The sequence below is a fragment of the Streptomyces sp. QH1-20 genome (assembly GCF_041283565.1).
Lineage (GTDB): Bacteria > Actinomycetota > Actinomycetes > Streptomycetales > Streptomycetaceae > Streptomyces > Streptomyces syringius.
Genome location: NZ_CP166299.1, coordinates 2,744,243 through 3,205,615, shown reverse-complemented (window position 1 = coordinate 3,205,615; position 461,373 = coordinate 2,744,243). Strand labels below are relative to the sequence as shown.

Annotated in this window: 393 protein-coding genes, 11 tRNA genes, 1 other RNA gene and 1 riboswitch (2 of these 406 only partly in view); of the genes, 234 read left to right on the top strand and 171 right to left on the bottom strand. The window is 71.4% G+C overall.

What is annotated here, in order from left to right:
- From mtrB to AB8O64_RS14360, 5 genes are all read left to right on the top strand, one after another.
- A protein-coding gene (gene mtrB, locus AB8O64_RS14380; RefSeq protein ID WP_370419534.1) for an MtrAB system histidine kinase MtrB crosses the window boundary here: on the top strand, positions 1–1,149 show its 3' portion. It extends 837 nt beyond the left edge of the window; only the last 1,149 of its 1,986 coding nucleotides appear in the window; the start codon falls outside the window, past its left edge; it ends in the stop codon at positions 1,147–1,149.
- A gap of 20 nt (positions 1,150–1,169) precedes the next feature.
- Complete coding sequence (locus tag AB8O64_RS14375) at positions 1,170–2,996, top strand: LpqB family beta-propeller domain-containing protein (protein WP_370419533.1); 1,827 nt, start codon at positions 1,170–1,172, stop codon at positions 2,994–2,996.
- A gap of 120 nt (positions 2,997–3,116) precedes the next feature.
- Entirely contained in the window at positions 3,117–3,920 is an 804-nt protein-coding gene (locus tag AB8O64_RS14370; protein WP_370419532.1) for a ComF family protein, read from the top strand.
- Between the two features lie 248 nt (positions 3,921–4,168).
- Positions 4,169–4,852 (top strand): ribosome hibernation-promoting factor, HPF/YfiA family, encoded by a 684-nt coding sequence (hpf, locus tag AB8O64_RS14365; protein WP_370419531.1) that lies wholly within the window; start codon positions 4,169–4,171, stop codon positions 4,850–4,852.
- Positions 4,853–5,080: 228 nt separating this feature from the next.
- Positions 5,081–5,824 carry a response regulator transcription factor gene (locus tag AB8O64_RS14360; RefSeq protein WP_130878134.1) on the top strand — a complete coding sequence of 248 codons (744 nt, stop codon included), beginning with the start codon at positions 5,081–5,083 and terminating at the stop codon, positions 5,822–5,824.
- Positions 5,825–5,869: 45 nt separating this feature from the next.
- Here the strand turns inward: AB8O64_RS14360 and AB8O64_RS14355 are convergent, their stop codons facing one another.
- Positions 5,870–7,075: a winged helix-turn-helix domain-containing protein gene (locus tag AB8O64_RS14355; RefSeq protein ID WP_370419530.1), complete on the bottom strand. Its 1,206-nt coding sequence runs from the start codon at positions 7,073–7,075 to the stop codon at positions 5,870–5,872.
- Between the two features lie 44 nt (positions 7,076–7,119).
- Positions 7,120–7,713: a GNAT family N-acetyltransferase gene (locus AB8O64_RS14350; protein WP_370419529.1), complete on the bottom strand. Its 594-nt coding sequence runs from the start codon at positions 7,711–7,713 to the stop codon at positions 7,120–7,122.
- Positions 7,714–8,050: 337 nt separating this feature from the next.
- On the opposite strand from AB8O64_RS14350, the gene secA reads away from it, so the two are divergent.
- The gene (gene secA / locus AB8O64_RS14345; protein WP_370419528.1) at positions 8,051–10,876 is read left to right on the top strand and encodes a preprotein translocase subunit SecA; all 2,826 of its coding nucleotides are present in this window, start codon (positions 8,051–8,053) and stop codon (positions 10,874–10,876) included.
- 66 nt (positions 10,877–10,942) lie between these two features.
- Here secA and AB8O64_RS14340 read toward each other — a convergent pair whose 3' ends face one another.
- Positions 10,943–11,458 (bottom strand): Rv3235 family protein, encoded by a 516-nt coding sequence (locus AB8O64_RS14340; protein WP_370419527.1) that lies wholly within the window; start codon positions 11,456–11,458, stop codon positions 10,943–10,945.
- A gap of 291 nt (positions 11,459–11,749) precedes the next feature.
- Between AB8O64_RS14340 and AB8O64_RS14335 the strand changes: the two genes are divergently transcribed.
- The 4 genes from AB8O64_RS14335 to AB8O64_RS14320 all read left to right on the top strand — a co-directional run bounded on the left by AB8O64_RS14335 (position 11,750) and on the right by AB8O64_RS14320 (position 19,603).
- Positions 11,750–12,253, top strand: coding sequence for a hypothetical protein (locus tag AB8O64_RS14335; protein WP_356454445.1), 504 nt, complete (start codon positions 11,750–11,752; stop codon positions 12,251–12,253).
- A gap of 57 nt (positions 12,254–12,310) precedes the next feature.
- Positions 12,311–12,973, top strand: a complete 663-nt coding sequence (locus AB8O64_RS14330) for an HAD family hydrolase (RefSeq protein ID WP_370419526.1) — start codon at positions 12,311–12,313, stop codon at positions 12,971–12,973.
- A gap of 384 nt (positions 12,974–13,357) precedes the next feature.
- Positions 13,358–18,367, top strand: coding sequence for an NAD-glutamate dehydrogenase (locus tag AB8O64_RS14325; protein WP_370419525.1), 5,010 nt, complete (start codon positions 13,358–13,360; stop codon positions 18,365–18,367).
- 78 nt (positions 18,368–18,445) lie between these two features.
- Positions 18,446–19,603, top strand: a complete 1,158-nt coding sequence (locus AB8O64_RS14320; protein WP_370419524.1) for a hypothetical protein — start codon at positions 18,446–18,448, stop codon at positions 19,601–19,603.
- Here the strand turns inward: AB8O64_RS14320 and AB8O64_RS14315 are convergent.
- Positions 19,531–20,037, bottom strand: a complete 507-nt coding sequence (locus tag AB8O64_RS14315; protein ID WP_370423869.1) for a GtrA family protein — start codon at positions 20,035–20,037, stop codon at positions 19,531–19,533. The two genes, AB8O64_RS14320 and AB8O64_RS14315, sit on opposite strands and share 73 nt — an antisense overlap.
- A gap of 325 nt (positions 20,038–20,362) precedes the next feature.
- On the opposite strand from AB8O64_RS14315, the gene AB8O64_RS14310 reads away from it, so the two are divergent.
- The 6 genes from AB8O64_RS14310 (at position 20,363) to AB8O64_RS14285 (ending at position 29,175) form a co-directional block, all read left to right on the top strand.
- Positions 20,363–21,442 carry a sugar phosphate nucleotidyltransferase gene (locus AB8O64_RS14310; protein WP_370419523.1) on the top strand — a complete coding sequence of 360 codons (1,080 nt, stop codon included), beginning with the start codon at positions 20,363–20,365 and terminating at the stop codon, positions 21,440–21,442.
- An 84-nt stretch (positions 21,443–21,526) separates the two neighbouring features.
- A complete protein-coding gene (locus tag AB8O64_RS14305) occupies positions 21,527–22,348 on the top strand; it encodes a polyprenol monophosphomannose synthase (protein WP_356454454.1) in 822 nt (273 codons plus the stop codon).
- A 4-nt stretch (positions 22,349–22,352) separates the two neighbouring features.
- Entirely contained in the window at positions 22,353–23,957 is a 1,605-nt protein-coding gene (locus tag AB8O64_RS14300; protein ID WP_370419522.1) for a hypothetical protein, read from the top strand.
- Positions 23,954–25,201 (top strand): glycosyltransferase family 87 protein, encoded by a 1,248-nt coding sequence (locus AB8O64_RS14295; RefSeq protein ID WP_370419521.1) that lies wholly within the window; start codon positions 23,954–23,956, stop codon positions 25,199–25,201. The genes AB8O64_RS14300 and AB8O64_RS14295 overlap by 4 nt, the downstream gene beginning before the upstream one ends.
- Before the next feature lie 3 nt (positions 25,202–25,204).
- Complete coding sequence (locus tag AB8O64_RS14290) at positions 25,205–28,027, top strand: CDP-glycerol glycerophosphotransferase family protein (protein WP_370419520.1); 2,823 nt, start codon at positions 25,205–25,207, stop codon at positions 28,025–28,027.
- Complete coding sequence (locus AB8O64_RS14285) at positions 28,024–29,175, top strand: glycosyltransferase (protein ID WP_370419519.1); 1,152 nt, start codon at positions 28,024–28,026, stop codon at positions 29,173–29,175. Before AB8O64_RS14290 ends, AB8O64_RS14285 begins: the two co-directional genes overlap by 4 nt.
- Before the next feature lie 89 nt (positions 29,176–29,264).
- Here the strand turns inward: AB8O64_RS14285 and AB8O64_RS14280 are convergent, their stop codons facing one another.
- Positions 29,265–31,157 carry a glycosyltransferase family 2 protein gene (locus AB8O64_RS14280; RefSeq protein ID WP_370419518.1) on the bottom strand — a complete coding sequence of 631 codons (1,893 nt, stop codon included), beginning with the start codon at positions 31,155–31,157 and terminating at the stop codon, positions 29,265–29,267.
- Between the two features lie 125 nt (positions 31,158–31,282).
- Between AB8O64_RS14280 and AB8O64_RS14275 the strand changes: the two genes are divergently transcribed.
- Positions 31,283–32,941, top strand: a complete 1,659-nt coding sequence (locus AB8O64_RS14275; protein ID WP_370419517.1) for a glycosyltransferase family 39 protein — start codon at positions 31,283–31,285, stop codon at positions 32,939–32,941.
- A gap of 49 nt (positions 32,942–32,990) precedes the next feature.
- Here AB8O64_RS14275 and AB8O64_RS14270 read toward each other — a convergent pair whose 3' ends face one another.
- From AB8O64_RS14270 to AB8O64_RS14255, 4 genes are all read right to left on the bottom strand, one after another.
- Positions 32,991–33,872 carry a carbohydrate ABC transporter permease gene (locus AB8O64_RS14270; protein ID WP_370419516.1) on the bottom strand — a complete coding sequence of 294 codons (882 nt, stop codon included), beginning with the start codon at positions 33,870–33,872 and terminating at the stop codon, positions 32,991–32,993.
- Positions 33,869–35,233 (bottom strand): carbohydrate ABC transporter permease, encoded by a 1,365-nt coding sequence (locus AB8O64_RS14265; RefSeq protein ID WP_370419515.1) that lies wholly within the window; start codon positions 35,231–35,233, stop codon positions 33,869–33,871. Before AB8O64_RS14265 ends, AB8O64_RS14270 begins: the two co-directional genes overlap by 4 nt.
- Before the next feature lie 13 nt (positions 35,234–35,246).
- The gene (locus AB8O64_RS14260) at positions 35,247–36,662 is read right to left on the bottom strand and encodes an ABC transporter substrate-binding protein (RefSeq protein WP_370419514.1); all 1,416 of its coding nucleotides are present in this window, start codon (positions 36,660–36,662) and stop codon (positions 35,247–35,249) included.
- A gap of 204 nt (positions 36,663–36,866) precedes the next feature.
- The gene (locus tag AB8O64_RS14255; RefSeq protein ID WP_370423868.1) at positions 36,867–40,469 is read right to left on the bottom strand and encodes an FtsK/SpoIIIE domain-containing protein; all 3,603 of its coding nucleotides are present in this window, start codon (positions 40,467–40,469) and stop codon (positions 36,867–36,869) included.
- Between the two features lie 491 nt (positions 40,470–40,960).
- Between AB8O64_RS14255 and AB8O64_RS14250 the strand changes: the two genes are divergently transcribed.
- The 4 genes from AB8O64_RS14250 (at position 40,961) to AB8O64_RS14235 (ending at position 46,764) form a co-directional block, all read left to right on the top strand.
- Positions 40,961–42,772: a serine/threonine-protein kinase gene (locus tag AB8O64_RS14250; protein ID WP_370419513.1), complete on the top strand. Its 1,812-nt coding sequence runs from the start codon at positions 40,961–40,963 to the stop codon at positions 42,770–42,772.
- A 215-nt stretch (positions 42,773–42,987) separates the two neighbouring features.
- Positions 42,988–44,307: a serine/threonine-protein kinase gene (locus AB8O64_RS14245; RefSeq protein ID WP_370419512.1), complete on the top strand. Its 1,320-nt coding sequence runs from the start codon at positions 42,988–42,990 to the stop codon at positions 44,305–44,307.
- A 180-nt stretch (positions 44,308–44,487) separates the two neighbouring features.
- Positions 44,488–45,594 carry a peptide chain release factor 2 gene (gene prfB / locus AB8O64_RS14240; protein WP_130878116.1) on the top strand — a complete coding sequence of 369 codons (1,107 nt, stop codon included), beginning with the start codon at positions 44,488–44,490 and terminating at the stop codon, positions 45,592–45,594.
- 222 nt (positions 45,595–45,816) lie between these two features.
- On the top strand, positions 45,817–46,764 hold the full coding sequence (locus tag AB8O64_RS14235) for an LPXTG cell wall anchor domain-containing protein (protein WP_370419511.1): 948 nt from the start codon (positions 45,817–45,819) through the stop codon (positions 46,762–46,764).
- A 162-nt stretch (positions 46,765–46,926) separates the two neighbouring features.
- On the opposite strand, the gene AB8O64_RS14230 is transcribed toward AB8O64_RS14235, so the two are convergent.
- Positions 46,927–47,121, bottom strand: coding sequence for a hypothetical protein (locus tag AB8O64_RS14230; protein WP_130878114.1), 195 nt, complete (start codon positions 47,119–47,121; stop codon positions 46,927–46,929).
- A gap of 276 nt (positions 47,122–47,397) precedes the next feature.
- On the opposite strand from AB8O64_RS14230, the gene ftsE reads away from it, so the two are divergent.
- From ftsE to ssrA, 5 genes are all read left to right on the top strand, one after another.
- Entirely contained in the window at positions 47,398–48,087 is a 690-nt protein-coding gene (ftsE, locus tag AB8O64_RS14225; RefSeq protein WP_130878113.1) for a cell division ATP-binding protein FtsE, read from the top strand.
- 9 nt (positions 48,088–48,096) lie between these two features.
- On the top strand, positions 48,097–49,008 hold the full coding sequence (gene ftsX / locus AB8O64_RS14220) for a permease-like cell division protein FtsX (protein ID WP_130878112.1): 912 nt from the start codon (positions 48,097–48,099) through the stop codon (positions 49,006–49,008).
- Positions 49,009–49,099: 91 nt separating this feature from the next.
- Positions 49,100–50,338 (top strand): S41 family peptidase, encoded by a 1,239-nt coding sequence (locus AB8O64_RS14215; protein WP_370419510.1) that lies wholly within the window; start codon positions 49,100–49,102, stop codon positions 50,336–50,338.
- 18 nt (positions 50,339–50,356) lie between these two features.
- Entirely contained in the window at positions 50,357–50,863 is a 507-nt protein-coding gene (gene smpB, locus AB8O64_RS14210) for an SsrA-binding protein SmpB (RefSeq protein ID WP_356454482.1), read from the top strand.
- Positions 50,864–50,975: 112 nt separating this feature from the next.
- Positions 50,976–51,345: a transfer-messenger RNA gene (ssrA, locus tag AB8O64_RS14205) on the top strand.
- Positions 51,346–51,402: 57 nt separating this feature from the next.
- Here the strand turns inward: ssrA and AB8O64_RS14200 are convergent.
- The 3 genes from AB8O64_RS14200 to AB8O64_RS14190 all read right to left on the bottom strand — a co-directional run bounded on the left by AB8O64_RS14200 (position 51,403) and on the right by AB8O64_RS14190 (position 55,140).
- A complete protein-coding gene (locus AB8O64_RS14200; protein ID WP_370419509.1) occupies positions 51,403–52,614 on the bottom strand; it encodes an MFS transporter in 1,212 nt (403 codons plus the stop codon).
- Positions 52,615–52,717: 103 nt separating this feature from the next.
- Positions 52,718–54,025: a DegT/DnrJ/EryC1/StrS family aminotransferase gene (locus AB8O64_RS14195; protein WP_370419508.1), complete on the bottom strand. Its 1,308-nt coding sequence runs from the start codon at positions 54,023–54,025 to the stop codon at positions 52,718–52,720.
- Positions 54,019–55,140 carry an NAD-dependent epimerase/dehydratase family protein gene (locus AB8O64_RS14190; RefSeq protein ID WP_370419507.1) on the bottom strand — a complete coding sequence of 374 codons (1,122 nt, stop codon included), beginning with the start codon at positions 55,138–55,140 and terminating at the stop codon, positions 54,019–54,021. The genes AB8O64_RS14195 and AB8O64_RS14190 overlap by 7 nt, the downstream gene beginning before the upstream one ends.
- 314 nt (positions 55,141–55,454) lie before the next feature.
- Between AB8O64_RS14190 and AB8O64_RS14185 the strand changes: the two genes are divergently transcribed.
- On the top strand, positions 55,455–56,600 hold the full coding sequence (locus AB8O64_RS14185) for a hypothetical protein (protein WP_370419506.1): 1,146 nt from the start codon (positions 55,455–55,457) through the stop codon (positions 56,598–56,600).
- 84 nt (positions 56,601–56,684) lie between these two features.
- Here the strand turns inward: AB8O64_RS14185 and AB8O64_RS14180 are convergent, their stop codons facing one another.
- Both AB8O64_RS14180 and AB8O64_RS14175 read right to left on the bottom strand, forming a co-directional pair.
- The gene (locus AB8O64_RS14180; RefSeq protein ID WP_370419505.1) at positions 56,685–57,386 is read right to left on the bottom strand and encodes an antibiotic biosynthesis monooxygenase; all 702 of its coding nucleotides are present in this window, start codon (positions 57,384–57,386) and stop codon (positions 56,685–56,687) included.
- Positions 57,387–57,439: 53 nt separating this feature from the next.
- Positions 57,440–57,610: a hypothetical protein gene (locus tag AB8O64_RS14175; RefSeq protein WP_370419504.1), complete on the bottom strand. Its 171-nt coding sequence runs from the start codon at positions 57,608–57,610 to the stop codon at positions 57,440–57,442.
- A gap of 84 nt (positions 57,611–57,694) precedes the next feature.
- Between AB8O64_RS14175 and AB8O64_RS14170 the strand changes: the two genes are divergently transcribed.
- Entirely contained in the window at positions 57,695–58,660 is a 966-nt protein-coding gene (locus AB8O64_RS14170) for a LysR family transcriptional regulator (RefSeq protein ID WP_370419503.1), read from the top strand.
- Here AB8O64_RS14170 and AB8O64_RS14165 read toward each other — a convergent pair.
- From AB8O64_RS14165 to AB8O64_RS14150, 4 genes are all read right to left on the bottom strand, one after another.
- Positions 58,657–58,854, bottom strand: a complete 198-nt coding sequence (locus tag AB8O64_RS14165; RefSeq protein WP_370419502.1) for a DUF397 domain-containing protein — start codon at positions 58,852–58,854, stop codon at positions 58,657–58,659. The genes AB8O64_RS14170 and AB8O64_RS14165 overlap by 4 nt on opposite strands.
- 645 nt (positions 58,855–59,499) lie before the next feature.
- On the bottom strand, positions 59,500–60,396 hold the full coding sequence (locus tag AB8O64_RS14160; protein WP_370419501.1) for a helix-turn-helix domain-containing protein: 897 nt from the start codon (positions 60,394–60,396) through the stop codon (positions 59,500–59,502).
- A 338-nt stretch (positions 60,397–60,734) separates the two neighbouring features.
- Positions 60,735–60,917 (bottom strand): DUF397 domain-containing protein, encoded by a 183-nt coding sequence (locus AB8O64_RS14155; RefSeq protein ID WP_370419500.1) that lies wholly within the window; start codon positions 60,915–60,917, stop codon positions 60,735–60,737.
- Positions 60,914–61,738: a helix-turn-helix domain-containing protein gene (locus AB8O64_RS14150; RefSeq protein WP_370419499.1), complete on the bottom strand. Its 825-nt coding sequence runs from the start codon at positions 61,736–61,738 to the stop codon at positions 60,914–60,916. Before AB8O64_RS14150 ends, AB8O64_RS14155 begins: the two co-directional genes overlap by 4 nt.
- 112 nt (positions 61,739–61,850) lie before the next feature.
- On the opposite strand from AB8O64_RS14150, the gene AB8O64_RS14145 reads away from it, so the two are divergent.
- The 7 genes from AB8O64_RS14145 (at position 61,851) to AB8O64_RS14115 (ending at position 68,969) form a co-directional block, all read left to right on the top strand.
- Positions 61,851–62,276 (top strand): ATP-binding protein, encoded by a 426-nt coding sequence (locus AB8O64_RS14145; protein WP_370419498.1) that lies wholly within the window; start codon positions 61,851–61,853, stop codon positions 62,274–62,276.
- Positions 62,198–62,509, top strand: coding sequence for a DUF6255 family natural product biosynthesis protein (locus AB8O64_RS14140; protein ID WP_370419497.1), 312 nt, complete (start codon positions 62,198–62,200; stop codon positions 62,507–62,509). Before AB8O64_RS14145 ends, AB8O64_RS14140 begins: the two co-directional genes overlap by 79 nt.
- A gap of 25 nt (positions 62,510–62,534) precedes the next feature.
- Entirely contained in the window at positions 62,535–63,152 is a 618-nt protein-coding gene (locus tag AB8O64_RS14135) for a hypothetical protein (RefSeq protein WP_370419496.1), read from the top strand.
- Positions 63,153–63,172: 20 nt separating this feature from the next.
- The gene (locus AB8O64_RS14130; protein WP_370419495.1) at positions 63,173–63,769 is read left to right on the top strand and encodes an HD domain-containing protein; all 597 of its coding nucleotides are present in this window, start codon (positions 63,173–63,175) and stop codon (positions 63,767–63,769) included.
- Positions 63,770–64,178: 409 nt separating this feature from the next.
- Positions 64,179–65,660, top strand: a complete 1,482-nt coding sequence (locus tag AB8O64_RS14125) for an MFS transporter (protein ID WP_370419494.1) — start codon at positions 64,179–64,181, stop codon at positions 65,658–65,660.
- Between the two features lie 114 nt (positions 65,661–65,774).
- Positions 65,775–66,371 (top strand): ABATE domain-containing protein, encoded by a 597-nt coding sequence (locus tag AB8O64_RS14120; RefSeq protein WP_370423867.1) that lies wholly within the window; start codon positions 65,775–65,777, stop codon positions 66,369–66,371.
- A gap of 402 nt (positions 66,372–66,773) precedes the next feature.
- Positions 66,774–68,969, top strand: coding sequence for a hypothetical protein (locus AB8O64_RS14115; protein WP_370419493.1), 2,196 nt, complete (start codon positions 66,774–66,776; stop codon positions 68,967–68,969).
- Between the two features lie 92 nt (positions 68,970–69,061).
- Here AB8O64_RS14115 and AB8O64_RS14110 read toward each other — a convergent pair whose 3' ends face one another.
- Together AB8O64_RS14110 and AB8O64_RS14105 are read right to left on the bottom strand one after the other, a co-directional pair.
- Positions 69,062–69,718 carry a hypothetical protein gene (locus AB8O64_RS14110; RefSeq protein WP_370419492.1) on the bottom strand — a complete coding sequence of 219 codons (657 nt, stop codon included), beginning with the start codon at positions 69,716–69,718 and terminating at the stop codon, positions 69,062–69,064.
- A gap of 133 nt (positions 69,719–69,851) precedes the next feature.
- On the bottom strand, positions 69,852–70,856 hold the full coding sequence (locus tag AB8O64_RS14105; protein ID WP_370419491.1) for a CHRD domain-containing protein: 1,005 nt from the start codon (positions 70,854–70,856) through the stop codon (positions 69,852–69,854).
- Positions 70,857–71,240: 384 nt separating this feature from the next.
- On the opposite strand from AB8O64_RS14105, the gene AB8O64_RS14100 reads away from it, so the two are divergent.
- The 5 genes from AB8O64_RS14100 (at position 71,241) to AB8O64_RS14080 (ending at position 77,614) form a co-directional block, all read left to right on the top strand.
- Positions 71,241–71,729, top strand: coding sequence for a sigma-70 family RNA polymerase sigma factor (locus AB8O64_RS14100; RefSeq protein WP_356454529.1), 489 nt, complete (start codon positions 71,241–71,243; stop codon positions 71,727–71,729).
- Positions 71,726–72,454 carry an anti-sigma factor gene (locus AB8O64_RS14095; protein ID WP_370419490.1) on the top strand — a complete coding sequence of 243 codons (729 nt, stop codon included), beginning with the start codon at positions 71,726–71,728 and terminating at the stop codon, positions 72,452–72,454. The genes AB8O64_RS14100 and AB8O64_RS14095 overlap by 4 nt, the downstream gene beginning before the upstream one ends.
- 168 nt (positions 72,455–72,622) lie before the next feature.
- Positions 72,623–75,016: a UvrD-helicase domain-containing protein gene (locus AB8O64_RS14090; protein ID WP_370419489.1), complete on the top strand. Its 2,394-nt coding sequence runs from the start codon at positions 72,623–72,625 to the stop codon at positions 75,014–75,016.
- A gap of 610 nt (positions 75,017–75,626) precedes the next feature.
- On the top strand, positions 75,627–77,060 hold the full coding sequence (locus tag AB8O64_RS14085; RefSeq protein ID WP_370419488.1) for an NAD-dependent malic enzyme: 1,434 nt from the start codon (positions 75,627–75,629) through the stop codon (positions 77,058–77,060).
- Between the two features lie 272 nt (positions 77,061–77,332).
- Positions 77,333–77,614 (top strand): HU family DNA-binding protein, encoded by a 282-nt coding sequence (locus AB8O64_RS14080; RefSeq protein ID WP_004951951.1) that lies wholly within the window; start codon positions 77,333–77,335, stop codon positions 77,612–77,614.
- 311 nt (positions 77,615–77,925) lie between these two features.
- On the opposite strand, the gene murA is transcribed toward AB8O64_RS14080, so the two are convergent.
- A complete protein-coding gene (gene murA / locus AB8O64_RS14075; RefSeq protein WP_130878078.1) occupies positions 77,926–79,272 on the bottom strand; it encodes a UDP-N-acetylglucosamine 1-carboxyvinyltransferase in 1,347 nt (448 codons plus the stop codon).
- A 252-nt stretch (positions 79,273–79,524) separates the two neighbouring features.
- On the opposite strand from murA, the gene AB8O64_RS14070 reads away from it, so the two are divergent.
- The 18 genes from AB8O64_RS14070 (at position 79,525) to AB8O64_RS13985 (ending at position 100,765) form a co-directional block, all read left to right on the top strand.
- Positions 79,525–80,172 carry a YqgE/AlgH family protein gene (locus AB8O64_RS14070; protein WP_370419487.1) on the top strand — a complete coding sequence of 216 codons (648 nt, stop codon included), beginning with the start codon at positions 79,525–79,527 and terminating at the stop codon, positions 80,170–80,172.
- Between the two features lie 200 nt (positions 80,173–80,372).
- Complete coding sequence (locus AB8O64_RS14065; RefSeq protein WP_130878076.1) at positions 80,373–80,666, top strand: DUF3039 domain-containing protein; 294 nt, start codon at positions 80,373–80,375, stop codon at positions 80,664–80,666.
- Between the two features lie 275 nt (positions 80,667–80,941).
- Positions 80,942–82,243: an extracellular solute-binding protein gene (locus AB8O64_RS14060; protein WP_370419486.1), complete on the top strand. Its 1,302-nt coding sequence runs from the start codon at positions 80,942–80,944 to the stop codon at positions 82,241–82,243.
- A complete protein-coding gene (locus AB8O64_RS14055) occupies positions 82,240–83,151 on the top strand; it encodes a carbohydrate ABC transporter permease (RefSeq protein WP_370419485.1) in 912 nt (303 codons plus the stop codon). Before AB8O64_RS14060 ends, AB8O64_RS14055 begins: the two co-directional genes overlap by 4 nt.
- Positions 83,148–83,990: a carbohydrate ABC transporter permease gene (locus AB8O64_RS14050; protein WP_370419484.1), complete on the top strand. Its 843-nt coding sequence runs from the start codon at positions 83,148–83,150 to the stop codon at positions 83,988–83,990. The genes AB8O64_RS14055 and AB8O64_RS14050 overlap by 4 nt, the downstream gene beginning before the upstream one ends.
- A gap of 4 nt (positions 83,991–83,994) precedes the next feature.
- On the top strand, positions 83,995–85,647 hold the full coding sequence (locus AB8O64_RS14045) for a beta-N-acetylhexosaminidase (RefSeq protein ID WP_370419483.1): 1,653 nt from the start codon (positions 83,995–83,997) through the stop codon (positions 85,645–85,647).
- A gap of 299 nt (positions 85,648–85,946) precedes the next feature.
- On the top strand, positions 85,947–86,867 hold the full coding sequence (locus tag AB8O64_RS14040) for a xanthine dehydrogenase family protein subunit M (RefSeq protein ID WP_370419482.1): 921 nt from the start codon (positions 85,947–85,949) through the stop codon (positions 86,865–86,867).
- On the top strand, positions 86,864–89,311 hold the full coding sequence (locus AB8O64_RS14035; RefSeq protein ID WP_370419481.1) for a 2Fe-2S iron-sulfur cluster-binding protein: 2,448 nt from the start codon (positions 86,864–86,866) through the stop codon (positions 89,309–89,311). Before AB8O64_RS14040 ends, AB8O64_RS14035 begins: the two co-directional genes overlap by 4 nt.
- Positions 89,312–89,361: 50 nt before the next feature.
- Positions 89,362–91,662 carry a xanthine dehydrogenase family protein molybdopterin-binding subunit gene (locus tag AB8O64_RS14030; protein WP_370423865.1) on the top strand — a complete coding sequence of 767 codons (2,301 nt, stop codon included), beginning with the start codon at positions 89,362–89,364 and terminating at the stop codon, positions 91,660–91,662.
- 225 nt (positions 91,663–91,887) lie between these two features.
- Positions 91,888–92,427 carry a hypothetical protein gene (locus tag AB8O64_RS14025; RefSeq protein WP_370419480.1) on the top strand — a complete coding sequence of 180 codons (540 nt, stop codon included), beginning with the start codon at positions 91,888–91,890 and terminating at the stop codon, positions 92,425–92,427.
- 1,775 nt (positions 92,428–94,202) lie between these two features.
- Entirely contained in the window at positions 94,203–95,282 is a 1,080-nt protein-coding gene (gene mycP, locus AB8O64_RS14020) for a type VII secretion-associated serine protease mycosin (RefSeq protein ID WP_370419479.1), read from the top strand.
- 43 nt (positions 95,283–95,325) lie between these two features.
- Positions 95,326–95,781 (top strand): hypothetical protein, encoded by a 456-nt coding sequence (locus AB8O64_RS14015; RefSeq protein ID WP_370419478.1) that lies wholly within the window; start codon positions 95,326–95,328, stop codon positions 95,779–95,781.
- 13 nt (positions 95,782–95,794) lie between these two features.
- Positions 95,795–97,576: an alpha/beta hydrolase gene (locus tag AB8O64_RS14010; RefSeq protein WP_370419477.1), complete on the top strand. Its 1,782-nt coding sequence runs from the start codon at positions 95,795–95,797 to the stop codon at positions 97,574–97,576.
- Positions 97,569–98,153, top strand: coding sequence for a hypothetical protein (locus AB8O64_RS14005; protein ID WP_370419476.1), 585 nt, complete (start codon positions 97,569–97,571; stop codon positions 98,151–98,153). Before AB8O64_RS14010 ends, AB8O64_RS14005 begins: the two co-directional genes overlap by 8 nt.
- 29 nt (positions 98,154–98,182) lie before the next feature.
- Positions 98,183–98,977, top strand: coding sequence for a colicin immunity domain-containing protein (locus AB8O64_RS14000; RefSeq protein WP_370419475.1), 795 nt, complete (start codon positions 98,183–98,185; stop codon positions 98,975–98,977).
- A 291-nt stretch (positions 98,978–99,268) separates the two neighbouring features.
- The gene (locus AB8O64_RS13995) at positions 99,269–99,622 is read left to right on the top strand and encodes a hypothetical protein (protein ID WP_370419474.1); all 354 of its coding nucleotides are present in this window, start codon (positions 99,269–99,271) and stop codon (positions 99,620–99,622) included.
- Between the two features lie 237 nt (positions 99,623–99,859).
- Positions 99,860–100,231: a hypothetical protein gene (locus AB8O64_RS13990; RefSeq protein ID WP_370419473.1), complete on the top strand. Its 372-nt coding sequence runs from the start codon at positions 99,860–99,862 to the stop codon at positions 100,229–100,231.
- Positions 100,232–100,432: 201 nt separating this feature from the next.
- Complete coding sequence (locus AB8O64_RS13985) at positions 100,433–100,765, top strand: hypothetical protein (protein ID WP_370419472.1); 333 nt, start codon at positions 100,433–100,435, stop codon at positions 100,763–100,765.
- 366 nt (positions 100,766–101,131) lie between these two features.
- Here AB8O64_RS13985 and AB8O64_RS13980 read toward each other — a convergent pair whose 3' ends face one another.
- The 4 genes from AB8O64_RS13980 to AB8O64_RS13965 form a co-directional block, all read right to left on the bottom strand.
- Complete coding sequence (locus AB8O64_RS13980; protein WP_370419471.1) at positions 101,132–101,545, bottom strand: hypothetical protein; 414 nt, start codon at positions 101,543–101,545, stop codon at positions 101,132–101,134.
- 76 nt (positions 101,546–101,621) lie between these two features.
- Entirely contained in the window at positions 101,622–101,942 is a 321-nt protein-coding gene (locus tag AB8O64_RS13975; protein ID WP_370419470.1) for a DUF4190 domain-containing protein, read from the bottom strand.
- Positions 101,943–102,021: 79 nt separating this feature from the next.
- Positions 102,022–102,093, bottom strand: a tRNA-Cys gene (locus AB8O64_RS13970).
- A 98-nt stretch (positions 102,094–102,191) separates the two neighbouring features.
- Positions 102,192–103,091, bottom strand: a complete 900-nt coding sequence (locus AB8O64_RS13965) for an alpha/beta fold hydrolase (RefSeq protein ID WP_370419469.1) — start codon at positions 103,089–103,091, stop codon at positions 102,192–102,194.
- A 108-nt stretch (positions 103,092–103,199) separates the two neighbouring features.
- Here AB8O64_RS13965 and AB8O64_RS13960 point away from each other — a divergent pair, with 108 nt between their 5' ends.
- From AB8O64_RS13960 to AB8O64_RS13930, 7 genes are all read left to right on the top strand, one after another.
- Complete coding sequence (locus AB8O64_RS13960) at positions 103,200–104,105, top strand: LysR family transcriptional regulator (protein WP_130878060.1); 906 nt, start codon at positions 103,200–103,202, stop codon at positions 104,103–104,105.
- A 110-nt stretch (positions 104,106–104,215) separates the two neighbouring features.
- Positions 104,216–104,770 (top strand): cysteine dioxygenase, encoded by a 555-nt coding sequence (locus tag AB8O64_RS13955; RefSeq protein ID WP_370419468.1) that lies wholly within the window; start codon positions 104,216–104,218, stop codon positions 104,768–104,770.
- Positions 104,771–104,816: 46 nt separating this feature from the next.
- Positions 104,817–105,896 carry a YeiH family protein gene (locus AB8O64_RS13950; protein WP_370419467.1) on the top strand — a complete coding sequence of 360 codons (1,080 nt, stop codon included), beginning with the start codon at positions 104,817–104,819 and terminating at the stop codon, positions 105,894–105,896.
- 118 nt (positions 105,897–106,014) lie between these two features.
- Positions 106,015–107,454 carry an MFS transporter gene (locus tag AB8O64_RS13945; protein ID WP_370419466.1) on the top strand — a complete coding sequence of 480 codons (1,440 nt, stop codon included), beginning with the start codon at positions 106,015–106,017 and terminating at the stop codon, positions 107,452–107,454.
- Positions 107,455–107,689: 235 nt separating this feature from the next.
- The gene (locus AB8O64_RS13940; protein WP_370419465.1) at positions 107,690–109,477 is read left to right on the top strand and encodes a DEAD/DEAH box helicase; all 1,788 of its coding nucleotides are present in this window, start codon (positions 107,690–107,692) and stop codon (positions 109,475–109,477) included.
- 317 nt (positions 109,478–109,794) lie between these two features.
- A complete protein-coding gene (locus AB8O64_RS13935; RefSeq protein WP_130878056.1) occupies positions 109,795–110,436 on the top strand; it encodes an IclR family transcriptional regulator in 642 nt (213 codons plus the stop codon).
- Between the two features lie 351 nt (positions 110,437–110,787).
- On the top strand, positions 110,788–111,588 hold the full coding sequence (locus AB8O64_RS13930; RefSeq protein WP_370419464.1) for a PDZ domain-containing protein: 801 nt from the start codon (positions 110,788–110,790) through the stop codon (positions 111,586–111,588).
- 58 nt (positions 111,589–111,646) lie between these two features.
- On the opposite strand, the gene AB8O64_RS13925 is transcribed toward AB8O64_RS13930, so the two are convergent.
- The 5 genes from AB8O64_RS13925 to AB8O64_RS13905 form a co-directional block, all read right to left on the bottom strand.
- The gene (locus AB8O64_RS13925; RefSeq protein WP_370419463.1) at positions 111,647–112,660 is read right to left on the bottom strand and encodes a glycine betaine ABC transporter substrate-binding protein; all 1,014 of its coding nucleotides are present in this window, start codon (positions 112,658–112,660) and stop codon (positions 111,647–111,649) included.
- Positions 112,657–113,589, bottom strand: coding sequence for an ABC transporter permease (locus AB8O64_RS13920; protein ID WP_370419462.1), 933 nt, complete (start codon positions 113,587–113,589; stop codon positions 112,657–112,659). Before AB8O64_RS13920 ends, AB8O64_RS13925 begins: the two co-directional genes overlap by 4 nt.
- Positions 113,590–113,629: 40 nt before the next feature.
- Positions 113,630–114,922, bottom strand: coding sequence for an ABC transporter ATP-binding protein (locus AB8O64_RS13915; protein ID WP_370419461.1), 1,293 nt, complete (start codon positions 114,920–114,922; stop codon positions 113,630–113,632).
- A complete protein-coding gene (locus AB8O64_RS13910; protein WP_370419460.1) occupies positions 114,915–115,562 on the bottom strand; it encodes an ABC transporter permease in 648 nt (215 codons plus the stop codon). The genes AB8O64_RS13915 and AB8O64_RS13910 overlap by 8 nt, the downstream gene beginning before the upstream one ends.
- A 95-nt stretch (positions 115,563–115,657) precedes the next feature.
- A complete protein-coding gene (locus AB8O64_RS13905) occupies positions 115,658–116,125 on the bottom strand; it encodes an Lrp/AsnC family transcriptional regulator (RefSeq protein ID WP_356455441.1) in 468 nt (155 codons plus the stop codon).
- 121 nt (positions 116,126–116,246) lie between these two features.
- On the opposite strand from AB8O64_RS13905, the gene hppD reads away from it, so the two are divergent.
- Positions 116,247–117,389 (top strand): 4-hydroxyphenylpyruvate dioxygenase, encoded by a 1,143-nt coding sequence (gene hppD / locus AB8O64_RS13900; protein WP_356455440.1) that lies wholly within the window; start codon positions 116,247–116,249, stop codon positions 117,387–117,389.
- A 112-nt stretch (positions 117,390–117,501) separates the two neighbouring features.
- Positions 117,502–118,914 carry an FAD-binding oxidoreductase gene (locus AB8O64_RS13895; RefSeq protein WP_370419459.1) on the top strand — a complete coding sequence of 471 codons (1,413 nt, stop codon included), beginning with the start codon at positions 117,502–117,504 and terminating at the stop codon, positions 118,912–118,914.
- 105 nt (positions 118,915–119,019) lie between these two features.
- Here the strand turns inward: AB8O64_RS13895 and AB8O64_RS13890 are convergent, their stop codons facing one another.
- On the bottom strand, positions 119,020–119,463 hold the full coding sequence (locus AB8O64_RS13890; RefSeq protein WP_370419458.1) for an SsgA family sporulation/cell division regulator: 444 nt from the start codon (positions 119,461–119,463) through the stop codon (positions 119,020–119,022).
- Between the two features lie 420 nt (positions 119,464–119,883).
- Here AB8O64_RS13890 and AB8O64_RS13885 point away from each other — a divergent pair, with 420 nt between their 5' ends.
- Together AB8O64_RS13885 and AB8O64_RS13880 are read left to right on the top strand one after the other, a co-directional pair.
- Positions 119,884–121,455, top strand: a complete 1,572-nt coding sequence (locus AB8O64_RS13885; RefSeq protein WP_370419457.1) for an RDD family protein — start codon at positions 119,884–119,886, stop codon at positions 121,453–121,455.
- Positions 121,456–121,546: 91 nt separating this feature from the next.
- Positions 121,547–122,197 carry an RDD family protein gene (locus AB8O64_RS13880; protein ID WP_370419456.1) on the top strand — a complete coding sequence of 217 codons (651 nt, stop codon included), beginning with the start codon at positions 121,547–121,549 and terminating at the stop codon, positions 122,195–122,197.
- On the opposite strand, the gene AB8O64_RS13875 is transcribed toward AB8O64_RS13880, so the two are convergent.
- Positions 122,183–122,443: a hypothetical protein gene (locus AB8O64_RS13875; RefSeq protein WP_356455435.1), complete on the bottom strand. Its 261-nt coding sequence runs from the start codon at positions 122,441–122,443 to the stop codon at positions 122,183–122,185. The two genes, AB8O64_RS13880 and AB8O64_RS13875, sit on opposite strands and share 15 nt — an antisense overlap.
- Positions 122,444–122,761: 318 nt before the next feature.
- Between AB8O64_RS13875 and AB8O64_RS13870 the strand changes: the two genes are divergently transcribed.
- Together AB8O64_RS13870 and AB8O64_RS13865 are read left to right on the top strand one after the other, a co-directional pair.
- On the top strand, positions 122,762–125,173 hold the full coding sequence (locus AB8O64_RS13870; RefSeq protein WP_370419455.1) for an immune inhibitor A domain-containing protein: 2,412 nt from the start codon (positions 122,762–122,764) through the stop codon (positions 125,171–125,173).
- Positions 125,174–125,342: 169 nt separating this feature from the next.
- On the top strand, positions 125,343–125,675 hold the full coding sequence (locus AB8O64_RS13865; RefSeq protein ID WP_370419454.1) for a hypothetical protein: 333 nt from the start codon (positions 125,343–125,345) through the stop codon (positions 125,673–125,675).
- A gap of 200 nt (positions 125,676–125,875) precedes the next feature.
- On the opposite strand, the gene AB8O64_RS13860 is transcribed toward AB8O64_RS13865, so the two are convergent.
- Both AB8O64_RS13860 and AB8O64_RS13855 read right to left on the bottom strand, forming a co-directional pair.
- Positions 125,876–126,469 (bottom strand): isochorismatase family protein, encoded by a 594-nt coding sequence (locus AB8O64_RS13860; protein ID WP_370419453.1) that lies wholly within the window; start codon positions 126,467–126,469, stop codon positions 125,876–125,878.
- Positions 126,470–126,610: 141 nt separating this feature from the next.
- Entirely contained in the window at positions 126,611–127,951 is a 1,341-nt protein-coding gene (locus tag AB8O64_RS13855; protein ID WP_370419452.1) for a nicotinate phosphoribosyltransferase, read from the bottom strand.
- A gap of 263 nt (positions 127,952–128,214) precedes the next feature.
- Between AB8O64_RS13855 and clpS the strand changes: the two genes are divergently transcribed.
- The 8 genes from clpS (at position 128,215) to AB8O64_RS13815 (ending at position 134,064) form a co-directional block, all read left to right on the top strand.
- A complete protein-coding gene (clpS, locus tag AB8O64_RS13850; protein WP_370419451.1) occupies positions 128,215–128,517 on the top strand; it encodes an ATP-dependent Clp protease adapter ClpS in 303 nt (100 codons plus the stop codon).
- Positions 128,517–129,116 (top strand): DUF2017 domain-containing protein, encoded by a 600-nt coding sequence (locus tag AB8O64_RS13845; RefSeq protein ID WP_365380438.1) that lies wholly within the window; start codon positions 128,517–128,519, stop codon positions 129,114–129,116. The genes clpS and AB8O64_RS13845 overlap by 1 nt, the downstream gene beginning before the upstream one ends.
- Before the next feature lie 425 nt (positions 129,117–129,541).
- Positions 129,542–131,026 (top strand): amino acid permease, encoded by a 1,485-nt coding sequence (locus tag AB8O64_RS13840; RefSeq protein WP_370419450.1) that lies wholly within the window; start codon positions 129,542–129,544, stop codon positions 131,024–131,026.
- A gap of 79 nt (positions 131,027–131,105) precedes the next feature.
- Positions 131,106–131,528 (top strand): M67 family metallopeptidase, encoded by a 423-nt coding sequence (locus AB8O64_RS13835; protein ID WP_356455425.1) that lies wholly within the window; start codon positions 131,106–131,108, stop codon positions 131,526–131,528.
- A 113-nt stretch (positions 131,529–131,641) separates the two neighbouring features.
- The gene (locus tag AB8O64_RS13830; RefSeq protein WP_362214519.1) at positions 131,642–131,755 is read left to right on the top strand and encodes a putative leader peptide; all 114 of its coding nucleotides are present in this window, start codon (positions 131,642–131,644) and stop codon (positions 131,753–131,755) included.
- Positions 131,756–131,838: 83 nt separating this feature from the next.
- Positions 131,839–132,126 carry a MoaD/ThiS family protein gene (locus AB8O64_RS13825; protein WP_370419449.1) on the top strand — a complete coding sequence of 96 codons (288 nt, stop codon included), beginning with the start codon at positions 131,839–131,841 and terminating at the stop codon, positions 132,124–132,126.
- Positions 132,127–132,129: 3 nt separating this feature from the next.
- The gene (locus tag AB8O64_RS13820) at positions 132,130–133,080 is read left to right on the top strand and encodes a PLP-dependent cysteine synthase family protein (RefSeq protein ID WP_370419448.1); all 951 of its coding nucleotides are present in this window, start codon (positions 132,130–132,132) and stop codon (positions 133,078–133,080) included.
- A gap of 231 nt (positions 133,081–133,311) precedes the next feature.
- Positions 133,312–134,064: an MBL fold metallo-hydrolase gene (locus AB8O64_RS13815; protein WP_370419447.1), complete on the top strand. Its 753-nt coding sequence runs from the start codon at positions 133,312–133,314 to the stop codon at positions 134,062–134,064.
- A 230-nt stretch (positions 134,065–134,294) separates the two neighbouring features.
- Here the strand turns inward: AB8O64_RS13815 and AB8O64_RS13810 are convergent, their stop codons facing one another.
- Together AB8O64_RS13810 and AB8O64_RS13805 are read right to left on the bottom strand one after the other, a co-directional pair.
- Positions 134,295–135,587: a PTS transporter subunit EIIC gene (locus tag AB8O64_RS13810; protein WP_130878033.1), complete on the bottom strand. Its 1,293-nt coding sequence runs from the start codon at positions 135,585–135,587 to the stop codon at positions 134,295–134,297.
- 230 nt (positions 135,588–135,817) lie between these two features.
- Positions 135,818–137,152, bottom strand: a complete 1,335-nt coding sequence (locus tag AB8O64_RS13805; protein ID WP_365210501.1) for a PTS transporter subunit EIIC — start codon at positions 137,150–137,152, stop codon at positions 135,818–135,820.
- Positions 137,153–137,378: 226 nt separating this feature from the next.
- Between AB8O64_RS13805 and AB8O64_RS13800 the strand changes: the two genes are divergently transcribed.
- The 4 genes from AB8O64_RS13800 (at position 137,379) to rdgB (ending at position 139,651) form a co-directional block, all read left to right on the top strand.
- Entirely contained in the window at positions 137,379–137,612 is a 234-nt protein-coding gene (locus AB8O64_RS13800; RefSeq protein WP_130878031.1) for a glucose PTS transporter subunit EIIB, read from the top strand.
- 102 nt (positions 137,613–137,714) lie between these two features.
- Positions 137,715–138,446 carry a ribonuclease PH gene (rph, locus tag AB8O64_RS13795; protein WP_365184904.1) on the top strand — a complete coding sequence of 244 codons (732 nt, stop codon included), beginning with the start codon at positions 137,715–137,717 and terminating at the stop codon, positions 138,444–138,446.
- A gap of 141 nt (positions 138,447–138,587) precedes the next feature.
- The gene (locus AB8O64_RS13790; RefSeq protein WP_370419446.1) at positions 138,588–138,998 is read left to right on the top strand and encodes a hypothetical protein; all 411 of its coding nucleotides are present in this window, start codon (positions 138,588–138,590) and stop codon (positions 138,996–138,998) included.
- Between the two features lie 50 nt (positions 138,999–139,048).
- A complete protein-coding gene (rdgB, locus tag AB8O64_RS13785) occupies positions 139,049–139,651 on the top strand; it encodes an RdgB/HAM1 family non-canonical purine NTP pyrophosphatase (protein WP_370419445.1) in 603 nt (200 codons plus the stop codon).
- A gap of 58 nt (positions 139,652–139,709) precedes the next feature.
- On the opposite strand, the gene AB8O64_RS13780 is transcribed toward rdgB, so the two are convergent.
- The 4 genes from AB8O64_RS13780 to AB8O64_RS13765 form a co-directional block, all read right to left on the bottom strand.
- A tRNA-Leu gene (locus tag AB8O64_RS13780) sits at positions 139,710–139,793 on the bottom strand.
- A gap of 52 nt (positions 139,794–139,845) precedes the next feature.
- Entirely contained in the window at positions 139,846–140,508 is a 663-nt protein-coding gene (locus tag AB8O64_RS13775; RefSeq protein ID WP_370419444.1) for an HNH endonuclease, read from the bottom strand.
- Positions 140,508–141,194 carry an HNH endonuclease signature motif containing protein gene (locus tag AB8O64_RS13770; protein ID WP_370419443.1) on the bottom strand — a complete coding sequence of 229 codons (687 nt, stop codon included), beginning with the start codon at positions 141,192–141,194 and terminating at the stop codon, positions 140,508–140,510. Before AB8O64_RS13770 ends, AB8O64_RS13775 begins: the two co-directional genes overlap by 1 nt.
- Positions 141,195–141,287: 93 nt before the next feature.
- Complete coding sequence (locus tag AB8O64_RS13765) at positions 141,288–142,799, bottom strand: MFS transporter (protein ID WP_370419442.1); 1,512 nt, start codon at positions 142,797–142,799, stop codon at positions 141,288–141,290.
- Positions 142,800–143,071: 272 nt separating this feature from the next.
- Between AB8O64_RS13765 and AB8O64_RS13760 the strand changes: the two genes are divergently transcribed.
- Together AB8O64_RS13760 and AB8O64_RS13755 are read left to right on the top strand one after the other, a co-directional pair.
- Positions 143,072–143,599, top strand: coding sequence for a hypothetical protein (locus AB8O64_RS13760; protein ID WP_356452419.1), 528 nt, complete (start codon positions 143,072–143,074; stop codon positions 143,597–143,599).
- Entirely contained in the window at positions 143,599–144,843 is a 1,245-nt protein-coding gene (locus tag AB8O64_RS13755) for a sensor histidine kinase (RefSeq protein WP_370419441.1), read from the top strand. Before AB8O64_RS13760 ends, AB8O64_RS13755 begins: the two co-directional genes overlap by 1 nt.
- 85 nt (positions 144,844–144,928) lie before the next feature.
- Here AB8O64_RS13755 and bcp read toward each other — a convergent pair whose 3' ends face one another.
- A complete protein-coding gene (gene bcp / locus AB8O64_RS13750; RefSeq protein WP_370419440.1) occupies positions 144,929–145,396 on the bottom strand; it encodes a thioredoxin-dependent thiol peroxidase in 468 nt (155 codons plus the stop codon).
- 162 nt (positions 145,397–145,558) lie between these two features.
- Here bcp and AB8O64_RS13745 point away from each other — a divergent pair, with 162 nt between their 5' ends.
- The 3 genes from AB8O64_RS13745 (at position 145,559) to AB8O64_RS13735 (ending at position 146,791) form a co-directional block, all read left to right on the top strand.
- Positions 145,559–145,879 carry a DUF3618 domain-containing protein gene (locus AB8O64_RS13745; RefSeq protein ID WP_370419439.1) on the top strand — a complete coding sequence of 107 codons (321 nt, stop codon included), beginning with the start codon at positions 145,559–145,561 and terminating at the stop codon, positions 145,877–145,879.
- Positions 145,880–146,041: 162 nt separating this feature from the next.
- Positions 146,042–146,344, top strand: coding sequence for a co-chaperone GroES (locus tag AB8O64_RS13740; RefSeq protein WP_048831771.1), 303 nt, complete (start codon positions 146,042–146,044; stop codon positions 146,342–146,344).
- Positions 146,345–146,370: 26 nt separating this feature from the next.
- Positions 146,371–146,438: riboswitch (guanidine-III (ykkC-III) riboswitch) on the top strand.
- Positions 146,439–146,470: 32 nt separating this feature from the next.
- Positions 146,471–146,791 carry a multidrug efflux SMR transporter gene (locus tag AB8O64_RS13735; protein ID WP_130878019.1) on the top strand — a complete coding sequence of 107 codons (321 nt, stop codon included), beginning with the start codon at positions 146,471–146,473 and terminating at the stop codon, positions 146,789–146,791.
- A gap of 33 nt (positions 146,792–146,824) precedes the next feature.
- Here AB8O64_RS13735 and AB8O64_RS13730 read toward each other — a convergent pair whose 3' ends face one another.
- On the bottom strand, positions 146,825–149,125 hold the full coding sequence (locus AB8O64_RS13730) for a transglycosylase domain-containing protein (protein WP_370419438.1): 2,301 nt from the start codon (positions 149,123–149,125) through the stop codon (positions 146,825–146,827).
- A gap of 281 nt (positions 149,126–149,406) precedes the next feature.
- Here AB8O64_RS13730 and AB8O64_RS13725 point away from each other — a divergent pair, with 281 nt between their 5' ends.
- Genes AB8O64_RS13725 through AB8O64_RS13710 form a run of 4 tightly spaced genes read left to right on the top strand, consistent with a single transcriptional unit; the run spans position 149,407 to position 152,803 of the window.
- Entirely contained in the window at positions 149,407–150,207 is an 801-nt protein-coding gene (locus tag AB8O64_RS13725) for an ABC transporter permease (RefSeq protein ID WP_370419437.1), read from the top strand.
- Entirely contained in the window at positions 150,200–151,069 is an 870-nt protein-coding gene (locus AB8O64_RS13720) for an ABC transporter permease (RefSeq protein WP_370419436.1), read from the top strand. Before AB8O64_RS13725 ends, AB8O64_RS13720 begins: the two co-directional genes overlap by 8 nt.
- Before the next feature lie 3 nt (positions 151,070–151,072).
- On the top strand, positions 151,073–152,062 hold the full coding sequence (locus tag AB8O64_RS13715) for an ATP-binding cassette domain-containing protein (protein ID WP_370419435.1): 990 nt from the start codon (positions 151,073–151,075) through the stop codon (positions 152,060–152,062).
- A 24-nt stretch (positions 152,063–152,086) separates the two neighbouring features.
- Complete coding sequence (locus AB8O64_RS13710; protein WP_370419434.1) at positions 152,087–152,803, top strand: DUF1707 domain-containing protein; 717 nt, start codon at positions 152,087–152,089, stop codon at positions 152,801–152,803.
- Between the two features lie 77 nt (positions 152,804–152,880).
- Here the strand turns inward: AB8O64_RS13710 and AB8O64_RS13705 are convergent, their stop codons facing one another.
- Positions 152,881–154,206, bottom strand: a complete 1,326-nt coding sequence (locus AB8O64_RS13705; protein WP_370419433.1) for an SGNH/GDSL hydrolase family protein — start codon at positions 154,204–154,206, stop codon at positions 152,881–152,883.
- A gap of 420 nt (positions 154,207–154,626) precedes the next feature.
- Between AB8O64_RS13705 and AB8O64_RS13700 the strand changes: the two genes are divergently transcribed.
- The 3 genes from AB8O64_RS13700 (at position 154,627) to AB8O64_RS13690 (ending at position 157,055) form a co-directional block, all read left to right on the top strand.
- The gene (locus AB8O64_RS13700) at positions 154,627–155,907 is read left to right on the top strand and encodes a DUF445 domain-containing protein (protein WP_370423864.1); all 1,281 of its coding nucleotides are present in this window, start codon (positions 154,627–154,629) and stop codon (positions 155,905–155,907) included.
- A gap of 109 nt (positions 155,908–156,016) precedes the next feature.
- Entirely contained in the window at positions 156,017–156,484 is a 468-nt protein-coding gene (locus tag AB8O64_RS13695; RefSeq protein WP_370419432.1) for a cupin domain-containing protein, read from the top strand.
- Positions 156,485–156,563: 79 nt separating this feature from the next.
- Positions 156,564–157,055, top strand: coding sequence for a hypothetical protein (locus AB8O64_RS13690; RefSeq protein WP_370419431.1), 492 nt, complete (start codon positions 156,564–156,566; stop codon positions 157,053–157,055).
- Between the two features lie 16 nt (positions 157,056–157,071).
- On the opposite strand, the gene AB8O64_RS13685 is transcribed toward AB8O64_RS13690, so the two are convergent.
- Both AB8O64_RS13685 and AB8O64_RS13680 read right to left on the bottom strand, forming a co-directional pair.
- Positions 157,072–157,218, bottom strand: a complete 147-nt coding sequence (locus AB8O64_RS13685; RefSeq protein ID WP_370424071.1) for a hypothetical protein — start codon at positions 157,216–157,218, stop codon at positions 157,072–157,074.
- On the bottom strand, positions 157,215–157,442 hold the full coding sequence (locus AB8O64_RS13680) for a hypothetical protein (protein WP_370419430.1): 228 nt from the start codon (positions 157,440–157,442) through the stop codon (positions 157,215–157,217). Before AB8O64_RS13680 ends, AB8O64_RS13685 begins: the two co-directional genes overlap by 4 nt.
- A 53-nt stretch (positions 157,443–157,495) precedes the next feature.
- On the opposite strand from AB8O64_RS13680, the gene AB8O64_RS13675 reads away from it, so the two are divergent.
- A complete protein-coding gene (locus AB8O64_RS13675; protein ID WP_370419429.1) occupies positions 157,496–157,840 on the top strand; it encodes a hypothetical protein in 345 nt (114 codons plus the stop codon).
- Positions 157,841–158,205: 365 nt separating this feature from the next.
- Here the strand turns inward: AB8O64_RS13675 and AB8O64_RS13670 are convergent, their stop codons facing one another.
- Both AB8O64_RS13670 and AB8O64_RS13665 read right to left on the bottom strand, forming a co-directional pair.
- A complete protein-coding gene (locus tag AB8O64_RS13670) occupies positions 158,206–158,490 on the bottom strand; it encodes a DUF6255 family natural product biosynthesis protein (RefSeq protein WP_370419428.1) in 285 nt (94 codons plus the stop codon).
- Positions 158,487–158,807 (bottom strand): hypothetical protein, encoded by a 321-nt coding sequence (locus AB8O64_RS13665; protein ID WP_370419427.1) that lies wholly within the window; start codon positions 158,805–158,807, stop codon positions 158,487–158,489. Before AB8O64_RS13665 ends, AB8O64_RS13670 begins: the two co-directional genes overlap by 4 nt.
- Positions 158,808–159,056: 249 nt before the next feature.
- Between AB8O64_RS13665 and AB8O64_RS13660 the strand changes: the two genes are divergently transcribed.
- Both AB8O64_RS13660 and AB8O64_RS13655 read left to right on the top strand, forming a co-directional pair.
- The gene (locus tag AB8O64_RS13660) at positions 159,057–159,920 is read left to right on the top strand and encodes a helix-turn-helix domain-containing protein (protein ID WP_370419426.1); all 864 of its coding nucleotides are present in this window, start codon (positions 159,057–159,059) and stop codon (positions 159,918–159,920) included.
- A gap of 7 nt (positions 159,921–159,927) precedes the next feature.
- A complete protein-coding gene (locus AB8O64_RS13655; RefSeq protein ID WP_370419425.1) occupies positions 159,928–160,149 on the top strand; it encodes a DUF397 domain-containing protein in 222 nt (73 codons plus the stop codon).
- Positions 160,150–160,271: 122 nt separating this feature from the next.
- Here the strand turns inward: AB8O64_RS13655 and AB8O64_RS13650 are convergent, their stop codons facing one another.
- The 6 genes from AB8O64_RS13650 to AB8O64_RS13625 all read right to left on the bottom strand — a co-directional run bounded on the left by AB8O64_RS13650 (position 160,272) and on the right by AB8O64_RS13625 (position 164,688).
- Positions 160,272–160,685, bottom strand: coding sequence for a hypothetical protein (locus tag AB8O64_RS13650; RefSeq protein WP_370419424.1), 414 nt, complete (start codon positions 160,683–160,685; stop codon positions 160,272–160,274).
- A gap of 75 nt (positions 160,686–160,760) precedes the next feature.
- Positions 160,761–161,618 (bottom strand): fumarylacetoacetate hydrolase family protein, encoded by an 858-nt coding sequence (locus AB8O64_RS13645; protein ID WP_370419423.1) that lies wholly within the window; start codon positions 161,616–161,618, stop codon positions 160,761–160,763.
- A gap of 151 nt (positions 161,619–161,769) precedes the next feature.
- Positions 161,770–162,510: a YidC/Oxa1 family membrane protein insertase gene (locus tag AB8O64_RS13640; RefSeq protein ID WP_370419422.1), complete on the bottom strand. Its 741-nt coding sequence runs from the start codon at positions 162,508–162,510 to the stop codon at positions 161,770–161,772.
- Positions 162,511–162,622: 112 nt separating this feature from the next.
- On the bottom strand, positions 162,623–162,934 hold the full coding sequence (locus tag AB8O64_RS13635) for a DUF6412 domain-containing protein (protein WP_370419421.1): 312 nt from the start codon (positions 162,932–162,934) through the stop codon (positions 162,623–162,625).
- 51 nt (positions 162,935–162,985) lie between these two features.
- Positions 162,986–164,494, bottom strand: a complete 1,509-nt coding sequence (locus tag AB8O64_RS13630) for a sodium:solute symporter (protein ID WP_370419420.1) — start codon at positions 164,492–164,494, stop codon at positions 162,986–162,988.
- Positions 164,491–164,688: a DUF3311 domain-containing protein gene (locus AB8O64_RS13625; protein WP_361932255.1), complete on the bottom strand. Its 198-nt coding sequence runs from the start codon at positions 164,686–164,688 to the stop codon at positions 164,491–164,493. Before AB8O64_RS13625 ends, AB8O64_RS13630 begins: the two co-directional genes overlap by 4 nt.
- 370 nt (positions 164,689–165,058) lie before the next feature.
- On the opposite strand from AB8O64_RS13625, the gene AB8O64_RS13620 reads away from it, so the two are divergent.
- From AB8O64_RS13620 to AB8O64_RS13610, 3 genes are read left to right on the top strand one after another with little or no spacing between them, the layout of a single operon-like run.
- The gene (locus tag AB8O64_RS13620) at positions 165,059–165,592 is read left to right on the top strand and encodes a DUF6230 family protein (RefSeq protein ID WP_370419419.1); all 534 of its coding nucleotides are present in this window, start codon (positions 165,059–165,061) and stop codon (positions 165,590–165,592) included.
- 2 nt (positions 165,593–165,594) lie between these two features.
- Positions 165,595–165,975, top strand: coding sequence for a DUF6114 domain-containing protein (locus AB8O64_RS13615; RefSeq protein WP_370419418.1), 381 nt, complete (start codon positions 165,595–165,597; stop codon positions 165,973–165,975).
- Positions 165,976–166,002: 27 nt separating this feature from the next.
- Positions 166,003–167,967: a polyprenyl synthetase family protein gene (locus tag AB8O64_RS13610; protein WP_370419417.1), complete on the top strand. Its 1,965-nt coding sequence runs from the start codon at positions 166,003–166,005 to the stop codon at positions 167,965–167,967.
- Here AB8O64_RS13610 and AB8O64_RS13605 read toward each other — a convergent pair.
- Positions 167,913–168,974, bottom strand: coding sequence for a zinc-binding dehydrogenase (locus tag AB8O64_RS13605; protein WP_370419416.1), 1,062 nt, complete (start codon positions 168,972–168,974; stop codon positions 167,913–167,915). The genes AB8O64_RS13610 and AB8O64_RS13605 overlap by 55 nt on opposite strands.
- Before the next feature lie 148 nt (positions 168,975–169,122).
- On the opposite strand from AB8O64_RS13605, the gene AB8O64_RS13600 reads away from it, so the two are divergent.
- Positions 169,123–169,761 (top strand): LysE family translocator, encoded by a 639-nt coding sequence (locus tag AB8O64_RS13600; RefSeq protein ID WP_370419415.1) that lies wholly within the window; start codon positions 169,123–169,125, stop codon positions 169,759–169,761.
- Between the two features lie 57 nt (positions 169,762–169,818).
- Here AB8O64_RS13600 and lepB read toward each other — a convergent pair whose 3' ends face one another.
- Positions 169,819–170,670, bottom strand: a complete 852-nt coding sequence (lepB, locus tag AB8O64_RS13595; protein ID WP_370419414.1) for a signal peptidase I — start codon at positions 170,668–170,670, stop codon at positions 169,819–169,821.
- Between the two features lie 417 nt (positions 170,671–171,087).
- Here lepB and AB8O64_RS13590 point away from each other — a divergent pair, with 417 nt between their 5' ends.
- The gene (locus AB8O64_RS13590; RefSeq protein ID WP_365372972.1) at positions 171,088–171,366 is read left to right on the top strand and encodes a hypothetical protein; all 279 of its coding nucleotides are present in this window, start codon (positions 171,088–171,090) and stop codon (positions 171,364–171,366) included.
- 230 nt (positions 171,367–171,596) lie between these two features.
- On the opposite strand, the gene AB8O64_RS13585 is transcribed toward AB8O64_RS13590, so the two are convergent.
- The 3 genes from AB8O64_RS13585 to AB8O64_RS13575 form a co-directional block, all read right to left on the bottom strand.
- Positions 171,597–172,742: a serine hydrolase domain-containing protein gene (locus AB8O64_RS13585; protein ID WP_356452372.1), complete on the bottom strand. Its 1,146-nt coding sequence runs from the start codon at positions 172,740–172,742 to the stop codon at positions 171,597–171,599.
- Between the two features lie 137 nt (positions 172,743–172,879).
- A complete protein-coding gene (locus AB8O64_RS13580) occupies positions 172,880–173,344 on the bottom strand; it encodes a heme-degrading domain-containing protein (protein WP_370419413.1) in 465 nt (154 codons plus the stop codon).
- Positions 173,341–174,447, bottom strand: a complete 1,107-nt coding sequence (locus tag AB8O64_RS13575; protein WP_370419412.1) for a Gfo/Idh/MocA family oxidoreductase — start codon at positions 174,445–174,447, stop codon at positions 173,341–173,343. Before AB8O64_RS13575 ends, AB8O64_RS13580 begins: the two co-directional genes overlap by 4 nt.
- Before the next feature lie 48 nt (positions 174,448–174,495).
- Between AB8O64_RS13575 and AB8O64_RS13570 the strand changes: the two genes are divergently transcribed.
- From AB8O64_RS13570 to AB8O64_RS13545, 6 genes are all read left to right on the top strand, one after another.
- Positions 174,496–175,686, top strand: a complete 1,191-nt coding sequence (locus AB8O64_RS13570; protein WP_370423863.1) for an ROK family protein — start codon at positions 174,496–174,498, stop codon at positions 175,684–175,686.
- Positions 175,687–175,807: 121 nt separating this feature from the next.
- The gene (locus tag AB8O64_RS13565) at positions 175,808–176,635 is read left to right on the top strand and encodes a hypothetical protein (protein WP_370419411.1); all 828 of its coding nucleotides are present in this window, start codon (positions 175,808–175,810) and stop codon (positions 176,633–176,635) included.
- A 132-nt stretch (positions 176,636–176,767) separates the two neighbouring features.
- Positions 176,768–177,547: an HAD-IIA family hydrolase gene (locus tag AB8O64_RS13560; protein WP_356452365.1), complete on the top strand. Its 780-nt coding sequence runs from the start codon at positions 176,768–176,770 to the stop codon at positions 177,545–177,547.
- Between the two features lie 145 nt (positions 177,548–177,692).
- The gene (locus AB8O64_RS13555; protein ID WP_370419410.1) at positions 177,693–178,349 is read left to right on the top strand and encodes a hypothetical protein; all 657 of its coding nucleotides are present in this window, start codon (positions 177,693–177,695) and stop codon (positions 178,347–178,349) included.
- 20 nt (positions 178,350–178,369) lie between these two features.
- Entirely contained in the window at positions 178,370–179,032 is a 663-nt protein-coding gene (locus tag AB8O64_RS13550; RefSeq protein ID WP_370419409.1) for a class F sortase, read from the top strand.
- A 175-nt stretch (positions 179,033–179,207) separates the two neighbouring features.
- Positions 179,208–180,254 carry a glycoside hydrolase family 6 protein gene (locus AB8O64_RS13545; RefSeq protein WP_370419408.1) on the top strand — a complete coding sequence of 349 codons (1,047 nt, stop codon included), beginning with the start codon at positions 179,208–179,210 and terminating at the stop codon, positions 180,252–180,254.
- A gap of 54 nt (positions 180,255–180,308) precedes the next feature.
- Here AB8O64_RS13545 and AB8O64_RS13540 read toward each other — a convergent pair whose 3' ends face one another.
- From AB8O64_RS13540 to AB8O64_RS13530, 3 genes are all read right to left on the bottom strand, one after another.
- Positions 180,309–182,267: a galactose oxidase-like domain-containing protein gene (locus AB8O64_RS13540; protein ID WP_370419407.1), complete on the bottom strand. Its 1,959-nt coding sequence runs from the start codon at positions 182,265–182,267 to the stop codon at positions 180,309–180,311.
- Complete coding sequence (locus AB8O64_RS13535; protein WP_370419406.1) at positions 182,264–184,168, bottom strand: glycosyltransferase family 2 protein; 1,905 nt, start codon at positions 184,166–184,168, stop codon at positions 182,264–182,266. Before AB8O64_RS13535 ends, AB8O64_RS13540 begins: the two co-directional genes overlap by 4 nt.
- A gap of 324 nt (positions 184,169–184,492) precedes the next feature.
- Positions 184,493–184,566: transfer RNA gene (locus AB8O64_RS13530), tRNA-Lys, on the bottom strand.
- Between the two features lie 247 nt (positions 184,567–184,813).
- Here AB8O64_RS13530 and AB8O64_RS13525 point away from each other — a divergent pair.
- The 3 genes from AB8O64_RS13525 to AB8O64_RS13515 all read left to right on the top strand — a co-directional run bounded on the left by AB8O64_RS13525 (position 184,814) and on the right by AB8O64_RS13515 (position 187,104).
- A complete protein-coding gene (locus tag AB8O64_RS13525) occupies positions 184,814–185,686 on the top strand; it encodes an NlpC/P60 family protein (protein ID WP_370419405.1) in 873 nt (290 codons plus the stop codon).
- Between the two features lie 91 nt (positions 185,687–185,777).
- Positions 185,778–186,440: a nucleoside/nucleotide kinase family protein gene (locus AB8O64_RS13520; protein WP_370419404.1), complete on the top strand. Its 663-nt coding sequence runs from the start codon at positions 185,778–185,780 to the stop codon at positions 186,438–186,440.
- Between the two features lie 73 nt (positions 186,441–186,513).
- Positions 186,514–187,104, top strand: coding sequence for a lytic polysaccharide monooxygenase (locus AB8O64_RS13515; RefSeq protein WP_370419403.1), 591 nt, complete (start codon positions 186,514–186,516; stop codon positions 187,102–187,104).
- Between the two features lie 78 nt (positions 187,105–187,182).
- Here the strand turns inward: AB8O64_RS13515 and AB8O64_RS13510 are convergent, their stop codons facing one another.
- The 5 genes from AB8O64_RS13510 to AB8O64_RS13490 all read right to left on the bottom strand — a co-directional run bounded on the left by AB8O64_RS13510 (position 187,183) and on the right by AB8O64_RS13490 (position 190,428).
- Complete coding sequence (locus AB8O64_RS13510) at positions 187,183–188,079, bottom strand: cytochrome c biogenesis CcdA family protein (RefSeq protein WP_370419402.1); 897 nt, start codon at positions 188,077–188,079, stop codon at positions 187,183–187,185.
- Positions 188,076–188,861, bottom strand: a complete 786-nt coding sequence (locus AB8O64_RS13505; RefSeq protein ID WP_370419401.1) for a DsbA family protein — start codon at positions 188,859–188,861, stop codon at positions 188,076–188,078. Before AB8O64_RS13505 ends, AB8O64_RS13510 begins: the two co-directional genes overlap by 4 nt.
- 75 nt (positions 188,862–188,936) lie before the next feature.
- Positions 188,937–189,341: a hypothetical protein gene (locus AB8O64_RS13500; protein ID WP_370419400.1), complete on the bottom strand. Its 405-nt coding sequence runs from the start codon at positions 189,339–189,341 to the stop codon at positions 188,937–188,939.
- A gap of 147 nt (positions 189,342–189,488) precedes the next feature.
- Positions 189,489–189,562 (bottom strand) — tRNA-Lys (locus AB8O64_RS13495).
- A gap of 107 nt (positions 189,563–189,669) precedes the next feature.
- The gene (locus tag AB8O64_RS13490) at positions 189,670–190,428 is read right to left on the bottom strand and encodes an IclR family transcriptional regulator (protein ID WP_370419399.1); all 759 of its coding nucleotides are present in this window, start codon (positions 190,426–190,428) and stop codon (positions 189,670–189,672) included.
- A gap of 271 nt (positions 190,429–190,699) precedes the next feature.
- Between AB8O64_RS13490 and AB8O64_RS13485 the strand changes: the two genes are divergently transcribed.
- A complete protein-coding gene (locus AB8O64_RS13485; RefSeq protein ID WP_370419398.1) occupies positions 190,700–191,797 on the top strand; it encodes an LLM class flavin-dependent oxidoreductase in 1,098 nt (365 codons plus the stop codon).
- A 171-nt stretch (positions 191,798–191,968) separates the two neighbouring features.
- Here the strand turns inward: AB8O64_RS13485 and AB8O64_RS13480 are convergent, their stop codons facing one another.
- On the bottom strand, positions 191,969–193,753 hold the full coding sequence (locus AB8O64_RS13480; protein ID WP_370419397.1) for a putative bifunctional diguanylate cyclase/phosphodiesterase: 1,785 nt from the start codon (positions 193,751–193,753) through the stop codon (positions 191,969–191,971).
- Positions 193,754–194,138: 385 nt separating this feature from the next.
- Here AB8O64_RS13480 and AB8O64_RS13475 point away from each other — a divergent pair, with 385 nt between their 5' ends.
- Positions 194,139–195,362: a M6 family metalloprotease domain-containing protein gene (locus AB8O64_RS13475; protein WP_370423862.1), complete on the top strand. Its 1,224-nt coding sequence runs from the start codon at positions 194,139–194,141 to the stop codon at positions 195,360–195,362.
- A 71-nt stretch (positions 195,363–195,433) separates the two neighbouring features.
- Here AB8O64_RS13475 and AB8O64_RS13470 read toward each other — a convergent pair.
- From AB8O64_RS13470 to AB8O64_RS13440, 7 genes are all read right to left on the bottom strand, one after another.
- A tRNA-Lys gene (locus tag AB8O64_RS13470) sits at positions 195,434–195,507 on the bottom strand.
- An 88-nt stretch (positions 195,508–195,595) separates the two neighbouring features.
- Positions 195,596–196,270 carry a bifunctional DNA primase/polymerase gene (locus tag AB8O64_RS13465; RefSeq protein WP_370419396.1) on the bottom strand — a complete coding sequence of 225 codons (675 nt, stop codon included), beginning with the start codon at positions 196,268–196,270 and terminating at the stop codon, positions 195,596–195,598.
- Positions 196,271–196,416: 146 nt separating this feature from the next.
- A complete protein-coding gene (locus tag AB8O64_RS13460; protein WP_356452338.1) occupies positions 196,417–196,785 on the bottom strand; it encodes a hypothetical protein in 369 nt (122 codons plus the stop codon).
- Positions 196,786–197,042: 257 nt separating this feature from the next.
- The gene (locus AB8O64_RS13455) at positions 197,043–198,404 is read right to left on the bottom strand and encodes an AAA domain-containing protein (RefSeq protein WP_370419395.1); all 1,362 of its coding nucleotides are present in this window, start codon (positions 198,402–198,404) and stop codon (positions 197,043–197,045) included.
- Positions 198,405–198,447: 43 nt separating this feature from the next.
- Positions 198,448–200,028, bottom strand: coding sequence for a hypothetical protein (locus AB8O64_RS13450; protein ID WP_370419394.1), 1,581 nt, complete (start codon positions 200,026–200,028; stop codon positions 198,448–198,450).
- A complete protein-coding gene (locus tag AB8O64_RS13445; RefSeq protein WP_370419393.1) occupies positions 200,019–201,440 on the bottom strand; it encodes a hypothetical protein in 1,422 nt (473 codons plus the stop codon). Before AB8O64_RS13445 ends, AB8O64_RS13450 begins: the two co-directional genes overlap by 10 nt.
- On the bottom strand, positions 201,361–202,350 hold the full coding sequence (locus tag AB8O64_RS13440) for a phosphatase PAP2 family protein (RefSeq protein WP_370419392.1): 990 nt from the start codon (positions 202,348–202,350) through the stop codon (positions 201,361–201,363). The genes AB8O64_RS13445 and AB8O64_RS13440 overlap by 80 nt, the downstream gene beginning before the upstream one ends.
- 267 nt (positions 202,351–202,617) lie before the next feature.
- Between AB8O64_RS13440 and AB8O64_RS13435 the strand changes: the two genes are divergently transcribed.
- Positions 202,618–203,211 (top strand): histidine phosphatase family protein, encoded by a 594-nt coding sequence (locus AB8O64_RS13435; RefSeq protein WP_130877967.1) that lies wholly within the window; start codon positions 202,618–202,620, stop codon positions 203,209–203,211.
- Between the two features lie 159 nt (positions 203,212–203,370).
- Here AB8O64_RS13435 and AB8O64_RS13430 read toward each other — a convergent pair whose 3' ends face one another.
- Positions 203,371–204,795, bottom strand: coding sequence for a tetratricopeptide repeat protein (locus AB8O64_RS13430; protein ID WP_370419391.1), 1,425 nt, complete (start codon positions 204,793–204,795; stop codon positions 203,371–203,373).
- Positions 204,796–205,010: 215 nt separating this feature from the next.
- On the opposite strand from AB8O64_RS13430, the gene AB8O64_RS13425 reads away from it, so the two are divergent.
- Both AB8O64_RS13425 and AB8O64_RS13420 read left to right on the top strand, forming a co-directional pair.
- Positions 205,011–205,520: a hypothetical protein gene (locus AB8O64_RS13425; RefSeq protein WP_370419390.1), complete on the top strand. Its 510-nt coding sequence runs from the start codon at positions 205,011–205,013 to the stop codon at positions 205,518–205,520.
- A gap of 63 nt (positions 205,521–205,583) precedes the next feature.
- Positions 205,584–206,453, top strand: a complete 870-nt coding sequence (locus tag AB8O64_RS13420; RefSeq protein WP_370419389.1) for a spermidine synthase — start codon at positions 205,584–205,586, stop codon at positions 206,451–206,453.
- A gap of 39 nt (positions 206,454–206,492) precedes the next feature.
- Here the strand turns inward: AB8O64_RS13420 and AB8O64_RS13415 are convergent, their stop codons facing one another.
- From AB8O64_RS13415 to AB8O64_RS13370, 10 genes are all read right to left on the bottom strand, one after another.
- On the bottom strand, positions 206,493–207,932 hold the full coding sequence (locus tag AB8O64_RS13415; protein ID WP_370419388.1) for a GH1 family beta-glucosidase: 1,440 nt from the start codon (positions 207,930–207,932) through the stop codon (positions 206,493–206,495).
- Between the two features lie 62 nt (positions 207,933–207,994).
- Positions 207,995–208,909, bottom strand: coding sequence for a carbohydrate ABC transporter permease (locus tag AB8O64_RS13410; RefSeq protein WP_370419387.1), 915 nt, complete (start codon positions 208,907–208,909; stop codon positions 207,995–207,997).
- A gap of 9 nt (positions 208,910–208,918) precedes the next feature.
- Complete coding sequence (locus tag AB8O64_RS13405; protein WP_370419386.1) at positions 208,919–209,938, bottom strand: carbohydrate ABC transporter permease; 1,020 nt, start codon at positions 209,936–209,938, stop codon at positions 208,919–208,921.
- The gene (locus tag AB8O64_RS13400; RefSeq protein ID WP_370419385.1) at positions 209,935–211,272 is read right to left on the bottom strand and encodes an ABC transporter substrate-binding protein; all 1,338 of its coding nucleotides are present in this window, start codon (positions 211,270–211,272) and stop codon (positions 209,935–209,937) included. The genes AB8O64_RS13405 and AB8O64_RS13400 overlap by 4 nt, the downstream gene beginning before the upstream one ends.
- Before the next feature lie 36 nt (positions 211,273–211,308).
- Positions 211,309–211,533, bottom strand: a complete 225-nt coding sequence (locus tag AB8O64_RS13395; RefSeq protein ID WP_370419384.1) for a hypothetical protein — start codon at positions 211,531–211,533, stop codon at positions 211,309–211,311.
- 145 nt (positions 211,534–211,678) lie between these two features.
- On the bottom strand, positions 211,679–212,647 hold the full coding sequence (gene hemC / locus AB8O64_RS13390) for a hydroxymethylbilane synthase (protein ID WP_370419383.1): 969 nt from the start codon (positions 212,645–212,647) through the stop codon (positions 211,679–211,681).
- 168 nt (positions 212,648–212,815) lie between these two features.
- Positions 212,816–212,888, bottom strand: a tRNA-His gene (locus tag AB8O64_RS13385).
- A gap of 98 nt (positions 212,889–212,986) precedes the next feature.
- Complete coding sequence (orn, locus tag AB8O64_RS13380; protein WP_130877958.1) at positions 212,987–213,592, bottom strand: oligoribonuclease; 606 nt, start codon at positions 213,590–213,592, stop codon at positions 212,987–212,989.
- 5 nt (positions 213,593–213,597) lie between these two features.
- Complete coding sequence (locus AB8O64_RS13375) at positions 213,598–214,953, bottom strand: helix-turn-helix domain-containing protein (protein WP_130877957.1); 1,356 nt, start codon at positions 214,951–214,953, stop codon at positions 213,598–213,600.
- A 368-nt stretch (positions 214,954–215,321) separates the two neighbouring features.
- A complete protein-coding gene (locus AB8O64_RS13370; RefSeq protein ID WP_361932186.1) occupies positions 215,322–215,654 on the bottom strand; it encodes a hypothetical protein in 333 nt (110 codons plus the stop codon).
- A 341-nt stretch (positions 215,655–215,995) separates the two neighbouring features.
- On the opposite strand from AB8O64_RS13370, the gene AB8O64_RS13365 reads away from it, so the two are divergent.
- The gene (locus AB8O64_RS13365; RefSeq protein WP_130877956.1) at positions 215,996–216,517 is read left to right on the top strand and encodes a universal stress protein; all 522 of its coding nucleotides are present in this window, start codon (positions 215,996–215,998) and stop codon (positions 216,515–216,517) included.
- Between the two features lie 412 nt (positions 216,518–216,929).
- Here AB8O64_RS13365 and glmS read toward each other — a convergent pair whose 3' ends face one another.
- The 7 genes from glmS to AB8O64_RS13330 form a co-directional block, all read right to left on the bottom strand.
- Entirely contained in the window at positions 216,930–218,750 is a 1,821-nt protein-coding gene (gene glmS, locus AB8O64_RS13360) for a glutamine--fructose-6-phosphate transaminase (isomerizing) (RefSeq protein ID WP_356452311.1), read from the bottom strand.
- Positions 218,751–218,810: 60 nt separating this feature from the next.
- The gene (locus tag AB8O64_RS13355) at positions 218,811–219,086 is read right to left on the bottom strand and encodes a hypothetical protein (RefSeq protein ID WP_356452309.1); all 276 of its coding nucleotides are present in this window, start codon (positions 219,084–219,086) and stop codon (positions 218,811–218,813) included.
- 100 nt (positions 219,087–219,186) lie between these two features.
- Positions 219,187–220,119 (bottom strand): DUF4429 domain-containing protein, encoded by a 933-nt coding sequence (locus AB8O64_RS13350; protein ID WP_370419382.1) that lies wholly within the window; start codon positions 220,117–220,119, stop codon positions 219,187–219,189.
- Between the two features lie 32 nt (positions 220,120–220,151).
- Complete coding sequence (locus AB8O64_RS13345) at positions 220,152–221,312, bottom strand: acyl-CoA dehydrogenase family protein (protein ID WP_370419381.1); 1,161 nt, start codon at positions 221,310–221,312, stop codon at positions 220,152–220,154.
- A 3-nt stretch (positions 221,313–221,315) separates the two neighbouring features.
- Positions 221,316–222,254, bottom strand: coding sequence for a hydroxymethylglutaryl-CoA lyase (locus AB8O64_RS13340; protein WP_370419380.1), 939 nt, complete (start codon positions 222,252–222,254; stop codon positions 221,316–221,318).
- Positions 222,251–224,350: a biotin carboxylase N-terminal domain-containing protein gene (locus tag AB8O64_RS13335; RefSeq protein WP_370419379.1), complete on the bottom strand. Its 2,100-nt coding sequence runs from the start codon at positions 224,348–224,350 to the stop codon at positions 222,251–222,253. The genes AB8O64_RS13340 and AB8O64_RS13335 overlap by 4 nt, the downstream gene beginning before the upstream one ends.
- A gap of 26 nt (positions 224,351–224,376) precedes the next feature.
- Entirely contained in the window at positions 224,377–226,008 is a 1,632-nt protein-coding gene (locus AB8O64_RS13330) for a carboxyl transferase domain-containing protein (protein WP_370419378.1), read from the bottom strand.
- A gap of 88 nt (positions 226,009–226,096) precedes the next feature.
- On the opposite strand from AB8O64_RS13330, the gene AB8O64_RS13325 reads away from it, so the two are divergent.
- The 4 genes from AB8O64_RS13325 to AB8O64_RS13310 all read left to right on the top strand — a co-directional run bounded on the left by AB8O64_RS13325 (position 226,097) and on the right by AB8O64_RS13310 (position 229,262).
- Positions 226,097–226,726 carry a TetR/AcrR family transcriptional regulator gene (locus tag AB8O64_RS13325; RefSeq protein WP_370419377.1) on the top strand — a complete coding sequence of 210 codons (630 nt, stop codon included), beginning with the start codon at positions 226,097–226,099 and terminating at the stop codon, positions 226,724–226,726.
- Between the two features lie 148 nt (positions 226,727–226,874).
- Positions 226,875–228,032, top strand: coding sequence for an acyl-CoA dehydrogenase family protein (locus AB8O64_RS13320; RefSeq protein WP_370419376.1), 1,158 nt, complete (start codon positions 226,875–226,877; stop codon positions 228,030–228,032).
- A gap of 36 nt (positions 228,033–228,068) precedes the next feature.
- Positions 228,069–228,956, top strand: coding sequence for an acyl-CoA thioesterase II (gene tesB, locus AB8O64_RS13315; RefSeq protein WP_370419375.1), 888 nt, complete (start codon positions 228,069–228,071; stop codon positions 228,954–228,956).
- Between the two features lie 54 nt (positions 228,957–229,010).
- Positions 229,011–229,262 carry a hypothetical protein gene (locus AB8O64_RS13310; protein WP_370419374.1) on the top strand — a complete coding sequence of 84 codons (252 nt, stop codon included), beginning with the start codon at positions 229,011–229,013 and terminating at the stop codon, positions 229,260–229,262.
- 7 nt (positions 229,263–229,269) lie between these two features.
- On the opposite strand, the gene AB8O64_RS13305 is transcribed toward AB8O64_RS13310, so the two are convergent.
- Positions 229,270–230,058 carry a phosphatase gene (locus AB8O64_RS13305; RefSeq protein ID WP_356459234.1) on the bottom strand — a complete coding sequence of 263 codons (789 nt, stop codon included), beginning with the start codon at positions 230,056–230,058 and terminating at the stop codon, positions 229,270–229,272.
- A 199-nt stretch (positions 230,059–230,257) separates the two neighbouring features.
- On the opposite strand from AB8O64_RS13305, the gene speB reads away from it, so the two are divergent.
- From speB to AB8O64_RS13280, 5 genes are all read left to right on the top strand, one after another.
- Positions 230,258–231,238 carry an agmatinase gene (gene speB, locus AB8O64_RS13300; protein WP_370419373.1) on the top strand — a complete coding sequence of 327 codons (981 nt, stop codon included), beginning with the start codon at positions 230,258–230,260 and terminating at the stop codon, positions 231,236–231,238.
- A gap of 167 nt (positions 231,239–231,405) precedes the next feature.
- A complete protein-coding gene (kdpB, locus tag AB8O64_RS13295; RefSeq protein WP_370419372.1) occupies positions 231,406–233,520 on the top strand; it encodes a potassium-transporting ATPase subunit KdpB in 2,115 nt (704 codons plus the stop codon).
- A 108-nt stretch (positions 233,521–233,628) separates the two neighbouring features.
- The gene (locus AB8O64_RS13290) at positions 233,629–237,405 is read left to right on the top strand and encodes an ABC transporter ATP-binding protein (protein WP_370419371.1); all 3,777 of its coding nucleotides are present in this window, start codon (positions 233,629–233,631) and stop codon (positions 237,403–237,405) included.
- A 36-nt stretch (positions 237,406–237,441) separates the two neighbouring features.
- Entirely contained in the window at positions 237,442–238,026 is a 585-nt protein-coding gene (locus AB8O64_RS13285) for a dihydrofolate reductase family protein (protein ID WP_370419370.1), read from the top strand.
- Positions 238,027–238,172: 146 nt separating this feature from the next.
- Complete coding sequence (locus AB8O64_RS13280) at positions 238,173–239,603, top strand: S28 family serine protease (RefSeq protein WP_370419369.1); 1,431 nt, start codon at positions 238,173–238,175, stop codon at positions 239,601–239,603.
- 24 nt (positions 239,604–239,627) lie between these two features.
- On the opposite strand, the gene AB8O64_RS13275 is transcribed toward AB8O64_RS13280, so the two are convergent.
- From AB8O64_RS13275 to AB8O64_RS13265, 3 genes are all read right to left on the bottom strand, one after another.
- Positions 239,628–240,491 carry a hypothetical protein gene (locus tag AB8O64_RS13275; protein ID WP_370419368.1) on the bottom strand — a complete coding sequence of 288 codons (864 nt, stop codon included), beginning with the start codon at positions 240,489–240,491 and terminating at the stop codon, positions 239,628–239,630.
- 50 nt (positions 240,492–240,541) lie between these two features.
- Positions 240,542–241,174: a TetR/AcrR family transcriptional regulator gene (locus tag AB8O64_RS13270; protein ID WP_370419367.1), complete on the bottom strand. Its 633-nt coding sequence runs from the start codon at positions 241,172–241,174 to the stop codon at positions 240,542–240,544.
- A 129-nt stretch (positions 241,175–241,303) separates the two neighbouring features.
- Positions 241,304–242,107, bottom strand: coding sequence for a sugar phosphate isomerase/epimerase family protein (locus AB8O64_RS13265; RefSeq protein WP_370419366.1), 804 nt, complete (start codon positions 242,105–242,107; stop codon positions 241,304–241,306).
- A 203-nt stretch (positions 242,108–242,310) separates the two neighbouring features.
- Between AB8O64_RS13265 and AB8O64_RS13260 the strand changes: the two genes are divergently transcribed.
- The 5 genes from AB8O64_RS13260 (at position 242,311) to AB8O64_RS13240 (ending at position 249,495) form a co-directional block, all read left to right on the top strand.
- The gene (locus tag AB8O64_RS13260; RefSeq protein WP_370419365.1) at positions 242,311–243,522 is read left to right on the top strand and encodes a Gfo/Idh/MocA family protein; all 1,212 of its coding nucleotides are present in this window, start codon (positions 242,311–242,313) and stop codon (positions 243,520–243,522) included.
- The gene (locus AB8O64_RS13255; RefSeq protein ID WP_370419364.1) at positions 243,519–244,676 is read left to right on the top strand and encodes a dihydrodipicolinate synthase family protein; all 1,158 of its coding nucleotides are present in this window, start codon (positions 243,519–243,521) and stop codon (positions 244,674–244,676) included. Before AB8O64_RS13260 ends, AB8O64_RS13255 begins: the two co-directional genes overlap by 4 nt.
- Entirely contained in the window at positions 244,673–245,521 is an 849-nt protein-coding gene (locus AB8O64_RS13250) for a sugar phosphate isomerase/epimerase family protein (protein ID WP_370419363.1), read from the top strand. Before AB8O64_RS13255 ends, AB8O64_RS13250 begins: the two co-directional genes overlap by 4 nt.
- Positions 245,522–245,819: 298 nt before the next feature.
- On the top strand, positions 245,820–248,039 hold the full coding sequence (locus tag AB8O64_RS13245; protein WP_370419362.1) for an ATP-dependent RecD-like DNA helicase: 2,220 nt from the start codon (positions 245,820–245,822) through the stop codon (positions 248,037–248,039).
- A 166-nt stretch (positions 248,040–248,205) separates the two neighbouring features.
- On the top strand, positions 248,206–249,495 hold the full coding sequence (locus AB8O64_RS13240) for a citrate synthase (protein WP_370419361.1): 1,290 nt from the start codon (positions 248,206–248,208) through the stop codon (positions 249,493–249,495).
- Between the two features lie 605 nt (positions 249,496–250,100).
- Here AB8O64_RS13240 and AB8O64_RS13235 read toward each other — a convergent pair.
- The 6 genes from AB8O64_RS13235 to AB8O64_RS13210 all read right to left on the bottom strand — a co-directional run bounded on the left by AB8O64_RS13235 (position 250,101) and on the right by AB8O64_RS13210 (position 256,441).
- Positions 250,101–252,356, bottom strand: coding sequence for a heavy metal translocating P-type ATPase (locus AB8O64_RS13235; RefSeq protein WP_370419360.1), 2,256 nt, complete (start codon positions 252,354–252,356; stop codon positions 250,101–250,103).
- A 47-nt stretch (positions 252,357–252,403) separates the two neighbouring features.
- Positions 252,404–252,637 carry a heavy-metal-associated domain-containing protein gene (locus AB8O64_RS13230; protein WP_356452952.1) on the bottom strand — a complete coding sequence of 78 codons (234 nt, stop codon included), beginning with the start codon at positions 252,635–252,637 and terminating at the stop codon, positions 252,404–252,406.
- A 247-nt stretch (positions 252,638–252,884) separates the two neighbouring features.
- Positions 252,885–253,091 carry an AlpA family transcriptional regulator gene (locus tag AB8O64_RS13225; protein WP_130877929.1) on the bottom strand — a complete coding sequence of 69 codons (207 nt, stop codon included), beginning with the start codon at positions 253,089–253,091 and terminating at the stop codon, positions 252,885–252,887.
- A 193-nt stretch (positions 253,092–253,284) separates the two neighbouring features.
- Positions 253,285–254,304 (bottom strand): Gfo/Idh/MocA family oxidoreductase, encoded by a 1,020-nt coding sequence (locus AB8O64_RS13220; RefSeq protein WP_370419359.1) that lies wholly within the window; start codon positions 254,302–254,304, stop codon positions 253,285–253,287.
- 25 nt (positions 254,305–254,329) lie between these two features.
- Entirely contained in the window at positions 254,330–255,349 is a 1,020-nt protein-coding gene (locus AB8O64_RS13215; RefSeq protein ID WP_370419358.1) for a Gfo/Idh/MocA family protein, read from the bottom strand.
- Positions 255,350–255,496: 147 nt separating this feature from the next.
- Complete coding sequence (locus AB8O64_RS13210; protein WP_370419357.1) at positions 255,497–256,441, bottom strand: sugar phosphate isomerase/epimerase family protein; 945 nt, start codon at positions 256,439–256,441, stop codon at positions 255,497–255,499.
- Positions 256,442–256,707: 266 nt separating this feature from the next.
- Here AB8O64_RS13210 and iolC point away from each other — a divergent pair, with 266 nt between their 5' ends.
- From iolC to AB8O64_RS13180, 6 genes are all read left to right on the top strand, one after another.
- Complete coding sequence (gene iolC, locus AB8O64_RS13205) at positions 256,708–257,676, top strand: 5-dehydro-2-deoxygluconokinase (RefSeq protein ID WP_370419356.1); 969 nt, start codon at positions 256,708–256,710, stop codon at positions 257,674–257,676.
- Between the two features lie 12 nt (positions 257,677–257,688).
- Entirely contained in the window at positions 257,689–258,570 is an 882-nt protein-coding gene (locus AB8O64_RS13200) for a deoxyribose-phosphate aldolase (RefSeq protein WP_370419355.1), read from the top strand.
- A 67-nt stretch (positions 258,571–258,637) separates the two neighbouring features.
- Positions 258,638–259,552, top strand: a complete 915-nt coding sequence (gene iolB / locus AB8O64_RS13195; RefSeq protein ID WP_370419354.1) for a 5-deoxy-glucuronate isomerase — start codon at positions 258,638–258,640, stop codon at positions 259,550–259,552.
- A complete protein-coding gene (gene iolD, locus AB8O64_RS13190) occupies positions 259,549–261,423 on the top strand; it encodes a 3D-(3,5/4)-trihydroxycyclohexane-1,2-dione acylhydrolase (decyclizing) (protein ID WP_370419353.1) in 1,875 nt (624 codons plus the stop codon). Before iolB ends, iolD begins: the two co-directional genes overlap by 4 nt.
- Positions 261,424–261,438: 15 nt before the next feature.
- Positions 261,439–262,932: a CoA-acylating methylmalonate-semialdehyde dehydrogenase gene (locus tag AB8O64_RS13185; RefSeq protein WP_370419352.1), complete on the top strand. Its 1,494-nt coding sequence runs from the start codon at positions 261,439–261,441 to the stop codon at positions 262,930–262,932.
- 89 nt (positions 262,933–263,021) lie between these two features.
- Entirely contained in the window at positions 263,022–264,371 is a 1,350-nt protein-coding gene (locus AB8O64_RS13180) for a S28 family serine protease (protein WP_370419351.1), read from the top strand.
- Between the two features lie 20 nt (positions 264,372–264,391).
- Here the strand turns inward: AB8O64_RS13180 and AB8O64_RS13175 are convergent, their stop codons facing one another.
- From AB8O64_RS13175 to AB8O64_RS13160, 4 genes are all read right to left on the bottom strand, one after another.
- On the bottom strand, positions 264,392–264,778 hold the full coding sequence (locus tag AB8O64_RS13175; protein WP_370419350.1) for a hypothetical protein: 387 nt from the start codon (positions 264,776–264,778) through the stop codon (positions 264,392–264,394).
- A gap of 195 nt (positions 264,779–264,973) precedes the next feature.
- Entirely contained in the window at positions 264,974–266,716 is a 1,743-nt protein-coding gene (locus tag AB8O64_RS13170) for a sigma-70 family RNA polymerase sigma factor (RefSeq protein ID WP_370419349.1), read from the bottom strand.
- A 313-nt stretch (positions 266,717–267,029) separates the two neighbouring features.
- Positions 267,030–268,583, bottom strand: a complete 1,554-nt coding sequence (locus tag AB8O64_RS13165) for a PH domain-containing protein (RefSeq protein ID WP_370419348.1) — start codon at positions 268,581–268,583, stop codon at positions 267,030–267,032.
- Positions 268,580–269,107, bottom strand: coding sequence for a PH domain-containing protein (locus AB8O64_RS13160; RefSeq protein ID WP_370419347.1), 528 nt, complete (start codon positions 269,105–269,107; stop codon positions 268,580–268,582). The genes AB8O64_RS13165 and AB8O64_RS13160 overlap by 4 nt, the downstream gene beginning before the upstream one ends.
- A gap of 94 nt (positions 269,108–269,201) precedes the next feature.
- Between AB8O64_RS13160 and AB8O64_RS13155 the strand changes: the two genes are divergently transcribed.
- Positions 269,202–269,801, top strand: coding sequence for a TetR/AcrR family transcriptional regulator (locus AB8O64_RS13155; RefSeq protein WP_370419346.1), 600 nt, complete (start codon positions 269,202–269,204; stop codon positions 269,799–269,801).
- A gap of 17 nt (positions 269,802–269,818) precedes the next feature.
- On the opposite strand, the gene AB8O64_RS13150 is transcribed toward AB8O64_RS13155, so the two are convergent.
- The gene (locus AB8O64_RS13150; protein WP_370419345.1) at positions 269,819–271,960 is read right to left on the bottom strand and encodes an FUSC family protein; all 2,142 of its coding nucleotides are present in this window, start codon (positions 271,958–271,960) and stop codon (positions 269,819–269,821) included.
- 125 nt (positions 271,961–272,085) lie between these two features.
- Positions 272,086–273,018 (bottom strand): phosphotransferase, encoded by a 933-nt coding sequence (locus tag AB8O64_RS13145; protein WP_370419344.1) that lies wholly within the window; start codon positions 273,016–273,018, stop codon positions 272,086–272,088.
- Between the two features lie 102 nt (positions 273,019–273,120).
- On the opposite strand from AB8O64_RS13145, the gene AB8O64_RS13140 reads away from it, so the two are divergent.
- Genes AB8O64_RS13140 through AB8O64_RS13130 form a run of 3 tightly spaced genes read left to right on the top strand, consistent with a single transcriptional unit; the run spans position 273,121 to position 274,633 of the window.
- On the top strand, positions 273,121–273,645 hold the full coding sequence (locus AB8O64_RS13140; protein WP_370419343.1) for a hypothetical protein: 525 nt from the start codon (positions 273,121–273,123) through the stop codon (positions 273,643–273,645).
- 43 nt (positions 273,646–273,688) lie between these two features.
- A complete protein-coding gene (locus tag AB8O64_RS13135; protein WP_370419342.1) occupies positions 273,689–274,357 on the top strand; it encodes a lipoprotein in 669 nt (222 codons plus the stop codon).
- A 57-nt stretch (positions 274,358–274,414) separates the two neighbouring features.
- Positions 274,415–274,633, top strand: a complete 219-nt coding sequence (locus tag AB8O64_RS13130; protein ID WP_370419341.1) for a hypothetical protein — start codon at positions 274,415–274,417, stop codon at positions 274,631–274,633.
- Between the two features lie 12 nt (positions 274,634–274,645).
- Here AB8O64_RS13130 and AB8O64_RS13125 read toward each other — a convergent pair whose 3' ends face one another.
- Genes AB8O64_RS13125 through AB8O64_RS13115 form a run of 3 tightly spaced genes read right to left on the bottom strand, consistent with a single transcriptional unit; the run spans position 274,646 to position 278,050 of the window.
- Entirely contained in the window at positions 274,646–275,401 is a 756-nt protein-coding gene (locus AB8O64_RS13125; protein ID WP_370419340.1) for a succinate dehydrogenase/fumarate reductase iron-sulfur subunit, read from the bottom strand.
- Complete coding sequence (locus tag AB8O64_RS13120; protein ID WP_370419339.1) at positions 275,398–277,344, bottom strand: fumarate reductase/succinate dehydrogenase flavoprotein subunit; 1,947 nt, start codon at positions 277,342–277,344, stop codon at positions 275,398–275,400. The genes AB8O64_RS13125 and AB8O64_RS13120 overlap by 4 nt, the downstream gene beginning before the upstream one ends.
- Position 277,345: 1 nt before the next feature.
- The gene (locus AB8O64_RS13115; RefSeq protein ID WP_370419338.1) at positions 277,346–278,050 is read right to left on the bottom strand and encodes a succinate dehydrogenase cytochrome b subunit; all 705 of its coding nucleotides are present in this window, start codon (positions 278,048–278,050) and stop codon (positions 277,346–277,348) included.
- Positions 278,051–278,136: 86 nt separating this feature from the next.
- Here AB8O64_RS13115 and AB8O64_RS13110 point away from each other — a divergent pair, with 86 nt between their 5' ends.
- A complete protein-coding gene (locus AB8O64_RS13110) occupies positions 278,137–279,033 on the top strand; it encodes a LysR family transcriptional regulator (protein ID WP_370419337.1) in 897 nt (298 codons plus the stop codon).
- A gap of 14 nt (positions 279,034–279,047) precedes the next feature.
- Here the strand turns inward: AB8O64_RS13110 and crcB are convergent, their stop codons facing one another.
- Genes crcB through AB8O64_RS13095 form a run of 3 tightly spaced genes read right to left on the bottom strand, consistent with a single transcriptional unit; the run spans position 279,048 to position 281,191 of the window.
- Positions 279,048–279,398, bottom strand: coding sequence for a fluoride efflux transporter CrcB (gene crcB / locus AB8O64_RS13105; protein ID WP_370419336.1), 351 nt, complete (start codon positions 279,396–279,398; stop codon positions 279,048–279,050).
- On the bottom strand, positions 279,395–279,886 hold the full coding sequence (locus tag AB8O64_RS13100) for a CrcB family protein (RefSeq protein ID WP_370419335.1): 492 nt from the start codon (positions 279,884–279,886) through the stop codon (positions 279,395–279,397). Before AB8O64_RS13100 ends, crcB begins: the two co-directional genes overlap by 4 nt.
- 57 nt (positions 279,887–279,943) lie before the next feature.
- Positions 279,944–281,191 carry a styrene monooxygenase/indole monooxygenase family protein gene (locus tag AB8O64_RS13095; protein WP_370419334.1) on the bottom strand — a complete coding sequence of 416 codons (1,248 nt, stop codon included), beginning with the start codon at positions 281,189–281,191 and terminating at the stop codon, positions 279,944–279,946.
- 307 nt (positions 281,192–281,498) lie between these two features.
- Here AB8O64_RS13095 and AB8O64_RS13090 point away from each other — a divergent pair, with 307 nt between their 5' ends.
- Positions 281,499–281,738, top strand: a complete 240-nt coding sequence (locus AB8O64_RS13090; protein WP_356453008.1) for a chaplin — start codon at positions 281,499–281,501, stop codon at positions 281,736–281,738.
- A gap of 221 nt (positions 281,739–281,959) precedes the next feature.
- A complete protein-coding gene (locus AB8O64_RS13085) occupies positions 281,960–283,162 on the top strand; it encodes a hypothetical protein (protein ID WP_370419333.1) in 1,203 nt (400 codons plus the stop codon).
- 18 nt (positions 283,163–283,180) lie between these two features.
- Here AB8O64_RS13085 and AB8O64_RS13080 read toward each other — a convergent pair whose 3' ends face one another.
- Together AB8O64_RS13080 and AB8O64_RS13075 are read right to left on the bottom strand one after the other, a co-directional pair.
- A complete protein-coding gene (locus AB8O64_RS13080; protein ID WP_370419332.1) occupies positions 283,181–283,387 on the bottom strand; it encodes an acyl-CoA carboxylase epsilon subunit in 207 nt (68 codons plus the stop codon).
- A gap of 609 nt (positions 283,388–283,996) precedes the next feature.
- Positions 283,997–284,629 carry a hypothetical protein gene (locus AB8O64_RS13075; protein ID WP_370419331.1) on the bottom strand — a complete coding sequence of 211 codons (633 nt, stop codon included), beginning with the start codon at positions 284,627–284,629 and terminating at the stop codon, positions 283,997–283,999.
- Between the two features lie 910 nt (positions 284,630–285,539).
- Between AB8O64_RS13075 and AB8O64_RS13070 the strand changes: the two genes are divergently transcribed.
- The gene (locus AB8O64_RS13070; protein WP_370419330.1) at positions 285,540–286,775 is read left to right on the top strand and encodes a DNA sulfur modification protein DndB; all 1,236 of its coding nucleotides are present in this window, start codon (positions 285,540–285,542) and stop codon (positions 286,773–286,775) included.
- Positions 286,776–287,376: 601 nt separating this feature from the next.
- Here the strand turns inward: AB8O64_RS13070 and AB8O64_RS13065 are convergent.
- A tRNA-Arg gene (locus AB8O64_RS13065) sits at positions 287,377–287,449 on the bottom strand.
- 305 nt (positions 287,450–287,754) lie between these two features.
- Here AB8O64_RS13065 and AB8O64_RS13060 point away from each other — a divergent pair.
- From AB8O64_RS13060 to AB8O64_RS13030, 7 genes are all read left to right on the top strand, one after another.
- Positions 287,755–289,404 carry a dynamin family protein gene (locus AB8O64_RS13060; RefSeq protein WP_370423861.1) on the top strand — a complete coding sequence of 550 codons (1,650 nt, stop codon included), beginning with the start codon at positions 287,755–287,757 and terminating at the stop codon, positions 289,402–289,404.
- Positions 289,401–291,596, top strand: a complete 2,196-nt coding sequence (locus AB8O64_RS13055) for a GTPase (RefSeq protein WP_370419329.1) — start codon at positions 289,401–289,403, stop codon at positions 291,594–291,596. Before AB8O64_RS13060 ends, AB8O64_RS13055 begins: the two co-directional genes overlap by 4 nt.
- 178 nt (positions 291,597–291,774) lie before the next feature.
- On the top strand, positions 291,775–292,269 hold the full coding sequence (locus tag AB8O64_RS13050) for a single-stranded DNA-binding protein (RefSeq protein WP_370419328.1): 495 nt from the start codon (positions 291,775–291,777) through the stop codon (positions 292,267–292,269).
- Between the two features lie 219 nt (positions 292,270–292,488).
- Positions 292,489–293,934 (top strand): Cys-Gln thioester bond-forming surface protein, encoded by a 1,446-nt coding sequence (locus AB8O64_RS13045; protein ID WP_370419327.1) that lies wholly within the window; start codon positions 292,489–292,491, stop codon positions 293,932–293,934.
- A gap of 185 nt (positions 293,935–294,119) precedes the next feature.
- Positions 294,120–295,784, top strand: a complete 1,665-nt coding sequence (gene ettA, locus AB8O64_RS13040) for an energy-dependent translational throttle protein EttA (RefSeq protein ID WP_356453014.1) — start codon at positions 294,120–294,122, stop codon at positions 295,782–295,784.
- 2 nt (positions 295,785–295,786) lie between these two features.
- Positions 295,787–296,260 (top strand): acyl-CoA thioesterase, encoded by a 474-nt coding sequence (locus AB8O64_RS13035; protein WP_370419326.1) that lies wholly within the window; start codon positions 295,787–295,789, stop codon positions 296,258–296,260.
- Entirely contained in the window at positions 296,257–297,057 is an 801-nt protein-coding gene (locus AB8O64_RS13030) for a hypothetical protein (RefSeq protein WP_370419325.1), read from the top strand. Before AB8O64_RS13035 ends, AB8O64_RS13030 begins: the two co-directional genes overlap by 4 nt.
- Positions 297,058–297,077: 20 nt before the next feature.
- On the opposite strand, the gene AB8O64_RS13025 is transcribed toward AB8O64_RS13030, so the two are convergent.
- From AB8O64_RS13025 to AB8O64_RS12950, 16 genes are all read right to left on the bottom strand, one after another.
- Positions 297,078–297,482 (bottom strand): globin, encoded by a 405-nt coding sequence (locus AB8O64_RS13025; protein ID WP_370419324.1) that lies wholly within the window; start codon positions 297,480–297,482, stop codon positions 297,078–297,080.
- Positions 297,483–297,669: 187 nt separating this feature from the next.
- The gene (locus AB8O64_RS13020; RefSeq protein WP_370419323.1) at positions 297,670–298,710 is read right to left on the bottom strand and encodes an FHA domain-containing protein; all 1,041 of its coding nucleotides are present in this window, start codon (positions 298,708–298,710) and stop codon (positions 297,670–297,672) included.
- A 94-nt stretch (positions 298,711–298,804) separates the two neighbouring features.
- The gene (locus AB8O64_RS13015) at positions 298,805–300,169 is read right to left on the bottom strand and encodes a VWA domain-containing protein (RefSeq protein WP_370419322.1); all 1,365 of its coding nucleotides are present in this window, start codon (positions 300,167–300,169) and stop codon (positions 298,805–298,807) included.
- A gap of 107 nt (positions 300,170–300,276) precedes the next feature.
- The gene (locus AB8O64_RS13010; protein ID WP_370419321.1) at positions 300,277–301,596 is read right to left on the bottom strand and encodes a protein phosphatase 2C domain-containing protein; all 1,320 of its coding nucleotides are present in this window, start codon (positions 301,594–301,596) and stop codon (positions 300,277–300,279) included.
- Between the two features lie 3 nt (positions 301,597–301,599).
- A complete protein-coding gene (locus AB8O64_RS13005; protein ID WP_370419320.1) occupies positions 301,600–304,209 on the bottom strand; it encodes a tetratricopeptide repeat protein in 2,610 nt (869 codons plus the stop codon).
- On the bottom strand, positions 304,206–305,531 hold the full coding sequence (locus tag AB8O64_RS13000) for a hypothetical protein (protein WP_370419319.1): 1,326 nt from the start codon (positions 305,529–305,531) through the stop codon (positions 304,206–304,208). Before AB8O64_RS13000 ends, AB8O64_RS13005 begins: the two co-directional genes overlap by 4 nt.
- 135 nt (positions 305,532–305,666) lie before the next feature.
- Positions 305,667–306,665 (bottom strand): glutamate ABC transporter substrate-binding protein, encoded by a 999-nt coding sequence (locus tag AB8O64_RS12995; RefSeq protein WP_370419318.1) that lies wholly within the window; start codon positions 306,663–306,665, stop codon positions 305,667–305,669.
- The gene (locus AB8O64_RS12990) at positions 306,662–308,041 is read right to left on the bottom strand and encodes a hypothetical protein (protein WP_370419317.1); all 1,380 of its coding nucleotides are present in this window, start codon (positions 308,039–308,041) and stop codon (positions 306,662–306,664) included. Before AB8O64_RS12990 ends, AB8O64_RS12995 begins: the two co-directional genes overlap by 4 nt.
- A 311-nt stretch (positions 308,042–308,352) precedes the next feature.
- Positions 308,353–309,174 (bottom strand): tyrosinase family protein, encoded by an 822-nt coding sequence (locus tag AB8O64_RS12985; protein WP_370419316.1) that lies wholly within the window; start codon positions 309,172–309,174, stop codon positions 308,353–308,355.
- A gap of 47 nt (positions 309,175–309,221) precedes the next feature.
- Positions 309,222–309,638 (bottom strand): tyrosinase cofactor, encoded by a 417-nt coding sequence (locus tag AB8O64_RS12980; protein ID WP_370419315.1) that lies wholly within the window; start codon positions 309,636–309,638, stop codon positions 309,222–309,224.
- Between the two features lie 452 nt (positions 309,639–310,090).
- Complete coding sequence (locus AB8O64_RS12975) at positions 310,091–311,107, bottom strand: N-acetylglucosamine kinase (RefSeq protein ID WP_370419314.1); 1,017 nt, start codon at positions 311,105–311,107, stop codon at positions 310,091–310,093.
- Positions 311,104–312,357: a 6-phospho-beta-glucosidase gene (locus AB8O64_RS12970; RefSeq protein ID WP_370419313.1), complete on the bottom strand. Its 1,254-nt coding sequence runs from the start codon at positions 312,355–312,357 to the stop codon at positions 311,104–311,106. Before AB8O64_RS12970 ends, AB8O64_RS12975 begins: the two co-directional genes overlap by 4 nt.
- Positions 312,358–312,373: 16 nt before the next feature.
- Complete coding sequence (locus AB8O64_RS12965) at positions 312,374–313,231, bottom strand: carbohydrate ABC transporter permease (protein WP_370419312.1); 858 nt, start codon at positions 313,229–313,231, stop codon at positions 312,374–312,376.
- Positions 313,232–313,237: 6 nt separating this feature from the next.
- Complete coding sequence (locus AB8O64_RS12960) at positions 313,238–314,191, bottom strand: carbohydrate ABC transporter permease (protein WP_370419311.1); 954 nt, start codon at positions 314,189–314,191, stop codon at positions 313,238–313,240.
- Between the two features lie 11 nt (positions 314,192–314,202).
- Complete coding sequence (locus tag AB8O64_RS12955; protein WP_370419310.1) at positions 314,203–315,522, bottom strand: ABC transporter substrate-binding protein; 1,320 nt, start codon at positions 315,520–315,522, stop codon at positions 314,203–314,205.
- A 104-nt stretch (positions 315,523–315,626) separates the two neighbouring features.
- On the bottom strand, positions 315,627–316,823 hold the full coding sequence (locus AB8O64_RS12950) for an ROK family transcriptional regulator (protein ID WP_370419309.1): 1,197 nt from the start codon (positions 316,821–316,823) through the stop codon (positions 315,627–315,629).
- Between the two features lie 174 nt (positions 316,824–316,997).
- Here AB8O64_RS12950 and AB8O64_RS12945 point away from each other — a divergent pair, with 174 nt between their 5' ends.
- Positions 316,998–317,519 carry an FBP domain-containing protein gene (locus tag AB8O64_RS12945; protein WP_362219994.1) on the top strand — a complete coding sequence of 174 codons (522 nt, stop codon included), beginning with the start codon at positions 316,998–317,000 and terminating at the stop codon, positions 317,517–317,519.
- Between the two features lie 61 nt (positions 317,520–317,580).
- Here AB8O64_RS12945 and AB8O64_RS12940 read toward each other — a convergent pair whose 3' ends face one another.
- The 5 genes from AB8O64_RS12940 to AB8O64_RS12920 all read right to left on the bottom strand — a co-directional run bounded on the left by AB8O64_RS12940 (position 317,581) and on the right by AB8O64_RS12920 (position 322,325).
- A complete protein-coding gene (locus tag AB8O64_RS12940; protein WP_130877771.1) occupies positions 317,581–318,555 on the bottom strand; it encodes an acyl-ACP desaturase in 975 nt (324 codons plus the stop codon).
- 479 nt (positions 318,556–319,034) lie between these two features.
- Positions 319,035–319,286 (bottom strand): hypothetical protein, encoded by a 252-nt coding sequence (locus tag AB8O64_RS12935; RefSeq protein ID WP_370419308.1) that lies wholly within the window; start codon positions 319,284–319,286, stop codon positions 319,035–319,037.
- A 250-nt stretch (positions 319,287–319,536) separates the two neighbouring features.
- Positions 319,537–319,809, bottom strand: coding sequence for a hypothetical protein (locus tag AB8O64_RS12930; RefSeq protein ID WP_130877770.1), 273 nt, complete (start codon positions 319,807–319,809; stop codon positions 319,537–319,539).
- A 47-nt stretch (positions 319,810–319,856) separates the two neighbouring features.
- The gene (gene malQ / locus AB8O64_RS12925; RefSeq protein WP_370419307.1) at positions 319,857–322,040 is read right to left on the bottom strand and encodes a 4-alpha-glucanotransferase; all 2,184 of its coding nucleotides are present in this window, start codon (positions 322,038–322,040) and stop codon (positions 319,857–319,859) included.
- Positions 322,041–322,325 carry a hypothetical protein gene (locus AB8O64_RS12920; RefSeq protein WP_356453036.1) on the bottom strand — a complete coding sequence of 95 codons (285 nt, stop codon included), beginning with the start codon at positions 322,323–322,325 and terminating at the stop codon, positions 322,041–322,043.
- Positions 322,326–322,588: 263 nt separating this feature from the next.
- On the opposite strand from AB8O64_RS12920, the gene AB8O64_RS12915 reads away from it, so the two are divergent.
- A complete protein-coding gene (locus AB8O64_RS12915; RefSeq protein WP_370419306.1) occupies positions 322,589–325,771 on the top strand; it encodes a beta-N-acetylglucosaminidase domain-containing protein in 3,183 nt (1,060 codons plus the stop codon).
- A gap of 81 nt (positions 325,772–325,852) precedes the next feature.
- Here AB8O64_RS12915 and AB8O64_RS12910 read toward each other — a convergent pair whose 3' ends face one another.
- A complete protein-coding gene (locus tag AB8O64_RS12910) occupies positions 325,853–326,389 on the bottom strand; it encodes an HNH endonuclease (protein WP_184729747.1) in 537 nt (178 codons plus the stop codon).
- Between the two features lie 258 nt (positions 326,390–326,647).
- Here AB8O64_RS12910 and AB8O64_RS12905 point away from each other — a divergent pair, with 258 nt between their 5' ends.
- On the top strand, positions 326,648–327,736 hold the full coding sequence (locus AB8O64_RS12905) for a mechanosensitive ion channel family protein (RefSeq protein ID WP_370419305.1): 1,089 nt from the start codon (positions 326,648–326,650) through the stop codon (positions 327,734–327,736).
- 84 nt (positions 327,737–327,820) lie between these two features.
- Here AB8O64_RS12905 and pepN (AB8O64_RS12900) read toward each other — a convergent pair whose 3' ends face one another.
- From pepN (AB8O64_RS12900) to AB8O64_RS12890, 3 genes are all read right to left on the bottom strand, one after another.
- A complete protein-coding gene (gene pepN / locus AB8O64_RS12900) occupies positions 327,821–330,388 on the bottom strand; it encodes an aminopeptidase N (protein WP_370419304.1) in 2,568 nt (855 codons plus the stop codon).
- Positions 330,389–330,623: 235 nt separating this feature from the next.
- Positions 330,624–331,652 (bottom strand): aspartate-semialdehyde dehydrogenase, encoded by a 1,029-nt coding sequence (locus tag AB8O64_RS12895; protein WP_370419303.1) that lies wholly within the window; start codon positions 331,650–331,652, stop codon positions 330,624–330,626.
- Positions 331,653–331,850: 198 nt separating this feature from the next.
- Positions 331,851–335,153: a S8 family serine peptidase gene (locus tag AB8O64_RS12890; RefSeq protein ID WP_370419302.1), complete on the bottom strand. Its 3,303-nt coding sequence runs from the start codon at positions 335,151–335,153 to the stop codon at positions 331,851–331,853.
- A gap of 506 nt (positions 335,154–335,659) precedes the next feature.
- Between AB8O64_RS12890 and AB8O64_RS12885 the strand changes: the two genes are divergently transcribed.
- A complete protein-coding gene (locus AB8O64_RS12885) occupies positions 335,660–337,396 on the top strand; it encodes a TIGR03767 family metallophosphoesterase (protein WP_370419301.1) in 1,737 nt (578 codons plus the stop codon).
- Positions 337,397–337,408: 12 nt separating this feature from the next.
- Here the strand turns inward: AB8O64_RS12885 and AB8O64_RS12880 are convergent, their stop codons facing one another.
- Entirely contained in the window at positions 337,409–338,455 is a 1,047-nt protein-coding gene (locus tag AB8O64_RS12880; protein ID WP_370419300.1) for a hypothetical protein, read from the bottom strand.
- Between the two features lie 136 nt (positions 338,456–338,591).
- Complete coding sequence (gene pepN, locus AB8O64_RS12875) at positions 338,592–341,186, bottom strand: aminopeptidase N (RefSeq protein WP_370419299.1); 2,595 nt, start codon at positions 341,184–341,186, stop codon at positions 338,592–338,594.
- A 113-nt stretch (positions 341,187–341,299) separates the two neighbouring features.
- On the opposite strand from pepN (AB8O64_RS12875), the gene AB8O64_RS12870 reads away from it, so the two are divergent.
- Complete coding sequence (locus AB8O64_RS12870) at positions 341,300–341,938, top strand: DsbA family protein (protein ID WP_370419298.1); 639 nt, start codon at positions 341,300–341,302, stop codon at positions 341,936–341,938.
- A gap of 166 nt (positions 341,939–342,104) precedes the next feature.
- Here the strand turns inward: AB8O64_RS12870 and AB8O64_RS12865 are convergent, their stop codons facing one another.
- The 3 genes from AB8O64_RS12865 to AB8O64_RS12855 form a co-directional block, all read right to left on the bottom strand.
- Positions 342,105–342,746 (bottom strand): superoxide dismutase, encoded by a 642-nt coding sequence (locus tag AB8O64_RS12865; RefSeq protein WP_356453045.1) that lies wholly within the window; start codon positions 342,744–342,746, stop codon positions 342,105–342,107.
- Positions 342,747–342,910: 164 nt separating this feature from the next.
- The gene (locus AB8O64_RS12860) at positions 342,911–344,212 is read right to left on the bottom strand and encodes an amino acid permease (RefSeq protein ID WP_370423859.1); all 1,302 of its coding nucleotides are present in this window, start codon (positions 344,210–344,212) and stop codon (positions 342,911–342,913) included.
- 292 nt (positions 344,213–344,504) lie between these two features.
- Entirely contained in the window at positions 344,505–345,860 is a 1,356-nt protein-coding gene (locus AB8O64_RS12855; RefSeq protein ID WP_370423858.1) for an amino acid permease, read from the bottom strand.
- Between the two features lie 535 nt (positions 345,861–346,395).
- Between AB8O64_RS12855 and AB8O64_RS12850 the strand changes: the two genes are divergently transcribed.
- Together AB8O64_RS12850 and AB8O64_RS12845 are read left to right on the top strand one after the other, a co-directional pair.
- Positions 346,396–346,998 carry a biotin transporter BioY gene (locus AB8O64_RS12850; protein WP_370419297.1) on the top strand — a complete coding sequence of 201 codons (603 nt, stop codon included), beginning with the start codon at positions 346,396–346,398 and terminating at the stop codon, positions 346,996–346,998.
- 263 nt (positions 346,999–347,261) lie between these two features.
- Positions 347,262–347,996, top strand: coding sequence for a CAP domain-containing protein (locus tag AB8O64_RS12845; protein WP_370419296.1), 735 nt, complete (start codon positions 347,262–347,264; stop codon positions 347,994–347,996).
- An 83-nt stretch (positions 347,997–348,079) separates the two neighbouring features.
- Here AB8O64_RS12845 and AB8O64_RS12840 read toward each other — a convergent pair whose 3' ends face one another.
- Positions 348,080–349,528, bottom strand: coding sequence for an amino acid permease (locus AB8O64_RS12840; protein ID WP_370419295.1), 1,449 nt, complete (start codon positions 349,526–349,528; stop codon positions 348,080–348,082).
- Positions 349,529–349,682: 154 nt separating this feature from the next.
- Between AB8O64_RS12840 and AB8O64_RS12835 the strand changes: the two genes are divergently transcribed.
- Together AB8O64_RS12835 and AB8O64_RS12830 are read left to right on the top strand one after the other, a co-directional pair.
- On the top strand, positions 349,683–350,168 hold the full coding sequence (locus tag AB8O64_RS12835) for a ribose-5-phosphate isomerase (RefSeq protein ID WP_365214630.1): 486 nt from the start codon (positions 349,683–349,685) through the stop codon (positions 350,166–350,168).
- 179 nt (positions 350,169–350,347) lie between these two features.
- Positions 350,348–351,151, top strand: a complete 804-nt coding sequence (locus tag AB8O64_RS12830) for an Fpg/Nei family DNA glycosylase (protein ID WP_370419294.1) — start codon at positions 350,348–350,350, stop codon at positions 351,149–351,151.
- 22 nt (positions 351,152–351,173) lie between these two features.
- Here the strand turns inward: AB8O64_RS12830 and AB8O64_RS12825 are convergent, their stop codons facing one another.
- The gene (locus AB8O64_RS12825) at positions 351,174–352,421 is read right to left on the bottom strand and encodes a GNAT family N-acetyltransferase (protein ID WP_370419293.1); all 1,248 of its coding nucleotides are present in this window, start codon (positions 352,419–352,421) and stop codon (positions 351,174–351,176) included.
- 171 nt (positions 352,422–352,592) lie between these two features.
- Here AB8O64_RS12825 and AB8O64_RS12820 point away from each other — a divergent pair, with 171 nt between their 5' ends.
- The 14 genes from AB8O64_RS12820 (at position 352,593) to AB8O64_RS12755 (ending at position 371,316) form a co-directional block, all read left to right on the top strand.
- Positions 352,593–353,732: a PP2C family protein-serine/threonine phosphatase gene (locus AB8O64_RS12820; protein WP_362222089.1), complete on the top strand. Its 1,140-nt coding sequence runs from the start codon at positions 352,593–352,595 to the stop codon at positions 353,730–353,732.
- Between the two features lie 191 nt (positions 353,733–353,923).
- Positions 353,924–354,256, top strand: a complete 333-nt coding sequence (locus AB8O64_RS12815) for a hypothetical protein (RefSeq protein WP_370419292.1) — start codon at positions 353,924–353,926, stop codon at positions 354,254–354,256.
- A gap of 19 nt (positions 354,257–354,275) precedes the next feature.
- Positions 354,276–354,590, top strand: coding sequence for a pore-forming ESAT-6 family protein (locus tag AB8O64_RS12810; RefSeq protein WP_130877746.1), 315 nt, complete (start codon positions 354,276–354,278; stop codon positions 354,588–354,590).
- Between the two features lie 44 nt (positions 354,591–354,634).
- The gene (locus tag AB8O64_RS12805; protein ID WP_356453054.1) at positions 354,635–355,018 is read left to right on the top strand and encodes a DUF6507 family protein; all 384 of its coding nucleotides are present in this window, start codon (positions 354,635–354,637) and stop codon (positions 355,016–355,018) included.
- 128 nt (positions 355,019–355,146) lie between these two features.
- On the top strand, positions 355,147–357,405 hold the full coding sequence (locus tag AB8O64_RS12800) for a hypothetical protein (protein WP_370419291.1): 2,259 nt from the start codon (positions 355,147–355,149) through the stop codon (positions 357,403–357,405).
- Positions 357,406–357,442: 37 nt separating this feature from the next.
- On the top strand, positions 357,443–358,216 hold the full coding sequence (locus AB8O64_RS12795) for a hypothetical protein (RefSeq protein WP_370419290.1): 774 nt from the start codon (positions 357,443–357,445) through the stop codon (positions 358,214–358,216).
- Positions 358,217–358,337: 121 nt separating this feature from the next.
- The gene (locus AB8O64_RS12790; protein WP_370419289.1) at positions 358,338–360,875 is read left to right on the top strand and encodes a hypothetical protein; all 2,538 of its coding nucleotides are present in this window, start codon (positions 358,338–358,340) and stop codon (positions 360,873–360,875) included.
- Between the two features lie 15 nt (positions 360,876–360,890).
- Positions 360,891–361,535 carry a hypothetical protein gene (locus AB8O64_RS12785; protein WP_370423857.1) on the top strand — a complete coding sequence of 215 codons (645 nt, stop codon included), beginning with the start codon at positions 360,891–360,893 and terminating at the stop codon, positions 361,533–361,535.
- A gap of 661 nt (positions 361,536–362,196) precedes the next feature.
- Positions 362,197–362,751 (top strand): hypothetical protein, encoded by a 555-nt coding sequence (locus tag AB8O64_RS12780; RefSeq protein ID WP_370419288.1) that lies wholly within the window; start codon positions 362,197–362,199, stop codon positions 362,749–362,751.
- A 39-nt stretch (positions 362,752–362,790) separates the two neighbouring features.
- Positions 362,791–363,285, top strand: a complete 495-nt coding sequence (locus AB8O64_RS12775) for a hypothetical protein (RefSeq protein WP_370419287.1) — start codon at positions 362,791–362,793, stop codon at positions 363,283–363,285.
- A 13-nt stretch (positions 363,286–363,298) separates the two neighbouring features.
- Entirely contained in the window at positions 363,299–364,702 is a 1,404-nt protein-coding gene (gene eccD / locus AB8O64_RS12770; protein ID WP_370419286.1) for a type VII secretion integral membrane protein EccD, read from the top strand.
- 17 nt (positions 364,703–364,719) lie between these two features.
- The gene (locus tag AB8O64_RS12765) at positions 364,720–365,871 is read left to right on the top strand and encodes a MinD/ParA family protein (RefSeq protein ID WP_370419285.1); all 1,152 of its coding nucleotides are present in this window, start codon (positions 364,720–364,722) and stop codon (positions 365,869–365,871) included.
- A complete protein-coding gene (gene eccCa, locus AB8O64_RS12760) occupies positions 365,868–369,872 on the top strand; it encodes a type VII secretion protein EccCa (protein WP_370419284.1) in 4,005 nt (1,334 codons plus the stop codon). Before AB8O64_RS12765 ends, eccCa begins: the two co-directional genes overlap by 4 nt.
- 16 nt (positions 369,873–369,888) lie before the next feature.
- On the top strand, positions 369,889–371,316 hold the full coding sequence (locus tag AB8O64_RS12755) for a DUF6177 family protein (protein WP_370419283.1): 1,428 nt from the start codon (positions 369,889–369,891) through the stop codon (positions 371,314–371,316).
- A 112-nt stretch (positions 371,317–371,428) separates the two neighbouring features.
- Here AB8O64_RS12755 and AB8O64_RS12750 read toward each other — a convergent pair whose 3' ends face one another.
- Positions 371,429–372,568 carry an acyltransferase family protein gene (locus AB8O64_RS12750; protein ID WP_370419282.1) on the bottom strand — a complete coding sequence of 380 codons (1,140 nt, stop codon included), beginning with the start codon at positions 372,566–372,568 and terminating at the stop codon, positions 371,429–371,431.
- A 283-nt stretch (positions 372,569–372,851) separates the two neighbouring features.
- Between AB8O64_RS12750 and AB8O64_RS12745 the strand changes: the two genes are divergently transcribed.
- Positions 372,852–373,025: a hypothetical protein gene (locus tag AB8O64_RS12745; protein WP_362213498.1), complete on the top strand. Its 174-nt coding sequence runs from the start codon at positions 372,852–372,854 to the stop codon at positions 373,023–373,025.
- A 91-nt stretch (positions 373,026–373,116) separates the two neighbouring features.
- Here AB8O64_RS12745 and AB8O64_RS12740 read toward each other — a convergent pair.
- A tRNA-Gly gene (locus AB8O64_RS12740) sits at positions 373,117–373,190 on the bottom strand.
- 287 nt (positions 373,191–373,477) lie between these two features.
- Here AB8O64_RS12740 and AB8O64_RS12735 point away from each other — a divergent pair.
- From AB8O64_RS12735 to clpX, 5 genes are all read left to right on the top strand, one after another.
- A tRNA-Pro gene (locus tag AB8O64_RS12735) sits at positions 373,478–373,554 on the top strand.
- 259 nt (positions 373,555–373,813) lie between these two features.
- Entirely contained in the window at positions 373,814–375,196 is a 1,383-nt protein-coding gene (tig, locus tag AB8O64_RS12730; RefSeq protein ID WP_356456837.1) for a trigger factor, read from the top strand.
- Between the two features lie 290 nt (positions 375,197–375,486).
- Positions 375,487–376,104, top strand: coding sequence for an ATP-dependent Clp protease proteolytic subunit (locus tag AB8O64_RS12725; RefSeq protein ID WP_370419281.1), 618 nt, complete (start codon positions 375,487–375,489; stop codon positions 376,102–376,104).
- Between the two features lie 56 nt (positions 376,105–376,160).
- Positions 376,161–376,829, top strand: a complete 669-nt coding sequence (locus AB8O64_RS12720; RefSeq protein ID WP_130877735.1) for an ATP-dependent Clp protease proteolytic subunit — start codon at positions 376,161–376,163, stop codon at positions 376,827–376,829.
- Positions 376,830–376,981: 152 nt separating this feature from the next.
- On the top strand, positions 376,982–378,268 hold the full coding sequence (clpX, locus tag AB8O64_RS12715) for an ATP-dependent Clp protease ATP-binding subunit ClpX (RefSeq protein ID WP_365370604.1): 1,287 nt from the start codon (positions 376,982–376,984) through the stop codon (positions 378,266–378,268).
- A 69-nt stretch (positions 378,269–378,337) separates the two neighbouring features.
- On the opposite strand, the gene AB8O64_RS12710 is transcribed toward clpX, so the two are convergent.
- The 3 genes from AB8O64_RS12710 to AB8O64_RS12700 form a co-directional block, all read right to left on the bottom strand.
- Complete coding sequence (locus tag AB8O64_RS12710) at positions 378,338–378,733, bottom strand: hypothetical protein (RefSeq protein WP_370419280.1); 396 nt, start codon at positions 378,731–378,733, stop codon at positions 378,338–378,340.
- A gap of 212 nt (positions 378,734–378,945) precedes the next feature.
- Positions 378,946–379,929, bottom strand: a complete 984-nt coding sequence (locus AB8O64_RS12705) for a hypothetical protein (RefSeq protein ID WP_370419279.1) — start codon at positions 379,927–379,929, stop codon at positions 378,946–378,948.
- Between the two features lie 117 nt (positions 379,930–380,046).
- Positions 380,047–380,973 (bottom strand): hypothetical protein, encoded by a 927-nt coding sequence (locus AB8O64_RS12700; protein WP_370419278.1) that lies wholly within the window; start codon positions 380,971–380,973, stop codon positions 380,047–380,049.
- Positions 380,974–381,118: 145 nt separating this feature from the next.
- Between AB8O64_RS12700 and AB8O64_RS12695 the strand changes: the two genes are divergently transcribed.
- On the top strand, positions 381,119–383,755 hold the full coding sequence (locus AB8O64_RS12695) for a valine--tRNA ligase (protein WP_370419277.1): 2,637 nt from the start codon (positions 381,119–381,121) through the stop codon (positions 383,753–383,755).
- Here the strand turns inward: AB8O64_RS12695 and AB8O64_RS12690 are convergent.
- The 5 genes from AB8O64_RS12690 to AB8O64_RS12670 form a co-directional block, all read right to left on the bottom strand.
- Positions 383,721–384,908 (bottom strand): hypothetical protein, encoded by a 1,188-nt coding sequence (locus AB8O64_RS12690; protein WP_370419276.1) that lies wholly within the window; start codon positions 384,906–384,908, stop codon positions 383,721–383,723. The two genes, AB8O64_RS12695 and AB8O64_RS12690, sit on opposite strands and share 35 nt — an antisense overlap.
- Positions 384,909–385,078: 170 nt before the next feature.
- A complete protein-coding gene (locus tag AB8O64_RS12685; protein WP_370419275.1) occupies positions 385,079–386,443 on the bottom strand; it encodes a glycosyltransferase in 1,365 nt (454 codons plus the stop codon).
- Positions 386,444–386,564: 121 nt separating this feature from the next.
- Positions 386,565–387,689 (bottom strand): non-hydrolyzing UDP-N-acetylglucosamine 2-epimerase, encoded by a 1,125-nt coding sequence (wecB, locus tag AB8O64_RS12680; protein ID WP_370419274.1) that lies wholly within the window; start codon positions 387,687–387,689, stop codon positions 386,565–386,567.
- Between the two features lie 162 nt (positions 387,690–387,851).
- On the bottom strand, positions 387,852–388,580 hold the full coding sequence (locus tag AB8O64_RS12675) for a response regulator transcription factor (RefSeq protein ID WP_370419273.1): 729 nt from the start codon (positions 388,578–388,580) through the stop codon (positions 387,852–387,854).
- Positions 388,577–389,743 carry an ATP-binding protein gene (locus tag AB8O64_RS12670; protein ID WP_370423856.1) on the bottom strand — a complete coding sequence of 389 codons (1,167 nt, stop codon included), beginning with the start codon at positions 389,741–389,743 and terminating at the stop codon, positions 388,577–388,579. The genes AB8O64_RS12675 and AB8O64_RS12670 overlap by 4 nt, the downstream gene beginning before the upstream one ends.
- A 224-nt stretch (positions 389,744–389,967) precedes the next feature.
- On the opposite strand from AB8O64_RS12670, the gene AB8O64_RS12665 reads away from it, so the two are divergent.
- The 15 genes from AB8O64_RS12665 to obgE all read left to right on the top strand — a co-directional run bounded on the left by AB8O64_RS12665 (position 389,968) and on the right by obgE (position 410,376).
- Entirely contained in the window at positions 389,968–391,506 is a 1,539-nt protein-coding gene (locus tag AB8O64_RS12665) for a folylpolyglutamate synthase/dihydrofolate synthase family protein (RefSeq protein WP_130877725.1), read from the top strand.
- Position 391,507: 1 nt separating this feature from the next.
- A complete protein-coding gene (locus AB8O64_RS12660; protein WP_356456817.1) occupies positions 391,508–391,846 on the top strand; it encodes a DUF4233 domain-containing protein in 339 nt (112 codons plus the stop codon).
- A gap of 204 nt (positions 391,847–392,050) precedes the next feature.
- Positions 392,051–392,464 carry a nucleoside-diphosphate kinase gene (gene ndk, locus AB8O64_RS12655; RefSeq protein ID WP_130877723.1) on the top strand — a complete coding sequence of 138 codons (414 nt, stop codon included), beginning with the start codon at positions 392,051–392,053 and terminating at the stop codon, positions 392,462–392,464.
- Between the two features lie 285 nt (positions 392,465–392,749).
- The gene (locus AB8O64_RS12650) at positions 392,750–393,769 is read left to right on the top strand and encodes a rod shape-determining protein (RefSeq protein WP_130877877.1); all 1,020 of its coding nucleotides are present in this window, start codon (positions 392,750–392,752) and stop codon (positions 393,767–393,769) included.
- A 259-nt stretch (positions 393,770–394,028) separates the two neighbouring features.
- The gene (gene mreC / locus AB8O64_RS12645; RefSeq protein WP_356456815.1) at positions 394,029–394,961 is read left to right on the top strand and encodes a rod shape-determining protein MreC; all 933 of its coding nucleotides are present in this window, start codon (positions 394,029–394,031) and stop codon (positions 394,959–394,961) included.
- Positions 394,962–394,966: 5 nt separating this feature from the next.
- Positions 394,967–395,626: a rod shape-determining protein MreD gene (mreD, locus tag AB8O64_RS12640; RefSeq protein WP_356456813.1), complete on the top strand. Its 660-nt coding sequence runs from the start codon at positions 394,967–394,969 to the stop codon at positions 395,624–395,626.
- A gap of 40 nt (positions 395,627–395,666) precedes the next feature.
- Positions 395,667–397,931 (top strand): penicillin-binding protein 2, encoded by a 2,265-nt coding sequence (mrdA, locus tag AB8O64_RS12635; RefSeq protein WP_370419272.1) that lies wholly within the window; start codon positions 395,667–395,669, stop codon positions 397,929–397,931.
- Positions 397,928–399,127, top strand: coding sequence for a rod shape-determining protein RodA (rodA, locus tag AB8O64_RS12630; RefSeq protein ID WP_370419271.1), 1,200 nt, complete (start codon positions 397,928–397,930; stop codon positions 399,125–399,127). Before mrdA ends, rodA begins: the two co-directional genes overlap by 4 nt.
- Before the next feature lie 175 nt (positions 399,128–399,302).
- Entirely contained in the window at positions 399,303–400,850 is a 1,548-nt protein-coding gene (locus AB8O64_RS12625) for a CHAD domain-containing protein (protein ID WP_370419270.1), read from the top strand.
- A gap of 99 nt (positions 400,851–400,949) precedes the next feature.
- Complete coding sequence (locus AB8O64_RS12620; RefSeq protein ID WP_370419269.1) at positions 400,950–402,875, top strand: TIGR03960 family B12-binding radical SAM protein; 1,926 nt, start codon at positions 400,950–400,952, stop codon at positions 402,873–402,875.
- Positions 402,876–403,052: 177 nt separating this feature from the next.
- On the top strand, positions 403,053–403,829 hold the full coding sequence (locus AB8O64_RS12615; RefSeq protein ID WP_370423855.1) for a TIGR03936 family radical SAM-associated protein: 777 nt from the start codon (positions 403,053–403,055) through the stop codon (positions 403,827–403,829).
- Positions 403,830–404,050: 221 nt separating this feature from the next.
- Complete coding sequence (locus tag AB8O64_RS12610) at positions 404,051–407,998, top strand: Rne/Rng family ribonuclease (RefSeq protein ID WP_370419268.1); 3,948 nt, start codon at positions 404,051–404,053, stop codon at positions 407,996–407,998.
- Positions 407,999–408,222: 224 nt separating this feature from the next.
- Positions 408,223–408,543: a 50S ribosomal protein L21 gene (rplU, locus tag AB8O64_RS12605; RefSeq protein WP_130877714.1), complete on the top strand. Its 321-nt coding sequence runs from the start codon at positions 408,223–408,225 to the stop codon at positions 408,541–408,543.
- Between the two features lie 11 nt (positions 408,544–408,554).
- On the top strand, positions 408,555–408,812 hold the full coding sequence (gene rpmA / locus AB8O64_RS12600; RefSeq protein WP_116211787.1) for a 50S ribosomal protein L27: 258 nt from the start codon (positions 408,555–408,557) through the stop codon (positions 408,810–408,812).
- Between the two features lie 127 nt (positions 408,813–408,939).
- Positions 408,940–410,376, top strand: a complete 1,437-nt coding sequence (obgE, locus tag AB8O64_RS12595) for a GTPase ObgE (RefSeq protein WP_370419267.1) — start codon at positions 408,940–408,942, stop codon at positions 410,374–410,376.
- 182 nt (positions 410,377–410,558) lie between these two features.
- On the opposite strand, the gene AB8O64_RS12590 is transcribed toward obgE, so the two are convergent.
- Positions 410,559–412,622, bottom strand: a complete 2,064-nt coding sequence (locus AB8O64_RS12590; RefSeq protein ID WP_370419265.1) for a hypothetical protein — start codon at positions 412,620–412,622, stop codon at positions 410,559–410,561.
- 286 nt (positions 412,623–412,908) lie between these two features.
- Between AB8O64_RS12590 and proB the strand changes: the two genes are divergently transcribed.
- The 5 genes from proB (at position 412,909) to AB8O64_RS12565 (ending at position 418,246) form a co-directional block, all read left to right on the top strand.
- A complete protein-coding gene (proB, locus tag AB8O64_RS12585; RefSeq protein WP_370419263.1) occupies positions 412,909–414,006 on the top strand; it encodes a glutamate 5-kinase in 1,098 nt (365 codons plus the stop codon).
- A 281-nt stretch (positions 414,007–414,287) separates the two neighbouring features.
- Positions 414,288–414,773: a hypothetical protein gene (locus AB8O64_RS12580; protein WP_370423854.1), complete on the top strand. Its 486-nt coding sequence runs from the start codon at positions 414,288–414,290 to the stop codon at positions 414,771–414,773.
- Positions 414,774–414,975: 202 nt separating this feature from the next.
- Complete coding sequence (locus tag AB8O64_RS12575) at positions 414,976–416,262, top strand: glutamate-5-semialdehyde dehydrogenase (protein WP_130877876.1); 1,287 nt, start codon at positions 414,976–414,978, stop codon at positions 416,260–416,262.
- Between the two features lie 50 nt (positions 416,263–416,312).
- Entirely contained in the window at positions 416,313–416,972 is a 660-nt protein-coding gene (locus AB8O64_RS12570) for a hypothetical protein (protein WP_356456267.1), read from the top strand.
- A 164-nt stretch (positions 416,973–417,136) separates the two neighbouring features.
- Positions 417,137–418,246 carry a hypothetical protein gene (locus AB8O64_RS12565; RefSeq protein WP_370419261.1) on the top strand — a complete coding sequence of 370 codons (1,110 nt, stop codon included), beginning with the start codon at positions 417,137–417,139 and terminating at the stop codon, positions 418,244–418,246.
- Between the two features lie 207 nt (positions 418,247–418,453).
- On the opposite strand, the gene AB8O64_RS12560 is transcribed toward AB8O64_RS12565, so the two are convergent.
- Entirely contained in the window at positions 418,454–419,602 is a 1,149-nt protein-coding gene (locus AB8O64_RS12560; RefSeq protein ID WP_370419259.1) for a M48 family metallopeptidase, read from the bottom strand.
- Positions 419,603–419,693: 91 nt separating this feature from the next.
- Between AB8O64_RS12560 and AB8O64_RS12555 the strand changes: the two genes are divergently transcribed.
- The 8 genes from AB8O64_RS12555 (at position 419,694) to AB8O64_RS12520 (ending at position 424,478) form a co-directional block, all read left to right on the top strand.
- Positions 419,694–419,864 (top strand): hypothetical protein, encoded by a 171-nt coding sequence (locus AB8O64_RS12555; protein ID WP_356456264.1) that lies wholly within the window; start codon positions 419,694–419,696, stop codon positions 419,862–419,864.
- A 109-nt stretch (positions 419,865–419,973) separates the two neighbouring features.
- The gene (locus tag AB8O64_RS12550; RefSeq protein ID WP_370419257.1) at positions 419,974–420,135 is read left to right on the top strand and encodes a hypothetical protein; all 162 of its coding nucleotides are present in this window, start codon (positions 419,974–419,976) and stop codon (positions 420,133–420,135) included.
- Positions 420,136–420,190: 55 nt separating this feature from the next.
- On the top strand, positions 420,191–420,802 hold the full coding sequence (gene nadD, locus AB8O64_RS12545) for a nicotinate-nucleotide adenylyltransferase (protein ID WP_356456262.1): 612 nt from the start codon (positions 420,191–420,193) through the stop codon (positions 420,800–420,802).
- Between the two features lie 41 nt (positions 420,803–420,843).
- Complete coding sequence (locus tag AB8O64_RS12540) at positions 420,844–422,541, top strand: LytR C-terminal domain-containing protein (RefSeq protein WP_370419255.1); 1,698 nt, start codon at positions 420,844–420,846, stop codon at positions 422,539–422,541.
- Between the two features lie 122 nt (positions 422,542–422,663).
- The gene (rsfS, locus tag AB8O64_RS12535) at positions 422,664–423,104 is read left to right on the top strand and encodes a ribosome silencing factor (protein ID WP_130877705.1); all 441 of its coding nucleotides are present in this window, start codon (positions 422,664–422,666) and stop codon (positions 423,102–423,104) included.
- Positions 423,101–423,778, top strand: a complete 678-nt coding sequence (locus AB8O64_RS12530; RefSeq protein ID WP_370423853.1) for a histidine phosphatase family protein — start codon at positions 423,101–423,103, stop codon at positions 423,776–423,778. The genes rsfS and AB8O64_RS12530 overlap by 4 nt, the downstream gene beginning before the upstream one ends.
- A 126-nt stretch (positions 423,779–423,904) precedes the next feature.
- A tRNA-Ala gene (locus AB8O64_RS12525) sits at positions 423,905–423,977 on the top strand.
- 267 nt (positions 423,978–424,244) lie between these two features.
- Positions 424,245–424,478, top strand: a complete 234-nt coding sequence (locus AB8O64_RS12520; RefSeq protein ID WP_130877703.1) for a hypothetical protein — start codon at positions 424,245–424,247, stop codon at positions 424,476–424,478.
- On the opposite strand, the gene AB8O64_RS12515 is transcribed toward AB8O64_RS12520, so the two are convergent.
- Entirely contained in the window at positions 424,457–425,707 is a 1,251-nt protein-coding gene (locus AB8O64_RS12515; protein WP_370419252.1) for a glycosyltransferase 87 family protein, read from the bottom strand. The two genes, AB8O64_RS12520 and AB8O64_RS12515, sit on opposite strands and share 22 nt — an antisense overlap.
- Positions 425,708–425,873: 166 nt before the next feature.
- Between AB8O64_RS12515 and AB8O64_RS12510 the strand changes: the two genes are divergently transcribed.
- A tRNA-Ala gene (locus AB8O64_RS12510) sits at positions 425,874–425,946 on the top strand.
- Positions 425,947–425,983: 37 nt separating this feature from the next.
- Here the strand turns inward: AB8O64_RS12510 and AB8O64_RS12505 are convergent.
- Together AB8O64_RS12505 and AB8O64_RS12500 are read right to left on the bottom strand one after the other, a co-directional pair.
- A complete protein-coding gene (locus AB8O64_RS12505) occupies positions 425,984–427,594 on the bottom strand; it encodes an NADH-ubiquinone oxidoreductase-F iron-sulfur binding region domain-containing protein (protein ID WP_370419250.1) in 1,611 nt (536 codons plus the stop codon).
- Complete coding sequence (locus AB8O64_RS12500) at positions 427,591–428,307, bottom strand: hypothetical protein (protein WP_370419248.1); 717 nt, start codon at positions 428,305–428,307, stop codon at positions 427,591–427,593. Before AB8O64_RS12500 ends, AB8O64_RS12505 begins: the two co-directional genes overlap by 4 nt.
- A gap of 367 nt (positions 428,308–428,674) precedes the next feature.
- Here AB8O64_RS12500 and leuS point away from each other — a divergent pair, with 367 nt between their 5' ends.
- The 6 genes from leuS to AB8O64_RS12470 all read left to right on the top strand — a co-directional run bounded on the left by leuS (position 428,675) and on the right by AB8O64_RS12470 (position 437,964).
- Positions 428,675–431,521, top strand: coding sequence for a leucine--tRNA ligase (gene leuS / locus AB8O64_RS12495; RefSeq protein WP_370419246.1), 2,847 nt, complete (start codon positions 428,675–428,677; stop codon positions 431,519–431,521).
- Between the two features lie 155 nt (positions 431,522–431,676).
- A complete protein-coding gene (locus AB8O64_RS12490; protein WP_370419244.1) occupies positions 431,677–432,423 on the top strand; it encodes a hypothetical protein in 747 nt (248 codons plus the stop codon).
- A gap of 62 nt (positions 432,424–432,485) precedes the next feature.
- Positions 432,486–433,331, top strand: a complete 846-nt coding sequence (locus AB8O64_RS12485) for a DegV family protein (protein ID WP_356456252.1) — start codon at positions 432,486–432,488, stop codon at positions 433,329–433,331.
- A gap of 509 nt (positions 433,332–433,840) precedes the next feature.
- Positions 433,841–434,542 carry a helix-hairpin-helix domain-containing protein gene (locus tag AB8O64_RS12480; RefSeq protein WP_370419242.1) on the top strand — a complete coding sequence of 234 codons (702 nt, stop codon included), beginning with the start codon at positions 433,841–433,843 and terminating at the stop codon, positions 434,540–434,542.
- 185 nt (positions 434,543–434,727) lie between these two features.
- Positions 434,728–437,109, top strand: coding sequence for a ComEC/Rec2 family competence protein (locus tag AB8O64_RS12475; protein ID WP_370423852.1), 2,382 nt, complete (start codon positions 434,728–434,730; stop codon positions 437,107–437,109).
- Between the two features lie 84 nt (positions 437,110–437,193).
- A complete protein-coding gene (locus tag AB8O64_RS12470; protein ID WP_370419240.1) occupies positions 437,194–437,964 on the top strand; it encodes an arylamine N-acetyltransferase in 771 nt (256 codons plus the stop codon).
- A gap of 7 nt (positions 437,965–437,971) precedes the next feature.
- Here AB8O64_RS12470 and AB8O64_RS12465 read toward each other — a convergent pair whose 3' ends face one another.
- On the bottom strand, positions 437,972–438,247 hold the full coding sequence (locus AB8O64_RS12465) for a hypothetical protein (protein WP_242626027.1): 276 nt from the start codon (positions 438,245–438,247) through the stop codon (positions 437,972–437,974).
- Positions 438,248–438,318: 71 nt separating this feature from the next.
- Here AB8O64_RS12465 and holA point away from each other — a divergent pair, with 71 nt between their 5' ends.
- On the top strand, positions 438,319–439,305 hold the full coding sequence (holA, locus tag AB8O64_RS12460; protein ID WP_356456246.1) for a DNA polymerase III subunit delta: 987 nt from the start codon (positions 438,319–438,321) through the stop codon (positions 439,303–439,305).
- A gap of 359 nt (positions 439,306–439,664) precedes the next feature.
- On the opposite strand, the gene rpsT is transcribed toward holA, so the two are convergent.
- The gene (gene rpsT / locus AB8O64_RS12455; RefSeq protein ID WP_087928167.1) at positions 439,665–439,931 is read right to left on the bottom strand and encodes a 30S ribosomal protein S20; all 267 of its coding nucleotides are present in this window, start codon (positions 439,929–439,931) and stop codon (positions 439,665–439,667) included.
- Positions 439,932–440,134: 203 nt separating this feature from the next.
- Here rpsT and lepA point away from each other — a divergent pair, with 203 nt between their 5' ends.
- The 3 genes from lepA (at position 440,135) to hemW (ending at position 445,495) form a co-directional block, all read left to right on the top strand.
- Positions 440,135–442,006, top strand: coding sequence for a translation elongation factor 4 (lepA, locus tag AB8O64_RS12450; RefSeq protein WP_130877695.1), 1,872 nt, complete (start codon positions 440,135–440,137; stop codon positions 442,004–442,006).
- Positions 442,007–442,313: 307 nt separating this feature from the next.
- Complete coding sequence (locus tag AB8O64_RS12445) at positions 442,314–444,203, top strand: long-chain fatty acid--CoA ligase (protein ID WP_370419236.1); 1,890 nt, start codon at positions 442,314–442,316, stop codon at positions 444,201–444,203.
- 59 nt (positions 444,204–444,262) lie between these two features.
- Complete coding sequence (gene hemW / locus AB8O64_RS12440) at positions 444,263–445,495, top strand: radical SAM family heme chaperone HemW (protein WP_356456241.1); 1,233 nt, start codon at positions 444,263–444,265, stop codon at positions 445,493–445,495.
- A gap of 57 nt (positions 445,496–445,552) precedes the next feature.
- Here hemW and AB8O64_RS12435 read toward each other — a convergent pair whose 3' ends face one another.
- Together AB8O64_RS12435 and AB8O64_RS12430 are read right to left on the bottom strand one after the other, a co-directional pair.
- Positions 445,553–446,374 (bottom strand): DUF3097 domain-containing protein, encoded by an 822-nt coding sequence (locus AB8O64_RS12435; RefSeq protein ID WP_370419233.1) that lies wholly within the window; start codon positions 446,372–446,374, stop codon positions 445,553–445,555.
- A gap of 100 nt (positions 446,375–446,474) precedes the next feature.
- A complete protein-coding gene (locus tag AB8O64_RS12430) occupies positions 446,475–447,212 on the bottom strand; it encodes an MBL fold metallo-hydrolase (RefSeq protein WP_370419231.1) in 738 nt (245 codons plus the stop codon).
- A gap of 174 nt (positions 447,213–447,386) precedes the next feature.
- Between AB8O64_RS12430 and hrcA the strand changes: the two genes are divergently transcribed.
- The 8 genes from hrcA (at position 447,387) to AB8O64_RS12390 (ending at position 454,818) form a co-directional block, all read left to right on the top strand.
- Positions 447,387–448,403 carry a heat-inducible transcriptional repressor HrcA gene (gene hrcA, locus AB8O64_RS12425; protein WP_184731049.1) on the top strand — a complete coding sequence of 339 codons (1,017 nt, stop codon included), beginning with the start codon at positions 447,387–447,389 and terminating at the stop codon, positions 448,401–448,403.
- A complete protein-coding gene (dnaJ, locus tag AB8O64_RS12420) occupies positions 448,404–449,540 on the top strand; it encodes a molecular chaperone DnaJ (RefSeq protein ID WP_370419229.1) in 1,137 nt (378 codons plus the stop codon).
- 255 nt (positions 449,541–449,795) lie between these two features.
- On the top strand, positions 449,796–450,902 hold the full coding sequence (locus tag AB8O64_RS12415) for a nitronate monooxygenase (RefSeq protein ID WP_370419227.1): 1,107 nt from the start codon (positions 449,796–449,798) through the stop codon (positions 450,900–450,902).
- Positions 450,899–451,651 (top strand): 16S rRNA (uracil(1498)-N(3))-methyltransferase, encoded by a 753-nt coding sequence (locus AB8O64_RS12410; RefSeq protein ID WP_356456231.1) that lies wholly within the window; start codon positions 450,899–450,901, stop codon positions 451,649–451,651. Before AB8O64_RS12415 ends, AB8O64_RS12410 begins: the two co-directional genes overlap by 4 nt.
- Before the next feature lie 192 nt (positions 451,652–451,843).
- Positions 451,844–452,608 (top strand): response regulator transcription factor, encoded by a 765-nt coding sequence (locus tag AB8O64_RS12405; protein ID WP_370419224.1) that lies wholly within the window; start codon positions 451,844–451,846, stop codon positions 452,606–452,608.
- Positions 452,609–452,805: 197 nt separating this feature from the next.
- A complete protein-coding gene (locus AB8O64_RS12400) occupies positions 452,806–453,372 on the top strand; it encodes a hypothetical protein (RefSeq protein WP_365370669.1) in 567 nt (188 codons plus the stop codon).
- Positions 453,373–453,508: 136 nt separating this feature from the next.
- Entirely contained in the window at positions 453,509–453,868 is a 360-nt protein-coding gene (locus tag AB8O64_RS12395) for a histidine triad nucleotide-binding protein (protein WP_356456225.1), read from the top strand.
- 41 nt (positions 453,869–453,909) lie between these two features.
- On the top strand, positions 453,910–454,818 hold the full coding sequence (locus AB8O64_RS12390) for a ribonuclease Z (RefSeq protein WP_370419223.1): 909 nt from the start codon (positions 453,910–453,912) through the stop codon (positions 454,816–454,818).
- A gap of 25 nt (positions 454,819–454,843) precedes the next feature.
- On the opposite strand, the gene AB8O64_RS12385 is transcribed toward AB8O64_RS12390, so the two are convergent.
- Positions 454,844–455,659: an HAD family acid phosphatase gene (locus tag AB8O64_RS12385; RefSeq protein ID WP_370419222.1), complete on the bottom strand. Its 816-nt coding sequence runs from the start codon at positions 455,657–455,659 to the stop codon at positions 454,844–454,846.
- Between the two features lie 190 nt (positions 455,660–455,849).
- Here AB8O64_RS12385 and AB8O64_RS12380 point away from each other — a divergent pair, with 190 nt between their 5' ends.
- Positions 455,850–456,935 (top strand): S-(hydroxymethyl)mycothiol dehydrogenase, encoded by a 1,086-nt coding sequence (locus tag AB8O64_RS12380; protein ID WP_370419221.1) that lies wholly within the window; start codon positions 455,850–455,852, stop codon positions 456,933–456,935.
- A gap of 353 nt (positions 456,936–457,288) precedes the next feature.
- Here AB8O64_RS12380 and AB8O64_RS12375 read toward each other — a convergent pair whose 3' ends face one another.
- Entirely contained in the window at positions 457,289–458,614 is a 1,326-nt protein-coding gene (locus AB8O64_RS12375) for a 6-phospho-beta-glucosidase (protein WP_365370673.1), read from the bottom strand.
- 72 nt (positions 458,615–458,686) lie between these two features.
- Between AB8O64_RS12375 and AB8O64_RS12370 the strand changes: the two genes are divergently transcribed.
- From AB8O64_RS12370 to ybeY, 3 genes are all read left to right on the top strand, one after another.
- On the top strand, positions 458,687–459,844 hold the full coding sequence (locus AB8O64_RS12370; protein WP_356458957.1) for a PfkB family carbohydrate kinase: 1,158 nt from the start codon (positions 458,687–458,689) through the stop codon (positions 459,842–459,844).
- A 184-nt stretch (positions 459,845–460,028) separates the two neighbouring features.
- Positions 460,029–461,021: a PhoH family protein gene (locus tag AB8O64_RS12365; RefSeq protein WP_356458959.1), complete on the top strand. Its 993-nt coding sequence runs from the start codon at positions 460,029–460,031 to the stop codon at positions 461,019–461,021.
- 12 nt (positions 461,022–461,033) lie between these two features.
- Positions 461,034–461,373: the 5' portion of an rRNA maturation RNase YbeY gene (gene ybeY, locus AB8O64_RS12360; protein WP_130877678.1), read on the top strand. The gene runs 158 nt beyond the window's last position; the window shows 340 of its 498 coding nt (coding positions 1–340); it begins with the start codon at positions 461,034–461,036; its stop codon lies beyond the right edge, outside the window.

The following is a 461,373-nucleotide window of genomic DNA, read 5'->3' as shown; positions in this document are numbered from 1 at the left end:
GCCTGGCTGGTCGTGCGGCAGATCGTCACGCCCGTACGGATGGCCGCGGGGATCTCCGAGCGGCTCGCGGCGGGTGTGCTCCAGGAGCGCATGAAGGTCACCGGCGAGGACGACATCGCCCGCCTGGGTGAAGCCTTCAACAAGATGGCGCAGAACCTCCAGGTGAAGATCCAGCAGCTGGAGGAGCTGTCGCGGATGCAGCGGCGGTTCGTCTCGGACGTCTCGCACGAGCTGCGGACCCCGCTGACGACCGTACGGATGGCCGCGGAGGTCATTCACGAGGCGCGGGAGGACTTCGACCCGATCACCGCGCGCTCCGCGGAGCTGCTGTACGGGCAGGTCGACCGTTTCGAGTCGCTGCTGTCCGACCTGCTGGAGATCAGCCGGTTCGACGCGGGCGCGGCGGCGCTGGAGGCCGAGCCGGTGGACCTGCGCGATGTGGTGAACCGGGTGGTCGACGCGGCGCTGCCGCTCGCCGACCGCAAGGGCAGCCGACTGCTCGTGCGGGGCGCCGAACAGCCGGTGATCGCGGAGGCGGACGCCCGTCGCGTGGAGCGGGTGCTGCGCAACCTCGTGGTCAACGCCGTGGAGCACGGTGACGGCCGGGACGTCGTGGTGCGGCTCGCCGTCGCCGGTGGCGCGGTCGCGGTCGCGGTGCGCGACTACGGCGTGGGTCTCAAGCCCGGCGAGGCCACCCGGGTCTTCAACCGCTTCTGGCGGGCGGACCCCGCCCGTGCCCGGACGACCGGGGGCACCGGTCTCGGGTTGTCCATCGCCGTGGAGGACGCGCGGCTGCACGGCGGCTGGCTCCAGGCGTGGGGCGAGCCGGGCGGCGGCTCGCAGTTCCGTCTGACGCTGCCGCGTACGGCGGGTGACTCGCTGCGCGGTTCGCCGATCCCGCTGGAGCCGGAGGACTCGCGGCGCAATCGCGGGCTGAACGAGTCCGGGGTGCCGCTGGCCGCCTCGGGACGGGGTGCGCCCGGTCCCGCGCCGCTGCCCGCCGCCGTGCCGGCCCAGACGCGCAACGTCCGGCCGGCCGCCGACCCGACGGCGCTGCCAGGCAGCGGCGCCCGGGTGGTGACGCGCCCGGCCGGGGCGCGCAACGACAACGCCGCGGGCAGTGACCCGCAGGACCGGAGCAGGACGTGAGGGGCGGGCGCGTGGGCGCTATGGGCGATCGCCGGGGCCGGCCGGTCTCGGTGGCGGGCCTCCTCGCGCTGGGGCTCAGCGGCGTGCTGCTGGCCGGCTGCGCGTCGATGCCGGACAGCGGAGACGTGAATCCGGTGGACTCCTCGCAGCGGGCCGACGCCGACTCGCAGGTCCGTGTGTACGGCGTCCCGCCGCGCAAGCGCGAGCAGCCGCAGGAGCTGGTGACCGGCTTCCTCGAGGCGACGACGAGCGACGACCCGAACTACGACACGGCGCGGATGTATCTGTCCAAGAGCGTGAAGCGGCGTTGGGACCCGTTGACGTCGACGACCGTGCTGTCCGACCCGCCGCAGGTGAACGTGGAGCGCACCGGCGACCGGGCCGAGGAGGAGTACACGATCACCCTGGTCGGCAAGCAGGTCGCCACGATCGACGCCAAGCACGCGTACAAGCCGGACGAGCGCCCGTACAAGGCGAACATCCATGTCGCGCGCGAGGACGGCGAGTGGCGCATCGACGACCTGCCGCCCGGGCTGGTGCTCGGCGTGTCCGACTTCCAGCGCATATACCGGCCGGTCAACAAGTACTACTTCGCCGAGCTGGGGCCCGGCAAGGCACCGCGTGACGTGCTCGTCGCCGACCCCGTCTATCTGCGCAAGCGGATAGACCCGGTGACCTCCACGGTCAAGGCGCTCCTGGACGGGCCGACGAACTGGCTCGACCCGGTCGCCGCGACGGCCTTCCCGACCGGTACGAAGGTGGCCGACGAGCGGCTTTCCCTCGACGATTCCAACGCCCTCAAGGTGCGGCTCACCGACCGGGCGGCGGGCATCAACGGCGAGCAGTGCCTGCGCATGGCGGCGCAGCTCTTCTCCACCGTGCAGGAGTCGGCCTCGGTCAGCAGTGTCACGCTGCAGCGTGCCAAGGGCGGTGACCAGATGTGCTCGCTGGGGCGGGAGCAGATGGGGCGGTACGCCCCGGACCAGACCGTGGGGCACGCCGACCGGCAGTACTTCCTCGATGCCCAGCACCGGATGGTGAGCCTCAGCGACGGCGAGAAGACGCCGTCGCGCGTGGCCGGACCGTTCGGCGCCGACGGCACCGTCAACCTGAAATCGGTGGCGGTGGACCGCGCCGAGAGCCGCGCGGCGGGTGTGGCCGCCAACGGGCAGTCGCTGTACGTCGCGCACCTGCAGCACGGTGCGGCCCTGGGCGAGCCCCGGGTGACCTCGCGGGCGGCGGCGGGGCTGACGGCGCCGAGCTGGGACGGGCTGGGCGATCTGTGGGTCGCCGACCAGGACCCCGACCGGCCGCGGCTGCTGCGGCTGCCCGGTGGTACGGGTGCGCCGGAGGAGGTCCGGGTGCCCAGCCTCGACGGCGAGCGCATCACGGGGCTACGGGTCGCGGCCGACGGGGTGCGGATCGCGCTGCTGGTCTCGAAGGGTGACCGCAAGACCCTGAAGCTCGGACGGGTCGAGCGGCGGATGAGCGGCGGGCGGCCGAGCCTGTCCGTACAGGAACTGCGCTCGGTGGCGCCGAAGCTGGAGGAGGTCGACGCCGTGTCCTGGGCGGGCGGCAGCCGCCTGCTGGTGGCGGGCAACGAGCGGGGCGGCCTGCAGCAGTTGCTGTACATCGAGACCGACGGATCGCGGTCGAACGTCGCGGCGCTGCCCGGCATCACGGGGGTGCGGGGCATCGCGGCCCCGGAGAACCCGACCAGTCCGGGCAATTCGAAGAAGGCGCCCGGGGTGGTCGCGGAGCGGGAGGACGGGATCGTCCGTCTGCTGCCGGACATGAACTGGAACTGGGTGGCCAAGGACGGCTCGGCCCCGGTCTACCCGGGGTAGGACTGCCGCTGGCCCGCCCCCACGCTGCGGTTTCCGTGATCCACAGCGCTGCGCGCCCGTGATCCACCGCGGTTTTCCACAGGGGTGGCAGGGGCGGTCTTGGGGCGGGACAGTTGAGGTATGCGCGGATGGTGGCGAGAGATCACCGGGCTGGTGCTGCCGGTCCACTGCGCGGGGTGTGGTCTGCCGCGTTCCGTGTTGTGCGAGGAGTGCCGCCGGGAGCTGTGCGGACGGGGCACCCGCAGGGTGTGGCCCGATCCGGTGCCGGAGGGGCTGCCGCCCGTGCGGGCCGCCGCGGCCTACGCGGACCGGGTGCGGTCCGTGCTGCTCGCGCACAAGGAGCGGGGAGCGCTGGAGCTGGCGGAGCCGCTGGGCGCCGCACTGGCGGGCGCGGTACGGGCGGTCGGGCGCGAGGCCGGATGGTGGGGCACACGGGGCGGGAGTGACCCGTTGCTGCTCGTGCCGGTGCCTTCCTCGCGGCGGGCGGTCGCGGGACGCGGGCATGACGCGGGGCGACGGCTCGCCCTGGCGGCCGGGCGGGCGCTGCGGAGCGCGGGACAGCCCGCGCGGGTGGCGGCGGTGCTGCGACAGCGGCGGACCGTCGCCGATCAGTCCTCTCTCGACGCGGGGCAACGATGGGTGAATGTCTCGGGCGCCCTGGGGGTAGCCGGGGGAGTGAAGCGGCTGTGGCGAGTCGGAGGGCCGGTGGTGCTGGTGGACGACCTCATGACGACCGGGTCCTCGCTCGTCGAGGCCGCGCGAGCGGTCTCCGCGTCGGGCGGTCAGGTGCTGGGGGCCGCGGTCGTCGCGGCCCCGGAGCGGGCGTTCGTGCCCGGTCCGGATCCCGGTGGAACCCCAGGTGGCGGTGCGACGTTCCCGTGGGAAACAGCGGGGAAACACCTGAATGGAGGTACAGCCCGGTAAGGGGTACCGACGGGCGTCCGGGCGAGATATGTTCGGTTGTGAGGAAGGGCAAGCTCTATGCCTCTTATCTCCGAATGGCGCGCTTTGCGTGCTTTCGCAGAAGCTTGAAGTCGATGGGGTGTAGATCTTGTCGATGGGGGAGGAGGAGGTGAAACCGCCGAGTCGGTGGCTCCGGGTATCCCCGGGGTCTGATGCAAGAGGGATGCGCTCCGCACCTTCGGCGGGGCGATCCGGGAACGGAGTTCTGCGTGGACATCGTCGTCAAGGGCCGTAAGACAGAGGTGCCCGAGCGCTTTCGCAAGCACGTGGCCGAGAAGCTGAAGCTGGACAAGATCCAGAAGCTGGACGGCAAGGTGATCAGCCTCGACGTAGAGGTGTCCAAGGAGCCCAACCCGAGGCAGGCCGACCGCTCCGACCGTGTGGAGATCACGGTCCGTTCCCGCGGCCCGGTGATCCGGGCGGAAGCGTCGTCGTCGGATCCCTACGCCGCGCTCGACCTGGCCACGAGCAAGCTGGAAGCGCGGCTGCGCAAGCAGAACGACAAGCGTCACACCCGCCGGGGCAACGGACGGATCCCGGCCAGCGATGTAGCGGTGACCGTCGGCGCCGCGGAGCTCACCGACACCGGCGAGCTCGCCGTCGACCAGTCGGCGAACAAGGTGCCGGTCACGCGCATCGGTTCCCTGGAGGTCCAGGGCGAAGGTCCTCTCGTGGTCCGCGAGAAGACCCATGCCGCAGCCCCGATGACCCTCGACCAGGCGCTCTACGAGATGGAGTTGGTCGGTCACGACTTCTATCTGTTCGTCGACTCCGACACCAAGATGCCCAGTGTCGTCTACCGGCGGCACGCCTACGACTACGGCGTCATCCACCTCAACGCCGACCCCTTCTCCGAGGAGCCCGGCGGCGCGGGCGGTTCGCTCGGCGGCTGACCCCGGCCGCCTCCGGCGCCGCGCGCCGTGAGTCGTAGCCCTTCGAGTTGATGCCCTCGAAGCGCCGCAGCGCTTCCGGGGGCATCAACCTGCGTCCTCAGAAGCGCCTCTCGGCGGCCTCGGCATGAAATCATGGCCGAGCGGCCAACCGCCGGTCCGCCGAAACCGGTTGGCTCGGCGCAGCACTGTTGCATCCGCGAGGGGCCACGGCCTTCAGGGGGAGGAACGATGGCGGACAGGTTCGGGCCCGTACTCGTGCCCGGCGAGGACGACGACGAGGGCGCCCGGGCGGAGCGGAACCCCGCCCGCGCGGAGCCGATCCGGGTCCTGGTCGTGGACGACCACGCGCTCTTCCGGCGGGGACTGGAGATCGTTCTCTTCCACGAGGAGGACATCCAGGTCGTGGGCGAGGCAGGGGACGGCGCGGAGGCGGTGGACAAGGCCGCCGATCTGCTGCCGGACATCGTGCTGATGGACGTGCGGATGCCCAAGCGCGGTGGTATCGAGGCCTGCACCTCCATCAAGGAAGTGGCCCCCAGCGCCAAGATCATCATGCTGACGATCAGCGACGAGGAAGCCGACCTCTACGACGCGATCAAGGCCGGGGCGACCGGCTACCTCCTCAAGGAGATCTCCACCGACGAGGTGGCCACCGCGATCCGCGCGGTCGCGGACGGCCAGTCGCAGATCAGCCCGTCGATGGCGTCCAAGCTGCTGACCGAGTTCAAGTCGATGATCCAGCGGACGGACGAGCGCCGGCTGGTGCCGGCGCCCCGGCTCACCGACCGTGAGCTGGAGGTGCTGAAGCTCGTCGCCACCGGGATGAACAACCGTGACATCGCCAAGGAGTTGTTCATCAGCGAGAACACCGTGAAGAACCACGTCCGCAACATCCTGGAGAAGCTGCAGCTGCACTCCAGGATGGAGGCGGTGGTCTACGCGATGCGGGAGAAGATCCTCGAGATCCGCTGAGGCGTGCGCCTCCGGCGGGTGGCCGAGGCCGGCCCGCCGGTCCTGTCAGTCCAGCGCCGTGACCAGTGCCGCCGCAAGCTTCGCGTCGTCGCAGCGCTCGATGCGCACGGTGTCGCAGCCGACCCACTCGGCCGCCTCCCGGAGCGCCCGCGCCATCGGGGCCACGGCCTTGGGGCCGTCGAGGGACACCTGCCGCGCCACCAGGGTGGTGCCCTCCCGGGCCGGGTCCACCCGGCCGAGCAGCCGGCCGCCCGCCAGCAGCGGCATCGCGAAATAGCCGTGCACCCGCTTCGGCTTGGGCACGTACGCCTCCAGGCGGTGGGTGAAACCGAAAATCCGCTCGGTGCGGGGCCGGTCCCAGATCAGGGAGTCGAACGGCGAGAGCAGCGTCGTACGGTGCCGGCCGCCCTTCGACGAGGACTCCGCCGCCAGCGCGGCCGGGTCCGCCCACGCCGGCTTCGACCAGCCCGCCACCTCCACCGGCACCAGGCCCGTGTCGGCTATGACCGCGTCCACCTGGTCGCCCTTGAGCCGGTGATAGTCCGCCAGATCGGCCCGGGTGGCCACACCCATCGCGGCACCGGCCTGGGTGACCAGGCGCCGGGTGCACTCGATGTCGTCGATGTCGTCGTGCAGGAGCGCGTCCGGCACCGCCCGCTCGGCCAGGTCGTACACCCGCTTCCAGCCGCGCCGCCGGGTGCAGACCACCTCGCCGGTGTCCAGCAGCCACTCCACCGCGATCTTCGTCTCGGACCAGTCGTACCACTCGCCGCCGTTCTTGGCGCCGCCCAATTCCGTTGCCGTCAGGGGGCCGTCGGCCCGCAGCCGGTCCCGGACGGCCGCGCACGAGCGCTCGGAATCCTGCATCACGTGCCAGCGGTGGCCGCGCGTCTTCATGGCCCGGCGCCGGAAGGCGAAGTGCGGCCACTCCTCGACGGGCAGGATGCAGGCCGCGTGCGACCAGTACTCGAAGGCGTGGTCGCCGGTCCAGTACGCCGACTCGACCGCCGCGCGGCCCACCGCGCCCAGCCGTGCGTACGGCACCAGCTCGTGCGAGCGGGCCAGCACCGAGATCGTGTCCAGCTGCACCGCCCCCAGGTGCCGCAGCACGCCGCGCACCCCCGCCCGGCGGTCCGGGGCGCCGAGCAGGCCCTGGGCGCGCAGCGCCATGCGCCGGGCCTCCTCGGCGGACAGTCGCGCCTCGGCCGCAGGGCCCTTGGACGCGGCGGCAGTTGTCGTACCGGTTGTCATGGCGATCACCCTAGGGCCGGGCACTGACAACGCCGCGCGAGCGGTCAGCCGCGCTCGGGAAAGGGCAGGTAGGGGGCCCCTGAGGGCAGTCCGAGATCGGAGGGCAGCAACGAGCCGACCCAGGCGTCGCGGCGGGTGCCGTTGTAGACGATCTTGGAGCGCATCGTGCCCTCCATCGTGAATCCGGTCTTCAGGGCGACCCCGCGCGATCCCTCGTTCCCGGCCTCCGCGTACCACTCCAGCCGCTCGACGCCCAGCTCCTCGAAGGCCCAGCGGATCACCTCGCGGGCCGCCTCGGCGGTGTAGCCGCGACCGCGCTGTTCCTTCGCCGTCCAGTAACCGAGCTCGGCCTGCCGCTCGGGGGTGCGCAGCTGGCCGAGCCGCACCAGGCACATCGAACCCACCAGCCGGTCGTCCTCGCGCGTGAAGAGACCGAACGTGTACATGCTGTCGTCCCGCCAGCCGTCCGGAGCGGTCTCCTCGATGAAGACGCGGGCGTCCTCGACGGTGTACGGGGAGGGCACGCTGGTGTAGCGCGGGATCTCCGGGTCCTGGCAGGCGGCGTGCACGGCCTCCCGGTCGGCGGGGGAGAAGGGACGCAGCACCAGCCGCTCAGTGGTGAGGTTTATGGGCTCCATGGGGGGAGTGTGAACGGTCGGCCGGTCCGGTGCGACTCTTTTGCCCCCGGCCGCGCCGCCCCGCCTGGCACGCCCGTACCGGGCCGCCTACCACAGCCGGGCACCGTGCCGGCGGGGTGCTCCGAAATGTCACCGCACCGGCACCTTCGAGCCGGGCTGTTCGTTCACTGTGCGGGTGACGCCCGGTTTACGTGCTGACGGACCTCCCGGCGCGGTGGGGTCCTCGCTTACGATGACCGTTGCGGCGGGGACTGTCCCGTCGTGCCCGCGCACCCGACCCCTGCCTGCGGCGGGGGTCTCCCCAGCGCCAGGCCCGACCGGCAAGGAGCCAGCCTACGTGTCCGTCTTCGGCAAGATCATGCGTGCAGGAGAAGGCAAGATCCTGCGCAAGCTGCACCGCATCGCGGACCAGGTCAATTCCATCGAAGAGGACTTCGTCACCCTCTCCGACGCCGAGCTGCGCGCCCTGACCGACGAGTACAAGCAGCGGTTCGCGGACGGCGAAAGCCTGGACGACCTGCTGCCCGAGGCGTTCGCGACCGTCCGTGAGGGCGCCAAGCGGGTGCTCGGCCAGCGGCACTACGACGTCCAGCTCATGGGCGGTGCCGCCCTGCACCTGGGGTACGTCGCGGAGATGAAGACCGGTGAGGGCAAGACCCTCGTCGGTACCCTCCCCACGTACCTCAACGCCCTGTCCGGCAAGGGCGTGCACCTGATCACGGTCAACGACTACCTCGCGGAGCGCGACTCCGAGCTGATGGGCCGGGTGCACAAGTTCCTCGGCCTCTCCGTCGGCTGCATCCTCGCCAACATGACCCCGGCGCAGCGCCGCGAGCAGTACGCGTGCGACATCACGTACGGCACCAACAACGAGTTCGGCTTCGACTACCTGCGCGACAACATGGCGTGGTCGCAGGACGAGCTGGTGCAGCGCGGTCACAACTTCGCGGTCGTCGACGAGGTCGACTCGATCCTCGTCGACGAGGCCCGTACGCCGCTGATCATCTCCGGCCCCGCCGACCAGGCCACCAAGTGGTACGGCGACTTCGCCAAGCTGGTCACCCGGCTCACCAAGGGCGAGGCGGCCAACCCGCAGAAGGGCCTGGAGGAGACCGGCGACTACGAGGTCGACGAGAAGAAGCGCACCGTCGCCATCCACGAGGCCGGCGTGTCCAAGGTCGAGGACTGGCTGGGCATCGACAATCTCTACGAATCGGTCAACACCCCTCTCGTCGGGTACCTGAACAACGCCATCAAGGCGAAGGAACTCTTCAAGAAGGACAAGGACTACGTCGTCATGGACGGCGAAGTCATGATCGTCGACGAGCACACCGGCCGTATCCTCGCCGGCCGCCGCTACAACGAGGGCATGCACCAGGCGATCGAGGCGAAGGAAGGGGTGGACATCAAGGACGAGAACCAGACCCTCGCCACGATCACCCTGCAGAACTTCTTCCGCCTCTACGACAAGCTCTCCGGCATGACCGGTACGGCCATGACCGAGGCGGCCGAGTTCCACCAGATCTACAAGCTCGGTGTGGTGCCGATCCCGACGAACCGCCCGATGGTGCGTCAGGACCAGTCGGACCTCATCTACCGCACCGAGGTCGCGAAGTTCGCCGCCGTCGTCGAGGACATCGCGGAGAAGCACGAGAAGGGCCAGCCGATCCTGGTCGGCACCACCTCCGTCGAGAAGTCCGAGTACCTCTCGCAGCAGCTCTCCAAGCGCGGCATCCAGCACGAGGTGCTCAACGCCAAGCAGCACGACCGGGAGGCGACGATCGTCGCCCAGGCCGGCCGCAAGGGCGCCGTCACCGTCGCCACCAACATGGCCGGCCGCGGTACCGACATCAAGCTCGGCGGCAACCCCGACGACCTCGCCGAGGCGGAGCTGCGCCAGCGCGGCCTGGACCCGGTCGAGCACGTCGAGGAGTGGGCGGCGGCCCTGCCCGAGGCGCTGGAGCGCGCCGAGGCCGCGGTGAAGGCGGAGTTCGAGGAGGTCAAGGAGCTCGGTGGGCTGTACGTGCTGGGCACCGAGCGGCACGAGTCGCGCCGCATCGACAACCAGCTGCGCGGCCGCTCCGGCCGTCAGGGCGACCCGGGCGAGTCCCGCTTCTACCTCTCGCTGGGCGACGACCTGATGCGCCTGTTCAAGGCCCAGATGGTCGAGCGCGTCATGGCCATGGCCAACGTGCCGGACGACGTGCCGATCGAGAACAAGATGGTCACCCGCGCCATCGCCTCCGCGCAGTCCCAGGTCGAGCAGCAGAACTTCGAGACCCGTAAGAACGTCCTGAAGTACGACGAGGTGCTCAACCGCCAGCGTGAGGTCATCTACGGCGAGCGCCGCCGCGTCCTGGAGGGCGAGGATCTGCAGGAGCAGATCAAGCACTTCATGGACGACACCATCGACGACTACATCCGCCAGGAGACGGTCGAGGGCTTCGCCGAGGAGTGGGACCTGGACCGGCTGTGGAGCGCCTTCAAACAGCTCTACCCGGTGAAGGTCACCGTCGAGGAGCTGGAGGAGGCGGCGGGCGACCGGGCGGGCATCACCGCCGAGTTCATCGCCGAGTCCATCAAGGACGACATCTACGAGCAGTACGCGGCCCGCGAGGAGCAGCTCGGCTCGGACATCATGCGCGAGCTCGAGCGCCGCGTCGTGCTGTCGGTGCTGGACCGCAAGTGGCGTGAGCACCTCTACGAGATGGACTACCTCCAGGAGGGCATCGGCCTGCGGGCCATGGCTCAGAAGGACCCCCTGGTGGAGTACCAGCGCGAGGGCTACGACATGTTCACCGCCATGATGGAGGGCATCAAGGAGGAGTCCGTCGGCTACCTGTTCAACCTGGAGGTCCAGGTCGACCAGCAGCTGGAGGAGGTCCCGGTGCAGGACGGCGCGGAGCGCCCGTCCCTGCGCAAGGACGCCCAGGACGCCGTGCCCGCCGGTGGCCGTCCCGAGATCCGGGCCAAGGGTCTCGACGCCCCGCAGCGCCCCGACCGGCTGCACTTCTCCGCGCCGACCGTGGACGGCGAGGGCGGTGTCGTCGAGGGTGACTTCGCCAGCGACGACTCCGTGCGGTCCGAGGCGGACGGCATGACCCGCGCCGAGCGCCGCAAGGCCCAGAAGAACGGTGGCGGCGGCCGCCGCCGCAAGAAGTAGGCGACAGCGCGCACGGAGGCGGTGGCGGGGCACGGAAGTGCTCCGCCACCGCCTCCTGTGCGTCGCTCACTCCCGGGCGGCCGCCGTGTGCGCCACGGCGGCCCCGCCGAGCTCGACGGCCGAGCACCGCCAGCGCAGGTCCGTGCCGCGCTCCAGCCGGAAGGCCAACGCCCGCAGCCGGTCCCCGGACGCGATCCGGGCGAACGCCTCGATCACCTCCGGCCGTGGCCGGAATTCATCGCAGCGCCGGACGACCGGGGCGCACCGGCCCGGCGGGGCGGGGCGCAGGGGCGCCTGCGGGGCCAGCGCCGTCAGCTGGTCGTACGCCGCGCCCAGGGTGTGCCCGAGCATCCAGTGCACCGGGCGCTGTCCGCTGAGGGTGAGCAGCAGCCGGTTGGCGAACCAGTAGCGCGGCAGCCGTTCCCGTTCGCGGTGCCGGGCGGCCGGGTCCGGGCCCGGCCGCCGGGGGTCCGTGCGCCGCGGCGGAGCGGTCCTGGCGCCGCCCGGCCGGGCGGCGGGCCTGGTCGACGGCCCGGCGACGCCCCTGGTGCCGGTCCTGGTGGTGCTGCGGATCGTCTTCATACGGATCGCCCCCGCGATGCCGGGCCCGGTGGAGATACCGGGCGGTAGCTTCGGTCGGTGATCTTCTATCGGCGGGCTTCCGGGGGCGGCAAGGACGGCCGTCCGTCCGGGGAGCGCCCGCCGGGCTTCACCTATCCGGGCCACGCGCCGCCGCGAGTCGTGCGCACGGCGGGGCCCGCGGGGTAACGGGGCCGGCCGGGCGCGGGGCTCCCGCACTTCGAAGGGGGACGTGCGCCTTATGCTGGCAGCCACGGTTGGTAAGCCTCGCGGCACTTCACGAAAGCGGCGGTCATGCGCGTCTACGTCCCTCTGACCCTTCCCGGTCTCGCCGAGGCGCACAAGGCGGGGCAGCTGGGCCCGGCTCCGCTGGACGCCTACGCGGTCACCCCCGCACTGCGCGAGTGGTACGTCTCCGACGACATCGAGGAGCTGGAGTACGCGGCGCTCAGCCGCGCCGCCCAGGCCTCGCTGCGCAGGATCGCGGCCGACCCCGACGCCCCGCGCCGCCGGGTCGTCGTCGCGGTGGACGTGCCCGAGGGTGCGGCGGTCGCCGACCCGGACCGCGCGCTGGACGAGTCCGCGCTCGGTGAGGTGCGGCTCGCGGCGGCGGTGCCGCTGGCGAAGGCGGCGGCCGTGCACGTCGACGCGGACGACGCCGAGGCCGATGTCGCGGCCGCGGCGGCCGCTCTGGGAGCTGCGGACCACGGTGACGAGGACGCGCGCTTCACGGTGGACGGCGCGGAGGACCACGAGCTGATGTGGTTCGGCGTGCAGGAGCTCCCGAACCTCCTCTGACCTGCGCCGCGGAGCCGTCGACGGCGCGTTGTCACAGGTGGTCGGTACGGTCTTGGCATGGGGAAGCACGTGGCACACATCGTCTGGGACTGGAACGGCACGCTCTTTCACGACATCGACGCGGTGATGTCGGCGACCAACGCCGCCTTCGCGGAGATCGGCCTGGAGCCCATCACCCTGGAGCGGTACCGCGAGCTGTACTGCGTCCCGATCCCGCTCTTCTACGAGCGGCTGATGGGCCGCCTTCTCACCCAGGCCGAGTGGGACCATATGGACGTGGTCTTCCACCGGCACTATCTGGACCATCACCTGCGGTGCGGCCTCGCGGACGGCGCCGAGGCGCTGCTGGAGAGCTGGCAGGGCGCGGGCGGCACGCAGTCGATCCTGTCGATGTACGGGCACGAGCAGTTGGTGCCGCTGGTGCGCGGTTTCGGCATCGAGCGGAGATTCGTCCGGGTCGACGGCCGGACGGGCCCCTCGGGCGGCAGCAAGACCGCGCACATGGCCCGCCACCTCGCCGGGCTCGACGGCATACCGGCGCGGCAGGCGGTCGTCATCGGGGACGCCGTCGACGACGCGATCGCCGCCGCCCACGTGGGTGCGCAGGCCGTGCTGTACACGGGCGGTTCGCACAGCCGGGCCAGTCTGGTGGCGGCCGGGGTGCCCGTCGTGGACAGCCTGGCGGAGGCCGTCGCGGAGGCGGAGCGGCTCGTCGGCTGAGGGCCGACCCGATCCGCGGCGTCGGCTTTCGGCCACAGCGGAGGATCGAACGTCTTCGCGTCGCTGTCCAGATCGTCAAACTTCGGGCCCAGGTTTTGTACACAAACGGCTCATGACGGCAACCCCCGGAAGAGCGATAGCCTTACCAGGTGATCAGCGCGATATCCAGCAGGGGCGACGACGCCCCTGTCCTGCGCCCCGAGCGACACCTCGCCCGGGCGGCCGCTGATCCCTTCCACCGGGCGCGTCCGACGAAGTTCGTCAGGAACGGCCCGGTCTTCCCTCATTCCGGCATACCGTCGAATACGACCGGACACCCCGCGTCGCGACGGGATGCCATCACCATCTATGTCTCGCAACGGCGCGCGACAGGAGCCAGAGGACATGCAGACCAAGCTGGACGAAGCCAAGGCCGAGCTGCTCGAACGGGCGGCCCGTGTCGCTGAGAACAGCCCGGCCGGGGGGCAACAACCGACTGGGCCGAAGGGCGAGGGCAGTCTCGACCCGGAGACCCTGACCGCGTTCCTCCAGCGCTACTACCTGCACACCGCCCCGGAGGACCTCACCGGCCGTGACCCGGTCGACGTCTACGGGGCCGCGCTCTCGCACTACCGCCTCGCGGAGAACCGGCCGCAGGGCACCGCGAACGTGCGGGTGCACACCCCGACCGTCGAGGAGAACGGCTGGATGTGCAGCCACTCCGTGGTCGAGGTCGTCACCGACGACATGCCCTTCCTGGTCGACTCCGTCACCAATGAGCTCTCCCGCCAGGGCCGCGGCATCCATGTCGTGATCCACCCGCAGGTGATCGTCCGCCGTGATCTGACCGGCCGCCTGCTCGAGGTCCTCGGCTCCAACTGCGACGCCCACGGCACCGGCAAGGACGCCGAGCTGCCCCACGACGCCCTCGTCGAGTCCTGGATCCACGTCGAGATCGACCGCGAGACCGACCGCGGTGACCTCAAGCAGATCGCCGCCGACCTGCTGCGCGTGCTCTCCGACGTCCGCGAGACCGTCGAGGACTGGTCGAAGATGCGCGACGCCGCGCTGCGCATCGCGGAGAGCCTGCCCGCCGAGCCGGTCCCCTCCGACGTCCCCGCCACCGACGTCGTCGAGGCCGGTGAGCTGCTGCGCTGGCTGGCCGCCGACCACTTCACCTTCCTCGGCTACCGCGAGTACGAGCTGACGAAGGTCACCACCGACAACGGCGAGGAGGACGTGCTCGCCGCCGTCCCCGGCACCGGCCTCGGCATTCTGCGCTCCGACCCCTCGCACCACGGCGAGGGCCACCACGCCGGACCCGGCACCCACCTCGCCGGCCCCGCGTCGCCGTCCTTCAGCCGGCTGCCCGCGGACGCCCGCGCCAAGGCCCGCGAGCACAAGCTGCTGGTCCTCACCAAGGCCAACAGCCGCGCCACCGTGCACCGCCCCTCCTACCTCGACTACGTCGGGGTGAAGACCTTCGACGCCGACGGCAACGTGACCGGCGAGCGCCGCTTCCTGGGGCTGTTCTCCTCCGCCGCGTACACCGAGTCCGTGCGCCGCGTCCCGGTCGTCCGCCGCAAGGTCGAGCAGGTCCTCGCCGACGCCGGCTTCTCCCCGGACAGCCACGACGGCCGCGACCTGCTCCAGATCCTGGAGACCTACCCGCGCGACGAGCTGTTCCAGACCCCGGGCGACCAGCTGCGGTCCGTCGTCACCAGCGTGCTCTACCTCCAGGAGCGCCGCCGGCTGCGGCTGTACCTGCGCCAGGAGACCTACGGCCGCTACTACTCCGCCCTCGTCTACCTGCCCCGCGACCGGTACACCACCGGCGTCCGGCTGCGGCTGATCGAGATCCTCAAGGAGGAGCTCGGCGGCACCAGCGTCGACTTCACCGCCTGGAACACCGAGTCGGTCCTCTCCCGTCTGCACTTCGTCGTGCGCGTCGAGCCGGGGGCCACCCTGCGCGACCTCACCGACGCCGACGTCGAGCGCATCGAGGCCCGCCTGGTCGAGGCCGCCCGCTCCTGGGCGGACGGCTTCGCCGAGACGCTGACCGCCGAGGTCGGCGAGGAGCGCGCCGCCGAGCTGCTGCGCCGCTACGGCCACGCCTTCCCCGAGGGCTACAAGGCCGACCACAACCCGCGCAGCGCCGTCTCCGACCTCGGTCACCTGGAGAAGCTGACGACGGCCGGCGGCACCCACGACTTCGAGCTCAGCCTGTACGAGCCGGTCGGCGCGGCCCCCGGCGAGCGCCGCTTCAAGATCTACCGCACCGGCGAGCCCGTCTCGCTGTCCGTCGTGCTGCCGGTGCTCCAGCGGCTCGGCGTCGAGGTCGTCGACGAGCGTCCGTACGAACTGCGCTGCTCGGACCGGAAGACCGCGTGGATCTACGACTTCGGTCTGCGGATGCCCGAGCGCGTCGAGGGCGAGGACGCCCGCGTCCGCTTCCAGGAGGCCTTCGCCGCCGTCTGGACCGGCCGCGCGGAGAACGACAACTTCAACAACCTGGTGCTGCGGGCCGGTCTCGACTGGCGGCAGGCGATGGTGCTGCGGGCGTACGCGAAGTACCTCCGGCAGGCCGGTTCGCCGTTCAGCCAGTCCTACATGGAGGACACCCTCAGCACCAACGTCCACACCACGCGGCTGCTGGTCAACCTCTTCGAGGCCCGCATGTCGCCGGCGCTGCAGCGCGCCGGCCGCGAGCTGATCGACGGGCTGCTGGAGGAGCTGGACGGCGCCCTCGACCAGGTCGCGAGCCTGGACGAGGACCGCATCCTGCGGGCCTTCCTCACCGTCATCAAGGCCACGCTGCGCACCAACCACTTCCAGCGCGACGCGGAGGGCAAGCCGCACGGCTACCTCTCCCTCAAGCTCGACCCGCAGGCGATCCCCGACCTGCCGGCCCCGCGCCCCGCGTTCGAGATCTGGGTCTACTCCCCGCGCGTCGAGGGTGTGCACCTGCGCTTCGGCAAGGTCGCGCGCGGTGGTCTGCGCTGGTCCGACCGGCGTGAGGACTTCCGTACCGAGGTCCTGGGCCTGGTCAAGGCGCAGATGGTGAAGAACACCGTCATCGTGCCCGTCGGCGCCAAGGGCGGCTTCGTCGGCAAGCGGCTGCCGGACCCGTCGGTGGACCGTGACGCGTGGCTCGCCGAGGGCATCGCCTCGTACAAGACCTTCATCTCCGGTCTGCTCGACATCACCGACAACCTGGTCGGCGGCGAGGTCGTGCCGCCGAAGGACGTCGTGCGCCACGACGAGGACGACACCTACCTCGTCGTCGCCGCCGACAAGGGCACGGCGACCTTCTCCGACATCGCCAACGAGGTCGCCCAGTCGTACGGCTTCTGGCTCGGGGACGCCTTCGCCTCCGGCGGCAGCGCCGGCTACGACCACAAGGGCATGGGCATCACCGCCCGCGGCGCCTGGGAGTCCGTCAAGCGGCACTTCCGCGAGCTGGGCCACGACACCCAGACCGAGGACTTCACGGTCGTCGGCGTCGGTGACATGTCCGGTGACGTCTTCGGCAACGGCATGCTGCTCTCCGAGCACATCCGTCTGGTGGCCGCATTCGACCACCGGCACATCTTCATCGACCCCACCCCGGACGCGGCCACCTCCTACGCCGAGCGCCGCCGTCTGTTCGAGCTGCCCCGCTCCTCCTGGGCCGACTACGACACCTCGCTGCTCTCGCACGGCGGTGGCGTCCACCCCCGCAGCGCGAAGTCGATCCCGATCAACGCGCAGGTGCGGGCGGCCCTCGGTCTCGACGCGGGCGTCAGCAAGATGACCCCCGCCGAGCTGATGAAGGCCATCCTGCACGCGCCGGTGGACCTGCTGTGGAACGGCGGCATCGGCACGTACGTGAAGGCGCACACCGAGTCGCACGCGGACGTGGGCGACAAGGCGAACGACGCGATCCGCGTCGACGGCCAGGACCTGCGGGTCAAGGTCGTCGGCGAGGGCGGCAACCTGGGCCTGACCCAGCTCGGCCGGATCGAGTTCGCGCTGTCGGGCGGACCGGAGTCCACCGGTGGCAGGGTCAACACCGACGCCATCGACAACAGCGCCGGCGTGGACACCTCGGACCACGAGGTGAACATCAAGATCCTGCTCAACGCCCTGGTCACCGACGGCGACATGACCGTCAAGCAGCGCAACAAGCTGCTCGCCGAGATGACCGACGAGGTCGGCGAGCTGGTCCTGCGCAACAACTACGCGCAGAACACGGCGCTCGCCAACGCCGTGGCCCAGGCACCCAGCCTGCTCCACGCCCACCAGCGGATCATGCGCCGGCTGACCCGTGACGGGCACCTGGACCGGGCCCTGGAGTTCCTGCCCACCGACCGGCAGATCCGCGAGCGGCTCTCCCAGGGCCGCGGGCTGACCCAGCCCGAGCTCGCCGTCCTGCTCGCCTACATCAAGATCACCACTGCCGAGGAACTGCTCGCCACCGATCTCCCGGACGACAAGTACCTCGAGCGACTGCTGTTCGCGTACTTCCCCGAGGCGCTGCGGACGACCTTCGCCGAGCAGATCGACGCGCACGCCCTGCGCCGCGAGATCATCACGACGGTGCTGGTCAACGACACCGTCAACAGCGGCGGTTCGACCTTCCTGCACCGGCTGCGGGAAGAGACCGGGGCCTCCCTGGAGGAGATCGTCCGGGCGCAGACCGCGGCCCGTGAGATCTTCGGCCTGGGCCGGGTCTGGGACGCCGTCGAGACCCTCGACAACACGGTCGCGGCGGAGGTGCAGACCCGGATCCGGCTGCACTCGCGGCGCCTGGTCGAGCGCGGCACCCGCTGGCTGCTCAACAACCGCCCGCAGCCGCTTCAGCTCGCCGAGACCATCGACTTCTTCCGGGACGGTGTGGCGGCGGTCTGGTTCCAGTTGCCCAAGCTGCTGCGCGGCGCCGACAGCGAGTGGTGGCAGTCGATCCACGACGAGCTGGTCGAGGCCGGCGTCCCGGACGACCTGGCGGTGCGGGTGGCGGGCTTCTCGTCCGTCTTCCCGGCGCTCGACATCGTCGCCACCGGTGAGCGCACCGGCAAGGATCCGCTGGACGTGGCGGAGGTCTACTACGACCTCGGCGACCGGCTGCACATCAGCCAGCTGATGGACCGGATCATCGAGCTGCCGCGGTCCGACCGCTGGCAGTCCATGGCCCGTGCCTCCATCCGCGAGGACCTGTACGCGGCCCACGCGGCGCTCACCTCCGACATCCTCGCCGTGGGCAACGGCAGCTCCACCCCGGAGGAGCGCTTCCAGGCGTGGGAGGAGAAGAACGCCGCGCTGCTGAACCGGGCGCGTACGACGCTGGACGAGATCCGCGGTTCGGACGCGTTCGACCTGGCGAACCTGTCGGTGGCGATGAGGACGATGCGCACCCTGCTGCGTACGCACAACTGATCTGCGCCGAACGGCTGAAAGGGGCGGCCCCGGGGAAGTTCTCCCGGGGCCGCCCCTTCGCCGTGCTAAGAGAGACGGATGAAGGTCGTTCCGCGGCTGTGGTCCACCGCGCCGCGCCGTGAGGCCCTGGCCGCCGCGGCGGTGCATCTCGTCCTCGCGGCCATTGGCTTCGTCGTCCTGCTGCTGGTCAACCGCCATCTCGGGCACAGCGTGGAGTGGCTGCTGCGTCGCTGGGACAGCGGTAACTACCTGGCCGTGGCCGAGCACGGCTACCCGGGCCGGATCCCCTACCGCCCCAGCGGGCTGCCGGACTTCTCCCGGCTGGCCTTCTTCCCGCTCGTCCCCCTGCTGATCCGGGGCACGCGGCTGCTGACCGGGCTGCCCGTCGTGTACGCGGGGGTGCTGATCTCCTGGTGCGCCGCCACGGTGGCCGCCGTCGGCGTGCACCGGCTCGTACGGACGCTGGGCGGCAGCGCGGCAGCGGGGTACGCGTGCGTGGCGCTGTGGTCCTGCTCGCCGTACGCCTTCGCGCTGTGGGTGCCGTACTCCGAGGCCGTCTTCAGCGCGGCCCTGGTGTGGGCGCTGGTGGCCCTGGTGCGGCGGAGCTGGCTGACGGCCGGCGTGCTGTGCGTCGTGGCCGGCACGGTGCGGCCGACGGCGGTGGTGCTGATCGGGACGCTCGCCCTGGCCGCCGGGTGGGCGGTGGTGCGGGGGCGGGGCGGCCCGCGGGCCTGGGCTGCGCTCGCCCTGGCGCCGCTGGGGCTGCTCGGCAGCTGGCTGTACCTGGGCAGCCGGGTGGGCCGCGTGGACGGCTGGTTCGAGGCGGAACGGGCCTGGGGGCAGACCTTCGACTACGGCCGCGGCACCGTGGACTTCCTGCGCAGCGTCCTGCTCTACGGCAAGCCGGAGCGGGTCACCGATCAGCGCAACGCGGCCGTGCTCGCGGTGGTGCTGCTCACGGCCGTCGCCGTGCTGGCCCTGGCGCTGGACCGGAGTGTGCCCTGGCCGTTGGTCGTGGTGGTGGCCGGGGCGTGGCTGCTGATGACGGGGACGCCCGGCTCGCCGTTCTCCAAGCCACGCTTCATGCTGCCGTTCCTGCCGGTTCCGCTTCTGTTGGTGGCGAGGCCGCTCGCGCGTGCTCCCTTAGTGGTCCAGGTCTGTCTCTACGGTGGAGGTGCGGTGGTCTCGGGGTGGTATGCGGCCGGCTTGCTCGTGCTGTTCGTGGGATCCCCGTGAGGGGAGCCGTCCCCGTCGTCCGCCGGCTCGCGGGCGGGCAGGGCGCGGAACACCCAGGCGCGGTAGGACCAGAAGCGGAAGAGGGTCGCCGTCCCGATACCGAGGAACTTGAAGAGGTTGCTCTGGAACGGCGTGTCCCAGCCGAAGCCGTAGGTGGCGATGTAGAGGACGCCGTTCTCGATCACCAGGCCGACGGCGCTGAAGACGGCGAAGAGGGCGATCTCCCTGCTGCGGCGGCTCTTGTCCCGGTCCCGGTAGGTGAAGTAGCGCAGCCCCAGGTAGTTGAAGGCGATGGCGACCACCGTCGCGATCACGCTGCACCGGACGACGGGCAGGCCGGTCGTGGCGCGGCAGAGGTTGAAGACCGCGAGGTTGACGAAGATCCCCAGCCCGCCCACGGTGCCGAACTTCGCGAACTCCCGGCCGAGCGCCAGCAGCCCCGGGGGCCCGGACGCGTGTTTTCCCCGGCGCGCGCGGCCTCCACGCGTTCTTCGTCCTTCCCGTGTCCCTTGCGTTCCTCGCGCTTCCGTCAGGGGGGCCGATCGCTTCGCCGGTCGCAAGGGCTTCTCCAGATACGGTCGATTCGGTCGCCACGCAAAGCAGACATTTGCCAACAGAGAGCTGATTGTAGTGTAAATTGCCGCGAAAACTCACATGGTGCGACAGTGGCGACACGATCCGCGACGACGGGTCGGGGGTGGCGATGCGCGACGAGAGGTGCGAGAGCGACGTGCGGGAACGACGTACGAGGACGGTGGCATGACTGAGGCGGTACTGCTCGTCGGCGGCAGGGGCACCCGGCTCCAGCCGCTCACCCTCAACACGCCGAAGCCGATGGTCCCGGCCGCCGGGGTGCCCTTCCTCGCCCACCAACTGGCCCGCGCCAGGGCCGCGGGCGTCGACCACGTCGTGCTGGCCACGTCCTATCTCGCCGAGGTCTTCGAGCCGTACTTCGGTGACGGCTCCGCCCACGGGCTGCGGCTGACCTACGTCACCGAGGACGAGCCGCTCGGCACCGGCGGTGCCATCCGCGGCGCCGCGGACGCCCTCGCCGCTGGCTCCGGCGAGCCCGTGCTCGTCTTCAACGGCGACATCCTCACCGGCCTCGACATCCCCGGCCTCCTCGGCAGCCACCGGCGTTCCGGGGCCGATGTCACCCTCCATCTGACCCGGGTGGCGGACCCGCGCGCCTTCGGCCTCGTCCCCACCGCCCCCGACGGCCGCGTCCTCGCCTTCACCGAGAAGCCGCAGCACCCGGACGAGATCGTCACCGACCAGATCAACGCGGGCACCTACGTCTTCCGGCGCGAGGTCATCGACTCCATTCCCACCGGCCGGCCGGTCTCCGTCGAGCGGGAGACCTTCCCCGGGCTGCTGGCCGAGGGGGCGCTGCTGCACGGCGTCGTCGACGCCGCGTACTGGCTGGACCTCGGCCGCCCGGCCTCCTTCGTGCAGGCGTCCGCCGACCTCGTACGGGGCGTGGTCCGCTCCCCGGCCGTCCCCGGCGAGCCGGGCGAATACCTGGTGCTGCCCGGCGCCAGGGTCGAGAGCGGGGCCCTGCTCGGCGGCGGCACCGTCGTCGGCGCCGGGGCCCACATCGCGGCGGGCGCCGAGGTCGAGGGATCCGTCGTCCTGGAGGGCGCCCGCATCGAGGAGGGCGCGCGGATCCGGGCCTCCATGGTCGGCGCCGGCGCCCGGGTGGGCCCGCGCACGGTACTCGACGGCGTCGTCATCGGCGACCACGCCGAGATCGGCGCGGACAACGAACTGTGCGACGGCGCCCGCGTCTGGTGCGGCATGACCATCCCCGACGCCGCCATCCGCTTCTCCGCCGTCTGACCGCCCATGCCCCTCTCTCCCCGCGAACTCCCCGACCCTCCCGACCCTCCACCGACCCGGCGCCACACCCACAAGGACAGGCCCATGAGACCCACGCACACCCCCGCCGCCGTGCCCCCGCTCCCCGCCGAGTGGGCACGCACCGCGACGACCGTGGTGATGCCCACGTACAACGAGGCGGCGAACCTCCCCGCGATGGCCGAGGCACTGATGGCCCTGCCGCTGGAGGGGCTGCGGCTGCTGGTCGTCGACGACAACAGCCCGGACGGCACCGGCAAGGTCGCCGAGGGCCTCGCCGAGCAGTACAACGAGCCGGGCCGCACCCGCGTCGGCGTCCTGCACCGCACCACCAAGGACGGCCTCGGCCGGGCCTACGCGGCGGGCATGGCCCGCGCCGTCGAGGAGGGCGCCGCCTACGTCCTGCAGATGGATGCCGACGGCAGCCATCCGCCCGGCAAGGTCGCCGAGATGCTCGGAGTCGCCCTCGCCACCGGCGCGGACGTCGTCGTCGGCAGCCGCTATGTGCCCGGCGGCACCCTCTCCGAGGCCTGGAGCCCGCACCGCAGGCTGCTCTCCCGCTGGGCCAACGCCTACGCCAGCACCATCCTCGGCACCCGCGTCCGCGACATCACCGGCGGTTTCAACCTCTGGAGCGCCGCCGCGCTGCGCACCGTCGACCTCTCCTCCGTCGACAGCGCCGGCTACAGCTTCCAGGTCGAGACGAAGTACCGGGCGCTGCGGGCCGGCTTCACCGTCGTGGAGGTGCCGATCCACTTCGAGGACCGGACCGTCGGCGAGTCGAAGATGAATCTGTCCGTCCAGCTCGAATCCGTCGCCATGCCCTGGCGGCTGCGCGCGAAGGCCGTCCGTGACTCCGGCAGACCCGACCGCAAGCCCGCTCGCTGAGCGCGTGGCCCCCAGGGTCACCACCGGCTTCCCCACCGGCTTCCCGCGCCCCGGGTCGGACGCCGGGCGGCGGGTCGCGGGCGGCGCCGTCCTGCTGCTGGCGGCCCTGCTGCTGCTCATGGTGGTGCGGCTGCCCTGGGCCGGTGACCTCGGGGTGCACGCCGCGGTCCTCGAGCGGCTGCGCACCGACCTGTCCCACCCGGGCAACCCCCTGGTGGACGCGCACACCCCCAGCCCGTACTACTCGCCGTGGACGGTGCTGCTGGCGGTCGTCGCCGAGGCGACCGGCGCGCGCACCTTCTCCGTGCTGCGGCTGGCCGCCCTCGTCGGTCTTGTCCTGCTGGTCACCGGCGTCCGGGCCTTCGTCGTCACCTTCACCCGCCGGGCGGCGGCCGTCCCGCTGGCCCTGCTGTGCGTGCTGCTGCTCCACGGCGTGCGGCTGTTCGCGTGGAGCGGCTTCCCGGGCCTCACCTCGCTGTGCCTGAGCCTCGCCTATCCGAGCACCTTCGCCCTGGGCCTCGCCTTCCACTTCCTCGCCCTGCTGCGCCGGGCCCTCGGCGGGCGCACCGAAGCGGCCCGTGGGCTGCCCGCGTTCCTGGCGCTCGGGGCGTTGCTGGCCTGTGTGCTGCTGAGCCATCAGTTCACGGGCGCGGTCGCCGTGCTCGGGGCCGCCGCGATGCTGCTGGGCGCCAGGCCGTGGCCGGCCCGCGCGGTGTGGGCGCGGGCCGGGGCGGCGGGTGCGCTGACGCTGGTGGTGCTCGCCCTGTGGCCGTACTACCCCTTCTTCTCGCTGCCGGGCGCGGGCGGGCTGGAGGACATCCACCGGCCGCTCTACGACCATCTGGCGACGAAGTTCTGCCTGGTGGGGCTGGGTGTCGTGGCGCTGGGGGTGCGGTGGTGGCGTGACCGCCGCGACCCTTTGGTGATCTTCTTCCTGCTGGGCCTCGCCGTCTTCGCCGCGGGCGGGCCGAGCGGCCACTACTCCTGGGGCCGGATCCTGCCCGCCGTCCTGCTGCCCGCCCAGCTCGCGCTGGCGATCGAGGTCGCGGACGCCGGGGCGGACGCCTTCGCGCGCCGGTCCCGTGCGGTGGCCCCGGCGGTGGCGGCGGTGGCCCTGGCCCTGCTGGCCGGGGCCTGGACGCAGGCCGGTGCGCTGACCTACGTCCTGCGGGACGCGGCCCTTCCATCGGTGCTGCGCGACGTCCACCGGATCGCGCCCTGGCCGTCGTTCACCTGGGCGGCCCGCCATGTGCCCAAAGGAGCGACGGTGATGACCGACGACTACCTCGCGCTGCGGATGCTCCCGGCCTACGGGCCGTACACCGTCGCCCCCGCCTACCCCGACTTCTTCCTCCCCGACGAGCGGCGGCGCCGGGAGGCGACCCGCCGCTACTTCGACCCGGCCACCGCCCGGGCCGAGCGGCTCGGCATTCTCAAGGAGTACGGCGCGCGGTGGGTGGTGCAGCGGACCGGGCGCTCCGGGCTGCCGGAGGGCGACCCCGCGCTGCGCGAGGCCGCCCGGGGGCCGGGCGGGCTGGCCCTGTTCGAGGTCGCCGAAGTGGGCCGGGGCGTCGTCTCGGCCCGGGCCACGGCCGGGGGTGCCCGATGACCGCGCCCGACACCCGGCCAGTGGCCCCCTTCGACGGGTCCGATGCGGCCGGGCGGTGGCTGCGCGGTGGCGCGCCGTGGCCGGTGCTCGCTACGGCGTCGCTCGTCTACGCGCTGAGCGTGTGGCAGGAGGCGAGCGCGGGCCGGCTGGGCGTCGACAACGCGGTGGTGGTGCGGGCCGCCCGGACGCTGCTCGACGGCGGGTCGCCCTACGCGGACAAACGGTTCCTCTATCCGCCGGGCGCCGTCTTCGCGGCCCTGCCCGAGACACTGCTCACCGATCGCGGGGTGTCCTACGTGGCGCCCGCCGCCACGGCCCTGCTCGTCCTGGTGAGCGTGGTGACGGCCCTGCGGATCTTCGGCGTGCGGGCGGACAGCCGGCTCGCCGCCCTCACGGTCGCCGGGCTCGGTGTGTTCCTGCCGCTGCGCAGCGTCGTCCACCTCGCCAACTGGACCGTGTTCTCGGCGCTCGCGTTCCCCGCGGCCCTGCTCCTGGCGCGGCGCGGACGGTGGGGCGCGGCGGGTGTGGTCGTGGGGGTGGCGATCGCGCTGAAGCCGATACTGCTGCCCCTTCTGCTGTTGTTCGTCCTCGCCCGGCGGTGGCGGGCGCTGGCCTGGGCCGTGGGCGTCCCGGCTGTGGTGTCCCTGGGCGCCGCGTGGGCGATGCCCCGGCCGGGACTGTTCTTCACCCGGACGCTGCCGTTCCTGCTGCACGGGCAGGACGCGTACGCCCGTCCGTACGATGCCGCCTGGCCGTCGGTCCTGCCGCGCCTCGGTATCCCGCCCTCGCTCGCGACGCTCCTCGCGGTGGGCGCCGCCGTGGCGGTGCTGGCCGTCGCCCGGCTGCGGTGGCGGCGCGGGGGAGAGCAGGGGCTGCGGCTCGTGGAGTGCGCGGCGCTGCTGATGCTCGCGGCGTTCCTGGTGTCGCGGCCGTCGTTCCTCCATTACGCGATGGTGGTGGTGCCGGCGCTGATCGCCTCGGTGGTGGTCCGGGGGGCCGCGGTGCGCTCGGTGTGGTGCTGGCTGCCGCTGGTGCCGCAGGTCGCCGGGGTGAACTGGCCGGAGTTGCAGAGCGCCGAACGGCACGCCTTCAAGGACTTCGTCATGTTCACCGGAGTGACGGCCGCCCTGTGCGCGGCCGTGTGGCGGGCCCGCCCGCACCCGGCTCCGGAGGTCACTGTCAGTGGTGGCGCTTACGCTCTGTGTAGTGATCCCGACCCTCGGGACCACTCCGGAACGAGGTGAACTGTGACTGTCGCGCACCCCCTTCCCGGCCCCGACGTCAGCGTGGTCGTGATCGTCTACAACGACGCCGGGCGACTGCCGCGCGCCGTGCGGTCGGTGCTCGGCCAGTCGCTGCGCAACCTCGAAGTGATCATCGTCGACGACTGCTCCACCGACGACACCTTCGCCGTCGCCCGCAAGCTGACGGCCGCCGATCCCCGGGTGCGCCACATCCGGCTGCCGGTCAACAGCGGCGGCTGCAGCGCCCCGCGCAACGCGGGCATCGACGCCGCCCGGGCGCCCCATCTGATGTTCCTCGACAGCGACGACGAACTGCCCTACCACTCCTGCAAATCGCTGCTGCTCACCGCCGAGGAGACCGGCGCGGACCTGGTCACCGGCGAGGTCACCCGGCTGTTCGAGGAGAGCGGCACCACCGGCCTGTGGTACCCCGGCCTCTTCGAGGACGTGCGGCTGGTCGAGGGCATCCGCCAGGCGCCCGGTTTCTTCCTCGACCACCTCTCGACCAACAAGCTCTACCGCGCCGACTTCATCGCCGGGCAGAACCTGCGCTTCCCCGAGGGCATCCACTACGAGGACCAGCTGTTCAGCGCCCAGGCCTTCACCCTCGCGCGGACCTTCGCCGTCGTCCCCTGGCCCGTCTACACCTGGCGGCTCGCCGCCGACCCGGACCGGCTGTCCATCTCCTCCAGCCGCCACAAACTCCGTAACGTGGCGGACCGGATCCATGTGGCCCGGCTCATCGACACCTTCCTGGAGGAGACGGGCAACGCGGATCTACGGCCCGCGAAGGACGAGAAGTTCCTCCGTCACGACTTCCGCCTCTACCTCGGTGACCTGCCCTTCCGGGACCGCCGGTGGACCGAGGGCTTCGCCGCCGAGGTCACGCCCTACCTGGACGGCATCGCCGCCGAGGCCTTCGCCGCGATGCCGCGCGAGCAGCAGATCTGCCAGTACCTGCTGCGCGCCGGGAGGCTGGAGGAGGCCGCCGAGTGCGCCCGCACCCTCGACCGCCCCCAGCTCGCCCCGCGCCACGTCGTCCGGCGCGCCGGGCGCACGTACTGGGGGCGGGAGCTGCCCGCCGACGAGCGGGCCGCCGCCGGACTCGACATCACCGACTGGCGGCTGGACGACCAGCCCTTCGCCGCCGGACCGCTGCGGCACGAGGTCGCCCGGCTGGAGACCGACGGCCCGCTGCTGCGGCTCACCCTGCGCACCTACGACCCGGCACGGCTGCTGACCGGGCCCGGGGCGCAAGCCGTCACGGCCGAGCTGCGGCTGGCCGCGGCCGGCAGACCGCTGGCCGTGCCCTTCCGCTACGAGGAGGCGGACGGCGAGGTCCTCACCGCCGAACTGACCATCGACCCACGACTGATCCCCCTCGGGCCCAAGGGGTACCGGGGCCGCCGCCACCCCGTCGTCGTCCTCGGCCGGCTGGGCCTCACCCGCACCGACCCCCTGCTCGCCCCCGCCTCCCTGCCCGCCCTGCGGGTGGCCCTGCCCCTGCACGGGCCGCTCGCCGGACACCGCGTCCGGGTGGACTGCGAGGGGCACGGCGCGGGGCGGCTCGCCTTCACCTGGGAGCGTTCGGGCGCCCTCGGCCACGCCGAGGTCCTGGCCCCGCGCCTCACGCCCCTGCGCCGCCGGATCCACCGGCTGACCCGCCGCGTCACCGGCCCCCGTGCCAAGGCCCTGACCTACCACGAGCTGCAGAAACTGCCCATCGACAACGAGCTGGTGATCTTCGAGGCGCTGGAGGGCCGCGGCTACGCGGACAGCCCCCGCTACATCCACGAGGAGCTGCTCCGGCGCGGCCTGCCGCTGCGCGCCGTGTGGTCCTACTCCGGCAGCCGCTCCTCCTACCCCAAGGGGGTCCCGCTGGTCAGACGGGGCAGCTGGGAGTACGTCCGCGCGGTCGCCCGCGCGCGCTACTGGGTGGACTCGCACGGCTTCCCGATGATCTACGGCAAGCGGCCCGGCACCCGCTACCTCCAGACCTGGCACGGCCAGGCGTTCAAGCACATGGGCTTCGATGTGCCCGAGCTGCGGCTCGCCAGTCCCGAACGCAGACGGCAGCACCGCGAGATGATCGCCCGCTGGGACGCCCTCATCTCACCCAGCGCCGAGTTCGAGCGGACCTTCGTCCGGGCCAACGGCTTCACCGGCGAGCTGCTGCGCACCGGCCTGCCCCGCAACGACGTCCTCGTCCGCGGCGACGAGCCCGCGCAGCGCGCCCGAGCCGCCGCCACCCGCGCCCGGCTCCAGATCCCCGAGGCGAGCAAGGTGCTGCTCTACGCCCCCACCTTCCGCGACGGCGCGCGCGGCAGCGGCGCATCCATCCGCGTGGACCTCGCCGGGCTCGTCCCGCTCACCGGCGACGAATGGACGATCGTGGTCCGCCCGCACTACTACGAGCGGTACACCGTGCCCCGCGAGCTGGGCCACGCGGTGCGCGACGGCCGGGAGTTCACCGACCTCAACGACCTGCTGCTCGCCTCGGACGCGCTGCTCACGGACTACTCGTCGGTGATGTTCGACTACGCCAATCTGGGCCGGCCCATCCTGCTCTACACCGACGACTACGAGTCGTACCGCACCACCTCGCGCGGCACGTACTACGACCTGCCCGAGATCGCCCCCGGCCCGATGCTCGCCACGACGGACGAACTGGCGGGGGCGCTGAAGGACTTGGGCGCGGTGCGGGAGGAGTGGGCGGCGGCGTACGGCCCGTTCCAGAAGATGTTCAACTCCCACGAGACCGGGCGGGCGAGCGAAGCCGTCGTCGATCTGTTCTTCGCGGAGGAACGAGAAGGGAGGGCCCGGTGAGCCCGCGCACACTCCGCAACGTCTTCCTGGTCGGCATCGACGTGGACTCCATGGGCGGCTCGCAGCGGGTGCTGCACACCCTCGCCCAGGGCTTCGCCGAGCGCGGGCACCGCGTCGATCTGATCGGGATCCGGCCGAGCCCTGAACCCCACACCTACATCACCGACCCGGGGTACCGGCACACCACGCTCTACCGCTCACCCCCCGCGCCCGCCTGGCGGGCCTCCTCCTTCGCCGAGCGGCTGCACCCCGCCCGGCTGCGGGACGCCCGGGCCGAGCGGCGGGAGCGGGAGGTGGCCCGGAAGCGGATGGCCCGGCGGTTCGCGGCGGTGCCCGACGGCTACGTGATCATCGGTTCGCCCTGGGCCGCGGTCTGGCTGAACGCCGTCGACCGGTCGCACCTGAAGAGCATCGGGCAGTACCACGAGTCGTTCTTCCAGGCCTGTCACTCCGCGAACCTCCAGCTGATCCTGCGGCACTACCCGGAGCTGGAGAAGTCGGTGTTCCTCAGCGAGCCGGACGCGGCGGACTTCCGCCGCCGACGGCTGCCGAACGCGACGGCGCTGCCGAACCCGGTGCCCTTCACCCCCGCCGCCCCCGCGCCCCTGGACACCCGGCGCGTCGGCGCGGTCGGACGGCTGGATGCGGTCAAGCGGCTGGACCGGCTGGTCGACTCCTTCGCAGCGGCCTGCGCCGACCGGCCCGGCTGGGAGCTGCACCTGTTCGGTGACGGCCCGCTGGAGCCGGAGCTGCGCGCGCAGGCCGAGCGGCTCGGCGTCGCGGGCCGGGTCCGTTTCCGGGGCAGCGTGCGGGAGATGGCCGCCGCGTACCGGGAGCTGTCCGTGGTGGCCCTGACCAGCGAGCGCGAGGGACGTCCGATGGCGCTCGCGGAGGCGTCCGCCGCCGGGGTGCCCTGCGTGAGCTTCGACCTGTCCGGCGGGGTGCGCGAGCTGGTCGACCACGGCCGCACGGGCACGCTCGTGCCGCCCGGCGACACGGCGGCGTTCACCACGGCCCTGCGGGAGCTGGTCGAGGACGACGGGCTGCGCGAGCGCTACGGCCGCGCCGCGCGCGACCATGTCGCCCCGCTGGCCCTGCCCGCCGTGCTGGACCGGTGGGAGGCGCTGTTCGAGGAGATCGACCGGTGATGCGGAAGGCCGGTGCCGGGCTCAGCCGGAACCAAGCCTGTCCGGCGTTTGAGGACACCACCGCACAGCGGTGGTGCGGACGACAAGGTCTAGGGGGCGTCAGGGGGTGGCGGGGCGAGAAGGGGGCCGTGGCGCCCGCGGCGGGCGAGGCGCGCCCGGCGCAGCCGGCGCAGGGCGATGTCCAGCGCGCTGCGCGCACCGGGCGCCAGCCGCAGCGCGAGGGAGCCGCCGGCCGTGGCATACGGCTGCGCCAGCAGGATTCCGTGGCGCAGGCTGGGCAGGGCGGTCCGGCGCAGCCCGCTGCCGACGGCCCGTACGGTCGTGCGGAAGGAGGCGCCGGTCGCGCAGTGCACCCGCACCCGCACGTCCCACACCTGCGGTGCGGTGGTGCCGTCGCGGCGGCCCCGGGCGGCCAGCGCGCTGAGGCCGAGGGAGAGGTGCGCGGTCCACTGCGAGCCGTCGTGGGCCAGCGGGAGGCTGCGGGTGAGGAGCGCGCGGCCGTCCCGGTGCCGCAGCTCGACGTCGACGGTGTGCGGGCGGGCCACGGCCAGGCGCCCGTACAGGTCGTGGACGCGCAGCCCCAGTTCGAAGCGGGGCCCGGCGGGGGCGGGCGGCCGGGGTGGCGGGGGAGCGCCCGGGGTGACGGGCGGTCGTGGCGAGGTGTCGGCTCCCGGCAGGGCGGGCGAGGGCGGCGGGCCGTGGTCGTCCGCCCGGGTGAAAGGCCAGGGGCGGAGCCCGGACAGGGAGGGCAGCGACGGCATCCCGCGCAGTGCGGCGCGCGGGCCGGTCAGGGTGCGCGCCGCCGCGTCGACGGTGATCGGCAGCCGGTGGGGCGGTGGGGCGCCGGGGCCGGTGAGCCCGTCGAGCTCCACCCGCGGCAGGTCCTCCGCCCACACCGGCCGCCCGTCGGTCTCGGCATAGGGCGGCAGCAGCCGGGCCGGGCGGGCGGCCAGCTGGGAGAGGCGGTCCAGGTCGCGCGGCGTCTCGGAGGCCAGTACGACCCGGGCGATCCAGCGGGCGGGCAACCGGGCGGAGCACAGCTCGACCTCGTCGTACCCGGCCAGCCGGTCGCGGGCCAGTCGCCACCACGCGCGGCGGTAGGCGGGGCTGCGGGTGGGCAGTTCGCGGACGTACATGCGCAGGTCGTGGTCGAGGAATTTCACCCGCGCGGCGTGCGCGAGGGGTTTGCCGCCGGAGTCGAGGAGGATCTCCACGCTCCGCCGGTGGGCGGCCAGGCGTGCCCGCCAGTTGGCGACCCGGTCGCGGTCGAGGGAGATCGACGGCTTGGCCGCGTCGCGGCGCACGTGCCAGATGTAGACGGTGTCGGGCACGGTCGCCACCCGGGGCGCCGCCGCGAGGACCTGGGCGGTGAAGACGAAGTCCTCGTAAGGGAAGGGGCCCTCGGGGAAGGTGATGCCGTGCGCGGTGAGGAAGTCCCGCGCGTAGAGCTTGTTGACGCAGAGCGTGTCGTGGACGAGCGCCGGATGGTCCCCGGGGATCCGCACGGCGGGCCGCCGGTAGAGCCCGGGCTGCCACCGGGTGTCGTGGCGCCGGGGCAGCTCGCGGCGTACGCACAGGCCCGCCGACACCGGTGCCCGGTGCCGCAGGGCGGCCCCCAGCAGGGCGTCCGCCGCGCCCGGCGGGAGCACGTCATCGCTGTCGAGGAACATCACATAGGGCGCGGTGGCGGCCCGTACGCCGTCGTTGCGGGGGGTGCCGCAGCCACCGCTGTTGGCCGGGCGGTGGATGACCCGCAGGCGCGGGTGGCGGGCGGCCAGCTCGTCGAGGAACGCGCCGGTGCGGTCGGTGGACGCGTCGTCCACGGCGATGACCTCGGCGACGGCGGGGCCCTGGGCGAGCGCGGAGTGGACGGCGTCACGGATGTGCCCGGCGTCATTGAAGCCGATGACGATCACGCTGACCCGGGCGACGGGCGGGGCGTCCGGATCGCGCTCGAAGGTTTCACTGTCGCTCGCTGCCACAGAACACAGTTTTACCTACATATACCCATCAAGCAGAGCATTGCGCCCATAGGCGCGGTTGCCCGGCGCGGAGACCGGGGCCGGAGCCGGGACAAGGAGTGGCAGGGATGAAGGGAGGGGCCGGAATGGGGCGGACCGGACCGACGGTGTCGGCAGGGCTCGGGGGCCCGGCGCGGCGCGCCGACCGGGAGGCGGTGCGGCGACCCGCCGCCAAGGACCCGGAGCCGGACGGCCTGCCGGGCAGCGAACCGGCCGGGAGCAGGGGGCCGGACGGGCCGCCGGACCCGCCGACCGGGCCGCCGCCCCGGGGCGTACGGCGGCGCACGGCGGTGGCCGCCGTCCTCGCGCCCGCCGTCGTGATGCTCGCGCTCGGCCTGTGGGGGCTGGACCGGGGCACGATGTGGCGGGACGAGAGCGCGACGTACCAGGTGGCCCGCCGCTCACTGCCCGAGATCTGGCATCTCCTCGGCACGATCGACGCCGTGCACGGCCTCTATTACCTCCTTATGCACGCCGTGCTGGCCGTGCGCGACGACGAGCTCGCACTGCGCGTGCCGTCCGTCCTCGCCACCGCGGCCACCGCCGCCCTGGTCGGCGCGATCGGTTGCCGGCTGGCCCGCCCCCGGGTCGGCCTGTGGGCCGGGCTGCTCTACGCCACCACCCCGTTCGTCAGCCACTACGCGCAGGAGGGCCGCTCGTACGCGCTCGTCGCCACCGGCGCCGCGCTGGCCACCTGGCTGCTGATCCGGGCCGTCGAACATCCCTCGTACGGGCGCTGGGCCGGCTACGGCGCGGTCGTCGGCATCACCGCGCTGCTCCATGAGTTCGCCGTCCTGCTGCTGGCCGCCCACGGCCTGACCCTGCTGCTCTCCCGCGCGGCGTGGCGCACCTGGCGGGGGTGGGGGTGCGCGGCGTCGGCCGCGGTGCTGGCGCTGCTGCCGCTCGCGCTCTTCTCCCAGGGGCAGAGCGGGCAGGTCTCCTGGATCAGGACGCCCGGCCCCGAGGAGGCCGAGGCCCTGCTGCGCGCCTTCGCGGGCCCCGGCGACACCGTCCTCACCGGCACGCTCCTCCTCGCCGCCGTGGCGCTGCTCGCCCCCCGGCCCCGCACCGGGGCCCTGCACCTCGGCGCGGTCGCCCTGCCCCTGGCGCTCGTCCCGCCGGTCCTGCTGTACGCCGCCGCACAGTGGCAGCCGCTCTTCCTCGACCGGTATCTGCTCTTCGGTCTCGCGGGCGTGCCGCTGCTCGCCGCCGCCGGGGCCGACCGGCTCCTCGGCCTCCTGCCCCTGCCCCCGCGCGGGCGCCGGGCCGTGGCGGCGGCCGGTGTCGCCGTCATCGCCGCGGCTTTCGCCGGACAGCTCCCCGAGCAGGAGCGCGAGCGGCTGCCGAACAGCCGTGGTGACGAACTCGCCCGGACCGCCACGGTGGTCGGGCGGCTGGCGCGGCCCGGCGACGCGGTGCTGTTCCTGCCGCTGCACGAGCGCCGCGTGGCCCTCGCCTATCCGCGGGACTTCACCGGCCTGCGCGATCTCACCCTCAAGCGGTCGCCCGCCGCCTCCGGCACCCTCTTCGGCGAGGAGGTGCCGGCCGCCGAGCTGCGCGCGCGGCTGGCCCGGCTCCCCACGAGCAGCCGGGTGTGGGTCGTGTCGGACACCAACGCCGGCGACCGCTGGATCCGCTCCCAACGCGCCGAGCACGCCAAGACCACCGTCCTCGGCGAGCGCTACCGCGAGGAGTCCTCGGTGTTCGTACGCGGTGGCGCGGTGTCGCTGTACGTCCGTAGATAGGAGCCGCGTCCGCGGGCAGGCCCCGCCGGCATGGGGCGGGGCCGTCGGTTCACTTGACCCCGCCCGCCATGATGCCGTTGACGAACTGGCGCTGGAAGGCGAAGAAGACCGCCAGCGGCACGATCATCGAGAGGAAGGCACCCGGGGCGAGGACGTCGATGTTGCTGCCGAACTGCCGGACCTGCTGCTGCAGGGCGACCGTGATCGGCGGGTTGCCGCTGTCCGCGAAGATCAGCGCGATCAGCATGTCGTTCCACACCCACAGGAACTGGAAGATGCCCAGCGAGGCGATGGCCGGGCCGCCCAGCGGCAGCACCACCCGGGTGAACAGCCGTAGCTCGCCGGCCCCGTCCAGCCGGGCCGCCTCCAGCAGCTCCCGGGGGATCTCGGCGAAGAAGTTGCGCAGCAGGAAGACCGCGAAGGGCAGCCCGAAGGCGGTGTGGAAGAGGATCACCCCCGGTGTCGTCTCGAAGACCCCGAGGGTGTTGAAGAGCTTCGCGACCGGAATGAGCGCCACCTGCACGGGGACGACGAGCAGCCCGACCACGACCATGAACCACCAGTCCCGGCCCGGGAAGTCGAGCCAGGCGAAGGCGTAGCCGGCCAGCGCGCCGATCAGGATGACCAGCACCGTCGAGGGGACGGTGATGAGAGCGGTGGTGAGGAGGGACTCCATCACCTTGTCGTTGCCGAGCAGATTGCCGTAATTCTCCGTTGTCAGCCCGCCGGGGTGGCTGAGGACCCGCCACCAGCCCGAGGCCTCGATGTCCGCCTCGTCGCGCAGCGAGGAGAGCAGCAGTCCGACCGTGGGCATCAGCCAGAACAGGCCGACGACGAGGAGGAAGATCCGCAGGGCGCCCCCGCCGGCCCGGGCGGCGATCCGCGCCGGAAGCGACCGCTTGGCCCGTACGGCCGTGTCCGTGGTGGTCATCGCCGCCGCTCCCTTCGGATCCTGCGTATGTTCACGAGCATCACCGGCAGGACGAGCAGCAGCAGGAGGACGGCGATGGCGCTGCCGACACCCTGGTTGACGTCCGTACCGAAGGACGACTGGTAGAGCTGCAGGGCGAGGACGTTGGCGTTGTCGAGGCTGGAGCCGGGGGCGATGATGTAGACGAGGTCGAAGATCTTCAGCACATTGATCATGAGGGTGATGACGACGACCGCGAGGACGGGCGCCAGCAGCGGCACGGTCACCCGGCGGAAGACCTGCCACTCGCTCGCGCCGTCGACCCGGGCCGCCTCCAGCAGCTCCCGGGGCACCCCCGCCAGGCCCGCCGCGACGAGAACCATCGCGAAGCCCGCCCACATCCAGATGTAGGAGCCGATGATGGCGGGGGTGACGAGGGTGGGTCCCAGCCAGTCGACGCCGCCGTAGGAGGCGGCGAAGTTGGCGGCCGGAAGGCGCAGCCGGGCGCCCGCCGCGGAGTCGGGCAGGGTGAAGGTGCCGTCGGCGGCCGAGGTCGCCGAGGCGACGGACTTCCCGTCCTTGACCGCCTCGACCCTGACGCCCGCCAGGGCCTTCTCGCCCTTGTCGACGCGCCCCGCCGTGCCGCTGCCGCCCTTGGCGAAGTCCAGCCACACCGTGCCGGTGACCTTCCCCGCCACCGCCCGCGGCGGGACGGCGTCCCGGGCGCCGCTCACGTCCTCCGGTTTGACGGCCACCAGCGGCAGCGCTGCCGGAGTGCCCGCCCGTACGGCCGACTTGGTGGTGAAGGCACCGCCGCCGCTCGCCGCCAGGTCCCCCGTCGGCCGGGGGTGCGCGCCGGGGAAGGGCGCGGGGTCGGCGAAGGTGTCGTGGACACCGACCCACACCGCGTTGGCCACGCCGCGGTCCGGGTCCTGCTCGTACACCAGCCGGAAGATGATGCCCGCGGCGAGCATGGAGATCGCCATCGGCATGAAGACCACCAGCTTGAACGCCGTGGCCCAGCGCACCCGTTCGGTCAGGACCGCGAAGATCAGACCGAGGGCGGTGGCGACGGTCGGGGCGACGGCCACCCAGATGACGTTGTTCCGCAGGGCCGTGCGGATCCGGTCGTCGGTGAAGACCTCGCGGTAGTTGTCGACGCCCACGAAGCCGCCGCCGGAGGCGTCGAAGAGGCTGCGGTGGAGGGAGTAGCCGATGGGGTAGACGACGAGGGCGCCGAGCAGGGCCAGCGCGGGCAGCAGGAAGCAGGCGGCGACCCACGGCCGGGTGCCGAGCACGCTCCTGGACGGGGTGACGGGCGGGTCGCCGGGCGTCGGCACGGGCCCGGAGGCCGGTCCGCCGCCCGCTGTCGCGGTCGACATGATGACGCGGCCGTCAGTTCTTGAACGCCTTGGCCGCGTCGGACTCCAGTTTCCGCTGGGTGCCCGCCACGTCCTTGGGGTTGCGCAGGAAGTCCTGGAGGTGCTTCCACTCGCCCTGCCCGGGCTTGCCGCCGAAGGAGGCGGGGGCCTGGTCGGACATGTCGAAACGGAAGTCGTCGCCCGCCGCGACCAGCGCCTTGGCGATGGAGCGCAGCACGTCATTGGGGTACGCGGCCAGGTCGAGGTTCTTGTTGGCCGAGATGAAGCCGCCCTCGTGCGCCCAGATGCCGGCGGCGTCGGAGGAGGCGAGGAAGGTCAGCAGCGCCTGCGCCGCCCGGCTGTCCTTGAGGGCCACGCCGACGTCGCCCCCGGTCACCACGGGCGAGTCGGAGCCCACCGCCGGGAAGGGGAAGACCTTCGCGTCGGTGCCGATCTTCACGTTCGCGCCGAGGATGTTGGCGGCCGCCATGTCGCCCTCGAAGACCATGCCCGCCTTGGCCTTCTCGCCACCGACAAAGGTCTGGGTGACGGAGGCGGGGAAGGTGACCTGGATGGCGCCGTCGTTGCCGCCCGCCAGCAGCTCCGGCTTGCCGAAGAGCTGCCCCAGGGCGGTCAGTGCTTCCTTGACGGACGGGTCCGTCCATTTGATCTTGTGCTGGGCGAGCTGGTCGTACTTCTCCTTGCCCGCCTGGGAGAGATAGACGTTCTCGAACCAGTCGGTCAGGGTCCAGCCGTCCGCGCCGCCGACCGACACCGGGGGGACACCGTAGTCGGCGATCACCTGGGCGGTGCGCAGGAAGTCGGCCCAGGACTTGGGCTCCTTCGCGCCCGCCGCATCGAAGATCTTGGTGTTGTACCAGACCAGGGACTTGTTGCTGGTCTTGAAGTACACGCCGTACCGCTTGCCCTCGTACGAGGCGAGGTCCTGCCACCCCTTGGAGTAGTTCTTCTCCAGTTGCGCGGTGACCTCTCCGCCGAGCGGCTTGAGCCAGCCCTTCCGCGCGAACTCCTTGAGTACGCCCGGCTGCTGGAGCATCGCCACGTCCGGCGCCTCGCCGCCGGCTATCTTCGAGCCGATGAACGAGGACATGTCGTCGCCGCTGGGCACGAACGACACCTCGGCGCCCGTCCGCTTGGCGAATTCGTCCAGCACCTTCGTGAAGTTCTTCTGCTCCGTGCCCGTCCAGACGGCGGTGACCTTGAGCTTCTGCCCGTCGAGCTTGGGAAGGTCGACGGTCTGCGGGAGCGGTTTCGACGAGGCCGTCTTCTCGCCGTCCTTCGGATCCTTGCCGTCGTCCCCGCAGCCGGCGGCTGTCAGGGCCAGTGCGGCCGTCGCGACCAGAGCCAGCGCGCCGCGCGTCGCGCGCGCCCCGCGCGGCGCACTGCGAAGCGGTGTACGCGATAGAAGTGGTGTACGCGATATACGCATAGCCGTCCTCCCCGTGCCCGGTTCCCCGTGGACGGCCGCGCGCCGTACGTCGAACCGGCGTACGGCCTGTCTCCCGTGCCGACAGTCCTACGCCGGGTCCGGAGCTGCCGCAATACCGCCGCCGGTATCAACTCACCGATCGTGACCGGGCTGTGATGCGGCGTCACGCCGCCGCGTGCCGCGGGGCCCCGGGGGACCCGCCCGTCACGCCGGGCGGGGCGGGTCCGGCGGGAGGAGCGACGGAGCCGGGGACGTGCCCGCCGACTGGGCGGCGCGCAGCAGGGCGCTGGCGAGCAGGGCCAGGTCGGTCGGGCCGTTGCCCAGCTCGCGCAGCGGGCGCCGGGTGGGCGGATCGCCCATGCGCTGCCAGTCCACGGGCACGACCGTCGGGCGCAGCGTCGCGGTCCGGGGGATCCGCCCCGTGACCCGGCCCGCCTGGAACGGCGTCATCGCGTCGTCGTCCGGCCGCTGCAGCCGGCCGCGCCCCGGGGCGGGTTCGCCCGCGCCGCTGCCGTCGCCCGCGCCGTCCGCCGTCGCGGGCGCGATCTCCAGGGTGACGCGCAGCCCCGACCGCTCGACCGCCGCCGTATCGGCCGTGCGGTCCGGCCGCCCGGACGCGGCGACCAGGTGCACGCCGAGCCGCTCGCCGTCCCGGGCCACGGACTCCAGCGCCCGCACGACGGAACCGGCCGCCGGGCGGCCCGTGCTGCCGAGGGCGGGAGCGACGAGCGCGTCGAAGTCGTCGACGAGGACGACGAGACGGGGCAGGGCCGTCTCGGCGGTGCGCGCCGGGCCGTCCTTCTGCGCGCGCAGCTTGAGGGTGCCGCTCGGCGCGGGGTCGAGGTCGCCGGAGGCCGCGTCCGCCGGGCGGCGGGGCGAGATGATCTGCGCGGCGGTGTGCTGCGCGTGCCACCCGCAGAAGTCCAGCCGGCCCAGCAGCTCGGCGCGGCGCTTCAGCTCCGAACTCAGCGCCTGGGCGAACTCCCGCATCCGCACTGGATCGGCGGCGGCCAGATACGTCGAGACGTGCGGCAGGTCCGTGCAGACCCGCAGCCCCTCGCCGCGCTCGGCGCCCGCCCCGTCGACCAGGACGAGCGAGAGCCGGTCGGGGCGGTCGGCGGCCGCCAGCGAAGCGGCGAGCGAACGCAGCAGCTCGGTCTTCCCGCAGCCCGGCCCGCCCTCGACGAGCAGATGCGGGCCGTCGGCAGCCAGGTCGACGGTCAGCGGCCCGTGCGGACCGGCGCCGAGGACCGCGACGGCCCGGCCGCCGGGCCGGGCGCCCCGGTCCGTGGCCGCCGCCCAACGGGCCGTCAGCGAGGCGGGGGTGGCCCGGGCCAGGCCCAGCTCGTCCAGCAGTCGCGCGGTCCGCGGCAGCGCCGCCACCACCCGCCCGGCCTGTCCGTGCGCCCCGTGCGCGTCCGCCATCCGCAGCGGCGCCAGCGCCCGCGCGAACCGCTCGGCCCACGCCGCCGACACCGCGTCGACGGCGGCGATGACGGTGCTGCCGCCGGGCGCCGTCGTGGGGTGGGCGCCGCCGTGGGCGGGCGGCGGGACCGTACCGCCGTACTGGGTGGCGTGCCCGCCGAGCGCGGGCGGGCCGCCGGCGGGCCCGTACCCGCCGGGCACCGCGAGGCCGGCCTGCGGGCCCGCGCCCGCCTCGAACGCCGCGCCGCCGCGATGGAGCACCTGGACCACCGTGGCCACATCCCCGCTCAGCAGCGCCACCGCGCCGCACTGCGGGAAGGCCGGGGACACCGCGCGGGCCGTGTCGAGGGTGGCGGAGACGGGGGAGGCGGGGGTGGTCGCCGGGGCGTCCGCCAGGCACAGGAGGTGGATGCCCGCCGCCGGGCCGCCGGTGGCCAGCCGCGAGACCGTCTCCCGCAGCGCGGACGAGCCGGGGTCGCCGTCGACGATGAGGATCGTGTACGGGCCGGTGTGGTGCTCGACGACCGATGCCACGGCCTCGGGGGCCGCGGTCGCCCAGTTCGGCCCGAGGGGGCCGTCGTCGAGTCGGCGCACGAGCTCCGCCGTGCGGGCCTCGGCCTGCTCGCGGTCGTAGGCGACCAGCAGCCGGCAGTCCTGTCCGTGGGTGGGCCGCAGCTGCGGCAGCCAGCCGAGCCAGGACCACTCCGCCAGCCGCTCCTCCACGCTCCGCGAGCGGTCGGCGCTGATCAGGACGAATTCGAGCGCGGCGGGCGAGTGCAGCGCCGCGAGCTGTGCGAGGACGGACCGGGCCAGCCCGGACAGCCGCTCCCGGGGGCCCGCCAGGCCGAGCGCCCCGACCTCCCGCAGCGCGACCGTCACCGGCACGGACGGCAGTAGTCCGCTGCCGTCGGCGGCGTACCGGTCGGTGGTGCCGAGCCGCACGGTCAGCAGGTCCGGATGGTCCGGGCCGCGCTCCCACAGCCGGGGCCCGGGACCGAGCGCGGTCAGCAGCACGCACGCCGGGTCGGGCCACCGCTCGCGCAGCGACCCCGCCAGGGCACGGGCCCGCTCGGCGTCGCCCTCGGCCGAGGGCGGCCACTCCTCGGCGACGACCGCCCGCTCGGCTCCCCGCCCGCCGGTCAGCCGCCGGGCCCAGGCGCCTATGCCGCGGTTGCGGCCGCCCCGCTTGCCCTCGGCCCGCTCGTCGTCCGCGAGGGGCGGTGCGCCGCGGTCGTCGGGAACGTCGAACTGGGTGCCGCGGCCGCCATGAGTGATGTGCCCGACCGGGGCGTACCCGTCCGGGGAGTAGCCGTCGGTGGAGTAGTCCGGGGTGTAGGGGTCGGGCGCTCCGACGAAGCCGGTGTGGTGGCGCGGTCCGGGCACGGAGGGGTCGGCGAAGCCGCTCGGCGCCACGGCGTCGGCCGAGCCGAAGTAGCCCTCGGTGAAGCCGGTGGGCCCGGGGAATCCGACGATGCCGACCGACTGGTGGGTCTCGGCGGTCCTGGCCGGGCCCGTGGTGGCGTGCGCCATCGCGGGGCCGGCGTCGCCGAAGCCGCCGGCCGGGGCGGGACCCGCGCCCTGGGGGGCGCGGGCCGGTCCGGGGACGCCGGCGTACCCGCCGCCCGCGCCCGCGAACCCGGCGGAGCCCTCGGCCCACGACGTCGTCCCCCGGGGCTGCCCGGCGCTGCCGGGCACCGTCCCCGCCGACACCCGGAGGTGCCCCTCCCCGTCCGGTGCCGCCGGAAGGACGCGCGGCGAGGTGTCGGAAGGACTGTGCAGGCTCAGCGTGGACTCGCCGACCCGCAGCAGCGTGCCGGAGGAGAAGGGGACCGGGCGGCCGTCGACCGGGGTGCCGTCGAGGACGGTGCCGTTGGTGGAGCCGAGATCGTGCAGGGTGACGGCGCCGTCGTCGCTGACGGTGACCGCGCAGTGCAGCCGGGAGACGTCGGGGTCGTCGAGGGGCACGTCCGCCGAGCTGGAGCGGCCGATACGGACCTCGCCGCCGTGCAGCAGGTGCACCCCGCCCGCGTCCGGCCCCGAGACCACGTGCAGCCGGGCGGCGGCCTCCGGCACCCCGGACAGGAGCACGCCCGCGTGCCGGTCCGGGTCGGCCGGGGCGCCCAGGGACAGGACGGCGCCGTCGATCAGTGGTGGCTCGCCCAGCGCGCAGCGCTGCGCGTCGAGCCGCTCGGCGCCGGCGTAGACGACGACGGCTCCGCTGCCGAGATCGCAGCCCGCCGCCGCGGCGGCGGCCGCGAGGCCGCTCGCCACACTGGCGAGGGCCGTCCCGGCGGGGGCGGTCACCAGCACATCGCAGGCGCGCGTCGCGTGAGGGGTGGTGTGGCCGCTGAGCGGCCCGAGGACGGTCAGCCGGATCTGCATCGCCGTCAACGGTCCCTTCCTGCCCGGGGTGCCCGGCAGGGGTCCGCACTTCCCCCACCACGCACGGGCGCGTCGGCACGTACAGGTCACCACGTTCGCGCGGGGCCTCCCGCTCCCTCCCCGCCGCATCCGTGCTGTGAGCATCCTCGCACCTGCCACTGACGACGCGCCCGGCGAGAGCCAATTCGTGATCTTGAACGACCATCCGAACGTGCGAAAACGTGAGGTCGCGAACGTCGGATGGCCAAGTCGTACCGCACCGTGTTCGCTCAGGGTTCGCTAAGGCCCGCTCCCCGTCCCCCACCGTGCCCGGTTCCCTCACACGGGGGGCGTGGCGGGACGCATGTGGCAACCATCTGTCCGGAACGCGCGTCTTTCCCATGAGCCCCACTGAACGAGACCCGTCAACGGGCGGTGCGGCAGCACTACAGTGGGCGAATGGCCGGGCAGCGGCCACCGCAAGCTTGGATCACGATCAGGGAGCGCATGACGTGCGGCCGGTAGGCAGCAAGTACCTGCTCGAGGAGCCGCTCGGACGCGGAGCCACGGGCGTCGTCTGGCGAGCCCGCCAGCGAGAGGCGGCCGGCGCCGAGGCCGCCGTGGCCGGCCAGCCCGGCGAGACCGTCGCGATCAAGGTCCTCAAGGAGGAGCTGGCGAACGACGCGGACGTCGTGATGCGCTTCCTGCGGGAGCGCTCCGTCCTGCTGCGGCTCACCCACCCCAATATCGTCCGCACCCGCGACCTCGTCGTCGAGGGCGATCTGCTGGCGCTCGTCATGGACCTGGTCGACGGCCCGGATCTGCACCGCTATCTGCGCGACAACGGCCCCTTCACCCCCGTCGCGGCCGCGCTGCTGACCGCCCAGATCGCCGACGCCCTCGCGGCCAGCCATGCCGACGGCGTCGTCCACCGCGACCTCAAGCCCGCCAACGTTCTGCTGCGGAACGACGGCCAGGCGATGCACCCGATGCTCACCGACTTCGGCATCGCCCGCCTCGCGGACTCGCCCGGTCTCACCCGCACCCACGAATTCGTCGGCACCCCGGCCTACGTCGCGCCCGAGTCCGCCGAGGGCCGCCCGCAGACGTCCGCCGTCGACATCTACGGCGCGGGCATCCTGCTGTACGAGCTGGTCACCGGCCGTCCGCCGTTCGCCGGCTCGACCGCTCTGGAGGTCCTGCACCGCCACCTCAGCGAGGAGCCGCGCCGCCCCACCACCGTTCCCGAACCGCTGTGGACGGTCATCGAGCGCTGTCTGCGCAAGCGCCCCGAGGAGCGGCCCAGCGCCGAGAACCTCGCCCGCGCCCTGCGCGTCGTCGCCGCCGGTGTCGGCGTGCACGCCTCCCCGGCGCAGGCCGAGGCCGCGCTCGGGGTCGCCGCGCTGCTCGCCCCGGACCCCGAGCCCGCCCAGGTGCCCGGCACCGGCGCGGACGGCGGCGCCGGGTTCGGCGACGCCGAGCCCACCCAGATGCTCCCGTCGAACGCGGGCTCCTACGACCCGAACGCCGCGACCAGCCTCCTGCCGAACACGCCGCCCGGCCAGAGCGGTCCGGCCGGCCCGAACGCCGACCCGACCCAGGTGCTGCCCGCCGGCCCCGGCGGTCCGCAGGCGGGCGACCCCACCCGGGTCATGCCGCCGGTGCCCCCGGGCCCGCCGCAGCCCTCGGGCGACGACCCGCACCCGTGGCAGACCCAGCTGCGCGCGGCCCGCGACCGCAACGACCAGACGCAGGTCCAGTACCTGGACCCGAGCGAGGACCCGCTGCGGCGCCGCCCCACGCGCCGGGCCGGTGCGCCCCAGCAGCCCCCGCAGCAGCCCCCGCGTCACCAGCAACAGCCGCCGCAGGGGCAGCAGTACGGGCAGCAGTACGGCGGGCAGCAGTACGGGCAGCCGCCGCAGCCCCAGCCCCAGCAGTACTCCCCACAGCGGCCGCCCCAGCGGCAGCCGAGGCAGCAGCCCCAGCGACAGCCTCAGCCGCGCTACCAGCAGCCGCCGCAGCCGCCCCAGCAGCAGCACCAGCCGCAGCGCTACACCCCGCCGCCCGCACCCGAGCCCGCCGCCCCGCGCCGCGAGCCCAGGCCGCCGCGGCAGCGCAGCGCGAACCCGATGCGAATTCCGGGGCTGGGCTGCCTCAAGGGCTGTCTGTTCATGATTCTCATCCTGGTCCTCGGGTCCTGGCTGGTCTGGGAGTTCACCCCGCTCAAGGACTGGGTCGCCGACGGCAAGAGCTTCTGGGACGCCACCTGGGACTGGGTGCGCGACGTCAAGAACTGGGTCTCCGACCTCGGGTCGGGCAAGTAACCCCACCCCGGCACCGGCGCGGCCGGGGGCAGTCCCCCCGGCCGCCCCCTCTCCGGCGCGATCTTGGAGACTTGTCGACATCTGAAGGGTGTTTTCTGCCGCAGAAGCGGCGGTCGGCACAGATCGGTGCCCCTAACATCCCTTCAGCCGCGTAGCTTTGTCGCCAGCGCGCCCTCCTCGGGGGTCGGAGGACCAGGAAAGGAAGCCGAAGAGTCTTGGCACGGAAGATCGGCAGCCGGTACACCGCCCACCAGGTCCTGGGGCGCGGCAGTGCCGGCACGGTGTGGCTTGGCGAGGGCCCCGAGGGCCCGGTCGCCATCAAGCTCCTGCGTGAGGACCTCGCGTCCGACCAGGAGCTCGTCGGCCGGTTCGTGCAGGAGCGCGCGGCCCTCCTCGGCCTCGACCATCCGAACGTCGTCGGGGTGCGCGACCTCGTCGTCGACGGCGCCGACCTCGCCCTCGTCATGGACCTCATCCGAGGGACGGACCTGCGCACCCGCCTCGACCACGAGCGCCGCCTCGCCCCCGAGGCCGCCGTCGCCATCGTCGCCGACGTCGCGGACGGGCTCGCCGCCGCGCACGCCGCCGGGATCGTCCACCGCGACGTCAAGCCGGAGAACGTCCTGCTCGACATGGCGGGCCCCCTCGGCCCCGCCGGGGCGCACCCCGCGCTGCTCACCGACTTCGGCATCGCCCGCCTCGTGGACACCCCCCGCCGCGCCGCCGCCACCGGCGGACTCGGCGGCTCCGCCGCCCCGGGCGGCCGTTCCCCGAACCCGCGCAGCGTCATCGGCACGCCCGACTACCTCGCCCCCGAGATCATCGAGGGCCTGCCGCCGCGCGCCTCCGTCGACGTCTACGCCCTCGCCACCGTGCTCTACGAGCTGCTGGCGGGCTTCACCCCCTTCGGCGGCGGCCACCCGGGCGCGGTCCTGCGGCGGCACGTCACCGAGACGGTGGCGCCGCTGCCCGGCATCCCCGACGAGCTGTGGCAGCTGATCGTCCAGTGCCTCGCCAAGGGCCCCGCGTCCCGGCTGCGGGCCTCGGAGCTGGCGGTGCGGCTGCGGGAGCTGCTCCCGAGCCTGGCCGGGTACCCGCCGCTCGACATCGACGAGCCCGAGGACGGGCAGAGTGCCGCGGGCACCGGGCGGGACGGCGGCTACGACGACATGTCCGCGACGGCGTCCGTGGCCGCCGAGCCGCGCCGCCGGGGCGTGGTGCCGCTCGTACCGGGCGCCGTCGCCGACTCCAGCCGCGACACCCACACGAGCATGCGCGTGCCCGGCCCCGAGGAGCTGGCGGGCGGCGCCCACGGCACGGCCCGCGCCCCGCGCGCGGCCGGGGAGCGCCGGGCGGGCTCCGCGCGCCACCGGTCGGCCGCGGAAGCGCTCCGGCGCCGCCGCGTGAAGCTCGGCGCCGCCGCGGTGGCGCTGGCCGCCGCGGCCGGGGTGGGCGGCTGGTTCGCCGTGGCCGACCACGACTCCGGCGACACCAAGCCGGGCGTCCACCGCACGGATCCCTCGCCGGGCAGGTAGCGCGTGGGCCCCGGCCCGAGCCCGTCGGCGTCGGCCGGAGCCCCGGCCCCTACTTCTTCATGGCCTTTGCGGCCTTTATGGCCCGGGATCACTCGGCCGCGGCCCGGAAAAACCCGTCCCGGAGATTCTCGGCGGCCACCTTCGGGCCGTGCAGCCCGGCGCAGCCGTTAGGCTGGGTGCGTGGCAGTCGTTGATGTATCCGAAGAGCTGAAGTCCCTCTCCTCGACCATGGGGTCGATCGAGGCCGTCCTGGACCTCGACAAGATGAGGGCCGACATCGCCGTGCTCGAGGAGCAGGCGGCGGCCCCGTCCCTGTGGGACGACCCGGACGCGGCGCAGAAGATCACCAGCCAGCTGTCGCACCTCCAGGCGGAGCTGCGCAAGACCGAGGCGCTGCGCGGCCGCATCGACGACCTCGCGGTGCTCTTCGAGCTCGCCGAGGCCGAGGACGACGCGGACACCCTCGCCGAGGCCGAGGCCGAGCTGACCGCGGTCCGCAAGGCGCTGGACGAGATGGAGGTCCGTACCCTCCTCTCCGGCGAGTACGACTCCCGCGAGGCGCTGGTCAACATCCGCGCCGAGGCCGGCGGCGTCGACGCCTCCGACTTCGCCGAGCGCCTGCAGCGCATGTACCTGCGCTGGGCCGAGCGCCACGGTTACAAGACGGAGGTCTACGAAACCTCGTACGCGGAAGAGGCCGGCATCAAGTCGACCACCTTCGCCGTGCAGGTCCCGTACGCCTACGGCACGCTCTCCGTCGAGCAGGGCACCCACCGCCTCGTGCGCATCTCGCCCTTCGACAACCAGGGCCGCCGTCAGACGTCCTTCGCGGGCGTCGAGGTGCTGCCGGTCGTCGAGCAGACCGACCACGTCGAGATCGACGAGTCCGATCTGCGCGTCGACGTCTACCGCTCCTCCGGCCCCGGCGGCCAGGGCGTCAACACCACCGACTCCGCGGTCCGGCTGACCCACCTGCCGACCGGCATCGTCGTCTCCTGCCAGAACGAGCGTTCGCAGATCCAGAACAAGGCGACCGCGATGAACGTCCTCCAGGCGAAGCTCCTCGAGCGCCGCCGCCAGGAGGAGCAGGAGAAGATGAACGCGCTCAAGGGCGACGGCGGCAACTCCTGGGGCAACCAGATGCGTTCGTACGTCCTGCACCCGTACCAGATGGTGAAGGACCTGCGTACCGAGTTCGAGGTCGGCAACCCCACCTCCGTGCTCGACGGCGACATCGACGGCTTCCTCGAGGCCGGTATCCGCTGGCGCAAGCAGCAGGAGAAGTAGTCCAACCGCCGACATAGTCGGACATCGCGCCCTTAACTGCCTTGACGCCACCCTGAAAACCTTGAAGGGTGGCGTTCGGCATGCGTATCACTGGGGCGCGTGTGGCGGGGGGCGAGCGGCCCGGCTGGTACGGCCGGTTCAGCCACGTGTGGTCCCCAGAGCGCCATGGCCCCGTGAAGAGCTGCTCCAATGACGAGTTCAGCTACTGGGGGTAGCAGGCAGATGACGAAGAACACGCGACTGCGCGTCGCGCGAATAACTGCCGGTGCGGTGATCGTGGCAGGTGCGTCGCTGACCGCCGCCGGTGTGGCCTCGGCCGCCGGGGTGGATGTCGAGGTCGGCGGCATCGGTGTGAAGGCGACCGTCGGGGCCGACCCGACGGTCGAGCCCACGGTCGAGCCGACCGTTGAGCCGACCGAGATCCCGCAGCCGACGCAGCCGCCCACCACCGGCGGTTCGACGACCACGGGTGGCACCAGCACCGGGGGGTCCACCACCGAGGGCACGACGACCGGCGGTACCACGACGGGTGGCACCACCACGGGTGGTACGACGACTGGTGGTACCACCACTGGCGGCACCACCTCGGGTGGCACCACCACGGGTGGCACGACCACGGGCGGTACGACCACCGGCGGTTCGACGACCACGGGTGGCACGACTTCCGGCGGCTCGACCAGCGGTGGCTCGACGAGCGGCGGCTCCACCTCCGGCGGGACCACGACGGGCGGCAGCACCACCACCGGTGGCTCGACCTCCGGTGGTTCCACCTCCGGTGGCTCGACCAGCGGCGGCTCGACCTCCGAGGGCACGACCGGCGGCGGCACCACGACGGGCGGCTCCGCCTCCGAGGGCTCCACCGGCGGGGACGACGACGGTGACAGCACCGGCGGCTCCACCGGCGGCGACGACCACAGCGGCTCCGTCACCGGCGGCAGCGGCAAGGGTGACGACGCCACGACGTGCCCGGTGGACACCGACTCCCACTGCGGCACCAGCACCGACAACGCCGGCTCCAAGCCCGTGCAGCAGGCCAAGCCGAAGGAGCAGCTGGCCCAGACGGGTGCCGGTCAGACGTCCTTCCTGCTGGTCGGCGCCGCGACGATGATCGCCGGCGGCATCGGCTTCCGGATGCTCCCGCGCCTGGTCAACCGGAGCGCCGCGGCCTGACCGGGTACCGCGTGCGATAGGACGACGAAGGCCCGGAGCGGGCAAACGCTCCGGGCCTTCTGTCATGTCTACGGTGAGTAATCGTGCTCCGCGGGGCTTACGTCCGCGTGAGGATGCGCCTACGCTCCGTCCGTAAGCCGATCGTCGAGCGCGGTCGGGTGATTACGCGGCGAGGCCGTGGGCGACCAGGGCCACCGCGACGAGCGCCACCAGCAGCGCGATCAAGGTGGCGGGCGTCAGCGCGGCGAACGCGCCTTCCTGCTGCTCAAGCCGCTGTCGGCTGGCCCGGCAGACCGGGCACCTGCCCTCGCTGACCCGGCCCGCGCAGCTGGCGCACACCAGTCGGTCGCATGTCATGCGATCTCCTCCTCCGGCACGTCCAACGCGCGGGATACCCGTGTGGTTCCCCTTACCACTGTGCCAGCTTTCCCGCCGTTCGGCGCGACTGCTCGCGCGCAGCGCAAAACGGGGCCCAAATGTCCTCGTTTTGTCCCCGATGGTGTCGGTAATAAACGCGCCAACCCCGGATGCCGACTGCGCGTGCACCGGTGGTTCGCGTATGGTCACGCACACCGACGGGAGCCGCGCGCGCGGTGTTCCGTGCCACTATCCAGGTCGACGCGTGGTGCACTCGTGATCCGATTCGACAACGTCTCCAAGTCCTACCCGAAGCAGAACCGTCCGGCGCTCCGCGACGTCTCGCTGGAGATCGAGAAAGGCGAGTTCGTCTTCCTCGTCGGTTCCTCGGGTTCGGGCAAATCCACCTTCCTGCGGCTGCTGCTGCGCGAGGAGCGGGCCAGCCACGGGCAGGTCCACGTGCTCGGCAAGGACCTCGCCCGGCTCTCCAACTGGAAAGTGCCGCAGATGCGCCGCCAGTTGGGCACCGTCTTCCAGGACTTCCGGCTGCTGCCCAACAAGACGGTCGGCGAGAACGTCGCCTTCGCCCTCGAGGTGATCGGCAAGCCGCGCGGTGAGATCCGCAAGGGCGTGCCGCAGGTCCTCGATCTGGTGGGCCTCGGCGGCAAGGAGGACCGGATGCCCGGCGAGCTGTCCGGTGGTGAACAGCAGCGGGTGGCCATCGCTCGCGCGTTCGTCAACCGGCCGATGCTGCTGATCGCCGACGAACCGACCGGCAATCTCGATCCGCAGACCTCCGTCGGCATCATGAAGCTGCTGGACCGGATCAACCGGACCGGGACGACCGTCATCATGGCCACGCACGACCAGCAGATCGTGGACCAGATGCGCAAGCGCGTCATCGAATTGGAAAAGGGCCGGCTCGTGCGCGACCAGTCGCGCGGCGTCTACGGCTACCAGCACTGAAAGGACGCCATGCGCGCCCAGTTCGTCCTGTCGGAGATCGGCGTCGGTCTCCGCCGTAATCTCACGATGACCTTCGCGGTCATCGTCTCCGTCGCCCTGTCGCTCGCCCTGTTCGGTGGGTCACTGCTCATGCGCGAGCAGGTCAGCACGATGAAGGGCTACTGGTACGACAAGGTCAACGTCTCGATCTTCCTCTGCAACAAGGTCGACGCCGAGTCGGACCCCGCCTGTGTGAAGGGCGCGGCCACCGAGGACCAGAAGAAGCAGATCAAGGCCGACCTGGAAAAGATGCGGGTCGTCCAGAGCGTTCAGTTCGAGACGAGCGACGAGGCGTACAAGCACTACAAGGAACAGTTCGGGAAATCCCCGATCGCCGGTTCCCTGACGCCGGACCAGATGCAGGAGTCCTTCCGGGTCAAGCTCAAGGACCCGTCCCAGTACAAGGTCATCTCCAGCGCCTTCTCGCAGCGCCCCGGCGTCCAGGTGGTGCAGGACCAGAAAACCCTGCTGGAGAACCTCTTCAATCTCCTCAACGGCATGAATCTCGCGGCGCTCGGCGTGATGGGCCTGATGCTCGTCGTGGCGCTGATGCTGATCGTCAATACGGTCCGGGTCTCGGCGTTCAGCCGTCGCCGGGAGACGGGGATCATGCGGCTGGTCGGCGCGTCCAGCATCTACATCCAGATCCCCTTCATCATGGAGGCGGCCTTCGCCGGGCTCCTCGGCGCGGGCTTCGCCTGCGTCCTGCTCGTCTGCGGGCAGTACTTTCTGGTGAACAACTGGCTCGCGCACCACGTCGACGTGATCCAGTTCATCGGCTGGGACGCGGTGCTCGCGAAGCTGCCGCTGGTGCTCGCGATCGGCCTGCTGATGCCCGCGCTCGCCGCCTTCGTCGCGCTGCGGAAGTACCTCAAGGTGTAACCGGCCGCGCACCGGAACACAGGACATGCGCCGAGGGCGCCGTACGGTCAACTCCCCGTACGGCGCCCTCTCGTGTCCTAGACTCTCGCGCATGCCCGGCCCGACGATGTTCGTTCCGCCGCGCCGCGTCCGTCGTGGAGCGGCTCTGACACTGGTCTTCGCGAGTGTGCTCGCGGCCGGTGCCACCGCCGGTTCCTGGGGGATGGACCGGCAGGACGGCGGGGAGCGCGAGGGCGGCAGGTCCTCCCGTACGGTCGCGAGGGCTGTCGACCGCCGGGCCGTGGAGGCGGCCGCCGCGCAGGCCGCGCGGAAGGGCAAGTCCGGATCGGAGGCCGCCGCCGAGGTGGTCAGCCGCAGCGGCGACCGCTGGAGCGCGGTCTACAGCGCCCGTGAGTACGAAGGTTTCCAGCGCGCGTTAGACGGCGCGTACGTCGGCGTCGGTCTCTCCGCCCGGCGCGGGCCGGGCGGCCGGACGGAGATCGACGGAGTCCAGCCCGGCAGCCCCGCCGAGCGCGCCGGGCTGCGCCCCGGCGACCGGGTCCGCACGGTCGACGGCGCGGACACCACCGGCCGTCCCGTCACCGAGACCGTCGCCCGGCTGCGGGGCGACGCCGGCAGCCCGGCGCCCGGCGACGACGCCGGCAAGCCCTCCGTCCGGGCCGTCGCGGCCGCCCCCGGTACGCCCGTGCGCCTGGGCCTCGAGCGCGGGGACCGCAGCTGGGAGCACACTCTGCACCGGCAGCGGCTGACGACGCGGAGCGTCACCGTCGACCGGCTCCGTGACGACGAGGCGCCCGCCACCCGGATCAAGGTCGCCTCCTTCACCAAGGGCACCGGCGAGCGGGTCCGGGAAGCGGTGCGGGCCGCCGAGCGCGGCGAGGGCATCCTGCTGGACCTGCGCGGCAATTCCGGCGGCCTGGTCACCGAGGCCGTCGACGCCGCCTCCGCCTTCCTCGACGGCGGCCTCGTCGCCACGTACGACGTACACGGCGAGCAGCGCGTGCTCCAGGCCGAGCCCGGTGGTCACACCCGGCCGGCGCTGGTCGTCCTCGTCGACGGCGGCACCATGAGCGCCGCCGAGCTGCTGGCCGGCGCCCTCCAGGACCGGGGCCGGGCGGTCCTCGTCGGCGGGCCCACCTTCGGCAAGGGATCCGTGCAGATGCCCAGCCGGCTCCCCGACGGCTCGGTGGCCGAGCTGACCGTCGGCCATTACCGCACCCCCGCCGGGCGGGCGGTCGACGGCCGGGGCATCACCCCCGACCTGGTCGTCCGCGGTGATGCCGAGCAGCGGGCCCGCACAGTATTGAGTGGCCTCGGGGTGGGGTCCTAGTGCGAGAATGGCCGCGCTATGGCTAAGCAGAAGAAAGAGACCACAGGTCGCAAGCTGGTCGCGCAGAACAAGAAGGCGCGCCACGATTACCACATTCTGGACACCTACGAGTGCGGCATGGTGCTGACGGGCACCGAGGTCAAGTCGCTCCGCCAGGGCCGGTCCTCGCTGGTGGACGGCTTTGTGCAGATCGACGGCGGCGAGGCGTGGCTGCACAACGCCCACATCCCCGAGTACACCCAGGGGACGTGGACGAATCACAGCGCGCGCCGCAAGCGCAAGCTGCTGCTGCACCGCGCCGAGATCGACAAGCTCGACTCCAAGTCGCAGGAGACGGGCCACACGATCGTGCCGCTGGCGATCTACTTCAAGGAGGGCCGGGCCAAGGTCGAGATCGCCCTCGCCAAGGGCAAGAAGGAGTACGACAAGCGGCAGACGCTGCGCGAGAAGCAGGACACGCGGGAGTCGAACCGCGCGATCGCCGCCGCGCGCAGGCGCCAGCGGGCGAAGCAGCAGACGCTGTAGCCCTCCCGGGGGCCGCCCCGGGAATACGCTGGCACCCTCGTGCGTTGGTCACGTACGATGGGCATCGCACACCACCGGGTGGTGCCGGGTGTGCACTTTGAAAAATCAACATGGGGATGATCGGTTTCGACAGCGGATGTCGAAGCAGGGGAAGCGTGTCGAGGAAGCGGCAATGATCTCGTAAACCATATGTCGCAACCAATAATCGCCAACACCAAGCGCGATTCCTTCGCCCTCGCTGCCTAAGTAGCGACTTGCGAAGTGTCAGCCCGGGCTTGTTCCCGACCCGGATCCTGGCATCAGCTAGGGAACTAAACTTCTAGACCCGGTCACGGGGTCTGGAAGGAAATCAAACAGTGGCTGGGCCCGTCGGAGACTTGTTCGTGTGATCTCCGGGGCCGAGAAAAGCGCAGCGAACTGCACACGGAGAAGCCCTGATTCTGCACCGTTGGACGCGGGTTCGATTCCCGCCATCTCCACTCATCCCATGTGAGCCTGAGGCCCGCGACCTAGTCGCGGGCCTCAGGTTTTTCTACGGGTCAAGGACGCCGCAGCCGTAGTGAGAGCAGCGCCATCGACACCATCAGCACCAGCAGCACGAGCATGGCGACCCGGAGGTCCACGGCCTCGGCGATGCCGCCGATGATGGGCGGGCCCGCCAGAAATCCGACGTAGCCGACGGCGGAGACGGCGGCGATCGCCGGGCCGGGCCGGGCGGGCCGGAGCTCGGCCGCGTGCCCGAAGACCACGGGGATGACGGCCGCCATGCCGAGCCCGAGGAGCGCGTATCCGGCGAAGCCCGCGCCGGGGCTGGCGACGGAGATCGAGACCACCGACCCGGCGGCGGCGACGAGCGAGCACCCGAGGGTGAAGCGCACGGTGCCCGTGCGGGCGCGGATCCGGTCGGCCGAGAGCCGCCCGATGACCATCCCGGCGGAGAAGACGGCGAAGCCCGCGCCGGCCGCGCCGGGGGAGGCCCCGGTCACGTCGTGGAGATAGACCGCTCCCCAGTCGTTCATGACGCCCTCGCCCATCAGGGCGCAGAAGGCCACGAGCCCCGGGATCCACAGCCCCGCCGTGGGCAGGGCGAAGAGGGGCCCCGGATCCTCGGCGGTCTCCCGCGGGTCGGGCAGCAGGGCCGTCGCGGCCACGGCCATCGGCACGCACAGGACCACCGCGGTGAGCGCGAAGTGCCGGCCCACGCCCACGTCCGCCGAGGCCGCGAGGCTGCCGACCACGGCGCCCACGATGCCGCCGATGCTGAACATGGCGTGGAAGCCGCCCAGGACGGCCCGGCGGTACGCCCGCTCGACCATCACCCCCTGGGTGTTCATGGCGACGTCGACGGCGGTGTTGCCACAGGCGAACAGGGCCAGGTTCGCGGTCAGCAGCGGGAGGTTGGGGGTGACGGCCAGGCCCGCGAGGGCGGCCAGATAGACGGCCATGCCGGTGAAGAGCACGGGACGGCTGCCGAACCTGGCCACCAGACCGCCCACGAGGGGCAGGCCGAGGAACGCGCCGCCGCTGAGGCCGACCAGGGCCACGGCGAGCTGCCCGGCGGACAGATCGAGCCGGTCCTGGACCGCGGGGACCCGCGACGCCCAAGTCGCGAACGCCGCCCCGGTGATGAAGAAAACCGCGGACACCGCCGCTCTCGCGGAGCGCAGCCGGGTGGGCGTTTCCGACGGGCCCGACTCCGGCGCCTGCCGGACCGGGGCCCGTCCGTCCGGGGCATCCGATGTGTTCTTCATGAAGTGGGGCGTCCCTCTCCTCGGTCTCCGGCGTACTCTCCAGTCTCTGTACTTGTCCTGCTCAACACCTCACAAAACGGTCAGACGGCGTAGGGGAGGGAACTCATTCCGCTTCGCGCGCGCAGCGGCGGGCGAGGGCGATGAGCGAGGCGCGTTCCTCGACGAGCACCTTGTGGAACACGTCGGCGAACGAGCGCATGGTGCGTTCGTCATTCGGCGGGCCGAGGGAGCTGAAGCTCTGGCCGAGGACGAGCCGGCGTCGGCAGATCTCCTCGGCCACCGGGTACTCCTCGGGTCGGTACGCATGGCCGGGGCGGGCGTGGCCGCAGGACCAGGGGCAGCCGCGTCCGTAGCCGCGCAGCTCCTGGAACAGCGTCTGGGCGGGCACGGGTTGGGGCTGCCAGCGCATGATGCCGAGCCCCTCCGCGCGTGCCGCCCGCTCCACCGCCTCCCGGAAGGCCTCCACCGGGACGTCCTCCAGGCCGAGCCCCTCGGGCTCGACGAGCAGCGGGTAGAAGAAGTACACGTGGGTGAGGCCTTCGGGCACCACCGGCGGCCTGATGCCGGGGATGCCGTCGAGCGCCGCGGTGAGCGCCGCCCCGTTGGCCCGCCGGATCCGTGACATCTCCGGCAGCCGGGTGAGCTGGGAACGGGCGAAGGCCGCGGCGAGCACGTCGATCCGGTAATTCCAGCCCATGATGCGGGCGTTGTAGTCGCGCCCCTGGCCCGGCAGTTCCTCGCCGAACATCAGGACCCGGCGCGCGAGCCGGTACTCCTCCTCGTTCCGGGTCGCGAACAGCCCGCCCTCGCCGAGCGCCGACAGGGTCTTCGAGCCATTGAGGCTGGCGCCGCTCATGGTGCCCAGCGCCCCCACCGGGCGGTCGCGGTAGGTGGCGCCGTGTGCCTGGGCGGCGTCCTCGATCAGGGGCAGCCCGTGGCGGTCGGCGATCTCGCGCAGCGCGTCGTAGTCGGCGGGCAGGCCGTTGAGGTCCACCGCGACGATCGCGCGGGTGCGGCCGGTGATCCGCTCCCCGACCAGGGCGGGGTCGACGTTGAACGTCTCGATGTCGGTGTCCACGAACACGGGGATCGCGTTGGCCTGGAGCACGCTCGATGCCGAGGCGAGAAAGGTGTCGGCGGGCACGAGCACCTCGTCGCCCGGCTCCACCCCGGCGGCGGCGATCGCCATGTGCAGGGCGGCGGTGCCGGAGTTGGCGGCGAGCACGTAGGGCATGCCGGTGAACTGCGCCCAGGCCTCTTCGAGTTCCTGCACGGGCTTCATCGGCCAGTGCCAGGGGGTCGCCTGGTCCAGGGCGCCGAGCACGGCCTTGCGGTCCTCGTCGAGGATGTACGGCCACGGCGCCACCGCGCCCTCGGGGATGACCCGCTCGCCTCCGTCCACCGCTAGCATGCCGCCGCCCTCCCTTCAATGCCGCCGGGGCCCCCGCTCAGCCGCCTTCTGGCCGGCGGCTCCCGGCGGAAGACCGCCTTCGCCGACGGGAGCTCGGGGAAGCGCCCCAGCTCGGCGGCGAGCGCCGTGAGCCCCGCCAGCAGTGTGATCTGCGGTTTGAAGTGGAGCGCGGTCAGCCGGGAGACGTCGGCCACCAGGGCGAAGCTGTCCTCCAGGCTGCTGACGTCGGCCTCCAGGATCGCGGGCCTGCCCGTGGCCTCGGCCACCGTGTCGGCCAGTTCGCGCATGGAGACATCACTGCCGGTGCCCAGGTTGTAGATCTCGCCTTCCGCCCCGCGGTCGGCGAGGGCGATGAGCGCACGGCACAGATCGTCGACATGGATGAAGTCGCGCGACTTGCGGTCGATGTCGCCGACCACGGGGATCGGCCGTTCGTTGAGCTGCCAGCGCAGGAACTGGGACACCTCGCCCCCGGCGCGGCGCGGGTCCTCACCCGGCCCGTAGATCACGAAGGAGCGGCCGATGACGACCGGAAGCCCCGTGGTCCGCTGAAGGCTGCGCAGCGTGAGTTCGCCGGAGAGCTTGGAAGCCCCGTAGGGAAGGAACGGCCCCGTGGGGTGGTCCTCGCGGATGGGCGAGTGCTGGGGCGTGCCGTAGACGATGGCGGAGGAGAGATAGACCAGCCGCCGCACGCCGAGTTCGAGTGCGGCGTTGCCGACGTTGCAGGTGGCCAGCGCGTTGAGGTGGAAGTCGTAGCGGGGGTTCTCGACGGACACGGTCCCGCTGGCGTTCCCCGCCAGATGGAAGACGACGTCCGCGCCCTGCAGGGCCAGCAGCGTCTCGCCGTAGTCCCGCAGATCCGCCCGCACATGACGGACGCCGGGCAGGGACGCGATGTCCGCGCCGAGGGCGGCGTGGTCGACGACGGTGACCTTCTTGCCCAGGAGGGTCAGGGCCGCGACGAGACGACGGCCGACGAAGCCGGCGCCGCCGGTGACCGCCACCTCGTCGTGCCCGGACAGGGTGCTGTCGAAAGGAGAGCTGTCGGAAAGAGCGTCAGTGGAAAGGTCGCTGCTGGTGGAAAGGGTGTCGAACGTACCTGGTGCATGGCTCAAGGCTGCTCCCACGTGGTAGTTCCCGGGTCGCACTGTTGCTGCCATGGCGGAGAACGGGCACGGGGTCGCACCGAACGAGCCGCATCGCCCCCGTCTCGGATGACCTAAGCCATGGAAGGCAATGCGCCGTGCGGCGCACAAGTGCCTGCCGGAGAATGACTGATTCGCAGCGTTGCCCTTCCGGCCGCCGTGGGCGTACAGGGAACGCCTGAAGTTGCTATTGCCACCTGCGCAAACCCGGGAGCATCCGCCGGATCCGGGCAACCAACGGGCCGGGGCGGCCATCTTCCTCATTGACCGACAGGGGGTGTGCGGTGAAGTGGACTCGGGCGGCGGTGGCCGTAGTGGGTGCGGGGCTGATGTGGCCGACGGCCGGTCCGGCGGTGGCCGACGACGGACCGGGCGGCGGGGTGAACCTGCTGCTCAACGGCGCGTTCGACAACCGGCCCGGCGAATTGATCGACATCGACGTCCGGGGCGTCCGGGCGGGCGCGGACGTCACCGTCAGCTCGCCCGTCTTCGACCGGCCGGTCCGGCTGGCCCCCTCCGACGGCGGACACCACGCGCGGCCCGCCGTCGAGATGTCCACTCCGCCCGGTACGTACCCGCTCAAGGTCAGGGCGGACGGCAAGATCGTGGCCAGGGATCAGGTGGAGGTCAAGGCCTCGGAACGGCCGACGTTCCAGGTGACCACGCCGGGCGACGAGCTGCGGCCGGGCGAGCAACTGGGGATGTGGTTCGACGATCTCTATCCCGGTGAGACCGGCGACGCCTTCACCGTGCGTTCCCCGGCCTTCCCCGCCCCCGTCCGGCTGACCCACGACCCGAAGGGTGCCGACTGGAACAACCCCCGGATGTTCTCGGCGCTCGTACGGCTGCCGGCCGACGCGAAGGACGGCACGTACAAGGTGGAGCTGACCGGCCCGGACGGCCGGACCCTCCAGAACAAGGACCTCGTGGTCCGCGCCGCCCGCCCCGGCGACAGCGACTACGTGGGCAAGGCGCGCGGCCCCGCATTCTTCGCCGAGAAGGACCGGCCGGAGGACGCCCGCAGGTCCGGGGCGAAGATCGCGGCCGGCGGTTCGGTCAACGTGCTGTGGAGCGACGAGTCACCCGATCCGGGCGAGGAGGGCCGGCTGACCGCGACCTCCCCGGCCTTCGAGCGCGCGGTGCCGTTGAAGCGCGACGACAGCAAGGCGGGCGACGGCGACGACCCGCGCTACTACGGCCCGGCCCGTATCCGGACCGACCTGGAATCCGGCCGCTACCCCGTCACCGTCGTCAGCCACCACGGCCGGGTGAAGAGGACCGGTCATCTCGTGGTCGCCGGATCCGCCCCCAAGACCCCGGACGACGGCCCCGACCGCACGGTGCTCATCGTCGGCGCGGGCACGGGCGGGGCGGCCGTGGCGGCAGCGGCGGGCGTGGTGATCTTCAGGCGGGTCCGGGCCCGCGCGTAGAGCCCTGCCGGGCGGGTTGCCCCAGCCCGTCCGGCGTTTGAGGACGCGCTCTCAGGGCGCTCGCCGCAGGCGGCAACGACACCCCTAGCGGGCAGCGTTGTCACGCGTCACGGAGCCGTAGATCTCGTACCGCTTGAAGCCCAGGTGCCGGGTCCCGCTGTGCTCCAGAACCCTGCCCCAGGCGGGGGAGGCGGCCAGGACGGGAAGAGCGGCCTCATGGGCGTCGACGTCGGACCACTCGGAGTACTTCAGGACGCGGGTGCCGTCCTTGGTGAGGTGGAAGTGGGCGGCGACCAGCCCGGGGAGCGGGGTCTCCTGCTGGGCGGCGACGACGGTGTCGGCCCATGAGCGCTGACGCTCGGGGCCGGACGCGTCGACGGTGGCGAGGACGATCAGGCGGCGGGTGAGGGACGTGTCCGCCGTGATGCTCCGGTAGACGTGGGTGCGGTGCAGTCCCGGGCGCTCGATACCGGGGACGACCGCGTCGAGCTGGCCGATCATGCCGTTGCGGCGGGCGCGGGCCCAGGCGAGATGGGCCTCGTCGCTGGTCCACTGGGAGTAGTGGAGAAGGCTGCTGCCGTCGGTGTTCAGAAAGATGTGCAGGGCGAGGGAGCCATCGGCCTCTCCGTCGGGGCCCCGGCCCATGTTGTCCGACCACTCCGCGAGAGCCATGTCGGCGGCGGTGCGGGAGCGCTCGGCGCTGCCGACGATCCATTCACTGACGAGGTGGGTTCCGGCGTCGGGGCGGCCGACGCGGGGCAGTTCGAGGCGCGGGGTGGTGGACATGGGCGGCCGTGCTCCTTGCGGTGATCGCTGGCAGATGCACTCAGCGTCGAACATCAACCGCGCTTGAGGTCAAGGCGGTCAAGGAGGCGGACGAGTCGCCCAGGGCGGCGGCGCGGCGCGCTGCGGGCGAACCCGGGGCCGGTGGCCGGACGGGCCATGGCGATCAGGGTGCCGCCGCTGACGGCGAAGAAGGGGGAGGGGTTCTGGTGGGGCTGATTCGGCATGCCTCTACCCTCGCCGGAGGGGGATGCGGCGGTCCAACACCTGATCAGTGGCCATTAACGCGTCTGTGTTGTTAACTGCGCCGCATGCCCCACGACATGGAACCGCGCCTGCTGCGAGCGTTCGTCGCCGTCGCCGACGAACTGCACTTCACCCGGGCGGCAGCACGGCTGTACGTGGCCCAGCAGGCGCTCAGCCGGGACATCCGGCGACTGGAACAACGGGTGGGCGGCGAGCTGTTCGCGCGTACGACCCGGCACGTGACCCTCACGGCGGAGGGCGCCCGGCTGCTGCCGTACGCGCGGGCGGTACTCGCCGCGTACGACGAACTGGCGGCGGCCTGCGTACGCGAGGAACGACCGCTGCTCGTCGACGTCGGCGCCAGCGTCGGCGTCCCGTCCCAGGTGCTGACGGCGGCCCGCGAGGCCGCACCCGAACAGGAGTTGATCGCCCGGTACCTGAGCGGCCTGACCGGCGCGGCGGGGGAGATCGTCGCCGGCCGCCTGGACGTCTCCTTCGGCCGCGTCGCCGGCCTCGACCCGGCGGTACGGGCCCGGCTCGATCACCAGCCCGTGCGGTACGAGCCGATGGCCGTGCTGCTCCCGGAGGACCACCGGCTGGCGGAGCAGCGGGAGGTGCCCCTCGGCGAACTGGCGGGGGAGACCCTCTACGCGGCTGCCGGAAACCCGATGACGGCGGAGTGGACCGACCTCGCGGAAAGACTCTTCGAGGGAAGGGGAATTCGCGTTGCCGAGCCCTTCCCGGAAATCGAGGGGGACGAGGAGTTCATCCGTGTCATCCGGAAGCGGGGGTGGTCGGTGCTGGCGAGTGTCGAATTCATCGACGTGCCGGGCATGGTGCTGCGACCGCTGGTCGAGCCGGTGCCGCTTTCGCCGGTGGCGATGGTGTGGCGGAAGGGCCTGCGGCATCCGGGACTGGACGCGCTGCGGGCGGCGGCGAGTGGACTGGCCGCGTCACGGGGGTGGCTGGAGCGTCCGGGTGGGGCGGGGTGGCTGCCGCCAGGTGACGCGGCGCTGATGGGGGCGGGTTAGCCCGTCGGCGACTCCAGGCGGGCGAGGAATTCCTGCCATGGGCGGTGGGCGAAGGAAAGCGGGGGGAGGTTGGGGGCGTTCGAGTCGCGGACCCAGACTTCATGATCGTCATAAGCGACCTCGACGCAGTTGTCCTCGGCTCCCCCGGAGAAGCTGCTTCTGTGCCAATGTGGCCGAATTTGCTGGGCGCTCACGTGAATCTCTCTCCCGCTTGGCCGCTAACGGATGTCTGACCAGGAGAGTCGCGGCTCGACTCCCCTCCCAGATTGGCAACTAATTGGCGATCAGGGAAGGGTGGGCAAGGAATGAAGATAAATATATAGGAAATTCGATATTTGCTTGTATGTGCTGTGGACTGCACTTGCAGTGGCTGTACGCACTGTTTGTGTGGGCGAGTGCTGTTCCGGCCGTATGGGCCCATCGCCTAATCTGAGTCGTGACCCGGTCCCGACTGCATGTGGCAGAGGAGACGTCATGGTGAACTCGACCTCGCCCGGTCCGTCCCGAGGCACAAGGCGCGTCCTCTGGTACGGGTATCTCCTGGCGGCCGGTATTGCCGCAGCGGGCTTCGGAGCGCTGATCGCGGCCGCCACCGGAGGCTCCGTGCTGGTGCACGTAGCGGCCTCCGGGGCAGTGATTCTCGCGGCGGGGTGGCTGGCGCCGACGTTGCTCAGCTGGGCGTATCGCTTGGCTCACCCTCGTTCGCGTGACTCGCGCACCCCACGTCGCGCGGGTTCATGAAGTGATCGACGATCTCCGTACGGCGCATGTCTGACTCCGCCATCAGCCAGGCTCGCCGCTCCGCCGCGTGTGAAGCAGGGCGTGGGAGACGGCCTCTCCTACGCCTCTACGCTCACTTCCACCGAGGGTCGGGCCTCCGGGACTCCGTTCATTCCTTCGATCGCCCGGTCGATCACATGGGGTAGGTCTTCCCGAGGGGCCTGTGCTTCCAGCGCCCAGAAAGTTTCCAGGTAGCGGCTGGTCGCTTCGGTGTCGTCACTGAAGACGGAGTCCCCGGATGTCTTCTCCAGATACAGGATGTCGTCCATCTCTCCGTTGAATTCGAGAAGGACGAAGGAGCCTTGCAGGCCGACGTGGGCGCCGATGCTGAAGGGGACGATCTGGATGGAGATGCCGGGGCGGGTCGCCATTTCCTTGAGGTGTAGCAGTTGGCTCTTCATCACCCCGGGGCCGCCGGTCCATCGATGGATCGCCGCCTCATCGATGATGAAGAAGAACTCCGGCCGGTGTTCGCTGGCGAGCAGCTTCTGACGCTGGAGCCGTGCTTCGACAGCCCGGTCCAGACGTGCCCCGGTGATGTGCGGGGAGAACGCCAGGCTCGTGGCCCGTGCGTACTCCTCGATCTGGAGCATGCCCGGGATCACCAGTGGTTCGAAGGACCGGACGATGCTTGCGGCGACCTCGACGGACAACAGGTTCATGTACGGCCTGGGGAGGAGGTCCCGATACTCCCGGTACGGCAGCTTCGCGCTGGCGAGGGCCAGTCCCAGGAAGTAGTCCAGACGCTGCGGGTCGACGATCCCGTACTCGTGGAGCAGTGCCCGTAGGTCGTCGGTGGAGATCCCCACCTGGCCGGCTTCGATCCTGATCAGCTTGGAGGGGCTCCAGTCCATCCTGGCTGCCACTTCCAGCTGGGTGAGTCCGGCCCTGGCGCGGGCCTTCTTGAGCTCGGTTCGCAGTTGCCGCCGCTGCACCACGGCGCCCGGAGTGGTCACGATCGCTGGTCCTTCCCCGCAGGGCGGGCAATCAGAGACTGCCCTGACGAAGTCGAGTGGGGTCGTTGTCGGCCCTCCGGGTGGCTCGGGTGCCATGCGGAAGGGCGGGCAGGAGGGCACTCCCAGGCAAGAGGTTGATCTATTGCCTCATGCCGAACGAGCGTTCATGGACAGTCTTTGAGATCACGCTAGTGGGCCAAAAACGGCAGGCCAAAGGCCCGGGGGCTCACGCGGTGCGCTTGCCGCCGACGGCGGCTGTTTGTGGGTCCGTACGTCCGGCGGACCGCCGACTACTTCACTCGGCGTGCGGTGCTTGGGCCGTCCGGCCTAGGCGGGCCTTAGCCGACGGTACGAGCGAAGGCCGTGAAGGCCGACCAGGCCTCGGGGGAGAGGGTCAGGCGGGGGCCGTCGGGGACCTTGGAGTCACGGACGTGGATGATGGTGGGGAGGTTGGCAACTTCGACGCAGGCGCCTCCCTCGCTGCCGCTGTAGCTCGACTTGAACCACGTCAGCTCGTTCATGTCTCTCCTAGCAGCCGAACCAACAGGCTTCTGGTCTCCTCAGGGTTGAGAGCCTGCGTACGCAGCATTCCATACTTCCGAGCGAGGATGCTGACCTCGTCAGGGCTGGAATTGAGGTGGCTGCTGCGGTGCGCCTCGATATATCCGAAGTGCCGATTGTCCTGGGTTTCCAAAAGGATGAAGGGGCCGTCGAGGGAAGCGTGGGTTTCGCGCGCGAGCGGCATGATCTGGACGCAGACGCCTGGTAGCTCTGAGCAAGTCAGTAGATGCTTGATCTGGTCCTGCATGACGTCCCGTCCGCCAAGGCCTGCCAAGACGATTGCCTCGGACAGGATGAAGCTTGCTGTGATTGGCACCTTGCGGTGCAGCAGCTCCTGGCGAGCCAGGCGAGTCTCCACGCGATGCTGGATCTCGTCTTCTGTGAGCTCCGGGACGGCGCTACGGAAGGTGGCGCGCGCGTACCCCTCGGTTTGAAGCAGACCGGGTGCGACGCCGTCCTCGTACCAGGAGAGGGCGATGGCCTCCTTCTCATGAGCCATGTACGCCTCGGCCCAGATCGGAAACTTCTCCTGCTCCGGCAAGTGCTCCACAGCAACCGCCAACGCACCTCCGGTCTCCAGGACCCGATCCAGCTCAACCGCCAAATCCGGCAGCAGCCGCCTCCGCCCCTGCTCGATCGACGCGATCGTCTCCTCGTGGATGCACAAGCGCTCACTGAGGCTGTGCTGGGTGAAGTTCGCGTTCACGCGGAAGAGGGCGACCAGTGCCCCGACAAGCCGCATCGACGTGCCCTGCTTCTTGGTGTTCTTCCGGGTCTGCATGGAGACCAACTCCCCACCCAAGGGTGCAAATGACCGGTGCGGGACCCGTACAAAAAATCTGTACGGGTTGACGCACTGGTCCACCCTAGTTACCCGCTGCGACCGTTGTGGCATGAAAGACGCGACTCAACTCCCCTACTTCCACAAGCGGTTCTACCGCCGCACTCCCAGATCCGTACCCATGGCCAGAGACTTCGGCCGCAAGACGCTGGAGCGTTGGGGCCTCACCGACAGATCCGAAGACATGTTGCTCTGCGTGAGTGAGTTGGCCACGAATGCCCTGCTGCACGGGGTGCCCGTAGGTCGGGGGTTTCTGCTCCACATGTGGCTGCTCGACGATCTCGTCGTGCGACTGGAAATGCACGACAGCGGCGACGGGCGCCCCGTGGTCCGTACGACCACTCCGGCGGAGGAAGAGCGGGGCCGGGGGCTGCTGCTCGTGGACGCGCTGGCGGACAAGTGGGGGGTCGGGGAGCGGGACCCCGGGAAAGTGGTGTGGTGCGAGTTCGCGTGCGCCCCGTCCGAGGGGCAGACGTGAGGGCCGTGGGCCGGCTCGTCCGGCCGTGCGTGCACCATTCCGGTTGGACGGAGAACGGAGGCGAAGCCCGATGCGTGGATTGCGGGACGCGGCGGTTCACGGATTACGGGGCGCTGAGGCCGCCGGATTTGCCGGAGGTGCTGACTCCGTCCGATCACGCCCGTTCGGCGGCGGACCGGGCGGCGGCCCGGCAGGTGTGGCGGCGAATTCGACTCCGGTTACTCCCTGGGTAGGGTGACCGCCGTGCGAATACAGAACGTGACAGTCGTCGTAGTCAGTGCGGTGTGCCTTCTGGCGACGGGTTGCTCGGACGGAAGCTCCGGCAAGAGCGACAAGGCGAAGCCGAAGTCGACCCACACCGTGCTGCCGCAGCGGCTGGACAAGCCGGCGCCCATGCCGGAGGAGACGCTGCAGCCTTCCCCGGCCGCTGACGCCCCTTTCAGCGAGAACCTGGCGTACGAGTTGCGCCGTAAGACGCAGGCCATGGCGGGGGCGACGGGAAAGATCACCGCCGAGTGCCCCAAGGACCTGGGGTCGAAGAGCGGGACGCAGGCTACGTGCACCACCACCTTTGAGGGCGTCAAGGTGGAGTGGGACGTGAGCATCGGCGGCAAGTCGTCGTTCTCGAACAACCTGGTGGAGTACAAGGCGGCGCCGCGCCAGGGGATCCTCACCCGTGACGGTGTCGCCCGTCTCCTCCACGGCAACTATCGCGGCAGCATCGATTACGCCCTCTGCAATGACATCCCCAAGGCTGTGATCGCGCCCCTGGGTGTTCAGTCCAAGTACCGCTGCGAGGTCGTGGACAAGGGGGAGAAGCCGTCGGGCTTCGCGCAGCCGGTACGGGCCACGGACTCCGGTCCGCGGTACTACTGACGAGTGGTGTAATCACGGCCATGAAGATCAATGAGCTGGTGATTCCCGATTCCTCGGCATGCTCGGCGGCGCTGGAGGTGGCGACCGCCTATTGCTCGCCCGCGTTGCTGAACCACTCGATACGGTCCTATCTCTGGGCGGCGGCCCACGCGAAGGCGTCAGGCATCGCCTTCGACGCGGAACTCCTCTACGTATCGGCGTTGCTCCACGACCTCGGTCTGGTGAAGGAGTTCGACAGCCACACCGTTCCGTTCGAGGAGGCGGGCGGTCATGTGGCGTGGGTCTTCGGGGCGGCCGCCGGGTGGCCCGTCGAGCGCCGGGTGCGGGCCTCCGAGATCATCGTGCGGCATATGGGGGACGGCGTGGACGTCGCGGAGGACCCGGAGGGGCACCTGCTGGAGTACTCGACCTCGGTGGACATCTCCGGTCGCGGTGCGGACGCGCTGCCCGCGGAGCTGCGCGCCGAGGTGCTGGGCCGCTATCCGCGGCTGGGGCTGGCCGAGGAGTTCACGGCGTGCTTCCGTGACCAGGCGGACCGCAAGCCGGACAGCGCCGCCGCCGCGGCCATGCGCGGCAACATCGCCGCGCGCATCGCGACGAACCCGCTGGACGCGTAACCGCCGCCGCTGACGGCCTCGGCCCACCCCGGCCGGGGCCGACGCGCGAGGCGCTGCGGGAGGGGGAGCGCACGCCATATATGGCGTGCGCAGGGCCCCAGGTGTGTCGTACCGTGTATGAGTCCCTGCCCCGAAACTCGGCGGCAGTGTTCAGACTTCCGTCCTTGCGCAGCGATCTTGAGGTGACTTCACATCCCCCAGGCCATGTAGCCGTCCGCATTCCCCCACGTTCTGATTCTTCGAACGTGTCCGGGGGCGGACTTCGCACTGGCCTGAGTTGCGTCACCCTCCCCCGTAGTTTTCTGTCATTTCCCGGGTGCAGCTCTGCCGACTGCCCCGGGTTTCGTGTTTTCCGGCCCCGGCGCGGCTGACGGCGAGCTCCCCGCATTCCTGAATCAGGAGTCCCTCCGTGGCTTCCCCCGCGCTCGACAACGAGCCGAAGCGCCCAGCCGAGTCCTCGGCTCCCGCAGCATCCGGCACCGCATCCAGGATGACCCTGGCCGCCAGAGTCGCCCTGGTGGTGCTCCTGGTCGCCGAGCTCATGGACATCCTCGACCAGTCGGTCGTCCTCACCGCCCTGCCCGCCGTCCAGGAGTCGACCGGGGCCGGACCGGCCGCGGTGCAGTGGCTGACCGCCGGTTACTCGCTGACCGTCGCCGTCGGGCTGATCACCGGCGGACGGCTCGGCGATATCCACGGCCGACGCAAGATCCTCCTCATCGGCACCGTCTCCTTCACCTTGGCCTCGCTGCTGTGCGGCCTCGCCACCGGTCCCGGCGTGCTGATCGCCGCCCGCGTGCTCCAGGGCGCCGGCGTCGCCGTGATGATCCCCCAGGTCCTGGCCACCCTCCACGTGACCTTCGACGGCGAGAACCGCAGCAGGGCCTTCGGCCTGTACGGGGCCGTGCTGTCGCTCGCCAACGTGCTGGGGCCGGTGCTGGGCGGCGTGCTCACCGAGGCCGACCTGTTCGGACTGGGCTGGCGGCCGATCTTCCTGATCAACGTGCCCGTCGGACTCGCTGTGATCATCCTCGGACGGAGGTTCGTCCCCGAGTCGACCGCACAGAAGGCCGACCGGCTCGACCTCACCGGCATGCTCCTGTCCGCACTGGCCGTGGTCCTGATCCTCTTCCCGCTCACCGAGGGCCGTACCCACCACTGGCCGCCGTGGTGCTTCGCCATGCTGACCGCAGGTCTCCTCGTGCTCGGCGTCTTCCTGCGCCACCAGCAGCGCAGGAAGGACGATGCCCCGCTCGTGGCACTGTCCCTCTTCCGGGGCGGGCAGTTCTCCGGCGGCCTGTCCGCGCAGCTGGTGCTCGGCCTGCTGTGCGGCCTGTTCTTCATGACCTGGACGCTGTACCTCCAGCGCGGCCTGGGCATGAGCCCGTTCCAGGCGGCCGTGGCCTTCGTGATGCTCGCTCTCGGCGAGCTGGCCGGTGCGACGGTCGCGATGAAGGCCGCCGGGCGCTTCGGGCGCCGCCTGCCCCAGGCCGGAGCCCTGGTCGCCCTTGCCTCGATGGCGGGCTACGGGCTCCAGATCAGCAGCCGACAGGGTGACCTGACCCTCCTGGGGATGACCGTCCCGGTCGTGCTGATCGGCTTCGGCCTGGGCATGGTCGGCGGCCCGCTCGCCGACATGTCGCTCGCCAAGGTCCCGCACGAGAACGCCGGTTCGGCCTCGGGCCTGTTCAACACCGCGATGCACCTGGGCATCGCGGTCGGCACCGCACTGACCGCTCTGGTGTTCTTCTCCGCCACCGGCGGCTCACCCGACGACGCGATCAACCGCGACGCCTTCACCGGCATCCTCTGGTGGGTCGGCGGCGCCCTCGCCGTGATGTGGGCCCTGATGTTCTTCCTGCCCAAGCCCACGAACAGCCGGGCCGACTGAAACAAGCGACGGGTCGGCCCGTCCCCAGGGGTTACGGCCCCGCCCTTCCGCCGGGCACCCTGGGGGTGGCGGTAACGCCACAGACCCCCCACAGGGAAACGGGTGACAGGACACATGGCGGCGGCGAGGGCCTCCTACGACCTGCGGTTCGACTCCGGGCGGCTCTGTCTGGACCTGTTGGCCACGGGCGGGGGCCGACCGGGTGAGGAGCGGCTCGGCAGTCCGGATCAGCTGCGTGAGTGGCTGCTCGGCGCCGGGGCCGTACCGCCCGGCACTCCGCTCGACGGCGTGGACGCGGGCTGGGTCGCGCGGTTTCACGCGGCGCGTGAGCTGTTGCAGCGGGTCGTGCACGCGGAGGTCGACGGGCGGGCCGCCGATCCGGATCTGGAGCGGGTCAACGCCCTCGCCGCGACCGCCCCGCCCGCCGTGCTCGCCGTCCGGGCCGGGGACGGGACGCTGGTCCGTCACCTCGCCACCGCGCCCGGCTGCGACGCCCTCGTGGGGCAGGTCGCCCGGGACGCGGTGGAGCTGCTCACCGACCCCGTCGCCCGTGGGCAGCTGCGGCGGTGCGCGGGGGAGACCTGTTCGCTGGTCTACCTCGACACCTCGCGGGGGCGTCGGCGCCGCTGGTGTTCCAGCGAGGTGTGCGGCAACCGCGAGCGCGTCGCCCGGCACCGGCGGCGCGCGACCGGCGGCCCCGGCCGGGGGTGATCCCCCGGCCGGTACGGACTCTTAGTCCCGTGCCGGGTCGCTGCAATTGGCCATTCATCACGGTAGTTGGCCGCGAGTGACCGCCTCCTTGGGGCGCGGACCCGGTCATGGTGTCGCCAGCAGCGGCGTAGCAAATCCGGGACTTCTGAGCAACGGCAACAGTCCGTAGTGATCTGGGGAACACTTCTGGACTTTGTCTGACCTGCGCTGCCCCGCCCTCGTACTGTCCACGAACAGTTGTACGGAGTATGGGCAGGCCTGGTCGCACCATGACCTGATCGGCCCCATTTGAGATCGAACGCCTGCCCCCACAGAAAGGGTTGCAGACAGGTGGGACTCAGATCCCGTTCCCAACAGCGTCTTGCCGTAGGTGCAGTCCTCGCCGTCATCCTCGGCTCAGGCGTGGCCTCGGCCGCCACCTACATACCAGACCCGCAGCACACTGCGGCGCAATCGGCTGCGAACCAGCGGCCCACCTCGGGCAAGAACCCCGAAGCCGGCCCACCGTTCGCCAAGAAGAACGGCGTCTGGGAGGTCAACACAACCACGCCTACACTGCGCAATACTGTCACCGACCCGGATGGTGACAAGAGCAACCTCACCTTCGAGGTGTGGACCACGGACCCCAGCGGAAAACCGAAGAGCCGGGTCAAACTGACGGACGACAACGAGTACGGGGTCCTCGTCTCCAGCTCTGTCGCCTCAGGCAAGACCGCCCAGGTCGGCGTCCCTGCAGGCAAGTTAAACGACGGCACGACCTACGCGTTCCACACCTCCGCCTTTGACGGAACGCTGTACGAGACCGACTGGTCGCCCTGGGCCACATTCAAGATCGGCACGCCGGCACCGGCAAAGCCCGCGAAGCCAAGCAGCGTGGCGAACAACGGCAAGCCGGGTGAGTTCACCGTCTCTCTCCCCGTCGGCCACACAGCACAGTGGGTGGAGTGGCAGCTCGACCAGGCCGCATGGAAGCGTGTGGACGCTGCCGGGAAGACGTCAGTGACGATCGACACCGGCCTGCGTACAGCCGCCGCAGCCGCCCGTGCTGCGGCAAACCACGTCCTCAACGTGCGTACCGCCAACGGCGGTGGCTCCTCTGACGCTGTCTCTGTGGCGTTCTCGGGGAACGGAACCGGCAATACCGGCGGGAAGGACCACGCGGTGGACCTAGCCCTGCCGAACCCGGTCTCCACGGCTCCGAACCCCGACCAGACCAAGCAGGAGGTCACGGGCAAGGTCACCCGCCCGCTCGGGGCCCGCGCGTCCAGCAGTCCGCCGCGGCTCGGGCCCAAGGAACAGTGCGGACCGGTCGACAAGGACGGCGGACAGGCCTGCTTCGGTGTGCCGGTGAAATTCGACGACCTGCCCGACGACGTCAAGGCCAAGGCCAAGAAACAGCGGGACCAGGCCCCGGCCGCGGCCCCCGGCGGCATGACCGACTGGTGCAAGACGAACAGTTCCGGCGCCATCGCCACCCGCACCGTTCAGTGCGAGACCAAGCAGCTGCCCGTCATCTACCGCGTGGACGGCAAGCCGATCGCGACCGCCTACTTCACGATGACGCGTGAGATCTCCGTCGAGAATTCCGCGAACAGCTTCATCCACCGCCTGAACATCCACCCGATCCTGATCCCGCCGACCTTCCGTGCCATCGAGATGGTCATGGACAACCGGACGTGTGTGGGCAGCACCGCCGCCCAGTGCAAGGATCCCGGCAAGGCCGAACTGTCGGACTGGGAGGGGAAGCCCATCTGGCAGTCCCCCACGGACACCCACGACGCCGGCCTGACCACGACGTACACCTGGGACAACTCGACCAAGGGCGCGGAGTACGACCTCCGGGCGGACTTCATGATTAAGGGTCTGCTGATCGTAGGCAACGCGCCCGGCCCGGTGTTCATGACCGACTTCCGCTGGGCCATGTCCGACCCGTCGGACCAGGAAGAGATCCGCTGCGACACCAAGGGCACGGCATCCGCGCTGAGCGGCTGCGTGTTCAAGAACATCGCGCCGAGCTACACGTTCAATGCTGCCAAGTATCCACAGGCCGCCGCCCATGCGTGGCTGCTGCAGGAGAAGCTGCCCAACACCATGGGCGTGAAGACCCGCGACACCCCCTTGTACTACCTGCCCGGCGGAACGCGCGCGGATGGCAAGAAGAACAGGGACGTCATCTGCGACGTGGCGAACTGGGCCAAGGACAACGGTGACGTCAGCGCCATGGACGGAGCCGGGGACAAACCCAACTGTGATGAGTTCGCGTTCAACACCACCTACAACAGCGGCGGCATGCCCAAGAGCGAGGGCGGCCTGAACGAGGTCTCCTCCGGTGGTCAGTGCGTGCAGACTTTCTCCAAGAAGGCCGACGACGGAGCCGTGCACCTGTACAACATCGACGGGCACGCACCCACCTGGCGCGAGGTCTGCGGCCGCTCGGCGATCTCCGGGAAGCACAACAGCGGCTCCATGGCCGGATTCTCCGGGTTCGTCAGGAACATGCGCCTGCTGGACAAGGACCCCTACTGGCTCGAGACCGGCATGTCCGGGCAATGCGCGCAGGACCCCAAGGCGGTCAAGTGCACCCTGCGCGCCAACTGACCTGAGCACCCGGCCGAACCGGCCAGTGAACCGGACATCGCAGCCATGACAGGCATGTGGGCGGCACACCATCAGGTGCGCCGCCCACACTCCTATTGAGCAGGGTCCGGCAGCCCTGCGGCAGGCAGTAGTCCCGCCTCGATCTCTTCGCGGGGAAGGCGGATGCCCAGATGCTCTCCCACCGTCTGGAAGGTGCGGGGAAGCAGGTCGGCGCCCTGCCACACCACACCAGCCCTGCGCAGGGCCTCGTCCAGCGCGGCGACCTTGCCCGTCGAATCGTCCCGGTCGGGGTAGTCCAGCAGGCTCTCCTCGCCGATTCCCATGCTCCATACCTCTCCGTCGCCCGGTGAGTACAGGAGCTTGGACGGGGACTGATGATGGTTCAGGGTCACGCACACCAGTTCCTCGCCCGGGCGAGGCATCGAGTTCTGAACCTCCTCAATCCAGTCCAGGTACCACGTTGCGCACAAGGAGTCCTCCAGCAGGAACGCCCATTCCCCGCTGGTGCCGAACATGCATTGCCCGTCTTTGAAGTCGCCCTCGGACCACTGCGAAGCGATGTCCTTGTACAGGACGCCTCGCTCCAGCACGTTCCGGTCTGCCCCCATCCGTACAAGGAGATCGACCGGATCCGTGCTGCGCATAGCGGTGAGCGAGATGCTTCCGAGCATCCCGTCCACGGTTCCCCTGGCGTCATGGGCGTGCTGCCCGATCCACGCCAGACTGTGGTCAGTCTGTTCTTCGGTCATGGCCGACACCGTAGAACATCGCTACACACCGGGAATGGCCTGTTGGTGCCGACCGCGGGACTGACCACGATGCCGGAGTGTGGGGGCGGCTTCACCAGGTGCTGCAGGCAGGGAAGCTGGAGCTGTGGTCCCGCTACTTCGCCACGAACACGTAGTCCGCCTCGTACGGCACCGCCACCTTCGGCTGCCGCTGCGGGTCGCACGAACCGGCCGGGGCCACGCCGCCCCGCGTGTTGAGCCGCAGGATCTCCGTGACCGGCGCGAAGAGCCCCCGGGCCGTACCCGACTGCCCGGCCCGCAGGTCGAGTTCGGGAATGTTCCCGTCGCCGTTCGGGACCTTGGCGACCAGCTTCCCCGTGACCGCCGAGCCGTCGCGCGCGATCCACTGCGGGGCGCCCCCGGACCGTACGAAGGAATGGGCGATGGAACCGCCGAGCGTGGCGCTGACATTGTCCTGCGTGAATCCGTACGTCCCGTCGTCCTTCTTCGTGCAGGCGTAGATCTGGCTGCCCTTCACCACGGACGACTGGAAGCTGTTCACGGCGGTGGTCATGTTGAGCGGTGCGCTCAGTTTGTGGACCTGGCCGCGCACGGCCCCGCCGGGGAATTCGCCGGTGTGGAGATTGAAATAGAAGCCGTTCGGGTCGGACTTCAGCGCGCCCAGCAGCTTCTTGTCCGTGACCTTCGCCGTGCCGGTCGCCGTCGTGCGGCCGTCGGGCAGCTTCTTCGCGAAGAAGGGGATTTTGACCGCCCCGTTCTTCCCCCGTGCGCCCTGGTGGACATGCGCGGCCGTGGGCGTCGCGATGCCCCGGAACGAGAAGGCGAACGACACCTCGTCGCCCTGCACGCGCAGGAAGGCGATCGCCCGCCCGTCCTTGTCGCCGACGGCCGGACCACCCGCCGTGGGCACCTCGTTGCGGCCGTTGAGGCTGCCCGCGAAGAACACGGCGTCGCCCCGGTTGCCGGCGCTGAGGGCGCCGAGCGTGCCCGTCGCGGCGCTCTCGTGGGTGGTGCCGTGCGACCCCGTGCGACCTGCACCGTCCTCCTGCGCGTCGGCGGGGATCACCGCGAGGGTGATGCCGGCGGCGGCTGCGACTGCGGTGGCGCCGGTGGCCAGAACGATGCTCCTGCGCTTCATGATTCGGTCTCTCCCCGTAAGGCGGCCGGTACCCCCTGCAACGGCCTCTCGGGCTGACTTACGGGCCCTTCCGGGCCCGCGCTCAACCGCGTTTCGCGAGCTGCATCACAGGGCTGTCACTGAACGCGGAGCCCTTTCGATCCGTACGCCGGAAGGTTTCGAAGATTTCTCCACCGGCACTGAGTCGATCACCAACCCCACCCGTATCCACGGGTGAAAGGGACTGGTGACATCGGCATGGCAACGGCGGTCACGGCTACGGACCCACGCCCCCGGGGAGCCGCACGAGCTCCCCGGGAAAGACCACAACGCGCTATCGACCTGGGGGAAGGCTTGCGCAAGGATGCCGTCGTGGCAGACAGGACGACTCCCGACGAGGAGCTGATGCGGGCGCTCTACGACGAGCACGCCGGCCCGCTTCTGGGCTTCGTGCTGCGCCTGGTCGGAGGCGACCGCCAGCGCGCGGAGGACGTCGTCCAGGAGACGCTGCTGCGTGCCTGGCGCAACGCCGACCGGCTGCGCGGCGCCACGGGCTCCGTGCGTCCGTGGCTGGTGACCGTCGCCCGGCGCATCGTCATCGACGGCCACCGCAGCCGGCAGTCCCGGCCCCGGGAGGTCGACGCGGGGCCGCTGGAGCTGATACCCGCGGCCGACGAGATCGAGCGGGCGCTGCGCCTGATGACCATCTCCGAGGCACTGGGTGATCTGACCGAAGCACACCGAGAGGCTCTGATCGAGACCTATTTCAAAGGTCGTACGGTGAGCGAGGCGGCGGAAGTGCTGGGCGTACCGGCCGGGACCGTACGGTCCCGCGTCTTCTACGCGCTGCGCTCCATGAAGCTCTCGCTCGAGGAACGGGGAGTGACGGCATGAACCCGCCGGCACAGCACACGGACGTGGGCGCCTACGCACTCGGCGTCCTCGACGAGGCGGACGCCGCCCGCTTCGAGGAGCACCTCGCCGCATGCGACCGGTGCGCCGCCGAGCTGGACGACCTGATGGGCCTGTCCCCGCTGCTCGACGAACTCAAGGAGTCCTCACCCGACCCCGAGGTGCTGGACGCCCGGCCCGGCCCGGCACTTCTGGACCGGCTGTTGAGCGAGGTGGGCGCCACCCGCCGGGCGCAGCGCACCCGCCGTCTGTGCCTCGTCGCTGCCGCCGCCGCGCTGATCGTCGCGGGCCCCCTGGTCGGCGCCGCCGTCACCGCGCAGGACGCGCCCAGCCACAGCACGGTGAGCGCGGCCAAGGAGATGTACGAGGAGGGCGACAAGCTCGGCACCGTCGATCCCGTCACGAAGGTCGACGCGACGGTCTCCCTCCAGTCCAAGCCCTGGGGCACCCATGTCGCCCTCAAGCTCGGCAACGTCAAGGGCCCGCTGAGCTGCGACCTCGTCGCCGTCGGCAAGAACGGCGAACGACAGGTCATCACCACCTGGGCCGTCCCGCCGGGCGGCTACGGCCTGCCCAAGGCCACGGAGAAGTGGAACAGGGCGCCGCTGTACACGCACGGCGGAGCCGCCCTCAACCGCGATCAGATCGACCGGTTCGAGGTCCGCACGCTCGACGGCAAGCGGCTGGCCACGGTCGACAACGCGTGACGGTCCACGGACGGCCTACTGATGGTCCGCGCGTCCGCCAGCCCATCCGTGGCCGTCTGTCAACGTGTGAACAGTCATAGCAAACCGCTCATGTCCTGACAGGTGCGCTCAGTACCCCTGTTCGCGTACGGTTGACGGCTGCCCTACGCACAGCAGAAGGGGGCCTGGGTGGCCGCGCAGAACGCCACGGACGCGCACGTGGTGACGGAACCGGACGGGGTCCGCGACCGCGAGATCGGTGCCGAACAGCAGCATCTCGACCGGGTGTACCGACGCCTCGAGGAGAAGATCCACGAGGCCGAATTCCTCATGGACGACGCCGCCAAGCGCGGCCAGGTGGGAACGCCGGGAGCGCTCGCCGAGCGGGACGCGCAGGTGTTCCGCGCCGGCGTGCACCTCAACCGGCTGAACAGCGAGTTCGAGGACTTCCTCTTCGGGCGGATCGACCTGCTGCTCGGAAAGGACGGCAAGAAGGGCCCGGACGGGGCGTACACCTCCGTCGAGCCCGCCGACGACGCGGTGCGGGACGACCGGGCGGAGATCGCCGAGACGCTGCACATCGGCCGGATCGGCGTGCTCGACGCGGACTACGCGCCGCTCGTCATCGACTGGCGGGCGCCCGCCGCCGCGCCCTTCTACCGGTCGACCCCGGTGGCGCCGGGCCGGGTGGTCCGCCGCCGGGTGATCCGCTCCAAGGGCCGCAAGGTCCTCGGCGTCGAGGACGACCTGCTGCGCCCCGAGCTGACCGCGACGCTGGACGGGACGGAGCTGGCGGTGGTCGGCGACGGTGCGCTGATGGCCGCGCTCGGCCAGGCCCGCAGTCACACCATGCGGGACATCGTCGCCTCCATCCAGGCCGAGCAGGACATGGTCATCCGCGCCCCCGCCGCGTCGGTGACCGAGGTCGAGGGCGGCCCGGGCACCGGCAAGACCGCCGTCGCCCTGCACCGCGCCGCCTACCTGCTCTACCAGGACCGCAGACGCTACGCGGGCGGCATCCTCGTCGTCTCCCCGACGCCGCTGCTCGTCGCCTACACCGAGGGCGTGCTGCCCTCGCTGGGCGAGGAGGGGCAGGTCGCGATCCGCGCGGTCGGCAATCTGGTGGACGGCGCCGAGGCCGACACGTACGACGAGCCCGCCGTCGCCCGGATCAAGGGCTCCTCGCGCATGCTCAAGGTGCTGCGCAAGGCCGTGCGGGGGGCGCTGGACGCGCCGCCGGCCGCCCCGGGGGCTGCCGCGCCGGCCGAGGACGGCCAGCTGTCGCTGGAGGGCCTCGACCCTGCCGCCCCGGCGGCCGGGACCCCGGACCGGCTGCGCGTGGTCGCCTTCGGCGGCCGGGTGGAGCTGGGCGCCGACGACCTGCGGCGCATCCGGCAGACCGTGCTCGGCGGCACCGCGCCCGTCAACCTGCTGCGGCCGCGCGCCCGGCGGCTGATCCTGGACGCCCTGTGGTCGAAGTCGGGCGCCGGCAAGCGCTACTCCGACCCGGAGCTGCTGGCCGAGGCGCGGCAGGCCTTCGACGAGGACATCTCCACCGAGGACTACTTCCTCGACTTCCTCGCCGCCTGGTGGCCGGAACTCACCCCTCGCGGGGTGCTCGCCGCGATGGCCGACGAGCGCAGGCTCTCCCGCTGGGCGCGCCGGGTGCTCAACCCGCGCGAGGTCCGGCTGCTGGCCCGGTCGCTCAAGCGGCTGGACGAGCACGGCCGGGGGCCGCTGTCCGTCCACGACGTGGCGCTGCTGGACGAGTTGGAGACGCTGCTCGGCGTCCCCTTCCGCCCCAAGCAGCCCCGTGAGGCGGACCCGCTGGCCCATCTCACCGGGCTGGAGGAGCTGATGCCCGAGCGCTCGGAGACGCGGCGCGAGCGGGCGGAGCGGCTGGCCCTGGAGCGTACGGACTACGCGCACGTCATCGTCGACGAGGCGCAGGACCTGACGCCCATGCAGTGGCGGATGGTCGGCCGCAGGGGCCGGACCGCCACCTGGACGATCGTCGGCGACCCGGCGCAGTCCTCCTGGTCCGACCCGGACGAGGCGGGCGCGGCCCGTGACGAGGCGCTGGGCAGCCGCCCGCGCCGCCGTTTCGAGCTGACGGTGAATTACCGCAACCCCGCCGAGATCGCCGAGCTGGCGGCCAAGGTGCTGGCCCTGGCCATGCCCGGCATGCGCTCCCCGGCGGCGGTCCGCTCGACGGGCGTGGTGCCGCGCTTCGCGGTCGCGGGCGGCGATCTGGGGGCGTCCGTACGGGAGGAGGCGCTGCACCTGCTGGCCGACGTGGACGGCACGGTCGGCGTCGTCGTGCCGATGGGGCGCCGCGCGGAGGCGCGGCGCTGGCTGGCCGGACTGGGCGAGCGGGTGGTCGTGCTGGGCAGCCTGGAGGCGAAGGGCCTGGAGTACGACGCGACGATCGTCGTGACGCCCGCGGAGATCGCCGACGAGTCCCCGGCGGGCCTGCGGGTGCTGTACGTGGCCCTGACCCGTGCGACGCAGCGGCTGACGGTCCTGTCGGGCGAGCGGGACGACCCGGACGCGGAGGGTGTGCCGGATCTTCTGCGGGACTGAGCGCTTCGCGGGGTGGCTCCGCCGGCTGCGGGTTGTGTTGCCGCCTGCGGCGGCGGGCGCCTCTCGCCTGGCCGGCGGTTCTTCGGCTGCGGGCCGTCCTGGCCGCCTGCGGCGGCGAGCGCCCTGCGGGCGCGTCCTCAAACGCCGGACGGGCTGGTGGTGGCTGAGCTCAGCTCGGTCAAGCCTGTCCGGCGATGGGAGCGGCCCGCGTCCGTCCGGATGATCCGTCGGACAGACAACCCGCGCTACCGGAATCACTTCCCGGGACGGTTTGTTAGCCTGGGTGTGGCACCGGCTCGATCCAAGCCCCCGGGCCCAACCTTAGTCGCTTCGAGCGACCACTTGCCGCGAGGCGAGCATGGACGGGTCGGTGCCACTCAAGCGATATTCGACGGGCGTCCCTCTCAATGGAGAGGGACGCCCGTCGGCGTTGGCGGTACCGGTCCCACCCGGCTCCGTCGGCTCCCGTATGGCGGAAAGTTCATTCCGAAAACTGCGGCTGGTTACCGTATACCGGCCAGTAGGTGGGACGATCGGACCCCGCGTTCCTGGGCGACCGCCGAGGCTCGCGCGTATCAAGCGACACAGGGAAAGCAGAGGGAAGTCGGCCATGGCAACGGCGCCTAGCGTCTCGTACTCGATGACGGTTCGACTGGAGGTACCCGCGAGCGGGACCGCGGTCAGCCAGCTCACCACGGCCGTGGAGTCCTCCGGCGGGTCGGTGACCGGCCTCGACGTCACCGCCTCGGGGCACGAGAAGCTGCGGATCGACGTCACCGTCGCCGCGACCTCCACCGCCCACGCCGACGAGATCGTGGGCAAGCTCCGCGGCATCGAGGGCGTCTCGCTGGGCAAGGTCTCCGACCGTACCTTCCTGATGCACCTCGGCGGCAAGATCGAGATGGCGTCCAAGCACCCCATTCGCAACCGCGACGACCTCTCCATGATCTACACCCCCGGCGTGGCCCGCGTGTGCATGGCCATCGCAGAGAACCCCGAGGACGCCCGCCGGCTGACCATCAAGCGCAACTCCGTCGCCGTGGTCACCGACGGCTCCGCCGTACTCGGCCTGGGCAACATCGGCCCCAAGGCCGCCCTGCCCGTCATGGAGGGCAAGGCCGCCCTCTTCAAGCGCTTCGCCGGCATCGACGCCTGGCCGATCTGCCTCGACACCCAGGACTCCGACGAGATCGTCGCCATCGTGAAGGCCATCGCCCCCGGCTTCGCGGGCATCAACCTCGAGGACATCTCCGCCCCCCGCTGCTTCGAGATCGAAGCCCGCCTGCGCGAAGCCCTCGACATCCCCGTCTTCCACGACGACCAGCACGGCACCGCCATCGTCGTCCTCGCCTCGCTCACCAACGCCCTGCGCGTCGTCGGCAAGAGCATCGGCGACGTACGGGTCGTCATGTCCGGTGCGGGAGCGGCCGGAACGGCCATCCTGAAGCTGCTGACCGCGGCCGGCGTCAAGCACGCCGTCGTCGCCGACATCCACGGCGTCGTCCACGCCGCCCGCGAGGACCTCGTCGCCGCGAGCCCCGACTCCGCGCTGCGCTGGATCGCCGACAACACCAACCCCGAGGGCGTCACCGGCACCCTGAAGGAAGCCGTACGCGGCGCGGACGTCTTCATCGGCGTCTCGGCCCCGAACGTGCTGGGCGGCGAGGACGTGGCCGCCATGGCCGAGGGCGCCATCGTCTTCGCGCTCGCCAACCCCGACCCCGAGGTCGAGCCCGGCATCGCCCGCCAGACCGCCGCCGTGGTCGCCACCGGCCGCTCCGACTTCCCCAACCAGATCAACAACGTCCTGGTCTTCCCGGGCGTCTTCCGCGGCCTGCTCGACGCCCAGTCCCGCACGGTCAACACCGACATGATGCTCGCCGCCGCCACCGCCCTCGCCGACGTCGTCACCGAGGACGAACTCAACGCGAACTACATCATCCCCAGCGTCTTCAACGACAAGGTCGCGGGTGCGGTCGCGGGCGCCGTCCGGGAGGCCGCGAAGGCCGCCGGAGCGTCTGTGACGGGTACCACGACCCTCTGAGCACGGCGCGTCGCATGGCGCGGGGCTCCTGACGCCCCCATAAGGTGGCGGGCAGAAATCAGCCGCAGAGATGCGGCCGTATCCGAGGCTGTGGCGCTTTCCGTGTGACTCTCCAGGGTGCCGGATTGGCTTTCCCGCCACTGGTGGGGGCAGGATGCGTAACTGGGCGCGAGGGTCTGGCAACAGACCCGGGTCCGGGGACTGTCCGAGGGCCCTGGCAGCATCGGCTTCGATCTCACGCCTCATTGGCAAGAAGAACACGGGAGTACAACATGAACCGCAGTGAGCTGGTGGCCGCGCTGGCCGACCGCGCAGAGGTGACCCGCAAGGACGCCGACGCCGTTCTGGCCGCCCTCGCCGAGACCGTCGGTGAGGTCGTCGCCAAGGGCGACGAGAAGGTCACCATCCCCGGCTTCCTGACCTTCGAGCGCACCCACCGCGCCGCTCGCACCGCTCGTAACCCGCAGACGGGCGAGCCGATCCAGATCGCTGCCGGCTACAGCGTGAAGGTCTCCGCGGGCTCCAAGCTGAAGGAAGCCGCCAAGGGCAAGTAAGGCCTGAAGACGCCGAAAGGGCGGTCACCCCCTCGGGGGTGACCGCCCTTTCGGCGTCCCTGCGGCCTTGTAAAGGCCATTACAGGCCCTTTCAGAGCCGCGAAAGCCCGTACGGCCCCCGTGGGGCTGTACGGGCTCTACGCGGCCTCACGGGCCTTACGGCCCGTCAGGCAGGTCCGTCAGGCGTGGTTGTGGTTGCCGTTCGGCAGTTCCACGTGCGCGCCGAGGTCCGCGAGCTTCGTCATGCTGTGCTGTCCCGGGGGCGACCCCCGGACCCCCGGCCGGGCGGGTGCTCGGCCGGGTGGGTGCCGTCAGGCGTGGTTGTGGTTGCCGTTCGGCAGTTCCACGTGCGCGCCCAGGTCCGCGAGCTTCGTCATGAAGTTCTCGTAGCCGCGGTTGATCAGGTCGATGCCGTGCACCCGGGACGTGCCCTGGGCCGCCAGCGCCGCGATCAGGTAGGAGAAGCCGCCGCGGAGGTCGGGGATGACCAGGTCGGCGCCCTGCAGCTTGGTGGGGCCGGAGACGACCGCCGAGTGCAGGAAGTTGCGCTGGCCGAAGCGGCACGCCGAGCCGCCGAGGCACTCGCGGTAGAGCTGGATGTGCGCACCCATCTGGTTGAGCGCGGACGTGAAGCCCAGCCGCGACTCGTACACCGTCTCGTGGACGATGGACAGGCCCGAGGCCTGCGTCAGGGCGACGACCAGCGGCTGCTGCCAGTCCGTCTGGAAGCCCGGGTGGACGTCCGTCTCCAGCGCGATGGCGTTGAGCGGGCCGCCCGGGTGCCAGAAGCGGATGCCCTCGTCGTCTATCTCGAAGGCACCGCCGACCTTGCGGTAGGTGTTGAGGAAGGTCATCATCGAGCGCTGCTGGGCGCCGCGCACGTAGATGTTGCCCTCGGTGGCCAGCGCCGCGCTCGCCCAGGAGGCCGCCTCCAGGCGGTCCGGCAGGGCGCGGTGGTTGTAGCCGCCGAGCGAGTCGACACCGGTGATCCGGATGGTCCGGTCGGTGTCCATGGAGATGATCGCGCCCATCTTCTGCAGTACGCAGATGAGGTCCTCGATCTCCGGCTCCACGGCCGCGTTGGACAGCTCCGTGACGCCCTCCGCCAGCACGGCGGTCAGCAGCACCTGCTCGGTCGAACCGACCGAGGGGTACGGCAGGCGGATCTTGCAGCCGCGCAGCCGCTGCGGAGCCTCCAGGTACTGCCCGTCCTCGCGCTTCTCGATCGTCGCGCCGAACTGGCGCAGCACCTCGAAGTGGAAGTCGATCGGCCGGCCGCCGATGTCGCAGCCGCCCAGCCCCGGGATGAACGCGTGGCCCAGCCGGTGCAGCAGCGGGCCGCAGAAGAGGATCGGGATGCGGGAGGAGCCGGCGTGCGCGTCGATGTCGGCGACGTTGGCGCTCTCCACGTGCGAGGGGTCCAGGACCAGCTCACCGGGCTCGTCACCGGGGCGCACCGTCACACCGTGCAGCTGCAGCAGTCCGCGGACCACCCGCACGTCACGGATGTCGGGGACGTTGCGCAGTCGGCTGGGTCCGCTGCCGAGCAGCGCGGCGACCATGGCCTTCGGCACGAGGTTCTTCGCGCCGCGGACACGGATCTCGCCCTCGAGCGGGGTGCCGCCGTGGACAAGCAGTACATCGTCAGGGCCGGTCATGGATCTCGCGTTCCTGGAGTTGGGCAGGGGGCAAGAAGAAAGGGTAATGCGACCGGAGGGCCCTTCTGTTAGCCCTGGGGGCCTGTTCTTACGTCATGGCTTTGCAACAACACGCTGTGTTTATGGAATGGTCGCTACCGGTTATCGGCGCGATGGCCATTTTCATACCCTTCTCATCCAACTCGGGACAACCCCGGCTTCGGACTCGCCGTCCACTCCCCGAACCGGCCGGAAATGCGGGATCATGTGGCCATGACCGAGGTGTCCTCGCTCACAGGACGACTGCTAGTCGCGACTCCGGCGCTCGCTGATCCGAACTTCGACCGCGCGGTGGTGCTGCTCCTCGACCACGACGAGGCGGGCTCCCTCGGGGTGGTCCTCAATCGGCCCACCCCGGTCGGCGTGGGCGACATCCTGGCGTCCTGGGCCGCGCTGGCCGGCGAGCCGGGCGTGGTCTTCCAGGGCGGCCCCGTCTCGCTGGACTCGGCGCTCGGGGTGGGCGTGGTGCCGGGCGAGCCGCACGACCGCAGCAGCCCGGGCCTGAAGGCCGCCAGGGGAGTCTCCGGGGAGACGGCCGAGGCGGCGGACACGGTCGTGGCCGGCGACGGCCCACTCGGATGGCGCAGGGTCCACGGCGCCATCGGGCTGGTGGACCTGGAGGCCCCGCCGGAGCTGCTGGCGGCGGCCCTCGGCAGTCTGCGGATCTTCGCGGGCTACGCGGGCTGGGGCCCCGGCCAGCTGGAGGAAGAGCTGATCGAGGGCGCGTGGTACGTGGTCGAGTCCGAGCCGGGGGACGTCTCCTCACCGGACCCGGAGCAGCTCTGGCGGGCCGTGCTGCGCCGCCAGCGCAACGAACTCGCGATGGTCGCCACCTACCCGGACGACCCGAGCCTCAACTGAGACGGCAGCCCGGCTCCGGCGAGCTGGTCCGACACTGCCCGGGAGCCCGGTTCAGGCTCCGGCGAGCCGCCTCCGCGGCCCCGTCGGACGGGTGTTTTCCGGCCATGGCCCCGGGTGTGTCGTACCGCTCACCGAAGGGAGGCGCGGCGGCCGGGCCGGGGCGGGGCCGGTGGCGCCCCACCCCAGTACTCTTGGAAACCATGAGCACTCTTGAGCCCGAGCGCGGGGCAGGGACCGGCACCCTCGTAGAGCCGACGCCGCAGGTGTCGCACGGCGACGGCGACCACGAGCGCTACGCCCATTACGTCCAGAAGGACAAGATCATGGAGAGCGCGCTCTCCGGTTCTCCGGTCGTGGCACTGTGCGGCAAGGTCTGGGTCCCCGGGCGCGACCCGAAGAAGTACCCGGTCTGTCCCATGTGCAAGGAGATCTTCGAGACCATGGGCCCCGGTGGCGACAAGGACAAGGGCGGCAAGGGCGGCGACAAGAAGTAGCCCCCGCTCCACCCCTTCTCCTCGTCGGTGGGCGTCGAGCCCCCCTCCGCCGGCCGGTGACGGCCTTCTTACGGCCCCTGGAACGCGCAGTCGCGCGTTCCAGGGGCCGTACGCGTTGCACGGAGTGCTTCCGCCGGTCACGAAGTGATCGCGGGACCGGGGCGGGCGCCGCAGAACCCTTGTCGGGCCGCTTCGGCCGCCCATAGCCTCCTCCCAGTTGTGCAAAGCGAAACGCCCATTGCGTATGTTGCAACGCCAATCGGGAGGGGATCTCCATGCCGCTGTCCGCCCGCGTCACCGTCCCGGCGGTGCTCCTCGCGGCGGCGGGGCTCACCGCCGTCACCGCCTGCGCGCCCGCCACCTCCGTGGGCGGCGCGCGGGGCGACGCGAGGACCGGCACGCTGCGCGTCTGGCTCTTCCGCGAAGTCGACAACAAACCCAAGGAGGCGGTGGTCCGCGAGGCCGTCGCCGCCTTCACCGCCGGCCACCGGGGCGTCAAGGTCGACATCGCCTACATTCCCGTCGACACCCGCGCCCAGCGGATCAAGGCCGCCTTCAACGATCCGAAGAGCGCACCGGACCTCGTCGAGTACGGCAACACCGACACCGCCGGGTATGTGCGGGACGGCGGACTCGCCGACGTCACCGCCGACCTCGCCACCTGGACCGACGCCAAGGACACCGACCCGGCGGCCAAGAGGTCCGTGACCGTGGACGGCAAGCAGTACGGCGCCCCGCTGTTCGTCGGCGTCCGGGCCCTGTACTACCGCACCGACGTCTTCCGCGAGCTGGGCCTCAAACCCCCGGAGACCCTGGACGGGCTGGCCGCCACCGCGAGAACGATCCACAAGGAACGCCCCGGGCTCTACGGCCTGGTGGTGGGCGGCGCCTACACCTACGGGGCCATGCCGTTCGTCTGGGCGCACGGCGGCGACATGGCGAAGCGTCAGGGCCGCCGCTACGTCTCCGCCCTCGACAGCGACGCCGCGAAGAAGGGCATCAAGGCCTACACGGACCTCTTCGGCGCCCACAACTGCCCCGCCGACAAGTGCGCCCGCATGGGCGGCAACGACACCGTGCAGGCCTTCGCGTCCGGCAAGGCAGCCATGGCCATCGGCGGGGACTTCAGCCACCGGGCCGTCGAGAACAGCAAGGCCAAGGGCTCCTACGCGGTCGTCCCCCTGCCCGGCGTGCGCAAAGGACAGATAGCCCCGGCCTTCGCGGGCGGGAACAACCTCGGGGTGCTCAAGAGCAGCGCACACCGCACGCTCGCCGTGGACCTGATGAAGTCATTGGCCGGCAAGCGCACCCAGGCCCGCCTCTTCGACGCCATGGGCTTCCTGCCCACCTACACCGACGTCCGGCGGGAGGCCGCACGCCGGCAGCCCTTCGTCGAACCCTTCGTGCGCACCCTCGCGGCAGGCGCGAGATCGGTGCCCGCCTCACCGGGCTGGGCGGCCGTCGACGCCGGGCAGGTGCTGCCGACCATGTTCCAGGAGATCGTGAGCGGCCGCAGAAGCGTCGACGCGGCGGCCGAACGGGCGGCCCGGAAGATGAACGAGGCGTTCGCGAAGTGAGCACCCGACAGCACGACGCCGGGCGCTGGACGCCCTGGCTCTACCTCGCCCCCGCCCTCCTCGTCCTCGGCGGACTGCTCCTCTACCCCATCTACCAGCTGGGCCTCATCTCCTTCCTCGAATACACCCAGGCGCAGGTCAGCGGAGGCGAGCCCACCAGCTTCCGGGGCCTGGCCAACTACCGCGAACTCTTCGCCGACGGCCAGTTCCGCCAGGTCCTCGCCGCCACCGTGGTCTTCGCGGCCGCCTGCGTCGCGGCCACGTTGGCCGTCGGCTGCGCCTTGGCCGTCCTCCTCACCAAGGTGCGCGCCCTGCCGCGGCTGGCGCTGATGCTCGCCGCGCTCGGGGCGTGGGCCACGCCCGCCGTCACCGGCTCGACGGTGTGGCTCTTCCTCTTCGATCCCGACCTCGGCCCGGTCGACAAGGCCCTGACCTGGATGGGCCTGAGCGGTTTCGACGGCTACGCGTGGACCTACGACCGCTACAGCGCCTTCGCGCTCGTCCTGCTCGAGATCGTGTGGTGCTCGTTCCCCTTCGTCATGGTCACCGTCTACGCCGGCATCCGCGCGATACCGGGCGAGGTGCTGGAGGCGGCCGCACTGGACGGCGCGTCGCAGTGGCGGATCTGGCGCGACGTCATGGCGCCGATGCTCCGGCCGATCCTGACGGTCGTCACCATCCAGTCGGTCATCTGGGACTTCAAGGTCTTCACCCAGATCTACGTGATGACCAACGGCGGAGGCATCGCCGGACAGAACATGACGCTGAACGTCTACGCCTACCAGAAGGCCTTCGCCTCCTCGCAGTACAGCCTCGGCTCGGCGATCGGAGTGGTGATGCTGGTGATCCTGCTGACCGTCACGATCGGCTATCTGCGGCTGCTGCGGCGCCAGGGGGAGGAGATATGACCCGGCCCTGGCGGTTCGCGGCGGAGGCGGTGGCGCTGTTGACGGCGGCCGTGGTCGCCTTCCCGCTGTACTGGATGGTGCTGTCGGCCTTCAAACCGGAGGGCGAGGTGCAGAGCGACCGGCCGCGCCCGTGGACGCTGCACCCCACCCTGGACGCCTTCCGGCGGGTCTTCGGACAGCAGGACTTCGGGCGGTACTTCCTCAACAGCCTGCTGGTCGCGGCCGTCGTCGTCCTCGCCTCGGCGCTCATTGCCTTCCTCGCGGCGACCGCGGTGACCCGCTTCCGCTTCCGCTTCCGGACCACGCTGCTCGTCATGTTCCTCGTCGCGCAGATGGTGCCGGTGGAAGCCCTGGCGATCCCCCTGTTCTTCCTCATGCGGGACGCGGGCGAGGTCGTGCCGGCGATCGGCCTCAACACCCTCGGCTCGCTGATCCTGCCGCACCTCGCGTTCTCCCTGCCGTTCGCCATCTGGATGCTGCGCGGGTTCGTCAAAGCGGTGCCGGAGGCGCTGGAGGAGGCCGCCTACCTCGACGGCGCGAGCCGGACGCGGTTCCTGTGGCAGATCCTCTTCCCCCTGGTCTTCCCGGGCCTGGTGGCGACGAGTGTCTTCTCCTTCATCTCCACCTGGAACGACTTCCTCTTCGCCCGGTCCTTCATCGTCAGCGCCACGGAGAACTCCACGCTGCCGATGGCACTCCTGGTCTTCTTCAAGGACGAGGGCAACGACTGGGGCGGCATCATGGCCGCCTCGACCGTCATGACCCTCCCCGTGCTGCTCTTCTTCGTACTCGTACAGCGCCGACTGGTCTCGGGCCTCGGCGGCGCGGTCAAGGATTGACGCCATGAATGACACCGGTACGGATCTGATCCCCGCACCTCGCCACATCCGCGACACGCTGCCCGGGGGCGGTGTGGGCTATGTGATCGACGAGGACACCGAGATCGACGCAGGGCCCGGCACCGAGCGCGTGGCGCGGTGGCTGCGCGCCACGGTGGGCGCGGCGACCGGGCTGCCGCTCGCCCCGCACGGGGGCGATGCCAACCGCATCATGCTGCGGATCCTGCCCGAGCTCGCCGAGGAGCACGGCAGCCACGAGGCGTACCGGATCGTTGTCGACGGCTACCTCGTCGTCATCGACGGGGCGAGTGAAACCGGTCTGTTCTGGGGCGCCCAGACCCTCCGCCAACTGCTCGGCCCGGCGGCCTTCCGGCGGGCGCCCGTCACGGCGAGGACGGAATGGCAGCTGCCCGCCGTCCGCATCGAGGACGCCCCCCGCTTCGCCTGGCGCGGCGCGATGCTCGACGTCGCCCGGCACTTCCTGCCCAAGGGCGATGTCCTCGCCTACGTGGACCTGCTCGCCGCGCACAAGCTCAACGTCCTGCATCTGCACCTCACCGACGACCAGGGCTGGCGGCTGGAGATCAAGCGCCACCCGAGGCTCACCGAGGTCGGCGCGTGGCGCGCACGGACCAAGGTCGGGCACCGGGCGTCCCCGCTCTGGGACGAGCGGCCGCACGGCGGTTACTACACACAGGACGACATGCGCGAGATCGTCGCCTACGCCGCCGAACGGCACATCACCGTCGTCCCCGAGATCGACATTCCCGGCCACTCGCAGGCCGCCATCGCCGCGTACCCCGAACTGGGCAACACCGACGTCATCGACACCACCTCGCTCTCCGTCTGGGACACCTGGGGCGTCAATCCGAACGTACTCGCCCCCACTGACACCACCCTCGCCTTCTACGAGGACGTCCTGACGGAGGTTCTCGACATCTTCCCCTCGCCGTTCGTCCACATCGGCGGTGACGAGTGCCCCAAGGACCAGTGGCGGGCCTCACCGACCGCCCAGGCGCGGATCGCCGAACAAGGGCTGGCGGACGAGGACGAGTTGCAGAGCTGGTTCATCCGCCACTTCGACCGCTGGCTCACCGGGCGCGGCCGACGCCTCGTCGGCTGGGACGAAATCCTCGAAGGGGGCCTGGCGGAGGGCGCCACCGTCTCGTCCTGGCGGGGCTACGCGGGCGGGATCGCCGCCGCCCGCGCCGGGCATGACGTCGTGATGTGTCCCGAGCAGCAGGTCTACCTCGACCACCGGCAGGCCGCCGGGGACGACGAACCCGTCCCCATCGGCTTCGTCCGCACCCTGGAGGACGTCTACCGCTTCGAGCCCGTTCCCCCCGAACTCGACGCCGACCGGGCCGAGCGCGTCATCGGCACCCAGGCCAACATCTGGACCGAGGTCATGGAGAGCCGACAGCGCGTCGACTATCAGACCTTCCCGCGCCTGGCGGCCTTCGCCGAGGTCGCCTGGTCCCGTCTGCCCGCCCCCGAGGACCGCGACTTCGCGGCCTTCGAACGCCGGATGACCGGCCACTACGCCCGCCTCGACGCCCTCGGCGTCGACTACCGACCGCCCGGCGGGCCGCGGCCCTGGCAGCGGCGGCCCGGCGTGCTCGGACGCCCGATCGAGGGCGCGCCCCCAATCGTGTGAGCCATGCCGGAAGGTGACCGCCCGCGCGGTTCGCCCCTGGCACGGTGGTCCCCCTCATGTCCTCCACAGACTGCCGTAAGTCACGCAAGGGTTCCCAATGGTGGCAATCCGCCTACAGCGGAGACATAGCCGAAAAACGGACCATCCTCCTGGCCCGGTACGGAACGGCGGTTCGCGGACCCTCGCGACGACGGACTCGGAAGATGTGCCAGAGTTGCCACGTCCGGGCTGTCAGCACGTACCGTACGGCGGGATCAGACGGGCAACAGCCGGGGACCACCGGGGAAGGGGCAGCTGGGTTGACCACGCACGCACCGCAAGCGGCGAACACGGTGACGTTGCCGGGCTCGCTCGATGAGGCCGTCGCGGCCCTCGCCGCCATGCCCGCCGCCGTGCCCGTCGCGGGCGGCACCGATCTGATGGCCGCCGTCAACTCCGGGCTGCTGCGGCCCGCCGCGCTCGTCGGCCTCGGCCGCATCAGCGAGATCCGCGGCTGGCAGTACCAGGACGGCCACGCGCTGCTCGGCGCCGGCCTCACCCACGCCCGGATGGGCCGCCCCGACTTCGCCGCGCTGATCCCGGCGCTGGCCGCCGCCGCGCGTGCCGCCGGGCCGCCCCAGATCCGCAACGCCGGCACCCTCGGCGGCAACATCGCCTCCGCAGCCCCGACCGGCGACGCGCTGCCCGTGCTCGCCGCCCTGGAAGCCACCCTCGTCGTGGCGGGCCCCGGCGGCTCGCGGCGCGAGATCCCCGTCGGCCACCTGCTGGCCGGCTTCGAGATGCTGGCGCCGGGCGAGCTGATCGGCTACGTCCGGGTGCCGCTGCTGCACGCCCCGCAGACCTTCCTCAAGGCCACCGGCCGTACGGGCCCGAGCCGGGCCACCGCGTCGGTGGCCGTCGTCCTGGACCCGGCCCGACGCCATGTGCGGTGCGCGGTGGGCGCGGTCGCGCCCATGCCGCTGCGCCCGCTGGACGCCGAGCGCTGGGTCTCCTCGCTCATCGACTGGGACGGCGAGCGCACGCTCGCGCCCGAGGCGTGCGCCGCCTTCGGCGAGTACGTCGCGGCCGCGTGCATCCCCGACCCCGCTCCGGCCGAGCCGGTCCTGGAGGCCGCACAGCAGCACGGGGAGCCGGGCGCCACCCTGCCGCCCGCCGTCCTGCACCTGCGTCGTACGGTGGCGACTCTGGCCCGCCGAGCACTGGGGAGGGCACTCGCGTGAGTGACGAACAGCAGCGACACGCCTCGCCGACCGGGGAGAGCGGCTGGCAGCCGATCCCCCGCGGCGCGGAACTGGACGCGGAAGGCACGACCTTCGTGCAGCTTCCGCCCGAGCTTCTCGCCCACCCGGGCGCGGCGACCCAGGGCGGCTCCTGGGACCCGCTGGCCGCCCCCGGCACGGGCGGCTACACCCCGCCGCCGGCCGCGGCCTGGCAGCAGCAGGCACCGCCGTCGCAACCGGCACCCGCGCAGGAGCCGGCGCACAGCACGCCCGCGCAGGCGCCGGACCAGTGGGCCACGCCCCATGCCTCCGCGCACGCCGCGGACCATGCGGTGAGCCACGCCGTGAACCATGCCGCGCAGCACGCCGCGGGTCAGGTCGCGAACCCCGCCGCGCAGCACGCCGCGCAGGAGCCGGTGCCGGTGGCGGCGGCCGGGGCGGGCGCGATGTCGGTCCAGGACGCGGTGCCGGGTTCGGCCCCGGGAGCGTTCCCCGGCTCGGTGCCGGGTTCGGTGCCGGGCGTTCCGGGCGCGTCGGAGTGGCCGGTTCCGGCCGGTTCGTACGACTACGCGCAGGTACAGCAGCAGGGGCACGCCCCGATCCACGAGCAGAGCCACGGCCAGCCGCAGAGCCACGGTCAGTCGCAGGACTACGGGCACGTCCCGGCGGGCGACGGCGGTGGCGGTGACCCGCACGACACGGCGCAGTGGCCCATGCCGTTCGCCCCGGGCGAGTCCGGCGGGCACGCCGGCGCCGGGGAGCCCGACCACGCGGCGCACCAGCAGGGCGGATCGACCGGCCAGTGGACGGTCCCGGCCGTCGGGGACGACCCGGTCGACGAGTCCGGTGAGTACGCCCTCGGCAACGCCGCCGACCCGCACAACACGGCGCAGTGGCCGGTGCCGCACGCCGAGCCCGACGAGGCCGTGAGCGCCGACGCCTGGCACCAGCCGATGGCCGCCGTGGGCATGGAGACCGGCTCGACGGGCCAGTGGTCGATCCCGGTCGCGCAGGACGACACGGCGGACGAGTCCGGGGAGTACGCGCTGGGCGGCTTCGCGGGCGGGATCCCGGCGCCGGTCGCCTCCTCGTTCCCCGTCCCCGGAGCCGACGGACACGGTCCGTTCACCGCTCCGCAGCACGACACGCACGGCAGCGGGGTCACCGGTACGGGCGATCATCAGGCCGCACCGTGGACGCAGCCCGTCACAGGCCCGGACGGCTCCCACGCCGGGCAGCCGCACGCGGAGGGCCAGGCCCTTCCGGAGACACCGGGTGACCCGGTGGCGCCGGAAAGCGGAGCCGAGCACGAGCAGGCGCCGGTGGACGCCGTCCCGGACGCCGGGACGACTGCCGACGCCGAGCGTCAGGACGCGTACCCGCACGCCGAGCACCCGCAGCACGGTCAGCCGGAACAGCCGGGCGCTGCGGAGCAGCCGGGCCGGTCGGAGCTGCCGGGGCAAGCCGAGCAGCCCGAGCAGTTCGCACCGGCAGCACCGGAACACGCGCCGGTCGATACGCAGGCGCAGCCCCAGTCGCAGCCCGGGCCCGAGTCCGTGTCCGAGCCCGAGTCGTCCGAATATCCGCAGGTAGCGGCGGACCTTCACCCGGTCGGCCGCGAGGCGGACGAAACGGCGACCCCGGAAGCCGACCACCAGGCCGAAGGCCTGCGGACCGACGACCCGGGGCCGGATGTCCCGGGGCCGGATGTCCCGCAGTCCGAAGCCGACCAGGCGCCCCCGGTCGACAATCCGCACACCGAGCACCCCCACGCCTCGTACGTCCTGCGCGTCAACGGCACCGACCGGCCCGTGACCGATGCCTGGATCGGGGAGTCGCTGCTCTACGTGCTGCGCGAGCGCCTCGGCCTCGCCGGAGCCAAGGACGGGTGCTCGCAGGGTGAGTGCGGGGCCTGTTCCGTGCAGGTCGACGGGCGGCTCGTGGCGTCGTGCCTCGTGCCCGCCGCGACCGCCGCGGGCGCGGAGGTCCGTACCGTCGAGGGCCTGGCCGTCGACGGACAGCCGTCGGACGTCCAGCGGGCGCTCGCCGCGTGCGGAGCCGTGCAGTGCGGTTTCTGCGTGCCCGGGATGGCCATGACCATGCACGACCTGCTTGAGGGCAACCACGCCCCGACCGAGCTGGAGACCCGCCAGGCGCTCTGCGGCAACCTCTGTCGCTGCTCCGGCTACCGGGGCGTCCTCGACGCGGTCCGCCAGGTCGCGGACGAGCGCGCCGAGTCGGCCGCGGCACAGGAAGCGGCCAACGAAGCGGTGCACGAGGCGCACGACGCGGCCGACGGCACGGCGCACGAGACGGCCTACGGCACCGGCCCCGGGGACGGACCCGGGTACGGCCAGGAACAGGCGTGGCCGGGGGCGGACTCGGCACGCATCCCGCACCAGGCGGGCCCGCACGACGGTGGCAGCGGAAGGGCAACGGCATGACTGGAATGGGCGGCTCGGCCGGAGCGGCCGGAATCCCCGATCTCCCGGGGATGGCCCCTTCCGCACCCGCCACTCCCACCGAGCCCCCGACCCACGGCCTCGGTGTCTCGCTGCCGGCCGCCGACGCGGCCGCCAAGACCCAGGGCGTCTTCCCGTACGCCGCCGACCTGTGGGCCGAGGGCCTGCTGTGGGCCGCCCTGCTGCGCTCGCCGCACCCGCACGCCCGGATCGTCTCGATCGACACGTCGGCCGCCGCCGCGATGGCGGGCGTCCGGGCCGTGATCACGCACGCGGACGTCCCCGGCGACGCGGCCCACGGCCGTGGCGTCGCCGACCGGCCGGTCTTCGCGTCGGAGCTGGTGCGCCACCACGGCGAGCCGATCGCCGCCGTCGCCGCCGACCACCCCGACACGGCCCGGCTCGCCGCCGCGGCCATCGCCGTCGAGTACGAGCTGCTGGAGCCGGTCACCGACCCGGAGCAGGCCTTCGCGGCCGAGCCGCTGCACCCCGACGGCAATCTGATCCGCCATATCCCGCTCCGCTTCGGCGACCCGGAGGTGACCGGGGAGGTCATCGTCGAGGGCCTGTACCGGATCGGGCGCCAGGACCCGGCGCCCATCGGCGCCGAGGCCGCGCTCGCCGTGCCGCGCCCGGACGGCGGTGTCGAGATCTACACCGCCTCCACCGACCCGCACGCCGACCGCGACCTGGCCGCCGCCTGCTTCGGGCTGGCGCCGGAGCGGGTGAAGATCGTCGTCACGGGCGTGCCGGGCGCGATGGGCGACCGCGAGGACCCGGGCATCCAGCTGCCGCTCGGCCTGCTGGCGCTGCGCACGGGCCACCCCGTCAAGCTCGCGGCGACCCGCGAGGAGTCCTTCCTCGCCCACCCGCACCGCCACCCCACGCTCCTGAGATACCGTCACCACGCGGACGCCGAGGGCAAGTTGGTGAAGGTCGAGGCGCAGATCCTGCTGGACGCGGGCGCCTACGCCGACTCCTCCGCCGAGGCCCTCGCCGCCGCCGTCTCCTTCGCCTGCGGCCCGTACGTCGTCCCGCACGCCTTCGTCGAGGGCTGGGCGGTACGGACCAACAACCCGCCCTCCGGCCACGTCCGCGGCGAAGGCGCCATGCAGGTGTGCGCCGCGTACGAGGGCCAGATGGACAAGCTCGCGGCCCGGCTCGGCATCGACCCCGCCGAGATCCGGCTGCGCAACATCATGGCCACCGGCGATCTGCTGCCCACCGGCCAGACCGTGACCTGCCCGGCCCCCGTGGCCGAACTCCTGCGCGCGGTAAGGGACTTCCCGCTGCCCGCCCTGCCGCTGGACGACCCCGAGGCGGACTGGCTGCTGCCCGGCGGCCCCGAGGGCTCCGGCGAGCCCGGTGCGGTGCGGCGCGGCGTCGGCTACGGCGTCGGCATGGTCCACATGCTCGGCGCGGAAGGCGCGGACGAGGTCTCCACCGCCACGGTCAAGGTCACCGGTTCGGTCGCCACGGTCATCTGCGCCGCGGTCGAGACGGGCCAGGGCTTCAGCACCCTCGCCCGCCAGATCGTCCAGGAGGTCCTCGGGCTCGAGGAGGTCTACGTCGCGCCCGTCGACACCGACCAGCCGCCCTGCGGTCCGGCCGCGCACGGCCGTCACACCTGGGTCTCCGGCGGCGCGGTCGAGCGGGCCGCGCGGATGGTGCGCACCCAGCTCCTCCAGCCGCTGGCCCACCAGTTCGGCATGTCCCACGAGCTGCTGACGATCGCCGACGGCAAGATCACGTCGTACGACGGGGTGCTCAGCACGACCGTCGCGGAGGCCCTGGACGGCAAGGAACTCTGGGCGACCGCCCAGTGCCGCCCCCACCCGACCGAGCCGCTGGACGACACGGGCCAGGGCGACGCGTTCGTCGGCCTCGCCTTCTGCGCCGTGCGCGCGGTCGTCGACGTCGACGTCGAGCTGGGCTCGGTGCGCGTGGTGGAGATGGCCGTCGCCCAGGACGTCGGCCGGGTGCTCAACCCCCGCCAGGCGCACGCCCGGATCGAGGCGGGCATCACCCAGGGCATCGGCGCGGCCCTCACCGAGAACCTCCGCACCACCGGCGGCCTCGTCCGCCGCCCCGACCTCACGGGCTACTCCCTGCCCACGTCGCTCGACACCCCCGACATCCGCATCGTGAAGCTGGTCGAGGAGCGCGACGTGGTCGCCCCCTTCGGCGCGAAGGCCATCAGCGCGGTCCCGGTCGTCACCTCCCCGGCGGCGGTGGCCGCGGCGGTACGCGCGGCGACGGGCCGCCCGGTCAACCGCCTGCCGATCCGGCCGCAGTCGGCGGTGTCCTCGAACGCCGGCGGGCTCGGCGGCTGAGCTCAGCCGCGTCCAGCCTGTCGGCTCCCGAATGCTGTGTACACCGGCACGGGGGACCGTCCACACATCTCAGCGTCACGTACGGGTCGCTCCGCGACGTATCGCCATAGGGGACGCCGAACTGACGGCGCTGCCGGTGTTCTGAGGCCCGAATCGAACGGATGAGTACTCGTACTCATGTCGCTGTCACTGCCTGTCAGTAGGCTGGGGACGCATGGTGATGCATTGACTGACGGGGAAGACGTGAGGGGCGGGGCGGTAGACGTGGTGGACGTGGCCGGTGGGGCGGCGGGGGCGAGCGGGCCGGGCGGGCCCGTTGGATCAACGGCGAGGCTGGAAGCGGACCTTGAGCAGCTGAAGTCCTTCCAGGGCCGTGTCGACGCCCTCCTGACCGACCTCACCGGTTCCGAGGGCGGCCCGGACCGCCTGACGGGCAACCGCCTCGCGCAGGCGGTGCTGGGCAAGTCGTTCGGCGAGGCGGACGCCCTGTACTCCGCGTACGACGACGTCCACACCCAGCTCGCGACCCTCTCCCAGCTCCTGTTCGACCAGATCGAGGCCCTGGGCACCGCCATCCACGCCTCCCGGGTCGGCTACGCCAACATCGACCAGGAAGCGCGCGAACGCATGTGGGCCATCCAGGCCCGGGCCAAGGAACACTACAACCGCGAACTGGACCCGCACCCCGCGAAGGACGTCCCGTCGGAGCCGAGTCCGCAGCCGAGCCCGAAGCCGACGCCGGGCAGCCAGAAGGGCAGCATCTGATGAGCACCCCACCTCCGGGCGGCGTAGGCCCGGTCATCCGGCGGACCGTCAACCCCGCCGTGATCACCTCCGACTTCGAGTCGCAATCCCACGAGCAGCTGCGCGCGATGATCGCGGACGCGGACCCGACGGCGACCCAGGCACTCGGCGACAGGCTCAAGGCCGCCGGAGTCGCCATCGGCAAGATCGGCGAAGACCTCCGGACGTACATGTCGCACGTCAACTGGGAGGGCGAGGCCGGCGACGCCTTCCGCACATGGGGCGCGAACATGGTCAACGCCACGACGCGACTGAGCGAGTTCAGCGACAAGGCGGGCACGTGGATGGGCCACGCGGCGGAAACGCTGAGCACGGTCAAGTCCTCGATGCCGGAGTACTCGGCGACGTCGAAGGCGACCCTGAACTCCTACCTGGCCCAGCACCCGGGCGGCTTCCTCCTCAAGCCCCCGGCCTCCTCCGACGCCCCCAAGCCGGGCGGCGGCGTCCTGGCCGGCCCCACCCCGGAGGCCGCGACGGCGGCCCAGAAGCGGCTCGACGAGGACCACGCGGAGGCGGTGCGTCTGATGCGGAAGCTCGCGGGGTCTTATGTGTGGTCGGCGCACAACATGGGGCAGGTGGAGAGGCCCGGGTTTCCGCCGGTTCGGGATGATCTGCTGCCGTCGCCCATCCGTGGGTCGGAATACATCCCAGGCCCTGGTGCCGCAGCGGGCCCTGCTTTTGCCGCTAGCGGTGGCTCGACGGAGCAGGGCGGGCGGGAAGCCGGAGCCGGAGCCGGTCCCGGAACCTACACAACAGGCGCGTCCACACACGCATCCGAAATGAATTCAGCCACCGGTTCTGCAACCTCGGCGCGCCCTGAACCTTTGCCTGTCTCCATGGACGTTGACGGCGGTGTGGTTGCCCCGACGGTTCCGGCTCCTCCGTCCGACGGGCTGGGGGCCTCGTCTCGCATTGAAGGGGCGCCTGAGCGAGTCCAGTTGCCGCCGACAGCGGGCGTGCCACCGATTGGGCATGTGAAGCCGGGGACACCCGGAGCGGGCCACGGCGAAGTCCCCGCAAGGACGGTGCCCGGCATGCCCGGGCATGGCGCTGGCGGTGGGGCAATTCCGAAGCAGGGAACGATTGGCGGCGTGGTGCCGGGTAGGGGCGCTGCCGGTGGTCGGGTCAACGTGCCGACGACAGGTGTACCGAACGACGGCATTTTCGGAGGCAGCCCCATGGCTCGGCCGCCTGGGCAGTCGTCGGCTCAGGTCCCCCGAGGCACGGTTATCGGAACAGAGCCCGTACATGGTCGCCCTCCGTTGGGCCATGGCCTCGGGGGGATCACACCAGGTGTCCCCAGTGGAGGCCCAGGGCGTGCAGGTAGTGGCGGACGGCGCCTGGCAACCGAAAGCGGTGGAATCGTCGGGGGACAAGCGCAGACGCGCCCTGGGGCTGTTGACCGACCGTTCACGCAAGGCGGGACGGGCTTGGTACGCAACCCGGGCCAGGCGCAGCCCAGCCGTGGGGGACCCCGGCGAGGGCAGCGCGATGGGCGCCCTGACTACTTGGTTGAGGACCACGACGGCTGGCATTGCGGCAATCGTCGCTCGGTACCCCCGGTCATCGATTGACGTCGGCCAGAAAGCAGAAGGAAGCACATGCGTCAAAGCCCTGGTACCGCAGCCCTCAGGCGAGGAGCGGTCTCCGCCGTTGCCACCTTTGTTGCTGTTGCCCTATCCGTCGGGCCTGCACGGGCTGACAGTCTCCGATCCCAGCAGTGGTACCTGGACGCGATGCATGCTGAGGAGATGTGGCGGACGAGTACGGGTGCGGGCGTGACAGTGGCTGTCATCGATACCGGTGTGGAGGCCGAGTTGCCCGACCTGCGGGGACAGGTCCTTCCCGGCAACGATTTCTCCGGGATCGAGGGAGGCGCCCACTCGGACTACGACGGGCACGGGACGTCAATGGCCGTACTTATTGCAGGAACTGGTAAGAGCAATGGAGGGTCTGGGGCCTTTGGCCTCGCGCCTGGGACCAAGATTCTTCCCTTGCGGGTTATTGGTAACACCGCGCCTGTCACGCAGAGGCTGCCGAGCAAAGCCATGAGTGAGGCTATCCGCTTCGCTGCCAACTCCGAGGCCAAGATTATCAACATCTCGATGGCGAGTCCGGGAGAGGACTTGCAGCAGGCGAAGGCCGTTGAGTACGCCCTCTCCAAAGGCAAATTGGTCTTCGCGGGCGTCGGAAACCACGGTCACAAGGACAACGCAGTCGCCTTTCCTGCAGCCTTCCCCGGAGTGGTGGGGGTGGCCGCGGTCGACGAGGAGATTGAGGCGACGCCGGAGTCGGAGCGTGGCCCGCAGGTAGACCTCGCTGCCCCAGGCGACAACATGATCACGACATGCAAGGGTGGCACCGGGATCTGCCGAGGCCACGGCACCAGCGACGCCACCGCCCTAGCCTCGGCCTCCGCCGCCCTCCTCTGGTCCGTCCACCCGGACTGGACGGCCAACCAAATCACCCGCGTCCTCATCAACACCGCCGGCGGCCCCCAGAACGGCGCCAAGCGCAGCGACTCCATCGGATACGGCGTAGTCCGCCCCCGCATCGCCCTCAAGAACCCCGGCGACCCGGGCCCCGCGGACGTGAACCCCCTCCCGGGCCCCAACTCCGCCTCGCCCGCGCCGCAGGCAACCGCACCCCGCGCCACCGGCGGCATGCCCGGACGCTCCGCCGCGGACTCCGCCGACAAAGCCGACGGCCTGCTCTCGACACGCAACGTCCTCGCAGCAGGCGGCGCAGCCGCAGTCGCCGTGGCGGCCGCCGTATCCGTGGGGCTCACGAGACGACGCAGGTCACGCCAGATGTAGCGTGCCGCAGGCATCCGCACGATCACACACCAACGGGGAAATCATGACGGTTGGCACAGGGCTGCCAGAAGACTGGGACAAGCGCTTCAACCCGAGCCGCTACGACGCCGATGGCAATCTGACCGCGAGCGCGCGCCAACAGGATGCCCAGATGGGCCTGGCGTCGTCCGGTGGTGGTGGCGGAGGCGGAGACGGTACACACAAGGCTTCGAAAGAGCCGTGGACTGCCGCCAGCGGCGTGGCTGACGACTTGCGCTCGTCTGTGAGCGAGGGGATCAACCAGCTCAAGAAGGCTCACGAGAATGTCACCAAGGGGACGTCGGGGTTCTCCAGCGCGAAGGTGTTGGCAGACATCCTCGGTTCGTGGGAAGGACGACTGCAGAAGGTCAAAGCCGAGTGCGATGGCCTCAGCAGCAGTCTGAAGCAGACCGGTATCGACTTCAGTCAGAACGACAAGCAGGTCAAGGGCACCTTTGCCTCCGGCAAGGGTGGAAAGTAGGGGGCCACCGGTCGTGGTGACGATCAAAGAGCTGACCGAGCTGGACAGGTCCAAGTTCTCGGGTGCTGCAGTTGGCTGGGCTGCTGTCAGCAACAGAGGCAATGCGGCAATGGACCGTGTGAACAACGAGATGATCGCCAAGCTCCAGCTGACTCAGAAGGGCCACGCCGAAGAGGCCGCGCGGCTGAGCTTGGATCGGCTGAGCAGCAACTTCCAGTACATCCATGCGGAATGTGGCCTCATACGGACGGCACTGAGCGGGCTCGCCTCCGAACTTGAGGGCCCGCAGCGCAAGCTCAAGGAAGCGCTGGCGGACGCCGCCGCCCTGCAGTTCACCGTCGATGCGAATGGTGCGGTCAAGTACCCGGCCACTGTCCCGTACGCGCCCAACCTCTCCGGAGCACAGCCGAAGGGCGTGCCGTTCGCCGCCAGCGCCGATCCCAACGAGGGCAAGGCCAGAGCCATAGCGAACCGTATAGCCGCCGCTCTCAGCGAGGCCAATGAGATCGACGGTCGTTACGCCAGGGCACTGGCGAAACTAAAGACGGATGCCTCTCTTAAGAAGCCCAATTGGGATGTCGCGCAAGACATCAAGGAAATCCAGGGTGCTGCGGGCAAATATCTTAAGGAATCGGACATCCCCAAGGGTAAATCCCCCAAGGAAAACGCTGCTTGGTGGGGGAGGCTCAGCCAGGCGCAGCGGGCGGAGTACATATCCGTCCACCCGGCCAGCGTCGGTGCTCTTGATGGTCTACCCGCCACTGCCCGAGACGAGGCAAACCGACTCGTGCTCGCTGAGGCTCGTGGAAGTGTTGAGAAGCAGCTCTGGGACCTCGACAGGGGGCCCAAGCCGAAGTACGAGCATCACATCAATCCCATCACCGGGCTTCCCCTGCAAGGAAAGGAGAATAGAAGGCTGGAGTGGGAAAATAAGAGGAAAAACCTGCAAGGCCAGCTGGCCGGCATGCAGCAAATTCAGAATCGGTTTCAAAGCGACGAAAAGGGGCTACCGAAGGCTTATCTTCTCGGTTTTGATACCAAGGGATTCGGTCGCGCTATCGTAGCAAATGGGAATCCAGATACTGCCGAACACACTGCGGTCTATGTGCCTGGAACGACGGCTCGGCTAAGCAACGCGGAAAATGATATGAAAAAAGCGCTTGCGTTGTGGAGGCAGAGTAACGCAATGCCTGGCAATCCATCCGTATCGACGGTTACTTGGATTGGATACTCTGCCCCGCAGACTGCGCGCCCGTTCGAGGGCGGACATATCATTCCTGAGGCTTCATCCCTATCCTATGCCGACAAGGCTGCTCCGCAACTGAGTAAATTTCTCGACGGTGTGCGAACGGCTCAGGGCGGACCTCACGCCAGCCACCTCACTGTCGTTGGGCACAGCTACGGCACTACGGCCATCGGTGACGCTTCGGTAAACGGTGGCGGCCTTGGGGCAGACGACATCGTAGCGGTCGCCAGCCCTGGAATGCTGGTAAAGCATGCTGATGAGCTCGATGCCCCAAAGGGGCATGTTTGGTCGGAAGCTGCGAGTTGGACCAAGGACCAAGTGCCGGCCGGTGGCAAGCTCGTACGCCTAGGGGGCGACAATGAGCTGACGCCGTGGCTTTCCCCGCTGAATCCGTTGACTCAAAATGTACCCTCTGACAGAGTTTTTGGGGCCAATATTATGCAGACTGACTCCAATGATCACGGAGGTTACTGGAAGGATGACTCGGTGAGTCTGTGGAATCAGGCGGCAGTGGTTACTGGAAACTATGACTCGGTGATTCGTGATTAACTCTATAACCCTCAAGGGCAAGCGCCATCGGCGCGGTTCGTTCATATTGGCAACCATTGTGATGAGTTTGATTCCTGGATGTGGCGTCATGGGTGATTCAAGTGCAAATGATCCCGCCCCCGAGGTGCGCGATGTCGACGATGCGCGAAATGTGGCCAAAGAGCTGTCTAGTCAGATCCTTGACGCCATAGGTCTGAAGGGGAAGACGAGCGAGCCCGGACCGGGGGTTTCGCCGTGCGAGGAGGATTCCAAGCATCTATATAAAATTCGGCACCCGTGGTCTCTTTGGGGAGTTCCCGAGCAGGACATGGAGCGATCCATGGAACGGCTCAAGGATGAACTGCCCAAGCGTGGCTGGAAAGTGGCAAGTTATGGGCGCAATAAGAGTGTCGCCAAAAACCTTGAGCTGATTGCTGAATCGACCAAGTTCAAGTTCTCCGTGAACATTACCTTCATGGATAAAAGGAGGTCGAGTGAAGAGACGGCCGCCAGGGCTGGCAAGACATCGGGCATCGTGGTCACCCTCGTATCGGCGTGCTTCCGTGTGCCGGAGGGTAAGATCGTCGATCAGTACTGATTGGGGTGAAAGTTCCAGATTGGGTGAGGGTGACTAATCGTGAACTGGTCGACCTTCTCACCTCTGGCCCGGGCTCTTTCAGTCGAGAGTGGCTTGGGGAGGGAAATAAGTCTACTGCCCCCATTGCTGCCCATGCACTCATAGACAGTCGCCTAGCACAGCGTCTGGGTTCGACTGCTCAAAAGACCGGCCACAACTGTGTCTTTGTGGGGCATCTGAGTCCTGCGCGAGTTGATGAGCATGTCGTGCGAATCCCCTCCGCTCAAGCAGATATTCTGCGGGCGCTTTCATGGTGCGAGGAGGGATTCGTCGTCACGTTGCCAGACCTCTCCGGGGCACTGCTTATGACGAACCAACACTACGCCTTGATCGCCGGGGATGAAGACTTCTTCAGGTATGCCGTTCCAGAGGGTGGCGATCAAGCGGCTATCAACTTCAAGAGATACGCGCAACGCGTCGGCCAGGACTTTCCGGCCGTGGCCGATGTCTCTGCGGCCTTTCGGCCACGCCAAAGGGCCTGGGCAAAGCGGAGCGATGTAGTTGAAGGCTCTGCCACGTCGGAACAGTTGTCACTTATGGATGCCTTCGCCGAAGAGGGGATCAGCGGATCGGATTTTGCTGATTCTTGGCTGACTGCCCGACACCGTGCTCAAGAGCAACAGGAACGTCTGCGGGAGAATTTTTCTGGAGTGATGAAAGAGGTATTTTACGCCCTGGAGGACTATTCCATCGACCCGCGATTCCGGGAGGACGGCGACCTGACTGACACTCAGTTGAGGGAGGTCGTCCGAAATGCCTTGAGCGAGGTTGAGTCGCTCGACTGAGACGGCTGAGGTCGCGCCACTCGCTTGGGGAAAGGATGACGCCCTCGTGACGTCGATGGCTTTTGTCGCTGCCATATGCTTGCGAGCGCATCCTGATCCGACCTGATCAACCTTCGCAGTTGTCCAGCCAAGCTATCGCCCACCCAGGGGTGTCGACCTCAATAGCTACTGGTGATGATAATCCCTGGACTTTTGGCGGCATTGGATCCGCGGGGTTGCCGGGATGCGGGCCGAAAATAGTGCCTCTGCTGGAATGAACCTGAATGGAAGTGCCGGTCGCTTGGAGTATTCATGATGTCTGGCGAGTTTCGTATGCCGGAGGCCGTCGATGTCTTGTCCGCGATCGGAGTGCTTCCTGAAACTCAGGAAGACAGCGAAACGCGGGTGATCCGCATCGTGGATAGCTCCGGCGGTGAGATCTCTTTTTCGTACGACTCAATGGAGCGATCCGTCAGGGTTGTATGGCAGCGCGGGCGAGAGGTCATCGTGGACCTCTTCCGAGAGGGTGCGACGAGCGTGGACATACGATCCGAAGCGGGCATCACCTACTTTCTTGTGGAGTTCCAGGATGAGGGCTGGTATGGAACTCTGAAGATTCAGGTGTTCCCGATCCTGTCACTCAAGGACACACTGCTTCGCAACTAGGTGCTTTCATGGGGCCACCTTCCGGATTTGATAGGCTCATCGAGTTCAGTACGCCGTCTTGCTGGCAGAGAGCCGTGAATGTTTGTAGATAGGCTGACCAAATTGGCGCCGCCACCCGTCGACCGGGTTGGCGAGGGCTGTAACTGGGAGACGCTCGAAGCTATATTTTCGTGTAGTTTGCCGCGTGATTACAAAGAGCTCGTCCAGTTGTACGGTCCGGGTTGCTTCGGTGGATTCTTGCACATCTATCAACCCAATGCGCCCTGGGCCCAACTGGACCTCAAGCGGCAATCAGATGCCGAGCTGGAATCGTTGCGGGAGCTACGGGAATTCGGAGAAGAAATCCCGTACCGCATCGACGAGTCGTCGGGTCTTCTCAATTTTGGGCGTTCTGATAACGGTGACGCACTTTTCTGGAATCGCTCCGATGCGGCGGACTCTGATAATTGGACCGTGGCTATCAAGGAGGCGCGAGGTGAAGAGTGGTTTGAGTTTGGGGGTGGCGTAGTCGAATTTCTTCAGGACTTTCTGATGCGTAAAGTCAGGGTGCCGGTATTTCCGGGCGATGTCCCTATCGAGGGAGCCGGTTTCGCGCCGTATGGCACTTGAGGATGCGATGAGCGATATCGAGATGTTCGTTGGGGGGAAGTAGCTGGCCGCAGCTGGTGTCTCGCGTCTGAAGAATGCTTTAGGCGTGAAGCGGGATGAGCTCGTTTGCTTTGCAGTGCTGATTTCCTCGCCCTCGGGCCGGCCTACTGGAGAGAATTAATACCCCGGCCTCCCACTTTCACGGAATATCAGGGAGTCTCTATGGCCATCGGAGACAAGAGGCTGATCGAATTGGCCCGAGGCATAGCCTCCATCCAGCCCGTGGAGCGGGAGGCTGCGTGTGGAACGGTGACGGACTGGATCACATCATTTGACGCCCGTGAGGTTGGCCTATTGGCTGCGTTGCTGGCCTCTGCCGCTGCTCAGGAAGAAGCCCCGACCTGCAGAGAGAGCCAACTGCATGCGCTCGTCGAGTTGGTGGACACTGGCTTCGTGTCATCCGCACATGTAATGCCACTTTGGCAGGTCGACAGAGATGGCCTCGGGATCACAGAGGCCGAGTACTTGGACTATCTGAGCGATGAGCTTCGTTAGGGGGAGCCTTCGGGCGCGCCGGGCAGCCCTGGCGGTGCCGTCCAGGGCGTGGCCGATCTGTAGGCAGGCGTTTGCCGTCGCTGTCGCCGCCGCAGACAGCTGCGTCTCGGCGTCCACGAACACGGAGCCGTGGAAGCTGTCCAGTCGAACGGTGCCGAGGCTGAGGACCGGACCGTGGGCGTCGGTGCGATGGTGGTACGGGGTGTCGCGGCTGACCGTGCTAGATGAGCATCCCGCGCACGCCGCAGACGTCGGTGACGAACGCCTGTCGTGAGCGTGCCGCCACCGGAGATGAACTCGTTCAGCTTGGTGGCGCACGCCCGGACGTGGTGCGACGTGTGGTGAAGCAGAAGTGAAGCGCAGCCGTCAGCTCGCTATTCGTTCCCGTTCCGCTTCCGCCCCCTTCAGGGGGAGTATCCACAGTGCGGCCCACAGGACCGTTCGTGTCACCAGGCCTGCCAGGGCCGCCGCGGCGAAGCCGGTCACCTGGAGGTCGCCGCCCGCCAGATCGAAGAGCCAGGCGGCCAGGAGCCATATCAGGGTGTCCTGGAGCCAGCCGGCCGCTCCGAGGATGAGGAGGACCGCCGGGACCTTGGGGCGGGTGAAGGCCGGGGTGGTGTCCACCAGGGTGGTCAGGATCATGAAGAGAAAGGCGGTCAGGGCCGCCGTCAGGAGTCTGTCCGGCAGGCTGTCGCCGCCGAGGGTCACTCCGGGAAGGAGGCCCGCGGACAGCGCAATGCCCGCCACGAGGCCGATCTTGCGCTGGTTTTCTTCAGTCATGGGCGGCACTGTGACATGACGTCACCGCACTCGAAAAATTGCGGAGCGGTCTCCCGGCACCTCCCGTGGCCGGAATTCACGCGTAGGCGCCGTACAGTCCCGCGAGCAACCACATCAGGAAGCAGGCCGTCGGGACGGTGATGACGGATCCGAGAACGAGCCCCACGCGAGCCATGCAGGCGTTGCTCGCCTCACCACGCTTGGCTCTTCTGAGGCCCACCACGCCACAGACGATCGCGGCGATGCCGACCGGGATCACCAGGAAGAAGCCCCCGTTCACGGTGGTCAGCATGTACGACGCCAGAGCGAGAACCAACGCCGCCGTCCCCGCGCCGTCGCGGTCGTTCGGCGTCGCGGGCGGGCTCTGGTGCGGCGGGAACATGGCTCGTTGTGTCATGTCCCGAGCGTATGGACGCCCCACCCCGGCAGGCATCGGGGTTGGTACTCATCGCCCGGCTGCCCGGGTACTCATACAGAGGCCGTGGCGGGAATCGAACCCGCGTAACTCGCTTTGCAGGCGAGTCCCTCAACCACTCGGGCACACGGCCGTGTTGTGCCTTCCCGCATGACCATAGGTGCGTGATGGTCAGAGCTCAATGGTCCCGTCGGGGTTGGCGCAAGTTGCCATATGGCTGACATGCCGCGTTCATCGGGGTTCATCGTCGTTCGCCGAGGTCCCCAGGAACTCCTCCACCACCGGGCGGAACATCTCCGGCTCGTCCACCCACGGGTAGTGGCCAACCCCGTGCAGCGGCCTCAGTGTCGCGTTCGGGATGGACTCGGCGACCGCCTCGCCCGCGCGCATGCCCGTCACGCCGTCACGGTCGCCGGTCACCACCAGGGTCGGGCAGTCCAGCTCGCGCAGGGCCGCGAGGAGGGCCAGGCGGGAGGGTTCGTCGACGCCCTGCCAGAAGCCCGCGCGGGGGACCGGGTTCAGTTGGTCGCCCTCGGTGGCCGCGTGGGTGCGTTGGGGGGTGTCCCAGCGGCCGTAGGCCAGGGGGGCCGCGCGGAGGAGGAGGGAGCGGACCTCCGCCATGTCCGTCGCCGAGGCCAGCATGTGGACGGCCACGTACGCGTCCTTCCACCAGGGTTCCGTGGCCCGGGACTCGAAGATCTGCTCGGCGTCGTCGGGGAGTTCGCCCTGGAGGCGGGAGCCGGGGGTGACCAGGACGAGGTGGGACAGATGGTGCCCGTGCGAGGCCGCGTACGCCTGGGCCGTCGCGCAGGCCGCGTCGTGGGCGAGCAGCGCGAAACGCGGGACGTCCAGGTGGGTGCGGAGTGCCTCCAGGTCCTGGGCCAGGGAGGGGAAGGCGTACGCAGCGGGGTCCGCGGCCGGCGGGGAGGCGCCCGTGCCGCGGCTGTCGGGGACGATCAGAGTGTGGTGCGCGTCGAGGCCGCCCAGATCGCCCAGATATGCGGCGTCACGGCCCGGTCCGCCGGCCAGGCAGACCAGCGGCGGGGCCGTCGAACCGTCACGTGCTTCCCGCACGCTGTAGGCCAGCTCCGTGCCGTCGAAGGACGTGAAATGTGAAACGTAGGGGGGCATGGCATCTTCCCTGCCCGATTTGTGCAAGCCCAAGCAAGCCCGGACCTGATCCAAAAGCATCCATTGGTCACTTGCCCTGCTGTCCCAACCTCCGCTTATGATTCAACGGTGTTCGACTCCCGGCACATCAGGACGTTCCACGAAGTGGTCAAGGCCGGTTCCTACTCGGCGGCCGCTCGCTCGCTGGGCTATACGCAGCCCGCGATCACGCAGCAGATGAAGGCCCTCGAACGTTCCGTCGGCACCCCGCTCTTCATCCGCGTCGGCCGCAGGATGCGGCTCACCGAGGCCGGTGAGGCCCTCTCCCGGCACGCCGAGACCATCCTCGACAGCCTCACCGCCGCCCAGGCGCAGATGGGTTCCCTCACCCGGCTGCGCTCCGGGCGGGTGAGGGTCTGTGCCTTCCCCAGCGCCAGCGCCACGCTGATACCCGAGACGGTGGCCCGCCTCGCCATCGACCACCCCGGTGTCCGGGTCGAGCTCCAGGAGAGCGAGCCCCCCGACTCGCTCCACCGTCTCGTGCGCGGCGAGTGCGACATCACCCTCGCCTTCACCTATCCCGGCCTGCGGGAACAGGTCCCCGAGGAGCTGGTCGAGATACCGCTCATGGAGGACCAGCTCACCGTCCTGCTGCCGATAGGGCATCCGCTCGCCCGCCGGCGCGCCGTCAAACTCGCCGATCTCGCGGAGGAGCGCTGGATCGCCGGCTGTCTGCGCTGCCGCACCAACTTCCTGCACGAGTGCGCCGAGCAGGGCTTCGCGCCCGACATCGCGTTCACGACCGACGACAATCTCGTCGTCCAGTCGCTCGTCGCGGAGGGGCTCGGCGTCGCGATGATGCCCGGCCTCGTCCTGTCCTTCCTCCGCCACGACAAGATCACCGGGCGGGCGCTGGACCCGGCCTGCCGCCGCCAGGTCTCCGCCTACGTCCTCCGCGACCACCTCCGCATCCCCGCCACCGCGCTCGTCATGGACGGGCTGAAAGCGGTCGCCGCCCGACGCGTCGGATGTTGAGCGACGGGCACGGTCGTTCCGCGCGCGACACACATCCATAAGCCCGTGTTGGCACCCCGCCAAGAAACTGTCGTTGGACGTGATGGTTCCAGCGGATCGACTCTGCACGTATGACCACACCCACCGCAGCCTTGACGACCGCTCGCCTCGACCAGCTCGTCGACGACGTCCGGGCGGCTGTAGGCCGTGGCCTGCCGCCCGACACGACGGCGTACCTCGTCGGCGAACGGCTCGCGGGCCACCTCGGCGCCCCCGACCTGCTCACCGCCGAACAGCGCGAGGGCGACCCCGACCGCTACCGCCAGCACATCCTGCACGCCGAGTCCGACGGCAGCTTCTCCGTCGTCGCGCTCGTCTGGCTGCCCGGCCAGCAGACGGCTGTCCACGACCACGTCTCGTGGTGCGTCACCGGCGTCCACGAGGGGCAGGAGAGCGAGCGCCGTTACCGCCTCGTCCCCGACGGCACGACCGCCCACCTCGTCGCCACCGAGGACGTGGTCAACGGCCAGGGCGACGTCTGCGGCTTCGCGCCGCCCGGCGACATCCACCGCGTGCGCAACTCCTGTTCGTCCAAGGCGATCTCCATTCACATCTACGGCGCCGACGTCGCCCGTCTCGGCTCCAGCGTCCGGCGCGTCTACGACCTGCCGGTCGGCGAACTGTGATGACCTCCCGAGCCCCCCGAACCCCCTCCTCGCGAGGAGTGCCGTCGTGGCACTGATCAGCTCGCGCGTACGGGACCACGCGGTCGGCGGCGACGGCGGCACTCCCGGCGCGCCCAAGCCGCCCCGCAAGGTCCCCGCCCCGCTCCCCGGGCTCGCCATGGCCGCCGTCGGCGTCGTGCTCGCCTGGGCGGTGCACCTGCTCGTCCCCGCCGTCCCCATGCTCACCGCCGCCGTCGTGCTCGGCATCGCCGCCGCGCACACCCCCGGTCTGCGCGCCCGCATACGCGGCACCGGCCGGGCCGGACTGACCATGGCCGGGAAACGGCTCATGCGGATCGGCATCGTGCTGCTCGGCCTCAAGCTCAGCCTCCACGACGTCCTCGGGCTCGGCTGGGCCACCGTCGTGATGGTGCTCGCCGTCGTCGCCGCCACGTTCGGCGGGACGCTCTGGCTCGGGCGCAAGCTCGGGCTGCGCGGCGACCAGCCACTGCTGATCGCCACCGGCTACTCCATCTGCGGCGCCTCCGCGATCGGCGCGGTCAGCGAGGTCACGGGCAGCGACGAGGAGGACGTCGCGACGTCCGTGGCTCTCGTGACGCTCTGCGGCACGCTCGCCATCGCCGTGCTGCCGCTGCTGCACCACCCGCTCGGCCTCGACGACGCGCAGTTCGGACGCTGGGTCGGCGCGGGCGTGCACGACGTCGGCCAGGTCGTGGCCACCGCCCAGACCGCCGGGCCGGACGCCCTGACCGACGCCGTCCTCGTCAAGCTCATGCGGGTGGCCATGCTCGCGCCGCTCGTCGCCGCCGTCGCCATGTCCGTACGGGCCCGCCGCGCCACCCCGGCCGCTACCTCGACCGGCAAGCGGCCCGCGCTCGTCCCCCTCTTCGTCCTCGGCTTCCTCGCCATGGTCGCCGTCCGCAGCACCGGCCTGGTGCCCGGCGGGGTGCTCGACATCGCCCAGCACGCGCAGGAGCTGCTGCTCGCCGCCGCCCTGTTCGGCCTCGGCAGCGCGGTGCACCTGCCCTCGCTCGTCCGGACCGGGGGCCGGGTCGCGGCGCTCGGGCTGTCCTCCTGGGTCGTGATCGCCGGAGCGTCGTACGTGGGCGTGCTGCTCACGACGTGACGCGCGTCCCCTCCGCCTCCCGCGGCTCCGCAAGCCCTTCGGCCTACGTCGGAATGCCGAGTCGACTCCCGTCGCACGACAGGTGTCGACCGGCTTTCCCGCTCCTACGCTGGCGCCCATGACCGCCTCCGATTCCCCGGCCGTGGGTGCCGACGTCCCCGCCATATCCCCGCCCGACCCCGACACCGACAGCGGTGACGGCGGCGTCCTCGGGCGGCGCTACCGGGCGCTCACCCTCGGCATCGTCTCCGTCGTCTCGCTCATCGCCTTCGAGGCGAGCGCGGTCAACACCGCCATGCCCGTCGCGGCCGAGGCGCTCGACGGGATCGCGCTCTACGCCTTCGCCTTCTCCGCCTTCTTCACGGCGAGCCTCTTCGCGATGACCCTGTCGGGGGAGTGGTGCGACCGCACCGGGCCGCTGGTGCCCCTCTTCACCGGCATCGCCGCCTTCGGCACGGGCCTGGTGATCGCGGGCTCGGCCGGGCGGATGTGGATGTTCGTGGCCGGGCGCGGGGTGCAGGGCATCGGCGCCGGGCTGGTGATCGTCGCGCTGTACGTGGTGGTCGGCCGGGCCTACCCCGAGCGGCTGCGGCCGGCCGTCATGGCCTCGTTCTCGGCGGCCTGGGTCGTGCCGGTGATCGTGGGTCCCCTCGTCGCGGGCACGGTCACCGAGCAGCTCGGCTGGCGCTGGGTGTTCCTGGCCATCCCGGTACTGATCCTGCTGCCCCTCGCCGTGATGCTCCCGGCGCTGCGCGCCCTCCCCGCCGCCGCCCGCGAAGCCGCCCCCGGCCGCAGCCGCGTCGGGCTCGCCCTCGCCGTGGCCGTCGGCGCGGGACTGCTGCAGTACGCGGGCCAGGACCTCAAGGCCTGGTCCCTGCTGCCCGCCGCCGCCGGGCTCGCCCTCCTCGTCCCGTGCGTGCTGCGCCTGCTGCCGCCGGGCACCTTCCGCGCCGCGCGTGGGCTGCCGTCGGTCGTGCTGCTGCGCGGCATCGCGCAGGGCTCCTTCCTCGCCGCCGAGACCTTCGTCCCGCTGATGCTGGTGACCGAACGCGGGCTGTCCGCGACGATGGCCGGGCTGTCGCTCACCGGTGGCGGGCTGAGCTGGGCGCTCGCCTCCTTCACCCAGAGCCGCGGCCGCGCCGAGCCGCACCGCGAGCGGCTGATGAGCCTCGGCATGGCGCTGCTGGCGCTGGCCGTCGCGCTGCTGCCGACCGTGCTCATCGACGGGGTGCCGGTGTGGATGGTCGCCGTCTCCTGGGTCATCGGCGGCTACGGCATGGGGCTCACGATCTCCGGTGGTGCGGTGCTGTTGCTCAAGCTCTCCCGGCCCGGGGAGGAGGGGGCGAACTCCGCTTCGCTCCAGGTGTCGGACGCGCTCGGCAGCGTGGCCCTGGTGGGGGTGGCGGGTGTGCTGTTCGTCTCGTTCGGGGGCGGGTCGGTGACGGCCCATGCGGGGGCGGCTGCGCCGGGCGGGGCGTTTGTGGCGGTGTTCTTGTTGGGGGTGGTGTGTGCGGTGGTGGGGGCGTGTGTGGGTGCGCGGTTGAAGCCGCGGGGGTAGTCCTTCCCCAGCCCCGCCCCTTCCCGTAACCGGGGGCTCCGCCCCCGGGCCCCCGGTCCTCAATCGCCGGACGGGCTGGAGTTGTCGGGGCTCCGCCCCGGGCCCCGGTTCTCAAGCGCCGGGCGGGCTGATTTTTCAGCCCGTCCGGCGATTGAGGACACAGCGCGACGTGACGCCGCCGCGGACGCGGGTAGGCTGACGCGGTTGCCGATCGCCGACCCAGCCGACGGAGACCGTGACTACCACCACCGCCAATCACCACCTTTCGCCCGCCTTCCCCGGCAGGGCCCCTTGGGGTACCGCCAACAAGCTGCGCGCCTGGCAGGAGGGCGCGATGGGGAAGTACGTACAGGAACAGCCGCGCGACTTCCTCGCCGTCGCCACCCCGGGCGCGGGCAAGACGACCTTCGCCCTCACCCTCGCCTCCTGGCTGCTGCACCACCACGTCGTCCAGCAGGTGACCGTGGTCGCGCCCACCGAGCACCTGAAGAAGCAGTGGGCCGAGGCCGCCGCCCGGATAGGCATCAAGCTCGACCCGGAGTACAGCGCCGGCCCCCTCGGCCGCGAGTACCACGGCGTCGCCGTCACCTACGCCGGTGTCGGTGTGCGGCCCATGCTCCACCGCAACCGCTGCGAGCAGCGCAAGACGCTCGTCATCCTCGACGAGATCCACCACGCCGGTGACTCCCGGTCCTGGGGCGAGGCGTGCCTGGAGGCGTTCGAGCCGGCCACCCGGCGACTCTGCCTGACCGGCACGCCCTTCCGCTCCGACACCAACCCCATCCCCTTCGTCACGTACGAGGAGGGCAACGACGGCATCCGCCGCTCGTCCGCCGACTACACCTACGGCTACGGCAACGCGCTCGCCGACGGTGTCGTGCGGCCGGTCATCTTCCTCTCCTACAGCGGCAACATGCGCTGGCGCACCAAGGCGGGCGACGAGCTGGAGGCCCGGCTCGGCGAGCCCATGACCAAGGACGCCGTCTCGCAGGCCTGGCGCACCGCCCTGGACCCGCGCGGCGACTGGATGCCGAACGTGCTGCGCGCCGCCGACCAGCGGCTGACGGAGGTCCGCAAGGGCATCCCGGACGCCGGTGCCCTCGTCATCGCCGCCGACCAGGACTCCGCCCGCGCCTACGCCAAGCTGATCCGGGAGATCACCGGAGAGGCGGCGACGGTGGTGCTGTCCGACGACACCGGCGCCTCGCAGCGCATCGACGACTTCGCGGCCTCCGACGCTCGCTGGATGGTCGCCGTCCGCATGGTGTCCGAGGGCGTGGACGTGCCCCGCCTGGCCGTCGGTGTCTACGCGACGACGATCTCCACGCCGCTGTTCTTCGCCCAGGCCGTCGGGCGCTTCGTGCGCTCGCGCCGCCGTGGCGAGACCGCGTCCGTCTTCGTGCCCACCATCCCCACCCTGCTGACCTTCGCCAACGAGATGGAGGTCGAGCGCGACCACGTCCTCGACAAGCCGAAGAGGGACGGCGAGGAAGACCCCTACGCCGAGGAGGACAAGCTCCTCGCCGAGGCCGAGCGCCAGCAGGACGAGGACACCGGCGAGGACGACCAGCTCTCCTTCGAGGCGCTGGAGTCCGACGCGGTCTTCGACCGGGTGCTCTACGACGGTGCCGAGTTCGGCATGCAGGCGCACGCGGGCAGCCCGGAGGAGCAGGACTACCTCGGCATCCCGGGCCTGCTGGAGCCGGACCAGGTGCAGATGCTGCTCCAGAAGCGGCAGGCCCGGCAGATCGCGCACAGCCGCAAGCGGCCCGACGCGGAGGCCGACCTGCTCGAACTGCCCGCCGAGCGGCGGCCGGTGGTCACCCACAAGGAGATGCTGGAGCTGCGCAAGCAGCTCAACACCCTGGTCGGGGCGTATGTGCACCAGAGCGGCAAGCCGCACGGTGTGATCCACACCGAGCTGCGCCGGGTGTGCGGCGGGCCGCCGAGCGCGGAGGCCACGGCGGGGCAGCTGAACGAGCGGATCAACAAGGTCCGCGAGTGGGCCACCCGCATGAAGTAGAACGCGTCCTTCATCGCCGGACGGGCTGGATCTGCCCGTCCGGCGATGTCGTTCAGCTGTCCGCATGCTGGGAACCCGTGCTCGATATTCGTGAATCAGCCGCACGCTGACCGGATTGTGGGCAGACTCTTCCGCTGAGCGGACCGGCTCGCTACCGTGCCGGTCACGCACACGCCCCGTGGCAGCGCCGCCGCGGAGCGCAGCCGGTGCCATGCGACCAAGCGGCCGGCGGCCTCTTGTCGCGCGCTGCCGGACGGGACCGGTGGCGCGAAACCCCCACCGGGACGAGAGCCCGCCACTCATCGGAGGAGGGCCTCGTGACCGCGGAGACCTCACAGACACTCGACCGGGGACTGCGCGTCCTCAAACTGCTCGCCGATACCGACCACGGCCTGACGGTCACCGAGCTGTCCATCAAGCTCGGCGTCAACCGCACGGTCGTCTACCGTCTGCTCGCCACGTTGGAGATGCACGCGCTCGTCCGCCGGGACATAGGCGGCCGGGCCAGGGTCGGGCTCGGTGTGCTGCGGCTCGGCCGCCAGGTGCACCCGCTCGTCCGGGAGGCGGCCCTGCCCGCCCTGCGCTCCCTGGCCGAGGACATAGGCGCCACCGCCCACCTCACCCTCGTCGACGGCACCGAGGCGCTCGCGGTGGCCGTCGTCGAACCGACGTGGACGGACTATCACGTGGCCTACCGCGCCGGGTTCCGGCACCCGCTGGACCGGGGCGCGGCCGGCCGGGCGATACTCGCCGCCCGCCGGGGCGAGGTCGACAGCCCCGGCTACATGCTCACCCACGGCGAGCTGGAAGCCGGCGCGAGCGGGGCCGCCGCGCCCCTGCTCGGGGTGACCGGCATCGAGGGCAGCGTCGGCGTCGTCATGCTCGCCGACTCCGTACCCGCCCGGGTCGGCCCCCGGGTGATGGAAGCGGCGAAGGAGGTCGCGGACGCCTTGCGGTGACGTTGACGCTGGGCTTTTCGGGATTCGGGTCGCCGGTCCGGGCGGTGCTCTGCCCGGGCGGGGGGTCTTGCCCGACCGGGTGTCCTGCCTGGTCGGGCGGTCGGCTTCCGCCGGGCCGTCTTGCCGCCTGCGGCGGCGGGCGCCCTGCGGGCGCGTCCTCAAGCGCCGGACGGGCTTGTTGTGGCTGAGCTCAGCGACCAAGCCTGTCCGGCGATTGAGGACACAGCACAGCAGCCCGTCCGGCGCTTGAGGACACCGCCGCGCCGACAGCCCCACCACTCACAGGCCCCGCGCCAAGCGGCCCGCGGCCCGCCGCGCACATGGGGATCACGCGTGAACTAGATTCGCTGCATGCCAGCTGTGTCTCTCCTCGCTCGGTCGCGTGCCCGCACCCTCGCGGTCTGCGCGACGCTCGTCGTCGCCCTGCTCGCTGTGGCGGCGTTCGTGCCGTTGCCGTTCGCGATCGCGCAACCCGGCTCGACCGTGAACGTCCTCGGCTCCGAGGACCGCAAGCCCGTGATCAGCATCAGCGGTGCGCCGAGCCGTCGGACCAGCGGGCAGCTGCGCATGACCACCATCGTGGCCACCGGCCCGCAGGTGCGGGCGAGCCTGAGCGACGTCCTCGACAGCTGGTTCCGCTCCGACCGTGCCGTCATGCCGCGCGACTCCGTCTACCCGCCGGGCAAGTCGGACGAGGACGCCGAGAAGCACAACTACGCCGAGATGGCGAAGTCGCAGGACAACGCCGCCCGGGCCGCGCTGCGCTACCTCAAGCGTTCCCCGAAGGATGTGAAGGTCGACCTCAGCCTCGCCAACATCGGCGGGCCGAGCGCCGGGCTGTTCTTCGCGCTCGGCATCGTCGACAAGCTCGAGGGCGACGGGCACGGCGGCGATCTCACCGGTGGCCGGACGATCGCGGGCACCGGCACCATCGAGCCGGACGGCACAGTGGGCGCGGTCGGCGGTGTGGCGCTCAAGACGCAGGCCGCCAAGCGGGACGGCGCAACCGTCTTCCTCGTCCCGAAGGCCGAGTGCTCGGACGCCGACGGCCAGGTCCCGAGCGGTCTGCGGCTGATCCCGGTGACCGAGCTGAAGGACGCGGTGGCCTCGCTGCGCGCCCTGGCGGCCGGGCAGAAGGTCCCCAGCTGCTGACATCTGCTGATCGCGGTCGGCAGCCGCCGAAAGGCTGACGCCGCGCGGCCCGGCGACGTCAGCCCTTCTTGATGAACCCCTCCTCGATCAGCCAGTCCTTGGCCACCTCGTGCGGGTCCTCCCCGTCCACGTCAACCTTGGCGTTCAGCTCCCGTGCCACGTCGTTCGTCAGCTTCGCCGTGATCGGATCGAGCACGTCCTTGATCGCCGGGTACTTCCGCATAGCCTTGCTGTTGATCTCCGGGGCGGCGTTGTAGTTGGGGAAGAAGTGCTTGTCGTCCTGCATCACCGCGAGGTTCATGGCCTTGATGCGGCCGTCGGTGGTGAACACCTCGCCGAACGTGCACGAGCCGCCGCCCGAGACCTGGGTGTAGATGATGCCGCCGTCCATCTTCTGGATGCGGGAGGCCGGGACGTTCATGCCGTAGGTCCTCGCCATGCCCGGCAGCCCGTCGTTGCGGGCCGCGAACTCGCTCTCCACGCACAGCGACACCGCCGACGGATCCGACTTCGACAGCGCGGCGACGTCCGAGAGCGTCTTCGTCCCGTACTTCTTCTCGTTCGCCCGGTTCAGCGCCAGCGCGTACGTGTTGTTGAGCGCGGCGGGCGCGAGCCAGGTGATGCCGTTGCGGGCGTCCGCCTTCTCCACCGCCCGCCACTGCTCCCGTGGGTCCGTGATCGGCCTGTCGTGGCCGAGGTAGGTGATCCAGGCGGTGCCGGTGTATTCGTACATGCCGTCCGCGCCACCGGTCTTGACCGCCTCGCGGGCGCCGATCGACCCCTGGATGTTGGTGCGGTCCAGGACGCTCGCGCCCGCCGCCTTGAAGGCGAGGCCCATGATCTGGCCGAGGATGATGTTCTCGCTGAAGTTCTTCGAGGTCACGGTCAGGTCCGCGCCCTTGAGCGGCAGGCCCTGGCCGACCGAGCCGGGCGCCACGTCGTCGACCATCGGCGAGCCGCTCGTCAGCCCGCAGCCGCCGAGCACGAAGGGGCCCAGCAGCGCGCCCGCCAGGGCCGCGGCCCAGACCGTGCGCGCCGCGCCTCCCCTGCGCGCCGCTCGCGCTGCCGTCACCTGCCTCCCTCCAGTCCGCGCGGCCGCAGCAGCAGCTCCGCCAGGGACGCCAGCCAGTCCACCAGCAGCGCCAGCGCCACCGTCAGCAACGACCCCAGCACCAGCACCGACATCCGCTGATTGGTGATGCCGGAGGCGATCAGGTCGCCCAGCCCGCCGCCCCCGCCGAAGTACGCGAGGGTCGCCGTGCCCACGTTCAGGACGAGCGCGGTGCGCACCCCCGCGAGGATCAGCGGTACGGCCAGCGGCAGTTCGACCCTGCGCAGCACCCCGAACGGGGACATGCCGATGCCGCGCGCGGCCTCCACCAGCGTCGGGTCGATGGCCTTCAGACCCGCGACGGTGTTGGCCAGCACGGGCAGGACCGCGTACGCGATGATCCCGATCAGCGCGGCCCGGGTGCCGATGCCCAGCCAGATCACCAGCAGCGCCAGCAGACCGATCGCGGGCGTGGCCTGGCCGATGTTGGCGACCCCCATCACCACCGGCGCGGCGGGCCGCAGCCTGCGGCGGGTCAGCAGGATGCCCAGCGGGATGGCGATGATCAGCACGAAGAAGGTGGAGACGACGGTGAGGTAGATGTGCTGGCGCAGCCGCAGCCACACATTGCCGTTGTCGATGGAGTTGCGGGCGATGGAGTCGAGGTCGGCGCCGCGGAACCAGAGCCAGGTGGCGAGCAGCACCAGCGTCAGGGCGGCGGGCAGGAAGGTCAGCTTCTGCCACGTGATGCGGCGGCGTGCGGGAGCCGCGGCCGGGGCGGGCGGCGACTGCCCGTCGCGGCCGGGGCCGTCGAGACCGGTGCCGGACGGCCCGCGCGGCCGGGGCCCGGCGGCGCCGCTCTCCTCCGGGTCGCGGAAGGCGATGCCCTGGACCTCGTGCTCGCCCGCGTGCCGCTCGCGCTCGGGCGGCGGCCCGTCCCCGCGCGTCATGGTCCCACCCGCGGGGGTGCCGGGTGTGCCGGGTCCCGCCTCATGCCCGTTCCCCCTGCCCGCCGGCCGTGCCCTCCTGCTCCTGCCGGGTCTGGTGGGCGCGCCGCTCCTCCAGTTCGTGCTGGTGCTCCACGGCGTCGAGCCGGTCCTCCTCCAGCAGTTGCTGCACGGAGTTCATGAGGGTCTCCATGTCCACCACGCCCTCGTACACCCCGCGCCGCCCGGTCACCGCCACCCGCCCGGTGTTGTCCGTCAGCACCGCCTCCAACGCGTCGCGCAGCGTCGCGTCCCGGGTGACCGTGTCGTGCACGAGCGTGCCCGCCCGGGCCAGGGAGCCCTTGGCGCGCATCAGGTCGCCGCGCCGCAGCCACTTGTACGGGCGGTGGTGGCGGTCCAGCAGCAGCAGTTCGTTGGTCGTGCCCGAGCGGAGCTTGTCGAATATCGACTGGAGCGGGTCGTCGATGGTGGCCGTCGGGAAGTCCACCACCGGCACGTCCCGCACCCGGGTGAGGTTGAGCCGTTTGAGCGCCGCGCCGGCGCCGACGAAGCCGGAGACGAAGTCGTCGGCCGGGTTGGTGAGGATCGCCTCGGGGGTGTCGAACTGGGCGATGTGCGAGCGTTCACGCAGCACCGCGATGCGGTCGCCGAGCTTGATGGCCTCGTCGAAGTCATGGGTGACGAAGACGATCGTCTTGTGCAACTCGTGCTGGAGCCGGATCAGCTCGTCCTGGAGGTGGTCGCGGGTGATCGGGTCGACCGCCCCGAACGGCTCGTCCATCAGGAGGACGGGCGGGTCGGCGGCCAGCGCGCGGGCGACCCCGACGCGCTGCTGCTGGCCGCCGGAGAGCTGCCGGGGGTAGCGGCCCTGGAACTCGCCCGCGTCCAGCCCCACCAGGTCCAGCATCTCCTCCACCCGGGCGCCGATCCGGGCCTTCGACCAGCCCGTCATCCTCGGCACGAGCGCGATGTTCTGCGCGACGGTCATATGGGGGAACAGCCCGGAGGACTGGATCGCGTAGCCGATCTTGCGGCGGAGCTTCACCGGGTCCATGTCGGTGACGTCCTCGTCGTCGATCCGGATCCGGCCCGACGTCGGCTCGATCAGCCGGTTGATCATCTTCATCGTGGTGGTCTTGCCGCAGCCGGACGGGCCCACGAAGACCACCAGCTCACCCGCCTTGATCTCCATGTTCACGCAGTCCACGGCGGGTGTGGCGCTGCCCGGATAGCGCTTGGTGAGGTTCTCCAGCTGGATGGTGGCACCGGACGGCTTCCGGTCGGCGGGGGAGAGCCCCGCCCCGGCCGGTGGTGGTGCGGCGGGCGACTCAGGCACGGATCCCCCTCGGGATGGTCAGCCGGCCGATCAGGACGTACGCGGCGTCGAAGAGCAGCGCGAGGACGATGATGCCGAGCGTCCCGGCGAGCACCTGGTTGAGCGCGTTGGCGCTGCCCAGCGACGAGATGCCGCGGAAGATCTCGTTACCCAGGCCGGGCCCCGAGGCGTAGGCGGCGATCGCGGCGATGCCCATCAGCATCTGCGTGGAGACCCGGATGCCGGTGAGGATCGGCGGCCAGGCGAGCGGCAGCTCCACCCGGAACAGCCGGGTGGGCCGGGACATGCCGATGCCGGTCGCCGCGTCCACCAGCGAGGCGTCCACCCCGCGCAGGCCGACGATCGAATTGCGGACGATCGGCAGCAACCCGTAGAGGGTCAGCGCCGTGACCGTGGGGGCCACCCCGAGACCGGTGATCGGGATGAGCAGACCGATCAGCGCCAGGGAGGGGATGGTCAGGATCGTCGCCGTCGAGGTGACGGCGAGATTGCCCGCCCACTCGCTGCGGTAGGTGGCCACGCCGATCGCCACGCCGAGCAGGGTGGCGACGACCATGCACTGGAACACCGCGCTGGCGTGCTGGTACGTGTCCGCCAGCAACTGGGCGTGGCGGTTGCCGACGTACTCCCAGAAGCTCACCCGCTCCTCCTCGCCGAATGTCGCCGAGCCGGTCCCTCTTCTCGATCCCGCGGGACTCCTCCGAGCCCTCGGTCCTGCGGGACTCCTGTGAGCTCTCAGTCCTCCGACGCCTGCTTGACCAGCGGGATGATCCGCAACGGCACCGCGTTCTCCATGACGATCGCCGTGGAGGCCCGCACAATGCCATCAAAACCCACAACCCGGTCGATCACCCGCTGGAGGTCGGCGTTCGAGCGGGCGACCAGACGGCAGAGCATGTCCCCGTGCCCGGTGGTGGTGTGCAGCTCCAGCACCTCGGGGACGGTCGCCAGATGGGTCCGCACGTCCGCGCCCTGGCCCTGCTTGATCTCCAGCGTCGCGAAGGCCGTCACCGGATAGCCGAGCGCCGCCGGGTCCACATCGGGGCCGAAGCCCCGGATCACCCCCTGGGACTGCAATCTGTCCAGCCGCGCCTGCACGGTGCCGCGCGCCACGCCCAGGCGGCGCGAGGCCTCCAGAACGCCGATGCGCGGCTCCTCGGCGAGCAGCTCGATCAGGCTGCCGTCCAAACGATCGATCGTCATGGAACACCTCTCGTGGTCATCCTGTACAGAACGCCCGGTAACCCCGACCGGACGCTGTACAGAATGCCCAGCGAAAACAGAAACTATTGCGCACCTTGTGGATCAGCGGGACGCTGCGACCATGACTCAGACCACAGATCACACCCCTCACACCGCACGGCAGGCCGACCCGTTCCCGGTCAAGGGAATGGATGCGGTGGTCTTCGCAGTCGGCAACGCCAAGCAGGCCGCCCACTACTACTCCACCGCCTTCGGCATGAAGCGCGTCGCCTACTCCGGCCCGGAGAACGGCAGCCGTGAGACGGCGAGCTACGTGCTGGAGTCCGGCGGCGCCCGCTTCGTCCTCACCTCCGTCATCAAGGCCACCACCGACCGCGGCCGCTTCCTCGCCGACCACGTCGCCGAGCACGGCGACGGCGTCGTCGACCTCGCCATCGAGGTCCCGGACGCCCGCCACGCCTACGCCTACGCCCTCGAGCACGGCGCCACCGGCCTGGAGGAGCCGCACGAGCTGACCGACGAACACGGCACCGTCGTCGTCGCGGCCATCGCCACCTACGGCAAGACCCGCCACACCCTGGTCGAGCGCGCCGGCTACACCGGCCCCTACCTCCCCGGCTTCGTCGCCGCCGAGCCGATCGTGGAGCCCGGCCCGCGCCGCTTCCAGGCCATCGACCACTGTGTGGGCAACGTCGAACTCGGCAAGATGGACGAGTGGGTCGCCTTCTACAACAACGTCATGGCCTTCACCAACATGAAGGAGTTCGTGGGCGACGACATCGCCACCGAGTACTCCGCGCTCATGTCCAAGGTCGTCGCGGACGGCACCCGCAAGGTGAAGTTCCCGCTCAACGAGCCGGCCATCGCCAAGAAGAAGTCCCAGATCGACGAGTACCTGGAGTTCTACAACGGCCCCGGCGTCCAGCACATCGCCCTCGCCACCAACGACATCGTCGCGTCCGTCCGGGCCATGCGCGCGGCCGGTGTGCAGTTCCTCGACACCCCCGACTCGTACTACGACACCCTCGGCGAGTGGGCCGGCGAGACCCGCGTCCCCGTCGAGACGCTGCGTGAGCTGAAGATCCTCGTCGACCGCGACGAGGACGGCTATCTGCTGCAGATCTTCACCAAGCCGGTCCAGGACCGCCCCACCGTCTTCTTCGAGATGATCGAGCGGCACGGCTCCATGGGCTTCGGCAAGGGCAACTTCAAGGCCCTCTTCGAGGCCATCGAGCGGGAGCAGGAGAAGCGGGGGAACCTCTAGCCGGTTCGGGGTGGCCCCGGGGGCCGGTGCCCCTGAGCGGGGGCGGGCCTCAAGGACGCCCTCAATCGCCGGGCGGGCTGATTTTTGGCCCGTCCGGTGACAAGGTGAGGGTATGGGCGAACTGATCAAGCGGCTCCGCGAAGGTCTCCCCGGCGAAGCCGTCCTCACCGACCCCGACGTCATAGGCGCGTACGCCAACGACATGGCGAGCTTCTGCGAAGCCGGCACCCCCGCCGTCGTCGTGCTGCCCCGCACCGTCGAGCAGGTGCGGCACGTCATGCGCACCGCGACCGCGCTGCGCGTGCCCGTCGTCCCGCAAGGGGCCCGCACGGGGCTGTCCGGCGCGGCCAACGCCAGCGACGGCTGCATCGTGCTCTCGCTCGTCAAGATGGACCGGATCATCGAGATCAACCCGGTCGACCGGGTCGCGGTCGTCGAGCCGGGGGTCGTCAACGCCGTCCTCTCCCGTGCCGTCGCCGAGCAGGGCCTCTACTATCCGCCGGACCCCTCCAGTTGGGAACAGTGCACCATCGGCGGCAACATCGGCACCGCCTCCGGCGGCCTGTGCTGCGTCAAGTACGGGGTCACCGCCGAGTACGTCCTCGGCCTCGACGTCGTCCTCGCCGACGGGCGGCTGCTGAGCACCGGCCGCCGCACCGCCAAGGGCGTCGCGGGCTACGACCTCACCCGGCTCTTCGTCGGCTCCGAGGGCAGCCTCGGCATCGTCGTCAAGGCGGTCCTGGCGCTCAAGCCCGCACCGCCCGAACAGCGGGTGCTGGCCGCCGAGTTCCCCTCCGCCGCCGCGGCCTGCGCGGCCGTCTGCGCCATCATGGCCCGCGGCCACGCGCCCTCACTGCTGGAACTGATGGACCGCACCTCCGTCCGCGCCGTCAACGCGCTGACGCGCATGGGCCTGCCCGACACCACCGAAGCCCTGCTGCTCGCCGCCTTCGACACCCCCGACCCGGCCCCGGATCTCGCGGCCGTCGCCGAGCTGTGCACCGCCGCCGGGGCCACCGAGGTCGTCCCCGCCGACTCCGCCGCCGAGTCCGACCTCCTCCTCCAGGCCCGCCGGATGACCCTGACCGCCCTGGAGACCCTCAAGCCCGCCACGATGATCGACGACGTCTGCGTGCCGCGCTCCCGGCTCGCCGACATGCTCGACGGCACCGCGGCCATCGCCGAGAAGTACGCCCTCACCATCGGCGTCTGCGCGCACGCCGGGGACGGCAACACCCACCCCGTCGTCTGCTTCGACCCCGCCGACCCCGACGAGGCGCGCCGCGCCCGCGAGTCCTTCGACGAGATCATGGCCCTCGGCCTGGAACTGGGCGGCACGATCACCGGCGAGCACGGTGTCGGCGTGCTGAAGAAGGAGTGGCTGGCCCGGGAACTCGGGCCGGTGGGCCTGGAGATGCAGCGCGGCATCAAGGCGGTCTTCGACCCGCTGGGCCTGCTCAACCCGGGCAAGGTCCTGGACCTCTGCGATCCGGACGGGCTCAAATCGAGCCCGTCCGGCGATTGAGGACACAGCACAGCAGCCCGTCCGGCGATTGAGGACACCGCCGCGCAGCGGTGGTGCGGGCGACACGGGCTCGCAGCGCCCCCTCACCTGATCCGCCGGGCACGGCTACGGCTCCGGCGACTCGTCCGACGACCACGGCGTCGGGGCCAGCAGCTCGCGCAGTGCCTCGTCCAGGCCGAGCAGCTCGGACTCCGTGCCCGGTGGGACGGCCCGCAGCGTGCGCTCCAGCCACGCCGCCACCGCCGACGCGGGCGCCCGCAGCAGCGCGCAGCCGTCCGGCGACGTCAGCGCCACACAGACGGTGGACCGCCGCCCGGTCTTGGCCGGCCACACCCGCACATCACCGACCCCGCATGGCCGAAAGACGCCCTCCACCAGCAACTCCCGGGCGAACGTCCAGTGCACGGGCAGCTCGGAGGTGATGTGAAAGGCGATATGGACGGCGTACGGGTCGTTCGTACGGTAGGTCAGCCTGGCCGGTACAGGGATGCTGCGCTCCGGCGACAGCACCAGGCTGAGCTCCAGCTCTCGTTCCACCACGGTGTGCATCTAGTGCGCCCTCTCTGCTCTGCTTCTCTCGGTGCGTGGCCCCTCGTGAACGGGCCCGCACCGGATAGAGCGCATCGACCCCCACACCATTACGCGACTTCGCCACATCCATCCGAATTTTTTTCGCGGGGCGACACGGCGGGTCGCACCGCGTCGGCCGGTCGCACGTGTGAGTGGTCCCGCCCGCGGGACGACCACAGACGACTGGGCCGTCTGGTAGACCTGTTGGTTGCGCTCCGGGTTGCCTTTTGCGCATAGAGATCACAAGGTCCCGTCATCCGGGCCCGGAGCGGCATACACGACCTCGCGCGCGTGCGGCAGACTGTTTGCCGCCATCCGCCCCACCGACACGACACCCCAGTCACGAACCCCAGTCACGACACCCCAGTACGGCCGAACAGATACGGGACATCGGAGACCATGAGCGCCCCTACCTCAGGATCCGCCGACGGCAGCCCCGCTTTTGGGTGGTATCCAGATCCCTCCATTCCAAGCTATATCCGGTTCTGGAGCGGGGTGGCCTGGGTGCCCGGTACGAGCCGGCCCGCCCCCGCCGAGGGGGAGCCGATGCCCGCGCCGCCCGCCGGGGTGGCCCCCGTCGCGGCCCCGGCACTCGCCGCCCCCGTGCCACCGGTCCCTCAGCCGGCCTCCCCGGCCCCGCGGCAGACCCCCCGTCAGGTGGACACCGCGCAGAGCGCCGGTCCGCTGCCGGAGGAGACCGGGCCCATGTTCCTGGACGAGGAGCCCGCGCTGCGCGACGCCCGCGCCGAGGCGGCCGGCCGGAACGACGGCGCCGGGCGGGAGGACGGTGCGGGGCGGAACGACCCGGGCGCCGACACCCGTGGCCCCCGCGACCCGCGTGACCCCCGGGCCGACTTGAGCGGTACCCCGGGCGCTGCCCTCCCCGCCGCCCGCGACCCCCGTCTGCCGGGTGCGGGCACCGCCCCTGCCGCCGACCCCGCCACCGATGCGTCCGCCGCCCCGGAGAGCCGCCCCGGCGCCGCGCGCGGCGGTGACGCCCGGCCCGCCCGCGGCGACGGCACGCTGACCATCCGCGCCAAGCGCCCCGGCCCGGGCCCCGCCCCCACGGCCGTCAAGCCCGGCGGCACGATGCAGCTCCGCCCGCCGGCCCGGCCGCAGCCCGACCCGGACCTCTCGCCCGCCCCCCAGGTGTGGCCCGACGCCCGAGCCGCCGAGACCGCCGCCCCGGCGCCCGCCGCGGCACCCGCCGAGCGGGAGCGCCCGGAGCAGCGCCGCCCCGTGCTGCCCGCCACCACCGTCGCCCCCCAGCCCCGGCCCCGGCACGACGAGAGCCGCCCGGAGCCCCCCGCGCCCACCCGCCAGGAAGAGCGCCGGGAGCAGCGACAGGAAGAGCGCCAGGAGCGGCCCGCCCCCGTCGGCTGGGCCCAGCAGGTGCAGCAGCTCGCGCAGGCGCACCCCGGCGACGCCATGGGGTGGAAGCCGCCCAAGGACGACCCGTTCCTTCGGATGGGCCAGGCGCAGGGCAGGCCCGCCGCGCTCGGCCGGCGGCTCGCCGCCCGGCTCGTCGACACCGCCGTCCTCGCCGGAGCCGTGGGCGCGGCGGCCGTGCCGCTGTGGGGCAGGTCCGTCGACCACATCGACGAGAAGGTGCGGCAGGCGAAGCAGTCCGGGCAGACCGTGACGGTCTGGCTGCTCGACGGCACCACCGGCACCTACCTCGGCATCGTCCTCGGCGTGCTGCTGCTCTTCGGCGTGCTCTACGAGGCGGTGCCGACCGCCAAGTGGGGCCGCACGCTCGGCAAGAAGCTGTGCGGGGTGCGCGTCCTCGACATCGAATCCCACGACACGGTCACGTTCGGGGCGGCGCTGCGCCGCTGGCTGGTGTACGGGGTGCTGGGCGTCCTCGTCGTCGGCGTCGTGAATGTGCTGTGGTGCCTGGTCGACCGGCCGTGGCGGCAGTGCTGGCACGACAAGGCGGCCCGGACGTTCGTCGCCTCCGCCGGGGACTGACCCGCCGCACCGGTGGAGCCCCGCGCCCCGGGGCAACTCGAACGGCATACGGACGGATGCACATACCGGAACCCTGGGTTCCACTGGGGCCATGAGCACCGACCAGCCGCGCGACGACGACCCGTTCCAGAAGAGGCCGCCGGAGCCCCCTCCCGCCGGATCGCCCTACGGCGGGGCCTACGGGAGCCCCCCGCCCGGCGGTGGGCCGTACGGTGACGAGCCCTACGGCGGCGGCCCCGGGGCGGGCGGGCCGGGCAATCCCTACGGGGACCAGTACGGCGCGAGCGACCCGCTCGCCGGCATGCCGCCGCTGGCCTCACGGCTCCGCCGGCTGGTCGCGCGGATCATCGACGGTCTGCTGGTGAGCGTGCCGATCAGCCTGATCTTCTCGCTCGCCTGGCGCGACTACGACCCCTGGAACGACAACGCCAAGTCCACCAGTCTGTCGATCGTGATCGCCGTCGTGTACTTCTGCTACGAGGGGATGATGCTGACCAGCCGGGGGCAGACGGTCGGCAAGATGGCGATGAAGATCCGGGTGGCGATGCTCGACAACGGCGCGATCCCGGCGGGCCGGGCGGGCTGGACGCGTGCCGCGGTCTACTCCCTGCCGGAGGTCGTGCCGTGCTGCGGCTTCCTCTTCTGGCTGGTCAATGTCCTGTGGTGTACATGGGACAAGCCTTATCAGCAGTGCCTGCACGACAAGGCGGCGCAGACCGTGGTGGTCTCAGCCGCCCAGTGAGTGCTCACTGATCCGTGAACCGGCGTGCCCGGGTGTCCGCTGAGCGGGCCCCCGGGCACGCTCACGCCGTCCCCGGCGGGGCAGTGGCGCGCGCAGGGCGACCAGGAGCCCCAGCGCCAGGGCGGACAGGGTGATGACCGCGATCCCGGCACCCGAGCGCGTCTGCGACAGCAGCAGCATGGCGAGGGTCGAGAGGACAACGGTGGCCGAACCGTAGGCGATCTGCGCGGGAGTCGGACGCGGCATGGCGGGATCCGTCCTCGGAGCATTCGATATGGGGGAGGTGAGTCGGCGCTGGTACGTACCGCAAACCGACTCTACGGTCCTGTCTGCCCGGGCGGAACTTGCGGTAAGCGTGACCTAACCCACGGTGTTGGGGGCATGAAGGGCGCACGGGGTCACCGGGCCGTCCAACAGGTGAGATCAGCGCGCCCGTTGATGTCCGATTTCGGCAACTTAAAGACCGAGTAACGTACTTGCTCCAACCGGAACAGTCAAGATCTGTCTTTTCTTGTTACTGTCCGGTCAAATACCTCCACAGTTGTTACTGGGGAGGCAGCACAAGTGAAGAGCAGACAACGGAGGATCGCCAGGTCCGCCGCCGTGGCCACGGTGGTCACCGCACTCGGCACCGGCACCCTCGCGGTCGGGATCGCCCAGGCGGCGGGCACGACCGACGGCCCGGCCGAGCGGCCCGCGATCCAGCGCCAGGACCCTGACCAGGCCAAGCGCGCCGTCGAGCACGACCTCAAGGGCCCGTACACCAAGAAGAACGAAGCGAAGCGGAAGGCCGCCCTCGAGCAGGTCATATCCGGCGACGCCGAGACCGAGCAGCGCGGCGGCTCGAAGGTCGTCAAGCTCGGCAAGGGCAAGTACGTCGAGCTGGCCCGCGAGAAGACCGACAAGATCTTCACGATCCTCGTCGACTTCGGCACCAAGGTCGACGACACCACCATGTACGACCCGGACGGCCCCGACGGCCCCAAGCCGCCGGTGAAGAAGTACGGCGGCACGCCCGGCCCCGCGCACAACGAGATAAAGCAGCCGGACCGCAAGAAGGACAACAGCACGGCCTGGCGGAAGGACTTCAACCGCAAGTACTTCCAGGATCTCTACTTCTCGCACGACAAGAACAAGGAGTCCCTGGCCAAGTACTACGAGAAGCAGTCCTCGGGCCGCTACTCCGTCGAGGGCCAGGTCACCGACTGGGTCAAGGTCCCCTACAACGAGGCCCGTTACGGCTCGAACTACTGCGGCTCCACCAACTGCCCGAGCGCCTGGGACCTGATAACCGACGGTGTGAACCAGTGGGTCAAGGACCAGAAGGCCGCCGGCCGCAGCGACGCGGCGATCAAGGCGGAGCTGGCCAAGTACGACCAGTGGGACCGTAACGACTTCGACGGCGACGGCAACTTCAACGAGCCCGACGGTTACATCGACCACTTCCAGATCGTGCACGCCGGCGAGGACGAGTCCGCGGGCGGCGGCGCCCAGGGCAAGGACGCGATCTGGGCCCACCGCTGGTACGCCTACGGCAGTGACGCCGGCAAGACCGGCCCGGCCACCAACAAGGCGGGCGGCACGCAGATCGCCGACACCGGCATCTGGGTCGGCGACTACACCATGCAGCCCGAGAACGGCGGCCTCGGTGTCTTCGCCCACGAGTACGGCCACGACCTGGGCCTGCCGGACGAGTACGACACCAGTGGTGAGGGCGAGTCCTCCGTCGCCTTCTGGTCGCTGATGTCCTCCGGCTCCTGGCTCGGCAACGGCAAGGAGTCCATCGGCGAGCTGCCCGGCGACATGAGCGCCTGGGACAAGCTGCAGCTGGGCTGGCTCAACTACGGCAAGGCGAAGGCGGCGACGAAGTCGACGCACAAGCTGGGCGTGGCGGAGTACAACACCAAGGACAAGCAGGCGCTCGTCGTCGACCTTCCCGCGAAGAAGGTCAAGACCGACGTCGTCAAGCCCGTCGAGGGCGCGAACCAGTGGTGGAGCGGCGCCGGCGACGACCTGAAGAACACCCTCTCCCGCCCGGTCGACCTGACCGGCAAGTCCAAGGCCTCGCTGGACCTTTCGGGCTGGTGGGACATCGAGGAGAACTACGACTACCTCTACGCCGAGGTCTCCACGGACGGCGGCGCCAACTGGACCCCGCTCGACGGCACCGCCGACGGCAAGGCCATCACCCGTGACGGTGGCGACAAGCCCGCGCTGACCGGTGTCTCCGGCGCGTACAAGAAGCTCGCCTTCCCGCTCGACGCCTACGCGGGCAAGAAGATCGACCTGCGCTTCCGCTACGCCACCGACGGCGGCGCCGGCGGCAAGGGCTTCACGGCCGACGCCATCACCGTCACCGCCGACGGCAAGGCGCTCGTCACGGACGGCGCCGAGGCGGGCGACAACGGCTGGACGGCGAAGGGCTTCTCGCGCATCGGCGCCTCCTTCACCAAGGACTACCCGCAGTACTACATCGCGGAGAACCGCCAGTACGTGTCGTACGACAAGACCCTCAAGACGGGTCCGTACAACTTCGGCTGGAAGTCCACCAAGCCGAGCTGGGTCGAGCACTACCCCTACCAGAAGGGCCTGCTCATCTGGAAGTGGGACACCTCGGAGAAGGACAACAACATCAGCGCCCACCCGGGCACCGGCCGGATCCTCCCCATCGACGCCCACCCGAAGGCCGAGAAGTGGACGAACGGTGAGCTGATGCGCAACCGCTTCCAGGCCTACGACTCGACCTTCAGCTGGTTCCCGGCGCAGGGCTACACGGTCCACAACGACGGTGTCGCCAAGCGCGTCAAGGGCAAGGCCGGCTCGCCGGTCTTCGACGACCGCAAGGGTACGTACTACGACAAGTCCAACCCGACCGGCGGTGTGAAGGTTACTGACACCAACACCCGGATCAAGATCCTCCACGAGGCTCTGAACGGCTCCACCATGACCGTCCAGGTGGGCCCGTCCGGCAAGTGACCGGCCAGTAGCCGGTAGTCGAACGGCATCACCCCAGGTCAGACACGCATCGGCCGTCGCCCCCTAGCGGGCGGCGGCCGATCGTGCTGAGAATGCCTGTCATGACCTTCTTATTGACACACTTGTCAAAAACGCGGCTCCGACGGTGTGCGGGAGAGGGGTGACGCGGGTGGCAGGTGGTGGGTTCGCCAAGCTTCCCGACGGCAGCGTGGTCGTCGCCCTGCCCCTGCCCAGCCCACCCGGCGGCGGTGGCACCCCGGGCGCCCGCGTACGCGTCCTGGTCCACGCGGCGAACCGGCAGCGGGCCCTGACCCGGCTGCGGAACCTCGGCCTGCGCGCGGTCTACCTGCGCGGCAACACCGAGCCGCCCACGCCCGACGAGATCACGGCCGTCCTGCACCACCCGGACGGCCTCGTCTGGCGCTCCGTCCCCGACGACGACACGGAATCCTGGCACCCGATCGCCACGTTGCTGCCGCGCAGGCCCGCAGGGGCGGCGTAGCCCGTGGTGGGCGCACCCCCGCTGCGCGGCGGTGTCCTCAATCGCCGGACGGGCTGCTGTGCTGTGTCCTCAATCGCCGGACGGGCTGGTTTTGGCCGAGCTCAGCCGAATCCAGCCCGTCCGGCGATTGAGGACGCGCCCGAAGGGCGCCCGCCGCCGCAGGCGGCAAGGACGGCCCGCAGGCGGACGCCGGAAACGCCTCAGCCGACCTGAACCACCGGCTTGCCGCTCAGCTCCACGCCCGCGTCCCGCAGCTCCTCCAGCGCCCGCTGGGTGGTGTGGGGGGCGACGCCCGCGGTCAGGTCCAGCAGCACCTGCGTGGTGAACCCCTCACGCCGCGCGTCCAGCGCCGTGGCCCGTACGCAGTGGTCGGTGGCGAGGCCGACCACGTCCACCTCGGTCACGTCGTGCTCGCGCAGCCAGTCCGCGAGCGAGGTGCCGTTCTCGTCGGTGCCCTCGAAGCCGCTGTACGCGGCCGCGTACGCGCCTTTGTCGAAGACGGCGTCGATCGCCCCGGAGGCGATCACGGGCGCGAAGTTCGGATGGAATCCGCTGCCCTCCGTGCCGGCCACACAGTGCGCCGGCCAGCTGTGTTCGAAATCGGGATGTGTGGAGAAGTGATCACCGGGGTCTATGTGGTGATCACGGGTGGCGACGACGTGCCGGTATCCGGCGGGCGCCTCGCCGACCAGGTCGGTTATGGCCGCGGCCACGTCGGCGCCACCGGCCACCGCGAGGCTGCCGCCCTCGCAGAAGTCGTTCTGCACGTCGACGATGATCAGCGCACGATGCATGGTGCAGATCCTTTTCGAAGGAGTTATCGGCCGACTGTGCGGATCAACTCGCTGTGACCGAGGGTAGTGACTCTCCTGGGATTGCGGGAGGGCGTGTCCGGCGGGGCGCTCGTCCCACCGGCCCGGTGCGCCCCCGCGCCCTCACGCGTCGTGGGTGACGTACTCCGTCGGCAGGACCGCCTCGCCGCGCGAGAGCTGGGTGGCCGACATGGGCAGCCCCGCGCGGGCCGCCGCGTGCCGGTCGCGGGCCGCGTCCAGCGGCTCCCGGGCGACGACCTCACCGCCCCGTACGAGCTCCACGAGCAGCTGCCGGTCGGCCAGCTCGTCCGGGACGGGGCCGGTGCCCACGACCTCCGCCTCGGCGATCCCGGAGGCGTCCAGGCGGCGCGCGGCCCACTTGCGGCCGCCGATGGAGGTCTTGCCGCCCATCGACTTCTTCGCCACCGGCCGCAGCGGCGCGTCGGCCCCGCCGCCGTCCGCGCGGGCGACGAGCTTGTAGACCATCGAGCAGGTGGGGTGACCGCTGCCGGTCACCAGCTGGGTGCCCACCCCGTAGGCGTCGACGGGCGCGGCGGCCAGCGAGGCGATCGCGTACTCGTCCAGGTCGCTGGTGACCACGATCTTCGTCTTGGTCGCGCCCAGGTCGTCGAGCTGCTGCCGCACCCGGTGCGCGAGCAGCAGGAGGTCGCCGGAGTCGATGCGCACCGCGCCCAGCCCGGGGCCCGCGATGTCCACGGCCATCCGGACGGCCTCGGTGACATCGAAGGTGTCCACCAGGAGGGTCGTGCCACTGCCGAGCGAGTCGACCTGGGCGGTGAAGGCGTCCCGCTCGCTGTCGTGCAACAGGGTGAAGGCATGCGCACTGGTGCCGACGGTCGGGATGTTGTAGCGGAACCCGGCCGCGAGGTCGGAGGTGGTGGCGAAGCCGCCGACGTACGCGGCACGGGCCGCGGCCACGGCCGCCAGCTCGTGCGTGCGCCGCGCGCCCATCTCGATCAGCGGCCGCCCGCCCGCCGCGACCGACATCCGGGAGGCCGCCGCGGCGACCGCCGAGTCGTGGTTGAGGATGGAGAGGATGACGGTCTCCAGCAGCACTGCCTCGGCGAAGGTGCCCTCGACCCGCATGATCGGCGAGCCGGGGAAGTACACCTCGCCCTCGGGGTAGCCCCAGACGTCACCGCGGAAGCGGTAGTCGGCGAGCCACGCGAGCGTCGGCTCGTCCACGATGCCCTGCTCGGCCAGGAAGGCCAGCACACTGGCGTCGAAGCGGAAGTTCTCGATGGCGTCCAGCACCCGGCCGGTGCCCCCGACGACGCCGTAGCGGCGGCCCTCGGGCAGCCGCCGGGTGAAGACCTCGAAGACCGAGCGGCGGTCGGCGGTGCCGGCCCGCAGCGCGGCCTGCAGCATCGTGAGTTCGTACCGGTCGGTGAAGAGGGACGTCGACGGCACAGCCACCGGCAGCCCCAGGTCCGCAGCGTTCACTTCGCCCTACCTCGCAATTCCGATCCTGGCGTCTGGCACGGATGCTACCCCGATTACTCGTCAGAGTGACGATTTCTAGGGCCGGTCACGGACGGAACCCGCCCGTGCGCGGACCCGTTTGTGCGTCGGGCAGGGGGGAGTGGCAGCATGGGATACGTGAGCGACGCACATGAGGCCGCCGGGCCCCGGACGAGGTGGGTCCGCCGCTGTCAGGGCGTGGCCTCGTGGGCCTCGTGGGCGGAGAACGCAACGATGGAGCAGTGGTGAGCGTCGCACCGGTCGAGATCGAACGTCCCGAGTCGAGTGAGGCCCCCTACGCGGTGGCCGAACCGGACGTCCCCTGGGTCACGTTGGTCCACAACGACCCCGTCAATCTCATGAGTTATGTGACGTATGTCTTCCAGGCGTACTTCGGCTATTCCAAGGACAAGGCACACCGACTGATGCTCGACGTGCACCAAAAGGGCCGCGCCACCGTCTCCAGTGGCAGCCGCGAGGAGATGGAGCGCGACGTGCAGGCGATGCACGGCTACGGCCTCTGGGCGACCCTGTCGCAGGACCGTTGATGGCCGGGCACTTCGAGCCGCTTCCCGGCGGCGGGGCCGCCGTGGCCCTGGACGAGGTCGAGGTCTCCATCCTGCGCAGCCTGGCCGTGCAGCTCCTGGAGTTGATCGGGCCCGGGGCCGACCAGGGTCCGGAGGAAACCGACCCGCTCGCCCGGCTCTTCGCCGAGGGCCCGAGCGAGCCGCCCGCCGACCCGGCGCTGGCCCGGCTCTTCCCCGACGCCTACGGCGCCCCCGGCTCCGAGCAGGACGCCCAGGCCCGCGCGTACGCCGCCGAATTCCGCCGCTACACCGAGAACGACCTGCGCGCCCGCAAGCGCGAGGACGCCCTCGCCGTCGTGCACTCGCTCGACACGCTGACTCTGACCGGCGACGACGACAGCGACGCCGTGCTGCGGCTGTCTGCCGACGAGTGCCGGCAGTGGCTCGGCGCGCTCAACGATCTGCGCCTCGCCATCGGGACCCGGCTGGAGATCGGCGACGAGGACGACAGCGACGAGCTCTTCCGGCTGCCGGACGAGGACCCGCGCAAGCCGATGGTGATGGCGTACCTGTGGCTCGGGGGTCTGCAGGAGACGCTGGTCGAGTCACTGATGGCCTAGTGGCGGCGTAGCGCGCCGAGCGGCCCCGCGTCGTTCACCGAGGTCCCCGGGCCGGTGCGGCACGGGCCCGGGATGTCCCGGTCCCCCCGGGTTCGGGCGGCGGGGATGTCCGGAATGCGGACACCCGACAAAGGGTGTCCGTTGATCGGACACTCCACCCCGCATAACGATCCCGTCACCCTAGTGGCAGCCTTTGGCGCCACTATTTACATTTGTCCTACTTTGCGTGTGGCGCCGATCACACACCGTTGAACGATCTCCTGTCCGCGTGTGATAAATCTTCACGACCTGCCTCCGTGACGCCACCCATGTCGCGGCGGGAGCGCTTAGCCGGCCGACCGTCGGCGTTTTTTCAGGAACTCCATCCGGGGGGATCGGGACCCGATCCGGACGCACCGGGTCGGTATGGAGAAAGGCGCACCACCATGACCTCTGAGCAGGTCGCGGACCGTACCGCAGACGCGGGGACCGCAGGGCAGGACGGAAGCGGACAGGGCGCTTCCGAGGGTTACCAGCGTGGTCTGGGCAACCGACAGATTCAGATGATCGCCATTGGTGGCGCCATCGGCACCGGTTTGTTTCTCGGCGCGGGCAAGGCCATATCGAAGGCCGGGCCCAGCCTGATCCTGGCTTACGCCATCGCGGGCCTGGTCATCTTCTTCATCATGCGAGCGCTCGGTGAGCTGCTCATGTACCGCCCGGTGTCGGGCTCCTTCTCGGACTACGCGCGGGAGTTCCTGGGCCCCTTCTGGGGCTATGTGACCGGTTGGACCTACTGGCTCTTCTGGGTCGTCACCGGCATCACCGAGGTGACCGCCGCGGCCACGTACGTCCATTACTGGGACAAGTCGATCCCGCAATGGCTCTCGGCGCTGGCCTTCACGGTCATCCTCTTCTTCGCCAACCTGATCTCCGTGAAGCTCTTCGGTGAGCTGGAGTTCTGGTTCTCCATGGTCAAGGTCACCGCCATCATCGGCATGATCCTGATCGGTATCGGCGTCCTCACCATCGGCTTCTCCGACGCCGGTGACACCGCCACCGTCAGCAACCTCTGGTCCCACGGCGGCTTCTTCGCCGGCGAGGACGGCATCGTCAGCATGCTGATGACGCTCCAGATCGTGATGTTCGCCTTCCTCGCCGTCGAGCTCGTCGGCGTCACCGCGGGCGAGGCCAAGGACCCGAAGAAGACCCTGCCCAAGGCGATCAACACCGTCCCGTGGCGCATCGCGGTCTTCTACATCGGCGCCCTGATCATCATCCTGTCCGTCGTCCCGTGGACCGAGTTCATGCCGGGCGTCAGCCCGTTCGTGGCGGCCTTCGAGAAGATCGGCCTGCCGGCCGGTGCCGGCATCGTCAACTTCGTCGTCCTCACCGCGGCGCTGTCCTCCTGCAACTCGGGCATGTACTCCACCGGCCGCATGCTGCGCGACCTCGCGCTCAACGGCCAGGGCCCGAAGTTCCTGGGACACCTCACCAAGAACGGTCTGCCGCTGCGCGGTACCTCCGTCTCCGCCGCGCTGATGCTCGTCGGTGTGTGGATCAACTACCAGTGGCCGGGCGAGGCGTTCAACTACGTCGTCTCCTTCGCGACCATCTCCGGTATGTGGGCCTGGATCATGATCCTCATCGCCCAGCTCCGCTACCGCCGCAAGGCCGACCGCGGCGAGCTCCCGCAGTCCGAGTTCCGCGCCCCCGGTGCCCCGTGGACGAGCCTCTTCGCCCTGGCCTTCATCTTCATGGTCATCGTGCTGATGGGCATCGACGAGAACTCGCGCGTCTCGCTCTACTGCGCACCCATCTGGGCCGCGATCATGGTCGTCTCCTACTACGTCCTCAAGAGCCGTAACCCGCAGGCCTTCGCCCGCAAGGACTACACGGCCAAGACGTCCGAGGTCGAGAAGACCCACTGACGCACCCGCCGTCCGAAGCATCCGGGCCCGTCCGTACCACTCTCGGTACGGGCGGGCCCGTCTGCTTATCCTGACGAACATGCTGACCATTACCCAGGCCCTGTACGACCAGATCGTCGCGCACGCCCGCGCCGACCACCCCGACGAGGCGTGCGGCGTGGTGGCCGGCCCGGCCGGCAGCGGCCGCCCCGAGCGCTTCGTGCCCATGCTCAACGCGGCCCGCTCGCCCACCTTCTACGAGTTCGACTCCACCGACCTCTTCAAGCTCTACCGCGACATGGACGACCGCGACGAGGAACCCGTCGTCATCTACCACTCGCACACCGCCACCGAGGCCTACCCCTCCCGCACCGACATCGGCCTCGCGAGCGAACCCGGCGCCCACTACGTCCTCGTCTCCACCGCCGACACCGACGACGCGGGCCCCTTCCAGTTCCGCTCGTACCGCATCGTGGACGGCGAGGTCACCGAGGAGGACGTACGCGTCGTCGAGGCGTACTGACACCCGTGGGCCCCCGGACGGCCCCACCGACGCGTCCCGGCCCCCAAGATCCGGTGGTCCGCATCGCGGGACGAACCTCCGGTGCGCGCAGGGGGAATCGATACCATGTGCCCATGGTTTTCCACGACGTGATCCAGAAGGCGCCGGGCACCCTGCTCGTGGCGCGGCGGCACGTCGATCTGTGCCGCCTCGCCGCCGCGCTGTGTCCGCGCGGCGCCGCCGAGTGAGAGCCGCAGCGCCCGCTTCGCCCGCGCACCGCGCGACCCACGAGCATCCCCGCACTTCCCCGCACTCCGACAGGAGCACAACCATGGCCATCGAGGTCCGCATCCCGACCATCCTCCGCACCTACACCGACGGCCGGAAGGCGGTCGAAGGCAGCGGAGCCACGATCGACGAGCTCTTCAAGGACCTCGAGAGCCGCCACCCGGGCATCCGCGAGCGCCTGGTCGACGAGAGCGCCGGCGGCGAGCTGCGCCGCTTCGTCAACGTCTACCTCAACGACGAGGACGTCCGCTTCCTCGCCGGCATCACCACCGAGCTCAGCGACGGCGACAGCGTCACCATCCTCCCGGCGGTCGCCGGCGGCCGGGACTGACCCGTGCGCTACGACAGCCCCCTGGCCGCCGTGGGGAACACCCCGCTCGTCCGTCTGCCCCGCCTCTCCCCGTCCCCGGACGTGCGGATCTGGGCGAAGCTGGAGGACCGCAACCCCACCGGCTCCGTCAAGGACCGCCCCGCCCTGCACATGATCGAGCAGGCGGAGAAGGACGGCCGGCTGACCCCGGGCTGCACCATCCTGGAGCCCACCTCCGGCAACACCGGCATCTCCCTCGCCATGGCCGCCCGCCTCAAGGGCTACCGCATCGTGTGCGTCATGCCCGAGAACACCAGCGAGGAGCGGCGCCAGCTGCTCGCCATGTGGGGCGCGGAGATCATCCCCTCGCCCGCCGCCGGAGGCTCCAACACGGCCGTACGGATGGCCAAGGAACTGGCCGGGCAGCACCCCGACTGGGTGATGCTCTACCAGTACGGCAACCCCGACAACGCCGGCGCCCACTACGCCACCACCGGCCCCGAGATCCTCGCGGACCTCCCCGAGATCACCCACTTCGTGGCCGGCCTCGGCACGACCGGCACCCTGATGGGCGTCGGCCGCTATCTGCGCGAGCAGGTACCGGACGTCCGCATCGTCGCCGCCGAGCCGCGCTACGACGACGTCGTCTACGGCCTGCGCAACCTCGACGAGGGCTTCGTCCCCGAGCTGTACGACGAAACCGTCCTCACCACCCGCTACTCCGTGGGCTCCGAGGACGCCGTCCGCCGCACCCGCGAACTCCTGGCCGAGGAGGGCATTTTCGCGGGTATCTCCACCGGCGCGGTCCTGCACGCCGCCATCGGGGTGGCCCGCAAGGCCCACCGGGCGGGGGAGCGCGCCGACATCGCCTTCATCGTCGCCGACGGCGGCTGGAAGTACCTCTCCACGGGCGTCTACACCGCACCCACGACGGAAGCGGCCGTCGAAACGCTGCACGGGCAGCTCTGGGCGTAGGGCTGCGGATCTCGGGGGACACCTCAAACGCCGGACGGGCTGCACATGCAGCCCGTCCGGCGTTTGAGGACACGCCCGCGGCGAAGCCACCCGTACGACACGAGCGGCGGCGTCCTTACCGGTGACTTCGCCCACAACGTCCCCCCGCGGAGGAGCGACCGCCCGTCCCGCGCTTTACGCTCGACGCACCGCATGGCCCCCCGTAACGAGCCCACGGAGGTTCAGGCCCGCATGAAGCTCACCGTCGTCGGATGCTCGGGGTCGTTCCCGTCCACGGAATCGGCCTGCTCGAGCTACCTCGTCGAGGCCGACGGCTTCCGGCTGCTCCTCGACATGGGCAACGGCGCCCTCGGCGAGCTGCAGCGCCACATCGGTCTCTACGACCTCGACGCCGTGCTGCTGTCCCATCTGCACCCGGACCACTGCATCGACATGTGCGGCTACTTCGTCGCCCGCTACTACCGCCACGACGGCGGCCGCGCCGCGGCCATCCCCGTCTACGGGCCGGAGGGCACCGAGGAGCGGCTCAGCACCGCCTACGGCGACGTCCCGCACGAGACGTCCATGCGCGAGGTCTTCGACTTCCGCACGCTGGCCCCGGGCAAGTTCACCCTCGGCCCCTTCACGATCCGCACCGACCGCGTCCGCCACCCCGTCGAGGCCTTCGCCTTCCGGGTCGAGCACGGGGAACGCTCCCTCGTCTACTCCGGCGACACCGGCCCCTGCGACGCCCTGCACGACCTCGCCCTCGACACGGACCTCCTGCTGTGCGAGGCGTCCTTCACGCACGGCAAGGAGGACATCCCGGACCTCCACCTCACCGGCCGCGAGGCCGGGGAACAGGCCGCCCGCGCCCGCGTCGCCCGGCTCGTCCTCACCCACATCCCCCCGTGGACCGACCCCCTCACCAACCTCCGCGACGCCCGTTCGGTCTACGACGGCCCGGCCGAGCTGGCCCGCGCCGGGGCGGTCTACGAGCTGTAGGGCCCCTCCGACGGGTCTTCGGTGCGGCCCCGCCGTTGCCGCCTGCGGCGGCGAGCGCCCTGCGGGCGCGTCCTCAAGCGCCGGACGGGCTGCGTGTGCAGCCCGTCCGGCGCTTGAGGACAAGGCACAGCAGCCCGTCCCGCGTTCAAGGCGCCCCGCCCCGGGGCATGACGAAGCCCCCGACAACCGTGCGCGTTGCGGGGGCTTCGTCGTCCAGGGGAGACCGGAGGCTACTTCGCCTCGGCCTTCGCCAGCTCGGCGAGCTCGGCGTCGGACTCACGGCCCGGCGTCGGCAGATTGAACTTCGTGATCGCGAAGCGGAAGACCACGTAGTAGAGGGCCGCGAAGCACAGACCCACAACCACGAGCAGCCAGGGCTTCGTGGCGATGCCCAGGTTCAGCACGAAGTCCACCGCGCCGGCCGAGAAGCCGAAGCCGTCCTTCATGCCGAGCGCCCAGGTCAGAGCCATCGAGACACCCGTCAGCACCGCGTGGATCGCGTACAGCACCGGCGCGACGAACATGAACGTGAACTCGATCGGCTCGGTCACACCCGTGACGAACGCGGTGAGCGCGAGGGAGAACATCATGCCGCCGACGACCTTGCGGCGCTCCGGACGGGCACAGTGCACGATCGCGAGGCACGCGGCCGGCAGGGCGAACATCATGATCGGGAAGAAGCCGGTCATGAACTGGCCGGCGTTCGGGTCACCGGCCAGGAAGCGGGCGATGTCACCGTTGACCGTGCCCTTGGCACCGTCGTACGAACCGGCCTGCAGCCACGGGAAGGAGTTGAGCAGGTGGTGCATGCCGACCGGGATCAGCGCGCGGTTGGCGACACCGAAGATGCCCGCGCCGACGGCACCGGAGCCGACCAGCCACTCACCGAAGTTGTGCAGACCCGTGCCGAGCACCGGCCAGATGTAACCGAAGACCACACCGATGAGCAGACCCGCGAAGGACGACAGGATCGGCACCAGACGACGGCCACCGAAGAAGCCCGCCCAGTCGGGCAGCTTGGTGCGGTAGAAGCGCTGGTAGATCAGCGCGACGACGAGGCCTATCACCACACCGCCGAGGACCTTGGCGTCGACCGCCTGCTCCACCATGGCGACCTTGTGGTCGACCACGGCCTCCTTCTTGGGGAGGCTGCCGTCGGTGAAGGTGCCCAGCACCTTCTGGAAGACCAGGTAACCGGCCACGGCGGCCAGCGCGGTGGAGCCGTCGGACTTCTTGGCGTAACCGATCGCGACACCGACGGCGAACAGCAGCGCCATGTTGTCGAGGATCGCGCCACCACCGGCGGACATGAACTCGGCGATCTTGTTGAGGAACGCCGGGAACGACTCCTTGCCGAGCATGTCGCTCTGGCCGAGCCGGACCATCAGGGCGGCGGCGGGCAGCACCGCGACCGGCAGCATGAGGCTGCGCCCGATGCGCTGGGCGACCGCCATCGCGCCGGCGCCGCGCTTCTTCTTCTCCGGTTGCGCCTCTTCGGGCGCCGCCTTGGTGGCCGTACTCATCGGATTCCTCCAGGTGAGGCGGGCACTCGGGAAGGGGGGCGGCCCGCTTATGGTCTACACCACTCAGTGGTTTAGACCTGTTGTAGCACGTGAAGCGGGCATAAAGGAATCCATACTTCCATGGCCTGAGCCACAGGCCGAACGGCCCCCGAGTCCTTGGACTCGGGGGCCGTTCCGTACGAGGGGCGAGAGGGCGGCGCAGCGTCACGCTCCCCTCACTTCGCGTTCCCTTATTTGACGTTCTCCTGCTCGATTTCCTCCGCTACTTCCTCCGGCTCCCGCCCCGGAGTCGGCAGATCGAACTTCGTGATCGCGAAGCGGAAGATCGCGTAGTAGACCACGGCGAAACACAGCCCGATCGGAATGATCAGCCACGGCTTGGTCGCCAGGCTCCAGTTGATGACGTAGTCGATCAGCCCCGCCGAGAAGCTGAAGCCGTCATGGACCCCCAGCCCCCACGTGATCGCCATCGACGCCCCCGTGAGCAGCGCGTGCACCACGTACAGCAGGGGGGCGATGAAGAGGAACGAGTACTCGATCGGCTCGGTGATGCCCGTGACGAACGACGTCAGGCCGACCGACAGCATCATGCCGCCGACCACCTTCCGGCGATGCGGCTTCGCGCAGTGCGTGATCGCCAGCGCCGCCGCCGGCAGGGCGAACATCATGATCGGGAAGAACCCGGACGTGAACTGCCCCGCCGTCGGGTCACCCGCCAGGAACCGGTTGATGTCACCGTGCACCACCGTGCCGTCCGGCTTGGTGTAGTCGCCGAACTGGAACCACACGAAGACGTTCAGGAACTGATGCAGCCCGATCACCAGCAGCGCCCGGTTCGCGACACCGAAGATGCCCGCGCCCGTGGAACTCAGATCGACCAGCCACTTGCTGAAGCTCGTCAGCGCGTCACCGATCGGCGGCCAGATCCACAGGCACAACGCCGCGAAGGCGATCGCCACGAACGCCATGATGATCGGGACGAGCCGTCGGCCGTTGAAGAACCCGAGCCAGTCGACCAGCCGCACCCGGTGGTACCGCTGCCAGAACCAGGCCGCCAGCAGACCCATCACGATGCCGCCGAACACCCCCGGGTTCTGATACCCGGCCGCGGCCGGATCCCCGCCCGGGGTGACACACACCCCGTTCAGCAGGCCGATGGGCGTGTGCTTGGAGCCGGTGGGGCAGTCGTCGGGGAACTGGTGCAGCACCGCGTAATAGACGAGGAACCCCGCGACCGCCGCCAGCGCCGTCGAACCGTCCGACTTCTTCGCCATGCCGATCGCCACACCCACCGCGAACAGCAGCGGCAACCCCAGCGACGAATCCAGCAGCGCGCCGCCCGCGCCCGCCATCACCTTGGCCACATCGGTCCAGCCCAGACCGTCCTTGCCGAACACATCGGGCTGACCGAGCCGGTTCAGGATGCCCGCGGCGGGCAGGACGGCGATCGGCAGCTGAAGACTGCGGCCCATCTTCTGGAGGTTCTGGAAGAGCGTCTGCGTCCACTTCTTCCCCGACGCCCGCCCCTTCGACCCCTCCGGCACCGCCGCCGCGTTCGAGCTCATCTGCGTCCTCCAGGCCGCCGCCCGGGCGACAGCTCCCTCGGTGTGTGCCGCATACTGGTGTAGACCACTCATGGTGCGATGCGGGGCCTCCCGGAACGCACCGCCGGGTGGTCGCCATCTTTCGTTAGATGGCGGACATATGCCCGCGTAGTTGGGCTGAACGTGGGTTACCGTGTGAAAGCCGGTCGGCGAGACCGCCGAAGGGCCGAGACAACCAGGAGTGCACATGGCTTCCAAGGCTGAGAAGATCGTCGCCGGGCTCGGCGGGCTCGACAACATCGAAGAGGTCGAGGGCTGCATCACCCGACTGCGCACCGAGGTCGTGAACCCCGACCTCGTCGACGAGGCCGCCCTCAAGGCAGCCGGAGCGCACGGCGTCGTGAAGATGGGCACCGCCATCCAGGTCGTCATCGGCACCGACGCCGACCCGATCGCCGGCGAGATCGAAGACATGATGTGAGCCACTGCGCTCCCTGGGCTCCCTGAGCCCCCGCCAAGGGCCCCGCACCGCTTCGCACCGAACCGGAACGGGGCCCTTCGCGATGCCGATAGGCTCATCACCATGTCTCGCATCGACGGCCGCACCCCCGAACAGCTCCGCCCCGTGACCATCCAGCGTGGCTGGAGCAAGCACGCCGAAGGCTCCGTCCTCGTCTCCTTCGGCGACACCAAGGTCTTCTGCACCGCCAGCGTCACCGAGGGCGTACCCCGCTGGCGCAAGGGCAGCGGCGAGGGCTGGGTCACCGCCGAGTACTCGATGCTGCCGCGCTCCACCAACACCCGCGGCGACCGCGAATCCGTCCGCGGCAAGATCGGCGGCCGCACCCACGAGATCTCCCGCCTCATCGGCCGCTCGCTGCGCGCCGTCATCGACTTCAAGGCGCTCGGCGAGAACACCATCGTCCTCGACTGCGACGTCCTCCAGGCCGACGGCGGTACCCGCACCGCCGCCATCACCGGCGCCTACGTCGCCCTCGCCGACGCCATCACCTGGGCCCAGGGCAAGAAGCTCATCAAGCACGGCCGCCAGCCCCTGACCGGCACCGTCTCCGCCGTCAGCGTCGGCATCGTCGGCGGCGTCCCGCTGCTCGACCTCTGCTACGAGGAGGACGTCCGCGCCGACACCGACATGAACGTCGTCTGCACCGGCGACGGCCGCTTCGTCGAGGTCCAGGGCACCGCCGAGGCCGAGCCCTTCGCCCGCGAGGAGCTCAACGCCCTGCTCGACCTCGCCGTCGCCGGCTGCGGAGCCCTCGACGCGGCACAGCGCGAGGCGTTGGCCGCGACGCTGTAGTTCCCACGAGGATCGCGACCGGGATCGCGGCGGGAAGCAACCGTCCGACGCGGCGCGCGCGTTCATAGCAGTACAGAGATACGGGCGTATGGTCTCGAAGACCATGCGCCCGTAGCCCGTCAACGGGGAGGGAACTGCTCCATGTCCGTGCGCCGCACCAGTCCCGTACGCCACCGCCGTACCACCGCCATCGCCGCTCTCGCCGTCGTCGCCCTGGCCGTTCCGCTGGCCGCCGGATGCGGCGCGGCGGAGAAGGCCGTCGACTGCGCACGGCTGGTGGTCGACGTCGGCAAGGACGTGGACGACCTCCAGCGCGCGGTCGGCAGCGCCGCCGACGACCCCGGCAAGGCCGACGAGGCCCTGGACACCCTTGACGCGGACGTGAAGAAGCTCAAGGACAAGACGGACAACCCGGACCTCGACAAGGTCGTCGACCACTTCCAGAGCGCCGTCGCCAACGCCCGCAAGGCCGTCGAGCGCAACGAGAGGCCCGACCTGGGCCCGGTCAAGGACGCCGCCGGCGAGCTGACGAAGGTCTGTACGTCGAAGTAGGACGGCGGGCGGTCCCGGGCCGCGGCGGCCCGGCCCGGATAATCGGGACCATGAAGCGCCTGATCCTCGCCACCCGCAACGCCAACAAGGTCACCGAACTCCGCGCCATCCTCGAGGGCGCCGGCCTCGACGTCGAACTCGTCGGGGCCGACGCCTACCCCGAGATCCCCGACGTCAAGGAAACCGGCGTCACCTTCGCCGAGAACGCCCTCCTCAAGGCCCACGCCCTGGCCCGCGCCACCGGCCACCCGGCCGTCGCCGACGACTCCGGCCTCTGCGTCGACGTCCTGAACGGCGCCCCCGGCATCTTCTCCGCCCGCTGGGCCGGCACCCACGGCGACGACAAGGCCAACCTCGACCTTCTGCTCGCCCAACTGGGCGACATCGCCGAGGAACACCGGGGAGCCCACTTCGCCTGCGCGGCGGCACTGGCCCTGCCGGACGGCACGGAACGCGTCGTCGAGGGCCGCCTGGAAGGCACCCTCCGCCACGAACCGACGGGCACGGGCGGCTTCGGCTACGACCCGATCCTCCAGCCGCTGGGCGAGACCCGCACCTGCGCGGAGCTGACGGCGGCGGAGAAGAACGCGATCAGCCACCGGGGGAAGGCGTTCCGGGGGTTGGTGCCGGTGGTTCGGGAGCTTTTGGGTTAGGCCCCCGAACGCGGAACGGCCTGTGAATCGATTTCTTCGATTCACAGGCCGTTTGCTGTGCGGCGGAAGGGATTCGAACCCTCAAGCCCTGTCACGGGCCACGGATCCTAAGTCCGCTGCGTCGCCGTTGCGCCACCGCCGCTCGTCACGTGTCATCGTACCGGGCCGACGGACGAGGCGGATCGGGGGTAGTGCTAGCGACCTCTCCGTCGCCTGCCCCCTCGGCACCAGGTGCTCGTGATGGCATGGCAGTTGGGGCAGAGCAGTCGGAGGTTCTCGGGCCGGTCATCGGTCCAGTCTCCGTTGACGTGGTCTATCTCCAGCGTCATGGGCCTGCCTTGCCACAGACCGCCTGTTCCGCAGCCGGCGCACTCCTCCGGGACGCCGATCTCGCGTAGCGCCAGACGAAGTGTGACCGTCCGTGCGCGTTGTTTGCCGCTGTGCTTGATGAGTATTTCTTCCGGGGCTTTTCGCTGAACCCTGCCGGGCTTGCCGCGCTGGTGCGCCTGGCCGAGGAAATGCGCGGTCGTGAGCCCGTCGTCCGCTATCCACTGGCGCAGCAGCGCGCGTTGGCTCCCGTTGTCCGGTTGGCGCAGCCGACGAAGTGTTTCGGCGATCGACGTGGATTCGGACACAGCGTCCCGGAGGGATTCCACCGCAGGCCGAGAGCCGCCTTTACGGTAGGGGCGTGCGAAGTGCGACACGTCGATGCCGAAGTGTGCGAACCGCCTGAACAGGTACCGGGCGAGGTGGCCGTACGGGTGCGTGCCGAAGAAGGCGATGACTTCGTCGATGTTCGAACACAGCAGTGCAGCCTCGGTCATACGCTCTTTCGAGTAACTGTTGCGCGCACTCATCAGGCCCGACCCCCGTCGCCTGGCTTCCCGTCGGCTGCGGCGCGTCGGCCTTTGCTTCGGCCGCGATACGTGTCCGTCGTCGAATGGCAGTTGGGGCATAGGAGCCGCAGGTTTTCGAGACGATTGTTGCGCCAGTTACCGTCGATGTGATCGACCTCAAGCGGCAGTGGGTAGTCCCGCCACAGCGGCTCGATGCCGCAGAGGGCGCAGTTCTCATCGATGCCGAGATCATGCATCGCCCTCTTGAGCTGTGTGCTGGGTGTGCGGCGGGAGTTCGCTGAACGGTCCTCCACGAGGATCTCATCGGGTGCCCGTCGACGGCGGTTGTCCCGCATGTTCTCCGTGCGTTGCGGCGGGGTGAAGTGTGAAGTGTCGATTCCTAGCGCGCGCACCCGACGGCTGATGTGCGTGTGCTGGCCGCCCACGACATCGATGCCCAGACAGCGGAGAACCTGGGACATGTTGCTCGACGCGGCCACGGCGAACTCCAGCATCTCCTTCGTCCAGCGTGCGCCCTCGCGCTCGAAGTGCGACGTGTCCACCCCGAGCCTCCTCATCCGCTCGCGTAGGTAATTGCGCTTCGAGCTCTTGGGATCGACCCCGAGTTTCTCCAACGCCTCCGACAGCGTCCGCGAGGATCTCGCGGCCTCCGCCAGACGTTCCCTGGTGTACGGACTGACCGGCATGACTTCCCCTCCGTTCGAGGCCACGCATGAGTTCGTGGCCTCGAACGAACCAACGAGGGGATCATCGGACAGTTACGCCGACAGCGGCATATGTCAGAACTTCGGATCCGGTGCCGCCGAGTTGACCATTTCCGCCGCTTCCTCCTTCGTCGCCACCGACGGCGGCGAGCCCTCCAGCGGCTGGCGGGCCGTTTCCTTCATGCAGGCGACCGCCACCATGCCCACCAGCGCTGCCGCCATCGTGTAGAACGCCGGCACCATGTCGCTGCCCGTGGCGCTGATCAGGCTCGTGATGACCAGCGGTGTCGTGCCGCCGAAGAGGGACGTGGAGAGGTTGTAGCCGATGGACAGCGAGCCGTAGCGGACGTGGGTGGGGAAGAGGGCGGGGAGGGCGGCGGACATGGTGCCCAGGAGGCAGACCAGGGGGAGGCCGAGCATCAGCATGCCGCCCGCCACCGCGACCACGCTGCCCTGCTTCAGGAGCCAGAAGGCGGGGACCGACAGGGCGAAGAAGCCGCCCATGCCCGCCATCAGCAGGGGCTTTCGGCCTATTCGGTCGTTGAGGCGGCCCACGAAGGTGATGACAGCCATGAGCAGCGCCATCGTGCCGATCAGGATCAGCAGGCCGTGGGTGTCGTCGTAGTCGAGCTGGTCCGTCAGATACGTCGGCATGTACGACAGCAGCATGTAGTCGGTGATGCCGTACGCCCCGGCCAGGACGACGCACAGGGCCAGTCGCGACCAGTGGGTGACGAAGATCTGCCGCAGCTCGGTGGTCTCGCTGGTGACGTGTTCGCCGGAGCCGTTCTCCTCCTCCAGTTTCTGGAAGGCCGGGGTGTCCTCCAGCTTCAGCCGCAGATAGAGGCCGACGAGGCCGAGCGGGCCGGCGGCGAGGAAGGGGATGCGCCAGCCCCAGTCGCCCATGGTGTCGCTGCCGAGGGTGGCGGTCATGACCGTGACGAGGCCGGCCGCGCCGACGTAGCCCGCCAGGGTGCCGAATTCGAGGAAGCTGCCGAAGAAGCCGCGGCGCTTGTCGGGCGCGTACTCGGCGATGAAGGTGGCGGCGCCGCCGTACTCGCCGCCGGTCGAGAAGCCCTGGAGCATCCGGAAGCAGATCAGCAGGACCGGGGCCCAGAAGCCGATCGTCGCGTACGAGGGGATGAGGCCGATGGCGAAGGTGCCGACCGCCATCAGGATCATGGTCAGCGCGAGGACGCGCTTACGGCCGACGCGGTCGCCGAGGGGGCCGAAGAAGAGGCTGCCCAGGGGGCGTACGAGGAAGGCGACGGCGAAGGTCGCGAGCGAGGACAGCAGCCGGACCGTGTCGTTCCCGGACGGGAAGAAGACATCGCCGATGGTGACGGCGAGGTAGCTGTAGATGCCGAAGTCGAACCACTCCATGGCGTTGCCGAGGGCTGCCGCCTTCACCGCGCGTCTGACGGTCTTCTCGTCCGTGACGGTGATGTCCGTGCGGCGCAGGCGGGGGTTCTTGCGGCGGGCGGCGGCCCGGAAGAGGGTTCTGTGGCGCCTGACCGCCTGCGGGTCACGATCGTCGCGTTGGCGGTCGGTTTCGGCGTCGGCCTCGGTGCTGTTGCCGGTGGGCACGGCTCGGCTTCCTCTCGGTCGGGTCGTCGGCGTCGGTTCCGTCCGTCGGCCGCGCTGCCGCGCAGTGCTTCTCGTACGGGACACACACGAACAGCACTTCTGCGCGATTGCCGACGGCTCAAACCGTTCCCTTGCTCGATCGCGAGATAGGTCACCCCGTCGAAGCCCGTCCCGGGAGAACCCGATGGTGGCCAAAGGGAACGCGCGGCGTGATTTCTCCGTCACTCACAACAGGGGACGAACCATCACCCGTGTACGAGGAAGAGAGCCCGATGACCGACCGCGCCGCGCCTCGCTGGGCGACCTTGCGCACTGTCGTCGCGACCTTGGCGGTCGTGGCCGTTCTGGTCTGCGGCGGGCTGTGGTTCAGCGAGGCCTCGGAGCGGACGAGCACCGTGGCCAAGGCGCCGAAGACGGCGGCGGCGCAGAAGGCGTGGGCGTCCGATCAGGAGTCGGCGGAGGTCACCGCGGCGGAGCCGCGGCAGCTGCCCGGGGTGCGGGAGTGCGGGTTCCGTACTCCGACCGTGCGGCCGGAGAGCATCATCCTGAACTGCTCGAACGCGGTGATGGTGGCGAGCGGCATCAAGTGGCTCAGCTATGACGCCAAGGGCGCCGACGGACGTGGGGTGGTGCAGGTGTCCGGTGGTGCGAACGGCGCGGCGTCGGCGTCGTACCCGGCGAAGTTCCGGCTCTACGGTGCGAAGAACGTGGACGGGGTGCGGGCCTTCACGGGGCTCGAGGTCGAGTACACGGGTGCCACGCGGGTCGGGGACCAGACGGAAATCTTCACGATCACGTGATGGGCATCCGTGGCCGGATCGCCCTCGCGATCTCTTTCGTCACCGCGCTGGCGGTCGTGTTCCTCGGTGTGGCCGTGCACCACATCTCCGGATTGGAGCGGGGCCGGCAGGCCATGGCGTTCCAGGACGAGCTGCTGAGTTCGGCGCTTCAGGTGTATCAGCGTGACGGGACGCTGGCGCTCGGCGCGCAGCTCGATGATTCGGCGCTGCCGTTCGCGTTGTCGCAGGCGGTGGCGCGGGGCGAGTCGGGGACGTACATCAGCACCGGTGGTGACCCGCGGGTGTGGGCGGCGACGGGCGTCGGTGACGACAAGGTGTTGTCGGTGTCGGCTTCGTACCCGGACCGGGATCCGTTGCAGACGGCGCTGGACAGGGCCCTGGTGGTGGCCGGTGTGGCGACGGTCGTGCTGATGGCGGTGGTGGCGTGGTTCGTGGCGCAGAGCCTGTCGCGGCGGTTGCGGCGCAGTGCGGCGGCGGCGCGGCGGATCGCCGCGGGTGCGGCGCCGGACGCGGAGGCGCTGGCGACGGGTGGCCGGGACGAGGTGGCGGAGCTGGGGCGCTCGGTGCATCACATGGCGGCGTCGCTGGCGGCGCGGGTGGAGGCGGAGCGGGAGTTCACGGCGGATGTGGCGCATGAGCTGCGGACGCCGGTGGCCGGGCTGGTGGCGTCGGCGGAGTTGTTGCCGCATCCGCGTGCGGTGGAGATGGTGCGCGAGCGTGCGCAGACGATGCGGGTGCTGGTGGAGGATCTGCTGGAGGTGTCCCGGCTGGACGCGGGGCGGGAGCGGGCGCAGCTGGACGCGGTGGAGCTGCCGTCGCTGGTGCACGGGATCGTCAAGCGGGCGCGTGGGCAGCGTGGTGTCGAGGACGTGGCGGTCGAGGTGGTCGGCGAGGGCCGGATCGTGGCGACGGACGCGCGTCGGGTGGAGCGGATCCTGGTGAATGTGCTGGGGAACGCGGCGAAGCACGGGAAGCCGCCGATCGAGATCCGGGTGGAGGGCACGCGGATCGTGGTGCGGGATCATGGTGACGGCTATCCGCCGGAGCTGGTGGACCAGGGGCCGCGGCGGTTCCGTACGGCGGCGCCGGAGCGGGGCACCGGGCATGGTCTGGGGCTGACGATCGCGGTGGGTCAGGCGGTGGTGCTGGGGGCGTCGCTGGAGTTCGGTACGGCGCCGGGCGGCGGGGCGCAGGTCGTTCTCGATCTCCCGGAGGCGGATCCGCCTCCGGCGGAGGGGCTGTAAATCAGCCCGTCCGCCGTTTGAGGACGCGCCCGCAGGGCGCCTGCCGCCGCAGGCGGCGAAACGGCCCGCGGGCGCAGGACTCCTGCTACAGCCCCAGGTCCTTGATGATCTTTGCAACGTGGCCGGTGGCCTTCACGTTGTAGAGGGCGCGCTCGACCTTGCCCTCCTCGTCGACGATGACGGTGGAGCGGATGACGCCCGTGACGGTCTTGCCGTACAGCTTCTTCTCGCCGAAGGCGCCGTAGGCCTCCAGGACCTTCTTCTCGGGGTCGCCGACGAGGGTGACCTTCAGGGATTCCGTGTCGCGGAACTTGGCGAGCTTCTCCGGCTTGTCGGGGGAGACGCCGATGACGTCGTAGCCGTGGCCGGCCAGGAATTCCAGGTTGTCGGTGAAGTCGCAGGCCTGCTTGGTGCAGCCGGGGGTCAGTGCGGCGGGGTAGAAGTAGACGATGACCTTGCGGCCCTTGTGGTCGGCGAGGGAGACATGCTTGCCGTCCGCGTCGGGCAGGGTGAAGGCGGGGGCGGTGTCGCCGGGCTGCAGTCGCTCGCTCATGGCTCTCCTCAAGGGTTTTCGTACGCTGTGTCCAGGTCGTGTCGACTCCCGAGACTAGCCAGCTCCCCGATCGGGGGTGCCGCGGGGCACGGGACCGTGCGAGCTGACAGACTGTCCATCATCAGTCTTAATCACTCTTATCGAGACGACGGAGGCCGCGCGGTGCCGGAAGCCAGGACCCCTGCGCAGATCGAGGCGGACATCGCCCGCAGGCGGAGCGAGCTCGCCGTGACGCTCGACGAGATCGGGGTGCGGATGCACCCCAAGACGATCATCGGTGACGCCAAGGCCAAGGTGGCCTCGAAGGTGGACCAGACCGCCGGCCGGGCCTATGTGGCGGCGAACCGGATCGTCTCGGATGTGCGGGAGCGGTTCGTGACGGAGGAGGGCGCGCCGCGGCTGGAGCGGATCGTGCCGGTGGCGATGGTCGTCGTGGGCGTGGTGGGTCTGCTCACGGTCTCCGCGCGGCGTCGCAAGGCGTAAGGCACAAGGCGTAGCGCGTAAGGCGTAAGCGTTCTGTAGTCGGTCGGTGGTCGGCCGTATCCGGTACGGACCGATCCGCGACCTATGGCCTCGGCATCCCGCTCGGCCAGGTACGGTCATGGCGTGAGCGCGAACACCACCCACGACAAGCTGCCCATCCGGATGCTCCACGACCGGGTGCTGGTCCGGACCGATATTCCCGAGGGAGAGCGCCGGTCCACCGGCGGCATCGTCATTCCGGCGACGGCGGCGGTGGGCCGTCGGCTGGCGTGGGCCGAGGTGGTGGCGGTCGGGCAGAGCGTCCGTACGGTGGAGCCGGGTGACCGGGTGCTGTACGACCCGGAGGACCGTGCCGAGGTGGAGGTGCGCGGGGTCGCGTACGTCCTGATGCGCGAGCGGGATCTGCACGCGGTGGCGGCGGAGCGCCTGGAGGGGTCCGAGGACTCCACGGGGCTTTACCTGTAATCCGCGACCTGTAATTCGCGAATCCGTCCGGTTTGGTACGGTCGAGAGAACCCGACGAGACGCGCCGTACCGGGTCATGACAAGACGACGCACCCCTGTTGAAGCACGTTTCACGGAGGTGCCGTCATGGCATGGATCCTGCTCGCCGTCGCCGGTCTGCTCGAGGTCGGCTGGTCGATCGGTATGAAGTTCACCGAAGGTTTCACCCGGCTGTGGCCGAGCGTGTTCACCGTCGCGGGCATCGCGGCCAGCATGCTGTTGCTGGCGCAGGCCGCGAAGACGCTTCCCATCGGTACGGCCTACGGCGTCTGGGTCGGTATCGGCGCGGCCGGCGCGGCGGTGCTCGGCATGGTCGTGCTGGGTGAACCGGCGACCGCCGCACGGATCTTCTTCATTGTGCTGTTGCTGGTGGCGGTGGTGGGGCTGAAGGCGACCTCGGGCCACTGACGACCTCGGGCCACTGACCCTTGATGATCCGACCTACAGGTCGCCCAGCAGCGAATCCCGGTCGTCCCCGCCGCCGCGTCCGTCCTGCCGTCCGTTGGGGCCGTTCGGGCCGAACGGGATGTCCGGCGGGGACGGGAAGTCCGTCGGCGGGCCGGGCGGCACGATCGGGGACGGGAAGTCGGTCGGCGGGCCCGGGGGCGTCGGGCGGGTGGTGGTCGGCGGGGCGGTCGCGGTCGGCGGGGCGCTGGACGTGGCCGGCGGCGCTGAGGTCTCGGGTGTCTCCATGAGCGGGGCGCCGCCGCTCATCGTCTCCAGGTCGAACTCCTTGACGGGGGTGCCCTCCAGGGCGTCGGCGGTGTACGCCGCCCAGATCTCGGCGGGGTAGCCGCCGCCGTTGATGCGGGACAGGCCCGTGGCCCCGTAGAGGGGTTTCTGTTCGGCGCTGTCGGGGTCCTGGCCCATGACGGCGACGACGGTGGCGAGGTCGGGGGTGTAGCCGGCGAACCAGGCGGCCTTGTCCTCCTCCGCCGTGCCGGTCTTGCCGGCGGCGGGCCGTCCGGCCATCTGGGCGGCGGCGCCGGTGCCGTTGTCGACCACGCTCTGGAGGACGGAGGTGGTGGTGTCGGCGGCTTCGCGGGGGACGGCCCGCTTGGTGTCGTCGCTGGGGAGCCCGACGTTCTCGCCGCCCTTGGCGAGCTTCTGGACGAGCGAGTACGGGCCGTGCCGGCCGTGGTTGGCGAGGGTCGCGTAGGCCTGGGTCATGTCCAGGACGCTCGCGGTGGCGACGCCGAGGGCGATGGAGGGCGTGGCGGTCAGGTCGGGGGTGCCGGCGGGGATGCCGAGGGCGACGGCCGTGTCCTTGACCTTGGCGGGGCCGACGTCCTGGGCCATCTGCGCGTAGACGGCGTTGACGGACAGGTCGGTGGCCTTGGTGACGGTGACGCGGCCGTAGGACTTGCCGTCCTCGTTCTCCGGGCTGTAGCCGACGGGGCCGTTCGGGCCCTGGACCTGGCGGCCGTCGGTGCCGTCGTAGAGGGTGTTCGGGGTGATGGGGCGGCCGTTCTGCGTGGTGGAGTCGTTCTGCACGGCGGAGGTGAAGACGAACGGCTTGAAGGTGGAGCCGACTTGGTAGTCGCGGCGGGTGGCGTTGTTGACGTACTGCTTGGTGTAGTCGACGCCGCCGTAGAGGGCGACGACCTTGCCCGATCTGGGGTCGATGGAGGCGCCGCCGGCGCGTACGTAGCTGTCGACCTTGCGGTCGGGGCTGAGTTCGTCCATCAGTTGCCGCTGTACGGCCTTGACGAAGGCGTCCTGTTTCTTGCGGTTGATGGTGGTGGTGATGCGGTAGCCGCCGGCGGCGAGGGTCTGTTCGTCGACGATCTTGTTGCCGGTGAGGTAGTCCTTGACGGCTTCGACGAGATAGCCGCGCTGGCCCGACATGCCGTTGCGGGCCTTGGACTTGCCCGGCGGCGGGAACTTCATCGTGGCGCGTTCGGCGGGGGTGAGCCACTTCTTCTTGACCATGCCGTCGAGGACGTAGTTCCAGCGGCTCAGGGCGCGCTGCTTGTTCTCGGGGTGGGCGCCGACGTCGAAGGAGCTGGGGGCGTTGAGGAGGGTGGCGAGGTAGGCGCCCTCGGCGGTGTCGAGCTTGTCGGAGTCCTTGCCGTAGTAGGCCTGGGAGGCGGCCTGGATGCCGTACGCGTTCCGGCCGAAGTAGCTGGTGTTCAGATACCCCTCAAGGATGTCGTCCTTCGTCACTTCGCGGTCGAGTTTGATCGCGATGAAGAATTCCTTCACCTTGCGGGTGATGGTCTGTTCCTGGCCGAGGTAGTAGTTCTTGACGTACTGCTGGGTGATGGTGGAGCCGGACTGCTTGCCCTTGCCGGTGACGGTGTTCCAGGCGGCGCGGACCATCGCCTCGGGGTTGACGGCCGATTCGGAGTAGAAGTCGCGGTCCTCGGCGGCGAGGACCGCGTGCTGGACGTTCTTCGACACCTTGGTCAGTGCGACGCTTTCCCGGTTGACCTCGCCGTCGCGGGCGAGCTGGCTGCCGTCGGAGTAGAGGAAGACATTGCTCTCGGCGACGGCGGCCTTGTTGGCCGGTGGGATGTCGACCAGCAGATATCCCGCGATCAACCCGCCCGCGATCAGCAGGATGATCAGCAGAACGCCACCGAGCAGCATGCGCCAGGTGGGCACGGCCCGGCGCCAGCCGGTGCGCTTGGGGCGGCGGGGCTTGCCGCCGCCCGGCCGGGCGCCCTGGCTCCAGGCCGCCCGGTTCGCCGACGCGTCACCGTCGCCCGGGGGCCGCTGGTGTGACTGCTCGTCGCTCATGTCTGTAGGGACTCCTCGGCCGTCGTCGGGGGTTCAGCCACGGCGAACGGTGTTGCCCGGCCGTTCCGATGTAGTCGTCTGCCCCGGAAAACACTCTCGCACCATGCGGTCCGTGCCGAAGCGGCGTGGCGCACCTGCGGCAGCTGTAAAGAGCCGTTTGGGTCAGGCCGTTCACTCCGAGGAGTGAAAAACCCGTGGTCCGGGCCGGAGCCGTACGGCTAAGCTCCTGCGCTTTGGGGTCAACGGACTAACAAGGTTCAACGACAAGAGGTGACACGGGGATGCGCCTGTACGCCGCGGTGGCGGTCAGTGGTTTCCGCCGGCACGCCACCTACCGGGTCGCCACCGCGGCGGGGGTGTTCACCAATACGGTCTTCGGCTTCATCATCGCCTATACGTTCATCGCCCTGTGGGACGAACGCCCGCATCTGGGCGGCTACGACCAGGCGCAGGCCCTGACGTTCGTCTGGGTCACCCAGGCGTTGCTCGCCCCTATGGAGCTGATGGGCGGCGGCTTCCAGGAGGAGCTGCAGGAGCGCATCCGGTCCGGTGACATCGCCGTCGATCTCTACCGCCCCGTCGACCTCCAGCTGTGGTGGCTCGCCGCCGACCTGGGCCGGGCGGCCTTCGCTCTGCTCGGCCGGGGCGTCGTGCCGCTGGCCGTCGGGGCGCTCGCCTTCGATCTGGCCCTGCCCGCCGACCCCGCCCGCTGGCCGGCCTTCGCCTTCTCGGTCTTCCTCGGCGTTCTCGTCAGCTTCGCGCTGCGCTATCTGGTGGCGCTGTGCGCGTTCTGGCTGCTCGACGGCGCCGGGGTCAACATGATCAGCGTGCTGCTCGGCATCTTCTTCACCGGGCTGCTGCTGCCGCTCACCGTCTTCCCGGGCCTCTTCGGTGAGACCGTGCGGCTGCTGCCCTGGTCGGCGATGCTCCAGGTGCCGGCCGATGTCCTGCTCGGGCAGCACACCGGCACCGGCCTGGCCGGGGCGCTGGCGTTCCAGGCCGTCTGGGCGGTGGCCCTGCTGGCCGCGGGCCGGGCCCTGCAGTCGCTGGCCACGTCCAAGGTGGTGGTGCAAGGTGGCTGAGGTGTCGGTGCGGGGCGATGACGGCCCGGTCCGGGAGGCCGAGGGGCCCCTTTCGGGGCTGCTGCACGGCTTACGGGCGTACGGGCTGATCGTCGCGATGTGGGTGCGCTCGACCATGGCCTACCGCACGTCCTTCGTCATGATGGCGGTCGGCAACTTCCTCACCAGCGGGCTCGATTTCGTCGCGATCCTGCTGATGTTCTCGCACATCGACGCCCTCGGCGGCTTCTCCCTCCCCGAGATCGCGCTGCTGTACGGGGCGACCAGTACGTCGTTCGGCCTGGTCGACCTCTTCCTCGGCAATGCCGAACGTGTCGGCCGGCGGGTGCGGGACGGCACGCTCGATACGCTGCTGCTCCGCCCGGTGCCGGTGCTGGCGCAGATCGCCGCCGACCGTTTCGCGCTGCGCCGGCTCGGGCGGATCGCCCAGGGCGTGGTGGTGCTGGTCTGGGGGCTCGCCGGGGCGGACATCGCGTGGACGCCGGTCGATGTCGTGCTCGTACCGGTGATGCTGATCAGCGGGGCGGGGATCTTCGCTGCGCTCTTCGTCGCGGGTGCCGCCTTCCAGTTCTGGGCCAGTGACGCCTCGCAGGCCCAGAACTCCTTCACCTACGGCGGCACGACCCTTCTGCAGTACCCGCCGACGGTGTTCTCGCAGGATCTGGTGCGCGGGGTGACCTTCGTCGTCCCCCTCGCCTTCGTCAACTGGCTGCCCGCGCTGCGGATCCTGGACCGCGAGGACCCGCTGGGGCTGCCGGGCTGGGTGGACTTCTGCGGCCCGGCGGTCGCGCTGGTGATGATCGCGCTTTCGGGGCTGGCCTGGCGGGCGGGCCTCAGGAGCTATCGGAGTACGGGGAGTTGAGCAGTGGCGACGGGTGCTGGTGACCGCGATGACAGGTTCATCGAGCTGGACGGTGTGGAGAAGGTCTTCGAGGTCCGCCGCAAGGCGGGCTTCCTGCGCCGCGAGCGGCATCAGGTGCGGGCGGTGGACGGCATCGGCTTCACCGTGCCGCGCGGGGAGATGGTCGGCTACATCGGCCCCAACGGCGCCGGGAAGTCCACCACGATCAAGATGCTGACGGGCATCCTCGTGCCCAGCGGCGGCCGGCTGCGGGTGGCGGGCATCGATCCCTCCCGTGAGCGCACCCGGCTCGCCCGCCGCATCGGGGTGGTCTTCGGGCAGCGCACCACGCTCTGGTGGGATCTGCCGCTGCGCGACTCCTACGGGCTGGTGCGCCGCATGTACCGCATCCCCGACGCCCGTTACCGCGCCAATCTGGAGCGCTGCGTCGACCTCCTCGACCTGGGCGCGCTGCTGGACGTGCCCGTGCGGCAGCTGTCCCTGGGCCAGCGGATGCGCGGCGACATCGCCGCCGCCCTGCTGCACGACCCCGAGGTGCTCTACCTCGACGAGCCGACCATCGGCCTGGACGTGGTGAGCAAGGCGAAGGTGCGGGAGTTCCTGCGGGAGGTGAACGCCGAGCGGGGTACGACCGTGCTGCTGACCACGCACGATCTGACCGACATTGAGCAGTTGTGCAAGCGGGTCATGGTGATCGACCACGGGCGGCTGGTCTACGACGGCGGGCTGGACGGGCTGCACGCGGTCGGGGAGAGCGAGCGGACGCTCGTGGTGGACCTGGAGCGGGAGCTGCCGCCGATCGAGGGGGTGCCCGGGGCGCGTACGGTCAAGGTCGAAGGACCGCGTCAGTGGCTGGCGTTCGCGGCGGGGCAGAGCGCGGCGCCGATCGTGGCGGCGGTGGCCGAGCGGTATCCGTTGGTGGACCTGTCGGTGCGGGAGCCGGACATCGAGGCCGTCATCGCGAAAATGTACGCGCAGCGATCGGGGATCTAGGGGTCGCTCGTTAGGCTGTCCGTCATGATGAGCGAGCTTCCTGACATGCGGGCGTCCGACGCCGAGCGCGAGCGGGTCGCGGAGGCCCTGCGCGAGGCCGTGGCCGAAGGACGGCTGGACATGGAGGAGTTCGAGCAGCGTCTGGACGCGGCGTACAAGGCCCGTACGCACGGTGAGCTGGTCCCGCTGGTCCGGGACCTGCCGGCGCCGGGGACCGCGTCCGCGGTGGTGCCCGGTGCGTCGTCGGCTCCGGCGTCGCCGGCCGACGCGAGCTGGCCGGAGCGGATCGGCGGCCCGCCGACCTCGAAGGGTGCCGTCGGTGTGCTGGGCGCTTTCTCGCGCAAGGGCCGCTGGACGGTGCCGCGCGTGTTCACGGCCTTCTGTTTCTGGGGCGGCGGCGAGATCGATCTGCGGGACGCGCGGTTCGAGGACCGCGAGGTGGTCATCCGCTGTTTCGCCCTCATGGGCGGGATGCAGGTCATCGCCCCGCCGGACCTCCACGTCGAGGTGTCGGGCGTGGGCATCATGGGCGGCTTCGGTGACCGGGGCGGCGATGTGGCGGCCCCCGGTTCCCCGCGGGTGAGGATCACCGGCTTCGCCGTGTGGGGCGGTGTCGGTGTCGAGCGCAAGTGGGCGCGGGCCCAGCGGGAGCGGCTGCGCGAGGAGCTGCGGCGGGAGCGCCTGGAGGGCGGAACGCGGGACGGCCTGGACGGCGGGGAGCCGCGCAAGCGGCTGGAGTGACGTTCAGATGCGACAACGGCCGGGTGGGGGGACTCCCACCCGGCCGTTGTCGCGTTTCCCGTCGCGTTTCCTCGTGCTTACAGCGCGGCCGAGGCCTGCCCCTTGAGGGTTTCGAGGTCCACGGCGTCGGCCATGGCCCGGTAGCCGGCGTCGCTCGGGTGGAGGTGGTCGCCGGAGTCGTACAGCGGCAGCAGCCGCTGCGGGTCCGCCGGGTCGCGCAGGGCCGCGTCGAGGTCCACGACGTCGTCGAAGACCTGCCCGGACCGGATCTGCTCGTTGACGGCCTGGCGCACGGACTCCTGGACCGGCTTGCCGCCCCGGTGGCCGCCGAAGGGCATCAGCGTCGCGCCGACGACGCGCAGCCCGCGCGCGTGCGCCCGCTCGACCAGCTTCCGCAGCCCTGCGGTGATCCGGGAGGGGTCGGTCTGCTGCGGGAGGCGGAGGATGTCGTTGACGCCCAGCTCCATGACCACGACCCGTACACCCGTACGGGTGAGGACGTCGCGTTCGAAGCGGTCGAGGGCGCTGGGGTTGTTCGCGGGCACGGTGGCCGAGCTGCCGAGCAGGACGCGGTTGCCGCTGATGCCCTGGTTGAGGACGCCGTAGGCGGGCGCGCCCGGCTCGGTGCGCAGCCGGGCCGCGAGGAAGTCCGTCCAGCGCTGGTTGGTGTTCGGGGTGGAGGTGACACCGTCGGTGATCGAGTCGCCGATCACCGCGACGGCGCCCTTCGCGTCCTTGCTCCAGACGTCCACGGCGGTGAGGTAGCGCCAGTACTTGGTCTTCGTCCGGTAGCGCGCGCCGTCGAGGTCCTCGGCCCGGTCGCCGTGGGCGAGGTAGGAGGTCTGGCGGGCGTGCGGGTGGTGGGTGACCGGGCCCGAGGGGGTCGGTGAGTACGTGGTGACGAGCAGATCGGTCGCCTGGGGGACGACGAGCCGGACGGGGTCGCTGAGGACGGCGTGCCCGGCGGGGATCGTCACCGTGGGGCGCGCGCCGAAGGTCAGCCGGCGCATGCTGCCGGGTGCCGCGTCGGCGGTGCCGTGCCCGGCGGCGAGGGCGAGGGAGACGTGGGTGAGGGCCAGCGGCTGAGTGCCGTAGAGGTTGGAGAGCTGGATGCGCGCGCCGGTGCCGCCGATGGTGGTGTGCACGACGTTGCGGATCGACTGTCCGGCGTAACCGTTCGGGGTGTTCGGCTCGGCGGCGGACGGTGAGGTGGACCAGGAGCCGATCCACGCTCCCGAGGCGGCCGACGTGGCGGGGCGGCCGGGCTCGGGCACCTTCGTCGCGGAGCGTCCCTCGGGGCCGCCGACCCCGAGGAATATCGCGGTCGAGACGACGATCACGAGGGCCGCCAGCGCGGCGAGCACGGCATAGGCCGTACCGCGGGGCAGGGGAGGCCTGTTCATGGGCGGATTTCTCCTGGGGGGAATGCGGAGCGGACGGCTCCGAGGGGTCGGAGCCACAGGACGGGACTGGCACTGAGCAGCAACAGCGCCCTCGCGGTCCGATCGCCTCACCATGATCCCACGGTGGGGCGCGGGTGTGCTGAGCGGCAAAAGGACACGGGAAGGCCTCGGGAACGATCGGAGAACGGTCGGGAGAGCGGTCACGGATGCGGCGGGACGCAACGGTCACGACTGTCGGCGGATGCGGTCACGGGACGTGTCCCACGTCGGGAGGTGTCACATGCGACTTGTCAGACGACGGGAACTCCACGTCCGTTCCCCGAGTACCCCGGGTAGGGACAATGCACATCACGACAGCCGGAACGGGTGGTACGGATGATTCAGTCCAATTCGGGGGAGTCGGCTGCCGCCGAAAGGGTGATGCCCGCTCGGCCCGGCGGATTCACCTACAGCGCCGCGGACGAGGAGAAACGGCGCGGCGTGCGCCGGATGAAGGCCACGGCGACCGGCCTGCTGGCCCTCGTCGCCCTGGTCTACGCCCTCGCGAAGTGGGCGCAGTCCACCGGGGCGGGCGGCTGGGCTGCCTATGTGGCGGCCGCCGCCGAGGCGGGCATGGTCGGCGCGCTCGCCGACTGGTTCGCCGTCACCGCGCTCTTCCGCCGCCCGATGGGCCTGCCCATCCCGCACACCGCCATCATCCCGACGAAGAAGGACCAGCTGGGCGTCTCCCTCGGTGAATTCGTCGGCGAGAACTTCCTCTCCGGCGACATCGTGCGCGGCCGGCTGCGCGCGGTCGGCATCGGCTCCCGCCTGGGCACCTGGCTCGCCGGTCCGGACCACGCCGACCGGGTCACCGCCGAGCTGGCCACCGCGCTGCGCGGCGCGCTGACCGTCCTGCGCGACTCCGACGTCCAGGCGGTCGTCGGCGAGGCCATCAACCGCCGGGCCGACGCCCAGGAGATCGCCCCGGGCCTCGGCGCGATGCTGGAGAAGATCGTCGCGGACGGCGGCCACCACCGGGTCGTGGACCTGGTGTGCGTCCGCGCGCACGACTGGCTCGTCGAGCACAGCGACTCGGTGATGGACGCCGTCACCGGCGGCGCGCCCGGCTGGACACCGCGCTTCGTGGACCGCAAGGTCGGCGAGCGGGTCTACAAGGAACTGCTGCGCTTCGTGACCGAGACCCGCGACATGCCGGACCACCCGGCGCGCGGCGCCATCGACCGCTTCCTCGCGGACTTCGCCGAGGAGCTCCAGTCCGACACGGACACCCGCGAGCGGATCGAGCGGCTGAAGTCCGAGGTGCTGGGCCGCGCCGAGGTACAGGACCTGATCGCCTCGGCGTGGGGTTCGGTACGGGCGATGATGGTCGCGGCGGCCGAGGACGAGCGCAGCGAACTGCGGATGCGGGTCCGCGCCTCGATCCTCTCCCTGGGCACCCGCATGACGAGCGACGACCGGCTCCGCGCGAAGATCGACGGCTGGCTGGAGGACGCGGCGGTCTACGTGGTGACGACGTACCGGGACGAGATCACGCTGCTGATCACGGACACGGTGGCGAGCTGGGACCCCGAACAGACCACCCGCAAGATCGAGGCCCACATCGGCAGGGACCTCCAGTTCATCAGGATCAACGGCACGGTGGTGGGCGCGCTGGCGGGTCTGGGCATCTTCACGGCGTCACGCCTGCTGGGGGCGTGAGGCCTGGAGCTGCCGCCTGTGGTGTCCGGGCGCGCACCCGGATGGCGGCCTTCGGCCGGACCGTCGGGGGGAACCCATGGGGAGCCCCCCGACGGAAGGAAGCGGCCTCATGGCGAAGAACGCCCACGTGCGTCACAGCGGTGACGGGTCGGCATTCTGGATGCTCAACGGTCTCTACGAGATCAAGGCGTCGAGCGACGAGACCGACGGCGCGGTGACCGTCGTGGAGATGACCCTCCCGGAGGGCATGGGCCCACCGCCCCACACCCACCCCGGGACGGAGAGCGTCTACGTCATCGAGGGCACGGTGCGCTATTACATCGCCGACGAGACGTTCGAGGGCGGCCCCGGGTCCTTCTTCCACATCCCCGCCGGCACATGGGAGCGGTTCGAGCCCACGAGCACCGCCCGGCTGCTGGTCACCTACGCGCCGGGCGGCATCGAGGCCTTCTTCGCCGAGGCGGGCGAACCGGCCCAGCGGCGGGAGCTGCCGCCGATGTCGGACACGCCGCCGGACGTCGAGGGCCTCATCGAGATCGGCAAGCGGCACGGCATTGAGATGCGTCCGATGCCGTGACGCCGGGGCGCTGTGCCGATGGTTGGACCGTGCGGTCGGCTCGGCTGCCGTGGAAGTGGGAACCCCGTAGATTCACCCGGTGACCTACGACATCACGCTCGTGCGGGTACGGCCGGGCCTGACCCTTCAGCAGACGCTCGACCGTCTCAACGCCGACTTCGACCCCGAGGCAGATCTGCCCCTGCTTCGGCTTACCGACGCACAACGGGCCGAATGGGATCGCATCCTGGAACGGGTCTCGCGGGAGATCGGACCTGTCGAGTCCGAGGAGTACCTGTACAGCTTGACCCTTGAAACGGTCGGTCCGCCGGGACGGGTGCAGTTCGACTACTGCGGGGACACAGCCAACATAGAGGTCGCCTATCGCCACTCGGGTCCGGCGGCGTTGGCGGTGATGGAACGGGCTTATCGCATCGCTCGCATCGCCGAGGAGGAAAGCGGTCTGACGGGCCACGACTTCGAGGTGGACCAGCCGACCCGAACCGGCGACCCGGCCAAAGCCGCTGCCCGGCTGGGCGGCGTATCCGATTGGGCACAGCATCACGTGAGCCGGCGGATCGCCGAGCGATGACGTTCGACCTGGGGCGTCAGACGTAGACGAGGCGGACGACTGTGACGGTAAGAACGGCAGCGCTGATGTAGTAGCGGACGACAACCCCGCTGACAGTTGCTTCACGCCGGTCGGCGTCATCCTTGACCGGGGTGGAGCCATGGCCGTACGGGTCGCTGGTCAAGCGCCGCATTCCGGCGTCGAAACTTGCGGCATCGCATTGCGAGCGTGGGTGTTGGCCGGAGTGGCCCCGATGTTCTCGCCGTAGGCAAGGCGCCCGAAGAGGCGTTCGTCTTCGTCATCGGCGCCTGTGACGACCAGTGCCCAGCGGACGTGAGCAGCAGGCAGCTCAGCCGCAGGGACATGCTCGATCTCGCGGTCGAATTCCTCGGCCTGGTCGGCTGCCATGGGGGCGTCATCCGGATGCTCTCCCGCTATGGGCGCCCTACCCCGCCTGCGACGTGATCGACGTGATAAGGCTGGTGATTTCCGGGGTAATCGCGTCCACCGAGGCTTGGAGCTCCGTGAACGCGCTGGTGAGAGCACTCAGGTCAATGCTCGCGCCGGAGCCGGCCTGTGGGGCGGCCGCAACGGTGGGGGTCTGCGGGGCGGTCGCAGCTGTTGCAGTGGTGCCGGTGGCCCCGATGAGGAGCGCGGCGCAGGCGGTGGTTGCGGCGACAGCGAGGGGCTTGCGCATACTCATGGTTTCCTATCCGTTCTTCTGCATGACATTTCAGTCCTTCTCCGCAGCCTTACCCCTTGGGAGCCTGGTCGACGTCACGAGGGGTGGAGCGAAGAAGCACTAGCAGGCGCACGAGCCTCCACGCCCGCCCACGCAGTGAATCGGGCAGCGCTGAGGACGCCGAGCTACGTCCGGAGTAACGGGAGCCGTAAATCGGAAGACACGACTGGCGCAGAGTGAAAGGGCAGGCGGCACGCTTGACGAACGATTTTGCTCGCACGCTCCTCGGCTACACCCCAGAGCCGAGGGCTGCCACGAGGGTCCCCGACCCACCGCTGGCTCGCGCTTCCGATTTTGCCGGTCCTGGACACGTTCTGAGCGTTCGATGGAGTTCGTCGCTTGTGGTCTGTGCCCAGACGAGAGCCGAGGCCGCAAGGTGCGTCGTCGCTGTCCACTGCGTCGTGCTTCTCCGGCCTTGGTGCGGCTGATTCAGACGGCTGACGCGGGTGCCGCCCAGCGGGGCGCGCCCACGCCGCTCGCCCCCCAGCGGATGCCGCGCCGCACGATGCGCGCCACGTGCCGGGCTGCCGCGCGGTCCGCTCGGTGGGCGCGGTGCGGGGGCGGCGTGGTCGTCTGGGGCAACTCTGCTGGCCGCAGAGCGCCGTAGTCCATGAACCGTCTGGTTCCACAGTCATTGCAGCGCGCCTCGCCATGGGTCTGTGTCCAGCCCGAACGATGCCCGCAGCTCCCGGGCCGGCTGCCCTCGCCCTTCACAGGGCGTGCGCCCTGCGTCGGTGCGAACGTACGGCGACGAGGGCGTCGCCGGCCTTCTCCTCGTCGCCACCCGCGATGGCCCGTCGCCGGGCGGCTTCGAGTTCGGCGCACTCGGCGCAGTTCATGAGACCCGTGGTCGCCGCGCGGGCCGCCGCCCGCTCCTCGCTCGTCGCCAACCGTAGGGCTCCCGCCGGGACTTCCCACTCAAGGCCGCCGCCGGGCGTTCTGACCTGCACGCGGTCGCCGACGTGTCCGATCACCTGCACGAGTCGCTTCTCTCGGGTGTCCATCACGAACACACCGACCCTGTATGTCATCCGCTACACCCTTCCAAGGTTCGAATGCGCGCCAACCCGTGCCCATTGAGCGCAACTTGCGCCGCACCATTTCAGCAGTGGCGCGGCGTATCCAGAATGCATCCGCTTGGCGCTCGCGACAAACTTCAATCGATGGAGCGACAAATTGAAGAACGACACTCTGTGGACTGGCACTTGGGGATTCGATTGGCCAGTATTCGGGGTCCCGGCCGCAGGGGTTGGGGGCGCAGGACAGTCGAGGAGCTACGCGTGGGACAGCAGGCACAGCGCACCGCCAGACGACGCAGGCTCGGAGCGGAGCTGAGAGCGCTCCGGGAAGCGGCGAAGGTCTCACCAGAGGAGGCGGCGGGCGCCATCCACGGCGACAGGTCGAAGATCAGTCGGCAGGAGACCGGGCGCCACCGTGTCACCCGACTCGAACTGGATGTGCTGCTGAGCCTCTACGGAGTCAAGGACGAGAAGACGCGCGAGTGTCTGGTCGCCCTTGCGTCCGAGGGGCACAAGAGGAGCTGGTGGCGCCAGTACGGCGACACGCTGCGGCCGAGCTTCAAGGAAGGACTGTCCCTGGAGTCCGATGCGACAAAGATCCGTGCCTTCCAGTCGCAAGTGATTCCTGGACTCCTTCAAACCAGACCGTATGCAACCGCAGTAATGACTGGTTCGGATCCGCTGCCCGAGGAAGAGCTTGAATTCTATCTCGACCTGCGGATGGAACGGCAGGAAATCCTCCGGCGGGATAAGTCGCCAAGCTACATGTGCATCATTCCCGAAGGTGTCCTGCGCCAGCAGATCGGCGGGCCTGCGGTGATGGCGGAGCAGCTGCGGAGGCTGATCTGTCTCAGCCAGTCGCCTGAGATGACCATCCAGGTCACCCCACTGTCTCAGACCGTCTTCACCTGCACAGGCGGCTCGTTCGACATCTTCTCCTACCCGGAGCCCATGGGCCTGGACGTGGTCCAAGTCGAGTATCTCGACGGTGCCCTGTACCTGGAGGAGGATGAGGCCGTCACAAAGTACAGGCGCGCGTGGGGGCGGCTTCAGGCAACGGCGCTCCCGGCGCAGCACTCCATCGAGTTGATTGCATCGATCGCACGTGAACTTGAATCCGAGTGAGGTACGCGTGAAACGCCACAATCTGCCCGCATACGCGTGGCGCAAGTCCTCCTATAGCGATAACCAACAGGTCGGGTGTGTCGAGGCGCAGCTGACCGACGACGGCCTCATAGCCATAGGCGACAGCAAGGACCGCGCCAGAGGCGCCTTCACCTTCACGCCCTCCGCATGGACGTCCTTCGTCGGCGCCGTCCGGCGCGACGCGATCGGCAGCCGGGCAACGGGGTGAGGGAGTCGGGCGACCGGAGCGGCGGCCCCCGCGCCTACCGCTCGTTCACCCGGGCCGTCAGAGCGGATGAGCTGCGCCCCCGGTAGCGGCGGCATCCGTCAGGGCAGGAGCCGGAGGCAGGCTTACCGCTCGTAGCGGGAGCGGTAGAGAACGATCAGTGCCAGGCCCGCGCCCAGCATGACCAGCGCGCCGCCGAAAGCCATCGACGCGCTCATCGGCGGCCCGCTGTGGGCCAGTTCGTGGCCGTCGCCCGCCACCGGGCCCGCGTGCGGGCGCACGGACGGGCGCACGGTCGGGGGTGGCATCGGGCGGGGCAAGGGGGGCAAGGGCTTCGCCCCCGCCGTGGGGGTGGCGGCCGGGGTCGCCGACGGGCTGCCCGTCACCGCGGCCGGCGTCGGAGGGGCCCACGGGCCCGGACGCGACGCGGCAGCCGCGCTCAGCGCGGCCAGGGCGCATACGAGCAGCACGCCGCCGAGCGCGGTCGCCAGGACCGCCAGGCCGGCCGTACGGGACCTTCCGCCCAGTTCCTTGCGCATGTACGAAAATATGCATGGACAAGGGTGCGGAACCCGGCAAAACACGCGCCGGGTCCCCCGGACGTACGCCCGCCGCTACGCCTCCTTGAGTACCTGCCGCTGCCGCCCCAGGCCGTCGATCTCCAGCTCCACCACGTCCCCGGCCCGCAGATACGGCTTGGGCTCCGGTTGGCCCATGGCCACGCCCGCCGGGGTGCCGGTGTTGACGACGTCCCCGGGGTAGAGGGTCATGTACTGGCTGACGTACCGCACGACCTGGGCGACGGGGAAGATCTGGTCCGCCGTGCTGCCGTCCTGCCGCAGCTCCCCGTTCACCCACAGGCGCAGCCGCAAGTCCTGCGGGTCGGGGATCTCGTCGGCGGTGACCAGCCACGGGCCCAGCGGGTTGAACGTCTCGCAGTTCTTGCCCTTGTCCCACTGGCCGCCGCGCTCCATCTGGAACGCCCGCTCCGAGACGTCGTTCGCCACCGCGTACCCGGCTATCGAGGCGAGGGCCTGCTCGTCCGTCTCCAGGTAGCGGGCCGTCCGGCCGATGACGACGGCCAGCTCGACCTCCCAGTCGGTCTTCTCGCTGCCGCGCGGCACCAGCACCGTGTCGTCCGGGCCGACGACCGTGTCCGGGGCCTTGAGGAAGAGGACCGGCTCGGTGGGGACCTTGACCCGGAGCTCGGCGGCGTGGGCGTGATAGTTCAGGCCGACGCAGACGATCTTGCCGATGCGGCCGACGGGTGGGCCGATCCGCAGGCCGGTCGGGTCGAGCGTGGGCAGGACGCGGGCGCCGACGGCGGCCCGCACGTGCTTCAGCGCCGACTCGTCCGCGAACAGCCCGGCGTCCACGTCGGGCACCAGGGCCGACAGGTCGCGCAGTGTGCCTTCCTCGTCCAGCAGCGCCGGGCGTTCCGCACCCGCCGGTCCCACACGCAACAGCTTCATCCGTACGACTCCCACGGTCGAAGGGACGGCCCGGACGGCCTTGTCCGGACCGGCCGATGGGGGACGGCCATCAGGTGAACTGGCCGATCGTGCAAGAACGGCGGCTCCCTCCGCAAGTCCACGTCCGGCAGTTGGACCGTCACATGAGCGCTCATACGCGGGCCTTGCGCGCCGACTGCGGTACCCGAAGGGGCGTCAGGTACGCCCGTTCGGCCGCCGTCCAGGCCGTGGTGGCCGCCAGATAGAGGCCGGCCGCCAGTGGCACGATCGCGGCGGTGACGAGCGTGCCGAAGGTGAGCAGCGGAAGGATCTTGGTCAGCCCCGTCATGCCCGGGACCTGGTCGGCCCCCGGGACGGGCATGGTGGCGGCTGCCTTGCGGCTGCGGGTGTACGTCCATGTCGCCACGGCCGCGATCAGGGCGAACAGGCCCAGGTAGACCAGGCCCTGCGGGCCGAACACCCCGCCGTCGCCGAGTGCGCCCGCCCACCGGCCGCCGAGCGGGGCACCCAGCAGAGTGTGATCGAGGAGGCCGTCGCCGCCGGAGCCCGTGGTGAAGAGGTGGTACATCACATAGAACACGGGCAGCTGCACCATGGACGGCAGGCAGCCGGCCATCGGCGACGAGCCGGCCTTGGCGTACATCTCGGTCGCCGCCTTGTGCAGCCTCTCCGGGTGGTTCTTGTGCTTGCGGCGCAGCTTCTCCAGCTCGGGTGCGAGCTCGGCGCGGGCTCCCTCGCCGCGCGCGGCCGACCTGGCCAGGGGGTGCAGGGCGAGCCGGACGCCCAGCGTGAACAGGACGATCGCGGCGGCCGTCGCCGAGGCGCCGAAGAGCGGGTCGATGAGGTCGGCGAGGTGCGACAGCAGGGTGCCGAGGAATGCGAAAACGGACATGGGTGAGCCCTCCACGGGGTCTCGTCGTGCCGGAAACGGAAGGGGTTTCGGCGTGACGAGCCGCGCGGGCTCAGCTCGGCTCAAGTGAAATGCAGTGGCGGGAGCGGAGCGCCTACGCGGCCGTCGGGAGGGGACGGCCGGGCGCTCGGGGCCGGGGGCGGCCCTGGGCATCGGGATCGCGTTGGGCGAGGAACGCCGTACGCAACTCCCGGTCCCGTATCGCGGTGCGTATGCGGGTCGGCGTGAGCGGACCCGTGACGCGGGCGGCGAGAACGGCGCAGGCCAGCAACGCGGCCGCGACGGCCGTCGTCGCGGCCAGCGCGACGACGCCCACCAAGCCGCTCTGCGCGAGCAGCAGTTCGGCCAGCAGGAAGAGGAGCACGCTCACGTGCGTACGCATGGTGTCGCGCAGGACGTGACGCATGAGGTGGTCCCCCCTCCCCGAAGGCCGTTCGTTCAGTCGTTCGTTCCGATGCTAGACGGTGCCACTGACAACCGGCACGTCCGGGCCCGGATCCGTCGCCAGCACCTCGGAATCCGGCCGCTCGTCGGCCGTCTTCGGCCCCAGCCAGGAGACCACCAGCGCGACCACCAGGTTCAACCCGAGGGCGATGGCCCCCGCGTTCACCCCCCACAGCGGGTCGTTCTCGGTGAAGACCAGCGCACACACCAAGGTGCCGCCCGCCACCAGACCGCTCACCGCACCCCAGAGCGTCAGCTTCCGCCACACCAGGCCCAGCAGAATCATGGGCACGAGTTGCGCCATGCCCTCGTACGAGATCAGTGACAGCCGCACGAGCGTATTGGGCTCGGTGTAGGTGAGCAGCAGGGCCAGTCCGCCCGCCGCCACGACCACCACCTGGGCGCCCGTCTTCTGCCGGTCCGGGCGACCCGCCAGACCGGGCATGACGCCCAGCACGCTCTTGCCCCACATGGTGCCGATGACCAGCATGAACACCGCCATCGGCACGATCGACGACAGGGCCGCCGCGACCCCGATCACCCCGACCGCCCACGCGGGCAGGGAGTCCACCACGAGCTTGAACAGCGCCAGGTTCGACCCCGGGCCGGCCAGTCCCGGCACCACGAAGATCGCCGCCATGCCCAGCAGCATCGGCACGAACAGCAGCACGTTGTAGAACGGCAGCAGCATCGCGTTGCGGCGCAGCCCGTCGGCGCTGCGCGCGCCGAGGTAGCCCGCCACGGTCGTCGGGAAGATCACCACGGTCAGGGAGTTCAGGAAGCTCGTCGTGACGAACCAGCTGCCGCCCAGGCCGCTGCCACCGTGCCCGGTGAAGGTCAGCCAGTCCGGCTTCTCCGCCACGAGGCGGTCCAGGAAGGGCCCGTAGCCGTCGAAGTAGTGCAGCGGGACGTAGATCGCGAGGAAGCCCAGGGTGCCGATGACCAGCACGTCCTTGAGTACGGAGACCCAGGCGCTGCCGCGCAGCCCGCTCACGACCACGAAGCCCGTGGTGACGGCGAAGGCGATGAAATAGGCCCAGTTCAGGCTGATCGCGCCGTAGGAGATGGTCGAGACGACCACGCCCATGCCGGTGATCTGAAGCTGGATGTACGGCAGCAGGCACACGGTCGCCAGGATCGCGACGGCCGTGCCGAGCCACGGGCGCCCGTAGCGGTGGGCGACCATGTCGGTGATGGAGACGAGGCCGTGCTCGCGGGCGTAGGACCAGAGCATCGGCCCGACGACGTAGCCGATGGCGTAGCCGCAGGACATGTACGCGATGACGTAGAGGACCGGCGCGCCGTGGTTGTAGCCCCAGCCCGCCGCGCCGAGGTAGCTGAAGCTCGTGTAGCCCTCGCCCGCCATCAGCACCCAGATGAAGACCGTGCCCATGCTGCGGCCGCCCACCGACCACTCGGTGAGCCCGCCGCCCGAGCCCCGGCCCCGGACGGCGAAGAGGCCGAGGGCGACGGTGAGGACCATGAAGACGCCGAAGACCGACGTCGCGACGGTGGCGTTCACACCCGGCCCCGCTTCCGGTCCCCGCGCCAGGCGAGGAAGACGGCGGCCGGTGTCAGCAGGGTCGCCAGCAGCAGCCAGAAGAAGAGGAAGGGCAGGCCGGCCACCGTGGGACGGACGCGGTCGACGAGGGGCAGTGCGCCGAGGAAGAGCGCGTAGGGGGCCAGCAGCCAGAGCAAGGCGGGACGTTTCAGCACATGGTCGACCCTAGGTCGTGGTGCGGTGGCTCCCTCTTCCGGCCCGTCCCGGTGGTGGCATCGGTGCAGGCCACGCACCCCTGCGACAGGGGGACCGGTCGGCCGTAGAAACGCTCACCCCTTCGGGTGTAAACGATGCCCGTCCGCCGTGCATTTCGGGGTGCGACAGACGCGGCGTGTAGAGATGGACCGCCATTCAGTGCTGTTCGGTGAACGAATTGATTCCGATTTCTTCTTCCTGGCTCCGCGGAACCGGTGAGTGACCAGAGAAACAGGGGAGTTGCCCTTGCGTCGCGACGCGCCAAGCGCACCGAAGGAAATCCCGTCGGCGCCGACTGGGCATGTTCGACGCCGGCGCTGCGCAGTGGTCATGACCGTCGTTCTCGGAGCGGCCTACGGCCTTCTGGCCACCGACACCGCCAGCGCGCTCCAGTTCGCCTTCGCGGGGCGGGTGCCGATGGTCATCAGCGCGGAGAAGATCAGTGTGTCCGGGTTGTCGATCAACCCGGGCCTGTCGTCGGGAAAACATTCCGATGCGGCACTCATGTCGCTCTTCCAGGATTTTCGAGCCGATGAAGTCTGTGTGACGTCCGTGGTGGAACTGCCGGTTGTCGGAGCCACCACCGCCCGTCTGTACGCCGACACGCTGTCCGCCTCGAAGTTCACCATCGAGACGTCCTCCCTCACTTCGTCACGCGTTTCCCTTTCCTCGGCCGGCCTGGAAACAGAGCGGGACCCGGCAACACCCTTCCGGCTGACCGCGGGCTCTTTTCACGCATTCGACGTCCGTGTCGAACCTCGCGCGTTCGCCGCCGCGAGTCTGACCGCGAAGGGATTCCACGCGGACTTCGTCCACGGCCGTCAAGGCTGCCCCTCCAGCCCTCATCGGGGTGCCGGGAAATGACTATGAACGATCTGTGGCCGACCGCTCGCTCCCGTTGGCTGCCCTGGTACCGCACGCGCCCGTTCTGGGGCGGCCTGTTGATGTGCCTGGGCGGCGTCGAAATCGTGCTGACCACCTGGGACGGCCTGGGCATGCTGCCGTTCTCGGGAACCGCCGGGGCCTCCGCGTGGCTGCTGGGCAGTCTGTGTCTCGTGTCCGGGATCGCCACCTGGCAAGCTCCCGAAAGGCGTGCTTTCCCGGGGGTCCTCGCGCTCATGCTGTCCCTGGTCAGCCTGGTCGCGGCCAACATGGGCGGCTTGTTCCTCGGATTCCTCCTGCTGGCATCCGGTGGGGCGATCACCGTGGCCTGGACGCCCGAGCCGCGTAGCAGCAAGGCATCGTAAGAACCATCTCCCAAGAAAGGTCATGCCTTGGCGCGTTGGGAACTGGGCAAGTTCGACGAGTGCCTCGATCTGGCAGGTATCAAGGACGCCGGATTGCGGAAGTCGTATCGGGCCTGCTTCAAGCTGGCGTTGAAGACGGACTGGACCATGGCCATGGCCGGGGCGTTCCTGCCGCCGCAATACCGGCCCGCGATGGCCGCTGTGGGAGCCGTGGTGCGCTGGGTGGACGACCTGGCGGACAGCCGCAAGGGCAGCGTCGCGCGTTTCTCCGAAGAGACCCATGAACTGCTGACGGAAGTACGCGCGGGATATTCGGCGCACCCCGTGCGCGCCGCGATCGTGCACAGCATCGCGACGTTCGCCTTGCCGGTTCCGGCCCTGGAGAAGTTCGTCGCGACGACCCGGGGGGACATCGGCAGGACCGGGTTCGCGACCGAGGCGGAGTTGTCGGAGTTCGCCCGCTGTGCCGTGGGCGCGCCTGTGCTGCTGGGCTGCCCGCTGCTGGGCGGACCGGTCGGCGATCCCGCGTTCGACCAGGCGGTGCTGTCCTTCGGCGAGGGCCTGGACCGGGTGGACAATCTGCGGGACATCTCCGAGGACGTGGCGCGCGGCTGGCTGGGAATCTCTACGGAGACGCTGGAGAACTGCGCGGCGGACCGGACGGATTTTCTCAACCGCAGGGCGACTCCCGCGGTGTTGCGGGCGCTGCGCTGGGAAGCCGACCGTGCCGCGGTTCTGCTGTCCGGTGCGGAGGCCGTGACGGCGGCGCTGCCCCCTTATGGCAGAGCCGCGATCGAAACCATGGAGTCCCTGTACCGGCTGCATCTGAGGGCAGTGACCGAGGACCTGCCCGCCGCCTTGCGGCGGCGCCCCCACCCCCGCCCGGCCTCCCTGAAACGGCTGGCGGTTTCCTCCCTGCGGTCCGTGTTCGACGCGGTGCCGCCGCCCCGCGCCGAAATGGCTCCCGCCTTTCCTTCCGCCGCTGTCCCCGTCGTTCCGGAGCAACTCGACGACGTACGCAGTTGGGCGTCGCACCGGGCGATCAGCGCCGAGCTGAGGCGGTCCTGCGAAGGGGCGGACGACACGCTTCTCGCGCCGATCCAGAACCACGCCCTGCTGCCGGTCGGAAAGCTGCTCAGGCCGGTGCTGACCGTGGAAGCCGCCGGGGCCGTCGGCGGGCGCACCGACATGGTCCTGTCCGCCGCGGTCAGCACCGAACTCGTCCACGTCGCCAGCCTGATCCACGACGACATCATCGACGGCGACCATCAGCGGCGGGGCCGGGACTCGGCGCCCTACCGCTTCGGCGCGGACCTCGCGCTCCTGGCCGCCAACGGCCTCGTCATGAAGGCCCTCCAGGGGCTCTCCCGCTGCCGTGAGCAGGGGGCGAGCGCGGAGCGCGTCGCCCGGGCATTCGCCGATGCGGGCCGCACGGGCGAGGACCTGGCGCGCGGCGCGGCCCTGGAACTGCACATCTCGGACGATCTGACCTGCGGGGTCGACACCTACCTGGAGATGATCAGGCTCAAGACGGCGGTGCTCTTCGCCTACGCCTGCCGTCTCGGCGCGTACCTCGCCGAAGGCAGCAACGATCAGGTCCAGGCGCTGAGCGAGTACGGACTGGCCCTCGGCATGGCCTTCCAGATCCGTGACGATCTCCTGCCCTACGACAGCACCTCACAGGCCGCCGGCAAGGACGCGGCCAGTGACCTGCGCAACCACCGCCCCACCTTGCCCCTCTTGCTGGCCCACGCCCACGCCTCGCCGCCTCAACGGACCGAGCTGCACGCCTTGTGGAACGACGCCGATGGCGAACGCGCCCTGCCCGCCGTGCACCGGCTGCTCCAGAGCACCGATGCCATGACCCGGGCCCGGGACCTGGCCGTGGCGTACACGGAGCGAGCCCAGGGTCACCTGGACCGGCTGCCGGACTCCGCCTACCGCGAGCGGTTGGGCCAGGTGGCGCGGCAGGCCGCACACCGGGTCAGCTGAACTCCGGGTGCGGGTGCGGTACGGGAAGGCGCACAGGTGGTCAGCACCACCTTGCCCTCGACCTCGCGGGCTTCCAGCGCGGCATGCGCGTCGGCGGCGCGTGAGAGGGGGAAGCGGGTGATCAGCGGCACGAGACGGCCCGCGGCGGCCTCGGCCAGGGCGCGGGTGGCGAGCTCGCGCATGCCGCCGACGGGGACCATGGCCGGGCCGATCGCCCAGGTGACGGTGAGGGCGCGCTCGATGATGTCCGGTGTGGTGATCTCGGTGGGCGTCCCGGAGGCCCAGCCGTGCAGCAGGAAGCGGCCGCCGGGGCCGAGCAGTTCCAGGGCCTGGCGGCCGGTCGTGCCCCCCACGCCGTCGAGGACCACGCTCACCTGACGCCCGCCCAGGGCCTCGCGGACGTGCCCCGGCCAGTCGGCGTCCCGGTAGTCGACCGCGACATCGGCGCCGAGCTCCCGCACGCGTGCCGTCTTGGCCGGACCGCCCGCCACTCCCACGACGGTGGCGCCGGCCTGACGCGCCGCCTGGACGAACAGGCTGCCGAGGCCGCCGGCCGCCGACATCACGAGCACCGTGTCGTCGGCGGTGACGCCCGCCACGGACAGGACGCCCTGGGCCGTGGAGCCGGTGGTGATCGCCGCCACGGCGGTCTCGGCGTCGAGGTGTCCGGGGATGGGGTGGAGGGAGTCGACGTCGGCGACGGCCTGCTCGGCGTACCCGCCGTACCCGCCCAGCTGCGCCACGACCCGTCGGCCCAGCCACTGTTCGTCCACGCCCGGCCCCACCGCCGACACGACGCCGGCGACCTCCCCGCCGGGGACGACCGGCAGCTCCGGCGGCTGGTGCGGGCCGACGGGGAGGCCGCGTCGAAGCGTGGTCTCGATCCAGTGGACGCCGCTCGCCCGCACATCGATCCGCACCTGCCCCTCGGCCGGAACGGGGGCGGGGACCTCTTCGTGGCTCAGGTTCCCGGCAGGGCCGAAGGCGTGCAGCCGTATCGCGTGCATGTCGTGCACTCCTGGATCGGTGCGCCCCCGGGGTGGGGCGGCGTGATCACTCTCCAACATCAACATTGCTTGAGGTCAAGAGAGCGAGGAAACTGAGGCCGACCCCGGTGATCGTGCCCGAATTCAGGCAGGATTATGGTGAACGCCCATGACGATAAGCACAACGCTATGGTCCTTCGCTCTGGTCGTGGGCCTCCTCACCCTCACCCCCGGCCTCGACACCGCCCTCGTCCTGCGCACGGCGGCACTCGGCCGCCGCCGACGGGCCTGGGGCGTGGTCCTCGGCATCCAGACCGGCATTTTCGTGTGGGGTGCGCTCACCTCGCTCGGTGTGACCGCGCTGTTGACGGCCTCTCAGGTGGCGTACGAGATCCTGCGCTGGGCGGGCGCGGTGTATCTGCTGTGGATGGGCGCGCGCATGCTGATCGACGCCTGGCGCGGCATGCGGGCCGAAGGGGCGGATGAGGCGCCGGTCCTGAAGGAGGCCGAGACCCTGTACGAGGGGTGGCGGCAGGGCGCGCTCACCAACCTCCTCAACCCCAAGGTGGGCGTCTTCTACGTCGCCGTCCTGCCGCAGTTCATCCCGGCCGGCGCCCCGCACTTCACGACCGGTCTGCTGCTGACCTGCGTGCACATACTGCTCGGCCTGCTCTGGTCGATGGCGCTGATCGCCTTCGCCCAGGCCTTGCGCGGCTGGCTCCAACGCCCCGCCGCCCGTCGGGCCCTCGACCGCGTCACCGGCACGGTCATCGCGGGCTTCGGCCTGAAGCTCGCCCTGGGTGACTGAGCCGCCGCCGTCCGGCGCGCGACCGCGCGCCGCACCGAGCAGCGGGTTCGGAGTCCGCTAGTCGGCGGCGCGCACCCGTGCGCGGGAGCGCCGGCGCAGCCACACCAGCGGTGCCGCGCCCACGAGGGCCAGCGCGCCCGGGGCGGTGGCGGCCACCGTGTTGATGTCCTTCTGGTCGAACGTGCCGGGTACCGGCAGCGTGGACCAGCGGTCGACCGGCCAGGCGACGACGACCGCGCGGCCCACCACATTGCCGACCGGCACCATGCCGCCGCCGGGGCTATCGCGGTGGTAGCGGGAGTCCGCGGAGTTCTGGCGGTGGTCACCCATCACCCAGAGGTGCCCCTTGGGGACCTTGACCTTGAACTGCCCCTTCTCGTCCGTGCTGCAGGCCGTGTTCCCCGCGAAGACGTACGGCTCGTCGAGGGGCTTGCCGTTGACCTTGACCGGGCCCGAGCCCTTGCACTCCACCGTGTCGCCGCCGACCCCGATGACCCGCTTGATCAGGTCCTTCTCCTCGGCGGACGGCATCAGCCCGATGAAGCTGAGCACCTTCTGGGCGGCGTTGGGCTGCGGGGTCGGCTCGTACTTCATCCAGTCGCCCGGGTCGTGGAAGACGACGACCTCGCCGCGCTCGGGCTCCGAACCGAACCACGGGGTCAGCTTGTCGACCAGCACCCGGTCGCCCGGCTGCAGGGTGTTCTGCATGGAGTCCGACGGGATCGAGAACGCCTGCACCAGGAACGTCTTGATCAGCAGGGCGAGCAGGAGCGCGACGCCGAGGAGGATCGGCAGCTCCTTCCAGAAAGGGCGCTGCTTCTTGGCCTTCACGCCGCGTGGCCCCTCCGGTGCCGGCCCGTCCTCGGGCTCGTTGTGCTCCGACCGTGCGTCGACCGCCGCGTCCGCCACGCCCTGCTCCTCACTCGCGCTTCCCGCCCGCACCCTGCTCGGCACAGGCCCGCCACTCCCACAACGAGCGGGAGTTCCACGAGCTCGGGAGTCGGATTGTTCCCGATCGATCCTAGGTGACCTGCGGCTTCCCGGGGCCCGTCGCGGTGAGGGGTGAATTCAGGCCGTGACGGTGAGTGATTCCTGAGATGGTGATGACGGTGTGTGATGCGTGCGGCGACGCGTGCCCGGTCGGGGGAAGTGACGGAAACCACGGGGAGTTGGCGGTCGGATATGCGGGCTCTGCCCGACTTGCCGGGTCTTCAAGATCCCTATTTCCACTACGCTCCGCGTTGTCGGCCACCTTGGGTAACCGATGGAGGTCGGCGATTTTTCCCCCCTCAACGGGTCGGTACGACCCGGAACTTGGAGAGACGCATGCGTCGTATTTCCGCGCTCGCCGTGACCGCCGCGCTCGCCGGTGGCGTCCTGTTCACGGCCCTGCCCGTCACGACCGCCACCGCGGCCCCCCACAAGACCTGCAACGTGGCCCAGATGGGTCAGCAGGTCGCCGACCTGAAGGCCAAGGCCGCCACGCTGCGGAAGCTGGGCGAGCCCGAGGCGGCCAACCGCGCCCAGGCCCAGGCCAACGCCATCGCCAAGCAGCGCGCCGCCTGCATCAAGGCGGACGAGACCGCCGCGAAGCCGCGCTGGTAGCAGATCCCCCATCAGACATCGCCCGCCCCGAGCTCCTGGGGGCGGGCGATGCCTGTTGTCCTGCGGACTGCTGTCGGGTGTGCACCTCGGCTGCGCGGCGGTGTCCTCAATCGCCGGACGGGCTCGATATGGCTGAGCTCAGCCAAAACCAGCCCGTCCGGCGATTGAGGACGCGCCCGCAGGGCGCCCGCCGCAGCAGGCGGCAAGACGGCCCGCAGCCGGCCGAAGCGCTAGCGCAAGACACACTCCCGTACCGCCATGAGCAAAGACGCCGTCCGCGCGTCGCCGTGGCCGATCATCCGGTTGGTGACGTAACCGAAGCCGACGCCGTACGCGTCGTCGCCGAAGGCCAGTTGGCCGCCCGAGCCGTCGTGGCCGAAGCTGCGGGGGCCGAGCAGCGGGTGCCGGGCCGAGTCGAGGTGGAAGCCGGAACCCCACCGCGCGCCCAGGTCGGGGAACCCCGACCAGGAGGCGCCGGCCGACTGCTCCCGCACCGCGTCGGTGACGGTCTCCGGGCTGAGCAGCCGCGGCCCGCCGTCCACGCCGTGCGCGGCGGCCGCGTACAGCGTGGCCAGACCGCGCGCCGAGGAGACGCCGCCCGTCCCGGGGAACTCGGCGGTCAGCAGCGCGGGGGAGTTGTAGCCGTGCGGATCATCCAGGCCGGGGAAGGGCACCAGCCCGTTCGTCGTCAGGATCCGCATGATGAGCGTCTCCGGATCCGGCAGCGCGGGCCGCCCGTCGGCCTCGACGAGCCGGGCCAGCGACGGGAGTTCGGCCTCGGGCACACCGATCCAGGTGCTCAGGCCCAGCTCGTCGGCGACGGCCGCACGGAAGTACGCGCCGGGGGTGAGCCCGGTGATCCGCCGGATCACCTCACCGACCAGCCAGCCCAAGGTGAAGCCGTGGTACTCCAGCGCCGTGCCGGGCTCCCAGAGGGGCTCCTGCTCCTCGAGGGCCTTGACGACCGGGGTCCAGGCGACGAGGTCCTCGAAGGTCAGCGTGCGGTCGTCGACGGCGGGCAGGCCGGCGCGGTGCGCGAGCACCATGCGCGTCGTGATCTTCTCCTTGCCGCGCTGCCCGAACTCCGGCCAGTAGTCGGCCATGGGGGCGTCGAGGTCGAGCCGCCCCTGCTGTGCGAGCAGATGGGCGCAGATGCCGACGATGCCCTTGGCGGCGGAGAAGACCGGGACGGCCGTGTCCTCTTCCCAGGCCCGGCCGGTCCGCTGGTCGGCGATGCCGCCCCACAGGTCCACGACCTTGCGCCCGCCCGCGAACACGGTCACGGCTGCGCCGAGGTCACCGCGCTCGGCGAAGTTCCGGGCGAACTCGTCCGCGACGGCTCCGAACCCCTCGTCGGCCCATCCGCTGTGCTCCACTGTGCCGCTCTTTCCCTCGCGTCGGGGCATGCCGGACCGATGCCCCCCGTGTGCCTTCGGCCAGGCCACGATACGTACGCCGCGCGGTGGGATCGAGCGATATTCTGTGCGCCCGCCCCGGCCCGCCGCCCCGCGCGTCAGCCCTCGGCGAGGAACCGTTCCAGCGCCTCCACCACCAGCGCGTGGTCGTCCCCCTGCGCCAGCCCCGACACCGCGACCGCCCCCACGACACCCGTGCCGCGCACCGTGAGCGGGAATGCGCCGCCGTGCGCGGCGTAGCGGTCCGGGTCCAGCCGGGAGGAGTCCTCGAAGGTGCGGCCCTTGGCGCGGAAGCGGGCGCCCACGAGGTAGGAGGACTCGGCGTAGCGCTCGACGACGCGGCATTTGCGGTCCAGCCAGGCGTCGTTGTCGGCGGAAGTGCCGGGCAGGGCGCAATGGAAGAGACGTTGCGCGCCGCGCCGGACGGTGATCGTGACGGCGGCGCCGCGCGCGCGGGCCAGCCCGGCCAGGAGCGAGCCGAGGCGCCAGGCGTCGTCGTTGTCGAAGTGGTCGAGGACCAGGCGTCGTTCCTGCTCCTCCAGCCGTGCGATCTCCTCGCTCATCGGTCCGCCCCGATCCGCACCGCACGGCCTTCGGCCGCCGAGGTCCGGGCCGCCTCCAGGACACGCAGGGCGTCCGCCGCCTCCGCCGCCGTGACCGGCGGCCGGCCGCCCGTGCGCAGGGCCTCCTCGATCGCCGCGTAGTAGGCGGGGTAGTCGCCGGGCAGGGTCGGCACGGGTTCCCCGCCGCCCGTCTGCGGGGACTCCCCCGCCCCGAGGCGGCCCCACGCGCACTCCGGTTCGACGCCCCAGGCCGTGCCGTCGGCCGTGGGCCGCAGGCCCTCGCGCAGCGCGGCTTCCTGCGGGTCGAGGCCGTACTTCACGAAGCCCGCCTCGCTGCCGAGCACCCGGAAGCGGGGGCCGAGCTGGGCGGTGGTGGCGCTCACCCACAGATGGGAGCGGACGCCGCTGATGTGCGTGATCGCGATGAACGTGTCGTCGTCGGCCTCGGCGCCCTCGCGTCGCACGTCGGTCTCGGCGTAGACGGTGGTGGCCGGGCCGAAGAGGTGCAGGGCCTGGTCCACGACATGGCTGCCGAGGTCGTAGAGGAGTCCGCCGATCTCGGCCGGGTCGCCGGACTCGCGCCAGCCGCCCTTGGGGCGCGGCCGCCAGCGCTCGAAGCGGGACTCGAAGCGCTGGACCCGGCCGAGGGCGCCGTCGGCGATCAGCTTCCGCACGGTACGGAAGTCGTTGTCCCAGCGACGGTTCTGGAAGACGCTGAGCAACAGCCCGCGCTCCTCGGCCAGGGCGGCCAGTGCCTCGGCCTCGGCGGCCGTCGCGGCGAGCGGCTTGTCGACGACCACCGGCAGCCCGGCCTCCAGGGCCGTACGGGCGAGCGGGACGTGGGTGCGGTTGGGGGAGGCGATGACGATCAGGTCGAGCCCGTCCGCCCGCGCGAAGAGGGCGTCCGCGTCGGCGACCGTGGTGACGCCCGGGTGCTCGGCCACGGCCTGCCGCTGCCGGTCGGGGTCGGCCGTGACGACCGTGTCGAGGGCCAGGCCCTCGGTCGCGGCGATCAGCGGGGCGTGGAAGACGGAGCCCGCCAGGCCGTAACCGATGAGTCCGACGCGCAGCGGGGTGCGGGGGGTGCCTGTGGTGCCATCCATGCTCCCCACTTTGGCAACGCTGTTGCGAAAGTGCAAGTGATGGCGACAATGGGCGGTGTGAACAACGGTCTGGGCAACCCCCCTCCCGGCGCCAACCTCGCCGCGCTGCGCGACCACAACGCGGCCCTCGTCCTCGGGCTGCTGCGCGACGCCGGCGCGGCGGGTGCGAGCCGCGCGGAGCTGGCCGCGCGTACGGGCCTGACCCCGCAGGCGGTCAGCAAGATCTGCGCCCGGCTGCGGGCGGCGGGCCTCGCCGCCGAGGCGGGCCGTCGCGCGTCCACCGGCGGCAAGCCCGCCACGACCTGGCGCCTGGTGCCGGACGCGGCCCACGCCATCGGCCTCCACCTCGACCGCGACGCCCTGACCGCGACCCTTGTCGACCTCACCGGCACCCCCGTCGCCACCCGCACGACCCCCCTCGCCTTCGGCGCGGGCGCGAAGGCGCTGCTGGACGCGGTGGCAACGGAGGTGGAGGCGTTGATGGCGAGCAGCGACACGCCCCGCGCGAGACGCCCCCTCCTCGGTGTCGGCGTCGCCGTGCCCGGGCCGCTCGATCATGCGAGCGGCGTGCTGCACCGGGTCACCGGGTTCCCCGAGTGGGACGGTTTCCCGCTGCGGGACGCGCTCGCCGAGCGGCTCGGGATGCCGGTCGTGGTCGACAAGGACACCAACGCCGCCGCGCTCGGGCTCGTGCTGCGCGGCGCGGGCGGCGGCGGGCCCGCCGCCGACTCCTTCGCGTATCTGCACCTCGGCACGGGCCTCGGCGCCGGGCTCGTCCTCGGCGGCGGGGTGCACCGGGGGGCCAGGACCGGGGCCGGGGAGTTCGGGCACCAGGTGCTCCAGCTCGACGGGCCGCCGTGCCCGTGCGGCAACCGTGGCTGCGTCGAAGCGCTCTGCCTGGGCGCCGTCGCGGCCGGTGACACCGCCCGCGCGGCGCGGCTGCTCGGCGTCGGCGCCGCCAACCTCGTACGGCTGCTGGACATCGACCTCGTCCTGCTCGGCGGCCGGACGGTGCTGGCCGAGCCGGAGCCGTATCTGCGCGGTGTGCGCGCGGTCCTCGCCGAGGACGCCGCCCGCGCGGACGGCCGTACGGTCCCCGTGGCCGTCACCCCCGGCGGCGGCCGGACGGTGGTCGAGGGCGCGGCCGAGCTGGCGCTCGCCCCGCTCTTCGGGCGGTCCGGGACGGCCCTCACGGCCCGGTCCGATGAGACGAAAATCGTCACATCGGGCGGTATGTGACGGCCAGTCGGCCGCACGGGACCGTGCCGCGCCCGGCCCGTGCGCGCGAGGGGTGGGATGTTCCTGAGGACCCGGAGCCTCCCGCGCTCCGACCCGCACCCCCCTCCGTAAAGGTCCCGCGATGCCCCTGTCCCGTGCCCTCGTCGCAGTCGGCGCCGTCGCGCTCGCGCTCGTCCCGGCGGCGGCACCGGCGGCACCAGTGAAGGCCGTCGCGCGCCCGGCCGCCGAACAGCCGCCCTGCGGCGACCCCGGCAGCGCCGCCTTCCCGATCAGCTCGCGGCTGAGCGGCGGCCCCGAGGTGTACGGGCGCGGCGGCGCCCCGCACGGCTGGCGGCTGGAGCTGCGCAACGCCACGGGCGCCGACTGCCAGGCCGTGCACCCGGTCGCGGTCCTCGCCGACCGGGGCCGCGCGCTGCGGCCCGGCGACATCCACCTCGACTTCTACGACCGGGGCGCCGCGCGCTGGCGGCCCGTGCGCTTCGAACGGACCGACGAGGCCGAGAACGTCGGTGTCTTCGACGGTTCCTCGCCGGACTTCCCCGGCTTCGCCGTCCCCGCCCGCCGCTCGGTCACCGTCGACCTGCGGCTGTCCTTCGCGGCCGGCGCCGCCGAAGGCCAGGTCACGGCCAATGTGACGGCCGTGCAGCGCCGCGGGAACGACGGCGAGTGGGTGGGGGAGTCCGACGACTACACCTTCTCCATCGAGGAGGGCGCGCCCGAACCCGCCGAGGAGACCGGGCGGCGGGGGGCGGGCGGACACGCCGGGGACGCGCTGGACCCCGGCGACGCCGGTGACCCCGCACACCGCACGCCGTACGAGGAGGCGAGCCCGCCCGCGCTCGCCGACACGGGCTCCCCGCACCACCTCTTCGGGATCGGCGCCGCCGCCCTCGCGCTGCTGCTCGGCGGGGCGGCGCTGATGTTCGGGGCGCGGCGGTCGGGCCGCTGACCCCTCCCGCGCCGCCGTCCGGGAGGTCACGGCCGGGAGCTGATTAGGCTGGAGGGGTCAGGGCGGCGCACGAGAGGTGCCGCTCTGGCGTACCCAGCCCCGGCGAGGGGCGTTTACGGCAGGAGTCCCACTGTGGCAGAGCGCAAGCCCATCGAGTCCTGGCTGACCGACATGGACGGTGTCCTGATGCACGAGGGCATCCCGGTGCCCGGCGCGGACACCTTCATCAAGCGGCTCCGCGAGTCCGGCAAGCCCTTTCTCGTACTGACCAACAACTCCATCTACACCCCCCGTGACCTGCACGCCCGGCTGGCCCGCATCGGGCTCGACGTCCCCGTCGACAACATCTGGACCTCCGCGCTGGCCACCGCCAAGTTCCTGGACGACCAGCGGCCCGGCGGCACCGCCTACGTGATCGGCGAGGCCGGGCTCACCACCGCCCTGCACGACATCGGCTACGTCCTCACCGACCACGACCCCGACTACGTGGTCCTCGGCGAGACCCGGACCTACAGCTTCGAGGCGCTCACCAAGGCCATCCGGCTGATCAACGCCGGTGCCCGCTTCATCGCCACCAACCCGGACGAGACCGGCCCCTCCGCCGAGGGCGCCCTGCCCGCCACCGGCTCCGTCGCCGCCCTGATCACCAAGGCGACCGGCCGTGAGCCGTACTTCGTCGGCAAGCCGAACCCGCTGATGATGCGGGCCGGGCTCAATGCCATCGGCGCGCACTCCGAGACCAGCGCCATGATCGGCGACCGGATGGACACCGATGTGCTGGCCGGGCTGGAGGCCGGCATGGAGACCTTCCTCGTGCTGACCGGACTCACCCGCGCCGAGGAGATCGAGCTGCACCCCTTCCGCCCCTCGCGCGTCGTCGACTCGATCGCCGACCTCGTCGAGCTGATCTGACCCGGCCTCACCCGGCCTCGACCGGTCCAAAGTGATCCGAGCCGATCGGGGGCCTTTGGGCACCGGATGGCGCAATACGGCTGGGGAGCGGATGCGACGCCGGAGTCCGGCGGGTGAACCTTCTGACGTACCCAGGAGGTTTCCCATGGACTCTGTCCGCTTCACATTCTGTGGCGCCCTCGTGGCGGCGGCCGTCGTCTGCGCTGCCCCCGCGTACGCCGTCGACGGCCCCGCCACCATGTCGGGGACCGTCGAACTCACCCCCGTCACCAGCCACCCCGGCGGCGAAGTACAACTGCGCGTCTCCGGCTGCGGCAACAACCGGGCGACCGCCAGCTCCGAGGCCTTCGTCTCCGACGCCGTGCTGGCCAAGGACTCGGCCGGGCTGTTCGCCGAGGCGACCGTCCGCTCGACCGTCGCCCCCGGCGTCTACCCCGTGAAGGTCAACTGCGAGGGCTACGACGCGACGGCCGCGGGCCGGCTGACCATCGTCAAGGAGGGCGAGGAGCCGGAGGGCGCCCGCGACCGCCAGGACGACCGCGTCGGTTCCGAGACCCACGACCAGCCCGAGGGCGGGCAGCCGCCCAGCGACCACACCCTGCCCGACTCCTCCTCCTCCGAGCTGCCCGTCGCGCCCGTACCCGCGGGCGGCGGCGGCACATCGATGGCCACCGCCGAGGCACCCGGCACGCCGGGGCTCGTCCTCGCGGGCGGCACCGCGCTGATCGCCGCCGGAGTGATCTGGTACCGCCGCCGCAACGAGGCCGCGCAGCGCCGCGACACCGACGAATCGCGGCACTGACGGAACGCGGGCCCGAGTCGATGTCCGAACCGCGTGCCAGTGGCACCGGCCGCCTGCTGACCGGAGTGACCTGGGCGGCGCTGCTGCTGGCCCTGTGGCTGTGGGGGCGGGAGATCACCGAGGGGCACGGCCCCGCCACGCCCACCACCGGCGACGTCGCCGCGGCGGGCCGTCCGATGGGGCGCCCGCTGCCCCCGGCCCACGAACCGCTGCCCGCTTCCCGGCCCCGGGGGCTGTCCATCAGGGCGACGGGCGTCTGGGCGCCGATCGAGGAGCGCGGCCTCAACCCGACGGGGGCGGTGGAACCGCCGCCGTACTCGCGGTCCAACGCCGTCGGCTGGTACCGCGGCGGCCCGCAGCCCGGCAGCGCCGGCGCCGCCGTCCTCGTCGGCCACCTCGACACCCCCCGCGCACGCGCCGTCTTCTACGACCTCAGCGAACTGAAACCGGGGGAGACGATCACCGTGGCCCGGGTCGACGGCACGAGCGCCGAGTTCACCGTCGAGGACGTCTCCGTCTACACCAAGGACCGCTTCGACGCCCGGAAGGTCTACGGGCCGCGCGAGGTGGACCGGGCCGAACTGCGACTGATCACCTGTGGCGGTGACTACGACCGCGTCCGGCACTCCTACTCCGCCAACGTCGTCGTCTCCGCCTACCTGACCGGCGCGGGCCGGGTGTGAACCCCGGGTTCCGGCAGGCCGCGACCGCGGACTGTGGTCCAACAGGGCGATATGACGCCAAGTCATACCCTGAGCACCCACTGTGGAGGACACGTCTGTGTCAGCATTGAGACGACCGGTCATGTCCCGCGCGGGTCTGGGGGCATCCCCAGGCAGTACAGCCAAGGGGGAGTGGATGTACGGCAGCTACACCGGCCACACACGCAGGGGCCGCACGGGCCCGGCGAGGGCGGCAGCCGCGGTGGGGGCGCTGCTGCTGCTCTCCGGGTGCTTCTCGTCCTCGGACACCGCCGTTCCGAAGGAGCGCGAGTCCGCACGGCCGCCCACCCAGCAGCCCAAGGCGCAGGCTCCGTTCTGGGTCAATCCGCAGGCCACCGCCGCCCAGCGGGCCGACCGGCTGCGCCGCGACGGCAAGGCCCGGGAGGCCGAGCTGCTCGGGAAGATCGCCGCGCAGCCCGTCGCGGAGTGGATCGGCGTGGACGACCCGGAGGGCCAGACGCGCGGCTTCACCCAGGCCGCCGCCAAGGCCGACCGGGACGCCCTGCTGGTGCTCTACAACATCCCGCACCGCGACTGCGGCCAGTACTCCCAGGGCGGCGCCGCCGACGGTGACGCCTACCGCCAGTGGCTGGACCAGGCGGCCAAGGGCATCGGTGACCGCAGCGCGACCGTGATCCTGGAGCCGGACGCACTGCCGCACATCGAGGACGGCTGCACACCGCGCGAGTTCCACGAGGAGCGCTTCGCGCTGCTCAACGAGGCCGTCGGCAAGCTCAAGGCGCTGCCGCGCACCAAGGTTTATCTGGACGCGGGCAACCCCAGCTGGGTCACGCCCGCCGGGCGGATGGCGGAGCCGCTGCGGCGGGCCGGGATCGCCAAGGCCGACGGATTCGCGCTCAACGTCTCCAACTTCCAGACCACCCGGGCCAACAAGGACTACGGCCGCAGGCTCTCCGCGCTCGTGGGCGGCAAGCACTTCGTCATCGACACCAGCCGCAACGGCAACGGCCCGCTGAACGGCGGCGACCACGAGAAGGCCTGGTGCAACCCCTCCGGCCGGGCCCTCGGCGACCCACCGACCACCCGGACCGGGGACCCGCTGACGGACGCCTATCTCTGGGTCAAGCGGCCGGGGGAGTCCGACGGCGCCTGCAAGGGCGGCCCGGACGCGGGGCAGTGGTGGGAGACCTACGCCCTGGAGCTCGCCCGCAACGCCCGCTGAGGAAGCGGCCGGGGCCCGCCGGGGCCCCGGCCCGCTCGCCGACCGGCCGGCCCGCTAGTCCGGATCCCCGACCCGGGGGACCTTGATCCAGACCGCCTCGGACGGGGTCCCCTGGTCGTCGATCACATGCAGCATGTACCAGCCCGGGGGCATCAGGGACGTGTCCTCGGGCAGCGTGACGGTGATGTCGTTCGCCGTCTTGCTGAGTTCCAGTTCGATCGAGCGCTGCTCGATGTTGGTGACGTGGGTGAAGGAGCCGGGCCGGATCAGCCGCGCCTTGCGGATGGCCTGGGAGTGCGCCGTGTCGTAGGTGGTCTTCTCGCCCGCCTTCACCGTTCTCGGTGCGGTGTCCCGCAGCTCGGGGCGTGAGTCGCGGAAGAGATAGGGCGGGGTGTAGAGGTCCATCTGCTGCTGGAAGGTGGCGGGTTTGGAATTGGCCCGGTCACCGAAGAGCGAGTCGGAACCGAAGGTCATGACCCGCCCGTCGGGCAGCAGCAGAGCGCCGGAGTGGTAATTGCGGCCCACCAGCGGATCGGCCACCGCGCGCTTGGTGTTGGTCCTCGGGTCGTACAGCTCGGCCTTCAGGACGTTGGAGTCGCTGCGGCCGCGGTAGTCGCCCGAGCCGTTGGTCGTCAGCACGGTGTCGTCGGGCAGGATCACGCTGCTCGGGTAGCGGGCCTTGGCGTAGAGATCGGGGCCGTCCCGGAAACGTGGCTTCGGGTCGTGCAGATCGACGATGCGGGTCTTGGCGGTGGACTTCTTGTTCTCCCCGACCCCGCCGCCGCCGAGCACCATGTACCGCTGGGCCTGGGCGGGCGGCAGCAGGACGGACATCGAGGTCTCCAGGGTGTCCGGGTCACTCATCCCGGGCACCTCGGTGAAGGCGTTGCTCTCCAGGTCCCACAGCCCCGGCACCCGGCCCTTGTCGGCCGGCCCGTAGCCCGCGTTCGACCCGGTGTAGAAGATCCGGCCCTTGTCGGTGAGGAAGAGGGCGGGGTAGGTGGGGAAGAACCTCTCCTTGGGGAGGTAGTTCCACTTCTTCGTCTTCGGGTCGTAGATCTCGTTCTTCCCGGGGACGACCTGGCCGATCTCGTCCAGCCCGGAGACGGACAGGACCCTGCCGTCGGGAAGGGTGGTCAGGGTCGGATACCAGCGGGCCTCCCGCATCGGGTCGACCGGGACGTACCGCTCGGCGATGGGGTCGAACTCGAAGGAGTCCCTGATGCCCTGGAAGTCCTTCTTGTCGAAGGAGAGCTTGTTGGCGATGCCGTAGAGGTTCTGGGCGTCCTTCCCCTTCAGACCCTCGATGCGGTAGTTGTCGGTGAGGCCGGTCTCGTACTTGGGGCCCTGGCCGAGCGCCTCCACATAGACGCGCGCGGTGCTGGCGGTGACGGTCACCTTGCCCCCCTCCCCTTGCGTCTTCTTGGCGCGGGGCACGAGCAGGGGGTCGTGGGACTCGAAGGTCTTGCCGCTCTTCCCGCCGGTGAAGCGGGTGCCGGCCGGGAGGGTCATGGGCTTGTCGGGGTCCTCGTTGTGGACGACCATCAGCCCGCCCGCCTTGGTGACATCGCCCTCCAGCTTCTCGTAGCGCTGGGTGCCGCCCGCGACCAGCAGCTTGCCGTCGGGCAGCTGGGTGTGCCCCGCGCAGAAGAGGTCCTTGGGGGTGTCGATGTTCTTGTAGGTGTTGTGCTCGGGGTCCCACAGGACCGAGCGGAAGCTCTTGGCGTCGAAATTGGCGGCGTTGTTCCCCGAACCGGCGACGAGCAGCACCTTGCCGGTGTGCAGCAGCGCCGCGTGGATCGTATTGATCCGGTATTCACGGGGCATGTCGACCACTTTCCAGTGGCCGTTCGCCGCCTTGTACCCCGGTTGGTTGATCTTGTAGTCGTGGTATTTGGCGGAGGCGTAGCCCCATATGGCGGGCCCGTTCATGCCCGCCAGGACGACCGCCACCGCCGCACCGATGCCTACGCGGCGGGTGCGGCGGCTGACGCGGAACGGGCGGGCTCTCATGCGCGGGCCTCCACGGCACGGTCGGTGTGGCGGAGGGTCCACCACCAGGCGACGATCGGCGCGACAGTGATCGCGAGGGCGAGCGAAGCCCAGGTGGTCATCGCAACATGCGTGTGGCCGAACCAGAAGGAAGCGGCCAGCGAGCCGCCGAATACCACCAGGAAGAACAGGTGCACACGGAACGTGCCGAACAGAGTGTCGGGACTGGCCGAGTCGCCCTTCGGCGTCACCACGAAATTGCTCTTGCGGCGCAGCACCGCGTCCATCAGGGAGCGGGCGTAGATCGGGGCGGACAGCGCGGACATCACCATGCCGGCGAGCCCCCCGGAGCCCTCGGGCTCGTGCGGCGAGACATTGTGCCGGCGGTTCCAGATGTACAGCCCGATCTGCAGGGCGGCGGCGTCGCTGTAGAGCATCATCCAGATCTCCGAATTGATGGAGATGCCGGAGGCGCCGAGGCCGAGGAAGAGGGCGCAGCTCAGCGCGCCCAGCATCCAGTTGATGGCGGTCATCGGGTAGTAGATGACCATCAGGGTGTAATTGAGGAATTTCCCGGGGGAGAGGGTGAAGGGCCCTTTCCAGAACTGCTTGAGGATCGTCTCGTAGGTGCCCCGGGACCAGCGCAGCTGCTGGGTGAAGAAGTCGGTCCACGCGTTCGGCCCCTCGCCGACGGCGAGCACGTCGGGGGTGTAGACCGAGCGCCACTTCTTCCCGGTCGCCGGATTGCGGTGCCGGTGCAGCTCGAAGCCGGTGGCCATGTCCTCGGTGATCGAGTCGTAGAGCCCGCCGATGCCCTTGAGCGCGCTGATCCGCACGGCGTTGTTGGTGCCGACGAACATGGGCGCGCCGTAGCGGTTGCCGGCCCGCTGGATCAGGGCGTGGAAGAGGAACTGCTGGCTCTCGGCGGCCTTGGTGACGGCCGCGTCGTAATTGCCGTAGACCTGGGGGCCGACGACGAAGGCGATGTCGGGATCGCGGAAATAGCCGAGCATCCGCTCCAGGAAATTGGGCAGCGGCACGTGGTCGGTGTCGACCGAGGCGAAGAAGTCGTAGTCGTCGCCGTGGGCGTCCAGCCAGGAGTTGTAGTTCCCGTGTTTGGTCCTGGCCCGGTGCGGGCCCTTCTTCTGGTTCCACTTCTCGACGCCCTTGCGGGAGAAGTGGCGCACCCCGAGCCGCCGGCAGACCTCCTTGACCTCGGGGTCGTCGCCCTCGTCCAGCAGCCAAACGTCGAGCGGGCCGCGGTGCCGCAGCCGCATCGCGCCCTCCAGGGTCCTGGTGACCATCTCGATCGGCTCCTTGCCGGGCACGAACGAGGTCAGGAAGGCGACTTTGGTGCCGGTCTCGGGCACGACGGGGACCGGGTCGCGGGCGACGAGCGTCGCATGGGCGTTCGAGGTGACATTCAGAGTGCGGAACAGCTCGATGAGGCCGATGGAGACGAGCATCACCGCGTCCAGGAACCGCATGGCCGTCGTGGCGTGGTCGCGCTCGGTCCAGTGCGCGGGCTGCATCAGCCACACCAGCAGCCCCAGCGATACGACGGGCGCGGCCCCGAGGAGCAGCGCCGCCCGGATCCGGTGCGGCTCGTCCGCGAGGAGACTGCGATAGCGGACGCGGTAGGGGCGGGTGGGGTCGGGCTGGGTCAGCGGGCCCGCCAGCCGGCTGTAGTGCTCGTAGTCGAAGCGGGGCCGTGGCCTGCGCTGATGCGCAGGGGAGGTGCCGGGCGGGGCCGATCCGGCAGAGCCGGGCGCGCCTGCTGTGCCGACGGGACGGGGTGGATCCGGCGGGGTCCGCGGGGCCGGCTCAGGGGGGCCCGCTCCGGGCGCACGGGGCGGGCGCGGGCGCGTGGCCGAGGACGGATCGTGGGACTGCTGCCGGGCATGGGCAGGCGTCGACGTCATGAGTCATCCCCCCGACACGCAGCTGCCTGCGTGTGTCAGATCCTGAGCCCTGCGGACCCCCCGGCCGCTCGGGCGCAGGGGCACCGGCTCCCCCCGGCGCCCCACTCGACCCACTGCTCACGCAATGAGACCGAGCCGTTGCTGTCGGTTCAGGATCTCCGACCCCGCGTCATGATCGCAAGGGTGAAACGAGGTGGTTACCGGGCAAAGCGGTGCGTCGAACGAAGGAGTGTGCGAAAGGTGTCGAAGGGGGCAAGGCGTATCCGCGAACCGGCCCGGACACGACGAAGGCCCTCACCAGTGGTGAGGGCCTTCGACTGTCGGTGCGCCGCCAGGGACTCGAACCCCGGACCCGCTGATTAAGAGTCAGCTGCTCTAACCAACTGAGCTAGCGGCGCCTGCTGACAGAGAAAACTCTACCTGATGTTCGAGGGTGCTCCCGACCACCCCGCGAGCCGCCCGCGGGATCGGCGTCTCTCCCTCCGTGATCACCGCACACCGCGCCGACGTGCGGTTTCTCCGGCCCGTTGAGAAGCTGTGGCGAGTACGGACGCGTGACAAGCGGTCCGGCGGGCCGCCGGCACACGGCGGGTGCGGGCCCGTCGGCGACCGCCCCGGACAGGCGTACGGGAAGGCGGTGAGGCGGTGCGGACTCCGGCATTCACCGAGGAACCACCCGACGGCCGTGGCTGCCCGCGCTGCGCGGGCGCGGCGGCCGCCGCCCCGGCGCGGGCGGACGACGGTGACGCTGCTCACGCTCCCCATGCTCCCCACGCCGGGCCTCTCGACGAGGGGGCCGACGAGGGCGGCACCCGGCACCGGTGCGCGTGCGCCCTGCGCGGCGCGATCGTGGCCGCCGTGGGGGTGGCGGTCATCGCCGGCTCGGGAACGGGCGCCACGGCCGCCCCCGAGCCCCCGGACCCGGTGGGCGGGGACAGCTCCGTCTACGAACCCGGCGACCCGGAGGATCCCGCGCTCCCCGGCGCCCCCCTCGCGGACGAGCCGCTGCCGGACGAGCCGGAGTCGAACGAGCCGGAGTCGGACGAGCCGGGACCGGAAGGCGCCGTCCCGCTCAGCGACCAGGACATACCCGGCGTCGCCGCTCCACGGGGGCCCCTCTCCCCACCCCTCCCGGCGGCTCCCGCCGCCGCCAAGCCCCGGCTGGAGTCGGCCATCACCTTCGCCATGGCCCAGATCGGCGACCCGTACAAGCTGGGCGGCAACGGCCCCCACGTCTGGGACTGCTCCGGACTGATCCAGCAGGCGTACCGCCGCGCGGGCGTGAAGCTGCCGCGCATCGCCGCCGACCAGTACCGCGCCACCAAGCGCATCACCCGCCGCGCCCTGCGCCGCGGTGACCTCGTCTTCTGGTCGACCAACGGCAAGGCGTCCGGCGTCCACCACGCCGCGATCTATCTGGGCGCCGGCAAGTACCTCGAGGCGCCCCGGCCCGGCAGGAAGGTCCGTATCTCGACCTTCTCCTACTACCGCCCGAACCTGTACGGCCGGCCACGCTGACCTGCGCCGGTACCTGGCGGCCGCCCGTGCGGCCGCCGCTCCCGCCACGGCCCGCAGTCGAAGATCCGCCGGACAGGCCTAAGGTGCGGGCATGGGGATCATCACCGAGTTGGCGGCCGACGCCTGGAATCTCACGGCGGCCGACGGCCGTCGCGTCGTGCTGGGCATCGCGGGGCCGCCCGGCGCGGGGAAGTCGACGCTCGCCCGGGCGCTGGTCGCCGAGCTGGAACGGCTGCACGGTGCCGGCGCGGCCGCGTATCTGCCGCTCGACGGCTTCCACCTCTCCAACGCGCAGTTGGAGCGCCTCGGTCTGACCGACCGCAAGGGCTCCGCGCCGAGCTTCGATGTGTGGGGCTACGCCGCGTTGCTGCGCCGGGTGGTGGAGGAGCGCGAGCGCAGCGTGTACGTACCGGACTACGACCGGGTCCTCCATGAGCCGGTCGCCGCCCGGCACGAGGTGCCGCCCTCGACCGGGCTGGTGGTGACCGAGGGCAATTACCTGGCGTGCGACGAGCCGGGCTGGCGCGAGGCCCGCAGGTGGCTGGCCGAGGTCTGGTATCTGGAGACGCCCGACGAGGTGCGTCAAGGGCGTCTGATCGAGCGGCAGTTGGCAGGAGGGCGCGACCTGGCGGGGGCGCGGGCCTGGGAGCTGGGCAATGACCGGCCCAACGGTGAACTGGTTAAGTCATCGCGTGTGAACAGCGACCGGATTCTCGCTTCCTTTGGCCTGGACATGACTATTTCGGAGGACTAATCTCCGACTTGGTCTAGACCGCACACTCCACCCACCTCACGGAGAACCCCCCACGTTCTCGAGGGAGCGAAGCATGCGCAAAAAGATCAGTGCGGTGATCATCGGCCTCTCGGTGGCCTGCGTGTCCGTGCTCGCCACCGGCAGCGCCAACAGCCACGGCTACACCGACTCCCCCACCAGTCGGCAGGTGTTCTGCGCGAAGGGCACCGTGAAGAACTGCGGCGAGATCCAGTACGAACCCCAGAGCGTCGAGGGCCCCAAGGGCTTCCCGTCCCGCGGCCCCGCCGACGGCCGGATCTGCGCGGGCGGCAACAGCCGTTTCGCCCAGCTCGACGACCCGCGCGGCGGCCAGTGGCCCGCCACCAAGCTCACCGCGGGGCAGGGCTACGGCTTCCGCTGGAAGCTCACTGCCCGGCACGCCACGACCGACTTCCGCTACTACATCACCAAGGACGGCTACAACCCCGCCAAGCCGCTCACCCGCGCCGACCTCGAACCCCAGCCGTTCATGAGCGTCCCCTACGGGGGCCGGGTCCCCGAGGCGACCGTCACCCACCAGGGCACCGTGCCCACCCTGAAGACCGGCAAGCACGTCATCCTCGCTGTCTGGACGATCGCGGACACGCCCAACGCGTTCTACGCCTGTTCGGACGTCCAGTTCTGATCTGAGCCCCCACCGGCCGGGCCGGCCGGGAGACCTTGTGGCGCGTCCCGCGCACCGAGGTCTCCCGCGCCGGTCCGGTCACGTTTCGCGGACCGGCTCGCTCCGATCGGCGGACCCGGCGGACCCCGCCGGCTCAGCAGCCTCAGCCGACTCGACCGGCTTGACCGGCCGCAGCGCGATCCGGGCCAGCACTCCCGCGACGACCAGCGCGATCACGGCCAGCAGGGCGTAGTCGGGCACGGCGTTGCCGATCCGGGAGGCGAGCCGCTCCAGCTCGAACTCCTGGTCGGCGTCCAGGATCCCGGGCAGGCCGGTCGTCCCGTCGTAGGCGAGGAAGAGCACCCCGATGCCGATGAAGAACAGCCCGGACACCAGCGAGGTCGTGTGCAGCCGCAGCCGGCCGAGGCGCACTTCCCGGCCGCGCAGCCAGCGCCGGCTGCCGAGCTTGAAGCGGTCCCAGAACACGGCCAGCACGAACAGCGGCAGTGCCATGCCCAGCGCGTAGACGGCGAGCATCGACGCCCCGTACACCGGGTTGCCGTTGACGGCGGTCACGGTCAGCACCGCGCCGAGGATCGGCCCGGCGCAGAAGCCCGCCAGTCCGTAGACGCAGCCCAACAAGAACGTCGAGGCGGCCGAGCGCGGGGTGATGCGCCCGGCGGCGGCCTGGGCCTTCCTGGAGGCGAAGCCGAGGCCGAGGATCTGGGCGGCGCCCATGGCGATCACGACCCAGCCGCCGACGGTGATCAGCAGATCGCGGTGGCCGTTGAAGAGCCGGCTGGCGGCCGTGGAGGCCGCGCCGAGCGGTACGAGCGTGGTCGCGAGCCCGAGGTAGAAGACGCAGGTGCGGGCCAGCAGCTTGCCGGGGCTCGCGAGGGAGTACGCGAAGAAGGCGGGCAGCAGCAGCGCACTGCACGGGCTGAGCAGGGCGAGGGCGCCGCCGAGGAAGGCGGCGAGGTAACCGATGTCGGTCACTTCTCGCTCTTCCCGCTGTCCCCGCCCTTGGCCGGGCCGGCCGCCTTCGCCGCCTTGGCGGCCTTGGCCTGGGCGATCGCGGCCTCGAAGGCGCTCATCGGCTGGGCGCCCGCGACGGGCCGCCCGCCGACGAGGAAGGAGGGGGTGCTCTGCACGCCGAGGGCGTAGCCCTCCTCCTGGTCCTTCTTCACGGCGGCCTCGGACGCCGAGCCGTTCATGTCCTCGCGGAACCGGTCGACGTCGGACACGCCGGCCGTGCGGGCCATCTCGACCAGCTTGTCCTCGGCGAGGGCGTCACCCTTGCGGAGCTTGGCGAACACTTCGTGGTGGAACTGCGGGAAGCGGCCCTGCTGCCCGGCTGCCCAGGCGGCCCGCGCGGCGCGCATCGAGTCCTTGCCGAAGATGGGGAAGTTGCGGAACTCGATGCGCAGCACGCCTTCGTCCACGTACTTCTTCACCAGTTCGGGCTGGGTCTCGCGGGTGTAGCGGCCGCAGTACGAGCACTGGTAGTCGGAGTACTCGACGAGCACGACGGGCGCGTCGGTGCGGCCGAGGGCGAGCGGGTCGCCGTCCTTGCGGCGGCTGGTGGCCTTCTCCGCCTCGTCGTAGGCGGGCTGCCGCGGGTCGGCGGCGGGCTCGGAGGAGGCGGACGCCTCCCGCTTGCCGGAGCCGCCGGCGTTCTTGCCGATCGCGATGCCGGCCGCGACGAGCGCGACGACGAGGGCGAGGACCGCGCCGATGGCCGCGAGGCGGCGGGCGGGCGTGGTGAGCGTTGCGGACATGAGGAAGAGGCTCCATGGGTCTGACGGATTCTGGGCATGCCAAGGTGCGGCCCGGGCGGGCCGTGGTGGGCGGGTCTAGATCCGTAGGACGGGGAGCAGCTCGGCGCAGCCGGCGACGGGCGCGGGCGGCGACCTGGGCGCGGTGGCCCGCGGCGGCAGTGCGGTCGGCGGTGCCGCGCGGGTCGCGGCGGGTGCGGTGAGCGGGTCGCCGTGCCCGGCCGGGACGACGGCCTCGGCGCCCTTGAGCGGGAGGTCCTGCGGACGGCACGTGCCGCCCGTGTCGCCGGGGTCGGCCCGGACGGCGTGGGGGTCGCGGATCTCGGGCCGGGTGTTCTGCGGGACGGCGGCCGTGGTGTCGCTCGCCGCGTGCGCGGACGGGATCGCACCGGAGAGGATCGAGTCGACCGGCGCCGGGCCGGAGAGGACCGCGAGGAGGAGCAGGAGCAGCGCGGTTGCCGTCGGACGGCGGTGCTGCGGCACGTGGCCCTCCTTCCCGGTCCCGGTCACGCGCGGCAGGGCCCGCCGCGGCCCCCCATGCTACGGCGGCCGGTCGGCGGACCGCCCTACCGAGAGCTCCCGGGAGCACGACGAAGGCCCTCACCATCGGTGAGGGCCTTCGACTGTCGGTGCGCCGCCAGGGACTCGAACCCCGGACCCGCTGATTAAGAGTCAGCTGCTCTAACCAACTGAGCTAGCGGCGCCTGCTGACAGAGAAAATAATACCCGGTCCGAACGGGTGCTCCGAACCACCCGTCGCCGGGGCCCCTCCCGCCCCGTCTTCCTGGGCGTCAGAGGGGCCCAGAGGGACTCAGAGAGACATCGACAGCAGCAGGGGTGCCGCCTTCCGGTTCAGCGTCTCGGCGGCCTGCCGCAGCCGGTGGGCGTGCGCCAGCGGGAGCGAGAGCGCGAGACAGCCGACCGAGTGCCCGGCGGTGATCGGGACGGCGGCGCAGACCGTGCCCACCGCGTACTCCTGGAGATCGAGGACGGGGACGGTCGCGGGCTGGGCGTCGAGCTTGCGGAAGAGGACCTGCTCGTTGGTGATCGTCCGGGAGGTGAGCCGGGCGGTCTTGTGGCGCGAGAGGTGGTCGCGCCGGTCGTCGTGGTCGAGCTGGGTGAGCAGGCACTTGCCGAGCGCGCTGGCGTGGGCGGCGGAGCGGAAGTCGACCCATTCGTTGACCTTGGGCGTGCGCGGGCCGTCCGCGTACTGCGTGATCCTGACCTCGCCGTCGATGTAGCGGCTCAGATAGACGGCCGCGCCGAGTGAGTCGCGCAGCGCGAACAGCGACTGCTGGAGCTTGCGCTCCACGGCCTTCGCGCGGTCGCCGCCGGAGCCGAGCAGGACCAGGGACTCACCGATGATGTAGGCATCGTCGCCGACCCGCTCCACGTAGTCCTCGCGGCGGAGCATCAGCAGCAGATGGGCGAGGTGGCCGGCGGGCAGGCCGGTCTCGCGCGCGATCTGGACCTCGGTGACGCCGCCGGAGTGTCTGGCGACCGTTTCCAGCACGCGCAGGGCGTACTGCACCGAGTGGAACGGCGCGGTCGGCTCGGGCTTGAGCGCCACGGTTTCCCCCTAGCGGTTTCCAGCGAGTATCCGCTCTCCACGATAAAGGCGAAAGGGTCCTTCTGGAGCGGGTGTTGAGGACTTGGGCCCGGGTATCGGGCGCCTGTCCAGGGATGCGCCCCAACGGCATATGCCGATGTCATAGCGGGGAACTCCGTGGCGCGGCCGGGAATAAGCGGAGTGATGCTCCGGTTGGGCTGGGCGCGACGTGCGGGACACCCCGCGCGACGCGAGCGACCAGACGCAGCGCCAACCAGGGAGGCGGGCCACCGTGGCCGACGAGCGGGACGACATCATCCGGGCCGAGCCCAAGGGAAGCGCGCCGGTGCCGCTGTCCGTACTGGACCTGGCGACCGTCGGCAGCGGCCGGACCGCCCGGCAGGCGCTGGGCACCACGGTCGAGCTGGCACGGCTCGCCGAGCGCCGGGGCTACCACCGCTTCTGGGTGGCCGAGCACCACTCCATGCCCGGTGTGGCCAGCTCCTCCCCGGCCGTCATCCTGGCCCACCTCGCGGCCCACACCGACCGGATCCGCCTCGGCTCCGGCGGCGTCATGCTGCCCAACCACGCCCCCCTGGTGATCGCCGAGCAGTTCGGCACCCTGGAGGCCCTCGCCCCCCGCCGCGTCGACCTCGGCCTCGGCCGGGCGCCGGGCACGGACGGCGCGACCGCCGCCGCGCTGCGCCGCTCGGACCGGCTGCGGGAGGGGGCGGACGACTTCCCGCAGCAGCTCGCCGAGCTGACGCGGTTCCTGGACGACGACTTCCCCGACGGCCACCCCTACGCCCGTATCCACGCCGTCCCCGGCCCGGTCCAGGGCCGGGTGCCCGGCGGGGTGCAGCGGGCGGACCGGCCCTCCGTCTGGCTGCTCGGCTCCTCCGGCTTCAGCGCACGGCTCGCGGGGGCCCTCGGCCTGCCCTTCTCCTTCGCGCACCACTTCTCCGCCGCGAACACCGTTCCGGCGCTCCAGCTCTACCGCGACACCTTCCGGCCCTCCGGGATCCTCGACCGCCCGTACGCCAAGATCGGCGTCCAGGCGTTCGCCGCCGACGACCCGAAGGAGGCCCGCCGCCAGGTCCTCACCGGGGCGCTCGCGATGCTGCGGCTGCGCACCGGCCGGCCCGGGCTGGTCCCGACGCCGGAGGAGGCCGAGGGATACGACTTCAGTGCGGCCGAGGGGGAGTTCGTCGACGACTGGCTGCGCAATGTCGTCTTCGGCACCCCGGACGAGGTGCGCGCGGGCCTGACCGCCCTGGTCGAGCGGACGGGTGCCGACGAGCTGATGATCACGGCCAACGCGCATACGCCGGAGCTTCGGCTGCGCAGCTACGAACTGATCGCGGACGCGTACGGCTTGCCGGATGCGTAGGGCCTGCCCGGCGGATCTTCGGCTGCGGGCCGCAGTTGCCGCCTGCGGCGACGAGCGCCCTGCGGGCGCGTCCTCAATCGCCGGACGGGCTGAAACCAGCCCGTCCGGCGATTGAGGACAAGGCACAGCAGCCCGTCCGGCGATTGAGGACACCGCCGCGCAACGGGGCCCTCACGGTCGTACCCCCGTGCGCAGCAGTGCCGAGATGCGGTCGGCCGGCACCGGTCGGGAGTAGAACCACCCCTGGCCGGTGTCGCAGCCGATCCGCCCCAGCCGCTCCGCCTGCTCCGCGCTCTCCACGCACTCCGCCGTCACCGTGAGGCCCAGCCGGTGGGCGAGCTGGACGAGCGCCTCGACGATCGTCTCGTCGGCCGGGTTGGGGTGCTCGTCCGCGCGGAAGCCGTGCACGAACGACCCGTCGAGCTTGAGGGTGGAGACCGGGAGCCGGCTGAGGTAGGCGAGGTTGGAATAGCCGGTGCCGAAGTCGTCGATGGCAATGGCGACGCCCATGTCGCTGAGCTGCTGGAGCTGCTGCAGCGGGCGGCCCGCCGAGCCCATCAGCGCGGACTCGGTCAGCTCCAGCTGCAGCAGATGCGGCGGCAGCCCGGTCTCGGCGAGGATCCGGGCCACGTCCGTGACCAGGTCGGAGTCCCACACCTGGCGTACCGCCACATTGACGCTGACGACGAGCGGCTCCTCGGGGTGGTCGAGCTGCCAGCGGCGCGCCTGGCGGCAGGCCGTCGCGAGGATCCAGCGGCCCAGCGGCACGATCGCCCCCGTCTCCTCCGCCAGGCCGATGAACCGGTTGGGGGCCAGGGTGCCGAACTGCGGATGGCGCCAGCGCACCAGCGCCTCCACCCCGCGCACGATCCCGTCGCCCAGCCCCACCAGCGGCTGGTACTGCAGGACGAACTCGTCGCGCTCGACGGCGGGCCGCAGGGTGCTGGAGAGGGCCTGGCGGGTCATCCGGTGGGCGTTGCGCTCCGGGTCGAAGAGCGTCCAGCGGGCCTTTCCGTCCGCCTTCGCCCAGTACAGGGTGGTGTCCGCGGCCTGCATCAGCTCCGTGGCGTGCGTACCGGCCGCGGGGCGCTCGACGACGCCGATGCTCGCCGACACCGACAGCCGCTGCCCAGCCACGTCGAACGGCCGCTGGAGCGCCGTCAGTACGGCCGCGGCGAGGGTCACGAGCTGCTCGGTGCCCGTCGACTCCTCGACCAGCAGCGCGAATTCGTCGCCGCCGAGCCGGGCCACCAGATGGCCGTCGGGCGCCGCGCACTCGCTCAGCCGCTGGGCCACCAGCCCCAGCAGCCGGTCGCCGGCCCGGTGGCCGAGGGTGTCGTTGACGGCCTTGAAGCCGTCCAGGTCGAGATAGCACAGCCCGATCCGGCCGCCGCCGTCCCGGGACACGGCCGCGGTGGTGAGCGCCGCGGCCAGCCGCTCGAAGAACAGACTCCGGTTGGGCAGCCGGGTGACCGGGTCGTGCATCCGCAAGTGCCGCAGCCGGGCCCGCAGATCCCGCCGGTCGCTGATGTCGGCGACCGACAGCAGCGTCTCGCGGCTGTCGGGCAGCTGGGTGAGGGTCACCTCCGCCCACACGCCCCGGCCGCCGCGGTGTCTGAGGCGACGGGTGCAGTGCAGCACCTCGCGGCGGCCGAGCAGCACCTCGCGGTACTCGCTCCAGGTGCGGGCGTCCTCGCGCAGGCCGGTGAAGTCGGCGGCGGGGGAGTCGGCCAGCCGGGCGGGGTCGGTGCCGAGCAGCGCGCCGAGCGCGTCGTTGGCGGTGCGTACGAGTCCGTCACGGCCGACGACGGCCATGCCCAGCCGCGCGGCATGGAAGGCGGCACGGAAATCGCTCGAAGGTACGTTACGTTGCGTGACGACTGGAGGCGTTGAACCGGGCGTGCCGCCCTGGCCGTCGAGGGTTCCGCTCACCGCTCGCTCCCACGTGGCATTCATTCCGCACTGGTTTCGTTTGGTTCTCGTGGATCTCGTACGCGTGGTCGAAAACGCGGCATATGACCGCCCTGTCGGGGGTATCCCGTGCTGGAAATGTGGCGATCATAGGGCTCGCGCAAGGACCGTTCCAGCGGCCCTCCCGTGAGCGCCCGAACCGCCGTCTCTGGTTTGTCCGTTTTTGCATGACCGTGCGCGCTCGTGCCTGAGTCCGGGTGGCCGCGTCTTCTCGATTGACCGTCAGTGACTGAGTGTGATGTACCCAGAAGTCGGCTTAGTCACTCGACTGGGGTAGTGGAACAGGGCATATCACCACAAACAATCAGAGGGTGGGTGAGGTGTCCCGAATCCGTCTCCGGAGGTCGACGTGGTGCGTCCGCAGACACCCATGGGAGTGGACCGGCAGCCCCGCTGGCGCCGCGCCGGAGCCGTGGTCACCTCGATGTGCGCGATCGCCGCCACGACCGTCGTCGCCGGACCGGCGCAGGCGGCGGGGCCCGGCGGGCCGTGCGCGCTCCCCCGCAGCCAGGCCCACCACTCCGAGGGCCTCGACAGCTGGAACCCGGCCTACCCGCGCCCCCTCGGCCACCTCGACGCCGTCATGGTCTTCCTGTCCTTCCCCGGCTCCCGGCCCCGCACCACCCCGGCCCAGCTCGCGGCCGACCACTTCCCCGGCACCTCGCGCTTCTTCGACCGGGCCTCATACGGGCGGTTCTCGCTGCACCCCCACCCCGTGAACCGCTGGCTGCGCATGCCGCGGTCGGCCGACTCGTACCGGATACAGCGCGACTGGGACGGCGACCGCCGCGCCGCCTATCTGCGCGACGCCATCGCCGCCGCCGACCGCGTGGTGGACTTCGCCCGCTACGACCTCGTCTACCTCGTCGCCGACCCCGACGCCCCGGGCGTCGACTCCGACGCGACGAAGGTCGTCAACCTCGACCGGCCCGTCCGGGTCGACGGCACCGTACTGCGCCGCATCGTCACCGTCTTCGAGCACCACCCGCCGGACCGCAACGTCCTCGCCCACGAGACCGGGCACGTCCTGGACCTGCCCGACCTCTACCACCGGCCCACCGACGGCAAGGGCGACTGGGACACCCACGTCGGGGACTGGGACCTCATGGGCAGCCAGTTCGGGCTCGCCTCGGACCCCTTCGGCTGGCACAAGTGGAAGCTGGGCTGGCTCACCTCGCGGCACGTCCGCTGCGTCCGGTCCCCGGGCAGCACCCTGCACGCGCTCCACGCGCTGGAGGACCCGATGCGGCCCGGCATCGACTCCCGGGCCCGGATGATCGTGGTCCGCACGGGCGAGACGAGCGCCATCGTCATCGAGGCACGCGGCGCGGCCGGCAACGACACCACCACCTGCTCCGAGGGCGTGCTGGTCTACCGGGTGCTCAGCGACACCGCCTCCGGCGGCGGGCCCGTCCAGGTGCTGGACGCCCACCCCGACAGCCAGGCCTGCTGGGGCGAGTCCGTCTACCCCCCGCTGGCGGACGCACCGCTGCGCGCCGGGGAGTCCCTGTCGACGGGCCCGGACGGGGTGCGGGTGGAGGTGCGGGCCCGGACGGCCGACGGGGCGTGGACGGTCGCGGTGGAGCGCGAATGAGGGCCGCGCCCCCGGAGCCTCCGGGAGCACGACGAAGGCCCTCACCATCGGTGAGGGCCTTCGACTGTCTGTGCGCCGCCAGGGACTCGAACCCCGGACCCGCTGATTAAGAGTCAGCTGCTCTAACCAACTGAGCTAGCGGCGCCTGCTGACGTGGAAGACTTTAGCACCCTGCTCCGGCGGAACGAAAATCCATAGGTCCGGGCCCGGCGGGAGGCCCGGCGCCCGGGCGGTCAGAGCGGTGCGGGGGTCAGTGTGGCGAAGGGCGCGGCCTCGACACCGCCCCCACCTGCGGACTCGTCCGTCGCCCCCTCGCGGGCGGCCCGTACGCACGCCCACAGCAGGACCTCCGGGCCCGGGAGCCAGGGGTGCCGTACCTCGGGGGCCACCAGCCAGCGGGAGACGGGGACCGTCGGCTCCTCGTCCCCCGGCGGATAGAGCGCGGGGGCGGTCACCGCGTCGCCCTTGCCGTGGCACAGCAGCGGCGGCACCGCGCGGGACCACTCCTCCCAGGCGAGCAGCGCGGGCAGCCGCTGGGCGGTGCCGGGGGCGGCGAACAGCAGCAGCCGGCCGCGCTGGGCGGCGACCGGGCCGGAGCCCGGCCCCGCGGACCATAAGCGGTCCAATAACCGGCGCCCGAACAGCGCCGGCGCGCTGATCACGTCGAACGCGGTGCCGCAGGGGAGCACGACCGGTGCGCTCGGCTGGTCGCACCACAGGGCGTGGACGCTCTGCGGGAAGGGGCTGGCCGAGGCGAGCCAGTCGGCCCCGGCGAGGGTGACATAGGTGGCGGTCGCGCGGTGCGGGGACTGGCGCGGTGCCGGGTGGGAGGCCTGGTGGGGGGCCTGATGCGGGGCGGTGTGGGGGTAGGGGCGGGCGGGACGCGGGTCGTGCGGCCAGGAGTTCATGGGTCCTATATTCAGCGCCATCTCCGGTGCCGCTGCCGGGAGTTGCCCGAACTCGGGACAAGGCGCCAAGGGGTGCGCTAGTTTGTGCGCCGCATATGCCAACGGCCCATGATCGGGGACCATGGGCCGCGGTGGCCACCGGGCGGTCAGTCGACCGCTCTGCTGCTGCGCTGCAGGTCACGGCCGAATTCGACCATCTTCTTCGTATAGTCCTCGCTCCACTCGGCGCGCGCCGCGATTACGGCGGTGGGCAGCCGGTCGAAGCGCCGGGGGTCGGCGAGCTGGGCGGCGGCCAGCGCCTGGTACTCCATCGCCCGGTCGGCCGCCGCGCGGAAGGCCAGCGCCAGCTCGGTGGAGCGGGCCAGCAGCTCGCGCGGGTCCTCGATCGACTCCAGGTCGAAGAAGTGCTCGGCCTCCGCGACGGCCTCGGGCGGCTCGAAGAGCAGCTGCGCGGGTTTCAGGCGGCGCGGCCCACTCCCACCGCGCGCGTCGGCAGCCGACTGCGGCTCGCACATGTACATACCTCCAGGATCGTCTCCACCGCCATCCATTGTCCTGCGCCGCGCAAGTAGGCCCACGGGCTAGGGGTTCCCCCCCCAGGGTTTTGGCCAGGGGTTCCATGGCGATATCGGCTAAGGGCGCCAGGCCACCCGATGGTCGGACCATTGGTCCCAGGTGGACATCATGGCCTCCCATCCATCAGGGCTGTTTCCGTTGGTCGCCTCCGGCGACGTGCCGGACTCCGTCCGGCGGCCAGGGGGCGCGGCGCCGTTCAGGGGCGCCATGCCACCCGGTGGTCGGACCATTGGTCCCAGGTGGACATCATCGCCTCCCATCCATCAGGGAACTTCACCGTCACCCCCAGCTGCACGGGCTCCGCCGACGGGTGCTCGTCGAGCAGGCGGTCGACCCCCGCCCGGCACACCACGACGCACGCGTGCCGGTGCCGTGAGGCCAGCACGCACAGCCGGCCCGTCTCCAGGTGGAACGCCGTCGCGTCCGGGCGCCCCGACAGCGGATGCAGCATCACCGTCACATCGAACTCCCGGCCCTGCAGCCGGTTCGCCGTGTCCACCGTGACGCCGGACACCCCCAGCCCGGCGAGGGCCGCCCGGACGGCCGCGGCCTGGTCGCGGTGGGCCGTGCCGACCGCGATCCGGTCCGGCGTGAGCGGCGCCGGGTCCGGCGACCGCTCGCTCGTCGCGACCCCGCCCCGGTCCAGCATCCGCCGCACCACCAGCGCCACCGCGCCGACCGCCTCCGGGTCCGTCCGCGGTGTGTGACGGGCGGGCAGCTCCAGCAGGCCCCAGCCCGACTCGGCCGCCTCGTCCAGCACCCGGTCCGGGCCCGAACCGTCGGAGGGGACGCCGAAGGACAGCCGCCGGTCTCCGTGACCGGTGCCGCTGCGGAACGGCGTGTACGGATAGAAGGCGTCCGAGACGAGCGGCGCGGCGGACGCGGGCAGCCGCCAGGACACCGGCAGCCGATGCTGGGGCAGCTCGGGGTTGTGCGCCAGCAGTGTGGTCACCGCGCTGGCGGACGGGTCGTACGACAGCCCCGCCCACTGGGCCGAGCCGTCCGGGCCCACCACGCTGAACGGATCCAACTGCCCCGGGTCGCCGACGAACAGCGCCCGCTCGAACAGCCCGGCCACCGCGAGCAGCGCGTCCGAGCGCATCTGATACGCCTCGTCGACGATCGCGTGGCCCCACGGCTCGCTGACCTTGGTGTGCGCCCACTTCGCCGCCGTGGAGACGACGATGTCGAGCCCCGCGAGGTCCGCGGCCTTCGCGGACGTCACGACGGACGCGAGCGCGTCGAGCGCCGGGTCGTAAGGACGCGCGTCGCTGCTGTGCAGGCGCCCGACGGGCAGCTCCGGGTCCTGCTCGGCCAGCCGCAGCACCAGGTCGTCGACCTGGGCATTGGTCTGCGCGACGATCATCAGCGGCCGGCCGGCGGCGGCCAGCTCGCGCGCGGCCCGTACGACCAGCGTCGACTTGCCCGCGCCCGGCGGGGAGTCCACGACGACGCCGCGGTGCGGGCTGTGCAGGGTGTCCCGCAGGATCGCGTCCGTCGCGGCGCCGGCCGCCGCCGCGGGGTCGAAGGAGGCCGTGCGGGGTGCTCGCAGGCTCACGGGGCCACCCACCGGGCAGGGACGGGCGGCATCCGGTACTCGGTCACAGAAGGTCCTCCGCGGTCACCGGGTCGGGGCCGTCCTCGTGCGTGCCCGGCGGGCCGCCGTGGGTCCAGGGCGTCCGCTCGGGGTCGGGCAGCTCCGGGCCGCCCCGGGGGGCGTGCTCGAACAGAGTCCAGCACACACGGTCGCCGGGGACCGGCACCGACCCCGGGTCGGGGACCTTGCCCCGGCCCATGCCACCGGTCAGCCGGACGGTCAGCACGCCCGCCCCGTGGGCGACGAACTCGGCCGACTGCGCCTTGCCGTCCGCCAGCGCGCGGTGCACCTTCGCACCCTCGGCGACATGCGGACCGTCGTCCGTACGCACCGTGACCAGGGGGCGCGGGCGCGGGACCTTCGCCTCCGAATACTCCATGACCACCTCGGTGACCTCGCCCGCGAAGGCCTCGCCGGCCAGCCGCCGCGCCGCCATGACCAGCGGATCGTCCAGCGCCTCCTGGGCCTCCAGCTGTGCCTGCGCGGTCTCCCGCGCCGCGAGCTTGCGGGCCGCCGTCACCGCGTCGTCCCGCTTGGGCTGCGGCGGCTCCCCGGCCCGTACCCGGTCGCGGTGCGCGGTGTACGACCAGCGGTCCCGCTTCCACCGCTCAGCCACCCTGGCCCCCTCCGGGAGGGCACGCAGCAGATCGACGCCGCGCCACACGGCGTCCCAGGTGGGGCGCAACTGCGAGGTGAGGAGGGCGCCGATCTCGCGCTCGGCGCCGGCCAGCGCGTCCCGCGCGGGCGGGTGGTACGGGCCCGCCTCCAGGACCTCCGCGCGCGCCCGGTCGTAGCGGGCGACGGCGGGCGCCAGCCGCTTGTTGTCGAAGACCGGGTCGGTGGCGGGCCCGGCGGGCGGACAGAGCAGCAGCCCGTCCGGGCCGCACCCGAGCTCCGCGCGGACGGCCGCCTCCGCGCCCGTCGTCCCCGCCGGGGGATCGATCCAGGCGAGCAGCGCGCCCAGGTGCTGGTCCTCGAGGTTCGACTGGCCGGTCGCCCAGTGGCGGCCCAGCAGGTGCGTCATCGGCAGCAGCAGCGACGAGCCGGGCACCCGGGCCCGCTCGCCGAAGTGCGTCAGCCAGCGGCCGAGCAGCGGCACGCGCGGGGGAGCGGGGTAGGGCGTTTCCGGGTCCTGCTCGGCGGTACGGCGGAACCGCATGGACCGCCCCAGCAGCCGTACGTACTCGACGCCCGCGCCGCTCGGCACCAGCAACTGCGGGGCGTCCGCGCACAGCTCGACCTCGACCGGGACCTTCTTGCCCGTCTCCGGGTCGGTCTCCTTGCGCTGCTCCAGCACGACGTCGTCGGCGAACGACTCGATGTACGGCAGCACGGCCTCGGCCAGCTCGGCGAGGAACGCGGACCGCAGATCCCGGTCCCGCGGCTGCGCCACCATCAGCAGCCGCGGCGCGTCCCGCTCGGTCCCGACCAGCGCGCCGAGCGGCGCCCCCGCCTCACCGGCGGTCGTCAGCGGCACGAACACGAGCGGCCGCTCGGACACCTGCCGATGCCGCACGGTCGCCAGCGGCCGCGCCCGCCCCTCCCGCACGGCCTCCAGCCGCGCGAGCGTGGTGATCAGTGACATGCGGCCTCCGTCCGGGGTGCGGTGTGCCCTGGCGGGCAGCCTTCCGAGGCGCCCAGCGCCTCCGCGCGCAGTGCGGCCGCGCGGCGGAGCGCGGAGACGGTGGGGTCGGCGGCGTCGCCCGTCTCGCCCAGGGCGGCGGAGAGCACCGATTCGACCGTGGTCAGCGCGCCCAGCTCGCCGCGCACCCCACGGCCCAGCGTCTCCACCGCGCCGGCCGCCCGCGCCCGTGCCCGGCAGTGGAAGGCCAGCTCGCACGTGGCCAGGCACTCCGGGGCGTAGGCCGCGCCGACCGACTCGACGGCGGTCGCCAGCTCCGCGGCGGGCCGCGTCGCGGTCCGGCCGTCGTCGGCCAGGCGCAGATCGAAGGTGGTGTCGGCGGGCAGCCCGGCGGCGATGTCCTCGACCCGGGTCAGCCGGGCCAGCTGACGGCGGGTGGTGGCCAACTGCTTGCGGACGTCGACGAGCTCGGCGGCGGGCAGGTTGGAGAAGTCCTTGGGACAGACCAGCAGGATGTGATGCCGCACGCGCGCGCCACGGGTCCGGCCGGCGGCCGGTGCGTCCGCGTCCTCGGGGTGACTGCGCGCCCCGCCGTCCGCACCGGCGGGATGCGGGGCGATGGCGTGGGCGTCCTCGGGGTGAGCGAGCGGCCGCGCACCGGGGTCCGTGCCGTCGGGGTGGCCCGGCGGCCGCGCCGCCCACCCGTCCTCGTCGGCGCCCTGCCCGGAAGGCGCGGGCAGTCGGGCCGCGACGTCCTCCAGCGCCAAGGCGTACACCGCCGCCTGCCGGGCGGCCGCGCCCACCTTCGCCGTGTCGGCCGCGCCGTCGATCATCGCGAAGGACTTGATCTCCACGACGGTCCAGCTGCCGTCGGGGTGGACGACCACCGCGTCCGGCTCCAGATAGACCGGGGTGCCGGCGACCGCGAGGGCCAGCAGGGGGTGGTCCAACAGCGTCCAGCGGCCGGCGGCCGTGGCATCGCGCAGGGCCAGGGCCGTACGGGCCGCGCGGCCCTCGGGCCCGACGGCCGACAGATCGGGGGCCGGGGCGGGGGCCGGGCCGGGCTCCTGCGGGCCCTCGCCCAGCCGCTCCCGCAGCAGCCGGATCAGCCCGGCGCCGCCGTCGTCCTTGACGCGGGCCTCGAAGGCATTGCCCCGGACGAAGGCGAACTGCGACTGCCCGAAGGTCGCCGGCGAGCCCAGGGCCCGGGCCAGCGCGCCCTTGTCGATCCCGGCGCCGTCGAGCAGCGCCCGGCGGTGACAGCCGGGGTTGGCGGCCAGCGCCGCGAGGGCGCGGGCATCGAGCGGGTGCGGTGCGACGGCCGGGCCGCGCAGGTCAGCGAGCCGCTGCCGCAGCCCCGTCGGGGTGGCTGTCGACGGCCTCGCCGTGGGCCGGCTGTCGAGGGATCTGGTCACTGGCGTCCGCCTCGCGATGTCTCTCCGGCGCCCCCGAACGGTCCCTCGGGGCCCCTGCTCCGGAGGGCGTCGACCGGGGAAGCGCTGTACCCGCCGAAGTGTCGCACCCGCCACTGACACTCGCGGGCGTCTCGGTGGTTTCCGCGTCGGCCGTCGCCAGGAAGCGGCCCCGGATCCGTTCGACGAGCCGCAGCACCGGACGGGCCAGCAGGAAGCCGGCGCCCATCACGGCGGCGCCCGCGACGGCGTCCAGGAAGTAGTGGTTGGCGGTGCCCATCACGATGATCGTGATGGCCAGCGGGTACACGACGCCCGCGATCTTCGCCCAGGTCGTACGGCCGTAGCGCCACAGCACGACGCCGCACCACAGGGCCCATCCGACGTGCAGGCTGGGCATGGCCGCGTACTGGTTGGTCAGCCCGCCGAGTCCGCGCGGGGCGCTGGCCTCGCCGCCCCACCAGCCGTAGGAGCCGTACTGGGCCATCGTGTCGACGAACCCGTAACCGGGGTCGAGCAGCCGGGGCGGGCAGGTGGGCAGCAGGGTGAAGCCGATCAGCCCGATGAGGGTGGAGACCATCAGCCACGTCCGCAGCGGACGGTAATCGGCCGGGCGGCACTTGAAGAGCCAGATGAGCAGCGCCGGGGTGAGCAGGTAATGCAGCGACGCGTAGGCGAAGTCGGCGGGTATGCCGAGGGAGGCGTGCTCGGTGAACAGCCGGTTGAGCGGGTGCTCGAAGTTTATTCGGAACGTTTTTTCAAGATCGAGAATTGACAGGCCGTGGTCGACGGCTGATTGCACGTCTCCCCGGACCAGCAGCCGCCCGGCCGAGTACACCGCGTACACCACGGCGATCAGCGGCAGCTCGGTCCACCAGCGCGGCCGCTTCCCGAGTGGTGCGGTGCGGTACATCCGGACGCTCTCCATTTGTTCAGGCGGCCAACAAGCGCGCATGCAACCGTACGGTGTAAGCCACTTGGCTCGCACACCGCCCCGAGACTTCCCGGCTACACCCTGTTCGCCCGCTGTTGTGCGGTGGTCTACGGGTCGTGAGGAAGGAGACGCCAGAAATGGCCACAGGGTTGCCTGTGAAAGGGGTGAGCGATGATGGGGGTGGGACGGACGAGCTTGTCGTTCTGTCGCCAAAATCACCCAAATCTTATTGAAGGGGGCCCCTCCATGGCACCGCGCATCCTGCTGGCCCGGCACGGACAGACGGAGTGGTCGCTCTCCGGCAAGCACACCGGCCGTACGGACATCCCGCTCCTCGACGAGGGGCGGCGCGGGGCCAAACTGCTCGGCGAGCGGCTGCACCGCGAGCCGTGGGACGCGCTGCCGGGCGTCGAGGTCCGCACCAGCCCGCTGGTGCGCGCGAAGGAGACCTGCGAGCTGGCCGGTTTCGGTGACCGGGCCACGACGTGGGACGCGCTGATGGAGTTCCACTACGGCGCGTACGAGGGCATGACCCCGGACGAGATCAAGGCGGGCCGGCCGGGCTGGCTCATCTGGCGCGACGGCGTCCCCGAGGGCGAGACGCTGGCGGAGGTCGGGGCGCGGGCGGACGAGGTCGTGGAGTGGGCCCGCTCGGCCGACCGCGACGTCCTGATCTTCGCCCACGGCCACATCCTGCGCGTCATCGGCGCCCGCTGGCTCGGCCTCGACGTCTCCTTCGCCTCCCGCATCCGCCTCGACCCGACCTCGCTCTCCATCCTCGGCTGGGCCTACGGCGCCCCGGCGATCGAACGCTGGAACGACACGGGGCACCTCGCGTAGCGGTACGGGGTGACCCCGGCTTCGCGCTCGGCGCGCGGGTGTCCTGCCGGCTGCGGGCCGTCTTGCCGCCTGCGGCGGCGGGCGCCCTGCGGGCGCGTCCTCAAGCGCCGGACGGGCTTGATTGGGCTGAGCTCAGCCGCCAAGCCCGTCCGGCACCCGTCACGTCAGACGCGCAGCCGACTGGCGGGCCAGGAACGACGCCACCACCGGATCGCGTTCGTGCGGGCGCAGCAGGCGGGCCGTGGAGGCGAGCATCGTGCGGATGCGGGAGGAGCGGACCTGGTCGAGCAGGTCCAGGACGCGTTCGCCCGCGGCCGCTGCCTCGTCCGGGTGTCCGGCGCGGGCCAGGTCGCCCGCGAGCTGCGCGGTGAACAGCGCCGTGTTGCGCGCGAAGTGCGAGTCCTGGAGGAAGACCGCCTGCCGCGCGTGCTCCACCGCGCGCGGCCAGTCGCCGAGCACCGACCAGCACTGCGCCTCCAGCCCCTCCAGTTCCGCCTCGCCGAAGAACGTCATCCACTCCGGGTCCGTCGCCCCCGCGCCCCGCCCGAACAGCGTTCGCGCCCGCAGCAGCGCCGCCTCGCACGCCGCCCGGTCCCCGAGCCCGGCCCAGCCGCCCGCCTCGCGCAGCGTCAGCAGGGACATCAGCCGGGTCGAAGAAAGCTTCCGCCCCGCCCGCTGCGCGGCCTGCGCCGCGCGGACGGCCTCCCGCGGCCGGTCCGCGTCCCGCGCGAGGAACGCGGTGTTGCAGAACGCGTGCGCCTCCAGGGCCGCGTCCCCGGCGACCCGCGCGGTGGCGAGGGCCTCGGCGTAGTGGGAGCGGGCGTCGGCGAACCGGCCCGAGTCGTGGGCCAGCCAGCCGACCGAGATCGCCAGTTCGCCCGCGCTGGCGTGCAGCCGGTCCGCGACCGACTGCCGCCGGGTGCCGGCGTCGAGCAGTTCGTACGCCACCCGCAGGGGCTGCGCGGCGCGTCGGTAGAGGCCGTCGCCGCCGTGCCGGTCGTCGAGGACGCGGATGCGCCGCACCGCCCGCTCGACGGCGGAGGCCTCGGCCTCGCCGACACGGCGGGGCGGGCGGGCGCCGGGGGCGCCGCCCAGCGAGGCGGTGGCCATCGCGGCCGTGCCGCTGGTCATGAACGCGCGACGCAACACGTCGCTCTCCTTGGTGCTGTCCGACCGCTGCAGGTCGAAGGGCCGGTCGAAGGGGTTGTCGGAGGCGCCGTCGGCAAGATCCCCCGAGGGGGCGGAGTCGTGGGTCGCTTCGGGGATCTCGGATTGCGGGGACGGCGTACGCCCCGCTCCGCGCGCCCCCCAGCCGCGTACCGCGTCCCGTGGTGCGAAGCCCATGTCCGCCGGTTCGCGACCGGGGAACATGTGCCGGAACACCCGTTCGTAGGCGTAGTTGGGGCAACGGATCTCCCCGGATTCGACACGTCCGATATAGCGCGCGTCGCAGGAGACCTGCTCGCCGATCTCACGGGCCGCACGCCGTACGGCCGCCGCGAACTCGCCAGGTGAGCGGTGTCCTCGCAACTGCCGGAAGGCGGTGTTGGGGCGGGGTGACGAGGATGCGTGGGACGACGCCATGGCCGGGCCCTCTCCCTGGCGAATGCCACCCCGCGCGTGCTCCGGGGCGGGCGGCTGTACTTGCCTTTGCGGCATGAAAACCGTACCGGCTGTGAGCCGTTCACTACGCTCGGTTTGGCTACAAAACGGATATCTCACGCACCATCCGCCATGAACTGCCATCCTTTGCGGCGGCTGTGCACCGTAGCCGTTGACGCGATGGGGCGTTGGAATCCATGGAGTGCGCTCGACGCGGAGTGCCCACGGCGGAGGAGGCGTTTCCCTTGGTGGAGGCCGGAGTGGACATCGGTGGTTCGCGTACGACGGTGACGACGGCGCTGCACCGGCCGCGTCAGGACCGCAGCCCCTTTCCGTACCCGCCCGTGACGTTCGACGAGGCCGGCCCGTGCGACCTCGTCACCGTCCCGGCCCGCCAGGGCCTGGAGGCCGTCGACATCCTGCGGCTGCGCGACGGCGTGGGACCCGTCCTGCACGACGGCGCGTGCGACACCCTCGGCTTCCTCGTGCCGCCCGGCACCGCCGCCGGCTGGGACGTGCCCGGCAGCGCCTGTACGCAGACCTTCGACCGCGTCCCCCGGGGCAGCCTCGCCGAGCCCCCCGTCTCCGGCACCGGCTGGCTCGTCCCACCCGACGTGGCCTTCACCTCCTCCACCGACCCCGCCGTGCTGAGGGCCGCGCTCGGCGAGGCGGCCCGGACCATCGAGGCCGTCGACCGCTGCCGCTAGCCGTCGCCGGCCGGCGAACGGGCCGCCGCGCGGGCCGCCGGGGCCGCGGGCGATACTTGCCAGGTGGCGAAGGGCAAGCAGAAGCAAGGGCGCGGGCGCACCGCGGAGCCGGTATCGGCGCAGGTGGCCGGCGGTCTGGCGGAGCTGGTGCCCGACCGGGACCGGCCGCGCGGCCGCACCCTTCTGATCGACGGGGCCCCGCAGTCCCATGTGGACCTCGACGATCCCGCGTACCTCGACTTCGCCTATCAGCGGCGCCTCGGCCACATCGCCGACCTCGTGGCACCGCCCGGCAAGCCGATCCAGGCGCTGCACCTGGGCGGCGGGGCGTTCACCCTCGCCCGGTACATCGCCGCGACCCGCCCCCGCTCGACCCAGCAGATCGTCGAGATCGACGCCCCGCTCGTCCAGTTCGTCCGCGCCGAGCTGCCCCTGGACGGCGGCTGGCGGATCCGGGTGCGCGGCGTCGACGCGCGGGAGGGGCTCGCCAAGGTGCCGGACGGCTGGGCGGATCTGATCATCGCCGACGTCTTCAGCGGCGCCCGCACCCCCGCGCACCTGACCAGCGTGGAGTTCACCGGGGAGGTGCGCCGGGCCCTGCGCCCGGGCGGCTTCTACGCGGCGAACCTCGCGGACGGTCCGCCGCTCGCCCATCTGAAGGGGCAGATCGCGACCGCGGCGGCCGTCTTCCCCGAGCTGGCCCTGACCGCCGAACCGGCGGTGTTGCGCGGGCGGCGCTTCGGCAACGCCGTGCTGCTGGCCTGCGACCGGGAGCTGCCCGTCGCCGAGCTGACCCGGCGGGCCGCCTCCGACCCGAACCAGGGGCGGGTCGAACACGGCCGCGCCCTGGCCGACTTCACGGGCGGCGCGGCGCCGGTCACCGACGCCGCGGCCCGGCCCTCCCCGGCCCCGCCGCCCGACGCCTTCGCGTAGCGGCGGCAGCGCGGGTCCCGGGGGAGTGCCGAACGGCTCTCAGAACGGCGGGAGTTGCCCGCTCCGCACCACCTGGGAGTACCACCGGGCGCTGGACTTGGGCGTACGGGCCTGGGTGGCGTAGTCGACGTACACCGCGCCGAACCGCTTGCTGTAGCCGTACGCCCACTCGAAGTTGTCCAGCAGCGACCAGAGGAAGTAGCCCCGCACGTCCGCGCCGTCGGCGATCGCCCGCCGCACGGCGTCGAGGTGCGCGTGCAGATAGGCGATGCGGTCCGGGTCGTGCACCACGCCCTCGCCGTCCGGCTTGTCGTCGTAGGCGGCACCGTTCTCGGTGACGACGAGCGGCAGCCCGGGGACCTCGCGGGCGAAGCGGGTCAGCAGGTCGTAGAGGCCGGTGGGGTCGACGGACCAATCCATCGCGGTCCGTTTGCCGGGCGGTTGGTGGAAGGCGACACGGTCCGCGCCGGGCCAGGGGGACCGCTCGCCGCCCCCGTGGCCGTCCGCGCGCGAGGGGCGGCTGTCAGTGCTGCCTGATACCACTGTGGGGGCGTAGTAGTTGATGCCCAGCGCGTCGAGGGGGTGGTTGATGGTGGCCGTGTCGCCGTCGTACACGAACGACCAGTCCGTGATCCCCGCCGTGTCGGCCAGCAGATCCTCGGGGTACCGGCCGTGGAGCATGGGGTCGGTGAAGATACGCGTGGCCAGGGCGTCGACGCGGCGCGCCGCGTCCACGTCCTCGGGCGCGGCCGTACGGGGCCTGACCGCCGCGGGGTTGAGGGCGACGGACAGCCGCGCCCGGTCGGGGAGTGCCGCGCGCAGTGCCGCCGCGCCGAGACCGTGCGCCAGGTTCAGATGGTGCGCGGCGCGCAGCGCCGCGAGCTCGTCCGTACGGCCCGGGGCGTGCACCCCCGAGCCGTAGCCGAGAAAGGCACTGCACCAGGGCTCGTTGAGGGTGGTCCACAGTTCGACCCGGTCGCCCAGCGCCTCGGCGACGAGCTGGGCGTAGTCGGCGAAGCGGTGCGCGGTCTCGCGCTCGGGCCAGCCGCCGGCCGTCTCCAGCTCCTGCGGCAGGTCCCAGTGGTAGAGGGTCAGCATGGGCCGGATGCCGTGCGCGAGGAGGTCGTCGACGAGGGCGCGGTAGAAGTCGAGGCCGCGCGGGGAGGCCGGGCCCCGGCCGGTGGGCTGGACGCGCGGCCAGGAGACCGAGAAGCGGTACGCGCCCAGCCCCAGCTCCGCCATGAGCGCCACGTCCTCGTGGTGGCGGTGGTAGTGGTCGGTGGCGGTGTCCCCGGTGTCCCCGCCGAAGACCTTGCCGGGGATACGGGCGAAGACGTCCCAGATGGAGGGGGTCCGACCGCCCTCCCGCGCGGCGCCCTCCACCTGGTACGCGGCAGTGGCCGCACCCCAGAGGAAGCCGGGCGGGAAGTTCACGGACGGGGAGGGGGAGGGGGAAGAAGAGGACGGAGAAGGGGTCATCGAAACGCTCCCGAGGTGGGGGAAAGGGGAGGGCGAGACAGAGTGAGACAGGGGGCTGGGGGTCAGCCCTTCACGGCGCCCTGCATGATGCCGCCGACGATCTGTCTGCCGAACAGCGTGAACGCGAGCAGCAGCGGCAGCGTGCCCAGCAGCGCGCCGGCCATGATCACGGCTTGGTCGGGCACATAGCCGCGGCCCAGCCCGGTGAGGGCCACCTGCACGGTCGGGTTCTCCTGGGTCAGCGCGATGATCGGCCAGAAGAAGTCGTTCCACGCCTGGACGAAGGAGAGCATCCCGAGGACGGCCATCGCCGGCCGTGCGACGGGGAAGACGAGGTGCCACACCACGCGCCAGCTGCTCGCGCCGTCGACGCGGGCCGCCTCGATCAGCTCGGTGGGCAGCGCCTCCACGAGGTACTGCCGCATGAAGAAGACCCCGAAGGCGCTGACGAGCGTGGGCAGCACCACCGACTGCAGCCGGTCGGTCCATTCCAGCTCGGCGACGACCATGAAGAGGGGGACCACGCCGAGCTGCGGCGGGATCATCATCGTGCCGATCGTCAGCATCAGCAGGAAGCTCTTGAAGCGGAAGCGCAGTTTGGCGAAGGCGAAGCCGGCGACGGTGCAGAAGAGCACGGTGCCCAGCGCGACGGAGCCCGCGACCAGCACGGTGTTGAACAGCGCGAGGCCCATGTTGGCGTCGGTCCACGCCGTCTCCAGGTTCCGCGCCAGATTGCTGCCGAACCACAATGGCGGCGGGGTCCGGGCGAGGCGGGAGCTGTCCCGCGAGGCGGCGACCGCCGTCCACACCAGGGGGAACAGCGAGCCGACGGTGAAGAGCACCAGCACCGCGTAGCCGACGGGCCCGGCGTGCAGCTGCCGTCCCGCGCGCCGGGTGCCGGCCCCCGGACGCGGTCCGGGCCGGCCGGCCGGGGCGGCTGCGGGAGCCGGCTGGTCGGTCGTCGTGGTGGTCGTCACGGCAGCCCCTCAATGACTCTCGCGCAGTCGCCGCGCGACGGTCGCGTTGACCGCGGCGATCAGCAGCAGGATCAGGAACATCGTCCAGGCGACGGCACAGGCGCGCCCGAGATGGAAGGAGTACCAGCCCTGTTCGTAGAGGTAGAGACCGAGCGTCTGGAACTGGTGGGAGGCACCGCCCTTCTGGCCGCCCGCCCCGCCGAACAGCAGCGGTTCGCCGAAGAGTTGGGTCGCCCCGATCGTCGACACGACGACGGTGAAGAGGATCGTCGGCCGCAGCGCGGGCACGGTCACATGCCGGAACTGCTGCCACCGGGAGGCGCCGTCGAGGGCCGCCGCTTCGTAGCGTTCGTCCGGCACGGCCCGCATGGCGGCCAGGTAGATCAGCGCGTTGTAGCCCGTCCACCGCCAGATCACGATCGAGGAGACCGCGAACCGCGAGGTCCAGGTGCCGCTCTGCCAGTCGACCGGGTCGACCCCCACCGCGCCCAGGGCCCAGTTGACCATCCCGTAGTCGCGCCCGTAGAGCAGCACGAAGACGAGCGTCGCGGCGGCGACCGAGGTGGCGTACGGGGTGAGCAGCGCGACCCGCCAGAAGTTCGCGGCGCGCAGCCGGTAGTGCAGCAGATGGGCCAGGCCCAGGGCCATCAGCAGCTGGGGGACGGTCGACAGGACGCCGATGGTGAAGGTGTTGCCCAGGGCGTTCCAGAAGAAGTCGTCGTCCAGCAGCCGGGTGTAGTTGCGCAGCCCCACCCACCGCATGTCGTCCGGGGCGGCCAGCTCCACGCGGTGCAGTGACGCCCAGCCCGTATAGAGGAGAGGAAAGAGCCCGAAGGCGGCGAAGAAGAGGAAGAACGGCGCGACGAAGGCGTAGGGGCTGTAGCGGACGTCCCACCGGTGGAGCCGGCTGCCCACCCGGGCCGCCCGGCCGGGGCCGCGGTCCGGGCGCCGCCGCGGGGTTCTGCCCTCGGCCGCCGCGCCCTCGTCCCCCGAGCCGGCGTCCGGGGCCGCGGTGGCGGTCGTGGTCATTCGTCCACCGCGTTCTCGATCTCCTTCTGCGTCGCCTTCCAGGCCTCGCGCGGGGACCTGCCCTGCTGGTCGATCTGGAGCAGCCCGATGTCGGTGAAGGCGGTGCCGATCTGCTGCTCGTCCGGGCCGATCACCAAGGTGGGGATGCCCTTGGCCGCCGCGGCGAAGATCCGCCCCGTCGGCGCGCCGCCGAAGTAGGGGTGCCTGGCATTTCTGACCTGCGGCATGTCGTACGAGGACGGGGTGGAGGGGATGCTCGCCTGCCGGTCGAAGAGCTTGGCCTGCTGCGCGGGCGCGGTCAGCCAGACCGCGAGCCTGACCGCCTCGGCCTTGTGCCGGGCCGCCTTCGGTACGCCGATGAAGGAGCCGCCCCAGTTGGCGGGCCTGGGCGCGGCGGCCACGTCCCACTTGTTCCTGCCCGCCTCGCCCGCCTTCTCCTTGATGTAGCCGAGCATCCACGGCGGACAGGCGACCGTGGCGAAGCGCCCGTTCGCGTACGCCTGGTCCCACGGCTTCTCGAACTGCTTGAGCCGTGCGGTCAGCCCGCCCCGCGCCGCCTGCACGGCCAGGTCCCAGGACGCCTTCACGGCCGGGCTGTCCGCGTAGATCGCCTTGCCGCGCCGGTCGTAGTAGCGCTCGGGGTAGGCGTGGATCGAGGCGTTGTAGACCCCGGCGGCCGAGTCGGTGAAGACCGTGCCGGCCGGTGCCCGCTTCTTGTACGCCTTGCCCGTGTCGATGTACTTCTGCCAGTCACCGGCCCACAGCCTGCCGACCGCCTCCCGGTCGGTGGGCAGCCCGGCCTTCTTGAAGAGGTCCTTCCGGTAACACATGGCGATCGGCCCGATGTCCGTGCCGAGCCCGACCGTCCGGCCCTTGCGGTCCGTGGCCTGCTGCCACTTCCAGTCCAGCCAGTCGCTCCGGCGCACCCCCGCCGCCTTCGACAGATCCTCGAACTTGCGGGACAGCGTCGTGGCGACCTCGTTGATGTTGGCGACCTCCACGGCCTGGATGTCGGCGAGCCCGCCGCCCGCCGCGAGATGGGTCAGCAACTGCGGGTAGTAGGCGTCGTTGCGCTCGATCACGCTCTCCTTGATCGTGACGTCCGGGTGCAGCCGCTCGTACTCCGCGTAGAGCCCGGCCTGCTTGTAGCCGAAGACGCCGAAGGTGCCGATCGTGATCGTGGTCTTCCCGCTCCTGCCACTCCCGGCGCCCCCGGTGCCGCTCGCGGCGGGGCTGTCGTCCCGGGCGCAGCCGCCGAGAAGATGCGCGCCGAGCGCGACGACGGCCCCGAGGGCCACCGCCCGCCTTCGGTAGGTGCACGTGCTGCCGCGCAATTGCGTCCTCCTGGTGACGGTTCCGCCGGGCGGGCCCTAGAAGTCGTCGAGAGCCTCCTCGGCCCGGTCCGCCCCCTCGATGACACCGTGGACGGCCAGGCAGTAGTAGGTCCCCTCGATGTCCTCCACCACACCGTTCTTCGCCTTGCAGTCGGCCTCCGAGATGGGACCCGGATCCGCCACGGACGGTGTCGCCCCGATGACGGCGAACGCCAGAGCGGCACAGGACGTGACGATGATGGACGCGGCCCGACGGCGCATGAGGTGCCCCTTTCCTGGGAAAGGCGGGGCGGCTGCCCGCCTCCAGCTCATTGAAGGGCCGCGCGTGTCGCCGACGTCGCCACTACCCGAAAGGGTGAGGGCGTGTCTCCGCGAAGTCACCGGGATGGGTGTGTGCGGGGGTGGCTCAGTGGACGGTTTTGGCGATGAGACCGGCCGCGCCCTGGCGGAGGAGCTCGGTGCTGACCCGGCCGCCGAGATCCACCGGGTCGTCGGCGGGGCCCCGGATATGGGCGCGGACGAAGGTGGAGCCGGTCTCGTCGAAGACCATGCCGCGCAGCGAGAGCCGCCCGTCGACCTCGGTGTCGCAGTACCCCGCGATGGGGGAGTTGCAGTGGCCGCGCAGGCCGTAGAGCATCGCCCGTTCCGCCGTGGCCTCCGCCAGCGTTCGCGCGTCGCCCAGCTGTCGGAGCAGCGCGAGGAGGTCGCCGTCGGCGCGTCGGCACTCCAGCACCAGGACCCCGGCGCCGACGGCGGGCAGGATCTCGTCGACGGTGAAGGTGTGCCGGGCCCGCGCCCGCAGCTCCAGCCGCTCCAGTCCGGAGGCCGCCACGACCAGCGCGTCGAGCGCGGGGCTCATGGCCTTGGTGCCGTCGAGCTTGTCGAGGCGGGTGCCGACGGTGCCGCGCACCCGGACGACCCGCAGGTCCGGCCGGGCGCGGCCGAGCTGGGCGCGGCGGCGTACGGAGGACGAGCCCACGTGCGCCCCGGCCGGCAGATCGGCGAGCGTGCGTACGGCGGAGTCCTCGGGCACGACGAGGACGTCGCGCGCGTCGTCGCGCGGCAGCATCGCCGCGAAGACCAGGCCCTCGGGGAGGGGGCCGTCGCCGGGGACGTCCTTCAGACAGTGGACGGCCAGGTCGATGTCACCGCTCTGCAGCCGGAGGTCGATGGCCTTGACGAAGAGGCCCTTCCCGCCGAGCTTCGAGAGATCGCCCTGCCACTGGTCGGCCTCCGTCTCGATGGGGACCACGTCGATGCCGAGATCGGGTTCGAGTTTGAGCAACAGCTCGCGGACCCGCTCGGTCTGGGCCAGCGCCATGGGGCTCTTGCGGGTGCCGATGCGCAGCGGGCGGCTGTGGGGGGAGGGGTTCACAGAAAGCACCATGGCACGTCGCCCGGACCCCGGTACCGGCTCCGGACGCCGTCCCGCTGACGAGGGATCAGCCGCGAGGGGTCAGCGCCGGAGAAGGCACAAGAGAAGAGGGGACGGGGATACGACGAAGGCCCGGTCTGTTTTCACAGACCGGGCCTTGTCATACAGGGTGAGTAACGGGACTTGAACCCGCGACATCCTGGACCACAACCAGGTGCTCTGCCAGCTGAGCTATACCCACCATGTCCGGTGCGTTTCCCACCGGCTGAGAAAAAGTGTACAGGGTCTTCAGGGGTGCTCGCTCCCAGATGACACGCGTTCTGGGAGCGAGCTGCGTCACTATCCCTGAGCGGGCAGCACGTGCTTGGCCGCGATGGCCTTCGCCGTGTCGGAGTCCGGGCCGGGCTGCGGTACGAAGATCGCCTCGCGGTAGTAGCGGAGCTCGGCGATCGATTCCTTGATGTCGGCGAGTGCCCGGTGGTTGCCGCTCTTCTTCGGACTGCTGAAGTAGGAGCGCGGGAACCAGCGCCGGGCCAGCTCCTTCACCGAGGACACGTCGACGATCCGGTAGTGCAGGTGGTTCTCCAGCTCGGGCATGTCCCGCAGCAGGAAGCCACGGTCGGTGCTGACCGAGTTTCCGCACAGCGGGGCCTTGCCCGGCTCCGGGACGTGCTTGCGCACGTACGCCAGGACCTGACGCTCCGCGTCCTCGAGCGTCGTCCCGCCGTCCAGCTCCGCGAGCAGCCCGGAGGCCGTGTGCATCTGGCGCACCACCTCGGGCATGGTGGTCAGGGCCTCGGCGGGCGGGCGGACGACGATGTCCACGCCGTCGCCGAGGATGTTCAGCTCGGAGTCGGTGACCAGGGCGGCCACCTCGATGAGCGCGTCGTCCGACAGCGAGAGCCCGGTCATCTCGCAGTCGATCCACACCATGCGATCGTTCATACGTCTCACCCTACGGGGCGTTCCCGCTGGCCGGGCAGCCGTGGGCTGTAGAGGTCGGACTCCGGCTTGCCGGGCTCGGGGCCGAGCCCGCCGTGGCCGCCATGACCGGTCCCATGGCCGAGGTGCCCGCCAGGTCCGGAATGACCGCTATGTCCGCCATGTGGTGGTGGAGGTGCCAGGGAAGCGCCGGTCACGGCATGGGCGCCGGCCATGGCCGTCCGCCGCATCGCCATCACCGAGGACTCCCCGGGCCGCTGCTCGGGCAGATCCTGCCGCTCGAAACGGTCCCCTCTGTCGGGACGGTCCGGACGCTCGCCCCGCTCCGGCCGGTCGGCCGAACCGCTCTGCGGCCGGCGCGCCCGGTAGGCGGCCCGGTAGGCGGCGGGGGAGGACCCCAGCTGCCGGCGGAAGTGGCCGCGCAGGGCCACCGGCGAACGGAAGCCGCAACGCCCGGCGACCTCGTCCACGGAATAGTCCGAGGTCTCCAGGAGCCGCTGCGCCTGAAGCACCCGCTGGGTGATCAGCCATTGCAGCGGAGCGCTCCCGGTGAGCGAGCGGAATCTCCGGTCGAAGGTGCGCCTGCTCATATAGGCGCGCGCCGCCAGCGTCTCCACGTCGAACTGCTCGTGGAGGTGCTCCAGCGCCCAGGCGACGACCTCGGCGAGCGGGTCGGCGCCGATCTCCTCCGGTAAAGACCGGTCGAGATAGCGCTCCTGCCCGCCGCTGCGGCGTGGCGGTACGACGAGACGGCGGGCCAGGGCCCCCGCGGCGTCGGCGCCGTGGTCGGTGCGGACGATGTGCAGGCACAGGTCGATGCCTGCCGCGGTGCCCGCGGACGTCAGTACGTCACCGTCGTCCACGAAGAGCTCCCGCGGGTCCACATGGACCGACGGATAGCGCTTGGCGAGCGTGGGCGCGTACATCCAATGGGTGGTGGCGGGCCTGCCGTCGAGCAGTCCCGCGGCGGCCAGCACAAAGGCCCCGGTGCACAGCCCGACGATGCGGGCGCCCTCTTCATGGGCGCGGCGCAGCGCGTCGAGTGCTGCGGTCGGTGGCGGCTGGGTGATCGACCGCCAAGCGGGCACCACGACAGTGCCCGCCCTGGAGAGTGCCTCCAGGCCGTACGGTGCGGTCAGTTCAAGGCCGCCGGTTGTTCGCAATGGCACATCTTCGCCCGCGCACACCAGCAATCGGTAGCGGGGGACTCCTGCGTCCTGTCGGTCGATACCGAACACAGAGAGCGGAATGGAGCTTTCGAAGATGGGGCCGCCGCTGAATAGCAGCACTGCGACGATCTCCCGGCGGCGGCGTCCGGAGAGCTTGCGCGCGGTCTCCGGTACGGTCGTGGAGTCCTGGCTCATGGCGCTAAGCCCCCCTCGGCGGTCGAGTCCTCTCGGTCCTGCACGTTTCCCCTCGGTCCTGAACGGTTCCCCCGCCGGTCATGGCCAAGATCGAATCTACTGCGTCGAATGGAGACGCGGTGACCAGTTCACCACCCGGCTCTATGTCGACATGACAACTTGGCGCGAAGCGTTCGATCACGAAGCGTTGCACTTGCAGGCCCCGGTGAAAAGTACGCCTCTCGCCCATGCCCACTCCCCGTAGGGCGCAACCGCCCTCAACGGTCCTTTCCTTGCTGGTCGACCGGCTGTTGGGGGGTGCTTTGGCCAAGGGATGGAGTTCGGCCCCAAGTTGGCTGAAAACCTACGGGTGCAGGCGTGCGAGGCCGTCAGTCGACCGGATGGGCGGCACCGGGATGACGCGCGCCGCGGTGGGAACCGGTACCCGTCCGGCCGCGCCTGCCGCGGTGCGGAACCGTCTGTTCCGCCGCGACCCGGGCGGCGCTGCGCTCGGACTGGCGCAGCAGGGCGTGGCAGGCGCAGGTGACCGCCACCAGACCGGCCGCCGTGCCGGCGGCGCCTCCGAAGGACTGACCGCACATCAGCAGGACGATGGGGACCAGGACGCAGCTGAAGGCCGCCCAGCGGACTACGTCGCTCACCGGATCGGGGGATTCCCCTTCGGTGGCGTCGGCGCGGGCGGACTCGCGGGTTCCGGGCACGGAACGGCTCCCTGGTGGCGGCTGCTGGCGGTAGTACAACGCCCGGCAGGCCCCCGGGTCACTGGGGAGAAGGGCAGCAGGGGCATGGCCGGGGCATTGCGCTGCGCGCCGCCCTCGTGCATGCTCCGGGGAACGCCCCGGGGGGTGTGGATCCGGCAGGCCTGGCCGGGCGGCCTCTGGGCAGCCGACGAGTGGCGCCGTACCCTGGGGGGTAAGCACTTGAAAAGATGAATCCCGGACGGATTTTTTCGTCCTTGATCATCTGGCCTGTCCCCCCTCGACAACTCCAATCAGCCCCCGTCGATCCCCCTCCGCAAGAGGACTCCTTCGCCGAGACACCGATGGCCGGTCACGAATTCTCCGAACCCGCGGACCGCAAGCGGGTCGCCGATCAAGCGGCGCACCCCGAAGCGGCGGAAGAAACACGTCATTCCTGCGATCCGGCGTTCCAGCACGGTGTCGTGGTGGGCTTCGACGGTTCCACGTCGAGCGAGCGAGCGCTTGCATATGCAATCGGGATGGCCCGGCGCTCGGGCTCCGGGCTGATCATCGTCCATGTGGCCAACCGGCTGCCGACGACCGTATGGGCGGGCTGTGAGCCGCCGGTCTTCGTGGACGTCCCCGACCACCGGACGGAAGTGCTCGGCCTCGAACTGGCCTGTGCCGACTATCTGTCCGAGGTGCCGTGGATCCTCGTCGAGCGTGGTGGGGACATTTGCCACGAACTGGAGGAAGTCGGCCGGGAGTACGCGGCGGACGCGATCGTGGTCGGCTCCACGCACGGCCTGGTGGGCCGGATCTTCGGTTCCGTCGCAGGGCGGCTGGCGCGGCGCGCGCAGCGGCCGGTCGTCGTCATCCCGTAAGCACCGCCGTCGGCGGCAGGCGCCCGTCCCGAACCTCAACTCGAAGGCGCTGCAGGGGAGATGGCACTGCGGCGCGCCCCGGGATGGCGCCAATTCCGCCTTGACAAGGCCGCTGAATCTACTCGCGCGTAGAGGTGGATAGTGCCCCGGGGGCGGGTACAACCCGCTACATGTGACGTGCTGCCGGACGGGAGGTGACGGTTCCCGGGACCGGCGGCATCACCGCCGGCGTGAGGGCGACGCCGGCGTAGGGGAGGCGGTCCTCCCCGCGCGCGTGGTGGCACGTGCGGGGAAGACCGTCCTCCCTTGTGCGGCTGAGCCGCCGCCGCTCTCGCGGACGTGGCTCGTCGCCGCTGGGGTTGCTCAATGCGTGGTCGCGGGGACAGGCCGCTTCCGATTGAGACCCCGGGCCTTACTCAACCGTGACGGACTTCGCCAGGTTGCGCGGCTTGTCGATGTCACGGCCCATGGCCTTCGCCGTGTAGTAGGCGAGGAGCTGCAGCGGGATGCCCATGAGGATCGGGTCCAGCTCGTCCTCGTTCTTCGGCACCACGATCGTGTGGTCGGCCTTCTCCTGGACCTGGTGCGCGACGGCGAGGATGCGGCCGGAGCGGGCCTTGATCTCCTCGAGCGCGGCGCGGTTCTTCTCCAGCAGGTCGTCGTCCGGGACGATCGCGACCGTCGGCATGGCCGGCTCGATCAGGGCCAGCGGACCGTGCTTGAGCTCGGACGCGGGGTAGGCCTCGGCGTGGATGTACGAGACCTCCTTGAGCTTCAGCGAGGCCTCGCGGGCGACCGGGTAGCCCCGGACGCGGCCGATGAACATCATCGACTTGGCGTCGGCGTACTCCCCGGCCAGCTTCTCGATCTCGGCCTCGTTCGCCAGGATCTCGGCGATCTGCTCGGGCAGCTTGCGCAGGCCCGCGATGATCCGCTTGCCGTCGGCGACGGACAGGTCGCGGGTGCGGCCCAGGTGCAGGGCGAGCAGGCCGAAGGAGACCACCATGTTGGTGAAGCACTTGGTGGAGACGACGCAGACCTCGGGGCCGGCGTGCACATAGATGCCGCCGTCGGTCTCGCGGGCGATCGCCGAGCCGACCACGTTGACCAGGCCCAGGACGCGGGCGCCCTTGCGCTTGAGCTCCTGGACGGCGGCGAGCACGTCGTAGGTCTCACCGGACTGGGAGACCGCGATGTAGAGGGTGTCGGGGTCCACGACCGGGTTGCGGTAGCGGAACTCGGAGGCCGGCTCGGCGTCGGCGGGGATCCGCGCCAGCTCCTCGATCATCTGGGCGCCGATCTGGCCGGCGTGGTACGAGGTGCCGCAACCGAGGATCTTCACCCGGCGCACGGCGCGCGCGTCACGGGCGTCGAGGTTCAGGCCGCCCAGGTGCACGGTGGAGAAGCGGTCGTCGATCCGGCCGCGCAGCGCGCGGTCGACCGCGTCCGCCTGCTCGTGGATCTCCTTGTGCATGTACGTGTCGTGGCCGCCCATGTCGTACGACTCGGCCTCCCACTCCACGGTGGTCGGCTGCGCCGAGGTGGAGGAGCCCTCGGTGGTGTACGTGCGGTAGTCGTCGGCCCGGAGCGTGGCCATCTCGCCGTCGTCGAGGGTGACGACCTGGCGGGTGTGGCTGACCAGCGCGGCGACGTCGGAGGAGACGAACATCTCCTTCTCGCCTATGCCCAGCACCACGGGGGAGCCGTTGCGGGCGACGACGATGCGGTCGGGGAAGTCGGCGTGCAGGACGGCGATGCCGTACGTGCCCTCGATGTGCTTGACGGCCTCGCGGACCTTCTCCTCCAGCGTGCCGGCCTCGGAGCGGGCGATGAGGTGGGCGAGGACCTCGGTGTCGGTGTCGGAGACGAAGACGAAGCCCTCGGCCGTCAGCTTGGCGCGCAGGTCGGAGGCGTTGTCGATGATGCCGTTGTGGACGACGGCGACCTTCTCCTCGGCGTCCAGGTGCGGGTGGGCGTTGACGTCGTTGGGCGCGCCGTGGGTGGCCCAGCGGGTGTGGGCGATGCCGGTGCTGCCGTTGAAGCGCTTGGGCAGGCGCGCCTCCAGCTCACGGACGCGGCCCTTGGCCTTGGCGGACTTCAGGCCGCCCGTCTTGCCGCTCGCGTGCAGGGCGATACCGGCGGAGTCGTAGCCGCGGTACTCCAGGCGCTGGAGGCCCTCCAGCAGCAGCGGCGCGACATCGCGCTTACCGATATAACCGACGATTCCGCACATGGTGTTGACCCTCCCAGGCAAACGATCAGTGATGCTCGGCGGCGGCAGGAGCCGCCGGTCTCAGCCGTAGACGATGCGGCGCAGTTGCCGCAGCGAGAGCTCGGGTGGCGCGACCGCGCGGTGCGGCAGCTCCGCCGCGACCCGCTCGAAGATCTCCGCGTTGTTCAGTCCCCCGGACTGGAGCTCGCGGTGTCGGCGACGCACGAACGTCTCGGTCGTCTCGTCGAAGTACGCCAGGACGTCCAGGACCACCCGGGCGGCCTCGCCGCGCTGAAGCGGCGTGCTGCGCACCAGGTGGTCCACCAGGTCGTCATGGGTCATACGGCGTTCGAGCACCCGTTGATACTGAGGGGTACCGAGGGGTTTCGCAAGAATCCTGCCCGATATCGGGCAGGAGTGAAGGTGAAAAGAGTCCGGAGGGCCCGAAAATGTCGGATTAGAAGCGCTTGAGTACGGCCTGCTTCGCCGCCGCGAACTCCTCGGCGGTGAGGATTCCGCTCTGGTGCAGCTCGCCCAGCTCCCGCAGGCGCCGCAGCAGCGCGTCATGATCGGCGGCGGCGCCGGGGGAGCCGGAGGAGGGTGTGCCGTCCGTCACGGCAGCGGCGGAAGCGCCGGGGGCGCCGGGCGGCAGGCTCGTGGCGGGCGCGGGGCGGTCCGCCGCGCCCGCACCCGAGGGGTGCGGCAGCCGGGCCAGGACCGCGGCCGCGACCAGCGCCATCAGCGGGTCCTTCTTGAAGCCGTACAGCTCGATCGCGTGCGGATCGTGCTTCGGCGGGGCCTTGGTCGCCCCCTTGACCAGGACGAAGCGCAGATAGCCGTTCTCCAGGCCGTGGGAAGGCAGCCACTCCACCGACTGGATGTCGCCCACCGGGAAGGTACGGGGCCCGGCGGACTTCTTGCCCTCCTCGGTCATCCAGTTCCACTCCAGCCGGACCCACTCGCCGTCGAAGGAGACGGTGCCGTCCCCGGCGCCCACCGACAGCGGCACGGCCGGGCCCGGCAGCAGATAGCGGTCCGTGGGACCGTCGGGCACCTGCTCCAGCAGCAGGGCGTTGCGCACCTCGTCCACGAGGTACTCCGCCACGCCCGTCCGGCCCGGCTCGACCGTCAGCTGATACGGATCGGCGCCGTCCGGCAGCCGGCCGCGCACGGCCTGCGCCAGGGGGTCGGCCCCGTCGCGCGGGCGCAGCCGCAGCCGGCCGCCCTTGCGGCCCGGCTCGAAGGCGATGCCCGCCACGGCCGTCAGCGGAACGGCCAGCTCACCCAGCGTCTGGCGCAGCAGGTGCACCCCACGCTCGCGCCCGGGCACGATGCGTATCGTGTCGCCGTCGAACGCCCACGTACCGTCCTTCTGAAGGATCTCAGCCATGAAGGAGATTCTCGCAGGCGCGCGGGGGCGGCCTACAGGCCCAACTCACGGGCGATGAGCATCCGCTGGACCTCGCTCGTGCCCTCGCCGATCTCCAGGATCTTGGAGTCCCGCCACATGCGGGCCACCGGGTACTCGTTCATGAAGCCGTAGCCGCCGTGGATCTGCGTGGCCTCGCGGGCGTTGGTCACGGCGATCTCGGAGGAGTAGAGCTTGGCCAGCGCCGCCTCCTTCTTGAACGGCTCGCCGTGCAGCAGCCGCGACGCGGCGTCGCGCCACGCGATCCGGGCCGTGTGCGCCCGCATCTCCATGTCGGCGAGCTTGAACTGGATCGCCTGGTTGGCCCCGATCGGCTTGCCGAAGGCCTCACGGGCCTTGGCGTAGGACACCGACTGGTCGACACAGCCCTGGGCGAGACCCGTCGCCAGCGCCGAGATCGCGATCCGGCCCTCGTCGAGGATGCGCAGGAACTGGGCGTACCCGCGCCCCTCCTCGCCCAGCAGATTCGCCGCCGGGACCCGGACGTCGGAGAAGGACAGCTCGCGGGTGTCCGAGGCGTTCCAGCCGACCTTGGAATAGGGGGCCGCGACGGTGAAGCCGGGCGTGCCGGAGGGCACGATGATCGACGAGATGCGCGGCTTGCCGTCCTCGTCGCGGCCGGTGACGGCGGTGACCGTGACCAGGCCCGTGATGTCCGTGCCCGAGTTGGTGATGAAGCACTTGGTGCCGTTGATCACCCACTCGTCCGTGGCCTCGTCCAGCCGGGCGGTGGTGCGGGTGCCGCCCGCGTCCGAACCGCACTCGGGCTCGGTCAGGCCGAACGCGCCCAGCATCTGGCCGGAGCACAGCTTGGGGAGCCACTCCTGCCGCTGCTCCTCGGTGCCGAAGCGGAAGATCGGCATCGCACCCAGCGAGACACCGGCCTCCAGGGTGATCGCCACGGAGGAGTCGACGCGGGCCAGCTCCTCCAGGGCGAGGCCGAGCGCCAGATAGTCGCCGCCCATCCCGCCGTACTCCTCGGGGAAGGGCAGCCCGAACAGGCCCATGCGGCCCATCTCCCGCACGATCTCGTACGGGAACTCATGGCGCTCGTAGAAGTCGCCGATCTTCGGGGCGACGACATCGTGCGCGAACTCCTGCACGGTACGGCGCAGTGCCTCGTGCTCGGGGGAGAGGCGGTGGTCCAGCGACATGACTCAAAGCTCCTGGGGGGAGAGGGCGCGGACGGTGCGGGAGGGGCTGGGCCGCCCCAGCTGGCCGGCCATCCACACGCTGGTGGCGGTGAGCCGGCCGAGGTCGACCCCGGTGTCGATACCGAGGCCGTCGAGCATCCACACGAGGTCCTCGGTGGCGAGGTTTCCGGTGGCGCTCTTCGCGTAGGGGCAGCCGCCGAGGCCGCCGGCGGACGCGTCGACGACGCGTACGCCGTGGCGCAGGGCGGCCAGGGTGTTGGACAGCGCCTGGCCGTAGGTGTCGTGGAAGTGCACGGCGAGCCGCTCGGCCGGCACGCCCACCGCGCCCAGTGCGGTCAGGACCGCCGTGACATGGCCGGGGGTGGCGACGCCGATCGTGTCGCCGAGGCTCAGCTCGTCGCAGCCGAGGTCCAGCAGCCGGCGGGCGACCCGCGCGACCTGCCCGACCGGCACGGCCCCTTCCCAGGGGTCGCCGAAGCACATCGAGAGATAGCCGCGCACGGTGACGCCGGCCTCCCGTGCCGTGGCCACGACGGGCGCGAACATCTGAAGCGACTCGTCGACCGTGCGGTTGAGATTGGCCTTGGCGAAGGACTCCGTGACGCTGCCGAACACGGCGATCTCGCGCACGCCGAGGGCGAGGGCGCGGTCCAGGCCGCGCTCGTTGGGCACCAGGACGGGAAGGCGGGCCGTGACGCCGTCGAGCATCGGCATCAGCTGCTCGGCGTCGGCGAGCTGGGGCACCCACTTGGGGTGCACGAAGCTCGTCGCCTCGATGGTGCTGAGCCCGGCGTCGGCGAGCCGGCGGATGAACTCCGCCTTCACCTCGACGGGGACGACCGTCTTCTCGTTCTGCAGCCCGTCGCGGGGGCCGACCTCGTGGATCCGGACGCGGTCCGGGAGGCCGGGCTCCGGCACGACCATCGGCAGTCCGTGGGTCATGACTCCTCCTGCGGGGCGTCGGCGGGGGTGACGACGGCCAGGACCTGGTCCATGGCGACGGTGGCGCCCGCCGTCACGTCCAGCTCGGTGACCGTCCCGTCGTGCGGCGCGGAGATGACGTGCTCCATCTTCATCGCCTCCACGACGAGCAGGCTCTGCCCGGCGGTGACGGTGTCGCCGACGGCGGCCTTCACGACGGTGACCGTGCCGGGCATCGGCGCGGTCAGCGCCCCGGCGTGCGCGGCCCCGGCGGCGCCGCGGGCGTCGGTGGGGTCGTGGTCCTGGACGTGCCAGGTGTCGCCGTCACGCCCGAGCCAGGTGCCCTCCGGGCCGGTGGCGTGGGCGAAGGTGTGGGTGAGGCCGTCGACGTCGATGGTGAGTTCCCCGGTCCCGCCCCTTCCCGACACCGGGGGCAGGCCCCCGGGCCCCCGGAGGTGCAGCAGCTTCGCGCTGCGAAGGGCGGCCGGCGGACGGTCCTCCGTGCCCGCCCCGCCCTCCAGGGTGATTTCCGTGTCCCCTCCGGTGTCCCGCACGCGTACCGCCACCGGGTCCTGGCCCGGGACGCGCAGGTGGTGGGCCGTCCAGGCGGGCTCGCCGCCCAGGCGCCAGCCCGTCGGGAGCGAGAACGGGTCCACCCAGCCACCCGCACCGGGTGCGCTCGGCTCCAGTGCCGCCTGGCGCAGCAGCGCCGCCGCCGCGTACACCTCCTCCGGGACCCCGCGCGGCACCAGCGTCGCCGCGTCCCGGTCGACCAGCCCCGTGTCCAGCGCGCCCGACACCACCGACGGGTGGGCCAGCAGCCGGCGCAGGAAACCGGCGTTGGTGTCCACGCCCAGGACGGTCGTCTCCGCCAGGGCGGCCCGCAGCCGACGCAGGGCCGTCGGGCGGTCCGGACCGTAGGCGATGACCTTGGCGAGCATCGGGTCGTAGGAGGTGCCGACCTCCGTGCCCTCGGCGAGGCCGGAGTCCACCCGCACGCCCCCGCCCGTGGGTTCGCCCAGGGCGAGCACCGTGCCCGCCGACGGCAGGAAGTCCACCCGGCCGTCGGCCGTCGGCCGCGCGGTCTCCGCGCAGATGCGGGCCTCGACCGCGTGGCCGGTCAGCGTCACCTCGGCCTGGGCCAGGCCGAGCCGCTCACCGGCGGCCACCCGCACCTGCCACTCGACGAGGTCCAGTCCCGTGATCAGCTCGGTGACGGGGTGCTCGACCTGGAGGCGGGTGTTCATCTCCATGAAGTAGTACGAGGAGGGGTCGTCGCCCGGCACGATGAACTCCACCGTGCCCGCGCCCGTGTATCCGCAGGAGCGCGCCGCCTGCACGGCGGCCTCGCCCATCGCCGCCCGGGTGGCCTCGTCGAGGAGGGGGGACGGCGCCTCCTCGATGATCTTCTGGTGGCGGCGCTGGAGGGAGCACTCGCGCTCGCCGAGGTGGATGACGTTGCCGTGGCCGTCGGCGAGGACCTGGATCTCGATGTGCCGGGGGCGGTCGACCCATCGCTCGACGAGCAGCGTGTCGTCACCGAAGGAGCCCCGGGCCTCGCGCCGGGCCGCGGCGATCTCCTCGCCCAGCAGCGCCTCGTCGCGGACGAGCCGCATGCCCTTGCCGCCGCCGCCCGCCGAGGGCTTGAGCAGCACGGGCATGCCGATCTCCCGGGCCGAGGCCGCGAGTTCCGCGTCGGTCAGACCGCTGCCGGAGGAGCCCGGCACGACCGGCACGCCCGCCGCCCGCACGGTCTCCTTGGCGCGGATCTTGTCGCCCATCAGCTGGATCGCCCCGGCGGGCGGGCCGATGAAGACCAGCCCGGCGTCCGTGCAGGCGCGGGCGAACGCGGCGTTCTCCGCGAGGAAGCCGTAGCCGGGGTGGACGGCCTGCGCGCCGCTGCGTGCCGCGGCCGCCAGCAGGCGGGGGACGGACAGATAACTCTCGGCGGCGGCCGCGGGGCCGATCCGCACGGCCGTGTCCGCCTCGCGCACATGGCGGGCGTCCGCGTCGGCGTCGCTGAAGACGGCGACCGAGCGGATGCCGAGCGCGCGGAGCGTACGGATGACGCGGACCGCGATCTCGCCGCGGTTGGCGACCAGGACGGTGTCGAACATGGTGTCTCCGCTTGTCATGAGGGCGCTCACATCCGGAAGACGCCGTAGCCGGGCGCCGACGGGTCCTTCGCGGGCAGCGGGGCGTTGGCGCAGGCGGTCAGCGCGAGGCCGAGCACCTGCCGGGTCTCCAGCGGGTCGATCACCCCGTCGTCCCACAGCCGCGCGGTGGCGTAGTACGCGCTGCCCTGCGTCTCGTACTGCTCGCGGACCGGGGCCCGGAAGGCGTCCTCGTCGGCCGCGCTCCACTCCTCCCCGCGCGCTTCGAGCTGGTCGCGCTTGACCGTGGCGAGGACGGACGCGGCCTGCTCGCCGCCCATCACGGAGATCTTGGCGTTGGGCCACATCCACAGGAAGCGGGGGGAGTAGGCCCGGCCGCACATCGAGTAGTTGCCCGCGCCGTACGAGCCGCCGACGACGACCGTGAGCTTGGGGACGCGGGTGCAGGCCACCGCCGTGACCATCTTCGCGCCGTGCTTGGCGATGCCGCCCGCCTCGTACTGCCGGCCGACCATGAAGCCGGAGATGTTCTGCAGGAAGAGCAGGGGGATGCCGCGCTGGTCGCACAGCTCGATGAAGTGCGCGCCCTTCTGGGCGGATTCGGAGAAGAGGATGCCGTTGTTGGCGACGATGCCCACCGGGTGGCCGTGGATCCGGGCGAAGCCGGTCACCAGGGTCTGCCCGAACTCCGCCTTGAACTCCTGGAAGCGGGAGCCGTCGACGATCCGCGCGATGATCTCGCGTGCGTCGTAGGGGGTGCGGGAGTCGACCGGGACCGCGCCGTACAGCCCCCGGGGGTCCGTCGCCGGCTCCTCGGCGGGCTCCACCGGCCAGGGCAGCGGACCGCGCCGGGGGAGGGTGGCCACGATGTTCCGCACGATGCGCAGGGCGTGCGCGTCGTCCTCGGCGAGGTGGTCGGTGACGCCCGAGACCTTGGAGTGGACCTCGCCGCCGCCCAGCTCCTCCGCGGTGACGACCTCACCCGTCGCGGCCTTCACCAGCGGCGGGCCGCCCAGGAAGATCGTGCCCTGGCCGCGCACGATCACCGCCTCGTCGCTCATCGCCGGGACGTAGGCGCCACCCGCCGTGCAGGAGCCGAGCACCGCCGCGATCTGCGGGATGCCGGCGCCGGACATCCGGGCCTGGTTGTAGAAGATCCGGCCGAAGTGGTCGCGGTCGGGGAAGACCTCGTCCTGCAAGGGGAGGAAGGCGCCGCCGGAGTCCACGAGGTACAGGCAGGGCAGCCGGTTCTCCAGCGCGACCTCCTGGGCGCGCAGATGCTTCTTGACGGTCATCGGGTAGTACGTGCCGCCCTTGACCGTGGCGTCGTTGGCGACGATCACCACCTCGCGCCCGGAGACCCGCCCGATGCCGGAGATGACGCCCGCCGCCGGGGCGGCCCCGCCGTACATCCCCTCGGCCGCCAGCGGCGCGAGCTCCAGGAACGGCGACCCGGGGTCCAGCAGCGCGTCCACCCGGTCGCGCGGAAGCAGCTTCCCCCGCGCGGTGTGCCGTGCGCGGGCCTTCTCGCCCCCGCCCAGCCGCGCGGCGGCGAGCTTCTCGCGCAGTCCGGCGGCCAGCTCACGGTGGGCGGCCTCATTGGCCCGCCAGGCGTCGGACGCCGGATCTGCGGTGCTCCCCAGCACCGGTGCCTGCTGCATGGACTCGAGCTCCCTTGCTCGGTTAATGAGCGTTAACACGTTTCCTTCAGGTTAACGACCACTAACGCAGCTGTCTAGAATTGATTTCGTGACCGACGCAGCAACCCACCTCCAGCCCGCCCCCGCCCTCACCCGCCGTGAGCAGATCCTCCGGGAGGCCGCCCGGCTCTTCGCCGAGCGTGGCTTTCACGGGGTCGGGGTGGACGAGATAGGAGCGGCGGTCGGCATCAGCGGCCCCGGTCTCTACCGGCACTTCGCGGGCAAGGACGCCATGCTGGCGGAGCTGCTGGTGGGCATCAGCGAGCGGCTCTTCGACGGCGGCTGCAAGCGGGTCGCCGAGGCCGCGGCCGAAGCGGACGGCGACCCGGCCGCGGTGCTGGACTCGCTCATCGACGGCCATATCGACTTCGCCCTGGACGACCGGGCGCTGATCACCCTCCACGACCGTGAGCTGGGCCAGCTGCGCGACAGCGACCGCAAGCAGGTGCGCTCCCTCCAGCGCCGGTACGTGGAGCTGTGGGTCGATGTCGTCCGCCGGCTCCATCCGGACGCCACCGAGGCCGACGTCCGCGCCGCCGTGCACGCCGTCTTCGGCCTGCTCAACTCCACCCCGCACCTCAGCCGCCCCGCCGCGCTCCCCGGTCGCGCGGCCACGGCGGCGCTGCTGCGGCGGTTGGCGCTCGGTGCGCTTGCCGCGTTGTCCGCGGGCGCGGCGTAAGGTCGTGTCGTCCGCACCCCCGCTGCGCGGCGGTGTCCTCAATCGCCGGACGGGCTTGATTCGGGGGCTATGGACAGTCCTGATGACCCCTGGGTAACTTCAGCCGAGCAAGCGCTTAGTAGGCGTGGGGCGAGGGAGGGGAGGCGCTGTGCGTCGCACGGTGTTCAACGAGGATCACGAGGCGTTCCGGGAGACCATCCGCGACTTCATCGCCGCCGAGGTCGTGCCGTTCTACGACGAGTGGCGCGAGGCCGGATCCGCGCCCCGGGAGTTCTACAAGAAGCTCGGCGAGCTGGGCGTCTTCGGCATCGAGGTGCCCGAGGAGTACGGCGGCGCGGGGACAAGCAGCTTCAAGTTCCAGGCCGTCATCGCCGAGGAGTGCGCCCGGGCCGGTGTGAGCTTCGGCGGCAGCGGTGTGCACACCGCGCTCTGCCTGCCCTACCTCCTGAAGTACGCCACCGAGGAGCAGAAGCGGCGCTGGCTGCCCTCCTTCGTCTCCGGCGACATGATGACCGCCATCGCCATGACCGAGCCCGGCACCGGCTCGGACCTGGCGGGCATGAAGACCACCGCCAAGCTCTCCGAGGACGGCACGCACTACGTCCTCAACGGCGCGAAGACCTTCATCACCGGCGGTGTCCACGCCGACCGGGTGCTCGTCTGCGCCCGCACCGCCCCGCCCACCCCCGAGGACCGGCGCGGCGGCATCTCCATCCTCGTCGTCGACACCGCCTCCGAGGGCTACGCGGTCGGCCGCAAGCTGGAGAAGCTCGGCCTCAAGACCTCCGACACCGCCGAACTCTCCTTCACCGACGTCAAGGTGCCGGTGGCAGACCTCCTCGGCGAGGAGGGCAAGGCGTTCGGCTACCTCGGCCACAACCTCCCCCAGGAGCGGCTGGCCATCGCCGTCAGCGCGTACGCCCAGTCCGCGGCGGCCGTGGAGTTCGCCAAGGCGTACGTCCAGGACCGCACCGTCTTCGGGCAGTCGGTCGCCGCGTTCCAGAACACCAAGTTCGTACTGGCCGACTGCAAGTCCGAGGTCGACGCCATGCAGGCGGTCGTCGACCGCGCCCTCGACGCGCACGACGCCGGTGAGCTGACCCCGGCCGACGCCGCGTCCGCGAAGCTCTTCACCACCGAGCGCGCGGCCACCGTCATCGACAAGTGCCTCCAACTCCACGGCGGCTACGGCTACATGATGGAGTACCCGATCGCCCGCCTGTACGCGGACACCCGCGTGACCCGCATCTACGGCGGCACGAGCGAGGTCATGCGCTCGATCATCGCCAAGTCGATGGGCCTGTAGGCCGCCCCACCCATCCCGTAAGGAACCACCGGCCCCATGAGCGAGCCCCCCACCCCCCTGGACGATCTGCTCGGTCAGCTCGACCTCGAACCCATCGAGCAGGACATCTTCCGCGGCACCACCGGCCGCCCCACCCTGGTGCCCCGGGTCTTCGGCGGGCAGGTGGCCGCTCAGGCCCTGGTCGCCGCGGGACGCACCGTCCCCGACGACCGCCTCGCCCACTCCCTGCACTCCTACTTCCTGCGCCCCGGCGACCCCGAGGTGCCCATCGTCTACACCGTCGACCGCATCCGGGACGGCCGCTCCTTCGCCACCCGGCGCGTGGTGGCCGTCCAGCACGGGCAGCCGATCTTCCACCTCTCCGCCTCCTTCCAGACGTACGAGGAGGGGCTGGAGCACCAGGAGCCGATGCCGCCGGCGCCGGACCCGGCGACCCTGCCCACCGCCGCCGAGATGCTGCCCCAGTACGCCGACCGGCTCGGCGGGCCCGACATCGTGGAGCTGATCCTCAAGGCGCGCGGCGCCGTCGACCTGCGGTACGCGGAAGAGCCGCCGTTCGCCAGCATGGGGGAGCGGCGCGAGCCCAAGTCGCAGGTGTGGTTCCGGACAAACGGCAAACTGGCCGACGACCCGCTGCTGCACCTCTGCCTGGCCACCTATGTCTCCGACATGACGCTCCTGGACTCCGTCCTGCTCGCCCACGGGCGCGGTGGCTGGGCGGTCGGTGACGTCGTCGGGGCCAGCCTTGACCACGCCATGTGGTTCCACCGGCCCTTCCGGGCCGACGAGTGGCTGCTCTACGACCAGGAGAGCCCGACCTCCCAGGGCGGCCGCGGGCTCGCCCGGGGCCGGATCTTCACGCAGGACGGGCGGTTGGCGGTTTCGGTCATCCAGGAAGGCGTGGTCCGGGTCCCGCGCGGCTGAGCCAAGTACCCTCGTGAAGCTGATCATTGGGAACGACTTCGGGAGGGAACAGCGATGACGCGCGCGCCGGCGTCCATGGCGATGGTGACCAGAGTGCTGCTGATGGGCGGAGGCGTCATCGGCATCGTCCTCGGCGCCATAGCCCTGTTCTTCTGGCACACCAGGATCGTCGAACTCACCGGCGGGCCCCGGGTGGTGTCCGGAATCGGCTTCCGGCTCGCCGAGGCCGCCGTCCTCTACGGAGGCAGCTGGCTGTGCTTCCGCGCGTGGAACGGCGGCCCCGGCAAGTCGCAGGAAACGGCCTAGCCCGGTCCTAGGCCCGCGCCGCCAACCCCGCCGCGCCCAGCAGGTACGCCGTCAGCGGGTCGTAGAAGCGCGGGCTGAGGACGTGGTCGTCGAGCGGCACGGCGACCTGGAGGGTGCCCTCGGCCTCGGCGAGGAAGAGGGCCGGGTCGTTGGAGTCCGCGTAACCGACCGCGTCCAGGCCGCGCTGGGCCGCGCACCCCGCCCAGCCGTGGTCGGCGACGACCAGGTCCGGCAGCGGGCGCCCCTCCCGGGCGAGGCCGTCGAGGATCGCGGCCATCGGGGCGGGGGAGTGCGTGTGCCACAGCGTCGCCCCGCGCTCGAAGACGGCGACGTCGGCGAACTGGAAGACATAGCCCTCGTCCGCCGTCAGCCCGTCCGGGATCACCACGATCTCGCACCCCGCCGCCCGCAGCGCGGCGGCCGTGGCCCGGTGCACGTCCAGCAGCCCGCCGGGGTGCCCGGTCGCGAAGAGCACCCGCTGCCGGCCCGCCGCCGCCTTGCGCAGCACGGCGGCCATGCGGTCCAGGGCCGCGACGGTGAGCTCGGGGTCGATGGTGTCCTGGCCCGCGCGGTGGCTCAGATCGTCGCTGACGCCGCAGCGCTCCGCCATGACGGCCAGCACGTCCTGCTCGTCGGTCCAGCGGTCGCCGAATTCCAGCCCGAACCAGTAGCGGCGATCACCGGTCGCGAGCTTGCGGTAGTGGTCGAGGTTGTTCTCGCGGGGCGTCGCGACGTCTCCCGCGATGCGCGTACGGACGAGGTGATCGATCAGAGCGGTACGGCTGGGTATCGACATGGGCTCATTCTCTCCCGCCTTGTGTGCACGATGGACGAGGCGTCCCCACGCGATGGACGTCGTGTCCATATGGCGAGTCCGGACCCTTCAATCCGTACATGTGCGGAATCCGTCGCCCTGCCTACCCTCGGGTACGTCCTCCACTGCCGCCCCGACGTTGCCCCGACCGTAATTCGTCCGTGATTCGAGAGGCCCCCGCATGACCCCCCAGAACAGCCCCGCCCCCCTTGAACCGCGTGGCCCCGTCGACTCCTCCCGCATCCCGCGCTACGCCGGTCCCGCCACCTTCGCCCGTCTGCCCCGGCTGGACGAGGTCGGCAGCACCGACATCGCCGTCGTCGGCGTGCCGTTCGACACCGGCGTCTCCTACCGGCCCGGCGCGCGCTTCGGCGGCAACGCCATCCGTGAGGCCTCCCGTCTGCTGCGCCCGTACAACCCGGCGCAGGACGCCTCCCCGTTCGCCCTCGCGCAGGTCGCGGACGCCGGTGACATCGCGGCGAACCCGTTCAACATCGACGAGGCCGTGGAGACCATCGAGGCCGCGGCGGACGACCTGCTGGGCACCGGCGCCCGCATGATGACGCTGGGCGGCGACCACACCATCGCGCTGCCCCTGCTGCGCTCGGTCGCCAAGAAGCACGGCCCGGTCGCCCTGCTGCACTTCGACGCGCACCTGGACACCTGGGACACCTACTTCGGCGCCGAGTACACCCACGGCACGCCGTTCCGCCGGGCCGTCGAGGAGGGCATCCTCGACACCGAGGCGCTGTCCCACGTCGGCACGCGCGGCCCGCTGTACGGCAAGAAGGACCTGACCGACGACGAGAAGATGGGCTTCGGCATCGTCACCTCGGCGGACGTCATGCGCCGCGGCGTCGACGAGATCGCCGACCAGCTCCGCCAGCGCGTCGGCGACCGTCCGCTGTACATCTCCATCGACATCGACGTCCTGGACCCGGCCCACGCCCCCGGCACCGGCACCCCGGAGGCGGGCGGTCTGACCTCCCGCGAGCTGCTGGAGATCATCCGCGGTCTGTCCTCCTGCAACCTGGTCTCCGCCGACCTGGTCGAGGTCGCCCCGGCGTACGACCACGCCGAGATCACGTCGGTGGCGGCGTCGCACGCGGCGTACGAGCTGACGACGATCATGTCCCGCCAGATCGCGGCGTCGCGCGTCTGACTCATCCGGGGGCTCCGCCCCCGGACCCCCGGTCCTCAAGCGCCGGACGGGCTGCCTTGCGCCCGTCCGGCGTTGTGCGTAAAGAGCACGTAAGGCCGAGCGGGCCACGCGACAAGGCCCCGTCAGGACGTCGTCGCACACCATGCCCGGCCCGGTTGGCTGAGCGCATGCTCTACCGTGCCCCGCAACGCCGCACCGGTCACCGTCACCGCCGGGTCGCCGGCGGTCTCGTCGAACCCAAGCAGCTGATCGCCTCCTTCCCGGAGGCGGTCCGCAAGCTGCGTCCCAGGGTGATGGTCAAGCACCCGGTGCTGTTCGTCGTCGAGGCCGGGGCCGTGCTCACCACGCTCTCCGCCGTCCTCGACCCGTCCGTCTTCACCTGGCTGATCAGCGTCTGGCTCTGGCTCACCGTGGTCTTCGCCAATCTCGCCGAGGCCGTCGCCGAGGGCCGGGGCAAGGCCCAGGCCGAGACGCTGCGCCGGACCCGCTCCACCACCGTCGCGCGGCGGCTGCGGTCCTGGCGGGTGGGGATCGGGCGCTACGACTGGGAGGAAGAGCGGGTGCCCGCGGCCGATCTGCGGCCGTACGACTTCGTGGTGGTCGAGGCGGGCGAGATCGTCCCCGGTGACGGCGAGGTCGTCGACGGGGTCGCGGCAGTGGACGAGTCGGCCGTCACGGGCGAGTCCGCGCCGGTCATCCGCGAGGCGGGCGGCGACCGCTCGGGCGTCACGGGCGGCACGAAGGTGCTCTCCGACCGGATCGTCGTACGGATCACCTCCCGCCCCGGCCACACCTTCCTCGACCGCATGATCGCGCTCGTCGAGGGCACCACCCGGCAGAAGACCCCCAACGAGCTGGCGCTCAACATCCTGCTCTCCTGCCTCACCGTCATCTTTCTGCTGGCCGTGGTCTCGCTCCAGCCCATGGCCGGCTGGGCGGGCGCCCCGCAGAGCATCACCGTGCTCGTCGCCCTGCTGGTCACCCTCATCCCGACCACCATCGGCGCGCTGCTGTCCGCCATCGGCATCGCGGGCATGGACCGGCTCGTGCAGCGCAACGTCCTCGCCCTGTCGGGCCGCGCCGTCGAGGCCGCCGGCGACGTGAACACCCTGCTGCTCGACAAGACCGGCACCATCACGCTCGGCGACCGGCAGGCCGCGTCCTTCGTCCCCGTCAAGGGCATCACGCACGAGCTGCTCGCCGACGCCGCCCAGCTGGCCTCCCTCGCCGACGAGACCCCCGAGGGCCGGTCCGTCGTCGTGCTCGCCAAGGAGAAGTACGGGCTGCGGGAACGCCCCGAAGGGGACCTGGCGCACGCGCACTGGGTGCCCTTCACCGCGCAGACCCGGATGAGCGGCGTCGACTTCGTCCACGGGGAGGAGTTCTGCCGCATCCGCAAGGGCGCGGGCGCCGCGGTGACGCGGTGGGTCGCCCAGCGCGGCGGCTCCGTGCCCGCCGACGCGGGCTGGATCACCGACTCCATCGCGGCGGGCGGCGGCACCCCGCTGCTCGTCGCCGTCGAGGACGCGGACGGTGCCCGGGTGCTGGGCGCCGTCCACCTCAAGGACGTCGTCAAGCCCGGTATCGCCGAGCGCTTCGCCGAGCTGCGGGCCATGGGCATCAAGACCGTCATGATCACCGGCGACAACCCGCTCACCGCCAAGGCCATCGCCGCCGAGGCGGGCGTCGACGACTTCATGGCCGAGGCCACCCCCGAGGACAAGCTGGCCCGGATCAAGGAGGAACAGGCGGGCGGCAACCTCGTCGCGATGACCGGCGACGGCACCAACGACGCCCCGGCGCTGGCCCAGGCGGACGTGGGCGTGGCCATGAACTCGGGCACCTCGGCCGCCAAAGAGGCCGGGAACATGGTCGACCTGGACTCCAGCCCCACCAAGCTCATCGAGATCGTCGAGGTCGGCAAGCAGCTGCTCATCACCCGCGGGGCGCTGACGACCTTCTCCATCTGCAACGACGTCGCCAAGTACTTCGCGATCGTCCCCGCCATGTTCGGCGGCGTGACCGGCTACGAGGGCCTGGAGAAGCTCAACATCATGGGCCTGCACAGCTCGACCTCGGCCATCGCCTCGGCGATCGTCTTCAACGCGCTCGTCATCGTCGCCCTGATCCCGCTCGCCCTGCGCGGGGTGCGCTACGCCCCCTCCTCCGCACACGCGCTGCTGCGCCGCAATCTGAGCCTGTACGGGCTGGGCGGGCTGATCGCGCCCTTCGTCGGCATCAAGCTGATCGACCTGCTGATCCAGTACCTGCCCGGCATCTGACGCGGACACGCAGCGCCACCGTCGGCGATCACTTTATTGCGATGGGATGAAAATCGCAGCCCACAGCGTTGGGGCCTTCCGTCAGTGGAGAACAGCGGGAGGTCTCGGGTGGCGGCGACGGATACGACCGGTGCGGCGGAAGACGCCGGTCAGGGCTGGGCGAAACGGCTCGCTCACTACTGTTGGCGATACCGCCGCACGGTATGGCTCGCCCTGGGCTCGTCGCTCGCGGGCATGGCCGTCATGGCGCTCGTCCCGCTGATACCCAAGCTCATCATCGATGACGTCATCGGCTCCCAGGAGCGCCCCCTCGCCCCCTGGGCCACACTCCTGATCGTGGCCGCGGTCGTCGTGTACGGCCTGACCTACATCCGCCGTTACTACGGCGGCCGGCTCGCGCTCGACGTGCAGCACGACCTGCGGACCGAGATGTTCGCCTCGATCTCCCGGCTCGACGGCAAGCGGCAGGACGAACTCTCCACCGGCCAGGTCGTCGGCCGGGCCACCAGCGACCTCCAGCTGATCCAGGGCCTGCTGTTCATGCTGCCGATGATGATCGGCAACATCCTGCTCTTCGTCATCTCCCTCGTCGTGATGGCGATCCTCTCCCCGCTGCTCACCGTCGTCGCCCTCGCCGTCGCCCCCGCGCTGTGGTTCCTCGCCCAGCGCAGCCGCACCAAGCTCTTCCCCGCCACCTGGTACGCCCAGGGCCAGGCCGCCGCCGTCGCGGGCGTCGTGGACGGCGCCGTCACGGGCGTGCGGGTCGTCAAGGGCTTCGGCCAGGAGGCGCAGGAGGCCGGGAAGCTCCGCGAGGTCAGCCGCAGGCTCTTCGCCGGGCGGCTGCGGACCGTGCGGCTCAACTCCCGCTACACCCCCGCCCTGCAGGCCGTGCCCGCGCTCGGCCAGGTCGCCATGCTCGCCCTGGGCGGCTGGATGGCCACCCGCGGCCAGGTCACCCTCGGCACGTTCGTCGCCTTCTCCACGTACCTCTCCCAGCTCATCGGGCCGGTACGGATGCTGACCATGATCCTGACCGTCGGTCAGCAGGCCCGCGCCGGCGTCGAGCGCGTCTTCGAACTCATCGACACCGAACCGGCCGTCCAGGAGCGCCCGGACGCCCGCGCCCTGCCCGAGGACGCCCCCGCCACCGTCGAGTTCGAGGACGTCACCTTCGGCTACGACCCCGACCGGCCCGTCCTCGACGGCTTCTCCCTGCGGCTGGAGCCCGGCGAGACCGTCGCGGTCGTCGGCGCCTCCGGCAGCGGCAAGTCGACCGTCTCGCTGCTGCTCCCGCGCTTCTACGACGTGACGGGCGGCGCGGTACGCGTCGGCGGCCACGATGTGCGCGAGCTGACCCTGTCCTCGCTGCGCGCCGCGATCGGGCTGGTCCCCGAGGACAGTTTCCTGTTCTCCTACAGCGTCCGCGACAACATCGCCTACGGGCTGCCGGACGCCACCGACGAGCAGGTCCGCGCCGCCGCCCGCGCCGCACAGGCGGACGGCTTCATCTCGGACCTGCCCGACGGGTACGACACCAAGGTCGGCGAGCAGGGCCTCACCCTCTCCGGCGGCCAGCGCCAGCGCATCGCGCTCGCCCGCGCCATCCTCACCGACCCGCGCCTGCTGCTCCTCGACGACGCGACATCGGCCGTCGACGCGCGCGTGGAGCACGAGATCCACGAGGCGCTGCGCGGCGTCATGGCCGGCCGGACGACGCTGCTCATCGCCCACCGGGCGTCGACGCTGGCGCTCGCCGACCGCATCGCCGTCCTCGACGGCGGCCGGCTCGTCGACGTCGGCACGGCGCGGGAGCTCGAGGACCGCTGCGAGCCGTACCGACGGCTGCTGACCGACCCGGACACCCTCGGCGGCGTCCAGATGGACCCGGCGGGCCTCACGGCCGCACCGGGCGTCACCGAGGCCACCGAGGCCGCGCCCGTCGGGCACGCGCGCGTGGACGGCGTCACCCCCGCCCTGTGGGTGCGCAAGGAGAAAGCCGGCGCGTCGGCGGCCGACGGCATGGACGGGTCCCTGGCCGGGATGCCCGCCACGCCCGAGCTGCTGGCCAAGGTGGCCGCGCTGCCCCCGGCGTCGGACACCCCCGACATCGACGAGGAGCAGGCGGCGCGGCCCGAGAAGGACTACGGCCTGCGGCAGCTGCTGCGCGGCTTCCGGGCGCCCCTGCTGGTGAGCCTGCTGCTGGTGACCGTCGACGCCGTCGCCGGTCTGCTGCTGCCCGTACTGATCCGGCACGGCATCGACCAGGGCGTCCAGCGCATGGCGCTCGGCGCGGTCTGGGTCGCGTCCGGGCTCGCGCTCGCCGTCGTGGTCGGGCAGTGGGCGGCACAGGTCGGCGAGATGCGGATGACGGGACGCACCGGCGAACGCGTGCTGTACGCGCTGCGCGTGAAGATCTTCGCCCAGCTCCAGCGGCTCGGGCTCGACTACTACGAGCGCGAGCTGACCGGCAAGATCATGACGCGGATGACGACCGACGTCGACGCGCTGAGCTCGTTCCTCCAGACCGGTCTGATCACCGCCGTCGTCTCCGTCCTCACCTTCTTCGGCATCCTCGTCGCGCTCGTGGTCATCGACGTGCAGCTGGCCCTCGTCGTCTTCGCGACCCTGCCCCTGCTCGTCATCGGCACCGTCGTCTTCCGGCGCAAGAGCGTCAAGGCGTACGAGCTGGCGCGCGAGCGGGTGGGCGGCGTCAACGCCGACCTCCAGGAGAGCGTCGCGGGGCTGCGCATCGTCCAGGCGTTCCGCCGCGAGGCCACCGGCGCCCGGCGGTTCGCCGAGCGCAGCGACGGCTACCGGCAGGCGCGCATCCGCGGTCAGTGGCTGATCTCCGTCTACTTCCCCTTCGTCCAGCTGCTGTCGTCCGTCGCGGCCGCCGCGGTCCTGATCGTGGGCGCGGGCCGGGTGAGCGAGGGCACGCTGACGGCGGGCGCCCTGGTGGCGTACCTGCTCTACATCGACCTCTTCTTCGCCCCCGTGCAGCAGCTCTCGCAGGTCTTCGACGGTTACCAGCAGGCGACCGTCTCCCTCGGCCGGGTGCAGGAGCTGCTGCGCGAGCCGACGACGACGCCCGTGCCGGAGCGGCCGCGCGAGGTGCGGGAGCTGAGCGGCGAGATCGTCTTCGACGACGTCCACTTCCACTACGGCGACGGCGAGGAGGCGCTCGCCGGCATCGGGCTGACGATCCCGGCCGGGCAGACGGTCGCGTTCGTCGGCGAGACGGGCGCGGGCAAGTCCACGCTGGTGAAGATGGTCGCCCGCTTCTACGACCCGTCCTCGGGAGCCGTCCTCGTCGACGGCCACGATCTGCGGGAGCTGGACCCGACGGGCTACCGGCACCGCCTCGGCGTCGTCCCGCAGGAGCCGTACCTCTTCCCCGGGACCGTGCGCGACGCCATCGCCTACGGCCGCTTCGACGCCTCCGACGCCGAGGTCGAGGCGGCGGCGCGGGCGGTCGGGGCGCACGAGATGATCGCCACCCTGGAGGGCGGCTATGTGCACGAGGTCACCGAGCGCGGCCGTAATCTCTCGGCCGGCCAGCGGCAGTTGATCGCCCTGGCCCGCGCCGAGCTGGTCGACCCGGACATCCTGCTGCTGGACGAGGCCACCGCCGCCCTGGACCTGGCCACCGAGTCCCTGGTCAACCAGGCCACGGACCGGCTGGCGGGCAAGCGCACGACCCTCGTCGTCGCCCACCGGCTGACGACGGCCGCCCGCGCGGACCGAGTGGTGGTGCTCGACCACGGCCGGGTCGTGGAGGACGGTACGCACGGCGAACTGCTCGCCCTGGACGGGCGGTACGCCGAACTGTGGCGGACCTTCACCGGAGAGGCGGTTCCGGCGTACCGGGCGGGAGTCGTAGGTTGAGCGACGAATGATCAGGCTCTCGGCCGTGGGGGACCCTTGCGCAAGCTCACCTACTTCATCGCCATGACCATCGACGGCTGTATCGCCGGCCCGGCCGACGAGTTCGATTTCATGAACGCCGTCATCGACCAGGACTACCTCGACTCCTTCCTGGTCGGTGGCTACCCCGACATGATGCCCGGCCAGAGCCGCCCCCTGGTCGGGCTCGACGACGGCAACCGGGACTTCGACACGCTGGTCATGGGAGCCGGCACCTACGGCGTGGGGGTGCGGGCCGGCACCCCCAGCCCGTACCCCCACCTGAAGCAGTACGTCGTGTCGAAGTCCCTCACCGCCTCCCCGCACCCGGACGTCACCGTCTTCTCCGGTGACCCGGTGGAGCTGGTCCGCGAGCTCAAGGGTCAGGAGGGCAAGGGGATCTACCTCTGTGGTGGCGGCAACCTCGCCGGACAGCTCCGCCCGGAGATCGACGAGCTGGTGGTGAAGATCTATCCGTTCGTCGCGGGCGACGGCATCCGGCTGTTCACGGGCGAGTTCTCCCCCGAGCGTTACGAGCTGGCGGAGTCGCGCACGTTCAGGAACGGCACGGTCGTGGTCAGGTACGTCAAGCCCAGCGGTTGATCATCTTCCGCTTGTCGTCGGTCAGTCGGCGGTCGAACAGTGATCAGCCGACGACCGCTCAATGATCAGTCGAGGGAAAAGTCTGGCGTGGCGGATGACGCCCCCGGTAGGTTCGCGGCGACTTTTGCGAACCCAGGGGAGGGCGAATGCGCAAGGCGCTCAGATGGCTGCTGGCGCTGGTGGTGCTCATAGGCGCCATCGGTGTCGGCGGTGCGACGGCGGGGACGGCCACGGCCGCCGCCGAGCCGGACATCAAGGAACGCATCCTGAAGATGCCCGGGATGAGTTTCGTCGAGGAGAAGCCCTACGAGGGCTACCGCTACCTCGTGCTCAACTACACCCAGCCGGTCGACCACCGGAACAAGGCCAAGGGCACCTTCCAGCAGCGCTTCACGCTGCTGCACAAGGCCACCGACCGGCCGACCGTCTTCTACACGTCCGGGTACAACGTCTCCACGACGCCCAGCCGCAGCGAGCCCACGCGCATCGTCGACGGTAACCAGGTCTCGATGGAGTACCGCTTCTTCACCCCCTCCCGGCCCCAGCCGGCGGACTGGAGCAAGCTCGACATCTGGCAGGCGGCCACCGACCAGCACCGCCTCTACCAGGCACTCAAGCCGGTCTACGGCAAGAACTGGCTGGCCACCGGCGGCAGCAAGGGCGGCATGACGGCGACGTACTTCCGCCGCTTCTACCCGAACGACATGAACGGCACCGTCGCCTACGTCGCGCCCAACGACGTGGCCGACAAGGAGGACTCGGCCTACGACCGCTTCTTCGCGAACGTCGGCGACAAGGCCTGCCGCACCCAGCTCAACTCGGTCCAGCGCGAGGCGCTCGTCCGCCGCACCGAGATCGTGGCCCGCTACCAGAAGTGGGCCGACGACAACGGCCAGACCTTCAAGGTCGTCGGCAGCGCCGACAAGGCCTACGAGAACGTGGTCCTCGACCTGGTGTGGGCCTTCTGGCAGTACCACCTGCAGAGCGACTGCAAGACCGTCCCCGCGACCAACGCCTCGACGGACGACCTCTACAAGTTCCTCGACGACATCTCCGGCTTCTCGGCCTACACCGACCAGGGCCTGGAGCGCTTCACCCCGTACTACTACCAGGCGGGCACCCAGCTCGGCGCGCCCACCTTCGACTCCCCGCACCTGAAGGGACTGCTCCGCTACCCGGGGATCTACCAGCCGCGCAGCTATGTGCCGCGTGACATCCCGATGCGCTTCCAGCGCGGCGCGATGGCCGACGTGGACCGCTGGGTGCGTGAGGACAGCACCCGGATGCTCTTCGTCTACGGCCAGAACGACCCGTGGAGCGGCGAGCCGTTCCGCCTCGGCAAGCGCGCCGCGGCCCGTGACGACTACCGCTTCTACGCACCGGGCGGCAACCACGGCGCGAACATCTCCCAGCTCGTCGCCGACGAGCGGATCAAGGCCACGGCCGAGGTCCTCGAATGGGCCGGTGTCGCGCCCGCGGCCGTGAAGAAGGACGAGTCGCGCGCCAAGCCGCTCGCCCCCTACGACGCGAAACTCGACCGCCAGAACGTCGAGCGGGAGCAGACCCTGCGGCCGTGACGTCCTTGCCGGGACACGGCTGAGCTAGGCCAGGCGGCGGGCACACCCGACGGGTGTCCCGCCGCCGACCTGTACGTACAGGGCCGTCGACGGCGGGCAGTCGGCGCGGGTGCGGACCGTGCGCGTCACCAGATACTCCGGGGGACGGGCGGGGGAGCCGTCACAGGCGGTCTCCTTCACCACGCCGCGCCGCTCGGTGTACACGCAGTCGCCGACGACCGTGAGCGGACCGCCGCCCATGCCGGGGTCGCCCGGGTGAGGCGGCCGCAGATTGCGCATACAGGCGTAGCCCTCGGGGGCGCTGTCCTCCTCGGAGACGCCGTCGACGGCGGTGATGTGCAGGACGTAGTCGGTGGCGGACGGGCAGCGCGGGCCTTTCGCCAGCGGGCCGTTGAAGCGGGCGAGAACCCTTGCCGCGGCCGCCGGGCCCGCGCAGGGCACCTCTTCGATGGCGGCGGCCGCCCGGCCCCGGCTCGCGCACTCCTCCGCCTCCAGGAACACCGGCCCCTGCCCGGACCGGGTGGGTCCGGTGCCGGCCGGGGCGGCGGCCGCCTCCGCCGTACCGCGGCCGGCCCCCTGACACGCGGTCAGCGTGTACATCCCCACCAGCACCGCGCACACCAGCAGCGCCTTCGGCAGCGCGCCTCGGCGCATGAACTCCCCCGTCCCCGTGATGCGCGTACAGAGTGGCCCGCCCGGCCCCGTACCCGCCAGGCGTGGGCCGGGCTTCGCGGAGCGTGACCGGGTGTCCGGTGAGCCGCCGCCGACGCTCTCGAAGGGGGGTGCGCCGACGGCGGCGTGCTGCCGGTCGCAGGCGGCGGAGAGGGTGGCCGGCGGCGCGGCCAGCAGCGACGCCGACACCGCTCTGCGAGGAATCAGCGACAGCACGCGCCTTGGACGGGCGGCGCCGCCGGGCGGTTCCGTCCCGGTTGGGCCCCTTACGCCCTGCCCTCGGGGGCGGGCCGCACCGCGCGGCCCCGGCCGGGCAGCCGCAGCGTGAGCAGCTTGGCGCGCGGCGCCAGCCGGCGGACCATCGCGAAGACCGACTCCGTACGGGAATGGTCGGTGTCCAGCACGCTGAAGAGATTGGCCCCGAGGTAGAAGGCGATCGCGGCGTTCGCGAGGTCGCGCGGCGGGGTGAGCCGGGCCAGCGGGGTACCGCCGATGACCCGCTCCAGGGTCTCCTCGATGAAGTCCTGCCACGGCTGGGCCCGCGCCCTGATGCCCTCGCGCAGCTCCGGCTTGGCGACGGCGGCGGCGACCAGTTCGCTGAAGAGCGTGAGGTGGCCGCCCGCCAGGTCGTCGCGGTAGATACGGGTGGCGGCCTCGGCGAGCTCCTCCAGGGTGGCGGCGTCCGCGACGGTGGCGCTGTGCAGGGCCATCCGCTCGGCGGAGGAGCGGTCGAGGGCCGCGAACAGCAGCGGGTCGACGCCGCCGAAGTGATAGAAGACCAAGGCCGAATTGACCCCGGCCTCCTTGGCGATCGTCCGGGCACTGGCCTTGCCGTACCCCTGCGTCCGGAGCACCGTCCCCGCAGCGGCGATCAGTCGTTCCTTGGTCTCCACCGTCATGTGCCGCCCTCTCGCAGAGGGCTCATCATACGGTCGGGTCGGGGGCCCGGGAGGGGGCCGGAGCCGGGTCGACGCCGTGGTCAGAGGCCGTGTGCGAGGTCGGGTCCGCGTTGTCTTCGGGGCGCGCCCTCAGCCCGCCCCGGCGCCGGCGAGCAGGCCCAGCAGATACTGCCGTCCCGGCCCGGCCAGCTGGGCGAAGTCGGCCGTGTGCGGATGCCAGCGCTTCTCGTACTCCCAGCTGAGCCAGCCGTCCCAGCCCGCCCGGCTGAGCTCGCCCACGCAGGCACCCAGCGGCAGCACCCCCGAGCCGAGGGCGAGCGGTGCCGGATCCTGGGCTGAGGCGACGTCCTTGACCTGTACATAGCCCAGGTGCGGGGCGATCGCCGGGAAGCTGACGGCCGGTTCCTCGCCGCCGAGCCAGGTGTGCAGCACGTCCCACACCGCGCCGACGCTGGGGTGCCCGACGGGACCGAGGACCCGGGCGGTGTCGGCGGCCCGGGGGTGCGAGTCGTGCGTCTCCAGCAGCACCCGGACGTCCCTGTCGGCGGCGAGCGGCGCGACGGCCCCGAGCCGGCGGGCCGCGAGCGCGTCGGCCTCGGCCGCCGGCAGGTCACCACCCCCGGGGAAGACCCGCACGTACGCCGCCCCGAGGTCCCCGGCGAGCCCGATCAGCTCCGCCAGCTCGCCGAGCACGGCCTCGTCGGCCGCCTCCGCGGCCACCCGCGCGTACCCGGCCACGGCCAGGATCCGCACCCCGGCCTCCGCGAACTCCCCGGCCACCCGGGCCCGCTCCGCCGCCCCGATGCCGGGGTGCACGGGTTCCTCCGGGTGGGCCCGCAGCTCCACGCCGTCGTAGCCGTGCGCGCCCGCGAGCCGCACCACCTCCTCGGCGGGCAGACCGGGCACGGCGAGGGTGGAGAAGGCCAGCTTCATACGGGCTCCGTAGGTCGTCGGCGTGGCGCGGGCGGGCGGTGGCGGCCAGCCGCGCGTGTCCTTCGTGATCCGTTTCCCGCTGGGCCGACGAAAATGCCCCCGGGGCGGCAAACGGTGCGAATCACCGCCTTGGCACCGGTCGAGGTGCTAGCTTCGCAGGCGCTCGTGACAGGTCGTGGCCGGCGAGGAGAGGACCCGCTCCGATGACGCACAGAACGGCCGGAGCAGCAGGGGGCAGGGCCGGCGGTGCCGCCGGGACCGCCAGGACGATACGCATCGCGATGAACGGCGTGACCGGCCGCATGGGCCACCACCAGCACCTCGTGCGCTCCGTGCTGGCCCTGCGCGAGCAGGGCGGCATCGACCTCGGGGACGGCACCGCGCTGTGGCCCGAGCCCGTCCTCGTCGGGCGGAGCGAGGGCAGGCTCCGGGCGCTCGCCGAGCGGTACGGCGTCCCGGAGTGGTCCACCGACCTCGACGCCGTCCTCGCCGACCCCACCGTCGACGTCTATTTCGACGCCCAGATCACCGCCGCCCGCGAGGCCGCGCTGCGCAAGGCCATCGCCGCGGGCAAGCACGTGTACTGCGAGAAGCCGACCTCCCTCGACGTCGGCGGTGCCCTCGATCTCTACCAGCGCGCCCGGCGGGCGGGCGTCAAGCACGGCGTCGTCCAGGACAAGCTGTTCCTGCCGGGGCTGCGCAAGCTCAAACGGCTCGTCGACGGCGGGTTCTTCGGCCGGGTGCTGTCCGTGCGCGGCGAGTTCGGCTACTGGGTCTTCGAAGGCGACTGGCAGCCCGCCCAGCGGCCCTCGTGGAACTACCGCGAGGCGGACGACGGCGGCATCACCGCCGACATGTTCCCGCACTGGGAGTACGTCCTGCGGGAACTCTTCGGGCCCGTCCGGTCCGTGCAGGCGCACCTGGCCACCCACATCCCCCGCCGCTGGGACGAGCACGGCCGGCCCTACGAGGCGACGGCCGACGACGCGGTCTACGCGATCCTCGAACTGGACGGCGGCGTGGTCGCCCAGCTCAACTCCTCCTGGGCGGTGCGGGTGCACCGCGACGAGCTGCTGGAGTTCCAGGTCGACGGCACCGAGGGCTCGGCCGTCGCCGGGCTGCGGTCCTGCCGGGTCCAGCACCGCTCGGTCACCCCGAGGCCCGTCTGGAACCCCGACCAGCCGGTCACGGCGGACTTCCGGGCGCAGTGGCAGGAGGTCCCGGACAACGGCGACGACGGGGGCGACGGCAATGCCTTCAAGACGCAGTGGGAGCTGTTCCTGCGCCATGTGGTCCTCGACGAGCCCTGGCGCTTCGACCTCCTCGCGGGGGCCCGGGGCGTCGAACTGGGCCTGCTGGCCCGGATGTCCGCCGCGGAAGGCCGCCGGATGGACGTAGGGGAGCCGGGGCGGTGATCCGGCTGCCGGACGCCTCCGGAGCCCTGCGTGCCCACACACCCAGGGAAGCGCCCCCGCTCATGCCTTTCGGGGGCCCACCCCCGGCGTCCCGTGCCGTCCTGGCCGCCGCGCACGTCGTCGCCGACCCCTTCGGCAACACCACCGGTCACGGCCCCGCCGACCTCGACTGGGAGGCCACCCTCGCCTTCCGCCGCCACCTGTGGGCGCACGGCCTCGGGGTCGCCGAGGCGATGGACACCGCCCAGCGGGGCATGGGCCTCGGCGCCCCGCTGGCGGCCGAACTCGTCCGGCGCTCGGCCGCCGAGGCGAAGGCCGTCGGCGGCCATCTCGTCTGCGGGGCGGGCACGGATCAGCTCACGCCCCCGTACGGCACCCTGGCCGACGTCACCGCCGCCTACGAGCAGCAGCTCGCCCACATCGAGGGGCACGGCGCCACGGCCGTGGTGATGGCCTCCCGGGCCCTCGCGGCCGTCGCCACCGAAGCCGACCACTACCGGGAGGTTTACGGGCGGCTGCTGCGCCAAACGGCCGGACCCGTCATCCTCCACTGGCTCGGCCCCATGTTCGACCCCGCCTTGGAGGGCTACTGGGGCAGCACCGACCTGGACACCGCGACCGACACGTTCCTCGACATCGTCGCCGACCGGCCGGACAAGGTCGACGGCGTCAAGGTGTCCCTGCTCGACGCCGACCGGGAACGCGCGCTGCGCCGCCGTCTCCCCGCGGGGGTGCGCTGCTACACGGGCGACGACTTCCATTACCCCGAGCTCATCGAGGGCGACGCCCACGGCCACAGCGACGCCCTCCTCGGCGTCTTCGACCCGCTGGCGGCCCTCGCGGCCCACGCGACGCGACTGCTGGACTCCGGGGACCGGCAGGGCTTCCGCGCCGTCCTGGACCCCACCGTCACGCTCGCCCGGCACCTCTTCGAGCCACCCACCCGGTACTACAAGACGGGCGTCGTTCTGCTGGCCTGGCTGGCCGGCCACCAGGACGCCTTCGCGATGGCGGGCGGGCTGCACTCCGCGCGCTCCCTGCCGCACCTCGCGCGCGCCTACGAACTGGCCGACGGTCTCGGGCTGTTCCCCGACCCGGGGCGCGCCGAGGAGCGGATGGCGCGGCTGCTGGCGGTGCACGGGGTGGAGCGGTGAGCGGCCCCGTTCCGGCCGCGGCTCCGGCGGGCTTCAGCCTCAACCAGCAGACCGTCCGGCAGTGGTCGCTGCCCGAGCTCGCGGCGTGCTGCGCGGCCGCCGGAGTGCGGCACGTGGGGCTGTGGCGCGAACCGGTCCGGGAGTACGGCGCCCCGGCCGCCGCCCGCCTCGTGCGGGACGCCGGACTGACCGTCACCAGCCTCTGCCGGGGCGGCTTCCTGACCGCCGCCGACCCCGCCGCGCGGGCCGCGGCCCTCGCCGACAACCGGGCGGCGGTGGAGGAGGCCGCCGTGCTCGGCACCGACACCCTCGTGCTGGTCGCGGGCGGTCTGCCCCCGGGCAGCCGGGACCTGGCCGGGGCCCGTGAGCGGATCGCCGACGCGTTGGCGGAACTGGGCCCGTTCGCGGCCGGGCACGGGGTGCGGCTCGCGATCGAACCGCTGCACCCCATGTACGCCGCCGACCGCTGTGTGGTCTCGACCCTGGGTCAGGCTCTCGACCTCGCCGAGCGGTTCCCCGCCCGACAGGTCGGCGTCGTGGTGGACACCTACCACCTGTGGTGGGACGACACGGTGGCCGCACAGCTCGTACGGGCGGGGCAGAGCGGCCGGATCGCCGCGTTCCAGCTCGCCGACTGGATCACCCCGCTGCCCGAAGGAGCCCTGCTGGGGCGGGGGCAACTGGGCGACGGGTGCGTGGATCTGCGCTGGTTCCGCGAACGGGTGGCCGCCGCCGGGTACACCGGGGCCACCGAGGTGGAGATCTTCAACCCCGCCCTCTGGGCGCGCGATGGGGCCGAGGTCCTCGCGGAAGTGCTGGACCGGTACCGACGGCATGTGCTCTGAGTGATCAGGCGCGTCATTCCGGTCACGGACCGTCGCGATCGGTAACGGATCGATAACTCCTCGAAATCGCTGCAACCCTACGACGGCCAAGTGAGTCGTACATGGCATCGGGCTTCCCGGGGAGGGATCCGGGGGGATTCGGGGAAGCCGATTCTGGGGGGAACGCGAGGGGCCCGGTCGTCGGACCGGGCCCCTCGAATTTTTCCGTAGCGGTGGTGGGAAAGAACTGCCCCCGTTGTCGTACCGGAGTTATCCACAGGCCCGAACGCCTGTCGGACCCGGGCGGTACCGTCGGCACATGGTGCAACTGGCAGTGGTCGAAGGGGTCCTCGAGCGGATCACCTACGCCAATGAGGAGAGCGGTTACACGGTCGCCCGGGTCGACACCGGCCGGGGCAGTGGTGATCTCCTCACCGTCGTGGGCTCCCTGCTCGGCGCCCAGCCGGGGGAGTCGCTGCGCCTGGAGGGCCGTTGGGGCTCCCACCCGCAGTACGGACGGCAGTTCACCGTGGAGAACTACACGACGGTGCTGCCCGCCACGATCCAAGGCATCCGCCGCTATCTGGGCTCCGGCCTCATCAAGGGCATCGGCCCCAGGATCGCCGACCGCATCGTCAGTCACTTCGGCACCGACACCCTGGAGATCATCGAGGAGGACCCGAAGCGCCTCATCGAGGTCCCCGGGCTCGGGCCCAAGCGCACCAAGTCGATCGGTGCGGCATGGGAGGAGCAGAAGGCCATCAAGGAGGTCATGGTCTTCCTCCAGGGCGTCGGCGTCTCCACGTCCATCGCCGTGCGCATCTACAAGAAATACGGCGACGCCTCGATCTCCGTCGTCCGCAACCAGCCCTACCGCCTGGCCGCCGACGTGTGGGGCATCGGCTTCCTGACCGCCGACCGCATCGCCCAGTCCGTCGGCATCCCGCACGACAGCCCCGAGCGGGTCAAGGCCGGTCTGCAGTACGCCCTGTCCCAGTCCACGGACCAGGGCCACTGCTATCTCCCCGAGGAGCGGCTGATCGCGGACGCGGTGAAGCTGCTCCAGGTCGACACCGGGCTCGTCATCGACTGTCTCGCCGAACTCGCCGCCGACGAGGAGGGCGTGATCCGCGAGCAGGTTCCCGGCCCCGAGGGTGGAGCGCCCGTCACCGCCGTGTATCTCGTCCCGTTCCACCGCGCCGAGCTGTCGCTGGCCGGGCAGCTGACCCGGCTGCTGCGGGCCGAGGAGGACCGGCTCGCCGTCTTCCGGGGCGTCGAGTGGGACAAGGCCCTGGCCTGGCTCGCCGACCGTACGGGCGCCGAACTGGCCCCGGAGCAGCAGCAGGCCGTCCGGCTGGCGCTGTCGGAGAAGGTCGCGGTCCTCACCGGCGGCCCGGGCTGCGGCAAGTCCTTCACCGTACGGTCCGTGGTCGAGCTGGCCCGTGCCAAGAAGGCCAAGGTGGTGCTCGCCGCCCCCACCGGGCGGGCCGCCAAGCGGCTGTCCGAGCTGACCGGCGCCGAGGCCTCCACCGTGCACCGGCTGCTGGAGCTCAAGCCCGGCGGTGACGCCGCGTACGACCGCGACCGGCCGCTGGACGCCGATCTGGTGGTGGTCGACGAGGCGTCCATGCTGGATCTCCTCCTCGCCAACAAGCTGGTCAAGGCCGTACCGCCGGGCGCCCACCTGCTGCTCGTCGGTGACGTCGACCAACTGCCCTCGGTCGGCGCGGGCGAGGTGCTCCGCGATCTTCTTGCCCCGGGCGGGCCCGTCCCCGCCGTCCGGCTCACCCGGATCTTCCGGCAGGCGCAGCAGTCCGGTGTGGTGACCAATGCGCATCGCATCAACTCCGGGGTGCCGCCCATCACCCAGGGGATGACGGACTTCTTCCTCTTCCCCGAGGAGGACACCGAGGAGGCCGGCCGGCTCACCGTCGACGTGGCGGCCCGGCGGATCCCCGCGAAGTTCGGCCTCGACCCCCGGCGCGACATCCAGGTGCTGGCCCCGATGCACCGCGGCCCGGCCGGTGCAGGCACCCTCAACGGCCTGCTCCAGCAGGCCATTACCCCCGCCCGCCCCGATCTGCCCGAGCGGCGCTTCGGCGGCCGGGTCTTCCGGGTCGGCGACAAGGTCACCCAGATTCGCAACAACTACGAAAAGGGGCAGAACGGCGTCTTCAACGGCACGGTCGGCGTGGTCACCGCGCTCGATGCCGACGAACAGCGTCTGACCGTGCGCACCGACGAGGACGAGGAGGTCGGCTACGACTTCGACGAGCTCGACGAACTCGCCCACGCCTATGCGGTGACCATCCACCGCTCGCAGGGCAGCGAGTACCCCGCGGTGGTGATCCCGGTCACCACCGGAGCGTGGATGATGCTCCAGCGCAATCTGCTCTATACCGCCGTGACCCGGGCAAAGCGGCTGGTGGTGCTGGTGGGCTCACGGAAGGCGCTCGGGCAGGCGGTACGCACGATGTCGGCCGGAAAGCGCTGTACAGCGCTTGATCATCGGCTCGGAGGTGGCGTTCGTCTCGGTTGAGTTTACCAATCAGGGCGAAGGGGGCAGGATGGGCAGGCTGGGCGGCACTGAGTGCCGCCTTTAGGCCCTATGGCCGACCCCGAGTGCACGTACATCGTCCAAATGGGGGAAGGTAGGGGTAGTCAGGGCACCTCGAAGAAGAGGCACAACGTCGGTGAGGGATGACGTGAGCGACAACTCTGTAGTAGTGCGGTACGGGGACGGCGAATACACCTACCCGGTGGTCGACAGCACTGTCGGCGACAAGGGCTTCGATATCGGCAAGCTCCGCGCCCAGTCCGGTCTGGTGACCCTGGACTCCGGTTACGGCAACACCGCCGCCTACAAATCCGCGATCACCTACCTCGACGGTGAGCAGGGCATCCTGCGCTACCGCGGTTACCCGATCGAGCAGCTCGCCGAGCGCAGCTCGTTCCTCGAGACGGCGTTCCTGCTGATCAACGGTGAACTGCCGACCGTCGACGAGATGGCGGCGTTCCAGGGTGAGATCACCCAGCACACGCTGCTGCACGAGGACGTCAAGCGGTTCTACGACGGCTTCCCGCGCGACGCCCACCCGATGGCGATGCTGTCGTCCGTCGTCAGCGCGCTGTCGACGTTCTACCAGGACAGCCACAACCCCTTCGACGAGCAGCAGCGCCACCTGTCGACGATCCGACTGCTGGCCAAGCTTCCGACGATCGCCGCGTACGCGTACAAGAAGTCGATCGGCCACCCGGTCGTCTACCCGCGCAACGACCTCGGTTACGTCGAGAACTTCCTGCGCATGACCTTCTCGGTGCCCGCCGCCGAGTACGACCTTGACCCGGTCGTCGTCAACGCGCTCGACAAGCTGCTGATCCTGCACGCCGACCACGAGCAGAACTGCTCCACGTCGACCGTGCGCCTGGTCGGCTCCTCGCAGGCGAACATGTTCGCCTCGATCTCCGCCGGCATCAGCGCCCTGTGGGGCCCGCTGCACGGTGGCGCCAACCAGTCGGTCCTGGAGATGCTCGAGGGCATCAAGGCCAACGGTGGCGATGTCGACTCCTTCATCCGCAAGGTGAAGAACAAGGAGGACGGCGTCCGCCTGATGGGCTTCGGCCACCGGGTGTACAAGTCCTTCGACCCGCGCGCGAAGATCATCAAGGCTGCCGCGCACGACGTCCTCTCGGCGCTCGGCAAGTCCGACGAGCTGCTGGACATCGCGCTCAAGCTGGAGGAGCACGCGCTCTCCGACGACTACTTCGTCTCGCGCAACCTCTACCCGAACGTGGACTTCTACACCGGTCTGATCTACCGGGCGATGGGCTTCCCCACCGAGATGTTCACCGTGCTCTTCGCGCTCGGCCGGCTGCCCGGCTGGATCGCCCAGTGGCACGAGATGATCAAGGAGCCGGGTTCCCGTATCGGCCGCCCGCGCCAGATCTACACCGGTGTCGTGGAGCGCGACTTCATCCCGGTCGAGCAGCGCTGACGCTGACGCGTACGTAGTCGTACAGGAAGGCGCCCCCTCCGCTCTCGCGGAGGGGGCGCCTTCGTCGTGCGACGCGCAGAGAAGCTTCATTCGCCAATGTATGTACCAACGAGAAGGCGCCTCGGCTCCGATCCCCCCACGGGTCGGAGCCGAGGCGCCTTCCGTTCCCCGGTTCGGATTCCCCCCACGGGATCCGGCCGGGCGCCTCGGCGTGCCGGGCGCGTGGCACCGGCGGACGCGATCTGCCGGGACGCGTACGGGAGGGCCGCTCAAAGCTCCCCAGGTACGTGCCCCGGCCACGCGTGGCCGGTTTCGTCCCCCAAGACGATCCAGCACTGCATGGTTAGACCATCCACCCCCCTGAATGGTTACCTGCATATTGCTGTGATCTAGGTCTCTTGCCATAACTGGACGTAAAAGGGCAAGATCCCCGCCCGCCAAATAGCCCCGGGGGTGGTGCGGGTGTTGTGTCGGTTATGTGGATTTCGTGAACCCCGGTGGTGCGGCCTAGGTGAAGCGCCTCAGCCGCAGGCTGTTCGTCACCACGCTGTGTCCTCCCGGGGGCAACCCCCGGACCCCCGGCCGGGGTCGCGGCCGCCTGAGGCCTACGTGAAGCGCCTCAGCCGCAGGCTGTTCGTCACGACGAACACCGATGAGAAGGCCATCGCCGCGCCCGCGATCATCGGGTTCAGGAGTCCGGCCGCGGCCAGCGGCAGCGCGGCGACGTTGTAGCCGAAGGCCCAGAAGAGGTTGCCCTTGATGGTCGCGAGCGTCCGGCGCGCGAGCCGGATCGCGTCCGCGGCCACCCGCAGATCGCCCCGGACGAGCGTGAGGTCGCCCGCCTCGATGGCGGCGTCCGTGCCCGTCCCCATCGCCAGGCCCAGATCGGCCGTGGCCAGAGCGGCCGCGTCGTTGACGCCGTCGCCCACCATCGCGACCGTACGGCCCTCGGCCCGGAGCCGCCGGACGACGTCGACCTTGTCCTGTGGCATGACCTCGGCGATCACCTCGTCGATGCCGACCTCGGCCGCCACCGCCTCGGCGACCGCCTTGTTGTCGCCCGTCAGCAGCACCGGCGTCAGTCCCAGTGCCCGTAGCTCCGCCACGGCCCGGGCGCTGGTGGCCTTGACCGTGTCCGCGACGGCGAGGACACCGCGTGCCCGTCCGTCCCAGGCGACCAGCACCGCCGTCCGGCCCGCCGTCTGGGCCGCCGACACCGCCCGCGCCAACTCGGCGGGCAGCTCGATCCCCTGCCGGGTGAGCAGCGGCTCACGGCCGACCAGCACCTCGTGGCCGTCGACGACGCCCCGCACACCGAGGCCCGCCACGTTCTCGAACCGCTCCGGTGTGGGCAGCGCGCCGGTCCGTCCGGCGGCGGCCTCCGCCACGGCCCGCGCGATCGGGTGCTCGGAGGCGTGCTCCAGCGCCCCGGCGTACCGGAGCAGCTCGCCCTCGTCCACGCCGGGCGCCGCGACGACGTCGCGCAGGCCCATGCGGCCGGTGGTGACCGTGCCGGTCTTGTCCAGGACGACCGTGTCGACGCGGCGGGTGGACTCCAGCACCTCCGGCCCCTTGATGAGGATGCCGAGCTGCGCGCCCCGGCCGGTGCCGACCATCAGGGCCGTCGGGGTGGCGAGGCCCAGGGCGCAGGGGCAGGCGATGATCAGCACGGCCACGGCGGCGGTGAAGGCCGCGGTGGCGTCGGAGGTGGCCAGCAGCCAGCCGGCCAGCGTGCCGAGGGCGATCAGCAGCACGACGGGGACGAAGACGCCGGAGACGCGGTCGGCGAGGCGCTGCACCTCGGCCTTGCCGTTCTGCGCGTCCTCGACGAGCTTCGCCATCCGCGCGAGCTGGGTGTCCGAGCCCACCCGGACGGCCTCGACGACGAGGCGCCCGGAGGTGTTCACCGTCGCGCCGGTCACCGTGTCGCCGACGGTGACGTCCACGGGCAGGGACTCGCCGGTGAGCATCGAGACATCGACCGCCGAGTCGCCCTCGGTGACCGTGCCGTCGGTCGCGATCGTCTCCCCGGGCCGTACGACGAACCGGTCGCCGACCGCCAGCCGGGAGACGGGAATCCGCTGCTCGCTCCCGTCGCGCAGCACGCTCACGTCCTTGGCGCCCAGCTCCAGCAGCGCCCGCAGCGCGGCCCCCGCCTTCCGCTTCGAGCGCGCCTCCAGGAAGCGCCCGGCGAGGATGAACGTGGTCACCCCGGCCGCCGCCTCCAGATAGATCGCCGACGAGCCGTCCGTCCGCGAGACGGTCAGGTCGAAGCCGTGCCGCATGCCCGGCATGCCCGCCGTGCCGAGGAACAGGGCCCACAGCGACCAGCCGAAGGCGGCCAGGGTGCCGATCGAGACGAGCGTGTCCATGGTGGCCGTGCCGTGCCGGGCATTGGTCCAGGCCGCCCGGTGGAAGGGCAGCCCGCCCCAGACCACGACGGGGGCGGCCAGCGTCAGTGACAGCCACTGCCAGTTGTCGAACTGCAGCGCGGGGACCATCGCCATCAGGACGACGGGGACGGACAGGGCCAGCGAGACGGCCAGCCGCTGCCGCGGCCCGCCCGCCTCCGTGCCGCCGTCACCGTGCTCCGCTTCCGCGGCCTCCGGCTCCGGCGGGCGGGGTACCTCGGCGGTGTAGCCCGTCTTCTCGACGGTCGCGATGAGGTCGGCGACCTCCACCCCCGGGCCGAAGGCGACGCGCGCCCGCTCGGTGGCGAAGTTGACGGTGGCCTCGACGCCGTCCATCCGGTTGAGCTTCTTCTCCACGCGGGCGGCACACGACGCGCAGGTCATGCCGCCGACGGTGAGTTCCACCTCGGCGGTGGGCGGCGTCGTCCGGGTGGGTGTCGTGCTGGTCATCGCGTCGCTCCTGGCGGGCGGGCGGGTAGGGGGCGGTCGCGGGTGGGTCAGACGCGGCCGGTCAGTTCGTAGCCGGCCTCGTCGACGGCGGCGCGGACGGCCTCGTCGTCCAGCGGGGCGGTGGCGGTGACGGTGACCTGACCGGTGGCCGCGACGGCCTGCACCGAGGTGACGCCGGGGAGGGCGGTGAGTTCGCTGGTCACGGCGGACTCGCAGTGGCCGCAGGTCATGCCGGTGACCTGGTAGACGGTGGTGGAGGCGGTGTTCGTCCCAGCGGTCATGGTGGTGCTCCTCGGTAGATTTCGATCAACTCGACAGCGTCAACACCTTACCCCCTAGGGGTATTCCTTCGGGTAGGGGTTCCGGGGAATTCCACCCGGCCGCGCGCCTGCCCGTACGCCTGCCCGCGCGGTGGCCGCCCGTGCGGGGGCAGGGCCGCCGCGACGGAAAAAGGGCCCCGGGCCGAGGGGGAGCTCGGCCCGGGGCCCGGCTGGTGGGGCGGGGGTGAGGGGGAAGGCGGGGGCGGGTTCAGTCCTTCGATCCGCGCCGGGAGCGGTTGCCGGGCCGCCGGGCGACCCAGGCGCGGATGGTGTCCGCGAACCAGTAGGGCTTGCCGCCCTCGGTGAGATCGGGGGCGGGGAGCAGTCCGTGCTTGCGGTAGGACCGCACGGTGTCGGTCTGCACTCCGATGTGTGCCGCGATTTCCTTGTAGGACCAGAGCCGACGGTCGGTCATCTGTCGCGCCTCTCCGCTGCGCCGCAGCCACGGAGGGGGGATCCGTCGGGAAGCTGCGGCGCGGCCGTTCTTGATCACTGAGCCTGCCCCCAATGAACGACGCAGAGTGACCGGGCGGGCGGGGCTGTCGAGCGCCTGTGACGGAAGGACCACGCGGGCGTGACCAATGTGACGTGAGGGTGACACAGGGTGGTCAGGGGAGAGGGACCCCCGCCCGCTCGGCCACCTCCGCCGGCCGCACGGGCCGGCCCTCCTGCCGGGACAGCTCGCACGCCTCCGCGACGACCAGCGCGCGCAGCCCCTCCCACCCGGAGCAGGGATTGGGCACCTCGCCCCGCGCGGCCCGGACGAAGGCGGCCAGCTCGGCGCGGTACGCGGCGTCGAAGCGCTCCAGGAAACCGCTCCACGGCCGTACGGGCGCCCCCGGCCCGCCCGGCTCGGCCGATGTCATGGGCGTACGGTCGTCCAGCCCGACCACCCATTGGTCGCGCTCGCCGGACAGCTCCATCCGCACGTCGTACCCCGCGCCGTTGTACCGGGTGGCGGTCGCGGTGACGAGCGTGCCGTCGTCCAGGGTGAGCAGGACGGCGGCGGTGTCCACGTCACCGGCCTCGCGGAAGAACGCCGCGCCGTTGTCCGTGCCCCGGGCGTAGACCTCCACCACCTCACGGCCCGTCAGCCAGCGGACGGCGTCGAAGTCATGGACCAGGCAGTCGCGGATCAGCCCGCCGGACTGCGGCAGGAACTCCGCCGGTGGCGGCGCCGCGTCCGAGGTGACGGCCCGGATGGTGTGCACCCGCCCCAGCCGCCCCGCCCGCAACGCCTCCCGAGCGGCCCGGAACCCGGCGTCGAAGCGCCGCTGGAACCCCATCTGCAACAGCGTCCCCGCCGACTCGACCTCGCGCAGTGCACGGACCGTGCGGTCCAGGTCGAGCGCGACCGGTTTCTCGCAGAACGTGGGCAGACCTTTGCGTGCCGCCGCGGTGATGAGGTCGGCGTGTGCGGCGGTCGCGGCGGTGATCACTACGGCATCCACGTCCGCGAGTGCGGCTTCCGCCGTGGTGGCCGCCCGCGCCCCGACGCGCTCTGCGAGCGCGGCGGCTCGCGCCGGGTCGGCGTCGGCGACGACGAGGGCGTCGACGCCGTCGGTGTGCGCGAGGGCGGTGGCGTGGAACGTGCCGATGCGGCCTGCTCCCAGGAGTCCGATCCGCAAGGGGGGTACCTCCGTCTTGTCCACGTCAGCGGTACAGCGCCGGGCGTTCGGGCAGTTCCACCGTCACACGCGTCCCCGTGGCCTGCGCTCGTACGCCCGCTTCGCACACGACCGCCGCCGCGTAGCCGTCCCAGACGCTGGGGCCCTCGACCAGGCCGCGGCGGGTGGCGTCGACCCAGTGGCGGACCTCGCGGTCGTAGGCGTCCTCGAAGCGCCGGCGGAAGTCGGGGGCGATCTCGCCGCCCCACCGTCCGGCGGCGTTCACGGTCAGGCCGTGCGCGTCCCCGATCAGGGCCGTGCCGCGCTCGCCGACCGCCTCGCAGCGCACCTGGTAGCCGAAGCCGCAGTTGACGAAGATCTCGACGTCGACGACCGCGCCGCCCGAGGTCTCGAAGAGGACGAACTGAGGGTCGCTCAGCGCCCCGGGCGCCGCCGACGAGGGGGTGGGCTTGAGGACGGTGACGGCGGTGATCTCCTGGTCGAGGAGCCAGCGCGTGGCGTCGATCTCGTGCACGACCGAGTCGTTGATCAGCATCTGCTCGGTGAACCCGGGCAGCGTGGACGTGTTGCGGTGGCGGCAGTGCAGCATCAGCGTCCGGCCGAAGTCACCCGCGTCCAGCAGTGACTTCAGCCGCATGTACTCCGCGTCGTAGCGGCGCATGAAGCCCACCTGCACCCGCCGGTGGCCCAGCCGGGTCTCCGCCTCCAGGACGCGCAGCGCGGACGCGGCGTCCGGGGTGAGCGGCTTCTCGCACAGCACCGGCAGATCGCGGTCGAGCGCTTCGAGCAGGGCGGCCTCGTGGGCCGGGCCGGGCGAGGCGATGAGGACGGCGTCCACGTCGTCGGCGGCCATGGCGGCGGCCGGATCCGTATAGGCGGTGGCACCGTCGAGGCGGTCGGCGATCCCCTTCGCGCGGTCGCCGTCGATGTCCACGACGGCCGCGACGTGCGCCCCGCCGACGACCTCGTCGATCCGCCGGACGTGATCCGCGCCCATCCTGCCCGTACCGATCACGGCTACGCCGAGCGTTCCTCGCTGCGTCATGGTTTCCCTCGTTCTCGTTCGACTACGAGCCGTCCGTGCCACCTGCGGCGGCGGACGCCCTGCGGGCGCGTCCTCAATCGCCGGACGGGCTTGTTCAAGCCCGTCCGGCGATTGAGGACACACTCGCGACGATCCGCCGGCCAGGCGCTACGCGCCGCACGAGCGCAGATAGCGGCGGGTGCGCCGGGCGATGGGCAACGGCCGGTCCGGCGGGCAGGGGTACATGTCCTGTTCGACGATGGCGAAGAGGTCGACGTCGAGTTTGCGGGCCGCCGCCAGGACGGGCTCCAGGGCCGGTACGCCGCGCGGCGGTTCGCACATCACGCCGCGCCGGACGGCGGGCCCGAAGGCGGTGCCCTCGGCGAGGACGTCGGCGAGGACCGCCGGGTCCACCTGCTTGAGGTGGAGGTAGCCGATCCGCTCGCCGTAGGTCTCGATGAGCTTGACGCTGTCCCCGCCGCAGTAGGCGTAGTGCCCGGTGTCCAGACAGAGGTTCACCAGGTCGGAGTCCGTGGCGTCGAGGAAGCGCTCGACGTGCGCCTCGGTGTCGATGTGGGTGTCGGCGTGCGGGTGGACGACGATGTCGAGCCCGAAGCGCTCGCGCACCTCGCGGGCCAGCCGTTCCGTGCCGGTGGTGAGGTGGTGCCACTGCTCGGCGGTCAGTTCGGGGCTCTCGATCAGCTCGGCGGTCTTGTCGTCGCGCCAGAAGGAGGGGATGACGACGAGATGGCCCGCGCCCGTCGCCCGGGTCAGCTCGGCGACCTGCGCGACGTGCGCCCAGGTGGCGTCCCAGGCCGCCGGGCCGCGGTGCAGGGCCGTGAACACCGTGCCGGCGGAGACGGTCAGGCCGCGCTGTTCCGTCTCGTCGCGCAACCGGGCGGGGTCGGTGGGGAGGTAGCCGTACGGGCCGAGTTCGATCCACGCGTAGCCCGCCTCGGCGACCTCGTCGAGGAAGCGCTGCCAGGGGACCTGCTGCGGGTCGTCGGGGAACCAGACGCCCCACGAGTCCGGCGCGGAGCCCACCCGGATCCGGCCGGGGGAGCTCGGGGCGGGGGAACCGGAGGGGGGAGAAGGGGAGTGGGCGGCGGGCATGCGGCGGCTCTCCTCTCGCCGGTCGGCGGTGACCGGTCAAGGGCTGGTTCTCCCGTGCCGAAGGGCAGGGGTGGGGTTGCCGGTAGCTTCCCTGCCGGGTAGATGGGTGTCAAGGCTTCGTCCGGACATATGGACGTACAGTCAATGCCCTTTCGAGGGACGTCCATATGTAAGGACAAATCCTTGACAGGGTCCCGTGCGCCCGGCTAGACCTGACCGGAGCCGACCGGAGTCCATCCGCCGGCGGAAGGACGGAGAGGGCAGACATGAGCGAACCGGTCGAGCCTGTCGAGCCGTACGACCTGCTCACCATGGGCCGCGTCGGCGTCGACCTCTATCCGCTCGAGACCGGGGTGCCGCTGGCGCGGGTGGAGACCTTCGGCAGGTTCCTCGGCGGTTCGCCCGCCAACGTCGCGGTCGCCGCCGCCCGGCTGGGGCGGCGCACCGCCCTCATCAGCCGTACGGGGGCGGACCCGTTCGGCGAGTACGTCCACCGGGCGCTGCGCGACTTCGGCGTGGACGACCGGCTCGTCCTGACCAGCCCCGACCACCCCACCCCGCTCACCTTCTGCGAGATCTTCCCGCCCGACGACTTCCCCCTCTACTTCTACCGACGGCCCAAGGCGCCCGACATGGAGCTGCGCGCCGACGAGCTCGACCTGGCCGCCGTGTGCGAGGCCCGGATCTTCTGGATGACCGGCACCGGCCTCTCCGAGGAGCCGAGCCGTACCGCCACGCTCGCCGCCCTGGAAGCGCGTACGGCTGCCGGGACCGGGGGCATCACCGTCTTCGACCTCGACTGGCGGCCGGCGTTCTGGGGCGATCCGGGCAAGGCCCGTCCCTGGTACGCGAAGGCGCTCGGCCACGCGACCGTGGCCGTCGGCAACCTCGACGAGTGCGAGATCGCCACCGGCGTCCGCGAACCGGCCGACTGCGCCCGGGCGCTGCTGGCCGCCGGGGTCGAACTCGCCGTCGTCAAACAGGGCCCCAAGGGCGTGCTCGCCGCGCACCGCGACGGCGCCGTCACCGAGGTGCCGCCGGTGGCCGTCGAGGTGGTCAACGGACTCGGCGCGGGTGACGCGTTCGGTGGCGCGCTGTGCCACGGGCTGCTCGCGGGCTGGGACCTCGAACGCGTGATCCGCTACGCCAACGCCGCCGGGGCGCTGGTCGCCTCCCGGCTCTCCTGCTCGGCCGCGATGCCCACCCCGGCCGAGATCGATCAACTCCTGGCCTGAAAGAGGCACCGCGTGAGCACCATCGGTATCCCCGACCTCGTGAAGGTGCGGAGCAGGCATCCCGAGGCCGTCGCCGAGGCGGCGGCCCGCCGGGCCCGGCGCCCGCTGATCGGCGACAGCGGCCGACTCCTGATCATCGCCGCCGACCACACCGCGCGTGGTGTCCTCGCCGTCGGCGACCGCGCCCACGCCATGGCCAACCGGGCCGACCTGCTGGAACGGCTGTGCCTCGCGCTCTCCCGCCCCGGCGTGGACGGCGTCCTCGGCACCGCCGACATCCTCGACGACCTGCTGCTGCTCGGCGCCCTCGAACACAAGGTCGTCGTCGGGTCCATGAACCGCGGCGGTCTCGCCGGCGCGGCCTTCGAGATGGACGACCGCTTCACCGGCCACCGCGCCGCCGATCTGGCCGGGCTGGGCTTCGACGCGGGCAAGCTGCTGCTGCGCATCGACTACGACGATCCCGGCTCGCTGAGCACGATGGTCGCCACCGCGCGCGCCATCGACGACATGGCCGCCCACCGGCTGCCCGTGTTCGTCGAACCCTTCCTCTCCCGGCGCGTCGCGGGCAAGGTCCACAACGACCTGAGCGCCGAGGCCGTCACCAAATCCATCGCCATCGCCTCCGGATTGGCCGGCACCTCCGCCTACACCTGGCTCAAGGTGCCCGTCACCGACGACGCCGACGACATGGCGAGGGTCATGGAGACCTCCACCCTCCCGGCCGTCCTGCTGGGCGGCGACGTGGGCGAGGACCAGGACGCGGCGTACGAGAAGTGGCGTGCGGCGCTTCGTCTGCCGACGGTCCAGGGGCTGGTGGTGGGGCGGGCCCTGCTGTATCCGGCGGACGGGGATGTGGTGGGTGCCGTTGATACTGCGGTGGGGTTGCTGTGAGCAACTCAGCCCGTCCGGCGATTGAGGACACCGCGCGCAGCGCGGTCGGCAGTGAGATGAGGACCGTATGACCTCCGCAGCGCACCACCTCCCCGCCGGCACGGCGACCGGCACGGACTACGCCCTCGACGTCACGCCCGGCCGCGCCGGCTGGCGCTACTCCTCCCTGCGCACCCTGACCCTGCCCCCGGGCGGCAGCCACACCTTCCCCACCGGCGACAGCGAATGGATCGTGCTCCCCCTCAGCGGCGGCTGCGCGGTCGCCACCGACAGCGGTGAGACCTTCGAACTCCACGGCCGCGACAGCGTGTTCACCGCCGTCACCGACTTCGCCTATCTGCCGCGTGACGCGCACGCCACCGTCACCTCGCCGTCCGGCGGCCGCTTCGCGCTCACCGGGGCGCGCTGCGAGCGCCGACTGCCCGCCCGCTACGGGCCCGCATCCGGCGTGCCCGTCGAGCTGCGCGGCACCGGCAACTGCTCCCGGCAGGTCAACAACTTCGCCGCCGCGGGCGTCTTCGAGTGCGACCGGCTCATCGCCGTCGAAGTGCTCACCCCCGGCGGCAATTGGTCCTCCTACCCGCCGCACAAGCACGACGAGCACCGCCCGGGCCTGGAGTCGGAGCTGGAGGAGATCTACTACTTCGAGATCGCCGGCGACGACACCGGCCTCGGCTACCAACGGGTGTCGCCGTCGCGGGAGAAGGGAACGGACGTCCTCGCCGAGGTCCGCAGTGGTGACGTCGTGCTGATCCCCGACGGCTGGCACGGCCCGTCCATGGCCGCCCCCGGCCACGACATGTACTACCTCAACGTGATGGCCGGGCCGGGCGCCGAGCGGGAGTGGCTGATCTGCGACCACCCCGACCACGCCTGGATCCGCGGGACCTGGCCCGAGCAGCCCGTGGACCCGCGTCTGCCCCTCTTCCCCGCCCGGGAAGAACCCGCCCGCCAGGAACCCGCCCAGGGAGAAGCCCGATGACCCGACGGCTCACCGTCGCGCAGGCCCTCGTCACCTTCCTCGCCCACCAGTACACCGAGCGCGACGGCCGACGGCAGCGGCTGATCGACGCCTGCTGGGGGATCTTCGGCCACGGCAATGTCGCCGGCATCGGGCAGGCGCTGCTGGAGTCCGAGGGGGCCCTGCCCTATCTCCAGGGCCGCAACGAACAGGCCATGGTGCACGCCGCCGTCGGCTTCGCCCGCCAGCGCGACCGGCTCGCCGCGCACGCCGTCACCACCTCCATCGGCCCCGGCGCCACCAACCTCGTCACCGGTGCCGCGCTCGCCACGGTCAACCGGCTGCCCGTCCTGCTGCTCCCCGGTGACACCTTCGCCACCCGGCCCGCCGACCCCGTCCTCCAACAGCTGGAACACCCCGGTACGGGCGACGTCTCCGTCAACGACTGTCTGCGCCCGGTGTCGCGGTACTTCGACCGGATCACCCGCCCCGAGGCGCTGATCCCCGCCGCCCTCCAGGCCATGCGGGTGCTGACCGACCCCGCCGAGACGGGAGCCGTCACCCTCGCCCTGCCCCAGGACGTCCAGGCGGAGGCGTACGACTGGCCCGAGGAGTTCTTCGCCGACCGCGTCTGGCACGTACGCCGTCCGGCGCCCGACCCGGCCGCGACCGCCGACGCGGCGGCGGCCGTACGGGCCGCCCGGCGACCCCTGATCGTCGCGGGCGGCGGCGTCCACCACAGCGAGGCCGAGGACGCCCTGCGCGCGCTCGTCGAGGCGACCGGCATCCCCGTCGCCTCGACCCAGGCGGGCAAGGGCTCGCTGCACCACGACCACCCCGCGGACGTCGGCGGCATCGGCCACACCGGCACGGCCGTCGCCGACGAACTGGCCCGCGCCGCCGACGTGGTCATCGGCGTCGGGACCCGCTACAGCGACTTCACCACCGCCTCCGCGACCCTCTTCGCGCCCGGCGTCCGCTTCGTCAACCTCAACATCACCTCCTTCGACGCCCACAAGCTCGCCGCCCTGCCGCTGGTCGCCGACGCCCGCGCCGGGCTCCGGGCACTCACCGAGGCCCTGGCCGGATACCGGGTCCCGGCGTCGTACGAGAGCGAGTACGCCGCCGGGAAGGCCGCATGGGAAGCGGAGGTCGAGCGCGCGTACGCGGTGGCGGACCCCGGTGCCCGGCCCGGTCAGGCCCAGGTGCTCGGCGCGCTGGACGCCGTCGTCGGCGACGAGGACGTGATCATCAATGCGGCGGGCTCACTCCCCGGCGATCTGCACAAGCTGTGGCGGGCCCGCTCCCGCCGCCAGTACCACCTGGAGTACGGCTACTCCTGCATGGGGTACGAGATCCCGGCCGCCATCGGCGTCCGCCTGGCCGCCCCGGACCGGCCCGTGTGGGCGCTCGTCGGCGACGGCACGTATCTGATGATGCCCACCGAACTGGTCACCGCCGTGCAGGAGGGCATCGCGATCAAGGTGGTCCTGATCCAGAACCACGGCTACGCCTCCATCGGCGGCCTCTCCGAGGCGGTCGGCGGCGAGCGCTTCGGCACCGCCTACCGCTACCGGGCCCCCGACGGCACCTACTCCGGCGACCCGCTGCCCGTGGACCTGGCCGCCAACGCCGCCTCCCTCGGCATGGCCGTACTGCGCGCCCGCACGGCCGGTGAGCTGCGCACGGTGCTCGCGGAAGCGCGCGCCGCGGACCGGCCCACATGTGTCTATGTGGAGACCGAAACAGCCGACAGTGTGTCCGGGGCGCCCCCTGCCCAGGCGTGGTGGGATGTGCCTGTCGCCGAGACCGCGACCCGCCCGGCGGCCGTCAGGGCCCGCCGGGACTACGAGCGTCACGCCGCCGCCCGCCGCCGTTACCTTGGAACGTAAGAGAGGTCGCAGCAGATGAAGACCGTCAACCACTGGATCGGCGGCACGTCCGTCGAGGGGGCCTCCGGCGCGTTCGGCCAGGTCACCGACCCGGCCACCGGCGCCGTCACCACCCGGGTCGCGTTCGCCTCCGCCGAGGAGGTCGACGCGGCCGTCGCGGCGGCCAAGGACGCCTTCGGCACCTGGGGCACGTCCTCGCTGGCGACGCGCACGGCGGTGCTCTTCCGCTACCGCGCCCTGCTCGACGCCCACCGCGACGAACTCGCCGGGCTGATCACCGCCGAGCACGGCAAGGTGCACTCCGACGCGCTCGGCGAGGTCGCCCGCGGCCTGGAGATCGTCGAACTGGCCTGCGGCATCACCCTCCAGCTCAAGGGCGAGCTGTCCACCCAGGTGTCCGGCGGTGTGGACGTCGCCTCGATCCGCCAGCCGCTCGGCGTCGTCGCGGGCATCACGCCCTTCAACTTCCCGGCCATGGTGCCGATGTGGATGTTCCCGCTCGCCATCGCCTGCGGCAACACCTTCGTCCTCAAGCCGAGCGAGAAGGACCCCTCGGCCGCGCTGCGCCTCGCCGAACTCGCCGCCGAGGCCGGAGTGCCGGACGGCGTGCTGAACGTCGTGCACGGAGACAAGGTCGCCGTCGACCGGCTGCTGGAACACCCGGACGTCGCGGCCGTCTCCTTCGTCGGCTCCACGCCCATCGCCCGCCACATCCACGGCGTGGCCACGTCCCACGGCAAGCGCGTCCAGGCCCTCGGCGGCGCCAAGAACCACATGCTGGTCCTCCCCGACGCCGACCTCGACGCCGCCGCCGACGCGGCCGTCTCGGCCGCCTACGGCTCGGCCGGCGAGCGCTGCATGGCCATCTCGGCGGTCGTCGCGGTGGGCGACACGGGCGACGCGCTCGTGGCGAAGATCCGCGACCGCGCCGAGAAGATCAAGATCGGCCCCGGTGACGACCCCACGTCCGAGATGGGCCCCCTCATCACCAAGGCCCACCGCGACAAGGTCGCCTCCTACGTCCACGGCGCGGCCGCCCAGGGCGCCGAGGTCGTCCTCGACGGCACGGGCTTCACCGTCGAGGGCTACGAGGACGGCCACTGGATCGGCCTGTCCCTCCTGGACAAGGTCTCCACGGACGCGGACGCCTACCGCGACGAGATCTTCGGCCCCGTCCTGTGCGTGCTGCGCGCCGCGACGTACGAGGAGGGCATCGCCCTGATCAACGCCTCGCCGTGGGGCAACGGCACCGCCATCTTCACCCGCGACGGCGGTGCGGCCCGCCGCTTCCAACTGGAGGTCCAGGCAGGCATGGTGGGCGTCAACGTCCCCATCCCGGTGCCGGTCGGCTACCACTCCTTCGGCGGCTGGAAGGACTCGATCTTCGGCGACCACCACATCTACGGCAACGACGGCGTGCACTTCTACACCCGCGGCAAGGTCGTCACCACCCGCTGGCCCAACCCGGAGGACGGCGGCGTCGATCTGGGCTTCCCCAGCCACCGTTGACACACCGTGAGCGGCCTCCCCCACGCGGGGGAGGCCGCTCACGCGTGCGGGGGGTCCGGCGGCCGGGCGCCGCCGGTTGACTGGCGGGCATGAGGAAGCACACGCGCACCCGGACACTCGGCCGTCTCGTCACCCTCGGTCTGCTCGCCGGGCTGCTGGCGCCCACGGCGCGGGCGGGGGCCCTGGAGGGGACGCCGGAGACGCCCGACGGTGACATCCGGGCCAGGGTCGAAGCCGTCCCCGGCATGCGGCTGACCGGTGAGAAGCCGGCCGCCCCCGGCTACCGCTACTTCGAGCTGAGCTACCGGCAGCCCGTCGACCACCGCCACCCCGAACGGGGGACGTTCGAGCAGCGGCTGACCCTGCTGCACAAGTCCGTCCGGCAGCCGATGGTGCTGTACACAACGGGCTACGCCCTGGGCGCGGACCCCGCGTTCCGCTCCGAGCCCACCAAGCTCGTCGACGGCAACCAGATCTCCACCGAGCAGCGGTACTTCGGCACGTCCCGGCCGCAGTCCCAGGCCGTGGACTACACGACGCTGGACATCTGGCAGGCGGCGAGCGACCACCACAGGCTGATCCGGGCGCTCAAGGCGCTGTACGGCGGGCCGTGGATCTCCACCGGCGGAAGCAAGGGCGGCATGACCGCCGTCTACCACCGCCGCTTCTACCCCCGCGACGTGAACGGCACCGTCGCCTACTCCGCCCCGAACAACACCGACGACCGCGACGACACCGCCTACGACGCGCTCGTCGAGCGGCTGGGCACCGAGTCCTGCCGCGCCGCGCTCAAGGCGGCCCAGCGGGAGGCGCTGGTGCGGCGCACGGAGCTGGCCGGCCGCTACACCGAGTGGGCGGCGAAGGAACAGCGGACGTTCACCACGGTCGGCAGCGCGGACCGGGCGCTCGAACTCGCCGTGCTGCGCGCCGTGCCGATGTTCTGGCAGTACGGCGACGCCGCGAAGTGCGCGGACGTCCCGGCGCCCACCGCCTCGACGGACGAGCTGTACACGTGGCTGGACGCGACGACCGGCCTGAAGAACTACACCGACCAGGTGCTGGGCACCCTGACGCCGTACTTCCACCAGCTGGGCACCCAGCTCGGCTACCCGCAGTACCGGGCCCCGCACCTGGACGGACTGCTCCGCCACCCCGGCGTCCAGGACGTCCGCACCTACGTCCCCCGGGACATCCCGCTGCGCTTCCAGCCGCACGCGATGGCCGACATCGACCGCTGGGTGCGCCACCACGGCAGTGAACTGCTCTTCGTCTACGGGGACAACGACCCGGCCACGGCCGAACGCTTCCGGCTCGGCCGCGGCAGCCGTGACGCGTACGTCGAGGTCGCGTCGGCCAACCACCGCGCCCGTCTCACGGACCTGGCACCCGACGCCCGCGCCCGCGCCGAGGCGGCACTCGGCCGGTGGGCGGGGCGGTAGCCGGGCCCACCGGTCAGCCCTTACGCCTTGGTCGGTCCCTGGCAGATCCCCGTCTTCGAGTCGCACGACCAGAGCGTGACGACCGGGTTGGAGGACGTGGTCACCCGTGAATTGCCGCAGCCGGGCTTGTTGCCGTTGCCGTCGCCGACCGCTCCGACGCGGCCGTTGCGCAGCTTGTACTGGACGCGGTAGCCGTGGCCGTCCGCGTGGTCGTCACAGGCCCACACCCAGGTGTGTCCCGTGGTCACCCCGCCGTGGCCGCACGACCGCAGACCCGAAGTGCCGCAGAAGTACGGGCCCTTGACGCGCGCGTCGTGGGCCGATGCGGTGCCGGCTCCGCCGATCGAGAGGGCCAGCGCGCTCGTCGTGCCGACGGCGAATACGGCGATCTTCCTCGCAAGCCTCATGCTCGTCCCCGTTCCTCCCTGGTCTCCGCCGTCAGGCGGAGCAGAGGGGGTTCCCCCTGCGGACACGAGCCTAGGAACGAGGCGCCCGTCGGGCATCCAACGCGCGTGGTAATCGCCGTCTGCAACCAGGGCGGTAGGGCGGGCCCATCGCGTGGCCGCCTACCGCCCTGGTCGCACCGCACCGCCTCCGGCGGCTCAGCGTGCGCCGAAGACCTGCGTCCACTTCGGGCCGCCGGAGTCGGAGGTGACGCCCACGCCGATCTCCTTGAACGCGCAGTTGAGGATGTTCTTCCGGTGGCCGGAGCTGTTCATCCAGGAGTCCATGACGGCCGACGGACCGCTCTGCCCGGCGGCGACGTTCTCGCCGTACGTGCTCCAGCGGTAGCCGGCGGCGGTGATCCGCTCACCGGGGCCCTGGCCGTCGGGGTTGGTGTGGTCCATGTAGTCGCGGGCGGCCATGTCGTCGGAGTGCCGCTGGGCAGCCGTGGTCAGCTGCGCGTTGCTCGTCAGCGGGGAGCAACCGGCCTTGGCGCGCTCCTCGTTGACCAGGGCCACGACCTGCTGTGCGGTGCTGCCGCCGCCCGTGTTGCCGGTGGCCGGCTTCGGCTTGGGCTTCGGGCGGGCCGGGGCGGTGTCGGGCTTGGGCTTCGACGTCGTGGCGCTCGGCTCGGGTGCCGCCGACTTGGCCGAGGGGGAGGCCTTGGGCGAGGGCTTCTTGGACGCCTTCGGGCTGTGGGACGGGGAGGGCTTGGCGGAAGCCGAGGCACCGGTCTCGAGGGGCGAGGGGGTGCGGTCCCCGAAGGGCACGGCCTGGCCGGGGGCGCTCACGGTCTTCGGCTCGGTGCTCTCGGAGGAGTCGGAGAAGAGGTACGAGCCGCCCAGCGTGGCGCCGCCGAGGAGAGCGAGGACCCCGGCCCCGATCCCCGCCCGTACGGCGGTGCGCTTGGGGCGGGCGCGGTGACTGCGGGGAGCAGAGGGCTGGTTCGGGGAGTTCGATATGGAGGAACGATTCGGCATAGCGGCCTGATTCGGTATCGGGGACGTTTCCGGTGTCGGGGAAGCGAAGTCGGAGGTGTGCGGACCGGTGTACGGGGCGGGGTCCGGGGGCGAGGAGAAGGCCACCGGCTGGGTGTCGAGCACGGCGCCGCCGCCCCACCACCCGAGCAGCGCGCCCGGGACGGGCACCAGACCGAGGCCGACGAGCAGCCCCTCGGCGGGGACCAGGGACGCCCCGGCGCCACCGCAGCCCGCGCAGCCGCGCGTGTGCCGGGCGAGGCGCTTGCGCCACAGCGCGGAGGGGGTGCCGTCCCAGGGCGCGACGAGTTCGGCGAGCTCCTGGCAGCGCGGGGTGGCGGCGAGTGCCCGTACGACGCCCCGGGCGACGTCGAGCTGGGCCTTGCAGCGCTGGACGCGCACGGCGGTGTGCTGCGGGGAGAGGTCCAGGGCGGCGGCGACCTCGGTGCGGGTCAGTTCGCCCGCGGCCTCCAGCCACCACAGGGACAGCACGTCCCGGTCCCCGTCGTCCAGCCAGCGGGTGGCCTCCGCGACCTCGCGGCGCTGGCCCGACAGGCCCAGTCGCACGATGGTGAGGTCGACGAAGTCGGCACCGGGGTCCGGCACTTCGCGGCCGACCTCCTGGAGTCCGCCCACGGGGGTCTCCTCGCGTTGTCCGTCCCGCCAGTGGCTGCGTATCTGGTTCATCGTGATCGCGACGAGCCACGACCGGCAGGCGGCCGGATCCCGTAGCCCGTCAAGGCCGTTGATCATCCGGAGCATGGTCTCCTGGACCACGTCGTCGACGTCCGCGTGCCCGTTCAGCGCGCGGCCGACGATGTTGTAGACCAGCGGCAGGTACGCGGCGACGAGTTCGTCCTGCGCGGCGGGGTTCCCGGCGCGCGCCGCCTCGATCACGGCCGCGGTCACGCTGTCACTCTGCACGCCCCGTCCACCTCTTTCCGCACCTGAGTCGATTGCCGTCCCGACACATGGGAGACCCGAAGCCGCTCATCCAATAACAAGAATGTGGAGATCGGTTCGGGCGGAAAGATCGAAACGGTGGGTGCGCGCGGGTGGCGGCGCGCGGGCCGAGGTAGCCGGGCGCGGATCCGGGTTCGTGGCGAACGTCCAGCTCAGGGCGGGTTTCTGGAAGATCGGCGGCGCGCGCGGCCGGGCCCGCCGACGGTCTGTGGATCAGCCCGCCGCGGGCCCGGTGTGAAGCACCTCACGTGCGCCTCACCTGCACCGGTGTGCCCTATATGCGCGCCTCGTCACTCGCGTTGCACGCGTGCTCGGCGAAGGGCGACCGGTCCAGAAACTCCGTCACGATCCCCGGCGTCGCCGTGTCCGCGAACCCCGCCGCCTCCATGGCCGACATGTCCCGGATGCGGTATCCGTCCTCACCCGCCGCGACCCCGGCCGTCACGGTGACCACCCCGGCCCGGCGGGAGAACGGCGTGTCCGAGAACGTCCACGCCAGCACCGCGTCCCGGCGCAGCGTCACGGTCTCCCGGCCGAACGTGCCCGACCGCACCACCAGATGGCGGCCCCGCACCGCGTGCCCGAGCGCGCGGTAGGCGTCGCGCGCGAACGCGTAGGCGACCGGGGTCGCGAGCAGCGCGTAACCCGCCGCGCAGTACAACAGCACGGGCGTGAGCTGCCGGCCCAGCACGGCCAGCGCCACCGTCGGCGGCAGGACGCACCACGTCAGCGCGCGCACGACCCGGCGCCGCAGCGCCACTCGCGGGTGCGGGCGCAGCCCGTCCGTCGGGACTTCCTCGCCCAGTACCCCCGCACACACCCGCAGCGCCTCCGCGCGGGAGGCGGGCGGCAGGACGGCGCTGCGCTTGCGGTTCTCCTCGCGGTTGCCGAGCCCGCCGGCGACCGCCCGTACGCTCGCCCCGCCGCCCGCGCGCAGCAGCAGCGGCTCGCGCAGGGCCACCCCGCGCAGCCTGGCCCGCTCGATGGAGACGGAACGGGTCGTCAGCAGCCCGTGGCGGACGCCGAGGGTCTCCCGGTCGGTCCACTCCAGGCGGTACCGGCCCCAGTTCTCGGCGTAGAGCAGCAGCGAGCCGATCACACCGATCACCACCACCGCGAGCAGGGCCGCCGGGACGGTGAGCCACAGCGCGCTGTGGCCGAACTCCTCGAACGACCGGCGGACGAAGCCGATCCGCCAGGGCTTGATCCCGATCCCGTCGAACACCCTCCACACGGCACCCGACGCGGCGAAGACACCTCCGAAGACCCAGAAGGTGAGCGGCGCGTAGCGCAGCCGACGCGGGTCGGCGGTGGCGAGTACGGGGTCCTGGGCGCTCACGGCCCCGGCGCGGGCGAGGAGTTCGGCCCGCAGCCGCACGGCCTCGGGCCGGGACAGGGCGTCCAGCGACAGCTCGCTGCGGCCGCCCGCCGAACCGGCCGTGCCCGCCCGCAGGACCGTGAGGCCCAGGACGCGCTGCACGGGGTTGGCGGTCAGGTCGACGTTGCGCACGCGATGCAGCGGGATCGACCGCAGCCGCCGGGTGAACAGGCCCGTGCGCACCTCCAGGGACTCGTCGGTGACGCGGTAGCGGGTGCGCGACCAGGTGACGGATCCGGCGGTGGTGATGACGGCGAAGACGACCCCGATGACTCCGAGGGTGATCCACCCGCGGAGGTCGAGCTCGCCGCCGGTGGCCAGCGCGGTGAGTGCCAGTGAGCCCAGCGGCGCGGCCAGCCAGGCGCAGTGCACGAGGGGGGTGCGGGCATCGAGCGACCGCCAGCCGTCGCTGTCCCGGGCAGTGCCCCGGTCGGTGTGCCGCCCGGTCACGCGGCGTCCCCCGGGACGGCGCGGGCGGCGGCGGTGATGCGCTCGGCCAGCAGCCGGGCGTCGGCGTCGGACAGGCCGGCGATCTTCACGTCGCCCGCCGTCGAGGCGGTGGTGACGGTGACCGTCGCGAGGCCGAAGTACTGCTGGATCGGGCCGCGCGCGGTGTCGACGGTCTGGACGCGGGAGAGCGGGGCTATCCGGCGCTTCTGCCAGAACCAGCCGCTCGCGGCGTAGACCGCGGTGTCCCCCAGCTCCCAGGCGTGCACGCGATACCGCCAGGCCGGCATGGCCAGCGTGTACGCCAGCGCGGGCAGCACGAGGACGACGAGCAGCAGCGGGCCGAGCCAGAGCAGGGCGCCGGGGAAGAAGAGGAGGGAGAGCACGCCCAGCGTGAGGGCGACCAGCAGCAGCGGGCCGCTGACGGTGACCAGCGACTGCACGGTCCACCACCGCCGGGCGCGGGGATCGACGCTGTTGCGCGGCGGCCGGAGCCTGACGCGCGTGTGGTGCCGGTGTTCGACCATGACCGCCCCCGTAATCTTTTACAAGTCAATCGTATTGGCAGCAGTCAAGGTATAGCAATACACTTGACCTGTAAAAACGAGGAAGGGGCGCCACGTGCCCAAGCGGGTGGACCATGAGGAACGCCGCCAGAAGATCGCGGAGGCCCTCTGGCGGATCGCGTGCGAGCGCGGGCTCGACGGGGCGAGCCTGCGCGACGTCGCGGCCGAGGCGGGCATCTCGCTGGGGCAGTTGCAGCACTACTTCTCCAGCAAGGACGACATGCTCGTCTTCGCCCTCGACCACATCAGCGCCCTCGCCGCCCGCCGTATCGGCGAGCGCGTCCACGCCCTGGCCGAGGCCCCCGCCCCGCGCGACATCCTGCGCGAATCGGCGGTGGAGATGCTGCCCCTGGACGACAGCAGCCGCACGGGCAACCTCGTCCAGATCGCCTACTTCGTCCGGGCCGTCCACGACGAACGTCTGCGCCGCCACGCCAAGGAGGGGATCCCGGCCCTTCGCGGCCTCTTCGCCCACCAGATCCGGGAGGGCATCACGCGCGGCGAGGTCGCCCCCGACCGCGACCCCGACACCGAGGCGATGCTGCTGATCGCACTGATCGACGGCCTGACGAACTACACCCTGCTGGAGGTCGTCTCCGGGGCGGAGGCGCTCCACCTGGTGGACGCGCATCTGGACCGGTTGTTCACGCCGTAGCCCTCCGGCCGCCGGTGCTACTTCCGCCGGGCGCGGTTGCGGCCGCCGGGGCCGCGGGAGAGGACGCCCGCGAGTTCGTCCAGGGCGTCCACGAGGAGCTCGGCGGCGCGTACCGCCACCCCCTCGTCGTCCACCCGCGCCTGCCACGCGGCGTACGCCTGGAGGGGACCCGACCAGTCCAGGTCCCGCCGTTCCCGGACGGCCGCGACGGCCTCCGGCAGGGCCGCGCGCAGGGCCGCCGCGAAGTCCTCGGCCTCCTGGGACGGGGTGGCGTCGCGGTCCGGCAGATGCGCCTCCATCAGCATCGTCGTCCGCCCCATCGTGGCCAGCGCGGCCTCCGCGCCCCGCTCCGCGCTGCGCGAGATCCCCCGATGGCGTACGGGCTCCCGCTGGGCGCGGGCGACCGCGTCGTCCCAGGCCTGGCGCGCGGCCCGGGCGTCCAGCAGCGCCTCGCGCACCCGGCGCGGTTTGCGCTCGGCCGGGCGGGCGAACGTGTCGAGGACCGCGAGGGAGTAGCGGCCGTTGGCCGCCAGCCAGTCCGCGAGCCGGTCACGCAGCTTGGGGGTCTCCCAGGCCGGGAAGAGCGCGTACGCGGCCATCGCGAGCAGCCCGCCCAGCAGGGTCAGGATCACCCGCTCCTCCACGGTCTGCGACCAGCCCTCGCCCGCGATGCCGAGCAGGAAGACGACATACGCGGCGATGCACGCCGAGGCCACGCTGTAACCCGTGCGCATCAGCAGATACATCAGCCCGATGCACACCACGGCGAGCGCCGCGCACACCCACGGTCCGGGGTGGGCCAGGGCCATCACCAGGCCGCCGACGAAGACTCCGACCAGCGTCCCGACGAAGCGCGCGACCCCGCGCGAATAGGTCTGGCCGAAGTCCGGCCGCATGACCATGACCGACGTCATCGGCGCCCAGTAGCCGTGTCCCAGCGGCAAGGCGCTGCCCAGGGCGTACCCGGCCAGCGAGACCGCCGCGACCCGCACCGCGTGCCGCCCGATCGCCGAGGACCAGCGCGCCTCCCGCCGCAGCGCCCGCAGCCCCACCGGCACCAGCCGGGGGACGGTGGGCCGCAGCAGATGGCGGTACGGCTCCTTCTCCTTGGAGTTCCCGGGGCCCTCGGCCGGCTTCTGAGGGCGCTCCCCGTTGGCGGGCGGGGCCTCCTTGACGGGCTCGTCGGTGGCTTCCACGGCGTCCGCGAGCAGCGCGATCAGCCGCAGCGCCGAACGGCGGGCGGGCCCGGTGAGCATCGAACCGGACTCGGCCCCCTCCAGGACCGCCATCACCTCCGGCGGCAGCCGCACCGGCCTGCCCCACCGGATCGACCGCGCCACCGCGTCCAGCACCGTCGCGGCGGCGGCCAGCAGATCCCGTACGTGATCCCGCTCCGGCCCCTCGGCGGGCGCCCCCACGACGGGGTCGGCCAGCGAGGCCAGCACCGGCCGCAGCCGCTCGGCGACGCCGCGCGGCCCGCCCAACTGGCGCGGGCGGTTCCGGGCCTGGCGGGGAGTGAGCTCGGCGGCGCTGCGGGCGTCCATCAACGGCTGCGCGTCGAACCGCGCCACCGGGTCGTGCCGCAGCCGGCGCGCGTAGTCCGCCTCGGCGGCCAGCGCGTCCGCGAGCGCGTCACGCTGCAGGCCCCAAGGTCTGATGGGGAAGAGCACGATGAGCGCGGCCTGGACCACGCCCGCGCAGACGATGATCCCGGCGTGCAGCAACGCCCCGGCGACGGACGTCGGCAGCGTGACGGTGATGAGCATGACCGCGACGGTCTGCGTCGCGACCATCCCCGACACCGGCCCGACCGCCCACGCCATCCCCGCGAGCAGCGTCCAGACGGCCAGCAGCACGGCGAACGCGAGATGGTCGGCGGCGGCCATGTAGCCCAGGAACGTACTGATCGCGAGCCCCGCCGCCACCGCGAGCGCCAGCACGGGCCGTGGCCGCCAGGACCGCTGGAAGGTCACCAGCGCCGAGGCGAACGCCCCGAACGCGGATGACACCGCCAACGTCGGCGTGGCGAGCCACAGCACGACCCCGATGACGATCGCCACCCCGGCCGCGCCCCGCACCGCGACCAGCGGCTGCAACTTGGTCCGCTCGACCGTCAGCCCGGTGCGGACGGTGTCTTTCAGCGCCTTCGACCAGGTCATGCCCCCGAGCTTACGGTCCTGACCGCAACTAACCGGAATGCGACCGCTCGCTTATTTCTGTGGTCGTTTCCGTGACCGTTTCCCTGACCTGACAGGGCTTTACGGGGCCTTGCGGGTGCGGTGCGTCAGCCGCGCCCGGGCAGGGACAGCGGGGTCCGGGCCCGCCACTGCTCGACGACGGGCTCCAGCATCGCGCCGAGCTCCGGCATGCGCGGCACGAGCGCCAGGGCACCCACCACCTGGAGCATCCGCGCGCCCTCCATGACGTCCAGCAGGGCCCGGTCCACCCGCGTGCCGCTGGCGCGTTCGTAGGCCTCGACCCCGCGCGGGCCGACGAGCGTCAGGTCCCACTCCACGGGCCCGCGCGTGACGTCCTCGAAGTCGTTGAAGACATAGCCGTCGGCGGTCCGCAGGACGTTGTAGGACGGCGAGTCACCGTGCAGCGTCTGCACACGGGCGTCGGGGAAGTACGCGGACAGATCGCTGACGAGCGCTTCGAGCACCGCGTACTCCGCCTCGGCCCGGTCCAGCTCCGCCGTGGTGAGCGACTGCGGCTGCTTCTTCAGCTCCGCGAGCGCCGGCTTCAGCGCGGGCACCAGGGGCGCCAGCGTCGGCAGCGGCTCGCCGGGATACCCGGCCAGCAGGCCGTGCAGCCGGGCGGCCCAGCCGGTCTGCTCGGCGAAGCGGTCCTCGAACGACTGGCTCTCGTCGGCGTCCGCCTCGCTGACGAACTCCCAGAAGGTCAGGGACCTGCCCTCGAACTCGACCGGTTCACGCGGCACGAGCGGACTGGGCCGCACGACCGGCGCCCCACTGTCGGCCAGCCACCCCGCCACGGCGAGCTCGTGCCGCTGCTTGACCGCCTGCTCCTCGACGGACGCGAGCGCGAGCGTCGGCACCCGCACCACGACCGGATCCGGCGCGAGATGCACCAGTACGTTGAAGACGTCGTGCAGCACGCGCGGCTCGTCCGCCCGCAGTCCGAGCCGCTTCCCGGCCCGGGTCGCGAGGTCTACGGCCTCCTGGGCACGCTTGCTGAGTGAATTCGGGTTCGCCATGGAACGATCCTGCCCGGGGGAGCGGCGCGGTGTCGACGAGGTTTCCCCAGGCCCGGGCCGTCTCGGCGCGGTACGGCTGCGGGCTGCTGACATGATCACCGGATGAACAACCGTTCCCGCGTCTGGATCCGGCGGCGTCTGCGGTCGCTGGTCGTCCTCGAACTGTTCAACATCCCCCTGCAGGCCGCGCTCTGGTTCGGCGTGACCGGCTTCCCGGTGACGGCGGCGAACGCCGTGGGCTTCGCGCTGTTCGCGCTCTTCCTCGTGGAGGGCGCCGCCTACTGGCTGGCCAAGCTCCGCCGCCTCGCGTCCCCGGGGAGGCCCCTGCCGGGCCTCCGGGTCTTCGCGGCCCTCCGCCTGATCAACGTGCCGGTGCTGGCGGCGGGGGTGCTGTTCACCCTGTGGGCGACCGCCGACGACCCCGGGAGGGGAAGCGTGCCAGGGCTGTGCTTCGCGCTGTTCGCGGTGCTGGAGCACGTGAACTACTTCCACACCCAGCTCATGTACGACACCGCCGAGGACCGCCGCAATCTCCGGGAGAACGGCCTGCGCCGCGCGCATCTCGGCCGTGACCTCGATCGCGCGAAAGGGCGTGCGAAAAGCCGTTTGGGTGCGCCGCCCTTGTAGAGCTAGATTTGCGCGGTTCGTTCGAATGACGGGGAAAGATCTGATGCGCAAACTCACGTGGGCTGCGGCGACCGCGGTCCTCTCGGTCGGCATGCTCACCGGCTGCTCGTCCGCTGACGAAAAGAGCGGCGACTCCGCCAAGGCCTCGGCCGGCGCGGCGAAGGACACCGGGAAGGACACGGGGAAGCAGGACACCGGGAAGGCCGTCGGGAAGAAGGACGCCGCCCGGATCGGCACCGCCGGTACGGTCTGTGAGCTTCCGGTGTCGTTCGAGGTGGCGAAGAGCTGGAAGCCCGCGGCGTCGTCCGCCGAGGACGCCAAGATGCTGGCGAAGCTGAACGACCGTACGTCGGTCACGGCCGCCTGCGTGGTCGACGCCAAGCCGGCGGGACTGCTCGGCAATATGCGGGTGTGGACCGCAGCGCGGAGCGACAAGTCGCCGCGGCAGGTCCTGGACGCGTTCATGGCCGAGGAGAAGCGCGTCAGCGAGCAGGAATTCAGTGAGACCAAGGTCGGTGGCCTGACCGCCGCGGAGGTCACGTACAAGGAGTCGAGCCCGCTGCTGGACGAGCCGTCCCCGCAGCGTGCCCTCGCGGTGATGACCCCGAAGGGCACGGCGGTCCTGCACCTCACCGCGTTCGACGGCGAGGAGTACAAGGACATGCTCCCGGCCTGGGAACTGGCCAAGAAGACCCTGCTCCCCGCCGGCTGAACCTATCCTCAAAAGCGTCTCCCGAGCCGGATGGACGCAAGCTGAGGAGCGCGTGTGATGCGGAAGGCCCCGAGTGCGTTGTGGGGAGTCGGAGCCACCCTCTTGTTCGCCGCGGTCGTGGTGGCGGTCGCGGTCGCGGTGATGGGCGCGTTCGAGGTGGACGAGACAGTGGAGCCGCGTCCCACCCGGGACAGTTACTCCGGCGGCGTCGACCTCGACTTCCCCGACCCGCCCCGTCCGCCCGAGGTCTACCGGCCCCCGGGCACCGTGCGGTGACCACCGACGGAGTCACCCGCGTCGCGCCCCGCCCTTCAGCGTCGCCCGCAGGTACTCCCGGTTCATCGTCGCGATCGACGACAGCGGGATGCCCTTCGGGCAGGCCGTCGCGCATTCGCCGGTGTTCGTGCAGCCGCCGAAGCTCTGGTCGTCCATCGCGCCGACCATGTCCAGCACGCGCGACTCCCGCTCCGGGGCACCCTGCGGGAGCACGTTCAGGTGCACCACCTTCGCCGCCGTGAAGAGCATCGCCGAGCCGTTCGGGCAGGCCGCGACGCACGCGCCGCAGCCGATGCACTCGGCGTGCTCGAAGGCGAGGTCCGCGACGGGCTTCGGGACGGGTGTGGCGTGGGCGTCGGGCGCGGCGCCGGTGGGGACCGATACATAGCCGCCGGCGCCGATCACGCGGTCGAAGGCCGAGCGGTCGACGACCAGGTCCTTGACCACCGGGAAGGCCGACGCGCGCCACGGCTCGACGTCGACCGTGTCGCCGTCCTGGAAGTGCCGCATATGGAGCTGGCAGGTGGTGGTCCGCTCGGGACCGTGGGCCTGGCCGTTGATGACCATGCCGCAGGCGCCGCAGATGCCCTCGCGGCAGTCGTGGTCGAAGGCGACGGGCTCGTCACCGGAGAGGATCAGCTCCTCGTTGAGGTGGTCGAGCATCTCCAGGAACGACATGTCCGGGGAGATGCCCGTGACCTCGTAACGGGTCATGGCACCGGCGGAGTCGGGTCCGGTCTGGCGCCAGATGCGCAGGGTGAGGTTCATGCGTAACTCCGCTGGGTGGGGTGGACGTACTCGAAACGCAGCTCTTCCTTGTGGAGCACGGGCGCGCTGCCCGTGCCGGTGAACTCCCACGCCGCCGCGTAGGCGAACTCCTCGTCCTTGCGCGCCGCCTCGCCCTCCGGCGTCGCGCTCTCCTCACGGAAGTGGCCGCCGCAGGACTCCGTGCGGTGCAGGGCGTCCAGGCACATCAGCTCGGCGAGCTCCAGGTAGTCGACGATCCGGTTCGCCTTCTCCAGCGACTGGTTGAGCTGCTCGCCCGTGCCCGGGACCTTGATCCGCCGCCAGAACTCCTCGCGCAGCGACGGGATGCGGCCAAGCGCCTTGCGCAGTCCGCTGTCGGTGCGGGCCATGCCGCACTCGTCCCACAGAAGCTCGCCCAGCTCGCGGTGGAAGGAGTCGGGGGTGCGGTCGCCGTCGTTCTCCAGCAGGCGCCGCAGCCGGGTGGTGACGTCGGTGACGGCTTCGGTGACCGCCGGGTGCCCGGGGTCGACCGGCTCGTGCGGGTGGTGGGCGAGGTAGTCGTTGATGGTGGCGGGCAGGACGAAGTAGCCGTCGGCCAGGCCCTGCATGAGGGCCGAGGCGCCGAGCCGGTTGGCACCGTGGTCGGAGAAGTTGGCCTCGCCGATCGCGAAGAGACCGGGGACGGTGCTCTGGAGGTCGTAGTCGACCCAGAGTCCGCCCATCGTGTAGTGGATCGCCGGGTAGATGCGCATCGGCACCTCGTACGGGTTCTCGGCGGTGATCCGCTCGTACATCTCGAAGAGGTTGCCGTACTTCTCCTCGACGGCCTCGCGGCCCATCCGGGCGATCGCGTCGGCGAAGTCGAGGTAGACGCCCTGCCCGCCGGGCCCCACACCACGGCCCTCGTCGCAGACGTTCTTCGCGGCGCGGGAGGCGATGTCGCGCGGGACGAGATTGCCGAAGGCGGGATAGATGCGCTCCAGGTAGTAGTCGCGCTCGTCCTCGGGGATCTGCGCGGCGGGCCGGGTGTCGCCCTTGGCCTTCGGTACCCAGATGCGGCCGTCGTTGCGCAGCGACTCGCTCATCAGCGTCAGCTTGGACTGGTGATCGCCGGAGCGCGGGATGCAGGTGGGGTGGATCTGGGTGAAGCAGGGGTTGGCGAAGTACGCGCCGCGCCGGTGCGCGCGCCAGGCGGCCGTGGCGTTGGAGTTCTTGGCGTTGGTGGAGAGGTGGAAGACATTGCCGTAACCGCCGGAGGCCAGCACCACGGCGTCCGCGAAGTAGCTGGAGATCTCACCCGTGATCAGGTCCCGGGCGACGATGCCGCGCGCCCGGCCGTCGATGACGATCAGGTCGAGCATCTCGGTGCGCGGGTGCATCTCGACGCCGCCCGCCGCGATCTGCCGGGTGAGCGCCTGGTACGCGCCGAGCAGCAGTTGCTGCCCGGTCTGGCCACGGGCGTAGAAGGTGCGGGAGACCTGGACGCCGCCGAAGGAACGGGTGTCCAGCAGCCCGCCGTACTCGCGGGCGAAGGGCACGCCCTGGGCCACGCACTGGTCGATGATCTCGACGGAGACCTGGGCGAGGCGGTGCACATTGGACTCGCGGGCGCGGAAGTCGCCTCCCTTGACGGTGTCGTAGAAGAGCCGGTGGATGGAATCGCCGTCGTTGCGGTAGTTCTTGGCGGCGTTGATACCGCCCTGGGCGGCGATGGAGTGGGCGCGGCGCGGCGAGTCCTGGTAGCAGAACTGCACGACGCGGTAGCCCTGTTCGGCCAGCGTGGCGCCCGCCGCGCCGCCCGCGAGACCGGTGCCGACGACGATCACGGTGTGCTTGCGGCGGTTGGCGGGGTTGACGAGCTTGGCGTCGAAGCGGCGGCGGTCCCAGCGCTCGGCTATCGGGCCCTCGGGGGCCTTGGTGTCGATGACGGGCGCGCCGACACCGTAGTGCAGGTATTCGGACATCTCAGCTCACGACTCCCGTCAGAACGCCGAGCGGCGGGGCGAGGAAACCACAGGTCAGCAGGGCCGCCAAGGTGTTGGCCAGGAACTTCAGGGCGCGGTCGCGGCGCGGGGATCCGGCGCCGAGGGTCTGCGCGGCGCTCCAGAAGCCGTGCCGGATGTGCAGGCCGAGGGCGAGCACGGCGACGATGTAGAAGGCCGTGACGGCCGGACGGTCGAAGGACGCGACGAGGTTCTCGTACGGGCGGCCCTGCTGGGCGTTGGGGTTCACCGTGAGGGTGGTGAGGTCCAGGATGTGCCAGACGATGAACAGGGCGATGATCACCCCGCCCCAGCGCATCGTGCGGGTCGCGTAGCTCGCGCGCTGCGGCGTGTGCCGGTACTTCACCGGGCGGGCGGCGCGGTCGCGGCGGCTGAGCTGGTACGCGGCCACGCCGTGCAGGACGACCGAGACGCTGAGCGCCACCCGCGCCGCCCACAGGAACCACTCCCGGTGCAGGAAGGGTTCGCCGACGGTGCGGATCCAGTGCCCGTAGTGGTTGAACTCCCCGGCCCCGAAGAAGACCTTCAGATTGCCCGTCATGTGGGCGACCAGATACGCCAGCATGATCAAACCGGTGACGGCCATGACCGCCTTCTTGCCGACGGTCGAGTGCCACACGGTGCCGATGAGGGACGGAGGCCGCTCCGTCCGGGTCGCCAGTGCCATGCGTCCGACGCTAGGCAGCCACTCTCCATCCGTCCAAGACATGGTGGGCCTGGTTTCCATAGGCCACGCCTATCTATGCTGGACAGGTGCAACTCCAGCAGCTCCGCTACTTCGCCACGGTCGCCGAAGTCCGGCACTTCACCCGGGCCGCGGAGGCGCTGCACGTCGCCCAGCCGTCGCTCTCCCAGCAGATCCGGGCCCTGGAGCGGGAGCTGGGCGCCGAGCTGTTCCACCGGGCCCGGGGCAACATCACGCTCACCGACGCGGGCGAGGCGCTGCTGCCGCTCGCCCGGCGGATCCTCGCGGACACCGAGACCGCGCACCGTGAGGTCCAGGAGGTCGCCCGGCTGCGCCGGGGCCGGGTGCGTCTCGGCGCGCCGCCGAGCCTGTGCGCGAGCCTGGTGCCGGACGTGCTGCGCACGTACCACGCCCGCTACCCCGGCATCGAGCTCCTCATCGACGAGGGCGGCTCGCGGGACCTCGTCCGCACCCTCGCCGCCGGCGGACTCGACCTCGCCCTGATCATCACCCCGCTGGCCGTCGGCGCCCCGGCCCTCGCGACCACCGAACTCCTCCATGAGGACCTGGTCGCCGTCTCCGACCCCGCCTCGCCCGCCCCGACCCGGCGCCGGGCGCTACGGGTGGCGGATCTGCGGGAGCTGCCGATGGTGATGTTCCGCCGCGGCTACGACCTGCGGGAGATCACCACGGCGGCGTGCCGCGCGGCCGGCTTCGAACCGTCCTTCACGGTCGAGGGCGGCGAAATGGACGCGGTCCTCGGCTTCGTCCGCGCGGGCCTCGGCCTCGCCGTCGTCCCCGGCATGGTCGCGGCCCGCTCGGGTCTGCGGGTCACGCCCTTCGACGACCCCCGCATGCGCCGCACGATCGCGATCGCCCACCGCAAGGACGCGACCCCGCCCCGCGCGGCGCGCGAGCTGCGGCGGGTGCTGCTGGAGCATCTGGCGGCGGAGCCGGAGGGCTGACCAAGGGGGCGGTCTCAGCCCGCCCCCACCAGCGCCGCCCCCGCGCAGGCCGCGCCCAGGCCGCAGGCCACGCTCGCGGCGACGTTCGCCACCGCGTACGCGCGCCTTCCCTCCTCCGCCAGCCGCAGCGTCTCGTAGCTGAACGTCGAGTACGTCGTGAGCGCCCCGCACAGGCCCGTGCCCAGGGCCAGATGGACGTCGGCCGTCGCGCCGGTGAGGAGGCCGAGGACGAAGGAGCCGGTGATGTTGACCGTGAACGTGCCCCAGGGGAAGGCGGAGGCGTGGCGGGACTGGACGGCGCGGTCGGTGAGATAGCGCAGGGGGGCGCCGACCATCGCGCCGGTGATGACGAACAGCCAGGTCACGCCGTGGCCTCCCGGCGCGTCAGGCGGTCGAGCAGACGGCGGGTCGCCGTGGCCGTCGCCCACACCGCCGCCAGCGCGGCGAGCGGGGTGGCGGCCGTACAGGCCAGGGCGGTCGCCGTGCGGTCGTCCGCCAGCAGCTGCCGGATGTCCACCGCGTACGTGGAGAACGTGGTGAAGCCGCCCAGGATCCCCGTGCCGAGGAACGGCCGCAGCAGCGGGTGGGGCGAGGCGAGCCGGGACACCACGGTCAGCACGACGCCGATCAGCGCGCAGCCGACGAGGTTGATCCCGAACGTCGTCCAGGGGAAGGTGCCGCTCGCCGTCGGCCACAGGAGGCCCGCGCCGTAACGCGCGGCGGCGCCCAGCCCGCCGCCCACCGACACCGCGCAGAGCACCGGCCAGTGGTCACGGACCGTGCCGCGCACGTCCTCGGGTTCGACGTCGGGGTCGATCGGCTCGATCGTTCCCGCTGGTCCGGCCCGGTCCACGGCCGCCGCCTCCTCCTGCGCGCGCTCCCGCGCCTCCTCCTGCGAAGACGGCCCAGGCTACCTGCGCACCGTCGCGGAGCCGACCGCCGCCAGATAGGCGTCGGCGCGGTCGGGGTCCGTCAGCCACTCCTGGAAGCCGGCTGGGTCCGCGTAGCCGTTCACGTACCGGTGGGCGACCTCCGGATGGTCCGCCGCCGCCGTCAGCACGCGGCGCACGTGCTCGGGCCGTGGGCCCAGCATGAGATTGGTGAAGGCGGTGACGTGCCGCGCGTGTTCCCAGAACGCCGCGAACGTCCCGCTCATCCACGCCCGGTCGAAGGGCCCCTCGCCCCGGTCCGTGACCGACCGGAGATAGCCCGCCGCGCAGCGGGCCGCGCTGTTCGAGCCCTGCCCGGTGACCGGGTCGTTGAGGACCACCGCGTCCGCCATGCCGAGGACGTGCCGGCCCGGGGCGACCTCGGCGACCGGCCGACGGACCGTCGGGGTGACGGCGCCGAAGAGCGCCGCGCCCGCGTCCGTCGGCTCCGCCTTCGCGCACAGCTCGTACTCCCAGGGCGCGTACCGCCGGAGCAGCTCCAGCGACCGCTCCAGCATCGCCTCGGGGTCCGGGCGGTCCTGCCAGCAGTCCAGCGGGCCGCCGGGGTGCCCCTCCCAGAACAGGATGTGGCACGGGCCCTCGGCGACCAGGGCGGGCAGCACGAAGAACTCGCCCGCTTCCCCCGCGGAGTAGAGCCGTCCGTGCGGGCCGGACAGGTCCGGGCCGCGCTCGACACCGTGCAGATAGACGCAGGCCAGGACGCGCTGCGGACGGTCGTACGGGCTGTGGCGGTCGTCGCGCGCGAAGGTCTCGGCGAGGGCGCCGCGACCGGAGGCGACCACCGTCAGATCGTGGGCCGCGGCCAGGTCCGCGAGGTCCGCCGGGGTGACGGCCCGGTATTCCACCCGGCCGCCGCGCTCTTCGAACAGCTCCAGCCAGCGTGCCGTCTTGACCCGCTGGTCGACGGACCGGGCGGGCGTGTCGAGGCGGGCGGCCAGGGAGCGGATCCGCGCGCCCGGCGGATCGATCGAGGCCATCGCCAGGCCCTCCACGGGCGGGGCCGCGTCGCCCCACAGGTCCAGGCCCGCCGCCCGCTCCAGGGCGAGCGCGGGGCCGAACATCAGCTGCGTGGACATGACCCGCCCGGACCGGATGCGCTCCGGTGTCCGGTCGGTGACCACGGTCACCTCGTAGGCCCCCTCGGCCCGCAGTCCCAGGGCCAGTTGCAGCCCCGCCTGCCCTGCTCCGACGATCGCGATCCTGCGCATCGCTGCCTCCGTTGCCGGTGCCGTTGCCCGTGCTGATACCGGTGTTGTCCCGGTCGCACTGCCGGTCGGGCGACCCGCCCGGGAAACCGTGGGGCCACGCCCGCACCCCGTTGTAGCGGGGCCCGCCGCGCGCTGTACAGATGGCGCGCGCCCCCGCCCGCCGCCGTCACGACACGCGGTGTGTCCCCGCCGTGGTCACCCGTCCGCGCGCCGTACGAAACCTTTGCGAGGTTTGGGCGTTTATCCGGCTCCCGACCGTCACCGGCCGGGAGCTCCTCCCCGTACGACGAAGCAAAGGTGTCTCCCCATGTCACGAATCGCCAAGGCAGCAGTCCTGACCGCCACCATGGGCGCCGCTCTCGCCGGCTTCAGCGGCGGCGCCGTCGCCGACTCGGGCGCCAAGGGTGTCGCCGCCGGGTCCCCGGGCATCATCTCGGGCAACGTCATCCAGGTGCCCATCCACGTGCCGATCAACCTCTGCGGCAACACCATCGACATCATCGCCCTGCTGAACCCGACGTCGGGCAACACCTGCGTCAACGCCTGATCCCTCAGGCGGGCCGGGAGTGATCCCGGCGGCTCCGGGCGGGGCACGCTCTCTTCGGTCCCTTCCGCCCCGGCCCCGGAACGCTTCGTGTGGCGCCCCCGACCTCGTCGGCGGGCGCCACACGCATGTGCGCGTCCGGCCGCCCTCGTCGACCGCATTAGCATGCGCACGTCATGGAGCGCTCCTCCCGGAGCGCTTCTCTCCCTCGACGGAAGCAACACATGCGCATCAAGCGGATATTCGCCGCGACCGCCGCCCTCACCGCCCTCGTCACCACCGCCGCCTGCGACGGCGGCGGCAAGGACGCCGGCCGCGCGGCCCCGGCCTCGACGAACAGCACCGACTCCGCCGGGCCCGACACCGGAGCGCCGTCCGCCGGCTCGCTGGCCGAGGCGCAGAAGTACGTCCAGCGCCACACCTCCTGCGAGCAGCTGAGCACGGAGCCCGCGGACAAGCGCATGCCGTCCGACGACCCGGCGAAGCCCGGGGCCTGGTCCGTGACCGAGCGGGGCGTGTGCAGCGACCAGCGCGAGCGAGGCCAGATCGTCCTCTACCGCACCTCCGACATGAAGGAGTTCCAGGCGGGCTACAAGAAGCACGTCTCGGACGCCATCGACGGCGGGAAGGGCGACTACGGGCTCTTCAGCCGTGTCTTCGTCGGCAAGGACTTCGCCGTCGTCCCACGGAGGACCGAGTCGGCGATGGCCCTCGCCAAGTCCGGGCTGCGCATCCTCACCTGCAACCCCACCTTCGGCGTCCCCAAGGGATACAAGAAGGAGAAGGCGCTGGTCGAGCACTGCGTCCTCAGCGACTTCGTCCACAGCCAGGACGGCAAGGGCAGCGTGAACCACCAGAGCCCGGAGGAGGAAGGCCGGGAACGCGGGGAGAGCGCCCGGCCCAAGGAAGGACGCGAACCCGAGGACAGCCTCGGCCTCGCCGAGGCCGGCAGCCTCGCCGCGCTGAAGAAGCTCGTCCACCACGAAGTCGGCTGCGAGCAGTTCTCCACCGACCCCGAGACCATGTCCGTCTCCTCCATCGACTACCTGCCCGCCATCGAGGGCGACCACAAGATGTGGGGTGTCGGCGAGCGCGGCATGTGCGGCTACCCGGGCGGCGAGCGCCGGGCCCACGACCTGTCCTGGCTCGACAAGGTCGACGACATGATCACCTTCCAGACCAAGGCCAAGGCCGCCCAGCTGAAGGAGCTCCGGGAGAACGGCGGCCGGTACCGGGCCACCCGCAGCATGGTGCTCGTCGGGAAGAACGTCGCGGTCGAGACCAACGACCCGTCGGCCCGGCACGGTCTCTACCAGGCGCAGTTCCTCCACCTGAACTGCCAGGAGGGCTTCACCGCCCCCAAGGGCTACCGCTTTGAGAAAGCACTGGTCAACGGCTGTGTCCTGACCAACTACGAAGGCAGCTGACCGACGGCTGACCTGCCGTCAGCGCTGCCAGCTGTGCGGGGCGCGGAAGCCCTGCGTACGCTCCAGCCGCCGCCACCGCGCCGAGGAGACGTGACGGCCGCCGCCCCGGCCCCGGCCGCCGCTCCCGGCCGCGGCGGCGCGAGCCAGCAGCACCGCCGTGAGAGCGGCGACCTCCTCCTCGCTCGCCCGGCCCCGCTCGACACGGACGAGGTAATCGCTGCTCATCGCTGTCCCCCCTCACTCGGCCTCACTCGACGGGCCCCGCGGGACCCGCAGGGCCGTCCGGCGCCTCGGGCCTCATCATGCGCGCGCGCCCATGGAAGACCGCTCGAACCTCGATGGGGCCGCCGACGGCCTCCGGCGGGGTCGGCGATTGACGGAACGAGGCCCGTAAACTGCTGTGAGCCGCGGTCAGCCCGTGAAGTCGACATCGGGGCAGGACCCGCAGGGCCCGCCGCCCGGCGGGGGACCGCGCGAGGGGCTGGCCGGCGGGCCTTGTCAAGCAAGCCGGAGCCGTGTGAGTGGATCTTGAGCGCGATGATCCGGCGCATGCGGCGGTCGGCTTACAACAACCGGGACACCTGCCTGGTCACCTGGCTCAACGTCGGTATTCCGCCTGCGCAGGTGGCAGGGGCAGCAATAGTGTGGCGGCCCTGCTGCCCACCAACGCAAGCGCATGGAAGCCGCTGAGGGCGACCTGCTGCACGGCGACCGATGATGCAAGGCCCGGAGTGGACCATCGTCTCGCCGCCATGGCTCCCCGAACCCCGGTACCAGCCGGACGCAACCGGACCGCCCCCGGAAGCTTGTGGGGCGGTCAGGTCACACCGCCACTCAGCTTGCGTCAGTAGGGTCGCGCCAGTGCCGTGGGACCTGCGGCGGCAGCCACGCAGCCCCTTCCGGCCGGTCAAGAACTGGCGGGACAGCGTGGGCTGGAAGCGTTCCGCCGTCGATGACTGTCTCAAGAGAGAGTTGTACATAGCGCAGGTAGTGACGCACGTCACGAATCTGCCTAGGGCGGTCTGTGTGTCCTATCTGCCGGTATCCGACGTCGTAGCCGAGTGCCACCAGTGAGCGATAGCGGTCGCGCACCTCGCTGTCGGCAATGGCAAAAAGGTCGGTCTGCACACCATGCCGGATGGAGTCCAAGGCGGCTCGGCACTTATCGCGTGCCGCAATGCTCAGGGTCGGTGTTTCCAGGCCAACGTCGGGCAGTGAGGGGAGCCACGCGTAGAGAGTCGCAAGTCGCTCAAGCAGGTTGTGGGCTGCCTCTGCGGCACGTTGTCGCTCTCTCTGCTCACTGGCGAGCGTGGCGTTTGCTGCTTGCTGGGATGCAGCTATCTGAGCCTGAGCGGTAAGGGTCCGCGCGGTCTGCCAGCGGGCAACGTGCACGGTGATGGCTCCGCCGACCAAGGTTCCGAACAGCGCACTCGCGGTCTGAGCTATGAACTCCGTTAAGTTGCTCATCAGGCCATCTTCGGGGCGGACTCAACGCTTCGAAAGGTGTCGGGGACCTGTGCCAACCCGGTGATCCAGCCCGGCCCGACGGTCAAGTACGAGACCTCCGCACCGGACGACTGGCATCAGCGGTGATCCTGCCGTTCAGGGGCGTCCGCTGCCGGTTTCCGGGAGGCGTACCGAGACAGCCGCCGTCTGCAACAAGATCTGGAAACGTCACCGTGGCCCTCAGAAGCACGGTGCCAGTCGGACAGGGCCGGCTCCCCGCGATCACCGAACAAGCGGTCGGGCCCTTACGCCGTCTCTATGGGCCCTCGCTGCGGTCCACAGCACAAAGGTCCTTCCCGGAGGAGGGGCTCGAAGGTCTCGCGCTGAGCCCCCCGGCAGGACTCGAACCTGCGGCAAGCGCTTGGAAGGGGCTTGGTCTATGCGGGGCGCTGTTCGGCTGATCTGCTGTTTCGTCGCCCGTTTCAACCGATCAGCGCAACTTCATCGCGTATTCGACGGCGAGCACCTGCGGGGCCCTTCGTCCCGAAATAAATCGAGTGGTCGCTGCACCTGGGGCTACTGCCGGCGGGAGCTGGGCGGGTAGACCGGAACAATCCGTGGTGGACCAGCGTCGTCCGGTGCGGTTGTCAGGCAGTTAGGCAGGCAAGCGTGACCGTCATGGCCTAAGGGCGGTCAAGGCTCGCTTCTGTGGCGCCGCCACCGTTTCCGCGGACAGCTGACATGACTGAAAAATGCCTACCGTAGTCGTGCTTGAAGGGGCAACGCCTATGCCGCAGCTATGAGACCAGCGACTGCGGTGCAGATAATAGGGCGATCAGCGCACCTCAGTTGACCTCCTGACGACCCGCTGGGTAGCGTCCCCATCCACATGACGGCGCGTCAAAGTAGCGCCGATGAAGGGGGAGGGATCTTGAGCATCAGCAAGTCTTTGAAGCCGGTGACCACCGGCCTGCCCGTCGACCTCCGCGAGATCCGCAAGGGGGTCATGGCGAACGGCGTCATCGACTGCGAGAACCTGCTGGCCATCGTCAACGACCCCCAAGAGGTCGAGGACGCCACCAAGCGCGCCCAGAAGGCCGGACAGCCGGTCAGCGAGTACGCCCGCACGCGTGCCGAGATCCAGCGGCTCCTTGGCACTGCGGGCAGCAAGAAGGCCAAGAACGTTGGCGAGTACGCCGACTACATTGCGGCCGGTCTGCGGGGGGATTTCGACGACGCTTGGTCGCTTCCGCAGATCACCCTGTGGTCGCCGCGCCCGCTGGTCATCTCCGAGGAGGGCTCGTCAGCCCTGCCGATCAAGGACGGTCTCTACGCTCTCGACAGCGAGACCCAGGTCACCGCGTGGCACCGGATCAAGAGGAACCCGGCCGCGTTCGACCTGGAGGAGGACTTCGACTTCGGCGCGATCCCGCTGTCGTTCGAGATCTTCCACGGCATTGGCGTCATGGCCGCCCGCCAGATCTTCCACGACCGCAACCTGAAGGGCGTTCCGGTCGACAAGTCCTTGGCCATGTCCATGGATGGCCGCGACTTCGGCACCACCGTGACGCGCAAGCTGATGGAGTCGCTAAAGGTGCCGGTCGGCGAGACCACGGTTCCGCTGTCCAGCCTGATCCTCACCGGCAAGCGCCAGGTGTCGGACAAGGCCGCGGAGTGGATGACGATGTCGGTCCTGCGGACCCTCGTCGCCACGGCAATGCTCGGCAAGGCCGGTATCCACGCCGCGTCGACCGGCATCGAGCACGAGGACATCCCCGCTGACGAAAACGGCGACCGCCCGGACAAGCTCGTTGTCCAGCGCGAGGTCATGGAGACGGTGGGCGCATTCCTCCAAGAGAACGCCGCGCTCTTCCACGCCAAGACTGCCGTCACCGCCCCCGCTGTCGTGGCCGGCCTTGGTGCGACCATGAACCGCACCATGTCCTGGAGCTCAGACCCCATGCCCGAGGGCGTCACCCTGGAACGACTGCTGGAGGGCATCCAGTGGGAGCGCGAGGCGAAGTACTGGGGCGGCATCGCTGCCAAGGTGACCGACCGGGGCGCTGTCTCCTGGGCCGGCGGTGCCCGTGACTCCGGCCACAAGGTCTACGACGCGCTGAACCACCTGGAGGGCGAAGCCGGTAAGCAGATCCGCGGACGGTTCTAGCTTCGCGCGAAAGGCTGGAAAACCGGCGTGGCGCGAGTCCCACACCCACGGCGTACGTGAACGGCGGCCCCTGACCGGCAACATCGGTCGGGGGTCTTCGTCAAGCCCGGTGCCCCCCCAATGACCGCGCAGGCTCCGTCTTCCGCCGGGCCTGGGCCAAAGCCCGCAAAGCGGTCCTCACCAAGGAGCAGTACGCGTCGCCCCTGGGGAAGCGGGTCTATGACCTGCGGCATACCTGCCTGACCAACTGGCTGAACAACGGGGCGCCACCGGCACAGGTCGCGGAGTGGGCCGGCAACAGCGTGCCCGTCCTCCTGGCCATCTACGCCCGGTGCATATCGGGTCAGCTCAAGGACATCCAGAAGCGCATCGAGGGAGCCCAGGACATCAGCCACCTCTACGAGGAAGCCTGATCACCGCCCCGGCGAACGTCGCCGCGTATTCGCCGGGGCCACCCGCAGAAACCCGGTGACAGCCGGACACAGCCGGACGGTGACGACTCGCGTGAGTCGTCACCAACGGCTTCACTGTGACCAGCATGACTGCCCCTGACCAGCAGAAACGCCCCTCCCGGAAGGAGGGGCGTGCAGTGGAAACGGAGCGCCCCCGGCAGGACTCGAACCTGCGGCCAAGCGCTTAGAAGGCGCCTGCTCTATCCACTGAGCTACGGGGGCCGGTGTGTGCGGCGGTCGCGGACGGCTGAAGCCCCGGGCTCGGTGGTGCCGTGACCTTGCCGGGGACAAGGATAGGGCTCCGCGTACCTCGTCCCGGTTGCTTCACCTCCGTGACACGATGTGGAGGTTCGGTGAAGCGGTCCTGATAATCGCAGGCAGGTGCGAATTTTGCATCGCTTTTGACGCCTCACACGCCGGGTGTTGTGTACTCGTTATGCCTGGGCCTCATTCGCCACGCCTCGCGCGCCATGGGCTATACGCTTCAAAAACACAACAGAATTGGGCATTCTGCACGTGTGGCGACCTTGGACGTACGGCCCCGACTGCTCGACGCGCTGTCCGCACTGCGTGACCGTGTCGACGCCGCACGCTTCCCGCTCCTCCTCCCCGGCGCGGCCCGCGCCCGTCGAAACCGTGCCGAACTCCTGGCGCAGCTCGACGACTACCTCGTGCCCCGCCTGTGCGCCCCCGAAGCGCCATTGCTCGCGGTTGTCGGCGGATCCACCGGGGCCGGCAAGTCCACGCTGGTCAACTCCCTGGTGGGCCGTCGGGTCACTGAGGCCGGGGTCCTGCGGCCGACAACCCGCACGCCAGTTCTCGTCTGCCACCCCGACGACCACCACTGGTTCGCCGGACCGCGGATCCTGCCGGAGCTGCGCCGGGTGTGGGTGCCGGCCCAGGACACCATGGTCCGGGAAGCGTTCAGCGTGTTCGAGGGGGACGACCCGGCCGGGCTCCAGGAGACGACGGACGAACTCGACGGCGGGGCCGACGAACCCGCCGCCCTGCGGATCGAGACCGACCGGTCCCTGCCGCTCGGCCTCGCCCTCCTCGACGCGCCCGACATCGACTCCCTCGTCACCCGCAATCGTGAACTCGCCGCCGAGCTGATCTGCGCCGCCGACATCTGGGTACTCGTCACCACCGCCACCCGGTACGCCGACGCGGTGCCCTGGCACCTGCTGCGGACCGCGAAGGAGTACGACGTCACCCTCGTCACCGTGCTCGACCGCGTGCCGCACCAGGTGTCCATCGAGGTGTCCCGGCAGTACGCGGCCCTGCTGGAGGCCGCCGGGCTCGGGGACGTCCCCCGCTTCACCATCCCGGAGCTCCCCGAGTCCGCCGGCGGGGGCAGCGGACTGCTGCCCGCCACCGCCGTCGCGGGGCTGCGCGCCTGGCTCGCCCAGCGGGCCCAGGACCCCGCGGCCCGGACCGTCGCCACCGCCCGCACCGTCCGCGGCGTCCTCGCGTCCCTCCAGTCGCGGCTGCCCGGCCTCGCCGGGGCCTCGGCCGTGCAGCACGCGGCGGCCGTGCGACTGCTCCAGCGGGTGGAGGACGCGTACGGGCGGGCCGTCGAGCGCGTACGCCGGGAGACCGCGGCCGGCGAGGCGCTCGCGGGTGACGCCCTCACCCACTGGCGCGGTCAGCCGCTCGACAGCACCCCGGACGAGCTGCTGACCGCCCTCACCGGCTCCCTCACCGCCCTTCTGTGCTGCGCGGCCGACGCCGCCGACGAGGACATCGCCACGGCCTGCGGCGCCGACCCCGCCGCAGCGGCCGCCCTCGCCCCGCGCGACCCGGACGGCGCCGCCGGCCGGATCGGTGTGGCGGCCCGCCGCTGGCGGCGCTGCCTGGAGGAGATCGCGGAGGAGGAGGTACGGGCCCTGGAGCGCGGCGCGTCCGTCGACGCCGAGCGCATCGCCGCCCTCCTCGCCGCGGGCCTGCTCGGCGGCCGTCGTGCCCGGACGGCCGGGGAGACGCTCGCCGAGACACTCGGGGCACAGGGCGCGCTGCGACTGCGTGACCGGGGCGGGCAGTTGCTGGCCGCGTGCCTGCAGCAGGTGCTCGACGCCGAACGGGACCGGCGGACCGCCCCCCTCGACGCCCTCGACGTGACCCCCGACACCCAGGTCGAGCTGATCGCCGCGCTGTCCGTACTGCAGAAGGAAAGGTGACGGCCGTGCACTCCGCCGACAGCCGCGACGAACCCGAAGGCCGCACCGGACGACGCCGCGAGCGAGGGGAGCGACAGTTTCCCGACCGCACGCCCCAAACCTGGGACGACGGGCTGATCGCACGCCGTGCGCAGCCGGAGCGCTCCCGGCGGGGCGGGCGCGACGGCGCTCCCGCGCGGGAGCAGGACCGTCCGCCCGACCGGCCCCCGGTCGCGCCCCCGCCCCGGGTCGCGACACCGACCGGCAACGCCCTGCGGCCCCGCCTGGACGCGCTGCGGGAGCTGGTCGGGCTGTCGCGGGCGCGGCTGGACCGGCGGACGCTGGCCGAGGCCGGGCGGGTGCTGGAGGAGGCCGAGGCGCGGCAGCGGCACTCGCTCGACCTGACGGTGGTGGCCATCGCGGGGGCGACCGGCAGCGGCAAATCGACGCTGTTCAACACGCTCGCCCGGGCGCCGCTCTCGGAGGCCGGGGTGCGCCGGCCGACCACCGCCGCACCGGTCGCCTGCACCTGGACGGACCGCGCGGACGGCCTGCTCGACCGGCTCGGCATCGCCCCGAAGGCGCGCCGGCTGCCGTCCCGCCCCTACGACCCGGGGCTGAGCGGGCTCGTCCTGCTCGACCTGCCCGACCACGACTCGGCGGCGCCCGGCCACCGGGAGCAGGTGGACCGGCTGCTGGGCCTGGTGGACGCGGTGATCTGGGTGGTGGACCCGGAGAAGTACGCGGACGCGGTGCTGCACGAGCGCTATCTGCGACCGCTGGCGGGCTACGCCGAGGTCACCTTCGTCGTGCTCAACCAGGTGGACCGGCTGTCGGGCGACGCCGCCGACCAGGTGCTGGACGATCTGCGGCGGCTGCTGGACGAGGACGGCCTCGCGCTCGGCGAGCACGGTGAGCCGGGGGCGGTGGTGCTCGCCCTCTCGGCCCTGACGGGAGAGGGTGTCGGTGAACTGCGGCAGATGCTCGGCCAGTTCACGGCGCGGCGCAGCGCGGCGGAGCTGCGACTGGCCGCCGACGTGGACGGCGCCTCCGCGCGGCTGCGCCCCGCGTACATGGCCGAGGGGCGGCCGGGGCTCACGGAACGGGCGCGGCAGGAGTTCGAGGACCGGCTGGCGGAGGCGGTGGGCGCCCAGGCGGCCGGGCTGTCGGCGGAACGGGCCTGGCTGCGGGACGCGGAGCGTGCGTGCGGGACGGCGTGGGCGCCGGTGCGACGCTGGTACGAGCGCAGGCGGGCGGCGGCCAAGGGCGGCGCCGGACGGGGTGCGGAGACCGGTGTGACCGGTGTGGCCGGAGCAGTCGGCGCGGGGAGCGGTGGCGGACGGGTGCCGCGCGCGGCGCGGGCCGATGCCGTGGCGAGGGCGGCGGGCGCGGCCCGTCGAGGCGCCGTCGCCAAGGCGGAGGGTAGTGCTCCGGTCGCTGTGCCGACCTCGGGCTCCGGTCCGGACGCTGACTCCGTGTCAGGTTCCGCTTCACGTTCCGTTTCGAGTTCTGTTCCCGGCCCCGATGCGGGCCCCGGAGTGAGTTCTGGTGCGGGATCCGCCGCGGGGCTCGCCCCGGGCTCTGTGCCCTGGCCCGGTCCCCCCGGAGCCGGAGAGTCCGCGACCGGTGTCCCGGGCGGCTCCCCGGCCGCTGCCCCCGGCATCCCCGCCTCGTCCCGCCGCACGGCCTCCCGGCCGCTCGTCGAGCAGGCGGTGCGGACCCTCGCGTACGAGGCCTCCGTCGGGCTGCCCGGCCCCTGGGCGCAGGCCGTGCGCGAGGCGGCGGGGCGCGGGACCGAGGGAGTGGCCCAGGCGCTGGACGAGGCGGCATCGGCGGCGGCCGCCGCGGCCCGGCCGCCGCGGCCCAGGTGGTGGGCGGTGGTGGCGGTCGCGCAGGTCGCGCTGCTGGTCGTGCAACTGGCGGGCATGGCGTGGCTGACGGGTGCGGTCACGGGAGCGTTCGGCGGGGAGTGGTGGGCGCCGGGGCTGCTGATCACCGCCGGCGGAGTGGGTGGGCCGATCCTCGCGTGGGGCTGCCGGCTGGCGGCGCGCGGGCCGGCCCGCGCGCACGGGTCGGAGACGGAACGCCGGCTGCGGGGCGCGGCCGCGGGCTGCGGACGGGCGCGGGTGCTGGAACCGGTGGTGGCCGAGCTGCTGCGGTACCGGGAGGTGCGGACGCAGTTCGTGATCGTGGCGGGGGAGACACAGACCTAGGCGGGCAGGGGTGTGGCGCCCCACCTCTGGCCCCGGTGAGGGCACGTCATCCCTGTGGGGGACGGTCTTTTCCCCAACGGCCCGGTCGTCCACAGCCCCCGACGGGCCCCGCCGATCCGGGGCAGCATGAGGTCACCGGTCAGGACGGGGCAGTCGAACCATTCGGGGGGCGGTCGGTATGAACGAGACGCTGGTGACGGTCGTGGGGAACGTCGCGACGCAACCGGACTTCAGGGAGTCGGCGAACGGGGCGGCGGTGTCGCGGCTCCGGCTCGCGGCCACGGTGCGCCGTTGGGACCGGGGGCGCGAGGAATGGGCGGACGCGTACACGAGCTTCTACACCGTGTGGGCATGGCGGGCCCTGGCCGCGAACGTGGTCGCCTCGGTGACCATCGGCGAACCGCTCATCGTGCGGGGGCGGTTGAGAATCCAGGAACAGGAGCGCGAGGGGAAACGGTGGCTGTCGGCGGACATTGACGCCACGTCGATCGGGCACGACCTCGCGCGCGGCACCTCGGCGTTCCGAAGGGTCTCGCCCGCCCGGCCGTTGCCGCTCGAACCCGTGCGGATGACCGGGGTGGTGAGCCCGGTCGACGCCGGTGAACCACTCGCGGTGCGGGAGCCTGAGCGAGAGCCCGCACGGGAGCCCGCGGGGGCGGCGACCGCCCTGTGAAATGAGGGGTTTGTCCCGGCGATTTATCGATAATGCCGGGACGAATCCGCCTTCCCGGTAACGATTCCGATTCGGATCGGTTGAGCGCACGCATGGGTGGGCATCGGGCCGCGGCCGCTCCTTAGGATCCCGTTCGTATCAACGAGGGCTTCTGAGTTTTGAGTTCGCCGGCGAGCCGCACCGATCGGGGTCGATCCACGCTTGCCTGAAAGGAAATCGATGATTTCTGTAACGAGGCGCGGAGCTGCCCGCCTTACCGCAGTGGCCCTGGCCTCCACCCTGGTGGTGACGGGCGCGATAGCCGCCGCGATCCCCGCCGCGGCGGACGAGGCGCCACAGCACGCGGGCGGCGTCAGCGCCTCGCTCGGCCGGATCACGGCCGGCTCCGAAGCCGTCGTGCGCGACGCGCGCAAGACCGGGAGCGTCCAGGCCGGCCTGTTCGAGATGAAGGTCGACGGCGGCGGCACGCTGCAGACCTACTGCGTCGACATCCGCACCAACACGGTGGAGGGCGCGAGGTACAAGGAGACCGGCTGGAGCGAGTCGTCCCTGCACGGCAACAAGGACGCGGGCAGGATCCGCTGGATCCTCCAGCACTCCTACCCCCAGGTGAACGACCTCGCCGCGCTCGCCAAGGACGCCGGGTCCGGACCCCTCGACGCGAACACCGCCGCGGCGGGCACCCAGGTCGCGATCTGGCGCTACTCGGACCACATCAAGGTCGACGCCAAGAACCCCGCGGCCCAGAAGCTCGCGGACTACCTCCACAAGAGCGCCGAGGCCCTCGATGAGCCCAAGGCCTCCCTCACGCTCTCCCCGCCGGCCGTCTCCGGGAAGTCCGGGCAGAAGCTCGGCCCCGTCACCGTCCGCACCAACGCCGGCAGTGTCTCCGTGGCCCTCGCCGGTGACGCCGCGGGCAAGGGCGTGAAGATCGTGGACAAGGCCGGGAAGCCCGTCACCACCACCGGCAACGGCGGCCGGCTCTTCTTCGACGTGCCCTCCGGCGCGGCCGACGGCACCATCTCGCTCAAGGCCACGGCCGCCACCAAGGTCCCGGTCGGCCGCGCCTTCATCGGGGACCACACCAAGACCCAGACGCAGATCCTGGCCGGTTCCAGCGAGAGCACCGTCTCCGCCACCGCCACCGCGAACTGGGCGGAGAAGGGCGCCATACCGGCGCTGTCGGCCAGGAAGAGCTGCGCCAAGGGCGGCGTGGAGATCACCGCGGTCAACAAGGGCGACCAGGCGTTCACCTTCGAGCTGGAGGGCAGGAAGCACACCGTCAAGCCCGGCGGCTCCGAGACCACGCTCGTGAAGGTGGCCGAGGACCAGGCCTACAAGTTCACGATCAAGGGGACGAACGGCTTCTCCAAGACCTTCGCCGGGATCATGGACTGCGAGACCGCGCAGAAGACCCAGGTCTCCCGGATCGGCACCCACGGTGCTCCGGGCGCCGCCGCTCCCTCCCCCCGCCCGAGCCGGACCCCGGCCGGTTCCACCGGCGGCTCCCACGGCTCCACCGGAGGCGGCAGCACCGCCGGTGATCTGGCGAGCACCGGCGGTAGCACCGCCACCCCGAAGATCGCGGGCGTGGCGATCGCCCTGATCGTGGTCGGCAGCGGCGCGGTCTACCTCCTCCGCAGGAACAGGACGACGGGCCTGTGACGCGCGGCGAGGGCCCCGGCGGGAGCCGGGGCCCGGGTCCGGGGCAGAGCCGGGCGTGAGCGGCTCCGCGGTCCCGGCGGGCCCCGCCGCACCGGGACCGCGCCCGCAACCCGTTTCCGCCCAGGGCGCCCGGTGCGGCAAGATGGTGTGTATCTGCCCACTCATCGATTGCCGGACGGTTTCTCTTGGCTGAGTACATCTACACCATGCGCAAGACGCGCAAGGCGCACGGCGACAAGGTCATCCTCGATGACGTGACGCTGAGCTTCCTGCCCGGTGCGAAGATCGGTGTGGTCGGCCCCAACGGCGCCGGTAAGTCCACCGTCCTCAAGATCATGGCCGGGCTGGAGCAGCCCTCCAACGGCGACGCGTTCCTGACGCCGGGCTTCAGCGTCGGCATCCTGATGCAGGAGCCGAAGCTCGACGAGGCCAAGACGGTCCTGGAGAACGTCGAGGACGGCGTCGCCGAGATCAAGGGGAAGCTCAACCGCTTCAACGAGATCGCCGAGCTGATGGCGACCGACTACTCCGACGCGCTGCTCGATGAGATGGGCAAGCTCCAGGAGGAGCTCGACCACGCCAACGCCTGGGACCTCGACGCGCAGCTCGAGCAGGCCATGGACGCGCTGGGCTGCCCGCCCGGCGACTGGCCGGTCACCAACCTCTCCGGTGGTGAGAAGCGTCGCGTCGCGCTCTGCAAGCTGCTGCTCGAGGCCCCCGACCTGCTGCTGCTCGACGAGCCCACCAACCACCTCGACGCCGAGTCGGTGAACTGGCTGGAGCAGCACCTCTCCAAGTACGCGGGCACCGTCGTGGCGATCACCCACGACCGGTACTTCCTCGACAACGTCGCCGAGTGGATCCTCGAGCTGGACCGCGGCCGCGCGCTCGCCTACGAGGGCAACTACTCCACGTACCTCGAGAGCAAGCAGGCCCGTCTGAAGGTCGAGGGCCAGAAGGACGCCAAGCGCGCCAAGCGGCTCAAGGAAGAGCTGGAGTGGGTCCGCTCCAACGCCAAGGGCCGTCAGGCCAAGTCCAAGGCCCGTCTCGCTCGCTACGAGGAGATGGCGGCCGAGGCCGACAAGATGCGGAAGCTGGACTTCGAGGAGATCCAGATCCCGCCGGGCCCGCGTCTGGGCTCCATCGTCGTCGAGGTCAACAACCTCTCCAAGGCCTTCGGTGACAAGGTCCTCATCGACGACCTGTCCTTCACCCTGCCGCGCAACGGCATCGTCGGCGTCATCGGCCCGAACGGCGCCGGCAAGACGACGCTGTTCAAGATGATCCAGGGCCTCGAGACCCCGGACTCCGGCGAGATCAAGGTCGGCGAGACCGTCAAGATCTCCTACGTCGACCAGTCCCGCGCCAACATCGACCCCAAGAAGACGCTGTGGGCCGTCGTCTCCGACGAGCTGGACTACATCAACGTCGGCCACGTCGAGATGCCCTCGCGGGCGTACGTCTCCGCGTTCGGCTTCAAGGGCCCGGACCAGCAGAAGCCGGCCGGTGTCCTCTCCGGTGGTGAGCGCAACCGCCTCAACCTCGCGCTCACCCTCAAGCAGGGCGGCAACCTGCTCCTCCTCGACGAGCCGACCAACGACCTCGACGTCGAGACCCTGTCCTCGCTCGAGAACGCCCTGCTGGACTTCCCCGGCGCGGCAGTGGTCGTCTCCCACGACCGTTGGTTCCTGGACCGGGTCGCCACGCACATCCTGGCGTACGAGGGCAATTCGAAGTGGTTCTGGTTCGAGGGCAACTTCGAGTCCTACGAGAAGAACAAGGTCGAGCGGCTCGGAGCGGACGCGACCCGTCCGCACCGTGCCACGTACAAGAAGCTGACCCGGGGCTGACCGTGGCGCGCCACCTGTACTCCTGCCCCCTGCGCTGGTCGGACATGGACGCGTTCGGCCATGTGAACAACGCGGTCTTCGTGCGCTATCTCGAAGAGGCGCGCATCGACTTCATGTTCCGGCTGGCGCCGGGGGAGGGCAGCGAGTCCTTCCAGGGCGGGTCCGTCGTGGCCCGGCACGAGATCGACTATCTGCGGCCCCTGGTCCACCGGCATGAGCCGGTGACCATCGAGACGTGGGTGACCAAGGTGGGCGCCGCCTCCCTGACCGTCGCCTACGAGGTCAAGGACGCCGACCAGGTGTACGTACGGGCCTCCACCGTCGTCGTCCCGTTCGACTTCGACCGGGGCAGGCCTCGGCGGATCACCGCCGAGGAGAAGATGTTCCTGGAGGAGTTCCGGGACGACGCCGGTCCGGCGTCTTCTGATGCGGGCGGGCAGCGGGACACCCCCGCGAAGGAGGCCGTCGCCGTATGACGGCGCACCGGCCCCCGCACGGTCAGCGGCTGCGTTTCGCCGATGCCGGGGAGGCGGCCGACCTGGCCGCCTTCCTGGCCCGGCTGATCCACTACGACCGTGCCGCCGCCGTCCGTCTGCAGGCGGGCGGCGGGGTGCTCGGCGTCTTCGGCCGGCCGCCGTCGTTCGAGGTGCTCGCGATCCGCACCGCCCGGCTGACGGACGACGCCGCGCTGGACGTCACCGTCTCGGCCGGACAGCTGGCCGATGCCCTCGACGCGGCCGGGGCCGGCCGCGTCGCCCGGGCCGACGGCCCGGAGATCACCGTGCCCGAGTCCGTCACCGGCCCGCCGTGGGCCGGTCTGCTGCCGCCGCGCGGCGGCTGGCAGCGGGTGGCGGGCCTTCCGGACGTGGCTGCCGTGCGGGAAGCGGTCGCCGCCGCCGTCGCGGAGTTCCGCGCCCGGGACGAGGCGCTCCCCGAGCAGCACCGGACCCGTGCCGAGCGGGACCGCATCGGCCGTGAGATCTGGTCCCGCACCCTCGGCGAGACCCGGCTGCCGCTGCGCGCGGTCCACGCCGCGCAGTCGCTGGGGTTCCTGCGGCCCCCGCGGGCCGTGCCCGTGCCCCGCACCCGGCCCGGGGCCGCCGAGGCCGCGCAGGGGACGGCCGGCACGCCCCGCGCGGCTGTGGCGACGGTCCTCGCCCCCGAGCCGCTGGCCCTTTTCGCCGCAGGCGGCTGGCTGCGGCTGCGCACCCCCTACGGCTCGATAGCCGTCCGTACGGGAGGCCTCCCCGGCCTCACCGTCACCCCGGCCTGACGGCCTGACGCCAGGGGTGCTCAGCCCTCGGTGTTGACCATCGACGCGGCGGCGTAGGTCAGGTAGTTCCACAGCTGCTCGGTGTGGGTGGGGGAGAGCTCCAGCTCGTCCACCGCGTCCCGCATGTGCCGCAGCCACGCGTCGTGCGCGGCCCGGTCCACGGCGAAGGGCGCGTGCCGCATCCGCAGGCGCGGGTGGCCGCGGTTGTCGCTGTAGGTACGGGGGCCGCCCCAGTACTGCATGAGGAACAGCACCAGGCGCTCCTCGGCCGGGCCGAGGTCCTCCTCCGGGTACATCGGCCGCAGCAGCGGGTCCTCCGCGACACCCTGGTAGAAGCGGTGGACCAGGCGCCGGAAGGTCTCCTCGCCGCCGACCTGCTCGTAAAAGGTCTGCTCCTGAAGCGTGCCGCGTGGAATCTTGTTCACGCTCCCATGGTCTCAGACCGCCCGGCCGAGGACCGGCGATGTAGGACCACCGGTAAGGGCACTCCGGCCGCGTCCCGGCCGGATCCGGCCATACCCGCGAGTAGCCGCGGAGCGGGGCCACAGGAACGTTTCGCCGTCACCGTGTCCGGCCATCGCCTTCGCCGCCCGCCCCCCGCCGCGCCGGATGTCAGCCCCGGTGGACCGTGATCGTGGTCCACGCGCCGACGTGCACCCGGTCACCGTCCTGAAGCGGCACCGGGACGTAGGGCTGGATCGAGTCCTCCGAGCCGTTGATCGTCGTGCCGTTGGTGGAGTCCTGGTCGACGACCGCCCAACTGCCGTCCGGCTGCTGGACGAACATGGCGTGCTGGTGCGAGACGCCCGGGTCCTCCGGCGGCCGGGACAGATCGATGTCGGGCGACTCGCCCGTGCTGTGCCGGCGGCGGCCGATGGTGACCTGGTGGCCGCTGAGCTGCAGACGCAGCTCGGGGGAGTACGCGGGGAGGTTGAGCCCGGACGCCTCGGGGCCGCTGCGGTTCATCATCGACCGGAAGTACTCGCGGTCCGGCCCGATGACCGCGACCCAGCCCGCGGGCGGCGCGAGCGGAGGCCCCTGCGCCGGCACGGGCGGAGGCGCCCCCTCCGCGACGGCGGCCTGCGGCTGCCCCTCGTATCCGTACCGCGCGACCGACGGGGTGCTCGGCGGCGGCAGCACCCAGTCGTCCTCGTCGAACGTCTGCGGCTGCGGTGCGAGCGGCTCCGCGGGCCGGTTGATCTGGGACGGGCGTGAACCGTGGTACTCGAAGCTCTGCGGCGGCGGTGTCGGCCGCGACGGGGGCGGCGGGGCCGACTGGAAGCCCTGGACCTGCGACGGCGGGGTGGCGTACGGGTTCGTCGCCTGCGTCAGGAAGTTGTAGCGGCACTCCTCGCAGAACGGCGCCTGTGCCTCGCGGGGGGTGCGGCAGTGCGGGCACAGCTCCGCCTGCATGGTGGCGTCCCCGCCGGCGTCCGGGAAACCGTAGGTCCCGGAACCGCCCCCGGGAACCGCACCGGGAGCACCGCCGGGCACGCCCTGCGGGCCGCTCGCGCCCGTCAGGGGCGGTCCGGGCGGCGGGGGAGGGGGCGGGGGGACGGCACCCGTGGGTGCTCCGGCCCCCGACATCCGGCGGCCGCACACCTCGCACCAGTCCTCGGCCGCCGAGTGATGGCCGTTCGGGCAGGTCGGCATCTCGGTTCATTCCCCCTCGTGTGCCGTTCGGCGACGAATCTCCGCCGCGGCCGCCCCATGCGTCCGCCGCGCCCATTCTTCCCTGTTCAGATCTTCACTTCTTGACGCGAACCGTCTTGGTGGAGCGGGTTTCCAGCGTCATCTGCGCCTCCGCCGAGACCTTCGCCTTCAGCCGCACAGTACCCGCCGCCGCGTCCACGACGTCCACTACCTTCGCGAGCAGTTTCGCGGTGTCGTCATTACCCGAACGGCTGGCCAATTGCACGGCCCGTCCCAGTTTCGCCGTGGCGCCGTCGAGGTCCCCCGACTTGCGCAGCTCCAGGCCCTGTTGGATGACCCGGGCCAGTTCGGCCTGGCCGGTGTAGTGGGCGACCTGCTCGTTGATGGCGGTCGACGCGGCCAGATCGTCCGTCCACACCGCCCGGACGAGCCCCTGTGCGAGCACCTGCGGCGGCGAGCCGCCCGGCGTGGGCAGGACGAGGGAGACCCGCGCGGCGAGCATCTCCTGTCCCACCTCGGCGTGCGGCACCCGGACGCACACGTGGTAGTCCCGCGACTCGTCGCCCCAGGAGCCGGTGGGGTAGTCGCCCGAGCGCGGCCCGGCCTCGGTGCGGCGGCCGGTCAAGTCCTCCACGGTCGGTGCCACTTGTTTGACGAACCGCACCTCGGCGCCCAGGGGCGTCCACAGCCGCAGGGAGACGTCCGCGATCTCCTTGCCCATGACGGACTCCATCATTCCGGTGAAGTCCGCGGCCAGCCCGGCCGGGTCGGCGACGATGTCGGCGGTGCCCAGGAGCGCCGACGCGATGCCGGTGACCTCCTTGACCTCCCAGTCCGTCCCGACGCCCCGGGCGTCACAGGTGAACCGACCGGCGCAGGCCTCCAGCGTCGTCAGCAGTTCCTTGGGGCCCTCGTGTTCATTGCGCCCGTCGGTGAGCAGGATGCCGTGACGTATGGCCGCGTCCGAGGAGGCGAGCAGCTTGTCGGCGAGGCGCAGCCAGGTGCCGATGGCGGTGCCGCCGCTCGCATTGATCTTGCGCAGGGCCTCCTTGGCCTGGCCGCGGGTGGTGGCGTCCGCCACCGCGAGCCGGCCGCCGCCGGGGTAGATCTCCTTCGCCTGATGGGTGCCGGAGACGACGGCGAAGGCGACACCGTCGCGCAGGGTGTCGATGGCGGCCGCGGTGGCGTCCCGGGCGTTGCGCATCTTGACGGGCGGGTACTCCATCGACCCGGAGGAGTCGACCATGATGACGACGGCTGCGTCCGGGGCGGGCGCGGGGGAGGCCCCGGAGGGCGAAGGGGAGGCGAAAGTGGGGGCGGGTGTCTCTCCGGTGGTGCCGCCGCCGGTGGCGGTGACCGTGACGATCGCGTTGACCTCACGGCCGCCCTCGGGCAGGTGCGTGTTCTGGTAGACCTCGGCGGAGAACCTGGGCACGCGCGGCTTGGAGAAATTCGCCATCGGATCCGCTCCTTCGTTCCACGTGGACACATGGACGGGCGGACAGGCGCGCCGGTGCCCCGAAGTGACACCGGCGTGCGATCCCCCCGTGGACGCCGCTCGGGCCGTCAGGCCGATCCTGCCCCTTCCGACGGCGTGGGGAACGGCAGGACCGCCACTGTTACGTTGTCGTGGCCCCCTCCGTCCAGGGCGTGGCCCAGCAGATGGCGTGCGCACTCCAGTGGCCGCGAGCGGGCGTCCGGCGGGACGACCGCGGCCATCTCCTCGGCGGATTCGGCGTAGTTCCACAGTCCGTCGGTGCACACCACGACGACGCCCGGCCGGTCGGGGTGGAAGGAGGCGGTGTGCGGCTCGATCTCGTACGCGTCCGCGCCGAGCCAGCCGGTGATGGCGTGCGCGCGCTCGTCGGCGTACGCCTCCGCCTCGGACATCAGGCCCGCCGCGACCATCTGGGCGGCCCAGGAGTCGTCCTCGGTGAGCCGGGCGGGCTGGGTGGTGCGGTCGTCCGGCACCCAGTAGGCGCGGCTGTCGCCGATCCAGCCGACGGTCAGCAGCTCGCCGGTGACGACGGCGCTCACGATCGTGCAGGCCGGGGCGTTCTCCTGGCGGTGCCGGTCGTGCTCGCGCGGCCGGTGGCCGGGCCCGGCGAGGGCGCCCACGGCCTCGGCGGCCCGCAGGATCGCCTCGTGGGTGGCCTCCTTCGGGGACGTGCCCAGCGGCAGGGCCGTCATCAGCGTCTCGCGCGCGGCCAGGACGGCCGCGGCGGACGCTTCGTCGGGGCGGGTCGCGGACGACACCCCGTCGCTGACGACGGCGATGACGGCGGTGCCGCCGTCGCCCTGTGCCGTGGTGGACACGGCGTACGCGTCCTCGTTCCGGTGGTGGCGCAGGCCCCGGTCGCTGACCGCCGCGACGCCTGCCGACTCGTGCTCCATGTGATCCCGTTCGCGCGGCTGTGCATGCCCGCAGTGTTCGCAGTACCCGTCTTTGTCGATCATCCCCGCCCGGCAGGCCCCGCAGGTCCGGCCGGTGCCGGGACACGCCGGGCCCGAGCCCGGGGCGGCCGCCGGGCCGCCGTGTGCCTGGGCCGGCACCCCGGCCGGCGCGTCGGTGGCGCGCGGGTCGGGGACGGCGTCATGGCCGGGCGCCCGCCCGGGTCCGTACGGCCCGGTGCGCGGCTCGGCGGCCGGCCGGGCCGCCGGGTCCGTACGGCCCTCGGTGCCCGGCGCGGCCAGGCGGTAGTCCTCTCCCCGGCCTCCCCCGGGCTCCGGCCGCAGCCGTGCCGCGACGGGCCCCGCGCCGTTTCGCGCGGGGGGCAGCGCCGAGAGGTCCGCACCGCAGCGGCCGCAGAAATTGTCGGCCGGCTCCAGGGGCTCGTCGCAGGCGGGGCACACCGTCAGCTGTGGGGGTTGCGGCAGTTGCGACATCGATCACACCCATGTCCTGGGGCGGAAACGGTTGGCCCGCTCCACCAGTTCGATCCTTTCGTCACCGCGCTGGGCGAGCCGGGCGAGCACGCGGTACGAGCGTTCCAGCCCGAAGCGCAGCCCCCGCTCGTCCAGGTCGCTGCCGAGCAGCGTGCGCGGGCCCGGTGGCGCGCCGGGGCCGCCCGGCGCGCCACTGCTGCCGGCCAGCACCCAGTCCAGCGCGCTGCCCAGCACTTCCGTGGACAGCTGTTCGCGGCGCACCGCGTCCAGGCCGAAGTCGGCGAGCCGTTCCACCTGCCCGGCGGCGGCCGTGAGGTCGTCCAGCAGCGCGTCCTGGGCGGGGCGCTGCCGCAGCCGGGCCCGGACCGCCGCGACGCGGGCCGCCGTGTAGTGGATGGAGGCCTCCGGCACGGACTCCAGGGTCCGTACCGCGCCCGTGCGGTCCCCGGTGGCGAGCCGCACCCGGGCCAGCGCGAAGGCGGCGCTGACGAAGCTCGGGTCCGTCGTCCACACCAGGCGGTAGTACTCGGCGGCGTTGTCGAGCTGGCCGAGCACCTCCGCGCAGATCCCGAGGGCCAGCTTCGGGGCGGGCTCGCCCGGGAACGCGTCGTAGACGGCGTCGAAGGACAGCGCGGCGATCTCGTTGCGGCCGGAGGCGAGCGCCTGCAGCCCGCGGTACCAGACGACCCGCCAGTCGTCGGGGTGGGCGGCGTCGAGCTCGGCGACGGTGCGCGCCGCCTGCTCGTTCTCGCCGAGTTCCAGCTGGGCGCGGAGCCGGCGCAGGCGCACCTCCGGCGAATCGGTGGGCGCGGCCTGGAGCGCCGCGTGCACCTCGGCGGGCTGGGAGGCGAGCAGACCGGCGAGGAACCCCGCGTTGGGGTCGGCCGGGTCGACGAGGGGGACCGGCAGGGCGAGGGCGGCGGCCCGGGCGTCGAGCGCGGCCCCCGAGGGGACGGCGGCGCCGGGCGTCGGCGGTGCGGGCGGGGCCGGCGGCGCGGGCGCCCGGCGCTTTTGGCGCCCGTGGTGCACCCGGCCGCCCAGCGTGGAGGCCGCCTCGGACCGCTCCTCGAACAGCCGGGTGTCCACGACCCGCAGTTCCGGCCCGAACAGCGTGGACAGCGCGGGCCGCGGTCGTCCCGTCTGGAGCGCCACGACCTCCCGCAGCACGCCCGTCAGCTGGTCGGCCATCTCCGCGGCGGACGCGAACCGCCGCCCCGGGTCGGGGTCGGTGGCCCGGACGAGCAGCCGGTAGAAGGATTCGTAGCGGGTGAAGACCTCGATGTGCTCGGGGTCGGGGAGCCGGTCCGCGAAGACGTTGGTGTAGCCCTGGAAGTCGAAGGTGAGCACCGCGAGGGTGCGCGCGACGGTGTAGAGGTCGGAGGCGACCGACGGGCCCAGCTCGGCGATCTCCGGGGCCTGGTAGCCGACCGTGCCGTAGATCGCGCTGCTGTCGTCGTCCATCCGCCGGACCGCGCCCATGTCGATGAGTTTGAGCTGGTCCTGCTGCTGAATGGCGTTGTCGACCTTGAAGTCGCAGTAGAGCAGATTGCGGCTGTGCAGATGGCCGAGCGCCTCCAGCGCCTCGATGCCGTACGCGCAGGCCTGCTCGACCGGCAGCGGGTCGCGCCGCCCGTCGGGCTGCCGCCGCTCGTTGGCGATCTCCTTGAGCGACTTGCCGCCGACGTACTCCATCACGATGTAGCCGTCGAGGCTGCCGGTCCGCTGGTCGAGGTGCTCGACGAAGTTGTAGATGCGGACGATGTTGGAGTGCTCGATCTCCGCGAGGAAGCGCCGCTCGGAGAGGGCGACCGCGAGCGCGTCCTCGTCACCGGTGTCGAGCAGGCCCTTGAGGACCACCCAGCGGTCGGAGACCGCCCGGTCGACGGCGAGGTAGATCCAGCCGAGCCCGCCGTGCGCGAGACAGCCCGTCACCTCGTACTGCCCGTGGACCACATCGCCCGGGCGCAGCTTCGGTACGAAGGAGTACGGGTGCCCGCACTTGGTGCAGAAGCCCTCGGTGCGCCCGGGGCGGTCGCCGCGCGCACGGCCGACCTGCGCGCCGCAGTCGCTCTTGCTGCAGAACCGCTTGCGCTCGGGCACCTCCGGATCGGCCAGCACCGCCGCCCGGGGGGCCGGGCGCGGCACGCCGGGCATGGTGACCAGGCCCGCGCCCAGCTTGTTGCGCCCGGAGGCGGCGCCGGAGGAGTGCGAGCTGCGCACCGACACCGACTGCGACGCGGTCCCTTCGGAGCCCCCCGACAGCGACCGCGACAGCCGACCCGAGACGGACCGGCGGGACCCCGAGGACCGTGAGGACCGTGACGAGGAGCGTGACGACGACTGCGACGCGGACGGGGCCGAGGCACCGGAGCCGGACGCCCCGGACCGCTCGGAGGGCTCCGACGACGCCGCCGCGAAGCCGCTGCCCCCGCCGGGGGAGCCGACGCGGCTGATGCCGGCCCGCCCGCCGCTCGTGACCCCCGTGGCCGGCGAGGAGAGCGTCCCCACCGGGGTGACGACGGGCGCGAGCCCGCAGGTGTCGCAGTACCGCTCACCGCCGCCGACGTCCTCGTACGTCCCGGCGCAGCCGGGCCGCTGGCAGGCGCTGTTCATGATTCCCCCCTACGGTCGGTGGGCTCGTGCGCCGCGGCCCCGGCGGGCGGCGACAGCGACTCGGCCACCGCCCGCTGATAGCGCAGCACGGCCTCCTCGGCGGCCATGAGGTCGCAGGGCGCGCTCCACAGCCTGCGCCGCGCGTCGTCGTACCGCTCGATGAGGAAAGGGTCCTCCGCCAGCCCGTGCCGGGCGACCTTCGCCTTGTACGCGTCGAGGCGGCCGCGGAGTTCGGCCCGCACGGCCAGCGGCGCGGTCACCGCCGTCAACGATTCGCGGGCGCGCAGCAACTCCTCCTCGGAGCGCTCCTCCAGGCTCTCCAGGAGCGGGGAGAGCCGGTGCCACTGGGCACGCCGACGCTGGTCGGCGGCAGCCGACAGCTGTTCGTACAGCGCGGTCGGCGGGCCGGAGACGGCGGGCACGTCGGACCCGGCGATCTTCGAGAGGACCTCGACGCGGGCCTGCCGGGCCTCGTTCAGCGTGCGGTCCGCGCGGGAGAGCACGTCGCGCACCCGCATCAGCCGCTGCTCGGCGTCCTGCCGGACGTCGAGGACGGCCTCGATCTCGCGCCGCACTTCCTCCAGGGCGCGGGCCGCGCGGTCGTAGCGGGCGGTGTCCGGGCGGCCGCCGCCGGGCGCCGAGCTGGGGGAGGCGCCGTTCCAGAAGGCGAGCGGATCCGATATCACCTCGGCACGCAGCGAGGTCAGCTCGTGGGTGATCTGTTCCAGATCGTCACCGGAGGGGTGCTCGCCGGGCCGGACCCCCACCGAGTGGGCGAGGGAGCGGGTGCGCTGGAGCTCGGCGGCCAGCAGATCGATCCGGGCGGGCAGCGCGGACCAGACGGCGTCGGCGGTGACGACCACGTCGAGCGCCTCCGCGTACCAGCCGTTCATCCGGTCGACCAGCTCGGTCAGGCTCAGCCGCTCGCTGAGCCGCGCGGCAGTGGGGGCGAGGGAGGGGGTCAGGGCCAGGGTGCCGCCGCCGGGCAGGGTGACGCCGGAGCCGCGTAGCAGGTCGGTGAGTTCGGCCAGCTCGCCCTGGGTGGGCCAGCGGCGGCGGGCACGCAGCTCACGGGCGGTGGTCAGGACGTCGGTGTAGACGTCGAAGTGCGTCCACAGCTGGGTGATGAGCTGCTCGGCGACCGCCCACCGGCTCTTGGTGGCGCCGGTCAGCTCCGCCCCCTCCAGGAGACGGCGTCCGGCGTGGTCCTGGAGGGCCAGCAGCGAGGATTCGACGGCCTCGTGCTCGGCGCCCAGTCTCGCCAGCGCACGGTCCACCTCCTCGCGGCTCAAGGCCGGCCCGGTGGGCCCCGCGACCGCCATCGATCCCCTCTCCTGTCCGCGGCCCGCGCCGCGTACGTCCGCTGCTGCTCCCGCCTTCACGGGGGTTCCCCCGAAGGCGTCCGGCCCGTGTCCTCGCGCCGGTGGTCCCTTCCGTCCCTGTGCTCGTCGTGCCTGTCAGTCCTTGTACTTGGGCACCGGTGGGCCGGTGATGCCCGGGAGTTCGTGGGCGAGCCACTTCTCGTAGGCCCGCATCCACGCACTGGCGGTGCCGCCGCGGCGGTACTCCTCCAGAACCTCGTTGACCCGGCGTACCAGGTCGGCGTCCCGGAGATTCATCGCCACGCCGTACGGTTCGGTGGTGAACGGTTTACCGACGAGCCGCAGCGACGGGTCCTGGGCCGCCTGCCCGGCCGCCAGGGCGTTGTCGGTGATCACCGCGTCCACCCGGCCGAGTTGGAGTCGCACCAGGCAGTCGAGCTGATTGGGCACGGTCAGCACCTGGGCGCCGTGCGATTCCTCGGTCAGCTCGCTCTCCCCCGTGGATCCCTTGGCCGTACAGACCTTCTTCCCCTTCAAAGTGTCGTCGAATGCCTTGATCGGTGAGTCTTTGGGGGCCAGCACCTGCTGACCCGCTTCGAAATAGGCGGTGGAGAAGGCGACTTGCTTGATCCGGTCACAGTTGATGGTCATCGTGCGGGCGATGATGTCCACCTTGCCCTTTTCCAGGGCGGGTATGCGCTGGTTCGTGGGTATCGCGAGAAAGGTGACCTTGTCGGCGTCGCCCAGGACGGCCTTGGCGACGGCCCGTACGAGGTCGATGTCGAAGCCGCTCAGTCGGCCGTTGGCCGGGTCGCGGTAGCCCCAGCGGAAGCTGTTCTGGTCGACGCCCGCGATCAGCCACCCGCGGTTCTTGATCCGCTGCACGGCCGGGCCGTCCGTGCCGCCCGCGGGCCGGAGACTGGCCTCGGGGTCCTGGCACTTCGCGGCGGCCTCCGGGACCCGCGGGCCCGCCGCCGCCCGGTCCGCCCGGTGCCCGCCGTCGGCCCCGGCCGGGCCGGGCACCAGCAGCGCCGCCGCCGCGGCCAGCGCGCACACGGCCGCCGTCACGGCTGTCACCATCGCCCCGCGCCGGGCTCCGTATCGTGTCGTCAACGCCCCGCCTCCCCGCGTCATCGGTACTCCGACAGCCTGCGGCCGATGCCGAGCACCGCGCCCGCCGCCCCCAGCACGGCCAGCACGGCGGCACCGGCCGTCAGCCCCGCGAGCGCCCCGCGCCCGTCGTCCGCCGCGCGGCGGAACTCGCCCTGCTCATGGGCCAGCGCCCGGCGCAGCGCGTCGTCCACCCGGTCGAAGGACTCGCCCGTGCTGCCCCGCTCGCCGATCACCTTCGGCAGGGCCCGTTCGTAGTTCCCCCCGTCGTCGGCGGTGCGGGCCTCGCCGTGCCGCTGCTGCCACCGGCGGACGTCCTCGATCGCCCTGCGGACCGGGTCGCCGCCCGCGGAGTCGTCGGCGAGCGACCGGGCCCGCTCCAGCAGGGTGCCGCGCTCGGGCTCGCCCCGGTCGCCGCCGACGAGCCGGCGCATGCCCGCCCGGTAGCTCGCCTCGTACGCGTCGTCGCCGCCCGGGGTGAGCACGGCGCCGCGCGCCACCAGGGTGAGGTTCTCGTCGCCCCGCGCCTGGAGGGAGGCGATACGGGCCTCGTTGAGCACCTGGAGGGACTTGGCGCCGTGCGCGTAGGAGTCCTGCAGCTCCGCGCGGGCCACGCCGTGCCCGACGACCAGCCACAGCAGCACGACCGTGGTGGCGGCACTCGCGCCGAGCAGGCCGTGGTTGAAGACGCGGTTGGTGCGCAGATATTCGCGGCGCTGGGCCCAGCCGAGCGCCGCGAGGGCCAGCACCCCGGTGCCGAGTGCGGCCCAGGGCCAGCGCTCGGCGTCGTCGTAGTCCGAGCCGAGCCGGCCGGTCTCCGCCTCGTAGAGCCGGCGGGCGGCGGGCAGCAGCTCCTCGCGCATGCGGTCGCCCGCGTAGCGCAGATAGGCGCCACCGAGCGGGAGGCCCTGACGGTTGTTGGCGCGGGCCGACTCCACCAGACCGGTGTACTGCGGAAGTTGTTCGTTGAGCTTCGTTATCTGTTCGCGCGCGGAGGCAGAGCCCTCGGTATTGGCCGCGGCCTTGACCAGCAGCCCGGACGCGAGGGCGATGTCCTTCTCGTATCTTTGCCGGACCGCGTGCGGCTCCTGGCCGCCCGCGAGGAAGCCGCTGGCGGCGGTGGTGTCGGCGTCGGCGAGCGAGCGGTAGATGTCCGCGGCGTCGGCGCTCAGCGGCTGGCTGTTGCCGACCACGGCGTCCGAGGCCGCCACCCGGTCGTCGACCTGCCAGGCGGTGACCGCCCCGAAGACGATCAGCAGTCCGGCCAGCACCGCCCCGATGCCGCGCAGCCGGCCCGGCTCGGTGACCGCCGCGGCCCGCACTCGGTCGAGCCCCTCGCGCCATGCCGTACGCCCGGGTACCGGACCCGGGACGCCGCCGGTCGGCTGCGGGTATGACACGAGACCTCCCCCTCGGTCGCCGAGGCACCCTTCGCCCGTCGGCGGGGTACGGATGCCCGGCCAGCAGTATGGCCGCAGGAACTGACAAAAACACCGGTAACGCATCGATCTTGTTCAGATCGCGATCTTGGTCGATGGTGCCGAGCCGTCCCCCGAAGGCGCATCTCCGCCCGTTCCCTCCTTCTCTCCACGCCAGCGCCCCGCGTCCGGTTCCCGGGCCGCCACCCGCGCCCGGCCCGCAGCACCGCGCCCGCCCCTCCGGCCGGGGGCCGAAGGGGCGGGCGGTGACGCGACGGGCGGCCTGCGGGCCGTCAGCGGTCGTAGGTGTAGAAGCGGGTGTGGTCGAGCATGTCGGCCGGGGTGACGTTGTTCCAGGGGCGCATGGTGTCGCCCAGGTCCACGACATTGGCGGTGCCGGCGGCCGGGAGGTAGGTCGAGGTGGGGTGGGCGCGCTGCCACTCCGTCCACAGCTTGTCTATGAAGCAGTGGTGCAGCCAGAAGACCGGGTCGTTCGGCGAGACGCCGGAGGACATCTGGCCGCCCATCCACACGTGCACCCGGTTGTGGAGGTTCACCCCGCGCCAGCCTTCGAGGTGGTTGCGGAAGCCGTTCGAGGAGCTGTTCCAGGGGGCCATGTCATAGGTGGCCATGGCGAGGACGGAGTCGACCTCGGCCCGGGTGGGCAGCTGCGCGACACCGGCGCCCATCTCCCGCTGGAGATAGGGGCGGCTGTCGACGTTCACGGTGATGGGCCACCGGCCGCCGCTGTAGGCGAAGGGCCCGGTGGTCACCTGGGCGTCGCGGGGGCGGCCGTTGCCGCCGAGGAAGTCCGCGCCCCAGATCGAGGCGGTGGTCGTGCGGTCGGCGGTCCAGTCCCAGTAGGGGAGCGTCACCGAGGCGTCGACGGTCTGGAGCTCCTTCTCGAACTGGATGAGGAACTGCCGGTGCCAGGGGAGGAAGGAGGGCGAGCGGTGGCCCACGCGGTCCCCGTTGTCGGTGTCGCTCATGATGAACTGGTTGTGCGTCCGGACGAAGCCGTCGTAGCGCCCGCTCTTCTTGAGCTCCAGCAGGGCGTTGACGAAATTGCGCTTCTCGGTGGCGGTCAGGCTCGCCTGGTTCTTGCGCACTGCCATGGGGGTCGTGTTCCTTTCGGGGAGGGGCAGGGGGAGCGGCAGGCGACTCAGGTGGCGATCGGGACGAGCGTCGCGCCGCGCAGCTTGTCCACGGCGGCACGGGCCACGGCGCGCGGGTCGGCGTAGGTCTCGTAGTGGTTGATGACGCTGATGTAGGTGCCGTCGGCGTTCCGCATCAGGTGCAGTTCCTTGCCGTCGATCGAGACGGTGAAGCCGCCGCTGTGGTGGGCCCCGTGGCCGCCCTCGGCGGCCCTGCCCACGATGCGACGCCCCTGGTAGACCTCGTCGAACGGCACGGGCCCGCCAGGGGTGGCGTGGCCGCCGTGACCGGAGCGGTCGGTGGTGGAGGCGGCCTGGGCGAGGGTGCCGGTGCCGGCGAGCACGCCCGGAACGGCCAGGGCCGCTCCCGCGACGGCCACGGCGGTTCCTCTGAGCACAAGACGGCGATTGACGTTGGACGACATGCGTGAACCCCTGGGGACGATTGATCAGGAGCAGGGTTTGTCACGAATGCACCGCAACGCCCTTTGGGCGGCGATTGCTTGTCGTATTTCGTGACCAATCCATGCGGAGCCGGATGCTCGCATGACCACCGAGAAGGGGGTGAAACGGATAAGCGGAATGTGGACATGGGGTATATGAAGGGTCAACCAGCGGGAAGGGAGGAATTGTTGCTCCATTGCGCTGTTGACGCGGTGTCAGGAAAAAAGTCCACCCGGAATGATCTTGGTCGAACGTTTTGCGGTGCGGGGGCGTTCGGGGTGACGCCCCTCACGGCGCGAAGCTGGCGCGAAAGTCGCCACCGGCGAGGCGGTTCACGGCCGTTGGGCACGGCCTCCGCGACGCCGGTGGCGACGATGGGGTGGTGTTGTCGGGCGATCGGCTTCGACTGTTGTGACGTGTCGTACGCACACGCCTACGTGTAGTGGGCGCGCAATCGCTGGTGGGCGGCGTTCGGCACCCCCACGTGGTCGAGTGCCAGCAGCGCCGCGCCCAGCACCGGCGGCGCCGTGACGACCACCGGCCGGGCCGCCGGAGCACGCTCCGCCAGCAACTCCTCGATCTGGTCGAGCAGCAGGGAGTGCCGGGCCGCCAGGACACCGCCGCCCAGCACGACGGGCACCTCCGCCTCCAGCAGCTCCAGCCGGGCCAGGGCGACGGCGGCCATGGTGACGATCTCCCGCGCCTGCTGGGTGACGATCGCCCGGGCGACCGCGTCGCCGTCGGCGGCCACCGCGAACAGCAGCGGGGTCAGCTCCTGGCGGCGCGCGGCCGACACCCCGCCCAGATGCAGCGCCTCGATCAGCGCCGACATGTCCCGCAGCCCGAAGTGCGCGGGCACGGCGTGGGCCAGGGCGCTCGCCTCGCCCCGGCCGTCGTGGGCCCGCGCGGCCCACCACAGCGCCTCGTCCGCCAGATGGCCGCCGCCGCCCCAGTCGCCCGAGAGCCGGCCGATCGCGGGGAAGCGGGCGATGCGGCCGCCCGGGGCCAGCCCCACGCAGTTGATGCCCGCGCCGCAGACGACGGCGACGCCCGTCGGCTCGCCCTCGTCGGGCAGGCCCGCCCGTAGCAGGGCGAAGGTGTCGTTGGCGACGGTGACCGAATGCCCCCACCCGTAGGCGGCGATCTCCGCGGTGAGCCGCCGCTCCTCCACGGGCAGATCGGCGTTGGCCAGACAGGCCCGCACATGGTCCACCCGCAGCGGCCCGGTCAGCCCCGCCCGGGACGCGGCCTCCGCGACGAGCGGCACGAGTATCGCCACCGCCTGCTCGGTGCCCACGACCGGCGGCTGGAAGCCCCCGCCGCGCGCCTGGCCGAGGACCGTGCCGTCGGTGGCCACCACGGCCACATCGGTCTTGCTGTTGCCGGCGTCGATGGCCAGCACGGCGCCGGGGACGGCCGCCGGGGAGGCCGGTTCCGTCTGGTTGCTCATGCCCACGCGAGGTGCTCCCGGTTGTGTGCGAGAAGGTCGTCGGTCAGTCGGTCCGCGTATTCGATCTGGCCCACCAGCGGGTGCGCGAGCAGCGCCTCGAACACCCGCTCGCGGCCGCCCTTGACCGCCGCCTCCAGCGCCAGTCGCTCGTACGCCGTGACGTGCCCGATCAGCCCGGCGAACAGCGGTTCCACCGGCCGTACCGGCAGCGGGTGCGCGCCGCGCGCGTCCACCGAGGCGGGTACCTCGATGACCGCGTCGTCGGGGAGGAAGGGCAGCGTGCCGTCGTTGAAGGTGTTGACCACCTGGACGTCACCGGTGTCGCGCAGCAGGGACGACGTCAGCGCGACGGCGGCCTCCGAGTAGAAGGCACCGCCCCGCCGGCTCAGCAGCTCCGGTTTCTCGTCCAGCGCGGGGTCGCCGTACAGGGCCAGCAGCCGCCGTTCCATGTCGGCCACCTCGGCGGCCCGGGAGGGCCCGGTCCTCAGCTCCCGGACGACGGCGTCGTGCTGGTAGAAGTAGCGCAGGTAGTACGAGGGCACGACGCCGAGCCGGTCCAGCAGGGCGCGCGGCATGCGCAGATCGGCCGCGATCGCCTCGCCGTGCTCGGCGATCAGCTCGGGCAGTACGTCCTCCTCCCCGACCCGCACCGACCGTTCCCAGGTGAGGTGGTTCAGCCCGACGTGCTCCAGGGAGACGTCCTGGGGGGAGACACCGAGCAGCGCCGCGAACTTCCGCTGGAAGCCGATGGCCACATTGCACAGCCCGACGGCCCGGTGCCCGGCGGTCAGCAGCGCCCGGGTGACGATCCCGACGGGGTTGGTGAAGTCCACGATCCAGGCGTCCGGACTGCGCCGCCGGACCCGCTCGGCGATGTCGAGCACCACCGGCACCGTGCGCAGCGCCTTGGCGAGGCCGCCCGCGCCGGTCGTCTCCTGTCCGACGCAGCCGCACTCCAGTGGCCAGGTCTCGTCCTGCTGCCGGGCCGCCTGCCCGCCCACCCGCAGTTGGAGCAGGACGGCGTCGGCGCCGTCGACGCCCGCGTCCAGGTCGGAGGTCCAGGAGATCCGGCCGGGATGGCCCTGCTTGGCGAAGATCCGCCGGGCGAGGCCGCCGACCAGCTCCAGCCGGTCCGCGGCCGGGTCGATCAGGACGAGCTCCGTCAGCGGGAGCACGTCCCGCAGCCGGGCGAAGCCGTCGACGAGTTCGGGGGTGTAGGTCGAGCCTCCGCCGACCACGGCGAGCTTCATACGAGCCTCATGGACATCAGCCCTTTACTCCGGTGAGAGTGACGCCTTCGACGAAGGCCTTCTGAGCGAAGAAGAAAACGAGGATGACCGGGGCCATGACCAGCAGCGTCGCCGCCATGGTCAGGTTCCAGTCGACGTTGTGCGCGCTTTTGAAGGACTCCAGACCGTAGGACAGGGTCCAGGCGCCCGGGTTCTGCGCCGCGTAGATCTGCGGCCCGAAGTAGTCGTTCCAGCAGGAGAAGAACTGGAAGAGCGCGATCGCCGCGATGCCCGGCTTCGCCATGGGGACGACGACGCTCAGCAGGGTGCGCAGCTCCCCGCAGCCGTCGATCCGCGCGGACTCCAGATATTCGGTGGGGATCGTCAGCAGGAACTGCCGCAGCAGGAAGATGGAGTACGCGTCGCCGAACGCCAGCGGGATGATCAGTGGCCACAGCGACCCCGACAGATGCAGCTGCTGCGCCCACACCAGGTACATCGGTATGACGATGACCTGCGGCGGCAGCATCATCGTCGCGATGACGAGGGTCATCGCCGTGCGGCGCCCGCGGAAGCGGAACTTGGCGAGCGCGTAGGCGACCGGGATCGAGGAGCACACGGTGAAGAGCGTGCCCAGTCCCGCGTAGATCAGTGAGTTCTTCCACCAGTCGAGGAAGCCGGGGGTGCGGAAGACCTCCGCGTAGTTGGACCACTGCCACTCGTGGGGCCAGAGTTCACCGCTCATCGCCTGTTCGTCGCTCATGACCGAGGTCAGCAGGACGAAGACGAAGGGCAGGACGAAGAAGAGCGCGACGGCGACGGCGGTGATGTGCACGGCGATCCAGTGCAGGACGCGGGTGCGGGTACGGGCGGTGGTGCGGGTGGTGGTGTTCATGTCGGCTCAGTCCTCCGCCGTCTGCAGGCCGGCGCCCTTGCGCATCAGGAGCGAGGTCACGGCCATCGCGATGGCGAAGAGCACGAGCGAGAGCACGCACGCCGCCCCGGTGTTGAAGTTCTGGAAGCCGAGCGAGTAGACGAGCTGCGGTACGGTGAGGGTGCTGTGGTCGGGATAGCCGGGCTGGATGCTGGAGCCCGGTCCGACGCTGACGCCGGAGGCGAGTTTTCCGGCCACGAGCGCCTGGGTGTAGTACTGCATGGTCTGTACGACGCCCGTCACGACCGCGAACATCACGATCGGGGTGATGGACGGCCAGGTGACATAGCGGAACTTCGCAAGCGCGCCCGCGCCGTCCAGCTCGGCGGCCTCGTACTGCTCCTTGGGCACGTCCAGCAGGGCCGCCATGAAGATCACCATCAGATCGCCGATGCCCCACAGCGAGAGCAGCACCAGCGACGGCTTCGCCCACGCCGGGTCGTTGAACCAGTTGGGCGCCGGGACGCCGATCGCGGAGAGAACCTCGTTGACCGGTCCCGTGCCCGGGTTGAGAAGGAAGACGAAGGCGACGGTCGCGGCCACCGGAGGGGCCAGATAGGGGAGATAGAAGAGCGTGCGGAAGAGCCCGACGCCGGACTTGATTTTGGTGACGAGCAGCCCGATGCCGAGGCCGAAGACCACGCGCAGGGCGACCATCACGACCACGAGCCACAGGGTGTTCCACAGGGCGGGACCGAACAGCGGCATCTGGCCGAGGACGTACTTCCAGTTCCGCAGGCCCACGAAGGTGGGGGCCTCGATCTGGTTGTAGTGCATGAAGGAGAAATAGACGGTGGCGAGGAGGGGGTAGGCGAAGAAGACGCTGAATCCGACCAGCCAGGGGGAGAGGAAAGCGAGGGTGCGCAGCCGTGCGCGGCGGTGCTTGCGCCGCAGTTCGGGCGCGGGGTGCCGGGGGGTCATGGCGGACTCCGTCAATCCTGGGACTGGAGGGTGTCGTTGTCTATGCGCCGGTCGAGTGCGCGCAGACCCTTGGTGAGGTCGCGGACCTTTCCGGACTCGACGTCGTAGGCGAAGTCCGTGAACGTGACGATGTACTGCCCGCCGTTGACGGACGGTGGCATGCCGACGCTGTGGCGATTGCGGGCGATGTCGAGGAAGGTGACGAAGGCGGGGTCGCGGTCCAGTTTCGGTGAGGCGAGCGCGGCCTTGGTCGAGGGCACATTGCGCATGGCGTTGGCGAAGGCGACGACCTGGTCGGTGTCGGCCGTCAGGAATCGCACCAGCTCCCAGGCGGCGTTCTGGTGCTTGCTGCTGTGCGCGATACCGGCGACGGTGCCGGTCAGATAGCCGCGCCCGTAGGTGTCGGCCTTGTCGTCGGGCACCGGCAGGGGCGCGGTGGCCCACCGGAATTCAGGCTTGGCGTCCTCCAGCATCAGCCCGCGCCATTCGCCGTCCAGATGCATGGCGAGCTTGCCGGTCACAAAGGCGTTCTGCGAGGACATCTCGTCACCGAAGGTGGTACGGAATCTCTCCAGCGGCCCGTATCCGCCGAGTGCGGTGATCAGGTCCCGCTGGAAGGTGAGGAATTCCTTCGTGGCCGTGCCCTCGGCGAGCCGGGACTTGCCGTCGGCGTCGAAATAGGTGGGCCCCCACTGGGCGAAGAGCCGGTCCGGTTTGTTCTCGTACAGCCTGTAGTTGGGCATGAAGCCCACCCGCCGGTACGCACCGCTCCTGGTCCGCTCCGTCAGTTTGACGGCGGCCCGCTTGAATTCGGACAGGGTGCGCGGCGGCCGGCTGATGCCCGCCTGCTCGAACGCGTCCACGTTGTAGTACATGCCGTAGGCGTCCGCGAGCAGCGGCAGCGCGCACTGCCTGCCCTCATAAGAGGTGTAGTCCAGCAGGGTTTTCGGGAAGACCGCCTTCTTGTCCAGGCCGGTCTTCCTCATGAACGGGTCGAGGTCGACCCACATGCCCGATGAGCAGTACTGGCCGACGTTGTTCGTGGTGAAGGACGACACGACATCGGGGGCCTCGCCGCCACCCGCCCGCAGGGCCTGGTTCACGGTCGCGTCGGTGACGTTCCCGGTGGACTTCACCCGGATATTGGGGTGCAGCTTCTCGAACCGGGCGATCGATTCATCGATCGCCTTGACTTCCTTCTTCTCCGACCACCCGTGCCAGAACTTCAGCGTGACCGGTGCCGTCGGGTCGTCCTTGTCGCTGCCGGTGGACGGATTGGCGCAGCCCGCCAGGAGAAGGACCGCGGTGAGGAGCAAAACGGCGGGGCGCATCGGCGCCGTCCGGTGATGTGCCCGGCTGCGTATTCGGCTTCGGGGGCGCGGCATGTCGGGACTTCTTTCACTGCGGGGGAGGAAGGAGGGAGGGCGGGGCGGGGTCAGGCGGTGTCGAAGACGGTGTCGCGGGTGGCGGCGAGCGCGGTCAGGAGGGCGCCGTTCAGGATGGGGGCGCTTTCGACGGTGCTCAGCCGCAACTCCGGCCGGGGCAGGGCGAGCCCGGACATCTCCGCCTCCACCAGCTCGCGCAGCCGCTCCCCGCCGGCCCGGCACACCTCGCCCGACAGCACCACGAGCGCGGGGTCGACGACCGCGACCACGGCCGCGAGCCCGAGGGCGATACGCCGGGCCAGATCGGTGAGGACGTTGTCTCCGGTGCCCGGCACGACGGCCGCTCGGGCCAGCGCCTCGGGGGCCGTGCGGGCGCCGATGCCGTAGGTACGGGCGAGTTCGAGCACGGCGGGCGAGCCGACGAGCATCTGGAAGCCGCCGCCCCCGTCCCCTCCGGTCGTGGCCTCCGGTCCGCCGCGCGCGAGCGGCGCGCCGGGCAGCGGCATATAGCCGACCTCGCCCGCGCCCCCGGTCGCCCCCCGCAGCGGCTTCCCGCCCAGCACGATCGCCGCGCCCACGCCCTCGTCGGCCCACAGCAGCACGAAGTCGTCGAAGCCCTGGGCGGCACCGCCGTGCTGTTCGGCGACGGCGGCGAGGTTGACGTCGTTCTCGATGACGACGGGCGTGCCGATCGCCTCGGTGAGTTCGGCGCGGAGCGTGCGCGCGTGCCAGCCCGGCAGGTGCGGGGCGTAGCGCAGGGTCCCGGTGCGCGGGTCGAGTGCGCCGGGCGTGCCGATGACCGTGCGGTGCAGCGCGTCCCACCCGAGCCCGGCGACCCGCAGCGCCCCGGCCACGGCCTCGGCCACCAGGGCGGGCGTGCGGGTCCGCACCTCCTCGACGAGGGCGTCGGCCTCGATGTGGTGCTCGCCGACGACGCGGCCGGTGATGTCCGCGACGGCCGCGGTGATCCCCGTCTCGTCGGCGGCGAGCGCGGCCACGTGCGCGACGGCCGGGTTCACCTCGTACAGCCGCGCGCTGGGGCCGGGCCGGCCCGTGACGCTCCCGGACGACACGACCAGCCCGCCGGCCTCCAGCCGGCCGAGGAGCTGGGAGGCGGTGGGCTTGGACAGGCCGGTCAGCTCGCCGAGCCGGGTGCGGGTGAGGGGCCCGTGGGCGACGAGCAGATCGAGCGCGGCGCGGTCGTTCATGGCCCGCAGCACACGGGGTGTCCCGGGGGTCTGGGCCATGGCCTCGCACCCGCCCTTCGGCGTCTCGGAAAAATCTGTTAGGAAACCTTCCTACGGGGGAGGGACGGTAGGGCGCGGATCGACACGGCGTCAACAACCCCTCGGCACGCCGGGCACCGGGCGCCGGAAAAATCATGCGACGTCCCGGCGGCGCCGGTGTTAGCTTCAACCACCATGGAACCACTCGGTGAGAACGACATACGTGCCTCCTTCGTGAACTGCTCCAAGGGAGAGGCGCGCAGGCTCAGCCTGCCCCGGGGACTGGCCGAACTCCCCTGGGCGGACCTGGACTTCCTGGGCTGGCGGGATCCGGGCGCCCCGGACCGCGGCTACATCGTCGCCGAGCGGGCCGGGGAGCTGGTGGGGGTCACGCTGCGTGTCCCGCAGGGCGGACCGCGGAGCATGATGAAGACCACGATGTGCTCGCTCTGTCTGACCGGGCACGTCGCCTCAGGGGTCTCGCTGCTCGCCGCCCGCAAGGTCGGCGCCGCCGGCCGCGACGGCAACACCGTCGGCGCCTATATGTGCGCGGATCTCGCCTGCCCGCTGTACGTGCGGGGCAAGAAGCAGCCGCTGCTCGCGATGCGCTACAAGGAGACGCTGGACGTGGAGGACCGGATCACGCGCACGCTCGTGAATCTGGACGCGTTCCTGGACAAGGTCTTCCGGGTCGAGGACGCGACGGCTCGGGTCTGAGCCGCGACGCACAGAAGCCGGGGCATCCGCCCCGGCTTCCGTGTCCGTAGTGGTGCGCGGCTCAGGCCTGCTCGGCCCGGGCCCGGCGGCGGGCGAGCAGCGCCTCGCGGCGCTCGTCGAACTTCGTCGCCTGGTCGTCGAGGCCGCCCATGTACAGCCCCAGCTCCTCCTGGGCGCGCAGACCGTCCGGGCCCAGCCCGGTGATCTCCAGGACCTTCAGGAAGCGCAGCACCGGCTGCAGCACGTCGTCGTGGTGGATGCGCAGGTTGTAGATCCCGCCGATGGCCATCTGCGCGGCGGCCCGCTCGAAGCCGGGGATGCCGTGGCCGGGCATCCGGAAGTCGACCACGACGTCCCGCACGGCGCTCATCGTCTGGTCGGGCGCCAGCTCGAAGGCCTTGCCCAGCAGGTTGCGGTAGAAGACCATGTGCAGGTTCTCGTCCGTGGCGATCCGGGCGAGCATGCGGTCACAGACCGGGTCGCCGGAGTGGTGGCCGGTGTTCCGGTGCGAGATGCGGGTGGCCAGCTCCTGGAACGCGACGTACGCGACCGAGTGCAGCATGCTGTGCCGGTTGTCGGACTCGAACCCCTCCGACATGTGCTGCATGCGGAACCGCTCCAGCGCGACCGGGTCCACGGCGCGCGAGGTGAGCAGATAGTCCCGCATCACGATGCCGTGCCGGCCCTCCTCGGCGGTCCAGCGGTGCACCCAGGTCCCCCAGGCGCCGTCGCGGCCGAAGAGCGAGGCGATCTCGTGGTGGTAACTGGGGAGGTTGTCCTCGGTCAGCAGGTTGACGATGAGGGCGGTGCGGCCGATGTCCGTCACCTTCGACTGCTCGGGTGCCCAGGCCTCGCCGCCCATGACCCCGTCGAAGTTCCGCCCGTCGCTCCACGGCACGTACTCGTGCGGCATCCATTCCTTGGCGACCTTGAGGTGGCGGTTCAGCTCGGTCTCGACGACCTCTTCGAGTGCGAACAGCAGGCGGCTGTCGCTCCACACGGCCCGGGAATGGTGGCGGAGGGGGGCAATGGTCACAGACAGCTCCTGGTGCGGGGACGATCTTACTTACGGGTCCGTAGGTTACGACACCGTAGGTTAAGTGCGCGGTAAACGGCAAGGGCCGCCCTTCCGCGAGGACGGTGCGTGCGGTCACCGTCACCGCGTGTGCCTCGGCGAAGGGTGCTCCGGCGCCCGGTCGGAGCCCGGCGAGGATGGCGGAAATCGTGCGTTGTCGCTGCGGGGGGTGGCGGCAACGATTGCGCCATGGACAGCAGGGGGAACGCGCATCCCGGGCGGGCCCGTGACCCGGCGGGCTATGTGGAACTGATGCGACGGCTCAAGGACCGCTCAGGCCTGACGTACCGTCAAATCGAGGAAGCGGCAGCCGAGTCGGGGGAGGTCCTCGCGCGCAGCACCCTGGCGGGCGCGCTGGCGAGGAGCGCGTTGCCGAGGCCGGAGCTGGTGGCCGCTTTCGTGCGGGCCTGCGGGGACGGCGACCGGGTGCAGGCCTGGCTTCAGGCCAGGGACCGGATCGCCCGGCAGGCGGAGGAGCCCGCGCCGGACGTGCCGGACGCGCCCCGGCGGCCGGCGGCCCTCACGTCGGCGGCCTTCGCGCCGGCCTTCATGACGAGGGCCCTGAGAATGCCCCGGCTCGCTCTGTGGGCCGTCGCCCTGGCGCTGGTGGCCGCCGCGACCGTCTGGTGGATCGCCGCCCCCGACGACCGGGCCGGGCGGCCCGTGGCCGCCACGCGGAGCGCGTCCCCCACCGGCGACGATCACCCGCTCGTGTACAGCACGTTCACCGCCCGGACCGGCGGGGGTGGCTGGGGGCGGGTGGGCGGGAGTCGGTCGGCTGCGAGCGGCTGCGAAAGCTGCCCTGACGGCACCAGCCACCGCCGTCGTGGCTGTGCGCGACCGACCGGTCACAGCGAAAAGCCCGGTGCCTCGGTCCGTGCGGGACCGGGAGGCACCGGGCGGAAAAGCTCGGTGGAACTCGGAAAAGGAGGGGGACAGCCGTTACCGCGACGGGCGCGGGTGGTGGGTGTCGTGCGTGTGGGGGTTGTCCGAGTGCTTGGCCGCGACCATCGTGAGGCCCGCGATGACCAGGAAGGCGACGATCGGCGCGGCGACGTAGAGGCCGAGCGTGTTGATCACGCTCATGCCCGGACCCGGGTCGTCACCGTCGTCGCGGGTGAGCGCGAACGCGGGGGACGACATCAGCAGCATCAGCACAGTGCCGGCGGAGATGGCGCCGGCGCGCATGGCGTTCTTGTTGACCTTGTTGCTCACGGGCTCAACGTATCGGACCCGCGTCGGCCCCGCGCGCCCGGGGTCGCCTATGGGTGGCCGACCGGGCCGCCGGGGCCCGTCGCGGGCCATTCCCCCCACGTCCCGCCCCAGGTCTTTCCCCAGGTGGCGCCCGTCGGCGCGGTCCGCAGCTCGTCCATCAGGGCGTGCAGCCGCGGGGAGGCAGCCAGGTCCTCCAGGGAGAGCGGGCGGCCCGTGGCGTCGGCGATGGGGAGCCGCCAGTTCGGGTACTGGTCCCAGGTGCCCGGCAGATTCTGCGGACGCCGGTCGCCGACCGTGTCCGGGAGCCAGACGCCGATCATCCGGGCGGGGGTGCGCAGCAGGAACCGGTGGACGGCCTTGACCGCAGCCACCTCGTCGCCCGGGCCCTCGGGGAGCAGGCCCAGACGGCCGAAGAGCGCCATCCACTCCGCGACCGCCGTCGCGTCCTCGCGCTGCTCCACGCCGAGCGGACGGGTCAGCAGGCCGAGCCGGTGGCGCAGCTCCACATGGTCGCCGGTGAGGCGGGCGGCCGTGCTCGGCAGGTCGTGGGTGGTGGCCGTGGCCAGGCAGTCGGTGCGCCAGCGCTCGGGCTCCAGCGGCTCCGCGCGGCCGCCCGGGCCCTCGTAGTCCCGCTCGAACCACAGCACCGACGTCCCCAGCACCCCCCGCTCGGCCAGCGCCTCCCGCACACCCGGCTCGACCGTCCCCAGGTCCTCGCCTATGACGGTCGCCCCCGCGCGGTCGGCCTCCAGCGCGAGGACGCCGAGCATCGCCTCCGCGTCGTAGCGCACGTACGTCCCCCGCGTCGGCTCGCACCCCTCCGGCACCCACCAGAGCCGGAACAGCCCCATCACATGGTCGATGCGCAGCGCGCCCGCGTGGCGCATCAGCGCGCGCAGCAGATCGCGGTACGGGGCGTACCCCGTGGCCGCCAGGGCGTCGGGGCGCCAGGGCGGCAGCCCCCAGTCCTGGCCGTGCGGGCTGAACGCGTCCGGGGGAGCGCCGACCGACATGCCGGCGGCGAAGGCGTGCTGCTGCGCCCAGGCGTCCGCGCCCGAGGGGTGCACCCCGACGGCCAGGTCGTGGACGAGGCCGACGCGCATGCCCGCCTCGCGCGCGGCCCGCTGGGCGGCGGCCAGCTGCTGGTCGGTGAGCCAGGCGAGCCAGCAGTGGAAGTCGACGCGGTCGAGCAGCTCACCGCGGGTCCGGGCCGTACGGGCCGAGCGGGGGTCCTTCAGGGCGCCGGGCCAGGTACGCCAGTCGGAGCCGTGCACCTCGGCGAGCGCGCACCACGTGGAGTGGTCGTCGAGGGCCTGGCCCTGCTCGGCGAGGAAGTCGCAGTACGCGGCGCGGCGGCCGGGACTCAGCGGCACCGCCCGCACCAGCTCCAGCGCCTGGCGCTTGGCCGCCCAGACCGCGTCCCGGTCGATCAGGGCATCGCGCCGCAGGACGCCCTCGCGCAGCGCGGCGGCCCGGCCGAGGAGCAGGTCGGCGCGCTCGCGCGCCGGAGGGTCGAGATAGGCGAACTCGGCGATGTCCTCGACCCGCAGATAGACCGGGTCGGGGAAGCGGCGGGAGGAGGGGCGGTACGGCGAGGGGTCGGTGGGCGCGCCGGGCACGGCCGCGTGCAGTGGGTTGACCTGCACGAAGTCCGAGCCGAAGGCGCGGCCCGACCAGGCGGCGAGCTCGGCGAGGTCACCGAGGTCGCCCATGCCCCAGGAGCGGGCGGACAGCAGCGAGTAGAGCTGCACGAGGAAGCCGTGGGAACGCTCGGGCGGGGCGGGCAGCCGCTCGGGGGCGACGATCAGCGGAACGCAGGCACTGCGGCCGTCGGGGGCGTGGGCGCGCAGGAGGTGGCTGCCGAGCGGCAGGGCCTCGGCGAGGCCGGCCCCGCCGAACAGGGGCGTCCCGTCCCAGGCGAGCTGCTGCCCGTCCTCGGTGTCGACCCGCAGGGCCGTGCCGTCCGGCAGCGTGGGCAGCGCCGGGCCGTGGGCGCGCGGCGTCCCGTCCGCCGCCGCCCGCAGGACCACCGTCCCGGGCAGCAGCCGGCGGCGCTCGGTGGCGGCGTGGGCGTCCAGGGCGTCCCGGACGGCACGGGGGGTGGACGCGTCGACGCCCAGCGCGGCGAGGACCGCGACGACGGTGTCCTCGGGCACCTGGAAACCCTGGCCGGGCGCGGGCTCGTAGGAAGTGGCGACACCGTGCAGTTCGGCGAGCCGCGCTCGGCCCATTCAGACCTCCGAGGACTCCGTGCCGAAGACCGGTCCGTGGACCGTGGCCGTGGGTTCGCTGGTGAGCGGCAGTTCGGTGGCCAGCGGGGGCTCGCTGGTCAGCGGGGTGGCGTCGGCGAGTGGCGGCTCGCTCGTCAGCGGCGGCTCGGCGGGGGCCCCGGAACCGGAGCCGGCCGGGAGCGGGCCGTCGAACTCCGGGAGGTAGACGTCGTCGTGCGCGCACGCACACGGGGACGGCACCGGTTTGGACAGGGCGGACAGCAGGAGCTGGGCGGACGCGGCCACAGGGGCCTCCCGGGGTGACGGCAGTGGGTCACGTCTGCACTACCCACTCGGGGCGGTCGCAGACGTACCGGACCAAGGAACGTGTCCCGGGTCACATTACGTTCCTCCATGTCGATTTAGCGGTGCTTTCATGGGCTTCGTTTTCCGTTCGCTCATCGACTCGCCGGGCAATACCGGCACTTCGGTCACGTGCGTTGACACGCATCGCGCCTGGTGATGGGCTCACTGCCCACGAGCGTGCACCTTGGGGCGAGGAGAAAGCCGTGCGGTTCCCGGGTAACGAACCCTCGTACGACAGCCACGGCGGAGAGCGACAGGCGGAGCGACCGGCAGAGCGACACGAGCAGCGACAAAAGGGGCGCTCCCTCCGTGCCGTCGGCACCGGCCGTCTCGGCCGCCTGGGTGAACCCTTTGTCGCCCGCCCCCGCAAGGCCGGAGCCACCGTGCTGGCCGCGGCCCTCCTCGGCGGACTGCTCGGCGGCGCCCCCGCCGTCGCCGACCCGCGCACCGGCGGTGCCACCACCACCGCGGGCCCCGCCGACCGGGAGAGCGCCGACGCCGTGCCCGCCGTCTGGCCGCGCCCCCAGTCGCTGAGCGCGCAGGGCCCGTACGCCCGGATCGGTGACGAGGTCACCGTCATGGCCGACGCCGGCGCCGACCCCTACGCCCTCGACGTGCTCCGCGAGACGCTGCGCGGCCTCGGCGCCCGTACCGTCGTGGACGCCGGCGCCGGCGGCACCCCGCCGCCGCGCGGGCTGATCGTCTACGCGGGCGGGCAGCCGGCCGAGGACGCCCTGCGGGCCCTCGGCGCCCCCGCCGTCGACGATCTGCCGACCGGCGGCTACCGCCTCGCGACCGGGCAGGTGGACGGGCGGCCGACGGTCGCCCTCGCGGGGCTGGGCCCCGACGGGCTGTTCCACGCGGCGCAGACGCTGCGCCAGCTGGCGGTGGAGCGCGACGGCGGCAAGGCCTTCGCCGGCGTGGTGGTGCGCGACTGGCCGGGCACGGCCGTGCGCGGACTGACCGAGGGCTTCTACGGCCGCCCCTGGTCGCGGCAGCAGCGCCTGGACCAGCTCGACTTCATGGGCCGCACCAAGCAGAACCGCTATCTCTACGCCCCCGGCGACGACCCCTACCGCCAGGCCCGCTGGCGCGACGCCTACCCCGCCGACCAGCGCGCCGAGTTCCGGGCCCTGGCCGAGCGGGCCCGCCGCAACCACGTGACGCTGGGCTGGGCGATCTCGCCGGGCCAGGCGATGTGCTTCTCCTCCGCCGCCGACCTGCGGGCGCTCGGCCGCAAGGTCGACGCGATGTGGGCGCTGGGCGTGCGCGCCTTCCAGCTCCAGTTCCAGGACGTGAGCTACAGCGAGTGGCACTGCGACGCGGACGCCGACGCCTTCGGCTCCGGGCCCAAGGCGGCGGCCGCCGCGCAGGCCAGGGTCGCGGGCGCCCTCGCCCGGCACCTGGCGGCCAAGGGCCCCGAGGCGGCCCCCCTGTCGCTGCTGCCCACCGAGTACTACCAGGACGGGCGGACGGCCTTCCGCCGCGCGCTCGCCGACGCCCTCGACCCGCGCGTGGAGGTGGCGTGGACCGGCGTCGGCGTGGTCCCCAAGACCATCACCGGCGGTGAACTGGCCGACGCCCGGGCGGCCTTCGGCCACCCGCTGGTCACGATGGACAACTACCCGGTCAACGACTACGCGCAGGACCGTATCTTCCTCGGCCCCTACACCGGACGTGAGCCGGCCGTCGCGGTCGGCTCCGCCGCCCTGCTCGCCAACGCCTCCGCCCAGCCGGTCGCCTCCCGCATCCCGCTGTTCACCACCGCCGACTACGCGTGGAACCCGCGCCAGTACCGCCCCGAGGAGTCCTGGCGCGCGGCCGTCGACGACCTCGCCGGCCACGACCCCGCCACCCGCGAGGCCCTCACCGCGCTCGCCGGCAACGACCGCTCGTCCGTCCTGGGCGGCGAGGAGTCCACGTATCTGCGCCCCCTGCTGGACGCCTTCTGGGCGGCCCTGGCCACCACGGACACCGGGCGGCTGACGGAGGCCGCGGACCGGCTGCGCACCGCCTTCCGCGCCATGCGCGACGCCCGGCAGCGGCTCTCGGGCTCCCTCGGCGGCCTCGACGCCGAGGTGCGGCCCTGGCTCGAGCAGCTGGCGCGGCACGGCGAGGCCGGCGAGAAGGCCGTGGAGATGCTCACCGCCCACGCGCGCGGCGACGGCACGACGGCCTGGCGGGCCCAGCTGGAGGTGCAGCGGCTGCGCGAGCGGATCGAGGACAGCCGGGTCACGGTCGGCAAGGGCGTCCTGTCCCCGTTCCTGGAGCAGGCCCTGGCCCGGGCCAACGGCTGGACCGGCATCGACCGGCCGCTGCGCACCACCGGCCCGGCCACCGACGGCGACCCGACGACGAGCACCCCGTCCGCCCCCGGCGAGACCCTCACCGTGCGGCTGCCGCGCCCCCGCCCGCTGACCGCCGTCACCGTGCTCACCGCCCCCGCCCCCGGCGTGCGCGGCACCGTCGAGGCACACGACCCCGACCGCGGCTGGCAGCCGCTCGGTACCGTCTCCGACGGCGGCTGGACGCAGGCACCCGGCAAGGGCGTACGGGCCGACGCGCTGCGCCTGGTCTGGGCCGCGGGCAGCACGGCGCCGGCCGTCCACGAGGTCACCCCGTGGTTCGCCGACGACCCCTCGGCCGACTTCGAGCTCACCCGCCGGGACGCCGACGCCGAGATCGGCGGCCGCCCGGCCGTCGTCGACGCCCGGATGATCACTCGGCGGCCGGGGACGGTCCGCGAGAAGCTCACCGTCATCGCACCCCCCGGGGTCTCCGTCCGGGCACCGGCGGAGATCACCTCGCCGCGCGGCGGGGTCACCACGACCCGGATCGAGGTCTCGGTGCCCACCGGGTCCGCCGCGCGCACCTTCACCGTGCCCGTCCGCCTCGGCGACCAGGAGCGGACCCTGACCGTCCGGGCCTATCCGCCGACCGGCGGTCCGAATCTGGCGCGCGGCGCCCGGGCGAGCGCCTCGGGCCAGGAGACGGGCCGTTTCCCGGCCTCGGCGGCCGTCGACGGCGAGCCGGGGACCCGCTGGTCCTCGCCGGCCTCCGACGACGCCTGGTGGCAGCTGGAGCTGGCCCGTCCGGTCCGTCTCGGCCGGCTGGTCCTGCACTGGCAGGAGGCGCACCCCGCCCGCTTCCGGGTACAGGTCTCGCCCGACGGGCGCACCTGGCGGGACGCGGCGGTGGTGGCCGACGGCAAGGGCGGGGTGGAGAGCGTCCGCATGGACGCGCCGGGCGCGCGCTTCGTCCGGGTGCAGGGCGAGAAGCGGGCCACCCGGTTCGGCTACTCCCTGTGGGAGGTCGAGGCGTACGCCGTACAGGAACGGCCGGGAGCGGAGTCCAAGCAGGAGTCCAAGCCGGAGGGCAGGCGCTGAGACCGGGCCACCGCCGCGCACGCGCCCTGGAAGCGAGCCCCCGGGGACGCTGTACGCCTGGACGACAATGGCCCGGTCGACTCAGGCGGAAATGCCGTCGATCCGGGCCATCGCGTCCTGGGCGCCGTATGCCTCCAGGTAAGGCAGCCAGCGTGGATCCCTGTGACCGGTACCGATGATGCGCCAGGCCAGCCCCGACGGCGGGGCCGGTTGGTGCCGCAGCCGCCAGCCCAGCTCCCCGACGTGCCGGTCGGCCTTGACGTGATTGCAGCGGCGGCACGCCGCCACCACGTTCTCCCAGGCGTGCTGGCCGCCGCGGCTGCGCGGAACGACGTGATCGACGCTGGTTGCGACGCCACCGCAGTACGCGCATCGGCCGCCGTCACGGGCGAACAGGGCACGGCGGGTGAGCGGAACGGGCCCCCGAAAGGGCACCCGCACGAAGCGCTTCAGCCGGACGACGCTGGGTGCGGGGATGGTGCAGGTCGCGCTGTGCATAAAGGCGCCGGAGTCCTCGAGGCTGATGGCCTTCTCATTGAGGACGAGTATGAGCGCGCGGCGGAGCGGTACGACGCCGAGCGGCTCGTACGACGCATTGAGGACCAGGACATGCGGCACGGGTGCCTCCTTGTACGCCGGCGGCGCGTGGCTCGCGCCGGGACGATCTCCTGCAAGTGTCCCCTGACCCCCGCTCGGAGCGCCACCACCACCGGGTAACGGGCCACAGGTGTTTTCGAGCACACCGCGTTCATCCCCCGCCCAAGACCTGTTCCATCTCGAACACAGCAACGGAACGCGACGTCTGCCCCGTTAGTGTGGTGAGTCCGCCCGTTCCGCTTCTCGGCGCGGGCGTGTCCCACACGAAGGGTTCCTGCTGTGTTCTGGTCCGCTGCTCTGGGCGCAGACTCACCGACCACCCCGCCGCCCTCGTCCCTGGACGAGGCGCAGAGGACGGCGAACGACGCCGCCGGCTGGGTCGAGGAGAACTGGTCCATCTGGCTCAGCAATGGCCTGCGCATGATCCTGATCATCGTGATCGCCGTGGCCATGAGGCATCTGATCCGCCGGGCGATCACCAAACTGATAGCGCGCATGAACCGCAGCGCCGAGGCCGTCGACGGCACGGCGCTCGGCAGCCTCCTGGTCAACGCCGAACGCCGCCGGCAGCGCTCGGAGGCCATCGGCTCGGTGCTGCGCAGCGTCGCCTCGTTCCTGATCATGGGAACGGCGGCCCTGACGGTGCTGTCCGTGCTGCAGATCAATCTGGCCCCGCTGCTGGCCAGCGCCGGTGTGGCGGGTGTGGCCATCGGTTTCGGCGCCCGCAATCTCGTCACCGACTTCCTCTCCGGCGTCTTCATGATCCTGGAGGACCAGTACGGCGTCGGCGACGAGGTGGACGCCGGTGTCGCCACCGGCACCGTCATCGAGGTCGGCCTGCGCGTCACCAAGCTGCGCGGGGCGAACGGCGAGATCTGGTACGTCCGCAACGGCGAGGTCAAGCGCATCGGCAACCTCAGCCAGGGCTGGGCCACCGCGGGCGTCGACGTCCAGGTCCGGGCCACCGAGGACCTGGAGAAGGTCCGCTCGGTCGTCATCGCGGCCGGTGAGGAGATGGCGAAGGCCGAGCCGTGGAACGAGCGGCTCTGGGAGCCGGTCGAGGTCCTCGGCCTGGACGCCGTCTATCTGAACTCCATGGTCGTCCGCGTCTCGGCCAAGACCATGCCGGGCAAGGCGCTCGGTGTCGAGCGGGAGCTGCGCTGGCGCATCAAGCAGGCCCTGGACGAGGCGGGCATCCGCATCGTCGGCGCCGCGCCCTGGGAGGCGGAGGACGAGGCCGCGGCCGACCCGAGCGCGGCCGTGGCGGCCCCGTCGGTGCTGGCCAACCCCACGTCCCCGCAGTCCCTGGCCACCGCCCCGATACCGGCCCCGCTCACGCCGGGTGCGGGGGCCTCGCTGGGCAAGTAGGCCCGCCGCGACACAGGACATACGCCGGGGGCGCCCCGGGCCGCAGTGGCCCGGGGCGCCCCCGTTTTCCGTCGCCTACGGGCGTCAGGCCGCCGCGGCGTCCGCCGCCTGGGCCTTCAGCGCGCGCTCGACGCCCGCGCGGGACTCGGTGACCAGCCGGCGCAGGGCCGCGTTCGGTCCGGCCGAGGCCAGCCACGCGTCCGTGGCGTCCAGCGTGTCCTGCGACACCAGCAGGGCCGGGTAGAGGCCGACCGCGATCTGCTGCGCGATCTCGTGGCTGCGGCTCTCCCAGATGTCCTTGACGACCGCGAAGTACTTCTCGCTGTAGGGGGCGAGCAGCTCGCGCTGGTCGGTCTGGACGAAGCCGCCGATGACCGCTTCCTGCACCGCGTTGGGCAGCTGGTCGGACTCCACGACAGCGGCCCACGCCTCGGCCTTCGCCTCGGCCGTGGGACGCGCGGCGCGCGCGGAGGCGGCGTGCCGCTCGCCCGCCGAGGTCCTGTCGCGCTCCAGCTCCGCCGCGATGGCCTTCTCGTCGGCGCGGCCGGTGGCGGCGAGCCGCTCCAGCAGCGCCCAGCGCAGCTCGGTGTCGACGGCGAGGCCCTCGATCTCTTCCGTGCCGTCCAGCAGTCCCTGGAGCAGGTCGAGCTGGTCACCGGTGCGGGCCGTGTCGGCGAAGGCGCGGGCCCACGCCAGCTGGTGGTCGCTGCCGCCCTCGGCGGCGCGCAGCTGCTCGAGCGTCGCCTCGGTCCACCGCGCCAGACCGGTCTCGCGCCAGTCGGGAGCCGCGTACAGGTCCAGGGCGAGCTTCGCCTGGCGCTGCAGCGACTGCACCACGCCGATGTCCGACTCCTTGGTGACGCCGGACAGCACCAGCGAGAGGTAGTCGCGGGTGGCCAGCTCGCCGTCGCGCGTCATGTCCCACGCGGAGGCCCAGCACAGGGCGCGCGGCAGGGACTCGGTGAAGTCGCCCAGGTGCGCGGTGACGGTCGCCAGCGACTCGGCGTCCAGCCGCACCTTCGCGTAGCTCAGGTCGTCGTCGTTGAGCAGCACGACGGCCGGGCGGGCCCGGCCCACCAGCGCCTCGACGGGCGTCAGCTCGCCGTCGACGTCCAGCTCGATGCGGTCCTTGCGGACCAGCTTGCCGTCCTCGTGCTCGTACAGGCCGATGGCGATGCGGTGCGGGCGCAGCGTCGGCTCGCCCTTGGCGCCGGCGGGCAGCGCCGGGGCCTCCTGCTTGACGGCGAAGGAGGTGATGACGCCGTCGGCGTCCGTGGTGATCTCGGGGCGCAGGATGTTGATCCCGGCCGTCTCCAGCCATGCCTTCGACCAGGTCTTGAGGTCACGCCCGGAGGTCTCCTCCAGCGCGCCCAGCAGATCGGACAGCCGGGTGTTGCCGAAGGCGTGCGCCTTGAAGTACGCCTGCACGCCCCGGAAGAACTCGTCCTGCCCGACGTACGCCACCAGCTGCTTGAGCACGGAGGCGCCCTTGGCGTAGGTGATGCCGTCGAAGTTGACCAGGACGTCGTCCAGGTCGCGGATGTCCGCCATGATCGGGTGGGTGGACGGCAGCTGGTCCTGCCGGTACGCCCAGGTCTTCATCGAGTTCGCGAACGTGGTCCACGAGTGCGGCCACTTCGAGCCCGGCGCGTACGCCTGGCAGGCGATGGAGGTGTACGTGGCGAACGACTCGTTCAGCCACAGGTCGTTCCACCACTCCATGGTGACCAGGTCGCCGAACCACATGTGGGCGAGCTCGTGCAGGATCGTCTCCGCCCGCACCTCGTACGCCGCGTCCGTCACCTTCGAGCGGAAGACGTACTGGTCGCGGATGGTGACCGCGCCCGCGTTCTCCATCGCGCCCGCGTTGAACTCCGGCACGAAGAGCTGGTCGTACTTGGCGAAGGGGTAGGCGTAGTCGAACTTCTCCTCGAACCACTCGAAGCCCTGCCGCGTGACCTCGAAGATGGCGTCCGCGTCGAGGAACTCGGCCAGCGAGGGACGGCAGTAGATGCCGAGCGGGACGCTGCGCCCGTCCTTCTCGTAGGAGCTGTGCACGCTGTGGTACGGGCCGACGATCAGCGCGGTGATGTAGCTGGAGATCCGCGGCGTCGGCTCGAAGCGCCAGACGTCACCCGCGGGCTCGGGGGTCGGCGAGTTCGAGATGACCGTCCAGCCCTCGGGCGCCTTCACCGTGAACTGGAAGGTGGCCTTGAGGTCCGGCTGCTCGAAGGAGGCGAACACGCGGCGCGCGTCCGGCACCTCGAACTGCGTGTACAGATAGGCCTGCTGGTCGACCGGGTCGACGAACCGGTGCAGTCCCTCACCGGTGTTGGTGTACGCGCAGTCCGCGACGACCGTGAGCTCATTGCGCCCGGCGAGCAGGCCCGGCAGCGCGATCCGGCTGTCGGCGAACACCTCGGCGGCGTCGAGCGCGGTGCCGTTCAGCACCACCTCGTGCACAGTGGGGGCCACCAGATCGATGAACGACTCCGCGCCCGCCTCGGCCGCGTCGAAGCGGACCGTGGTCTTCGACCGGTAGGTGCCGCCCTCCTGCGCGCCGGAGAGGTCGAGGTCGATCTCGTACGAGTCGACGGTGAGCAGGCTCGCCCGCCGCCGCGCCTCTTCGCGGGTCAGATTCGTTCCAGGCACCTGGGCATCTCCTTAACATCGCGACTTTCCGCCCATCCTTCCACGCCGATGGGGGCGGGCGCCCGTGTTAATCCGGGTGCGGGCCACCCGTGCCGCCTGCGGCGGCGAGCGCCCTGCGGGCGCGTCCTCAAACGCCGGACGGGCTGCACATGCAGCCCGTCCGGCGTTTGAGGACACCGCCGCGCAGCGGTGGTGCGGACGACACGGTCCGCAGAGATAAGGGTGCCTGCAGGCGTCAGCCGCGAAGCTCGGCAGCCACCAGCTCCGCGATCTGGACGGCGTTGAGCGCCGCGCCCTTGCGGAGGTTGTCGTTGGAGAGGAACAGCGCGAGGCCGTTCTCGGCGGTCTCGTCGACGCGGATGCGGCCCACGTAGCTGACGTCCTGGCCGGCCGCCTGGAGCGGGGTCGGGATCTCGGACAGCGCGACGCCCGGCGCGTCCTTCAGCAGCTCGAAGGCGCGCTCGACGCTCAGCGGACGCTCGAAGCGGGCGTTGATCTGCAGCGAGTGGCCGGAGAAGACCGGGACGCGCACGCAGGTGCCGGAGACCTTGAGCTCCGGGATCTCCATGATCTTGCGGGACTCGTTGCGGAGCTTCTGCTCCTCGTCCGTCTCGAAGCTGCCGTCGTCGACGATCGAGCCGGCCAGCGGCAGCACGTTGAAGGCGATGGGGCGCTTGTAGACACCGGGCTCGGGGAACGCCACGGCGTCGCCGTCGAAGGCGAGCTGGTCGGCCGCCTCGGCGGTCTGGCAGACCTGGGTGTGCAGCTCGGCGACGCCGGCCACGCCCGAGCCGGAGACGGCCTGGTAGGTGGTGGCGACCATGGCGGTCAGCCCGGCCTCGTCGTGCAGCGGACGCAGCACCGGCATGGCGGCCATGGTGGTGCAGTTGGGGTTGGCGATGATGCCCTTGGGGCGGTTCGCGATCGCGTGCGGGTTGACCTCGGAGACGACCAGCGGCACCTCGGGGTCCAGCCGCCAGGCGGAGGAGTTGTCGATCACCACGGCACCGGCCGCGGCGACCTTCTCCGCGAGCGCGCGGGAGGTGGCGCCGCCGGCCGAGAAGAGCACGATGTCCAGACCGGAGTAGTCGGCCGTGGACGCGTCCTCGACCGTGATCTCGGTGCCCCGCCACGGCAGCGTGGACCCGGCGGAACGGGCCGAGGCGAACAGGCGCAGCTCGGCGACGGGGAAGGCCCTCTCGTCGAGGATCTTGCGCATGACTCCGCCGACCTGACCGGTGGCTCCGACGATTCCGATCCTCACGGGCGCTCCCTACCTCATACGTTCAGTGACGTCTGTCGCGATAGACGGTCCTACCTGGTTCAACAGTTCCATCATGAGGTGCTACCCGCACCAAAAGTCCAATCCATTGCCGCAGGTCCCGGCCCTACGGTGACCGGGATCACGGCTACGGGGCGGGCGCCCGTGTGGCCGCCCGCCCCGTATGTCGTTCCGTGAGGGTTACGACACGACCTTCTCGATCTTCACGCTGCCGCCGCCCGCGGCCGTGCCGGCCGCGTTGACCAGCTGGACGTCACCGAAGAAGGTGCGCCCTTCCGGAGCCGCGCCCGCGACCACGACCTGGGCCGTGACCTGGGCGGACGTACCCGCGTCGAGCTTGACGACCGCGGCCGGGTCGACCTTGATCTCGCCCAGCGAGGGGGCGAAGTACACATCGCGGTAGTCGTACTCCGAGCTGCCCGCGGGCACCTCGTAGCCGCTGACCTCGATGGTGTACTCGCCCGCGGCGGGCGCCTTCAGGCTGACCAGCTCGTCCGAGCCGCCGCTGGTGGAGGCGCCGACGGGCTTGCCGTCCTTGAAGACGGCCAGGTCCAGATCCGCCTTGGGGTCCGAGGCGCCGCCGATGGCGGCGTCGAAGCGGGAGACGCCCTCGCCGAGGGTGACCTTGGTGGTCCGCTTCTCACCCTTCTTGATCGACGGCCGGTCGATCTTCGACGAGCCGAGCTGGCCGCCCTTGAGCCTGCCGTCGAGCGCGGCGAAGCCGTTGGTGGCCTTCCAGGACACCGAGGTGGGGTTGCCGATCTTCGCCTCGGGCACGGTCTGCGTGGCCGGGTCGAAGGCGACGCCCAGCACGGAGGCCGTCAGCGCGTAGGGGTTGGCCGCCAGCGGGGAGGTGCGGCGGGACTCGACCTCGATCTCCCAGACACCCGGCATCGGGTTGGCGTACGTCCGCAGCTCGGGGCGGCAGGTGTTGGCCGGGTTCGGGTAGTTCGGGTAGCAGTTGACCGTGGAGGTCGGGTCGGCCGGGACGCCGTAGGGGCTGATGGCGATGAACCGGGTCTGGCTGCCCGCGGCCAGGCCGCCGAGCGAGACCTCCAGCGACTTGGCGCCCTTCGGCACCGTCACGAAGTACGAGGTGGAGGCGTTGCGCGCGGCCGTGCCGGAGGCCTTGACCACGTACGACGGCTTCGCCAGCGGCTGTGCGACGACGACGGTCGACAGGATCTGCTTGTCGATGCCCTCGGTGCGGCCGTCGTCGACGGTCAGGATCGCGCTGTGGATGCCGGCCGCCTTGGCCTTGGCGCGCACCTTGACGGTGACCGGCTTGTTCAGCGGCAGCCTGACCTCGTTGTCGCCGACGATCTTGAACGTGCCGTCGTTGTTCTCCCAGCCCAGCTCGTGCCAGAGGGCACGGTCGGGGCCGGTGGTGCGGGTCACGACGACGTCGTACGTCTTGCTCTCGCCCGCCTTGAGGCCGCCCTCGCGGTCGTAGACGCCGGTGCCGAAGCCCGGGGTCTTCAGCGCGCCGGAGAGTGCCGTGGCGACCGGGGCCTTGACCGTGTACGCGTGGCCGGTGGCGCCCGCGCGCAGCGCGTCCCAGGCGTCCTCGATCTGCATGAGGCCCGCACCCTGCTCGTGCGGCTGGAAGCCCTTGATCTTCTTCGCGGTGCTGGTGAGCGCCGTGCGCAGATCGGCCGGGGTGAGCTTCATCTTCTTCTGCTTGGCGGCCGAGATCAGCAGCGCCGAGGCACCGGCGGCCTGCGGGGAGGCCATCGAGGTGCCCTGCAGCATGCCGTAGCCGGGCGGGAGCTGGTAGCCGGCCTCGGCGACGGGCGCGCCCGGCTCCCAGGTGGGGGTCGTGTTGACCGAGGCACCGGGGGCGGAGATCGTCGGGGTGAAGCCGCCGTCCTCACGCGGGCCACGCGAGGAGAACGGCATCATCGCGTACGTGGCCTGGACCTCGGAGCCGTAGTTGGCGGCCCAGGTCTCCTTCGACACGGACGCGCCGACGCTGATGACCTTGTCGGCCAGGCCGGGGTCGCCGATGGTGTTGGTGCCGGGGCCGCTGTTGCCCGCCGAGATGACGAGCTGGACGCCGTAGTCGTCGATGAGCCGGTTGTACAGCTCGGAGCGGGCGTTGTTGCCGTCGTTCAGCGCGGGCAGCCCGCCGATCGACATGTTGACGATGTCGACGCCGCGGTTGACGACGAGGTCGATCATGCCCTCGGTGAGCGCCACGTTGGTGCAGCCGCCGGACCAGGTGCAGGCGCGCGAGGAGACGAGCTTCGCGCCCGGGGCCGCGCCGTTCATCTTCCCGCCGAACAGGCCGTTGGCGGCGGTGATGCCGGCGACGTGGGTGCCGTGCTCGGACTCGATGACACCGATGTTGACGAAGTCGGCCTTCTTGCCGACCCAGTCGCCGCCCTTCGGCGTCATCGGGACGTCCTTGCGGATCTGGATGACGAAGGGGATGCGCTCGGCGATCGGGGTGTCGGGGTTGTCGGTCCCGAAGTAGCCGATCTGGTGACCGTCCTTGTACGGCTTCATCTCGGCGTCGTTGCCGAAGTCGCCGTTGTCGTCGAGGTCGACGCGGGCGGTGCCCTTGGCCTTGTCGTACAGGACCGCCCAGGAGTCGGTGGTGTCGCCGTCCCGGTTCAGGTCGCCCTTCATGTCGCCGCCGGCGGTCACGCTCTCCCGGAAGAGGCTGACGTCGTAGGAACCGGCGGGCACGGTGTAGTTGCGCCCGTTGAAGGAGAAGCTCGGCCCGGAGACGGAGTTCGTCATCGGCAGCCAGGTGCCGTCGGCGTCCGCGAGCGGGTCGGTGGCGGTGACCCAGTCGACGATCTTGCGCTCGCCGGTGGTGGTCTTCTGCAGCGCGGGGTGGCCGAGGTCGACGCCGGAGTCGAGGATGCCGATGGTCACGCCGCGGCCGTCGGCCTTGGGGTGGTCCTCGACGAAGTCGACGGCACCGGTCTCGAAGGACGGCTGGTAGGGGTTGGCGGCCGGGGTCTTCCGGTCCGGGCCGGGGTACGCCTTGGCCTTCGCGGTGCGCTCGCCCTTGACGGTGTCGGCGCGCGGCGTCGGGTCGGGAAGCTCGATCTCCTGCTGGAGGTCGATGCCGTGCACGGAGGCGAGCTTCTTCGCCTCGTCGATGGCGGCGTCGGCCTTGCCGGTCGGGACGGTGGCCCGGACGTAGCCGAGCTTGTCGTGGGACTCGCCGACCGAGGCGCCCTTGATGGCGCCGAGCTTGTCCTTGATCTGCTCGGTCCCGCCGGGGGCCGTCGCGATCATCATGGTGACGGTCTTGACGCCGTCGGCCTTGGCGTCGGCGAGCAGCTTCGCGTCGTGCGAACCGAGCTTGTCCGAGGACGACTTGACCGTCCCCGGGGCGGGGCGGGGGTCGTCGGCGAAGGCGGGCGCGGCGCCCGCGGCGGTGAGCGCGGCCACGACGGAGGCCGCGACGGCTATTCGAGCCGCGCGTCTCGCGCCGCCGACGGGGGCGTGCTGGGGATCGGGGGTCATGAATATCCCTAGGTGACGACGTAGAAGGAGGTACGAGGACCTGGCGGGGCCAGGGAGGAAGCGTCCGGAAATCGGAGCCGGATGAGCGCTCACTTTTATGGAAGTGACGGGGGTTTGGGGAGAGTTGTCGGGGTGGGAAAGTAAGGATGGCGTAAACCCGCCATGCGCCACACGGGATGAAGCATGCCGAAGGCCGTGAAGCGGTCAAGGGTGTTCTCGCAGCTCAGCACGTGTAAGGCAAACGGACTACAGCACCGGCCCCGTGACCGGCGGGGCACTTCCCCTCGCGGGTGAACGCTGAGTGAGCGTCAGCGCGCCAGGGGACGAGTGCTGTATGTCTGTTCGCAATCGCCAAGATCGATGTGAGGTGATCGGCGGCGGCCGTTGCGGCCGCGTTCACGCCCAGGTCACTCGCGCTGCCAACGATCCTCACTGACAGAGCCGACTCACAGGACCGCAGCTCAGCAGCCCGTCCCGCCTTCGCGTTCGCACCGGGGAGACCGCATATGCCTCGCAGATCCCGTAGACCCGCAGGACTCGACCGCCGCACGTTCCTCGCTGCGGCGGGCGCCGTCGGCACCGCCACCGCCACCGGGCTCGGACTCGCCCTGGGACCCGACAGCGGCCGGGCCGCCGCCCTGCAGCCCACGGCCGACGCCACCAAGAGCCCGGCCGCCACGGAGGAGGTCGCGGCGGGCACCCCCACCGGGGCCGGCACCACCCTCGTCTCGGTCGCCGCGCCCGCCGGCACCACCGGCTACCGGCGGCTCGGCGAGGGCCCCGGCTGGCCGCGCGTCGTCCGCTCCGAGCTCGCCACGGGCCGGCCGGGGCGCGAGGACCGCCGGACCACCCTGGCCTCCTTCGTGCAGTTCACCGACCTCCACCTGACGGATGTGCAGCACCCGCTGCGCTACGAGTTCTTCCGGGCCGGCGACGCCGGGGCCTGGCGCCCGCACGAGGCGCTCACCCTGCCCGGCGCCGTCGCCCTGGTCGAGCGCGTCAACAAGCTCCGCCGGGGGCCCGCCACCGGCACGCCCCTGGGCTTCGTCATCACCACCGGCGACAACGGCGACGAGAACGCGAAGATCGAGGCGGAGTGGTTCCTGACCGCCCTCAGCGGCGGCCGGCTGAACCCCCAGACCGGCGACCCCCGCCGCTACGAGGGCGTCCAGGACAGCGGCCTCAAGCTGTACTGGCACCCCGACAGCGCCCTGAACGACGACGACAAGAAGCTCGGCTACCCCCGCATCCCCGGCTACCTCCGCGCCGCCACCCGCCGCGTCGACAGCCCTGGCCTGCGGATCCCCTGGTACTCGACCTTCGGCAACCACGACCTCCTCTCCGGCGGCTGCTACCCGGCCAAGGGCAGCTTCATCGAAGAGGTCTGCGTGGGGAACAAGAAGCTCCAGACCATCTCCGCCGCCGAGGCCAAGTGGCTCATGGAGGGCGAGGTCGCCGGCGTCGACCCCAAGGGCGAGCGCATCAGGGCGCTGCTGCGCGAGCACAAGAAGAACCTGCGCACGGTCACCGCCGACCCGCGCCGGGTGCCGCTGACCGCCCGCGAGTACATCGCCGCCCACCTCGACCCCGCCCACAAGGGGCGCGGACCGCTCGGCCACGGTTACACGCGCGCCAACCTCGACTCCGGCGAGCTCTACTACTCCTTCCGGGTCTCCGACCGGGTCGTCGGCATCAGCCTCGACTCCACGGACCCCGGCGGCCACTACCAGGGCTCGCTGGGCACCGCCCAACTCCAGTGGCTGGAGCGGACGCTGAAGGCCCACCGGGACGAGTACGCGCTGATCTTCAGCCACCACCCGAGCTGGAGCATGAACAACCTCACGCCCGACCCCGCCCGCCCGGGCGAGAAGCGGCACGACGGCAACGAGCTGATCGCCCTCCTCCAGCGCCACCCCAACGTCCTGGCGTGGATCAACGGCCACAGCCACCGCAACCGGGTGCGGCCGCGCGGCAGCTTCTGGGAGGTCTCCACCGCCTCGCACGTGGACTATCCGCAGCTCGCGCGGGTCATCGAGGTCACCGACAACAAGGACGGCACGGTCTCGCTCTTCACCACCCTCATCGAATCGGCCGCCCCCTACCGCACCGACTACGCGGACCTCTCCCAGACCGGTCTCGCCTCCCTCTACCGCGAACTGGCCTTCAACGCCCCGGGCTCGGACGGTTCCCTCGCCGGTTCCCCCACCGACCGGAACACCGAGCTCCTGCTCGCCAGGCCCTGACGGAGGCGGGCCTCACTTCGGCAGGACGACGACGTACGCGGCGGGTTCGCGGTCGGCCGACGCCATCAAGGCGGTACGGGCCACCGCGGCCTGCTGCTCCGGCGTCTCGCGCAGCTTCTTCGGCGTGATGTGCACGACCAGGATGCCGAGCCGCTCCAGGCGGTCGCGCTTGCCCGCCTGCTCCGCCCAGAGCGCGTCGTCGTCCTGGCGCGGCGTCCGCGCGTCGATCTCCAGCGCCACCCCGTACTCCGGCCAGTAGGCGTCCACACCGCCGAGCCGCGGGCCACCGGGCAGCCGCAGGTCCACGTTCCACAGCGGCTCGGGCAGCCCGTGCCCGCGCACCAGGTCGTACAGTCTGCTCTCCGCGATCGCCCGGCTCTCGGCGAGCAGGGTGTCGACGGCGTCCACCACGGCGGGCCGGTTCACCAGCCGGGCGCGGGTCAACTCCCGCACCACCGCGCCCGCTTCGCAGTGCCCGCCGCGCACCGCCTCGGTCAGCAGCCGGTGCACCGTCGTCGGCTCGGCCAGTCTCCCCACCGCGTCGGCGACCGCGCGGGCGGGCGGGGCGACCGGCACCCCGGTCAGCCGGACCGGACGCGGCAGGGTGTGGGCCCGCACCACCCGCACGAAGCCCGTCGACCGCAGCCGCCGGGTGCGCGGCACGAGGACGTCGATGTGGTCGAGGGAGAGCAGCGGGGGAGCAGAGGTGAAGCGGTGCAGGGCGAGCGCCGCCAGCCCGGTGATCATGGCCTCGCCGTACGGGGCGGCCTCCGCCGCGGCGTCGGCGTCGCCCGGCCGCGGGTGGTCCGTCGCGGGCCGGGTGCGCGGCAGGGTGTACAGCAGCCCGGCGTGCAGCCGCTCCTCGCTCGTCGGCGGGCCGGGGCGGAGCAGGAAGACGCCGGGCAGCAACTGCTGCCAGGGGCCGCCGGGCCGGCAGCGCTCGGCGACCGTGGCCCCCGGGACGCCGTGCTCGCGCAGTTGACGTGTCGTCAGGACGCGATGGCGGACGTCGGAGAGGTGGTGCAGGGGGCGGGGGGACAGGGGGGTGTCGGGGTTCATGCCCCGGCCATTCCCGCTGTCCGCCCACCTCCTAACCGCTGTTACACACCCGTCGGCAAATCAGGACAACTTCGCCCTAAAGTACGGGCGTTCGATGCCGATTACGGCCCGTCGCACTGCGATCACTGATGGTGATTCAGTTCGGCACGCCCGCGTCGCAGTCCTGCGCCCGCAGCGCCCGATCGAGGTCGTCCCGGGCCTCCAGCACCAGCCGCCGCAGCGCGGGGGCCGCGTCCTCGTGCGCCGCGAGCCAGGCGTCCGTCGCCTCCAGCGTCCGCCGGTCGTCCTGGAGCATCGGGAACAGCCCGCGCACCACGGCCATGGCGATCTCGATGGACCGCTCCCGCCACACCCGCTCGATCACCTCGAAGTAGCGGGCCGCGTAGGGCGCCAGCAGCTCCCGCTGCCCCGGCTGGTCGAAGCCCGCGATGGTGGCCTCGGCCAGGGCGTTGGAGAGGGCGTCGGACTCCACGACCGCCGCCCACGCCTCGGCCTTGACCTCCGCCGAGGGCCGCGAGGCAAGGCAGCGGACCTGGTGCCGCTTGCCGGAGGCGGTGTTGTCGCGGGCCAGCTCGGCGGTGACGGCCTGCTCGTCGGCAGCGCCCTGGGCGGCGAGCGTGCCCAGGAGCGCCCAGCGCAGCTCCTGGTCGACCTCCAGGCCGTCGATCTTCGCGTTGCCGTCCAGCAGCCCGCGCAGCAGCTGCAGATCGGCCGCGCTCTTCGCGCTCTGCGCGAAGAACCGCACCCACGCCAGCTGGTGGCCGCTGCCGGGCTCGGCGCGCCGCAGCTCGCGCAGTGCGGCCCGGGCGAGCAGCAGACCGCCCTCCTCGCGCCAGGCGGGCGCCACGTAGTGCACCAGCGCGGTCCGCGCGCAGCCCTGCAGCGTCTGGAGCACGCCGATGTCGCTCTCGGCCCCGGCGAACCGGTCCACCAGCCCCAGGTACTCACGGGCGGGCAGCAGGCCGTCGCGGGTGAGGTTCCACAGCGCGGACCAGCACAGGGCGCGGGCGAGGGGGTCGGTGAGGTCGCCGAGGTGCTCCCGCAGGGTGGTGAGCGAGACCTCGTCGAAGCGGATCTTGCAGTAGGTGAGGTCGTCGTCGTTGACGAGGATCAGCTCGGGCCGCTCGGCCCCGGCCAGCTCGGTCACGACCGTGCGCGGACCGGCGACGTCCACCTCGGCACGGGCGTAGCGCACGAGCGCGCCACCGACGTCCCGGCGGTAGAGGCCCACGGCCACCCGGTGCGGGCGCAGCTCGGGGTGCGCGGCGGGGGCCTCCTGGAAGACCGAGAGCTCGGTGATCCGGTCGGCGGCGTCGTAGGTCGCGTGCGGCGTCAGCGAGTTGACCCCGGCCGTCTGGAGCCAGGACCGGGACCAGGCGGTCATGTCCCGGCCCGAGGTCTCCTCCAGCACCCGCAGCAGGTCCGTCAGCCGGGTGTTGCCGAACGCGTGGCGCTTGAAGTAGCGCCGGGCGCCCTCGAGGAAGGCGTCCCGGCCCGCGTAGGCCACCAGCTGCTTGAGTACCGAGGCGCCCTTGGCGTAGGTGATGCCGTCGAAGTTGAGCTTGGCGTCCTCCAGGTCACGGATGTCGGCCGTGACGGGGTGGGTGGAGGGCAGCTGGTCGGCGCGGTAGGCCCAGGCCTTGCGCTGGTTGGCGAAGGTGATCCAGGCGTTCTCGAAGCGGGTCGCCTCCACCTGCGAGAAGGCGCCCATGAAGTCCGCGAAGGACTCCTTGAGCCACAGGTCGTCCCACCACTCCATGGTGACCAGGTCACCGAACCACATGTGCGCCATCTCGTGCAGGATGACGTTGGCCCGCCGCTCGTAGGCCGCCTGCGTCACCTTGCCGCGGAAGACGAACTCCTCCCGGAAGGTCACGCATCCCGGGTTCTCCATGGCGCCGATGTTGTACTCCGGCACGAACGCCTGGTCGTACTTCCCGAAGGGGTACGGGTAGTCGAAGTGCTCGTGGAAGAAGTCCAGGCCCTGCTTGGTGACGGTGAAGATGTCATCGGCGTCGAAGTGCTTGGCGAGGCCCTTGCGGCACAGCGCGCCCAGCGGGATGTCGAGGACGGTCCCGTCGTCGAACGTGCGGCGGTAGTGGTCACGGACAACGTGGTACGGGCCGGCGACGACGGCCGTGATGTAGGTGGAGATCGGCTTCGTCGGCACGAAGCTCCAGGTGGCGCCGTCGGCGCCGGTCGGGCGGGGCTCGCCGTCCTGCTCGCCGTTGCCGAGCACCGTCCAGCCGGTGGGCGCGGTCACCGTGAAGGTGAAGGGGGCCTTGAGGTCCGGCTGCTCGAAGTTCGCGAAGACGCGGCGGGCGTCGGCGGGCTCGTACTGCGTGTAGAGGTAGACCTCGCCGTCCTCGGGGTCGACGAAGCGGTGCATGCCCTCACCGGTGCGGCTGTACGCGCACTGGGCGTCCACGACCAGCGTGTTCTCGGCGGCGAGGGAGGCCAGCTCGATGCGGGTGCCGTCGAAGACGGTCTTGGTGTCCAGCTCCGTGCCGTTGAGCGTGACCGAGGTCACCGACGGCGCCACCAGGTCCGCGAACGTGCTCGCCCCCGGCTCCGCGCAGCGGAAGCGGATGGTGGTCACCGAACGGAACGTGCGGGGCTCCGGGCCCGCGCCCACCGCGGACCGCAGGTCGAGCGCCACCTCGTAGCCGTCCACGGTCAGCAGTGCGGCCCGCTCGCGGGCCTCCTCACGGGTCAGGTTCTCACCGGGCACGACGGGACTCCCTCGGGTGAATGTCACGTATGTCGAATGTCGAACACCAGGAATCATGGCACGCGGGTTGGTTGTTGATTCAGCTACTGACCTGCCCGGATGAGGAGACCCGCGTGACCGTTTCGGAGAAGACCCCCGTCGACTTCTGGTTCGACCCGATCTGCCCCTGGGCGTGGATGACCTCGCGCTGGATGCTCGAGGTGGAGAAGGTCCGCCCGGTCGAGGTGCGCTGGCACGTCATGAGCCTCGCGGTGCTGAACGAGGACAAGCTCGACCAGGTGCCCGAGGAGTTCCGCGAGTATCTGCGCACGGGCGCCTGGGGCCCGGTGCGGGTCCTGATCGCGGCGGCGAAGGAGTACGGCGACGAGGTGCTCGGCCGCCTCTACACCGCGCTCGGCACCCGCTTCCACAACCAGGACCTGCCGCGCGACCGCGAGACGATCGTGGCCGCCCTGGCCGAGGCGGGCCTGCCGGCCCGGCTGGCGGACGCGGCCGACTCCGACGCCCTCGACGCCGATCTGCGGGTCTCGCACAAGGAGGGCATCGAGAAGGTCGGGCAGGAGGTCGGCACCCCGGTCATCGCCGTCCCCGGTGCGGACGGCGGCCAGGTGGCCTTCTTCGGCCCGGTCGTCACCCCCGCCCCCAAGGGCGAGGCGGCGGCCAGACTCTGGGACGGCACGCTGCTGGTCGCCTCGACCCCGGGCTTCTACGAGCTGAAGCGCACCCGGACGCAGGGGCCGCTCTTCGACTGAGGCCCATGGCCCCGCACGGCATGATGGGGGTCATGATGAGGCCACGATGAGGAAGGCCCCCGCGCGATGCGACCGTGCGGGGGCCTTCCGTATGCCTGCCGCGTGAAGGGTGAGAAGACGATCACGAGCAGGCCGTGTGCGGGGTGCCGCTCGGGCACCCGGGGTGTTACGGGACCAGCAGGAGCGTGTTGCCCCGCTCCTTGGCCGCGGCGTAACGGGCGGCGACGTCCTGCCAGTTGACGACCTGCCACATGGCCTCGATGAAGTCCACCTTCTGGTTCTTGTACTGAAGGTAGAAGGCGTGCTCCCAGGCGTCGAAGACCAGGATCGGGACCGAGCCCTGGCCGACGTTGCCCTGGTGGTCGTAGACCTGCTCGACGATGAGCCGGCCGCTGACCTGCTCGTAGGCCAGCACGCCCCAGCCGGAGCCCTGGGTGGTGGCCGAGGCCTTGGTCAGCTGGGCCTTGAACTTCTCGAAGGAGCCGAAGGACTCGGCGATGGCGTCGGCGAGCTCGCCCACGCCGTCCTTGTCGAGGGGCTCGCCGCCGCCGTCACCGGTCATGTTCTGCCAGTAGATGCTGTGCAGGATGTGGCCGGAGAGGTGGAAGGCCAGGTTCTTCTCCAGGCCGTTGATCGCGCCCCACTGGTCCTTGTCGCGGGCCTCGGCGAGCTGCTCGAGGGTGTCGTTCGCGCCCTTGACGTACGCCGCGTGGTGCTTGTCGTGGTGCAGCTCAATGATCTTCGCGTCGATGACGGGCTGGAGCGCCGCGTAATCGTAGGGAAGTTCGGGAAGTGTGTAGATGGCCATGCCGAGCCCTCCGACTGCTTATTGCAATTAACTTGCAGGTAAACGCTATCAGCAAGTGCGTCTGAGGTGCCGTCACGGGGCCGGTCTTCCGTCGAAAGACCGAGGCGGGGTAGGTCCTGAAGATCAGGACCTACCCCGCCTCGGTGTGCGGATGGGGTGGAGCGTCAGCGCTTGGCGGCCGCCGAGCGCTGCTTGAGGTAGCCGATCAGGGCGAGGGCGATCGCCAGTCCGGCCGTGAAGTACAGCTGGAGCCGGGTCTCCTCCTCGCGCAGCATCAGCGCCAGGACGCCGACGATGCCGGCCAGGGCCAGCCACGTCAGGTACGGGAAGAGCCACATGCGCACGATGAGCTTGTCCTGCGGGATCTGCCGGCGCCCCACGAGCTGGGACACCGCGATGAAGCCCCACACCACGAGCGTGGCCGCGCCGACCATGTTGAGCAGCCACTTGAAGATGGTGTCCGGCCACCAGTAGCTGAGCAGGACGGCGACGAAGCCGAAGGAGGCGGAGGCGATGACCGCGAGACGCGGCACGCCGTTGCTGACCTTGGCGAGGACCTTCCAGCCCTGGCCGCGGGCGACGAGCGAGTACGCGATGCGCGAGGAGCCGTAGATGTTCGCGTTCATCGCGGACAGCAGCGCCACCAGCACGACGACGTTCATGATGTCGCCGGCGTGCGGGATGTCCAGGTAGTCCAGGACGGCGACGTAGGGGCCCTTGGCCGTCACCGACGGGTCGTTCCACGGGATCAGGGTGACGACGATGGCCAGCGAGCCGACGTAGAAGAGGGCGATGCGCCACATCGAGGTGCGGACCGCGCGGGCGACGCCCTCACGCGGCTTCTCGGACTCGGCCGCCGCGATGGTCACCGTCTCCAGTCCGCCGTAGGCGAAGACGGAGGCGAGCAGGCCCACGACGAGCCCGTCGAGGCCGGTGGGGAAGAAGCCGCCGTTGCCGGTGAGATGGCTGGCCCCGGGGGAGTCCGTGCCGGGCAGGACGCCCATGATGGCGAGCACGCCGAGGACCAGGAAGAGACTGATCGCGCCGACCTTCAGCGTCGCGAACCAGAACTCGAACTCACCGAAGTTGGCGACCGCGGCCAGGTTGGTGATCGTGAAGACGACCATGAACAGCGCGACCCACATCCAGGACGAGGTGTCCGGGAACCAGCCGACCATGATCTTTGCCGCGCCTATCCCCTCGGCGGCGACGGCGACGCACAGCAGGGTCCAGAACACCCAGCCGGAGGTGAAGCCCGCCCACGGGCCGATCGTGCGCTCCGCGTGCACCGAGAAGCTGCCGGAGGCCGGATTGGCCGCCGACATCTCACCGAGCATGCGCATCACGAGCATCACCAGCAGCCCGGACGCCGCATAGGCGAGCACGACCGCGGGGCCGGCGGCGGCGATGCCGCCGCCCGAGCCGACGAAGAGCCCCGCGCCGATGACGCCACCGAGCGCGATCATCGACAGATGCCGCTGCTTGAGGCTGTGCGACAGGGCCGCGGCGTCGGTGCCGACGTCATTGGCCGGAACGTCGGTGGTTGATTTCGGGTCGGAGGCCGCGCACTCAGGCGGAGAGGGGGGTATACCGGTCATGATCGTGTCTGCCCCGTTGGGTGTGAGCGGAAAAGTTGCCTCAGTGTGAAGGCCACGTTCGCTCAGGACAACACCCTTTGCAGAGGTGTCCGATATTCAGACGTCGGTATGACCGTACGTACCTGATGTATCGCCAGAACAAACGTGTTTTACGGCCGATCTATCGGGCCGGGCGGCCCGTCGCGCGCAGCCGGAGCTCGCGGAGCCCCGCGACCACGAGCACCGCGCCCGTCGCCGCCGCCGACCACAGCAACTGCGGCCGGGCCGCGTCGTCGGTCAGCATGAGCACCAGCACGGCGCCCATCGCGGCCAGCGCGACCCAGGTCAGATAGGGGAAGCACCACATGCGCAGCGTCAGCCGCTCGGGTGCGTCGCGCTCGATGCGCGGACGCAGCCGGAGCTGGGAGACGGCGATCAGACCCCAGACGAAGAGCAGGACCGCGCCCACCGCGTTGAGCAGATAGTGGAAGATCGAATCCGGCCACTTCAGGTTCAATATGACCGAGATGAAGCCGAAAGCGACCGATGCGAACACCGCTCGTCGGGGCACGCCACCGTCGGAGATCTTCAGCAGCGAACGCGGCGCCTCCCCGCGCTCAGCGAGCGAGAAGACCATCCGCGACGAGCCGTAGAGGTTGGCGTTCAGCGCGGACAGCAGCGCCACGAAGACCACGATGTTCATGATCTGCCCGGCCCCCGGCACCCCGATGTGGTCGAGGACGGCCACATAGGGGCTCTGCCCCGGCTTCATCGAGGACCAGGGGAGAAGGGTGACGATGACGAGCATCGACCCGACGTAGAAGAACAGGATGCGGTAGACGGCGCTGCGCACCGCCCGGGCCACCGCGCGCGCCGGGTCGTCGGACTCGGCGGCGGCGATCGTGACGACCTCCAGGCCGCCGAAGGCGAAGACGACGGCGAGGACGCCCGAGACCACGCCGCTGACGCCGTTGGGCAGGAAGCCGCCCTGTCCGGTGAGGTTCGTGAACCCCACGGCCTCGGTGTCCGGGAGCACCCCGAAGATCGCCAGCAGGCTCAGCCCCAGGAAGAGGACGATCGCGCCGACCTTCAGCGCCGCGAACCAGAACTCGAACTCGCCGAAGTTCTTCACCGCGGCGAGGTTGGCGGTGGTGAACACCACCATGAACAGCAGCACCCAGCCCCACTGCGGCACCGAGGGCACCCAGCCATGGGCGATCTGCGCGGCGCCGGTCGCCTCCACGGCGAGCACGATGACCAGCAGGAACCAGTACAGCCAGCCGACCGAGAACCCGGCCCAGCGGCCCAGCGCCCGCTCCGCGTGCACCGAGAAGGCGCCCGAGGCGGGCATCGCCGAGGACATCTCGCCGAGCATCCGCATCACCAGCATCGCGAGCGCGCCCGCGATCAGATACGACACGATGATCCCCGGCCCCGCCACGGCGATCCCGGCCCCGGACCCGACGAACAGCCCGGCGCCGATCACCCCGCCCAGGCCGAGCATGGTCAGATGCCGCTGCTTCAGCCCCGCGGACAGCGGTTCTCTCTCGTCACCGGTACGGGACTCGGCGACAGACGGGCGTCGTGCATGGGGCTTCGTACTCTCGGGATCTGTGCGGTGGGGGGCTGCGGCGGACTCACGGGCTCCGAATGTGTGGACTCCGCGAATCCGGCTACTTCCGACAGATTCTCCCGACCGAGTGGTATGTGCCAAGCTGCGCAGGTCGGGGGTGACGAGCATCACGGGTTCGCTGGGCGCCGGCCTTTGCGCGACGGTGCCGCCTTCCGGCGCGGGGTGCACGCCTGCGGCCGGTGCCGCCGCTCTCCGCCCCTCCGGGGCGGGCGGGGCCCTGCGGGCGGGTCGGGGCCGCGGCGACGCGGCCTGGCCGCCCCAGGGCCCGCCCACCGGCCTCGCCCCGGGTGAGTCACGCGTTCGTGCAGGGGCCCCGGCCGGGAGGCACAAGTCTCCAAGCCGGAGGCCGTCGGTTTGTCGCGGGTGCCCGGTGCTCGCGCGGTGACGCTCGGCTAACGTCAGGCTGTCCTTAGTTGCCCAGTCACCTCGCGGAGTACCGATGGCCACCGCCGCTGCCTCAGTTTCCCGGACCGGTACGGTCCTCGCTGATCTGCTCCCCGCCTCCACCGCCGGCCGCGCCCGCGTCCGCGACGCCGCCCTGGTCCTGGGCGGTGCGGCCCTCACCGGCATCGCCGCCCAGATAGCCGTCCCGGTGCCCGGCTCGCCGGTCCCGGTCAGTGGTCAGACCTTCGCCGTGCTGCTGGTCGGCACCGCGCTGGGGGCCCGGCGCGGCTTCCTCTCCCTCGCGCTGTACGCCGTCGTCGGCATGGCGGGCATGCCGTGGTTCGCGGAGGCCAAGTCCGGCGCCACCTTCCCGTCCTTCGGTTACGTCCTCGGCATGCTGCTCGCCGCGACCGTCGTCGGCGCCCTCGCCCGCCGCGGTGCCGACCGTTCCGTGCTGCGCACCGCCGGTGCCATGGCGTTGGGCTCCGCGATCATCTACGCGGTCGGTGTCCCCTACCTCGCGCTGGCCACGCACATGTCCTTCGCGGACGCCGTCGCGAACGGTCTGACGCCCTTCCTGATCGGTGACGTCCTGAAGGCCGCCCTCGCGATGGGCGCGCTGCCCGCCGCCTGGAAGCTGCTGGAGCGCCGGGGCTGACACCCCAGGCACACCCCGTACGGGCCGGGCCCGCACCCCCTCTTCGTGAGGGGGTGCGGGCCCGGCCCGTACACGCGTCCGCGGATTTTTGTTATCGGCGTCCGGTCGCCGCGTCTCCTGAGTGTTGGACCAGCACTCAGCAGACCCCGCACCGGAAGTGGATCCGCGTGAACCGTGAACCCGAGACTGTGACGTTCGACCCCGCCCCCGAGGGAAGCCGGCGCTCCCGCCGGAACCGGGGCAGGCGCCCGCGACGAGCCGTGATGGTGACCGGGGCGGTGGCCCTGATAGCCGTCGCCGGTGGCGGCTACGGCGTGGCGCAGGCAGTGGGGGACGGCGGCGGGGACAGCCGTCCGGCCGCCGGGGCCGCCTCGGTGCGGGACGGGCGCCAGGCCACCGAGCCGGCCGCCGTCGCCGCCGGGAAGAAGAAGGCGACCCCGACCGCTGGCGCCTCCGCGAAGCCGAAGAAGAAGCCCGAGGGGACCGGGAAGGCAACGGCGGACCCGGCGAAGGCCGGTAAGAAGAGCGGCTCCCCCGCCAAGCCCAAGCCCAAGCCGACGAAGAAGCCCAAGCCGAAGCCCAAGCCCAAGGGCACCCCGGCGGGCGGGCCGACCGCGCGCCTCGCGCAGCAGGTCGTGGAGATGGTCAACGCGGAGCGGGCCCGCGCGGGGTGCTCGCCCGTCACCGTCAACGCCAAGCTCCAGGCCGCGGCCCAGGGCCACTCCGACGACATGGCCGCCCGCGACTACTACGACCACACCACCCCCGAGGGCAAGAGCCCCGGCGACCGGATGACGGCCGCCGGATACCGCTGGAGCACCTACGGCGAGAACATCTTCAAGAGCCCCAAGGACGCCCGTACGGCGATGGACGGCTGGATGAAGAGCCAGGGGCACCGGGACAACATCCTCAACTGCTCCTTCAAGGAGATAGGCGTGGGCATCAACCTCAGGGCGAACGGCCCCTGGTGGACCCAGAACTTCGGCGCCTCCCGATAGAGCTCACCGCGCACACGAACGGGCCGGGCCCGCACCCCCTTGGTGAAAGGAGGTGCGGGCCCGGCCCGAAACGCGAGAGGAAACTACTTCGTGGCAGCCGCCTCGCTCTTGCGGCGGCGGTCCAGCACGAAGGAGACACCCAGGACGATCGCGCCGACCAGCACGGAGGCGAGGACGACCTGGCGGTTGTCGCCGCCCGCGTAGACCATGTAGCCGAGCACGAAGGTGATCATGCCGATGGTGGCCCACGTCAGGTACGGGAAGAGCCACATCTTCACGACGTGCCGCTCGGGGGTCTCCCGCTCGATGATGCGGCGCATCCTCAGCTGGGTGAAGCAGATCACCAGCCAGACGAAGAGCGCGACGGCACCGGAGGCGTTCAGCAGGAACTTGAAGACGGTGTCCGGCCACACGTAGTTGAAGATCACCGAGAGGAAGCCGAAGACGGTCGAGCCCAGGATCGCGATCCGCGGCACGCCGGTCTTGCTGACACGGGCGAAGCTCTTCGGCGCGTCGCCGCGCTGGCCGAGGGAGAAGGCCATGCGGGAGGCCGTGTAGAGGCCCGAGTTCAGGCAGGACAGGACGGCGGTCAGCACGATGACGTTCATGACCTGGCCGGCGTGCGGGATGCCGATGGAGTCGAGGGCCGCGACGTAGCTGCCCTTGTCGGCGATCTCCTTGGAGTCCCACGGGAGCAGGCTGACCACGACGAGGATCGAGCCCAGGTAGAAGACGCCGATCCGCCAGATGACGCTGTTGGTGGCCTTGGTCACCGCGCGCTGCGGGTCCTCGGACTCACCGGCAGCCAGGGTGACGATCTCGCTGCCCATGAAGGAGAAGACGACCATCAGCACACCGGTGAGGATCGCGCCGGGACCGTTGGGCAGGAACCCGCCGTGCGAGGTGAGGTAGTCGAAGCCGGCGCCGGGGTTGTCGGAGCCGGGGAGCACACCGAAGACCGCGAGCAGACCGATGGCGACGAAGCCGGCGATGGCGACGACCTTGATACCGGCGAACCAGAACTCGAACTCGCCGTAGGAGGCGACCGAGGCCAGGTTGGTCGCGGTGAGCACGACCATGACGATCAGGGCCCAGCCCCACTGGGGCACGGCCGGTATCCAGCCTTCGAGGATCTTGGCACCGGCGGTCGCCTCGACCGCGAGCACCACGACCCAGAAGAACCAGTACAGCCAGCCGATGGTGAAACCGGCCCAGCGGCCCAGCGCCCGGTCCGCGTAGGCGGAGAAGGAGCCGGAGGTCGGGTTGGCGGCGGCCATCTCGCCGAGCATCCGCATCACGAAGACGACCATCGCGCCGACGAGGGCGTACGACAGGAGGATGCCGGGGCCCGCGGCGGCGATACCGCCGGAGGAGCCCACGAAGAGGCCGGCGCCGATCACGCCACCAATAGCGATCATGGACAGGTGGCGGTTCTTGAGCCCGGCCTTCAGGCCGTCCTGGCCGGACGCGGGGCCCTGGCCGGGATCGCCGGCCGTCGGCGCCTTCGTCATTGTCGGCGGTGTCGCGCTCATGGAACGTTTCCTTTGGTTCTCGGGTTTCGAGCTTCCGCATTAGAACTTTTTGCAGGTGTCTTTCGGAAGACCCGAATCCGTATCGTTGTATTCACGGGGTAACCCCCGGACCCGACGACGGGTGCCCCCTGCGAGTCGTGCCACACTCGGACGCATGCGCGTGTACCTCGGCTCCGACCATGCCGGCTACGAACTCAAGAACCACCTCGTCGAGTGGCTCACGGCCCAGGGCCATGACCCCGTCGACTGTGGACCGCACATCTACGACGCCCAGGACGACTACCCCCCGTTCTGCCTCCGCGCCGCGGAGCGGACCGCCGCCGACCCCGACAGCCTCGGGATCGTGATCGGCGGCTCGGGCAACGGCGAGCAGATCGCCGCGAACAAGGTCAAGGGCGTCCGGGCCGCGCTGGCCTGGAGCGAGCAGACCGCCGCTCTCGGCCGTGAGCACAACAACGCCAACGTGATCAGCGTCGGCGGCCGGATGCACACCCAGGAAGAGGCGACGAAGTTCGTCGAGATCTTCCTCGCCACGCCGTACTCCGGTGAGGAGCGCCACACGCGCCGCATCGAGATGCTGAGCCGGTACGAGAGCACCGGCGAGCTGCCGGAGATCCCCGCCCACCACCCGCAGGGCTGATACCCCTTTGTCCTCGGGCGCCGGACGGGCTGGACAAAGCCCGCCCGGCGCCCGAGGACACGGCACGGCAGCCCGTCCGGGCACAAACCGGCCCGCCCGGCGCTTGAGGGCCGGGGTCCGGGGCAGCGCCCCGGTCCTGCAGCCGCACCAGTCAACGCAACCAGTCCGGAGGACAAGCCTTGCCCGAGGGGCATACGATCCACCGCCTCGCGGCGGACCACCGTGACCTCTTCGCGGGCCGCCCGGCCCGGGTGAGCAGCCCGCAGGGCAAGTTCGCCGACAGCGCGGCCCTGCTCGACGGCCGGGTGCTGGAGACCGCCGAAGCCCACGGCAAGCACCTCTTCCTCGGCTTCGCCGCGACCGGCTGGGTCCATATCCACCTCGGCCTCTTCGGCAAGCTCGGCTTCGGCACGGGCCAGGCGCCGCCGCCCACCGAGACCGTGCGGCTGCGGCTCGCGAACCCCGGGGCCTACGCCGATCTGCGCGGGCCCACCACCTGCGCGCTGATCACCGACGGCGAGAAGCAGGCGATACACGACCGGCTCGGCCCCGACCCGCTGCGGTCCGACGACGACCCCGACAAGGCGTGGCGGCGGATCGCCAAAAGCCGCACCACGATCGCCGCGCTGCTCATGGACCAGAAGGTCATCGCCGGGGTCGGCAATGTCTACCGCGCGGAGGTCCTCTTCCGGCACGGCATCGACCCGTACCGCCCCGGCCGCGATCTCACCCGGTCCGAGTGGGACGCGATCTGGGCCGACCTGGTCGCTCTGATGCGCGAGGGCGTGCGGAACAACCGGATCGATACCGTCCGGCCCGAGCACACGCCCGAGGCCATGGGGCGCCCGCCGCGCGTCGACGACCACGGTGGTGAGGTCTACGTCTACCGTCGGGCCCACCTTCCCTGCCACATCTGCGACGGCGAGATCCGTACCGCCGAGCTCGCCGCCCGCAACCTCTTCTGGTGCCCCACCTGTCAGTGACCGGCCGGCCGCCCGGGGCGGTTCAGAACCCGTGCGGCAGCCACGGCGCCACGGTGCTGCCGAAGGCCGAGGACGCCTCCTCCAGAGCGGAGGGCCGCAGCTCCGTCACCCGGCCCGCGCCCGCGAGCGAGGCCAGCGACACCCCGCCCAGATACGCCGTGCCCAGCTCCCGTACGGACAGGGCCAGATCCGGCGCGTCGTCGGTGCGCTCGCAGGACGCGCCCTTCGCATCGCCGGTCAGCCGCCAGCGCCCGGCGTTCCAGGGGCAGAAGTCGTCCTCCACCTCGAACACCACGTCCACCGGCGTCCGGTACGTACGGGCGGACAACGCCGCGCCCACGTCGACCAGCCGGACGTGGAGCGAGTCCCGCACCCCGATCTCGCAGCGCCGGATGTCACTCACCAGGTGCAGCAGCGGGTCGTCGACGGGACGGTTCGTCGTGGTGATCCGGGTCGTCAGATCGATCTCGGTCAGGAAGCGCCACAGCGCGGCGTACGCCTGCGGGGTCAGCGCCTCCAGATCGCGCAGGACCACCGCGCCCTTCGGGCCGGCCAGGTCCCAGTCCCCGCGCACCGCGTAACGCGCGTAGCCGACCACCTCGCCGTCAACCTCCGCGAGCACGCACTGGAGCGGCGAGGCCCCTTCGCGCTTGTCCGGCGGGTCGAGCAGCGGCTGCTTCTCCCAGCCCGGCTGGCGGACCAGCATGCCCGGACGGGCGGCTACCCGGCGCGCGTAGACGGCCTCACACGCGTCGCGCGCATCCTCGGGCTTCGAGTCACGCAACCGCACGCCCTCCGCGCCGTCCGACGCGTCGGTACCGGGCGGCACCGTGACCCGCACCCGGGTGGTGTCGATGGTCGCGTGCAGGCTGTGCGTCGCGGCCCCGAAGCCGAACCGGCCGTAGATCGCGGGCTCCGAGGCGGTCAGCACGGCCAGCGGCTCGCCCCAGGACCGGACGTCGTCGAGCAGGCGCCGCATCATCTCCCGCAGCAACCCGCGCCGGCGGTACGTCGGCCGTACCCCCACCATCGTCACGCCGGCGGTGGGCACCGCGTCGCCGCCGGGCACCGTCATCCGGAAGGCCAACGTGCCTGCCGTGCCGATGACTTCACCGCCGTCCCAGGCACCTATGGAGCGGTCGAAGCACGTCAGCTCCCGCCACAGCGCCCGTTCCTCGGAGCTGTCCGCCGCCCCTCCGAAGGCCAGTTCCAACGTTCCGTACCACTGGTCCCAGTCCGCAGGACGCAATACCCGAAATTCCGTCGTCATGCCCCATGCCTAGCAGCGCGTTCCCGGCCCGCGCGAGCGAATTTCGCCTAGGCTGTGCCCTACCGAGTCGTTCCCGAGGCCCTCCCGGCGGCACACCGGTGCCTCCCGGCGGACATGTCGGCGCGGCGTGAATCGACGCACCGCCGAATGGGTGGATAAGGTCCCGATGCAATGACTGGCGGCGCGGAGACCCCGACGGCCCGGATGCGCAAAAGACTGCACCGGGTCCGCACGAGTGTGCGCAAAGCCGGTGTCGACTATTTCCGCGGCGACGGCTCCGACTGGCTGGCCCTGACCGCCCTGCTGCTCGCCGTCCCCGCCCTCACCTTCGGCACCGTGGCCAACCCCGAGTGGTGCGACCCCGCCGCGCTCGTCCTGCCCATCGTGGCCGGCGGGCTGCTGCTGCGGCCCGCGAGCCTGCTCGGTCTGTACGCGGCCTCGGCCGCCGCCCTCATCGTGGAGTCCGCGGCGCTGGACGACCCCGGCTCGTACGGCGCCGACCGGGTCACCCCCGGCACCATCCTCGTCGTCGCCGCGGTGGGCTTCCTCGGGCTGCTCATCGCGCAGTTCCGCAGCCGCGTCGGGGTGCCCTGGCGGCGCGGCGGCACGATGCTCTTCGACCTGCGCGAACGGATCCGGGTCCAGAGCAAGCTGCCGAAGCTTCCGCGCGGCTGGCACCGGGAGATGGCCCTGCGCCCGGCCGGCGGCCAGTCCTTCTCCGGTGACTTCGTCGTCGCCGGTCGGACGAACGGCGGCCGCACGCTGGAGGTCGTCCTCACCGACGTCTCCGGCAAGGGCATGGACGCGGCCTCCCGCGCCCTGCTGCTCTCCGGTGCCTTCGGCGGTCTGCTGGGCTCCCTGCCGCCCCCGCAGTTCCTGCCCGCCGCCAACGCCTATCTGCTCAGACAGGACTGGGACGAGGGCTTCGCGACCTCCGTCCACCTCGTCCTCGACCTCGACAGCGGCGACTACGAACTGCTCTCCGCCGGCCATCTGCCGGGGCTCCAGCTCAGCGCGGGCACCGGCCGCTGGGAGGAGAAGGCCGCCGAAGGCCCCCTCCTCGGCGTCTACGACGGCGCGCGGTTCGACCCCGTCAAGGGCACCCTGCGCCCCGGCGACGTCCTCATGCTCTTCACCGACGGCCTCGTCGAGACCGCCGACCGGGATCTGACCGAGGGCATGGACCGTCTCACCGGGGAGGCCGACCGCTATGTCGCCTCCGGCTTCCACGGCGCCGCCTGGCACCTCATCGAGGCCGTCGCCAAGGACGTCAATGACGACCGGGCGCTGCTGCTCATCTGCCGCGACTGAGCCCCGCTTTGTCACAGGCCCGTGACAGGCTGGGTTTGTTGTGCGACGAATGCGACTTCTGAGTAACAGCCATACGGAAGTGCCCCCTGTTCACGTTGCAGGCGGCAATGAGGGGTTGATAGACATGGCACGCCAGTGCGGGCCGTGGATGTTCGAGCGGCCTGTTGTGAGAGGTGACCGGGGGTGAGCTCGTGAAGTTCGATATGGGTAACACGGCGTTGTCGGGACTGATGTCCCGTACGCAGGGTTCGAGTGAGGATCTTGGTGGTCTGATCCGCCAGCTGATCGCCGCCGCCGCACCGTTGGAGGGCAAGTTCAACGGTTCGGGCAAGGTGGCCTTCGACCAGTTCAAGGCGCACTCGGACGATGTGACGGCCGCGCTGAACGGCTCGCTGCGCTCGATCCTGGGCGGTCAGTCGGGGATGGACACCTCGTTCAGCCAGGGTGACCAGGAATCGGCGGACAACGCGAAGCAGCAGATGGCGGCGGCGAACTTCGACGCGGCCCGTTTCTCGGGCCGCTAGGAATACGGGGGTAGTTGACATGGGTGGAACGGGTACGGACCGGCGGAGTTACGACATCGGCGCCTCGACCGAGGTGCAGGGGTCGCTGGACGGCATCATCGGCCGGCTGGAGACGGTGCTCGGCGAGCGCGAGGCGGCGGTGAAGGCGGCCATGGCCGACTTCCAGGCCGACGGCGTCTCGGACGAGTACCACGGCAAGGAGCAGCGCTGGGACAAGGCGGCCGCCGAGGTCCGCTCCATCATCAAGCTGCTGCGTACGACGATGGACAAGAACGACGGCACGGCGCACCAGACGCTGGCCAGGGCCAAGGCCGCCGTCGACAACATCGGCTGACGCCGGGGCACCGGAAAGAAACGTTTTACAGAACGGGGGGCATCGTGTCCAAGTGGGACATCAAGCCGGATGGTGTTCGTGGAGTCCTCAGCAAGACCGCCGAGGCCGGCGGCAAGTTCGAGGAAGAGTTCAAGTCGTACGGCGAGCACTTGATGGGCTCCGCGACGACGGCGGGCACGATGGTCCTGGGCGGGACCGAGATCCCCAAGGGCGGGGCCTTCGGTCCCGTGGCCCAGGCGCTGCAGGAGTTCCAGCAGAAGACGGAGAACGACCTGAAGTTCCTCCCGGTCCGGACGGGGAAGTCCATCACCGGGGCGCGGCTGGCCACTGAGGAGTACCTCAAGGGCGACCTGGAGATGGCGAAGAACAAGCAGGAGGAGTACTCCAAGGCTCCGACTCCGGAAGAGTTGAAGGGCCCCAAGAAGTGATTGATCTGGGGAAGATACCGACCTTCACGGGCAATCTGGAGACTTTGGAGACGCATGCGGCTTCGCTGAAGTCGACTGCTTCCAGTATTCGTGGCACGGGCAGGGACGTCCATAACGCCTTTCAGGCGTTGGATCCGGTCTATGACGCTCCTGAGCAGGAGCATCTGCTCAATTCGACGATTCCGGTGCGGGACAAGGCGGATGAGTTCGCGAAGAAGCTGGAGTCCGTCAGTGGCGCGCTGACGAGTTTCGCGTCGAGCGCGAAGCCGCTCGTCGACAAGATGAATCAGCTGCGTGCGGACGCGAAGAAGTTCGTCGCGGAGAACAAGGATGACGACGACTGGCAGAAGGACCAGGGCAAGATCGACGAGAATGCGCGTCTTGTCCGTGAGGTCGGCACCACGTGGGTGGCGTTCCAGGGTGTCGAGCGTGATGCGGCCAACAAGATCACCGCGCTGGTGGGCGGCACGCATTTCGTCGTCGACGACGGTTCGCACAAGGCCGGTATGTACGGCTTCAAGGAAAGCGACGTCAAGGACGCCAAGGAAACCCCTTGGGGGACGGTCGACGAGCGTGAGTACACGGGTCTGCGGGCCGCGTGGGAGTGGACGAAGGACAACGTCGGCGGTGCGCTGAAGGGGTTCTTCGTCGACGGTGTCTGGGGCACCCTCAAGGGCCTCGGCAGCATGGTCAACGTCTTCGACTGGGACAACTTCAAGAAGACCTGGTCGAACATCGGCGATGTCTTCGGTGGTATCAGCGCGTACATCATGACGCCGTACGACTGGGCGATGGACAAGATGTTCGGCCCGGTCGACCACAGTGACACCGACAAGCAGAAGGCGGCCCTGCGCAACTTCGGCAAGTCGCTGGTCGCCTGGGACGAGTGGGACAAGAACCCCTCGAAGGCGGTCGGGATCGTCGCGTTCAACGGTCTGACCCTCGGCGCGGGCTCGTTCCTCAAGCTCGGCAAGGCCGGGAAGGCCGGGATGGCCTCCGAGGCCGCGACCGTGATGGGCAAGGCGGGTGTGCTCGTCGACCCGATGAGCTACCTGGGCAAGGCGGCGAGTGTCACCAAGCTCAAGGTCGGCGAGCTCATGGAGGGCCTGAAGATCAGCCAGGCCGGCGTCGACGACATGGCCCGCAACGTCCCCACCGGCACCTCGCCGCACCCGACCGGGGTGAATCCGCCTGCGGCCCACACCGGCGACGGTGCTTCGACTCCTTCCCACTCGGGGGACGGTTCCTCGACCCCCTCCCAGCCGGGCGATTCGGCATCCACCCCCGCGGGCTCCGGCGAGAAGACGCCGGCCGGCCGCGAGTACGACGGCCCCGACGGCGAGAAGTACGTCGTCGGCGACGACGGGCATATCCGGGACACGAACGGCAACGTCGTGCCTGACAAGGCTCCCCACCCGGAGCCGCACAAGGACGACCTGCCGAACGTCAAGGAGCCCGAGACGGCTCCGGTCAAGGAGCCGGTCAAGGAGCCGGTCAAGGAGAAGGTGCTCGAGGGCGCGGGCGGTCCCAGCCGGGTGGAGACGTCCGGTGGTGGCACGGGCCATGGCACCGGCGGCCACGGCGAGACGCCGGGCACGGGCGGCGGCGCCGGCGGGCACGGCGGCTCGGACGGGCCGGGGGGCTCGGGCAAGGACTCCGGTTCCGGTGCGGGTTCGGGTGCGGGTGACTCCGGGTCGGGTGCGGGCGACGCCGGCTCGGGCTCGGGTGACTCCGGCTCGGGCTCGGGTGGCTCCGGTTCCGATTCCGGCGCGGGTGACTCCGGCTCGGGTGATCACACCCCGCCCGGATCGTACAAGCCGGGTCCCGCCGAGGAGATCCCGCCCCTCAAGCGTCATGACGCGGACTTCTCGGACACGCACAACAGCAAGGGGCAGCGCAAGAGCTACCTCAACGAGGACGGCGACCTCGTCCCCGCCAACCCGAACGGTGACGCGACGATCGTCGACCACATCGTGGGACGCGAGCCGAAGAAGTCGGAGAGTCCTTACACCTCGACCAGTGAGGACGGCGCCAACGCCAAGGACTACGGCGGCCAGAAGATCCAGATCGATCTGCCCCGGCTCGTGGACGACATAGCCAAGGGCAAGGTCAAGGGTGTGGAGGTCTACTCGCCGAGGGAGGTCGAGAAGGCAATCCAGCAGGCTGCCGACAAGGTCGCCGGCCGGCCCGTGGACATCACCGTCCCGCGGGACACACCGCACCCCGAGATCGATGCCAGGGCCGCCGAGATCGCCAAGGAACTCGGCCTGGGCAAGGCCAAGACGAAGAGCCTCGCGCAGCGCATGAAGGACATGATGCACACCCGCCGGGACTCGGAGTGGCTCATCAAGGGCGTCGTGCCGCGTGACTACATCAGCGGACCGTGACGACGACCTACGGGCGGAATGCGAAAGGATGCCACTCATGACCCGCTTCAGTGAATTGCTCGGCACGGATTTCGACGGTGAGCCGACGACGGATATCGACGATGTGATCTTCGGGGCTTTCGACGAGCCCGGACACCGGGACCGCGTGCCCGGACTCGTCGAGCTGATGAACGATCCCGCCGAACCGGAGATCGAGCGTTTCCTGGCCTGCCTGGCGCTGTCGACCTGGGGCGAGACGGCCGGCTACGAGGCGGTCATCCGGGCCGCCGCGGACCCCGGGAACACGCCTTGGTACGACTTCTCGGTCGACCGCAAGTTCTCCGTCGACAGCACGTTCGCGCAGCTCGCGGACGCGGTGGCCGACGGGGACCTGGCGCGGGAAAAGGGCACCGAGGACCTGCGCGTGGAGGCGGCCCGGGCCTTGGTGCGGCTCGCCGACAGCCAGTACTTCGAGGACAAGCTGGGTGAGTTGTTCGACAACGCCACGCTGCGGGCGCTGCTGGACGACATCAAGGAGGTCGTCGCCAGGGGCGTATGGTCCCTGACGGCGGGCGAGAAGCGCCGGTTCGACCTGCCCACCCAGCTGGTCGACCTGGCCAGCGCGGTATCGGTCATCGACGGCCCCTTGGGCGTGGAGATGGCCATGAGCGTGCTGAAGGTCAGCTCCTCGCCCCGCACGCTGAACCACGCCGTCGCCCTTGTGAGTCGCGCCAAGGGGCCGGAGGGCCGACAGTTCGGTGAGTATCTGCTGACGGTCGGCGACGAGAAGGTGTGCGCGGAGGTCCACGAGGCGCTGGGCCGAGCCGAGTAGGACGGCTACTCAGCCGAAGAGGCCGTATGCGACGGCGGCCCGTGCACCGCTACGGCGATACACGGGCCGCCGTCGACGCGCCAGGACGGCTGAAGTCGGCGGGAAGTTCGAGGGGGCGAAAGTGATTGATCTGGGGAAGATACCGACCTTCACGGGAAAATTGGAGGAGTTAGAGAAGCACGCTGGCCAGCTGAAGTCGACTGCTTCCAGTATTCGTGGCACGGGCAGGGACGTCCATAACGCCTTTCAGGCGTTGGATCCAGTCTATGACGCTCCTGAGCAGGAGCATCTGCTCAATTCGACGATTCCGGTGCGGGACAAGGCGGATGAGTTCGCGAAGAAGCTGGAGTCCGTCAGCGGTGCGCTGACGAGTTTCGCGTCGTCTGCGAAGCCGTTGGTCGACAAGATGAATCAGCTGCGTGCGGATGCGAAGAAGTTCGTCGCGGAGAACAAGGACGACGACGACTGGCAGGAGGACCAGGGCAAGATCGACGAGAATGCGCGTCTTGTCCGTGAGGTCGGCACGACCTGGGTGGCGTTCCAGGGTGTGGAGCGTGATGCGGCCAACAAGATCACCGCACTGGTCGGGGGCACGCATTTCGTCGTCGACGACGGTTCGCACAAGGCCGGTATGTACGGCTTCAAGGAAAGCGACGTCGAGGACGCCAAGAAGACTCCTTGGGGGACGGTCGACGAGCGTGAGCACACGGGTCTGCGGGGCGCCTGGGAGTGGACGAAGGACAACGTCGGCGGTGCGGTAAAGGGCTTCTTCGTCGACGGTGCCCTCAGCACCCTCAAGGGCCTGGGCAGCATGGCCAACGTGTTCGACTGGGACAACTTCAAGAAGACGTGGTCGGGCATCGGCGATGTCTTCGGTGGTGTCAGCGCGTACGTCATGACGCCGTACGACTGGGCGATGGACAAGATGTTCGGCCCGGTCGACCACAGTGACACCGACAAGCAGAAGGCGGCGCTGCGTAACTTCGGCAAGTCGCTGGTGGCGTGGGACGAGTGGGGCAGAGACCCGTCGCGGGCGGCCGGGACGGTTGCGTTCAACGGCCTGACCTTCGGTGCGGCCGCATTGCTCAAGCTCGGCAAGGCCGGCCAGGCTGGGAAGCTGAGCACGGGTGCGAAGGCGGCGACCGTGTTGGGCAAGGCGGGTGTGCTCGTCGACCCGATGAGCTACTTGGGCAAGGCGGCGAGTGTCACCAAGCTGAAGGTCGGCGGCCTGGTGGAGGCCCTGAAGGCCAGCCGGGCCGGTGTCGACGACATGGCCCGCAACGTCCCCACGGGGAACGCGCCCCACCCGGGCGAAGCCAACGCTCCCTCCGGCCACACGGGCGAGCACGACTCGACGCCGTCCCACTCGGGCGAGCAGCCTTCCACACCGGCTCACTCGGGCGACGCGTCCTCCACCCCGGCTGGCTCCGGCGAGAAGACGCCCTCCGATTTCGCGTACCCCGACAAAAACGGCAACGAGCGCTTCGTCGGCAATGACGGTTACATCCGGGACGAGCACGGCGATGTCGTTCCCGACACGGAACCCGTCAGGGAGCTACACAAGGACGAACTGCCCGACCTCAAGGAGCAAGAGACCGTTCCGGTCAAGGAGGAGTCGAGGGTTCTCGAAGGCGCGGGCGGCCCCAGCCGCGTGGAGAACTCCGCGAACCACCCGACGGGCTCGGCGCACCCGGGCGACGATTCCCATCCGACCGGCGGGGGTGGCAGTTCGCACAACACGCCGTCCACGGGCGGTCATGCTGCGGATCACTCGACTGGCAACGGCGCGGACTCGCACACTCCGTCCGGTGGGAGCGGCGACTCGCACACCCCGAGCAGTGGCGGCGGTAGCGGTACTCCGGGACACTCTGGTCACGACACGGGCGGCTACGGCGACGGCCGGGAGACGCCCGGCGGCCTCAGTGATGCCGGTGGCCCGTCCTCGGGTGACGGAGGTGGGACCGGCGACGGTCCGGGAAGCGGCTCCGGAAAGCCTGAGCGGCAGCCTGCGGTCATTCTGGAAGGCGACCGGATAAGCCAGCAGCCCAGCGGGCCCATGGCCCCTGAGCGGGAGGCCGCCGTTACGGCGGCTCTCAAGGACGCGAAGGTTCCGCCAGTGGACCAGGGTCGCATGTTGACGCAGCTGAAGAAGTCGGAATACGGGGCAGCCGTTGCCGAATATATCGCGAGCGGCAGATTTGCGGATATTCCCATGTTCGAGGATCCCAAGGGCCTCCTTTTTCAGGTCAAGCAGAACGACATGATCCCGGCTGTGCATCAGGCGATGGAGCATGCTGCGGAGCTCCAGGCCAAGGGAATAAAGAACATCGAGTTCGAGCTGAAGCTTCCCGAGAAGCAGCTCGACCTTGATGTGCTGGTCCGCGTCGATGGTCGCATCGAATACGGCGCCCAGCTCAAGGACGTGGACAGCGTCACAGGCATCAAGTCGGCAGTCAAGAAGATCGCGGAAAAGCAGCTCGGTGGGTCTGGAGTTGATGTCAAGGTTGGAATCCTGGATATCAAGGGCCTCAGGAGCGAGCTCACGGAGCGCGAAATTCAGGCCGTGCAGAGGGCCGCTGACCGCACTAACGCCTCTTTTGAACTAAAATTCGACGACGGGTCTGTCACCATTTATCCGACCAACGCCGCCAAGCGATAAGGAAGTTCGATGTCTATGCTGATGCGCGCGCCGAGAGAGTGCGGCTCGTGGTTCTGGGACCTTGACGACGTGGTGGAGCCCGGTCTGGAGTCCGCGCTCAGGACCGCGGGGCGCATGAGTGCGGTGCTGCAGAAGCACGCTTTGCTGGAGCCGGGCTCGCTTGAGTGGAACTGGTTCCAGGTCGGCAAGGGTGGCCTCGGTATCCATAGCCGCCTGGACCTTGTCAGACGTTCGCTCGACGATCCGGCATTGCCCGATGACCTCCGCGCCTGTCGGCCGGCTGGTCACCCGCAGGCGGAGATGGGCGGAATCCTTGTGCTGGGATCCGGCGTGTGGCTCGACGCGAACGGAACGCGCCACAGTGAGTACCGTCTGGTCGAACTCATGGTGTCACCCGACGAGATCGGTCCTTCGGCTGAACTGTCCGTGTACCACGACGTATGGGGTCTGTGTGATTTCCGGGGTGAGCCCCACCCGGCCATCCATGCCGCCAACGCGCCGCGGCTCGCGTCAGCCCTGCAGGAGCTCGTTCAGGTGCTCGAAGTCGAGGCGGAGCCCGGCGAGCCGACGTACTACGGTCGGGCAGAGGGCCACGGGCTCAAGGCTCCCGACATCATCGACGGACGGGGACCGGACCTCACCGATGCGGTATTCGCCTAGATGCCCAATCGGAGCAAATCGCTGTGCATTGCATCGACGTCGATGACCCAGCCGTAGGAGCGGGGAAATTCCACGCGGGCTTGGCGTGACAGCGACGCGTAAGGGTATGGACGACCGATCGGGATGCGCTCAGGGGATGCCCGGGCGCACCCCGATCGGCGAATCGCTGGGCAGCCGGGCGGGTCGTCACCCGCCCGGCGCGGCCGCCGAAGGCTCATCGGAGACAAGCCTCAGCGGGGCGGCCAGGCGGTCACCCTGAGATTCGCCGCATCGGGATTCGGGTCCACGCAGCGCAACGTGAGCTGCTTGCCACGCTGCCGAGGCGTCCAGCCATGGTGGAGCAACGCCTCTGATGCCCGCGCGTCCTGCGGTGGAGCCGGCCATGAGCGTGCTGGAGGCCGACGACCGCTTCCCGGCGAAGAGGAGTGTCGGCGGGGCGGGAAGTACTGGACGCCGCTCCGGCGTGAAGTGTCCGGTCGGGCGGAATCGGCCGGTATGCGGGGAAGGCCGGCGGGAGGTAACCGCGAAGTGTCGTCGTCCTGGTCGCCTGCGAGATGACGGTGACGCTTTGCTTCCCCCGGTAGAAGTTGATAGGCATAGCGGCCGGTGTGTGTCATGACCGCGCCGTTCCATAGTGCAGTGATTGATTCGGGGGACTCTTGTGGCTACTCCGCCGCAACAGCAGCCATTTCCGGCACAACAGCCGTTCCAGCAGCAGCCCGGTTTTCCGCCGCAGCAAGGTCAGATGCCCCCGCAGGGCCACGCCCCCCAGCAGGGCTGGGATCAGCAGGGCATGCCGCAGCAGGGATTTCAGCCGCCGTCAGGACAGGTGCACTGCCGGCTGTGCGGTGGATTTCCCGCCGTCGAGGCGACCGTTCGCGGACATCAGGGCATTTTGATCATGATGCGGTCCCTGTCGCTCAAGGGGCCGTTCTGCCGGAATTGCGGCACGGCGGTATGGCGTGACATGACCGGAAAGACCCTGCTCCAGGGCTGGTGGAGCCCGCTGTCGCTGGTGCTTCTGACTCCGTTCACCCTGCTGTGGAACCTCTTCGTCAGGGCCAAGATCAACAAACTCCCGCCGCCCGTTCCGGGGCAGCCGGGTATGCAGCTGAACCCCGGTGCGCCGCTGCGGAAGCGGCCCGCCGCGCTGATGTTGCTGGTTCCGCTGGGCTGGCTGGTGTTCATGGCCTTTCAGATCGCGCGGGGTTCGTAGCGGGTTCACAGGAGTCGGTCGGGCTCGGCTGATCGGGGAATGATGACGAAGGATTACGACAGTCAGCTGCTGGAGTCGGTGTCGGTACGGCGCCGGCGCATGCGGGATGCGCTGATCTTCGGTGCCCAGCGGGCCCGTCGTACGGCGGACGAGAAGCTCGGCAAGATATTCGCGGGGATCGCCGTCGCGGCGGTGATGTGTGCCGGTTGTGTGGGCTGGTCGTTCATCCAGCACACCCTGGCCAAGCAGAAAGAGCAGCAGAAGCAGCAACAGCAGCGCTATGCGCCGCAGGTGACGCCGTCACCGTCGTTGTCGCCTTCGCCGTCCGCCTCGCACAAGAAGTTGTCCGCGCCGCATACGAAGCTGCCCGGCTCCTATGTGAAGCCGACTGCTGTGAAGCCGACTGCCTCGCATACGAAGCCGACTGCCTCGCGTGCGAAGCCGTCCGGCTCCTATACGAAGCCGTCCCCCGCGCCTACGAAATCGGCGAAAACCCCGAAAGGAACGCACAAAGTGACGGAGCCGGCCCAGTGATAGGTTCTGCCGCGTGGTGAATGTGGGGGAAAAACAGCGTACGGAATTGAGCAGGATCACTCTCGTCGGCGACCGTCGGCGGGTGGATCTCGTGCTGCCCGCGGACGAGCCCATCGGGCGGCTTCTGCCCGACGTCCTGCGGCTGTTGGGTGACAGGGTCGGCGAGCGACCGGCCGCCCGGCATCTGATCACCGCTGAGGGAACGGTTCTGCCGCAGGACGGGACCCTCGCCGAGGCCGCCGTGCCCGATGGTGCCGTGCTCCGGCTCGTCCGGGTGCACGACGCGCCCTCCGCTCCCGTCGTGCACGACGTCACCGACGAGCTCGCCGAGGACCTGGACGTCCGGGCGTGGCGCTGGCGGCCCGAGGCCCGGCGGTGGACCGCGAGCCTGGCGACGATCGTGCTGGCCGTGACCGCCGGTGTGCTCGCGCGCACCAGCCTCGGCGCGGCCTCGGTGGCGGCCGCTCTCGCGATGACGGCCGTGCTCGTCGCTGCCGTCGGCGCGGTCGCCGCCCGGATCGGCACCCGGGCCAACCAGAACGATCGCGCCCGGACGGACGACGAGGCCGGCCAGGCCGGCCGTGACCTCGGCACCACCCTCATGCTGACCGGTGGCGCGCTCGGCGTGCTCGCCGCGTGGACCGCCGCCGACGCGCACGCTTGGTCCGGACCCGCGCGGCTCGCTGCCGTGGCCGCCGCGCTCACCGTGACCCTCGCCCTCCTCGGGCTGTTCTCGCAGCTCGGCAAGGGCGGTCTGATCGGCGCCGGAGCCGTCGCCGTGACCACCGGCGCGTGGGAGGCCGTCGCCGCGCTCCAGCACGACCCGGCACGCGTCGGATCCGTCATGGCCGTCGTCTCCGTCGTCGTCCTCGGCCTGCTGCCCCGCCTCGCGCTGATGGCGGCCGGGCTCACCGGACTCGACGACCGCCGTTCCGGCGGCTCCTCCGTCAGCCGCCACGAGGTCGAGACCGCCCTGGCAGCCACCCACCGCGGGCTGGTCCTGGCCACGGTCGCCGTCGCCGTGTCCGCCGCGGCGGGCGGGCTGCTGGCTGTCACCTCGCCCTCGTGGTGGACGGTGCTGCTCGCGTCCGTCGTGGTGGTCGTGCTGCTCTCCCGCTCGCGCGCCTTCCCCCTGATCGCCGAGGTCGTCACGCTGCTGGCGGCCGCCCTGGTGCTGCTCGTCCGGCTCGTGATGCTGTGGATCGACCACATCCCCGGCACCCCGGCCGGGCCGCTGGCCGCGCTCTGCGGGGTGGCGATCGTGCCGCTCGCCGTGCTGGCGGTCCGGCTGCCGGAGCACGTCGGCGTCCGGCTGCGCCGCGCCGTGGACTTCGTCGAGACCATCGGTGTGATCGCACTGTTCCCGCTCGCGGTCGGGGTGTTCGGCGTCTACGTACGTCTGCTCCACCAGTTCTGAGCTCCAGGAGAGACCGCATGTCCCAGGACGACTGGCAGGGCGACGTACTGCGCAACCTGCGCAACCTCACCAACGATCCCGGAGAACCGGACCGGCCCGGCGAGCAAGCCGGCCGGCCCCCGGCCGGAGCCGCGGGCACGCCCGCGCAGGCCAACGCGCCTGCACAGGCCAGCACGCCCTCGCAGGCGGAGGTGCCCAGCGCCCGCCCGGCGCCCGCCCCCGCCCCCCGGCCCCTGCCCACGCCCGTCACCATGGAGCTCCCGCTCCCCGAGGAGCTGGTCAAGGGCAAGCCGCTCAGCGGGGACACCGCAGCCAAGCGGACCTCCCGCTCGCTGCGCCGCCTCGTCGGTTCCTCGGCCACCCGCGAGGTGGAGGAGGCGACCCGCGTCGCGCAGGCACTGCAGCAGCCGCTCACCACGGGCCGGCAGATCATCGTCACCAGCATCCGCGGCGGCGCGGGCAAGACCACCGTCGCCGCGCTGCTCGGCCGCACCTACGCGCACTACCGCCAGGACCCCGTGCTGATGCTGGAGGCCGACCCGGCGCTGGGCACCCTCCCGGCCAGGCTCGGCGTCACCAAGGTGCGCTGGACGACGAGCGACGTCGCGCAGCTCATCGACCCGTCGATGCAACTCACCGACGTCGTCGGCTACCTCGTCCAGCTGCCCGACCGCGGCTGGCTGCTGCCCGGCAGCCAGGGCCGGGTGGGCCACCGGCTGGAACTGGCGGACTACCGCTCGGTGATGGTCGCGCTGCGCCGCTACTTCGGCATCACCGTCGTCGACTGCGACAGCCTCCCGAGCGAGTTGTCCCGCACCGCCCTGGCGGCGGCACAGGCGCGGGTGCTGGTCACCCCCGCCACCGTCGAGGGCATCACCAGTACCCGCTCGGTGCTGGACTGGATGGCGTCGCTGTCGCGACCCAAGATGCTGGAGGGAACCGTGGTGGTCGTCGCCGCGTCGTCCCCGCATATGACGCTTGATGTGACCGCGGCACGAGAGCACCTCCAGCTCGACGGCGTGAAGGTCCTGATGCTCCCGTACGACCGGCACCTCGCGACCGGCGGCCCGATCCGTACCGACCTGCTCGGCCAGGTCACGCGCGAGGCCGTCACCGAGCTCGCCGCCGAAGTCCTCACCCGAGCCATGAGCAGGCGAAGCAACCGATGAGCACCCGCATAGTCCACCGCCCCGCCCGCACCACCCGGCCGCTGCCCACCCCCGAGGCGCGCACCATCGAGCCGCCGCCCAATCTGCCCGAGGGCAAGACCGGCGGCGCCATGCACACCCTCATGCCCATCGCCGGCGTGATGAGCTCCGTCGTGATGATGACGATGGTGCGCAACAGCCAGTTCGCCGGGCTCGGCGCGATCGTGCTCCTCGTCACCGTCATCGGCTCGGTCGGCATGCTGCTGTCCCAGCGCGGCAAGGCCCAGCGCACCCGGCGCCAGCAGCGCGAGCGCTATCTGGAATACCTGGAGGAGCTCCGCGAGGAGCTGGGCGCCGAGGAGCGCGAGCGCCGGGAGAAGGCCCGGGTCCTCGACCCGCCGCCCGAGGCGCTCTACGACCTCGTGCGCGACCCCGCCCGGCTGTGGGAGCGGCGCCGCCGCGACAGCGACTTCCTGCGCGTGCGCGTGGGCACCGGCCGGATGCCCGTACGCCCCCTGGACATCGGCGAGCAGGGCAGCAGTGTCCTCACCCCGCCCGACCGGTTCATGCTCAACGAGGCCGGGGCTCTGAAGAATCGATTCTCCACAGCCACCGACCTGCCCCTGACCGTCCCGCTCGACCGCGTCGGCAACGTCAGCGTCGTCGGCGACCGCGAGGGCGTCCTGCGCGTCGTACGCGCCCTGCTCACCCAGACCGCCGTCACCCACGCCCCCGACGACGTCGCCATCGCCCTCGCCTGCCCCGGCGACCGCATGACCGACTGGTCCTGGGTCAAGTGGCTGCCCCACACCCTCGACCCCGACGAGCACGACGGACCCGTCAGCGCCCGCCGCATCGCCCCCGCCCTCGCCCAGCTCGCCCGGCTCATGAACCGGGACCTGCGCGCCCGCGCCTCCTACGCCGCCGAGGTGCGCCGCGGACTCTCCGGCAAGGACGCCCTGGAGATGACCGGCCGCCTGCTGGTCGTCAGCGACGAGTACGGCGAGGACGCGCCCGAACTGCCCCGCCCCGACGACGCCGTGAGCCTGCGGGACATGGGCGTCACCGTGCTGCACCTGGTGGCCGAGCGGGTGCAGGAGCCCGGCCAGGTCTCCCTGCGCATCACCGTCGACGGCGACCAGGTCCACATCGAGGACCTGCGCCCCGCCGAGCCCGTCACCTCGCACGGCACCGCCGACCGGGCCACCGCCCCCGGCGCCGAGGGCCTCGCCCGTCTGCTGTCCCCGCTGCGGCTGTCCCCCGAATCCCTCGTCGACGCCCCGCTCTCCGGCCCCGTCGACTTCGCCGAGATGCTCGGCGTGGAGGACCCGGCCGCCCTGGACGTCCGGGAAATGTGGCGGCCCCGCGGCGAACGCGCCTTCCTGCGCGTACCGATCGGCATCAGCGACTCCCGCCAGCCGGTCCTGCTCGACCTGAAGGAATCCTCCGAACTCGGCATGGGCCCGCACGGCCTGTGCGTCGGCGCCACCGGCTCCGGCAAGAGCGAGCTGCTGCGCACCCTGGTGCTGGCCCTGGTCGCCACGCACCCCCCGGAGGACCTCGCGATGGTCCTCGTCGACTACAAGGGCGGTGCCACCTTCGCGCCGTTCGCCGACCTGCCGCACGTCGCCGGTGTCATCACCAACCTGGAGAACCAGGCCGGGCTCGTCGAGCGCGTCCACTCCTCCCTCGCCGGTGAGGTACAGCGCCGCCAGCAGGTCCTCAAGGACGCCGGGAACATCGCCGACATCGGCCACTACGCCGCCCTGCGCGAGACCCGGCCCGACCTGGAGCCGCTGCCGCACCTCTTCGTCGTCATCGACGAGTTCGGCGAACTCCTCACCGCCAAACCCGACTTCATCGACCTGTTCCTGTCCATCGGCCGCATCGGCCGCTCCATCGGCGTGCACCTGCTGCTCTCCAGCCAGCGCATCGAGGGCGGCAAGCTCAAGGGCCTGGACACCTATCTCTCCTACCGGCTCGGCCTGCGCACCTTCTCCGCCGACGAGTCCCGCACGGTGCTGGACACCACCGACGCCTTCCACCTGCCGCCCATCCCCGGCTTCGGCTACCTCAAGGTCGACACCAGCGCCTACGAGCGGTTCAAGGCGAGCTTCGTCTCCGGCCCCTACCACGGCCCCGTCGCCCGGACCGTCGAGGACGAGGGACCGGTCGTCCACCCCTACCCGGACTTCAACACCCTCGGCGAGCCCGAGACGGCCCCCGGCGACAGCCAGCCGGCCATGCGCCACCGCAACCCCGGCCCCACCGTCATGTCCGTCGTCGTCGACCAGCTCCGCGACGCCGCCCGGCCCACCCGCGGCATCTGGCTGCCGCCGCTGCCCCGGGCCATCGCCCTGGACACCTCGGCGGGCCCGCTCCGGGCCGGCGAACGCGGCATGCAGCTGGCCGTCCGGCCCGGCCCGCTCAAGGTGCCGATCGGCCTCCTCGACGACCCGGCCAAGCAGTGGCAGGGGCAGTGGATCCTCGACCTCACCGTCGCCGGCGGCCACGCCGCCGTCATCGGCGGCCCCCAGTCCGGCAAGACCACCCTGCTGCGCACCCTGGCGCTGTCCCTCGCCATGACGCACACGCCGCGCGAGGTCGGCGTCTACGGACTCGACCTCATCGGCGGCGGCCTCGCCGCCCTCGCAGGTCTCCCGCACGTCGGCGGCATCGCCGGCCGTGCCGACCGCGAACGCGCCGTCCGCACGGTCGAAGAGGTCCGCGGCATGCTCGCCGCCCGCGAGGAACTCTTCCGCGAGCACGGCATCGACTCCGTCGAGCGGCTGCGCGAACTGCGCGCCGAAGGCCGGCTCCCCGAGCTGTCCTCGACCGAGATCGTGCTCCTCATCGACGGCTTCGGCGCCCTGCGCGACGACTTCGACGAGATCGAGGACGCGGTCACCGACCTGCTCAAGCGCGGCGGCGGCTACGGCATCCACGTCGTCGCGGGCATGCTGCGCTGGAACGACGTCCGCATCGCCACCCAGTCCCTGTTCGGCACCCGCGTCGAACTGCGGCTGAACGACCCCGGCGACTCCAGCATCGACCGCAAGCTCGCCGAGACCCTGGCCCCGGACGAGAAGGGCCGCGTCCTGACCGACGGCAAGCTCTTCGCCCAGACGGCGCTGCCCCGTATCGACTCCCTCGCCTCGGTCTCCGAACTGGGCCCGGCCGTCGAGCAGGCGGCCATGGTGATCCGCTCGTCCTGGTCCGGCGACGGTGCCCAGCGGGTCAGGGTGCTGCCCACCCGCATCCCCGCCGCCTCCCTGCCGTCCGTGACGACCGAGCCCAACCGGGTGCCCCTCGGGCTGGACCAGACGGCCCTCGCGCCCGTCCTGCTCGATCTGTTCAAGCGCGACCAGCACCTGATGATCCTCGGCGACAGCGAGTGCGGGAAGACCAATCTGCTGCGCCTGGTCACCCAGGGGCTCATGGAGCGCTACTCCGACGAGGAGATCGTCTTCGCGGTCATGGACCCGCGCCGGGGCCTGCGCAAGCTGGTGCCCGAGGAGTACCGCGGCGGCTACGCCCACAACTCCCGGCTGTGCGGCGCGCTGGCCGCCGGCATCGCCACCGAGCTCGAGAAGCGCATGCCCGACGACCTCGCCGCCCAGGACGCCCTCGCGTCCGGCACCTGGTACTCGGGTCCGCGCATCGTCATCCTCATCGACGACTACGACATCCTCACCACCGGCGGCCAGCAACCGCTCGCCCCGTTCATGCCGTTCATCCCCTCCGCGCAGGACATCGGCCTGCACTTCGTCGTCACCCGCCGGGTGGCGGGAGCCTCGCGGGCGCTGTACGAGCCGTTCCTGATGACGCTCCGGGAGAGCGGCACGACGGCGGTCGTCATGACCGGCGACCGGCAGGAGGGCCAGCTCTTCCCCGGCGTGTACGCGAGCGCCCAGCCGCCCGGGCGCGGCACGCTCGTGCGCCGGGGCGAGGCGACCCGGCTGATCCAGACGGGTCTCGCCGCCGCGGACGGCGACACCGAGACGACAGCCGACCACGCATGACCAGGGGGACCACCGCATGACCAAAGATGTGATCGCGCTCACCGAGCGCATGCCGGACGCGCTGAGCGTCCTGGCGGGCCTGCTCGCCGGTGGTCCCGACCTGCGGGTCGGGACCACCGGCGAGGGGGCCGTGGTCCAGCTGTGCGACGCCGAGGGCCGGCCGCTCGTCTCCATCGAGGCGCCGCTGCAGCTCCAGGTGCCGGGCGAGGCGGCCCGGCTGCTGGGGCCCGGAGCCGAGCCGTCCGGCGACGGCCCGGCATGGTGGATCGAGGCCCGCGCCACCACCGGCGTCCCCCAGGCCGAGCAGCTCGCGGGTGCCTTCGCGGCCCGGCTGACCATGCTGCTGGGCGGCCGGGTCTGGCCGCCGGACGCCCCCGGCACCGTCGGCGCGGCCCGCCCGGTCGACGTCTCGGGTGTCACGGCCGTCCCCGTCCCCGCCGCCGCCCAGCCGGCTGTCGACATGCTCACCGACGAGGCCGCCGTCGTCCTCCAGGACCGCCCGGTCGTCCCCATGACGAGCTGGCTCACCGAGGCACTGCGGGCCACCGTGGAGAGCGACCGGTCCCTGCAGATCGTCACCCCGCCGCACTGCCGCCTCTCCCTGCCGACCCGCGTGCTGTTGCAGTCCACACCCTCGCGCTGGGTGGTCCAGGACGAGCGGTGCGGCTACTACGACGGGCTGACCGGCGCGGTACTGCGCTGGCAGGACGGCGCCTTCTCCCCGGACCGCGACGAGAACGGCGAGAGCCCCGTGGCGGACGCCTTCACCGAGGTGCGGCCCACCGGCGAGCGCCAGCTCATCGTCTCCTTCCGCACCCTGCACCAGCCCGAGGCGGACCTCGTGCTCGGCGGCGCGCTGGAAGCCGCCTGGCAGGCGCTGACCGGCGGCCCGCCGGCCGGCTGGGGGACGTCGGAGCCGGCCGGTCTGACCTGGTCGCGGCGGCAGCTGACCGACCTGGCGTACGAGCGCGCCCCCCAGCCCACCTGGACGGTGGTCGTCGGTACCCCGGACCGGCCGGCCGTCGCCACCCTGCGCGTGATCCGCACCTCGGAGGGGGTGGAGGAGGACGTCACCCTCACCCTGGGCTACGGCCCCGGTGAGGAGCTGCCCCTGGAGGCACTGCCGAAGCTGGCCGGCGAGCTGGTGACCCGGCACGGGCTGAAGACCATGATGTGCCAGCTGCGCGAGGCGCGCCGGGACCTGAGCGCCCCGCCCCGCTTCGAGAGCCCGCCGCTGCCGTACGCCTTCGTCCTGGGCCCCGCCGAGGTCCGGGAGGCGGGGCGCGACACCGCGAGCAGAACGCCACTGAAGGACCGACCGGTGCAGCTGGGCCCGGACGCCCGGCCGGGCTTCTACTACCCGCTCGGCGACGGCGAGTCCGCCGAGAACTGGACCGCCCTGGAGCAGCTCGTACGCCACCTGCGCGGGGCGCCGCCGCTCTGAGCACCGGACGGGCTGGGTGTGGCCGAGCTCAGCCACACCCAGCCCGTCCGGCGTTTGAGGACGCGCCCGCAGGGCGCTCGCCGCCGCAGGCGGCACAGACGGCCGGCCCGGGTCAACGGCCCCGCGTCGCGGAAGCCTTCCCCGGGGCGGGGTCCTTGACGAAGGCCCACTCCATCTTCGGCTCCATCGCGAAGCGGAACACCTTCCGCACCGGCTTGCTGCACAGCGCGGTCATCATGGCGATCGCGAGCAGCGTGACGACGACCTCGCCCACCGGCTGCCGGATCCAGGCGTACGCGTCGTACCACTCCCACCAGCGCGACAGCTTGATCAGGAAGCCGTGCAGCAGATACCCGTACAGGGTCCCCGCACCGAGCGCCGTGAACCACACCGTCCGTCCGGGCACCCAGGCGAAGAAGCAGGCGATCAGCACGGCCGCGCAGGCGAAGAGCGCGAGCTGCATCACGGGTGCGGCCCACAGCGGTGCGTCGAGCTCCTGGACGCTGTCGTTGTGGTAGAACCACGCGGTGTCCATGGTCGGCGCCAGCCAGTAGGCGACCGCGACCGCGCCCGCGAAGACCGGCAGCGCGGCGATCCGCACCCAGCGCTTGCGCACGAGGTGGAAGTGTTCGGGCTTCATGTGCAGCCCGATCACGAAGAACGGCAGGAACTGCATCACCCGTTGGAGGTCGAAGTCGGTGCCGACCTCGGGGGAGAGCTCGGCGAGGATCGCGATGACGAAGGCGACCGGCACCGGCCAGCGGATCAGTTTCCAGATCGGGGTGGTCAGCCGCCAGACGAACAGCGCGGCCAGGAACCAGTTCAGGTACCAGGGATTGAGCAGCGAGATCGCCTCGTCGGGCGCGTCGTCCTCCGCCCAGTGCTGGAAGTACGTGTACGCGACCTCGAAGATCAGGTACGGCACGACGACGCCCGTAAGGAGCCGCTTGAGCTTGGCGGGGCTCAGATCGAAGCCACGGGAGAAGTAGCCGGAGATCAGGATGAAGGCCGGCATGTGGAACGCGTACACCGTCATGTACAGCGCCGTCGCCGCCCGGCCGCCGTGGGTGAGCGGCTCCCAGGCGTGTCCGAGGGCGACCAGGACGATCGCCAGGTACTTCGCGTTGTCGAAGAAGGGGTCACGCTGCGGGGCGGGGGCCGGGGCGGGCGGCGGTACCGTCGCCGCACCCGGCCGGGAGACGGCGGAAGCGGAGGCCACGGGGTGCGCGGGAGGCGTGGCGGTGGGGGACATTCGAGGCACCCTAGCGGCGGAAGCGGAACGCGTAAAACCTTGCCCGTACGTACGCACACGGCCCATGGCTTACCTCCGCGATACGCGGTGAACCGCCTCAAAAGCCGCCCCGGCGACCCCGTGGGGATTCCACTGGCGAATCGTCACGCCACCCCCCTGGCGGGCGAGTTGATGGCACGATGGTTGCCGAGAGGGGTCCGGGGGGCACCATGTCCTCCGGGGGGCGGCTCAGGGATTTCCGACCGAGGGGTGATCAGTTGTGACCACTGTTTCACTGTCTGTGGTGTTACTTCTGGCGATCATCCTGGTGGTGATGTACCGCGCGGGCAACATCAAGGCCGGCCCGGCGATCGTCGCCATACTCTTCGGCTTCTTCCTCAAGAACACGAGCATGGCGGAGCCGATCCAGCGGTTCCTCAACTCGATCGCCGAGACGATCAACAACATCAGGTTCTGACCGCGCGCGCACGAATCGTGCCGGAGGGCAGTCCGGCGGGGATGCGCGACGGGCATGCGGAACGCCCCCGGCCGGAGCCGAGGGCGTGCGCTGGAGCGGGCGACGGGAATCGAACCCGCGTAGCCAGTTTGGAAGACTGGGGCTCTACCATTGAGCTACGCCCGCCGGGTCGGTGCTCCGCCGGTGCGGCGAAGACCGCGGTCATCGTATCAGGGGTGAGCGGCGAGGTGTTGTGGCCCTCCGCGGCGATGCTCGACGGCGTCGGGACCCCGCCCCGGTTGTCCGGAACGACTCGCCGACGACCGCCGGTCGGACGCCGTCCGGGCGGTCGCCGGCGATCACCGGTCGATCACCATCCGCCCCCGCCGTCCCGCTGGACCCACCGGGATGACCTGCGCGGAAATCGCGTGCACCAAGGGGCCTTCGGGCATGTACCCTACGTCTCGCACCGACGGGGTGTGGCGCAGCTTGGTAGCGCGTCCGCTTTGGGAGCGGAAGGTCGTCGGTTCGAATCCGGCCACCCCGACCAGCACGACATGTTTTCCGGGTCTTCTCGGTTTCTTGAGATCGCTCGCCGTTTCCGGACGTTTTCCGGTGTTTTCCGGAGCGTCCAGAGGTTTTCCGGCGCGTCCCGCTCGGCTGTACGCGCCGCACGGCCAAGATCACATTGTGGGGCTCAACCTGCTTGCGGTTACTATGCAAGCTGCGCGCCTGTGTGTCTCTCTGCCGGGCGCGGAGTCGCTGAACCTCAGCGGAAACCCAGCAGTCAGCCCCAAGGAGACCGAACCGTGAAGAGCGCCGTGGAGACCCTGAACCCGACTCGGGTTCGGCTCACTGTCGAGGTGCCCTTCGAGGAGCTCAAGGCCAGCCTCGACGCGGCGTACAAGAAGATCAACCAGCAGGTCACGGTGAAGGGCTTCCGTCAGGGCAAGATCCCGGCCCGCGTCATCGACCAGCGGTTCGGCCGTGGTGCGGTGCTGGAGGAGGCCGTCAACGACGCGCTGCCGAAGTTCTACACCGAGGCGGTCAACGAGGCCGACCTGAACCCGCTGGGCCAGCCCGAGGTGGACATCACGGAGCTGAAGGACGGCGAGCTGCTGGCCTTCACCGCCGAGGTGGACATCCGCCCGGCCCTCGAGATCCCGGACTACTCCGGCATCGAGGTCACCGTCGACGCCGTCGAGGTGTCGGACGAGGACGTCGAGAAGTCGCTCGAGCAGCTCCGTGACCGCTTCGCCACCACCTCCCCGGTCGAGCGCGCCGCCGCCGAGGGCGACATCGTCACCGTCGACCTGGAGGCCAAGGTCGACGGCGAGGTGCTGGAGGACGGCGTCGCCACCGGCGTCGACTACACCATCGGTTCCGGCCAGCTCCTGGACGGCATCGACGAGGCCGTGACCGGCCTCGAGGCCGGCGGCACCGCCACCTTCACCTCCGAGCTCAAGGGCGGCAGCGCCGAGGGCAAGGAGGCCGAGGTCACGGTCGTCGTCACCGCCGTCAAGGCCCGTGAACTGCCCGAGCTGGACGACGACTTCGCCCAGCTGGCGAGCGAGTTCGACACGCTCGAGGAGCTGCGCGCGGACAGCGAGAAGCGCCTCGGCCGGATGAAGAAGTACGACCAGGCCACCCAGGCCCAGGAGAAGGTGCTCGAGGAGCTGCTCAAGCTCGTCGAGGTCCCGATGCCCGAGAAGCTTCTCGAGGACGAGGTCAACACCCGCAAGCACAACCTGGAGCACCACCAGCTGGGCCAGATGGGCCTGGACCTGGCGAAGTACCTGGAGATCCAGGGCAAGTCCGCCGAGGACTTCGACGCCGAGCTCAAGGAGCAGGCCGAGAAGGGCATCAAGACCCAGTTCGTCCTCGACGAGATCGTCAACAAGGAGAAGCTGTCGGTCGGCCAGGAGGAGCTCACCGAGCACCTCATGCGCCGTGCGCAGTCCTCCGGCATGAGCCCCGACCAGTTCGCCCAGGCCGTCGTCGAGGGTGGCCAGGTGCCGATGCTCGTCGGTGAGGTCGCCCGCGGCAAGGCCCTCGCGACCGTCGTCGAGGCCGCCACGGTCAAGGACACCAACGGCGAGGTCGTCGACCTGGACGACGAGGACGAGACCGCCGAGACGGTCGAGGCCACCACCGAGACGGCCGAGGCCGCCGAGGAGAAGACCGAGGCCTGATCCTCGGTCCCTGCGCAGCCCGCAGAACCCCTTACGGACGGGCCCGTACGTGTTTGCGCACGTACGGGCCCGTCCGTGGTCTCCGGGGCCTGTCAGGGCCCCTGGAACCTGCGCTCAGAGCGAACAGTTCCTGATGCGGGATGGCGCCCGCCGGACAGCGCGTTAGGGTCCGTAGATACGAGGGCAGGGGAGACGTGGGAGCGGGCCGAGCAGACTGGCCGCACCACCCCCGACCTCAGGTAGAAGACGCGGAGACGGCCCGTTGCCGTCAGAGACGAGCAGGTGGATACGTGACGAATCTGATGCCTTCCGCCGCCGGTGAGATTGCCTTCGGTGGTGGCCTCGGCGACCAGGTCTACAACCGGCTGCTCGGGGAGCGGATCATCTTCCTCGGCCAGCAGGTCGACGACGAGATCGCGAACAAGATCTGTGCGCAGCTGCTGCTGCTGGCCGCGGAGCCGGACAAGGACATCTTCCTTTACATCAACTCGCCCGGTGGCTCGGTGACCGCCGGCTTCGCGATCTACGACACCATGCGTTACATCAAGAACGACGTGGTCACGATCGCGATGGGCCTCGCGGCCTCCATGGGGCAGTTCCTGCTGACCGCGGGCACCCCCGGCAAGCGCTTCGCGCTGCCGAACTCGGACATCCTCATGCACCAGGGCTCCGCCGGCCTCGGCGGCACCGCCTCGGACATCAAGATCCAGGCCGAGCAGCTGCTCCGCACGAAGAAGCGCATGGCGCAGATCACCGCGGAGCACACCGGCCAGACGGTGGAGACGATCATCCGCGACGGTGACCGTGACCGTTGGTTCACCGCGGAGGAGGCCAAGGAGTACGGGATCATCGACGAGATCATCACCTACGCCTCCGGCGTTCCGGGCGGCGGCGGCACCGGGGCCTGATACCCCCCGGCAGCACCGCCTCGAAGCCGAATCCCAGCCCACCGATCGCCATCAGGATGGTGAACACCCGCATGAACAACTTCCCCGGCAGCGGCCTCTACACCGGCCCGCAGGCCGAAGCCCGCTACGTCGTGCCGCGCTTCGTGGAGCGCACCTCCCAGGGCGTCCGTGAGTACGACCCGTACGCGAAGCTCTTCGAGGAGCGCGTGATCTTCCTGGGCGTCCAGGTCGACGACGCCTCCGCCAACGACGTCATGGCGCAGCTGCTGTGCCTGGAGTCGATGGACCCCGACCGTGACATCTCGATCTACATCAACTCGCCGGGCGGCTCGTTCACCGCGCTGACCGCGATCTACGACACGATGCAGTTCGTGAAGCCCGACATCCAGACCGTCTGCATGGGCCAGGCCGCCTCCGCGGCCGCGATCCTGCTGGCCGCCGGTACCCCCGGCAAGCGGATGGCCCTGCCGAACGCCCGCGTCCTGATCCACCAGCCGTCCAGCCAGACGGGCCGTGAGCAGCTCTCCGACCTGGAGATCGCGGCGAACGAGATCATGCGCATGCGTACGCAGCTCGAGGAGATGCTGGCGAAGCACTCCAGCACGCCGATCGAGAAGATCCGTGACGACATCGAGCGCGACAAGATCCTCACTGCCGAGGACGCGCTCGCGTACGGTCTGGTCGACCAGATCGTTTCGACGCGTAAGACGTCTGTTTCGGTCTGAGTTCCGGTCCGGGATCCGTTGTCGGGTGGCAACCCCCTTGGACCGAGTAGGTCCAAGGGGGGCCCGCACAGGGGGCCCGGCAAGGTACCGTCGATAGGCAAGCACCCGGGTTCGCAGAGCAAGGCGGATCCCAGGCGAAGGGGAAGCACCTCGTGGCACGCATCGGTGACGGCGGCGACCTGCTCAAGTGCTCGTTCTGCGGCAAGAGCCAGAAGCAGGTGAAGAAGCTCATCGCGGGTCCTGGTGTGTACATCTGCGACGAGTGCATCGACCTCTGCAACGAGATCATCGAGGAAGAGCTCGCGGAGACCTCCGAGGTGCGTTGGGAGGAGCTTCCCAAGCCCCGTGAGATCTACGAGTTCCTCGAAGGCTATGTAGTGGGCCAGGAGGCAGCCAAGAAGGCTCTCTCCGTCGCGGTCTACAACCACTACAAGCGTGTGCAGGCCGGCGAGAACGCCGGAAGCCGCGACGACGGCATCGAGTTGGCGAAGTCCAACATCCTGCTGCTCGGCCCTACGGGCTCCGGCAAGACCCTGCTCGCGCAGACGCTCGCCCGGATGCTCAACGTCCCGTTCGCCATCGCCGACGCGACCGCGCTGACGGAGGCGGGCTATGTGGGCGAGGACGTCGAGAACATCCTGCTGAAGCTGATCCAGGCCGCTGACTACGACGTCAAGAAGGCCGAGACCGGCATCATCTACATCGATGAGATCGACAAGGTCGCCCGAAAGAGCGAAAATCCGTCGATCACACGAGACGTTTCCGGCGAGGGCGTCCAGCAGGCCCTGCTGAAGATCCTGGAAGGCACGACGGCCTCCGTCCCGCCGCAGGGCGGCCGTAAGCACCCGCACCAGGAGTTCATCCAGATCGACACGACGAACGTCCTGTTCATCGTGGGCGGTGCCTTCTCCGGCCTGGAGAAGATCATCGAGTCGCGGGCCGGCGCCAAGGGCATCGGCTTCGGCGCCACGATCCGCTCCAAGCGCGAGATCGAGGCCAGCGACCAGTTCCAGGAGGTCATGCCGGAGGACCTGGTGAAGTTCGGGATGATCCCCGAATTCATCGGTCGCCTCCCGGTCATCACCTCCGTCCACAACCTGGACCGCGAGGCGCTCCTCCAGATCCTCGTCGAGCCGCGCAACGCCCTGGTGAAGCAGTACCAGCGGCTGTTCGAACTCGACGGCGTGGAGCTGGACTTCGACCGCCCGGCCCTCGAGGCCATCGCCGACCAGGCCATCCTCCGTGGCACGGGTGCGCGAGGCCTGCGCGCCATCATGGAAGAGGTCCTGATGTCGGTGATGTACGAGGTCCCGTCCCGCAAGGACGTCGCCCGCGTCGTCATCACCGAAGACGTCGTCCACTCGAACGTCAACCCCACCCTGGTGCCGCGCGAGCCCCGCATCGTGGGCAAGGACGAACGACACGAGAAGAGCGCGTAGCGCGCTGTCTGTACGCACGGAAAGGGGGCGCCCGGCCTGGTCGGCCGGGCGCCCCCTTTCGTCGTCGGCTCAGGTGGGCTTGCGTACGTCCCGGTAGATGCCTGCCGTGGTCTTGGCGAAGGCTGCGAGGTCCACGGAGTCCGTCGAGACTCGTCCGGGATCGAAGTCGATGACCAGCATCGCGTCCGATTCTTCCGCCCACGCGCAGGCCGGGGCGTAGGCGCGGTCGTACATCTTCACCAGCTCACAGGTGATGGCCGGACCGTCGGGGCCGTCCGGTGTGAAGGCGTGCCGCTCGCCCGCCACGGACGGTTTCCCCGGGCCGCTCTCGAAGCCCTTGAACATGCCGTCCAGAACGGCGTCCGGCTCACCGATACCGCCGTACGCGCCCGACAGCGACAGCGTCACCGCGTGGTTCGCCACCCGCTGATAGCGGCCCAGTACGGAAACGGCGCCCCTGGGCATGCCGCCCTGGACGCCGAGCCCTTCCTTCTCCAGCTCCTTGGTCCCGGCATCGAGCCGGTACGCCCCGCCGACCAGCGTCGGCGGGGTGACGAGCGTGACCCTCGGGCCGTCGTCGCCCGGGACGAGCAGCAGAACGGCAGCGGCGACGGCCGCCGCGACGCCGAGTACGACGGCCGCGGCGGGCAGCAGGAGCCGGCGCCCGGTCAGCGGAGTTACTGCTTCAGTTCCTTGCGCGCGTCCGTGCGTACCTTGGCGGTGGCCTCGGACGTCTCCTTCGCCGACATCACCGGACCGGTGGGGGTGGTGCCGGTGGTACCCGCCGAGCCGGTCGGGGCGCCCGAGGACTTGCTGACCGCGTGCTCGACGACGCCCACGGCGCTGCTGTCGCCCCAGACGCAGAAGCTGGTCTCGGAGGAGGAAGTAATGGTGCCGAAGGTCACCGTGGCCTTCTGGGCCTTGCATTTCATGACCGCGCCGTCGAAGCCGCTCGGGGTGTACTCGGCCGTCTCGGTGACCGTCTCGACCTTGGCCTTGAACTTCTCCATGGACTTCTGCTGGTTCTCGTCGATCTTCGCGAGCATCGCGTCGACCGACTTGTGGGGATCGGCTACGTCGCCGTAGACAGCCGTCACCCGCAGCTTCTGCTTCTCGGGGCTGGTGTAGCCCCCCTTCACGCCCGTGCCGTTGGTGATGCCCATCGCCTTGGCATCCTTGTCATTGGCGAGGTTCTCCTTCTCCTTGACAGAGCCGAGCGCCTCCTTGGTGTACTTCCCGTCGAGCAGGGTCTGCGGCAGCACGATCTCGTACGGTGCCACCTTCCCGTCGCTCCCGCTCCCGCTGCCGCTCCCGTTCAGGAAGAACACCGCGCCGCCCACGATGGCACCCACCACGACCAGCGCGCCGATCACGATGCCGACCGTCTTGCCCTTGCCGCCGCCCTGCGGGGGCATCGGCGGCGGGTACTGGCCCGGGACGCCCGGCTGGCCGTACGGCGGCTGCTGGCCGTAGGGGCCCGGCTGCTGGGGGGCGCCGTAGGGGGCCTGGGGCTGGCCGTAGGGGGGCTGCTGGCCGTACGGGGCCGCGGGGGGCTGCTGGGGGTAGCCGTAGCCGGGCTGTCCGGGGGCGCCGCCCTGGCCGTACGGGTTGGGCTGCTGGGGTGGCTGCTGGCCGTACGGGCCCGGCTGGGGGTAGCTCATCGTGTCTCTCTTCGAATGCGGGGGGACTCTCGCGTCAGATGCCCGTCATCCTTCCCGATGACTTACCCAGGCTTTACCGCGGGGCCGCAACGGTTTCGGAACAGTTGACGTCCGCCCTCACGCGCCGGTCTCGACGCGAACGTCCTGGCGGAGCCTCGCCGTCCGGTTTGCCGCCTCCTCCAGGCCGAGGTCCTGGCCGCTCGCGAGCAGCGCCATGTCGAGGGCGAAGACGGTGCCGACCGTGTGCTTGTCGGCCCAGATGCACAGCGGCATCTTCATGGTCCGCACGCCCGAGTTGCTCCACTTGGTGATCTGGCACTTCATCACGGCGTCGTCGCCGAGCCCGGCCGGGGACATCCGCTGGGGCGTGCCCTCGAACTCGGTCTTCGCGTCGGGGTTCTTCTCGTTCGCGGTCGCCCGGGTCACGCTCAGGAACAACCCGTCCACCATCACTTCGGGGCTGCGTACCTCATCGCCCCACGCGCCGGTGAACCTCAGCTGCTTCTGGGAGAGCTTGTCCTCACCGGACTTGTACGCGCCCGAGACGCTCCGCGGGTTGGTGATTCCCAGGATCTTGAGATCGTCCAGCTCCTTCGAGCCGAACCCGCCCCCGGACTCGCCGGGGTCCTTCTTGTACTCGCCCGCGACCGTCTCGGGCGCGATGAGCTTGTAGCTCTTCCCGGCCGGGGCCGCAGGGACGCTGGGGGAGGGGCTCGCCGGGGCGGTGGACGGGGTCTTGCCGTCCGCCTTGTGGTTCGCCTTCCGTCCGCTTCCGGTGAGGAGGACGATGCCGCCCACGATCGCCCCGACCAGGACGACCGCGCCGGCCGCGAGGGCGATCGCCTTGCCCTTGCCGCCGCCCTGCGGAGGTATCGGGGGCGGGTACGGGGGCGGCATGCCCGGCCCCCAGCTGCCCGGCTGCTGCTGGGGCTGGGGCTGGTACGGCGGCCCGCCGTAGCCGTACCCCGGCCGGCCGTACGGATCCGGCTGTGGTGCCGGCTGCTGCGGTGGTACCCCGTAAGGGCCGGGCTGGTGCTGGGTCATCGTCGTCCCCTGCGTCTACGGATGCGTCTACGGATGCGGCTGCGGAAGATCGGTTCGCGACATCCTTACGGATCGCCCGGCCGCGCCCCGCCCCGGGGCGTAAACGGGTTCGTGAGCGGGCGGCGCCGCCCCGTAGAATCTCCCCGTGACCGAGAACACTCAGCAGAGCCCCGACCGCGGGCCGACGAACAGCAACCCCGAACTGCCGACCCAGTACGCGCCGGCCGAGGTAGAGGGGCAGCTGTACGAGCGCTGGGTAGAGCGCGGTTACTTCACCGCCGACGCCACGAGCGAGAAGCCGCCGTACACCATCGTCATCCCCCCGCCGAACGTCACGGGCTCGCTGCACCTGGGCCACGCCTTCCAGCACACCCTGATGGACGCCCTCACCCGGCGTAAGCGCATGCAGGGCTTCGAGGCGCTGTGGCTGCCCGGCATGGACCACGCCGGCATCGCCACCCAGAACAAGGTCGAGCAGCAGCTCGCCGAGGAGGGCAAGTCCCGCCACGACCTGGGTCGCGAGGAGTTCGTCTCGCGCGTGTGGCAGTGGAAGGAGGAGTACGGCGGCAAGATCCTGGGCCAGATGCGGCGGCTCGGTGACGGCGTCGACTGGTCCCGTGAGCGCTTCACCATGGACGAGGGCCTGTCCAAGGCCGTCCAGACCATCTTCAAGAAGCTCTACGACGACGAGCTGATCTACCGCGCCGAGCGCATCATCAACTGGTGCCCGCGCTGTCTGACGGCCATCTCGGACATCGAGGTGGAGTACCAGGAGGACGCGGGCGAGCTCGTCTCCATCACGTACGGCGAGGGCGAGGAGACGCTGGTCGTCGCCACCACGCGCGCCGAGACGATGCTGGGTGACACCGCCGTCGCCGTCCACCCGGACGACGAGCGCTACCGGCACCTGGTCGGCAAGCAGATCAAGCTGCCGCTGACCGACCGGACCATCCCGGTCGTCGCCGACACGCACGTCGACCCCGAGTTCGGTACGGGCGCGGTCAAGGTGACCCCGGCCCACGACCCGAACGACTTCGCGATCGGCCAGCGCCACGGCCTGCCGTCGCTGACGGTCATGGACGAGCACGGCGTCATCACCGTGCACGGCCCCTTCCTCGGCCTGGACCGCTTCGAGGCCCGTTCCGCGGTCGTCGGCGCGTTGCGCTCGCAGGGCCGGATCGTCGCCGAGAAGCGCCCGTACACGCACTCCGTCGGGCACTGCTCGCGCTGCAAGACCACCGTCGAGCCGCGTCTGTCGCTGCAGTGGTGGGTCAACGTCAAGCCGCTCGCCCAGGCCGCCGGTGACGCGGTCCGCGACGGCCGGGTCGCGATCCACCCCGAGGACATGTCGAAGCGCTACTTCGACTGGGTCGACAACATGCACGACTGGTGCATCTCGCGCCAGCTGTGGTGGGGTCACCGCATCCCCGTCTGGTACGGCCCCGACGGCGAGGTCGTCTGCGTCGGCCCCGACGAGCAGCCGCCCACCGGCGAGGGCTGGCACCAGGACACCGACGTCCTGGACACCTGGTTCTCCTCCGGCCTGTGGCCCTTCTCGACCCTGGGCTGGCCGGAGCGGACCCCGGACCTCGAGAAGTTCTACTCGACCGACGTCCTGCTCACCGGCCACGACATCATCTTCTTCTGGGTCGCCCGGATGATGATGTTCGGTCTGTACGCGATGGACGGCGAGGTCCCCTTCAAGACGATCTCGCTGACCGGTCTCGTCCGCGACGAGCGCGGCAAGAAGATGTCGAAGTCCTTCGGCAACGTCGTCGACCCGCTGGACTGGATGGACAAGTACGGCTCCGACGCCGTCCGCTTCACCCTCGCCAAGGGCGCCAACCCCGGCACCGACGTCCCGATCGGCGAGGACTGGGTCCAGGCGTCCCGCAACTTCGCCAACAAGATCTGGAACGCCACGCGCTTCGCGCTGATGAACGGCGCCACGGTCGAGGGCGAGCTGCCGCCGCTCGAGCAGCTGTCGGCCACCGACCGCTGGATCCTGTCGCGGCTGAACAAGACGGTCGCTCAGGTCGACGCCTACTACGAGGACTTCCAGTTCTCGAAGCTCAGCGAGGCGCTCTACCACTTCGCGTGGGACGAGGTCTTCGACTGGTACGTCGAGCTCTCCAAGACCACGTTCATGGCGGGCGGCGAGCAGGCGAAGGTCTCCGGCCGCGTCCTCGGCGAGGTCCTCGACGTCCTGCTGCGCGTGCTGCACCCGGTGGTCCCCTTCGTCACCGAGACGCTGTGGACGACGCTCACGGGCAAGGAGTCGATCGTCGTCGCCGACTGGCCGAAGGACTCGGGCTTCCGCGACGCCGACGCCGAGCGGGAGATCGAGAACCTCCAGCAGGTGATCACCGAGGTCCGCCGCTTCCGCTCCGACCAGGGCCTCCAGCCCGGTCAGCGGGTCCCGGCGCAGCTCGACCTGAGCGGTACGACCCTCGCCGCCCACGAGGACGCCATCCGCCAGCTGCTGCGGCTGCAGCCCGCCGGGGACGGCTTCCACGCCACCGCGACCCTGCCGGTCGCCGGTGCCACCGTCGCCCTCGACCTCTCGGGCACCATCGACGTCGAGGCCGAGCGCAAGCGGCTGACCAAGGCGCTGGCGGCGGCCGAGAAGGACAAGGCGCAGTGCACGGCGAAGCTGGGCAATGAGGCGTTCCTCGCCAAGGCCGCCGACGTGGCCGTGGAGAAGATCCGTAAGCGGCTGGAGACGGCCGAGGCCGACATCGAGCGGCTCACCGCCCAGCTGGCGGGCCTGCCCACGGCCTAGTCCGGTCCGGGTCCCACATGGGACCCCACGGCCCATCCACAGGCCCCTCTTCCATCTGGTCGAGGGGCCTGTTCCGGGTCCGGCGGTCACGCATCGGCCAGAACAGCACGTACGCCGTCGACACGGCCACGAAGCCGAGCCGGACCAGGCCCTTGGCCGACTCGTCGGGCACGGCGAACACGCTGCCGTAGAGCGTGATCAGCGCGATCCAGCTCCACCACGGCACCAGCCGCCGCTGCCCGCACACGTCCCACAGCAGGGTGCCGAGCAGCACCGACGCCGTGTAGTAGGTGTAGACGCTCGGGTCGAGGACGATCCGGGCGTTCGCGCCCAGCAGCACGACCCCCGCCCAGCGGCCCCGCCACACCGCGACCGCGCCGAGCGTGAGACCGAGGGCGGCCTGGGCGGGCCGGGCCCAGTCGGGCGTCTCGGGGTCGTTCGCACCCAGCCAGCGCAGCGCGGACGCCGGGTTGTTGGGGATCGTGAACTTCGCGGCGGCGAAGGACTGCGGGTCGGCGAGGAAGAACGGCAGCCAGGCCACCGCCACCAGCCCCGCGCACCACAGTCCCGCGCGCAGCCACTGCTGCTTCGGCAGGGTGAGGATCAGCGGCAGGAACGCCAGCGCGGTCGGCTTGGAGTCCATGGCCAGGGCCAGACAGGCGCCGACGGCGGCGGCGTTGCCCCGGGTCAGGAACCACACGGCCAGCGCGGTGAAGAACAGCGCGAGCACGTCGTCGAGGTGGCCGAAGCGGACCGACACCTCGATCCACATGGGGATGAAGGCGAGCCCCGCGATCAGGACGCGCTGCCGCAGCCGCTGGTGATTGGTGCCGGTGCCCAGGAAGTGCGTCGCGGCGCTGCGCCCGGCGAGCACCAGGATCACCAGGCCCAGCAGGGACATGAACGCCGCCGCCAGGAACTGGCCCGTGTGCTCCGAGAAGGGGTTGAACAGCCCCGCCACCAGGAAGCTGATGGGACCCATCTGGAGCTCGGGATGGTGGGCGTAGAGATTGAGCCCGCCGGTGCCGTCGCCCGACGAGCCCTGGTAGATCAGCTCACCGCCGGTGCGCAGGTAGTGCCAGGAGAACCCGCCGTTCGGCTCCACCAGCGCGAACCACAGGACGGTCCACGCGGTGAGCAGCAGCAGGTGCATCCTTGTGCTGACTTCAGGTATCCGCACAACGCTCCCGTTTCCGCCGCCCGGAACGGCTCCGGGCATCAGTCCCCGGCCGTCAGATGGCTACGGGGGACGGGAGGTTGTGCTGTGCGCGGGCTGTGTGACTCACCTCATGGTTTGCCGGGGACGGTCCGTAGAACGGTTCGTCAGCTCTCCACGGCCACCGGGCCGGAGAGGACCTGCTCGGCGTTGCGGCGCGTCTTGGCCCAGCCGTTGCGCCCCCGCAGCATCCGTACGAACCCCCGGGCGGACGCCGGGAACAGGTGGTAGGCGTACAGCCACAGCGCGAGGCCCCACAGCAGCGCGACGAGCAGCGAGCGGCCCGGCGCGCGGTCCCGGCGGTAGACCGGGCCCCACAGCACGAACGGCAGCACGGAGACGACGGCCAGCGCGAGCACGAGCGGCCACAGGGCCAGAATGCCGCCGAGCGTCTCGCCCGCGCCCTCGTCGGCTATGGACAGACCGAGGAAGACGAACATCACCGCGCACAGGGCCAGGGTGACCAGGTGGGCGACCGGCTGGAGGAAGGTGTAGAGCGTCTCCAGGACGCCCTTGCCGCTGTAGTGGCGCGAGGAGACGATGCGCGGCGCGTAGCGGACGCACTGCAGGTTGCCCTGCGCCCAGCGGGTGCGCTGGGTGAGGAACCGGCGGCCGTGCGGCAGGCCCTCCTGGGAGACCCAGGTGTCGGCTATGTGGGCTATCCGGTCACCGCCCAGGATCATGTGCAGACCCAGCTCGTAGTCCTCCAGCAGGGCACCGCGCTGCCACGGGCGGCGCTCGGCGGCCGCGATGCGGTCCAGGGCGGAGAGCCGGGTGAACTGGCCGTTGCCGCCGAGACCGACGGAGCCGGTGCGGCCGCGCAGCAGCTGCATCCCCGCGTTGGACACGGAGAACTCCATGTCCTGCATGCGCACCAGCAGCCGGGCGAAGGCATTGCGGACGCGACCGCGGTCGGGCAGCGGGCGCGGGTCCTCGGTGTTCCGCATCCGGACGCTGACCTGCACGCCGCCGATCTCCGGGTCGCCGAAGCCGCTCGGGCCGCTGACCCGGGCCAGGGCCTGCGGGTCGAGCTGGCCGTCGGCGTCGATGACGCACACGACGATCCGCTCGCGGTCGGCGTCCTCGCCCAGGAACTGGTTCAGCTCGTCGTACGCGGCGTTGAGGGCCGCGCCCTTGCCGGTACGGGCGTTCGGGCGGTGCCGGCGCACGAGGTGGACCCGGCGGTCCGTCTCGGCCAGCTCCGCGACGATCGCACCGGTCCGGTCGTCGCTGTCGTCGTCGATGACCCAGACGTGGGCGCCGGGGAAGTCGCTCCGCATCCGGCCGACCGTCGTGGCCACGACGGCCTCCTCGTCCCGGCACGGCACGAAGAAGTGCCAGTCGTGGCTCGCGGGGTCACCGGCCTGGGCCTCGGCCCGGCGCGTGTACGCGTGCCGCGCGCCGGCCCAGTACAGCAGGAAGCAGAGCAGGAGGAAGAAGGGGAAGACGAGCAGGAGGGGGTTGTCGAACATGCGGGGCTCCGTGGTCGGCGCGGGGTCAGGCCGGGGCTCCGCCCCGGACCCCGGTCCTCAATCGCCGGACGGGCTGAAATCAGCCCGCCCGGCGATTGAGGGCAAAGGGTGGAAAGTTCTGTCAGGCCGCGGCGGCCAGCTGCCGCGGCGCGGTGACCGCCGCCAGCAGCGCGACGATCCGCTCCGAAGCCGACCCGTCCCCGAAGGGACTCGGCAGGGCCGCCAGGCGCGCAAGGCCCGCCGGGCCCTCCGCCAGGCGACGCCGGGCAGCGCGCCCGATCTCCGCCCCCGGCTCGACGAGGTCCGCGAAGTCGGCCATCGCCTCCGGGCGCTCGGTCGAGCGGCGGACGACCACCAGCGGGCGTCCGAGGACCGTGCACTCCTCCTGGATGCCGCCGGAGTCGGAGACGAGCAGCGCGGCGTGCGCGGCCAGCGCGAGGAACTCGGCGTAGCCCAGCGGCGCGGTCACGCACAGCGGGGCCAGCAGCTCCGCCAGCCCGGCGGAGGCGATCCGGGCCCGGGTGCGCGGGTGCAGCGGCAGGACGACCGGGATGTCGGCCGCGAGGGCGCCCAGCTCACCGAGGATCGCGCGCAGTGCCTCGGGGGAGTCGGTGTTCTCCGGGCGGTGCACGGTGGCCAGGACGAAGCCGTCGGCGCGCAGCCCGTGGCCGGCCAGGAGCGCGGCCCGCTCGGGGGCGTCGGGGAGCTGGTTGCGCACGGCCTCGACGACGGTGTTGCCGGTGACGGCGATCCGCTCGTCGGCGATGCCCTCGGCGAGCAGATTGGCGCGGTTGTCCCCGGTGGCCGCGCACAGCACGTCCGCGATCCGGTCGATGAGGACGCGGTTGTGCTCCTCGGGCATGTTCCGGTCGTGGCTGCGCAGCCCGGCCTCGACGTGCAGCAGGGGGATGCCGCGGGCGTTGGCGGCGAGGGCCCCGGCGAGGGCGGCGTTGGTGTCGCCCTGGACGACGACGGCCTGCGGCGGCTCGGTGGTGAAGAGGGCGTCGAGCTGCGCGAGCGCCGCGGAGATCTGCACGGCCCGGGGGCGGCCGCCGATGCCGGTCAGGAAGGTCGGCTCGGGCAGGCCCAGCTCGGTCAGGAAGCGGCCCGACAGCTCCTCGTCGTAGTGCTGCCCGGTGTGGACGAGGTGCGCGGCGGGGCCGAGGAGGCGCACGAGGTCGGTGAGCTTGACCAGCTCGGGGCGGGTACCGAGGACGATGGCGATGCTGCGCGGGGGCAGGGACACGAGAGGACTCCTGGGGCTGTCAGGCGGTGACAGCTCCAGAGCCTGTGGTGCGTCGGTTGCGCGACGGGACGGTCGTCGGTTGCCGGACGGTTGCGACCGCGCCGGGGGCGGTGAGTGATGACTTCGGGCCCCGACGGACCCGGGACCTCCGGCCCGCGGGGGTCAGGGACCTTCGGCCCCCTGCGGGCCCGGTCCGCCCTCGCCCTCCCCGTTCGCGCGGTAGCGGTAGCCCAGCCCGCGGACGGCCTCCAGCGGGTCCGCCGCCTCGTCCCCGGCCGCCTGGCGCAGCTTCCGCCGCAGTCGCAGCACCGCGAACTTCACCCGCTCCCGGCCCGTGCCCTGCGGGTCGTCCCACACCCGGTCGAGCAGCTGATCGGTGGTGATCACCCGCCCCCGGTTGCGGACGAGCACCTGGAGCAGCCGGTACTCGATGTCGCTGAGCCGTGCCTCGTGGCCCTGCCAGACCGCCGAGCGGCGGTCCGGCACCAGCCGCAGCCCGTCGTCGAAGGAGTCGCCGGCCCAGCGGGTGGGCGCGCTGCGGCGCAGCAGGGCCTCGACGCGGGCGAGCAGCTCGTCGTTGCCGAAGGGCTTGGGCAGGTAGTCGTCGGCGCCCGCCCGCAGGCCCCGGACCCGGTCGCTCTCGGCGCCGCGGGCGGTGAGCAGCAGCACGGGCAGATCGCTCAGGTCCCGGGTGCGCTCCAGCACCTCCCAGCCGTTGAGCTGCGGCAACCCGATGTCCAGGACCATCAGCGCGGGCCGCTCGGCGAAGAGCAGCCGCAGCCCGTCGCGGCCGTTGTCGGCGTGGATGACCTCGTGGCCGGCCTGGGTGAGGAGGGTCCGCAGGGCGAGCGCGAGGTCGGCGTCGTCCTCGACGACGAGTACGCGGGTCATGCCGGTGCTCCTCCGGTAGCGGCCCCTCCGGCAGCGGCGGGGGCGTCCGGGCCGGGGCCGGCGACGGGCAGCCGGATCAGGAACGCCGCCCCCTCGCCCTCCCGGCCCCCCGCCGTGATCGTGCCGCCGTGCAGCTGGACGACGGTGCGGCTGATGGCGAGCCCCAGGCCCGTGCCGGGGTAGCCGCCGTGCTGCGCGTTGGGTGCCCGGACGAAGCCGGTGAAGATCTCCTCCCGGTACTGCTCGGGGATCCCGATGCCGGTGTCGGCGACCTCGATCTCCCAGTGGTCACCCCGGGGGGCCGCCGTGACGGTGATCCGGCCGTCCGGCGGGGTGAATTTCGCGGCGTTCTCCAGCAGATTGACGAGCACGTGCCGCAGCCGGTGCCGGTCGCCGCGCAGGACGGGGCCCGGGGCGCAGTCCACCACGGTGAACACACCGGGCTCCCGGCCCGTGCCGATCCGGTCCAGCACCGCGTCCTCCAGCATCCGGTCCACCTCCACGGGGCCGAATTCCAGCTGTGGCCCGGCCGCCCGCATCCGGGTGGTGAGCAGCAGATCGGAGATCACCCGCTGCATCCGCCCGGCGTTGCGCCCGATGGCGTCGAGGAAGGAGCGCTGGTCCTCGGTCAGTTCCCCGAAGGCCGGGTCGGTGAGCAGCTCGCAGAAGCTGCTGATGGAGGAGAGCGGGGTGCGCAGTTCGTGGGAGGCGGCGGCGGTGAAGGCGTTGCGCTGCCGGGCCAGCTCGGTGAGGGCCAGATTGTCCCGTTCGAGATCGCGTTCGCGCCGCTTGCGTTCGCTGATGTCGTCGAAGAGCCACAGGGCCCCGAGGTAGGCACCCTCGTGGCGCAGTGGTTCGACCTCGCGGCGGATGACGCGTCCGTCGTCGAGGGGGATCTCGGCCACCCGGTGGATGCGGCCGTGGGCCGGCAGCCCGTCCAGGGAGTGGGGGCCTGTGTGGTCGGCGGTGAAGAAGGCCCGTACGAGGGGGAGGAGCGGGTGCACGGGGGCGCCGGGGGAGAGGTCGGCCCGGCCCGCCAGATCGAACATGCGGACGAACTTCTGGTTGACCGCGAGCACCCGGTCGTCCGGGCTCTGCAGGAGCGCGCCCGGGGGCAGCGCCTCCAGGACGGCCCCGAGCCGCTCCCGGTCCTCGGACGCCATGTCGCTCACCCAGCTCTCCTCGGGCTCTCCTCGGGCAGGGGCCACTGTGGTCTTTGGGAGATTTCGGGAAAACCGTATGTCACGGATCCCGGCCCCGCTTGGCGTGAACCGGCCCCCGTCGGCGGCCAGTCGGGGGGCGCGGGGCGCTCCCGGCGAGTGTGACCCCTGCCGCGCCAGCCCGTCCCCGGCCCCGCGCGCCGCCCCGGCTCCGTAGACTGGTCGGCGTGAGCGAGCGCCCCCTGAACGACGACCATGGCGACACGGAACCCGGTGAAACTGGCGGAAACGACCAGTTCGCCGAGATCGTCGAAGCCGAGACCGACCGCGACCCCGACCTCGCCGTGATCGAGGCGGGCAGCCGTACCCTGCGCGCCCAGGGCGGGCAGCCGCAGGGCGACGGCGTACCGGCCCGCCCGGCCGACCCGGAGGTGGACCGGGAGCTCCGCGAGGTGGAGGCCGAGCTGGCGGGACGCTGGGGTGAGACCAAGCTCGACCCGTCCCGGGTGCGCATCGAGGCCCTGATGGACATCCTGGGCCAGCCGCAGCGCGCCTACCCCTCGATCCACATCACCGGCACCAACGGCAAGACCAGCACCGCCCGCATGATCGAGGCCCTGCTGGGCGCCTTCGATCTGCGGACCGGCCGCTACACCAGCCCCCACGTGCAGTCCGTCACCGAGCGGATCAGCCTCGACGGCGCGCCGATCGCGGCCGAGCGCTTCATCGAGACGTACCGCGACATCCAGCCGTACGTCCAGATGGTCGACGACCGCGAGGAACACCGGCTGTCCTTCTTCGAGGTGCTCACCGCGATGGCCTACGCGGCCTTCGCCGACGCGCCCGTGGACGTGGCGGTCGTCGAGGTCGGCATGGGCGGCACCTGGGACGCGACCAACGTCATCGACGCCGGCGTCGCCGTGGTCACCCCCATCTCCCTCGACCACACCGACCGGCTCGGCTCGACCCCCGGCGACATCGCCGAGGAGAAGGCCGGGATCGTCAAGACCGACGCCACCGTCGTGCTGGCCCAGCAGCCGGTGGACGCGGCGCAGGTGCTGCTCAAGCGCTCGGTCGAGGCGGACGCCACGGTCGCCCGCGAGGGCATGGAGTTCGGTGTCACGGCCCGCGAGGTGGCGGTCGGCGGACAGCTGCTGACCCTGCGCGGCCTGGGCGGCGAATACCCGGACGTCTTCCTTCCGCTGTACGGGGCACACCAGGCGCACAACGCCGCGGTCGCCCTCGCCGCGGTCGAGGCGTTCTTCGGGATCGGCTCCCAGCACGCCCGCACGCTCGACGTCGACACCGTCCGCAGGGCCTTCGCCTCGGTCACCTCGCCGGGCCGCCTGGAGGTCGTGCGCCGCAGCCCCACCGTCGTGCTGGACGCCGCGCACAACCCGGCGGGCGCGCGCGCCGCGGCCGAAGCGGTCACCGAGGCGTTCGGATTCAGCCGACTCGTCGGGGTGGTCGGCGCCAGCGCCGACAAGGACGTCCGGGGTCTCCTGGAGGCTTTCGAGCCGATCTTCAACGAGGTCGTGGTGACCCGGAACTCCACCCCGCGCTCCATGGACCCGGACGAGCTGGCGGGCGTGGCCGTCGAGGTCTTCGGCGCGGACCGGGTGCAGGTCGAGCCCCGGCTGGACGACGCGCTGGAGGCGGCGATCACCCTCGCGGAGGAAGAGGCCGAGTACGCCGGCGCGGGTGTGCTGGTGACCGGTTCGGTGATCACGGTCGGCGAGGCCCGGCTGCTGTTGGGAAAGGGCTGACATGAGAACGCTCTGCGCGAGCACCCTGATCGGTGAATTCTTCGTCATCGGTTTCGCCGGTCTGGTCGCCATGCAGACCTCCGACCTGTCCACCGGCACGGTCTGGGCGGTCAGCGGCACCGCGATGCTGCTGAGCGTGCTGCTGTGCGGCATGCTCACCCGGCCCGGCGGTGTGCAGCTGGGCTGGCTGTTGCAGATCGGCCTGATCGCGAGCGGTTTCGTGGTCCCGATGATGTTCATCCTCGGGGTGGTCTTCGCCGGTCTGTGGTGGGCCTCGGTGCACTTCGGCCGCAAGGTCGACGAGGCGAAGGCCCGCTTCGCGGCGCAGGCCGCGGCGTAGGCCCGGTGGGCGGGCGGTTCGGCTGCGGGCCGTCCGTGCCGCCTGCGGCGGCGAGCGCCCTGCGGGCGCGTCCTCAAACGCCGGACGGGCTTGATTGGCTGAGCTCGGCCACCAGCCCGTCCCGCGGCCCGGGCCTGGTTCGGGAGCGCACCCGCGCCCCTGTACTCTCTGCCGCACCACACCCTGCCTGCAAGGAGCCGCATTATGAGCCAGCGCACCCTCGTCCTTCTCAAGCCCGACGCGGTCCGCCGCGGCCTGATCGGCGAGATCGTCGGCCGGATCGAGCGCAAGGCGAACTGGACGATCAGCGCGCTGGAGCTGCGGACCCTGGACCGGGCGACGCTGGAGCAGCACTACGCCGAGCACGTCGGCCGTGAGTTCTACGAGCCGCTGATGGGCTTCATGGCCTCCGGCCCGGTCGTGGCGCTGGTCGTCGAGGGCGAGCGGGTGATCGAGGGCGTGCGCGCGCTGGCCGGTCCCACCGACCCGATCGCGGCGGCCCCGGGGTCCATTCGTGGCGACTTCGGCACCATCACCCGGGAGAACCTCATCCACGCCTCGGACTCCGAGGAGTCCGCCCAGCGGGAAATCAAGATTTTCTTTCCCGGCCTCGCCTGATACCGCATCAGGCCCGCGCCCATTCTGATCAGGGGCGACCGATTTCTTTTCGGTCGCCCTCTGGCATATGCGCGGCGAACGAGGGAACCTCTCACTCCGACACGACGTCACCATTACTGGGGCGCGCTCGTGTTCCGCCGACAATGGCGGAGGAACCCTCGCACCGCGTTCGAGCGGTCGAGACTACGATGAAGCTTCCGCGCCCCGCAGCGCACCACACCTGCCGACCTCAAGTAAGCATTCGCTCCAGCTGGGAAGGCCAGACGTATCCTCATGGGGAACAACATGTCGTTCATCGGCCGTGACATGGCTGTCGACCTCGGGACCGCCAACACGCTGGTGTACGTCAGAGGTCGCGGAATCGTCCTCAACGAACCGTCCGTCGTCGCCATCAATACCAACACCGGCGGTATCCTCGCGGTCGGCTCCGAGGCGAAGAAGATGATCGGCCGCACCCCGGGCAACATCGTCGCCGTCCGCCCGCTGAAGGACGGCGTCATCGCCGACTTCGAGATCACCGAGCGCATGCTCCGGTACTTCATCCTCAAGATCCACAAGCGACGCTGGATGGCCCGCCCGCGCGTCGTGGTCTGTGTGCCCTCCGGCATCACCGGCGTCGAGCGGCGCGCCGTCATCGAGGCCTCCACCCAGGCCGGCGCCCGGCAGGTGCACATCATCGAGGAGCCCATGGCCGCCGCGATCGGCTCCGGCCTGCCGGTCCACGAGGCCACCGGCAACATGGTCGTCGACATCGGCGGCGGCACCACCGAGGTCGCCGTCATCTCGCTGGGCGGCATCGTCACCGCGCAGTCCATCCGCGTCGCGGGCGACGAGCTGGACAACGCGATCATCCAGCACATCAAGAAGGAGTACAGCCTCCTCCTGGGTGAGCGCACCGCCGAGCAGATCAAGATCACCATCGGTTCGGCCTACGACCTGGAGCAGGACGAGCACACCGAGATCCGGGGCCGCGACCTGGTCAGCGGGCTGCCGAAGACCGTGGTGATCTCCGCCGCGGAGGTCCGCAAGGCCATCGAGGAGCCCGTCAACTCCATCGTCGACGCCGTCAAGACCACCCTCGACAAGTGCCCGCCCGAGCTGTCGGGTGACGTCATGGACCGCGGCATCGTTCTCACGGGCGGCGGCGCTCTGCTGCGCGGCCTCGACGAGCGGCTGCGCCGGGAGACCGGAATGCCGATCCACATCGCCGAGGACCCGCTGGACTCCGTCGCCCTCGGCTCGGGCAAGTGCGTCGAGGAGTTCGAGGCGCTCCAGCAGGTGCTCGACGCCCAGCCGCGCCGCTGACGCCCGGCTGAGACCTCCCCCGCCCGGGAGCGGGGGAGGAACGTTGCTCCGCCCCCCGGAGCGGCTTCCCGGACCCCTCTGCCGGGGGCCACCGGGAACCCCCGGGGGATTGGCCCGAAGACGCCGGCGGTCTTTGGCCGACCGCGCCCCGGCGCACCGGCTTCGCCGGGAAACAACCTGATATACAGGCAGAACGCTCCCGATGACCGGCCCGGACCCGCAGCCCGGCCGGTCCGATGAGAAGGGCACGCCGCCGCACGTGAGGGACACACGAGAGAGCCGGCTGCTGCTGGTGCTGCTGGTCGCCATCGCTTTCGCGCTGATCACGGTGGACATCCGTGGTGGCGAGCGGTCCCCGCTCGACGGTGCCCGGCATGCCGCCGCCTCGGTCTTCGGCCCGGTCGAGGAGGGCGTCGCCTCCGCGGTCGACCCGGTCGGCAACGCCGTCGCCGCCGTCCGCGACTCCGGTGAACGCCACACCAGGATCAGCGAATTGGAGCGCGAGAACACCGCCCTGAAGCAGCGGCTCGGCAGCGACGACCGCAACCGCGGCCGGGTCCGCGACCTGGACGCCATGCTCAAGACCGCCGGAGCCGGCCAGTACGGCATCAAGGGGGCCCAGGTCATCGCCATAGGAGCGGCCCAGGGCTTCTCCTGGACCGTCACCATCGACTGCGGCGCCAACGACGGCATCAAGCGCGACATGACCGTCCTCAACGGCGACGGACTCGTCGGCCGGGTCACCACCGTCGGCCCGTCCACCGCGACCGTCCTCCTCGCCAGCGACCCCAAGTTCACCGTCGGCACCCGGATGGAGAAGACCGGCGAGATCGGCTTCGCCAACGGCCAGGGCGACCGCTCCCTGCGCGTCGAACTCCTCAACGGCAAGGCCGCCGTGCGCGAGGGCGACCGTCTCGTCACCTTCGGCTCCAGCAAGGACAAGCCCTTCGTGCCCGGCGTCCCCGTCGGCGAGGTCACCCGCGTCGAGCCCGCCGGCGGCGGACTGACCCGCACCCTCCAGGTCCGCCCCTTCGTCGGCTTCAGCAAGCTCGACGTCGTCGGCGTCGTCGTCCAGCCGCCCCGCACCGACCCGCGTGACACCGTCCTGCCGCCCAAGCCGGAAGCCCCCAAGCCGGCCCCCACGGTGACCGTCACGGTCACCCCCTCCGCGAGCGCCAAGCCCAGGGACTGAAGACGATGCGCCTCAACCGGATCCTGCTCTCCACCGTGCTCGTGGTGGTCGCCCTCGTCGTGCAGGTCAGCGTCTTCGCCCGGCTCCACCTCCCCGGTGCCGTCCCGGACCTGCTGCTCCTCGTCGTCATCGGCCTCGCCCTGGTCTACGGCCACACCAGCGGTGCCCTCATCGGCTTCTTCGCGGGCCTCCTCGCCGACCTCGCACCGCCCGCCGACCACGCCACCGGCCGCTACGCCCTCGTGCTGTGTCTCGTCGGCTACGTGGTGGGCCTCGCCCGGCCCGAGAACGGCCGGATGCGGTCGGCCACCGTCCCCATGCTCGTCGTCGTCGCCGCGGCCGTCGGCTCCACCCTGCTCTACGCGGGCGTCGGCTCCCTCGTCGGCGACACCGCCGCCCGCCATGTGGGGCTGACCGGCCTCGTCCTCACCGCCGCCGTGTACGACCTGCTGCTCGCGCCCTTCACCGTGCCGCTGATCATGGCGCTGGCGCGCCGCACCCACAACGACCCGCTCGCCGGTGACGGCTCCCCGGCGGGCGGCGAGGGCTCCTACGGCTGGCTCTCCGGCGGCCGGGCGAACCGCATCGGCAGTCAGCGCGGTGGTCTGCTGACCAAGTCGGCGAAGAACAAGTCCGGACGCATCAAGGGGGTCAAGCGACTGTGACGCGGCGATTCACCGGCAGCCGGCGGGAGGCGGGGACCCCATGAGCAACCTCCCGGAGACCGGGCGCACCTCGCGCGTCACCATCCGGCTCATCGTCATCCAGGTCCTCGTCTTCTCCCTCCTGTTCACCCTCGGCGGGCGCCTCTGGTATCTCCAGATCCGCAGCGGTGACCAGTACACGGCCGAAGCCGCCAACAACCACATCCAGCAGGTCGTCGCCCCCGCCACCCGCGGCTCGATCCTCGACGCCCGCGGTGTGCCGCTGGCCGACAACGAGACCCGTCTCGTCGTCTCCGCCAGCCGCACCGACCTGATGAAGATGAAGGACAAGGGCAAGGGCGTCCTCACCCGCCTCGCCGGCATCCTCGAACTCAAGCCCGAGGACGTCGCCGCCAAGGTGCGGCTCTGTGATGCCAAGACCCCCCAGCCCTGCTGGGCCGGGTCGCCCTACCAGCCCATCCCGATCACCGACGAGGCCACCACCCAGCAGGCCCTGCAGATCCGCGAGCGCGCCGAGGACTTCCCCGGCATCACCGCCGAGCCCACCGCCGTCCGCCGTTACGCCGGACCCGGCGGCTCCAACACCGCCCAGGTCCTCGGCTACCTCTCGCCCGTCACCGACGACGAGATCACCAAGGCCAAGGACAGCCGCTCGCCGCTGCTGCGCTCCGACCAGATCGGCCGCTCCGGCCTCGAGCGCCAGTACGACACCGAGCTGCGCGGCAAGGCCGGCGTCACCCGCTACGAGGTCGACAACCTCGGCCGGGTCATCGGCAAGGCCAAGAGCGACAAGGCCGAGCCCGGCGCCAACATCGTCACCAGTGTCGACGCCCGCGTGCAGGCCATAGCGGAACGAGAACTGGACCAGGCGATGAAGGACGCCCGCAAGGAGATGGACCGCAACACCGGCGTCAACTACAAGGCCGACGCGGGCGCCGTCGTGGTGATGGAGTCCAAGACCGGCCGCGTCGTCGCCATGGCCTCCAACCCGACCTACGACCCCAACGCCTGGGTCGGCGGTATCTCCGCCAAGGACTACCAGCGGCTCACCGGCAAGGACTCCAACTTCCCGCTGCTCAACCGGGCGATCCAGGGCCAGGCCGCCCCCGGCTCGGTCTTCAAGGTCATCTCCGCGACCGCCGCCGTCAACGCCGGCTACTCCTTCACCGACAACTACAACTGCTCCAGCTCGTACAGCATCGGCAACCAGGTCTTCAAGAACTTCGAGTCCAAGGGCTACGGCCCCATCGACCTCGGCCGGGCCCTGGAGGTCTCCTGCGACACCGTCTTCTACGACCTGGCCTACCGCCAGTGGCAGAAGGACGGCGGCAACAACCCCAAGCACCCGGCGGACTGGTTCTACAAGACCGCCCACCAGTTCGGCCTCGGCAAGCAGACCGGCATCGACCTGCCCAACGAGGTCCGCGGCCGGGTCCCCGACCGCGACTGGAAGAAGAACTACTGGAAGTCCAACAAGGACTCCTGGTGCAAGCAGGGCAAGAAGGACGACAGCTACGCCGGGAAGATCGCCAAGGAGAACTGCGAGTCCGGCATGCGGATGCGCGCCGGTGACTCCGTCAACTACTCCATCGGCCAGGGCGACACGCTCGTCACCCCCGTCCAGATGGCCACCATCTACGCCGCCATCAGCAACGGCGGCACCCTCTACAACCCCACCGTCGGCAAGGCCATCGTCAGCCCCGACGGCAAGCGGGTCGAGGAGATCAAGCCCCAGGCCCACGGCAAGCTGCCCTTCGACCGCAAGACCCGCGACCAGCTCGACCGCGCCCTGGCCGGCGTCGCCACCCAGGGCAGCGCCGCCTGGCGGTTCGGCGGCTGGCCGCAGAAGCAGATCCCGATGCACGCCAAGACCGGTACCGCGGAGGTCTACGGCAAGCAGACGACCTCGTGGTTCGCGACGTACACCGAGGACTACACCATCGTCATGACGATCTCCCAGGGCGGCACCGGCTCCGGCGCCTCCGGCCCGGCCGTACGCAAGATCTACAACGCGCTGTACGGCGTCGACGAGAAGGGCAAGATCGACGCCAAGAAGGCGCTGCTGCCCAGGCCCGAGGCGAAGCTCCCGAAGATCCAGAAGGACGGGACCATCGAGGCCCAGGCGATCCCCAGCCCGCCCGCCCGCAAGGAGGACAAGGAGGAGCAGGAGAAGGACGGCGCCCAGCAGGCCGGAACGGCGGACGCCGCACAGCAGCCGGACGACCCGGACGCGACCGGGAAACCGGGCGGCCCCGACTCCACCGAGAAGCCCGACCCGGCAGCGGCAGGGGGGCAGGACGAGTGACCACCGCCGACGGCTACAAAGTCCGCCGCTACAGCCCCGAGCGCGGCGCCTGGGGCAAGCTCACCGCCCGCGACTCCGTCGTCCGCAGGCTCGACTGGGTCATGCTCTTCGCCGCCCTCGCCCTGTCCGGCATCAGCACCCTGCTCGTCTACTCCGCCACCCGCGGCCGCACCGAGCTCAACCACGGCGACCCGTACTACTTCCTGCTGCGCAACATCCTCAACACCGGCATAGGGCTCGCGCTCGCCGTCGGCGCGGTCTGGCTCGGCCACCGCGCCCTGCGCGGCGCCGTCCCCATCCTGTACGGCATCTCCGTGCTGCTCACCGCGGCCGTGCTCACCCCGCTCGGCGCGACCATCAACGGCGCCCGGTCCTGGATCCAGCTCGGCGGCGGCTTCTCCATCCAGCCCTCCGAATTCACCAAGATCACCATCACGCTCGGGATGGCGATGCTGCTGGCCTCCAAGGTCGACGCCGGCGACCGGCTGCACCCCGACCACCGCACCGTGATGGAAGCCCTCGGCCTCGCCGCGCTGCCCATCGTCATCATCCTGCTGATGCCCGACCTCGGCTCGGTCATGGTCCTCGTGGTGATCGTGCTCGCCGTGCTGCTCTCCTCCGGCGCCTCCAACCGCTGGATCGCCGGACTGCTCGGCACCGGCGTCATCGGCTGCGTCCTCATCTGGCAGCTAGGCGTGCTGGACGAATACCAGATCAACCGCTTCGCCGCCTTCGCCAACCCCGCCCTCGACCCGGCGGGCGTCGGCTACAACACCAACCAGGCCCGCATCGCCATCGGCTCCGGCGGCCTGACCGGCTCCGGCCTCTTCCGCGGCAGCCAGACCACCGGCCAGTTCGTGCCCGAACAGCAGACCGACTTCATCTTCACCGTCGCCGGTGAGGAGCTCGGCTTCGTCGGCGCGGGACTCATCATCGTCCTGCTCGGCGTCGTCCTGTGGCGCGCCTGCCGTATCGCCCGCGACACCACCGAGCTCTACGGCACGGTCGTGGCCGCCGGCATCATCGCCTGGTTCGCCTTCCAGTCCTTCGAGAACATCGGCATGACGCTGGGGATCATGCCCGTCACCGGCCTGCCCCTGCCCTTCGTGTCCTACGGAGGGTCGTCCATGTTCGCCGCCTGGATCGCCGTCGGACTCCTGCAGTCCATCAAGGTGCAGCGCCCCGTGTCCGCCTAGGCCTGTGCTGTGTCCTCAAACGCCGGACGGGCTCGGTCGGGCCGAGCCCGGCCGAAACCAGCCCGTCCGGCGCTTGAGGACGCGCCCGCAGGGCGCTCGCCGCCGCGGGCGGCAAACTACGGCCGGACACGGCCTAGGGCTGTCGTCCCGGCCATCCGCCCACTAGATTCGCTACATGGCGGACACCGTGCGAGAGATCGAGCGGAAATACGAAGCCGGAGACAGCGCGGGCGCGCCCCCGCTGCCCGACCTGAGCGGAGTGGCGGGCGTCGCGACCGTCGCCGCCCAGGAACCGGCGGAGCTGGACGCCGTCTACTACGACACCGCCGACCGCCGGCTGGCCACCGCGGGCATCACCCTGCGCCGCCGCACGGGCGGCACCGACGCGGGCTGGCACCTCAAGCTCCCCGTCGCCCCCGGCACCCGCGACGAGATCCGCGCACCCCTGTCACCCGACGTCCCCCGCGCCCTCGCCGCCCTCGTCCGCTCCCGGACCCGCCACGCGCGGCTCACCCCCCTGGTGCGGATCGTCTCCCGCCGCGAGGTCCGCCTCCTCCTCGACGAGCACGGCGGGGTCCTCGCCGAGGCGAGCGCCGACGAGGTCACCGCCGACCGGCTCGCCGACGGCGGCCGCACGGCCCACTGGACGGAATTCGAGCTGGAGCTCGGCAAGGACACCGACCCCGGCTTCCTCGACACCGTCGAGCCCCATCTGCGCGCGGCGGGCCTGCGCCCCTCCAAGGCCCCCTCCAAGCTGTCCCGCGCACTCGCCGAGACCGAGACCGAGACCGAACCCGCGCCGCGCGAGAAGCGAAAGCGGCGCCCGGCCAAGGGCGGCAAGCCCACCGCCGGCGAGCACGTGCTGGCCTACGTCCGCGCCCAGGCCGAAGCCGTCGTCACGGGCGACCTCGACGTCCGGCGCGACGTCGACGACTCCGTCCACCAGATGCGCGTCGCCACCCGCCGGCTGCGCAGCGCCTTCCGCACCTTCGGCAAGGTGCTCGACCGCGAGGTCACCGACCCGATCGGGGCCGAGCTGAAATGGCTCGCCGGTGAACTGGGCGTCGACCGGGACCGCGAGGTCCTCTCCGCCCGTCTGCGCGAACGCGTCGACGAGGTACCGGACACCCTCGTCCTCGGACCCGTCCGCGCCCGGCTGCGCCGCTGGGCCGCCGCCCGCCACGCGGGCGCGCGCAAACGCCTGCTCTCCGTCCTCGACAGCGAGCGCTATCTCACCCTCCTCGACGCCCTCGACGCGCTCCTCGCCGACCCGCCCCTGCTCCCCGCCGCCGACGCCCCGCGCAAGGCCATCGCCAAGGCCGTCCTGCGCGACTACCGCCGCCTCGCCCGCCGCGTCGAGCACGCCCTGGCCACCGAGGCCGGCCCCGGCCGCGACACCGCCCTGCACGAGGCCCGCAAGGCGGCCAAGCGCGTCCGCTACGCCGCCGAGGCCGCGAAACCGGCCCTCGGCAAGCCCGCGAAGCGCTTCGCGCGGCGCATGAAGTCCGTCCAGAGCCTGCTGGGCGAACACCAGGACAGCGTCATGGCCCGCGAAGCCCTGCGCGCCCTCGCGATCCAGGCGCACGCCGCGGGGGAGAGCACCTACACGCTCGGGCTGCTGCACGGCCGGGAGGAAGCCCTCGCGGCCGCGTACGAGCGGGAGCTGCCGGACGTGTGGCGGAAGGCGTCCGCGAAGCGGCACCGGGCCGCGCTGCGGGCGTGAGCCCCTCCCCGGGGTGCCGCCCGGATTCGCCGTGCGACAGGGGACGGTCCTCCTCGCGTACGCTAGAGAGTCGCCCCCTGCCAGCTCCCGAAGGTCGAGATGTCTGTCGAGTCCGTCTTCCCACAGCTCGAAGCGCTGCTCCCGCACGTGCAGAAGCCCATTCAGTACGTCGGTGGAGAGCTGAACTCCACCGTTAAGCCTTGGGACAGCTGTGACGTCCGATGGGCGCTCATGTACCCCGACGCCTACGAGGTCGGACTGCCCAACCAGGGCGTCATGATCCTTTACGAGGTCCTCAACGAGCGCGAGGGTGTGCTCGCCGAGCGCACCTACAGCGTCTGGCCGGACCTCGAAGAGCTGATGCGCGAGCACAAGGTCCCGCAGTTCACCGTGGACGCGCACCGCCCGGTCAAGGCCTTCGACGTCTTCGGCCTGAGCTTCTCCACGGAGCTGGGCTACACCAACATGCTCACCGCCCTGGACCTCGCGGGCATCCCGCTGGAGGCCAAGGACCGCACGATCGACGACCCGATCGTCCTCGCGGGCGGCCACGCGGCCTTCAACCCCGAGCCGATCGCGGAGTTCATCGACTGCGCGGTCATCGGCGACGGCGAGCAGGCCGTCCTGGAGATCACCGAGATCATCCGGGCCTGGAAGGCCGAGGACCGCCCCGGCGGCCGCGAGGAGCTGCTGCTGCGCCTCGCCAAGACCGGCGGCGTCTACGTCCCGGGCTTCTACGACGTGGAGTACCTGCCGGACGGCCGTATCGCCCGTATGGTGCCCAACCGCTCCGGCGTGCCGTGGCGGGTCTCCAAGCACACCGTCATGGACCTCGACGAGTGGCCCTACCCCAAGCAGCCGCTGGTCCCGCTCGCGGAGACCGTCCACGAGCGGATGTCGGTGGAGATCTTCCGCGGCTGCACCCGCGGCTGCCGTTTCTGCCAGGCCGGCATGATCACGCGCCCCGTGCGGGAGCGAAGCATCACCGGCATCGGCGAGATGGTGGAGAAGGGTCTGAAGGCGACCGGCTTCGAGGAGGTCGGCCTGCTGTCGCTGTCCTCCGCGGACCACACCGAGATCGGTGACATCGCCAAGGGCCTCGCCGACCGGTACGAAGAGGACAAGATCGGCCTCTCCCTGCCGTCGACCCGCGTGGACGCCTTCAACGTCGACCTCGCCAACGAGCTGACCCGCAACGGTCGCCGCTCGGGCCTCACCTTCGCCCCCGAGGGCGGCTCCGAGCGCATGCGCAAGGTCATCAACAAGATGGTCTCGGAAGAGGACCTGATCCGTACGGTCTCCACCGCGTACGGCAACGGCTGGCGCCAGGTGAAGCTGTACTTCATGTGCGGCCTGCCCACCGAGACCGACGAGGACGTCCTCCAGATCGGTGACATGGCGGTCAACGTCATCGCCGAGGGCCGCAAGGTCTCCGGGCAGAACGACATCCGCTGCACGGTCTCCATCGGCGGTTTCGTGCCCAAGCCGCACACCCCCTTCCAGTGGGCGCCGCAGCTCTCCGCCGAGGAGACCGACGCGCGCCTGGAGAAGCTGCGCGACAAGATCCGCGGCGACAAGAAGTACGGGCGCTCCATCGGCTTCCGCTACCACGACGGCAAGCCCGGCATCATCGAGGGCCTGCTCTCGCGCGGCGACCGCCGGGTCGGCGCCGTGATCCGCGAGGTCTACGAGTCGGGCGGCCGTTTCGACGGCTGGCGCGAGCACTTCTCCTACGACCGCTGGATGAAGTCCGCCGAGAAGACGCTGCCCCCGCAGGGCGTCGACGTCGCCTGGTACACCACGCGTGAGCGCACGTACGAGGAGGTCCTGCCCTGGGACCACCTGGACTCCGGTCTCGACAAGGACTGGCTCTGGGAGGACTGGCAGGACGCGCTCGACGAGACCGAGGTCGAGGACTGCCGCTGGACGCCGTGCTTCGACTGCGGTGTCTGCCCGCAGATGGACACCTCGATCCAGATCGGCCCGACGGGCAAGAAATTGCTGCCGCTGACGGTCGTCAAGTAGTCCGCGAAAGCGTCCCGTGAAGGCCCCACCGCCCCGGTGGGGCCTTCACGCGTTCCGACCCACCGGGGCGCGCTCCCGCGTGGGGCACGTACTCTAGGTAGCAGTACGACCGCTCTCACGAAGGACTGAACGACACTGGGCAAGCGACAGCCCGAAGGTCCGCCGCCCGCACCTGTGGTGCAGCGCATTCGTCTGCGCTACACCAAGCGCGGCCGCCTTCGGTTCACCAGCCACCGCGATTTCCAGCGCGCCTTCGAGCGGGCCCTGCGCCGCGCCGACGTCCCCATGGCGTACTCGGCGGGCTTCTCCCCGCACCCCAAGGTGTCGTACGCCAATGCCGCACCCACCGGCACGGGCAGTGAGGCCGAGTTCCTGGAGATCCAGCTCGCCGAGTTCCGCGACCCCGGGCAGCTCAGGGAGCTGCTCGACGAGTCGCTGCCCGACGGGCTCGACATCACGGACGCGGTGGAGGCCCACACCTCCTCGTTCGCCGACCGGCTGCAGGCCTCCCTCTGGGAGCTGCGGCTCGACGGCGTCGAGCCGGCGGACGCCGAGCGGGCCGTGGCGGCCTTCCTCGCCGAGGAGACCGTCGAGGTCCAGCGCCGGACGAAAAACGGGTTGCGGACCTTCGACGCCCGTGGCGCGGTGGCCCGACTCGAAGCGCTGGAGGCCCCGGCCGATAGGCCCGGCGACGGTGCCTGTGCGATACTGCGGCTGGTTGTTCGGCATTTGACACCTGCCGTACGACCCGACGACGTCCTGTCCGGTCTCCGCGCTACGGCCGACCTGGCGCCGCCGGTCCCCGCTGCGGTGACCAGGCTGGCGCAGGGGCTGCTCGATGAGGAGTCCGGCACGGTGACCGATCCGCTCGCGCCCGACCGCGACGCCGCCCCGGCCGCCCCATCCACGGCCGCCGGGCCGAGCGCCGCGAAGGTGCCGGAAGGTTCCGCGTAGGACGGCCGTCGTAGCGCCGCCGATCCACCAGGGAGCCACCCGGGTCCGGCAGGCGCACTGACCAGGAGACTTTCGCCGGTGCCGACAACTCGGCCCCGGCGAGCGAGACGACAGCTCCCGTGCGGCGACCGCGCCCCGGACGGCGGTACCGCGCACAACACGCGGACCGCCGGGTCGGATCACGACGCGGCGCCCGGGAGCGTGACGGGAGAACCGCCCGCATGCTCGAAGCTATTGAGCCCACCGAGCCCGAGAACGCGCCCAGCGCACCCGGGAACAACTCCGACGCAAGCCCCAGCGACACGCTGCCGCCGCGCCGCCGCCGCCGTGCGGCGTCGCGCCCGGCCGGTCCGCCGGTGGCGGAGACCGCCGCCGCGCAGCCGGTCGTGACGGCCGCCGCGCCCGAGGCCGCCCCGGCCGAGGCCGCGCCCGTCGCCGAGACCCCCGCCGCCACCGAGGCGGCACCCCCGGCCCGTCCCCGCCGCCGTGCGACCCGCAAGGCGACGGCTCCGGCCGGTTCGCCGCGTACCGCCGCTGCCGCGGAGACCGCCGCACCCGAGGCCGCTCCGGCCGCCGCCACCGAGGCCCCGGCCGAGCCCGCGCCCGCCGCCGAGCCCGTCGCCGAGGTCCCGGACAGCAAGCCGGCCCGTACGCGTCGCCGCGCGGTCCGCAAGGCCACCGCCCCGGCGGGTGCCCCGCAGACCGCCGAGACGCCCGCCGAGCCCGCCGTCCTCGCCGAGGTCCCTGTGCCGCTGGCCATGGAGGCCGCCGCCGAGCCGGCCGCCCTCGCCGAGGAAACCCCGGCCGAGGAGGCCCCGGCCGCGAAGCCGGCCCGTACGCGTCGCCGCGCCACCCGTAAGGCCGGCTCCGCCGCCGCACCGGAGGCGCAGCCCGCCGAGGCCGTGGCCCCGGCCGTGCAGGACGAAGCGGACGAAGAGGCCGAGGAGACCGAGGAAGCCGCCGTGGAGACGGTCGCCGAGGAGGCGCCCGCCAAGCCGGCCCGTGCCGCCCGTGGCCGCCGTCGCGTCGCCCCCGGTGACGCCGAGGCCGCCACCCAGGCCCTTGAGGCCGCGAAGGCGGAGAGCCGCCGCGCCGCCGAGGCCGCGGAGCCCGCCGCCGAGCAGGCCGAGCCCGCCGCCACCGGTGGCCGCCGTCGCCGTGCCGCCGCCGCGGACGTGGAGCCGGAGGCTCCCGCCCGGGGCCGTCGCCGTGCCGTGCGCCCGCCGACCGCCGTGTTCCAGGCGCCGGTGTTCGCCGAGCCCATGTTCCAGACCCCGGAGACCGCCGCCGCGGCCGCCGCCGCCTCCGTTCCCACGGAGGAGCAGCCCGAGGAGGAGCTCGCCCCGGCCGAGCGGCCCGCCGCCGACCGCGGCCGCCGTCGTCGCCGTCGTCGTGGTGAGGCCGCCGAGACCGAGCCGGTCGTGGCCGAGGAGCGCTCTCCCGTCGCGGAGCCCGCGGAGGACGTCCAGGAGGCCCCCGAGGCCCAGGACGTCGAGGACGCCGAGGACGTGGCGCAGGACGACGAGGAGTCGGGCGACCGCCCCTCGCGCCGTCGCCGTCGCGGTGGCCGTCGCCGCCGTCGTGGTGAGTCCGCCGAGGGCGAGGGCGGCGAGGAGGAGACCGAGCGCCGCGCCGAGGCCGACCAGGAGCCGGAGGCCGAGCAGGAGGCCGAGTCCCCCGAGGCCGACGCCGAGGACGAGGACGCGTACGGCTCGTCCAGCAGCCGCCGTCGCCGTCGCCGGCGTCGCCGCAGTGGCGACGCCGCGGAGGCCGAGGTCACCGGTGACGACCCGGAGCGCACGGTCGTGAAGGTCCGTGAGCCGCGCGAGTCCCGCAAGCGCGAGGAGCGCGAGCCCGGCACCGGTTTCGACGAGGTGCAGTCCATCAAGGGCTCGACCCGCATGGAGGCCAAGAAGCAGCGCCGCCGTGAGGGGCGTGAGCAGGGCCGCCGTCGTGTGCCGATCATCACCGAGGCCGAGTTCCTGGCCCGCCGTGAGGCCGTCGAGCGCGTCATGGTCGTGCGCCAGAGCGGTGAGCGCACCCAGATCGGCGTGCTGGAGGACAACGTCCTCGTCGAGCACTACGTGAACAAGGAGCAGGCCACCAGCTACGTCGGCAACGTCTACCTGGGCAAGGTCCAGAACGTGCTGCCGTCGATGGAGGCCGCGTTCGTCGACATCGGCAAGGGCCGCAACGCCGTCCTGTACGCCGGTGAGGTCAACTTCGAGGCGCTCGGCATGGGCAACGGCCCGCGCCGTATCGAGTCCGCGCTGAAGTCCGGCCAGTCCGTGCTGGTCCAGGTCACCAAGGACCCGATCGGTCACAAGGGTGCCCGCCTGACCAGCCAGGTCTCGCTCCCCGGCCGCTACCTGGTCTACGTGCCCGAGGGCTCGATGACCGGCATCAGCCGGAAGCTGCCCGACACCGAGCGCGCGCGGCTGAAGCAGATCCTCAAGAAGATCGTCCCCGAGGACGCGGGCGTGATCGTCCGTACCGCCGCGGAGGGTGCGAGCGAGGACGAGCTGGCCCGTGACGTGCAGCGGCTGCAGGCGCAGTGGGAAGAGATCCAGAAGAAGGCGAAGAGCGGCAACGCCCCGACCCTGCTGTACGGCGAGCCGGACATGACCGTCCGGGTCGTGCGCGACATCTTCAACGAGGACTTCTCCAAGGTCATCGTCAGTGGTGACGGCGCCTGGGAGACCATCCACGGCTATGTCGCGCACGTCGCCCCGGACCTCACCGACCGGCTGCAGAAGTGGACGTCGGACGTCGACGTCTTCGCCACGTACCGGATCGACGAGCAGCTGATGAAGGCGCTGGACCGCAAGGTCTGGCTGCCGAGCGGCGGCTCGCTGGTGATCGACCGGACCGAGGCGATGGTCGTCGTCGACGTCAACACCGGCAAGTTCACCGGCCAGGGCGGCAACCTGGAGGAGACGGTCACCAAGAACAACCTCGAGGCGGCCGAGGAGATCGTGCGTCAGCTGCGGCTGCGCGACCTCGGTGGCATCGTGGTGATCGACTTCATCGACATGGTGCTGGAGGCCAACCGGGACCTGGTGCTGCGGCGTCTGCTGGAGTGCCTGGGCCGGGACCGGACGAAGCACCAGGTCGCCGAGGTGACCTCGCTGGGTCTGGTCCAGATGACCCGTAAGCGGGTCGGCCAGGGCCTGCTGGAGTCCTTCTCCGAGCCGTGCGTGCACTGCAACGGCCGCGGTGTGATCGTCCACATGGACCAGCCGACGTCCGTCGGTGGCGGCGGCGGTGGCAAGCGCGGCAAGAAGAAGGGCAAGGCCGGTGCCGGTCAGCCCGAGCACGACCACGTCCACGAGTACGCGGTGGAGGAGCCGGCCGAGCCGGTCGAGGCAGCCCCGGCCGCCGAGGCCGAGGTGGAGGCCGAGCTGCCCGAGCTGGAGCCCGTCGCGGTGACCGAGGCGGACCTCCAGCCGTCGGTCGGCGGTGACGAGGAGTGGTTCGGCAGCCCGACCGAGGCGAAGGCCGCGGCTTCGCGCGGTGGCCGTACGCGCCGTCGGGCGACCCGCAAGGCGTCCGCCCCGGCGGGTTCGCCGAAGGCGGCCGAGCAGCCGGAGCCCGAGATCGTCGTGGAGCCGGTCGCGCCGGTCGCGGCCCCCGAGGCGATCGCCGAGCCCGTCGTGGAGCCGGCCCCCGAGGCGAAGGCCGAGGTCCCGGCGGCCGTCGAGACGGCAGCCGCCCCGGCCGCTCCCGTCCGTACGCGCCGTCGTGCGGTCCGCAAGGCGACGTCCCCGGCCGGTTCGCCCAAGGCGGCCGAGGAAGCGGCTGTGATGGTCGTGGAGACGCCCGCGAAGGCCGTGGCCGAGCCGGAGCCGGAGCCCGTCCGGGCCGAGGAGCCCGCGGCCCCGGTCGAGCAGGCCGAGCCGGTCGAGGCAGCCCCGGCTGCCGAGGAGGCCGAGTCGGAGGCGCCCGCCAAGAAGACGGCCCGTAAGACGGCCGCCAAGAAGGCACCGGCGAAGAAGGCCACCGCCACGAAGAAGGCGGCGGCCAAGAAGACGACGACCGCCAAGAAGACGACTGCCAAGAAGACGACGACTGCCAAGAAGGCCGCCACGAAGACGGCGACGGCCAAGAAGGCCCCCGCGAAGCGGGCGGCGAAGAAGACGGCAGCCGCCGCCTCCTCCGCCGAGGACTGAGCAGTACGGGGTCCGGGTCCCTTACGGGGCCCGGGCCCCGGTTTGACCCCCCGGACAGGGCCCCGTAACCTTGTCCTTCGGCGTCTGTACGCCAACCCCTGAGCACATCCCTTCCGGTGAATTCCGGGAGAGGCCGCTCGTCCTTTCGGATATGCGCGGGCTGCACGCCCGTGTGAGCGGCTGGCATCAGAGGTCCCGATTACCAGCGAGAGAGTGAGATCCGCGTGTACGCAGTTGTGCGTAGCGGTGGTCGCCAGCACAAGGTTGCTGTCGGCGACATCGTCGAGGTTGACAAGATTTCCGACGGCAAGGTGGGCGACTCTGTCGAGCTCTCCACGCTGCTCGTGGTCGACGGCGAGTCCGTCACCAGCGACCCGTGGGTGCTGGCCGGGATCAAGGTCCAGGCCGAGATCGTGGACCACCACAAGGGTGCCAAGATCGACATCCTGAAGTACAAGAACAAGACCGGCTACCGCAAGCGCATTGGTCACCGCCAGCAGTACACGGCGATCAAGGTCACCGGCATCCCCACGGCTGCGAAGTAAGGGACTGAGACATGGCACACAAGAAGGGCGCATCGTCCACTCGGAACGGTCGCGACTCCAACGCTCAGCGGCTCGGCGTCAAGCGCTTCGGCGGCCAGGCCGTCAACGCCGGTGAGATCCTGGTCCGCCAGCGCGGCACCCACTTCCACCCGGGCACGGGCGTCGGTCGCGGTGGCGACGACACCCTGTTCGCGCTGGCCGCCGGTGCGGTGCAGTTCGGCACCCACCGTGGTCGCAAGGTCGTGAACATCGTCCCGATCGCTGAGTAATCAGCTTTTCGGCACGACATAACACCTTTCCGAGGGCGGGCCTGCTTTTTCCGGTGACGGGGAAGCTGGCCCGCCCTCGACGTGTTTAGTAACAGAGACATCCCCGTATTCATCTGGAGGCACCGCAATGACCACCTTCGTGGACCGCGTCGAGCTGCATGTCGCCGCGGGTAACGGAGGCCATGGCTGCGCCTCCGTTCACCGTGAGAAGTTCAAGCCGCTGGGCGGCCCGGACGGCGGCAACGGCGGCCGTGGCGGCGATGTGATCCTGGTCGTCGACCAGTCGGTCACCACGCTCCTCGACTACCACCACAGCCCGCACCGCAAGGCCGGCAACGGCGCGCCCGGTGCCGGTGACAACCGCTCCGGCAAGGACGGCCAGGACCTGATCCTGCCGGTGCCGGACGGCACCGTCGTCCTGGACAAGCAGGGCAATGTCCTCGCCGACCTCGTCGGTCAGGGCACCACCTTCATCGCCGGCCAGGGCGGCCGCGGCGGCCTCGGCAACGCGGCGCTGGCCTCGGCCCGCCGCAAGGCCCCCGGCTTCGCGCTGCTCGGCGAGCCCGGCGAGTTCCGTGACATCGTCATGGAGCTCAAGACCGTCGCCGACGTGGCGCTGGTCGGCTACCCGAGCGCGGGCAAGTCCTCGCTGATCTCGGTGCTCTCCGCCGCCAAGCCGAAGATCGCGGACTACCCGTTCACGACGCTGGTCCCGAACCTGGGCGTGGTGACGGCCGGTTCGACCGTCTACACCATCGCGGACGTCCCCGGTCTGATCCCGGGCGCGAGCCAGGGCAAGGGCCTCGGCCTGGAGTTCCTGCGGCACGTCGAGCGCTGCTCGGTGCTCGTGCACGTCCTGGACACGGCGACCCTGGAGTCCGACCGTGACCCGGTCTCGGACCTGGACGTCATCGAGGCCGAGCTGAGGCAGTACGGCGGCCTGGACGACCGGCCGCGCATCGTCGTCCTCAACAAGATCGACATCCCGGACGGCCAGGACCTCGCCGACATGATCCGCCCGGATCTGGAGGCCCGCGGCTACCAGGTCTTCGAGGTGTCCGCCGTCGCCCGCACGGGCCTGAAGGAGCTCTCCTTCGCGCTGGCCGGCATCATCGGCGCGGCGCGCGCCGCGAAGCCGAAGGAGGAGGCGACCCGTATCGTCATCCGCCCGAAGGCCGTGGACGACGCCGGCTTCACCGTCACCCTGGGGGACGACGGTCTGTACCGCGTGCGCGGCGAGAAGCCGGAGCGCTGGGTCAAGCAGACCGACTTCAACAACGACGAGGCCGTCGGCTACCTGGCCGACCGGCTCAACCGTCTCGGTGTCGAGGACGCGCTGCTCAAGGCCGGTGCCCGGTCCGGTGACGGCGTCGCGATCGGCAGCGAGGAGAACGCGGTCGTCTTCGACTGGGAGCCGTCGATGGCCGCCGGTGCGGAGATGCTGGGCCGCCGTGGCGAGGACCACCGCCTGGACGCCCCCCGCCCGGCCGCCGTCCGCCGCCGCGACCGCGACGCGGAGCGGGACGAGGCGGACACGGAGTTCGAGAAGTTCAAGCCGTTCTAGCGGACGCTGCGGGGTGGCCGTGAGGGTCACCGAAAGCGCCCTCAAGCGCCGGGCGGGCTTCTGTACCCAGCCCGCCGGCGCTTGAGGGCCTTCGTACAGGCCCGTACGGCCCCGTACAGCGCATGGGGAAGGCCCCGGGAGGAAATCCTCCCGGGGCCTTCCCCATGCGCTGTACGGGCGGCTCAGACCGCGCCGACCGCCGGCCCCGCGGCGAGCGTCTCGCGCTGGGCCGGGATCTCGGCGGCCATGCGGGCCTCCATCCGGGCGCGGCGCTCGTCGGCCTTCGCGCAGAGCGCGAGGGACGCCTGGTTGAAGCGGACCAGCGACGGCGGGTCGGACGGGCCGAGCAGCTCGACCTTCAGCTCCGCACGGGCCGCCGCGAGGGCGTCCTGGCCGGGGGCGCGGACGGCCGCGAGCAGGGCCGGGACGCCTTCCGCCTCGGGGCTGAGGATCGTGGCCGCGCTGACGGTCGGGAAGCCCGCGCGGAACTCCTCCTCGGTCATACCGCTGGTGTTGGCCACCGCGTACGGCTTCTCACTGATGAGGTAGTCCGAGACCACGCTGGAGACATCGCTGATCAGCAGGTCGGACTGGTTGAAGCAGGTGTAGAGGGCGGGCCGGGCGGCCGTGATGATCTGGTGCTCCCAGACCGGCAGCGAGTCCCAGTACGCGGCCTCCCAGGCGGCGGTGGCGTCCGCCACGGTCGCCGCGCGCCCCTTCTCCGGAGTGCCCTGGAGGAGCATCCGCTCGACCTCGTCCGCGCTGGGGCGGAAGGTGCTCGTGGTGAGCCGCTCCAGCTCGACGGTGCGGCGCGCCAGCTCGGCGGCCGCCTCGGGGCCGGGGCGGGGGCCGCCGCGGCGGGCGTTGGCCTCGCGGATCATGGCCTGGATGCGCTCGTTGGCGCGGCCCGCGCGCGGGTCGACGGAGCCGGTCATCGGGTGCGGCTTGTACAGCAGCCGGACCTTGGGGTCGGCGAGCAGCTCGCGGACGATGTTCTCGCCGGCCAGCATCACCGAGGTGTTGCCGGGCTGGCCGTCCCAGCCTTCCCAGGTCGGGGCGTACAGCACGGTGGTGAAGCCCTCGGCGGCGGCCTTGCCGCGCGGCGCGGTGTACGGCTGGATCGGCGCGAGCTGCGGGCGGCCGACCTCGACGACGTCACGGTCGTCGACGCCGATGTCGGCGAGCTGGTAGCGCTCGCGGGCGGCGGGGCCGGCGACCCAGATCTCGTCGTACGCCTTGGAGTACGGGTTGCAGCTGGAGAGCTTGTCGCTCTCGCCGTGGTTGGTGAAGGCGTGCTTGATCGACGGCATGCGCAGGACCTGCGAGGTCTTGCCGGAGTTCGCCGGGTGCAGCAGCATCTTCAGCGACGACTTCTCCAGGGCCATCAGGTGCACGACCTTGGGGATGCAGACGATCGGCACGTCGGTGGCGTCGATCTTCTGCACCATGAAGCGCTCGCGGAGCACGATGACGGGGTTGCCGTCCAGCTCGGCGAGGGTCGAGAGCCACATGTTGGCCTGGTAGGCGGAGCTGGTGCCGCCGGAGAAGTACATGCCGACGGTGGGCTTGTAGCCGGTCAGCCAGGCGTCCAGCCACTCCAGGGCCTGCTGCTCGTTGGCGATGCGCTTCTTGGGGCGCAGCCACGTGGCCAGGTACAGGGCGCCGCCGAGGGAGAGTGCGAAGGCGATGCCGACGCCGATCTCGCCCCACAGGGCCTTCTCGGTGCCCGCGGTGATCAGCGTGCCCGCAGTGGCGGGGGCGGCGAAGCGCAGCAGCCGGCGGCCCTGCTGGCGGGCCAGCAGGCGCGGCGGCGCGGCCGACAGACGCAGGCCGGAGGTGTCGACGTTCCGGGTCAGGAACGGCAGGGTGCGGCTGCGGCGCACGAGGATCGCGACGGCCTGGCAGCCGAAGTGGGCGCCGTAGAAGAGCAGCAGTCCGATGAACAGCGGGGTGTACTCGTGCAGCGGGCCGTCGCCGTGCACGCGCAGCAGCCCGACCATGATCAGCATGTCGCGCAGCAGCTGACGCACGGTGACGTCGAAGCGGACCTTGCCGAGCAGCGAGAGCAGACCGGGGTCTCGGTGCTGGAGATAGAGATCGAGCGCGAGGCCCGCCGCCGAGGCGGTGATGAAGAGCGGCACATTGGGCAGCAGGGCGCCCACGAGCTGAGCGGCGAAGAACGCCAGCATCGCGAGCAGCGCCGCGAGCTGTACGACTCGGCGGGAGACGGATCCGGCAGAAGGCACTGGGCGGGCTCCTGGCAGGAGGGCTAGGGGGTGAGGGAGACCGCGATGGACAACGGTCGGCTACCGACCGTATGACGGCGGCTGGGCCAGGAGCAATCTTCCCTGACGGCAATCATCGCAAAATAGGGCCGAACGACCACATTCCTCAGGCGGTAGATTTGCGGGCCGGAAGCAGGCGGACCAGCGGCGATCACAGGGGTGTACGGACGTGACAGGGGCAGGGACACGGCAAGAGGCCGGTCGGACGGTCGGCCGGGAGGCCGGTCAGGAGCTCCGGCGGGAGGTCGTGGACGCCCGCAGGATCGTGGTCAAGGTGGGATCCTCCTCACTCACCACCGCGGGCGGTGGGCTGGACGCCGACCGGGTTGACGCACTGGTCGACACGCTGGCCAAGGCCGGCGGGGAGAAGGAGATCGTGCTGGTCTCCTCCGGTGCCATCGCCGCCGGTCTCGCACCGCTCGGCCTGGAGCGGCGCCCCCGCGACCTCGCCCGCCAGCAGGCCGCCGCCAGCGTCGGCCAGGGGCTGCTCGTCGCCCGCTACACCGCCTCCTTCGCGCGCTACGGCCGCCGCGTCGGCCAGGTGCTGCTGACCAGCGACGACACCAGCCGCCGTGCGCACTACCGCAACGCCTACCGGACGCTCGACCAGCTGCTCGCCATGGGCGCCGTCCCGGTCGTCAACGAGAACGACACCGTCGCGACGGACGAGATCCGCTTCGGCGACAACGACCGGCTGGCCGCCCTCGTCGCCCATCTCGTCCGGGCCGACCTGCTGGTCCTGCTCTCCGACGTCGACGCCCTCTACGACGGTGACCCGAGCATCCCGGGCACCACGCGGATCGCCGAGGTCACCGGGGAGAAGGATCTCGACGGGGTCTCCGTCGGCAGTGCCGGCAAGGCGGGCGTGGGCACCGGCGGCATGGTCACCAAGGTCGAGGCGGCCCGGATCGCGGCCGCCGCCGGCATCCCCGTCGTCCTCACCTCCGCCAGCCGGGCCGCCGACGCCCTGTCCGGCCGGCCGGCCGGCACGTTCTTCCACCGCACCGGCCGCCGCTCCGCCGACCGGCTGCTGTGGCTCGCGCACGCGTCCACCCCGCGCGGTGCCCTGACGCTGGACGACGGCGCCGTGCGGGCCGTGGTCGACGGGCGCGCGTCGCTGCTCCCGGCGGGCATCGCGTCCGTCGAGGGTGAATTCACCGCGGGTGACCCCGTGGAGCTGCGGGACTCCTCGGGGCGGGCCGTGGCCCGGGGGCTGGTCAACTTCGACGCCCGGGAGATCCCCCGGCTGCTCGGCCGCTCCACCCGTGACCTGGCCCGGGACCTCGGACCCGCGTACGAGCGCGAGGTCGTCCACCGCGATGATCTGGTCGTGCTGCGCCCCTGACGGCCGTCATCCCGGGGCGAGAGTGTGAGGTAAGTCCAGCCTTTCCATGGAGACCTTCTGTAAAACCGCCCCACGGCCGCCTGCGGACTGGTCAACTTTGAGCATGGGGGCCGTCGTGGACGGGCGGTGTCCGCGGGCAGCACGTGGCCCGCACCACCGGACACGGTGAGCACCACCTGAACCAGCAGCAAGACCGGCACAGCGGGACCCAGAGCGGGAACCGGCACCACACCGCTCCGCAGCGCGTGCGCGGAGCAGCGATCAACAGGAGGCCGTCGGTGGTGAGACGAGGGCGCCCCGGGGCGCCGCCCCGGGGGACGGCGGAGCGGACACTGACCAGCGTCGGGACGGGCGACGCGGTGGACGGGACGACGGGGCCCGGGGAGCCGGACGGGGCGGGCGAGACCGTGCGGGACCGTGGTGAGGTCTCCCGGCTGTGGCACGTCACGCTCAGCGTCTCGGGGGCCGAGGCACCGCTGGGGGAGGTGCGGCGGGCGCTCGAGCAGCTCGCCCACGACCACCCTTTCCTGCTGACCAGCCGCTACGCCAACGACCACGCCGAGATCCGCTACTGGGAAGAGGCGCGTGATCTGCACGACGCGGCGGCCGTGGCGCTGCGGCTGTGGGGCGAGCACCGCTCGACCGCCCGGCTGCCTCCGTGGGAGATCGTCGGCCTGGAGGTCATCGACCGCGAGACCTACCACCAGCGCATCGCGGAGGGCTACGGCCCGCTGCCGGCCACGCCGGTGGGCGTGCACCCGTTCTAGGTCCGCGCCCCGGCCGCGGGCCCGCATTCCGCCTACGGCGGTGGGGCGCCCCGTGCGCGACACCGCCGCGCACCGGAGGCGCACCCGCCACGGCCCGCCGGTCGGGTGTCCCGCACTGTGGAATACGGGTGGCTCCCGCGCGCGGCGGGGCTAGGCTGCCGCCATGAGCAGCAGTGTCTTCCCCTCCCCCCTCGCCGACCCGATGCCGCAGTCCCCGGTGCTGCGGGCCGCCTACCGCGCCCGCGCCGCCGCTGCCGACCTGGCGCCACTGCCGCGCTCGGCGAAGGACGAGGCGCTGCTGGCCATCGCCGACGCGCTGGAGGTCCGTACCCGGGAGATCGTCGAGGCCAACGCCGAGGACGTCGAGAAGGCCCGGGCCGCCGGGACCAGCGAGACCGTCATCGACCGGCTGACCCTCACCCCCGAGCGCGTCCGGGCCATCGCCAAGGACGTCCGGGACGTGGTGGCCCTGCCCGACCCCGTCGGCGAGGTCGTCCGCGGCTCCACCCTCCCCAACGGCATCGACCTGCGTCAGGTGCGGGTGCCGCTCGGTGTCGTCGGGATCATCTACGAGGCCCGGCCGAACGTGACCGTGGACGCCGCCGCCCTCTGCCTGAAGTCCGGCAACGCCGTCCTGCTGCGCGGCTCGTCCTCCGCCTACGCCTCCAACACCGCCCTGGTGCGGGTCCTGCGCGACGCCGTCGGCGGTGCCGGGCTGCCCGCCGACGCCGTGCAGCTGGTGCCGGGCGAGAGCCGGGAGTCCGTCCGGGAGCTGATGCGCGCCCGGGGCATGGTCGACGTGCTGATCCCGCGCGGCGGCGCCTCGCTGATCCGCACGGTCGTCCAGGAGTCCACGGTCCCGGTGATCGAGACCGGCACCGGGAACTGCCACGTCTACGTCGACGCCGAGGCCGACCTCGACATGGCCGTGGACATCCTCGTCAATTCCAAGGCGCAGCGCCCCAGCGTCTGCAACGCCGCCGAGACGCTGCTCGTCCACCAGGACATCGCGGAGCGGTTCGTGCCGCGGGCCGTGGCCGCCCTGGCCGAGGCGGGCGTGACCGTGCACGCCGACGAGCGCTTCCAGGCCCTGGCGGAGGGCGGGCCCGCGACCGTCGTGCCCGCGACCGTCGAGGACTGGGAGACCGAGTACCTCTCGTACGACATCGCCGCCGCCGTCGTGGACTCGCTGGACATGGCCGTGCGGCACATCCGGCTGTGGTCCTCCGGCCACACCGAGGCGATCGTCACCACCTCGCAGGCCGCCGCCCGCCGGTTCACCCAGCTGGTGGACTCCACCACGGTCGCCGTCAACGCCTCCACCCGCTTCACGGACGGCAGCCAGTTCGGCTTCGGCGCGGAGATCGGCATCTCCACGCAGAAGCTGCACGCCCGGGGCCCGATGGGCCTGCCGGAGCTGACGTCGACCAAGTACATCGTCACGGGTGACGGTCATGTGCGCGGCGGAGCCGGACCCGTCGCGTCCTGAATTCCCGTAGCGGCTGCGCGGATTGAGCGGTTCGGGTCTAATCTGGACGGGTGCCGGACGATGTGGGGGGCAAGCCGTTCCCGGACGGCGAAGAGCCCGACAGCCACGGCCACGGAGGCGCGGACGAAGAGTTCGCCTCCGTGGTCTTCGACGAGGAGTTCGTGCGGTCCGCCGCGGTCCACGAACCCTCCGCGGCCGAGCGGATGCTCGCCGCCGAGCGGGCGCGCGCCGAGGCCGACGCCGCCCGGGCCCGGGCGGGCGGCGGCCCCGCCGACGACGATGTTTTCGAGGGTTACGAGGGCCCCGAGGGTTTCGACGGCCATGACGGGCACGGCCCCGACGGCCGCCCCGCGACCGGCCAGCCCTCGGCCCGGCCGGGGGAGTGGCACGGTCTCGCCCACGACCTCGACCCCGACGACGCCTACGGCCCGTACGGGCGCTACGGCACGGCCCGGGGCCCGTATCGCGGCCATGCCCGCTGGCACCGCCCGGTGGCCTGGCTGCTCGCCGTGCTGATGGGCATCGGCGTGGTCGCCCTGGCCTTCGCCGCCGTCTACCGCGGCGCCTCCTCGGGCGACCGAGGGGATCCGGCGCCGCCCCCGGCGACCACCGGCGTGGACGCTCCGGCGGCCGGACGGCCCGGCCCCCTGCCGTCGGTGTCCGCCGATTCCGAGCCACCGGTGGCCTCCGCCGCGCCGGGCCGGAGCTGACGCCTCCGGCCGGTCACCCAGCGTGACCGTCCGGCGGGCGGTGACCGGCCGCCGAAGCGTGGGCCAAGGCATGGGGTGCCGGGTGCCCGACGATCCGAACGTTCCGTGGAACTTGTCGTGTACCAGGGCGTTTACCGAGGCCCTGGCGGACCTACTCTTGGAGTATGGACGGGCCGCGAGACCCACCCGAGGGGCCGCCCGAGGGCGCCCCGGGCAGCGGGGACGACGAGTACCGATCGGTCGTCTTCGATGAATCCTTCGTGCGCGCTGCCCGGCTCCAGGAATTCTCGGCGCAGGAGCGGATGGCCGACCACGCGCACCCCGTCCGCAGCCGCCACGTCTGGGCGCGCATCGGCGCGTCCCGGCAGGTCCTCGTCCTGATACTGCTGATCACCATGGCCTTCGGCACCGCCGTCTACATGGGCCTGCGCCACCCCTACGAGGAGCCCAGGCCGCCGACGGCCGAGGCGCTGCGCACCACGCTCGTGCCGCTCGCGCCCCGCGACCCCGTACCGGGCGGGATCTCCGCGCGGGAACTGCTCGACCACAGCCCGGCGGCGCAGTTCCGCGACGGCGAGGAAGGGATCAATCTGCCGCCGGCCCGGCGCACCCAGCACTTCTCCGAGAGCCTGGTGATGACGGCGCTCGCCACCGCCAAGGAGTACACGCTGAAGTCGGCGCTCGACCGCGCCACGCTCACCGGCGGTGCCCAGCGCGGCGTCCGGCTGCTGCTCGACCCGTCCCAACTCGACCAGTTCGACCGCAGTTTCACCAAGCCCGTCGACGACGGCCGGCATGCCGCCACCGGCTGGCTGGTGCGCTTCGACCCCACGCAGATCGCGCTCGCCGACGTGCCGGTGCGGACCCAGGGCACCTTCTCCCTCACCGAGACGACGCCCGGCACGCTGGAGGTCGCCGCCGACCACACCTTCGTCTACGCCGTGCACGCCGTGCGGGCCGGCGGCGGACAGCACGCGGAGCCGGGGCAGGGCGAGGACCGGGCGTCGCTGTTCACCGTGCGGCGGCAGATGCGCTTCCGCTTCGACCGTGACGATCTGCAGGGGCACCACGTGGAGGTCCTGCAGAGCCACGTCCAGGCCGGACCGCAGTCCTGCTCGGCCGACGACGCCGGCTATCTGCGGCCGCTGCTGGCCGGGCAGCGGGCCACCGACCGGCCGGCCGACACCGACCCGTACGCGACGGGCCGGGAGTCGGCCGCCCTGTGCGGCGTCATGGCCCCCAGTGCCCAGCCGAGCCTGCCGAAGGCGTCTTGACCAAGCGCTGGCCGTGTCCGGCGGGCGGGGGCGGGTGTACCTCCGCTGCGCGGTGGTGTCCTCAATCGCCGGACGGGCTGCTGTGCTGTGTCCTCAATCGCCGGACGGGCTGATCTTCAAGCCCGTCCGGCGATTGAGGACGCGCCCGAAGGGCGCCTGCCGCCGCAGGCGGCACCGGCGACCAAGACGGCCCGCCGTCGGCAGGCCCTATCGCTCCCCAGGCGTGTCCTCGGGGCCGTTGCCCGGCGTGCCGGTGCCGCCGCCCTTGGGCGGGGTCGCGCGGCCGCCGAAGGTGTCCCGCAGTCGGCCGCCCAGGTCGGACGCCCCGCCCGCGATGTCCCGCACGAGGCCCATCAGCGGGTCCTTGCTGGAGCGCACCGTCTCGGCGTAATGGCTCGCGGACTCACGGAAGGAGTCGGACACCGAGGTGTCCTTGTCCTCCGCGCGGCGCGGGTAGTGGCCGTCCATGATGCGCTGGTAGTCGCGGCTCTCGGCCCACTTCTTCAGCTCCGCGGCGCGCACGGTCGTGAAGGGGTGGGTGCGCGGCAGCACATTGAGGATCTTGAGCACGGAGTCGCGCAGATCGCCACCCGCCTCGTACTCCTCGGCCTGGGCGAGGAACGCGTCCACGTTCATCTCGTGCAGGTGGTTGCCGCCCGCGATCTTCATCAGACCGCGCATGGAGGCCCGCAGATCCTGCCCCACGAGCAGGCCCGCCCGGTCCGCCGACAGCTCCGACTTGCGGAACCACTCGCGCAGCGCCGTCACGATCGCCATCACCGCGATATTGCCCAGCGGAATCCAGGCGATCTTGAGGGCGAAGTTGGTCAGGAAGAGCAATATCGTCCGGTAGACCGCGTGCCCGGACAGCGCGTGGCCCACCTCGTGGCCCACGACGGCCCGCATCTCCTCCTCGTCGAGCAGCTCGACCAGGCCCGTGGTCACCACGATGATCGGCTCGTCCAGGCCGATGCACATGGCGTTCGGCTGCGGGTCCTGGGTGACGTACATCGGCGGGACCTTGGGCAGGTCCAGGATGTAGCAGGCGTCCAGCAGCATCGCGTGCAGATGCTGGAACTGCTGGTCGCTCACCCGCACCGAGTCGGACAGGAACAGCAGCCGCAGGCTGCGCTCGGGCAGCAGCCCGCTGAGCGCCTTGAAGACGGTGTCGAAGCCGCTCAGCTTGCGCAGGGCCACCAGGGCCGAGCGGTCCGCCGGGTGCTCGTACGCCCGCGAGGAGATGTCCGGGAACCGCCGGCGCTCGCGGCCCGGCAGCCGCTTCGCGCCCTCGGCCCGGCCGTCGGCGCCGTGGCCGGCCTTGTCGTCGGAGCTGTTGTCGGAGCTGTTGTCACTCATCGAGACCCCCTCAATGGGCTGATCATGGCTCGTCCCCCGGCTTGCCGGACCCCACCCTAGGCCGTGGCACCGGCATGGCTACCGTGGGGACATGCCGCATATCAATGGTTTCGCCACGCATCCCGGATTCACCGAGCTGCTCGCCGTGTCCAAGGGCGACCAGGGCCCGGGCGCGCTGCTGCGCACGGTCATCGTCGTCGGCGTGGTGGGCATCGCCCTCCTCGCCTGGTTCCTGCTGCGTGGTTACGGCAACAAGGACTGACGCGCCGGAGTCGGCGTGGGGTTGCGAACGGCCCCCGCATACGATGTGGCAGAAGTCTCCACCCGATCCGGCGATCCCCGGATCCCATCCCGGATAGGTCCTGCCGACGATGAACCTCATCACCGCCCACGCCGCCGCCGCCACCCTCGCCTCCGAGGGCGAGCACGTCGACACCCACGCGAGCCTCAGCCCGTACATGACCGGTGGCGCCGCCCTGGTCATCCTGCTGCTCCTGCTCTGGATCACCACCCGCTTCAACCGCGACCGCTGACCCCACCGGTCCCTGGGGGCTCGGCGCCGAGCCGCGCCCAGTAGGGTCTGCACGCATGGGAGAGCAGACAGGGCCCGTGAAGCGGCGGCTCGGCGTGATGGGCGGGACCTTCGACCCGGTCCACCACGGCCACCTGGTCGCCGCCAGCGAGGTGGCTTCGCAGTTCCACCTGGACGAGGTGGTCTTCGTACCGACCGGGCAGCCGTGGCAGAAGAGCCACCGGGCGGTGTCACCGGCCGAGGACCGCTATCTGATGACGGTCATCGCCACCGCGTCCAACCCGCAGTTCTCGGTCAGCCGGATCGACATCGACCGCGGTGGTCCGACGTACACCACCGACACGCTCCGCGACCTGCGCTCCCTCAACGACGACGCGGACCTGTTCTTCATCACCGGTGCCGACGCGCTGGCGCAGATCCTGACCTGGCGGGACACGGACGAGCTGTTCTCCCTCGCCCACTTCATCGGCGTCACCCGGCCCGGCCACATACTCGCCAACCCGGGGCTGCCCGAGGACCGGGTCTCCTTCGTCGAGGTGCCCGCGCTCGCGATCTCCTCCTCCGACTGCCGCGCGCGAGTGGCGCAGGGCGAGCCGGTCTGGTACCTGGTGCCCGACGGTGTGGTGCGCTACATCGACAAGCGCAAGCTCTACCGGCACAGCGGCTGATCCGGATCGACCCCGGATCCACAGGGCACTGAGGGGCACTGGTGAACGACCGACAGGACCCGTACGCGCACGACCCGTACGCACAGCAACCGCAGGTGTACGGCTACGACGCCTACGGACAGCCGGTGTACCAGCCGAACGCCCCGGAGCGCGTGTACGACCAGTACGGCCAGGCTCTTGCGCAGCAGTACGGCCACGACGGCCACGAGTACGGGCAGCAGCACGGGCAGCAGTACGGGCAGGACGGCGGGTACGGCGCCGGCGCGACGGGAGCGCAGGGGCAGCAGCAGGGCTACGGCCATGACCCGTACGGCGCAACGGGGCAGCAGAGTTACGACGCGTACCCGGCCGCACAGCCGCAGACCCGGCAGCAGGAGTGGATCCCCCGGCAGGCGGGCGCCCCCGTCCACGAGGAGCCGGCCCACCGGGCGCCGGAGCAGGAGCCGGTGCCGATGCCGGAGCCACGGCGGGCCCCGGACGCCTCCGAGGCCCCCGCGGCGCCGGACTACCGCACCGAGCAGTTCTCCTTCATCGAGGAGCCGGACGAGGACTCCGAGGACGTCATCGACTGGCTCAAGTTCAGCGAGAGCCGCACCGAGCGCCGCGACGAGCGCAAACGCAAGGGACGCAACCGCGTCGTCGCCCTCGTCGTCGCGGCTGTCCTCGCGCTCGGCGGCGGACTCGGCTACCTCCTGCTCGGCGGCTCCGACGCGAAGAAGGGCACGACGGCGAGCGGCGGCGGGCAGAAGCGCGACGTGATCGTGGTGCATCTGCGGCAGACGAAGGGCGGGCTCAGCTCCACCGCCCTGCTCGTCGACAACGAGACCACCAAGAAGGGCACCACGGTCCTGCTGCCGAACGCGCTGGCCGTCTCCAGGGAGGGCGGCGGCTCCACCACGCTCGGCAAGTCCGTGCAGGACGAGGGCACCGGCGCCACCCGGGACGCCCTGAACGCCCTGCTCGGCGCCGACATCAAGGGCAGCTGGCGACTGGACACCCCCTACCTGGAGAACCTCGTCGACCTGGTCGGCGGCATCGTCGTCGACACCGACGTCACCGTCCCCGGCGCGAAGTCCGGCGACCGCCCGCTGGTCCGGCAGGGCAAGGCGCAGGACCTCAGCGGTCAGATGGCCGTCGGCTACGCCACCCACCGCGCGCCCGGCGAGAGCCCGGACAAGCAGCTGGTCCGGTTCGGCCAGGTCATGCGGGCCGTGCTGAAGAAGATGCCCGACGACCCCGGCCCCGCCACCACCACGGTGGACTCCCTCGCCCAGATCCCCGACCCCTCCCTGTCGGTCAAGGAGCTCGGCGCCTCGCTGGCCCAGCTCGCGAAGCAGGCCAAGAACGGCTCGTACGACACCGCCGTGCTGCCCGTGCAGAAGGACGGCACGCTCAGCGCGCAGGCGACCGACAGCGTGGTCAAGGACGTGCTCGGCGGCACCGTCCGCAACACCGACCCGGACGCGACGCCCCGGGTGAGCGTGAAGAACGCCACCGGAGGCAAGACCGCAGGCCAGTCCGCCCAGGTCACCCTGGTCAACAGTGGCTACACCCACGTCGACGCCGGCACGGCCCCGGCCGCCGCCGCCTCGACGGTGACCTACGCGGACGACAAGCGGGCGGCCGAGGCCAAGGAGGTCGCCAAGACGCTGGGCCTGCCGGCCGGCGCGGTGAAGAAGGCGGCGGGCGCGCCCAACGCGGACATCACCGTCACCCTGGGCAAGGACTACAAGGGCTGAGCCGCCGCTCCGGGCCGTTTCGGCGACCGGGCCTCCGGGCCCGGCCGAAACGGCCCGGAAAGCGGTTGGCGGGTCGTGAGACCCTTGAGAGGTACTGACCCTCTTTATCGAAAGCATGGCTTGTGACCGCCACGGACCGCTCCATCGAGCTGATCAAGGCCGCCGCCCAGGCGGCCGCCGACAAGCTCGCGCACGACATCATCGCGTACGACGTCAGCGACGTGCTGTCGATCACCGACGCCTTCCTGCTCGCCTCCGCCCCCAACGACCGCCAGGTCAAGTCGATCGTCGACGAGATCGAGGAGCACCTCAACAAGGAGCTCGGCGCCAAGCCGGTCCGCCGTGAGGGCGACCGCGACGCCCGCTGGGTGCTGCTCGACTACGTCGACATCGTCGTCCACGTGCAGCACAGCGAGGAGCGTGTCTTCTACGCCCTGGAGCGGCTGTGGAAGGACTGCCCCGAGATCGAGCTGCCGGCCGACGCCGTCGCCACCCGGGGCAAGGCCGCCGAGCACGCCGAGAGCCAGGCCGCCGCGGCCGACCTGGACGGTGAGCTGAGCTGAACGCCGCGGACACCGGCACCACCGCACCCGCCCCGGCCGGCCGCGGCCGCCGCATCGTCCTGTGGCGGCACGGGCAGACCGCCTGGAACGTGGAGCGCCGCTTCCAGGGCTCCACGGACATCGAGCTGACGGACACCGGTGTCGCCCAGGCGCGCCGGGCCGCCCGGCTGCTGGCCGCGCTGCGGCCGGACGCCATCGTCGCCTCGGACCTGCGACGCGCCGTGGCGACCGCCGCCGAGCTGGCCGCCGTCACGGGCCTGGAGATCGCCTCCGACGCCGGGCTGCGCGAGACCTACGCCGGAGCCTGGCAGGGCCTGACGCACGACGAGATCATCGCGGCCTACGGCGAGCAGTACGCGGCGTGGAAGCGCGGCGAGCCCGTGCGGCGCGGCGGCGGCGAGCTGGAGACCGAGGTCGCCGACCGGGCCGCCCCGGTCGTGCTCGGCGCGGCCGAGAAGCTGCCGGACGGCGGCACGCTCGTCGTGGTCAGCCACGGCGGCACGATCCGCACCACCATCGGACGGCTGCTCGGCCTGGAGCCGGGGACCTGGGAGGCGCTCGGCGGCCTCACCAACTGCTGCTGGTCGGTGCTGGGCGAGGGCGCGCGCGGCTGGCGTCTGCTGGAGCACAACGCCGGCACGCTCCCCGAGCCGGTGCTCGGCGACGACGTCTGAGCGGGCCCGAAGGACCGACGCCGGCGGCCTGCCGGGACCGGATTTCACATCTGGGCAGGTCGCAGGCTAAAGTTCTTCTTGTTCGCGGGAAACGCCGGGGGAAACGCCGGAAGACCTGAGAACAGCGGGGCTATAGCTCAGTTGGTAGAGCGCCTGCATGGCATGCAGGAGGTCAGGAGTTCAATTCTCCTTAGCTCCACAATCCGGACGATCCCGTCTCCCTCTCAGAGGGAGGCGGGATTGTTTGCTGTTGCGGCACGTTCCCATGGCAGAATCGGACGGCCGGGTGCGGACGGGGCCGAAGGGGAGGGAAAGCGCCATGTCGCTGTGCGTCCTCAAGGGGGTCGGCGTTCCTCGCGGCGCGGCTTCCCGTCACGGGCACGACGCGCGCAGACGCGTTCACGGACGTGTTCACAGCTGCGATTCCTCGCTCCGCACGGCCCGCCGCCACAGGGGGAGCTGACCGATGGGTGCACACAGCCGGAAGTGCGACTGGTGCGGCAGCGGAACACCGATCGTCCGCGACATGGAGCCGCTCAACTCCGCGTATCAGTACTGGTGTGTGGAGTGCGCGCGGGCGCTGATCATAAAAGGCGACCCGATCGAGACCTACCGTGAGCTCGAGGGCGAGCCCATCTACGGCCGGCTGCTCGACGAGCACTGCGCGCTGAAGCGCTTCTACTCCTTCGCCAGGGCCTGAGGCTCCGCCAGCGGTGCGCTCCGGGGCCCCGCATGCCGCCGACCGGTGAGGCCCACGACGGCCGCCAGCACCAAGAAGGCCGCGCCGAACGCCGGATAGCCGGCGGACAGCAGCATCTGGCCGCCGTTCTGGTGCAGTTCGAGCCGCGCCTCCGAGACGTGCGGGACCCACCACAGGGCGTACGAGAAGAAGAGCGCGCCGGTGCCCGCGGCGATCGCCCACCACGCGGCGCTGCGCCGGACCACCGCCTCCGAGACGAGCAGCAGCGTCATCGGGACGCACCACACCCAGTGGTGCGACCACGAGACGGGGCTGACGATCAGTGCCGTCGCGGCGCAGGAGAGCGCGCCCCAGGCCGGCGCGGTCGGCTCGGGCCCGTACAGCCGCGCCCTGACCGCGATCCCGAGGCCGAGCAGGGCCACGGCCGAGGCGACGACGAGCCACCACGGGCCGGGGTCGCCGGTGTGCAGCAGCCGGGCGAGGACGCCGCGCAGCGACTGGTTGGCGGTGTCCTCGGCGGGTCCGGCCCGCCCGGCGGCGAACACGGTGCCCGTCCAGAAGCGGTGCGCGTCGTAGGGCAGGACGAGGGCGCCCACGGCCACCGTGCCGGCGAAGGCGGCGGTGGCGACGAGGGCCTGCCGCAGCCAGTGGCCCGCCCCGGGCCGCCGCGCCAGGCCCGAGAGGGCCAGGAAGACCACGAAGAGCGCCGGGGTGAGCTTGATGCCCGCCGCGAGGCCGGTGCCCACACCCGCCCAGCGGTGGGCCGCCGGCCGGGTCAGATCCCACAGCACCAGCACGGCGAGCAGCAGATTCACCTGCCCGTAGCGCAGCGTCGTCCACACCGGTTCGCACCAGACGCACAGGGCGGCGGCCGCGAGGGTCACGGCTGCCCGCGGCGGGCGGCGGCCGATCAGCCGCAGCGAGAGGTGGACGAGCGAGATGAGCAGCGCGAGGTTGGTGAGCGTCGCGAGCACGCGCAGCGGGGCGGTGGCGAGCAGGGTGAGGGGGGTGAACAGCAGCGCCGCGAAGGGCGGGTAGGTGGCGAGGAGGCGCGCGTGGGTGGCGCGCATCGCGTAGAGATCGCCCCCGTTCCGTACGGTCCAGCCCTCCGCCCGGTAGACCAGCAGGTCGATCATCGAGACGTGGGCGAGGTACTGGGCCAACCAGAGGCAGCCGAAGGAGACCACGCAGCCCGCGGTGGCGAGCAGCGTGCCACGGCGGGCTGTCACGAGGCTCGGCTCCGGGAACCTCCGGGACAAATCGTCATCAGACGGACGACGCTACCCTGTGCGGGCTCGTTTCAAGCGCTGACGGGCCATCGATTTGGCAGATGGCGGGGAGGTCCGTGTAATGTAGTCGATGTCGCCGGGGGAACCGGGCGGGAAAACAAAACAAGGGGCTATAGCTCAGTTGGTAGAGCGCCTGCATGGCATGCAGGAGGTCAGGAGTTCAATTCTCCTTAGCTCCACAGTGAATGAACGGGTCGTCCGAATAGGGCGGCCCGTTCAGCGTTTTCCGGACCGCCGTCCGGATCGCGGGTGCGGGTCGCCGTCGCGTGCCCGGTCCTGCTCCTGCCTCCGGTCCCCGCTCTGCTCCTGGCTCTGCTCCTCCCGGGCGAGGTACAGCGCGAGCGCGGGACAGCGGCGTACGGCCCGCTGCGCACGTCCCCGCAGATGCGCCGGCACCGTCGTGTCCGCGAGCGACGGATAGCCGTCCCGGCCCAGCCGTACGAGCTCCGGCACCAGTCCCGCGCACAGCCCGTGGCCCGCGCACAGCGTCCGGTCCACCGCCAGCCGCTCCGCGCCCTCCCGGCTCTCCGGTGCCCCCGTCCGGGTGGGGGCGGGCAGCGGCAGCACGCCCGCCGTGCCGCGCCCGCAGCCGCCGCCCAGGACGTGGGCCGCCAGATCGTCCGTGAACGCCGCCAGGGCGCTCAGGACGAAGCGCGCCGAGCCGTCCGGGTTGCGGCACGCCCCGCGCCCGCGCAGCCCCCGCACCGCCTCCCGTACGCCCTCCAGGGCGCCCGGCCCGGCCACCACCTCCGCCAGCGCCCCGGCCAGCGTGGGCAGGCCGAGCCGGCACGGCCCGCACTGCCCGGCCGACTCGGCCGCCAGCCAGTGCGCCACCCGCGCGGTCTCGCCGAGCGGGCAGGTGCTTCCCGGCAGCGGCAGCACCGCGCCCGCGCCGAGCGTCCCGCCGGCGGTGGCGAGTGCGTCGCGGGAGACCGCGGCCCCGTACGCCGTCGCCGCGTCGAGCCACCCGCCGTGGTAGCCGCCGACGAGCACGCCCTGGAGGGCGGGATCCGCGCCGCAGGTGCGCAGCACGTACCCCATCGGGACCCCGCTCGGCGCCTCGACCACGCACGGCCGCGGCACCCCGCCGGAGAGGGTGAGCAGCAGGGTGCCGGGCTCGGCCGGTGTGCCGGTCGCGGCGTAGCGGTCCGTGCCGAGCCGGGCGGCCACGGCGAGTTGGGCGAAGGTCTCGGCATCGGACAGCAGGGTCGGCACACCGCCCAGACCCTCCTCGCACGCGCGCGCGTGCCGCCCGGGCGGCACGGCGGGCCCGCCGCCCGCGGCCCGCAGCAGGGCGGACGCCTCGCCGGAGACCAGCCGTTCGGGCAGGCGTACGACCCGGGCGCGTACGGTCCGGCCGCGCCGGTCGGTGAGCCCCCGCTCGGCCAGCGCCTCCCGCACGGACGCCTCGGCCCGCTGCCGGGTCACCCCCACCACCAGGGTGCGGGCGCCGAGCACCTCGGCGGCCAGCAGAGCGCCGTCGAGCACCAGATGCGGGGCGCGGCCGAGCAGCACGGCGTCCTTGCGGCAGGCGGGCTCGCCCTCGCAGCCGTTGACCACCACCACCGGCCGGACGCCCCGCCGCCGCGCGGCCTCGCCCACCGCCCGCAGCTTCCGCGCGAAAGGGAATCCGGCGCCGCCGCGCCCGCGCAGCCCGACGCCCTCGGCGAGCCGGGTCAGCCGGTCCTCGGTGAGGCGCGGTGCGCAGCCGTGCACGGCCAGGTGCATTCTGCGGTCCAGCCGCTCGGCCCCGTCGAACCCGGCTGTCAGCCGTGGCAGCCCGAGGCCGATGACGTCCGGCAGCTCGGGGAGCGGGCGCCCGGTCACCGGTTCCGGCCCGAGGTCTCGCGCGCGAGATGGCGCGGTGGGCGGGCGGCCGGGCCGGGTGCCCCGCGCCCGAGCGCGTGCTCCGGGCGGGGGCGCGGCACGGCCGGTACACCGCGCCGGGCGTGGGCACCGGCGGGGGCGGGGCGGCGGGCGGGCACCTCGGCCGCCCGGGACCGGCGGCGGGCGTGTACGCACCGCGCGACGAGCGCCGCCGCCACCGCCGCGAGGCACAGCACGTAGCAGCCCGTCACCCAATCCGCCGGGGTGCGACCGGACTTGAGGCCGTGCAGGACGGCGGCACACCAGGCCGGGTACGCGCAGGCGTGCAGGGCGCGCCACCGGCGGGCCGCGTGCCCGCGCCCGGCGAAGGCGCTCCGCAGGGCACCGCTCGCCGCGGCGAGCACCATGAGGTACCCGGCGAGCGCGCCGAGCCCGATGAGCGCGCCGCTGCCGCCCGGGCCGCCCGCGCCGGACGGGAAGGGCAGCAGCGCGGCAGGGCCCACCCGGGTGTCCGCCACCTTGAGCGTGACGTGCACGAGGAGGAAGCCGAGCGCGCAGACTCCGGTCGCGCGGTGCACGCCCTGGGCGAGCAGCCGGTCGCGCGGGGACAGCAGCAGCCGGTCGGTGGCGAGGAGCCCCCAGGCGACGGTCGCGGTGAGCGAGACCAGGGCGAGGACGCCGCCCGTGTGGTCGAGGAAGCGGTGCAGGTCCATGCCCCCGCACGCTAGGGAGCGCGTAGGGCGTACGTTCCGCTTCGCGCAAGCTCGGCGACCGGGGCCCTCGTGACTGCTAGCGTCGGTCCGTTCTGCGGTGTTCCGCCGGATAAACCCGGCCGCCCGTCCAACCGGTCCGTCGCACCCGCCCGGGGGTCTCACACGGCGGCCGTCTGTGCGGGCCCTTCGGCCGCTGCGGTAACCTGACCCCATGCGTGCCGTACGCCTTCTGCTTAGCGGGCCGCGCTGATCAAAGCCGACCGGTGACAGTCCGGTCGGCATCGGCGCGGCGTCCCCTCCTGTGCGAGGGGCTTTTTCATTTCCCGGACCGCATGCAGAGACGACGATCGATGGAGCTTTGAGGACGATGAGCGAGACCACTTCCGCCGCCGAGCCGGCTGCCCCGCACCGCTACACGGCCGCGCTGGCCGCTGACATCGAGGCACGCTGGCAGGACTTCTGGGACGCCGACGGCACCTACGAGGCGCCCAACCCCACCGGTGACCTGGCGGGCGACCCCGAGGTCGTGGCCCGGCCCAAGAAGTTCATCATGGACATGTTCCCGTACCCCTCGGGTGCGGGCCTGCACGTCGGCCACCCGCTGGGTTACATCGCCACCGACGTCTACGCCCGCTACCACCGCATGACGGGCCACAACGTCCTGCACACCCTGGGCTTCGACGCCTTCGGCCTGCCCGCCGAGCAGTACGCCGTGCAGACCGGTACGCACCCCCGGGTCTCCACCGAGGCCAACATCGACAACATGAAGGCTCAGCTGCGCCGGCTGGGCCTGGGCCACGACAAGCGCCGGTCCTTCGCGACGATCGACCCGGACTACTACAAGTGGACCCAGTGGATCTTCCTGCAGATCTTCAACTCCTGGTACGACGAGGACGCGAAGAAGGCCCGGCCGATCAGTGAGCTGGTCGCCCAGTTCGAGTCCGGCGAGCGGACCGTCGACGCGGGGCGCGCCTGGAGCGAGCTGAGCGAGGCCGAACGCGCCGACGTCCTGGGCGAGTACCGCCTGGCCTACGCCTCCGACGCGCCCGTCAACTGGTGCCCCGGCCTGGGCACCGTCCTGGCCAACGAGGAGGTCACCGCCGACGGCCGCTCCGAGCGCGGCAACTTCCCCGTCTTCAAGTCCAAGCTGCGCCAGTGGAACATGCGGATCACCGCCTACGCGGACCGCCTGATCGACGACCTGGACGCGCTGGACTGGCCCGAGGCCATCAAGCTCCAGCAGCGCAACTGGATCGGCCGCAGCGAGGGCGCCCGCGTCGCCTTCCAGGTCGCCGGCCGCGACGAGAAGATCACCGTCTTCACCACCCGCCCCGACACCCTCTTCGGCGCCACCTACATGGTGCTGGCCCCCGAGCACCCTCTGGTCGACACCGTCGTCCCGGCCGAGTGGCCGCAGGACACCAAGGACGCGTGGACCGGCGGCGCCCGCACCCCGGCCGACGCCGTCGCCGCCTACCGCAAGCAGGCGCAGTCGAAGACCGACGTGGAGCGCCAGACCGAGGGCAAGGACAAGACCGGCGTCTTCACCGGCGCGTACGCCCTCAACCCGCTGACCGGCGAGCAGATCCCCGTCTTCGTCGCCGACTACGTCCTGATGGGCTACGGCACCGGCGCGATCATGGCCGTCCCCGGTCAGGACGAGCGCGACTGGGAGTTCGCGACCGTCTTCGACCTGCCCATCGTCCGCACGGTCCAGCCCCCCGAGGGCTGGGAGGGCGAGGCGTACGGCGGCCAGGGCCCGGCGATCAACTCCGCCAACGCCGAGATCGACCTCAACGGCATGGACGTCGACGAGGCCAAGCGCACCGTCATCGCCCACCTGACCGAGCGCGGCATCGGCGAGGGCACCATCAACTTCCGGCTGCGCGACTGGCTGTTCAGCCGTCAGCGCTACTGGGGCGAGCCCTTCCCGATCGTCTACGACGAGGCCGGTGTCGCCCACCCGCTGCCCGAGTCGATGCTGCCGCTGGAGCTGCCCGAGGTCGAGGACTACTCGCCGCGCACCTTCGAGCCCGACGACGCCGACACCTCCCCCGAGACCCCCCTGTCCCGCAACGAGGACTGGGTCAACGTGGAGCTGGACCTCGGTGACGGCGTCAAGCGCTACCGCCGCGAGACCAACACCATGCCCAACTGGGCCGGTTCCTGCTGGTACGAGCTGCGCTATCTGGACCCGCGCAACAGCGAGCAGCTGGTCTCCGCCGAGGCCGAGCAGTACTGGATGGGCCCGCGCGAGGGCCAGCCGCACGGCGGCGTCGACCTGTACGTCGGCGGCGCCGAGCACGCCGTGCTGCACCTGCTGTACGCCCGCTTCTGGTCCAAGGTGCTCTTCGACCTGGGCCACATCGCCTCGAACGAGCCGTTCCACAAGCTCTACAACCAGGGCATGATCCAGGCGTTCGTCTACCGCGACAGCCGGGGCATCGCCGTGCCGGCCACCGAGGTGGAGGAGCGCGACGGGAAGTTCTTCCACCAGGGCGAGCCGGTCAGCCGGGTCCTGGGCAAGATGGGCAAGTCCCTGAAGAACGCCGTCACGCCGGACGAGATCTGCGCCGAGTACGGCGCCGACACCCTGCGCCTGTACGAGATGGCCATGGGCCCCCTGGACGTCTCGCGCCCCTGGGACACCCGTGCCGTCGTCGGCCAGTACCGGCTGCTGCAGCGTCTGTGGCGCAATGTGATCGACGAGAACACCGGAGAGGTCACCGTCGTCGACGCCGAGCCCGACGAGGCGACGCTGCGCGCCCTGCACAAGGCCGTCGACGGCGCCGGGCAGGACATGGCGAACCTGCGGTTCAACACCGCCATCGCCAAGGTCACCGAGCTGAACAACTTCGTGACCAAGCTGCCGGAGGTGCCCCGTTCCGTCGCCGAGCGGATGGTGCTGCTGATCGCGCCGCTGGCCCCGCACATCGCCGAGGAGCTGTGGCGCAAGCTGGGCCACTCCGGCTCGGTCGTGCACGAGGCCTTCCCCGTGGCCGACCCCGCGTACCTGGTCGACGAGGCCGTGACCTGCGTCGTCCAGATCAAGGGCAAGGTCAAGGCGCGTCTGGAGGTCCCCCCGGCGATCTCCGACGAGGAGTTGGAGAAGGTCGCGCTGGCGGACCCGGCGGTCGTCGCGGCGCTGGGCGGCGCGGGCATCCGCAAGGTCATCGTGCGGGCGCCCAAGCTCGTGAACATCGTTCCCGCGTAAGGGCCTTTCCGGACGGCCCACGGTCGTCACGGACGGTCTGAGGGTTTGTCCCTACGGGCAGGTTGGGGGTTCCGCTGGAACCCCCAACCTGCCCTTTCCGTTTACGGTGGAGGGGTAACGCAGATCGGTCGGACCGACCCCGCTGAGGAGCGCTCATGGAAGCCGTGGCCGTGATCGTCGCGCTGATGTTCGCGGTCTTCGTCGCGCTCGGGGTGATCGCCGTGGTGAGGTCGGTGCGCGCCGTAAAGCGCGGCGTGGACCGTACCGTCACCCAGGCCCGCCGCACCGTCGAGGACACGCGACTGAAGGCCAAGCAGTACGTGCAGCCCGGGGCGCCCGGCGAGGTCGCCGAGCTGCGCCTGTCGCTGCGCACATCGATGCGCGCCACCCAGGAGGCCCTGCGGGCCGCCGCACCGGACGACCCGTCGCTGTCCGAGGCCCTGGCCCTCTTCAAGCGGCTCAGCACGCACGGCCAGGAGATCGACGCCGACCTCAAGCGACTGGAGGCCGAGCCGGACAAGGCCCGCGTCACCGGGAGCCTGCCCGAGCTGCGCGAGCGCGTGGAGCGCGTCACGCACTCGGCGGATTCGCTGCGGTGGGCGGCACAGGACCGGGCGCGGCAGTTCGCCGACGACGATCTGGCGCTGCTCAGCGAGCAGATCCGCATGGAGGCCGGGGCGCTGCGGCACTGGACGACGGAGGAGGAGCCGCACGCCGCTCCCACGGGCGCCGGAGCCGGTGCCCGGACGCCGGGCGCGGGTACAGGCGTCGGCGCGGAGGGCCCGGAGGCCGCGACGACGGCCGGGGCGGAGCCGGAGCGGCCCGCGATCACCGCGCGGGACGCGTGGCGACAGCCCGGCTACTCCTGGCAGAAGACCCGCAGGCCCGAGAGCACGACCTGAAGTGATCGCGGGCCCACGGCCCGCACTGCCGTCCGTGGGCCCCTGCGGGTAATCTCCGGAGCATGCCCCGCCATGTCGCGATCGTCACCGACTCAACGGCCTACCTGCCGCAGGAGGCGATGGAGCAGCACGGCATCACCGCCGTCCCGCTGGCGGTCGTCCTGGGCGACCAGGTCCTCGAAGAGGGCACCGAGATCTCGGCCCGTTCCGTCGCGCAGGCGCTCCAGAAGCGCAAGCCGGTGACCACGTCGCGGCCCGGCCCCGAGGTCTTCGCCGCCGCCTACCGCGCGGCGGCCGACGCGGGTGCCACGGGGATCGTCTCCCTTCATCTGTCCGCCGAGTTCTCCGGCACCTACGACGCGGCCGTCCTCGCGGCGCGGGAGGCGCCCGTACCCGTGCGGGTCGTGGACACCGGGATGGTCGCCATGGCCCTCGGCTTCTGCGCGCTGGCCGCCGCGGACACCGCCGCCGCCGGTGGCACGCTCGACGAGGCGGTGGCCGCCGCCGAGAAGCGCGCGCAGGGCACGGCCGCGTACTTCTACGTCGACACCCTCGACTACCTGCGCCGGGGCGGCCGTATCGGGGCCGCGCAGGCGCTGCTGGGCTCGGCGCTCGCCGTGAAACCGCTGCTGCAGCTGGACGGCGGCCGGATCGAGATGCGGGAGAAGGTCCGTACGGCTTCCAAGGCCATCGCCCGCCTCGAAGAGATCGCCGTGGAGCGGGCTGCCGCCGCCCCGGTCGATGTCGCGGTCCATCATTTGGCCGCCCCCGAGCGTGCGAACGACCTCGCGGACCGGTTGCGGGAGCGGGTGCCGGGGCTGGTGGACCTGCACGTCAGCGAGGTCGGCGCGGTCATCGGGGCGCACACGGGGCCGGGGCTGCTCGCGGTGGTGGTCTCGGCGCGGTAGCGCCGGGGCGCGGTCTGAGCGCGGGTTGGGGCGGCCTGGGCCGGTCTGGTCTGGTCCGGTCGGGATCGAGCCACCTGTTCGGGTGGTGGGGTTTTCCACAACCGACGGGTTATCCACGGGATTTGGGCTGTCGAAGCGGGTTCGCTCGAAGGCGTCTACGGTCACGTTCCATGACGACTCGATCACGTGCCGCGCTTGCTGATGCTTCCGCTCCCGCGCTGAGCCAACGGGCGGCGGCGCTGTTCAACGGGCCTGGTCCTGACGCGGCGTCCGATGCGGGGAGCGGGGACGCGATGTCCGGTGTGCGCCCGGCGGCGGGGGTTTCGCGCCGTGTTTCCTCCAGCGGGGACGGTGGCGGTGGGTTCCCCCGGGTTGCTGCGGGTGCGGGATCGGGGCCGGGGAGAGGGACGGGTGGGCCGGCCGGGTCGCGGCCGCCGGGGCACGGCAGCCCGGATCCGCCCGATCCCGTCCGGCGGCGGGCCGGTTGGCGCGTCGCCGTGGGGGAGCGGATGCCGCTGTGGGTGCAACTGCGGTGCGGCCTCGAACCCAGGACCCTTGCCGCGCTGACGGTCGTCCTGATCGCCGCGAGCGTCTTCGCCGCGTACCACTTCTGGACGGGGCGCCCGCAGACCGTGCGGGCACCCGTCCGTGAGCTGCCCGCGGCGGTGGCGGCCCCGACGGCGGCGGCGATGCCGACGGTGACAGCGGTACCGACGGGGGCTTTGGCGAGTGTCCGCCCGAGCGGCGTCGTGGTGGTGGATGTGGCGGGCAAGGTGCGCAGACCCGGCATCCAGCGGCTGCCGTCCGGATCGAGGGTGGTCGACGCGCTGAACGCGGCGGGCGGATCCCGGCCGGGTACGGACACCACCGGCCTCAACCGGGCGCGCGTGCTCACGGACGGCGAACAGATCGTGGTCGGCGCCACCGCGAGCCCTCCGGTCGCCGGGGCGGCGGGGAACGCGGGCGGCCCGGCCGGGTCGGGCAGCCCGGGCGGCCCCGGCGGTTCAGGGAGCCCGAGTGGCCCGATCAGCCTCAACGCCGCCACGGTCGACCAGCTCGACACCCTCCCGGGCGTGGGTCCCGTCCTCGCCCAGCACATCATCGACTACCGCACCCGGCACGGCGGCTTCCGCTCCGTCGACGAACTCCGCCAGGTCAACGGCATCGGCAACCGTCGCTTCACCGACCTCCGCCCCCTGGTCCAGCCGTGAGCCCGCCGACCCGCTACGACCCAGGAGCCGCGCCCGGGGCGCACCGGCCGGTCCCGACGACGACCGCCCCGCCTGCCGCACCGACCGGCTCCGGCGGCGGTCCTGCCCGGCCCACCGGGCAGGCCCCGGCCCTCGTCCCCGGGCAGGCCCGTGCCCGTCCGGACGGTCCCGCCGACCTGCGGCTGATGGTGCCCGCCCTCGCGGCCTGGGCGGCCGCGGCGGGCGCGTTGACGGCGGACGGGAGCGTGGTCGCTGTCGCCTGCGGGGCGGCGGTGGTCATCGCCGGGGCTCTGGTGGCCGTGGCGCGGCGATGGACGGTCGCACGCGTGGGCGCGGCGGTCGCGGTGGCGGCCGTACTGCTGTGTGCCGCCGTCGGCGCCGCGGCGGCAGCCCTGCGGGCGGCCGATACGCACCGGGGCCCGCTTCCGGAGCTGGCGCGGCAGTACGGGGAGGCCACCGTCGAGCTGACGGTTGTTACGGATCCACGGCCCGTCCGCCCGCACGTGCGCGGAGCGGCCCGCACCACACCCGCCGTCGTGTTCGAGGGTGAGGCGACCCGGGTCGTCACGGGGCGCGGCACGGTCGCCACCCGCACGCCCGTCCTGCTGATCGCGCCGCGTTCCTGGCTCGGGCTGCTGCCGTCGACCCGGCTCCGCGTCGACGGCAGACTCGCCCCGCCCGCCCGGGAGGGCGACCGCGTCGGCGCCGTGCTCCGCGTCGGAGGCAAGCAGCCCCCTCGGGTCGTCGCGCCCCCTGCCGCGCTCCAGGTCACCGCCGCCCGACTGCGATCGGGCCTGCGCGAGGCCACGGACGGACTCGCGCCGGATGCCCGCGCGCTGCTCCCCGGGCTGGTCGTCGGCGACACCGCCCGCGTTCCGCCCGATCTGGAGGACGCGTTCCGGGCCACCGATCTGACGCACCTTCTGGCGGTCTCCGGCAGCAACCTCACGATCCTGCTGGTCGTGCTGATCGGGCCGCCGCATCTGGCCACCCGCGCCGAGCGCCGGGGGCTCGCCGCCCGGCTCGGGGTGCCGCTGCGGTTCACGGCGGTGCTCGGCGGTGTGCTCGTGCTCGGGTTCGTCATCGTGTGCCGCCCCGAGCCGAGCGTGCTGCGGGCCGCCGCGTGCGGTCTGATCACGCTGCTGGCGATCGGGACGGGCCGGCGCCGCAGCCTGCTGCCCGCCCTGGCGGCAGCCGTGCTGCTGCTCGTGCTCTACGACCCCTGGCTGGCCCGCAGCTACGGCTTCCTGCTCTCCGTCCTGGCCACCGGAGCCCTTCTGACCCTCGCTCCCCGCTGGGGCGACGCGCTGCGGCGACGGGGTGTCCCGGCGCGTGTCGCGGAGGTCCTCGCGGCGGCGGCCGCCGCGCAGGCCGTGTGCGCGCCCGTGATCGCCGTACTGGCGGCGCGCGTCAGCCTGGTGGCCGTTCCGTGCAATCTCCTGGCCGAGCCGGCCGTCGCCCCCGCCACCGTCCTCGGTTTCGCCGCACTCGCTGTGGCCCCGCTCGCGCCGCCCGTCGCCGAGGGACTCGCGCGGGTCGCCGGCTGGCCCGCGTCCTGGATCGCCACGGTGGCCCGCACCGGTGCCGAGCTGCCCGGCGCGGAGCTCGGCTGGCCGGGCGGGTGGCCCGGCGGGCTGGCGCTGGCCGCGGCCACCGCCGTCGCCGCGCTCGCCGCCCGCCGGCTGATCCGCCGCCCTTGGGCGTGCGCGGGCTGCGCCCTGCTCCTGCTGGTCGCCATCGTCCGCCCGGCCCCGCTGACACGGGTCGTCACCGGCTGGCCGCCGCCCGACTGGCGGCTGGTGGCCTGTGACGTGGGCCAAGGCGACGCCCTGGTCCTCGCCGCGGGCGGCGGCACCGCCCTCGTCGTGGACGCCGGGCCCGAGCCACGGGCCGTCGACCACTGCCTGCGCGCGTTGGGTGTCGAGAAGGTGCCGCTCCTGCTGCTGAGCCACTATCACGCCGACCACGTCGACGGGCTGCCCGGCGTACTGCGCGGCCGCGCGGTCGGCGTGATCCAGGCGACGCCGTTCGCCGAACCGCCGGGCCAGGCCGCGTTCGTACGCCGCGAGGCCGCGCGGGCGGGGGTCCCCGTCGTCGCCGCGGTGCCGGGGGAGCGGCGCCGCCTGGGAGCGCTGTCGTGGGAAGTGCTGTGGCCACCGCCCCGGGGCACGTCCTTCGTGGCGGAGGAGGGGCCCAATGACGCCAGCGTCACCCTTCTCGTCCGTACCGCCGGGCTCACCTTCCTCCTGCTCGGCGACCTCGAACCACCCGCCCAGCGGGCCCTGTCGGAGGCCCGCCCGGACCTGCCGCCGGTGGACGTCCTCAAGGTCGCGCACCACGGATCCGCTTACCAGGACCCGCAGTTGATACGCAGGCTCCACCCACGGCTGGCACTGATCTCGGCGGGCGCCGACAACCCGTACGGCCATCCGTCGCCCCGCACGGTCGCGGCCCTGCGCTCCCGGGGAGCGGTGGTCCTGCGGACCGATACCGACGGCCCGGTCGCGGTGACCGGCGCGGCCACCGCCATCAAGGGGGGAAAGGCGAGGTCGGCGGGGTGGAGATGACCCGAGGACGACACGGGGGTGACATTGTCGGACGTAGGTCTGTGGGCTGATGCCACATCAGCTCCCGTGAGGCATAACTGATCCATGGATGCCATCAACACCGACGCCTACCTCCGCCGGATCGACGCGACCCGGCCCGCCGCCCCCGACGCGGACGCCCTCCGTGAACTGTGCCTGCGTCACCTGAGAGCGGTGCCCTTCGAGAACCTGTCCATTCACCTCGGCGAGGAGATCGTGCTCGACGGCAAGGCCCTCGTCGACAAGATCGTGCACGGCCGGCGGGGCGGCTTCTGTTACGAACTCAACGGCGCCTTCGCCGAGCTGCTGACCGCGCTCGGCTACCCGGTGACGCTGCTTTCCGGCCGGGTCATGGGGGAGGAGGGGCTCGGTGTGCCGTACGACCACCTGGTGCTGCGCGTCGAGACCCCCGAGCCCTGGCTGGTCGACGTCGGATTCGGCCGCAACAGCCACTACCCCCTCAGCCTCACCGAGCGGGGCGACCAGAGCGACCCGGCCGGGGTGTTCCGGATCGCCGAGACCGAGGAAGGAGACATCGACGTCTTCCACGACGACGTGCTGCAGTACCGGATAGAACAGCGCCCCCGGCAGCTGGCCGAGTTCGAGTGCGCCTGCTGGTGGCACCGCACCTCGCCGAAGTCCCACTTCACCCAGAACCTGGTCTGCTCCCGGCTCACCGAGAACGGACGGGTCACGATCAGCGACCGAAAGCTCGTGATCAGCGGCGCCTCGGGCAGACGGGACCGGACGCTGACCGAGGACGAGATCCTGCCCGCCTACCGGACGCACTTCGGTATCGACCTGGACGAGGTACCCGAACTCCGCGCCACCCGCTAGCCCGGGGCTACTCCGCTTCGAGCCAGCCCTCGTACTCCTCGGCGAGCGCGCGCAGCGCGGCGGGGTCCAGGGCGCCACGTGGATCGTCGACGACGACGATCCACTGGGCGTCCTCGGCGTCGTCCTCCCCGGCGAGGGCGTCACGCACGACCTGGGGCTCCTCCGTCAGACCGAACCGCTGCACGGTCTCGACGGCCACCTCCTCGGCGGCGTCGCGGTCGGGGAGCACCAGCAGGTGCCGGACGGGATCGGAGGCTTGGAAAGAGATGGGAGTGCTGCTCACCCGCCCATTGTGCGTCATATCCGGTCCGCCGCACGGGGAGCGTGTCAGTGGCGCGTGGGATGCTGGACGCGATGGCCAGGAAGACTGCAACCGACGACCCGCTCGCTCCCCTCACGATCGCCGTGGGCCAGGAGGATCTGCTCCTCGACCGCGCGGTGCGGGAGGTGGTGACGGCGGCCCGCGCCGCCGACGCGGACACCGATGTGCGCGACCTCATGCCCGACGCGCTCCAGCCCGGCACGCTCGCCCAGCTGACCAGCCCGTCGCTGTTCGCCGAGCGCAAGGTCGTGATCGTGCGCAACGCCCACGACCTGTCGGCGGACACGATCAAGGACGTGAAGAATTACTTCGGCTCGCCCGCCGAGGAGATCACCCTGGTCCTCCTGCACGCCGGTGGCGCCAAGGGCAAGGGCCTGCTGGACGCGGCGCGCAAGGCGGGGGCCCGGGAGGTCGCCTGCCCGAAGATGACCAAGCCGGCGGACCGGCTGGCGTTCGTCCGCTCGGAGTTCCGGGCGACGGGCCGCTCCGCGACGCCGGAGGCCTGCCAGTCCCTGGTGGACGCGATCGGCAGCGATCTGCGTGAGCTGGCGAGCGCCTGCGCGCAGCTCGTCGCCGATATCGAGGGCACCATCGACGAGGCCGTCGTCGCCCGCTACTACACGGGCCGGGCCGAGGCCTCCAGCTTCACCGTCGCCGACCGGGCCGTGGAGGGCCGGGCGGCCGAGGCGCTGGAGGCGCTGCGCTGGGCGATGTCGACCGGCGTCGCCCCGGTGCTGATCACGAGCGCGCTCGCGCAGGGTGTGCGGTCGATCGGCAAGCTGGCCTCCGCCCCGCGCGGTGCCCGCCCCGCCGATCTGGCCCGTGAGCTGGGCATGCCGCCGTGGAAGATCGACCGGGTGCGGCAGCAGATGCGCGGCTGGTCGGCGGACGGCGTCGCGGCGGCCCTGACCGCCGTCGCCGAGGCCGACGCGGGCGTCAAGGGCGGCGGAGACGATCCGGAGTACGCGCTGGAGAAGGCCGTCGTGGCCGTCGCCAGGGCGGCCCGCAGCCGTTCGTAAAGGGGCCTGCGGGCGTAGGGGGTGCGGGTCTGCGGCCCGGCATGCCGCCCTACGTGTCCCGTCGTCACCCCGTTCGCCCCGGTCGGCGCCCGCCCCGGCCGGGGCACGGCATCCCCCGAACGGCCCCCACGCCGCCCCGAACGGCCGAAGGCCCCGTGCCGCCCTGGGGAAGGGCAGGCACGGGGCCTTCGATATCGAGCCGTCGAGCCGTGAGGCTCAGTGCGCCGCACCCGCGTGGCGAACGCAGGCCGCGTGCGGCGCGCATCGCAGCCTGGCTGCGATGGGGTGCCGGGACGGCGCGGTAGAGAGGGTCCGCGGAGTCCGTACCGACGGGGTGGGGCTCACGCCCCGGAGTTGCTTCAGGCCTTGAGGGCAGCAGCCTGCTTGGCCAGCGCCGACTTCTTGTTGGCGGCGGCGTTCTTGTGCAGGACACCCTTGCTGGCGGCCTTGTCGAGCTTCTTGCCGGCCGCGGCAACCGCGGCGGTGGCCTTCTCGACGTCGCCGGCGAGCAGGGCCTCACGGGCCGCGCGGACAGCGGTCTTGACCGAGGACTTGACGGCCTTGTTGCGCAGGCGCGCCTTCTCGTTGGTCTTGTTCCGCTTGATCTGGGACTTGATGTTCGCCACGAAAGAGCCTTTTCAGCTTCGTCGGATTTCGATGAGCACCCCGGCCCGAGAGGGCACGAGGCACAGTGGACCAGGCTACCAGCAGCCACGACGGGCTCCCAAACCGGACCGAGGTCGCCGGTCATGGGACGATGGGGGGACGTATAAACCGCGACTCCCGCCGAGACCGCGTTCAAACGCCGAAGTCACCGAATGGACCTTGCGTGCCCGCGACCCCTACCAACGTGCCGGAGCCGAGCCGTACCGACCCGGCTCTGATCCGTAACTTCTGCATCATCGCGCACATCGACCATGGCAAGTCGACGCTCGCCGACCGGATGCTCCAGCTGACCGGTGTGGTCGACTCGCGGCAGATGCGCGCACAGTATCTCGACCGGATGGACATCGAGCGCGAGCGCGGCATCACGATCAAGTCCCAGGCGGTCCGTCTGCCCTGGGCGCCCACCGAGGGCGAGGACACGGGCCAGACCCACATCCTCAACATGATCGACACGCCGGGCCACGTGGACTTCACCTACGAGGTCTCGCGTTCGCTCGCCGCCTGCGAGGGCTGCATCCTCCTCGTGGACGCGGCCCAGGGCATCGAGGCCCAGACCCTCGCCAACCTGTACCTGGCGATGGAGAACGACCTCACGATCATCCCGGTCCTCAACAAGATCGACCTGCCGGCCGCGCAGCCCGAGAAGTTCGCCGCCGAGCTGGCGCACCTGATCGGCTGCGACCCCTCCGACGTGCTGAAGGTCTCCGCGAAGACCGGCGTCGGCGTCGACGAGCTGCTCAACGAGGTCGTCAAGCAGGTCCCGCCCCCGGTCGGCGTCAAGGATGCCCCGGCCCGCGCGATGATCTTCGACTCGGTCTATGACTCCTACCGCGGCGTGGTCACCTACGTCAGGGTCGTGGACGGCGAGCTGAAGAAGCGCGAGCGCATCAAGATGATGTCGACCGGCGCCACCCACGAGCTGCTGGAGATCGGTGTCTCCTCGCCCGAGATGACGGCCTCCGACGGCCTCGGCGTCGGCGAGGTGGGTTACATCATCACCGGTGTGAAGGACGTCCGGCAGTCCAAGGTCGGTGACACGATCACCTCCCTGCACAACGGCGCCACCGAGGCCCTGGGCGGCTACAAGGACCCCAAGCCGATGGTGTTCTCGGGCCTGTACCCGCTGGACGGCTCGGACTACCCCGAGCTCCGCGAGGCCCTGGACAAGCTCCAGCTCAACGACGCCGCGCTCGTCTACGAGCCGGAGACCTCGGCCGCCCTCGGCTTCGGCTTCCGCGTCGGCTTCCTCGGCCTGCTGCACCTGGACGTGATCCGCGAGCGGCTGGAGCGGGAGTTCGGCCTGGACCTCATCGCGACCGCGCCCAACGTGGTCTACCGGGTCAACATGGAGGACGGCACCGAGCACATCGTCACCAACCCGAGCGAGTTCCCCGAGGGGAAGATCGCCGAGGTGCACGAGCCGGTGGTGAAGTCCACCATCCTCGCGCCCAATGAGTTCGTCGGCGCGATCATGGAGCTCTGTCAGTCCCGCCGCGGCTCGCTGCTGGGCATGGACTACCTCTCCGAGGACCGGGTCGAGCTGCGCTACACCCTGCCGCTCGCCGAGATCGTCTTCGACTTCTTCGACCAGCTGAAGTCCAAGACCCGCGGTTACGCCTCCCTCGACTACGAGCCCACCGGCGAGCAGCAGGCCAGCCTGGTCAAGGTCGACATCCTGCTGCACGGCGACAAGGTGGACGCGTTCTCCGCGATCACGCACAAGGACAAGGCGTACGCGTACGGCGTGCGGCTCGTCGCCAAGCTGCGCGAGCTCATCCCGCGGCAGAACTTCGAGGTGCCGATCCAGGCCGCCATCGGCTCGCGGGTCATCGCCCGTGAGACGGTCCGCGCGATCCGCAAGGACGTCCTCGCCAAGTGCTACGGCGGCGACATCTCCCGTAAGCGCAAGCTGCTGGAGAAGCAGAAGGAAGGCAAGAAGCGGATGAAGATGGTCGGCAGCGTGGAGGTCCCGCAGGAGGCCTTCATCGCGGTGCTGTCCTCGGACTCCGACGGCGGGGAGAAGGGCAAGAAGTAGTCCCCGCGTGAACGGTAAGTAGCCGCGGCGGCTTCCGTCGCCCGGCCGGAAGGCGCCCGCCCCCTGGAGGGGACGGGCGCCTTTTCGTGCGCCCGCGCCCCGGTACGGACCGGAATCCGCGCCCGATTCGGACCGGAAAAAGGCTGCTCCGGAGTGGTGTGTGCATATGACACTTACCACTGTGGTCACAGCTTGAACCCGTCGTCCGCAGCCCCTTACGTGGTGGCGACGCGGGCTCTACTCTGATCACAGTTTGGAAGGTTACTCACGAGTCACCACAGCGAAGTGCGGGCCCCCGGAGGATGCCGTGACCGAGACACAGACCTTGATCGAGAGCCGGCCGCCCTCCGTGGCGACCCTTTTCCTCGACCGTGTCGGGGCGACCCCGGACGCGGAGGCGTACCGCTACCCGGTGCCCGCCGCCTCCGGCGAGGGTCCCGACAGCTGGGCCTCGCTCACCTGGGGCGGCGCGGCCGAGCGGGTCTTCGCCATCGCCGCCGGTCTCCTCGCCCTCGGGGTGCGCCCCGAGGAGCGGGTCGCGCTCGCCTGCTCCACCCGGGTCGAGTGGATCCTCGCGGACCTCGGCGTGCTCTGCGCCGGCACCGCGACCACCACGATCTACCCCAGCACCAACGTCGACGAGACGGCCTTCATCCTCTCCGACTCGGAGAGCCGGGTGCTCATCGCCGAGGACGCCGCACAGCTCGCCAAGGCCCGGCAGCGGCGGACCGAGCTGCCCGGCCTCGCCCATGTCGTCGTGATCAACGCCGAGGACGCCGTCCCCGCCGACGGTGACCCCGAGGGCTGGGTGCTCTCCCTGGCGGAGCTGGAGCGGCGTGGCGCCGAGCATCTGCGCAAGCACCCCGACGCCGTGCGGGACAGCGTCGGCGCCCTCCGCGCCGACCAGCTCGCCACCCTCATCTACACCTCCGGCACCACCGGCCGCCCCAAGGGCGTACGGCTGCCGCACGACTGCTGGTCGTACATGGCCCGGGCGATCCAGGCCACCGACCTGGTGCTTCCCGACGATGTGCAGTACCTGTGGCTGCCGCTCGCGCACGTCTTCGGCAAGGTGCTGACCGCCGGCCAGATCAGCGTCGGACACGTCACCGCCGTGGACGGCCGGGTCGACAAGATCATCGAGAATCTGCCGATCGTCCGGCCCACCTACATGGCCGCCGTGCCGCGCGTCTTCGAGAAGGTCTACAACGGCGTCGCGGCCAAGGCCCGCGCGGGCGGCGGTGCCAAGTACAAGATCTTCCAGTGGGCCGCGGAGATCGCCCGCGAGTACGCCAAGGTCTCGCAGGACAATTTCCGCCGCACCGGGAGCAAGACCGCCCCCTTCGGGCTCACTGCCAAGCACAAGGTCGCCGACGCCCTCGTCTACTCCAAGATCCGTGAGGCGTTCGGCGGGCGGATGCGCGCCTGCGTCTCCGGCGCGTCCGCCCTCGCCCCCGACATCGGTTACTTCTTCGCCGGCGCCGGCATCCACATCCTGGAGGGCTACGGCCTCACCGAGACCAGCGCCGCCAGCTTCGTCAACCCCGGTGAGGCCTACCGCACCGGCACGGTCGGCAAGCCGCTGCCCGGCACGGAGGTCCGCATCGCCGACGACGGCGAGATCCTGCTGCGCGGCCCCGGCGTCATGGAGGGCTACCACGGCCAGCCCGAGAAGACGGCGGAGGTGCTGGAGTCCGACGGCTGGTTCCACACCGGCGACATCGGCGAGCTGTCCCCGGACGGCTTCCTGAGGATCACCGACCGGAAGAAGGACCTGATCAAGACCTCGGGCGGCAAGTACGTCGCACCGGCCGAGGTGGAGGGTCAGTTCAAGGCCGTGTGCCCCTTCGTCTCCAACATCCTGGTCTACGGGGCGGACCGGAACTTCTGCACCGCCCTCATCGCGCTCGACGAGCCGACGCTGATGTCCTGGGCCGCCGAGCACGGCCTGGAGGGCAAGTCCTACGCCGAGGTGGTCGCCACCAAGGAGGCCGAGGAGCTGATCGACGGCTATGTGCGACGGCTGAACGAGGGCCTGCAGCGCTGGCAGACGATCAAGAAGTTCCGGCTGCTGCCGCGTGATCTGGACGTCGAGCACGGTGAGCTGACACCGAGCCTCAAGCTCAAGCGGCCGGTGGTGGAGCGGGAGTACAAGGCCCTGATCGAGGAGATGTACGAGGGGGCCAGGGAGGGCTGACGAGGAGGCCCGCCCTCGCCGCGGGCGGGCCCACCGGCGGCATGCCGGACAATGGACGCATGCCTTCCGTACTGCCTGATGGTGAGCCCATGCCCGAGGACGGGGCACTGCCCCGGCACGCCCTGGAGGGCGCGGGAGCACGGCCCCTCGGGTTCTATCTGCACGTGCCGTACTGCGCGACACGCTGCGGGTACTGCGACTTCAACACCTACACCGCCAGTGAGCTGCGCGGCTCCGGCGGCGCGCTGGCCTCCCGGGACAACTACGCCGACACCGTCGCGGAGGAGATCCGGCTCGCGCGGAAGGTACTGGGCGACGACCCCCGCCCCGTGGAGACCGTCTTCGTCGGCGGCGGCACCCCGACCCTGCTGCCCGCCGCCGACCTCGTACGGATGCTGGCCGCGATCCGCGACGAGTTCGGCTTCGCCGAGGGCGCGGAGATCACCACCGAGGCCAACCCGGACTCCGTCGACCCGCGCTATCTGGCGGAGCTGCGCGAGGGCGGCTTCAACCGCGTCTCCTTCGGCATGCAGAGCGCCCGTCCGCACGTCCTGCAGATCCTGGACCGCACGCACACCCCGGGCCGCCCGGAGGCATGCGTCGCCGAGGCCCGGGCGGCCGGCTTCGAGCACGTCAACCTGGACCTGATCTACGGCACGCCGGGGGAGTCCGACGACGACTGGCGTGCCTCGCTGTCCGCCGCGATCGGCGCGGGCCCCGACCACGTCTCGGCCTACGCCCTGATCGTCGAGGAGGGCACCCAGCTCGCCCGGCGCATCCGCCGCGGCGAGGTCCCGATGACCGACGACGACGTCCACGCCGACCGCTATCTCATCGCCGAGGAGATGCTCACCGCCGCCGGCTTCGGCTGGTACGAGGTCTCGAACTGGGCCACCACCGAGGCCGGCCGCTGCCGCCACAACGAGCTGTACTGGCGCGGCGCCGACTGGTGGGGCGCGGGCCCCGGGGCGCACTCGCACGTGGGGGGCGTGCGGTGGTGGAACGTCAAGCACCCCGGCGCGTACGCGCAGGCGCTGGCCGAGGGACGCTCGCCGGGCGCGGGCCGCGAGATCCTGCCGGAGGAGGACCAGCGGGTCGAGCGGATCCTTCTGGAGCTGCGGCTGCTGGAGGGGTGTCCGCTGTCACTGCTGAAGCCGGCCGGAGCGGCGGCGGCCGCGCGCGCCTTGGCGGACGGCCTGCTCCAGGCGGGTCCGTACGAGGAGGGGCGCGCGGTGCTGACGCTACGGGGGCGGCTGCTGGCGGACGCGGTGGTGCGGGATCTGGTGGACTGAGGTCCCGGGGCTCCGCCCCGGACCCCGGTCCTCAATCGCCGGACGGGCTGAGAGTTCTCAGGGCGCCGTCACGAAGTCGATCAGTTCTTCCACCCGGCCCAGAAGGGCCGGCTCCAGGTCCTTGTACGAACGCACCGACCCCAGGATCCGCTGCCAAGCGGCCCCCGTGTTCTCCGGCCAGCCCAGGGCCCGGCAGACGCCCGTCTTCCAGTCCTCGCCGCGCGGCACGCGCGGCCACGCCGCGATGCCCACCGAGGACGGCTTCACCGCCTCCCACACATCGATGTACGGGTGGCCGACGACCAGCACGTCCGCGCCCGTGACCTGCGCCGCGATCCGCGACTCCTTGGAGCCCGGCACGAGGTGGTCGACCAGGACGCCCAGGCGCGCGTCCGGGGCGGGGGCGAAGGAGCGGACGATGGCGGGGAGGTCGTCGATGCCCTCCAGGTACTCCACGACCACGCCCTCGATGCGCAGGTCGTCGCCCCACACCCGCTCCACGAGCTCCGCGTCGTGCCGCCCCTCGACGTAGATGCGCCCGGCCCGGGCCACCCGCGCCCGCGCCCCGGGCACGGCCACCGAGCCCGAGGCGGTCCGCCGGGGTGCGCGGGGACTCAGGGGGCCCGGGCGTACGAGCGTGACGACCCGGCCCTCCAGGAGGAAGCCGCGCGGCTCCATCGGGAAGACCCGGTGCTTGCCGAAGCGGTCCTCCAGGGTGACCGTCGGGCCCTGCGCCGTCTTCTCACAGCGGACCACGGCCCCGCAGAAGCCCGTGGTGACCTCCTCGACCACGAGGTCGGGTTCGGCCGGGACCTCGGGAGCGGGGGTGGTCTTCTTCCATGGAGGGGTCAGATCGGGGCCGTACTGTCTGCTGCGCATGGAGCCGTTCCGGTCGGGGGTTCCGGGGTCCGGGGTGCCCGGAAGCGCGCGACCTCTGCCGCGCACCAGCCCGACCATAGGAAAAAGCGCGCTACCGGCGTTACGACACGCCGAAACGCAGCGCGAGCGCGTCCCGCTGCGCACGGACAAACCCGGCATCCACCACCGCGCCGTGCCCCGGCACGTAGATCGCGTCCTCGCCGCCGAGCGCCAGCAGCGCGTCCAGCGCCGCGGGCCACTGCTCGGGCAGCGCGTCCGTGCCCGCCTGCGGTTCACCGGACTCCTCGACCAGATCCCCGCAGAAGACGACCTCGGGAGCGCCACCGGAGTCCGTGACCAGCACCGCCAGGTCGTGCGCCGTGTGCCCGGGCCCCACGTCGGCGAGCAGCGCCCGACGGCCGCCGCCCAGGTCCAGGGTCAGCTCGCCGGAGACGAGATGGTGCGGGCGGACGAGCAGATCGGCCGCCTCCTCGGCGGCATCGGCGTCCACCCCCTGCCGCACCGCGCTCGTGCGCACCTCTTCCCCGTCGCGCAGCGCCGTGTCGATGCCCATCGCCCCGTACACCTGCACACCCGAGAAGGCGGCGGTGCCCAGCACATGATCGAAGTGCGCGTGCGTGAGAGCGATATGCGTCACGCGGCGGCCGAAGAGTTCCTCGACCTCCCGACGGATCTCCGCGCCCTCCCGCAGGGACGAGCCGGTGTCCACGAGCAGGACCCCGTCAGGCCCGGCGACGGCCCCGATCGTGCAGTCCCAGACCGGCATCCTGCGGCGCGCGATCCCCGGCGCGAGCAGCTCCCAGCGCTCCCGCGCGCCCCGTTGCCCATGATTTTCCATACCGAGACGCTAGCCGGAGCACGGTACGGTTTGCCCGCCAGGGAGGCGCGCGGCGGGACGGCCCTTGCCCTGGCCGTAGTACCCGGCCGTACACTGGCGGGAGGGATTTGGCACTCGTGACCTTCGAGTGCCAGGGACGACCCCGTGAGACGGCTGGACAGGGAGGTGCGCGCGGTGCTGAGCGAACGAAGGCTCGAGGTGTTGCGCGCCATCGTCCAGGACTACGTGGGCACCGAGGAGCCCGTCGGCTCCAAGGCCCTCACCGAGCGGCACCGGCTGGGCGTGTCCCCGGCCACCGTGCGCAACGACATGGCCGCGCTGGAGGACGAGGGCTTCATCGCCCAGCCCCACACGAGCGCGGGCCGCATCCCGACCGACAAGGGCTACCGCCTTTTCGTCGACAAGCTGGCCGGCGTCAAGCCGCTGTCCTCGCCCGAGCGGCGCGCGATCCAGAACTTCCTGGACGGCGCCGTCGACCTGGACGATGTCGTGGCGCGCACGGTCCGGCTGCTGGCGCAGCTGACCCGTCAGGTCGCCGTGGTGCAGTACCCGTCGCTGACCCGCTCGACAGTGCGGCATGTGGAATTGCTCTCACTCGCCCCGGCCCGTGTGATGCTCGTGCTGATCACGGACACCGGCCGCGTCGAGCAGCGCATGGTCGACTGCCCGGCGCCGATCGGCGAGACCTCGCTCGCGGACCTGCGGGCACGGCTCAACAGCCGGGTCGTGGGGCGGCGGTTCGCGGATGTGCCGCAGCTGGTGCAGGACCTTCCCGAGTCCTTCGAGCAGGACGACCGAGGAACCGTTTCTACGGTGCTCGCGACCCTGCTGGAGACCCTGGTCGAGGAGACCGAGGAACGGCTGATGATCGGCGGCACCGCCAATCTCACCCGTTTCGGGCATGACTTCCCACTGACGATCCGGCCCGTGCTGGAGGCGTTGGAGGAGCAGGTCGTGCTGCTCAAGCTCCTGGGTGAGGCCAAGGACTCGGGCATGACCGTTCGTATCGGTCATGAGAACGCTCACGAGGGACTGACCTCCACATCGGTCGTGGCCGTCGGATACGGTTCGGGCGACGAGGCAGTCGCCAAACTCGGCGTGGTCGGACCGACCCGCATGGACTACCCCGGAACGATGGGAGCGGTACGCGCAGTGGCACGTTACGTCGGACAGATCCTGGCGGAGTCGTAAGTGGCCACGGACTACTACGCGGTCCTGGGCGTACGGCGTGATGCCTCGCAGGACGAGATCAAGAAGGCCTTCCGTCGACTCGCCCGCGAGTTGCACCCGGATGTGAACCCGGACCCGAAGACCCAGGAGCGGTTCAAGGAGATCAACGCCGCTTACGAGGTGCTCTCCGACCCGCAGAAGAAGCAGGTCTACGACCTCGGTGGCGACCCGCTGTCCTCCTCGGGCGGCGGCGGTGGCGCGGGTGGCTTCGGCGCGGGCTTCGGCAACTTCTCCGACATCATGGACGCCTTCTTCGGGCAGGCCTCGCAGCGCGGCCCCCGGTCGCGCACGCGGCGCGGCCAGGACGCCATGATCCGGCTCGAAGTGACCCTCGACGAGGCGGCCTTCGGGACGACCAAGGAGATCCAGGTCGACACGGCCGTCGTCTGCACCACGTGCAGCGGCGAGGGCGCGGCCCCCGGCACGTCCGCCCAGACCTGTGACATGTGCCGCGGTCGCGGCGAGGTCTCGCAGGTCACGCGGTCCTTCCTCGGCCAGGTCATGACCTCCCGGCCGTGCCCGCAGTGCCAGGGCTTCGGCACCGTGGTGCCGACCCCGTGCCCGGAGTGCGCCGGCGACGGCCGCGTCCGGTCGCGGCGGACCCTCACCGTGAAGATCCCCGCCGGTGTCGACAACGGCACCCGCATCCAGCTCGCGGGCGAGGGCGAGGTCGGCCCCGGCGGCGGCCCGGCCGGTGATCTGTACGTGGAGATCCACGAGATCCCGCACACCACGTTCCAGCGGCGCGGCGACGATCTGCACTGCACGGTCACCATCCCGATGACGGCCGCGGCCCTCGGCACGAAGGTGCCGCTGGAGACGCTGGACGGCATCGAGGAGATCGACATCCGGCCCGGTACCCAGTCCGGCCAGTCGATCCCGCTGCACCAGCGCGGTGTCACGCACCTGCGCGGCGGCGGTCGCGGCGACCTCGTCGTGCACGTCGAGGTGACCACCCCCTCCAAGCTCGACCCGCAGCAGGAGGACCTGCTGCGACAGCTCGCGAAGCTGCGCGGCGAGGAGCGGCCCATGGGCGAGTTCAAGCCGGGGCAGCAGGGGCTGTTCTCGCGGTTGAAGGACGCGTTCAACGGGCGCTGACAAACGCTGCTCAGTCGTTTGAACGTCGGGCCGGGGCATTCGCCCCGGCCCGACGCGCGTTTCCGGGGCCCGGCGTCAACGCCCGTTCCCCGTAGCCCAGTACGCGGTGTGGACGGCCGCGGCCGATGGGCGCCCACCCGTACGGGTGGAGTCGGGCGGTGCGGCCCCCGGCACGGGCTCCGGCACGGGCTCCGGCACGGGCTCCGCGGCCAGGTTCGATTCGGCGCCGTGCGCGGGGCGTGACACGATGTGGTCATGGCTTTTGAATCCAGGGGGGCCTCGGCGCTGACGGGCCTGTTCCGGTATCCGATCGTGCAGGCCCCCATGGCGGGCGGCACCTCGTGTCCGTCGCTCGTCGCGGCCGTGTCCGGGGCCGGTGGCCTCGGATTCCTCGCCGCCGGGTACAAGACGCCGACGGCGATGCGCGACGAGATCGCGGCGACGCGCGCCCTGACCGACCGCCCCTTCGGTGTGAACCTCTTCATGCCGCAGCCGCCCGTGGCCGACCCGGCCGCCGTGGACGCGTACGGGCAGCGCCTCGCGGGCGAGGCCGCCCGGTACGGGGCGCCGCTCGGCGATCCGGACCTGAGCCGCGACGACGCGTACGAGGCGAAGCTCGCGATCCTCCTGGAGGATCCCGTCGCGGTCGTCTCCTTCCACTTCGGCTGCCCGGCCCCCGAGGTCCTCGCGGCACTCGCCGAGGCCGGCACGCTGACCGTGGTGTCGGCCACCTCCGCCGCCGAGGCGCTGGCCGCGCAGCGGGCGGGCGCCGACGCGGTCTGCGTCCAGGGCGTCGAGGCCGGCGGTCACCAGGGCACCCACCACGACGACGCGGACGCGGACGGGACGGGCGTCGGACTGCTCACCCTCCTCGCGGAGGTCCGCGACGCGGTGACCGTCCCGCTGATCGCGGCGGGCGGCCTGATGCGCGGCGATCAGATCGCGGCGGTCCTCGCGGCGGGCGCGTCGGCGGCGCAGCTCGGCACGGCGTTCCTGGTCTGCCCGGAGTCGGGCGCCCATGACCTGCACAAGCGGGCCATGACCGATCCGCTGTTCACCCGCACCGAACTGACCCGGGCCTTCTCCGGCCGCCCCGCGCGCGGTCTGGTGAACCGTTTCATCCGCGAGCACGGCCCGTCCGCCCCGGCCGCGTACCCGCAGGTGCACCATCTGACGTCCGGTCTGCGCAAGGCCGCCGCGCAGGCGGGCGACCCGCAGGCCATGGCCCTGTGGGCGGGCCAGGGTCACCGCCTGGCGCGGGAGCTTCCGGCGGGGCGGCTGGTGGAGGTCCTGGCCGCCGAACTGGACGCGGCACGGGTGGCGTTGACGCGAGGCAGTGAACTGCGAGGGAGCGAGACATGACAGCACCGGTCTTCCTGGTCGAGGAGGACGCCCTGACGGGCGTTTTCCCCGGTACGGTCTTCCCCCTCGACGGCCCGGAGGGGCGGCACGCGGTCTCTGTCCGCCGGCTGCGGGTGGGCGAGGAGATCGTCCTGACGGACGGCGCGGGCACGGGCGCGTTCGGCACCGTGGCCGCCGTCGAGGGCAAGGACCGCCTCGATGTGGCGGTCACCTCGGTCCGCGCCGAGCCCCTGCCCCAGCCTCACATCACGGTCGTCCAGGCCTTGCCCAAGGGCGACCGGGGCGAGTTGGCGGTCGAGACCATGACCGAGACGGGCGTCGACGGGATTGCCCCGTGGTCGGCGTCCCGGTGCGTCACGCAGTGGAAGGGCGAGCGCGGGCTGAAGGCGCTCGGCAAGTGGCGCGCGACGGCCCGCGAGGCCGGAAAGCAGTCGCGCCGCCTCAGATTCCCGCCGGTGTCCGACCTTCTGACGACGAAGCAGGTCTCGACCCTGCTCGCGGACGCGGCGTTCGCGGCGGTCCTCCACGAGGAGGGCAGCAGCGCCCCGCTGGCCACCGCCTCGCTCCCGCAGACGGGCAATATCGTCCTGGTCGTCGGCCCGGAGGGCGGCGTCTCCCCGGAGGAGCTGGCCGCCTTCGCCGAGGCGGGCGCGAAGCCGTACCGGCTGGGCCCGAGCGTGCTGCGCACGTCGACGGCGGGCACGGCGGCCACGGCACTGCTGCTGGGCCGGACGGGCCGCTGGTCCTGAAGATCGTTCTCCAGCGCCGCACAGCCGTTCACCGGCTGCGCGGCGCTCGGCGTATCCCGACGGGACCCCACGGAACCCGATGGGCTCCGGCGGCCGGGTCCGGCCTCGCCGGGCGGCCCGATATGACCGAAAGTCGATCACCGTCCTGCCCCGGTCTCGCCCGGAACCCGTCCGGCCGGGATGCTTGCGGCCATGGCACAGCTCAGCTCCCGGGATTACGAGCGCATGCTCGACCTTGTCGTCGCGGTCCTCGAGAACGACGATCCGGACGCGTTATGGCATCTGGTCGCCGGCCACCTCCACGAGGCCTTCGGCTGCGACACGGTGCTGTTCGCGGGGGTCGATCTGGCGGAGCGGGCCGGGCGGGCCGAGGGGTGGGCGCCCGAGCGGATCGGTCATACGGTGGAAGACCTCATCGCACGGCGCATCCGCCAGCACCATCCGCTGCTTCCCTATCTCAGGGCGGGTGAGCGGCAGCCGGTGACCATGAGTCAGCTCTGCGAGCGGTGGCGCCACTCCCAGTGGCGCAGCGAAGCGCTGCGCGACTTCGGCACGACGCACCAACTGGGGCTGCCGATGCCCGGCCAGGCGAACGTGCTGCGCACGGTCTCCCTCGGGCGCAAGGGGGAGTTCACCGAGGGGGAGCTCGCCTTCGCCGCTCGGATCCAGCCACTGCTCGGCAGCGTCGACAGCCATGTGCGGGAGCTGCGCCGACTGCGCGAGGCCGCAGGCCGGGTGCCCGGGGTCGCGGGCGCCGGCAGGCACGGGCTGACTCCTCGTGAGTTCACCGTCCTCGGGCTCCTCGCGGAAGGGCTCACGGCCGATGTGATCGGCCGTCGGCTGACCATCTCCCCGCACACGGTCAACCGGCACCTGGAGAAGATCTACCGCAAGCTCGGCACCAACAACCGCGTCTCCACGGTATCGCTGGCGAGGCGGACCGGGCTCGTGGCGTGAGTAGGAAGTTCTTCCTATGGCGACGGGCCGGGGGCGTGGCCATGCTCGGAAGGCAGAGGGAGCCGACGTCGGCCGCGGGGGAATCGGCGTCGACCGGGGCCCGGCTGCCGGGCCCCGGGGCAGGACGGCCGCCGGTCGGCCACGGGTCGGCCTGACGCGTTCTTCCGCGCCGCCCGCCCGAGTGGGAACCTCCCTCTATGAGGGCATTGAGGCGACTGCGGGGTCGGCGGGTGCTGTCCGCGGCGGGTGCCGCGGCGTTGACGGGCACGGCGGTCGTGGCGCTCGCCGCCTGTCAGCCCTCCGACGCGCTCGACACGGCGACCGTCTCCGTCGCCACCGATCAGCTGGCCACCCGGCAGCTGGAGCGGGAGCACATCCCCGTGCGCTGGCTGACCTGCACCGGGAAGGCGGAGTCCGACGGCAGCACGGACAAGGACGGCAAGCGCAAGGTGACGGCCGTGGGCGTGGACTGCCAGGGCAGGACCGACAAGGACAAGAAGATCATCGCCTTCGGCAGGGTCACCGGCATCAACGGCCACGCGTGCGTCACGGGCTCACTGACCGTGAAGGTCGACGGGAGGACCGTCTTCTCGGGCGGCGTCCTCGGCGACTGCGGGCAGGCCGGCGGCGGCCAGGGCAAGCCCCCGCCGCCCCCGTCCCCGACGTGCACCGACAAGAAGGGCGACGGCGGGCACGGCGATCACCACGGCGGCGGCCAGGGTGGCAAGCACGGCGGGAACGAGGGCTCCCCGCAGGGGAAGTAGGGCCCGGGAAGTCGGGGGCGGCGATGCCGGCCCGCCGACGTCGGCACGTCCGCGTGCGGCCCGGGGCCGTCGCCGTCCGAGGGCGGCCCGGTAGCATCCGGACCGTACGAGCCGACGACCCGGGAGGAGCCCACCGGTGGCGGGAGAACCGCAGGCCGATTGCCTGTTCTGCAAGATCGTGGCGGGGGAGGTGCCGGCGACCGTCGTACGGGAGTCCGAAACCGCCGTCGCGTTCCGTGACATCAACCCCCAGGCGCCCACCCACGTCCTGGTGATCCCCAAGGTGCACTACCCCGACGCCGCCTCCCTGGCGGCGGCCGAGCCGCAGATCGCCGCGGACATACTGCGCGAGGCCGGTGAGGTCGCGGCGCAGGAGGGTGTGGACGAGAAGGGCTTCCGCATCGTCTTCAACACCGGCGCCGGTGCCGGGCAGACCGTCTTCCACGCGCACGCCCACGTGCTGGGCGGCCGGGGCCTCAACTGGCCCCCCGGCTGACCGAAACACCCGCACCACACCGCACACACGAAAGCAGTCCCTTGTCCGTACGTGAACTCGTCGTCCTCGGCACCGCCAGCCAGGTGCCCACCCGGCACCGCAACCACAACGGCTACGTTCTGCTCTGGGACGGCGAGGGGCTGCTCTTCGACCCCGGTGAGGGCACCCAGCGGCAGATGCTGCGCGCCGGAGTGGCCGCGCACGACCTGAACCGGCTGTGCGTCACCCACTTCCACGGCGACCACTCCCTCGGCCTCGCCGGGGTGATCCAGCGGATCAACCTCGACCGGGTGCCGCACCCGGTCACCGCGCACTACCCCGCGAGCGGCCAGCGGTTCTTCGACCGGCTGCGGTACGCCACCGCCTACCGCGAGACGGTGAAGCTGAGCCAGGAGCCCGTCTCCGGGCCCGGCGGGGTGCTGGCCGCGGCCCCCTCGTACACGCTGGACGCGCGCAGGCTCTCGCACCCCGTCGAGTCCTACGGCTACCGCCTGGTGGAGCCCGACGGCCGGCGGATGCTGCCCGCGCTGCTGGCGGAGCGCGGGATCGGCGGGCCGGACGTGGGCCGGCTCCAGCGCGAGGGCGTGGTCGGCGGCGTGACGCTGGACGAGGTGAGCGAGGTACGGCCGGGTCAGCGGTTCGCGTTCGTCATGGACACCCGGCTGTGCGACGGGGTGTACGAGCTGGCCGAGGGCTGTGACCTGCTGGTCATCGAGTCCACCTTCCTCGACGAGGATGAGGGGCTCGCCGTCGAGCACGGCCATCTGACGGCCGGCCAGGCGGCCCGGGTCGCGGCGGAATCCGGTGTCCGGCATCTGGTGCTGACGCACTTCTCGCAGCGGTACGGCGACCCCACGGTCTTCGAGCAGCAGGCCCGGGCGGCGGGCTTCGAGGGCGAGCTGACGGTCGCCCGCGACCTGATGCGCGTGCCCGTGCCGAAGAGGCGGTGACCACCGCCCCCTCGGCCGCGGGGACCTACGGGAGGTAGTACATCGGGTTGGGGAGCTTGAAGGTGCGGTCGGCGTAGCCGCCCTTCAGGTCGCTGTACTGGTCGCCGAAGTTGGCGACGATGTCGTACCCCCGGGACTCGATGTGCTTCCGCGTGCCCGCCTTGTACTCCACCGTGGTGCAGGTGGCCCCGCAGGGCAGGTAGGCCGGCGGGTTCTTCTTGTTCTTCAGGAAGAAGTGCGCGGGGTCGGCGACGGGCTTGTAGCCGACGTTCTTGAGGTTGCGCGCGCTCCACTCGCGCTGGTGCTCGGCGCGTCCGGTGACGTAGAAGACCTCGATCCCCTTGGACTTCGCCCAGTTGACCAGCTTCGGCATGCCGAAGACCGGGGACATGTCGGTGGACTTCAGATAGGCGTCCTGCGACTCGGGTGTGAAGTGGAAGCCGACCTGGAGCTCGTAGTTGTACGACAGCAGGGTGGTGTCGTCCAGATCCAGGACGATGGCGGGCTTGGCCTTCTTCCCCTGGTGCTTCCCCTTGCCGTTCTTCACGACGCTCTCGAGGTGGGCCTTGGCCTTCTTCTCGATGTCCGCGACCTGCTTGGCGTAGTTGCTGTCGGGCGAGGCGTAGTGCTGGCCCGCCGCGTCGACCGTGTCGCCGTAGTACGCCTTGATCTTGTCGGTGACCTTGGTGAGGTTCGGGATCTCCTTGTCCGTGCGCGGCGCGGCGTGGTCGGCGGAGGCCGCGCCGGCCGCGAACAGACCGGCGCCGACGGCCACGGCCGCGGCGGCGGCCGCGATGCGGACGCGCTTCGAGGAGCGCTTGGGAGAGGAGGAGAGGGTCACGTGCGGGCTCCTGGGGAACAGGGAGGAGAGGCGGTCGAACAGTTGTCTACGCGCGCAGACCGGCGCCGTCAATCTACGCGCGGAGACCGGGCCCGACAGGGGCTGATGACGGCACGTCAGGCCCCTTCCGGCGGGCCGGGTCCGCTGCGCGTACGGTGTGGACTGACCAGTGATGAGAAGGGGACCCGCCATGGCGCAGGAAGTACGTGGAGTGATCGCACCCGGCAAGAACCAGCCGGTGCGGGTGGAGACGATCGTCGTGCCGGACCCGGGACCCGGCGAGGCCGTGGTGAAGGTCCAGGCGTGCGGTGTCTGCCACACCGATCTGCACTACAAGCAGGGCGGCATCAACGACGACTTCCCCTTCCTCCTCGGCCATGAGGCGGCGGGTGTCGTGGAGGCCGTCGGCGAGGGCGTGAGCGAGGTGGCCCCCGGCGACTTCGTCATCCTCAACTGGCGGGCCGTCTGCGGCCAGTGCCGGGCGTGTCTGCGCGGCCGCCCGCAGTACTGCTTCGCCACGCACAACGCCAAGCAGAAGATGACCCTGACCGACGGTACCGAGCTGTCGCCGGCGCTCGGCATCGGCGCGTTCGCCGAGAAGACGCTGGTCGCCGCCGGGCAGTGCACGAAGGTCGACCCCGCCGTCTCCCCGGCGGTCGCCGGGCTGCTCGGCTGCGGCGTCATGGCGGGCATCGGCGCGGCGATCAACACCGGCCAGGTCGGCCGTGGCGACTCCGTCGCCGTCATCGGCTGCGGTGGCGTGGGCGACGCGGCCATCGCGGGCTCCCGGCTGGCGGGGGCGGCCCGGATCATCGCCGTCGACATCGACGACCGCAAGCTCCAGACGGCCCTGACCATGGGCGCCACCCACACGGTCAACTCGCGCACCACGGACCCCGTCGAGGCGATCCGTGAACTGACCGGCGGCTTCGGCGCCGATGTCGTCATCGAGGCCGTCGGCCGCCCCGAGACGTACCAGCAGGCCTTCTACGCCCGCGACCTGGCCGGCACCGTCGTCCTGGTCGGCGTCCCCACCCCCGAGATGAAGCTGGAGCTGCCGCTGCTCGACATCTTCGGCCGCGGTGGCGCGCTGAAGTCCTCCTGGTACGGCGACTGCCTGCCCTCCCGCGACTTCCCGATGCTCGTCGACCTGCACCTTCAGGGGCGCCTGGACCTCGGCGCCTTCGTGACCGAGACGATCGGGCTGGGGGACGTGGAGAAGGCGTTCGAGCGGATGCACGAAGGGGATGTGCTGCGCTCGGTCGTCGTGTTCTGACCGTCGCCGTGCGGACCCACGGTGGTGTCCTCGGCGCCGGACGGGCTGCTGTGCCGTGTCCTCATACGCCGGACGGGCTGAATGAGCCCAGCCCGATCAAGCCCGTCCGGCGATTGAGGACGCGCCCGCAGGGCGCCCGCCGCCGCAGGCGGCAAGACGGCCCGCAGCCGGTAGGACGCCCCGCCGTCCGCAGGACACCCCGCAGGCGGCAAGACGGCCCGCAGCCGGTAGGGCGCCCCGCCGTCCGCAGGACGCCCCGCAGGCGGCAAGACGACCCGCGGTCGGCACGACAAACCGCGGTCGGCACGACAGCCGGCACCGACGGCCCGTAGCCGCCGACCCGCCGGACAGGGCTACGCCGGGCAGGCCCGGTCCAGGATGCGGGCCGCGACGGCCGGGGAGTCGACCAGGGGATGCAGGGCCATGGCTCGCAGCGCGGCCCCGTGGTTCTCACCCACGGCCGCGTCGATGGCAGCCCGTTCGACGGCCTTGAGCTGGAGCATCAGCCCCAGCTGGTCCTCACGTAGAGGGGCGCACGGCAGCGGCCGTGCGCCCTTCGCGCTCACCTCGCAGACCGTCTCGATGATCGCCCCGGGGTCCAGCGCCGGCACCGTCGTGCCGTTGCGGACGTTGAGGATCAGCCGGGTGCGCTCGTCCCGGGCGACCGCCCGCATCAGGGCCAGGGCCACCTGGTCGTAGCCGCCGCCGTCCAGGTCGCAGGAGTCGCGCTGCCAGCCGCCGCTGGCCGCCCGGCTCTCGGCCATGTATGTCTCCTCGCGGTGCAGCCGGGTCCGCTCCCACAGCGCGTACGCCCGCTCGGGCTCGGCCGCGGCCGCCGCGAAGAAGCCGCCCTGCTGCTGGTCGAGGAACTCGCCCCGGGTCTCCGGCGACTCCAGCACGGCGTGCAGGGTCTCGCGGCGGAAGTAGTAATAGTGCAGATATTCGTTCGGCAGCGAGCCGAGGGCCTGGAGCCACCGGGCACCGAAGAGCTTGCCCTCCTCGAAGGAGGACAGGGCCGCCTCGTCCGCCAGCAGCCCCGGCAGCAGGTCCCGGCCGTCGAGGGTCAACGTCCGCAGCCAGCCCAGGTGGTTGAGACCCACGTAGTCGAACCCGACCCGGTTCGGGTCGGCGCCCGCCGCCCGCGCGGCGCGCCGCACCAGCCCCACGGGTGAGTCGCAGATGCCGATGACCCGTTCACCCAGAACGGCCGACATCGCCTCGGTCACCATGCCCGCGGGATTGGTGAAGTTGATGACCCAGGCGTTCGGGGCGAGCGCCGCGACCCGCTCGGCGATGCGCAGCGCGACCGGGATCGTCCGCAGCCCGTAGAGCACGCCGCCCGCGCCGACGGTCTCCTGTCCCAACACGAGCTCGCCGAGCGGAATCCTTTCATCACGCACCCGCCCGGCGGTGCCGCCCACCCGGATCGCGGAGAAGACGAAGTCCGCCCCGCGCAAGGCGTCGTCCAGGTCCTCGACGGCCGTCACGACGGGGGCACCCGGGATGCCCTCCGCCTGCTCGGCCAGCACGTTCGCGATGACCTTGAGTCTCGCGGAGTCGGTGTCGTACAGCGTGAGTTCGGTGCAGCGTCCGGGAGCCTCGCGTCGCGCGTCGTCCAACAGGGCCCGGTGCACGAGAGGCACCCGGAAACCGCCACCGCCGAGAATCGTCAGCTTCATGGCCCGGAACGTATCGCAGCATCGGGCACACTGTCGGGACCCGCACCCCGTGAAGAGGAGCAGCGAGCGAGCATGACGATTTTCTCGCCTCATGCGGCACCGCAGACGGCACTGTCCGGCGAGCGTTCCGAGGTGTTCGAGGGCGCCGCGCCGGTCCTCGACCCGCTGGCCGAGGTCCGGGCGGAGGGCGATCCGGAGACGGACGTCTATCTGACCGGGACCGTCTTCCTCGACATCATCTTCACCGGTCTGGACTCGGCCCCCGTGCGCGGCACCGAGTCCTGGGCGCGTGGCATGGGCTCCAGCCCCGGCGGCATCGCCAATATGGCCACCGCCCTCGCCCGGCTGGGCCTGCGCACCTCGCTCGCCGCCGCCTTCGGCGACGACATGTACGGGGAGTACTGCTGGGAGGCCCTCTCCCGCGGCGAGGGCATCGACCTGGGGCTCTCCCGCACGGTCCCCGGCTGGCACTCCCCGGTCACGGTCTCGATGGCCTACGAGGGTGAGCGCACGATGGTCTCGCACGGTCACGAGGCCCCGCCGCCCGGTGAGGGCGGTGTGCCCGCCCCCGAGTGCCCGCCGCCCGCCCGCGCCTGTGTGGCGCTGCTGGTGCCCGGCCGGCAGGAGGAGTGGATCGGCACCGCGGCCCGGCGCGGCAGCCGGGTCTTCGCCGATGTGGGCTGGGACGAGACCGGCCGCTGGGACCCCTCGGATCTGGCCGATCTGGAGCACTGCGAGGCGTTCCTGCCCAATGCCGAGGAGGCCATGCGCTACACCCGGACGGACTGTCCGCGCGCCGCCGCCCGGGCACTGGCCGAGAAGGTGCCGCTCGCCGTCGTCACGATGGGGGAGCGGGGTGCCTTCGCGGTGGACAGCCGCACCGGGGAGAGCGCCGAGGTGCCGGCCATCGCCGTCGAGGCCCTCGACCCCACCGGTGCCGGGGACGTCTTCGTCGCGGGATTCGTGACCGGCACCCTGGCCGGCTGGCCGCTCGCGGACCGGCTGGCCTTCGCGGGCCTGACCGCCGCCCTGTCCGTACAGGAATTCGGAGGGTCACTCTCCGCGCCCGGCTGGGTGGAGATCGCCGCCTGGTGGCAGCACGTGCGGGCCTACGACGACTCCCCGTCCGCCCTGCGCCGCTACGCCTTCCTCGACGGCATCCTGCCCGCCGCCGCCCGCCCCTGGCCGCTGCGCCGGGCCGTACCCACGCTCGGATTCCGCCAGCCGTGACCTGCCGCCGGGGTTCCGCCTCCCCGGGCGTGCCGGGCCTGCCGTAAAACCCCTCGGGCCGACCGGCGCCCCGTCGTACCCTTGATATCCCAAGGATGTCCGGAGACATCGGGCGGATTTCGCTCTCTCCGGGCACGTCGGAACGCAGGAAAAGAGGGGATGAGCAGGCCCGAGTGGCCGGCCCATGACTCAGACACCCACACGACCGCAGGCGACAGCCCGGTTCACGGTCCCGGCCAAGCACCCCATGGTGACGGTCCTGGGCTCCGGGGACGCGCTCCTGCGCGTGATCGAGAAGGCCTTCCCCCACGTGGACATCCACGTCCGGGGCAATGAAGTCAGCGCCGCAGGGGAGCCGCGGGAAGTCGCCCTCGTGCAGCGCCTGTTCGACGAGATGATGCTGGTGCTCCGCACCGGACAGCCGATGACGGAGGACGCGGTGGAACGCTCGATCGCGATGCTGCGGGGCGAGGGCGACGGGGACGAGACCCCGGCCGAGGTCCTCACACAGAACATTCTCTCCAGCCGCGGTCGCACGATCCGGCCCAAGACGCTCAACCAGAAGCGCTACGTCGACGCCATCGACAAGCACACGGTCGTCTTCGGCATCGGCCCCGCCGGCACCGGCAAGACGTATCTGGCCATGGCCAAGGCGGTCCAGGCCCTGCAGTCCAAGCAGGTCAACCGGATCATCCTGACCCGGCCGGCCGTCGAGGCGGGCGAGCGGCTCGGCTTCCTGCCCGGCACGCTCTACGAGAAGATCGACCCGTATCTGCGGCCGCTCTACGACGCCCTGCACGACATGCTCGACCCCGACTCCATCCCCCGGCTGATGGCCGCCGGGACGATCGAGGTCGCGCCGCTGGCCTATATGCGCGGCCGGACGCTCAACGACGCCTTCATCATCCTCGACGAGGCGCAGAACACCAGCGCCGAGCAGATGAAGATGTTCCTCACCCGCCTCGGATTCGACTCCAAGATCGTCATCACCGGTGACGTCACCCAGATCGACCTCCCCGGCGGCACCAAGAGCGGGCTGCGGCAGGTCGTCGACATCCTGGAGGGCGTCGAGGATGTCCACTTCTCGCGGCTCACCAGCACGGACGTGGTCCGCCACAAGCTGGTCGGCCGTATTGTCGACGCGTACGAGCAGTTCGACGAGCGCAACGGAAAGTAAGTAATCGAAGCGATGGCAATCGACGTCAACAACGAATCCGGCACCGACATCGACGAGCAGGCGATCCTCGACGTCGCCCGCTACGCCCTGGCCCGGATGCGTATCCACCCGCTCTCCGAACTCTCGGTCATCGTCGTGGACGCCGACGCCATGGAGCAGCTCCACATCCAGTGGATGGACCTGCCCGGGCCCACCGATGTGATGTCCTTCCCGATGGACGAGCTCCGCCCGCCGGCCAAGGACGACGACGAGCCGCCGCAGGGCCTGCTCGGCGACATCGTGCTCTGCCCCGAGGTCGCGAAGAAGCAGGGCGAGGAGGCGCCGACCGGGCACTCCATGGACGAGGAGCTCC

Bases quoted from the DNA above. Each gene is read 5' to 3' on its own strand.
- AB8O64_RS12610 (WP_370419268.1), top strand. From the start codon at position 404,051: ATGCTCGAAGCTATTGAGCCCACCGAGCCCGAGAACGCGCCCAGCGCA.
- AB8O64_RS13535 (WP_370419406.1), bottom strand. From the start codon at position 184,168: ATGACGTCGACGCCTGCCCATGCCCGGCAGCAGTCCCACGATCCGTCC.
- AB8O64_RS12365 (WP_356458959.1), top strand. From the start codon at position 460,029: ATGACTCAGACACCCACACGACCGCAGGCGACAGCCCGGTTCACGGTC.
- AB8O64_RS13375 (WP_130877957.1), bottom strand. From the start codon at position 214,953: ATGAGCCAGGACTCCACGACCGTACCGGAGACCGCGCGCAAGCTCTCC.
- AB8O64_RS12560 (WP_370419259.1), bottom strand. From the start codon at position 419,602: ATGAGTGACAACAGCTCCGACAACAGCTCCGACGACAAGGCCGGCCAC.
- AB8O64_RS12880 (WP_370419300.1), bottom strand. From the start codon at position 338,455: ATGAACCCCGACACCCCCCTGTCCCCCCGCCCCCTGCACCACCTCTCC.
- AB8O64_RS13905 (WP_356455441.1), bottom strand. From the start codon at position 116,125: ATGACGATCGATCGTTTGGACGGCAGCCTGATCGAGCTGCTCGCCGAG.
- AB8O64_RS13465 (WP_370419396.1), bottom strand. From the start codon at position 196,270: ATGAACTCCTGGCCGCACGACCCGCGTCCCGCCCGCCCCTACCCCCAC.
- AB8O64_RS13405 (WP_370419386.1), bottom strand. From the start codon at position 209,938: ATGACCACGACCGCCACCGCGGCCCCGGACGCCGGCTCGGGGGACGAG.
- AB8O64_RS12775 (WP_370419287.1), top strand. From the start codon at position 362,791: ATGATGACGAAGGATTACGACAGTCAGCTGCTGGAGTCGGTGTCGGTA.
- AB8O64_RS13115 (WP_370419338.1), bottom strand. From the start codon at position 278,050: ATGGCACTGGCGACCCGGACGGAGCGGCCTCCGTCCCTCATCGGCACC.
- AB8O64_RS12555 (WP_356456264.1), top strand. From the start codon at position 419,694: ATGCCGCATATCAATGGTTTCGCCACGCATCCCGGATTCACCGAGCTG.
- AB8O64_RS13185 (WP_370419352.1), top strand. From the start codon at position 261,439: ATGAAGACCGTCAACCACTGGATCGGCGGCACGTCCGTCGAGGGGGCC.
- AB8O64_RS14070 (WP_370419487.1), top strand. From the start codon at position 79,525: ATGACCGAGGTGTCCTCGCTCACAGGACGACTGCTAGTCGCGACTCCG.
- AB8O64_RS13085 (WP_370419333.1), top strand. From the start codon at position 281,960: ATGCGCATCAAGCGGATATTCGCCGCGACCGCCGCCCTCACCGCCCTC.
- ftsX (WP_130878112.1), top strand. From the start codon at position 48,097: ATGCGCGCCCAGTTCGTCCTGTCGGAGATCGGCGTCGGTCTCCGCCGT.
- glmS (WP_356452311.1), bottom strand. From the start codon at position 218,750: ATGTGCGGAATCGTCGGTTATATCGGTAAGCGCGATGTCGCGCCGCTG.
- AB8O64_RS13130 (WP_370419341.1), top strand. From the start codon at position 274,415: ATGCGGAAGGCCCCGAGTGCGTTGTGGGGAGTCGGAGCCACCCTCTTG.
- AB8O64_RS13120 (WP_370419339.1), bottom strand. From the start codon at position 277,344: ATGTCCGAATACCTGCACTACGGTGTCGGCGCGCCCGTCATCGACACC.
- AB8O64_RS12380 (WP_370419221.1), top strand. From the start codon at position 455,850: ATGGCGCAGGAAGTACGTGGAGTGATCGCACCCGGCAAGAACCAGCCG.
- AB8O64_RS13580 (WP_370419413.1), bottom strand. From the start codon at position 173,344: ATGAGCGAGGAGATCGCACGGCTGGAGGAGCAGGAACGACGCCTGGTC.
- AB8O64_RS13665 (WP_370419427.1), bottom strand. From the start codon at position 158,807: ATGACATACAGGGTCGGTGTGTTCGTGATGGACACCCGAGAGAAGCGA.
- AB8O64_RS12575 (WP_130877876.1), top strand. From the start codon at position 414,976: ATGCCGCAGTCCCCGGTGCTGCGGGCCGCCTACCGCGCCCGCGCCGCC.
- AB8O64_RS12565 (WP_370419261.1), top strand. From the start codon at position 417,137: ATGGACGGGCCGCGAGACCCACCCGAGGGGCCGCCCGAGGGCGCCCCG.
- AB8O64_RS13365 (WP_130877956.1), top strand. From the start codon at position 215,996: ATGGCCGGTCACGAATTCTCCGAACCCGCGGACCGCAAGCGGGTCGCC.
- AB8O64_RS13735 (WP_130878019.1), top strand. From the start codon at position 146,471: ATGGCATGGATCCTGCTCGCCGTCGCCGGTCTGCTCGAGGTCGGCTGG.
- AB8O64_RS14100 (WP_356454529.1), top strand. From the start codon at position 71,241: ATGCGGGCGCTCTACGACGAGCACGCCGGCCCGCTTCTGGGCTTCGTG.
- AB8O64_RS13880 (WP_370419456.1), top strand. From the start codon at position 121,547: ATGAGCACCGACCAGCCGCGCGACGACGACCCGTTCCAGAAGAGGCCG.
- AB8O64_RS12865 (WP_356453045.1), bottom strand. From the start codon at position 342,746: ATGGCCATCTACACACTTCCCGAACTTCCCTACGATTACGCGGCGCTC.
- AB8O64_RS12890 (WP_370419302.1), bottom strand. From the start codon at position 335,153: ATGACCCCCGATCCCCAGCACGCCCCCGTCGGCGGCGCGAGACGCGCG.
- AB8O64_RS12650 (WP_130877877.1), top strand. From the start codon at position 392,750: ATGTCGTTCATCGGCCGTGACATGGCTGTCGACCTCGGGACCGCCAAC.
- AB8O64_RS14105 (WP_370419491.1), bottom strand. From the start codon at position 70,856: ATGAAGCGCAGGAGCATCGTTCTGGCCACCGGCGCCACCGCAGTCGCA.
- AB8O64_RS13815 (WP_370419447.1), top strand. From the start codon at position 133,312: ATGAAGCTCACCGTCGTCGGATGCTCGGGGTCGTTCCCGTCCACGGAA.
- AB8O64_RS13140 (WP_370419343.1), top strand. From the start codon at position 273,121: ATGAACAACCGTTCCCGCGTCTGGATCCGGCGGCGTCTGCGGTCGCTG.
- AB8O64_RS13435 (WP_130877967.1), top strand. From the start codon at position 202,618: ATGGCACCGCGCATCCTGCTGGCCCGGCACGGACAGACGGAGTGGTCG.
- AB8O64_RS14130 (WP_370419495.1), top strand. From the start codon at position 63,173: ATGAAGATCAATGAGCTGGTGATTCCCGATTCCTCGGCATGCTCGGCG.
- hppD (WP_356455440.1), top strand. From the start codon at position 116,247: ATGACTCAGACCACAGATCACACCCCTCACACCGCACGGCAGGCCGAC.
- AB8O64_RS12765 (WP_370419285.1), top strand. From the start codon at position 364,720: ATGTCCCAGGACGACTGGCAGGGCGACGTACTGCGCAACCTGCGCAAC.
- AB8O64_RS12520 (WP_130877703.1), top strand. From the start codon at position 424,245: ATGGGTGCACACAGCCGGAAGTGCGACTGGTGCGGCAGCGGAACACCG.
- AB8O64_RS13095 (WP_370419334.1), bottom strand. From the start codon at position 281,191: ATGCGCAGGATCGCGATCGTCGGAGCAGGGCAGGCGGGGCTGCAACTG.
- AB8O64_RS14260 (WP_370419514.1), bottom strand. From the start codon at position 36,662: ATGCGTATATCGCGTACACCACTTCTATCGCGTACACCGCTTCGCAGT.
- AB8O64_RS13945 (WP_370419466.1), top strand. From the start codon at position 106,015: ATGACCGCCTCCGATTCCCCGGCCGTGGGTGCCGACGTCCCCGCCATA.
- AB8O64_RS12720 (WP_130877735.1), top strand. From the start codon at position 376,161: ATGGTGAACACCCGCATGAACAACTTCCCCGGCAGCGGCCTCTACACC.
- AB8O64_RS12410 (WP_356456231.1), top strand. From the start codon at position 450,899: ATGACAGCACCGGTCTTCCTGGTCGAGGAGGACGCCCTGACGGGCGTT.
- AB8O64_RS13725 (WP_370419437.1), top strand. From the start codon at position 149,407: ATGCGCCTGTACGCCGCGGTGGCGGTCAGTGGTTTCCGCCGGCACGCC.
- AB8O64_RS14155 (WP_370419500.1), bottom strand. From the start codon at position 60,917: ATGAACGAGCTGACGTGGTTCAAGTCGAGCTACAGCGGCAGCGAGGGA.
- AB8O64_RS13890 (WP_370419458.1), bottom strand. From the start codon at position 119,463: ATGCACACCGTGGTGGAACGAGAGCTGGAGCTCAGCCTGGTGCTGTCG.
- AB8O64_RS13885 (WP_370419457.1), top strand. From the start codon at position 119,884: ATGAGCGCCCCTACCTCAGGATCCGCCGACGGCAGCCCCGCTTTTGGG.
- AB8O64_RS12470 (WP_370419240.1), top strand. From the start codon at position 437,194: ATGGATGCCATCAACACCGACGCCTACCTCCGCCGGATCGACGCGACC.
- AB8O64_RS13520 (WP_370419404.1), top strand. From the start codon at position 185,778: ATGGGGATCATCACCGAGTTGGCGGCCGACGCCTGGAATCTCACGGCG.
- AB8O64_RS12710 (WP_370419280.1), bottom strand. From the start codon at position 378,733: ATGCCCAGGGGCGCCGTTTCCGTACTGGGCCGCTATCAGCGGGTGGCG.
- rpmA (WP_116211787.1), top strand. From the start codon at position 408,555: ATGGCACACAAGAAGGGCGCATCGTCCACTCGGAACGGTCGCGACTCC.
- AB8O64_RS12810 (WP_130877746.1), top strand. From the start codon at position 354,276: ATGGGTGGAACGGGTACGGACCGGCGGAGTTACGACATCGGCGCCTCG.
- AB8O64_RS12475 (WP_370423852.1), top strand. From the start codon at position 434,728: ATGGTGCCCGCCCTCGCGGCCTGGGCGGCCGCGGCGGGCGCGTTGACG.
- AB8O64_RS13480 (WP_370419397.1), bottom strand. From the start codon at position 193,753: ATGAATGCCACGTGGGAGCGAGCGGTGAGCGGAACCCTCGACGGCCAG.
- AB8O64_RS12750 (WP_370419282.1), bottom strand. From the start codon at position 372,568: ATGTCCCCCACCGCCACGCCTCCCGCGCACCCCGTGGCCTCCGCTTCC.
- AB8O64_RS13650 (WP_370419424.1), bottom strand. From the start codon at position 160,685: ATGCGCAAGGAACTGGGCGGAAGGTCCCGTACGGCCGGCCTGGCGGTC.
- AB8O64_RS13835 (WP_356455425.1), top strand. From the start codon at position 131,106: ATGCTGACCATTACCCAGGCCCTGTACGACCAGATCGTCGCGCACGCC.
- kdpB (WP_370419372.1), top strand. From the start codon at position 231,406: ATGCTCTACCGTGCCCCGCAACGCCGCACCGGTCACCGTCACCGCCGG.
- AB8O64_RS14360 (WP_130878134.1), top strand. From the start codon at position 5,081: ATGGCGGACAGGTTCGGGCCCGTACTCGTGCCCGGCGAGGACGACGAC.
- AB8O64_RS14180 (WP_370419505.1), bottom strand. From the start codon at position 57,386: ATGTCCACCACCCCGCGCCTCGAACTGCCCCGCGTCGGCCGCCCCGAC.
- AB8O64_RS12660 (WP_356456817.1), top strand. From the start codon at position 391,508: ATGAGAACGCTCTGCGCGAGCACCCTGATCGGTGAATTCTTCGTCATC.
- AB8O64_RS12985 (WP_370419316.1), bottom strand. From the start codon at position 309,174: ATGGCAGTGCGCAAGAACCAGGCGAGCCTGACCGCCACCGAGAAGCGC.
- AB8O64_RS12970 (WP_370419313.1), bottom strand. From the start codon at position 312,357: ATGAAGCTCGCCGTGGTCGGCGGAGGCTCGACCTACACCCCCGAACTC.
- AB8O64_RS14045 (WP_370419483.1), top strand. From the start codon at position 83,995: ATGAATGACACCGGTACGGATCTGATCCCCGCACCTCGCCACATCCGC.
- AB8O64_RS13645 (WP_370419423.1), bottom strand. From the start codon at position 161,618: ATGAAGCTGTTGCGTGTGGGACCGGCGGGTGCGGAACGCCCGGCGCTG.
- AB8O64_RS12405 (WP_370419224.1), top strand. From the start codon at position 451,844: ATGGCACAGCTCAGCTCCCGGGATTACGAGCGCATGCTCGACCTTGTC.
- AB8O64_RS12975 (WP_370419314.1), bottom strand. From the start codon at position 311,107: ATGAGCAACCAGACGGAACCGGCCTCCCCGGCGGCCGTCCCCGGCGCC.
- speB (WP_370419373.1), top strand. From the start codon at position 230,258: ATGACCCCCCAGAACAGCCCCGCCCCCCTTGAACCGCGTGGCCCCGTC.
- AB8O64_RS12435 (WP_370419233.1), bottom strand. From the start codon at position 446,374: ATGCGCAGCAGACAGTACGGCCCCGATCTGACCCCTCCATGGAAGAAG.
- AB8O64_RS13895 (WP_370419459.1), top strand. From the start codon at position 117,502: ATGGGCGAACTGATCAAGCGGCTCCGCGAAGGTCTCCCCGGCGAAGCC.
- AB8O64_RS14270 (WP_370419516.1), bottom strand. From the start codon at position 33,872: ATGACCACCACGGACACGGCCGTACGGGCCAAGCGGTCGCTTCCGGCG.
- AB8O64_RS14330 (WP_370419526.1), top strand. From the start codon at position 12,311: ATGGGGAAGCACGTGGCACACATCGTCTGGGACTGGAACGGCACGCTC.
- mrdA (WP_370419272.1), top strand. From the start codon at position 395,667: ATGAGCAACCTCCCGGAGACCGGGCGCACCTCGCGCGTCACCATCCGG.
- AB8O64_RS14085 (WP_370419488.1), top strand. From the start codon at position 75,627: ATGGCAACGGCGCCTAGCGTCTCGTACTCGATGACGGTTCGACTGGAG.
- AB8O64_RS13150 (WP_370419345.1), bottom strand. From the start codon at position 271,960: ATGACCTGGTCGAAGGCGCTGAAAGACACCGTCCGCACCGGGCTGACG.
- AB8O64_RS13505 (WP_370419401.1), bottom strand. From the start codon at position 188,861: ATGTCCGCAACGCTCACCACGCCCGCCCGCCGCCTCGCGGCCATCGGC.
- AB8O64_RS13555 (WP_370419410.1), top strand. From the start codon at position 177,693: ATGGACTCTGTCCGCTTCACATTCTGTGGCGCCCTCGTGGCGGCGGCC.
- AB8O64_RS13540 (WP_370419407.1), bottom strand. From the start codon at position 182,267: ATGAGAGCCCGCCCGTTCCGCGTCAGCCGCCGCACCCGCCGCGTAGGC.
- AB8O64_RS12620 (WP_370419269.1), top strand. From the start codon at position 400,950: ATGTCTGTCGAGTCCGTCTTCCCACAGCTCGAAGCGCTGCTCCCGCAC.
- AB8O64_RS13340 (WP_370419380.1), bottom strand. From the start codon at position 222,254: ATGACCCACGGACTGCCGATGGTCGTGCCGGAGCCCGGCCTCCCGGAC.
- malQ (WP_370419307.1), bottom strand. From the start codon at position 322,040: ATGGGCCGAGCGCGGCTCGCCGAACTGCACGGTGTCGCCACTTCCTAC.
- AB8O64_RS13310 (WP_370419374.1), top strand. From the start codon at position 229,011: ATGACGCGCGCGCCGGCGTCCATGGCGATGGTGACCAGAGTGCTGCTG.
- orn (WP_130877958.1), bottom strand. From the start codon at position 213,592: ATGAACGATCGCATGGTGTGGATCGACTGCGAGATGACCGGGCTCTCG.
- AB8O64_RS13045 (WP_370419327.1), top strand. From the start codon at position 292,489: ATGATTTCTGTAACGAGGCGCGGAGCTGCCCGCCTTACCGCAGTGGCC.
- AB8O64_RS12430 (WP_370419231.1), bottom strand. From the start codon at position 447,212: ATGGAAAATCATGGGCAACGGGGCGCGCGGGAGCGCTGGGAGCTGCTC.
- AB8O64_RS13030 (WP_370419325.1), top strand. From the start codon at position 296,257: ATGACGGCGCACCGGCCCCCGCACGGTCAGCGGCTGCGTTTCGCCGAT.
- AB8O64_RS12795 (WP_370419290.1), top strand. From the start codon at position 357,443: ATGACCCGCTTCAGTGAATTGCTCGGCACGGATTTCGACGGTGAGCCG.
- AB8O64_RS13705 (WP_370419433.1), bottom strand. From the start codon at position 154,206: ATGAACAGGCCTCCCCTGCCCCGCGGTACGGCCTATGCCGTGCTCGCC.
- holA (WP_356456246.1), top strand. From the start codon at position 438,319: ATGGCCAGGAAGACTGCAACCGACGACCCGCTCGCTCCCCTCACGATC.
- AB8O64_RS13955 (WP_370419468.1), top strand. From the start codon at position 104,216: ATGACCACACCCACCGCAGCCTTGACGACCGCTCGCCTCGACCAGCTC.
- AB8O64_RS13700 (WP_370423864.1), top strand. From the start codon at position 154,627: ATGCCCGCTCGGCCCGGCGGATTCACCTACAGCGCCGCGGACGAGGAG.
- AB8O64_RS13840 (WP_370419450.1), top strand. From the start codon at position 129,542: ATGACCTCTGAGCAGGTCGCGGACCGTACCGCAGACGCGGGGACCGCA.
- AB8O64_RS12845 (WP_370419296.1), top strand. From the start codon at position 347,262: ATGGTGACCGGGGCGGTGGCCCTGATAGCCGTCGCCGGTGGCGGCTAC.
- AB8O64_RS13930 (WP_370419464.1), top strand. From the start codon at position 110,788: ATGCCAGCTGTGTCTCTCCTCGCTCGGTCGCGTGCCCGCACCCTCGCG.
- bcp (WP_370419440.1), bottom strand. From the start codon at position 145,396: ATGAGCGAGCGACTGCAGCCCGGCGACACCGCCCCCGCCTTCACCCTG.
- AB8O64_RS13575 (WP_370419412.1), bottom strand. From the start codon at position 174,447: ATGGATGGCACCACAGGCACCCCCCGCACCCCGCTGCGCGTCGGACTC.
- AB8O64_RS14030 (WP_370423865.1), top strand. From the start codon at position 89,362: ATGGCCCCTTCCGCACCCGCCACTCCCACCGAGCCCCCGACCCACGGC.
- rdgB (WP_370419445.1), top strand. From the start codon at position 139,049: ATGAAGCGCCTGATCCTCGCCACCCGCAACGCCAACAAGGTCACCGAA.
- AB8O64_RS13790 (WP_370419446.1), top strand. From the start codon at position 138,588: ATGTCCGTGCGCCGCACCAGTCCCGTACGCCACCGCCGTACCACCGCC.
- AB8O64_RS12400 (WP_365370669.1), top strand. From the start codon at position 452,806: ATGAGGGCATTGAGGCGACTGCGGGGTCGGCGGGTGCTGTCCGCGGCG.
- AB8O64_RS14015 (WP_370419478.1), top strand. From the start codon at position 95,326: ATGACGGTTGGCACAGGGCTGCCAGAAGACTGGGACAAGCGCTTCAAC.
- AB8O64_RS12500 (WP_370419248.1), bottom strand. From the start codon at position 428,307: ATGGACCTGCACCGCTTCCTCGACCACACGGGCGGCGTCCTCGCCCTG.
- AB8O64_RS13050 (WP_370419328.1), top strand. From the start codon at position 291,775: ATGAACGAGACGCTGGTGACGGTCGTGGGGAACGTCGCGACGCAACCG.
- AB8O64_RS14275 (WP_370419517.1), top strand. From the start codon at position 31,283: ATGGGGCGGACCGGACCGACGGTGTCGGCAGGGCTCGGGGGCCCGGCG.
- AB8O64_RS13215 (WP_370419358.1), bottom strand. From the start codon at position 255,349: ATGACGCAGCGAGGAACGCTCGGCGTAGCCGTGATCGGTACGGGCAGG.
- AB8O64_RS12375 (WP_365370673.1), bottom strand. From the start codon at position 458,614: ATGAAGCTGACGATTCTCGGCGGTGGCGGTTTCCGGGTGCCTCTCGTG.
- AB8O64_RS13985 (WP_370419472.1), top strand. From the start codon at position 100,433: ATGGCCATCGGAGACAAGAGGCTGATCGAATTGGCCCGAGGCATAGCC.
- AB8O64_RS13135 (WP_370419342.1), top strand. From the start codon at position 273,689: ATGCGCAAACTCACGTGGGCTGCGGCGACCGCGGTCCTCTCGGTCGGC.
- AB8O64_RS14120 (WP_370423867.1), top strand. From the start codon at position 65,775: ATGGCGGCGGCGAGGGCCTCCTACGACCTGCGGTTCGACTCCGGGCGG.
- AB8O64_RS12685 (WP_370419275.1), bottom strand. From the start codon at position 386,443: ATGTTCGACAACCCCCTCCTGCTCGTCTTCCCCTTCTTCCTCCTGCTC.
- AB8O64_RS14265 (WP_370419515.1), bottom strand. From the start codon at position 35,233: ATGTCGACCGCGACAGCGGGCGGCGGACCGGCCTCCGGGCCCGTGCCG.
- AB8O64_RS12860 (WP_370423859.1), bottom strand. From the start codon at position 344,212: ATGATCGCGCTCGGTGGCGTCATCGGCGCGGGGCTCTTCGTCGGCTCG.
- AB8O64_RS13330 (WP_370419378.1), bottom strand. From the start codon at position 226,008: ATGCAGCAGGCACCGGTGCTGGGGAGCACCGCAGATCCGGCGTCCGAC.
- AB8O64_RS12885 (WP_370419301.1), top strand. From the start codon at position 335,660: ATGCCTCGCAGATCCCGTAGACCCGCAGGACTCGACCGCCGCACGTTC.
- leuS (WP_370419246.1), top strand. From the start codon at position 428,675: ATGAGCGAGACCACTTCCGCCGCCGAGCCGGCTGCCCCGCACCGCTAC.
- AB8O64_RS13245 (WP_370419362.1), top strand. From the start codon at position 245,820: ATGGTGCAACTGGCAGTGGTCGAAGGGGTCCTCGAGCGGATCACCTAC.
- AB8O64_RS12490 (WP_370419244.1), top strand. From the start codon at position 431,677: ATGGAAGCCGTGGCCGTGATCGTCGCGCTGATGTTCGCGGTCTTCGTC.
- AB8O64_RS13550 (WP_370419409.1), top strand. From the start codon at position 178,370: ATGTCCGAACCGCGTGCCAGTGGCACCGGCCGCCTGCTGACCGGAGTG.
- AB8O64_RS14145 (WP_370419498.1), top strand. From the start codon at position 61,851: ATGAAAGACGCGACTCAACTCCCCTACTTCCACAAGCGGTTCTACCGC.
- AB8O64_RS13305 (WP_356459234.1), bottom strand. From the start codon at position 230,058: ATGTCGATACCCAGCCGTACCGCTCTGATCGATCACCTCGTCCGTACG.
- AB8O64_RS14195 (WP_370419508.1), bottom strand. From the start codon at position 54,025: ATGCTAGCGGTGGACGGAGGCGAGCGGGTCATCCCCGAGGGCGCGGTG.
- AB8O64_RS14170 (WP_370419503.1), top strand. From the start codon at position 57,695: ATGCCCCACGACATGGAACCGCGCCTGCTGCGAGCGTTCGTCGCCGTC.
- AB8O64_RS12960 (WP_370419311.1), bottom strand. From the start codon at position 314,191: ATGACCCCCCGGCACCCCGCGCCCGAACTGCGGCGCAAGCACCGCCGC.
- AB8O64_RS13545 (WP_370419408.1), top strand. From the start codon at position 179,208: ATGTACGGCAGCTACACCGGCCACACACGCAGGGGCCGCACGGGCCCG.
- AB8O64_RS13810 (WP_130878033.1), bottom strand. From the start codon at position 135,587: ATGAGTACGGCCACCAAGGCGGCGCCCGAAGAGGCGCAACCGGAGAAG.
- iolB (WP_370419354.1), top strand. From the start codon at position 258,638: ATGACCTCCGCAGCGCACCACCTCCCCGCCGGCACGGCGACCGGCACG.
- AB8O64_RS13875 (WP_356455435.1), bottom strand. From the start codon at position 122,443: ATGCCGCGTCCGACTCCCGCGCAGATCGCCTACGGTTCGGCCACCGTT.
- AB8O64_RS14215 (WP_370419510.1), top strand. From the start codon at position 49,100: ATGCCCGGCCCGACGATGTTCGTTCCGCCGCGCCGCGTCCGTCGTGGA.
- AB8O64_RS13425 (WP_370419390.1), top strand. From the start codon at position 205,011: ATGGAGTGCGCTCGACGCGGAGTGCCCACGGCGGAGGAGGCGTTTCCC.
- AB8O64_RS13015 (WP_370419322.1), bottom strand. From the start codon at position 300,169: ATGGCGAATTTCTCCAAGCCGCGCGTGCCCAGGTTCTCCGCCGAGGTC.
- AB8O64_RS13570 (WP_370423863.1), top strand. From the start codon at position 174,496: ATGGGCGGTGTGAACAACGGTCTGGGCAACCCCCCTCCCGGCGCCAAC.
- AB8O64_RS12370 (WP_356458957.1), top strand. From the start codon at position 458,687: ATGACGATTTTCTCGCCTCATGCGGCACCGCAGACGGCACTGTCCGGC.
- AB8O64_RS13000 (WP_370419319.1), bottom strand. From the start codon at position 305,531: ATGGCGGTCGCGGGGCCCACCGGGCCGGCCTTGAGCCGCGAGGAGGTG.
- AB8O64_RS14310 (WP_370419523.1), top strand. From the start codon at position 20,363: ATGACTGAGGCGGTACTGCTCGTCGGCGGCAGGGGCACCCGGCTCCAG.
- AB8O64_RS13475 (WP_370423862.1), top strand. From the start codon at position 194,139: ATGGGAGTGGACCGGCAGCCCCGCTGGCGCCGCGCCGGAGCCGTGGTC.
- AB8O64_RS13800 (WP_130878031.1), top strand. From the start codon at position 137,379: ATGGCTTCCAAGGCTGAGAAGATCGTCGCCGGGCTCGGCGGGCTCGAC.
- AB8O64_RS13830 (WP_362214519.1), top strand. From the start codon at position 131,642: ATGGTTTTCCACGACGTGATCCAGAAGGCGCCGGGCACCCTGCTCGTG.
- AB8O64_RS13635 (WP_370419421.1), bottom strand. From the start codon at position 162,934: ATGCGTCACGTCCTGCGCGACACCATGCGTACGCACGTGAGCGTGCTC.
- AB8O64_RS13980 (WP_370419471.1), bottom strand. From the start codon at position 101,545: ATGACTGAAGAAAACCAGCGCAAGATCGGCCTCGTGGCGGGCATTGCG.
- murA (WP_130878078.1), bottom strand. From the start codon at position 79,272: ATGACCGGCCCTGACGATGTACTGCTTGTCCACGGCGGCACCCCGCTC.
- AB8O64_RS13825 (WP_370419449.1), top strand. From the start codon at position 131,839: ATGGCCATCGAGGTCCGCATCCCGACCATCCTCCGCACCTACACCGAC.
- AB8O64_RS13280 (WP_370419369.1), top strand. From the start codon at position 238,173: ATGCGCAAGGCGCTCAGATGGCTGCTGGCGCTGGTGGTGCTCATAGGC.
- AB8O64_RS14235 (WP_370419511.1), top strand. From the start codon at position 45,817: ATGACGAAGAACACGCGACTGCGCGTCGCGCGAATAACTGCCGGTGCG.
- AB8O64_RS13270 (WP_370419367.1), bottom strand. From the start codon at position 241,174: ATGACGGTGGAGACCAAGGAACGACTGATCGCCGCTGCGGGGACGGTG.
- AB8O64_RS13805 (WP_365210501.1), bottom strand. From the start codon at position 137,152: ATGAGCTCGAACGCGGCGGCGGTGCCGGAGGGGTCGAAGGGGCGGGCG.
- AB8O64_RS13995 (WP_370419474.1), top strand. From the start codon at position 99,269: ATGATGTCTGGCGAGTTTCGTATGCCGGAGGCCGTCGATGTCTTGTCC.
- AB8O64_RS13430 (WP_370419391.1), bottom strand. From the start codon at position 204,795: ATGGCGTCGTCCCACGCATCCTCGTCACCCCGCCCCAACACCGCCTTC.
- AB8O64_RS14175 (WP_370419504.1), bottom strand. From the start codon at position 57,610: ATGCCGAATCAGCCCCACCAGAACCCCTCCCCCTTCTTCGCCGTCAGC.
- AB8O64_RS14060 (WP_370419486.1), top strand. From the start codon at position 80,942: ATGCCGCTGTCCGCCCGCGTCACCGTCCCGGCGGTGCTCCTCGCGGCG.
- AB8O64_RS13860 (WP_370419453.1), bottom strand. From the start codon at position 126,469: ATGCATCGTGCGCTGATCATCGTCGACGTGCAGAACGACTTCTGCGAG.
- AB8O64_RS13260 (WP_370419365.1), top strand. From the start codon at position 242,311: ATGACGCACAGAACGGCCGGAGCAGCAGGGGGCAGGGCCGGCGGTGCC.
- AB8O64_RS12480 (WP_370419242.1), top strand. From the start codon at position 433,841: ATGCCGCTGTGGGTGCAACTGCGGTGCGGCCTCGAACCCAGGACCCTT.
- AB8O64_RS14335 (WP_356454445.1), top strand. From the start codon at position 11,750: ATGCGCGTCTACGTCCCTCTGACCCTTCCCGGTCTCGCCGAGGCGCAC.
- AB8O64_RS13090 (WP_356453008.1), top strand. From the start codon at position 281,499: ATGTCACGAATCGCCAAGGCAGCAGTCCTGACCGCCACCATGGGCGCC.
- AB8O64_RS13605 (WP_370419416.1), bottom strand. From the start codon at position 168,974: ATGCACGCGATACGGCTGCACGCCTTCGGCCCTGCCGGGAACCTGAGC.
- AB8O64_RS12550 (WP_370419257.1), top strand. From the start codon at position 419,974: ATGAACCTCATCACCGCCCACGCCGCCGCCGCCACCCTCGCCTCCGAG.
- AB8O64_RS12945 (WP_362219994.1), top strand. From the start codon at position 316,998: ATGGAACCACTCGGTGAGAACGACATACGTGCCTCCTTCGTGAACTGC.
- AB8O64_RS12670 (WP_370423856.1), bottom strand. From the start codon at position 389,743: ATGGCGTCCGAGGACCGGGAGCGGCTCGGGGCCGTCCTGGAGGCGCTG.
- AB8O64_RS13345 (WP_370419381.1), bottom strand. From the start codon at position 221,312: ATGTCGCTGGACCACCGCCTCTCCCCCGAGCACGAGGCACTGCGCCGT.
- AB8O64_RS13620 (WP_370419419.1), top strand. From the start codon at position 165,059: ATGACCGTCGTTCTCGGAGCGGCCTACGGCCTTCTGGCCACCGACACC.
- AB8O64_RS13920 (WP_370419462.1), bottom strand. From the start codon at position 113,589: ATGACGCGCGGGGACGGGCCGCCGCCCGAGCGCGAGCGGCACGCGGGC.
- AB8O64_RS12690 (WP_370419276.1), bottom strand. From the start codon at position 384,908: ATGCACCTGCTGCTGCTCACCGCGTGGACCGTCCTGTGGTTCGCGCTG.
- AB8O64_RS13235 (WP_370419360.1), bottom strand. From the start codon at position 252,356: ATGACCAGCACGACACCCACCCGGACGACGCCGCCCACCGCCGAGGTG.
- AB8O64_RS12675 (WP_370419273.1), bottom strand. From the start codon at position 388,580: ATGACCCGCGTACTCGTCGTCGAGGACGACGCCGACCTCGCGCTCGCC.
- AB8O64_RS13125 (WP_370419340.1), bottom strand. From the start codon at position 275,401: ATGAACCTCACCCTGCGCATCTGGCGCCAGACCGGACCCGACTCCGCC.
- AB8O64_RS13515 (WP_370419403.1), top strand. From the start codon at position 186,514: ATGCGCAAAAAGATCAGTGCGGTGATCATCGGCCTCTCGGTGGCCTGC.
- AB8O64_RS13615 (WP_370419418.1), top strand. From the start codon at position 165,595: ATGAACGATCTGTGGCCGACCGCTCGCTCCCGTTGGCTGCCCTGGTAC.
- AB8O64_RS14355 (WP_370419530.1), bottom strand. From the start codon at position 7,075: ATGACAACCGGTACGACAACTGCCGCCGCGTCCAAGGGCCCTGCGGCC.
- mycP (WP_370419479.1), top strand. From the start codon at position 94,203: ATGCATGCTGAGGAGATGTGGCGGACGAGTACGGGTGCGGGCGTGACA.
- eccCa (WP_370419284.1), top strand. From the start codon at position 365,868: ATGAGCACCCGCATAGTCCACCGCCCCGCCCGCACCACCCGGCCGCTG.
- AB8O64_RS12850 (WP_370419297.1), top strand. From the start codon at position 346,396: ATGGCCACCGCCGCTGCCTCAGTTTCCCGGACCGGTACGGTCCTCGCT.
- AB8O64_RS13600 (WP_370419415.1), top strand. From the start codon at position 169,123: ATGACGATAAGCACAACGCTATGGTCCTTCGCTCTGGTCGTGGGCCTC.
- AB8O64_RS13450 (WP_370419394.1), bottom strand. From the start codon at position 200,028: ATGTCACTGATCACCACGCTCGCGCGGCTGGAGGCCGTGCGGGAGGGG.
- AB8O64_RS12825 (WP_370419293.1), bottom strand. From the start codon at position 352,421: ATGACGACGGAATTTCGGGTATTGCGTCCTGCGGACTGGGACCAGTGG.
- AB8O64_RS13460 (WP_356452338.1), bottom strand. From the start codon at position 196,785: ATGTGCGAGCCGCAGTCGGCTGCCGACGCGCGCGGTGGGAGTGGGCCG.
- AB8O64_RS12785 (WP_370423857.1), top strand. From the start codon at position 360,891: ATGCTGATGCGCGCGCCGAGAGAGTGCGGCTCGTGGTTCTGGGACCTT.
- AB8O64_RS13010 (WP_370419321.1), bottom strand. From the start codon at position 301,596: ATGTCGCAACTGCCGCAACCCCCACAGCTGACGGTGTGCCCCGCCTGC.
- AB8O64_RS13020 (WP_370419323.1), bottom strand. From the start codon at position 298,710: ATGCCGACCTGCCCGAACGGCCATCACTCGGCGGCCGAGGACTGGTGC.
- AB8O64_RS13565 (WP_370419411.1), top strand. From the start codon at position 175,808: ATGCCCCTGTCCCGTGCCCTCGTCGCAGTCGGCGCCGTCGCGCTCGCG.
- AB8O64_RS13230 (WP_356452952.1), bottom strand. From the start codon at position 252,637: ATGACCGCTGGGACGAACACCGCCTCCACCACCGTCTACCAGGTCACC.
- AB8O64_RS12820 (WP_362222089.1), top strand. From the start codon at position 352,593: ATGACTGGCGGCGCGGAGACCCCGACGGCCCGGATGCGCAAAAGACTG.
- hemW (WP_356456241.1), top strand. From the start codon at position 444,263: ATGCCTTCCGTACTGCCTGATGGTGAGCCCATGCCCGAGGACGGGGCA.
- iolC (WP_370419356.1), top strand. From the start codon at position 256,708: ATGAGCGAACCGGTCGAGCCTGTCGAGCCGTACGACCTGCTCACCATG.
- AB8O64_RS14150 (WP_370419499.1), bottom strand. From the start codon at position 61,738: ATGCAGACCCGGAAGAACACCAAGAAGCAGGGCACGTCGATGCGGCTT.
- AB8O64_RS13265 (WP_370419366.1), bottom strand. From the start codon at position 242,107: ATGAAGCTGGCCTTCTCCACCCTCGCCGTGCCCGGTCTGCCCGCCGAG.
- mreD (WP_356456813.1), top strand. From the start codon at position 394,967: ATGCGCCTCAACCGGATCCTGCTCTCCACCGTGCTCGTGGTGGTCGCC.
- nadD (WP_356456262.1), top strand. From the start codon at position 420,191: ATGGGAGAGCAGACAGGGCCCGTGAAGCGGCGGCTCGGCGTGATGGGC.
- AB8O64_RS13395 (WP_370419384.1), bottom strand. From the start codon at position 211,533: ATGCGCCGTCGGGCCGCGTCCATCATCGTCACGTCCTGTGCCGCTCTG.
- AB8O64_RS14375 (WP_370419533.1), top strand. From the start codon at position 1,170: ATGGGCGATCGCCGGGGCCGGCCGGTCTCGGTGGCGGGCCTCCTCGCG.
- AB8O64_RS13075 (WP_370419331.1), bottom strand. From the start codon at position 284,629: ATGAGCAACTTAACGGAGTTCATAGCTCAGACCGCGAGTGCGCTGTTC.
- AB8O64_RS13175 (WP_370419350.1), bottom strand. From the start codon at position 264,778: ATGAGGCTTGCGAGGAAGATCGCCGTATTCGCCGTCGGCACGACGAGC.
- AB8O64_RS13770 (WP_370419443.1), bottom strand. From the start codon at position 141,194: ATGCCGGTCAGTCCGTACACCAGGGAACGTCTGGCGGAGGCCGCGAGA.
- AB8O64_RS12835 (WP_365214630.1), top strand. From the start codon at position 349,683: ATGCGCGTGTACCTCGGCTCCGACCATGCCGGCTACGAACTCAAGAAC.
- obgE (WP_370419267.1), top strand. From the start codon at position 408,940: ATGACCACCTTCGTGGACCGCGTCGAGCTGCATGTCGCCGCGGGTAAC.
- AB8O64_RS13160 (WP_370419347.1), bottom strand. From the start codon at position 269,107: ATGGTCGAACACCGGCACCACACGCGCGTCAGGCTCCGGCCGCCGCGC.
- AB8O64_RS13640 (WP_370419422.1), bottom strand. From the start codon at position 162,510: ATGTCCGTTTTCGCATTCCTCGGCACCCTGCTGTCGCACCTCGCCGAC.
- AB8O64_RS13775 (WP_370419444.1), bottom strand. From the start codon at position 140,508: ATGAGTGCGCGCAACAGTTACTCGAAAGAGCGTATGACCGAGGCTGCA.
- AB8O64_RS12755 (WP_370419283.1), top strand. From the start codon at position 369,889: ATGACCAAAGATGTGATCGCGCTCACCGAGCGCATGCCGGACGCGCTG.
- AB8O64_RS13845 (WP_365380438.1), top strand. From the start codon at position 128,517: ATGGCCGGGCACTTCGAGCCGCTTCCCGGCGGCGGGGCCGCCGTGGCC.
- AB8O64_RS12415 (WP_370419227.1), top strand. From the start codon at position 449,796: ATGGCTTTTGAATCCAGGGGGGCCTCGGCGCTGACGGGCCTGTTCCGG.
- AB8O64_RS14340 (WP_370419527.1), bottom strand. From the start codon at position 11,458: ATGAAGACGATCCGCAGCACCACCAGGACCGGCACCAGGGGCGTCGCC.
- smpB (WP_356454482.1), top strand. From the start codon at position 50,357: ATGGCTAAGCAGAAGAAAGAGACCACAGGTCGCAAGCTGGTCGCGCAG.
- AB8O64_RS13680 (WP_370419430.1), bottom strand. From the start codon at position 157,442: ATGGCAGCCGACCAGGCCGAGGAATTCGACCGCGAGATCGAGCATGTC.
- AB8O64_RS12705 (WP_370419279.1), bottom strand. From the start codon at position 379,929: ATGAGCTACCCCCAGCCGGGCCCGTACGGCCAGCAGCCACCCCAGCAG.
- AB8O64_RS14305 (WP_356454454.1), top strand. From the start codon at position 21,527: ATGAGACCCACGCACACCCCCGCCGCCGTGCCCCCGCTCCCCGCCGAG.
- AB8O64_RS13590 (WP_365372972.1), top strand. From the start codon at position 171,088: ATGCGTCGTATTTCCGCGCTCGCCGTGACCGCCGCGCTCGCCGGTGGC.
- AB8O64_RS13965 (WP_370419469.1), bottom strand. From the start codon at position 103,091: ATGCCCCCCTACGTTTCACATTTCACGTCCTTCGACGGCACGGAGCTG.
- AB8O64_RS12485 (WP_356456252.1), top strand. From the start codon at position 432,486: ATGCCCCGCCATGTCGCGATCGTCACCGACTCAACGGCCTACCTGCCG.
- AB8O64_RS14370 (WP_370419532.1), top strand. From the start codon at position 3,117: ATGCGCGGATGGTGGCGAGAGATCACCGGGCTGGTGCTGCCGGTCCAC.
- AB8O64_RS13225 (WP_130877929.1), bottom strand. From the start codon at position 253,091: ATGACCGACCGTCGGCTCTGGTCCTACAAGGAAATCGCGGCACACATC.
- AB8O64_RS12955 (WP_370419310.1), bottom strand. From the start codon at position 315,522: ATGCGCCCCGCCGTTTTGCTCCTCACCGCGGTCCTTCTCCTGGCGGGC.
- AB8O64_RS13755 (WP_370419441.1), top strand. From the start codon at position 143,599: ATGGGCATCCGTGGCCGGATCGCCCTCGCGATCTCTTTCGTCACCGCG.
- AB8O64_RS14325 (WP_370419525.1), top strand. From the start codon at position 13,358: ATGCAGACCAAGCTGGACGAAGCCAAGGCCGAGCTGCTCGAACGGGCG.
- AB8O64_RS12625 (WP_370419270.1), top strand. From the start codon at position 399,303: ATGGCGGACACCGTGCGAGAGATCGAGCGGAAATACGAAGCCGGAGAC.
- AB8O64_RS13760 (WP_356452419.1), top strand. From the start codon at position 143,072: ATGACCGACCGCGCCGCGCCTCGCTGGGCGACCTTGCGCACTGTCGTC.
- AB8O64_RS13210 (WP_370419357.1), bottom strand. From the start codon at position 256,441: ATGCCCGCCGCCCACTCCCCTTCTCCCCCCTCCGGTTCCCCCGCCCCG.
- AB8O64_RS14350 (WP_370419529.1), bottom strand. From the start codon at position 7,713: ATGGAGCCCATAAACCTCACCACTGAGCGGCTGGTGCTGCGTCCCTTC.
- AB8O64_RS12965 (WP_370419312.1), bottom strand. From the start codon at position 313,231: ATGAACACCACCACCCGCACCACCGCCCGTACCCGCACCCGCGTCCTG.
- AB8O64_RS13730 (WP_370419438.1), bottom strand. From the start codon at position 149,125: ATGAGCGACGAGCAGTCACACCAGCGGCCCCCGGGCGACGGTGACGCG.
- tesB (WP_370419375.1), top strand. From the start codon at position 228,069: ATGAGCGAGCCCCCCACCCCCCTGGACGATCTGCTCGGTCAGCTCGAC.
- AB8O64_RS13695 (WP_370419432.1), top strand. From the start codon at position 156,017: ATGGCGAAGAACGCCCACGTGCGTCACAGCGGTGACGGGTCGGCATTC.
- AB8O64_RS14230 (WP_130878114.1), bottom strand. From the start codon at position 47,121: ATGACATGCGACCGACTGGTGTGCGCCAGCTGCGCGGGCCGGGTCAGC.
- AB8O64_RS13180 (WP_370419351.1), top strand. From the start codon at position 263,022: ATGAGGAAGCACACGCGCACCCGGACACTCGGCCGTCTCGTCACCCTC.
- AB8O64_RS14320 (WP_370419524.1), top strand. From the start codon at position 18,446: ATGAAGGTCGTTCCGCGGCTGTGGTCCACCGCGCCGCGCCGTGAGGCC.
- AB8O64_RS12995 (WP_370419318.1), bottom strand. From the start codon at position 306,665: ATGACGCGGGGAGGCGGGGCGTTGACGACACGATACGGAGCCCGGCGC.
- ndk (WP_130877723.1), top strand. From the start codon at position 392,051: ATGAGCCAGCGCACCCTCGTCCTTCTCAAGCCCGACGCGGTCCGCCGC.
- AB8O64_RS12980 (WP_370419315.1), bottom strand. From the start codon at position 309,638: ATGTCGTCCAACGTCAATCGCCGTCTTGTGCTCAGAGGAACCGCCGTG.
- AB8O64_RS13740 (WP_048831771.1), top strand. From the start codon at position 146,042: ATGCTCCACGACCGGGTGCTGGTCCGGACCGATATTCCCGAGGGAGAG.
- AB8O64_RS13080 (WP_370419332.1), bottom strand. From the start codon at position 283,387: ATGAGCAGCGATTACCTCGTCCGTGTCGAGCGGGGCCGGGCGAGCGAG.
- AB8O64_RS12950 (WP_370419309.1), bottom strand. From the start codon at position 316,823: ATGGCCCAGACCCCCGGGACACCCCGTGTGCTGCGGGCCATGAACGAC.
- AB8O64_RS14095 (WP_370419490.1), top strand. From the start codon at position 71,726: ATGAACCCGCCGGCACAGCACACGGACGTGGGCGCCTACGCACTCGGC.
- rph (WP_365184904.1), top strand. From the start codon at position 137,715: ATGTCTCGCATCGACGGCCGCACCCCCGAACAGCTCCGCCCCGTGACC.
- AB8O64_RS13440 (WP_370419392.1), bottom strand. From the start codon at position 202,350: ATGTACCGCACCGCACCACTCGGGAAGCGGCCGCGCTGGTGGACCGAG.
- AB8O64_RS13350 (WP_370419382.1), bottom strand. From the start codon at position 220,119: ATGGCTGAGATCCTTCAGAAGGACGGTACGTGGGCGTTCGACGGCGAC.
- AB8O64_RS14200 (WP_370419509.1), bottom strand. From the start codon at position 52,614: ATGAAGAACACATCGGATGCCCCGGACGGACGGGCCCCGGTCCGGCAG.
- AB8O64_RS14110 (WP_370419492.1), bottom strand. From the start codon at position 69,718: ATGACCGAAGAACAGACTGACCACAGTCTGGCGTGGATCGGGCAGCAC.
- AB8O64_RS14050 (WP_370419484.1), top strand. From the start codon at position 83,148: ATGACCCGGCCCTGGCGGTTCGCGGCGGAGGCGGTGGCGCTGTTGACG.
- AB8O64_RS13335 (WP_370419379.1), bottom strand. From the start codon at position 224,350: ATGTTCGACACCGTCCTGGTCGCCAACCGCGGCGAGATCGCGGTCCGC.
- AB8O64_RS14080 (WP_004951951.1), top strand. From the start codon at position 77,333: ATGAACCGCAGTGAGCTGGTGGCCGCGCTGGCCGACCGCGCAGAGGTG.
- AB8O64_RS12700 (WP_370419278.1), bottom strand. From the start codon at position 380,973: ATGACCCAGCACCAGCCCGGCCCTTACGGGGTACCACCGCAGCAGCCG.
- iolD (WP_370419353.1), top strand. From the start codon at position 259,549: ATGACCCGACGGCTCACCGTCGCGCAGGCCCTCGTCACCTTCCTCGCC.
- AB8O64_RS14065 (WP_130878076.1), top strand. From the start codon at position 80,373: ATGAGCACTCTTGAGCCCGAGCGCGGGGCAGGGACCGGCACCCTCGTA.
- AB8O64_RS13415 (WP_370419388.1), bottom strand. From the start codon at position 207,932: ATGACCCCTTCTCCGTCCTCTTCTTCCCCCTCCCCCTCCCCGTCCGTG.
- AB8O64_RS13975 (WP_370419470.1), bottom strand. From the start codon at position 101,942: ATGACACAACGAGCCATGTTCCCGCCGCACCAGAGCCCGCCCGCGACG.
- AB8O64_RS13710 (WP_370419434.1), top strand. From the start codon at position 152,087: ATGATGAGCGAGCTTCCTGACATGCGGGCGTCCGACGCCGAGCGCGAG.
- AB8O64_RS14255 (WP_370423868.1), bottom strand. From the start codon at position 40,469: ATGCAGATCCGGCTGACCGTCCTCGGGCCGCTCAGCGGCCACACCACC.
- AB8O64_RS13005 (WP_370419320.1), bottom strand. From the start codon at position 304,209: ATGAACAGCGCCTGCCAGCGGCCCGGCTGCGCCGGGACGTACGAGGAC.
- AB8O64_RS14295 (WP_370419521.1), top strand. From the start codon at position 23,954: ATGACCGCGCCCGACACCCGGCCAGTGGCCCCCTTCGACGGGTCCGAT.
- AB8O64_RS13145 (WP_370419344.1), bottom strand. From the start codon at position 273,018: ATGGCGAACCCGAATTCACTCAGCAAGCGTGCCCAGGAGGCCGTAGAC.
- AB8O64_RS12840 (WP_370419295.1), bottom strand. From the start codon at position 349,528: ATGAGCGCGACACCGCCGACAATGACGAAGGCGCCGACGGCCGGCGAT.